The following is a 380,463-nucleotide window of genomic DNA, read 5'->3' as shown; positions in this document are numbered from 1 at the left end:
TTACTTACTTAGTTTTTTAATATTTAAATAAGTGGAAAAATTTTTCTATTTGTTGAATTAATTTAAATTTTCTGAATAAAGACAAAAATATTCAACAAAGAGAATTATTTTTTATATGTTTTTCAACAGAGAATGTTTATTTTAAATTGATTTCCACAGACACTTATTTTTTTGGATATTAATATCCTAAGATTTTAGTTATATTTTTTAAGGAAGGTTCAATATTTTTTCTAAAAACAGCATTATTGTTTTTAATAGCACAATCAGGGTCTTTCAATCCATTTCCAGTAAGAACACAAACAATAGTTGACTCTTTCTGAATTCTATTTTTATTTTTAATGAGTCCAGCAACTGATGCTGCACTGGCAGGTTCACAAAATACTCCTTCTTTGGCAAGAATCTTATAAGCATTTATTATTTCTTCATCTGTCACTGACTGAAAGTCTCCTTTGCTCTCTTTTTTTACTATTTTTGCCTTTTCTCTATTAACAGGATTACCAATTCTTATTGCTGTTGCAATTGTGTCAGGATCTTTAACTATTATATTTTGCACTAATGGAGCAGAGCCTTGAGCTTGAAACCCCATCATAATTGGTAATTTTAAATTTCTTTTTATTTGTGAATATTCTTGAAACCCCATCCAATAAGCAGTTATATTTCCTGCATTGCCCATTGGAATACAAAGCCAATCAGGCGTAATACCTAAGTCATCAACAATTTCAAAAGCGGCTGTCTTTTGCCCTTGTATTCGATATGGGTTAACAGAATTAACAAGTTCTACCGGATGTTTTGAAGATAAATCTCTAACAATTTCAAGAGCCTTATCAAAGTTTCCATTAATAGATATTATCTCAGCTCCATACATTAAAGCTTGTGCAAGCTTTCCTTGTGCAACGAAACCTTCAGGGATTAAAACATAAGGTTTTAATCCTCCTCTAGAAGCATATGCAGCAGCAGCAGCAGAAGTGTTTCCAGTACTTGCACAAATTACAGCTTCGCGTCCTTCTTCTTTTGCTTTGCTAATTGCCATAGTCATACCTCGATCTTTAAAAGATCCTGTGGGATTTAGACCATCATATTTTAAAAAAACCTTTGTTCCATTTCCAATTAAATTACTAATTGAGTCACTAAAAATTAGTGGTGTATTTCCCTCTTTTAGGGAAATAATAGGGGTTTTTTTTGTAACTGGAAGATATTGTTTGTAAGCTTCGATGAGTCCTGGCCATCTTTTTTTTCTGTAATTTATACGCAATTTATTTTTGATTTTATTTAATAACACCATGGTTGATTAATTCGTTTTAATTTTTTCTAGAGGAGAATTTGTAAAAAAGTCTAATAATTCTGAAATTGATTCTACTTTATTCATAACTTTGCTCAAAGCGTTAACATCTAAAATAACAGTTTTTGTTGGATATCCTTCAAAAAAGTTTATAAGATTTATTTGCCCATTTCCTCTGTTAATACCTTGAATTACACTTGCTCTAAGAGCTAACATACCTGTTCTTTCATCATTTGCTTTGGGCGGGTGGATAATAGATGAAACTCTTCTTAAAATAATATTCCCTATTTCTGAATATACTAATTTGCTTGCAATCGTAATAGGGATTTCAAAATTTTTATTTAATACTGATCTAATTTCTTTATCAGGAGAACCAGTGGCTTTTAAAATTCGTTTTAATTTTTTTGTTGAGTTACCTTTTTCAGCAAATGTTTTTAATGAATCTACTTTAATTGTTCTAGAAAATATGCTGTATATAATTTTAATTTCTTCAGCAGAATTAGCTTTTGAAACATTAAAAACTAATTGAGAACTTATTAAAATAAAAAATATTTTTATTATTAAAAATTTCCTAAATTTCATTTTAGATATTTGTACCAGCTGCGATCTTTACAAGTCTAACCATTCCTTTTTCTGTAACTTTTTTTGCAATTTTTATACCCATTTCTTTTGTATAAGGTTCATTTATAAGGCGAGGAATTCTTTTTAGAAAAATGTCAATTGAATACCCAGGTATTTTTTGTAAAATCTCTAAAAAGTTTTTCAATGGCTCAATATACATTATAAGGTCACTCAAGTTATTATTTTCGTTAGTAGTATTTAATTTAATTGATTGTGGAAGATAATTATTTAAACTTTTCAATATTTTTAGACTAAGTAAATCTATCTGATTTGTTAAACTTTCAATTATTTCATCTCTAAGAAAACCTCCTTTTCGAGAAAAGAGAAGATTTATAACTTCGTCTAAAAGTTTTTCTAAATCGAGATTTGTTTGCTTTGCAGCGTTAGAAAGTAGATCTTCTAAACGGTCCCATTTAAATTTTTTATTATCAAAAAGCATTTCTTTAAGGCTTTCCCTTAATTGTGGATCAGGGTCCTCCATCAATCTTCTTGCAAAATATGGATAAGCAGCGCCTAATATTTTGAAGTTTGGATCTACGCTTAAAGCTATTCCTTCTAATGTAAGTAATGACCTAATTATAAGTGCATAATATGGGGGAAGTCTGAAAGGGAATTTATACATGACACCGGACATATCGTCTGTGACGCTTTTAAAATCCATTTTCGAAACCCCTTGTTCAACGGCGTTAATGAAAACATCTTGAAATGCTGGAACAATGGGTTCTAGATTAACTTCTTCTGATAAAAATCCTAATTTTACGAAATCTTGAGATAATTTATCGAAGTTTTTATTTACTAAGTGAACTACTGCTTGAATTAATCCTGACCTAGATTCTCTGGAAACTTCGCTCATCATTCCAAAATCTAGATAACATAATCTTCCATCTTCTAAGGCTAATAAATTGCCTGGATGCGGGTCTGCATGAAAAAAACCATGTTCTAAAAGCTGTTCTAAACTGCATTGCACTCCTATATCAATCATATCATCAGGATTAATTCCTAATTTTTTTACATCCTCTAAATTTGTTAATTTTGTACCGTCTATCCATTCCATTGCTAAAACTCTTCTTGAAGTTATTTCTTTATAAATTTTTGGTACGGCAATCATCTTGTTATGTTTATGCATATCTCTAAATTTTTCTGCATTTGCAGCTTCGTTTAGATAATCCATTTCTTCAAAAACTCTCTTACCTAATTCATCAATCAAAGCAACTAGATCACTTCTTATCAATCCGATATTGTTTTTTAGCCAATAAGCAATATTCCTTACAATGTAAAGATCTAAGGTTATTTGTTCTCTTAAACCTGGCCGTTGTACTTTTATTGCAACGATCTCTTCATTTTTTAATTTAGCTTTATGCACTTGACCTAAAGAAGCAGCAGAAATTGGCTCTTTATCAATTTCTAAAAAAATCTCATCTATTTTGTTTCCTAAATCTTCTTCTATTAACTCCATAGCTTTATCTCCATCAAAACCAGGAAGCTGATCTTGCAATTCAGATAATTCTTCTAGAAGAATACCTGGGATTATATCTGGTCTTGTTGATAAAGCTTGGCCTGCTTTAACAAATGCAGGTCCAAGTTCTACTAACAAATTTGTTAATTCTCTTGCTCTAAATCTTGCTTGCTGTTCATTTTTCAGTCTTCCAGTTAATTTATCCCATCCAACGGAAAAGATGTAAGCAAAAATAGGTAGGAGTGTTTGCCAAAGTCTTTTTAAAAGTCTTTTAGGGTTTTTTTTGTAAATTTTAGAAATTGTATCTGGATCATAATTTAAGAGTCCAGATACCTCAATAAAATCAGTAAAGTCTTCTTTCATAACTTTATATATTTAAAACCTTTATTTTTCTAAAAAAGAAGTTAATTTTTTTATATGGAAGATTTATCATGTTAATACAACTAAAAATAGAAAATATTGCCTTAATAGAAATTATAGAAATTAATTTCGAAAAAGGTTTGAATATCATAACTGGGGATTCAGGTTCAGGAAAATCATTAATTTTGGATTCCCTAAATGCTCTATTTGGTGGAACTAATATACCTCTAAAACATTTAATACGTCCAGGAAAAGATTTTTGCGTTATTGAGGCGATATTTTCTTCTTCTTTTCAAATTAATAATTGGTTAATTAGTAATGGTTTTGAAATAACTTCTTCAGAACTGAAAATTAAAAGAAAATCCTATAAAAAAAATAATAAAATCTTATCTAAATATAGCCTTAATGATTTACCAATTAATAGACAATTATTAGAAAAACTTGGAGGATTTTTAATAGATTTTGCAGGTCAATCTGACACTTTTATCTTTGACTCTCTAGACAAGAGAAGACTAATTATTGATGACTTATGTTCTAAAGAATTTAGAGATACTAGCGAAAGGATTAAAAGTATATGGAGAGAAAGTGAAAAGTTAACAAGATTATTGAATGAAAAAATAGAATTTTCTAGGAATCAAGAAGAAGAAAATTTGGCAATTAAACTCATGTTGAAGAGTTTAGAAGAAGCTGATTTAAATTCAAGTGAAGAAATTTTAGAACTAGAGTCATTAGAAAATAAACTTGTAAATAATCTTGAAATTAATAATTCAATTAAATCATCATTAGAAAATTTAAATAATTTCAGTCATGATGAACCGTCAGTAACTTCTTTCATAAATCAATCACTAAAGATTTTAAATAAAACAGCCGATTTCGATTTAAAGATTCAACAATTTAGAGAGAAGTTATTCAATATTCATGCTGATGTTGAAGATTTGATTTTTGATCTAAAGTCATATTTGCAAGAAACAGAAAATTATGAATCTAATCTTCCAGAAATACAAAAAAGATTATTCTTTTTAAAAAACTTAGAGAGAACTTTTTCATTGGATCTAACTCAATTAATCGAAAAGCGTGATCAATTAAAGACTTATTTCCAACAAAACGATCAAGATAATGAGATTTGCAGTATTAAATCTCAAATTGAGAATTTACTAAGTAATTTAAATTCTTTATTTGTTATTCAATCTACTGAAAGAAAAAAAATTGCTAAACAATTACAAAATTCAGTAATGTCGATTTTAGGCAATCTAGGTTTAGAAAATGCAAATTTTTCAATTGAATTTACTGTCTGCAATCCTTCTGGCGATGGAATTGACGATATAAATTTTTTGTTTTCTGCTAATCCTGATCAGAAGCTGGCTCCATTATCAAATGTTATTTCTGGCGGAGAAATGTCAAGATTTTTATTAGCTATTAAATCTAGTATTTCTAAAAAACCCAATACTTTCTTTTTAGATGAAATTGATAGTGGTTTAAGTGGTAAATCTTTATTTTCTTTGGTTGAGCTTATAAAAGAAATTTCTAAAAATCAACAAGTCTTATGCATTACACATCAGCCTTTTTTAGCTGCTGCAGGATCAGCGCATTTTAAAGTATATAAAAATGTAATTAATGGAATAACTTATACTTCAATATCAAAATTAACTACAACAAAAGAGAGAAAACATGAATTAATAGAACTGATTGGAGGAGGTTTTGGCGAAGCAAATGATTACGCTTCTAAACTTCTTGTCAGGGCAGCTGCATAAATTAGAAAAAATTCTACTATAATTGTATTTTTTAAATCATTCATTAGATTTAAACATGGCTACAAAAATTGATAATAGCTTTGAAGAAGATAATGCAATTATTATTAGGGGAGCTCGTCAGCATAATTTAAAAAATATAGACCTTTCTCTACCTAGGAATAAATTTATAGTTTTTACTGGTGTGAGTGGAAGTGGTAAAAGTTCTTTAGCCTTCGATACGATTTTTGCTGAAGGTCAAAGAAGATATGTTGAAAGTCTTTCGGCATACGCAAGGCAGTTTTTGGGTCAAGTAGATAAACCAGATGTTGACAATATTGAAGGTTTATCTCCTGCTATTTCAATTGATCAAAAATCTACAAGTCATAATCCTCGATCAACAGTTGGAACAGTAACAGAGATACAAGATTATTTAAGATTATTGTTTGGTCGTGCTGGCGAGCCGCATTGTCACCACTGTGGGATTCCAATTGCGCCGCAAACAATTGATGAAATGGTTGATCAAATTCTTCTCTTGCCAGAAGGAACAAGGTATCAATTGTTGGCTCCTGTTGTAAGAGGTAAAAAAGGAACACATACAAAATTAATAAGTGGACTAGCTGCTGAAGGATTTGCTAGAGTAAGAATCAACGGAGAGGTAAGAGAACTTGCTGATAGCATTGAATTAGATAAAAATCAAATTCATAATATTGAGGTAGTAGTTGATAGATTAATTGCAAGAGATGGAATACAAGAAAGATTAAATGATTCTCTACAAACTTGTCTTAAAAGAGGTGATGGCCTAGCAATAGTAGAAGTTGTTCCAAAAAAAGGAGAAAACTTACCTTCTAACTTAGAGAGAGAAAAACTTTACTCAGAAAATTATGCATGTCCTGTGCATGGCTCTATTGTTGAAGAACTTTCTCCTAGATTATTTTCTTTTAATAGCCCATATGGGGCGTGTCCAGATTGTCATGGGATTGGTTATTTAAAAAAATTTACTGCTGATAGAGTTATACCTGATAAAACATTGCCTGTTTATGCTGCAATAGCTCCTTGGAGTGAAAAAGATAATACTTATTACTTCTCTTTACTTTATTCTGTAGGACAAGCTTATGGTTTTGAATTAAAAACTCCTTGGAAAGATTTAAGTGATTTGCAAAAAAAAGTTTTACTTTTGGGATCAGATAAACCAATATTAATTCAAGCTGATAGTCGCTTTAAAACTTCAAGTGGTTTTGAAAGACCTTTTGAGGGAATTTTGCCAATATTAGAAAGGCAATTGAATGAAGCCAATGGAGAATCAGTAAAACAAAAATTAGAAAAGTATTTAGAATTGGTTCCCTGCAAGACATGCTCTGGAAAAAGATTAAGGCCTGAGGCTTTGGCCGTTAAACTTGGTCCATATAATATTACTGACTTAACTTCTATAAGTGTTTCTGACACTCTAACTAAGATAGAGCTCATAATGGGATTAGGTAAGACCAAGAAGGAAAATATATCTTTATCACAAAAACAAAAGCAGATAGGTGAATTGGTTTTAAAAGAGATTCGTTTACGTTTGAAGTTTTTAATTAATGTAGGTTTAGATTATTTAACTTTAGATAGGCCAGCCATGACTTTGTCTGGCGGAGAAGCACAGCGTATTAGATTGGCTACGCAAATAGGTGCAGGTCTTACTGGTGTTCTATATGTACTAGATGAACCAAGTATTGGTTTACATCAGAGAGATAATGACAGATTATTAGAAACTTTAAAAAGCCTAAGAGATCTTGGAAACACTTTAGTTGTTGTTGAACATGATGAAGATACTATGAAATCCGCAGATTATCTAGTAGATATTGGTCCAGGAGCGGGTGTTTATGGTGGTGAAATAATTGCTAAGGGATCATATCAAGATGTTGTGAAATCAGATAGGTCATTAACTGGTGCTTATCTTAGTGGTAGGAAATCGATTCCTACCCCAAAAGAACGTAGATCATCTGTTAAAAAAAGTTTAATTTTAAATAACTGTTCAAAAAATAATTTAAAGAATATATCAGTAGAATTTCCACTGGGAAGATTGGTTTCTGTAACTGGTGTTAGCGGTAGTGGGAAAAGTACCTTGATAAATGAATTGCTTCACCCTGCTTTGTGTCATTCTCTAGGATTAAAAGTTCCTTTTCCGCAAGGGGTAAAAGAGTTGAAAGGCATAAAGGCAATTGATAAGGTTATCGTTATTGATCAATCTCCAATAGGAAGAACACCAAGATCAAACCCTGCCACCTATACAGGTGCTTTTGATCCTATAAGGCAGATATTTACTGCCACAGTGGAAGCAAAAGCAAGGGGTTATCAAGCTGGCCAATTTAGTTTTAATGTGAAAGGAGGTAGATGCGAAGCGTGTAAAGGCCAGGGAGTCAATGTTATCGAAATGAATTTTTTACCTGATGTTTATGTTCAATGTGAAGTATGCAAAGGAGCTCGATTTAATAGAGAAACTCTTCAAGTTAAATACAAAGGTTTCAATATATCTGATGTTTTAGAGATGACTGTTGAACAAGCTGCAGAAACTTTTTCTGCTATACCTCAAGCTGCTGATAGATTATCTACATTGGTAGATGTCGGCTTAGGATATGTCAAATTAGGTCAACCAGCGCCTACATTATCAGGCGGAGAGGCTCAAAGAGTTAAGTTGGCAACAGAATTATCCAAAAGAGCTACTGGAAAAACTCTATATTTGATTGATGAACCAACTACAGGTTTAAGTTTTTATGATGTTCATAAATTAATGGATGTGATACAACGTTTGGTAGATAAAGGTAATACTGTAATTGTTATTGAACATAATTTAGATGTAATTAGATGCTCGGATTGGATTATTGATTTAGGACCCGATGGAGGTGATAAAGGCGGCGAAATTATTGCAGAAGGTATTCCTGAGGATGTAGCTAAACATCCCACTAGCCATACAGCAAAATATCTTAAAAAAGTTCTCAAATAACAAATCTTTGTTGCATTTCTTTGTATTTTTAATTATCTGAGAAAAGCGATATCCTTTCTCAAGGGTGTATAAACAGCTGCAGTAACTGGTTTTTAAAAACTCTTGAACTTAAAAAAAATTTAAATCATAATGCTTTCTTAAGATTTTCTTGGGGAATTCATCTTATTTGTATTAAAAGCGGTTGATCTGAGGATGTGCTAAATGAGACTTAAATTTTTACATTTACATTTACATGGTCTTATACGCTCTAAAAATCTTGAATTAGGCAGGGATGCAGATACGGGAGGGCAAACACAATATGTTTTAGAGTTAGTTAAAAGTTTGGCTAATACTTCAGAAGTTGACCAAGTAGATTTAGTAACTCGTTTAATCAACGATTCTAAAGTAGACGATGAATATTCTCAAGAAGAAGAATTTGTAGAACCTGGAGTTAGAATTTTAAGATTTCAATTTGGACCTAATAAATATTTAAGAAAGGAATTGCTTTGGCCTTATTTAGATCATTTAACTGAAAGCCTTATCTCTTATTATAAAAAAAATAAAAAGCCTAATTTTATTCATGCACATTATGCAGATGCTGGATATGTAGGAGTTAAACTAAGTAAATCTTTAAACGTTCCACTTATTTTTACTGGTCATTCTTTAGGGAGAGAAAAAAAGAGGAAATTGCTTGATACTGGTTTAAAAACTAATCAAATCGAAAAGCTTTATTCCATAAGTACAAGAATTGAGGCAGAAGAACAAGCTTTAAAGTTCGCAGATATTGTTGTTACAAGCACTAAACAAGAGTCAGTTTATCAATATTCCCAATATTCTTCTTTTTCACCTGACAAAGCAAAAGTGATTCCGCCTGGTGTTGATCATAATAAGTTTCACCATATTCACTCGACAACAGAGACAGCTGAAATTGACAATATAATGAAACCTTTTCTAAAGGATTCTACTAAACCTCCATTATTGACTATTTCTAGAGCTGTACGAAGAAAAAATATTCCTTCTTTGATTGAGGCATACGGAAGATCTGAAAAATTAAAAAGAAAAACTAATTTAATTTTGATTTTGGGTTGTCGAGATAGCACTTCAAAACTGGATCCTCAACAAAAAGAGGTATTCCAAAATATTTTTGAAACGATTGATAAATATAATTTGTATGGAAAGGTAGCTTATCCAAAAAAGCATCTTCCAAGTCAGATACCTTCTTTATATAGGTGGGCTGCTAGCAGAGGGGGTGTATTTGTAAATCCAGCTTTAACAGAGCCTTTTGGTTTAACCCTTCTTGAAGCTTCTTCATGTGGATTGCCAATAATATCAACAAATGATGGAGGTCCAAAAGAAATTCGCTCAAAATGTGAAAATGGACTTCTAGTAGATGTTACTGATATTAATGAGTTTAAAGTCCTTCTTGAAAAAGGAATTTCTAACAATAATCAGTGGAAATTGTGGAGCAGAAATGGAATTGAGGGTGTTAATAGGCACTTTAGTTGGAATACTCATGTACGCAATTATTTATCAATACTCACAGAAGAGCTTGCAAGGTCAAATAATTATTCTTCATCCGATATTAAACAGAGTTGTTTAAAAGGAAGTTCTTCACTTATAAAACCCCATTGATCAAATATTTTAGGATCAGGGTGAAGAATTATTTGATTGTTATAAGTTTTCTTTAGTTTGAAGCCCTTCTTAGATAGTTTTTTCATTAAGTTAGCAGTTTCTTCAAATCTTGATGCCATTGCATCAAGACTTGAGCAGTCACTTGTTAATCCATTATCTTTCCATGTAAAAAAACTCATAACAAATTTTTTAAAGATTGATTTTTAAAACTATACCTAAAATTACAAGTAAAATGTTGATTTTCCAAAAATTTTCAACTATTTTTTGTTCCTTAACTCCTTTAAGTTCAAAATGGTGGTGTAGTGGAGCCATTAAAAATATGCGTTTACCTTTGTGAAATAATTTTTTTGTAATTTTAAAAAAACCTACTTGAATCATTACTGATAATGATTCAACAATAAATATTCCTGAGAAAATAGATAAGGTAAAAACGCTATCGGTTAATAACGCTATAGAACCCAGAATAGCGCCAATACTTAGAGATCCTGTGTCACCCATAAATATTTTTGCAGGATAACTATTGTACTTGATAAATCCTAAGCATATGCCACACATTGAATAACATAGGATACTAAAAACAAAAAGTTCTTGCTTGTCTTTCATTAATATTTCTGTTCCTAATCCATAAAAGACAATCCCACTGCATCCAGCTGCTAATCCATCTAGTCCATCAGTCAAATTTACTGAATTACTTAAGCCAACTAGTACTAAAAAAGAAATTGGCAATATAAAAATACTCATATTTATTCCCCAGGAGTCAGATACTGTTATTAATGGATTTATTAAATTTTTTTCATAGGCTAATAATATAAAAATTATTGAGATAAAACTTTGTATAATAAATTTTTCTTTTGTTTTTAAACCTGTATTTTCTTTGTTTTTAATACTCAAATAATCATCTAAAAACCCTGTAATAAAGAAACCAAAAATAGTCAGTAATAAAAGAAATAATTGTAGAGAACCTAAATTTATAGTTATTATCAAAAGAAAAATTAAAAAAGGGACTATCATAAAGATCCCGCCCATTGTTGGGGTATCACTTTTTTTATAGTGATTAGAAGGACCTTCAGTTCTAATATTTTGAAGTAAATTTAATTTTCTGATTATTTCTAGACCATTCTTTGTTGTATATAAAGATATAAAAAAAAATAGTATGAAAACTCCTATAAGAATAAAATTTTTAAAAAAATAGGAGGTTACTATTAATGAAAAAATAATTAATATTAATAACGATTCAAAGTTAAACTTTTTAATCTTCCCAATCATCTTCTGAAGGGTCTTCTTCAGTCTTATAATCTTCTTTTTCTCCCATCAGCGCTGAAAGTTCTTCTTCTTCTATTGTACTAATCTCTTGTGAATCTCCGTCTTTTTCCGTAACAAGTCTTCCTGTATTTTCAAGCCAAGATAGCAGATCAGGTTCATCTCTTAATGGCAAAACAGGAGCTGGATCATCTCTGAGGTAGCAAGTTAAAGCAGGGTTGACTTCAGAAATATCGTTTAATCTAAGTTTTAGTTTATTTGAGTCCATTAAATGTTATGTTCTATATATAAGATAATACATAATAGTGCACACGAAAAACTTTGTTTGATAAAGCAAATTTAAAATACGTTTTTATCTGGCTAATTTCATTGTTTTTGTCTGGATTATTTAAACTTATTGGTTACTTGAATCCTAATGTTTTAATAATTAATAACTTTCTTATCTTGTTATTAGTTTTTGGCCCAGCTCTTTTAGTTACAATAATATTAGTTTTTAATAAGTTTTCAAATTCTTAATTACGTCAAAAATTTAAATTTATGGAGCAAATTTAGATGCAGCAGGTAAAAAAAGTTGTACTAGCTTATTCTGGCGGGGTAGATACGAGCGTTTGTATTCCATATTTAAAGAATGAATATGGAATTTCAGAAGTGGTTACTTTTGTAGCAGATCTTGGACAAGGCGAGGATTTAGAACTTATTAGGCAAAAAGCTTTAAATTCTGGTGCATCTCAATCAATCGTTGGAAATTTAGTTAATAGTTTTGTTGAGAGATACGCTTTTCCAGCTATTAGAGCAAATGCATTATATTTAGATAAATATCCTTTATCTACAGCTCTTGCAAGGCCTTTAATTGCTGAAAATCTCGTAAATATTGCTCGAGAGCTTAATGCGGATGGAGTAGCTCATGGATGTACTGGTAAAGGCAATGATCAAGTTCGATTTGATTTAGCAATTAATGCTTTAGGCCCTGATTTGAAAATAATTACTCCTGCAAGGGAGTGGAATATGAGTAGGGAGGAGGCAATAGTTTATGGAGAAAAATTTGGTATTCCTGCACCAGTATCAAAAAAATCACCATATTCAATAGACGTTAACTTACTAGGTAGGAGTATTGAAGCGGGGATTTTAGAAGACCCAATGCAAGAAGCACCTGAAGATATATTTGCGATGACATCATCAATTGATAATTCACCCGATTCCCCTCAAGATATAGAAATTGTTTTTAAGAATGGTTTTCCAGTTGGAATTAATGATGAATTTTTAACACCATTAGAGATTATTCAAAAAGCTAATGATCTTGCAGGTAAATATGGTTTTGGAAGAATAGATATGATTGAAGATCGAGTAGTAGGAATTAAAAGTAGAGAGATATATGAAACACCTGGCCTCTTACTTTTAATCAAAGCTCACAAAGAATTAGAGAGTATTACATTAAACCCAGATGTTGTTGACTTTAAAGGAATAGTGGAAAAAAAATGGGGTCAATTAGTCTATCAAGGTTTTTGGTTTGGACCTCTTAAAGATAGTTTAGATGCATTTATTTCATCGACTCAAACTTCAGTTAATGGAAGAGTAAAGATTAGACTTCATAAGGGGAACGCAATAGTAATTGGGAGAATTTCGGAAAATAATTCACTTTACAGGGAAGATTTGGCAACGTATAGCAAAGACGATGTTTTTAATCATTCTCTAGCAGAGGGTTTTATTTATATGTGGGGCATGTCGAATAAAATATGGGCTGAGTTAAATTCAAAAACAAAAGATTAATATTTAAGATTCTGCATTTTTTTTAGTTTCAGTATCATCTTGTCCCGAAGTTGAAGTATTCGCGCTTTCTAGTGGTTGTTTTTCCTTAGATTCAACTTTAGTTTCTTTATTCTCTTTATCATCTCCTTGAGTTGCACTCTTAGTAGAAGGTCTTGGAGTTGGCAAAGGTCCTTCTTGTTTAACGGTCATGTATCTTATAACATCTTCACTAAGTCTCATTGCTTTTTCAATTTTGAAAATATGTTGTCCATCACCTTGATGACTTAGTTGGACGTAAATACCTTCTCTATGTTTTGCTATTTGATAGGCTAATCTTCTTTTACCCCTCATTTGACTATCGAGGATGGTACCGCCAAATTCTTCTAAAAGCTTATTGTAATTGTCAATGTGGTTAGTTACTTCATCTTCCGCAATATCTGGGCGGAGGATGTACATGGTTTCGTAATAAGATTGTTGATCGTTCATAGTTTCAGACAAGGTCTTTGGCTCATAAATTTATGTGATGAGCGTCTGTTCATCTTTAACGATACATCATAATGTGCATTTCCTTGAACATTAGCATCATTTATTTTAAAGATAATTTTTGAGTGCGTCATTCATAATATGAAAAGGTACCTCTAAGCCATTTGTCCAAAATGATAATGATTTCAATCCCTGAGCAACAAGCATTTGCAAACCATCGATAGTCATGCATCCTCTGTTGGCGCTAAATTTCAATAGATGAGTTGGAGCAGGATTATAAATTAAATCATAAACAATTGTTTTTGAGTTAAGAGATCTCCAAAAAGACTCCCCATATGGCAATATATTCATTTCATGTTTAGCTGTTTTCATTCCTACGGGTGTTGTATTTACAATTAAATCTGCTTCTTCAATTAAATTTTGAGCTTGATTATCATTATTTAACAAACCCTGAAGTTCAATTTGATTGTCAAAATTTTTTATCAGTTCATCTAGTGATGGTTTGTTCCGTGATACTACTGAAATTCTTGAAAGATTTAAATTTATTAATCCTTGAATAACAGATCGTGCTGCACCGCCCGAGCCAAGAACAATCGATTTCTTTTTTGTTAAGTTTAATTTTTTTAACGGATAAATAAATCCTTCTACATCAGTATTAGTTGCGCTCCATTCTTTTTCAGTATTTAATTTTAGAGTATTAATTGCTTTCAGTTTCCTTGCAATCGGGGAAATTTCACTACAGAGGTTACATACTTTTTCTTTATGGGGAATTGTAATATTTAAACCTTTGCAATTAATTTTTTTTAAAGAATTCAGAACTAATTCTAGATCTTCATCTTTGCAAGGTATAGCAATATAAATTAAATCGAGGCCTAAATATTGAAGGGCAGCATTTTGCATAATCGGTGACAAGGAATGACTTACTGGATTGCCTATTAATGCAATAAAAGATGTCTTACTTGAAATCATGTTTAGAATTTTTTCCTTAAAAAATAAAGATCTGTTCGGGAACCACACCCCGTCCTTGAGTAACAATAATGACGCCGATGACCGATTATGGAGAATATAAAATACGAGAATTTACCCATGGGGAAGGTTGTAGGAATCGATTTAGGAACAACTAATAGTTGTGTCGCTGTAATGGAAGGTGGTAAACCTACTGTAATAGCAAATGCTGAAGGTTTCAGAACTACTCCATCAGTTGTTGCATATACAAAAAATCAAGATCAGCTTGTTGGACAAATCGCAAAAAGACAAGCGGTTATGAATCCTGAAAATACGTTTTATTCTGCAAAGCGTTTTGTTGGTAGACGAGTAGATGAAGTTAATGAAGAATCCAAAGAAGTTAGTTACTCTGTTGAAAAATCTGGTTCTAGTGTGAAATTAAAGTGTCCTATTTTGGATAAACAGTTTTCTCCTGAAGAGGTCAGTTCTCAAATTTTAAGAAAGTTGGCAGATGATGCGGGTAAATACCTTGGTGAAAAAGTTACGCAGGCTGTTATTACAGTTCCAGCTTATTTTAATGACTCTCAAAGACAGGCTACAAAAGATGCAGGAAAGATCGCAGGTTTAGAAGTTCTCAGAATTGTCAATGAGCCAACTGCAGCAGCTCTAGCATATGGTTTGGATAAAGAAAATGAAAAAATTCTTGTTTTTGATTTAGGGGGAGGAACATTTGACGTTTCAGTTATTGAAGCTGGTGATGGAGTAACTGAAGTTCTCTCTACATCTGGAGATACACATTTAGGTGGTGATGATTTTGATAGATGTATCGTAGATCACTTAGCTAGTACTTTTAAATCAAATGAGGGAATCGACCTTAGACAAGATAAGCAAGCTTTACAAAGATTGACTGAGGCAGCAGAAAAAGCAAAAATTGAGCTTTCAAATGCTACCCAAAGTGAAATAAATTTACCTTTTATTACAGCGACACCTGAAGGGCCAAAGCATTTGGATTTGAACCTCACTAGAGCAAAGTTTGAGGAATTAGCCGCTTCTTTAATTGATAGGTGTAAGACCCCAGTTGAGAGAGCTATAAGCGATGCAAAAATTTCTACTACTGAAATTGATGAGGTTGTAATGGTGGGAGGCTCATCTAGAATACCTGCTGTTTTAGATTTAGTAAAAAAAATAATAGGTAAAGAACCAAATCAAACTGTTAATCCTGATGAGGTAGTAGCTGTTGGAGCTGCAATTCAGGGAGGAGTTCTAGCAGGAGAGGTAAAAGATATATTGTTGCTTGATGTAACTCCACTTTCTTTAGGTGTAGAGACTTTGGGGGGAGTAATGACAAAAATGATAAATCGAAATACTACAGTCCCTACGAAGAAAGCTGAAACATATTCAACTGCTGTTGACGGTCAAACAAATGTAGAAATACATGTTTTACAAGGTGAAAGAGAAATGGCCTCTGATAATAAAAGTTTAGGAACTTTTAGATTGGATGGTATCCCTTCAGCTCCAAGAGGTGTGCCCCAAATTGAAGTTACATTTGATATAGATGCAAATGGTATTCTTAGTGTTACTGCTAAAGACAAGGGAAGTGGTAAAGAGCAAAGTATTTCTATCACTGGTGCTTCCACTCTATCTGATAATGAAGTAGACAAAATGGTAAAAGATGCTGAATCAAATGCATCCGCAGATAAAGAAAAAAGAGAAAAAATTGATTTAAAAAATCAAGCTGAAACACTTGTATATCAGACAGAAAAGCAACTTGGTGAACTGGGAGACAAAATTGATGCTGCAGCAAAGTCCAAGGTTGAAGAAAAAAGTAATGCTTTAAAAGAGGCAACTTCAAAAGAAGATTATGAATCAATGAAAAAACTTCTTGAGGAACTTCAGCAAGAACTTTATGCAGTTGGTTCATCTGTTTATCAGCAACCTGGTAATCAGCCTCCTTCACCAGGCTCAGCGGGAGGACCTGATCAAAATGATTCAAATGAAAAAGGTGGAGATGATGTAATCGATGCAGACTTTACTGAAACAAAAGATTAGGACAGATAATTTTTAATTTCATTGGCAACCCATTTAGAACAAGCAGGAGCAAGTAAAATTCCATTTTTATAAAAACCTGTACATATAATTAATCCATTCTCTAAGTTTTTCATTATTGGTGAAGGCTCCCCATCAGGTTTTGATCTTATTCCGTACCATTTTTTAGAAATTTTACCTTTCGTAAGCCAACTTGGTTGTTTATCGAGAAAATTTGTGAGTTTTTCGAATGTATTCTCTTCTGGCCTAGTACAATATTCGTCAGTTGAACCAATAATGAGCTTATTTTTTGATTTTGGAATTATATTTTTACCATCTATATTGAATTGTTTTGGAAGGGATAATAAATCAACTTCTGCCTCATTTATTTCAACTTCTATAGCTTGGCCTAAAACAGGTTTTAATTTGATGTTGTGAGATAGGTTATCTATTAAATCAACCGCTTTTAGAGAATTACACAAAATAACCATGTCAGACTTGATGCTTTTATTGTTTCTTGTTGTAGAAATCCAATGATTGTTTAATTTTCTTATTTTTATTATTTCTTCTTCTAAAAAATTTATTTTTTTATCTTTTAGATATTTATCTAACGTTTTGAGTAACGACATAGCATTTATTCTTCCATCCTTTAAGGAAATCATTCCTTTTATATTTTTTGTTTGGAAGGCTTTATTTATATTTTGGATAAATATTGAGTCTTTTTCTAGAATTCTTAAGTTTATATCATTATTTTCATAAATAAATTTCTCTAATTTTTTAAACTTTCTTTCATTCGTAGTTAGTTGTATTAATGGTTTTTCGATATTTAATTCATTATTAAATTTTTGCAGGAATGCAATCCATTTTGGCCATAATTCAATGCTTTGCTTCCTGAGATCCCAACTTCTACCTCTTCTTTTTTGATACATATTACCCATTAGTAAGCCTAAAGCTGCATTGCTACTATTTTGGAGTTGAGATGGATCTATTATTGTTATCTGAAAACCTAATTCTGATAATTCTAAGGCGTTAAATTTTCCAATAATTCCTGATCCAATAATAACTAAGTGTATTTTCTGAGAATTTTCTTTTAAGCTTTTCATTGATATATTAGAAATACTTGCTTATTTGACTTAATAGTTAAAGATTTTTTGAAACATCCTTCAATTATATTCAAAATTGTTTGTCCCGATCGTCCTGGTCTTGTAAGTTTACTTACAAGTTGGATTTCAAATTACGGTGGCAACATAAAACATTCTGATCATCACACTGATCAAGATGCGGGTTTGTTTCTTAGTCGAATTGAATGGAATAGTAAAAATGCATCTTTTAATAGAGATGAAATATATAAAGAATTTGAAAAAATTGCAGATGAAGTAAATGGAAAATTTAATGTAAATTATTCTGATGAAATTCCAAATGTTGCTATTTTCGTGAGTAAACAAAATCATTGTTTGATTGATTTACTTTGGCGAGTAAGAAATGGTGAACTCAAAATGAAAGTGCCGTTAATAATTTCAAATCATTCTGATCTTGAAAATATTGCAAATGACTTTAATGCACAATTTGTCCATATTGATACCTTTAATATTGATAAATCTATTGTTGAAGATCAATTTTTAAGTTTACTAAAAGAATATCAAATTGATCTTGTTGTATTAGCAAAATATATGCAAATTTTGAGTGACTCTTTTTTAAAAAAGTTTTCTTCAATAATAAATATTCATCATTCTTTCTTACCTGCATTTAAGGGCGGGCAACCATATCATCGAGCATGGAAGAGAGGTGTTAAATTAATCGGTGCTACAGCTCACTATGTTACTGAAGATCTTGATGAAGGACCGATAATAGAGCAATGTACAGTTAATGTAAGTCATAGGGATGAAGTTGATGATTTGATTAGAAAAGGAAGAGATATTGAAAGAATAGCTCTAGCCAGAGCGGTTAGATTACATCTAAATCATCAAGTTTTTGTTTATAACAGCAAAACTGCTGTTTTTGATTAAAGATAATTTCTTAGTCTTCTAATTCTATTTGTATTTGCCTTTCATAAATTGATTCTTCATTAAAAGCTCTTGCTATCAAGAAACTGGCAATACAGCTGATTAAAACAGGTTTCATTATTAATAAATTCTTTGTTAATGCAAAAGCTAAAAACATAGCTGTTATTGGTGTTCGCGAACATCCTGCTACGAAAGCTCCCATTCCGGCAAAAATGTATGTACTAGGTGCATGTCCTGTTGCAATTTCTACCCAGCTCCCCATTATTAGTCCGATTGACCCTCCTAAAGTAAGCATAGGATAGAACAGTCCTCCAGGAGCTCCAGATGCTGCAGCTAAACCTGTCGTGATAAATAATACTAAAACTGCTAACAAAGCAATTTCAATACTTGTATTTTGCTCAGCTATTATTTTTTGTAATTCATCTAAATTATGAAATGTACTTGGTAAAAAAGAATAGATACTTCCTAAAATAAGTCCACAGATACTCATTTTTAAAACAAATTTATTTTTATACCACTTTTTCCCAAGATTTTGCATTAACAAAACATATCTGCTGTACAATTCTGCAAAGATACCAATAATTATTCCTAGTAAAACTAGGTAAATAAAATCTATAGGTAAGAAAAAAACTGATGGGTCATATTCTTTTTGAATCAAAAATCCGAGGTTAAAATCAAAACCTCCTGCTTTAGGATCTAAACCTAAGGCTTGAATAATATCAGCAGATGAATCTGCAATGAAAGTTGTAATTAATACTAAGAGCAAAATTACTGGTCTAGCAGAGTTTAATAGCTCTTCTATTGCATAAACAAACCCTCCTAATGGAGCGCTAAATACTGCAGCAATTCCAGCTCCACCACCTGCTGCTACGATTACTCTTCTGAAAGCTGTAGGAGCTTTGAGCCATTTAGCCATTTGCCAAGCAACTGATCCTCCCATTTGAACCGATGGACCCTCTGGACCTAAAGGGAATCCACTACCAATAGCGATAATTCCTGATATGAGCTTTACTAATCCTACTTTTATATTCATTGGTACTTTTTTATGCCTTAAGAAACCCATGATTTGACTTACACCTGAACCTTTTGCTGCAGGTGCAAAATTTTTGATCAAATATCCCGCAATTGCTCCTCCTACAGCTCCAAAAATTGGTAATACTGCTATAGATGGGAATTGGTCTAAAAGTGCTAATCTCCAATTATTTATAAAGTAGATTCCAGTTTTAAAAAATATGCTTGTAATTGAAGCTCCTAAGCCTGTTAATAAGAGCGACAATGCAACGACGAGAGATCTTTGTCTTAATAATTTTTTGATGCTACGAGATGAATTATTACTGGTTTTTTGAATATTTTCTTTTATAAGGTTTGGCATAATTCATGATCACTTTGACAAACTGAAATTGTATATTTCATCAAATTGAAGATAACGATAAAGTTCATCTGAATATGGATTAATTTTATTTTTAGTAATATCCTGATATTCTTCTATTTCAGGAATTTTTCCAAGCAGTGCGCAAACTGCTGCTAATTCAGCACTCCCTAAAAATACTTGCGCATTTTTCCCAAGTCTATTGTCAAAATTTCTTGTACTAGTAGAGAATACTACAGATCCTTCATCTACTCTGGCTTGATTTCCCATACATAAAGAACAGCCTGGTAACTCTAATCTTGCACCACAACTTTCAAATATTTTATAGTAACCTTCAGCTTTTAGAGTTTCTTCATCCATTTTTGTAGGTGGACAAATCCATAATTTAGCTTTTAAATTTTGTACACCTTCAAGAACTTTCGCAGCTGCTCTGTAATGACCAATATTTGTCATGCAAGAACCTATAAAAACCTCGTCAATATTTGTATTTGCAACTTCATTGATTTCCTTTACGTTATCTGGATCGTTAGGGCAAGCAACTATAGGTTGTGTTACTTTTGCTAAATCAATTTCAATGATTTCTTCATACTGAGCGTTTGTATCTGGTTGGATTAATGATGGTTTTTGTAACCAATTTTTCATATCATTTATTCTTCTAGAAATTGATTTTGAGTCTTCATAATTGCTTTCAATCATTTTTTCTAGCAGGCATATATTGCTTCTTAAGTATTCTTGAACAGTTTCTTGGGATAAAAGTATTGTGCTACCAGCGCACGAGCGTTCTGCAGTAGCATCAGTGAGTTCAAAAGCTTGTTCAAGTTTTAGGTTTGGTAATCCCTCAATTTCCATAATTTTCCCGTTAAATATATTTTTCTTATTTGCTTTCTCAACAGTTAAGAGTCCTTTTTTAATTGCGAAGAGAGGGATTGCATTGACTAAATCTCTAAGAGTGATTCCTGGTAATAATTCTCCCTGAAATTTAACCAGCACAGATGCCGGCATATTTAATGGCATTGATCCTATTGCGGCGGCAAAGGCAACAATGCCCGAGCCTCCAGGAAATGAAATGCCCAGAGGAAATCTTGTATGACTATCTCCACCTGTGCCAACAGTATCAGGGAGAAGCATTCTGTTAAGCCAGCTATGAATTATTCCGTCTCCAGGCTTAAGAGCTACTCCACCTCTTTGAGATATAAAATCAGGTAATTCTTTATGTGTAACTAGATCTATTGGTTTAGGATATGCAGCTGTATGACAAAAACTTTGCATGACTAAATCTGCAGTGAATCCTAAACAAGCTAGTTCTTTTAGTTCATCTCTAGTCATTGGCCCAGTAGTATCTTGACTGCCAACTGTGGTCATAATTGGTTCACAGGTCGTTCCTGGCCTAACTCCCTCTAAGCCGCATGCTTTGCCTACTATTTTTTGAGCTTGAGTAAAGCCGGCATTACTTTCGGTTGGATTTTGTGGTCGGATAAATATTTCACTCGGTTTATAATCTAATTTGTTTCTAATTTTGTCGGTAAGAGATCTTCCAATCATAAGATTAATTCTGCCACCAGCTTGAATTTCATCAGTAAGAGTTGATGGATACAAGTCGAATTTGCTTATTAATTCTTCTGTATTTGAATCTTTTTCAATTTTTTTAATAATGCCTTCATAAGGATATATTTTAATAACATCTCCTGTTTTCATATGAGATACGTCAGCTTCTATAGGTAAAGCTCCTGAATCTTGTGCGGTATTAAAGAAAATAGGGGCTATTTTGCCACCAATTACTATTCCACCTGTTTTTTTGTTTGGAACAAAGGGGAGAGCTTCGCCTATATGCCAAATGAGTGAATTAATGGCAGATTTTCTAGAACTTCCTGTTCCGACAACATCACCAACATAAGCTATTGGTAAATTGTGTTTTTTTAAATTTTCTAGAATCTTTAGTCCATCTGGTTTTTTAAATTCCAACATAGCCAATGCATGCATTGGTATATCGGGGCGTGTTGTTGCATGCACTGCTGGAGATAAGTCATCTGTGTTTGTCTCCCCATCAACTTTAAACACTAAACACGTAATTTCTTTCTCTAGAACTTTTTTATTTTTGAACCATTCTGCATTTGCCCAACTGTTTACAACCTCTTTTGCATAAATATTCTTATGAGATAATTCATAAATTTCATTAGCTGAGTCATAAACAAGAATAATATTTTTTAAAACAACTGCTGCTTTTTTAGCTAGTAAACTATTTTCTCCTTTAAGTATCTCAACCAAAGAATTTACATTATATCCACCTATCATTGTTCCTAATATTTCAATTGCTTTTTCAGCGTTTATTGATTTGCAATATTTTTCGGCATTAACAATAGCTGTAAGCCAGCTTGCTTTTACATAAGCAGCCTCATCAACTCCTGGTGGTACTCTATTTATTAGTAAATCAAGTAAATAGGATGAATCGTAATTACTATCTTGTTCCAATAATTTTGTAACGCAATTTGTTTGCTCAGCATTTAAAGGTAAAGGAGGTATTCCTTTAGCTGCTCTTTCAGATACGTGATCTGCATAATCTTTTAGCAATGTTTCCAAATTCTTCATTTGTAAGGTTTAATGCCTAATCTATTGTTATTTTTAATATTGAAAAGGAGAGTATTCATAAATGCTTTTTTAAATATTCAAACTTCTTAATTTATCAATGATGGCATCATCAAATAATTCAGCTTTAGAAAAGACATCTGATTTACATGTTGTTGAAACACGTCCATTAATACCGCCAAGTAGATTACATAATGATATACCTTTAGATCACACCTCTGCTAATACAGTATCTAAAACAAGACGATCGATACAAAATATTTTGCATCATAATGAACAGAAGCTTTTAGTTATTGTTGGTCCATGTTCAATTCATGATCTAGAAGCGGCAAAGGAATATTCAAAATATATTAAACACTTTCGAGAAATTTATAAAGATAAATTAGAAATAATTATGAGAGTATATTTTGAGAAACCAAGAACAACTATTGGTTGGAAGGGACTTATAAATGATCCCCATCTAGATGATTCTTATGATATTAATACTGGTTTACGAAGGGCTAGAAGTTTGCTGTCATATCTAGCAACTAATGGAATACCATCTGCTACAGAATTACTAGATCCAATTGTGCCTCAATATATTGCCGATTTGATAAGTTGGACAGCCATAGGCGCGAGGACTACTGAAAGTCAAACTCATAGGGAAATGGCATCAGGATTATCAATGCCTATAGGCTTTAAAAATGGAACTGATGGTTCTTTTGCTACTGCAATAAATGCAATGCAGTCAGCTTCAAAATCGCATCATTTCTTAGGTGTAAATTCCAATGGAATGGCTTCTATTGTCAATACTACAGGAAATCCAGATGGTCATGTAGTGTTGAGAGGTGGCTCAAAAGGCCCAAATTTTGAAAGTAAACATGTTCAAAGAATTTCAGCGGAATTAAAGCAATGTAATCTGCCTCATAAAGTGATGATTGATTGTAGTCATGGAAATTCTAATAAAGACTTTCGAAAACAGTCTGAAGTGCTAAAAAACATAGCTTCTCAAATTATTAATGGTGAACAAAATATTTTAGGGGTTATGCTTGAAAGTCATTTGAAGGAAGGGAATCAAAAACTCTTAAAAAAAGAGGATCTTGAGTTTGGCAGAAGCATTACAGATGCATGCATAGATATAGAAACAACAAAAGAATTACTGGCTATTTTGTATAGTTCAGTTAGTTAGTTATAACAAAATTAAACAATAATGCTGATGAGATTGGGACAATAAAATTATCTATTCCTAAAACACTAAATTGTTCAAGAACAGTGGCAAAAAAAGCTATTGTAAAATAATTTAAAGTAAAACTATTTTGTTGGGCATATCCTATTGAGTAAACTACTATCAAGCTTATTAAAAACATTGTTATAGTACCTAATAAAGATTTTTTTTGTTTAAAAAAAATCCAACTCTTTGAGTTAAAGCTTTTTCCTATTAAACCAGCTAATCCATCGCCAAAAGTCATTATAAAAAATCCAGTAATTAATGCATATGGATCTTTATCCCAGAAAAAACAAATTAAAATAAATAAACTTAGACAATAAAATAATGTTCCATAACTCTTTCTCTCAACATCTTCAATTGTGGGAAATAATTTATAGGTGTAATTGATTAAAACTATTAATGAAACAATTCCTGTAAAAATTAGAGCTGAATTTTGATCAATTTTTAAAAATTGTGCAAGTGGTATTAAAGGTCCTATTCCAATATGTATTATTTTTCTGACAATTTCTCTGCTTTCTTCATTATATTTTTTAAAAACTATTGATATTAAAAAAATTGAAAATAAATATAATAAAATTATCGTAAATTTTATCAATTTGATTAAGCTGCTTTTTGATGATTTGTCATTACTCTAAGTTTTAATATTGCTTTAGCTTCTAGTTGCCTTACTCTTTCTCGTGAAACATTAATTTGTCTTCCTATTTCTGCGAGTGTTAATGGCTCTTCACCATCTAGGCCAAATCTTAGCTTCATGATTTTTTGTTCTCTTTCATTTAATTGCGAAAGCCAAGTTCCTAAATGTTCTTTTTGAATAGTTCTATCCATTCCTTCCATAGGCTCCTCACAGTTTGGATCTGGTATAAGTTCTCCTAGAGTGCTGCGGTCTTCTTCGCCTCTTGCATGCGCATCGAGTGAGGCACAAGGAGCACTTTGAGAAATTAAATCTTCTAAATCTTTTTGATCAATTCCCATCTCACTTGCCATTTCTAATCTGGTAGGTTGTCTACCAAATTTATGTGACAATTCTCTAGAGACTCTTCTCATTTTCGATAGTTTTTCACTTATGTGAATAGGCAAACGGATTGTTCTTGCACTGTTATCAATAGCTCGTGTCATTCCTTGCCTAATCCACCAGTAAGCATAAGTTGAGAATTTATATCCCATCGCAGGATCAAATTTATCTACAGCTCTTTCTAGACCAATAGCTCCTTCTTGGACGAGGTCTAATAATTCAAGCCCTTGGTTTTGGTATTTTTTTGCAACGGAGACAACTAGTCTTAGATTAGCTGCCATCATTCTATCTCTGGCTCTTTTGCCAATCTTAATTTGGTAAAGATTGCGTTGAGTTCTATCAGTTTCAGGAATTTGTAGCAATTTTTTCATATTCTGAACATGATGCGCTAACTCTATTTCCTCTGCTGGAGTTAGAAGAGGTACTCTACCAATGCTACTTAAGTAATAACCAATAGAATCTGAAGCAAGTCTTCCAGATTTTTTTTGACTTTGTTTTGAAGTTAGACTGGATTTTGTTTTGCGAGATTTACCCGCAGTGTTTGGTAATCTTGGCTCATCAAAATTATGATCTGAAGAGCTCTTTGCAGATTCCAGAGGGATCCCCATCACCCTGGCCTCCTAAATAATGGATTTTTTAAAAAGCTAGCACTGAAATTGAAATAAAAACTACTTTTACGTTGAAACTTTAAAGACAAAAAAAGATTTTTTTATCCAAATTTCGTGAAATCTTTTGATATGAAAGGCTTTTATAAAAATAAAAAAAAATTTAAAATATTAAGTATTTTTTTTAAATGTTATAAAAATCAATATAGTTTTTATTTTTCTATTAGATCAATTTGTGAACGATTATCTGCCGAATCTAATGAATATTTTGCGTAAGAACCATCCTCTTTCATGATCCAAGAAAAGTAATCATCTTTAATGTATGTTTGCAAAAGCGCGTTTAGTTGAGATTTCAATTCAGAATCTTCTATTGGAGCAATAGCCTCTATCCTTCTATCGAGGTTTCTTTTCATCCAATCTGCACTTCCAATAAAAACTTCAGGATCATCGTTATTACAAAACCAAAAAATTCTAGAGTGTTCAAGAAAATGTCCAATAATACTTATTACTTTAATATTTTCACTTAAATTTTTTCTTTGTGGATATAAGCAACAGATACCTCTTATTATGAGACTAATTTTGACACCTGCGTCAGAAGCTAAATAAAGAAGTTTGATTATTTCTGGGTCTACTAAAGAATTCATTTTTGCAATTATTTCAGCTTTTTGACCTTCCTCTGCATTTTTAATTTCTCGCTTTATGAGAAATATAAATTTTTCTCTCATTGATGAAGGAGAAACTAATAATTTTTGATAAATTTTTTGTTTAGAAAAACCTGATAAGTAATTAAATAACTCAAGTAAATCTGATGCAATATCAGGATCTGTTGAGAGTAATCCTAAATCTGTATAAAACCTTGAAGTATTAGAGTTGTAATTTCCTGTTCCAATATGAAAATAATTTCTTAATCGTCTTTTTTCTTTTCGAACTATTAAAGCTATTTTTGTATGAGTTTTAAATCCTATGATTCCATATACGACATGAATCCCAGCTTGTTCAAGTTGTTTTGCCCATTGAATATTATTATCTTCATCAAATCTTGCTTTTAGTTCCACAAGAGTCATTACTTCTTTCCCATTTTCTGCAGCTCTCATTAAAGCAGCGATTATAGGAGAATCCTTTGAAACTCGATATAAAGTTATTTTTATTCCCATCACACAAGGATCATCAGCTGCTCTGTTTATAAATTCTTCAACTGAAGTTTTAAATAAGTCGTATGGATGATGAAGCAGAATATTATTTTTCCTAAGTATCTTGAAAATAGAATTTAAGTTTTTGTTTGAAGGCGAATCTAGATTTTTTAATTGCGGGTGAGTTTTCCCAATTAGCAGATTTTCTTTTAAATCATCTCTACTAATTTTTGTAAGCTGATTTAAATCGTCAAGGCCTAATAAACTTTTGGAAAAGTATATATATTCTTCTTGTATTGAGATACTTTCAATGAGTAATTTGAGAATGTTTTCTGGCATATCTGATTCAACTTCTAATCTAACTACGTCTCCTCCTAATCTTCTCTTCTGCAAACTTTGTTCAACTGCTAAAAGGAGATCATCTGCTTCAAGTTCTTTTAATTCTAAATCTGCATCTCTTGTCACTCTAAAAAAAGAGTAATTAATACAAACCATTCCATTAAATAAAGTATTGATATTATTCCCAATCAAATCTTCAACACTTATGAAAAAGTGAGAATTTTCATCACTACTTTGAAAAAGTGTATTAGGAATTTGTATGAATCGATTTATATTTTTTGTTGGTATTTTTATTCTGACAAACTGATTTTTAGAATTTTCCTCATCCTTTATTAAAGCCGCTAAGTTTAGACTTAAATTACTTATAAATGGGAATGGATGTGAAGGATCAACAACCAATGGCGTTAATAAAGGAAATATAGATGAAGTAAAGAAGTTATTACACCAATTTTTTTGATTTTCACTGAGATCCTTATATTTTTTTAAAGTTATGCCCTGTTTTTTTAGTTCATTATTTAATTCATTATTTACATAGTTTTCTTGAAGAGTAGTTAAATTTTTTACTTCTTTGTTGATTTTTGTTAATTGCTCTTTAGGGGTAAGTCCATCAATACTTTTTTTAGTAATTCCTGCTTCAACTTGAGCCTTTAATGAAGCTACTCTTACCATAAAAAATTCATCAAGATTATTGCTAAAAATTGAAAAAAATTTCACTTTATCTAGGATTTTGTACTCTTTTTCCATACCAGTTAGGAGTACTCTTTTATTGAATTCAATCCAACTTAATTCTCTATTAATAAAAACATCAGCCTGGTTTTGCATTAAAATACTTTTGTTTTTTGATCGTTAAAAGAATTATTATTTTTACCCTCTGCTATAAGGTATATCATGAAAATTAGGATAATGGAACCAGCTATAAAGGGTGATTTAGGACCAAAGCTATCATAAACTCTCCCAGCCATTGCTATTCCTAAAACCCCCCCAAGACTCTGAAGGCCTTGAAGGTTACTTAGAATTGATCCTTGTTTATCATCGTCTAATTTCTTTGATATTAGTGCTCTCAAGGTAGGCGTAATTAAACCCGCCCCAACGGCTAAAAATGACACAGCTGAATAAATATTAATTATTGCATTTTCTTGTGGAGCTGTTATTAAAAGTGAACATGCTACAAGAATGAAGCCTGATCCTATAAGTGTTAATCTCATTTCTCCGAATTGCTTTACTAGAGGCCCAATAAGTCCTCCTTGAACAATAATGGCAATAATTCCTACAACCACAAGAGTTCCACTTGATGACTTGGTTGTCCAGCCTAAAGATTCTTGAAGGAAAAAAATTAGGATATTTGTTAATCCAGTAAAAGCAATAAAATAAATAAAAAATGCTAATGATAATTTTCTAATTTTTTCTTCTTTGAATACTGTAAATAGCTGTCTTAAGGGATTTTTAAGAATTGTTTTTAATTTATTTGAAGCACTATTTGGTTTTGTTTCTGGTAAGTAGAAGAAGACTAAGAGAAAGTTTATTATTGGAATAATTGAAGCTATCAAAACTGGAATAATAAAATCATTATTTGTATTTTTCGCAAAAATTACAACGAAAATATTTCCCAAGAAAAAACTTAAACCAAAAGCTACACCAATCAGTCCAAATGTTTTTGCTCTTTTTTCAGGGCTTGAAATATCTGCAAGAATAGTTGTTGCTGTGGCTGCAGTCCCACCACTTAAACCGTCAATAAGTCTTGCTAGGAATAATAATAATAAAGGGATAGATGCTATAGAATTTGACCAATTAAAAAGAACTGTAAAGGATAATATTGAAATTCCTATTATTGAGCCAGTTATACAAAAAAGAGTTACTGGTCTTCTCCCGTATCTATCACTCATAACTCCTATAAAAGGAGAAGCTGTAAATTGAGCTAATTGATAAGTACATGATAATAAGCCATATGTACTAGCTTTAGAGTCAAAAAGTAAAACAAAAGAGGGTAAAATGGGTAACAGGATACTTTCACTTAATCGATCATTTAGAAGAGTGACAAAAGCACTAAGGAGAGTAAATTTTTTGTTTGGTTTCAATAAACTTTCTTTCACAATATTTACCTTCATTACTGATTAACTTCTACTACCATACTTGTTAATGGAGATTAATGTGCCTGGCATTGTTTATTTAGTTGGAGCAGGTCCTGGTGATCCTGAGCTTTTAACTCTCAAAGCTTTACGTCTAATAAAAAAATGTGATGCATTAGTTCATGATGCCTTAATCCCAGATGAAATAACAAAAGAGGCAAGAAAAAATACAGAAATTTTTCATGTCGGCAAAAGAGCTGGGAAGTGTTCTGTACCTCAGGCTGAAACTAATGCTCTTATTTTAAAATTGGCAAAAGAAGGTAAAAATGTTGTAAGGCTTAAAGGGGGAGATCCATTCGTTTTTTCTAGGGGTGGTGAAGAAGTGTCTTTCTTAGAAAAGAATGGAGTTTCAGTTGAAATAGTCCCTGGTATAACTTCTGGTATAGCTGCTCCTACATATTTTGGTATTCCACTGACTCATAGAGATGCTGCGAGTTCTGTAACTTTCGTGACTGGTCATGAAAATGTAGATAAGGAAAAAAAGAGCGTCAATTGGAGAGATTTAGCTAAATCTTCAGATAGCTTGGTAATTTTTATGGGTATAAAAAATATCGAATTTATTGTGGAAGAATTAATTTTAGGTGGCTTAAGTAGGCATACTAAATGTGCCGTAATTCAAGAAGCTACTTTGAAAAACCAAAAATGTTTTATTGAGAAATTAGAGCATCTTGCAATTACAATAAAAGATAAAGAATTTTTATCTCCATCGATAATTATAATTGGAAAGATTGTTGAATTTAAGGTTAATAACAATATAACTAAAGTATCTGATGTCTATTTGTCGGATATTAATAAAGTTCAATTATATAATAAATCCCAAAAATAAATAGGATCGAATTTAGTTCTAAGCTTTAAATCATTAACCTGATGAATTTGCCGACAAGATAAGCTATTAATTGCAACTATTATGTCATCATCTTGAAATTCTGGGAAAATTAATTCTTCTTTGACAAGTTTCAATTTCAAAGCCTTAGCAACCATAATCCCTTCTAAACAGCCACTCTCTTTTCTAGGTGTTATCCATTGATTATTTCTTTTAATTAGGAGATTAAATGTGCTTCCACAACAAAGTTCACCGGATGTATTCAACAAAATAGAATCATCAAAAGATTTTTCATTGGCCTCTCTCAAAATTTGTATTGCTTGAGTATATGAAAATGTTTTGCATTTACTTATAAGACTGAATTCATTTCTTTTTTCTATTTGACTAATAAAAACGCTTATAGGAGAAAAATTAGGTTTTATTCGAAAGAACTCAAGCCATAAATTATCTAAGTCTTTTGTCTCTACAGTACTAGTAATTCTTAGTGTTCGATCTTTATTAGCTCCTCTACTATAATTTATCCTTACTGAAGCAAATTGATCATTTTGAAGAGATAACTTTCTAATTCCATCATTAATCAGTTGTTGCAAAGTTAATTTATTTATTTTAAGATTAATATTCAAAATTTTGCTGCTTTTTTCTAACCTTTTCAGATGTTCATCAAAAAGAACAGGTTTGTTTTCCTTTATCAAAATGGTTTCAAATATACCATCAGCAAATTTTAATCCTCTATTATTAGCAGTAATAAATATTCTATCAAGATCTAACCATTGATCCTTGTACCAGCCTAATGTTTCTATCATTTTAGTGAATCAATTAATGGTAAAAGTTTCCACTTTAGTTCATTAGTTTCCTCTTCAGGATTAGAGTCAATAACTATTCCGCAACCAGCGTATATATTGATTTTTTTGTCTTTAATTAAAAATGATCTTATTAGTATATTGCTGTCAAACTCTCCATTCCAGTCAAGCTTCAAAAATGAGCCACAGTATGGCCCGCGTTCAGATTCTTCTAATTCAAAAAGTCTCTGGCATGATCTTAATTTAGGAGCTCCAGTTATAGAACCCCCAGGCCAACAAGCTTTTAGTAAATCAATCCAGTTCTTGTCTTTTTTTAATTTGCCTCTGATTACTGAAGTTAGATGATGAACTTTTAAGAAACTTTCAAGTTTTAATATTTCTGGCACCATAATGCTTCCTGTTTCGCAAACTTTACTTAAATCATTTCTTATTAGGTCAACAATCATAATATTTTCGGCTCTATCTTTTTCGTTCGTTATTAAATCGATAGCATTAAATGCATCTTGATTTAAATCCTTATCTCTGGATCTAGTTCCTTTGATAGGTCTTGATTCTACAAAATTTTTATTATCTATTTTTATAAATCTTTCTGGCGAGGTAGATAATACCGCCTCTTTATAATTACGATTATTATTTACTATTATTCCTCCAAAGGGAGCTCTTAATTTCCTTCTTATTTTTAAATAAATATCTAGAGGACTATAGTTTTTGGAAGATTCAATTTCGCATTTAGTTGTAAGGTTTGCTTGAAATAAATCCCCTAAAGAAATTAAGTTTTTCAATTCTAAAATATCTTTTTGAAATTTGTCAGCCATTACGTCCAAATTAATTTTTGAAAAATCAAAATTCAAATTTGCTTTAAAAATATTTTCTTCTTCAATAGTTTTTATATTGTTGATTATATTTTTATAATTCATCAGTTCATATGAGTTTGTGCCTTCGATAATTATTTCTTTTTTTATTAGATTACATTTAATAATTGGATCATATGATGCAATCCATAAAGTTGCCATATCAGATTGTCGCCATGGGTTTTTTGGTTCTATGTATACTCCAGCTTCATAACTTAACCATCCGATCCAAAATCCTTTTTCAATATTTTTTAAATTGTTAAAGGGATTATTAGTTTTGTCTAAGTTATTGATATCTCTTGATTCGATTATTTTTTTAGGTTTAATTCCTATTATTGACCATGCCCCATTTTCTTTAGCATCACTGTCTAGCCAAGCTAATCCTTTTTCTCCGAATTTTTTTGTTAGATGATGCGTAATCAGTGCTGGATCTATCCAGTTTTCTAGAATTATTTTTTTTATTTTCATTTTTTATTATTGTTGTTGAGCCATTTTTCAAAAGCGGCATTTCTAATTCTGCAGCTATCACACTTACCGCATGGTTTTGAATTACCTGAATAACAACTCCATGTTTTATCTAAAGGGACATGATTATCAAAAGCTAATTTAATAATTTCCTCTTTATTTAAATCTAATAGTGGTGTCCAAAGTTTTATTGGGTTATTTTCTCTTCCTCTTTTATTGGCTAAATCTGCTAATTCTTGAAATTTTTTAATGTAGTCAGGTCTGCAATCTGGATAACCAGAATAATCCAGTGCATTAACTCCTAATCCTATAAAATCAGCATCTATTGCCTCGGCGTAACTTAGTGCAACGGAAATGAATATAGTATTTCTTCCAGGAACATAAGTATTAGGTATTTTATTAGTTTGTACTCCTTCTATAGGAATATGTTTTTGAGTATCAGTTAATGAAGACCCTCCCCATAGAGATAAGTCAAGCTTAATGATATTAAATTCTTCGATATCAAAGTGCTTTGCAATTATTGATGCAGAATATAATTCTTTTTTATGACGTTGACCGTAGTCAAATGAAAGGCCAAAAATTTTAGCTTCGGATTTTTTTGCGATACCAGTAACTGTAGAAGAATCTAAACCTCCAGATAATAAAACTACTATCGATTTATTTTTAAGAGTCATATGATTTCATTTAATTTTTAAGTATTTGTGAGTTTGAAGGCTCAATTTCCAATCGGGGTTATTTTTTACGAAATCAATCGCAAGAGAAAAACCATTCGCATTATTCCATGCTGGCTGTAAATAAAAAATTTTATCTTCTTTTTTTAAGTCATCTTCGCTTTTTGAGAGTTGATATTGTTTTAAAGTTTCTTTTTTTATTTGAATAGCAAATGCAATATCTTCTTTTTCATTTATGATTATTTTGATTTCATTACAGTTTCTTAAAAAATAATTTTTTGGAGGTGAGTGTCTTTTAGGAGATAAAGTAATCCAGTCATAACTTCCTGATATCGAATTAACTCCACTTGTCTCAATATGAATTTTCATTGAGTTTTGTTCTTCTCCCATCGTCATTTTTTTTATGGCTTTGCAAAAATTATCCAAGTTATGTTGTAAAGGTTCTCCACCTGTAATAACGCAAAAAGATGCTCCTTTCTCTCTAGCAATTTTTATGCGATCTATTATTTTTTCAATTGATATAGAGGGATATTTTTTCTCATCCCATGAATTCTTGGTATCGCACCACGAACATCCAACTTTACAACCAGCTAATCTTACAAAAAAAGCACTTTTTCCAGCGTGATAACCTTCACCTTGTAATGAATGAAATTGTTCGACTAAGGGTAAAAAATTGGTCATTTTTTCATTCAAAAAAATAAAGAATATTAATTTGATTGAGTTAACTTTTCTTGAGAGGCTTTTATTAAACCTTTAAATAAAGGATGAGGTTTGCCAGGTCTTGATAAAAACTCAGGATGATATTGACATGCTAAGAAGTAAGGATGATTTTCTAACTCAATTAACTCAACTAATCTGCCATCTGGTGATGTACCACTAATTTTGTATCCAGAATTTAAAAAACTTTGTTTGTAGTAATTATTAAATTCGTATCTATGTCGATGTCTCTCATAAATAACATCTTCAGCGTATAAGTTTTTTCCAGTTGTATTGTTTGTTAATCTACATGGATAAACTCCAAGTCTCATTGTCCCACCTAAATCAACTACATCTTCCTGTTCTGGTAATAAATGTATTACTGGATTGGGAGTTTTTGGGTCTAGTTCTGAACTAGATGCATCTTGAAGATTAGCTACATTCCTAGCCCATTCTATAACTGCGCATTGCATACCAAGGCACAGACCTAAAAAGGGAATTTTATTTTCTCTTGCGAATTTTATAGCCGAAATTTTTCCATTTACTCCTCTATTGCCAAATCCCCCAGGTACGACAATTGCGTCAACTTCATTTAAGTAAGTTTCTGCTGAATTTTTTTCTATCATTTCAGCACTTACCCAATGTAAATCTAATAAAGCCTTTTGTTCAATGCATGCATGTCTTAAAGCTTCAACAACAGATAAATATGCATCTCCAAGTTCAATGTATTTACCTACGAGAGCAACTTTTATTGGAGCTCCAGGATTTCTTAAATTATGTATTAGTTGTTCCCAATTTTTTAAATCACATTTTTTATCTTCAAGTTCTAAATATTTCAGGGTTTCTTTGCATAAACCTTCTTTTTTTAAAGAAAGAGGTACAGAATAAATACTGTCTGCGTCTAAAGCTTCAATTACAGAGTTCATACTTACACCGCAAAACCCACTAAGCTTCTGTTTAAGAGCTTCATTGATCGATTTATCACTTCGGCATACAAGTAAATCTGGCTGAATTCCAATTGATCTTAATTCTTTCACTGAATGTTGTGTTGGTTTAGTTTTTATTTCGCCAGAGGTTTTGATGTAAGGAAGTAATGTTACGTGTATGTATGCAACATCATTCCTATTGACATCATTTTTGAATTCTCTTATTGCCTCTAAAAAAGGTAAAGATTCAATATCACCAACTGTTCCACCAATTTCAGTAATAATAATATCTGCATTGCTGTTGGCTGCTACTCTATGAATTCTCTCTCTTATTTCTCCCGTTATGTGAGGTATTACTTGCACAGTTCCTCCGTTATAACTACCTCTTCTTTCTTTATTTATAACTGCTTGATAGATAGATCCCGTAGTCACACTATTTAACCTAGTCATTGCAGTATCAGTAAATCTTTCATAGTGACCTAAATCTAGATCGGTTTCAGCCCCATCTTCGGTTACAAATACTTCTCCATGTTGGAAAGGGCTCATAGTGCCTGGATCAACATTAAGATATGGATCTAGTTTTAATATTGAAACACTATATCCTCTAGACTTTAATAATCTTCCTAAGCTTGCAGCTACAATTCCTTTACCAATGCTAGAAACTACTCCTCCAGTGACAAATACAAATTTTGACATTAAATATTTTTAATTAAGCACAGCCTCCTTATATTTTATTTAAACAAAAAACTTTTAGAACATCCATATATATTCTTATTCATCAATTGTTATTTCAATATCTAATTCTTTTAATTGTGATTCAGAGACATTTGAAGGTGCATTTGTGAGAAGACATTTTGCTTGTTGATTTTTTGGAAAAGCAATGGTTTCTCTGATTGAATCTGCACCAATCATCAGCATGGTAATACGATCTAATCCAAACGCTATTCCACCATGAGGAGGAGCACCCATTTCTAAGGCTTCTATTAAAAATCCAAATTTTTCATCAATCTCTTTATTAGTAAGTCCTACCGTTTTCAGAACCTCTCGTTGCAAGTTCGCTTCATGAATACGTAAAGAGCCACCTCCTAATTCCAATCCATTAAGAACTAAGTCATAAGCATTGGCTATAGAGTTCTCAATTTCTTCAGAATCTTTAGATTTTATATTTTTTGGAGAACAAAAAGGATGATGTAAAGCTTCATATCTATTTTCCTCTTCATTTCTTTCAAACATCGGGAAATCAGTTACCCATAAGAAATTCCATTTATTTTTATCTATTAGATTTAAGTCTTTTGCTATGTATTGTCTCAATCTATCTAATGACTGGTTGACAATTTGTTTATCTCCAGCTCCCAAGAGGATTAAGTCCCCATCTTGTGCTTCTGTGATTCTTAAAATATCAGCTATATGCTCTTCACTTAAATTATTTTTAATTGCCCCAATAGTTTCAAGCTCATCTCCTTTGACCCTTATAAAAGCCAAACCTCCAGCTCCTGCATCTTGAGCTACTTGGAAGATATCACCTCCTGGTTTAATTCTTACGTTGCTAATACTTGAATTACCTCCTTTGACTGTTATGGATTTTATATAACCTCCAGACTTAATTGCCTTGGTGAAAATATTAAAGCCAATATCACCTAATACTTCTCCTAAATCTTTTAATAACATTTGATATCTAGTATCTGGTCTATCAGTGCCGTAATTATCCATTGCTGCTTGCCATGACATTCTTGGAAAAGCATTATCAAAATTAATATTTAACACTTCTTTCCATATTTTTTTTATAAGACTTTCATTAAAAGAAATTATTTCTTCTTCACTAATAAAGCTCATCTCAATATCTAATTGAGTAAACTCTGGCTGTCTATCAGCCCTTAAGTCTTCATCACGGAAACATTTTGCTATCTGATAATACTTGTCCAAGCCTCCAACCATTAAAAGTTGTTTAAATAGTTGTGGGGATTGAGGTAGAGCAAAAAATTCTCCATTCGAAAGACGGGCAGGAACAAGGAAATCGCGCGCGCCTTCTGGAGTTGATTTTGTAAGTAATGGAGTCTCTACTTCTGTAAATCCAAAATTATCAAGAAATTCTCTAGCAACTTTAATAATCTTATGCCTCGTTTTTAAATTTTCTAGTAATTTGCCCCTTCTTAAATCTAGATATCTATACTTTAATCTGAGTTCCTCTTTTGTATTTTCATAATCATGTATAGATACTGGAAAAGGTAAGTTTTTTTTAATTTGGTTGAGAATTTGCAAATCTTTAACCTTAAGCTCTAACTCTCCAGTACTTAAATTTTTATTTATTGAATCTTTGGGTCTTTCATTAATAATACCGCTAACCATTATTACCGTCTCATTTCTTAGAGTTTCTGCCTGTTTAAATAGATTTGCTCCATCATCGGGATTTATTGTTATTTGTAAGAATCCACTATGGTCTCTTAAATCAATAAAAATTACACCACCATGATCTCTTCTTCTATCTACCCATCCGCATAGATTAACTAATTTACCAATATATGTATTATTGAGTTCTTCGCAAATTTTGTTTCTCATCTAAGTATGATTTATTTATCAATAACTTATAATAATTCTTTAAGGGTAAATTTAGTTAATAATTCTTTTTATAAAATGCTCTTTTTGTTATAACTCCTTTGAATTTTTTGCCTCTTATTAATATTTGAACTTCATTATTGATGAAAGCATGCGAAGTATTGATGTATGCAAAAGCTATAGCTTGATGTTTAGTTGGAGACCAACTACCGCTAGTGATAGTTCCAATATTTTCTTCACCTTTAAGTACTGCGCAACCTTTTCTTCCTATTGCTTTACCTTCTATAGAGATACCAACTAACTTTTTTTGAATACCTAATCTTGACTGCTCTTCAAGAAATCTTCTTCCAAAGAATTCGTGATTATTTTCTAGATGTACTAGCCAGCCTAACCCTGCTTCATATGGAGAAGTTTCTTCATTTATGTCTTGACCATAAAGATGCATCCCTGCTTCAAGTCTAAGAGTATCTCTAGCTCCTAAACCACAAGGCGCAACATTTTTGGAAATCGAGAAATCCCATAAATTAATTGCTGCTTTTTTAGATAAAAGTATTTCCAGACCATTTTCCCCTGTATATCCTGTCTTGGAAAAGAAGATTTTTTCTTTAGGCGAAATATGTTCAAAAGTTTTATATTCGCATCCAAAGTTAGGTATATATGAGATTGAAGATTCAATCCATTCTTCAAATAAATCGAATGAGTTTTTCCCCTGTAGTGCTAGAAGTACTTTGTCTTTTTTAAAGTTTGTTGTCGAAATTTCATATTTATTTAAATTATTTTTTATCCACTGCAAATCTTCTTCATATCTACTTGCATTAACTATTAACAATAATTCTGATATGTCATTTTCTTGTAGACCAAGGTCATAAATTATTAAGTCATCTATTATTCCTCCTTTATAATTGAGCATTACTGTATAAAGCCCTTGACCTTCAGAAAAGGAGTATAAATTACTAGGAAAAAATTTTTGAATATAATCCTTTGGATTGATTCCCTTAATAGAGATTACACCCATGTGAGAAATATCAAACAATCCTGCCGAAGATCTAACTGATTCATGCTCTTTGATTAATCCTGAAAATGATATGGGCATTTCCCAACCTGCAAAATCCACTAATTTTGCATTGGATTGAACATATTTTTCATATAGAGGACTTTTAATCAAATCCATGAAATATTTATTTTTTATTTAGTATTTTTACACTTTAGTTTAGAAATTGTTTATTGCATATTTTCTAATGACAAAATTAAGCTTCTAAGTACTTTGGCTGCAACTATGCTACTAACTCCACTTTTATCAATTTCTGGAGATAATTCCACAATATCTGAAGCCACAATTCTAAAGTCTTTTAAAGTTTTCAGGATTTCTTCAAAATCATTCCAAAAAAATCCTCCCGGTTCTGGAGTTCCCGTCCCTGCTAATAAACTGGGATCAAACCAATCTAAATCTATTGTTAAATAGATTGGAGACCTAGAGTATGGTAGCAGTGCTTGTTTTAACTCTTGTGCATTTCCGCCTGGACAAAAGTTAACTAATTGATTGTTGTTATGCATAATTTGAAATTCTTCTTTAGTCCCACTTCTTATTCCTACTTGCAAAATTTTCTTTTCAGGTAACACCTCTAAGCATCTTTTCATGGCACAAGCATGACTATGTTTATTTCCTATATATGATTCTCTTAAATCAGCATGAGCATCAAGTTGAACCAATATCAAATCTGGATATTGTTCTACTAATGCTTCAATAGCACCTCTGGTAATAGAGTGTTCGCCTCCAAGCATAATAGGACTAAGGCGTTGATTAATTAAAAAATTTGTTGCTGATTTGACCGATTTAATAACGGACTTTGAGTCATTTTTATCAATTAGTATTGACCCAAAATCAACATACATAATATCCTCTAAGTCTTTATTTAGTTTTGGACAATATGTTTCTAACGAAGAACTGACTTGTCTTATCGCTTCTGGACCAAATCTAGCTCCTGGTTTGAAAGAACATGTCCCATCATAATTGACTCCAAATATACCAATTGAGCAATCATCAGGGCTTCTTTTTGCTCCCATAAAAATCGCATTTTCGTTATCAAATAAATTGTTTATCATTCTATCAATTGAGTTCTTTGAAAATTTTATTTGGCATCATTTTGAATGCTGCATTTTGAAAATTTAAATTCCAAATTTCACAACCTTTTTCTATTCTCAGGGCTTCATTGCAATTTTGCTTTGATAAATTTAGAACTTTTTCCGAAGCGAATGTCCAACTCCAAATACCGCTTGGATATATAGGTACAAATGAATACATAGTTTCAGAGACTCTAAAGATTTTTTTCAGGGTTTTCAAAATACTTATGTGAATATTTTTGAAGGATTCAGGTGATTCGCTTTGCGTTGCTAAGATACCATTTTTTGTAAGAATTCTTTTGCATTCTCTATAAAACGAATCTGAAAATAATAAATTTGAAAATTCTGAGGGATCTGAGCAATCTATAAATATAACGTCGTAAAAATTATCTCTTGTTTTTTTTACCCATTGAACACCATCATCAATATGAATCTTTAATCTTTTGTCATTCCAAGCTTCGCCTCCAATTTCTTTTAAAAATTTTTTCGATATTTTGATTACTTCCTCATCAATCTCTACTAGGTCAATTTTTGATATTTGAGAGTATTTAACGCATTCTCTTGCAGTACCACCGTCTCCCCCACCAATAATTAATACATTATATTTTTCGTCAATACTACTTAATGCTGGATGCACAAGACACTCATGATAATATTTCTCGTCTTTTAATGATGTCATCCAACAACCATCTAGCATTAAAGCTCTGCCATAATATTCATTTTCAATAACAAGAATTTCTTGATATTTTGATTTTTGTTTAATTAAAATTTCTCCATTTAGGCCGAATCTTGAGCCTTTATGATATTCATCTATCCATGTTGAAATATGATTCATTTGCTTTTTAAGAATTTTTTCTTTTAAGTTTTTGCTTGGCTATTTGCCAAAGCCTTTGAAAATCTTTAGACGTTTGTTTTTTAATATTATCTCCTGCATGATGTTCAATGATTGAAAATCTGTGTAAGAATTTTTTATTAGTTTTTTGAAGAGCTGATTCAGGATTTATCTTTAAAAAGTTTGAGAGATTAATAAGGGTAAAGTAAATATCTCCAAATTCATTTTTTATGTCTGAATCATTTTTACTTTTAATTGCTTCCTTTAATTCATTAATCTCTTCTTCTAACTTTTCAAAAATCTGATCGGTACTCTCCCATTTAAAACCATATTCTTTAACAACATTTGTGATTTTATCTGTTCCAACCGTTGGCGGTAAATTTTTGATTTTCAAATTTAAATTTTTACTAATTGATGATTCCATATGAGGTGCTTCTTTTTCTGAATTTTTAATATTTTCCCAAATCTGTTGCGATTTTTCCAGAGATACTTTTTCTTTTTTGTTGAAAATATATGGATGTCTATTAATAATTTTCTTATTTAGATTTTTTATAACATCATTTAGTTCAAATTCTTTTTTTTCGTAACCTATTTCTGCATGAAGCATTATTTGTAATAAAAGATCTCCTAACTCTTCACATATGTTATCCGCCTTTTTTTCATATATCGCATCTATAAATTCACTACTTTCTTCATGTAAAAATGGGATCAACGATTTATGAGACTGTATTTTCTGCCAAGGGCATCCCCAAGTTTTATCTTTTAATAATTTGACATTAGATATTAAAATTTTAAAGCTCTCTATAGTCTCTAAATCGGAGTTTTTTTGCAAGTTATATCTATCGTTTGAGGACATAGGATATATTTTATTAATTCAATTGTGCCTCAATCATGAAATATTTAAATACTTAGTATAAATATTTCAACTTCATCTATTAGAATGATTTATTATAAGGGCGATTAGCTCAGCGGTAGAGCGCCTGCCTTACAAGCAGGATGTCCCTGGTTCGAACCCTGGATCGCCCATTTTTTTATTTTTTTAATGACTGAGATCGTCAATCTTTCAATCAGTCAAAGCGCTGCTTCAGAACTATCTCGGCAAGCTTCTTTTGGAGGTTCTCCTGGAGAAATGTCCATTGATTTGGTTGAGGATAAAAATTGTTCCGAAGGATGGATGCATATTAAATTAAGACCAGGAACATGTAATGGATCCCCTATCTCAAGAACAGAAGGAGTCACTTTATATGCGGATGTAAAAAAGTTTAATTTACTTAAAGATTTAAAATTAGATTATTACGGGGATTTAAGTGGTGGTGGATTTCTTATTTCAACTCCAAAAAATGCAAAACGTTGTTCCTGCGGTTCTGGCTTCAAACTTTTGTAGAATCAATGTGCCTTTTTTTGCAAACTAATATTATTTTCATTAATTGGCGGCTATCAAGATAAAATAAACAAAAAGTTTCTTGAAATAAAATTTGCATATGACAGAGATGAATGATCAATTATCTTTAGATAATTATTCACCTTTTGAAGTAGAAAAAAAGTGGCAAGAAAAATGGGAAAGTTTAAAGGCGTTTAGTCCTAATCCTGATGATGATGGGGAGCCTTTTTGTATTGTTATACCCCCACCGAATGTTACTGGATCTTTGCATATGGGACATGCATTTAATACAGCTTTGATAGATGTTGTAGTACGTTTTCAAAGACTTTTAGGGAAGAATGTGTTGTGTTTACCAGGAACTGATCATGCTTCAATAGCTGTTCAAACTATTCTCGAAAAAAAATTAAAAAGTGAAGGCAAAAGAAGCGAGGATATTGGAAGAGATGAATTTCTTAAAAGAGCATGGAACTGGAAAGAACAAAGTGGTGGCAGAATAGTTTCTCAATTGAAAAGGATAGGATATTCAGTTGACTGGACTAGAGAAAGATTTACTTTAGATCAAAAATTAAATGAGGCAGTTGTTGAGGCTTTTATTATTCTTTATAAAAAGAATTTAATTTATAGAGGTGAATACTTAGTTAATTGGTGTCCTGAATCTCAATCTGCCGTAAGTGATCTGGAAGTTGAAATGCAAGAAGTAAATGGTCATTTATGGCATTTTAAATACCCTTTAATTTCTGAAAGTGGGGAACAGTTAGATAAGTACTTAGAGATTGCAACAACAAGGCCAGAAACTCTTTTGGGTGATACTGCTGTGGCAGTTAATCCTAATGATAATAGATATAAAGAATTTATTGGTTTCAAAGTAAAAGTCCCTTTCGTTGATAGAGAAATACCTATTATCGCTGATTCACATGTTGATAAAGATTTTGGTACTGGATGTGTCAAGGTTACTCCAGCCCACGATCCAAATGATTTTGCCATAGGAAAAAGGCATAATTTAAAACAGATTAATGTAATGAATAAAGATGGAACTTTAAATAGTAATGCAGGTAAATTTCAAAATTTAGATAGATATGAGGCTAGAAAGAAAATTATCCAAGAATTGGATAACTTAGGCCTTTTGACAAAGATAGAGGATTACAAACATACTGTTCCTTTTTCTGATAGAGGTAAGGTGCCAATCGAACCTTTATTATCAACACAATGGTTTTTGAAAATGGATGACATATCTCAAGGATGTCTTAATGAAATTAATTTGAAAAACCCATCGTTTATTCCTCCACGCTGGGAGAAAGTTTATAAGGATTGGTTAGACAATATTAATGATTGGTGTATCAGTAGGCAATTATGGTGGGGGCACCAAATACCAGCATGGTTCGTTTTAGATGACTCTCAAGACTCAATAGAACAAAATACTCCATATGTCGTTGCAAGAAACGAGGAGGATGCCTTAATCAAGGCTAATAAAAAATTTGGATTAAATATTAAATTGGTTCGTGATAAAGATGTCTTGGATACTTGGTTTTCAAGTGGTTTATGGCCTTTCTCAACCCTTGGCTGGCCAAATATAAATGATCCGGATTTTAAAAAATGGTATCCAAATAGTGTTCTTGTTACTGGTTTCGATATTATTTTCTTCTGGGTGGCGAGAATGACAATGATGGGAAATACTTTCACGAATAATATTCCTTTTAAGGATGTTTATATTCATGGTCTAGTGCGAGATGAAAATAATAAAAAAATGAGTAAAAGTTCAGGTAATGGTATTGATCCAATACTTTTAATTGATAAATATGGTTCTGATGCTTTGCGATTTGCTTTAATTCGAGAAGTTGCAGGCGCTGGACAAGATATTCGGCTTGATTTTGATAGGAAAAAAGATACATCTTCAACTGTTGAGGCTTCAAGAAATTTTGCGAATAAATTATGGAATGCAACTAAATTTGTATTAATTAATAAAACTTCCAATACTCATTATTCGCTTAATGAGAGTGATGAAACTTCTTTAGAATTATGTGATAAGTGGATTTTATCGAAACTGAATCAGGTTAATATGAAGGTCGCTGATTTGTTGAAAGCATATAAATTGGGAGAATCTGCGAAACTACTATATGAATTTGCATGGAATGATTTTTGTGACTGGTATGTGGAATTTGCTAAACAAAGGTTTAATAATAAAGAGACTAAAAATAGACAAATATCTGAGAAAGTTTTAATAAAAGTGCTCAATGATATTTTGGTGATGATTCATCCTTTTATGCCGCACATTACTGAAGAACTTTGGCATGTACTGCAACTAAAACCAGATACAGCATTATTATCACTTCAAAAATGGCCAACTCAAGAAAATAAATTTGTTGATAATAAGCTTGATAATTCCTTTCAGCAACTCTTTGAAATTATTAGATTGATTAGAAATTTGAGAGCTGAATTAGGCCTAAAGCCATCAGAAAAAGTTCCTGTTTACTTAATTTCAGACAATGATGAATTGATTGATTTCTTAAACATTTTAGTGGATGATATTCAAACCTTAACTAAATCTTCTGAAGTATTTATTTTTAAAACTAATGCTGTTGATAAAAAAGAGTTTGCTAAATCTTTTTCTGGGATAATTAGTGATTTAGAGGTTTACTTACCTTTTCAGGATTTTGTAAATATAGATGCATTAAAGGAACGGTTAACCAAGGATTTAAAAAAGGTGACTATTGAATTAGAAAATTTAAATAAGAGATTATCTAATAAAAATTTCGTTGATAAGGCTCCAAAAGATATTGTTGATGAATGCAGATTTAAATTAAACGAGGGTTCGGTACAAATGGAGAGAATTACTAAAAAACTCGAACTTTTGAATTGAGAATGAATATATTCCTAGAAAATATTTATAATTTGCCTTTTTTTTTTAATACCGGAATTGGCGTCTTTTCCTTTGTTTGTATTTATATTTTAGTTGTTTTATTGATACTGCCAGCTTCTTGGTTATCTTTATTATCAGGTTTTTTATATGGCTCATATTTAGGATCAATTATCGTTTTCATTGCCGCTTCTATAGGAGCATCAGTTGCATTTTTTGTATCAAAAAGTTTTTTTGCAAAAAAGCTAAAAAATCTTTTTAACCGTTATCCAAAATTAATTGTTATGGAGAAAGTAGTAGAAAAAGGCGGACTTAAATTAATTTTTTTAGCAAGATTATCGCCGATATTTCCCTTCAGTATTCTTAATTACTTTTATGGTTTAAATAATGTTAAATTTAGAGATTTCGCTCTTGGTCTTCTTGGAATAATTCCAGGAACTTTTCTTTATTGCTCAATAGGTAGTTTGGCAAAAAGTCTCCAGGAGTTAAAAAATGTGCAATCACCAAATAATTTATATATGACTATCGTTGGAGTTTTTTCAACTTTTTTAGTTGTATATTTCTTAGCTAAATACTCCAGAGAATATTTTGAAAACTCCTAAGAATTTAATCTTTAATATTCCAATCTCTAATAGATGCAATTAAGATAAACCAAAAAAGTCTAAATTTACCTAGTAAAGTTTTGTTGGCGTCTAATTCGATATATTTTGCTTGTCCACAAGGTGTTTTTATGTAGTTGAAAATTGTTTTCTTCTTCATAAGTCGCGCAAACAGTCCTGATAATTATTCTTATATTTTATAGCCAAGATTTTAAGTTTTTTTACTTAAAAACCACATTTTTTATTGACTACTTTGTTGAATATTTTTTAAAATTTATACTTTTTCTCCAGCTTTAAATCCTCTAAAGCATTTGAATCTAGGAAACCTAAGACTAAATGCCACCGCATCCTTGGATTTAGTTTTAGCATCAGCTCTGATTTCTACAAGTTGACCAACAAGATGATTACGTTTTGACCAATATTCTTCACGTTGGATATCACTAAATCCGCTTCCGCAACTAAGACTGTATTCATTCCCATCATCTTCCCCTTCTAACAGGATTGCTCCCAGTCGCCCTTTATTGCGACCTGTGCCTTCCTCAACCGATACAACTTTTAATGTGACTTCAATGAAAGGTTTGGCTTTTAACCAACTATGTGTTCTTTTACATTCATAAATAGCATCAGGATCTTTAATCATTACTCCTTCATATCCACCTTCCACAGCAGATTTATTTAGCTCTACAAATCTTTTTTGTCCCTCAATGGTATCGAGGTCTACATTTTCCCATTCAAGTGTTTGTATATGTTTTAGAAGCATAGAATGTTTTGCTACCCATTCTTTTACTAATAAACTTCTTGTTGTTTGACTGGTGTTCCATCTCCCTTTTTGGAAGTTTTCAAGGGGACATAAGTCAAACAGATGGAGAACTGCGTCTTTGGTTTGTTTGCCATCTTTTCTATGTACCTGTTTCATTAAATCCTGAAAGTTAGCGCTCATTACTTCACCATCTAGGACTAAGTCATAAGGTGTAGGATCTTCTTTTAAGACGTTTTCTATTTCTGAGATAATATGTCCAAAATTATGGAATTGTTTTCCATTACGAGAAAACATTTCTACTTTATTTTGTCTAATAATAGTTAAGACGCGCACACCATCTAATTTGATTTCAATTTGCTTTTTTCCTATCATTTTTTTTTCATGATTTGCGCTGTCATGTGCTAGAGGACAAGAAAAAATAGGAATCGCATATTTGGGAAATTTCTTTGCTATCTTGTTGATTGTTTTTTCAGATACACCACATCTAAGATCTTTAATTAAAACTCGTCTATAAAATCCATTCCACTCTTCTTTTGTTGCTGATTCCATAGCCTGAAGAATTGCATCGCGAGCAGCGTGACCAGTAAGTTCTCTTTGAATAAGCTTGTTGGCTAATTCCCTAAAATCTTTCCATAACAAATTTTGACTTTTTTCATTCTCTTTCTCAGGAACAATTTTTACACCAAAAGTTACCAATGGATCTAGCGCCATACGAATACCTTCAAAAAAATCATCTAGACCTTCTTCCATTGCTTCTGAGATGATTTTTTCTTTATCTAATCGACTTGGGTGTAATTCTAATTGATGTATTATTTCTTCTTTAAACAATTCTTTTTGCCTCACAAGAAATGATTAATTTACTTTAGCTATTCTGTCTATTTTCCAATCATTGTCAGTTTTGGCGAAAGTAAAATCTAATGGGAGCTCATCTTGTTTGTCTTCTGATTTTAAATTCAAAGTTATTATGATTTGATCTTCTTGGACTCTAGGTCTTCCAGATTTTAAATTTCTATATTTATTGAGATTTAAACTAGCTAAAAATTTAAGAAAGTCTTGGCGCTTAACATGAGTTTTATAAGTTTTTGTAGTCAACCCATAAGCTGCATCAATTCTGCCAGCAGCTATTTGATCAAAAAACTTTCTTACTAATGGATTAATTCCTCTGGCGCTTATAACTAATTTGACGGCATTAAAAGTCCAAAAGGAAACTAGTACTGCTCCGCCAACTAATAACGCTTTAATTCCGATATCTTTTACTAATGTTGCATCCATAGTTGATTTGAGTTTTGTATTACTTTAAGAAAAGAAATCGTTTTTGATGGCTTTTTTTGTCAAAATAATACTAATTTTAATCCATAATGCCTGTAATTCCTCTTTTACCTTTATTTCATAGATTTAATAGCCAATATTTTGCAAATTCTTTAGCTGTTAATAATCAACCTTTAGTAAAAGTTAGATGGAGCGATAATAGATTAACAACTACTGCTGGTTTTTATAAAAGCAAAAGAATAAATGGTCTAGTAGATTCTGAAATTATCTTATCCAAACCTATTTTGAGTAAATTATCTATTAGTGAAATAAACAGTACTTTATGCCACGAAATGATTCATGCATGGGTAGATAGAATATTAAAAAAGCATGAGATACATGGTCCAAATTTCTTAGCAAAGATGAATGCAATAAATGCGAAAGAGATGAATTTTCAAATTTCTGTAAGGCACTCATTTCCTATTGAAAGGAGGGAATTAAAATATATAGGAACATGTCAAAATTGTGGTGAGAAATTTGTTTATAGGAAAAGAATAAAGAATATTGCATGTAAAAAATGTTGTGTAAATTTCTTTAATGGATCATGGAATAAAAACTGTTTAATTCTGTTTGATTAGAAATATATAAGATGAGTTTTGTTTCTATATTTTGAATTTTTTATTTTTTTAATGTAATTTATATTTGAAAAAGCACAATAATTTATGGATTCAAGGAGAATTAGAAACTTAAGACATGGTTTTGATAGCAATATTGTTGATAAACAAGTTGATAGAATTGTTGAAACTGGTAGACAATTTATTGATGGAGTATCTGGAGCGAGACCAGGTAAACGAAGAAATACAGATTTTCAGGGAATAACAAGTAAGAGTGTTAAAAAAGTAGGAAAATGGGTATCTGACAAAGTAGATTTATTTTTTGATGAAGATAATGATGATTGGTATGATGATGACAATTATTACGATGATAACAGAGATATTAAGACATTTAGTAGAGAATCAAGTCCTTTAAAATCTGCTAAACCGCTTTCAAAAAGACCTTTAGAAGCAATATCTTTAAGGCAACCAAAAAATTTACGAACAACTGAGCAAAAGAAATTACCTTATGGTAAAGAAACTAAAGACGAAGATTGGCCAGATGAAATGGATTTTAAAGTTGAAAGATGGCAAAGATCTTCAGAAAAAGAGAATGATAAACCAAGAGAACAATTAAACCAACAGGGTCAATCCAAATCAAGAAATCTTCCTAGATCAAGAAGAAGAAGAAGAGTATAGATTTGCAAATTTGTTAATTCCAGAAGACCCTAGTAAATTTTCTAAATATGGATTGAAGACTTCTCTAATAATTGTTAGTGGCTTTTTGTCTCGAAAAAATCTATAATTTCTTGACCAGAATGGACCCTTAAAACAAAATTGATCTTCTAACCATTTTGAATTCACAAGTGAAATACGATCAACTTCTCTAAACAACTCTGATCTGTCTTGTGTTAAATTCTTCCAAATTGGTTCTTCTTTGGCTTTTAAATTTTCACTTACTTGTTCTGCATTCCACCAACTTTCAGCCCATGCTAGGTTTTTATTATTGTTTTTAATCCATACTTGTCTTCTAATTAAAGGGCCATTTAACTGATTCAACTCTTTAGGACCATCTTCACTGGATAGAGGATCTAATTGCATTGAAATTAATTTAATTTTTGTTTCTTGATTAGTTAAAAGCTGTAGATGTCTAGTTGGACTTCCATCCCCAAGCAGCATTAATTTCCATGGACCAGATATTTTTGGTAGTGAATTTTTCACTAAAAAAGTTGAGGCTTTTTCTTCCCATAATATTTTTGGTGACTTGAAAAGTTTATTATTCAGTGTTCTGAAAGATTGCTTTTAAGATGATAACTTTTTTTAGTAAAAATTTTTGCTTTTTCTGTTTTTACATCTCTTATTTTTAGCCAAACAAGTAATGCAGTTAAATCAGCTTTGCTAACTCCTGGAATTTGTGAAGCATCACCAAAATTTTTTGGCTTTAGTTTATTCAAATTTTCTCTAGCTTCTAAAGATAATGTATCTATCTTTGCATAATTTATTTCTTGGGACAGAGATTTAGATCTTTGACGATTTATTTGATCAATATTGTTTTTTTGTCTTTTAAGATAACCCTCGTACTTAATATCTATTTCAACAGCTTCCTTTATTGAAGAAGCTAGATCTTTTGCATTCAAATCATATTTAATTAGATCTGAATAATGAAAGTTTGGTCTTTTTAAGAGTTCTTGCAAAGTTGTTGAGCCTTTGATTTTTGATCCTGTGTCTAATGCTATTTTTTTTGCTATTTCATCGGTATTTTTTAAACGGGTGTTTTTTAATCTTAATTTCTCTTCTTCAAGGAATTTGATTTTTTCTTGATAGGCCGACCATCTTTTCTCATCAATTAGCCCTATTTGATAACCTAATGGGGTTAATCTCCTATCTGCATTATCTCCTCTTAGGGTTAATCTATATTCGCTCCTACTTGTAAGAACTCTGTATGGTTCTTTGAGGTCTTTGGTAATTAAATCATTAATCATTGTTCCTATATAGCTGCTTTCTCTAGTAAATATTATTGGATCTCTGTTGTTTAGTTTTCTTGTTGCATTGAGTCCTGCAACTAATCCTTGTGCAGCTGCTTCTTCATAACCAGTAGTTCCATTAATTTGTCCAGCGCTAAATAAATATTCAATTTCTTTTGTTTCGAGTGATCTTTGTAGCTGGGTTGCAGGAATATATTCATACTCCACAGCATATGCTGGCCGTAACATTTTACATTCAGTTAATCCAGGTAAGGTTCTTAAAAGTTCTAATTGAATATTTTCGGGCAAACCTGTAGAAAATCCTTGAACATATATTTCAGGGGTATTAATTCCTTCTGGTTCTAAGAAAATTTGATGTGATTCTTTATCAGCAAATTTAACTATTTTATCTTCAATAGATGGACAATATCTAGGCCCCTTACTTTCAATAAAACCACCGTAAATGGGAGTTAAATGTAAATTATCTCGAATTAGTTGATGTGTTTTAGAAGTTGTTCTTGTGATGTGACAACTAACTTGGGGCATATTATTTTTGATATCTGGGTCAAACGAAAAATATTTATCAGCTGCTGTACTAGGTTGAATATCTAATTCATCAAAAATGATACTTTTTTTATCAACTCTTGCTGGGGTGCCTGTTTTTAAACGTTCTGTTTTGATCCCAATTTCGTGTAAGTTTTGAGTAAGACCCTTTGCTGCTTGTTCACCAGATCTGCCAGCTGACATTGATTTATTTCCTATCCATATTCTGCCTTCTAAAAAAGTGCCAGCTGTGATAATAACTGATCTCGCTGAATAATAACTACCAAAGAAAGTTTTTACACCCTTGATTTGTTTTTGTATATTTTTTTTTGAGTTAACTCCAATTACTTCAGTTTTTGCAATATCAATTTCAGTAATCATTGCTTCTTTTAAAGATAAATTATCTGTATTTTGTAGTATTTCGATCATTCTTTTTGAGTATTCTCTTTTATCCGTTTGAGCTCTTAATGCCCATACAGCTGGTCCTCTACTGGCATTTAATATCCGTTTTTGTATCGCTGTCTCATCAGCTAATTTTCCAATAATTCCTCCTAATGCATCCACTTCATGCACTAACTGACTTTTTGCTGGCCCGCCAACTGCAGGGTTACAAGGTTGCCAGGCAATTCTATCTAAATTGATTGTAAATAAGGCTGTTGAAAATCCTAATTTTGCTGTTGTTATGGCTGCTTCGCATCCTGCATGTCCTCCTCCAATAACGATGATGTCAAAAGATTCATTTGGCGATTGATGATCTTGCATTTGAGGATAGATTTAATTAGCTAAATTCTTAAATCTCGTAAATTGAGGTTCAAATAATAATTTAACAGTTCCTACGGGCCCATTTCTATGTTTAGTGACAATAATCTCTGTTATACCTCTATCTTCAGTCTCTGGATTATAGTATTCATCTCTATAAATCATTAACACTAAATCTGCGTCTTGTTCAATAGAACCTGATTCTCTTAGATCGCTTAACATTGGTCTTTTGTTTGTTCTAGACTCTACTCCTCTACTAAGTTGAGATAAGGCAACCACTGGTACTTTTAATTCTCTGGCCATGCTTTTAAGACCTCTTGTTATCCGTGAAAGTTCTTGCACTCTATTATCAGGAGTTGTTCCTTCCATCAATTGGAGGTAATCAATCACAATTAATCCAAGTTCTTTTTTTTGCTCAGCTATTAATCTTCTACATAAAGATCTCATCTCTAAGACACTTAAATTAGGTTTGTCATCTATAAATATTGGTAGTTGACCCAATGAATTGATACCTTCTCCAAGTAAAGGCCATTCATCTTGTTGTAATCTTCCTGTTCTTAGCCTGCCACTTTCGATTCCAACTTCCATCGAAAGTAATCTATATGTCAACTGTTCTTTACTCATTTCAAGGCTAAATACGCACACAGGTAAATCTTGAGATTGTGCAACATTCTTCGCTAGATTCAGAACTATTGAAGTTTTACCCATTGAAGGTCTTCCAGCAACGATTATTAAATCACTTCTTTGAAAGCCTTGAGTCATTGCATCAAGGTCGTAAAAATTTACGGGAATTCCAGCTACTGAAGTACCTAATGATCTAGATTCTATTTCATTGAAAGTGCTTGTCAGGATTTCAGCTGCTTGAGTTAGACCTTTTGAAGGTTTTTCTTGACTTATTTCAAATATTTTCTGTTCCGCTTGATCTAAAATTTCATTAGTATCTTGAGTCTGATCAAAACCTAGTTGAACCACTTCATTTCCAGATCTGATAAGTTGCCTTCTCATGAATTTGTCGTTAATTAAATTTGCAACTTGTTCTATGGAAGCTGTAGAGGATACATTTTCCACTAGCTCTACTAATTTGTTGTTCCCTCCAATTTTTTCTAGTGATCCATTATCTTCTAACCAAGCACTCATTGATGTTAAATCAGTTGGTTTCCCTTGGCTATGCAACATTAATGCTGTTTTATAAATCTCTTGATGAGCATTGATATAAAAAGCTTCAGGCTTAATTAAGTCTGCAATTCTGCCGATGGCGTCTGGGTCAAGGAGTATTCCACCAAGAACAGCTTCCTCCGCTTGAATGTTTTGAGGAGGTACTAATCCAGCATTTGCACTATTAAAGTCTTTTTTAAAGTTTTTATTTTGTCCATTATTTGGAAAAGGTACTGAAACCATATCTTTAATTGCTTAGATATATACTCTGGCTACTTTTCAAAATAATGCAACAAATTGCTTAACTTGTTACTTCAATATTTACTTCTGCATTTACTTCTTGATGTAATTTAATTTTTGCAGTAAAGGAACCTAAATTATGAATATCAGGAACTGTGATGTTTCTTCTATCAATTTCTTTTTTGGTTGCTTTTTCTATTGCTTCGGCAACATCCCCATTGGTCACTGTTCCAAACAGTACACCATCTTCACCAACCTGTTTTTTAATAGTAAATCTCCCTATTGTTGATAATGCAGTTTGAAAATCTACCGCTTCTTGCTTTAATTTGTCAGCAGCAATTTTTTCTTTTTCTTTTTTCCTTTCAATTTGTTTAAGAACAGTTGGTGTTACATTCATTGCCTTGCCATAAGGTAATAGAAAATTTCTTGCATATCCAGGCGCTACTTCAACTAGGTCTCCCTCTTTGCCAAGCGATGCGATTGATTCAGTTAATGCGACTTGTACTCTTTTAGCCATGAAAATATTTAACAATATATTTAATAATAAGACCTAGAGGGTAACTTTATTTTTTTTGCAAGACCTAATTTTGCAAGAATCTTAATATGTTCCCAAGTTATATCTATTTGACCTCTAAATAATCCTTGTTTTGCCGAGTTAGGAAATGCATGATGATTATTATGCCAACCCTCTCCAAATGTTAATGCAGCAACCCAGGCATTGTTTTTGGAAGAATCACCACTTTCAAAAGGCGCTTTACCCCAACAATGTGTTGCCGAGTTTACTAGCCAAGTTACGTGATAAACAACCACAAGTCTCAATGGAATTCCCCAAAGGACTAGCGCCCAACCTCCAACTCCTAATTTTTGACCTATTGCATATAAAGAGAGTCCAATAGGAATTTGTAAAAATAAAAAATATTTATTTAGAAATCTATAGTATGGATCTTTAATTAAATCTGCACTTAGTTTTGGAACAGTTTTGAGTGCTTCAACGTCTTTAAACATCCAACCCATATGACTCCACCAAAACCCCTTTTTACTATTGTGATGATCTACTTCAGTATCTGAAAAAGAGTGGTGATGCCTATGTAAACCTACCCAATCTATTGGTCCATGCTGGCAACTTATAGCTCCACAGGTAGCAAAAAATCTTTCTAACCATCTTGGAACAATGAACGATCTGTGTGATAACAATCTGTGATATCCAAGAGTGACTCCTAAACAAGCAGTTACCCAGTAAAAAAATAATAATGATACTACTGCAGGGAGACTCCAAAATTTTGGTTGTATAGCTACAAGAGAAAGAATATGAATTGCAACCATGAAAACTATTGTTCCCCAGGTTTTATGAAGTCTTGGAGGATATCTTTTTGAATGGCTGGAAGGTTCCAGTAATCTTTCTGAGAGTTCTATAACTTTTTCAGCTGGAACAGGTTTTTTTAATTTTGCTGTTTCTTGGAAGATTACTGAATTCATGATATTGAAATACTATTTTCAAAATTACCGATATGTAATATTATCATACTATACTATTGATAAGTTTAATTATCTGTGAGTCTAGGATATCGCGATAAATTATCTAGAGGTCGAAGGGCTATGGCTCATTTGATACACCTCTGGCATGAAAGAAATGGATGGTCACACAGAGTTTTGCCATTACTTTCTGAAGTTCTTGATTTAGGTAGAGTTCACAATTCGCAAATTTCTAATCTTAGGAATGGGAAGTTATCTTCGCCAGGCCCTGAAGTTTTTCTTGCTTTAGCTCAAGTTAATACGATTCTTGATCAAGGCATAGAAAAAATCAGGGATCGTTTTGAAAATGATTACCCAGAGTTATGGAAATCTTTGGAAGAGTCTGCATTACCCCTCAAAAATGATTCTGGTAAGCCATTGACGGCCGGGGAGTTATTCGAGATATTTTCAGGATTAAAATCTCTACCTTCATCGTTTGACTGGTACATAGAAGATGAAGAAGCTTCTGCTTTAAGTGATGCTCTTTCAGTGCATTTTTGTCAGAATAAGGCTTGGAGATCATGTAAAATCCAGGTAATGGAAGCCTATGCTGTCAATAAATCTTCCCGTAGAGAACGTTTTGCTGAGGTAATAGCAGGAATTAGAGATTATACGGCAGAAGAATTAGATGGAGAACTACTTGATTTATATGAGGCTTCAAAAAAACTTTCTTATTTTCAGGGTAGGGGACCTAATGCTTTCCTAGCAGAATTAAGAAATTTAGCTTCTGAAAAATAACATGAGTTTTCATAATAAATGATATTAAACAATAACCTAAAACTGGCTGAAAACGCTGTTCTTTCTGTTGAAGAGAGTTTAAGTAAAGTTTTCCAAGAAAGGTCCAATCAGGTTTTCCAGAAATTAGAAAATATTTTGACAATTTTTAAGGAAGAAAAAGTTTCTACTAGTCATTTCAATCAATCTTCTGGTAGTGGTCATGATGATATATCTAGAGAAAAAATTGATGCGGTTTTTGCAAGATTGTTTCTTGCTGAAAAGGCAGCTGTGAGGATGCAATTTGTAAGTGGAACGCATGCAATAAGTTCTGTCTTATTTGGAATTCTTAGACCTGGAGATGTAATGTTATCTCTTACAGGACAACCATATGACACGTTAGAAGAAGTCATAGGAATAAGGGGAGGAGGAAAAGGCTCACTTAAAAATTTTGAGATTGAATATAAGCAAATAAATATCTGCGAGAATTTTGATTCTTTTGAAGAAAAAATTGTTCATTCTTTTAAACAAAATTCATGTAAATTAGTATTCATACAAAAAAGTTGTGGATATAGTTGGAGAAAATCCCTCACGAATCATCAGATAGAGAAAATTTGTAGTCTCATTCATTCTCTTGATCCTAACTGTATATGTTTTGTTGATAACTGTTATGGAGAGCTTGTTGAAGATAGTGAACCAATTTCTAAAGGGGCAAATATAATTGCTGGATCATTGATTAAAAATTTGGGAGGAACAATTGTTCCTACTGGTGGGTACGTTGCAGGAGATGCAGAGTTGGTCGAGATGGCATGTTCTAGATTAACCTCCCCAGGTATTGGTTCTTCTGCAGGAATAAATTTTGGACTAGGAAGATTAATTTTGCAGGGTTTGTTTTTAGCACCACAAATTGTTCACGAATCACTTAAAGGTGCTGATATGGTTGCAGCAGTTTTTAAAAATTTGGGATTCAAGGTTTTACCAGAGCCAGCAACTTATAGATCTGATCTTATTCAGTCAGTAAGATTGAATAATCCTGATTTGGTACAAAAAGTTTGTCAATCTTTTCAAAATTCTTCACCAGTAGATTCTTTTCTGAATGTTGTTCCATCATCAATGGATGGATATGATTCAAAATTATTAATGGCAGGAGGTACATTTATTGAGGGTAGTACAAGTGAATTTTCTGCTGATGCTCCCCTAAGAGATCCCTACAATATTTTTGTTCAAGGTGGTTCTCACATAGCTCACATCAAAATTGCATTAATTCGATTATTATCTGAATTATTAGAGGAAAAATTAATTTCAAAGGATTCTCTACTTCCTTTATCTACTTAATCATGTCTTACCAGTTTCCAGACAACCTCCACTATGCTGATACTCATGAATATGTTTTGGAAGAAAACGGACTATTAAAAATTGGAGTTAGTGAATTTGCTATTGATCAATTAGGAGATATTGTTTTTGTTGAGTTAGCTGATCAAGGGGCGACTTTAGAGAAAGGTGAGACTTTTGGAACAATTGAATCAGTTAAGGCCGTTGAGGAAGTCTATTTGCCTTTTTCAGGGGAAATAGTATCTGTAAATGAAAGTGTTATTGAGAACCCTGAGCTTTTACAGAATGATCCGATCGGAGAAGGTTGGTTAGTCATTTTGAAACCAGAATCAAAAGCATCAATTGCTGATTTGATGACTTCTGAGGAATATCAATCAAAGGTTGTACCAAAATAAAGCAAACTTTCTAAAAAGAGCTATTTTAAAGAAAAATATTTTAATATGACATCCAAATTTGGGTCCGATTTGTTTATAGATAGGCATCTTGGATTAGGAGATAATGATGAAAGAATTATGCTGAATAAGCTTGGTTTTAATAATATTGATCAATTTATAAATCAAGTTATTCCTGAAGATATTCAGCTTAACGATAAATCTTCAGAAATATTGCCCCAAGGTTGTTCAGAAATTGAGGCTTTAAATGAATTAGAAGAGATTGCGAAGAAGAATACCAAAATGAGATCACTCATAGGCCTTGGTTACTATGACAATCACATGCCTAAAGTAATTCAAAGACATGTTCTCGAAAATCCTAGGTGGTACACATCTTATACTCCATATCAAGCAGAAATTGCACAAGGAAGATTAGAAGCTTTATTTAATTTTCAGACTATTGTTTGTGAACTAACAGGATTCCCTGTCGCCAACTCATCTTTATTAGATGAGGGCACTGCTGCTGCAGAAGCTATGGCCATGAGTTTTGCCGCAAGAAAAAATAAATCTTCAAAAGTGTACTTAGTGGAATCAAATGTTTTTGATCATACTTTTAATGTTCTACAAACCAGAGCAAAACCTCTGGGAATATCCTTAAAACGCTTTACTCAAAGCAACCTTCCTAATCATGATGATGTCTTTGGAATTTTGTTGCAATTACCCGGTAAAAATGGCGAATTATTTGATCCCACATTTTTAATATCCCAAGCACATAGATCAGAAATTATTGTATCGGCTTGTATTGATCCACTGGCACAAGTTTTAATTAAACCAATTTCTGAATTTGGTGTTGATGTAGCAGTGGGTAGTATGCAAAGATTTGGTGTTCCAATGGGTTTTGGTGGCCCCCATGCAGCATATTTTGCATGTAGCGAAAAATATAAAAGGCTTATACCTGGAAGAATTGTTGGGCAAACTCTCTCTAAAAATGGCGAAAAGTCTTTAAGACTAGCATTGCAAACAAGAGAGCAACATATTAGAAGGGAGAAGGCCACTAGTAATATTTGTACTGCTCAATCTTTATTAGCCATAATTTCTTCTTTTTATGCTATTTATCATGGCCCCTATGGATTAACTCAAATTGCTAAGAGATTAGTGGAGTTGAGAATAAATTTAGAATCATGTTTGGTTGATTTAGGTTTTGATATACCTGATGGGATTAGATTTGATAGTGTTGATGTTTATTCTGAGCATTCTCAAAAGATCCATAATGAAGCGTTAAAAAATGGCTATAACTTTAGAATTTTGCCCTTGGGATCAACTATTGAAGATTCAACTGGCTTTGGGATCTCTTTAGATGAGCTTAGTAATGAAAAAGAAATCAAAGATATTTTGACTTTCATAGCAAACCTCATAGAAAAAAAAGAAGATTTAGAGCATATAAAATTTGATAAAGGATTTCATCTTGCAAATATAGCTTTGAGATCCAGTGAATGGATGCAGCAAGATATATTCACAAATTATCAAAGTGAAACTGAATTAATGAGATATATATTCCGACTTGCTGAAAAAGATTTTTCTTTGGTAGATGGAATGATGCCATTAGGAAGCTGTACCATGAAGTTAAATTCTGCAGCAGAGTTAAATCCAGTCTCTTGGGCTAATTTATCTTCTATTCATCCTTTTTCTCCGCCAGATCAAACTAAGGGCTATTCAAAAATAATATCTGACCTAGAAAAATGGATAAGTGATATTGTTGGTTTAAAATCAGTTTCTTTTCAACCAAATGCAGGCTCCCAAGGAGAGTTTGCAGGTTTATTGGCAATAAATTCTTATTTTGAATCAAAAGGCGAACTTTTAAGAAAAAAATGTTTAATTCCTAAAAGTGCTCATGGAACCAACCCTGCTAGTGCAGTTATGGCAGGTTTTGATGTTTTAACTGTTGAATGTGATGACGAAGGAAATATTGATTTTCAAGATTTGTCGATCAAGGTCAAGAAATTTGATAACCAAATCGGGGCTCTTATGTTGACCTATCCCTCGACTCATGGAGTTTTTGAATTACATATTAGAAAGATATGTGAATTAATTCACTCTGTTGGAGGATTTGTCTATTTAGATGGAGCAAATTTGAACGCTCAGGTTGGATTATGCAAGCCCGGGAATTATGGTGTTGATGTTTGTCATTTGAATTTACATAAAACATTCTGCATTCCACATGGCGGCGGTGGTCCAGGAGTAGGTCCAGTAGCTGCATCAGAAACTTTAAGCCCATTTCTTCCTACTCATTCTTTAATGGATAATAATTTTTTTAATAGTTCCAATTACGTATCTTCTGCCAAGCATGGGAGTGCAAGTATTCTTCCAATAAGTTGGATGTATATAAAAATGGCTGGCCTTAGTGGTTTAAGGAAAGCAACGTCGCATGCAATTTTATCTGCAAATTATATTGCTCATTCTTTAAAGCATAAATTTAAGATTCTTTATAAAGGAAAAAATAATTTTGTCGCACATGAATGTATTTTAGATTTTAGAGATTTAAAATCCAAAACCGGTTTGAGTGTAAATGATTTAGCTAAAAGATTAATAGATTATAGTTTTCATGCCCCAACTATAAGTTGGCCTGTTACAGAGACCATAATGATAGAGCCTACTGAAAGTGAAGGTTTGGCAGAATTAGATAGATTTTGTGAGGCTATGCTATTGATCGGAGAAGAAATCAGTGAAATAGAAAATAATATTGAATTAAAAAATAATAATGTCATAAGTAATGCTCCCCATACGTTGCAAGAGTTGATTTCTGATAATTGGCATCATCCTTATTCAAAAGAAAAAGCTTCTTTTCCTTATAAAACCCCAACATCTATTAAGTTTTGGTCCACTGTTTCTAGGATTAATAATGCATATGGTGATCGCAATTTAATTTGTTCTTGTAATGTAAATCAAGGAGAGACGTTAGAAGAAAAAAAATGTGCTTAAATGACTAGCGTCCTTTAAATAATTTGGTTATTATCAGTGTGTATAAAAATTTAATATTTTCTTAAAGAAATTATTTAAATTTTTTTATTAATATATTCAGGCATCAAATTTTTTGGGGTATTTGAAGCTATGACCAAAGATTTTCAATCTGGTAATGTTAAACACTTGCCAATTAAAAACGTAGACTTACCAAAATTTGTCAATAATTTTTCACGAGAAAATTCAAATATTTGTCCTATTGAGGGAACTAATGTAATAAGAGTACCTTTTGGTAAAAAATTCTCAAAGAAAAAAAGGCCTGAAAAGAATCAAAATATTGCTACTCTAATCCTTCCTTTAAGCTCGTATAGTAATCCTACGCCTCCACACGTTGCATAATTTAGATTAAGTTTAATCTATTTCTTTGAGAGTATCTGAATAATAATTTTGTAGTTGTAACGTTGCTTGATTCCAATCCCATTTTTCTGCTTCGTTTCTTGCCTCTTGTCTCATAACTTCTCTTTTATCTTCATTTTTTAGAATTTTTTTTGTCGCTTCAATTAAGCTTTTTTCCCCATTATCTGTTGCATCAGGATCATATAAACAGCCATTCACACCATCACTGATTATATCTGGAATTCCTCCCTTGTTGGCTCCAATCACTGGACATCCTGCTGCCATTGCTTCTAATAAAACTAATCCAAGTGTTTCTGTACTTGAGGGAAATAAAAATATATCTCCAGAGGCATAAGCGCTAGCAAGTTCATCGCCAGATAAATATCCTATGAAATTAGTTTTGGTATTTTCGAAGATTTTTTCAAGCTGTTTTCTATATGGTCCGTCACCTACAAGTGCTAGGCATGCATTAGGAATACTCTCTAAGACTGGTTTTATTCTCTCAATTTGCTTTTCTGCTGATAATCTTCCAACATAAATTAATAGGTATTTAGCATCTTTATATTTTCCAAATAATTTTTTTCTCATTTTATCACTTCTCAAATCTGGTCGGAAACTGTAAGTATCTACTCCTCTTTGCCATAGAGCAGTCCTTTGTATACCTTTTTCTTTCAACTCATTTACCATAGCTGTGGAGGTACATAAATTTAACAAGGCTTGATTATGTGCTGCTTTAAGTAATTCCCACAAAAGTGGCTCTAACATACCCATACCGTAGTGTTCAAGATATTTAGGAAGATGAGTATGGTAGCTTGCAATTAAAGGAATATTATTAGTTTTTGCCAACCAAATACCACCTAAGCCCAGTACAGCTGGATTAACAACATGTATTAAATCTGGTTTGAATTTTTCTAACTTATCTGAAACTGCAGGACCTGGTAGACCAAGCTTCAATTCTGGGTATAAGGGTAATGGCATAGCAGCAACTCCAACTACAGTTGCGCCCATATATGATTCTGGACATCCCTCGGGACAAAAAACTATAACTTCATCACCATTTTTTATTAAAAATTCAATAGTTTTAGTAAGTCTTGTTACTATTCCGTCAACTTTAGGTAAAAAAGTTTCAGTAAACAACGCAATTTTCACTTTCTTAAGGTAATTATTTCAGAAATTTTAATTAGTCTTGATGGCCTCAGCTTGTTTTTTAGTCCAGGATGAAACACAAGGTATGCGTTTTAAATCACATCTATGAGAGAATTTTTTGGCAACTTCAACAACTTCTTCTAATAAGCCATTATCAAGAGTTGTTGGGTTTAAGCCTAATTCTATAAAGCATTTATTATCAACAATTAAATCATTTTCAACTGCTTCGTTCCTTGGATTTGGTAAATAATTGATATCAGTCCCTGTTAGAGATGCAACTTTTTTTGCAAGTTCTCCAACTTGATGACTTTCTGTCATTTGATTAAAGATTTTGACTCTCTCGCCAGATTTTGGAGGATTCTCAAGAGCAAGTTGTACACATCTTACCGAATCTTTTATATGTATAAATGCTCTTGTTTGCCCTCCTGTTCCATGAACACTTAATGGATATCCAATGGCAGCTTGCATTAGAAATCGGTTTAGAACAGTTCCATAATCTCCGTCATAGTCAAATCTGTTTGTCAATCTAGGATCTTTCAAAGTCGCTTCTGTATTTGTGCCCCAAACAATACCTTGATGCAGATCAGTTATTCTTACAAGATCATTTTTGTTGTAGTAAAGAAATAATAATTGATCTAAAGTTTTAGTCATATGGTAAACACTACCAGGACTTGCAGGGTGTAATATTTCTTCTTCAAAGCGGCTTCCATCTGGTTGCGGAACTTCAACTTTTAAATATCCTTCTGGAATAGTTGCACCCCTATGTGATCCATATCCGTATACTCCCATTGTTCCTAAATGAACTACATGAATATCTAAATTACTTTCTACGATTGCAGCAAGCAGGTTGTGTGTGCCATTAACATTATTATCTACCGTATATCTTTTGGTAAAACTCGATTTCATCGAGTAAGGTGCTGCTCTTTGTTCAGCAAAATGGATAACTGAATCTGGTTTTTCTTCAATAAGCAAATTTAGTAATTTTTGATATTGTTTAGAGATATCCATATTAAGAAATCTCATAGGTTTACCTCCAATCTCTTCCCATGCAGAAAGTCTTTCTGTAATTGAGGCAATCGGAGTTAAAGATTCTACTTCTAGATCAATATCTATTTTTCTACGACTTAAATTGTCGACAATAATTACATCATGATTTTGATCTGCTAAATTCACCGCACAAGGCCAACCGCAAAAACCATCTCCACCTAGAACAATAACTTTCACTCAGAACTCCAGAATTAAAAGATTCATAATATATTTATTAAATTACTACAGTGTGCTTCCAATTTGCGAAAAAACATTGTAAATAGTTTCAAATCTTTTTTCTTAATAGGATAAATTTGATCAAATATTAAATTTTACTCTCATTTATATTTTGTTTAACTTTAGATAATTAGATAGAGATACTTGTTTCTGGTGAACTTGCTATTGCAAAGTCTTGTTTTTTAATTCTTCCTGCAAGAAAAGCTTGCCTTCCAGCTTTTACGCCATAATTGATTGCTTGAGCCATGAGAGGCGGATTTACAGCTTGTGCGATTGCACTATTGATTAAGACACCATCAGCTCCAAGTTCCATAGCTTGAGAAGCTTCACTAGGCACACCAATTCCTGCGTCAATTATCACTGGTACTTTGGCATTCTCAATAATTATCGCTATGTTTGATAAATTTAATAAACCCTGTCCAGAGCCAATAGGCGAGCCTAATGGCATTACAGTTGCACAACCTACTTCTTCTAGTCTTTTTGCAAGCAGAGGATCTGCATTTATATAGGGCAGTACAGCAAAACCCTTTTTAATTAAAACTTCAGCCGCTTTGAGAGTTTCTATTGGATCTGGTAGCAAATACTTTTTATCAGGAATCACTTCCAACTTGATAAAATTATTTTCTTCTTGACCTGATAATTTTGCAAGCTCTCTTCCTAAAATTGCTATTCTGACTGCCTCATCCGCATTTACACAACCAGCTGTATTAGGAAGCATCCAGTATTTTCTCCAGTTAATTTTTTCGAGTAAATTTTCTCCAGTCTGATCATTTTTAATTCTTCTAACAGCAACGGTTATAATTTCTGTTTCCGACTTTGACAAACTTTCTACCATCGATTGTGTAGATTTGTATTTACCAGTGCCTACCATTAATCTACTGGAAAATTGTTTTCCTCCAATTAATAAAGATGAATAATTTTCCATATTTTAGAATCCCTTATCGTTTATACCTTTGTAAGGTTTGTAATTATTTCTTTTTTCTAACTCCTTACTTTTTTTTATTGCTGTTTTGTTTTTTGGGTCTATCAATAAAACCTTTTGATAAGTTGCATATGCCAAGTCATATTCCAATAAACGCTGATGTGCTGATGCGAGATTATTAAGGGCTATAGGATATTCTGGAAGTGATTTTATTGCGGAGTTATAGTGTTGAATTGCTTTTTTAAATTGATTTTGAGCAGCATAAGAAAATCCTAAAGCATTATTTATTATGGCTTTGGCTTCATCAGGTTCATTTTCATAATTTTCAATTGCTTTTAAAAAAGTCTTTGTTGCTTCAGAGTATAATCTTTTCTTGATCTGAATAGACCCAAATTCATATAATTCTGTAGCTTGAGTTAGAGAATCTAAACCTTTCTGCTCGAATTTTACTAAATTTAATTCTTCACTTCTTGTTTTTAGAAATTGTCTGAATACAACAATAGAAATAATTATTAGAACTACAAAAAGAATTATTAAATAGGATTGAAAGGAAGAAATTTCCATTATTGATAATTACTTTTTATGATTATATTCTTTTTTTCTAATTGCTAACGGAAGAAACTATTTTTTCAAAACATTTAGGATCGTGTAAGGCTAATTGAGCAAGCATTTTTCTATTAATGATAATCTCGGCATTTTTCATGCCATTTATTAACTTGCTATAGTTCGTTCCATTTATTCTGGCTGAAGCATTAATTCTAGAAATCCAAAGTCTTCTAAAATCTCTTTTTCTTCTTCTTCTATCTCTGTAAGCATTACAAAGAGCTTTCATTACTCTTTGATTTGCTGTCCTGAAAAGATTTTTGTTTCCGCCTCTAAACCCTTTTGCAAGATTTAAGATTTTGTTTCTTCTTTTTCTGGCTATATTGCCTCTTTTTACACGTGCCATGACTTACTAAGAAAAATAGGTTAACAATTTATGCGTAAGGAATCATTAATTTTACATTATCGGCATCTCTTTCATCAACTACGGCTTTTGTTGAAAGATGTCTTTTTAATTTTGAGCTTTTATGATCAAGTAAATGATTATGGAAGGCTCTTCTTCTCATGAATTTACCCGTTGCAGTAGCTTTAAATCTTTTAGCAGCTGATTTACGAGTTTTGAGTTTAGACATTTAAGTCAAATGTGTTTAATTAAGATAATCTAAACCTTTATATGCATTGGTGCAAATTAAAGTTTTTAATTGATAAGGAAGTTGCTACTTATGAAACGTAAATTTATTTTTTTAAATTTATTTTTTGGCTGTATTTCGCTTTTAATAATTAACACTAAATTTTGTTCTTCTGTCGTTGCAGAAGAATCTCTAAAGGTTGAACTTAATACAGCCATTAAAAAAGGAAAATTTTTAATTGGTTTAAGGCAATATCTTGGCGGGGAAAATGATAGTTTTTCTGAGAGAAAGAATATCAATTTTATAACTGATAAAGGTTTTTTAAACTTGCAGTCTTCAAACGGTATCAAACATAAATCAAAACAGATTAATATTGCTTGGAGGGACACACCCATCAAAAATCCAAAAAAAATTGAAAGAATTGTTTTTGGCCCTTTTGCAAGCTATGAATCAGCAAAAAAGCAAGCAGATCAACTAAAAGATAAAGGGTTTGAGACTACTGTTGCTTACCCTGAAAATTGGGAGGTATGGATTCCATTTGAAGATGATCTGCCAGATTTGGAATTGCAATATAAGATTTTTAGCAAAATAAAAAATATTCAAATTACCCCTTTTCTTACTAGCGATTATAGTTTTATGCAACTCGAAGGACCTATTCATATTTATGCTGATGAGGAAATAAAAATAAATAATGTTAATTTTGGCAAAAATTTTTATTTAATACAAGATTCATATGGAACTTGGACATTAATTCAAGAAATTAAGTTTGATGATTATTTGAAAGGTGTGTTGCCACACGAAATTGGACCAAGTTCTCCTCTAGAAGCACTCAAGGCACAAGCAGTTATTGCAAGAACTTGGGGAATTTTTAATTCTCATAGATTTCATATGGATAAATATCATTTATGTATAAGCACTCAATGCCAAGTATACAAGCCCCCTAAAATTACAAATGAAAAAGTACAAAAGGCTATAGACGCAACTTCAAATTTAATTCTCACATATGAAAATCAACCAATAAATGCTTTTTATCATGGTTCTAATGGTGGAGTATCTGCTACAGCGGGCGAGTCTTGGCAAATGCAGGATTATTCTTACTTTAATTCCTTCATAGATTGTTCTGAATCATTCAATAAAATTTTTAAACTTCCAATTCTAAGTGAGTCTGAATTAAATAATTTTTTAGATTTTGCTACAGAACAGTTTTATGGGAGTAATCACTCTCTTTTTCGCTGGAATAAGAAAATTTCTAGTCTTAAAATTAAAGACAAGTTAATTAAAAACAAACTTATAAATATTAATGAACATGTTTTGGAGTTAAATGCTATTGAAAGAGGTGCAAGTGGCAGAGTGACAAAATTAGAAATACGGACGACCAAAATTAATAAATCTATTGTTTTAGTTAAAGATGATATTCGACGGGTATTGAGTTTTATACCTAGTAATTTATTTACTATTAATAAATTAAGTGATGATTTATGGCTTTTGAGAGGAGGAGGCTTCGGTCATGGTGTAGGTTTATCACAGTCAGGAGCAATTGAAATGGCTGAATTAGGATCCTCTTATGAACAAATATTGAATCATTACTATCGAGGTGCAAAACTTGAAAAAATTGAGATATTGTCTCAATGAGAATTAAATAATTAGCAAGTTACTTTTATGAGTAAGGGTTTTTATAAAAATCGAAGATTGAAGTCGTTTATATTTCTTACTGCTTGCTTTTTAGTAGCTTTTATTCCTCATGTTTACAATATCCGATGGTTATTTTACTTTATATTGACTCTTTCTTTCGTGATTGCTTTTTACGGTTTATTAGTTATTTCTAGAAATTTCAAAAGGAACAAAGTTTCAAATACTATGAGCATTCGAGCTGGTAATAAAGAGTTACCTGTGCTTGATATTTTAGTCGCAGCTAGAGATGAAGAAAATGTTATCGCAAGATTAGTGGAAAGGTTATTTAATTTAGATTATCCAAGAAATAAATTAAATATTTACATAATCGATGATGGCAGTTCAGATAAAACGCCTTTAATTTTAGATCGATTATCCAGACAATTTGACAAGCTAAAAGTAGTAAGTCGTTCTCCAAACGCAGGAGGCGGGAAATCAGGAGCTTTAAATTATGCGTTGAAGTTTACTCACGGTGAATGGTTGTTAGTTTTGGATGCTGATGCTCAACTAAAAAACGATTCTTTGATAAGGTTATTTAGTTTTGTAGAAGAGGGAGATTGGTCTGCGGTTCAATTAAGAAAATCAGTAACAAATGTAGGTAGGAATTTTTTAACTTCCTGTCAGTCAATGGAGATGGCTATGGACGCAATCTTTCAATATGGCAGGTTATCAGTTGCTGGAGTCTCTGAATTAAGGGGAAATGGTCAATTAATTAAAAAAGATACATTGTTGGCATGCGGTTCCTTTAATGAAGACACAGTTACGGATGATCTGGATTTAAGTTTAAGATTATTATTATCCAAATCAAGGATTGGAATCTTATGGGATCCTCCAGTCATGGAAGAAGCAGTTGAGAATTTCAATGCTTTATTAGCACAAAGGCAAAGATGGGCAGAGGGCGGCTTGCAAAGATTCTTTGATTATGGGGATCAATTAGTTTCGAATAAAATTGATTATTTGCAGAAATTTGATTTAACTTATTTCTTCATCTTGCAATATGCACTGCCAATCGTTTCTATTTTTGATTTAATTCTCAGTATCGCTTTATTAGATTCACCAGTTTTCTGGCCTATTTCATTCATAGCTTTTATGTTATCTGGAATTGCTTTTTGGTACGGTTCTTCTTGCAAAAGCGAAGTTCCTGTATTGCTCAAAGGAAATTTTTTGATGATATTTGTATCGGTTTTTTATTTATCACATTGGTTTCTAGTAATCCCTTGGGTAACAATAAAAATGTCTATTTTCCCAAAAAAGATTCTTTGGCGAAAAACTCTGCATACTGGAGTTTAATTTATTCATTGAGTTCTATAATTTCTCCATTAAAAAACTTTGCTAAATTTTGTGAACTATCATCATAAGTTTCCTCTTTAGATCTTTTTGTTGCAAAATTAGTTTTTGATTTTATTTCTTGTATTGGTTTCAGATTCTTTAATTCATTTTTGGGTTTATCTGGTGAGTTTGTTTGGTTATCTTTGGTTAATTGTTTGGTAGAAAAATTAAGTATTATTTGATCTCCAAATATTTTTTTTACTGTATTTTCAATTATAACTTTTCTGCTTTTGATCATATTTGCCCAGTTTGGAGATAATGCAATTGTAATTTGCTCAGAATCAAAACTTTCAAGGTTGGCTTGTTGTGAAAGTAACATTCTTGTGGATGGTAACTCTAATTTGGAAAGAATTAATTCCCATTGATCTTTTAAACTATTTGGCCCAGGATCATTGTGGCTATGATCAGAAATATTGCCCAGAATTTCTTTACCATGACCCTTAAGATCTTCTAATTTTTCGTCTTTTTTTATAATCAATTCCTCGCCACTTATATGCTCTTTGATGCTTGGTTTTTGAATTTCATTAGAAATATTTTCTGTATTAATTATTTTCTTGTTTTTTATGCTTTCATGCTTCTCTTCAGTCGCATTATTTGACTTTTCTTGTTTATTTTGAAAATTATTTATCTCTTGATTACCTAGAAGACCAGTTAAATGTATTTCAAACCAAAGCCTTGGATTATCACTTGTTTTGATCTGATATTCAATATTTCTAAGATGATTATGCCAATGAATTATTGTTGCTTTATTTATTGTTTTAGAGATTTTATCCAATTCATCTTGAAATTCATCAGACGTATAATAAAGATCTGAATATTTATTATTTGTAGTGTGGAGTAGTAAATCTCTTGTTATGTTCAATAATCCAATAATTATTTGATGTGGTTCGTTCCCCGCATCATATAATTTGTTGCAGGTGATTATTAATGACTCTGGATTATTATCAATTAATGATTTAATTAGATTTGTTAATTCAATCTCTGATACTTCTCCTAGCAAGTCTTGAATATTTTTAATTGTTATACCGTCTGGTAGAAGATTAAGTTGTTCAAGGAGGCTTTGTGCATCTCTCATTCCTCCATTAGATCTTTTTGCAATCATTTTTAATGCTTGCACTTCATACTTAATGGATTCTTTTTCTGCTATTTCTGATAAATGTTGAACAATGTCTTGAGGGCTTATTCTTCTAAAATCAAACTTCTGACATCTACTTTGTATTGTATTTAATACTCTCTCTGGATTTGTAGTCGCAAGGATAAATACAACTCTGGAAGGCGGTTCTTCAATAGTTTTTAGTAAAGCATTTGAAGCTGCTGTTGATAACATATGACATTCATCAATAACATATACTTTCCATCTCGCTTGAGTAGGTGCAAATTTCGCTCGTTCTATAATTTCTCTTATATTTTCAACTCCAGTATTTGATGCTGCATCAATCTCAATAATATCTAGAGCGTTTCCATCTGTAATTTGTCTACATAAGTCACATTTACCACAAGGACTGATTGTTGGTTGTTCGAATGCTTGGCAGTTTAAAGATTTCGCAAATATTCTCGCGCTTGATGTTTTTCCAGTGCCTCTTGGTCCATTAAAAAGATATGCAGGAGCAATTCTTTTTGTTAATATTGATTGTTTTAGAGTAATAGATATAAAATTTTGGCCAACCAGTTCGTCTAGTTTGTTTGGTCTGTATTTTTGATGAAAAGGCTTATGTATATTAGGCATTTATTCTTCATTAATTAGAACAATTAGGTTTTAAATTGTAACAATTAAACTCTACTTTTTAAGCAGACTCTTTAATGATTCTTGTTGATCCTGAAGGTAGTTTAACAATTTTGGATGAAAATAAATTATCTACCATTTTTTTTGTAATTGTGTATTCTTTTACGTTTTCTTCAGAAGGCAAAGTGTACATTATGTCTAGCATTAGTTCCTCAATGATTGATCTTAATGCTCTTGCACCTGTTTTTCTTTTATATGCTTCATTCGCTATTGCTTCAACAGAATCAGGCTCAAATTTTAATTCAACATTATCCATACTTAGTAAAGTTTTGAATTGCTTTACTAATGCATCTCTTGGTTGAGTAAGAATAGATTCTAAAGTTTCTTTAGTCAGACGATCTAATACAGCACAAACAGGAATTCTTCCAATAAATTCTGGAATTAGTCCATACTTAACTAAATCATCTAACTCTAAATTTTTCAGGGAATCTCTTGGGTCTTTTATTGTTTTTGTATTAATTTTATTTTGATCTGAATTAGTGGTAAATCCTATTGAGTTTTTACCCATACGCTTTTGAACAATATCCTCTAACCCTATAAAAGCTCCCCCGCAAATAAATAAAATTTGACTCGTATCAATTTGGATGCAGTCATGATAAGGGTGTTTTCTACCTCCTTGCGGTGGGACATTAGCAATTGTTCCTTCAAGCATTTTTAATAATGCTTGCTGTACTCCTTCACCAGAGACATCTCTAGTAATTGAAGGATTCTCGCTTTTTCTGGCAATTTTATCTATTTCATCTATATAAATAATTCCTTTTTGAGCTAGCTCTACATTCATTTCTGATTTTTGTAGAAGTCTTAAAAGTATATTTTCAACATCTTCTCCAACATATCCAGCTTCTGTCAAAGTTGTTGCATCAGCTACTGCAAAAGGAACATCTAGAAACTCAGCTAAAGTTTGTGCTAATAATGTTTTTCCGCTTCCAGTTGGCCCGATGAGTAAAATGTTTGATTTCTGTAATTTCGTTGCTTGTGAATCTTTTGCATTGCTATTTTTACTTTCTTCTTTAACTTTCCAAGCTAATCTTTTGTAGTGGTTATATACGGCCACTGATAATATTTTCTTTGCAGATTCTTGTCCAACGACTTGATTATCAAGAAAACTTTTAATTTCTAATGGTTTAGGAATTGAGTTTAATTCTAAAGGAATAGATTTTTTGGGATTATCAGTTGGTAATTTCTTTTTGACTTGCGGGGAGTTGTTTGTGTTCGCTTGATTATCAAGTAGTTCTTCGTCGAGAATTTCATTACAAAGATCTATGCACTCATCACAGATATAAACCCCAGGACCAGCTATGAGCTTTCTAACTTGGTCTTGTGATTTCCCACAAAATGAACATTTAAGATGGGCGTCGAATTTAGCCATCGATTATAAATTCTAAAGTAAAGGAGTTAAATATTACCTATTTACTAGGATTGCTTATAAACATCGATTCGTCATCATTTTCTTAAAATATAATTGTCGCTTGTCACTTTTTGATAACTTTATCGATTAATCCATATTCAACTGCTTCTGAGGGAGATAAGAAGTAATCTCTTTCCGTATCTTCATTAATCTTTTTTAAAGGTTGACCAGTATGTTCTGCCAAAAGTGAATTTAATGTCTTCTTGAGAAAAAGTATTTCTTTAGCTTGTATTTCAATTTCTACTGCTTGACCTTGTGCACCTCCAAGAGGCTGATGAATCATTATCCTAGAATTAGGCAAAGCCAATCTTTTCCCCTTTGTTCCCCCAGAAAGTAGAAATGCACCCATACTTGCAGCCACTCCAAAGCATATTGTCACTACATCAGGTGATATTTGTTGCATAGTATCGTATATAGCCATTCCTGCTGTTACTGAGCCTCCAGGAGAGTTGATATATATTTGGATGTCTTTTTCGGGATCTTCAGCTTCAAGAAATAATAATTGTGCAACAAGAGAGTCAGATACTTGATCATTAATACCAGTACCTAAAAAAATTATTCTTTCCCTTAATAGCCTTGAATAAATATCAAAAGCTCTTTCTCCTCTACCAGATTGTTCTATGACCGTAGGAACAGCGGCACTAGTTTTATGAATGCTTTCGTAAGAACTTATTGAGCTTTGGATTAAATGTTTTTTTTCTGAATTCACAGATTAATATTCGTCTACTAGTTAATTTAAGAGGTTTTTGGGTAATTAGTTAGAAATTTTATAAATTATTTTTTTTCTTTTTTATTTTGAGTTTTTGTTTTTTTTGTCGCAGTTTTTGTAGCTTTTGTTGTTTTTGTCGTAGTTTTTGTAGCTTTTGTTGTTTTGGTCGCAGTTTTTGTAGCTTTTGTTGTTTTGGTAGCTTTAGAAGTTTTTGTAGTTTTTTCTTTTACTTCGGAATTTTCTTCAAGCCAAATTATTAATTTTTCTTTGAGTAAATCGTTACTTATTACTTCTGTTAATTTTTTAATATCTATTTGTTTTGATGATTGAGAGATTGCATCTTCATAATCTTTCATTTTTAAATCAATTTCATCTTTTTCAACTGTTATGTTTTCTTCTTCAGCTAATGCTTTTAGAGCTAAATTTCTTTGAACATTTTTTTCAGCCTGAGGCCTTGTTGACTCTGCTAATGACTTCACTAATTCCGGAGTGAAAGTAGATTTCACATCAAGACCTTGTTGAGCAAATCTTTGCGCGGTTTGTTCAATATTATTCCTTACTTCTATATCAATCATAGATTTTGGAATTTCAGCAACCAATTCGTTTGTTAAAGCATCTAATAAAGCTTCAATTTTGATATCTTTTTGAGTTTTTTCAAAATTGTCTTTAAGTTGCTTTTCAATATCTTTCTTTAACTCTTTTAATGATTCTTTGTTGCCAGATTGTTTTGCAAAATCGTCATTAAGTTCAGGTAATTCTTTTTCCTTAAGATCCTTAAGATTTACTTCAAAGATAGCCTCTTTGCCTCTTGAATCCTTATGAGAATAATCTTCAGGAAATTTAAGGTTAAGTGTTTTAGTATCGCCAATTTTCATCTTTACGATTCCCTCAACGAAACCTGGAATCATTTTGTTCTTTTCTAACTCAAGATCCATTGATTCACTTGTCCCACCATCAATCTCTTTACCAGAATCTTTATATTTTCCTTTGAAACTAACTACAGCAATATCCCCTAATTTGGCTGCTCTATTGGTTACTGGAATAATATTTGCAAACTGACTTCTAGATTTTTCTAGGGCTTCATCTACTGACTTAGGATCAAACTTAGTTTTTGAGATGTCAACACTAAGTCCTTTGGATTTTTTGAGTTTTAATTCGGGGGCAATATCAGTTTGAAGAGTAACCTTAAGTGATTTGTCAGGACTAAATTTTGCAAGTAAAGATTCAAAGCCATCTACCAATTCTGGCTCACTTAATGGCTCTATAGATTTTATTTTTAATGCTTCTTGCCATGATTTATCAATGATTTTTTCTAGAGCAGAAGCATGTAATTGTGTGATGCCAATTCTTTGAATTAAAACTTGTTTAGGAATTTTACCAAGTCTAAATCCTGGAATTTTAGCCGAACGACTGATAGTACTGATTGTCTCATTAACACACGATTTGCATGTCTCAGATGGTATTTCTAATTCAAATGAAATTCTACTTTGAGGCAGAGGAGTTGTTTTGACTATTAATGCTTCTTTAGCCATGTTTTTTGTAATTATTACTATAAACCGAATCTTAATTATTTCACATTATGTGATTTCCTTGAAAGTTAATTTTTTGATAAAGTAAAAAAAATAGTCAATCTATTCATAAAAATCATTTTCAAAGTGTGAGAAAATCTCCGTTTTTGCCTAATAGGCCATTAAAAGTTGCTGTTTTAGGATCTTCAGGTGCTGTGGGATCTGAATTACTCAAAATTCTTGAACAACGTGATTTCCCAATTTCAGAATTGGTCTTGCTTTCATCAGAGCGGTCAGAAGGAAAAAAAATTATTTGGAAAGGTGAAGAATTAGTTACAAAAAAAACAACTAAGGAAGAATTTCTAAATCTTGATTTAGTTTTAGCTTCAGCGGGTGGAAGTATTTCAAAAAAATGGTTGTCTACCATAATGGAGCAAAATGCTTTATTGATAGATAATTCCAGTGCGTTTAGATTAGATAAGAACGTACCTCTTGTAGTTCCTGAAGTTAATGCTAGTGATGCACTCAATCATGATGGAGTAATAGCGAATCCAAACTGCACTACCATTTTGTTGTCATTAGTTTTAGCTCCGTTAAATAAACTTTCGACTATTCAAAGAGTTATTGTCTCAACATATCAATCTGTAAGTGGTGCAGGCCAATTGGCGATGGAGGAACTAAAACTTTTAACTGAACAATATCTTCAGGGTAATCTTCAAAAAAGTGAAGTTTTGCCATACTCCCTGGCTTTTAATTTGTTTTTACATAATTCACCCATGCTTGCTAATAATTACTGCGAAGAAGAGATGAAAATGGTTAATGAGACGAGGAAAATATTAAATATTGCTGATTTAAAGCTTTCTGCTACATGTGTTCGAGTCCCAGTACTGAGAGCACATTCTGAAGCTATAAATATTGAATTTGCTGATGTAGTTGGACCTAAAGATGCTCTCGAACAATTAAAAAAATCACCTGGAATTGAAATTATTGAGGATTACAAAAATAATAGATTTCCTATGCCAAATGACGTTATGGGAAGGGATAATGTTGCTGTTGGCAGGTTAAGAACTGATATCAGTCAGCCTAATGGATTAGAATTATGGTTATGTGGAGATCAAATAAGAAAAGGAGCAGCTCTTAATGCTGTTCAAATAGCTGAGTTATTAATTCCAAAAAAATGATTAAAGACAAAACTAAGTGTACTAATCCATTATTTGGAAGAATATTGACTGCAATGGTTACTCCATTTACTGAAAATGGAGATGTAGATTATGAACTAGCTATAAAACTCTCAAATTTTCTTTTTGAGAACGGTTCTGATGGCATTGTGCTTTGTGGTACTACTGGCGAATCCCCTACCCTTTCATGGGAGGAACAACATGATTTGTTTATTGCAGTAAAAGGATCTTTGGATTCGAGCTGTAAAGTAATAGTTGGTACTGGTAGTAATTGTACAAGCGAGGCTGTAGAAGCTACACAAAAAGCCTACTTATCTGGGGCTGACGGTGCTTTGGTTGTTGTTCCATATTACAATAAGCCACCTCAAGAAGGTCTTTATAAACATTTCAGTTTCATTGCTAATTCTGCAAAGGATTTGCCTATAATGCTTTACAACATACCTGGAAGGACAGGTTGCAATTTATTACCTGATACTGTGAAGAAACTTATGGATTGTTCCAATATTCTCAGTATTAAAGCGGCAAGCGGTAGAATAGAAGAAGTAACAGAACTACGAGCTATTTGTGGCTCTGAACTCTCTGTATATAGTGGCGACGATTCATTGTTGCTTCCAATGTTATCTGTGGGTGCTGTAGGAGTTGTAAGTGTTGCAAGTCATTTAGTTGGCTTGCAATTGAAAGAGATGATTGAATCCTTTCAAAGTGGAAAAGTATCCGATGCGCTTGCTATTCATGAAAAACTTCAGCCTCTTTTTAAGGCACTTTTTATGACTACTAATCCCATTCCAATAAAGGCTGCTTTAGAGCTGTCTGGATGGAATGTAGGTAATCCAAGAAGTCCTTTGTCACCATTAACTGCGGACATGAAAAAGCAACTATCTTTTATCCTGAAATCCTTATAATAAGGATTATATTTAACTTGATAATTAAATTTAAATAAACCTTATTTGATTACAAGCAGGCCTTCATAAATTTCAAAATTATGCAATTAAGTACCAATTCAACTGTAAATAGATCTACCAACGCTTCATCAAGATCTAAAAGTAATTCCCCAGCTTTAAGAGTAATACCTCTTGGAGGATTACATGAAATTGGAAAAAACACTTGTGTTTTTGAATACGGTGATGAACTGATGCTTGTTGACGCTGGTCTTGCTTTCCCATCTGATGGAATGCATGGTGTGAATGTTGTTATGCCTGATACAACTTTTTTAAGAGAAAATCAAAGAAGAATTAAAGGTATGATTGTAACTCATGGTCATGAAGATCATATTGGAGGTATTTCTCATCATCTAAAGCATTTTAATATTCCAATTATTTATGGCCCTAGGCTAGCCATGTCAATGCTGAGGGGAAAGATGGAGGAGGCAGGAGTATCCGATAGAACGACTATACAAACTGTGAATCCAAGGGATGTGGTTAAGGTTGGCCAACATTTTTCAGTTGAATTTATTCGAAATACACATTCAATTTGTGATAGTTTTTCGTTGGCAGTTACTACTCCTGTTGGAACAATTATTTTCACGGGCGATTTTAAATTTGATCATATGCCAATAGATGGTGAGCAATTTGATATTGAGAGAATGGCTTATTACGGGGAGAAAGGTGTTTTATGTATGTTTAGCGACTCTACTAATGCTGAAGTCCCTGGTTTTTGTCCGTCGGAAAAAACTATTTATCCATCTTTAGAAAAACATATTGCTGAAGCAAAAGAACGCGTAATTATTACCACTTTTGCAAGCTCTGTCCATAGAGTAACAATGTGTTTGGAACTAGCTATGAAACATGGCAGAAAGGTTGGTTTGTTAGGTAGATCAATGATTAATGTTATTGCTAAGGCGAGAGATATTGGTTATATGAAATGTCCTGATGATCTTTTTGTTCCGATAAAACAAATTAGAGACTTACCGGATAGAGAGACTTTACTATTAATGACTGGAAGTCAAGGAGAGCCCCTAGCAGCGTTAAGTAGAATATCTCGTGGTGAACATCAGCATGTCCGTCTGAAGACTACTGATACGGTGATATTTTCAGCGAGTCCAATTCCTGGCAATACTATTTCTGTGGTTAATACAATAGATAGATTAATGAAACTTGGAGCAAAAGTTGTTTATGGCAAGGGAGAAAATATACATGTTTCTGGGCATGGTTTTCAAGAGGATCAAAAGTTAATGTTGGCCCTCGCTAAACCTAAGTTTTTTGTCCCAGTTCATGGAGAACATAGGATGCTTGTTTGTCATGGCAAGAGCGCACAAACTATGGGAGTTCCAAAGGATAACATCTTAATCATTGAAAATGGAGATGTAGTTGAGTTGACATCTAATTCTATTCAAAAAGGTGATCCTGTAAAAGCAGGAGTTGAATTACTTGATAACTCACGTAATGGAATAGTAGATGCTCGAGTTTTAAAAGAAAGGCAGCAATTAGCTGTGGATGGTGTGGTAACAGTTTTAGCTCCTATTAGTACAGATGGGAAGATGGTTGCGCCTCCCAGAGTTAATTTAAGAGGAGTTATCACTACTGCAGAACCAAGAAAAATGTCTATGTGGACAGAACGTGAAATTAGCTGGGTCTTAGAAAATAGATGGAAACAATTATCTAGACAAACTGGGCCGAATAATTTTGAAGTAGATTGGATTGGTGTACAAAGAGAAATTGAACATGGCTTATCGAGAAGAATGAGAAGAGAGTTACAAGTTGAGCCACTTATTTTGTGTTTAGTTCAACCTGCCCCAAGTGGAACTCGTGCTTATGTTCCAAAGATTACCGAAGAGCAAAATTTTTCTCAAAGAAATAGAAATAATCATAATTTCCAAAAGAAATCAAACAATAATCATTCAAATAGTTCAAATAACACGCAAAATACCCAAAAAAGTCCAAAAGTTTCACAGAATCCATCAGCTGATACTGCTAAAGAAGATTCATTTGAAGGTAGAACAAGAAGAAGAAGATCTGCTGTCACCTCTTAACTTTTTTCAAAATTTACATAGTTTTTATTCCAAACAATTTTCAAAAACTCTTGCAAGTGAATTTGACCTTTATTTTTTTCATAAATTGAAGTTGCTAATTTTGCCAGATTTTTAGAACTATATTGCTTTATAGATATTTCTTTTAAAAATCTATTTAAGATTGTGCACCGCGCTTCAATACACATACTATTTAAGAGACTCCTTTTGATACCTTTCACGTCTTGACAATATAAGTATGCGAGTTCACTAAGATCATTCCGTTCATTATTATAGTTGCTCATTTTTTGGGAAAAATTATTTATCCTTTCTGAACAACCAGGATAGATGCCCTCTAATGTAGGAATAATTTTTTTTCTTACTAAATTTCTTTTTAATTTAAGATCTGAATTTGTTGGGTCTTCCCAGACTGGGATATTCATATCATTACAGAATTTTTTTGTGTCTTCTCTACTAAAAATTAATAATGGCCTTATTAAAAAAAATTGATTTCCTATTAATTTTTTGCTTGCAATATTACTGAGACCTGCAAAATTGCTACCTCGAGATAAATTTAGGATAAATGTTTCTGCGTTATCACTACTAGTATGACCAGTTAATAAATAAACATTGTTTTTTGGCTGGTTCTTGTTTAATAAAGTTTTGGCTCTTTCACATAATTTTTTATATCTCCATTCTCTTGCTTTTTCTTCTGAAAAAATATCTTCTTTATTTGCCTTATCAAAATAGAATGAAATATTTTTATCTTTGCAATAACTTTTTAATTCAAAAGCATATAGTGAGGATTTTTCGTGCCACTGATGATCACCATGCCAAACACTAATAGACCAACTATGATTTTTTTTTAGGTCATCAATTAGGGTTAATAAGGCCATGGAGTCTTGTCCCCCGGAAACACTGATTAAAATATTTGATCCTTTGGGAATTAATGTTTTTTTGCTAAGAATCTCCTTATGAAGCAGATGATGCCATGATGACCAATTTTTCTGAGTTAAATCTCTATCAGACATTTTGTGTTGCTCAGATAATATTTTTTAAAAAATGCACTGTTTTACTAAAACAATGTCACAATCAGGTAATAAATTCATTAAGTAAATGAGTCTGATTAATCTTTTGCCACAAAAAATTAAAGAAGAGTTAAGAAGTAAATCTTTACTCAAAGTTATTTCAGGATTGAATAATTTTGATGTTGAATCTGTGAAAACAATTGTTGAGGCTGCTTCATTAGGAGGTGCTGATCTTGTCGATATTGCTTGTAAACCTGAACTCGTTGATTTAGCACTTAAGAATTCTTCATTAGTCGTATGTGTGAGTTCAGTAGTGCCAAGATTGTTTCAAGATTCTGTAAAAGCAGGAGCATCATTAATTGAGATAGGAAATTATGATACTTTTTATGAAAAAGGCATTAATTTTTCAGATGAAAAAGTTTTAAACATTACTAAAGAGACGAGGGATTTATTGCCTAATGTTCCTTTATCAGTAACTGTTCCTCATACTATGCCAATTGATAAACAAGTTGATCTTGCTATGAAGTTAGTGGAAGAAGGTGTTGATATTATTCAAACAGAAGGTGGTACGAGTTCTACTCCTTACTCTCCAGGAATTCAAGGCTTTTTTGAGAAATCAGTACCAACTCTTGCAGCTACCTATGCTATTCATCAAGAATTTAAGAAACAATCTCTGAATATACCAATCATGAGTGCCTCTGGATTAAGCCAAGTAACTTGTCCACTAGCAATATCCTCGGGAGCATCAGCAGTTGGCGTTGGATCTGCAGTTAATAAATTAGATGATTTAATATCAATGATTGCGGTTGTTAGGGGCTTAAAAGAATCTTTGAAAAATTCAATAATTGGAGAAAAAATTTCTTAATATAGCAATATCCTTTAGCTACTAGCTTGATGAACAACTATAAGCTTCAGGCTCCTTACGAACCAAATGGAGATCAACCAGAAGCTATTCAAAAATTAGTTAAAGGTGTAAATAGTGGTAAAGAGTTTCAGACTCTTTTAGGAGCGACTGGAACTGGTAAAACATTTACTATTGCAAATGTAATCCAACAAACAGGAAGGCCAGCTCTTGTTTTGGCTCATAACAAAACGTTAGCTGCACAACTATGTAATGAATTAAGGCAGTTTTTTCCAAAAAATGCTGTTGAGTACTTTATTTCTTACTACGATTATTATCAACCTGAAGCTTATGTCCCTGTAAGTGATACGTATATAGCCAAAACTGCTTCAATTAATGAAGAAATAGATATGCTCAGGCATTCTGCAACACGCTCATTATTTGAGAGAAAAGATGTAATTGTTGTAGCCTCAATAAGTTGTATTTATGGTCTTGGTATACCAAGTGAGTATTTAAAAGCTGCAGTTAAATTTGAAGTTGGAAAATCAATAAATCTACGTTCTTCTTTGAGGTCGCTCGTTGAAAATCAATATACTAGAAATGATATTGAAATTACTAGAGGTAGATTCAGAATCAAAGGTGATGTTTTAGAAATCGGTCCAGCTTATGAAGATAGATTAATAAGAATCGAATTATTTGGTGATGAAGTCGAGGCTATTAGATATGTTGACCCTACTACGGGAGAAATACTTGAAAGTTTGGAACAAGTCAGCGTTTACCCAGCGAAGCATTTTGTGACTCCAAAAGAAAGACTTGAAAGTGCAATAAGTGCAATCAGAAGTGAATTAAAAAAACAACTCGATAAATTTACATACGAAGGAAAATTATTAGAGGCTCAACGTCTAGAACAACGCACAAAATATGATTTAGAAATGCTTAAAGAGGTTGGTTATTGTAATGGAGTTGAGAATTATGCTCGTCATTTATCAGGCAGGGAGGAAGGTTCACCTCCAGAATGTTTAATAGATTACTTTCCTAAAGATTGGTTGTTGGTTGTCGATGAGAGTCATGTAACATGTCCTCAACTTCATGCGATGTACAACGGTGATCAATCTCGAAAAAAAGTTTTAATAGATCATGGTTTTAGATTGCCAAGTGCTGCAGATAATAGACCTTTAAAATGTGAAGAGTTTTGGGAAAAATCAAAACAGACAGTATTTATAAGCGCAACTCCCGGACAATGGGAATTAGATCAATGTGATGGTGAATTTATTGAGCAAGTTATTAGACCAACTGGGGTATTAGACCCTTTAATTGATGTAAGACCTAGTGAGGGCCAAATAGAAGATCTATTATCTGAAATAAGAATTAGAGCTGAAAAGAATCAAAGAGTGCTAGTGACAACACTTACTAAGAGAATGGCTGAAGATCTAACTGATTTTTTATCTGAAAATAAAGTAAGAGTTAGATATTTGCATTCCGAAATCCATTCAATTGAAAGAATTGAAATTATTCAAGACCTTAGAATGGGCGAATATGATGTTTTGGTAGGAGTTAATTTATTAAGAGAGGGACTAGATCTTCCAGAAGTATCCTTAGTCGCCATTTTAGATGCTGATAAAGAAGGTTTTCTTAGGGCAGAAAGGTCATTGATTCAAACAATAGGAAGAGCTGCAAGACATGTTGAAGGTGTTGCGTTGCTTTATGCAGATAACTTCACAGATTCAATGAAAAGAGCAATATCTGAAACTGAAAGAAGAAGAACTATTCAAAAAAAATATAACCAAGTCAATGGTATTACTCCAAAACCTGCAGGTAAAAAAATAGAAAATTCAATATTATCTTTTCTAGAACTTTCCAGAAAATTAGATGCTGGTGGTTTATCTAAAGATTTAATAAATATAGTTAATAACAAAACTGACGCAATTCTCAATGCTAGCGATAATCAATGTTTAATCGAAGAATTGCCTGGCTTAATAGAAAAGTTAGAAATTCAAATGAAAGATGCTGCAAAAGAGTTAAATTTTGAAGAAGCAGCAAATTTGAGGGATAGAATCAAAAAATTAAGACAAAAATTGGCAAGAAATTACTAAAAAGAACTTATTTCTCTAATTCGAAATGATTATGAATCGCATTAACTGCTTTGTCACAATCTTTTTCTAAGACAATACATGAAGTCCTAATTTCACTAGTGGCAATCATTTCAATATTGATATTTTGGTCAGCCAGTGCTCTAAATATTTTTCCAGCCGTTCCAACCTGAAATGCCATTCCTGCCCCAACAGTACTTACTTTGGCTATCGCAGGGCCATCTTCAATGTATGAACCAGGTAATTTCTTTGTTAGGGCCTCAAAAACTAAGTTAGCTTTTTCTCTATCTTGCTTATTCATTGTAAGACTAATATCCTTAGTTTTTAAAGAGGAAATTCTTTCAGACTGCACGATCGTATCGAAAAGTAAATTATTTTCAGCTAATGCTAAACATATCGATGCTGCTACACCTGGACGATCAGGCAGTTTTCGAAAACTTATTTGAACTTGGTTTTTATCTAATGCAATTCCTCTTACTTCAGGTTGATCTTGTTTTTCGTTGATTGGATTAACAAATATTTGTGTATCGGATAACTTAAATTTCTCAGCAACAAATCTAATAGCTTTTGGAATATTATTTATTTCAATTACGCAGCTGACTTTAATTTCACTAGTAGCTATTAACCTGACATTTATATTCGCTTGAGATAAAGTATCAAATAAATCAGCTGAAACACTTGGTCTACCCATAATGCCTGCTCCTTGAATACTCAATTTAGTCATGTTTGTTTTTAGATTGTATTTTCCTCCTAATTGACTAGTTATAAGTTCACATTGTTCTGCAGTTTTTTTAACTTCTAATTCACTAACAGTAAATGTAATATCGTTATTATTTCCATCATTTGTCGCTTGTATGATTAAATCTACATTAATACTTGCTTCTGATAGTTTTTCAAATATTTGTGCAGCAATCCCAGGCCTATCAGGAATATTCGAGAGACTGAATACTGCTTGGTTTTCTAATACTTCAAGACTATTGACCGTTTTTGTTAATTCTAAGCTTCCTCTTTTTAGTGGGAGAGGTTGGATTTGACTTTCTAGGAGAGTCCCACGTGAGTCACTGTGGCTTGATTTGACGCACAATTTAATTCCATAATTGCGAGCAATTTCTACTGCTCTTGGATGGAGAACTGAAGCACCGACGCTTGCAAGTTCAAGCATTTCCTCACAGCTAATTTTATCTAAGAGTTTTGCATTAGGAACAATTCTTGGATCAGTAGTAAGAACCCCTGGAACGTCTGTATAAATTTCGCAAGTTTCAGCTCCTAAAGCTGTTGATAAAGCTACTGCAGAGGTATCTGAACCACCTCTACCCAAAGTTGTAATTTCCATTGATCCCGTATGACTTAATGTTGTTCCTTGAAATCCAGCCACTACAACTACAAAACCCTGATTTATATAATTGTGGATTCTTTCTGTTTTAATATCCAGAATTCTTGCTTTCCCATGTATTGATTCTGTAATAATTCCAACCTGGCTACCGGTCATTGAAATTGCAGGTATTCCGTATTCGTTTAATGCCATTGAGAGAAGAGCTATGGTTACTTGCTCTCCAGTTGAGAGAAGCATATCCAATTCTCTTCGATTAGGATTTTTACTAATTGATTCCGCTAAACAATTTAAATCATCTGTGGTTTGCCCCATTGCAGAGACAACTACGACAATTTCGTTTCCTACTTCTTTACTTTGACAAATGCTACTTGCAATATTTTGAATTTTTTTAATATCACCGACAGAAGTACCGCCAAATTTTTTTACTAGTAAAGCCATATTTAAATCATAATGTAAATTTTTAAACTTATAATTTGGTTAACTTAAATTAATTAAATTCTCGGTAAAAACATTTATAGGATTATGACCTTGTTTTAGGGATGTTTCAATATCTAATAATTTACTCATTAAATTAATTAAATATTCTTGCGATATATTTTTTACTTTTCTTCGAATAAAAAAAATTCTTTTTTGATTAGAAATGCCTGCAAGATTACAAATCTTTTCAGCATTTTCATTTCCTGAATTAACTGCTAATTTTATAATGGTATGAATTCTGATTTGACTAATTAAACCTGCATTTAGTCTTAAAGCAGGTTCTCCTTTCTGTAAGGAATAATTTATTTCAATGAGGCTTTCATTAATATTTTTTTGTAAGAGAAAATCAATGATTTTGAAAATGTTGGATTGATGATCACTAAATATTTTTTTTACATCAATACTTTTAAGAAACAGTTGTGAATTTGAATTACTTGCTACTGCAGAAAGGTATGTTTTTGCTTTAGCTAATTCATTTATTAGTTTAAAACTATCATTCCCAACAGAATCAATAATTAATTCAGCTGCATTTTTATCAATTTTGATATTCATTTCATTCGCTGCATCTTCTAAAAATCTTTTTTGTCCCTCATAGTCCCAGATTTCTGGTAAAGAAAATGATTTTTCTTTGGCTAAATTATTTTTGATAAGTTTTTGTAAAAATTTAGTACTCTTAAGTCTTGAGTCTGGTTTTTTTGTATTTTGTAAAATCAAATAAGTATTTTGGGGTATATTGTCATGAATTTTTTCAAATTTAGTTCTTAGATCCTCATTTTTTGAAGTAAAAATTGGATTATTTTTCAATGCAACTATTCTGTATCCAGCTCCAAAAGGAGGTGTAAGCACTTCATCAAAAGCTTTATTAACTTGCTCATCATCATCTCCATTTAAATTAGTTACGTTTATTTCTTTCCATTCTTTGGATACCTCTTTATCAATTAAGTTTTGAATAAATGTATTTTGAGCATTTAGATCATTACCCCATAATATTTGTATTGGCATAATCGCTCAATAAAAATCATATATTAACTATGATTACTTTTAACACAAATTAAATTTAATGGTAATTGATCATCCAATTTTTTTGGAAAGCATCAGATTTATAAGATCTCATTTAGGAGCTAATGATCTAAATTATTTGGAAAAAAAGGTTTTAGAAAGATTAGTTCATACTTCAGGAGATTTTTCAGTTCAAAATCTTATAGAATTTAGTGAAGGTGCTTGCGAAAAGGGACTTAAGGCCCTAAAAAAGGGTGCTCCAATATTAACGGATACCGATATGGCAGCAGCAGCTATAAAATCAATGGCAGAAAATACTACTAGGAATAAAGTGTTTTCTGCGAGAATGTGGTTTGAAGATAATAATCATTCCCAATTAACTAAAACTGCATATGGATTAAGTGAAGGTTGGAAGGAGTTATCTGTCAGAAATTCTGGCATGAAATCACCTATTGTAGTAATTGGAAGTTCGCCAACGGCTTTAACATATTTAATTGATATCTTAAAGAATGCAAAAGATTTACCTAGTTTAATTATTGGAATGCCAGTTGGATTTATAGGCGTAGAAAAAAGCAAACACAAATTGCTTTCCACCGATCTGCCTAGAATCGTTTTAAATTCAACTAGAGGAGGTGCTGCGATGGCAGCTGCTGCGGTTAATGCTTTGTTGAGGGAATCTATTTAAAAAGTATTTATATTATAAAAATTTCAACAATTTAATCAATATTATTATTAATTTTATTATTTTCTTCTAAAGAGGTTAAAACTGATTTAGCTTTTTCTATAACTTCTCTTGGGACTCCTGCTAATTTAGCTGCTTCTATTCCATAACTTTTATTTGAACCTCCTTTTTCAATCTTGTGGGTAAAAATCAGCTGATCGTTATTTTGCTCTACTAAAACTTGAAAATTTTCTATATTCTTATTTGAATTTTTTAAATAATTTAGTTCATGATAGTGAGTAGCAAAAATAGTGTTACATTTAATTTTTTTTGCAAGATATTCACTTACCGACCAAGCTATTGAAAGGCCATCAAAAGTAGAGGTCCCTCTACCTATTTCATCAAGTAATACAAGTGAGCTAGAAGTTGCCTGATTTAGAATTGATGCAGTTTCAGACATTTCTACCATAAATGTTGATTGTCCCGAGGATTGATCATCAACTGCTCCAATTCTTGTAAAAATCCTATCTGAAATCTTGATTTCAGCTTTATTTGCAGGGACAAAGCTACCAATCTGTGCAAGGATTTGTATTAAACCAATTTGCCTTATAAAGCAACTTTTCCCACTTGCATTGGGACCAGTTAATATGATTAATTTCTGATTATCATTAAAATAAATATCATTCGCTATAAACTTTTTTTCATTTAATAGTTGCTCAACTATTGGATTTCTTCCGGCAATAATTTTTGTACTATTTTTTGTAAGTGAATCATTGTTTGGAATTAAAGCAGGTTTTATAAAATTGTTTTCTACTGCAGTAATTGATAACCCAAGCAATGCATCAAGAGATGCTATAGATTTAGCAATTGATCTGATTTGCTTTGTTTTTGTAGCAACAATATTTCTTAATTCGCAAAAAATTTCATATTCCCTTGATGAAGCTCGATTTTTTATTTGGAAAATTTTATTTTCTTTATTTTTAATTTCTGAAGTAACATACCTTTCTTCATTAGTAAGGGTTTGCCTTTTGATCCAATGTTGTGGAGCTAAATTAACTTTTGACTTATTTATAGATATGTAGTAACCAAAATTTTTATGAAATTGAATTTTAAGGTTTGCAATTTTACTCATTTTTCTCTCTTTTATTTCTTCCTTATTTAGCCACTCAGAGTAATCATCCATTAAATTTCGTAAACCGTCTAATATATTGTCAACTCCATCGTGGATGATGCCTCCTTCACTTATATTAAGAGGAGGATTTTCTATTAGTTGAAAACTAATAGTATCAGCTAATTCTAATAGTTCTTCATCAATATTTTTTAATTGATCAGTCCAATCTGGTAGCTCATATTTAAATAATTCAATGATGGATTTTAGTCTAGGCAATTTTTTTAAACCTTCCGCTATTGCAATTAAGTCTCTAGGACTTGCATGACCTGCGCAAGCTCTTCCTGCAAGCCTTTCTAAATCCCCCATTGCTCTGAGTAAATTCTGGGTATCTATACGTACTTGTTTCGATTCAAGAAAGTTTGAAATTATATTTTGTCTTTTATAAATTTCATTAACCTTTAATAGAGGGGCATCTATCCATCTTCTTAAACACCTGGCACCCATGCAGGTATACGTTCTATCAATACTCCATAGTAGTGAACCTACATAATTGTTTTCTCGTTGTGTATTTTTTATTTCTAAATTTTTTTGAGTTTGATAATCAATAATTAGTTTGTTGTGACAAAATTGAATTTGTGGAAAGTCTAATGAGATTTTTACAGAAGAATCCTTATCTAAATTTGAAGGATTAATTTTTTCTAAATAATTTAATAAACCTCCAAGTGATCTAGTTGCATTGCTTAAATTTTTAAGTCCTATTCCTTCTAGGTTTAAAATTTGGAAATATTTTTTTATTAGATAATTTGCTTCATTAATGCCGAACGTAGTCTCTTGTGAAACAGTATATGTGATTTGACTATTTCCTTTAATTAATAAATTTCTTATATCATTGCTTCCTACAACGATTTCTGAAGAATCTAATTTAGTAATTTCATCAAATAGTTTAGAAAGTGATTGACCTTCCATAGTGATTAATTCTCCTGTGCTTACATCAGCTTTTGATATACCCCATTCATAAGATTCATTTGATTTTTCTTCTGAAACGTAAATAGCAGTAATCCAATTATTTTGTTTTGCTATTAACATGCCCTCTTCAATGACGGTTCCAGGAGTGATTATTCTTGTTATTCCTCTTTTAATTGGAGTCCCGTAACTGCCAGAACTTTTTTCTAATTGATCGCATATAACTACAGAATAATTTTTTTTAATTAAATCAGCACAGTATCTTTCCATTGCATGGTAAGGAACCCCTGCCATCGGGATCTTACCAATTTCTTTGCCAGCATCTTTACTGGTTAGTGTTATTTCTAAAAGGTTAGATATTAATACAGCGTCCTCAAAAAAACATTCAAAAAAATCTCCTAATCTATACAGCAATAACCTATCTTTATTTTCCTCTTTTAGAGTTACATAATGCTTCATTACAGGAGTTAATTTCAGTTTTGAGACTGTTTTGTAACTATAAGACTCTTCATTGATGCAAACATTTTTGTTCTTTGAAATTAAATCAGTCTTGAATTTATTGATTAAATTAGTTGAATTTTTTCTTTGTCTAGGTCTTTTTTGCGATTCTTTTTTTAAATCTTCCCAAGATAAATCTTCTGGAATTTTTGTTATTGCTTTTTGCTCATTATTTTCATTTTCAATAGCAAATAAATTCTTTTGAATTATCGTATCTTCTTGCATACTTTTTAAATTCCTAAATTGATATTAGGTAAAAAATTTGCTTTTGCATTTTAAAGTAGCTAAAAGTATGTAAATTTTCTCCAAAAAAAATCACTTTCGTGAGAATATAGTATTTATAATTATTAAAAATTCAAGACTGAATCATGCAGGCAGTAAACTTTTTCTTCATAAATGCTCTTTTATTTGCATCATTAATAGCAGTAGTGGGAGTACCATATTTCTATATGACACAGTCTGATCCATCTGATAGACGTAATCCAGAGATTAAGAAAGTTGAAATAATTGGAGGAGTTTGGTTCCATTTAGTATTGATTGAGGGTGTTATTGCTAATTTAGTTTGAACCGAATACCTTTTCGTGAGAGTCTATTAATATAACTAAGTAAAATTTAATGGCTATTTTTGAGGGCTCTTTTACTAATGCATCTACTTTAAAAGTAGGAATTGTAATAGCAAGATTTAATGATTTGATAACAAATAAAATTCTCTCTGGTTGTCTTGATTGTCTAAAAAGACATGGTTTAGATACTTCTGAATCAAGTAATCAAGTAGATATAGTTTGGGTACCAGGTTCATTTGAATTGCCAATTGCAGCAAAAACTCTCCTGAAAAAAAAGAGTTATGACGTTGTCATTGCTCTTGGGGCGGTTATCCGTGGTGAAACTTCTCACTATGATGTAGTCATATCCGAGGCTAGCAAAGGTATCGCACAAGTTTCAAATGAGAATAATGTTCCAATTATTTTTGGAGTTTTAACAACTGATACTATGCAGCAGGCTTTAGAAAGAGCAGGTATTAAGAATAATCTTGGTTGGAATTATGGTTTACAAGCAATTGAGATGGGTTCTTTAATTCAAAAATTAAATTAGTTGAAAAAATTAATTATTTCTATCATTGATACCTTCTTTAAGATAAAATAACGTTAATGTGCGGATGTAGCTCAGTGGTAGAGCATCTCCTTGCCAAGGAGAAAGTCGAGAGTTCGAATCTCTTCATCCGCTTTTAATGTTTGTATCCTTTAGTGTATTCATAACAATAATTTTGTAATGACAAGAGTAATTTCTATAGAAGATTTAAGGGGATTATTTACTAAACCTTATGGTGCAGATGCACCAACAAAACAAAAATGGGCTGAATTTTATAATGAGAATGTTATATTTATAGACCCAACCCAGGAAACAGAGGGCTTGGATTCTTATATCAAAGCTCAAGAAAAGCTAGTGAAAAGATGTGATGATGTTTTTTTAGAAACGCATGCAATCGCCATCAGTGGAAATTGGGGATTCGTTGAATGGACAATGGGTTTAAAAATTATGGGTAAAGAATTTATTTACCCTGGAACCACTCGTTTATTATTTGGCGAAAATGGATCAATAAAAGAGCACAGAGATTATTTTGATTTTTGTGGACCCACTTTTGGACCTCTTCCTGTTTTAGGTCCTTTTATAAGATGGCTTTATAGTAAATTTTTATCTTAATTTTATTTTCTATAGAAAAAGCACTTTATATTTCACGAATTAATAAATTTTGCGTAGTAACTTCTTCAAAATCAAATTGAGAATAGAATAATTTTTTATTCGTTGTCATTAAATATATTTTCTTTGTATTTTTAATTTTTTTAGAAGATACAAGATTTTTTACAATTAATGTGCCAAAACCTTTTCCTTGGTGACTTTGATCGATAACTATATCCCAAAGAACCCCACGGTAAACCCCATCTGATAAAGCTCTACCAAAACCAACTATTTCGTTGCCAACCCAGAGACTTATTATAACGTCACTATTGGCAAGACATTTTTTTAGATCATTAATTGTTCGGCTTTTTGCCCAGAAAGCGTTACTATCTAGTAATTTTCTGAGCTTATTTAATCCATTGGTCGGCTTTAGATTAGGACCTAATCCAAACAACCTTAACCCAATAGCTCCTTTGGAATGGTTGATTAGAGATATTGCTTTCATTGTGTTAAACAGTTTTAGAAAATTGATTATAATTCGGTTATTTTTTGATTTTAATTTAAATACCCTAGTCGATCATTTCTATAAAATAAAGAGATATGATTTTTATTCATTCTGTTGTATCGCACTAATTTATAATGTTTGTAATAAGATGAATTTTAAGGACTTTTACTTATGCTAAAACTTTTGTTGGGAGACCCGAATACACGAAAGTTAAAGCGCTATCAACCAATAGTGGAAGAGATAAATTTTTTAGAAGAAGAAATTTCTAACTTAACCGATGATGATTTGAGACAACAAACTCATCATCTGAAATCAAAGATCTCATCAGAATTAGATATTAAAAAACAAAAGGAACTCTTAGAAGAATGTCTTCCAAAAGCCTTTGCAATTGTTAGAGAAGCGAGTAAACGTGTGCTTGATATGAGACATTTTGATGTTCAGTTAATAGGCGGAATGGTTTTACATGAGTGTCAAATTGCCGAGATGAAGACTGGAGAAGGAAAAACTCTTGTTGCAACATTACCTTGTTATTTAAATGCTTTAACTGGAAAAGGGGTTCATGTAGTTACCGTTAATGATTATTTAGCTAGAAGAGATGCCGAGTGGATGGGACAAGTTCATCGTTTTTTAGGTTTATCGGTTGGTTTGATTCAGCAAGATATGAGTCCAGTTGAGAGAAAGAAAAATTACGACTGTGATATAACTTATGCCACAAATTCGGAATTAGGATTTGATTATTTAAGAGATAATATGTCTACTGATATTGTGGAGGTAGTGCAAAGACAATTCAATTACTGTGTTATTGACGAGGTTGATTCAATATTAATTGATGAAGCAAGAACACCTCTAATTATATCTGGCCAAGTTGAAAGACCTCAAGAAAAATATCAAAAGGCTTCAGAATTAGCTTTGGCATTAGTCAAAGCAAAAGAATTAAGTAAAGATGGTATTGATCCAGAAGGAGATTATGAAGTTGATGAAAAGCAGAGAAGTTGCATATTAACTGATCAGGGTTTTGCTAAATGTGAAGATTATTTGGGAGTTAGTGATTTATATAATCCTCAAGATCCTTGGGCGCATTATATAACTAATGCTTTAAAAGCTAAAGAATTATTTATTAAAGATGTAAATTATATTATTAAAAATGATGAGGCTGTTATAGTTGATGAATTTACTGGTAGGGTGATGCCAGGAAGGCGTTGGAGTGACGGACAGCATCAGGCAATAGAAGCAAAAGAGAGTCTTAAAATTCAGCCTGAGACTCAAACATTAGCATCCATAACTTATCAGAATTTTTTTCTCTTATATCCCGGTCTAGCAGGAATGACGGGAACTGCAAAAACTGAGGAGGTTGAATTCGAAAAAACTTATAAATTAGAATCAACAGTCATACCAACCAATCAAATAAGAAAAAGAAAAGATTGGCCTGATCAAGTATTTAAGACAGAGTTAGGTAAATGGAAAGCCGTTGCCAAAGAAACTGCAAAAATCCATAGAGAAGGTAGACCTGTTTTAGTTGGTACAACAAGCGTTGAAAAAAGTGAGTTACTTAGTTCACTTTTATCTGAAGAAAAAATCCCACATAATTTGTTAAATGCTAAGCCAGAGAACGTTGAACGTGAGGCGGAAATTGTTGCTCAGGCTGGAAGAGCAGGTGCTGTTACTATTGCTACTAATATGGCTGGAAGGGGTACAGATATCATTCTTGGAGGTAATAGTGACTATATGGCAAGACTTAAATTAAAAGAAATTTTAATTCCTTTGCTAGTAAAGCCAGACAATGAGCATAAGCCACCAATTCCTAAACAAAGAACTTCAAAAGCTAAGAATGGTTTTTCTTCACAATTGGGCTCGAATTTGAAAAAGAACGTTTCAAATTCTTCAACTAGTCTTTTCCCTTGCAAGTTGGATGAAGAAATTGAAAAAACACTCTCTATCTTATCCAATAAACTTGTTGAAAATTGGGGTGATAGACAACTTTCAGTCTTGGAGTTGGATGATCGGATAGCTACTGCAGCAGAAAAAGCACCGACTGAGGATAATATGATAAAGCTTTTGAGAGGAGCTTTATCAGATGTAAAAAAAGAATATGAAGCAGTTTTGATTCATGAGGAACAAACAGTAAGAGAAGTTGGCGGTTTACATGTCATCGGTACTGAGAGGCATGAATCAAGAAGAGTTGATAATCAACTTAGAGGAAGGGCAGGAAGACAAGGTGATCTTGGAAGTACAAGATTCTTTTTATCTTTAGAAGATAATTTATTAAGGATTTTTGGCGGTGACAGGGTGGCAAATCTAATGAATGCATTTAGGGTTGATGAAGATATGCCTATAGAATCTGGAATGCTTACTAGATCTTTAGAAAGTGCTCAAAAGAAAGTAGAAACTTATTATTACGACATCAGAAAACAAGTTTTTGAATATGACGAGGTAATGAATAATCAAAGAAAAGCAGTTTATGGCGAAAGACTAAGAGTCTTGCAAGGAAGTGATTTAAAGATGCAAGTAATAGGATATGGAGAAAGAACAATGAGTGAAATAGTAGAGGCTTATATTAATCCTGATCTCCCTCCAGAAGAATGGAATATTGATCAATTAATTTCTAAAGTCAAAGAATTTATATATTTATTAGATGATCTGAAAGCTGATGATATTAATTTGTTGTCAATAGAAGAGTTAAAAAACTATCTTCAAGAGCAGTTAAGAATAGCTTATGATTTAAAGGAATCACAAATAGAAAAGATTCGTTCAGGATTAATGAGGGAAGCTGAAAGATTTTTTATTTTGCAGCAAATTGATAATTTATGGCGAGAACATCTTCAATCCATGGATTCCTTGAGGGAATCAGTTGGCTTGAGAGGTTATGGCCAAAAAGATCCTTTAATTGAATATAAAAATGAAGGATACGATATGTTTCTTGAAATGATGACAAATATGAGACGAAATGTTATTTATTCAATGTTTATGTTTCAACCTAAAACCAACAAGGATGACAAAAATTAAATCAAGATTTAATCATCTCCAAGAAATTCAAAAATTTCTTTGTCTTTAATATTTTGAGAATCACCGAGTTTAGAAATATCAATAGATTCTGAGTTAGCTAGACATTGTAGAGTTTTTTGTAATTTAAGAATTTCATTTTCCAGGGAGTCTATCCTATCCATTAAATTTTTTATCACATTAGCTTCTGCATCTGGTAAGGCAGAGTGAGCTAATGGATTTACTTTGACACCACTTTGATGCACTACTCTACCAGGAACTCCAACCACAGTACTGTTCCCTTCGACATTACGAACAACTACTGAACCCGCACCAATACGAGTATTAGATCCTACTGTGATAGATCCAAGAACTTTTGCACCTGCTCCAACTACAACATTTTCCATAAGGGTTGGGTGTCTTTTCCCATGACTTTTACCAGTGCCTCCTAATGTTACTCCTTGATAAAGCAGACAATTATTGCCTATTTCAGCTGTTTCACCAATGACAACTCCCATTCCATGATCTATGAAAACCCTTTTACCAATTTTGGCTCCAGGATGGATTTCAATTCCTGTTAATAGCCTATTAAGATGACTGAAAAAGCGGGGTATTACAGGAATTTTTAATTTCCATAATTTATGAGTAAACCTATGAATAACAATTGATTGAAAGCCTGGGTAGCAAAGAAAAATCTCTAATATTCCTCTCGCAGCAGGATCTCTTTCTTTGATAATTTCTATATCTGATTTAAAAGTTCTCAACACCATGGTCTAATTAATAACTCCAATTTCTTTTTTTAATTGATTTATTGTTTCAATACTCAAATAATTTTTAGCGCATATTATGTGAGGTAATCTCATTAGCTGAGACCGATTTTTTAATAAGGTGTTTTCTACAACTGATAAACTAGGCCCATCACACACTATGTGGTTTGAAGCCTTTAAAAGTGAAAGTAATCTACTGTTATTATCTGAGATTGCGGTCATAAGCATTAATTCACTACCTCGCATGCTGTGTATGATAATTTCTGCTGCCCTCAATAACCCAGGACTAATGCTAACAATCCCTACGCAATTTCCAGTATTTAATTCTTTAATAATTTTCAATTCTTTTTGAAAGTCGCTCAAGTCAACTGCAATAGCACGTACTCCATGTTGTTTGGCAACCTTTTCTAGAGGCTGTAAAAAATATCTGCTTGTGACGATCGTACCATTATTTGAATTGCTCAAAACTTTTTCTAATTCTTCCATTGGAACAACTTCTACTGGGACATTAACTTTTGGAGAGAGGTCTTCTGCTATTAGCATAGAAGCGCCTATATCTTCTCTAGGAGTGCTGACTATAATTCTTGCTCCACATTTAATACGCCAATCAATTTCATTAGTTAAAATTTCTCTTGTTTCTTGTAAGGTGCAGCCAAGATTCATAAAGTTATCAATAGCCTTCTTTGCCTCTTGATCTGGTTGTTTATTTATTTTGTCTTTTGAATAAACTGATTTTTTAAATTCTCTTTTAGTAAGATTATCTCTTACATAGATTCCAGATCCAGCTATCGCTTCAACAACCCCATCTATTTCAAGTTGTCTGTAAACTTTGCTTATAGTATTTCGGTGCAGTCCAGTCTGCATTGCAAGTTGTCTCGTGCTTGGAAGTCTGTGACCTGGAGGATAATGCCTCGCTGCTATTGCAAAGCAAATTTGATTATATAGTTGTGTTGAGGCTGGGATATCACTTTCTTGTTGAATATTGAATCTCACTTTTGAAAAATCCTTTCTAATTAATTTTTATCCCTAGTGACAGTTTAACATTCGTCATATTTTTTCGATCACTTTTTTTCATTCTTCATCCTTTTTTATAAGAGGAGTTTTTCTAGGACTTAAAAACATAATCATATTTCTACCTTCTCTTTTTGGCTTTTGTTGTACTTCTGATTGCTCTTCTAAATCATTAGCCATTTTTAAAAGAAGTGTTTCAGCTAAATTTGAGTGTTGAATTTCTCTACCCCTAAAAATCACAGTGCATTTTACTTTATCTCCCGATTTTAAAAATTTAGTAGCTTGGCCTATGCGTACGTCATAATCATGTTTGTCAATTTTGTACCTCATTTTTACTTCTTTAACTTCTGTTTGATGAGATTTTTTTCTTGCTTCTTTTGCTTTCTTTTCTTGTTCAAATTTATATTTCCCATAGTCCATGATTCTACAAACTGGAGGATTTGCTTTTTCGCTTACCAAAACTAAATCAAGTTCTCTTTGAGAAGCTATTTCTAATGCTTTTAATCTATCTATAACACCTAATTGTTTTCCATCTGAATCAACGACTCTCAATTGAGGGTATTTTATTCTTTCATTAATATTTGGGAGCTCTCTAACAGGAGCGCGGCGGTCAAAGCGTGGGCGTGGTGGCATTCAGTTTAGTTAAAAATTGATTGGATGATGAACAAAATCTATATATTTTATAAAGTTAGCCTAAAAAAGACTCTATCTTAATTATTGCATCTTTTAGCAGGTTTTTGTTATTAAGCCAAATAGGATTATTTTTATTACGAAACCATGTTTTTTGTCTTTTGGCAAATTGGATAGTTTTTGTAGTAGTTAACTCAATCGCCTTATCAATAGTTAAATGCTTATTTAAGACATCCCTTGCTTCACGGTAACCAATGGTTTGTAATATCGCCAAATCAGATCCATATTGAGAAATTAAGTGCTTTGTTTCTTCAACAATGCCTGCTAGAAACATATTTTTTGTTCTTTGCAAAATTCTCTCTTTTAAATTATCTCTATCTAATCCAAGTTCTAATATTTTCCAGTCAGGAGGATTCTGCACTTTTTGAGTTGATAAAGGTTTACCTGTTACGTAAAAGACTTCTAAAGCTCTTATTGTTCTATTTTGATCAGCAAAATTGATTGTTTTAGTTGATACTGGATCACAATTTTTTAATAGTTCCCAACATTCTTGCTGACCAAGTTTTTCTAATTGTTCTCTCAAATTCTTTTGCGGAGGAACATCTGGCACAAAAAATCCTTTTGTTATTGAGTTCATATATAAACCACTTCCTCCAACAAGAAAAGGTAAATAATTCTGAGTAATTTCTCTTTTAATTGATTTTTGAGCAATTTCTTGAAATTGTTTTACATTAATTGGATTGATCGGCTCTGCAATATCTATTAAAAAATGCTTTATTTTTTTTTGTTGATTTTCAGATGGTTTGGCTGTGCCAATATCCATATACTTGTATATTTGTCTTGAATCTATATTATGTATACGAGTTTTAAAATATTCTGCAATTTCAATGGCTAATTCTGTTTTGCCACTTGCTGTGGCTCCAATTAAAACTATTACATGAGGCTGATAAGAAGACATATTAATTTCTGAAGAAAAATCTATTAGCTATATAATTAAAGTGATTAAATTTTTCATAGACTTCGAGCCTTTCTCTTATTGCGATGGTAAGTTTAATGAAAGAACTTTTAAAAATAATATTTTAAAAGTGTAATGTTTTTTTTTTATATTAAATGAGTGAGGACAAAAGATCTAATAAAATCTCAAATGATTATGGTGCGGAACAGATTCAGGTTTTAGAGGGTTTAGAGCCAGTTCGTAAACGGCCTGGGATGTATATAGGTTCTACAGGTCCTAGAGGTTTGCATCATTTAGTATATGAGGTGGTTGATAATTCAGTTGATGAGGCACTTGCAGGGCATTGTGATCATATAGAAATAGTTCTACAATCAGATGGCTCAGCTTTAATCTCTGATAATGGACGAGGTATCCCAACAGATATTCATCCAAGGACAGGGAAAAGTGCCTTAGAAACTGTACTGACTGTTCTTCACGCGGGAGGTAAATTCGGAAGTGGTGGTTATAAAGTTTCAGGCGGCTTGCATGGAGTAGGTATATCTGTAGTTAATGCTTTAAGCGAGTGGGTGAATGTGACTGTTTATAGAGAAGGCAGTGAGTTTAACCAAAGATTTGAAAAAGGTTTATCGAAGGGTGAATTGCATACTAAAAAACAGTCTATAAAACCTTTTAAAAAAGGAACCACTATTTGTTTTAAACCCGATAAAACAATTTTTTCTGGAGGAATCGAATTTGAATATGCTCTTCTTTCATCTAGGTTAAGAGAACTAGCTTATCTGAATGGCGGTGTAAAAATTGTTTTTAGAGATGAGAGAACTGAATTGCCAGATGGTTCTTTTAAAGAAGAAATTTACTTATATGAAGGAGGCATTAAAGAATATGTTCAATACATGAATGCAGAAAAGGATTCTATTCATCCTGAGATAATTTATGTTGACTCACAAAAAGAAAATGTTTACGTGGAAGCAGCTTTGCAGTGGTGCTCAGATGTATATTCAGATAATATTTTAGGTTTTGCAAATAATATTAGAACTATTGATGGAGGTACACATATTGAAGGACTAAAGACAGTTTTAACAAGAACATTCAATAATCTTGCAAAAAAGAGAGGCAAAAGAAAAGACATTGAAAAAAATTTAGCTGGTGAAAATATTAGAGAAGGCTTGACTGTAGTTTTATCAGTTAAAGTTCCTGAGCCCGAATTTGAAGGACAAACAAAAACAAAATTAGGGAATACTGAAGTAAGAGGAATTGTTGATTCTCTTATCGGGGAAGCTCTTACAAAATATATGGAATTTAATCCTGGAATTTTAGATTTGATTCTTGAAAAAGCAATTCAATCATTTAATGCAGCGGAAGCTGCAAGAAGGGCCAGGGAATTAGTCCGAAGAAAAAGTGTTCTTGAAAGTTCTACTTTACCTGGTAAATTAGCAGATTGTAGCTCTAGAGATCCATCAGAATCAGAAATTTATATCGTTGAGGGAGATTCTGCAGGGGGTTCTGCAAAACAAGGAAGAGATAGAAAGTTCCAGGCCATTTTGCCTCTAAGGGGTAAAATTCTTAATATCGAAAAAACTGACGATACTAAAATCTATAAAAATACAGAAATTCAGTCATTAATAACGGCTTTAGGATTAGGTATAAAAGGAGAGGAGTTCAACGAAAGCTCTTTGAGATATCACAGGGTTGTAATTATGACGGATGCTGATGTTGATGGTGCTCATATAAGAACTTTATTATTGACATTTTTTTATAGATATCAAAGAGAACTTGTTGAAAAAGGTTTTATATACATTGCTTGTCCACCCCTTTATAAAGTTGAAAGAGGTAAGAATCATAAATACTGTTATAACGAGAATCAATTAAAGGATACAATTGCAGGTTTTGGAGAAAATGCAAATTATAATATTCAGAGATTTAAGGGATTAGGTGAGATGATGCCAAAACAATTGTGGGATACCACTATGAATCCTCAAACACGGATGATGAAAAGGGTTGAGATTGAAGATGCGCTCGAGGCTGACAGAATATTCAATATTTTAATGGGAGATAAAGTTGCACCAAGAAGAGAATTTATTGAAACGCATAGTAGCAACTTAGATATGTCAACTTTAGATATATGATTAATCATCTTCTTAAGAATCTTTGCTTAATTACATTTGCATTAATTGCTCCAATTACATTACCTGCTGGTGGAATTCAGAAAAATTTAAATCAAAATAAGTTTCCTATTAATACAAAAGAAATTATATTGATTTCCAATACTTCTCTTTATTCTTTTCCTGAAATTCAGGCTAAAGAATTATTAGTTCTTGATATAGGCACAACTGTATCAGTTTTACGTAATTGGAGAATCAGTGAAAGTGAACTTTGGGTTAGAGTTGAATTAGCTTCTAATCAGTTACTAGACGATCCTAATAAAATTAAAAAAGGCTGGATAAAAATGTAAGTTTGGATATTAACTCAATAATTATTGTTTTATTTGGGAGTTCTTTTGGATTGATACTAAGGATATTTATACAAAATAATTTAAAAATTAATTTAGGATTTAACATTCAAAATACTTCAATAGTAAATTTCATAGCATCGTTTTTTTTGGGAATTTTAGTGGCATTAAATTTTATTCATAACAAAATATTATTGTTATCTTATGCCGGTTTTTTAGGATCTTTTAGTACATTTTCTTCTTTTATATATCAACTATTTGTTTTGTTACAACAGGGTAAATTGATGCGTTTATTTTTTCACTATATTGAGGCAATAATACTTTCCTTTTGCTGCTTTTATTTAGGTTATTATTTGATGCAAATTTTTAAATGAAAATAAAACATTGTATTTATATTCTTTTGGCTTGTTATTTAGCTACTTCTTTAAGATTATTGATAAATAATGATTTCATTGTTTCAATAATTGGATCATTTTTTTTTGGTTTTGTGATTGCAAAAAGATTAAGTTACTTGAAGGAAGAAATTATGTTAAGTGGTTTTTTTTCTTGCTTTACATCCTTTAGCGGATTTATATTTTTTTTGTACAAGATTTTAGATCAAGAAAATTTTATAAAATTTATATTTTGGTTTAATTTTATTATTATATTAAATCTATTTACAATGTATTTAGGGTTCTTTATCAGTAGAAAAATTACTTAGATTTCATATAATGGTGTTGTTACTTTGATAAATGGTTTATATATTATGAACGAAAATAATCTTGAAACGGTTACATCCTTATCTTCAGATTTAAGTAGTCGAGGCAATATTACTATTCAACTTGAAGCATTACTCGTCGCAGGAAATTATGATGAGGCAAAGCTACTTTTAGAACCTTCCCAACCTGTTGATATTGCAGATGCTATTGGAAGCCTTCCATTCATACTGCAGGCATTAGCATTTCGATTGTTAAAAAAAAATGAGGCAATTGAGGTTTATGAATATTTAGATCCAGTAGTTCAGCAAACTTTATTAGACAGACTTCGTTCAGGAGAAGTTTTAGAAATCGTTGAGAAAATGTCTCCTGATGATAGAGTTCAACTTTTCGACGAATTACCTGCAAAAGTTGTACGAAAATTTTTGTCTGCTCTTAGTCCTGGTGAAAGAAAAGTAACAGCTGAATTACTTGGATATGAACCCGAAACTGCGGGAAGATTAATGACAACTGAATTCATAGACCTTAAAGAGATGCAGACAGCAGCTGAAGCTCTCTCTTTAGTTAGAAAAAGGGCTCCATTTACAGAAACTATTTACAGCTTATATGTTACTGATAAAGAGAGACATTTAACTGGGATTCTCTCTTTGAGAGACCTTGTAACTGCGGATCCATCTAAGCCGATTGGAGATGTAATGACAAAAGATGTAGTTAATATATCTACTAATACTAATCAAGAAGAGGTCGCAAGAGCAATACAAAGATACGATTTTTTAGCGCTCCCAGTTGTTGACAAAGAAAAAAGACTTGTTGGGATAGTAACGGTTGACGATTTAATTGATGTCATAGAGCAAGAAGCTACAAGAGATATTTATGCAGCCGGGGCAGTTCAGCCTGGAGATGAAGATGATTATTTTCAAAGTAGTTTGTTCACGATAGCTCGGCGAAGGATTTTGTGGTTGTTAATTTTGGTATTAGCAAATGGGTTAACGACAAAAGTGATAGCGATGAATGATCAAATATTAAAAGAAATAGTTTTATTAGCTGCATTTATTCCACTGCTTATAGGGACTGGGGGAAATGTTGGCGCTCAAAGTTCAACAGTTGTGATTAGAGGTTTAAGTACTCAAAAATTGAAGTCTCTTGGAGCAATAAAGGCAGTAGTTAAGGAGGCAATATCAGGCGCTATTTTAGGTGTTTTGATGATGCTAGTAGTTTTCCCCTTCGCTTGGTGGCAAGGAGAAGGTCCTTTAATAGCCTCTGCGGTAGGAATAAGTTTAATATGTATAACGACTTTAGCTGCTACAACAGGAGCCATCCTCCCCTTGTTGTTCGATAGAATGAGATTGGACCCAGCCTTAATGTCCTCTCCTTTTATAACAACTGTCACTGATATTGCAGGTGTATTTATTTATCTGAATACTGCAAAATGGCTATTAAGCTCTTCATTATTAATCTAATTTCACTAGGTATTTATTCTCATTTTTGTAAATTTGTGGATTTTTTTGTTTAACTTTACATTTCTTAATGGTATTGTTTACCAAACAACATTCAACTTTCATGTCTTCTGAAACATTAAGTGATAATAAATTAGCGACAATTGCAAGTTTAAAAGCTAGTTACGATGTCGACCTGGTTAGATCTTATTTGAGGGATATAGGTAGAGTTCCACTATTATCTCACGAGCAAGAAATTACTCTTGGTAGGCAGGTCCAAGAATATATGCAAGTTGAAAGAGCAGAATTGGAAATTATTGAATTAACAGGAGATAAGCCAAGTATTGAAGACTTATCAAACAAATTAAATTTATCGACTGCCATAATAAAAAAAAGATTGAGAGCTGGACAGAGGGCTAAGGAAAGAATGGTCGCAGCGAATTTAAGGTTGGTAGTTAGTGTTGCAAAAAAATATACTAAAAGAAATATGGAATTATTAGATTTAATCCAAGAGGGAACGATAGGACTTGTGAGGGGAGTAGAAAAATTTGATCCAGCTAGAGGCTATAAATTTTCAACATATGCATATTGGTGGATTAGACAAGGTATTACTAGAGCAATAGCTGAAAAAAGTAGGGCAATAAGGCTACCAATTCACATAACAGAAATGTTGAATAAGTTGAAAAAAGGTCAGAGAGAGTTAAGTCAAGAAATGTCTAGAACTCCAACAGTAAGTGAGCTCGCGAAATATGTAGAGCTTCCAGAAGCAGATGTAAAAGATTTGATGTGTAAAGCTGGACAGCCAGTTAGTCTTGAGACAAAGGTTGGTGATGGTGAGGACACTGTTTTATTAGATTTACTAGCAGGTGGTGAGGATCTGCCAGACGAACAAATAGAGATGGATTGTATGAGAGGCGATCTTCATTCTCTTTTGCATCAATTACCAGATTTGCAATGTAGAGTTTTAAGAATGAGATACGGGATGGATGGTGACGAGCCAATGTCTCTTACTGGTATAGGTAGGGTACTAGGAATAAGTAGGGACAGAGTACGAAACCTAGAGCGAGATGGATTAAGAGGTTTGAGAAGACTTAGTGATAATGTAGAAGCCTATTTTGTTTCCTGAAGAAATTCACATATTAATTTATTTGTTTCTTCAGGTTCTTCATCATGTGGGCAATGGCCTGCACCTTTAATAATATCTAATCTTTGAATATTCCTAAATTTTTTTTTCCACTCTTTTGCTTCACTTAAAGATTCCCAAGGATCTTTTTCTCCCCAAATCAATTGGATTGGACTATCAACCTTATCGAAAAGCTCTGTAGCAAGATAGTCATCAAACAAGTTAATAAAGCCACGAAATGCTTCTTTAGAGTTTTTCCTTTTAGAGGGTTTATATAATATTTCAATTAATTCTTCATCGATATTTTTTCCTGAGGGGTAAGCTTTTTTAAGTATTTTCTTTATAACTTGTCGATTCGCAGCTCTTGTAAAAAGTGTATTACTAATTATTCTCTGTCTGACTAATGTTTTTAATACGGGCCTTAGTAAATTCATTAAAATATCACTTTGTTTCAAGCGTTTATCATCCATAGTTCTTTGAGCACAATCAATCAAAATGAGACCTTTACAATCATCTTTAAGAATTTCAGCAGTTTTCAATGCAATAACACCACCAATTGAGTTGCCTACCAAGTAAACAGGAGATTTTATGACCTCTGAACAAAATGTTGATATTTGATTACTCCATAAGTCAAATGAATATTGAGTTGAGTTTTCTTTATAAGGTTCGAAATTTAATAAAGCACTAGGCTGACTGCTTTCTCCGAATCCTAGTAAATCAATTGCGTAGCAATTAAAAACTTTACCTAGAAAATCTTGATTATGTCTCCAATGTTTTTTTGATGCTCCAAATCCATGTACTAATAGAATATTTATATTATTTTTGCAAGTAGATTTTTTTGAAACAGACCATGAAATTTCCCAATTTTTCCATTTCCAAATTTCAGATTTATTAAAAGACACTATGAATAAGCTATTAATTAAACTTTAATTCAAAAAAAATTTATTTGTTTTTGATTAATTATTCTTAGGTAAGAAAAATGGTGTCATTTTATGAAAAAGACAAAGGTAGTGTGTATTGGAGAGGCATTAATAGACAGGATCAGGAATAAGTCAAATCAAGGATTTCAAGATTTTTTGGGAGGTGCACCAGCTAATGTTGCTTGTGCATTAAGAAAATTAAAAATAGATTCAATATTTATTGGGCGTTTAGGAAGTGATGATTTTGGAAAAAGATTTATTGAGCAATTTAATGCATTGGGTGTTAATTTAGATTTTTTGCAATTAGATAATGATTCAACTACTCGCGTGGTTAATGTAGATAGAGATCAATTTGGAGATCGTTTTTTTTCAGGATTTGAACCAAGCTCTCATTCATCCTTTGCTGACGAGTTTCTTAGTAAGAAATTAATTGAAAAAGAACTTCCAAATTTGGAGAAATTGTTTCTAGAAACTAAATATTTGGTTTCGGGAACCATCTTACTATCATCTCCAATTTCTGCAGAAACTATTTTTTTTATTTTAGAACAGGCCAATAAATTTGAAGTCAAAATAATTATTGATTTGAATTGGAGAGAAGTCTTTTGGGATTATTCAAGTTTCTCATCAGAAATTAGTAAAAAAGCTAGAGTTAATTTAATTAAAAAATTTTTAAATCATGCTCATGTTTTAAAACTTTCTAAGGAAGAAGCGACTATGTTTTTTGAGCATGAAAATCCTTTCCTAATATCTCAAGAAATGTCAAAAAGACCAGATGTAATAATAACTGATGGAAAACACCCTGTTGCATGGTATATCAATGGATTGCAAGGGTCCAATGAAATCCCTGATTCACAAATAATTGTCGACACTACTGGTGCAGGGGATGCCTTTCTCGCTGGCTTAATTTCACAATTAATTTCTTCTGGTTATCCTTCAAATAAATTAGAGATCGAAGATTGTGTTCAGTTTGCAAGTGTTTGTGGATTATTAACTTGTTATGGTGAAGGTGCAATCGAGCAACAGCCAGATTATGAAAATGTTAAGAAATTTTTAGGATCCTTTATTTTGTAGTTCCTTCCACTTTTTTTTGCGTAACTAATTTCTATTTTCCAGAAACTTTCAATAAGTGGTTCTATTAATTCTGGCCATTCAATAACCAAAATAGCGTCGTTTTCTACTGCTTCTTCTGCCTCAGCAAAAAACACTTCTTTTGCTGACGAAATATTTTCTAACCTGTATAAATCAAGATGAATTAGCGGAATTTTTCCAGAATTATAGTGATGAGATAAAGCAAAGGTAGGGCTTGTAATATCCTCAGAGATAGATAACCCTTTCGCAATGCCTTGCACAAATGAAGTTTTTCCAGCTCCAATTGGACCCTGTAATAAAACAATTGATTGGGGATTGAATTTTTGTGAGAGTTTTTTTCCTAAGTGTAAAGTCTCTTTTAAATTCTCTACAAACACAAAATTATACGAAAATCATTTATAGTTTAAGAGATAAAGTATTCATTAGATATGGTTATTGCTAATTCTAGTAAAACATCGGCTCCAAATTTTGTAGTGTCTGATATTTCATTATCAGATTTTGGGCGTAAAGAAATTAAAATCGCCGAAACTGAAATGCCAGGATTAATGGCACTTAGAGCAAATTATCAATCTGAAAAGCCACTGAAAGGTGCAAAAATAGCTGGAAGTCTTCACATGACAATTCAGACAGCAGTATTAATAGAAACTCTTGTTGATCTTGGTGCAAAAGTTAGGTGGGCTTCATGTAATATTTTTTCAACCCAAGATCATGCGGCAGCCGCTATTGCAGACCAAGGAATTTCAGTATATGCAAAAAAAGGTGAGACTCTTGATGAATACTGGCAGTATACCCACTATATTCTTGACTGGGGTTCAGATCTTCCAAATATGATTCTTGATGATGGAGGGGATGCAACTGGTCTGTTGATACTTGGTAGTAAGGCAGAAAAAGATTTTTCTGTTTTAGATAATCCTAGTAATGAAGAAGAAGTTGCTTTATTCAATTCTATTAAGTCTAAGTTGCAAACTGATAGTAGCTTCTACTCTAGAATTAAGAATAATATTATTGGTGTTACTGAAGAAACTACTACTGGAGTTGCAAGACTTTATCAACTGCAGAAACAAAATGCTTTACCTTTCCCTGCCATAAACGTTAATGATTCAGTAACTAAAAGCAAATTTGATAATTTATATGGCTGCCGAGAATCTTTAGTTGATAGCATTAAACGTGCAACTGATGTAATGATTGCAGGGAAGGTTGCTTTAGTAATGGGTTTTGGTGATGTAGGTAAAGGTTCAGCACAGTCATTAAGAGGACTTGGAGCAATTGTAAAAGTTGCTGAAGTGGATCCAATTTGTGCCCTGCAAGCGGCAATGGAAGGTTATAGCGTGGTTAGGTTAGACGATGTTGTTGAAGACATAGATATATTTGTTACAGCTACTGGTAACTATCAGGTAATAACCCACGATAATCTTGTCAAGATGAAGGATGAGGCTATAGTTTGCAATATTGGACATTTCGATAATGAAATTGATGTAGCTTCCTTGAAAAATTATCAATGGGAAAATATTAAGCCTCAGGTTGATCACATAACTTTACCGAGTGGAAACAAAATTATTCTTTTAGCAGAAGGTAGACTAGTCAACTTAGGTTGTGCTACTGGACATCCAAGTTTTGTTATGAGTAATTCTTTTACTAATCAAGTTTTAGCTCAAATTGAACTTTTTAATAAGTCAGAGCAATATGAGAAAGAAGTTTATGTTTTACCAAAACATTTAGATGAAATGGTAGCAAGATTACATTTAGATAAAATTGGTGCAAAATTAACAAAACTCACTAAAGAACAAGCTGATTACATTAATGTTGCTATTGAAGGACCTTATAAACCAGAACTGTATAGATATTAAATTTGAATTTAATTTTTGTAAATTTTCTTACTTCAATTCCTGACTACATAAGTTTGGCTGTTGAAAATAATTCAACAATTGCGTACCTTACTATATGTTTGGCTATGTTTTTAGAAAATATAATACCTCCAATTCCTTCGGAAATAATAATGCCATTGGGCGGTTTTTTCGTTTATCAACAAAAATTAAATTTTTTTATTTTAGTTTTTTGGGGTTTACTTGGAACGATTTTAGGATCTTTACCTTGGTATTATTTAGGTAGATTAGTAAACGAAAAAAGACTTTCAAATTTTCTAGATACAAAAGGAAAATATTTAGGAATTTCTTCGAATGACTTAATTAAAAGTAAAAATTGGTTTGAGAGATACGGTGTTTCTTTAGTTTTTTGGGGGCGATTAGTGCCAGGAATACGAACTTTAATTTCTGTTCCTGCTGGCATAGAACTTATGCCATTAAGAAAATTTTTGATTTGGACTACATTAGGAAGTTTAATATGGGTTGCATTACTTACTTATGCAGGTTATGTATTTGGTGAAAATTATCCAATAATTGAAACTTATTTAGATCAAATCAAATATATTGTGAAGCCAATTTTAATTGTAATTTTTTTATATTTTATTATCAAACTACTTATTAGATTTTTTAAAAAAAATAGAGCCTAAAAAGGAATTTCGCTTGAGTTACTGTTGTTAGAATATTGGTTATTTTCAGACTCTTTTCGTGAGCTTAGTAAGTTTAATCTATCTACTCTAACAACTGGTTTGTATCTATCTTCACCAGTATTTTTATCTTTCCAACTATCAATTTTAAAGCTTCCTGTAATTCCAACTAAAGATCCTTTTTTAACATAATCTGCTGCTATTTGTGCTTGTTTACCCCATATTTCTAAATTAAACCAGTCTGGCTCTTCATCTCTACTTCTTCTGTTCACTGCCAAAGTGAAATTCGCTACAATACTGCCAGATTCAAAATATCTCACATCTGGTTCTCTACCGGCTCTACCAACTAAGTTAATAGTGTTAATTTCCATAATTTTTTTATATTACTAATATTTTTTTTATACTACTCATATTTTTAGTTTTTGCTCATAGTATTGCGTGCTATTCATAACTAAATGAGAGAATTGTTAGAGCTCAACAAAAAATAGATATATTATTTATAAAAAAGATTTCTTATCGTGATTTTCAACAGATTTAAATTTTCTAGAGACATTGGTATAGATTTGGGAACGGCCAATACTCTGATACATGTATCAGGGAAGGGGGTTGTTTTACAAGAGCCTTCGGTGGTAGCTATGGATTTAGAAGAAGGTGTCCCATTGGCAGTTGGTCAAGAAGCTAAATTAATGCTTGGGAGAACGCCTGGCAATATAAGAGCTGTAAGACCACTAAGAGATGGGGTTATCGCAGATTTTGACGCGGCAGAGCAAATGATAAAAACATTTATTCAAAAATGTAACGAAGGTAAAGGTATATTAGCTCCAAGAATAGTTATTGGGATTCCAAGTGGAGTTACCAGTGTTGAGAGACGTGCAGTCAGAGAAGCTGGATTGGCTGGAGCTAGAGAAGTTCATTTAATTGATGAACCTGTGGCAGCAGCTATAGGAGCATCATTACCAGTAACTGAGCCAATTGGAACTATGATTGTTGATATTGGTGGGGGTACTACTGAGGTTGCTGTATTAAGTTTGGGCGGAACTGTATTAAGTGAATCTGTTCGAATAGCTGGTGATGAAATCAATGAAGCTATTGCAATGTATCTTAAAAAAGTTCACAATTTAGTTGTTGGAGAGAGAACTGCAGAAGATATTAAGATCAAAATTGGCTCTGCATTTCCAGATGATGAGTTTGATAAAACTTCTATCGAGGTAAGAGGTTTACATCTTTTATCTGGTCTACCAAGGTCAGTTACTTTGACATCAGGAGAAATTAGAGAAGCCATGGCTGATCCACTTAGTAAAATAGTTGAAGCTGTAAAAAGAACTTTAGAACGAACCCCCCCAGAACTTGCGGCAGACATTGTTGATAGGGGCATTATGCTTGCAGGAGGAGGAGCTTTAGTAAGAGGTATTAACGATTTGGTGAGTGATGAAACGGGAATTTTCACGCACATAGCAGAAAATCCACTGTTGTGTGTAGTTAATGGGTGTGGAGAGGTTTTAGATGATTTTAAACAACTTAAAAGAGTTGTTGATACTCCAGACTATATAAGGAACGCGATTAGAGATTAATATTATGTTTAATATCCGACGAATTTCTACTAGTCGTTGGTGGCATAAAAAGAAAAATTGGATATTGTTTGGAATTTTTTTATTTTTGGTTTTTGTAAGGATATCAAAAGGTTCTCTTTATAAGGATTTTTATTATTTTATTTCAAAGCCTTTTTGGCCTGGTCAATTTCAAAAGGAAGTTATTCTTGAGAGTATAGAACAAGAATCTTTAATTAAATTAAATCTTTTGAAAAAGGATAATACAAGATTGCGGGAAATTTTATATCTTCAAGAATCGTCTAATAATGATACTATTTCAGCTGCAGTTATTTCAAGAAAAACAGGTAGTTGGTGGAGACAAATAATATTAAATAAAGGTTCAAAAGATGGAGTGGTGATTGGGAGTACTGTTATTGGCCCAGGGGGATTATTAGGGAGAGTAAACAATACATCTTTATTGACTTCGTCGGTCATATTATTAACTTCTCCAGAAAGTAAAGTAGGTGTATGGGTAGATAGAAGTCAAGTGAACGGACTTTTGGTTGGTTTAGGAGATGATTATCCTAGCTTAATAATTTATTCAAAAGATGCTGATATAAAAGTTGGAGATTTTGTGTCATCTTCACCTGCTAGTACTTTATTACCTCCAAATATCCCTGTTGGTATTGTCCAATCTATAGATAAGCCATTTAGAGCAAAAAAAACGGCAAAAATATTACTTTTGGCAAAACCTCATGTAATAGATTGGGTGCAAATTTTACAAGTAAAAATTTAATGAAAAAATTCTTCAAAAAAAAATTATCTATAATTTTATTTATTTTTATCCCAATTATTTTTTTATGGCATCCAAATTGGCTTGGATTTTTAGGTATTCAGCCATATTGGCCTTTATTTTGGTTATTGCCTTGGTCAATGATTAATGGATCAATTAATGGATTAATATTTGGGTTGTTTTTAGGTTTAATTTTAGATTCTGTAACTCTGGATAGTGATTTTACTCAAATACCTGGTTTAATTTTGTGTGGAGTTTGGTTTGGGAGAATTAAAATACATGGTGATACTTTGGTGGGACATTTTAGGTATGGTTTAATTTGTTGTTTTGGAAGTTTTATATGTGGGACTTTGTATTTTTTACAGATTTTGTATAAAAATTTTTCAGATGTTGCTTTTTTAATGTTTATCCCTAGTGTTCAAAATATCTTGGCTGAAGTTTTTCTTACAGGTTTTTTTGCTCCCTTAATTTGCTCTCATCTTTTGAGAGTCTTTCAATCTTCTAGGGAGAAAAGTGTCATGATAAATTTCGCAAAGAAGTGAAAAGTGGTTGAAAAATTGTACATTCTTATAATTATTTAAAATTTTTGTAAATCTAAAGAATATCTCTTTGAGGGTTCTTAATGTTATATTTTTAATTGTTAGAATTAAAACTAAATGCAATAGATCTTTGCTTTGAAAGATCTAGAAATCTTATTTAACTATGTCAAAAGCAAGAATTTTAGTTGTTGATGATGAACCAGCAGTTTTGAAGGTATTAGTTACAAGACTTCAACTCGCAGGATATCAAGTTTATTCGGCCACTAATGGTGAAGAAGCTCTTGAATCTTTTCACCGAGATTCCCCTGACTTGATAGTTCTTGATGTTATGCTCCCAAAAATGGATGGATTTGCTGTTTGTAGAAGAATTAGGGCTGAATCAGTGGTGCCAATAATATTTTTAACCGCACTAGAGGCGATTTCAGAGAGAGTTGCAGGCTTGGATTTAGGAGCTGATGATTATTTATCAAAACCATTCAGCCCAAAAGAGTTAGAAGCTAGGATAGCCACTATTTTGAGAAGAATGGGTCCTACCGTATCGGTTACCGAAACGAAAGAGGCTCCATCAGGTAAAGGAGTGATGAAATTTGGAAGTTTGGTTGTTGATACTAATAGAAGACAAGTTTCTAGAGCAGGAGAAAGAATTAGTCTGACTTATACTGAATTCAGCCTTTTAGAATTATTATTTGACGAGCCTGGTAAAGTTGTTCCAAGAGCTGAAATTTTGGAAAAGTTATGGGGTTATCCTCCTAGGAGAGCTGCAGATTTAAGAGTGGTAGATGTATATGTCGCGAGACTAAGAGGTAAATTAGAACCAGATCCTAGAAATCCAGAATTAATATTAACTGTTCGAGGAATTGGTTATGCATCTCAGAGAGTTGGCGAAACAGCAACATCTTTGGCAAGTTAAGCCTTGGTCTGATACTTTTATTAAATAAAACAAATATATTAAGGTAAATTTTGTCTGAAATAAGAGAAGCCCGTCTACAAAAAGCTAATTTACTAGTCAGTAAAGGATTTGCTTCTTACGCAGAGAGTTTTAAAGTTTCCCATACTACAAAATTTCTTATTCAAAAATTTGATTATTTAGAAAATGGTCAAGAGGAAGATTTTAATGTCGCTATTGCGGGTAGAGTTATGGCAAAAAGGGTAATGGGAAAAATTGCCTTTTTCACAATCAGTGATCAAGAAGGACAGATTCAGCTTTATTTAGATAAAAGGATTATTAATTCCAATTTAGAAAACCAAAAATTACTTTCTTTTGAAGATATTAAGGAAATAGTAGATATTGGTGATTGGATAGGCGTTTTCGGAACTATTAAAAAAACTAACAAAGGTGAGCTTTCAATTAAAGTAGAAAAATGGGAAATGTTATCTAAATCATTACAGCCTTTACCTGATAAATGGCATGGATTGACTGATATTGAAAAAAGATATAGGCAACGTTATCTAGATTTAATAGTGAATCCTTACTCTAAAAATGTATTTAAAACACGAGCAAAATGTATAAGTTTTATAAGACAATGGCTAGATAATAGAAATTTTTTAGAGATAGAAACTCCAATTCTACAATCTGAAGCTGGTGGTGCAGAAGCAAGACCATTTATTACTCATCACAATACATTAGATATTCCGCTTTATCTAAGAATAGCTACAGAATTACATTTAAAAAGAATGGTTGTTGGAGGATTTGAGAAAGTTTATGAATTGGGAAGAATCTTCCGTAATGAGGGGATAAGTACAAAGCATAATCCAGAATTTACTTCAGTTGAAATTTATCAAGCTTTTTCTAACTATGTCGATATGATGGATTTAACAGAACAACTGATTAAAGATATTGTCGCTGATGCATGTGGCTCTTTAGTTATAAATTATCAAAATAATGAAATTGATTTTTCTAAGCCTTGGGCAAGAATATCTATGAAAGATATAGTCAAAAAATATACAGGGCTTGATTTTGATTGTTTCCATGAAGATTTTCAAGCAGCAAAAAAAGCTGTTGAAAGTATAAATGTTGAATTATCTAATAAAGTGAATTCTATTGGAAGACTTTTAAATGAGGTCTTTGAGCAAAAAGTTGAGTCAGAACTGATAGAACCTACTTTTGTTATCGATTATCCTGTTGAAATTTCTCCTTTAGCTAGACCTCATCTTAATAAAAAAGAAATGGTTCAGAGATTTGAATTATTCATTGTTGGTCGAGAGTTAGCCAATGCGTTTAGTGAGTTGATAGATCCGGTAGATCAAAGAGAAAGAATGCAATTACAGCAATCTCTTAGAGATCAAGGAGATTATGAGGCTCACTGTATAGATGAAGATTTCTTGAATGCATTAGAGATTGGTATGCCTCCTACTGGAGGATTAGGCATAGGTATTGATAGACTTATTATGTTAATTACTAATAGTCCATCAATTAGAGATGTCATCCCTTTCCCATTGTTAAAACCAGAAAAAACTTCTAATAAAAATGAAAAATTACCCTTGAATGAAGTAAAATAGATTAATTAATCCAATACGAAATTTTTTGCAATGAGTGGTGAACGTGTTGGTTTCCGTTTCAAACACGCGGATGCAGTAGTAAAAAGAAATCCTCAAGGCCGATCAAGAAGAGGATGGGTTATTGAACCAGTAGAGCAAACTACAAGTAGGGGTACAAAAATGCCTGCTTATAAAATTCGCTGGAGAGATAGTGAAAGACCTGAAACCGTCCTACAGCATATGTTAATTGCAGATCCAGATCCTTCCCCTCCTCCAAGTTCAGTAAGTTTAGATTCATAGTTTCAATAAATTTGGATATTTTTTTTTATCTTTTTAGTGCAGAGTTAATTTCTTTTTTTATACTTTTTTGTTTCTCATCTTGGCGTTTGTCATGTAATTTTTTCCCTTTACCGACTCCAATAGTTATTTTAATCCATGAACCTTTTAAATATAGAGATAATGGAATAATAGTCATTCCTTTTTTTTCAGTATTGGATTTCAGCTTTATTATTTCTTTTTTATGTAGTAGCAACTTTCTATTTCTTAATGGATCATGATTAAAAAAAGCCCCTACATTTTTGTGTGGTGAAATGTGAACATTTAACAATAAAATCTCACCATCTCTAAATGAACAGTACCCATCTCTTAAATTTGCTTTTCCGTTTCTAATTGATTTTACTTCAGTACCTAAAAGTTCAATTCCTGCTTCGATTGTTTCAGATATTGTATATTGAAATTTTGCATATCTATTCTCAGCTAGACGTTTAAAATTATTTTCTTTATTAGTATTTTTTTTAACTTTGGTTGAATTTTTTGCCATTTTTAGTTGTAAAAAATCTTTCTACTCAGAACAATTGGAATTAACCTTTGATTATGGCAATAATTTCTTCCAATATAGGCGATAATGACCCTTCTCCTCGTAAAAAAGAGCTAAGGCTAGTTGATTCAAAAATCATTCCAGAAGAAAAGAAAAATAATAATCTGAACTTAGCACGGCCTCTTACTTTTCAAGAATTTATTGGCCAAGAACAACTTAAATCTTCTTTAAGAATAGCTATAGATGCTTCAATTTTCCGAAAAGAACCTTTGGAGCATACTCTTTTATATGGACAGCCTGGTTTAGGTAAGACTACCCTTGCTTTTTTGATAGCCAACGAAATGAATACAAAATGCAGGATAGCTACTGCACCCTCAATTGAAAGACCTAGAGATATTGTAGGGTTACTACTTGGATTAAAAGAAGGTGAAGTTTTGTTTATCGATGAGATACATCGCTTAAATAGGTTAACTGAAGAGTTGTTATATTCTGCAATGGAAGATTTTAGACTCGACTTAACTATGGGAGCTAATAGAGGAACACGTTGTAGAACAATTAATCTTCCTAGGTTTACTCTGGTTGGGGCCACAACTAAATTAGCCTCAATTAGTGCACCTCTAAGAGATAGATTTGGTATATCTGAGAAAATTGAATTTTATACGTATGATGAATTAAAACAAATAATTGTTAATTTCTCCAGATTAATAAACCTCAATTTAGATGATGAAGCATCTTATGATTTAGCAAAGATTTCTCGAGGGACTCCAAGAATTGCTTTAAGATTATTAAGACGAGTTAGAGATTATGCTCAAGTTATTGAAAAAACTAATGTGATCTCCGTGAATTTAATAAAAAAAGCTTTAAATTCTTACCAAATAGATGAAAAAGGATTGGATTCTTTAGATAGACAATATTTGTCTTTTTTAAATCAAAATAATAATATTCCAACTGGCCTCGATTCAATCGCAGCTGGATTGGGCGATGATTCTTCAATGTTAGAATTTGTAGTTGAGCCATACCTAATCCAAATTGGTTTCCTCACGAGAACTCCTCGAGGAAGATTGCTTACTGCGGTAGGGAAAAAGTACATTGATTCAAAAAATGATAACTTTTAAAAAAGTTAAGGTTTGTTGTTTATTAATTTTTGTTTTTATCAATATTTTTTATATTGCACCATGCTATTCATTATCTTTGAGAGAAGATTTGTTTCAAAATGCATTAGATTTAAGTTCAGGCGGAAAATTTAATCTCGCGTTACAGGAATGGAATCGCTATTTGGAATTGTATCCTGATGATGCTGCGGGTTTGAGTAATAGAGGAAATGTAAGACTTGTTGTAGGAGATGTAAAGGGATCAATAGATGACCAAAATAAGTCAATAAGTTTGAATTCTAGTGAAATAGATCCTTACATTAACAGGGGGATAGCAGAGGAAGCATTGGGTCTATGGTCGGAAGCGAAAAAAGATTATATGTTCGTTATTTCAAAAGATAGTAAAAATTTCTCTGCACTATATAATTTGGCGAATGTAGAAGGTTCTTCATCACAATGGGAAAAAGCAAGAGATTTATTTTCAAAAGCTGCTTTATATAATCCTGGATTTGCTATGGCTAGATCAAGTATGGCGTTAGCAGATTTCCAGTTGGGGAACATTGATGAATCTGAACAAGAATTAAAAAAATTAATTAGACGTTATCCAACTTTTGCAGATGCTAGGGCAGCTTTAACAGCTTTAAATTGGTCAAAGGGTGAATTTGGTAAAGCAGAGAGTAATTGGATATCAGTAACTGAATTAGATCCGAGGTATAGTGATGAGCAATGGTTAATAAAAGTAAGAAGATGGCCTCCAAAACCAACTAAAGATTTAATGAGTTTTATAAATTTACAATAAGTAATGAATAGAGATCAGTTTTTAAAAAAAATTGATTCGTTTAATGATGAATTAATTAATTTAAGAAGACATATCCATGCACATCCAGAATTAAGTGGGCTGGAAAATCAAACAGCTATTTTGATAAGTGGTTATTTAAAAAATATTGGTTGGAATGTTACTGAATCTATAGGTAGGACTGGAGTTATAGCTGATTTCGGCCCGTTAGATAAAGGCATTATAGGCTTAAGAGTGGATATGGATGCGTTACCAATATTTGAGGAAACTAAATTAAGTTTTGCTTCAAAAGTAGATGGTGTTATGCATGCATGTGGTCATGATTTACATATATCGATTGGGTTGGGTGTAGCAAAAATTGTTAAGGATTTAAACCTTAATTTTGGCACGCGGATAATTTTTCAGCCCGCTGAAGAAATTGCTAGTGGAGCTAGATGGATGATTAAAGATGGTGCAACTAATGGTTTAACTCATATTTTAGGTCTTCATGTCTACCCCGATTTATCTGTAGGGACTATTGGGATTAAAGAGGGAAGTTTAACTGCTGCTGCTGGAGAACTAAAGGTAGAGATTAAAGGGAAATCAGGCCATGGTGCTCGCCCTCATGAAGGGGTTGATGCTATATGGGTGGCCTCTAAAGTTATCTCGGGAGTTCAAGAATTAATAACAAGGAAGTTAGATCCTTTGGATCCTGTAGTAATAACTTTTGGTAAAATTAATGGTGGCAATGCATTCAATGTACTTGCTGAAAAGGTCAATTTAATTGGTACTGTTAGATGCACTAATCTTCAATTATTTAAGAATATTGGTAATTGGCTTGATGATAATATCTCTTCTTTAGTTACTAGTTTCGGAGCTGATGCAAAAGTAATATTTAGAGAAATTACACCTCCAGTTAATAATAATTCTGAAATTAATAGAGTTCTCAGAGATTCAGGAATTAAGGTTTTGGGTCAAGAAAATGTTATTGAATTACAAAAACCATCATTAGGTGCGGAGGATTTTGCCGAGTTCTTGCATGAGATCCCTGGAGCTATGTTTAGATTAGGTGTGTCTGATTCAAATGGATGCGCTCCATTACACAGTTCCAGATTTGATCCAGATGAAAGAGCGATTGCTGTTGGTATTAAAGTAATAACAGAATCCATAGTAAAATTAAACAATCAAATACTTAATAAAGTAGATAAATGAAAATTAATAAAGGATTGATTTTATCTTTTGTAGCTCCTTTCATGATCCTTATATCTGCTATTGGTTTAATATTAAGGGATAATACAAAGAAGATTTTTTATGTGCCTATTGGCTTAATGGGGATCTCAATTATTTTGGAGAAAGATGTAAGGAGAAAATTGGATAGGAAGAATATTTTAAAAAAAATTAAGTCTTATTAAACAGTTAAATAAAAATACTTTATTTATTTTTAAGCAATATGTGATGACTATTTTTTAGAAAAGAGCTATTAATAAATAAATACTAGGGGTGCTAAGAAATTTAACTTAGCTGAGATCATACCCTTTGAACCTGAATCATTAATACTGATGCAGGGAAGTGGAAATTTGATCAAACTTTAGTAATAACACTTTTAAAAACTACAAGTTATGAGAAGTTCTTGGATTAAGCCTCGTCTTGGAAAAGATAATGTAACTCAGATGAATTTTGCGAGGAACGGATATGTCACTGAAGAAATGGAATTTGTTGCTAAAAAAGAAAATCTTCCTGCTTCATTAATAATGGAAGAAGTGGCAAGAGGAAGATTAATCATTCCAGCTAATATTAATCATTTGAATCTTGAGCCAATGTCAATAGGTATTGCTTCTAGATGTAAAGTTAATGCAAATATTGGTGCTTCACCTAATGCAAGTGATATCAATGAAGAAGTAGAGAAGCTTAAGCTAGCCGTTAAATATGGCGCTGATACGGTTATGGATCTTTCTACCGGAGGAGTAAATTTAGATGAAGTAAGGCAAGCCATTATTAACGAATCTCCCGTTCCAATAGGCACAGTTCCCGTTTATCAAGCTTTAGAAAGTGTGCATGGCTCAATAGATAGACTTACAGAAGACGATTTTCTTCATATAATTGAAAAACATTGCCAACAGGGCGTTGATTATCAAACTATTCATGCAGGATTACTAATAGAGCATTTGCCAAAAGTCAAAGGGAGAATTACTGGAATTGTAAGTAGAGGGGGAGGAATTTTAGCACAATGGATGTTACACCATTTTAAGCAAAATCCTCTCTATTCAAGGTTTGATGATATTTGTGAGATTTTTAAGAAATATGATTGTACATTTTCTCTAGGAGATTCACTTAGACCTGGATGTTTGCATGATGCTTCTGATGATGCTCAGTTAGCAGAATTAAAGACCTTAGGAGAGCTTACTCGAAGAGCATGGGAACATAATGTTCAAGTGATGGTTGAGGGTCCTGGGCATGTACCTATGGATCAAATTGAGTTTAATGTGAGAAAGCAAATGGAGGAATGTTCAGAAGCCCCCTTTTATGTACTTGGCCCATTGGTGACAGATATATCTCCTGGTTATGACCATATATCAAGTGCTATTGGAGCCGCGATGGCTGGTTGGTATGGGACTTCTATGTTATGTTATGTAACTCCAAAAGAACATCTAGGTCTACCTAATGCAGAAGATGTACGAGAAGGATTAATTGCTTATAAGATAGCTGCTCATGCTGCTGATATAGCTAGACATCGATCTGGAGCTCGTGATAGAGATGATGAACTTAGTCATGCAAGGTATAACTTTGATTGGAATAAACAATTTGAACTTTCATTAGATCCAGAAAGAGCAAAGCAATACCATGATGAAACATTACCTGAAGAAATTTTTAAAAAGGCTGAATTTTGTTCAATGTGTGGACCTAAGCATTGTCCTATGAATTCAAAAATTTCTGATGAATCTCTTGATCAACTAAAAGATAAACTTAAAGAATGTAATTCTTCAGTATAGTTATAAATTTTATGAATACTTTATAGAATTTCCTTTGTCTTATTAACTACATTTTCTACTGTAAATCCAAAATTTTTCATACATTCTCCGCCTGGAGCTGATGCTCCAAACCGATCCATAGTAATACAAATCCCATCAAAACCAGTATATTTATGCCAACCAAATGAATGGGCAGCTTCTACTACAACTCTCTTAGTCACAGTACTCGGTAAAACACTTTCTTTGTAAGATTCTTCCTGTTCTTCGAATAGTTCTACGCAAGGCATTGAGACAACTCTAATTTTTTTACCTAAGTTTGAAATTTCCTTACTTGCTTCAATGCAAAGATTTAGTTCGCTTCCAGTGCCAATAAATATTAAATCGGGCGTTCCTTCGCAATCAGAAACTACATACCCTCCAAAGGCAACTTTCTCGATAGAAGTATTTTCTTGATTTGGCATGCCTTGTCTACTTAGACAAAGGGCAGAAGGTCTTTTTCTATTTTGAATAGCAAGCTTATAAGCTCCACTCGTCTCATTTCCATCTCCTGGTCTGAAAACCAGCATGTTGGGCATGGCACGAAGAGAAGGGATAGTTTCAATCGGTTGATGTGTTGGGCCGTCTTCGCCTACACCAATTGAATCATGGGTTAATACATATATCACTCCTAATTCGCTGAGTGCTGAAAGCCTCATTGAACCTCTCATATAATCGGCGAAAACAAGGAATGTTCCCCCATAAGGAATCAGACCACTATTGTGATACGCAATACCATTAAGTATGGCTGCCATTGCATGCTCTCGAACACCAAAATGTAAATATCTTTTTTCAGGGCTATGAGGCTGGAATGATCCAGTTTCTCCCTTAATATCTGTGTAGTTAGAGTGAGTTAAATCTGCAGATCCCCCAATTAATTCAGGCAGGTTAGGACCAAGAGCACCTAAACATATTTGTGAATGCTTTCTAGTTGCTAAACCTTTATCATCCGTTGTATAAGAGGGGAGATCTGAATCCCAATTATCAGGTAATTGCCCTTTTAGCATTCTGCTTAACTCGGATCCTTCAGAGGGATATTTTTTCTGATATTCTTCAAATCTAGAATTCCATTCTTTCTCTAGGTTTTCGCCTTTGTTTATTGATTTTCTAAAATGGGCATATACTTCATTTGGTATTTCAAATGGAGGATAGTCCCAACTTAGAAACTCTCTGGTTAATGCAGCTTCTTCTTCTCCAACAGCTGCTCCATGAATTCCAGCAGTGTCTGATTTGTTAGGCGAACCATAGCCTATGGTCGTAGAAATTTTAATAATTGAGGGTTTGTCTGTAATTAATTTTGCTTTTTCGATAGCTTCAGTTATTCCTGTAACATCATGATTACCATCTTCAACATGTTGTACGTGCCATCCATAAGCTTCGTATCTTTTTAAAACATCTTCAGTGAAAGAAACATCGGTTCTTCCATCAATTGTAATTTGATTATCATCATAGAGTGCAATTAATTTTCCAAGCTTAAGATGACCAGCCAATGAGCAAGCTTCTGAAGCGATACCTTCTTGATTACAGCCGTCACCCATTATCACGTAAGTATAGTGATCAACGATATTGCAATCAGGTTTATTGAATTTAGCAGCTAAGTGAGTTTCAGCTATTGCTAAACCAACTGCATTAGAAATTCCGGCTCCGAGTGGACCAGCAGTAACTTCAACTCCTTCAGTTTCGAATGTTTCTGGATGTCCAGGAGTTTTGGATCCCCATTGTCTAAATTCTTTAATATCTTCTATAGAAACTGATTTGTATCCAGTCAAATGAAGCAAAGAATATAACAGCATACAGCCATGACCAGCTGATAATACAAAACGGTCCCTATTAAACCATTTTGGATTATTTGGGTTGTGATTTAGTATGTTTTGCCATAATGCATAACCCATAGGAGCACACCCCATGGGCAATCCAGGATGTCCACTATTAGATTTATTTACTGCATCTACAGCAAGCATTCTTATACTATTTACACAAAGTGATTCTAATGAAACAGATGCAGCGACCATTGTTTTAAAATAAGTTAAGTTGGAAATAAAGAATTGGTTGTCTTCAATTCATTTTGCTGAAAGCAAGGCAAACATTGTGACCACCAAAGCCGAAAGAATTAGAAAGAGCAACTCCTATTTGAGCTTCTCTTGCATTATTTGGTACATAATCAAGATCACATTCAGGATCTGGATTGACGTAGTTAATTGTAGGAGGGATAAAATTATGTGTCAAAGAAAGTATACAAGCTACGGCTTCTATACCCCCTGAGCCTCCTAGGAGATGACCAGTCATCGACTTAGTAGAGCTTACAGGAATGAGGTAAGATCTGTCTCTAAATATAGATTTAATTGCAGAAGTTTCATTTTTGTCATTAGCTGATGTACTCGTCCCATGAGCATTGATGTAATCAACTTTATCAAGGCTAAGAGAAGCGTCTTCAATTGCTAGTTTGATAGCTTCAGCACCTCCAACACCGCCTGGAGATGGAGCAGTAATGTGATGAGCATCACATGTTGTTCCATATCCAATTATTTCTGCATAAATTCTTGCATTTCTTTTTTGTGCATTTTCTAAAGTTTCTAAAACAAGAATTCCAGATCCCTCTCCAATAACAAATCCATCTCTTTCTGCATCAAAAGGTCTGCTAGCAGTTTGAGGACTTTCATTTCTGAAAGAAAGAGCTTTGGCACTGGCAAAACCAGCTACTCCAAGAGGCGTAATACTTGCTTCTGCTCCTCCACAAATCATTGCATCTGCCTTTCCAAGTTGGAGTAATCTAAAAGAATCACCAATTGCATTTGAACCAGCAGCGCAGGCGGTTGAAACAGAGGAACTTGGTCCTTTTGCACCCAAAGCAATGGCAGCCAATCCGGTTGCCATGTTTGGAATCATCATTGGGACTGTAAATGGACTTACTCTTTTAGGTCCTTTATGACTGAGAATTTGAGCTTGACTTTCCATAGTTAGTAAGCCTCCAACACCAGAGCCAATAATCACCCCAATTCTTGATGAATTAGCTTCAGTAATCTCAAGTCCAGAATCATTAAAGGCTTGCTTTGCGGCAATAACTCCAAACTGGGAAAAACGATCCCACCTTTTGGATTCTTTAGCTTCAATAAAATTTTCAGATTGAAGATTTTTAACTTCTGCTGCAAATTTGCAAGGATGATGTTCAGGATCAAAGAGAGTAATACCTGAGACCCCATTAATCCCATTTTGAAGACTGAGTAAATATTCATCAATGTTGTTACCAATAGGAGTAACTGCTCCGATACCAGTAATAACTACTCGATGGAAATTTGACATCCTTGATTAACCTTTTTTTTCTTCGATGAATTTAACTGCATCGCCAACTGTTGCTATTCCTTCAGCTGCTTCATCAGGAATTTCAATATCAAATTCTTCCTCTAGAGCCATCACTAATTCAACGGTATCTAAAGAATCTGCACCCAAATCATTTTGGAAATTTGAATCTGATTTAACTTCTCCTGCTTCAACGCTTAATTGCTCTGAAACAATAGAACAGACTTTTTCGAGGATTTCTTGTGACATAGTTTATGGAATTTACTAATTATCTATAAGATTTTATGCCCTAGAGTTAACAAGAGTGAAGCATATCTTAATTTTTTTAATTTCTTTGTAAGACAATAGTATTATATAACGAGGTTCAATAGACAATTTTTACATGTCACACGCAGTTAAAATTTACGACACTTGCATTGGATGCACCCAATGCGTAAGGGCTTGCCCACTTGATGTTTTGGAAATGGTTCCATGGGATGGCTGCAAAGCTGGCCAAATTGCCTCATCACCTAGAACCGAAGATTGTGTAGGTTGTAAAAGATGTGAAACGGCTTGTCCAACTGACTTCTTAAGTATTCGTGTTTATTTAGGAGATGAAACTTCAAGGAGCATGGGATTAGCATATTAACTTTATAGTGCAGTTTTAAGAGAGTCCATGTTTTAAAAAATACTTATTTTTTTTCAATATAATTGAAAAAAAATTAACGTATGTGTGGAATAGTTGCTGTAACTGGTTATAAAAAAGCTTTACCATTATTGATGAATGGTTTAGAAAAGCTTGAATATAGAGGTTATGATTCAGCAGGTATTGCAATAATTAATCCTGAAACAAACTCTATTACTTGTAACAAAGCAAAGGGAAAGCTCAAGAATTTAATTAGTAACCTTAATAATAAGATTATTCCTGGAACCGTGGGCATAGGTCATACCAGATGGGCAACTCACGGAAAACCTGAAGTTAAAAATGCCCATCCTCATATCGATAGTTCAGGAAACATAGCAGTTGTTCAAAATGGGATTATTGAAAATTTCCAAGAATTAAAAAATAAATTAGAGAAAGATGGTATTATTTTTAATTCTGATACAGATACCGAGGTAATTCCCCATCTAATTCAAAGAGAATTAAAGACTCTAAGCAAACTTAATCTTGAGAATAATGGTTCAACCTTATTAGTAGCTGTGAGAAATGTAATATCTGATTTAGAAGGAACTTATGCTTTGGCAGTTTTATGGGCTGGTGCACCAACCTCTCTTGTTGTTGCCAGAAGACAAGCACCTTTGATTATTGGTTTGGGTGAAGGAGAATTTATTTGTGCGAGTGATACGCCAGCGATTGCAAATTTTACAAATATTATTCTGCCAATGGAGGATGAGGAAATCGCTTTATTAACACCTCTTGGAATAGAAATATATGACTCAAACAACGAGAGACAATATCGAAATCCTGTTTCTTTAAAGGTTTCAGAGCAAATAATGGATAAGATGAATTTCAAACATTACATGTTAAAAGAGATATATGATCAACCAAGTACTGCAAAAAACTGGTTGGATAATTATTTAGTTAAAAACTTAGAAAACGGCCAATTTAAAATCAAGTATCCTTTTGATACAAAGTTTCTTGAATCAATTGAGAGAATTGAGATTATTGCTTGTGGTACGAGTAAACATGCTGCAATGGTGGGTAGCTTTTTATTAGAACAATTTTCAGGGATTCCAACCAATGTCTTTTACGCAAGCGAATTTCGATATTCACCACCTCCACTACTGCCAAATACTTTAACTATTGGAGTTACTCAATCTGGAGAAACTGCTGACACAATTGCAGCAATAGATATGGAGATTAAAAGAAGGTCTTCAATTGAAGATGAAAAATTTAAACCAAATCTTCTTGCAATTACCAATAGAAAAGAGAGCTCTATAGGAAGGCAGATTTCAAATATAATTGATATCTGCGCAGGTATAGAAGTGGGAGTCGCAGCAACGAAAACTTTTTTTGCACAATTACTTTCGTTTTATGGATTAGCTATAAAATTTGCGCAAATTAAAGGTAGTCAAAGTTCAGATGAAATAGGTAAATTAATCACAGAACTTATACAATTGCCTCCATTACTAGAAGATCTCTTAGAGAAACATAATAAATCTTCAGAAAAGCTAGCACATGACTTTTTTAATATTAAAGATGTTATTTTTTTAGGAAGAGGTATAAATTATCCTATTGCTCTCGAAGGAGCGTTAAAACTGAAAGAAATTAGTTATATTCATGCCGCTGGATATCCAGCGGGAGAAATGAAACATGGTCCAATAGCGTTGTTAGATAAAAAAGTACCTGTAATTTCTATTGCCTCCCCTGGTGAAGTTTTTGATAAAGTGATCAGCAATGCTCAAGAAGCAAAAGCGAGAGATTCCTATTTGATAGGGATTGCTCCTGAATGTAATGGTACTGAAATCTTTGATTATTTAATGAAAATTCCTTCCTCCAATGAATGGATTTCACCTTTACTCAACATAGTTCCTCTACAATTATTGAGTTACCATATTGCGGCTCATAGAGGACTTGATGTGGATCAACCAAGAAATTTAGCTAAAAGTGTAACTGTAGAATAAAAGGTTTCATATGATTTCTTTTCAATTTATAGTTCTAATAGTCCCTTTGGAGGATTTACGATAAGGAAATTATTTTTTATATCTACTAATGGTACGATTTCTTTAACAAATGGTATTAGAACTTTCTTTTGATTTTTAAATAGTTTAATAACAAGTAAATTATTTTTCTCATTTTCTAAATTAATAACTTGCCCAATTATTTTTAATTCATCATTTTCGAAAGTTTTGACTTGCAAATTTATAAGTTCCAACAAGTGGAATTCTTCTTTTTTTAATTGAGGAAGTTTATTGGTTTTTACGAGAATTTTATGTTTTTTAAGTTGCTCGGCACTATTTCTACTATTTATTCCTTGGAATTTAACGATAAAGGTTTCTTTACCAGGCTGCCTGAAACCAGAGGTAAGTTCTATTTTTGTAGGAGGTTGATTTTCTTTTTGCAACCATCTTATTCCCGGTTCTAAAAATCTCTCTTCAAAATCACTTAGAGATTTAACCTTTACTTGCCCATTGATTCCATGACATGATGTTATCAATCCAACAATCAACCATTCATTTTCATTTAACATATATTCTAATAAATAGAGTGTTCTATGGAATTATCGATGAAACCCATACTCCCTGGTTCTTTTGTTGTTGTAAAAGATAATAAATCTATTTATAGAGGATATAAAGGGTTTGTGCAGAGAGTTACAAACAAAAGAGCAGCTGTTCTGTTTGAAGGAGGTAATTGGGATAAACTCATAACTTTTAAGCTAACTAATTTAGAAATAGTATAAAAATTAGATTTTTCCTATAGTTCTAAGTTTTTCTATCAAAACTCTTGCTGCATTTGTTTCTGCTTGTTTATGGGATTTGCCAAATGCAGTTGATTCTTTTAATCCTTCGATAAATATATCGCAAGAAAATCTTTTTGGGTCCCCATTCTTTTGAGAGATTTCAATTATTTTATAGATTGGCAAATCAAAACCTTTACTTTGACACCACTCTTGTAATACTGTCTTAGATTTAAATTTATACGGGGCTTTTAAAAATGTTTCTGAATCTTCCTCCCAAATATCATCTAGCCATAGATTTACTTCCTGCATTGAATTAAAGCACTTATAAAGGGCACCTATTAAAGCTTCTGTAGCTTCCCCAATAATAGTATTTTTTGAATTTTCATCACCAAGAGCTTTAGGCCCCTTAATGATTAATTTTTCTATCCCAATTTCTTTTCCTAATTTAATCAACCATTCATCACTTACAATTTGCGCTCTTAGCTCTGATCTTTCTCCTACACTCATTTGAGGATATTTTTTTTCAATAAATATTGAAGCAGCTAATCTGAGTACTGCATCCCCAAAGAATTCTAATTTTTCGTAATTTATTATTTTGTCATCAGAGGAATGTATTAATGCTTGATTAAAATCTTGAATCACTGAAATATTGTGTGTGCTAATTATTTCAGAAAATCTTTTTGATCTAATTTTTAGTGTCTGTAAAAAAGTAATTATTTGATTAATTCTCTTTGCGTTAATTGTATTTATCATATGATTTAAATAATCACAACAATTAGAAAGCAGGTCATAAGCCGGGTTCTGTTCATCTTAGATAAGATGGGCAATCATCTATCTAGGGCTGGAATTACTTCACAGTCTCAAGCGGCGCTTAAAAGTAGATTGTGTAATGGTCATAAATCTACTAAGCCTTGCTCCCAGCTGGGGTTTACCTAGCCAACACTTCTCAATGTTGCTGGTGCGCTCTTACCGCACCCTTGCACCCTTGCCATACATATAGTATTAGGCGGTATGTTTCTGTGGCACTATCCTCACGGTTACCCGCACTGGGAATTACCCAGCAAGCCTGACCATGTGGGAGCCCGGACTTTCCTCAAAAAAGGTTTATTTTGGAAACAAAATAAACCTTTTTTGCGATTGCCTCTCCTGCTTTCATTTAGCATAGTGGTTATTAAGCTAAAAATCATCTATTGGGGCTGTAGCTCAGCAGGATAGAGCAACGGTTTCCTAAACCGTAGGTCGTGGGTTCGAATCCCGCCAGTCCCGTTAAAGTAATAAACTATATGTAGTATGTGTGCAAACTTGCTACTCTCTAGCTAGTGTGTAATTAGTAATAAATCTTTTATGGCTAAGTTGCATGACATGCGCTTAAAGCTTTTAATTCAACAAGAGCATGAACGCATTTCTAAATCCAAACCTAATGATTTAGATCTTTCAATAGTTCAAGCAAGATGCTTATGCTGGCTAGCTTTATTGGCAGAAGCGCATGAAGATCAGGCAAATGATGCTGAAAAAAGAGGAGATGCTGAACAAGCAATGGGATGGTTTGCTGATTCTATGAGATTAAGAGATGTCATTAACTTGGTTACTAGTATCGAGATACCTTTGCCTGACAGTCCAGATTCACTTGATGAAAATGACGAATTATTGGATGGTCCTACAATTATGCCCAAATAGTGAGATGATATAAAAAGAGTTACATTTTCTTTTGCCTGAAGAACCATGTCAATGCTCTGATTGTCAGAGATTTTACAAAGAGCATGATCGTCTGATTAGAGAATTTCCTACCTTTAACCAGCAACAAGAATTAAATTGGACATCAATTCAATCGTTTAGAACTCTTTGTAGTAAGGTTACTAGTGAATTACAGAGACAATTATCTGAAAGAGAATCTAATGAAGATATTAATATTAGCCCAGAAGATAAACATATTTCTGATATGGAAATTACTGAAGCTTTAGATGAACTTGAAAGCGTGAATGCTTATTTATATTCAATTGAAGCATTAATGGAGAGAATTTTTGATATAAAGATTTCAAAGAATATTGAATCAAAATTTAAAGAAATTGCAAACGAATTAGCACCAGATCCATTAAATGTGGATAGATTAATTTTGAATAGACTCTTTCATCAAACTCCTGATTTCCCAGATAAGAATAATATTACGTAGGTAATTCTTCGAAATCACACGTAATCTCTACAGGCATTGGAGAGACTTTCCAAATAGATTTGCAGTACTCTCTAATAGATCTATCTGATGAAAAATAGCCTGATCTTGCTGTATTTAATAATGCCATTTTATTCCAAGATTTTTTATTATTCCAGCATTTACTTACTTCATCCTGTTTGTTTAAGAAGTCTTCGAAGTCAGCCATCACAAAAAATGGGTCATGACCAGTCAAGCTATTTAATAAAGGTTTGAATAATTCTTTATCCCCGTTACTAAAGTGACCAATTTCAATTAGATGTATTACTTCTTTCAGTTCTGGACATTTATCAATAAATGTTTTGGGAGAGTAATTATTATTTTTTAAATCCATAATTTCACTTTCAGTTTTTCCAAAAAGAAAGAAATTCTCTTTCTTTACAAGATCTCTTAATTCCACATTAGCTCCATCTAAGGTTCCGATAGTCAAAGCCCCATTCATGGCAAACTTCATATTTCCAGTTCCAGATGCTTCTTTCCCCGCAGTTGAGATCTGCTCTGAAAGATCAGTTGCTGGATAAACTATTTCACCAAGTTTGACATTATAATCAGGTAAAAAAACAACCCTTAGTAGACCATCCATATCTGGATCAGAATTAACTACATCAGCAATACCATTAATGAACCGAATCATTAGTTTTGCCATAAAGTAACCTGGGGCAGCCTTACCTCCGAAGATTATTGTTCTTGGCACTTCATAATTGTTTGTGCCATTTTTGATTCTTAGATATTGAGCAATAATTTGTAAGGCATTTAAATGTTGCCTTTTATACTGATGAATTCTTTTTACTTGAACATCAAATAAACTAGATGGATCGACAAGTATACCTGTTTTTGAATGGATAAAGCTAGCTAATTTTCGCTTGCCATTTAATTTAGTGTCCTCAAATTTTTGTAAAAAATTGGTGTCATCTTTTTTTTGCTCTAACTTTTGCAGAAGTTCCATGTTAGTTATCCAATCAGGACCTACTTCTTTTTCTAGCAGGTTAGATAAGGATGGATTTGAGAGAGCAACCCATCTTCTTGGAGTAACTCCGTTAGTAATATTTGTAAATTTTTCAGGCCATAGTTGTGCGAATTCAGGAAGTAGTTGCCTCTTGATTAGGTCTGAGTGAAGTGCTGCTACGCCATTTATATGATGTGCACCAATTGTGGCTAAGTGAGCCATTCTTACTGATTTAGAGCCTTCTTCATCTATTATTGACAGTTTTTGAAGGATTTTGTCATCACCAGGATAACGTAGTCTTAATTGTTGTAGAAATCTCCAATTAATTTCATAAATAATTTCTAGATGGCGAGGTAGGAGATCATTAAATAAACCTAAATCCCATTTCTCTAAAGCTTCCGGAAGTAAAGTGTGGTTGGTATAAGCAACTGATGAGGTTGTTATGTTCCAAGCTTTATCCCAACCTACCTGATATTGGTCAATAAGAAGTCTCATTAATTCTGCTACTGCAATAGCAGGATGAGTATCATTTAATTGGACTGTCCAATGACGAGGAAATTCTGTTATTGGTATTGATCTTTTTTCAAGACTTCTCAACATATCCTGAAGGGAACAACTTACGAAAAAGTGTTGTTGTTTGAGTCTTAATCTTCTACCTTCATCAGTTCCATCATTTGGGTATAGAACTTTTGAAAGAGTTTCAGATGCAACTTTTTCTTCTACGGCTCCATAGTAATCACCAATATTGAAGGCATAAAAATCAAAACTTTCTGTTGCATCAGCTCTCCATAACCTTAATCTATCGCATGTATTTACTCTGTATCCTAAGACTGGCACATCATGAGGCACTCCAATAGCATGTTCTGAAGGTATCCATCTTGATCTGTAATTTCCTTTGTCATCTCTATAACTTTCAGTTTTACCTCCAAAACCAACAAAACATGATTCATCAGGTTGTGGAAGCTCCCATGGCCATCCACCTTTTAGCCATTTATCAGTAACTTCAACTTGCCAACCATCTCTAATTAACTGATTGAATATTCCAAATTCATAACGAATACCATACCCAACTGCGGGAACCTGTAAAGATGCTAATGATTCCATGTAACATGCAGCAAGTCTGCCAAGTCCACCATTACCTAGTCCAGGTTCTTCTTCTACTTCAAGGATTGTTGACAAAGATTCAATTCCAAATCTTTTTAAAGCATCCTCTGCCTCTTGAGTTATTCCTAGATTGAGGAGGTTATTACTTAATTGAGGACCGATTAAAAATTCTGCTGATAAGTACGCAACTGTTTTTTGTGGTTTTTTTCTTATTACTTCTTGACTGGCTAAATATCTTGTCATTAGCCTATCTTTAACCGCGTAACTGAGAGCCATATACAAGTCGTGAGGACTTGCAGAAGTAGCTAACTTTCCAAGAGTATAGAAAAGATGAGCTGTCATTCCTTGGAAAACAGCATCAGAATCCATGCCAGCTTTCTCAGGATCTAGGTAGCAGCCTGGAGTAGGCAAGCGTAGATCAAAGGGTTCGTTGGGATTCATTAGATTAGCCATATAACAGACAATAGCCATTTTTTAGAAAAATTCTTTTTTGTAACTTCAGATCCACACTTGTTGAGTATTTTTGCTTTTTTTTTACATATTTCTTAAAGTGGGCCCTCAATAAACTATCTTCCAATTAGGAAGTTTTTTTTTTCGAATTTAATATGTATTCATTACTTGCTGAATTAAGTGCACATGATTTAGAAGTTGCTGAAACGTTAATAGGAGTTATAAGATTTCTATTGATTTTTTTAGCTGCAAGAGCATTAGCAGAAGTATTAGTCAGACTAAGTTTACCAACGATTGTAGGGGAGCTTCTTGCAGGAGTTGTAATAGGAGCATCAGGATTTCATTTATTAATCCCTCCCTCAGCTGGTACTGAATTAAATGAAGGACTTGTCAATGTTATTAGTTCTTTAGCTTCAATTCCCCCGGAAGCAGTACCAGATGTTTATTTCGAAAGCTTTCCATCCCTCCAAGCAGTAGCAACACTTGGGTTATATGCACTTTTATTTTTAACAGGATTGGAAAGTGAGTTAGAAGAATTGGTAGCTGTGGGTGCTCAAGCTTTTACTGTTGCTATGGCTGGGGTAATTCTGCCATTTGCTTTTGGAACTCTTGGATTAATGTTTATTTTCCAAGTAGATTTAATTCCAGCGGTTTTTGCTGGAGCATCTATGACAGCTACAAGTATAGGAATTACTGCTAGTGTTTTCGGTGAATTAGGATATTTGAAAACTAGAGAAGGTCAGATTGTTATTGGTGCTGCAGTTCTAGACGATATTTTGGGTATTGTTATTCTCGCAGTTGTTGTAGCTCTTGCTGCTGGAGGTTCTTTAGAAATTGCTCCTATCGTTAAATTAGTTGCAGCTGCTGTGGTATTTGTCATTGCTGCTATAGCATTAAGTCGAACAGCAGCTCCAGGATTTGATTGGTTATTGGATAGATTAAAAGCTCCTGGCGCTGTTGTAGTAGCGTCTTTTGTGATTCTTGTATTGTGTTGTTTTGTTGCAACAGCTATTGGATTAGAAGCGGCTTTAGGTGCTTTTGCTGCTGGATTAATTCTTAGTAGTTCAAAAAATAATCATGCAATTCAACAATCCGTTTTACCTTTGGTATCATTATTTGCAACTATTTTCTTCGTATTAGTAGGCGCTGGAATGGATTTATCAGTTATCAATCCACTTGATCCAACCAGTAGATCAGCTCTTGTAGTTGCTGGATTTTTATTAGTTGTTGCAATTATCGGAAAAATTGCAGCGGGATGGGTATTTTCAAGTGATAAACCTACTAATAGATTAGTTGTAGGTTTGGGTATGATGCCTAGAGGAGAGGTTGGTTTGATATTCCTTGGCCTTGGGACAAGTGCTGGTCTGCTCACACCCTCCCTTGAAGCAGCAATTTTATTAATGGTTATTGGTACGACATTTCTTGCACCTGTTCTTTTAAGAATTGTTTTAAAAGATAAGACACCTGGTGGTGGTAATAAAATTTCAGATGATGTTGCAGCTGATCCTGTGGGTCTTCTTTAGAAAATAATTTTATTAGAATCGTCGGATACAAGGTTTTTGATTCATGAAAAAATCAGCTCTTATAGATAGTGATGTAAATTATGATTGGAATTTTTTAAATTACCCAATACATACTGTCTCAGCCAAGCCAGAACATTCTGCAAAGGAATGTGCAATTTTATTAATTCATGGTTTTGGAGCTTCTACGGATCATTGGAGATTCAACATACCTATTTTGAGTAAGAAATATGAAGTTCATGCCATGGATCTACTTGGCTTTGGAAAAAGTCCTAAGCCTCAAGATGTTGAATACTCAGGATCTCTATGGAAAGATCAGGTTGTAGCTTACGTAAAAGAGAAAATAAGAAAACCTACAATTGTTGTTGGAAATTCATTAGGTGGATATGCAGCATTAGCAGCTGGTGCAGAATTAAATGAACTTAACGCAGGAGTTATATTACTCAATGCTGCCGGATACTTTAGTGAAGAAAAAACTATTAAAAAGAATATGTTGCAAACTTCAATCGAAACTGTTGCAGGAATATTGTTGAAAAATGTTGTTCTTCAACGTTTGATTTTTGAGAATATGAGAAATCCAAAAAATATTAAAAAAACTTTGAATCAAGTTTATGTTGATAAAAAAAATGTTGATGATTTTTTAGTTGAGTCAATAAGGAAGCCTTCGCTGGATTTCGGGGCTTTTAATGTTTTTAGAAGTGTATTTAACCCATCAGGTCCTCAGGGATTGCCGTTGGATAAGTTATTCGCAAAGCTAAATGCACCATTATTACTTCTTTGGGGAGGGAAAGATCCATGGATGAACACTCCAAAAAAAAGAAATCTATATAAAAAATTTACACCAAATAATACAAAAGAAATTATTCTTGATGCAGGACATTGTCCTCATGATGAGATACCTGAATTAGTTAATCAGCATATTTTGGATTGGGTTGATTCTCTTTAAGGAATAATTGTGAAACTTGAATTATCTAATAAAGAACAAGGAATTTTTGTCTTTCAATTAGATAAAAATAACTACATTAAATTTTGTCCTGAAAGAGGAGGCGTTATTACAAATTGGGTTTCAGATGGTAATGAAATACTCTATTTCGATGAAAAAAGATTTATCGATAAGACAAAAAGTATTAGGGGAGGTATTCCAATCTTGTTTCCAATATGTGGAAATCTCAATACCTCTAGTTCAGTATTTGGAAATGTTTATTTGCAATTACCACAACATGGTTTCGCTAGGGATTTGCAATGGCAATACTCCTTCAATGAAAATGAAAGATTTTTATGCTTATTCTTAAATGCATCTAAAAAAACCAAAAAATATTATCCTTTCGATTTCGAACTAAGAATAGAAGTTACCTTAAAGGTTAACTGTTTAGAATTTAAAATTACAATCCATAACAAAACAAACTTTGCTATGCCTATAAATTTTGGTTTGCATCCTTATTTTAATGTTTCAGATTTCAAAAATTTAGATTTTATTGATAATCCACTTAATTGTCAGGATCAAGAAAGAAATATTATAAGTAATACTTTGGATGAATTAAACAAAATTAATTTAGGAGTTGATCTGCTTATGTATACTTCCGGTAGAAGCTCTTTTCGAGATAAAGTTTTTAAAAGAGAGGTAACTTTAAATCATCCATACCCTTTTGATTTAGGCGTTATTTGGAGTGATCCTCCAAGAAGAATGATATGTCTCGAACCTTGGACTAGTCCCCGAAATTCTTTTGTTGATGGATTTAGAAACATTATGATTCCTTCAAATGATATTAAAAGATTAAATGCTTCAATACAAATAAAATCTCTTAAGTAATTTTGCAATACTTATGAAATTTGTCGTTATAGATGATGATCCCACAGGTTCTCAAACTGTTCACGATTGCTTATTACTGCTTAAGTGGGACTGCTCAACTTTAGTCAAAGGTTTTGAATCTAAATCTAATTTATTTTTTATTTTGGCTAATACAAGGTCACTATCGGAAAATGATGCGAAATTAATCATAGAGGAAATTTGTAAAAATCTTAACACTGTAATTGCTTCTCAAGCCTATGAAGAAGAAATTATTTTTATAAGTAGAGGAGACTCTACTCTTCGAGGACATAACTTTTTAGAGCCAAGTGCTCTAAATAGTTGCTTAGGACCTTTTGATGCTACTTTTCATATTCCAGCTTTCATAGAGGGTAAAAGATTCACAATAAATGGCTCTCATTTTGTTGATAAAACCCCTATTAGTCAAACAATTTTTGCAAAAGATAAAATTTTTGGATATGAGACAAATAATGTCAAGAATCTTTTATTTCAGCAGAGTAAATCTCAAATAAATTTTGAAGATATTCAAAATCTTGTATTATCAGATATCGAAATGCTAAATGATGAAGAAAATAATATTGTTTTTAAAACACTAAAGAACTTGAAGAATAATAAACATGTAATTGTAGATGTAGAAAATTATTCTCAACTCAAAAAATTTTCTTTAGTAATTAAAAAATTAATTAAACACAAAAAATTCCTTTTTCGAACCGCAGCAAGTTTTATAAGTTCAATTTCTGAGAGACAAAGTGTCTCTCAGAGTCAAATATTTTTCTCTAGTTTAAGAATAAGAAATAAAGAAAAGAGTTTTCTTCCCGGATTGATAATTGTTGGATCTTATGTAGAACTTTCAACAATACAATTGAATAATTTATTAGAGATAAGTAATTGCAATCCAGTTGTATTAGATGTTTTTGAATTCTTTAAAATTACTTCAGCAGATAATAATCAGAAGCGAAGGAATTTGTTTAAAAATAAATTTTTGAAAGAAATTAGATATTCTTTTGAGAAAGGAAAAACTCCTGTTTTGTTTACTTCAAGAAAATTTTTGTCCTTAGATTCTTCTGAACTATTTAATTTTTATAATTTACTTGCTTGTTTTATTGCTGAATTAGTTGCAGATTTGAAGTATGAAATAGGATATTTGATTTCAAAAGGTGGAATAACAACAAATTTGATTCTTAGTAATGGACTTAATGCAGATTATGTTTATCTTGAAGGACAGATTTTAACAGGCATTTCAGTAGTGACTTACAACCTAAAAAATGGCGAAAAACTTCCTATTGTTACTCATCCTGGAAACATTGGCACTAAAGATTCACTGGTTAAGATTTGGAAAGTTTTTGAAAAAAAAAAGAATTTTTAAAATTAGAAATTTGAGATAATTTCTTCAGCAAAACTGCTGCAGGATAAGGGTTCTACTTTTGGTTCCATTAAGCGTGCTAGATCATAGGTGACTTTTTTTTGCTCTATTGCCTTACTTAAACCATTAGTAATTAAGTTAGCTGCTTCATCCCAACCAAAATATTCAAGCATCATTACACCACTAAGAATTACTGAGCCTGGATTAATCTTGTTTAAGCCTGCATGTTTTGGAGCGGTACCGTGCGTAGCCTCGAAAATTGCTGCATTATCTCCAATATTTGCACCTGGAGCCATACCTAGGCCGCCAACAATTGCTGCAGCCGCATCAGAAACATAGTCTCCATTAAGGTTTAATGTTGCAAGAATTGAATATTCTTGAGGTCTAGTTTGAATTTGTTGAAATATACTATCAGCTATACGATCATCAACAAGAATAAGTTCTCTCCATTTCCCATCTCCGTGAGAATTGGATATTGATGCAATAACTTCTTTAATTTCTTCGCAAATGAATGCTTTTTTGTTATTTGTAAGCTTGTCAAAACCTGGTTCAATTTTTCGAGCATTATTTTCAATTGTAATTTCTGGATTTTTCTGAATATTATCTAAAATCCAGCTTTCTCTTTCTGTAATGCAATCTTCTCTAAATTCATTTACTGCTAATTCATATCCCCAATCTCTAAATGCACCTTCTGTATATTTCATAATATTCCCTTTATGTACAAGAGTCACATGCCTTTTATCTCCTGATAATCTTTTAGCATGTTCAATAGCTTTTCTAATATGCCTTTGGCTACCAGATTTACTCACCGGTTTTATTCCAATACCTGATCCGTTTGGTATCGATCTATTTTTTAAATTTTTACTTTTTGGTATGACAACGTTATTTAAGTGATTAATTAATTCAAGACAATTATTATCCTCTGCTTCCCATTCAATTCCCATGTAGATATCCTCAGTATTTTCTCTATAAACAATAACGTCTAACTTTTGGGGATTTTTGTGAGGGCTTGGAGTTCCTGAAAAATATTTGCATGGTCTAACACAGCTATATAAATCAAAAATTTGCCTTAATGCAACATTCAGAGATCTAATACCTCCACCGATGGGAGTCGTTAAAGGACCTTTGATGGCTACACCAAAGTGTTTAATTGCTTCAATAGTATCTTGAGGGAGATAATTATATGTTCCATAAAGTTCACAAGCTTCATCGCCTGCATAGACTTTAAACCAATTAATTTTTCTTTCATCTCCATAGCTTTTTTTAATCGCTGAATCAAGAACGATTTGAGTAGCAGGCCAAATATCAACTCCAGTACCATCACCCCTAATAAATGGGACAATTGGATTATTAGGAACATTTGGTTTGCCTTGATTAAAAGTTATTATCTCGCCTTCATTAGGTAAAGTTAATTTTTCAAATTTTGGCATAGCATTGAATTAATAAAAGATAACTCATTGAATTTCCTCGTATTGTAATTTGCGATGAGTTATTTTCTTCAAAACCTAGAAATTTATTATTCAAATGTGAATAGAAAATACTTTATCGATCAGGATTTCAACATCTTTATTAAAAGAAAAAGTAGTTAATAAGCAAGTTAAAGCAAATTATGTCATTTTTCAAAAAAATACTTAACTACTTATGAATGCAAGTTCAAATGTAAGTAATGTTGAAATAGCTAATAAAATTGCTTCTACTGCAGCTTTGTTTCGGAAATATTTTCCAGATGCAAGCGTAAACTTTAGTCCTTGGGACAATTCTAATAATGAATCCATGCAAGATACTATTGATTTTGCGTTTCATTTCCCTGGTTGGAGTCCTCTTATTGAATGCAGAGCAATACTCTTACAATTAAGAATTGAAAATGATAATAATGACAGAGTCCCGAAATTGTTGGGAATAATAATGCGAGGTATGATTGTTCCATCAGAGAGATGGAGAGTGGCTACCATCGGTGATTGGGAAATGACTGGCACTCATCTGCCGCAAAAGGAACAAAAAGACAACCTTTTTTTGGTTTGTAAAGAACTTTATAAGCTATTCTCTACAACATCTGCTGGTAACAAAAATTAGCTGTTTTATGTATTTTCCTTGTAGATTAAATACACTTACAAAAATAATTCAAAATATATGGCAGTCGCTCTTGCAGGACAATTAAGAGAAGGGACAAAAAAATCCCACACTATGGCAGAAAATACTGGCTTTGTGGCTTGTTTTTTAAAAGGGGTTGTTGAAAAAAAATCTTATAGAAAATTAATTAGTGATTTATATTTTGTTTATGAAGCTATGGAAGAAGAAATTGAAAGACTAGTCAATGAGGAACATCCCGTAATAAAACCTATAGGTTTTAAATCATTATTCAGGAAAGAAACTCTTGTAAACGATCTTAAATTTTATTTTGGTGAAAGCTGGAAGAATGAAATTAATATTTCTCAATCAGCAAAAGAATATGTTGAAAGAATCCGAGAGGTCGCAAAAAATTCACCAGAGCTATTGGTTGGTCACCACTACACTCGCTATATAGGAGATTTATCTGGGGGGCAAATTTTGAAAAGGATTGCTAAAAAAGCATTAAATTTGCAGGGAAATGATGGTTTAAATTTTTATGAGTTTGAATTAATTGCTGATGAAAAGAAATTCAAGGAAGAATATTCCCTTACTTTGAATCAACTTCCAATAAATCAAAAGACTGCTGATCAAATTATTGATGAAGCTAATCAAGCTTTTACTTACAATATGAAAATGTTTAAGGAGCTTGAAGGTAACTTGATTGCTGTTTTAGGCAAGATTGTATTTAATTACATTACAAAAAAAGTAAGGAAAGGAAGCACCGAGACCTAGTAATTTATGTTTGATTCATTAGTTGATTTCCTTAAAACCAATATTGATGAATTCAATGGTCATGAAGTAGAAATATCTAGCGAATTCAAAGAACATCATAATGAAGACTCAAAATATATTATTAAAAATTGGCTTTTTTCATCTCCCGAATATAGAAAGTGGCGAATAACAAGATTAGATGGTGGCAAAAAACTGCAAGTGTTTAATACGGTCGCATATCCAAATTTTGATAGTGAAATGCCTATTTTAGGAGCTGATATTTTATGGTTTGGAACTTCTCAAAAGTTATTAGCAATACTTGATTATCAACCTTTAATTCAAGAAGGCAAGTATCTTGAAAAATATTGTTCAAGTTTAGGTATTATTAAAAAAAAATATTCTGCATTTGATAATAATAAAATGAAGAATATATATGATTCAAAAAAGTATTTTTCCCCATGGGTGATTATATGTAGAGGAAATAAATTAAATCTTGATAGAGATTTAAATAATATATTCCATTCATTTGTAAATAACTATTTGAACATTTATAAATCAAATCCTGTTAATCAATTTTTAAATGCAGAAGAAATAAAGATTAATCAAATTAAATATGATAAGTACAGTTTTGAAAAAGACCCTGCAGATAAATTGTTTAAATCTTTTTTTGGAGAAAAATGGACAAAAAAATTTATCAATAAATTTCTTTTTACATTAAATAATGAGATTATTCGTTGAATGTTAATACAAGATACTATTTTTTACAGTTCAGATTGGAGATGGCATAATTTTTTAAAATATTTAACTAATAATTTAAGTAAACATAACTGTTTAGAAAAAATAATACCCTCGGAATATTCTTATAAAGATTCAACTTATGGTTCAAAAAAATCAAAAAAAAATGTGAATCTCTCTACTTGGGGTGTAATGCACAAAAAAAGAATTCAATTCGCAAGAGCAGTGTGTATAAATAGTCCAAATTATTCTGTTTTAAATTTTTTAATTATTCCTAATACTATTTATAATGTCCCATTTTTTGGAGTAGATTTTGTTTCTCTACCTAATAGTCATTTATTAGTATTAGATTTTCAGCCTTCATTAAAAATACAAAATCAATACAATAATGAGTTATTAGAAAAACTTATAAAACTTAAAAATCATTGTCATTCATCACTCCCGTTAGCTGAAAAAATGTCTGCAGATGTAGCTAGATTTTTTTCTCCAGGAGTAATCTGGTCAAAATTACCAAAAGAAGAAAGAAGTGATTTTTTAATTGCTAATCAGCTTTATACCTCATTTAAGGAATATCTTGATTTGTATTTGGAAATTCTTTTTGAAAGCAAAGAAGCCAATATGGAACTGCAAAAAGAATTAATAAATGGTCAAAATCATTATTTAAAATATAGGCGAGATAACGATCCAGCAAGACCAATGTTATCGAGTTTGTTTGGAAAGGAATTTACTGAATCTTTAATTAAAGAAGTTTTATTTACCACTTAAAAGTCTTATAATTGTGTAAATTTGAAATCATATGCAAAAAATTTCTGTTCTTTTTGTATGTTTGGGAAATATTTGTAGGTCTCCTGCTGCAGAAGCTATTTTTATAAGTTTAATTGAAAAGAAAGGATTAACCGATAGTTTTATTGTAGATTCTGCTGGAACTGGGAGTTGGCATATTGGAAAAAAAGCTGATTCTAGAATGAGAATTGCGGCAGAAAGAAGAGATATACATATCTTAAGTAGGGCTCGTCAAATTACTAGCAAAGATTTTGACAAATTTAACTATATTCTTGCGATGGACGATTCAAATTTTAGAAATATTCAAGATCTTAAAAATAGAACATCTTCAACTGATTCTGCATCAATTAAAAAAATACAAAATTTCAGATCAGCTTTCAATGAGCAAGAAGTTCCTGATCCATATTTTGGAGGTAATGAGGGCTTTGATTATGTCCTTGATATTTTAGAAGACTCTGTAAGCGGCTTTTTGGAAAGTATTTCTTGAATTTATTGGATCTGAGTTTCTTTAGGAATCTTGTCATTATAAAGATCAATAATTTTATCTACTACCTCATTAATAGAATGTCCATCCGTAATAATTTCTATTGCGTCATTCGCTTTTATTAGAGGCGAAATTTCTCTATTAGAATCTTCAAAATCTCTTTGCTTTATAAGTTCCTTTAATTTATGAAGGTCTATTTCTTGTGAGTCTTTACTTTTTTTATCATACTTTCTTCTTTTTGCTCTTTCATCGATGCTTGCCGTTAAAAAAATTTTAAGTTCTGCATTAGGAAAAACAGTCGTTCCTATATCTCTTCCTTCAGCCACCAGTCCGCCTGATTCTCCAATTTTTCTTTGTTCTTCTACTAAGAATTTTCTTACTTCTTTAATTGAGGAAATTTTAGAAACGATGGCACTTATCTCTTGTGTCCTAATTTCTTCAGTAACACAGTAGTTATTAATGAAAACATCCTGATGTGAATTTTCATTTGACTTGAACACAATAGAAATATCTTTAAGAATATTCTGCAACTTTTTTTCTATTTTATAATCAATATTTTCTTTTATTAAAAGCCAACTCAATGCCCTATACATTGCTCCAGTATCTAAATATAAAAGTTTAAGTTTCTTCGCTATTAACTTTGTAACAGTACTTTTACCTGAGCCTGCAGGGCCATCAATTGCAATAATAGGCCTTCTTTTCATGAGAAAAACGTGATCAATTAATCTTGTGTCTCCACATCTTATCGCACCAGCCAGTATCGAAATATTATTCTCAAACCTTACTTTTTGGAGGGTATGAGGGTGTAAATGTTCTAAATATTCAATTGAAATTTTTTCTGCTAAAAGCTTTTTAATTATTTCTTTTAATCTGATCTTTTTTTCTTGTTGAAAAGTTTTTTTTGCTACTAATAATTCATTAGAAAAAAATCTAATTAATTTTCTTTCGTTTTTTGATAAATGTACATTACGAGAACTTAAAGGAATACCATCAAAATCTCTCTGTGTAGGAATAGATTTAATAGCAACATTTAATTTCTTTGTTAGGACAAGATTTTTTAATATTAAAAGTTGTTGCCAATCTTTTTCTCCTAAATAAAGATTTTTTGGCTTGATGAGATTAAGTAATCTATAAACTACTGTACAAACGCCATCAAAATGTCCAATTCGATTTAATCCACATAATGCAGAAGATAATTCTAGTGAAGCTTTCACGAATTCAATATTTTTATTATTCGGTGGATATATATCTTCAGTACTTGGGATGAAGATGGCATCTGCGCCATTTGCAAAAGAAATTTTAATATCATTGTCAATTGTTTTAGGGTAATTCTTTAAATCTGACTTGTTATCAAATTGGAGTGGATTAACGAAAATACTGACTAAATTCACATTAGAATTGTCATTTTTTGCTGTTGATATTAGTTTTATATGTCCATTATGCAGATTACCCATTGTTGGAATAAAGTTAATATCATTATTTATATTTCTCCGCCAATTTTCTATTTCTTCAGTTTTCCTTAAAATTATATGCTTCACTTTGTTTTTAAAAAATAAATCTATTTGATAAATAATTACTGGACAAAAGCAATCTTCGGAGGAATATCTATATAGAGAAAGTCTATCATTTTTATTTCATGGATTACAAAACATCAGGTGTTGATATAGAAGCTGGGCGAGAATTTGTTTCTGAAATTAAACAGGCAGTTGAAGGAACTCATACATCTAATGTGATTGAGGGTATTGGTGGGTTCGGAGGTTTGTTTAGAATTCCTATCGATAGTTTTAAAAAACCAGTTCTTGTTTCAGGAACTGATGGTGTTGGAACAAAATTAGAATTAGCCCAAAGTAAAAACTTTCACTTTGAGGTTGGTATTGATTTAGTTGCTATGTGCATGAACGATATCATTACTAGTGGGGCAAAACCTTTATTTTTTCTGGATTATATTGCTACTGGCAAACTTGATAAGAAACAATTATTGAGAGTTGTTCAGGGCATCTCACATGGCTGTAGAGAAAATAACTGTTCATTACTCGGTGGAGAAACTGCTGAAATGCCAGGATTTTATTCAAAAAATAAGTATGATCTTGCAGGATTTTGTGTAGGAATAGTTGACGAGGATAAGCTTATTAATGGTAAAAAAGTATCTGAACATGACTTGATAATTGCTTTAAAAAGTAATGGAGTCCATAGTAATGGCTTTAGTTTGGTAAGAAAAATAATTCAAAACAATAATCAAATCGATAAAGAATTTGAAAAAGTTTCAAACTTAAATTTTTATGATGAGTTATTGAAACCTACAAAAATCTACAATAATGTAATTAATCAAATTTTATCTGAAAAAATAGAGATTAAAGCTATGTCTCATATAACTGGGGGTGGGATTCCAGAGAATCTTCCAAGATGTATTCCTTCTGATTTTATTCCTTATGTAAATACTCACTCGTGGGATATACCTATTTTATTTAAATTTCTAAAAGAACAAGGGACTATTCCTGAAAAAGATTTTTGGAATACTTTCAATCTTGGAGTAGGATTTTGTCTAATTATTGATAAAGAATTTAAAGATTCCATATTAAATATCTGCAAAGATAATGAAATCGATAGTTGGGAGATTGGCAAGATAGTTCGAAAAGATGATTCAACAATTAGTAAATTTTTGCCTGAAATTTTAACTTAAATTTTCTCGATTTATTTTAATTGAACTTTAAAATTTTTTTTATATACACAAATCAAAAAGTTAAGTGTAATATAATAAAATTACCGCCGACTTATATCGGAAGTTTAAGTATTAAGATTTAACCTTTAAATTCAATGCCTTTTGCAAATAATCAAAGAATTACACGTAGACGTAGTTCAGCTGGTCCTACCCCGCCAAAACGACCAATAGGCAATAATTCTGAATTTAGTGGTAGACAGTCTCAAGGCCCAAGACCAACTTTTTTGACACTTAGGGATCATGGGAAAGTTTTTGTGGCTGATTTACCTAATTTGTCCGATGGACAATTAGCTCATATTAGTAAAGAAGCAAATCAAGTTTTAGATAGTTTAGAAAAAAGGCTTACTGATCTTGAAAATGAGCCTAATAAAAGCAATCCTGAAAATGATACGCTGATAAAAGCTTCTACGAAAAGAGATGTCACCCTTAGGTTTATTAAATCCATAGAAGAAGAACAAGACCATAGAAAGAATAATCCTGCGTTAAGAGATGCTGCTTCTGAATCGTTACCGAGAACTTTTCTTGAGGTTGCTAGACATAGATTGCCAGGAGCAACTTTTGATTCACTACTTCGAGAGGCTCTTGAAGCATGCGCCGTTGATGAGAGTGTTAAAGAAAATCCAATTATTGATGAGCCCAAGGAAACTGTAAAAATTATGGATATCCCTTCTTCCAACAAAAATGCTTCACTTGTTGTTAGTATCGATGCAAATGATGCCTCCAAGAATGACTCTATTTGATTCAAAAGATGAGTGCATAAGTTCAAAGGTTCAAAATAGTTTAGAAATTAATCTGTCTTCAAAGAAAGATGTTATTTTATGTAATCATTGCAAAAGGACTGGATCAAATGGTGTTAGATGTTTAGGGATGTGTGTAGCAGATAATGATTACTAAAATAGTTCAAACGTATATAGAAAAATAATCTGATGAAAATAATTAACTAATACATCTAATGTTATTTATGTAAGAATATATAAGGTAATATTTATCAATTTTTAAATTATTAGAAATTAATTTCTATTGTAACTTTAATGATTTTATTTAAAACAATAATTTTGTTTTTAGAAGGTTGCATAAGTTTTGTAATACCATCATTGAATCTTAAAAATAATGTTACGAATCAAATTTAAATGATTGAGACAAATAATGATTGAAGGAAAACTAAAGGAAACTGCCTCTATAGGCGGTAAATGAGATAATAAAAACAGGTTCAAAAAAACCTAATAATTTATCAGCAAACTTACCGCCCAGTCTGAAAGATTTGAAATACGAAAATCGCTACAAAAAACTTCAGTTCTTGGAACGCTTAACAGCGAAGGTATTTACTAATATGAAAAAGGCGGCACCCAGATTCGAACTGGGGATAAAGGATTTGCAATCCTCTGCCTTACCACTTGGCCATGCCGCCGAAAAAGATTCAATCGAGTCTTTTTATGATCTTAACAGTAAGGTGACTCATTCTCTATTATTTATATGCAATGGCCATGGAGAAGACGTAATCGCATCAGAAATAATAAAAAGATTACTAAAAAAAATAAAAAATAAAAATATTGAAGTTTTGCCTTTAGTAGGAAATGGAGATGTATTTAATTCCATAAAATCAAAGAATTTTCGTAAAATAGGATATTTAAAAGAGCTGCCTAGTGGAGGTTTTAGTAATCAAAGTTTGAAGGGATTTTTGCTTGATTTGTTTGCAGGATTTTTAATTGATAATTTAAGAAATTTTTTACTTGTAACACAAAAGTCAAAACATAACTGCAAAATTATCGCAGTAGGAGATTTCTTGCCTTTACTTTACGCTTGGAGTTCAGGATGCGAATTTAGTTTTATTGGAACTCCCAAAAGTGATCATACTTGGAGTAGTGGGCCCGGTTGGGATTTAAGTGATTTTTATCATAAGTTGAAAGGTTCTGAATGGGACCCATGGGAAATGTTTTTAATGACATCTCCAAGATGTAAAAATTTAATTATGAGAGATAAAATCACCGCTAATAATTTGAATAGAAAAAATATTGAGGCAAAATACTTGGGTAATCCAATGATGGATTTTGTTAATGCAACAAATGAGAATATATCAAATATTATTTCTTTTAAAAGGATTATTTTATTAGTTGGAAGTAGATACCCTGAAGCTCTGAAAAATCTTGATAATTTTCTTAATTGTTTGCAAGATTTTGATTTATCAAAGGAATTGGTAATACTTTTGCCTTTGAGCATTAATGCGCATGTGATTCAAATTCAAAGTTATTTAAATAAATATGGTTTTATAAAACATAGTAAAGTTAAATTTTTCATTGATGAAGATTCAGTATGGAAAAAGAAAGATCAATATATAGTTATTGGAAAAGGTAAATTCAATTTATGGGCCAATATGGCAGAAGTTGGCTTGTCTAATGCAGGAACTGCTACAGAGCAAATTGCTGGCCTTGGAATTCCATCTCTTTCTCTGCCGGGATCGGGACCACAATTTACAAAATCATTCGCAAAAAGACAATCAAGATTATTGGGAGGTAGTGTTTTAGTTTGCAAGAATAAAAAAATTCTTTTAAAACGTTTAAGTTTACTTTTAAAAGAAACAGTTGATAGTTTAGAACAAGCAAAAATTGGAAAAGAAAGAATGGGGGAATCCGGAGCAAGTCAGAAAATCGTAGATGCCATAAAACTTCATTTGTTATCTTAGTAAATGAAACTAACGTATTAATTATTAATTCTTTTATGTATCCAATAAATGATCGGCAATATCTAAAGATTTGTGCAGAGATTGCAAAACTTATGAGTATAAGCTTATCTTCAGCTAAGAAGAAAGTAGAAATTCAAATTGCGAAAGAAGGCTCCAAAACTATTCAAGAAAAAATACAAGTTGCGCAAAATGTCTTAGAAATCTGTACAAAAAATGATGGAGATAAATTAAGTTCTTCAAGAATACTTGATAAGCTTATGGAAACTCTTGATGGTGAAGATAATTTTTTAACTGAAGATTGATTCTTAATGTTCAAATATATTTGAGAATTTTAGTATGTCTAAATCGGCATGTACAGCAATTGTTTCGAAACATTTTTGAGCTAATTCATATCTCTTCTCTCTTTTTAAGATAACTTTTAATTTATGCATAGCTTCAATTAAATATCTAACATCATTTGCTGCATAATCTAATTGATCTTTTGTTAAATCTTCGTGGCTACCCCAATCACTGCTTTGTGAGCTTTTGTCTAATTCTATACCTAACAATTCATTAATTAAATCCTTTAAACCGTGTTTATTGGTATATGTTCTTGCCAACTTACTAGCAATTTTTGTACAAAAAATATTTTTTGTATTAATTTTAAGATTGCATTTTAGAGCTGCTACATCAAATCTTGCATAATGAAAGATTTTAGTAATTTTTTCATCTTCAAGAAGTGCTTGTAAATGTGGTGAAGAAGATGTATTAAGTTCGATTTTTATACAGGATGTTCTTTTAAATTCATTGCATATTTGTACTAAACAGAGCCTATCTCTTCCATGAATTAAACCCATTGCTTCAGTGTCAATAGCTAGGTAGGATGATTTTTTATAAAGATTGTATAAATCTTCTGTTATATCGCTATAAAGAAGATCAATATTTTTATTTTCAATAGTCATTTTTAATCAGTATTTAAAGTAATCTAAGATTTAGAATATTATTTAAGATTTTATTTAATTAATAAATTTTGTCTAATAGGAATATTTTACAGAATAAATCTAAAAAATTATAATATGATGTAACTTTAATTTTTATTCTCGAGTTACTAGAAAAATTTTATTTAATGTCCTATTCCTTAAATTCAACATTATTGCTGACAATTCTATTAGCCATAGGATTATTTTTTTTTCTTAGGGCTTCTAGTAAAGATAGAACAACTATCGTTGAGATTTCATCTTCTCAGCAGCCAGTTAAGGTTTTAAATGATTTATGTGAATGGCTTAATTTGAGGGGATGGAAGCAAACAGGAGGAGATTTTGAACAAAGAATTTTAATATTCAAGGGACAAGTTGTTTCTAGTAAATTTTTGGCAATTTTTTTAGGTTTTCTTGGCGGTTTTGGTTCTTGTGCTTTGGGCTTAGTAATTATTCAAATATATCCTGAATTAGGTTGGTGGCCTATTCTTTTAGGATTAATTGGTGGCCCTTTGTCTGGAACTGTTTATTTTAAAAAATCAGCAAGAGAGGAGAAATTTGAATTAAGGTTGATCAATGAAAATGAAAATGATTCAACTTTCATGAGACTAAGAGCGCATAGGGATGAATTAATCTCTTTAGAAAATGAACTTGGAGAAAAACTTCAATTAAAAAGTGACGGTTCTTTATTTAAAACACCTATTTAAGATACTTTAAAATTTTATTCGATAATTTTTAATCAAAAATATTATTATCTATACAGAATTTCTCTAACTCTTTATCATTTAACCAATCTTGGGGTTTTGTAAAAATTGATGTGAGAAATTCCTCTCGAGAACCCTTTTTAGCTTTATATCCATATTCCCATCTAGCTAAAGGCGGTAAGGACATTAATATAGATTCAGTTCTGCCATTTGTTTGCAGTCCAAAAATCGTCCCTCTATCCCAAACTAAATTGAATTCTACATATCTACCTCTTCGATATAGCTGGAATTCTCTTTCCTTGGATGAATATGTTTGAGAAGCTCTCTTTTCAATAATGGGTAAATATGAAGGGAGGAATGCCTGCCCACAGTTTTCCGCTAAAGAAAATAAATTATCCCAATTTAAATTAGATCTGCCAAAATTTTGTGAAGCTTTTGATGCCTCTCCATTTTGATTATTTCCTCTATAAATATTGCCTGAACCATCTTGATAATCATAAAAAATACCCCCTATGCCTCTAGATTCATTTCTATGCTTCAAGAAGAAATATTCATCACACCATGGTTTGAAAACTTTATGTAAATCTTTATCAACTTTCTCACAAGCTTTTTTATGCTCGTTATGAAAATTCCTTACATCAGAAAGATAAGGATAAAAAGGGGTTAAGTCTGCACCTCCCCCAAACCACCAAACAGGACCAGCTTCGAAATATCGATAATTCAGATGAACTGTAGGAATATAGGGATTCTTTGGATGCAAGACCATAGAAGTTCCCGTAGCAAACCATTCATGACCTTTTGCTTCTGGTCTTTGAGAGATTATAGATTGAGGTAATTCTTTTCCCTGTACTTCCGAGAAATTTACTCCTGCTTGCTCAAAAATAGAACCATTTTTCAATACTCTTGATCTTCCACCGCCACCTTCGTCTCTTAACCAGGATTCTTCTGTAAATTTCCCTTTGCCATCTATATTTTCAAGACCTGAACAAATTTTGTCTTGTAGAGTTAATAAGAGATTTTTAGTTTTTTCTCTCGAGTTCTTAGGAGGTACTTTCAACATGTATTTAGTAAATCTTGAAGAAAAAAATTTTTTTGGTTAATTATAAGTTTCCCTTTATAATTTCTCTTAGGGGGTCCTTATTGCCTATTATTTGATAGTTCGACATAGTTCTTAATCTTTTAAACAGTCGACTACCTTGTCAAAATATTTAAAAATTTAATGACCACAATAGAAGATGCGAATTTTGCTTTACAACAAGTTCTAGATGCTGGATCACAGAAAAATGTAATTGAATTAGCTTGGATTAAAAACGTAAGAGTAACTATACCGAGAGTAATCGTAACATTATCATTACCATCATTTGCAAATTCTCAGAGAGATAGAATTGTTCAAGAGGTTAGAAAAGTACTACTTGATTTTGAAGATATTGATAATGTTCAAATAGAGATAGATAATAATCCTTCCAAAACAGAATCTCAAAATCAAAGTAATGCTCCTGACTTGCAGAAGATTGATGGGATTCGGCACATCATAGCTGTTAGCAGTGGTAAAGGTGGAGTTGGTAAAAGTACCATTGCAGTTAATCTCGCTTGTTCTCTAGCTAAATTAGGCTTAAAAACTGGTTTGCTGGATGCGGATATATATGGACCTAATACTCCCTCAATGATGGGAGTTGCCGAACAGAATCCAAAGGTTACAGAGGGTAGTGGCAGTGATCAAAGGTTAATACCAATAAATCAATATGGAATTTCATTGGTATCAATGGGTTTCCTCATAGAAGAAGGTCAGCCAGTTATATGGAGAGGACCAATGCTTAATAGTATTATCCGACAATTTTTGTACCAAGTTGAATGGAATAATCTTGATTTTTTGGTTATTGACTTGCCTCCAGGAACAGGAGACGCTCAAATATCCCTTTCTCAATCTGTGCCTATCTCTGGAGCTATAGTTGTCACTACTCCTCAACAAGTATCTTTGCAAGATGCAAGGAGAGGATTAGCAATGTTTAAACAACTCGGAGTACCTTTACTGGGAATTGTAGAAAATATGTCAGTATTTATTCCTCCAGATATGCCAGGTAAAAAATATGAAATTTTTGGTAAAGGTGGTGGACAAACATTAGCTAAAGAAAACGATTTACCATTATTAGCCCAAATTCCTATTGAAATCCCTCTCGTTGATGATAGTAATAAAGGTGTACCAATCTCAATAAGCCAGCCTCATAAAGAAAGTTCTGTTGTATTTGGTAATTTAGCTCAATTAATTAAGAACCAATTTGTTAATAGTTAATTGATGTTTAGGAGAATTTATTTATTAAATAACAGAGGATTTTTACAAAAAAAAGACAACTTTAATAGAGGTTTTTTATTTTCTCCACTAATAATTATTCCGCTAATTCTAGTTATTATTTCGGGTTTATTAATAAAAAGTATTCAGGATGATTTTTTAGTATCGAACTATTTAGGTCATATCCTAACTGGTTTTTTAGGTTATTTTTTAGCATTTTTTATTTCTTATATACCGTTAGAGAGAATTAGAAAGTATTTGGTTCCATTTTATTTGTGTACTTTAATATCCTTATTACTAATTTATTTTTTTGGGATTTCAGTTTCTGGAGCTCAAAGATGGCTAAATTTTGGCATCTTTTCTTTTCAGCCTTCAGAAGTAGCTAAACTTAGTACTGTATTAACTCTTGCTTTAGTACTCGACAAAAAAATAATTTTAACAATAAGAGATTTAGTATTGCCCTTATTAGTAGTAGTTATTCCTTGGTTATTAATTTTCTTTCAACCGGACTTAGGTACCTCTTTAGTTTTACTTGTTTTGACAGGTGTGATGCTCTATTGGTCGCAAATGCCCATAGAGTGGATTTTGATATTAGTGTTTTGTATTATCACTTCTACATTATATCTAACCTTACCAACTCTTCTTATTTTCTGGATTCCAGTTATAGGATATCTTGCTTATAGATCTTCGAAAAAGAAAATTATTTTTTCTGCTGTTGCTATTTCGTTTCATTTATTAGTGGCAAAATTGACACCAATTTTGTGGCAATATGGCTTAAAAGAATATCAAAAAGATAGATTAGTTTTATTTTTAGATCCAAATAGAGATCCATTAGGTGGCGGATATCATTTGATACAGAGTCAAATTGCAATTGGTTCTGGAGGATTATTTGGGACTGGTTTGCTACAAGGTAAGCTGACTAATTTGCAATTTATACCGGAACAACATACTGATTTTATATTCAGTGCTTTAGGCGAAGAATTGGGTTTTGTGGGTTGCATGATAGTTTTATTTTTGTTCTTTTTTTTGATTAAAAAACTTATTAATACTGCAACAATTGCTAGGACTAACTTTGAATCTCTAATTGTTATTGGAATAGCCTCAACTTTTTTATTTCAAATAATTATTAACTTATTTATGACTATTGGATTAGGACCAGTTACTGGGATTCCCCTTCCTTTCATGAGCTATGGTCGAACGTCATTGGTGACTAATTTTATATCTATTGGACTTGTTTTATCTATATTGAAACGTTCTAGATCACTAAAAAGTTGATGAAATCACAAATAACTATAAAAAAAATTCAAGCCCTTTTGATTAAAGGAGTTCAAACTATATATGTGGACGATGATACCTCCCGAAGAATGTGGTGGGCATCTTTAGAAGTTATTCAAAAAGAGTTCCTTTCTCAGAATTACCAACAGGGTGGTATTTGGGTTGCTTCACCTTTACCTGCTCTTAACGATAAGAAATTTTTTAATAAACTTCATGGTTGGTTGTGGTCACCGGAGGGGTTTCCATACTTTCAAAATGAGACTGCAGGTTTTTTACCAGTCAATAATTCAGAAAAGATGAAAAAAGATTTTGATTTAGTTAATAATTATAAAGTCTTAAATCTTAGCCAAAAAGATGGATATGAACCTTTTTTGATGATATTAACCCCAAATTTTCAATGCATATTATCAGTTGCAGGAGCAAAAGATAAGAAAATCCTATTAATGAAATGTGATAAAGAAAGCTTAAAGATTTCAATTGAATTAATGCATGCGAAATTAAATCAAGAAAATTACGAGGAAGGAGTTAAATTTCGTAATGCAATTAATAATTTAGGTAATCTTAATATTAATAATCAATTTGAAAAATCTTTTTGGCCAATATTATCGGCAAAATTAGCAAAGTTTGGACCAAACCACAATATTCAGAATTCTGTAACAAACAATGAAAAAAATGTACAAATAACTGAAGCAAAATTATTACGTGCAATTTCTCATGAAGTACGAACTCCTTTAGCAACAATAAGAACCCTAATAAGTTCTACCTTAAAAAAATATGATATGGATGAATCAATGAGAAATCGTTTAATTCAAATAGATAATGAATGTAATGAACAAATTGATAGGTTTGGTTTAATCTTTAATGCAGCAGAATTAGTAAGTAATGAATTTCCTTCATTAAATAACTTGGCAAAAATAAATTTAGCCGAAATTTTTAACAAACTCTCTCCAATTTGGAATAAACAATTAAATCGCCGTGGGATTTCTTTAAAGATCGATATCCCCAGTCAACTTCCGCAAATTTTGAGTGATTCTGAAAAATTGGAATTAATGTTAAGGGGATTAATTGATAAAAATACTAGAGGATTAAAAGAAGGTAGTACATTAATTTTAGAATTAAGACCAGCTGGTCAACAACTCAAACTTCAACTAAAAGTAAAAAAATTAGGCAGGAATCAAAAAGAAATTCGCAAAATAGACAATGGTTCCGATATTGGACCTGTTTTAAATTGGAACCCTCAAACCGGCAGTTTACAACTCAGTCAAAATGCAACTCAAAAGTTGTTAGCTAGTTTAGGAGGGCATGTCACACAAAGGCGTGATACGGGTTTGACAGTGTTTTTTCCGATTTCAGATTCAAAATGAAATGAGAAACATATTTTTCATTTATTAAATAATGTAGAAAATTTCCTATCAATTTTGAATTTTGTAAAATATGAATGCTAATTTCTTATTATAAATAACTCAAAATTTAGGATGACTGAAACTTTAGTTGGTCAATTTCCAAAGCATATAGGAAGTACTGGGGGTTTATTAAACTCAGCAGAAACCGAAGAAAAATATGCAATTGTATGGAACAGTTCAACAGAACAAGCATTTGAATTACCTACCGGTGGTGCTGCTATTATGCATGAAGGTGATAATTTAATGTACTTTGCGAGAAAAGAACAATGTCTTGCATTAGGGACACAATTAAGAGCTTTTAAACCAAGAATTGAGGACTTTAAAATTTATAGAGTTTTCCCAGGTGGTGATATTGAATTCTTACATCCAAAAGATGGAGTTTTCCCTGAGAAAGTTAATGAAGGAAGAGAAAAAGTGGGCCATAACCCAAGGAGGATAGGTGAGAATCCTAATCCAGCTGGATTGAAGTTTACAACTAAGAATACTTTTGATTAACTTTCTCAAAGTTGATATAAAAGAAGAATATAATTATAATTTGGGTTGACATTATTAGTATGATCAGCTCACAGAAAGATAGTTTTTTTAAGGCTCACAAAGAAGGTAAAAATTTTATACCTATTACTCAAACTTGGCCAGCAGATCTAGAGACTCCATTATCAACTTGGTTAAAATTATCTGAAAAAGATGTACATGGTGTTTTTCTTGAGTCTGTAGAGGGTGGAGAGAATTTAGGTAGATGGAGTATTGTTGCTACCAAACCTCTGTGGGAAGCAGTTTGTTATGGAGAAGAAATTGTTAAAACTTGGGATAATGGAAAAACTGAAATATTTAAAGGGGATCCCTTTAGTATTTTAAGAACTTGGACAAAGCAATATAAGACATCTATCCTTGATGACTTACCATCAATTGGACAGTTATATGGTTCTTGGGGTTATGAATTAATTAATCGAATAGAACCAAGTGTTCCAATAAATGAAATAGAAGAAAGTAATATACCTTATGGTTCCTGGATGTTTTTTGATCAATTAGTTGTTTTTGATCAAATAAAAAGATGTATAACCGCAGTAGTATATGCAGATACAACTTCTTCAAAAGACTCTTCTATTGAAAAAGTTTATCTAGACTCAATCTCTAAAATTAAGAAAACTAGAAATTTAATGAAAGTTCCTCTAAAAGAAAACGCTTTTTTAGATTGGAATGAGAATGAGAATGAGAATTTGAATTTAGATATTAAAAGTAATTGGGAGAAAAAGGATTTTGAGGATGCAGTTCTTGCTGCAAAAGAATATATAAGACAAGGAGATATATTCCAAATAGTTATAAGTCAGAGATTTCATACTCAAGTCAATAATGAACCTTTTAATTTATATAGAAGTTTACGGATGGTTAATCCATCTCCATATATGTCATTTTTTGATTTTGGCTCATGGTATCTGATAGGTTCCAGTCCTGAAGTTATGGTTAAAGCTGAAAAAAATAAAAAAAGTCAGATTGTTGCAAGCTTAAGACCAATAGCGGGTACAAGACCTAGAGGTAATAATCCTCAACAAGATATGGAGTTAGAAAAGGATTTATTAAAAGATCCAAAAGAGATAGCCGAGCATGTAATGCTAATAGATCTTGGGAGAAATGATCTGGGAAGAGTTTGTGAAATTGGTACTGTGGAAGTCAAAGATTTAATGGTTATTGAAAAATATTCACATGTTATGCATATAGTCAGTGAAGTTGAGGGGATATTAAAACAAAATACTGATGTATGGGATTTGTTAAAGGCATGTTTTCCCGCTGGAACAGTAACTGGTGCGCCAAAAATAAGAGCTATGCAATTAATTAAAAACTTTGAAAAAGATGCTAGAGGACCTTATGCTGGTGTTTACGGATCGATTGATATTAATGGTTCCTTAAATACGGCAATTACAATAAGAACTATGATAGTTAAACCCTCCAAAGATGGAAAATATAATGTATCAGTGCAAGCAGGCGCTGGTATAGTTGCTGATTCTTCTCCTGTCAATGAATATCAAGAGACAATTAATAAAGCTAAGGGGATACTGAAAGCATTAGCCTGTTTCGATAAATAAATGAGTAAAGTTAATCTTTATAAAGGTTTTGAAGTAGAACTTTTCACAGGTTCTTTTAATTCTCATATTGGCTTATCAGCTGATATTGAAAAGAAATTTTCTAATTTTGTTAAAGAGCCAGATAACAGAAATGTTGAATACATAACAACACCTGAAAAAGACTATGAGTTTTTATACGAGCAATTATTAACTCCAAGAAAACATTTAAGACAATGGCTAGAAACTAAAGGGTTAACTATCATTCCTTCATCTACTCTTTGCTTTAAACACGATATTCAATTTCAACGATCTGATATTGACAATGTTTATCATCAATTTATACAAGATAATTATGGAATTTCTATTGCAACTTCAAGTGTCCATATAAATATAGGAATAGATGATTTAGATAAGCTTTTTGCTGCTATTAGACTGATAAGATCTGAGGCTGCTTTGTATTTATCCATAAGTGCTAGCTCACCTTTTTTAAATAATAAAATTACAAAAAATCACTCTCAAAGATGGATTCAGTTTCCTAAAACACCAATTAAAGTCCCTTTTTTCGTAAATCATATTTCCTATATTGATTGGATCGAGGAAAATATAGCTAATAAAACTATGCAAAATATCAGGCATTTTTGGTCTTCAATACGACCAAATGGTCCCCAAAGGCCTTTAATTCTTGATCGTTTGGAATTAAGAATTTGTGATTTCGTTCATGATATTAATTTGCTCTTGGGAATAACGGCCATGCTAGAGCTAAGGATTTTACATCTTTTTGAAAATATAAACACTTTAGATCCTTTGACTGCGAGTATTTTTTCTATTGATGAATTATCAGAAATATGCGATCAAAATGAAATTAGTGCTGCTAAAGATAGTCTTAATTCAGAGTTAATTCACTGGCAAGATGGCAAAAAAGTTATTTGTAGAGAATGGATTAAAAACTTATTATCAGATTTATCACCCACCGCAGAAAAATTTAATATGAAACATCTTTTGAAACCTATTTATGCAGTGCTTGAAGAAGGTAATCAATCTATGAAATGGATAAAGCAATATGAAAAAGGTCTTTCTATTGAGCAAATAATGAAACTGTCTATCGATGATATGATCAAGAATGAAGATGAGAGTGTTTGATTATTTAAACAAACATTTAATCTGAACTTTTTCAACTGTGACATAATGAGTATATGGAATCTTTTCAACAGATTAAAAATAATAACGTGGATCTGATTAGTAACAATGATCCACTTGATAAAAATCGTCTTTTAATAGAGGATCTATGGGAAGCTGTGCTTAGAGAAGAATGCCCAGAAGATCAAGCAGAAAGATTGATACAGCTTAAAGAATTAAGTTATTCAAAACAAATTGATTGTGATACTTCAAAAACTTTTAAAAATGAAATTGTAGATATTGTAAATTCTATGGATTTGGCAGAATCCATTGCTGCTGCAAGGGCGTTTTCATTATATTTTCAACTAGTAAATATTTTGGAACAAAGAGTTGAGGAAGATAGATATATTCAAAGTTTTACCAATAAGAATGTTAAAAAATCTCCCGATAATCTTGATCCTTTTGCTCCAGCATTAGCTAGGCAAAATGCTCCAGTAACTTTTAGAGAATTATTCTATAGGCTTAGAAAATTAAATGTACCTCCAGGAAAATTAGAGGCATTATTGCAAGAAATGGATATTCGTTTAGTTTTTACGGCACATCCTACGGAGATAGTTAGACATACTATTAGACACAAGCAAACTAGAGTCGCAAATTTGTTAAAAAAAATACAGATTGAGCAATTCTTAACAAAAGAAGAAAAAAATTCTCTACAAACCCAATTAAAAGAGGAAGTAAGACTTTGGTGGAGAACAGATGAATTGCATCAATTTAAACCATCAGTTTTAGACGAAGTAGATTATGCCTTGCATTATTTTCAGCAAGTTTTATTTAATGCAATGCCTCAATTGAGAGGCAGAATAGCTGAAGCACTTGCCGAAAACTATCCAGATGTTCAGATGCCCTCTGAATCTTTTTGTAATTTCGGTTCTTGGGTTGGCTCCGATAGGGATGGTAATCCATCCGTCACTCCTGAGATAACATGGAGAACTGCTTGCTATCAAAGGAAGTTGATGTTGGAAAGATATATTAATGCAACATCTAATCTTAGAGATCAATTAAGTGTTTCAATGCAGTGGAGTCAAGTTAGTTCATCTCTATTAGAGTCATTAGAAACAGATAGGGTTAAGTTCCCAGAAATCTATGAAGCTAGGGCAACAAGATATAGATCCGAACCTTACAGATTGAAATTAAGTTATATGTTAGAGAAGTTAAGGTTAACACAAGAAAGGAATAACTCATTAGCCGATAGTGGGTGGAAATTTGAATTAGAGGGAGAAATGGATACTAAAAATATAGATAAAGTTGAAAACTTATATTACAAATCAGTAAACGAATTTACGTATGATCTCGAACTGATTAAAAATAGCTTGATTAGTACAGATTTAACTTGTGAGGCATTAAATAAATTACTTACTCAGGTTCATATCTTTGGATTTTCTTTGGCAAGTTTAGATATTCGTCAAGAAAGTACAAGGCATAGTGATGCTATACAAGAGCTCACAAATTATCTTGATTTATCTGTTGTATACGAACAAATGTCTGAGGAAGAGAAAATTAAATGGCTAATAGATGAATTAAATACAAAAAGGCCTTTAATTCCCTCCGAAGTTAACTGGACTAAAACTACAGAAGAGACCTTCTCAGTTTTTAAAATGGTTAAGAGACTACAGCAAGAATTTGGAAGTCGTATTTGTCATTCTTATGTAATTTCAATGAGCCATAGTGCATCTGATTTGCTTGAAGTTCTCTTACTTGCAAAAGAGATGGGACTTCTTGATCAAAGTTCACAAAAGTCAAATTTATTAGTTGTTCCTCTTTTCGAAACTGTTGAAGACCTTAAAAGAGCACCAGAAGTAATGGAAAAGTTGTTTAAATTAGATTTTTACAGATCATTATTGCCAAAAGTTGGAGAATCTTTTCAACCTCTTCAAGAATTAATGCTTGGCTATTCTGATAGCAATAAAGATTCAGGGTTTGTTTCTAGTAATTGGGAAATTCATAGAGCCCAAATAGCTCTTCAAAATCTTGCAAGTAGAAATAATATATTGCTAAGACTTTTTCATGGCAGAGGCGGTTCCGTAGGTAGAGGAGGGGGCCCAGCTTATCAGGCAATATTAGCTCAACCAAGCGGTACTTTAAAAGGGCGAATCAAAATAACAGAACAAGGTGAAGTTCTGGCTTCAAAATATAGTCTTCCAGAATTGGCTTTGTATAATCTTGAAACTGTTACTACAGCTGTGATTCAAAATAGTTTGGTAAATAATAGTCTTGATGCTACGCCAGAATGGAATCAATTAATGTCTAGACTTGCAGATACATCAAGGTCTCACTATAGAAAATTAGTGCATGAAAATCCTGATTTGTTAAATTTCTTTCAAGAGGTCACTCCAATAGAAGAAATAAGTAAATTGCAGATATCTAGTAGGCCTGCGAGAAGAAAAAAAGGTGCAAAAGATTTATCAAGTTTAAGGGCTATTCCGTGGGTATTTGGGTGGACACAAAGTAGATTTCTTTTGCCAAGTTGGTTTGGAGTAGGTACTGCATTATCATCTGAATTAAATGCAGACCCAAAACAAATTGAATTATTAAGAGTTCTGCATCAGCGATGGCCATTTTTTAGGATGCTTATATCTAAGGTAGAGATGACATTATCTAAGGTGGATTTGGAAGTTGCTAGATATTATGTTGATACTCTTGGAAGTAAAGAAAATAAAGATTCTTTTGATGTTATTTTTGAAGTAATTTCTAAAGAATATAATCTTACAAAATCTTTAATACTTGAAATTACTGGTAAAAATAAGCTCCTCGAATCTGATAGAGACTTAAAAGCATCAGTAAGTCTAAGAAATAAGACGATCATCCCATTGGGTTTTTTGCAGGTTTCACTTCTAAGAAGACTTAGAGACCAAACAAGACAACCCCCAATTAGCGAATTTCTTATTGATAAAGATGAATCTAGAAGAGCTTATAGTAGGAGTGAATTATTGCGGGGGGCACTTTTAACTATTAATGGAATAGCAGCTGGCATGAGAAATACAGGTTGATAATTGCAATATTTTTCAAAAAAAAAACTTGTTCTTCCAGAAGGTTATTTTGTTAATTCTTCTCAGATCCCATTAGCTAAAGAAGTAAACAAACTTTTAGCGAATTGTGGTTGTGAGACATTTCCAATAAAACCTCTTTCTGAGGCTATTAAGAAAAGTAATTTCTTTTTTACCATACAAAATGAATTAAAGAATAAATTATATGGCTTTGTAAGGGTTACATCCGACAGGGGATTGAATGCTAACTTATGGAATTTAAGTGCAGTAAAAGGTAAAAATCAGCAACTTTATTATTCAATATTGCTTAAAGTAACTCTTGAGAAAATAAATAGAGAAATGCCTGGATGCAGTATTTCTTTACAGGCACCAGTGTCTTCATTTGAAAGTTTAGAACAAATTGGATTTATACTAGATCCAAACGGGATAAGAGTAATGGGATATAAACTTTAAAACATCATGTTACGAGCATGGAGGGATTCGAACCCCCGACTCTCAGAACCGGAATCTGATGCTCTATCCAACTGAGCTACATGCCCTTTAATTTTTCAATTTCTTTAAAGAAAATCTAAATATTTTAAACTTAGCTAATTTAATTAATGAATGCACAAAAAAATTTTTTTAAATAAATTAAAAATTAAAAATTTTCGGAACCATAAAAGTTTTGAAATTGACTTAAAAGAGCAAAGAGCAATTGTTCTTGGTTGTAATGGTATTGGCAAGTCAAATTTACTTGAATCGGTTGAATTTTTAAGTCAATTAAAATCAAATAGAGCATTAAGTGATAAAGATTTAATAGCAAATGATAGTGATATGGCTCTAGTCATAGGACAAATAGATTTTAAAGATGATTTAAAGTTAAATTTATTCCGAAAAGGTCCTAAAAGAATTTATGTTAATGAATCAATCTTGAAAAAGCAGAGTGAAATAAAGCATTATATTCGCAGTGTATGTTTCTGTTCTAATGATATAGATATTGTTAGAAGTGAACCCAGTTATCGAAGAACATGGATTGATAAAGTCGTATCTCAGCTTGAACCAGTATATTTAGATTTGATAATTAGATTTAATAGGCTTTTAAAACAAAGAAGTCATTTTTGGCGTTCAGAAAGCTTCCTAAATAATCAATCCTCAGAAATTTTTGAAAGCTTTGACATTCAGATGTCAATAATAGGTACAAGAATTTTTAGGCGCAGAAGAAGGGCTTTATTAAAAATAAAACCATACGTTGAATATTGGCATAATCACTTAAGTAAATCTAAAGAACAAATAGGCATAAATTATCTTTCTGGGATACAAAATATTAGTCCAGAAGAAGAAGACGAAGAATTTATTAGTAAGAAAATAGCAGAACAACTATTCAATCAACGTTCAATCGAAGCATTGACTGGTAAATGTAATTTTGGACCTCATCGTGACGATATTGAGTTTTTAATTAATAATAGTTCAGTTAGAAAATATGGTTCATCCGGTCAGCAAAGAACTTTTATCTTAGCTTTAAAGATGGCTGAACTAGATTTATTAACTAAAACATTAAATATCTCTCCCATACTTATATTGGATGATGTCTTGGCTGAACTAGATCTAACTAGACAGAATTTGTTATTAAATTCTGTTGGCAAAGATAGTCAATGTTTTATAAGTGCGACACATCTAGATAAATTTAATCAGTCTTTCTTAGACTCTTCACAAATGATTCACTTATAATTCTAAAATTCACAATTTTTAGCTAATCTTATATTCATATAATTTTTTTTAATGGAAGGCCACAAAAAAAATCAAATTTTTAGTTCTTTTAGTAATGACCAAAAATTAACGCATCAAAGTAAACATCTTTTGTTGGAACTTTATGGATGTGATTATGCAAAATTAAATGACGAATCCTTTTTGCGCTGTACGTTAAATAGAGCTGCTAAAATTGCAAAGGCAACAGTTCTGAATTTGATAAGTAATAAATTTGAGCCTCAGGGGGTTACAGCGATTGCATTACTTGCTGAATCACATATTTCAATACATACTTGGCCAGAATCTAATTATTCTGCCGTAGATATATTTACTTGTGGTCAAAATATGTTACCAGAACTTGCGAGTCAATATTTTATTGATGCTTTGAAGGCTGAAGAACATTTCTTGCGCGTCATTAACCGCAATCCACCTTCAGCAGTTCTCAATGAGATGAGAACAGTTGTTTAACTTGCATAATTATCTATTTAATTTGCCGCTTATTAGTCCCTCAAGATCTAAGCTTGTACAATTAAATCCTAAATTAGAAAAGTATTGAACTATATCACTAAAATTAAATTTTTTAAAAAAATGCTTTAATTCATCTTGGGGAATTTCTATTCTTGCAGTTGAGCCTTGGCATCTAACTCTAACCTCCGATAAACCACCTTCTTTTAGATATTCTTCTGCTTTCTCAACCATTTTAAGCCTCTTACTGGTTATTTCATGGCCATAAGGAAATCTTGATGACAAGCAAGGCTGAGCGGGTTTGTCCCACCAAGGAAAACCTAATGCTCTTGATATATCCCTAATATCTTGTTTTGAGAATTTAAATTTAGCAAGGGGAGAAACAACTCCTGCTTGTTTCGCGGCTTGTATACCTGGCCTATAATCTTTAAGATCATCCAGATTGACTCCATCTAAAACATTCTTGTACTTAAGTTTTTTAGATAAGTAGGTTGTATGTTTGTGAAGCTCTTTTTTACATGCAAAGCATCTATCCCTGGGATTTTTATTGTAATTTGATTGGTCTAATTCTGATGTTTGAATTTCCAAATGCTTCACTCCAATCCATTTTGCTTGACTTCTTGCTTCTTCACGAAGTGTATTGGCTAATGCAGGAGAAATACCAGTAATTGCTATGGCTTTGCAACCCAATTGTTCGAATGCTAATGATGCTACTAATGTACTGTCTACTCCTCCTGAATAAGCAATACAAACGCTATCAAGACTCTTAATGTATCTTCTAATTGTATAAAGCTTTTCACTTTGTTCATCAGAGAGAATTTCTAGTTGATTGAACATGCTAATTACTTTAAAATTCAAATTACCTATGAATAGGTTGAATTTATTATTAAATTTTTAATAATATTCTTAAACTATATCTTAGATTAAATTTATTCACCTTGTTCAATTGACGAATACAAGTAGCAATAGAGGAATTGGAATCGTCACAGCAAGTGACAGTCAAGAGAGATCCAAAGGTCAATTGCATATTTATGATGGGGAGGGTAAGGGCAAAAGTCAGGCTGCTTTGGGTGTTGTGCTCAGGACAATAGGATTAGGAATATGCGAAAAAAGACAGTCAAGAGTTCTACTTTTAAGATTTCTAAAAGGTCCTGAGCGTTCATACGATGAAGATTCGGCTATAGAGGCCCTGCAAAGAGGCTTCCCACACTTAATTGACCATGTGAGGACAGGAAGGTCGGAATTTTTTACTGCTGAAGAGGTGACAAAGTTTGATATTGGGGAGGCTGAAAGAGGTTGGAATATTGCTAAAGGAGCAATTGCTAGTTCTCTTTATTCTGTAGTGGTACTAGATGAGTTGAATCCAGTTCTTGATTTAGGCATGCTTGATATCAAGGAAGTAGTTGCTTCTCTTCAAAATCGTCCTGATGGACTGGAAATTATTATTACAGGAAGGGCAGCCCCTTCTTCTTTGGTAAGAATATCGCAACTCCATTCAGAAATGAGACCACGTTTAACAGCAGACTTAGAAAAACTAACAGGAAAAAGTAGATGTAATGGTGGAATTGAGATTTATACAGGTGAAGGAAAAGGTAAATCCACAAGTGCACTTGGCAAGGCTCTTCAAGCTATTGGCAAAGGAATATCTCAAGATAAAAGTCATAGAGTTTTAATATTACAGTGGTTAAAAGGTGGGAATGGTTATACCGAAGATGCTGCCATAGAAGCTTTGAGAGAAAGTTACCCACATTTGGTAGATCATTTGCGCTCAGGCAGAGATGCGATCGTTTGGAGAGGTCAGCAACAACCAATTGATTATGTTGAGGCTGAAAGAGCATGGGAAATTGCTAAAGCTGCGATTTTGAGTGGTTTGTACAAAACAATTATTCTGGATGAATTGAATCCAACTGTTGATTTAGAGCTGCTCCCTGTGGAATCAATACATCAAACGCTCTTAAAAAAACCATCAGAAACAGAAGTTGTCATTACTGGAAGATGTAAAAATGAACCTTCATACTTTGAACTCGCCGATGTTTACTCTGAAATGGTCTGTCATAAGCATTATGCAAATGTTGGAGTTGATTTGAAAAGAGGTGTAGATTACTAAAATATTCCTAAAAATATTAATTGGATAATATTTCTTTTAGTTTTTTAATACCACCTTCAATAGATTTCGATTTAATTTTGAATTTAGACAAGATTTGTGAAGCTTTTTCAGAACGTTTACCGGATTTACATATGGTGAAAACCTCTTTAATTAAACTTTCTTTTTTAATAAATTCTAAGTCAGACTTTTGGCTCAAGGTACTTAGGGGGATTGATATAGAACCCTCTATTGCAGAAGTAGAAAATTCTTCATTTTCCCTAACATCAATTAAAATAATTTTTTTTGCTTTTGATTTGTATAAGTTATAGAAATCATTAGCATTGATTTTGTTAACTTCATTATTTTTCTCAGAACATTTATCGACACTATAAAAGTCAACAAACTGAGAAAGATTTTTGATTCGCTTATTTACCTGATCACTTTTTAAATATAATTTTTTCATATTCATATTCAACAGATCAAAAAACAAAATTTTGCCATCTAAAATTTCACCTTTTTTTAAAATGATTTTAATAATCTCATTCACCTGAAGAATTCCTATTAAACCTGTTGAAACACCAACAACTCCATATTCTTCACAACTAGGGATAGCATTTTTTGAAGGTGATTCTGGAAGTAAGTCTCTTAAATTAGGACTATTTCTATGTAAATTAAAAACACTCACTTGTCCTTCGAAGCCTTGTACACTTCCAAAGACTAGAGGTTTGTTTAAGATTAGGCACGCATCATTTATCAAATATCTAGTGCCAAAGTTATCTGAGCAATCACAAATAATGTCAAATTTTTGAATTATTTCTAAAGCATTATTAGGATTAATTCTCTGCGCAAATGTTAATAATTCAGAATTAGGATTTAATTTTTTAATTCTTTCCTGGGCAGAATCAATTTTAAGATTGCCAATATTATTTGTATCATGAATTATTTGTCTTTGGAGATTAGACTTCTCAACGTGATCGTTATCTACTATTCCAATTTTTCCAATACCTGTTGCGGCTAGATAAAGCAAAACAGAAGATCCAAGCCCACCTGCTCCAATACATAAAACTGAGCTGTTTTTTAGATCTATTTGACCCTCATAACCTATCTCTTTGAGGGTCAAATGTTTTTGATATCTTTCTTGTTCATCTGGGTTTAAGAAATTGGATTTGATATCCTTAGACATATTGATTCTTTAACTATACAAAATAAAATAAACTATAAAAATATAATAATTTAAATAAAAATTTTAGCCTTTTAAATTTTTCCTATTGCCGAGATTTATTAATATTCTTGTTAGAACTAGAAGATAATGTGAAGTTTTTATAAATCAATTTTAAGTTTAAATATCTTCAAACAATTTATATATCAATACATCTAAAAAATACAAAATGTTTCGGTTCGGAATTTTGCACAACAAAAAGGTAGTCAACAGGCATTTTTTCCGATACTGTCTGGTTCATATATATAATTTTGCAGCCTGAATGTTCATGAGTGACAACACTTCCGAGTCAAATCAAGGCTCTGGCTCCGATACAAGCGCCGAAACCAAAAGTTTTTCAGAGAAGTACTCTGATGTTATGGGGAAAGTCAACGAAACCCTTGGAAATGTTGATTGGACCCAAATGGGTAAATATGGTAAAGCCGCAGGCATTATCGCTGTTGTGATAATCGCTCAAATAATAATTAAAGTTGTTATTGACACGATTAACTTTTTCCCAATTCTTCCAGGATTACTTGAACTACTAGGAGTAGTTGTTGTTGGTCAATGGAGCTGGCAGAATCTTCGGACCAGTGAAAATCGTGAAGCGGTTTTAGATAAGGTGCAAAATCTTAAAAAAACATATTTAGGTTAGTTGAAGATTACATATTGAGTATTGCTTTTACGTAATTTTTGACTTGACTAAAATATGATCCTCCGAACATATTGGCATGATTCAATATGTGGTAAAAATTATAAATAATAATTCTCTTTTCAAAACCTTGTTTAATTGGAAAAATTTTATGATACTCTTCATAAAATTCTTTTCTCAAACCTCCAAATAATTTTGTCATAGCTATATCTATTTCATTATCTGCCCACCATGATGCTGGGTCAAATATAACCCCCTTTCCACTTTTTTCTATTCCTAAATTTCCTGACCATAAATCACCATGAACAAGAGTATTTATAGGTTTATGATTCATTAATTCGGATTTAATTTTTTCTTTAACTTTATTTATAGTTTCTTTGTCTAAAAGATTTGATTTAAGAATTGATAATTGAGGTGATATTCGCAAATCTAAAAAACAATCTATCCAATTATTGTCCCAGCCTTTTTTCTGCTCTGTTATTCCAATAAAACCCCCAACTGGGTATCCAAAACTTTTTGGATTAGACTCACTTGCATTTAAGTGCATTTCTCCCAAACCTTTTCCAAGTTTTTTTTGATCAAAGTTTTGCATATCTATCCATTCAATTAAAAGAATTTCTATATTTTTAATATTTTTATATGCAATAACTTCTGGAACAACTAAGTTTTTTTGATTAATATACTCTCTTAAATTCTGAAGACAATATTTCTCAAATTTGAGAAACTTTTTTTTTCTATTGTTTTTTTTTAGAAATAATTTCTTGTTTACGAATTCTATTTGCCATGCGCTATGAATATTCCCCCCATGGACTTGTTCTATACTTTTTGGATAGGCTTCACCTAATTCATCACAAATTTCGCTAACTTCAATAGGAGATAATTTTTGCATTTCTAATGTCCAAGTCTGAAGTTGTTGTTGTTGGTGCTGGTATAGCAGGGTTGACTTCTGCAGCAATTTTATCAAAACAAGGATTATCAGTTACTTTAATCGAATCTCATAATCAATCAGGAGGCTGCGCTGGTACTTTTAAAAGAAAAAATTATATTTTTGACGTTGGCGCAACTCAAGTTGCCGGATTTGAAAAAGGAGGAATACATGCAAGAATTTTTGATTTTTTAGATATATCACTCCCAGAAGCCACTATTTTAGACCCAGCCTGCATTGTTGATTTAAATGATGGTGGTAAGCCAATCCATATTTGGTATGAAAAAACTAAATGGATTGCTGAACTAGAAACGCAGTTTCCTGGAAGTCATAGATTTTGGAAACTTTGCACCCTCATTCATCAAAGTAATTGGATATTTGCAAACAATAATCCAGTATTGCCAATCAGTAATTTTTGGGATTTGTCTCAACTTCTAAAAGCATTAGTTCCATCAAACCTTGTCACAGGAATTTTACTCAAATCTTCTATTTTTGATTTATTACTTATATGTGGATTATCCAAGAATGATCGCTTGATTAAATTCTTAAATCTTCAACTAAAACTTTATTCTCAAGAGGATATTTATAATACTGCTGCATTATATGGCTCTACTGTTCTACAGATGTGCCAGCAGCCACATGGTCTGTGGCATCTTAAAAAATCTATGCAGTCTTTAAGTGACGCATTAGAAAGTTCGTTGATTAAAACTGGAGTTAATCTAATTTTTGGCCAAAAAGTTAATTCTATAAATTTTGATGACCTAAATATGTGTTGGAAAGTATCTGCCAATTCGAAAAAAAATTCTTTTGTTTACCAAGCAAAAGATGTGATTTATACCGCGCCTCCTCAATCTTTGCTCAAGCATTTGAAGGAACCTTTAAATAGAAAACAAATTTATAAAAATCGACTTATTAATTTGCCTGATCCAAGTGGAGCAATAGTTTTTTATTCGGCATTAAAAAAAGAACATATAAAAAAAACTTCTTCCAATCATTATCAATTTGTTTCTGATGAATTTGGTTCGTTATTTGTATCAATTAGCGATGATGGTGATGGAAGAGCACCAAAAGGTGAGGTTACTTTAATAGCGAGTATTTTTACTAAGACAAAATATTGGTTTAACTTAGATAAAAAAAATTATTTAAAGAAGAAAAAGGATTTCCTAAACAAAATCTCCCTAGAATTGGAAAGTCATTTTGATATTTTTTCTGAAAATTGGTTACATAGGGAATTAGCAACTCCATTGGGATTTGAAAAATGGACAAATAGACCTAATGGCATTGTAGGTGGCCTTGGTCAAAATCCAGATATTTTTGGTTTATTTGGATTATCAAGTAGGACTCCTTTTAAAGGTTTATGGCTATGTGGAGATTCTATTTATCCAGGAGAGGGAACAGCAGGTGTTAGTAATTCTGCATTGATGGTTTCAAGGCAAATTTTAGCTTCCCAAGGCATTGATAATTTTAATCTATAAAATTTCCTCTGATTTCTTTTGCTTCAGCAAGTTTTTTAGAAAGTAACTCCCAATTTTTTTCCTTTATAAGAGATTCCAATTTATTCAGCTTATTTTTAAAATTATTTATGGTATTTAAAACATTCATCTGATTGTTAATAGCTAAGTCTATGCCTAATTGAGCATTGCCGCCGCCAACTCTCGAAGTGTCAGCAAATCCTGTAGCTGCGAGTTTTTGTGTGAGGTCCAATAAAGATTGGTTGTTTTTTGTATTTACAGTTTCTATTAGGGCAGAAGCTAAAAATATAGGCAAATGAGAAATTAAAGATACTGCTTGATCATGTTCTTTTGGCGAAGCTTGGCAAATTTCACAATTCATTGATTTTATTAGCTCAGAAAGAGTCCTGACTGCATTGCAATCACTATTTTGTGTAGGGGTAATAATCCATTTTGCGTTTTCAAAAAGATCTTCAAAACCTGAATCAACTCCTTTTTGTTCTGTACCTGCCATTGGATGTGATCCAATAAATAAAGGATGTAAATTTTCCCATTTATTTACTATTGTTTCTTTAACAGAGCCAACATCGGTTACTATTGTTTCTTTTGGAATTGATGCTACTAATTGCTTAGATGGATTTATTAAATCTTTTATAGGCAATGCCAAAATTATGAGCTCACATTGTTTTAATAAGCTCAGTTCACAGCTAACAAAATTTGCAAGCTTTTTTTCTTTTGCTTTTTTTTCATTAACTTCATTATTTGCTACTCCATAAATGGTATGGTTTAAACTTTGGAGTTTTAATCCTAATGATCCGCCAATTAAACCTAATCCTACTATTCCAATTTTCATAGATTGATTAATTCGAGACTTTTTTATATTGATAACAATTTTTTGTATATTAGAGGCATAAATTTTGTGTGTATTTGAAATTAATTAAATTATAAATGCTTGAAATCTTAAGTCATCAATATTTGAAAAATTTTTTGAGAGAACAAAGTATTAATTGGGATCACATATATTCTTTTGCGAGAATAATTTCCAAGTGCATTTCAAATGATTCGACATATCTAGTTAATTCAGAAATTTTCTCTACCCATGATTGGTTGCCTCCAATTTTGATTTCTTTATTTTTAAAAGAAGAAAATTCAACTTTTATTTTATCTGAAAAAAAAATTCAATTTATAAAAGAATTTCAGATTGATTTATTAAAAAATCTTGGATTTAATTTTATTTTAAAAAATGATCAAATTATTTTTGCAAATCATTTGGTTCGCTTGATAACAATTCAAGATTTCCTTAATGATCCCAATTCTCTTAATCTTAGAAATCATCGAATCGTTTATTCTGGAATAGAGGATATAAAACAAGATCTCAGAACCCATTTTAGGATTACTTTACTGAAAAAGGATTGGACCAAAAACTTTCAAGAATTTGAATGCATAAATCAAGAATTTATTAAAGTATATGATTTGTTTAATAAAAAGTTCTTTATGAGAAAAGTTTTAGGAAATAGTTATATAAATTTAGATGAAAAAGAAATAAGTTTTTTAACAAATTTTTTTCATGAAAATTCTTCTTTTTCTGATAAATTTTATAGTGTCAGCAAGGCATTATCGCAAGGTTGGGCATGTTGGGTAAAATTAAATAATACAAATCTAGATTGGAATCTGTATTTGCAGCCAATTGATGAACTAGCTCAAATGAATGAATTTTTTTCTAAAAATAAATTCGTTTTTTTATCAGCTTTGAGAAAAGATAATTTCTTTCAAATGTATCTTAAAAAGCAAAGTTTAAATATTGACTTGGTTATTAATTTTAAAAGTAATTTTGAAGAAAAAAAGATTTCATTATATATACCCTCTAAACAGTTACTTCCCAATCATCCTCTTTTTACAAATTCAACCTTAGATAAATGCAAAAAGTTAATACTTTTTAGAAAGGGTTTAACCTTATTTTTGTCTGACGATATTAATTTTAAAACTAACCTTGCCACAGAATTAGCTTCTAAGTATGGGAAGAGGGTCTTGCTAGAGACAATTCCATCTCGTAATAATGAAATTCTTTGCTCTAGTTTTGATTGGTGGATTATGAATTCTTATTTAATAGAAATTCCAGAACAAATTATCATTCCTTTACTTCCTTTAGCGAATATGTCAGAACCTATTAATGCAATGATAGTTTCTTATAATAAAAAACTTTCTCAAGATTGGTTTAGAGACTTTTTTCTTCCTCAAGCCAGATTAAAAATAGAAAGATCTATTTCACCTTTAAGAAGAAATGCAGGTAAGTTAATAATTTTAGACGGAAGAGCAAATAAAAGACACTGGGGAAGAGTACTTTTGCAAAATATACAACCCGCAAAACAAATTAAATATATGTTACCTTTTGATTAGTTTATGATTTTGTAAATAACTTAAATAAATATGGGAGAAGCAAAAAGACGTAAAACAATTGGTTTACCTCCAAAAAAAAAGAATACTCAAATTAAATTTGACGAGTCCCCAAGATTATTTGAATGGCTCCCCTTTACAATTAATCAAAAAGATAGCTTAATTAAATTAAGTATTAAAGCTAGCTGGTTTGGGATTGGTGGGTTAGTGATTTTATGGGTTGTAGTCAGATTTATAGGGCCTGCGGCAGGGTGGTGGACTTTGGCTGATTCTTTATAAAACTAAGCTACTGTTTTTATTTCATTAACAGCGATTGTATTAGCAGGATTGCTATTTAAGGCTTTCATTGAATTAGAGCTTACTTCAGTACCTTCTGTTAATTTCTCTTTAACAATAGATTCTACTTGATTTTTAATTTCTAAGTTTTGATCAAGCCAAATAATTGTATTATCTCTTCCTTGTCCAATATTTTCTCCTTCATAACTATACCAAGCCCCTCTCCTTATTATAATGTTAGTCTCCTCTGCTAAATCTAATAAACACCCTGTTGTACTAATACCTTTCCCGAAGAGAATATCAAATTCTGCAATTCTAAATGGCGGTGCAACTTTGTTTTTTGCTACTTTCACTTTTGCTCTTATGCCGTATTCTTCGGTACCTCTTTTAAGTGTTTGAATTCTTCTGATATCAAGTCTCACTGAGGCATAAAATTTCAATGCATTCCCTCCTGTTGTTGTTTCTGGATTGCCATATGTAACACCGATTTTTAAGCGTAATTGATTAAGGAATATTACTGTACATCCAGATTTGCCAATGTTCCCAGTTATTTTTCTCATTGCTTGACTCATTAGTCTTGCTTGGCTTCCAATTACGTGATCTCCCATCTCTCCTTCTATCTCGGCTCTTGGAGTTAGTGCTGCTACCGAGTCAACAACGACGAGATCTACTGCACTCGATCTTATAAGCTGATCAACTATTTCTAGAGCCATTTCACCAGTATCTGGTTGTGAAACTAGCAAATTTTCAACATCAACCCCTAAAGAGGCTGCATAAACTGGATCAAGTGCATGCTCAGCATCTACAAACGCAGCTACTCCTCCATTTTTTTGGACTTCTGCTATTGCGTGAAGAGTTAATGTAGTTTTTCCTGAACTTTCTGGTCCGTATATTTCTACTACTCTTCCTTTTGGATAGCCTCCTCCTAATGCTAAATCTAATGTGAGTGCCCCTGTAGAAATTGTTTCTACTTTCATTCTTGATGCGTCGCCAAGTCTCATTATTGACCCTCGTCCAAAATTTCGTTCTATTTGACCTAAGACAAGACTTAATGCCTTCTCTTTTTCTCTTGATTCAGTTTTTTTCTTTTCTTCAAGACTCATTGTTTGATTTATCGATTAAAGTTCTTGTAATTATTCTAAATTTGGAAATTTTTATTTAAACCAAACTTCATAAATACAAACTATAGTACACCTGTACTTTAGCTGATGATCTTTAAATTGCAAGTAAATTATCTAGTTCAACTAATTTTAATAATTGGATGTCATTACTTAAATTAGATCTGTCTGAGTTTTTTAAATATCCCCAATCAGCGAGGAAGCAAGGTATGTGACAAGTTTTTGAATTTTGTTTAATGTCAATTAGAGTTTTTTTTCTGTCTTCTATGAATCCTAAAATTTCATATGCTTGAGTAAGCTCTTCAGCTATTTTGATTTTTGTTCCAGACTCATAACCAAATATAAACTCTGGACAGATATTTAATTGGTGAAGAATTTTTTCTGCAAATATTTTCCCCTTTGTGGTTATTATTCCGGTTTTGATTCCTCTTTTTTTTAATTCTTCTATAAAATTTATAACTTCAAAAAATGGATTGTGTAAATTCACCCACTTTTTAAAATCTTTATGAATTTGGTAGTTGCGAGACTCATCTAATATTTTCTGTAGATCTTCAGCAATCCAGAAATTATCTTTTAATATTCTCTGACAATTTTGATGATATTTATTAATGAAATAATCTTTATTAAAATTTTTTAATGGATTTTCTGTTTTTATAATTTCGTGAACTATTAGAACCATTTCCCAACCATATTTAACCCAAGGCCTAATTTCTTTGAAAGTATTTGGTACTCTTTCATAAAGTTTTTGATCAACACTGATGTATGGAGATTTTAAATATTTTTCACAGGCCAGCAAAGAACTATGCCAATATTCATTCATTCCATCGACTATAACTCCATCAAAATCAAATAGAATTACTTTTTGAGCAGACACTAATTAAATGTTAGAACTGGGCCGCTAGGATTCGAACCTAGGAATGTCGAGACCAAAACCCGATGCCTTACCACTTGGCGACGGCCCATTGGATTACTATTTTAATACATGAAAAGATTTTTTTCTATCAAAAAAATACAAAGTTTTTTATAAATAAGGAAAAGAGTTTAAAAATAAAAAATATTATTTGAATTAGCTCATTTTCCATGGCTCTAGAAATTTTTGAGCTTTTTTGATAGCTAAAGCCATTCTTTCAGGATAATCGTAGAGTCTTTTGTTATTTTTGTGAGCAAAATCAATGAGAGGCTGCATAATTTTCCTTGCAGAACTTCCAAATGCTATTCCATCTGGAAGATTGTTTGAATTCAAAAATTCATGAGTTTTTTCATTTGTTCCGCCTGCTAATTGAATTAATCCAGGTGGAAGATCTGGACCGATTCTTTCGAACAACTTAACTGCATCTTTGCTTGTGGCTGGAGCAAGATCACCAGACATTGGCCGGCCATCCAGCTGCCAAATAAGTGGAATATTCAGTTCATTAAGAATTTCATATCTTACCCAAATAGCTTTTAAAAGATCTTCGGGCCCTTGTGAATTTTTGACAGATTGATGTAATCCACAACTGATAGATATGTTTTTCAATTTTGTTTCAGAACTTTTAAGTGTACTGACAACTTTTATAAATGAATCAATGCGATTGATATCTGTATGAATTTCTACTGCATCAGGCTTTATTTTTTGAAGTGTTGATGCTAAATCATCTTTTGACAAATTATATTCATATTCACTAATTAGATTTAGGGGACAGCTATTTAAACATCTTCCACATCCATAACATTTACTTTCTTTGATCCCAGAATTATCAATTGCATTGGTTGGGCATACTTTTTCGCAAGGTCTTGGACAATGAGGGGGACATTTTAATGGATCAAATTTTGCTTTACGAAAGTGGATATCATTACCATCACTAATGCTTATCATTAATCCAGGGGAGTTTTTAGAGACTTGTTTCGCCCACTCGATTCCTTTTTTTGCTGCATGAACTATAGATTCTTCTGCGGCAACATCTATGTAGTCGACACCAGCAGCAGTATAAATTGCACATAAATCTTCAATAGCAACAATATCTTCATTACTTGCACCACAAATGAACTTAATCCATTTATCTTTTTTATTCTTGGTTTTAATCAAACAATTTAGCTTTCAAATTCATCCAAAATATAATCACTTAATGGCTTCCATTCAAGTTTTCTTGAACCCCCCATTTCAACAACAATTGTTAGTTTGTTATCTTTAGAGCAAATATCTATTAAGCTCTCTAATTCAGATTTAGACAATACTTGACCTTCTAGTAACCAAAGTAATTTATTTTTATCATTTTCATTAAATAACTCAGAAGCTTGTGGGATTACTTGTTGAACTTCCCCAAGTGCTCCATTTCTTCCTACGCTTTGATGACCAAGGTGAGGTGGTCTAACGCCATGTAATTTGAGCAAGAATACTTCTGGATCTCCAAGCCCTCTTGCTGAGGTTATAAAAGTTTTAAAGCCTTTGGCCCTCATTCTCCGCAAAAGACGGGTTTCATAACCACCTTCAAGAGGAGCAAACATTGCAATACATTTGTTAGTTTTTAAATCGTTATGAAACTTTTTCCCTGTGAGAAGTAATGGCATAAAAAATTCCTTTATTTCTATTTTATTTTATTTTATGGTACTTGATGATGTAGAATTGTAATTCAGTGAATTTTTAAGCTCGCAAGCTAGCCGAGCCTCTACAAAATTTCACATTTTTAGCGTTTCGTTAAAAAATTCAGGAGGGTTTATCCCAAGAGAAACTATCTAAGTTTTTAGATAAGTCTCAACCTTATTAATTAATTGTTTTTTTTATTAACTACATCTTAATAACTGAAAGGTTTAGATAATTGAAAAATCATTACTAGCTAGCCTAACTTAGTCTTATGTCTATAGGAATTTTAGGAAAGAAATTGGGCATGTCCCAGCTTTTCGACGACAAAGGTAATGCTGTACCAGTTACTCTTATTGAAGCTGGTCCTTGCCGTATCACGCAATTGAAAACTGCCGCTTTGGATGGTTATACTGCCGTTCAAATAGGTTATGGCTTGTCCAAAGAGAAGCATATAAGTAAACCTGAAAAGGGACATTTGTTGAAATCAGGTGAAGAACTTTTAAAGCATTTGAAAGAATATAGGGTTGAAGAAACTACATCTTATGAAATCGGAAATAAAATAACTGTAAAAAACTTTGAGGTTGGTCAAAAAGTTGATATCAGTGGCAAATCTATGGGTAGAGGTTTTGCTGGTTATCAGAAAAGACATGGTTTTAGCAGAGGTCCTATGAGTCATGGTTCAAAAAATCATAGAGCACCTGGATCTACAGGAGCAGGAACAACTCCAGGCAGAATTTATCCTGGGAAAAGAATGGCAGGAAGATACGGAGGAAAACAGATAACTACTAAAGGTTTGTTAGTTCTAAAAATTGATGATCAGAAAAATTTGCTTGTAGTAAAGGGTTCTGTCCCAGGTAAGCCTGGCTCAATTGTCAACATTAAGCCAAACAATGTTGTAGGCAAAAAAGGAGGTGAAAAATCATGAAAACACTAGAAACTCTTAAGTGGGATGGTCAAAAATCAGGTAAAGTTACTCTTGATTTAGCGGTTGCTAAAGAAACTTCTTCTGCAGACTTAATCCATAGAGCAGTCCTTAGGCAGCTAGCAAATAAAAGACAAGGGACAGCATCAACTTTGACAAGATCTGAAGTACGTGGGGGAGGTAGAAAGCCATACAAACAGAAAGGTACAGGAAGAGCTCGTCAAGGATCAATAAGAACACCCTTAAGACCTGGTGGCGGAATTATTTTTGGACCCAAGCCACGTTCTTACAATCTTGATATGAATCGTAAGGAACGTAGATTAGCTCTTAGAACAGCACTAATGTCCAGAGTATCTGATATGAAGGCTGTTGAAGATTTTGGATCTACTCTAAAGCAGCCTAAAACAAGTGACATTATCAATGGCCTTGCTCGATTAGGTATACAAAAAACTGAAAAAGTCTTGGTTATTCTTGATAGTCCGTCCGATGTCATAAAAAAATCCATCAATAATATTGAAAAAGTAAAATTAATAGCCGCCGATCAATTAAATGTATTTGATATTCTCAATGCTAATAAATTGGTAATAGGTCAATCAGCGATAAATAAAATTCAGGAGGTTTATGCATCATGAGTAAATTATTCTCTTCTCGTTTAGCAGATGTAATACGAAAGCCAGTTATTACTGAGAAAGCTACAAACGCACTAGATATTAACCAATATACTTTTGAAGTAGATCATAGAGCGGCAAAGCCACAAATAAAGGCAGCTATAGAAGCCTTGTTCAGTGTTAAAGTCATAGGAGTTAGCACTATGAATCCTCCTAGGAGAACTAGAAGAGTCGGGAAGTTTTCCGGTAAACGTTCTCAGGTCAAGAAGGCAATTGTACGTCTTGCTGAAGGAGACAAAATCCAACTATTTCCAGAATCTTAAGGAGTTTTAATCATGGCAATTCGTAAATTTAAACCTTATACACCTGGCACTAGGCAGAGAGTAGTTACTGACTTTAGTGAAATAACAAGTGCAAAACCTGAGAGATCATTAATAGTTTCAAAACATAGAGTTAAAGGCAGGAATAATCGTGGAGTTATTACTTGTCGTCATAGAGGAGGAGGTCACAAAAGGCAATATAGATTAGTCGACTTCAGAAGAGATAAAAGAAACATTAACGCTAAAGTTGCAGCTATCCACTACGATCCTCATAGAAATGCAAGGCTTGCACTTTTATTTTACGAAGATGGAGAGAAAAGATATATTATCGCTCCCGCTGGAGTAAAAGTCGGCCAAAATGTCATATCTGGTGAAAGTGTTCCAATTGAAGATGGAAATGCAATGCCACTATCTGTTATGCCATTAGGTTCCAGTGTTCATTGTGTTGAGTTATATGCTGGAAGAGGCGCTCAGATGGTTAGATCTGCAGGAGCTAGTGCCCAAGTTATGGCAAAAGAAGGAGATTATGTTGCTCTAAAACTCCCATCTACTGAGGTACGACTTGTTAGAAAAGAATGTTACGCAACTCTTGGAGAAGTTGGTAACTCAGAAATAAGGAATACTAGTTTAGGTAAAGCAGGAAGAAGAAGATGGCTTGGAAGAAGGCCACAAGTAAGAGGTAGTGTAATGAACCCATGTGATCATCCACATGGAGGAGGAGAGGGAAAAGCACCAATTGGTAGAGCAGGTCCAGTTACTCCATGGGGTAAACCAGCTCTTGGGTTAAAGACACGTAAAAAGAACAAACCAAGTAATAAATTAGTAGTTCGAAGACGGCGTCGCGTTTCTAAGAGGAGTAGAGGAGGAAGAGACTCTTGATTACTTCATTTATTATTTCAATTTCTATTACATAATCATGGGACGTTCACTAAAAAAAGGACCTTTTATAGCAGATAGCCTGCTCAAGAAGGTAGAAAAACAAAATTCTAATAATGACAAGTCTGTTATCAAAACTTGGTCAAGATCCTCTACGATTTTACCTGTAATGATAGGTCATACAATCGCCGTTCATAATGGCAAATCTCACATTCCAGTATTTATTACTGAACAAATGATTGGTCATAAACTCGGTGAATTTGCTCCTACACGCACTTACCGAGGTCATATAAGAGATAAGAAAGGAGCAAAATCATGACAAAAACACCTGAAACAACAAAAACAGCCATTGCTCATGGGAATTATATTCGTGGATCAGCCTCTAAAGTGAGAAGAGTGTTGGATCAGATAAGGGGTAGGTCTTATAGAGATGCATTGATTATGTTGGAATTTATGCCTTATAGATCTACAGACCCTATTACTAAAGTTCTAAGATCTGCGGTTGCCAATGCAGAACATAACCTTGGAATGGATCCATCTAACTTAGTTATTTCGTCTGCATGGGCTAATAGTGGTCCTGTAATGAAAAGGTATAGGCCTAGAGCTCAAGGTAGAGCTTTTTCAATTAAAAAACAGACTTGCCACATCAGTATTTCTGTTGAATCTGCTCCTACTCAAACTAATGCGGAGGTACAAAACTAATGGGACATAAAATACATCCTTCTGGATTAAGATTAGGAATTACACAAGAGCATCGCTCTAAATGGTTTGCTACTTCCAAGACATATCCAATTCTTCTACAAGAAGATTTTAAAATTCGTACATTTATACAAAAAAAATATGGAGCAGCGGGAATTAGCGATGTTTTAATAGCTAGAAAAGCTGACCAACTGGAACTTGAATTAAAAACAGCAAGACCAGGAGTTATAGTTGGAAGACAGGGAAGTGGTATTGAAGAATTAAGATCTGGCATTCAAAAAACTATAGGGGATAGGACAAGGCAAGTCAGAATTAACGTTGTTGAAGTTGAACGCGTAGACGCCGATGCTTTTTTACTGGCTGAATATATTGCGCAACAATTAGAAAAAAGAGTCGCTTTCAGAAGAACTATTAGGATGGCTTTGCAAAGGGCTCAAAGGGCTGGGGTCTTAGGTCTTAAAATTCAAGTAGGGGGAAGGTTAAATGGTGCTGAAATAGCTAGAACTGAATGGACTAGAGAAGGTAGAGTACCTTTACATACTTTGAGAGCTGAAATTGACTATGCAACACGTGAAGCTAATACAACTTACGGTGTTCTAGGAATTAAAGTATGGGTGTTCAAAGGTGAAGTTCTCCCTAAAGAGGAGCAAACTATCCCAGTGGGTGCGAGCCCTAAAAGGAAAGCTAGTAGAAGACCTCAACAATTTGAGGACCGTTCAAATGAGAATTCATAGGAGGTATAAAAATGCTTAGTCCAAAACGTACTAAATTCCGTAAACAACATAGAGGCAGAATGAGGGGTGTAGCCTCAAAAGGTAATACTATTGCATTCGGTCAATTTGCTCTCCAAGCTCAAGACTGTGGATGGGTAACTGCACGTCAGATTGAAGCAAGTAGACGAGCTATGACAAGATATATCAAACGTGGCGGTCAAATCTGGATAAGAATATTTCCTGATAAACCTGTAACAATGAGACCTGCTGAAACCAGAATGGGTTCTGGTAAAGGTAATCCAGAGTTTTGGGTCGCAGTTGTAAAGCCTGGAAGAATACTTTTTGAAATGGGTGGTGAGGATATCACTGAGGAAATTGCAAAGGAAGCTATGCGTCTGGCTCAATACAAACTTCCTGTAAAAACTAAATTTATCTCCATTGATAAAAAGCTAGAAGATTCCTCCAAAGAAAATACACAAAATAGTAAAAAATCTCAAGAGGAGGTTAAACAATGAAAAATTCAGAGTCTCTTAAAGAATTTAAAAAATTAAATTCTGATCAAATTACTGAAAAGATTGACCAATTACGAAAAGATCTTTTTGATTTGAGATTCAAGCAAGCTACGAGACAGCTCAATGAAACTCATAAATTCAAAATTATCAAGAAACAAGTTGCGCAATTACTAACTCTCAGTAAGAGTCAATCTGCTTCTAAAACTACTTCTGATTAATTATTAGTTATGGCACTTAAAGAAAGAATTGGCACTGTTGTCAGCGACAAAATGGACAAAACAGTTGTTGTTGCTGTTATTAACAGATATCCACATCCCACTTATAAAAAAATTGTAAGTAGAACTACAAGATACAAGGCTCATGACCCGGAAAATACATGTGCTTTAGGTGATCGAGTTAAAATTAGAGAAACTAGACCGCTTAGCGCTCATAAAAGATGGGCAATAGAAGAGATTCTTAATAAAACCAGACAGGCTAAGGAGGTTAAGCAATGATTCAACAAGAAACTTATTTAACAGTCGCTGATAATAGCGGGGCGAAAAGACTACAATGTATTAGGGTTTTAGGTTCTAATAGAAGATACGCACATGTTGGGGATGTAATTGTAGCAACTGTTAAAGATGCTCTTCCGAATATGGGAGTTAAGAAATCTGAGATTGTGAAAGCCGTAATCGTTAGAACAAAAGCAACATTAAGAAGAAATACTGGCAATTCAATCAGATTTGATGATAATGCTGCCGTTTTGATTAATGAGGATAAGAATCCAAAAGGTACTAGAGTTTTTGGTCCTGTAGCCAGAGAACTGCGGGATAAAAATTACACTAAAATTGTTTCTCTTGCTCCGGAGGTGATTTAAATGTTGGATTCATTAAAACAAAAGAAGAATTTTCAAAGAATAAAAATGAGAATCAAAACTGGAGATTTAGTTAAGGTAATTAATGGGAAGGAAAAAGGTAAAACTGGAGAGGTTTTAAAAACTATACCTCTTGAAAATAGAGTTGTAGTTAAAGGAATTAACCTTAGGACAAAACATGTCAAACCAACTCAGGAAGGTGAAACTGGAAGAATACTTACAGAAGAGGCTTCGTTACATGCATCAAATGTAATGTTCTTCTCAAAGGAAAAAAATCTTATAAGTAAGATTGAATACTTTATTGATAAAGAGGGAGTTAAGAAAAGAAGACTGAAGAAAACTGGTGAAGTAATTGATTAATTTTTCATCAGAAACCAGATTTAAACTTTTTCTAATTTATCAATTCTGACAAAGACCAGAATTAACAAAAAATTATGACTCTAAAAAATCGCTACAAAGAATCAATTAGACCAAAACTTTTAAAGGACCTTGGTCTTAAAAATATTCATCAAGTACCTAAAGTTGTCAAAGTCAACGTTAATAGAGGTCTTGGTGAAGCTGCTTCAAATTCAAAATCTTTAGAGGCTTCTTTAAATGAAATGGCAACAATAACAGGACAAAAGGCCCTAGTTACTAGAGCCAAAAAAGCTATCGCGGGTTTTAAAATTCGTGAAGGTATGCCAATTGGTTGTACTGTAACTTTAAGAGGTGACAGGATGTATTCTTTTTTAGAGAGATTTATAAATCTAGCTTTACCAAGAATAAGAGACTTTAGAGGAGTTAATCCAAAAAGTTTTGATGGGAGAGGGAATTACACAGTTGGAGTGAAAGAGCAATTAATTTTTCCTGAAATCTCTTTTGATAAAATAGATTCAATAAGAGGTATGGATATAACTATTGTCACTAGTGCGAGATCAGATCAAGAAGGTAAAGCTCTCTTGCAAGAGTTAGGTATGCCTTTTAGTAAGAATTAAATTAAAACCATGTCAAATCACGATCCTATTTCAGATATGCTTACTCGAATTAGAAATGCGAGTCAAAAAAAGCATACAACCACAACAATTCCAAGTTCAAAAATGTCCTTAAGTATTGCAAAAGTACTTCAAAAAGAGGGGTTCATTTCTGACATTAACGAGGAAGGTGAAGGCTATAAATCACAAATAATACTTGGTCTGAAATATAGTGGTAAGAATAAATTCCCTACTATTCGATCCATGCAAAGAGTTAGTAAACCTGGTTTGAGAATTTATAAAAATACTAGAGCTTTACCAAAAGTTCTTGGAGGTCTCGGAGTTGCTATCATATCGACTTCTAAAGGTGTTATGAGTGATCGTGATGCCAGGAAGCAAGGTATAGGTGGCGAAGTACTTTGCTATGTTTATTAAGGAGGATTAATCATGTCAAGAATTGGAAAAACACCAGTACTTATCCCAGATAAAGTAACGGTTGATTTTGAAGGATTAACAGTTACAGTTAAAGGCCCTAAGGGTGAGTTAAAACGTCAGATGCCGGAGGGAGTTAGTTTTGATAAAAAAGATAATACTGTTGTCGTAATTCCAACTACTACAAAACTATTCTCAAGGCAAAGACATGGTTTATGTAGAGCCCTAATTGCAAATATGGTTGAAGGGGTTAGTCAAGGTTTTTCAAAAAAACTGGAAATTGTAGGCGTTGGATCCAGAGCACAAGTAAAAGGTAAAAATCTAGTTGTTAGTGCAGGATATAGTCATCCTGTAGAAATGATCCCCCCTGATGGTATAACATACAAAGTTGAGAGTAATACAAACGTTACCGTATCTGGAATTGATAAGGAAATTGTTGGCAATGAAGCAGCAAAAATCAGATCAATTAGACCTCCAGAGCCATATAAAGGTAAAGGAATTAAATACCATGATGAGAGAATTCTCAGAAAAGCTGGTAAATCTGGCAAAAAATAATTCCAATTAAAAAAATGACCAAACTTTCCAGGAAATTACAAACCCAAAAAAGACATAGAAGATTAAGAAGATTCTTAATTGGAGACGCAACGCGTCCAAGATTGTCTGTTTTTCGCTCTAATAACCATATTTATGCCCAGGTTATAGATGATAGCGCTCAAACAACTATTTGCGCTGCTTCAACGGTTGATAAAGAACTAAGAGAAAACTCTGAGAAACTACCTTCTGATTGTAATTCTTCTTCTATTGTTGGAAAATTATTAGCAAAGAGAGCGATAAAAAAAGGTATTAAGCAAGTAATTTTTGACCGTGGAGGTAATATATATCACGGTAGAGTTAAGGCACTTGCTGACGCTGCTCGTGAAGCCGGCTTAGAATTCTAACTTTTAATTTTTACTATGACTAACACTCCTACAAATCAAGAAATTCAATCTAAGAATGATAACGTTCCTGGCGCCATGCTTGGCGAACAAAAAAAGAATAATCGTAATAACGACCGAAAGAGAAATAGAAGAGGTGATTCGAAAAATCTAGAGAGAGATTCTGATTGGCAAGAAAGGGTTGTTCAAATAAGGCGCGTATCAAAAACTGTTAAAGGTGGAAAAAAAATGAGTTTTAGAGCAATCGTTGTTGTTGGTAATGAGAAAGGTCAAGTTGGAGTTGGTGTTGGAAAAGCTGGAGATGTCATTGGTGCTGTTAGAAAGGGAGTGTCAGATGGTAAAAAAAATCTTGTTAGGGTTCCTTTAACTCCAAATAATTCCATACCAACTTTATCTATAGGTAGAGAAGGTGCTGCTAATGTACTTATTAGACCAGCTGCTCCAGGTACAGGAGTAATTGCTGGTGGTTCAATTAGAACAGTTTTAGAATTAGCCGGTATAAAAAATGTCTTAGCAAAAAGATTGGGTAGTAAAACACCTTTGAATAATGCAAGAGCTGCTATGGTAGCTCTTTCTCAATTAAGAACACACAAATCTGCCTCAAGGGAGAGAGGAATCTCACTTGAACAGCTCTACTCTTGAAAATTATGACTTCTACATTAAATACACTTAAATCAAACTCTGGCTCTAGAAAGAAAAAATTAAGAAAGGGTAGAGGTATTGCTGCTGGTCAGGGTGCTTCATGTGGTTTTGGAATGAGAGGACAAAAGTCACGTTCTGGAAGACCCACACGTCCAGGCTTTGAAGGTGGCCAAATGCCTTTGTATAGAAGAGTTCCAAAATTAAAACACTTTGAAATAATTAATCAAAAGAACTTTTCTATCATCAATTTAGATAAATTAAATGATTTCAAAGATAATGATATTGTTAACCTAGACTCACTTGTTAAGAAAGGATTGATCTTTAAGCCAAAATTTCCTTTAAAAATTCTTGGCAATGGAAAAGTTAATGTAAAGTTAACGGTTCAAGCTCATGCATTCACAAAAGTTGCAAAACAAAAAATTGAGGACGCTGGTGGATCTTGCGAGCTTATAAATAACAAATAAATTGACTCAAAATTTAGGTAAGCTTTAAAATGTTTGTTAACAAAAGTAGAAATCCTAGCGCTTCTGAAATACTCTCCCAGTTATTCTTAAATAAAGAGCTACGAAGTAGAGTTTTAACAACTTTAGGTCTTCTTCTTTTAGTCAGACTTGGTATTTATATCCCCATGCCGGGTATTGATAGGGTTGCTTTTAAAAGTTTTATAGATCAAGGTGGCCAATTAATAGGTTTTTTAGATATTTTTACTGGTGGAGGAATTTCAACCCTTGGAATATTCGCATTGGGTATACTTCCTTTCATAAACGCATCCATCATTATTCAACTTCTTACAGCTTCATTACCTTTTCTTGAAGATTTACAAAAAAATGAAGGAGAAGCTGGTAGAAGAAAAATTGCACAAATTACAAGATATGTTGCCTTAGGATGGGGTTTTTTGCAGAGTATTATTTTTTCTTTAATTCTTCGACAATATGCAATTCAGGGGATAAGCGAAACTACATTTGTTTTGCAAACTTCTATAGCCTTAGTTACTGGCTCAATGTTAGTGATGTGGTTTAGTGAAATTATTACTGAGAAAGGAATAGGGCAAGGGGCTTCATTGGTAATTTTTTTAAATATTGTTTCGACTTTACCAAAGGCTCTAAGTTCAACCATTGAAAAAGCTCAAACTGGTGATCGCGCAGATGTTTTAGGTATAGCAGTTTTACTTGGAGTATTTTTATTGACAATTGTTGGCATAATTTTTGTCCAAGAGGGAGCGCGACGTATTCCTATTGTGAGTGCAAAAAGACAAATAGGAAATGCAACATTACTTCCTACAAGGCAAAGTTATTTACCCTTAAAACTAAACGCAGGAGGAGTAATGCCTATTATATTTGCATCTGCTTTAATTTTTTTACCTATAACTATTGCAAATGTTACCGGCAATCCAGTCTTAATCAAATTAGCGAGTAGTTTAAATCCTGGATCATCAAATCCATGGCCATATGCGCTTACATTTTTCTCCTTGATTTTGGGATTCTCCTATTTTTATGCATCCCTTACAATTAATCCAGTTGATGTGGCTTCAAATTTAAAAAAAGGAGGAGTAGCAATACCAGGAGTTAGACCAGGAACTAATACAGCAAACTACCTATCAGGGATACAAAATAGGTTGACATTATTAGGAGGATTATTTCTGGGTTCAGTAGCTATAATTCCAGCTGCAGTAGAAAGAGCCACAAATGTGCAGACTTTTCAAGGGTTAGGAGCAACTTCATTACTTATTCTTGTAGGTGTTGCTATTGATACGGCGAAGCAAATTCAAACTTATGTTATTTCTCAAAGGTATGAAGGGCTAATTAACAATTAATGAAAAAACATTTACTATTTTTAGGAGCGCCTGGAGCGGGGAAAGGGACTCAGGCGGAATTATTAAGTCAAACTAATTCTTATTTGCACCTTTCCACAGGTGAATTATTAAGACAAGAAATTGAAATGAATACTATTCTTGGTAGACAGGTAAAGGATATTATTAATCGGGGAGAACTTGTAAGTGACGAACTTGTATTAAAAATTGTAAGGCAAAACTTAGATAAGGATAATAAAGGTTGGATTTTAGATGGCTATCCAAGAAATTTATCTCAAGCAAATTCCTTGAATGAGGTCTTAATTGAAATAAATCAACCTTTAGAAGTAGTTTTTTATTTAGATATTCCAGAAGAAGTGCTAATTAAGCGTTTACTGTTACGAGGAAGAAAAGATGATACTGAAGAGACTATTAGAACAAGAGTTAACATTTATAAAAAAACTACAGAACCATTGATTCAATATTTCAAGGATCTTTCATTACTAGAATATATTGATGCTGATAGAGATTTAAAAACTATTTCCTCTGATATCAAGCAAAAAATGGCTTGATGATGATGTAGAATATAGTATTAATGTTTTATTTGCAAAACCCCTATGAAGGTCAGATCTTCAGTCAAAAAAATTAGTCCTGACGATCAGATCGTGAGGAGAAGAGGTAAAATCTATGTTATTAACAAGAAAAGACCTCGCAATAAACAGCGTCAGGGTTAAATTCTAAACCCTTTATTTCAAACTTTCACTTAATAAAAACACGTGGCCAGGATTGCAGGAATTGACATACCTCGCGAAAAGCGAGTTGAAATTGCACTAACATACGTCTATGGAATTGGTTTAACAAGATCAAAGCTAATTCTTGCTAATGCGGGTGTAAACCCAGATGTACGTGTAAAAGATCTTTCAGATTCTGATGTGCAAAAACTTAGAGGTGCTACAGAAGAATTCACTTTAGAAGGAGATTTGAGAAGAAAGGAGGGAATGGCTCTAAAACGTTTACAAGATATAGGTTGTGTGAGAGGAAGAAGACATAGAATGAGTCTTCCAGTAAGAGGTCAAAGAACTAGAACTAATGCAAGAACAAGACGGGGTTCAAGAAAAACAGTTGCTGGAAGAAAAAAATAATTAAATAAATCTATTCACATAATCCAGTATTAAATTAAAACATCATGGCAGCTACAGCAAAAAAAACAGGCTCAAAGAAATCTAAGCGAAATGTACCAAATGGTGTGGTACATATTCAAAGCACATTCAATAACACTATTGTTTCAATTACTGACACTTCTGGCCATGTAATTTCTTGGTCTTCTGCAGGAGCCAGTGGATTTAAAGGGGCTCGAAAAGGTACGCCATTTGCTGCTCAAACAGCAGCTGAAGCTGCAGCCAGAAGAGCAGTTGATCAGGGTATGAGACAAATAGAAGTATTAGTTAGAGGGCCAGGCTCAGGTAGGGAAACGGCCATAAGAGCTTTACAAGTGGCCGGTTTAGAAATAACTCTAATAAGAGATGTCACTCCATTACCTCATAATGGATGTAGAAGACCTAAACGAAGACGCGTTTAGGTCTCAACCATTCTCCACCCCCCCCCCAAAAAAACTTTCAACCTTATTTTTTTCCGTGTTGCAATACCAGATTGACAGAATCGACCATCACATAGCAGATGATCGCTCCCAAACAGGAACTTTTTTAATTGGCCCTTTAGAAAGGGGACAAGCTACAACTTTGGGTAATTCTCTTAGAAGAGTCCTTATGGGAGGACTTGAAGGAAGTGCAGTGACTGCAGTAAGAATAGCAGGAATTAACCACGAATATGCAACTATTCCTGGAGTTAGAGAAGACGTTTTAGATATTCTTCTCAATTGTAAGCAACTATCGATTAATAGTACTAATCCAGAGCTCGAAATCGGCAGGTTGGTAGCAAGCGGTCCAATGGATGTGAAGGCGAATGATATTCAATTCTCCTCGCAAGTTGAAATTGTTGATGGTGAAAAACCTATTGCAACAATTCAGGAGGGTCATAACTTAGAGTTGGAAATCCATGTTGAAAGAGGTGTTGGCTACAGGCCTGTGGATCGAAAGAATGAAGAGACAACGGCTATTGACTTACTTCAAATAGATGCAGTATTTATGCCAGTGAAAAGAGTTAATTTTACTATTGATGAAACTGCTGTAGCAGAGGGTGGAACAGGTAGAGAAAGATTAAAAATGGAAGTAGTAACAGATGGCTCAACAAGTCCAGATGATGCAATTGCTGAAGCTGCAAATCAGTTAATAGAACTCTTTCAACCTCTTGCGACTGTTACAATGGTAGAGGAAATTTCCGAAGAACCAGAACCATCCCCTGAAGCTCAAATTCCTCTAGAGGAGCTAAACTTGTCCGTTAGAGCATATAATTGTTTAAAAAGGGCACAAGTTAATTCAGTTTCAGATTTGATGGGCTTTAGCTATGAAGATCTTCTCGAAATTAAGAACTTTGGCTCGAAATCTGCAGATGAGGTGATTGAAGCTCTCGAACGCATAGGAATTTCTATTCCCCAAAGCAGAACCTCCGTTTAACAATTTTCAAGATCATGAGACACCAACTTAGAATTCCATTATTGAGTAAACCTGCTGATCAAAGGAAAGCACTTTTAAGAGGTTTGACAACTCAATTAATCAGGGAGGGCAGAGTAACAACAACTAAAGCTAGAGCAAAAGCTTTAAGAAATGAAGCCGAAAGGATGATTTCTCTTGCTAAAGAAGGGAGCTTGGCTTCTAGGAGGAGAGCTATCGGATATATTTATGATAAGAAATTAGTTCATTCATTATTTGAAAAAGCAAAAGAAAGATACGGAGATAGAAAAGGTGGTTATACACGTATAGTCAGAACTGTCTCTCGAAAAGGTGATAACGCCCAAATGGCTATTATTGAGCTTGTTTAGCTTAGTTTTTAAAGAGATTTTTGATTAGAAAATAACTTTTGAAAAGGGTAGCTTTATTAGTTCAATATGAGGGATCTAGTTATTCAGGTTGGCAAAGACAAAAAAATGCAACTACAGTTCAGGAAATTCTAGAGAAAGCTCTTTTTAAAATTTCCCATCATGCAGTAAAAACTTTTGCGGCAGGCAGAACTGATGCGGGGGTTCATGCCTCGGGTCAAGTAGTTCACTTTGATATTAATTGTGTTATTCCAGCAAATAGTTACTCTGATATCCTAAATAGTATTTTGCCCTCAAATATTAGAATTTTGGAATCAGTTGAAGTTAAAGATAATTGGCATGCATGCTATTCAGCAATGTATAGACATTATCGATATGTCATAAATAATAGTAAATTTCCTAACTTGTTCATTAACAAATGGTCATGGCACAGATACCAAAAAGTATTAGATGAAGCTTTAATGTCAAATGCATCTAAGTCAATGGAAGGAGAGCATGATTTCTTTGCATTTCAGAAAAGTGGAAGCAATAGGTCAACCTCTATTACAAAAATAAAAAATATAGATATTAAAAGAATAGAGGAATTGATTTTTGTTGATATTAAAGCCACTGGTTTTCTTTATGGAATGGTTCGTTTAATAGTCGGTCAACTAGTGCTAGTTGGAGAAAAAAAAATATCGCCAGAAATTTTTAAAGACAGATGGGTAAATAAAAAGAAAAATGATGTCAAAGAATCTGCTCCAGCTAAGGGTTTATGTTTTGTAAATGCTGTTTATGAAGAAACTGTTTTTAAAAAGATCAATAATAATGATTTTTTCCCAGTATTTTTAATTAAGGGTTTTTCTTAAATAAACGTTGATGAAAGCTAATTATTTGTTTAAATCATCCAAAATTGTTGTTTAATATTCCTTCAATAAGGTAGAATTTAGAACTAACTTTAAATTTACTTGCATAAGTTTGGTAAATGAATAAAACAATTACTCCGTCTTTAGAAACCATAGAAAGAAATTGGTTTTTAGTTGACGCAAAAGATAAGACATTAGGAAGACTTGCTACAGAAATTGCAACTGTATTAAGAGGTAAGAATAAACCAACTTTTACTCCGCATTTAGATACTGGAGATTTTGTAATTGTGGTAAATGCTGAAAAAGTTGAGGTAACAGGTAAAAAAGCATCACAAAAATTGTATCGAAGACATTCTGGTAGACCCGGAGGAATGAAAATTGAGAAATTTGAGTCACTAAAAGAGAGAATTCCTGAAAGAATCATCGAACAAGCTGTGAAGGGTATGCTGCCACATAACTCTTTAGGAAGACAACAATTTAAAAAACTAAAAGTTTATAAAGGTTCTGATCACCCTCATGCTGCTCAGAATCCTGTATTATTGAATAGTTAATTTATCAAAATGAATAGTCAAATAAAAAACAAAGCTGTTTATTGGGGAACTGGAAGAAGAAAAACTTCAGTAGCTAGAGTTCGCTTGATTCCTGGCAATGGACAAATTAAAATTAACGGTCGCTCTGGAGATGATTATTTAAACTTCAATCCTTTGCACTTAAATTCAATAAAAGCGCCCTTGCAAACGTTAGGACTTGAAAATTCTTATGATATATTAGTTAATGTTTTCGGTGGTGGTTTGACAGGTCAAGCAGATGCTATCAAGCAGGGAGCTGCAAGAGCACTTTGTGAATTATCTCCCGACAATAGGAAACCGCTTAAAACTGAAGGTCATCTCAGTAGAGATCCTAGAGCTAAGGAAAGAAGAAAATATGGTCTTAAAAAAGCAAGAAAAGCTCCACAATTCTCTAAACGTTAAAGGAATCTTAATTATGCCAAAATCAGAAATTCATCCAAAATGGTATCCAGACGCAAAAGTTATTTGTAATGGAGAAGTTGTAATGACCACGGGCTCAACTCAGCCTGAACTACATGTCGATGTATGGAGTGGTAATCATCCTTTCTTCACTGGAACACAAAAAATCCTTGATACTGAAGGAAGAGTTGATAGGTTTATGAAAAAATACGGAATGGGTTCAGCTAATTCAGCTACATCAAAAGAACAAAAAAAAGATAAAGATTCTCAAAAATAGAACTTTTAAAAATTAAGCATAATTTCAATTGGAATACTCAACATTAATTGCAAGGTTGAAAACTGCTTCAGAAAGTTTCGAAAATTTGGAATTACAACTTGCAGATCCTGACATAGCTAATGATCCAAAAAAATTAGAATCCATAGCAAGAGAAAGGTCAAAATTGGAACCTTTGGTAATTGATTTTAAAAAGTTGCTTGAAACTGATAAGGAAATTGAAGATTCGAAAAATCTACTGAAAGAGAATAGAAACGATAAAGAGATGGAATCTTTGATAAATGAAGAATTAACTAACCTAGAGGAGTTTAAGAATGAATTAATTCATAAAACCACAATCGCTTTATTACCGAAAGATCCTAGAGATGAGAGAAGTGTAATGTTAGAAATCAGAGCAGGTGCTGGGGGTAACGAAGCTTGTATATGGGCGGGTGATTTGGCAAGAATGTATGAAAGATATGGACAAAAAATTGGATGGTTTGTAAAACCTGTTAGCGCTTCTGAGTCAGATATGGGTGGATTCAAAGAGTTAGTTATCTCAGTTAAGGGAGATGCGGTATATAGTCAACTTAAATTCGAGGCTGGTGTACATAGAGTTCAAAGAGTTCCAGCTACTGAATCCCAAGGTAGAGTTCACACCTCTACTGCTACAGTTGCTGTAATGCCTGAGGCTGATCCTGTTGAGGTAAAGATTGATCCAACTGATTTAGAGGTAGGTACGGCAAGATCAGGAGGTGCAGGGGGACAAAATGTTAATAAGGTAGAGACTGCTATTGATTTGCTTCACAAGCCCACAGGGATAAGAGTTTTTTGTACTCAAGAAAGATCCCAATTGCAAAATCGTGAACGAGCAATGGAAATTTTAAGAGCCAAATTATATGAAATTCAATTAAAAGAAGCGAATGCCAAAGAGAGATCACAAAGGCTTTCACAGGTCGGAACAGGTGATAGGAGTGAAAAAATTAGAACTTATAATTTTAAAGATAACAGAACAACTGATCATAGATTGGGTTCCAATTTTTCACTAGAACCAATTCTGGCTGGTCAACTGGATGAAGTAATTGATGCATGTATAGCCCAAGAACAAAAGAGAATGATGGAAGATTTTAATAACGAAGTCAATTAAGATTTTATTTTTATTAGATTGCAAGACCTATTACGTATTTACTCCATTCTTTATGTCTGCCAGAGTCAATTTGTCTTGTGGCCTCAAAATTAAGATTACTTAGTGGTCGGTAAGGCTTTCGTTTTAAAGCCATATTTGCTTCTTCTGGGGTACGGTTACCTTTTTGTACATTACATCTCAGACATGCTGTAGTAACATTTTCCCAGTTATCAGTCCCTCCTCTGCTTCTCGGTAAAACATGATCTATTGATAAATCACTTCCTCTATAGTTACAGTATTGGCAAGAATTATTATCTCTTAGAAGAATATTTTTTCTTGTTAAAGAAACCTCCCTAAAAGGTACTTTTACGTAGTAACGGAGTCTTATAACTGTAGGTAGTTTTCTGCCACAATGTATTGAAAAAGATTTATCTTCCTCTAAGCTTTCTGCTTTACCTTTGATCATCAAAATAACCGCTCTTCTCCAAGAAGTGATGTTTAAAGGCTCATAAGATGCATTTAAAACTAGAGTCTGGCCCATGCCAAAATACAATTTACATGTCATGCTAACTGTATATTTCAATTAGCGCATATAATTGTGCAAAGTTAATGCAAATTCGGCAAACAAATCAGCCACTTAATTTTGATAAATATCCACCTTTTGAAAAAGATGTAGATCCAAAACAAAGAGCATGGATTGAAATTAGAGGTAAAGCACTAGAAACAAATGTAAGACAGTTAAGATCAAAATTAAGTAAAAGTTGTCAATTTATGGCAGTTGTTAAAGCAGATGGATATGGACATGATGCAAAATTAGTATCTCATTATGCTATCAAGGGTGGAGCCTCTCAATTAGGAGTGGCAACTTTAAAAGAAGGGATTAAGCTTCGTTCTTTTGGCGTTAAAAAACCAATTCTTATACTTGGAAATCTATATTCGAAAAGAGACTTAATAATTTCATTTAAAAATGATCTTATGCCAACTATCAGTAGTATAAGAGAATGTTTAATTTGCAATAATATTGGGAAGCACTTTGGGTTGAAATTTTCTTTACATCTTAAAGTTGATACTGGAATGTCAAGATTAGGATTTGACGAAAAAAAATTTGTTGAGCAATTTGAGAAAATAAAATCTTTTGAAAATATTTCTATAGAAGGTATATATAGTCATCTATCATCTGCAGATGATATTAACTCATTAGATCCTCAAAGTAGTGCGCAATTACAAAGGCAGAAGTTTCAGGAATTATTAAAGCAAATTAACGTTGATAGAAATCGGAATATCAAGATTCATTTAGCTAATTCTGCAGGTATGCTTCTTAATAAAGATTTTCATTTTCATATGGTACGTGTAGGACTTTCTATGTATGGATATAGTCCTCTAGCAAAAATAGATAAAAATTTATATCTTCAACCAGCTTTATTTTTGAAGGTCAAAGTAGCTTTTATAAGAATTATTGATCAAGGTGTAAGTGTAAGTTACGGTGGAAAATTTGTAAGTACTAGAAAAACTAAGTTGGCTGTACTAAGTATTGGTTATGCAGATGGAGTCCCTAGAAATCTTTCAGGAAAGATAAAAGTTATTCATAATAAAAAACTTTACCCTCAAGTTGGATCTATAACTATGGATCAAATGATGGTGGACATAACAGGTTCAAATGAAATTAAAATTGGCAGTACGATGATATTACTAGGATCTGATGGAGAAAAAACAATTTCTCCTCTTGATTGGGCAAGGGAGTCTAATACTATTACTTGGGAAATTATTTGTTCTTTTAAAAATAGATTACCAAGAGTTCAAGTTGATTAGACATTTCGATTAAATAAAAAATTTTGAATGTTTGCAAAAAAATTGATAATGTATAAGAACTGGAGAGGTGGCTGAGTGGTTGAAAGCGGCTCCCTGCTAAGGAGTTACAGGAGGTAACTTTTGTCGAGGGTTCGAATCCCTCCCTCTCCGTTTTATTAGTTCTGAATTTTTTCAATTAGTTATTAATTAAGATTTGAAAAGGGATTAAACAAATATAAAGACTAATCTGATCTATGTTGGAAAAGTTATTTTGTAATTTTGTTGTGGAGAATGTTGGGGAGAAAACCCATTTCAGCTACTAAACAGGTTTTTTTTGCGTGCTATAAAATGCTATTTAAACTGAATCCTAATAAATCTCTCTCCGTAATCAATTGAGAAATCTTTTAATTTTTAAATTTTTAAAATAGTTTAAGATTAATATCTTTTAGTTCATTTATAGAATTTAAAATCAAGTCAGCTCCTGCATTCCTTAAGTTTGTTTCGTATGAATTACGTTCTTTTAATCGAGATTTTAAATGTAAATGAGGGGGAGCTATCCCAATACTTATGAATTTCTGAGATGGTATTTTTCCCCTAGCGTTAATAACTGTATTTATATCTGCAATAGTATCACCTACATATGCAATGGGAATATTTGATTGGCCAAGTTTATCTCCAAGAAGCTTTTTTGATAAGTCAATAAAACCTTTAGGATCAGGCTTGGAAGGGGCATCTTCCATAGCTATTAACGGAGGTGATTCTAATCCAATTCTTTTTTCTAAAACAAATTTTGCAGAAGCGGACTCTGCACCACTTACAAAACCCCAAATAATGCCATTGCTTTGTAATAAATCAAAAAACTTTTTATCAACTAATAAATCTTCATTGGTTATGAATCCAGACCAATACTTACTATCTTTATTAGGATCTCCCCCGAAATACAACTCTTCAAAACATTTAACTATTTCTTCTCTTAAAGGTATTTCAAGGCTTAAGTTCTCTTTTCTTATATACCTTTTTATAAGCTCTAAACTTAAATCCCAATCATTATTCCAGATTCCTTCATTTTTTGCACTATCAATATCTATATAACCTGGCTCCCATCCAGAAAATTTGTAAACTGTTTTTTTTAGGGAAAGTCTGTAACTTTTCTCTACGCTGCGGATTACACCATCTATATCAAATAAAATTAAACCAAGATTTTTCAATGAATTTTTTCACTCTTTTTATAAAAGATTAGTATTCTTATTAAAAAAAAGCAAAGAAAAATATTCTTCATTAAGAATGAAGTATCTTATGTTAATTTTGCAAATATCCTCTGGGGGTAAGAAATATATCATCTATTAACGTAGTTTGAGAATTTCCAATAATGACTATTGATAACATATCGATTTCTTTTAAAGGAATGGTGTTTAAAGTAAAAAACTTTTTGCTTTGATTTGTTCGCCCTACCTGTCTAGCTATTAAAACGGGAGTATCCCGTTGCCTAGATTTTAAACATAGATCAATTGCACTTTTTAGCTGCCAATTTCTTTCAATTGATTGAGGATTAAATAAAGCTATTACAAAGTCACCTAGAAGAGCTCCTTCAATTCTTTTTTCTATTACACACCAAGGAGTTAACTTATCACTTAAGCTTATTGAACAAAAGTCATTCATTAGTGGTGCGCCACTAAGTGCTGCAGCTAATTGAACACTACTTATACCAGGATGTACTTCAAAGTAAGGTCTATATTCTTTTTTGATTCTTTGAAGTAATTCTAAAAGTAGACCAGCCATGCCATAAAATCCAGATTCCCCTGACGAAATTAAAGCCACTTTTATTCCTTGCTCAGCTAGTTTAATCGCTTTGATGCATCTTTCTTTTTCCTCAGTAAGTTTACTTTCAATAAAAACCTGGTCACTTCTTTTTAAGGGTTTAATTAAATCTAAATACATTTTGTATCCAATCCAAACAGCACATCTTGAAAGTGCTTTTCTTGTATTATTGGTTAGGAAAGAGATATCGCCAGGCCCACTTCCAATAATATGAATTTCACCATTGGCTGGATAATATTGATTTTTTGCTTCTGCTATAGCGATAGTTACTGCTCCAGATTTACTTGAGGGAAAATCTTTATCTTTAAAAATACTTTTTTCTTTTAATAATTTAGATTCTTCTCCTGCTGCGAGTAAGCAAGAAGCTTCTGCTACAGAAGATGTACCAATTTCCTTTTGCACTAAACTTGATGGATTTGGAACTATTATTTTTGAAAGATCTTCTTTAGTAAAAAACTTGATAGGCAAGTTATTTTCTTCAGCAATTTCTATAATTCCTTTCTCATCTTTTTTAATATCAATAGTTGCAAATCCAGCAATTGAATGCTGTGCTAAATTACTTGACTGCAAAAAATTCTTTAAAGAATTTGCTATTAATTCTTTGCTGGTATTTCTCTCACAACCAATTCCAATCCATAATACGGGCGGATGCCAAGTGTTTTCATGATTTTGGAATATACTCACATGAAAGGTTGAATCTGGTTTTTCAGTTTCCTTTTCAAAAATTTGATTAATAATCTCTCCTGCTTCTGAAGTTTTCCATAAACTATTACCAGATAATTGTTTGCAAAAGATTTCTTCGTTCTTGGCTTGTTTTATTACTAGTTTTGACCAGTTTTGTATTTTTCCAGATCTTTTCCATCCCCATTGATTACCAAATGAATCAAGATTTAAGAAGCTTTGATCATTTGAATTATTAGTTTCTATTATTTGTCCCCCAAATAAATTACAAATCTGAAATGCTATATTTCGAGTATTTGAATGATGTAAACCAATTAATGGAACTATCTTAGAACATTTTCTATCTATTACGATTACGCCAGGATCTTGATCTTTAGAGGTTAAAAAAGAATTGATTATACGTATTGATGCACCAATTGAGCCTATAAAAATTATTAAATCTAGTTCCTGCCATTTTTCAAGTAAGATTTCTCTAGGCTTTTGTTCTTTGATATGTTCATTGCCTATTACATCATTTTTTGAAGAGCTTGCTAAATATATTTCTTTAACGAATTCGGTTTTTTGAAGTCTTTTTAAAATTTCTATTGAATTACTAGATAGACCTATTGCGATTCCTTCCAAATTAGAAACTATTATTTGTTATGTTGAAAATATACTCTACAATCTATTTCAAAAATTTCGCGTCAAATATAAAATAAACATAAAGAAATTTTTATAAGGTTTGGGTAAAAATACTCACAACTCTTGCATAGAAAAGAATTTAACAAAATATTCATATAGTAACAATCATTAGAACATTTGTTACGTTAATGCATAACGAAAGATCTTTGGCTTATTATTTTTGAAACGAATATCTAAAGTTCCGAATGATTTCGTTTTCTTGAACATTATTATTAAAAATAAGTTCAAGATTTGATCAATCGGCTTTAATGTCAATTATTTTCGAGGTGCTAGATGACCATCAGCCCACCAGAAAGTGGAGAAAAAAACAAGAAAGTTTTGGAAGACCCTGTCAAGGCCGATCCAAGACCTATTGATTTTGCCAAATTAGATAAGCCAGGTTTCTGGTCTTCTAAATTATCTAAGGGTCCAAAAACTACAACTTGGATCTGGAATTTGCATGCAGATGCACATGATTTTGATGTGCATACAGGCGATGCTGAAGAAGCATCAAGAAAAATCTTTTCAGCTCACTTTGGACATCTTGCAATCATTTTTATATGGATGAGTGCTGCTTTTTTCCATGGAGCAAGATTTTCAAATTACACAGGTTGGTTAGCTGATCCAACTCATGTTAAACCAGGCGCTCAGCAAGTTTGGGCTGTTGTTGGCCAAGAGATGCTAAACGGTAATCTTGGTGCTGACTACAACGGTATTCAAATAAGCTCTGGAATTTTTCATATGTGGAGAGCTTGGGGTATTACTAACGAAAGTGAGTTAATGGCTCTTGCTATTGGTGCAGTAATAATGGCTGCTCTTATGCTTCATGGAGGCATATACCATTATCATAAGGCGGCTCCAAAATTGGAATGGTTCCAAAATATTGAGTCAATGCTTAATCACCATATTGCAGGTTTGGTTGGGCTTGGATCACTAGCTTGGGCTGGACATTGTATTCATATTGGAGCGCCAACTGCTGCACTTCTTGATGCAATTGACGCTGGATCACCTTTAGTTATCAATGGTCAAAAGATCGCTACCATTGCTGATATGCCAATGCCTCATCAGCTTTGCGATCCTCAAATCATTGGTCAGATTTTCCCTGGTCTAGCTAGTGGAGTTGGTAATTTCTTTAGTCTTAATTGGTTCGCTTTCTCAGATTTCTTAACTTTTAAGGGTGGTTTGAATCCTGTTACTGGAAGTTTATGGATGACTGATATTGCACATCATCATTTAGCTTTTGGTGTAATTGCGATAATTGGAGGTCATTTATATAGAACTAACTATGGAATTGGTTCAAGTATGAAAGAGATATTAGAAGCTCATCAAGGAGATCCAATATTATTCCCAGCACCAAAAGGTCATCAAGGTCTTTTCGAGTTCATGGCTGAAAGTAGACACGCACAGTTATCTGTAAACCTTGCATGTCTAGGCTCTCTTAGCATTCTTATTTCTCATCATATGTATGCGATGCCTCCATATCCTTACATAGCGACTGATTATATGACTGTTCTTGGTTTATTCACACATCATATGTGGATAGGAGCTTTATTTATAATTGGAGCAGGTGCTCATGCTGGAATAGCGATGGTTAGAGACTATGACCCAGCAAAACATATTGATAACGTTTTAGATAGGATTTTAAAAGCGCGAGATGCCTTAATAAGTCATCTTAACTGGGTATGTATGTGGCTAGGTTTTCATAGTTTTGGACTTTATATTCATAACGATAGTATGAGAGCTTTAGGTAGACCTCAGGACATGTTTAGTGATAATGCAATTCAACTTCAACCAATATTTGCTCAATGGATTCAAAGTATTCAAGCTTCTGCTGTAGGTACTTCAATTTTAGCTGGTACTCCGGAAGGATTACCTCACAAAGCTTTAAGTGAAGTTTTTAACGGTAGTTTAGTGGAAGTAGGTGGAAAGGTTGCAATAGCACCAATTCAACTTGGAACTGCTGATTTGATGATCCATCATATTCATGCTTTCCAAATACATGTAGTTGTATTAATTCTTCTAAAAGGAGTACTTTACTCTAGAAGTTCAAGACTAATTCCAGATAAAGCTTCTCTTGGATTTAGATTCCCTTGTGATGGTCCAGGAAGAGGTGGTACTTGTCAGGTTTCATCTTGGGATCATGTATTCTTAGCTCTTTTCTGGATGTATAACTGCATATCAATAGTTATATTCCACTTTTCTTGGAAAATGCAAAGTGATGTGTGGGGACTGACAGGAGGAAACTTCTCTCAAAGTGCTATCACGATTAATGGTTGGCTAAGAGATTTCCTATGGGCTCAATCATCTCAAGTACTAACAAGTTACGGTGAAGCTATTAGTATGTATGGATTAATGTTCTTAGGAGCTCACTTCATATGGGCGTTTAGTTTGATGTTCCTATTCAGTGGAAGAGGCTATTGGCAAGAATTATTTGAATCAATAGTATGGGCTCATAACAAGCTTAAAGTTGCCCCAACAATACAACCAAGAGCACTTTCAATTACTCAAGGTAGAGCCGTTGGTGTAGCTCACTTCCTTCTGGGAGGTATAGCAACTACTTGGGCTTTCTTCCATGCTCGCCTTTTCGGGCTGGGCTAATTACCTGAACTTCACCTTTTTAATTCAATGGCAACAAAATTTCCATCATTTAACCAGGGTCTAGCTCAGGACCCGACAACCCGCCGAATATGGTACGGAATAGCGACCGCTCATGACTTTGAAAGTCATGATGGAATGACAGAAGAAAAACTTTATCAGAAGTTATTTTCAACTCATTTTGGACATCTTGCAATTATTGCACTTTGGGTAGCTGGTAACCTATTCCATGTAGCTTGGCAGGGTAATTTTGAGCAATTTGTACTTGACCCAACTCATGTTCGTCCAATTGCCCATGCAATTTGGGACCCTCATTTTGGAACAGGGATCACAGAAGCAATGACTCAAGCTGGAGCTAGTGGTCCAGTTAACATAGCTTACTCAGGCTTATACCATTGGTGGTACACAATCGGTATGAGAACTAACGAGCAACTTTTCCAAGCTTCAATATTTATGAGCATTTTAGCTTGTTGGGTTTTATTTGCTGGTTGGTTACACTTACAGCCTAAATTCAGACCTACACTTGCTTGGTTTAAAAATGCTGAAGCACAGTTAAACCATCATTTATCTGTTTTATTTGGTTTTAGTAGTATTGCTTGGACAGGACATTTGGTTCATGTCGCAATTCCTGAGTCTAGAGGTCAGCATGTTGGATGGGACAATTGGTTAACAGTTCTTCCTCATCCTGCAGGATTGGCTCCTTTCTTTACTTTAAATTGGGGTGCTTATGCGCAAAATCCAGATTCATTAGATGCTGTATTTGGTACTACTCAAGGTGCAGGAACAGCTATATTTACTTTCTTAGGAGGTCTTCATCCTCAAAGTGAGGCGTTATGGTTAACTGATATTGCACATCATCATATTGCTATAGGGTGTGTATTAATTATTGGTGGTCATATGTATAGGAATACATTTGGTATAGGTCATACTTTAAAAGAAATAACTGAAGCCCATAATACGAGACACCCAAATGATCCTCATAAAGGTGCCTTTGGTATTAGTCATGATGGTATTTATGAGACAGTTAATAACTCTCTACACTTTCAATTAGGTTTAGCTTTAGCATCTCTTGGTGTAGCCACTTCTTTAGTTGCTCAACATATGGGAGCTCTTCCTTCATATGCTTTTATTGCTAGAGATTACACGACACAGTCAGCTCTATATACTCACCATCAATACATAGCTATGTTCTTGATGGTTGGAGCTTTTGCTCATGGAGCAATTTTCTTTGTACGTGATTATGATCCAGAATTAAACAAAGATAATGTTTTAGCTAGGGTTTTAGGAACTAAAGAAGCACTAATCAGTCACTTAAGTTGGGTAACAATGTTACTTGGATTTCATACTCTTGGAATCTATGTTCATAATGATGTAGTTGTAGCTTTTGGAAATCCAGAAAAACAAATTCTAATTGAACCTGTATTTGCTCAGTTTGTTCAGGCTGCCCAAGGCAAAATGATGTATGGCTTCGATGCTTTATTATCTGATCCTGCTAGTTCTGCAACTATTGCAGCAAATTCTATGCCAGGAAATCACTATTGGATGGATCTAATCAATAGGCAAGACGCTCTAAGTTCTTTCTTACCTATTGGACCAGCAGATTTCTTAGTACATCATGCTATCGCACTTGGACTTCATACCACAGCATTAATACTTATTAAAGGAGCATTAGATGCTAGAGGTACAAAATTAATCCCTGATAAAAAGGATTTAGGTTATGCTTTCCCTTGCGATGGTCCAGGTCGTGGAGGTACTTGTGATAGTTCTTCATGGGATGCTATGTATCTAGCAATGTTCTGGGCATTAAATCTGATGGCATGGGTAACTTTCTACTGGCATTGGAAGCACCTAACAATTTGGCAAGGTAATATGGCTCAATTTAATGAATCAGGTACCTACTTAATGGGTTGGTTTAGAGATTATCTATGGCTCAATTCTTCACAGTTAATTAATGGATATAATCCATTTGGTGTTAACTCCTTATCTCCTTGGGCATGGATGTTCCTATTTGGACATCTAGTTTGGGCGACTGGATTTATGTTCCTAATTTCATGGCGTGGTTATTGGCAAGAATTAATAGAAACATTAGTTTGGGCACATCAACGCACACCAATAGCTAACCTTGTAGGCTGGAGAGATAAGCCAGTTGCACTTTCCATTGTTCAAGCTAGATTAGTTGGCTTAGCACATTTCACTATTGGAAACATACTTACATTTGGTGCATTTGTAATTGCATCAACTTCAGGTAAGTTCGGTTAAAGTTCCTTTAAATAATACAAATCACCACATTTGTGGTGATTTTTTTTTGTTTAAATTTATTGTTCTAAATTAAGTTAAAATTATAGAATTATTATCAAATAAATATGTCAGATATAAACCAATTAATTTCTATTATCATTCCTGTCTTCAATGAAAGTGAGAGTATTGGTTTTTTATTGGATGAAGTTATAAATGTAATGGCAGCTCATAAATTCAATTTCGAATTGATCGTTGTAAATGATGGTTCTAAAGACAATACTCATCAAGTATTAAAACAACTAACTCTAACAATTAAAGAATTGTCCGTGATTTCTCTTCGCAAAAATTATGGGCAAACAGCAGCAATGTCAGCTGGCTTTGATAATTCTAATGGCGACATTGTAATTACTTTGGATGGTGATTTACAGAATGACCCAAATGATATTCCTAAATTGATTTCAGAAATTTATAGTGGCTATGATTTGATATGTGGATGGAGGTTTGATAGAAAAGATAAATTAATTAAAAGAAAAATTCCCTCTAGAATAGCCAATAAGTTAATAGCTAATGTAACTGGTTTAAAGTTGCATGATTATGGTTGCTCATTGAAAGCCTACAGAAGAGAAATAATAGATGATATAAAGCTTTATGGAGAGCTGCATAGGTTTTTGCCAGTTTTAGCAAATATTGAAGGGGCCAAAATTAAAGAGCTGAAAGTTAATCATCGAAGCCGAAAATATGGATTTAGTAAATATGGTATTGATAGAACTTTCAGAGTATTAATGGACTTGTTTACTGTTTGGTTTATGACTAAATTCTTGACACGACCTATGTACGGATTTGGCTTCGTAGGAATCATAAGTATATTGATAAGTTTTGTAATGTCATCTTATTTACTAATTATAAAAATTTTAGGAGAGGATATAGGTAATCGTCCGATGCTAATTTTTGCACTCATATTAGGAGTAGCAGGCGTTCAATTATTTAGTTTTGGATTATTAAGCGAACTTTTAATTAGGACATATCATGAAAGTCAAAGCCGACCGATTTACAGAATTAGGTCAATAAGTGGTACAAATAAAAATTGAATTTTTATTTGAATTTTCTTATTAAGAAAGCTGATCTTTCAATCACCTCAGGATAAATATCTTTTAAACCTCTTCTAAGAATAGGTAATATTGATTGATCAGCTAATTTCTCTGCAATTTTTAATGCTTTTAATTTATCATCTTTATGACTTTGAAAAAGTTTAAACATTGTATTTCTTAGTGCCTTTTTTTCAAATTCTGAGTATCTGATATTTTCTTGTTTGTAAGAAAAACCATTTTTTTTAGATATATATTTTTTATTATTTATAATTTTATTTGAAGATAAGTTCTTTAAATTAATTGCATTTTTAAACTGTTTTTTTTTAAAAATTAATAGTAAAAATACAATAAAAATAATGAGTAATATTGCAAAAAAATTTAACATGTAAAAAGTTAATAATTTTTATATCATCCAGTAATAAAAGTAACACTATTTATCAGATAAATACTAAAGTGTTTAAAGATGTTAAACGAATTATGCCATCTGAATTTTCAAATCTTCTACCTTCGGTCTTTGTTCCCATGATTGGCTTGGTAGCGCCTGCTGTATTTATTGTATTAATAGGCAGATTTATAACAGCTACTGAATAACAATTTATTATCACATTATCTTTTTTTTAAAATGAGCGATTCAAAAACACCATTAGGAGCCAATCCTAAATTTCCTGAAAAATATATAGATCAAAGTGTTCAACCTACAGATATTGGTATAGCAGAACAATGGGCTGTTAAAACAGTTGCTGATCCATTTGTTGGAAATTTAGCCACCCCAGTCAATAGTGGTTATTTTACCAAAGCTTTTATAAATAATTTACCTTTTTACAGAGAAGGAATTTCTCCTAATTTTAGAGGTCTTGAAACTGGTGCCGCTTTGGGTTATCTCTTATATGGTCCATTTACTATGACTGGTCCTTTAAGAAATACTGATTTCGCATTAACCGCAGGATTACTTGCTGCTATAGGTGCGGTTCATATTTTGACAGCACTTTTAGTTCTTTATAACGCCCCAGGTAAAGCTCCTAATGTGCAACCTCCTGATGCTACTGTAAATAATCCTCCTGTTGATTTATTTACTAGAGCAGGTTGGGCTGATTTTACTAGTGGATTTTGGCTAGGAGGCTGTGGTGGTGCAGTTTTTGCATGGCTTCTCGTAGGAACATTGCATTTGAACAGCTTAATGCAACTTATTCAGAATATTTGGACTACTGGCTAATTTGAAAATTTAAAGAAGGTATTATATTTTAATTTAATTAAAAGACTGCTATCTAATAGTTCTATCCCATCTGTATCCTCTAATAACTTTTCCTGCAGAAATAAGCTTAGATTGATAATGTAATGAAATTGGGTGATTTGTCTCTTTTAAAGTATCTAATCCTATTCCATTTCTTCCAAACTCTTTACCGGAGCTGTGGTAATATAACCCATCTCCTTTGTAGATTCCAATGTGATCACATTGTTGTTTCTTTCCGAAGAACAAGAGGTCTCCTGGCTCAAGTTTTCTGTTAAATTCGGTCAAATAAAAAAGGTGTTTACAAAAACTTTTTATTTGATAAGAGTCTCTAGGAATATGAATATGATGCGTGAAGAAAGCAGTCTGAATTAACCCGGAACAATCATAATTGGGTCCTAATGTACCTCCCCAAAGATATTCATTATTTAACTCAGATTGTTTTTGTATCCATTTTATAATTAAGGGAACTTTATCTTTTATAAAGAAGTGTTCATTTTTTAAATTCTCATTTTTTCTTAATTCGCATTTCTCAATAATCAATCCATCCAAATTTATCCAACAGACGTAACCATCTTCATAAAGTTGAACTAAAATCCTTGCAAATTTATGGGTACGTTGATGACTATTTGGGTAAAGTAGTCTAAAAATTCTATTTTTACAAATTTCAGTCACTAACTTATTTTCTTTTTCATTTTGATATCCAGAAATATTAACTTTTAATTTCCACCAAATAGTCTTTGAAAAATTAGTTTGTTTAAATAGTGAGATAGGGTCTTTATAATTTTCCATAAAATGTCCTTCTACTATTTAAATAAAGAGATGGGTCTAGCCTTAAATGATATTTTAGGGAAAGTATGCTCTTATAATAAAGATTTTTCAAGAGAAGATATTGCCATAACTTGGATTAATTACAAAAGTGAAAATAAAAGCGTATTTAAAGGTTTTGGATATGGTATTAATAATAAAAAAATGATATATCCTGCCAGCGTAGTCAAGTTGGTTTATGGTCTCGCTGCATATTATTGGATTAAAAAAGGAAGTTTATTATTATCCGATGAGATCATAGATGCAGTGAGGAAAATGTTGTCTTTCTCAAGTAATAATGCGACAAGCTTTTTAATTGATTTACTTACTGGAACCACAAGTGGACCATGTATTGAGGGAGAATTATGGGAAAATTGGAAATATCAAAGAAGTATAATAAATGATTGGCTGCATGATTTACATTGGGAGGAATTGATGGGTATAAATTGCTGTCAGAAGACTTGGGATGATGGACCATTTGGGCGTGAAAAAGAATTTTATGGATATGAAAATAAAAATAGGAATGCAATGACTACTGATTCAGCAGCAAGGGTTTTGGAGCAAATTATGATTCATATTGATTATCAGAAAAATGACTTAAATTTAAGAAGTTTTTTAAAAAGAAGTTTAAATAAAGTTGCTCTTAAAAACGATTCTCTGAATCAAATAGATGGTTTTTTAGGTGCAGGATTACCAGAAAGCATTAATCTTTGGAGTAAAGCAGGATTAATGTCTGAAGTTAGACATGATTCTGCTTGGTGGATTAATAGTCAATCTCTACAAACTTTATTAGTCGTTTTTTGTAATGGAGAAAAATATTCCAAAGATACTTCCTTCCTTCCTTTAATAGCAAAAGAAGTATATGAATTTAACAAGAGATATGTTTTTGAGGACTAAAGTGAATCGTCTAAGAAATTAGAATCTAATTTGTCAGTATAGGCTTCATAAGGTAGCATCATTACTTCTTCAAAATCTAAATCATTCATAATCCATTCTCTATATTCTGCTAACAAACTTTTTCTATCTTCCTTATCTAATTCATAAATACGCAATGCTGTATCTTTAAAATTTTCTTTAATTAAGTTTTCAATTTCTTTATTCCTCATTTTATTTTGATTCTCCTTCCAAAATTACTCTCCTAATTGTTGACAATGCAATTCCTGTTTGTGCTCTTATTGATCGATATGAATATCCCTCATTACGTAATCTGATTACTAGAGATTCTTTTAAAGGACTGATCTTTGGCCTTCCTCCTAGATTATTTCCAGATAATTTTCTACGTAATAGTTGTTCTTTTTTTCTTTCCCCTAAACTTTTGTCTTCTAAATTATCTAATTCATATAAAATCTTAAAAATTGAAGAATTTGTTTTAGAGGAATCATAATCCGTAAAAAATCCAGTCAGAGTTCTCAATTTAATATCCTTATTAATGAGTTTATTTATTGTCATCAAACATTCTTTTTTATTTTTAAATGCTCGATCAAGCTTAGTTATTATTAATTCATCTCCTTTAGATAAGCAATTTATCGCTTTATTTAGTTGGGGTTTTATTTCTTCATCTAAACTTACAAATTCAGAGAATACTACACTGCAGCCTTCTTCTTTTAAATTTTTTATTTGCTCCTCTAAATATTCAAATTCATTATGAATAGCCCTAGCATATCCTATAGCTTTACAGTTTTTATTTTTTTTAGATAGTAAAAGACGTTTTCTTTTGAATTTAAAATTCAATGTTTTATTACATATATTTTTTACTGTATCAATAAATAAATAAAAAAACACTTTTTAGTACAAAAAAAGTAATTATATAAAATTAATCTATTTATCTGGCCTGTAATTAAACTGTTCTGATATCTGTATTAAAAATATAGTTCTAGATTCTGTTTTTATTTTAGTTAATGAAACGTGTCTATTGTGTAACTATTAACTTGAATTAGGATTTTCTAAATTGTAGATGGATTAGTGAAATTTATTTTATTTTTTGACTGCTATTGAATTGGCTTCATCTTTGAAATTATTAATAGTTAATTTATCTTGTTTTTAGTAAAATAAAATTACAGGCAAGAACGAATTAATTTGACTAATAATCCTAATAGTTTAATTTCAAAACCTGATTGGTTAAGAGTAAAAGCTCCGCAAATTGAGAGAATTGGTAATACTGCAAATTTATTAAATGATTTAAATCTCAATACTGTATGTCAAGAAGCAAGTTGTCCAAATATCGGTGAATGTTTTGCAAGTGGAACTGCAACTTTCCTCATAATGGGCCCTGGCTGCACTAGGGCATGTCCATATTGCGATATTGATTTTGATAGATCTAAGAGGGATTTAGACCCAACAGAACCATATCGTCTAGCCGAGGCCGTTTATAGAATGAAGCTTAAGCATGTTGTAATCACATCAGTTAATAGAGACGATCTTGAGGATGGTGGTGCATCTCAATTTTTTAAATGTGTTTATCAAGTAAGAAAAAAATCTCCTGAAACTACGATCGAGCTTTTAATTCCTGATTTTTGTGGTAACTGGAAAGCGCTTGAAAAAGTTCTTGATTCCAATCCAAATGTTTTAAACCACAATATTGAAACTGTGCCATCGTTATATAAAAAGGTGAGACCTCAGGGTAAATATGAGAGAACTCTAGAATTACTTAAAAGAACTAGAGATTATTCTCCTAAAGTTTATACAAAGTCAGGCTTTATGCTTGGTTTAGGGGAAAAAGATGAGGAGGTTTTGAATCTTCTTGAGGATTTAAGGAGTAATTACGTTGACATAGTTACTATTGGCCAATATTTATCTCCTGGTCCTAATCATTTACCTGTTCAAAGATTTGTGAGTCCTTCAAAATTTAATTATTTTAAAGTTTTCGGGGAAAAAGATTTGGACTTTATGCAAGTAGTTAGTTCTCCTTTAACTCGTAGTAGTTACCATGCTGAAGAGATTCAAAAACTCATGAAAAAGTATCCAAGATAATCATTTTTATTGATCTGAATCTACCCACTCATTTAATTTCCACACAACTAGATCATTTGTAATCATTGGATCATTTTTGATGATTTCTAGAGCATTTTCATAATTATTTATCTCAAGAAAAAGTAATCCGCCATCACCTGGTCTCTTTAATTCATCAATTAAAAAACCACTTTTTATATTAAGACCCTCTTTTTTTAATTTTTTTATCCAATTAATATGCTCTGTAATTATTTTTCTTTTTAAATCATTATTAATTAAGTATTCTTTTTTTATAACTTCAGTTTTTACAAAGAAAGGCATTTATAAATTCTCTATGCCAAGCATTTCTTCTTCGCTTGGTGGAACTATTAGTTTGAAATCTCTCATGAAATAAGACCAATTTTTAATTATTTTGGCAGCCTTTAAGCTCTTAGTTTTTAATAGATATTCTTTAATAATTTCCAATAAAATTTCCTCTTGCTTTGATGAAGTTATTTTATGAATGCTAACTATTCCCTTATTAACTTTATTACTTAAATCATTATTTTCATCGAGTATAAATGCTATTCCACCAGTCATACCTGCACCTATATTTCTACCTGTGGAACCTAGAATAACTATTTTCCCACCGGTCATATATTCACAGCAATGATCACCTGCTCCTTCTGTTACTGCTGTAGCCCCACTATTTCTCACAGCAAATCTTTCTCCCGATTTACCTAATGCAAATAATTTCCCTCCTGTTGCTCCATAAAGACAGGTGTTTCCTAAAATAACTTGCTCGGAGGAGATTTCATCTATTGTCGGTGGAATTATTGTAAGTATTCCTCCATTCATTCCTTTGCATACATAATCATTAGCTTCTCCGATTAATTGGACATTCATTCCCTTCAATAAAAAGGCACCAAAGCTTTGTCCTGCATATCCTTTGAAATTTAAGTTGAGTTCGCCATTGAAGCCAGTATTGCCATGAAGTTCTGCGATTTCGCCTGATATCTTCGCACAAACACTTCTATCTGTATTTTTTATATTAATTTCTTTGGTTAAATTCCCGTGATTTTTAATTGAATCTATGAATTCAGCATCAGATAAAAACTCGTCTTCTAATACAGAACCATTACTATGAGCATTTTTTGAATGTTTTAACCATGATCTATCATTTGTTGAACTTTCATAATTAACTAAAGCAGAAAGATCAATATTAGAAGTTTTTGGAAGATCGATATTTCTTGCAGAAATAAATTCTTGATTACCAATCAGTTCTTCCATACTAGAAACACCGATACTACTCATTATCTGTCTTACTTCTTCAGCAATGTATAAGAAAAAATTGACAACATTTTCTGGTATACCTTTAAATCTTTTTCTTAATTCTTCTTTTTGAGTGGCAACTCCAACAGGACACTTATTTGTATGGCAAACCCGGGCCATTATGCATCCTTCCGCAATCATTGCGACAGAACCGAAACCGTATTCTTCAGCACCTAGTAAAGCAGCAATAACCACATCCCATCCTGTCTTAAGACCTCCATCAGTTCTCAAAATTACTCTTTCACGTAAGTTATTCTCTAATAGAGATTTGTGAACCTCAGCGACACCTAGTTCCCATGGTAAACCTGCATGTTTAATAGAACTTAGAGGTGAAGCACCGGTACCACCGTCATGTCCTGAAATTTGAATTACATCTGCATTAGCTTTGCTTACTCCAGCAGCAATAGTTCCTATACCAATTTCAGAAACAAGTTTAACGCTCACCTTCGCTTTTGGATGAACTTGGTGTAAATCATGTATTAGTTGAGCTAAATCTTCAATTGAATAAATATCATGATGAGGAGGAGGAGATATTAGGGCTACTCCAGGTTTGCTATTTCTTAGTTTTGCGATGTAAGAATCAACTTTTGGACCCGGCAATTGTCCTCCTTCTCCAGGTTTTGCACCTTGAGCCATTTTAATTTCGAGTTGTTTACCACTTCTTAGATATTCAGGCGTAACTCCAAATCTTCCTGATGCTATTTGTTTAATAGCTGAGCATGCGGTGTCTCCATTTTCTAGACCTTTTATAAATGGTAATGTCGCTGATTGAGTATTTTCATCAATATCATTTAAAACATTAAAACGAGCTGGATCTTCTCCCCCTTCTCCACTATTACTTTTTCCACCAATTCTATTCATTGCGACTGCTAAAACTTCATGTGCTTCTCTTGACAATGCACCCAAACTCATTCCTCCAGTGCAAAATCTTTTGCAAATTGATTCAATACTTTCAACTTCCTCTAATGGAATGCGTTTTCTTTTTGATCTAATCGTAAGTAAATCTCTTAAAGATGTGGTCGGTCTATTACTAATGAGTTTTTTGTAAGTTTCAAAATGATCGTATCCTGGACCTTGTTTTACAGCCGAATGTAAAACTTTGGACATCTCAGGATTATTAGAGTGATATTCTCCATTATTTCTAAATTGTACAAATCCTAAAAATTCTAATTTCTTTAAATCGATCTCTGGGTAGGCTTTCGTATGTATTGAAAGTGTTTCATTAGTTAATTCTTTTAATGTTATGCCAGCAATTCGGCTTGTTGTTCCATCAAAAGCAATTTTTATTAAGTCAGAACCAAGGCCTACGGCTTCAAAAATTTGTGCACCATGGTAACTAGACAAAAGTGAAATCCCTATTTTAGAAAGAATTTTTCTTAGACCATCTTCTAGAGCTTTTTTAATATTTTCTTGAACATCAATTATTGATAATGTATTTATTTTTTTGCTACTTATGAGTTTTTGCGTTTTTGGATGTTTTAACCAGTGTCTTCCTGCTTCGAAGGTTAACCAAGGACAAATTGCGCTTGCACCATAACCAATCAAACAAGCTAAGTGATGTGTACTCCAACATTGACCTGTTTCAATTATGAGAGAAGCTTTTAGTCTAATTTCTTTTTTAAGAAGATAATGATGAATTGCTCCAACAGCAAGTAAGGGAGGAATAAAAGTCTTTTTAGGATTAATTCCCTTATCAGAAATAATGATTAAAGAGCAACCTTCTTTTATAGAGAGTTCACTCTGTTTACAAATTTCTTTTACCTGATTCTCTAAGCCTTGAACACCTTCTTCAATATTAAACAAACTTGAAATTGTTTGATATTGAATTTTTGATTTTTTTATTGATAGGAGTTCTTCCTCATTGAGAATTGGACTTTGTAAATGAACAAAAGGTTTAGGATCTTTAATCTCAAATGGTGTACATCTTTCTCCTAGATGCATTTCTAAACTCATTACCAGTTTTTCTCTCAGAGGGTCAATAGGAGGATTAGTAACTTGCGCAAATCTCTGCTTGAAATAGTCATATAAAATATGCGGCTTTGATGAAAGCACTGCTAATGGGATGTCGTCACCCATGCAATAAGTAGGTTCTTTAGCTAATGAAGCCATTGAATCTAAGATGAGATCATTATCTTCCGCTGAAAAACCGTATGCAGTTTGTTGTTGTAACAACTCAAGGTCTTTTAGTTTGCAGTCTTTAACCCATTCATTATTTTCAATTTTTATAGTTCTATTATTTAAGAGAGTTTTAAAATTATGCCTTTGAGCTGCTTCAGATTTGACCTCCCAATTTCTTAGGATTCTATTTTGATGAAAATCAACTGCTAACATTTGTCCCGGACCTAATCGACCTTTTTCTATTACTTTTTCCTCTTCAAGATCTACTACTCCTGTTTCGGAACCCATTATTACAAAACCATCATTTGTAATTGAATATCTTGCTGGTCTTAGACCATTTCTATCAAGCGTTGCTCCTACAAAATTTCCATCAGCAAATACAAGGAGAGCAGGACCATCCCAAGCTTCTTGTAGGCTCGCAGAATACTCATAAAATGCTTTAATGTCTTCTCTTTGTTCAAGTTCTGGTTGATCTCTAAATGCTTCAGGAACAAGTTTTAATAATGAGTCAGTAATGGTCTGACCTGAACGAATATTGATTTCAAGGGTTGCATCAAGATTTGATGAATCACTTTTATTTACATCTACAATAGGCTTGATTTCATTGGATAACTCTCCCCAAAAATCATCTATATGTGTTTCTGAAGCTTTAGCCCAGTTGATATTACCTAAGAGAGTATTTATTTCGCCGTTATGACCTAAAAATCTCATGGGCTGAGCTAGAGGCCATTTTGGAAGTGTGTTAGTACTAAACCTTCTATGATAAATAGAAAATGAGACCTTAAAATTATCTTCTTTAAGGTCTTGATAAAACTCAGATAATATTTCAGAACGTACCATACCTTTGTATACAACGGTTTGAGAACTTAGTGAGGCAAAATAGAATTCACAATCCCCAACATGGTTTTTAAAAGTTTCTCTTATTTTTTTTTCAATTCTTTTCCTTAATTGAAATAAAAGCCTTTCAATATCCTGATTAACTTTTTTATCTATGTATAAAATCCACTGACTTATGTATGGGGCATTTGCTTTAGCTAGAGGACCTAAGATTGCATTATTAACAGGTACTTTTCTCCAAAATGTTTCCTTGACTCCTAATTTTTCTGCTTCTTCCTGACATATTGATTTAGATTCTTCAATTTTCTCTTTTTTATTAGGCATAAAAACCATGCCTAAACCTCTATCCCAGTCTTGTTGATTTTTTAGATTAATTTCTTGATCAAGATATCCCCAAGGAATTGAACATAAAATGCCTGCTCCATCTCCTGAGTCACCATCTCCTCCACAACCTCCTCTATGCTCCATGCAATTAAGGCCCTTAAGGGATTGTTTAAGGATCCAGTTGCTCTCTATCCCTTTAACATTTGCTATGAAACCAACTCCACAAGCGTCTTTCTCACCAATTATTCCATTTGGGGAATAACTATCTTGATATGGCCCGACGATTCTTTTGATACTCTCTCTCATGGATTATTTAATTCTATTTAGTTATTTATTTTAATTATAAAAATAAATATGAAAATAAATCTAAAAATAATGAATATTTACCAAAGAATTTTCATTTCACAAATTTTTAAAAAAATATGATTAAAAACTTTTAGTTGGTGCTCGTAAAAGGTTATGATAGTTGAATGTTTATTTTTATCTAAATATAATAGATGCCTACCATCTCACAATTAATAGGTTCAGAAAGAAAACGTCTGACTAGGAAAACAAAATCTCCTGCATTAAAAGCTTGCCCTGAGAGAAGAGGTGTATGTACAAGAGTCTATACATCAACACCTAAAAAACCTAATTCAGCTTTGAGAAAAGTTGCGAGAGTAAGATTAACTTCTGGTTTCGAAGTAACGGCTTATATCCCGGGAATTGGACATAATTTGCAAGAACACTCTGTAGTCCTACTTAGGGGTGGAAGAGTTAAGGATTTACCAGGAGTTAGATATCATATAATAAGAGGAACTTTAGATACGGCTGGAGTCAAAGATAGACGTCAATCCAGATCTAAGTATGGAGCAAAAGCTCCAAAAGCTTAATTTGTAAACATCACTTTTTTAAAACATGTCACGTCGTAATGCAGCAGTAAAAAGACCAGTTCTTCCAGATCCTCAATTTAATAGTCGTCTAGCTTCAATGATGATTTCTCGATTGATGAAACATGGTAAAAAATCTACAGCTCAAAGAATATTGTCAGATGCTTTTTCTTTAATAAGTGAGAGAACAGGTGGGAATGCAGTCGAATTATTTGAAACAGCTGTAAAAAATGCTACTCCTCTTGTCGAGGTAAGAGCTAGAAGAGTTGGTGGTGCAACATATCAAGTTCCTATGGAAGTACGTCAAGAGAGGGGTACAGCTATGGCATTAAGATGGCTTGTTACATTCTCACGTGCAAGGAATGGCAAAAGTATGTCCCAAAAACTTGCTGGTGAGTTAATGGATGCAGCAAATGAAACTGGTAGTGCAGTTAAAAAAAGAGAAGACACTCATAAAATGGCTGAAGCTAATAAAGCTTTTGCACATTACAGATATTAATTTCATCAAAAAGGTACTTAAGTAGTTTATTATTATAAAAGTTTACTTTTAGAGTGAACTATACTTATCAAAAATTATTTTATTTGGAGCTTTAAAATTGGCACGCGACTTTCCCCTAGAACGAGTAAGGAATATAGGTATAGCCGCTCATATTGATGCAGGGAAGACAACAACAACTGAAAGAATTTTGTTTTATTCAGGTGTAGTTCATAAGATAGGAGAGGTTCATGATGGTGCTGCCGTAACAGATTGGATGGCTCAAGAAAGAGAAAGAGGAATAACTATTACTGCTGCCGCAATCTCTACTAGTTGGCAAGATCACAGAATTAATATTATTGATACTCCTGGACACGTTGACTTCACTATTGAAGTGGAAAGATCAATGCGCGTCTTGGATGGGGTTATAGCTGTGTTTTGCGCAGTTGGTGGAGTTCAGCCTCAATCTGAAACAGTTTGGCGTCAAGCAGATAGATACTCTGTCCCTAGAATGGTTTTTGTTAATAAAATGGATAGAACTGGTGCAGATTTTCTAAAGGTTAATAAGCAAATTAAAGATCGACTAAAGGCAAATGCACTTCCAATTCAGCTACCTATTGGAGCTGAAGGTGATCTCACAGGAATTATTGATTTAGTCGCCAACAAAGCTTATCTTTACAAAAATGACTTAGGTACTGATATTGAAGAAGCCCAAATTCCATCTGAAATGGAGGAAGAAGCTGCTGAGTGGAGATATAAGTTAATGGAGAGTGTTGCAGAAAATGATGAAGAGTTAATAGAAGTATTCCTCGAGACAGGAGAATTATCTGAAGAACAACTTAAAAAAGGTATCAGGGAAGGGGTTTTAAAACATGGATTGGTTCCAGTATTGTGCGGTTCAGCTTTTAAGAATAAAGGCGTCCAACTGGTTTTAGACGCTGTAGTTGATTACTTGCCAGCTCCAGTTGATGTAAAACCAATACAAGGTGTTTTACCAAGTGGTAAAGAAGATGTAAGACCTTCAGATGATAATGCTCCTTTTAGTGCACTAGCATTCAAAGTGATGTCAGATCCCTATGGGAAATTAACTTTTGTAAGGATGTATTCAGGTGTTCTTTCAAAGGGCAGTTATGTAATGAATTCTACTAAAGATGCAAAAGAGAGAATTTCTAGATTAGTAATTTTAAAGGCTGATGAAAGAGAGGAGGTTGATGAATTGAGGGCTGGAGATTTAGGAGCTGTACTAGGTCTTAAGAACACAACTACTGGTGACACGTTATGTAATACAGAAGACCCTATAGTTTTAGAGACATTGTTTATCCCTGAACCAGTTATCTCAGTGGCCGTTGAGCCAAAAACTAAAGGGGATATGGAAAAATTATCAAAAGCTTTAACTGCTTTATCTGAAGAGGATCCAACATTTAGGGTAAGTACAGATCCTGAGACAAATCAAACTGTAATTGCTGGTATGGGTGAGTTGCACCTGGAAATCCTCGTTGACAGAATGTTAAGGGAATTTAAAGTTGAAGCTAATATTGGAGCTCCCCAGGTTTCATACAGAGAAACCATTAGGTCTAGTTCCAAAGGTGAAGGCAAATATGCAAGACAAACAGGAGGAAAAGGTCAATATGGTCATGTAATAATTGAAATGGAACCTGCTGAAGTTGGTAAAGGTTTTGAATTTGTCAACAAAATTGTTGGTGGAGCTGTACCTAAAGAGTACATTGGCCCTGCCTCTAATGGAATGAAAGAAACCTGTGAATCTGGTGTTCTTGCTGGTTATCCACTAATTGATGTAAAAGTAACACTAGTCGATGGTTCATTCCACGATGTAGACTCATCTGAAATGGCCTTCAAAATTGCAGGTTCTATGGCTTTTAAAGATGGGGTTAAAAAATGCAATCCTGTCCTGTTAGAGCCTATGATGAAAGTTGAGGTCGAAAGTCCTGACGACTTTCTTGGATCTGTAATTGGTGATCTCTCTTCTAGAAGAGGTCAAGTAGAAGGACAGTCTGTTGATGATGGATTGTCTAAGGTACAGGCCAAAGTGCCCTTAGCCGAAATGTTCGGTTATGCCACTCAACTCCGATCAATGACTCAAGGTCGGGGTATATTTTCAATGGAGTTCGCAAATTATGAGGAAGTTCCTCGTAATGTTGCTGAAGCTATCATTTCCAAGAATCAGGGCAACTCCTGATCTCTAAACAAAAACACTATTAAACCCTCGATTCTTTAATTCAAAATGGCTCGCGAGAAGTTCGAAAGAAACAAACCACATGTCAACATAGGTACTATTGGCCATGTTGATCATGGGAAAACAACACTTACTGCTGCTATTACAAATGTACTAGCAAAAAAAGGTCAAGCTCAAGCTCAAGACTATGGAGACATTGATGGTGCTCCTGAGGAAAGAGAGCGTGGCATTACTATTAATACAGCTCACGTTGAATATGAGACTGAAGGCAGACACTATGCTCATGTTGATTGCCCTGGACACGCTGATTATGTAAAAAACATGATTACAGGGGCCGCCCAAATGGACGGAGCTATTCTGGTTTGCGCAGCTACTGATGGCCCTATGGCCCAAACAAAAGAGCATATTCTTCTAGCTAAACAGGTTGGAGTTCCTGCTCTTGTAGTAGCTCTAAATAAGTGCGATATGGTCGATGATGAAGAAATTATTGAACTTGTTGAAATGGAAATTAGAGAACTATTAGATAGTTATGACTTCCCTGGAGATGATATTCCTATAGTTCAGGTTTCCGGTTTAAAAGCTCTTGAAGGTGATACTCAATGGGAATCAAAAATTGAAGAATTAATGAAAGCAGTTGATGCTAGTATTCCTGAACCAGAAAGAGAAGTTGATAAACCATTCTTGATGGCAGTTGAAGATGTTTTCTCAATTACGGGTAGAGGAACTGTTGCTACTGGACGAATTGAGAGAGGTAAAGTTAAGGTTGGAGAAGAAGTCGAAATAGTTGGAATAAGAGATACAAGACTAACAACTGTTACTGGAGTTGAAATGTTCCGAAAACTTCTTGATGAAGGTATGGCTGGCGATAATGTTGGTTTACTTTTACGTGGTGTTCAGAAAGAAGATATTGAGAGAGGTATGGTACTCGTAAAGAAAGGATCCATTACTCCTCATACTCAGTTTGAGGGAGAAGTTTATGTTCTTAAAAAAGAAGAGGGTGGAAGACATACTCCTTTCTTCGCGGGATATAGACCACAGTTTTATATCAGAACAACTGATGTAACAGGTCAAATAACAGCATTTACCTCTGACGATGGCTCTAATGTTGAAATGGTTATGCCAGGAGACAGAATCAAAATGACTGGTGAATTGATTTGTCCAGTAGCTATCGAACAAGGTATGCGATTCGCAATCCGTGAAGGTGGACGTACTATTGGTGCTGGAGTTGTTTCTAAAATTCTCAAATAATCTATTTGAATTTTAAGATTTCAACCTCAATGACTTAATATAGTTAATGGCTTAGGGTCGTTGTTAATCAATGACCCTCAACTAGAAGTTAATTTAAATTATGACGGCATCAATTGCACAACAAAAAATAAGAATAAGACTTAAAGCATTTGATAGAAGAATGCTAGATTTGTCTTGCGATAAAATAATCCAAACTGCTGATAGCACTTCAGCTTCAGCAATAGGCCCAATACCTTTACCAACGAAAAGAAAGATTTATTGTGTCCTAAGATCACCTCATGTTGATAAAGACTCCAGAGAGCATTTTGAGACAAGAACTCATAGAAGAATTATTGATATTTATAGTCCTTCCGCAAAAACTATTGATGCTTTAATGAAGTTGGATCTTCCTAGTGGTGTAGATATAGAAGTTAAACTTTAATAAATCCCCAAAAGGACTTAAATTGTTTAATATAAATAGATATAAATGAGGTTTAAATGGGAGAGCTCTCAGTAAGGGAATTACCTTTATTTCCTTTGCCAGAAGTAGTCCTTTTCCCTCAAGAAGTATTGCCTTTGCATATTTTTGAATCGAGGTATAGAATTATGCTCCAGTCTGTCTTAGAGACGGATTCTATGTTTGGAGTTATAAAATGGGATCCAAATACTAAAAGTATGGCTAACGTTGGATGCTGTGCCCAAATAATAAAACATCAAACTGCAGAGGATGGGAGAAGTAATATTATCACTATGGGACAACAAAGATTTCAAGTCTTAGAAATAATACGTTCAACTCCATTTTGTTCAGCGATGGTAAGTTGGATTAGTGATGAAAATATTGATAACCTTCAAACATTAGATTCTCTAAAAGATTCAGTCACAGATGCACTTAGTGACGTTATTAACCTAACAAGCAAATTAACAAATACTAGGAAAAAATTACCCGATAAATTACCTAATAATCCTATGGAATTATCTTTTTGGATAGGGGCTCATTTGGGAGGTCCTGTTGCGGAGGAACAGCAAAGACTTCTAGAAGAAAGAAATACTTATGCTCGTTTGCAAAGAGAATATGAAATGCTTGATCATACTAGAAAACAACTTGCAGCAAGAACAGCCTTGAAAGAAAGTTTTCCTGATATTAAAGAAAATTAAATGTTTGAATTACTACTACCTTTTTGCTTACTGGTTTTATCCCTTTTAACTTTATTTATCATTTGGCGAATTAATGCCAGAAAATATATTTCTTCTGGCACAGTGGCATCTGCATATGACTCTTGGACCCAAGATAAGTTACTTGAGAGATTGTGGGGTGATCATATACATTTGGGCTTTTATCCCTCAGGAAAACAAAATATTGATTTTAGAAAGGCTAAAGTCCATTTTGTACATGAATTAGTTAAGTGGAGTGGTTTAGATAAATTGCCAAAAGGCTCCAGAATACTTGATGTAGGTTGCGGAATAGGAGGCAGTTCTAGGATTCTCGCAAAATATTATGGGTTTAACGTTACTGGAATTACAATTAGTCCTGCTCAAGTAAAAAGAGCAAGAGAACTTACTCCGTCTGGGATTACTTGCAACTTCCAAGTTATGGATGCATTAGATTTAAAATTTGAAGATGGTTCATTTGATGCGGTTTGGAGTGTTGAGGCGGGCGCACACATGAATGACAAAACTAAGTTTGCAGATGAAATGTTGAGGACTTTGAGGCCTGGAGGGTATTTTGCAATGGCTGATTGGAACTCAAGAGATCTCTCGGCATACCCCCCATCTTTTTTTGAGAATTTGATTCTTCAGCAATTACTTGAACAGTGGGTACATCCTAATTTTATTAGCATTAATGAATTCGGTAATATTCTTAGAACTAATAAAAATAGTGCAGGAAGAGTTATATCTGATAATTGGAATTATTATACAAATCCTTCATGGCACGACTCAATTATTGAAGGGATTCGAAGACCTTTTGCAATTTTGTCTCTTGGCCCATTGGCGATATTAAAGTCCATTAGAGAGATCCCAACAATACTTCTTATGAATTGGGCATTTAGAACAGGTTTAATGGAGTTTGGAGTTTATAAATGTAGAGGATAAATTAATCTAATTCAACATTTTCAGAAAAATAATTTCCAAAATTTACAAAGTTATTGCATAGGGGCTTTAAATGATTTATTAATGTAAGAAGATTTTCAATATTATTTTGATTATTTATTTCTAAATCAATATAAATTATATATTCGCCTAACTCTCTTTTAGAAGGTCTAGATTCTATCTTACTCATATTAAATCCAAAATCTGCAATATAATTTAAAGCCTTAAGTAAAGCACCAGGTTTATTTGATATTAATGAGAATGCAAAACTGGCAATATTGGCTAAATCATAATTTGATTCTTTGCTCAATAAGACAAATCTAGTGCAATTACCTGGGACATCATTTATGGGAAAGGCTAATTCTTTAAGACCTTCAATTTGGACTAATGATTTCGAACCAATAGCTGCTCTAAATTTACTTCCCTTTACCATATTGACAGCTTCTGATGTTGAGTTTGTTGGAAGAGGGATTGCGTTTGGAAGATTTTCAGATAGCCATTCTGAACATTGAGCTAATGCTTGAGGATGAGATAATACTTCTGAGATTATTGAAAGTTCTCCATCACTAATTAATGCATGTTTTATAGGTAGAACAATTGCTTTATTTATATATATATCAGGAAATTTCCAAAGGGCATCTAGAGTGGCGGTTACTCCACCTTCTACAGAATTCTCAATAGGAACTACAGCAGCATCACAATTGTTGTAGGCTATAGATTTAATGACCGAATGTAACCCATTACATGGTACAAATATAGGTGTCTGAAAATTGGCAAGCTTTGATAATATATGAGCTGCTTTTTCTGCGTATGTCCCTTTAGGACCTAAATATGCAACTTGTTTGCGCATGATTAATTGGAAGAAAAAAAGAGATCAAATAAGCATTGGAGGGATATAGAAAATGCTATTATCTTTTGATGCTAAACAGAAATTGGAGCTTTCCGTAACACGTAATAAAGAATATCTTTCTAAATATCTTTTGGAAGAAGAAAGAGTTGTTGGAGCAATGCTGGACTCCAAAAAATTAGTACCTGAAGGAGAAGGTAGGTATAAGTATACAGTAACAAGTTTTAAGGTTTTTCAATTAGATATTAACCCCGTTGTTTTAATTGCGGTAGAGAATAAAGATGGAATTTTAAAAATGAGTGCTCTTGAAAGTACATTGGATGGTTTAGGGATAATAGATGACTTTAATCTTATTTTGAAGGCGAATCTAGAAGCAACTGATATTGGATTAGAAGGAGAGGCGCTTTTAGGAGTATCTGTAAGTCAGCCCCCTCTATTGAAGCTGGTACCAAAGAAAATTTTGGAATCTACTGGTCATTCGGTATTAAACGGGATTTTGTTAGGTATAAAGTCAAGAGTTCAACAGCAATTAGTTAAAGATTTTTTAGATTGGTGTGAATTAAATAAGATTTGATTTTTTTAAAAAACTTTTCCTATGCAGATTAGTTATTCCATTTTTTTTGATAATTGCAAGATGATCTTTAGTCCCATAACCTTTATTTTTAAATATTAAGTATCCTGTGTATTTTTTTTCTAACCTTTCCATTAGATTATCGCGAGTTACTTTTGCAACTATGCTTGCTGCAGATATTGCGGTAAATTTCGAGTCTCCTGATACTATATTTTTCTGAATTCCATTCCATGGTCTTAATAATAAGGGTCCATCAATTATTAGTTCAGATGGTTCCTCTTTTAATTTTCTTAAAGCTCTTATCATTGAGAGTTCTGTTGCAACTCTGATACCAAACTTATCAATTTCTTTGGCTGAGGATTGCCCAATTCCATAATCTGAAGAAAGTAATAAAATCTTTGGAAAAAGTAATTTTCTTTTTTTTGGAGTTAATTTTTTACTATCCATCACGCCAAATTGTTTTAAAGTGCGTTTATTTTTTTCAGTTAATACTACAACTGCTGAGAAAACTGGGCCAAAAACTGCTCCCCTTCCAACTTCATCTATTCCAACTTCAGATACTTTATTCAATATTTGCTGAGGATCTTCTTCTTTTTTTTCGTGCATTGTTTATTTCATCTGTGAGTTCAATTTCATCCTTTTTATCTACAAATACAACTTCTTCATCCGCATTATTTTTTATTGTTGATATATCTTTAGAATTTGCATTTGCTTCAATATTAATCTCAATATCTTCGGCTAATTTAGATTTTGAGACTTTTTTTACTTGTTTTGCAGTTGTTTTTTTATTATCTAAACTTTTTTCTTTTTCCTTACTAACCTCCTTTAAACGCACAAAATTATTGCTCGTGAGATATTCTTTGCCTAATTTTATTAGTGGATTAATACCTAATTGACTGAAAACAATTTTTTCATCATTAGTAAGATCTACAGTTATTATGTTTTTTTCTTTTGAATTTAATGTTTTTAAATCATCATTATCATTTTCTTTTTTATTAGAAGAATCCTCCTTATTTAGCCTCTTAGGGTTAGGGAATTCCTTTTCAATTATATTTACCTGCTTATCAGTAGATTGAGAAGTATCTATATCTTCAGTTTTTATAAAATTTGATTTAGGAGGTTCTTCAATATTTTTTATTTTTAGATTAGATATTTCATAATTCAATTGATTTTCTATATGACCAGTACCATTGCATGCAGAACATTTTTTGCCAAATAATTCATATATATTTTGACCTTGTCTTTTTCTGGTTAACTCAACTAAACCTAATTCAGTAAGTTGGGCTATCTGAGGTCTAGCAGAATCATCTTTTATTGCTGAAGTAAAATGCTCAAGTAACTGGAATTGATCTCTTCTAGATTCCATATCAATAAAATCTACTACAATAACTCCACCAATATTTCTTAATTTCATTTGTCTTGAGATTTCAACTGCTGCTTCGCAATTTGTCCACAATACAGTTTGTCTTGAGTTGGCCGATCTAGTAAATGATCCTGAGTTAACATCAATTACTGTAAGAGCTTCAGTTGGTTCAATAATTATATAACCTCCTGAAGGAAGATCTACTCTAGGTTGGAGTGCTTTTTGAATTGTTTTCTTTATTTCATACTTTTCTAAAATATGTTCGTTTAAATCGTTATCGTGAAATTCAATATTTATATTAGATTCATAAGTTGTTAAAAAATCTTTTGCTCTATCAATTGAAAATTTACTATCGATAATTATGCTTTTAGTAGAAGATTTAATATGATCTCTTAAAATTTTAAGAGAGAAATCATCATCTCTTTTTATTAAATTTGGTGGATTAGAAGTCTCAGAAACTTTTAAAAGATTATCCCATTGTTGAATTAAATTTTCTAAATCTTCAATAAGTATTTCTTCTTTTATCTTTTCGGCCTCTGTTCTAAATAGTAAACCTGTGCTAGGTGGTTTTATTAAAACCCCAAGAGCTTTTAAACGGTTTCTTTCTGTTTCTGTATTTATTTTTCTGGAAATATTTACTCCTTGACCATATGGCTGTAATATCAAGTACTTTCCAGGTATTGAAATACTCCCGGTGAGTCTAGGTCCTTTAGATCCGGTGGGCTCCTTCATTACCTGTACTAGAACTTTTTGTTTTGGTTCTAGTAATTCAGTTATTCCTAAGATTCCTTTTTTTAATCTTAATGGACCTAGATCTGATACGTGAATGAATCCATTTTTATCACTTTCACCAATATTTATGAAAGCTGCATCAATCCCAGGTAGAACATTTTCAACTGTTCCTAAAAAAATATCGCCAATTTGATATTGACCTTGTGCGACGATTAATTCATCAACTCGATCATCTGTGAGTAGTGCTGCAATTCGAGCCTGCTCAGCGATGATAATTTGCTGAGACATATATTTGATTCTGAATGGTTTGAATTGTAAAAATCATCTAAAGTAAGTAATTAATTTTTTTATCTTTAAGAAAGAAATTCTTTATTGCTAGTATTATTTACTTTTTAAATTAAAGTTAATAGCAACTGGTTTATGCTATCTATAAAGCTTTAGAAGACTTTTAAACTATTTGAAATTGAATTCATAGCCATGATTTTCCTTGGATTTAATCATAACTAAGATAATTTTAACATCTAATCACCACTAAAGCACGTTGATCCATTATCCTTATATTGGTTAAAATTTTTTATCTAAAGTGGTTCAAGTAAACGAAAATTATTTAAAACTCAAAGCCGGATATTTATTTCCTGAAATTGCTAAAAGGGTCAAAATATATACTCAATCAAATAATAGTTCTAACATAATTAAGCTTGGTATAGGAGACGTGACAGAACCATTACCAAAAGCTTGCAGAGATGCTATGGGTAGAGCTTTAAAAGATATGGGAACAACTGAAGGTTTTAGGGGTTATGGACCTGAACAAGGTTATTCTTGGCTTAGAGAAAAAATATCTGAGAATGATTTTGTTTCTAGAAGCTGTAAAATTTCACCTGAGGAAATTTTTGTTTCGGATGGTTCGAAATGTGACAGTAGCAATATTTTAGATATTCTTGGCAAAGATAATTCAATTGCTGTAACAGATCCAGTTTATCCAGTGTATGTAGATAGTAATGTTATGACGGGACGAACTGGGTACGCTCTCGAAAATGGTACTTATCAAGGATTGACATATCTTGCAATAAATGAGGCAAATAACTTTCTTCCAGAACTACCTAAAAAGAAAGTTGATATTGTATATCTTTGTTTTCCAAATAATCCTACTGGAGCAACCATCACTAAAGAAGACTTGAAAAAGTGGGTTGACTATGCTCTTCACAACAAATCTTTAATTCTTTTCGATGCGGCTTATGAAGCATTTATTCAAGATAAAGATATTCCCCATTCAATATATGAGATTGAGGGTGCAAAGGATTGCGCTATTGAATTTAGATCTTTTTCAAAGAATGCAGGATTTACAGGAGTAAGATGTGCATATACAGTAATACCTAAAGATCTCAAAGGATTCAGCTCAACTAATGAGGAAATAGACTTATGGCCTCTTTGGAATAGAAGACAATCTACTAAATTTAATGGAGTAAGTTATATAGTTCAGAGAGGAGCAGAGGCTGTATATTCTCTTGAAGGGAAAAAAGAAGTGAGAGGTTTAATTGATTTTTATATGGAAAATGCAAAAATTATGAAAAATAAACTTCAGATTGCAGGATATAAAGTTTACGGTGGGGAAAATGCTCCGTATATCTGGATCAAGGTTCCTGATCAAATGACATCTTGGGACTTTTTTGATTTTCTTCTTCAAAAAGTTAGTGTCGTTGGTACACCTGGTAGCGGATTCGGATTATCAGGAGAGGGTTATTTTCGTTTGTCAGCATTTAACTCACGATCAAATGTCATGGCTGCGATGGAAAGAATAATTAATATATAATAATTTAGTAATCTTTAGAATCAAAAAAATTTAATGCTATCTATAAAGTTAGAACAAAGTTTAAGTAATAACTCTGCAGTGATTGAAAAGAAACCTGCTGAATTAAAAAATAAATCTCCCAAATATAAGGTTTTACTTCATAATGATCCAGTTAATTCTATGGAGTATGTGACTATTTCACTAAGAGAAGTTGTTCCTCAATTAAGTGAGCAAGATGCTATTTCCATAATGCTAGAGGCTCACAATACAGGTATCGGTTTGGTAATTGTTTGTGATTTAGAGCCAGCAGAATTCTATTCGGAATCCTTAAAATCTAAAGGAATTTCTAGTTCAATTGAGAAAGAAGACTAATAAGGGTGAAGTTATTATTTTGAATGTGCTAATTTTCTTTCCGATAAAGGACGAACTTTTAAGGATTCTTTTAAGGAGGACTTACCATATTCTCGCTCCAGAATGTTAATAACTGTTTTACCAAATTCATCTTCTTTGTTATCAAAGGCTTCTAAGCAAACTTGACCAAGTTTTTCCCCTAAAGATCCTGGGTTCCATAAAAGTTTTCTTGCTGTCCAAGGCATCATGCTCATTGGATTATAATTCGGCTTCAAAATTTTATTATCTAAGGCGTACTTCTCAAGAAGAGTATGAGGTTGTAATCCTATAAAGAATATAGCTGGGTCAACTAAGCCTTTCCCAAAAATATTTTCTAATTCTCTATGGTAAGCAATAGTTTGTCTTATCGTGCTTGGCGTTTCATCAAAAACATTAAAAGAATAATTAACTGACACATGATTCTTGAAACCTGATTTGACTAGCATTCTGCAATTCTTTAATACAGTTTCGAGGTCATATGCTAATCTCATTTTTCTAACAAGTTCTTGAGATCCTGAAGTGATGCCTATTTCAAAATAACTCATACCTGTATCGACCATAAGCTGAGCAAGATCAGCATCAATATTATCCGCTCTGATATATGCAGCCCAATTGATATCGTTCCAACCTTGATTTTTAATAGCTTGCAATAGTATTTTTGCATCTTTAATGTGTTTTTTGGTTGGAATAAACTGCGCATCTGTGAACCAAAATCCCCTAACTCCAAGATCATATAATTGCTTCATTTCTTTGATTACTTCATCGACATTATTAACACGAACCTGTTTGCCCTCTACAACTGTATAAACACAGAAACAACAATTATGAGGACAACCTCTTTTTGTTTGTACCCCTACATAATAATCTCCACCTTCTATATACCAATTGAATTCTGGCCATATGGATTCGATGTATTTATAGTTGCAAGCAGTTTTTATTGTTTCCGATGGTTGTTCATGGATTAATTTGTTACGAGGTTTCTGTCCAGCAAGATAACATCTTTCTTCCTCTATTGAATCATTCTTAATAATTTTCTCTATGAGATTTTCTCCTTCTCCAACAGAAATAACGGTTCCTTTTGGAAGTAGATTGCCTAATTGTTCATAGAAAACACTAACAGCTCCACCTCCTAAAATTACTTTTACATCTTTGTTGTATTTTTGTGCTCTTTTAAGTCCATTCTTAACTAAAGAAGTATTTCTGTATATCTCTCCATAATGGGATGCAATTAATTTTAATCCTCCCCAAGAACCTCTAATTTTTTTGAGGATATTTTTTGAATAAAAAACCTCAAAAGAGTTTTGTAGGGGATTTCCACTTCTACCATCTACAGGTGCATAAATTTGTATATCTCTCCATGAAAAAATAATTAGATGAGGTCTAAATTGATCAATTTTTCTAGTTAAGAGTTTGGAAACTTTATTAGATGGAATTATTGCTAGATCAAGAAATTGCTGTTCAATATTGGGGAAACATTTATGAATATGGTCAGCCAAATAAATAGGACCTATTGGAAATATTGGATTACATGGAAGTCTTACAGTAAGAATTTTGCCATACTGCTTTCTGCGGAAATTTTTTTTATTTAACTTTTTGAAACCGAAATTAAAATCCATGCCATGAAATTCTAATGAATTTATTTTCATTAAGAATCTAACTACTTTATTACTAATTTGGCGAAATTAAAAATCTTTAGAAAATACTACTGAAAATTTATATAAATTTAAATATCAGAAATCATATAAATCCAGCAGACTTTCAGAAGTTTTAATCCATCAATCCATCTAGATATATTTGGTGCTCCAGATTGTCTAGCGTAATATCTAACAGGATAATTAAGTATTTTAATATTATTATTTGCTGCTTCGAATATTATTGTGAAGTCTCCAAATGGGTCAGACTTGGAATCCCAACTCCCATTTTGCTTCATAAGTCTAAAGAATTTTCTTGAAAAAACTTTTGTTCCACAAAGTGAATCTGAAACTGGCTTATTAATGAGAATTGATAAAAATATTGCGAAGAGTCTATTTCCGATGTAATTGGCCCATCTCATTGCATCTTTTTCCATTGGGAAAGTTGTGCGGGCACAATTAATTAGTATATTTTCATTTTTAGTTGATTCCATTATTGCTGCAATACTGTCATCAATATCTACAGTGAAATCACTATCAATTATGGCAAGGGTTTGACCTTTAGAAATATTAAATCCCTCTACGACTGCATTTTTCTTTCCTTTATAAGTTTGTTTCAAAAGAGATATCTTGAAGAAATCTGAGAAACTTTCTTTTAATTCTTGCAAAATTTTATATGTATTATCACTGCTATTACCTTCAACAAATATAATTTCTAAGTTATTGGGTATTTTTTTGAATTTATTTAGTGCATTTATTAAAAGTTTTTTATTACCTTCCTCATTTCTCGCAGGAATGACTATTGATATTAAATGATCCGAAGTATTTGCATTATATTTATAAAAAAATATTTCTAGTTCGTATGCAAGTTGTTTTATTATAGGTAGTTTGCGAAAAATATTTTTTAAAGATCTTGGAATTAGTTTAGTTGGCAAAGGTGTTAATTTTTTAGCTTTCCATCTAATAGATCTATAATTGTAAATTTCTGCCAGAGACTCAATATCGCATAAGGTTATTCTTGCTTTGCTGGTGGTTTCTCTAAAAACTCTTGAATCGAATTTTAGCCATCTTGTTATTGGCTCCCAAGTATTACCCCTGACTGTAATTGCAATAAATTCATTATTGTCTTTGAATAATTGATGAAGTTTATTATTCGTTAAATTCCAAGTATTAACTGATTTCATTATTTTATACGTTTGCTATCGACATTTTAGTATAAATGGATAATTTACTTTTTTATTATTAATTTCCATGGCTTTAAAATATCGTTTTCGTATATAACTTCATAAACATAATTATTGTTTTTTATTTCCCTAAATTCAGTTGACCATGCCAATTCTGATTTCTTTAACTGATCAATACCCTCCAAACGTTCGCCTAGTTTAGGAGTTAATAACGAAATTCTTATGATTTTCGATTGAGATATAGAATTGTTTATTCCACTTTTGATCACATTTATCTTTTGATTTTTTACGATATCAATAGATGATATGTATTCCATTTGTTCTCTTAGTTCCCTTGATCTATCAGTGAATAATCCTGATTGCAAAACAAATGAAGTTAGTAAGTAAGGTCCAATTATAAGTGCTATTAATATTTCTGTGAATGAGTTTTTATGTTTTATAAATGACCAAGATAGGCCAAAGAATAATAATCCAAGAATCAGAAATGTGTTTTCTTTAGAGTTAAAGTTGGTTATGTTTTTAAAGAAAAAATAATATGTAAAAGTCAGACAGAATATAAATAATGGAATTATTTTTGAAGTTATAAAAACAAAAATTAGTTTATATCTTTGATAATTAAATAAATATTTTATCCCCACATAAGTATTTAGTGAAAAAATAGATGAGATTTGTAGAGTATAGTAGGGCGTTTTAGTAGAAAAAATACTTAGAATCGCAATTAACGTTAAGGGGAAAAAAACAAGTATATATTTATTCTCTTTACTTTCATGAAAATTGTATGACATGCCAATAATGGCAAAAATACTCCATGGAAGATATGTGACCGGAATATTCCACAAATAATAATAGAAAGGATTTGTAAAGTTATTTTTATTAGAGAGAATGTTAAACTTTTCCACTAAGTAAAAAATAATATTTTTCTCTAAATAAGGGTTAATAGATAATGCCCAAAATAAATACGGAATAAATCCAATGAGTAGTCCAAGCCAAAAGAATTTACTGAATAAAATATTTTTTTTTATAAATAAATATGGTAGTAGTGATAATAAAGGTACAAATACTAGAAAAGTCTTCATCATAAAAGACAAACCAATCCAAATACCAAAAAGCAGAATATACAATTTATTATCTTTACTTTTTATTTTGACCAAAGAAAATATTCCAATAGTAACTAAACACGAATAAATAATATCTTGGGTGGCTAAGTGTGAGTAGTCAAACCACAGATAAGTAGTGGCAAGTATTAATGGAGATATAATTGCATATGTTTTATTGAAAAATTCTTCATGCATTTTGTAAGTTGTGAATAGCATCAATATTGCAGCAGCTGTTGTGGGTAGATATGCGGCAAACATATTTCTTCCAAAAATTTCTTGTGACTTTGCAATTAAAAACTGTAATCCTATTGTTCTATCTAAAAAATATCCATCCCACCAAAGAGGAATTGACCAATTACCTTTATCCAATATCCACCTAGCTTGTAGGGCATAAAATCCTTCATCAAAAGCAATGTAACTTCTTTTGCCAAAATAAAATATGAGAGGAATAAAAATTAATAGTTTATACAGATTTTTAAATTTTAAAATTCTATTAATCATTTTTGTTTAAAATTTGCTTTATAAATGCCGATAATTGGAATTGAACCAATGACCTACTGTTTACGAGACAGTTGCTCTACCGCTGAGCTATATCGGCAACATTAAAATATTAATATTTTCATATAAACTTAAGTTTATAATTGAAAGCATTTATGTCAAAAATAGATCCTGAATTAAAAAAGAAGTTATTAAAGGAAACACAGGCCCCTTTCAAGGGATTAAGGAGAATATTATGGATAGCTTTTAGTGGTTCGGCATTATTGGGTCTTTTAATCATGCTTTCCAAAATTGCCAGTGGAAGTGAATTAAATACAAATAACCTTTTAATACAATTGGGTGCTTGTATACTATTCCCTACTTTATTATTTTTTGATAGGAATAAAGATTAACAATTTAAATATTCAGTTATTTAGTTAATGTTCTCTTTTTAGTAACAAATTTGAATGCTTCAATTATGTCTCCTTCAATCCACGAAGAGAATTTGTCGCAGCCAACTCCACATTCAAATCCTGTATTTACTTCTTTGACATCATCTTTAGACCTTTTTAGAGAATCTAAATTACCCTCAAAAATTACTTTATCTAATCTAATAACTCTAAGAGAGCAATTCCGTTGTAATTTACCAGTTTGTATATAACACCCTGCTATAGCTCCTTTACCAACTGAGAAAGTTGCTCTAACTTCGGCTTGACCTAATGATTCTTCGACAAGATCGGGTTCAAGTAGACCTTCCATTGCTAACTGAATATCTTCTAAAAGTTTATAGATGACTTCATATTCTCTTATATCAACCTCATTCGCATCAGCTGCTCTTTTTGCTCCAGAGGCTAATGAGGTGTTAAACCCAATGATTACTGACCCTGATGCAGCTGCTAGATCTATATCGGTCTCAGTTATTTCTCCTGGAGCTGAGAGTAGAACTCTGACTTGAACCTCATTTTTTGGTAATTGTTCTAGCGATCCCAATATCGCTTCAACACTACCTTGAACATCAGCTTTAAGAATTAAGTTTAATTCTTTTAATTCTCCATCATTTGCTTGAGTTGATAAGGATGATAAGCTTACTCTTCTAGAGGCCATTTGCTGAGCTAATTTTGTAGCCCTCGCATCTGTTGCTCTATCTCCGACAATTGCTCGTGCAGTTTTCTCATCAGAGTAGACCTCAAATTCATCACCCGCTGTTGGTACTTCACTGAATCCTAATGCTTCCACGGGGAATGATGGCCCTGCTTCTTTGATTCTATTGCCATGTTCATCAACCATTGCTCTGATTTTTCCAAGGACTGAGCCTGCAGCTAAAACATCCCCAGATTTCAAGGTACCATTTTGTACTAACAAAGTAGCTACAGGACCTTTAGCTTTATCTAGATGGGCTTCAATTACGGTACCTTTAGCTGATCTGTTAGGGTTAGCTTGTAGGTCTTCAACTTCTGAAACTAACAAAATCATTTCGAGCAATTTATCAATATTTTGTTTTTTGATAGCACTGACTGGAACCATCACAGTATCTCCTCCCCAATCTTCAGCGATTAAATCTTTTTCTGATAGTTCCTGCTTGACTTTGTCTGGAGATGCCCCTTCTTTATCAATTTTATTTATTGCTACTACAATTGGTACTTTTGCAGCTCTTGCATGACTTATGGCTTCAAGTGTTTGAGGTCTGCAACCATCATCTGCGGCTACTACAAGAACAGCTACATCAGTGACTTTTGTACCTCTTGCTCTCATTGCAGTAAAGGCCTCATGGCCAGGGGTATCTAGAAAAGTTAATTTTTTCTTTTGAGATTCATGTTCAAATTCAACTTGATAAGCTCCTATATGTTGAGTTATACCGCCTGCTTCTCCCGAAGCTACTCTTGATTCTCTGATGGAATCTAAAAGACTTGTTTTGCCATGATCTACATGACCCATCACTGTAATAACAGGTGGTCTTTTTATAAGACTATCAAAATCATCAGATTCAATCATATCTACTGTTTTTTCTGCAGCTTCTTGTATATCGTCTTGCAAAACAGGTACTCCAAATTCTTCTGCTACTGTTTCGATAGTTGTCAAGTCAAGTGATTGAGTTACAGTTGCATTTATTCCTTTAAAGAAAAGAGATTTGATTATTTCAGAACTTTCAAGACTTAATTTATCAGCCAATTCTTGAACTGTTAAATTATCTTCTGGAACTATTATCATTTCAGGTCTTACTTGTTTGGCTTCTTTAGCAGCCTTTAATTCCATCGCTCTTCTTTTCTGCCTTTGTCTTGTGGTCTCTTTTTTCTTCTTCTTTAATTGTTTTATGGATTTTTGAGATTTAGTCTCATCAGACTTTTCTTTTTTTGGTCGTGCCAAACTAGCTGATAAAATTGAAATTTTCTCACCAGAGTATCCACTGGTTTCAGATGTTAATGAGTCATCATTCTCACCGATAATATGAACTTTTTGTCTTTGTTTCTGCGGATGTTTATTTCTTAATGCTTCTAATTTTGCGTTATCATCCCAATCTGTCCTCCCTGTCTTTTTGGAACTATTTGTAAAATTTCTATGAGGTGTTTTTTTGGAATTCGGGGGAGTATTTGGACGACTATTTGGAGCTTTAACCTTCTGCTTAGGCGACTCAAGAGTTTGTTTTTCCGTCTTATTTATACCTTTTTGATCTTTTGCAGACTTATTGGTTTTTTGAAGTTGCAAAAGTTCATTAGGTGATACTGGTTTTCTTATTCCAGAGGGCTTTTGGCCATCGAATTTAGAACCAGGCCTTTTAAAATTACCTTGATTAAAGCCCCCCCCTTGTCTGAAATTCCCACTAGGACTTCCAGCTCTATTGGGATTGCCTTGCCTATTAAACGAACTAGGTCTGCCTTGATCTGATGATTTGTTTCTTAATCCAGGCCTATTAGGTATGCCAGGTTTGTTAGGAGTAAGAGACCTGTTGGGCATGTCAGACCTATTGGGTATCCCAGGTCTATTGGGTATCCCAGGTCTATTGCCTATCCCAGGTCTATTGGGCATGCTAGGTCTTTTGGGCCCGCCAGATCTGTTTGGATTAGTTTGTTTATAAGAAATGTTTTGCTTATTGTTAGTATTTTTCTGATTTGGATTTATTTTCGTATCTTCTCTTCTGATGGGAGCCCCTACTAGCTCAGGAGTATTTTTTCGATTGTTAAAATTTTTTGTTTTCTGGTTGTTCGTATTTTGATCAGATTTGTTTAATATTTGTCTTTTGTCTGCTGAGTTGTTGATATTCTTGGGAGATTCATTAGATTTGGCATTATTAGTAAAGTTTTTAGGCTTTTCAATAAGTTGAATAGGTCGTTTTGCGGGACTTTTGATAGGGGGGATAGTTTTATTGCGTAAAGTTTTTTGATCTTGGTTCAAATTCTGTGAAGGTTGAATATTTAAATTCTGATTTGGAAGATTTGATTGAGATTGTGAACCTTTAACAATAGTTGGTTTGTTGAGATTTTTAGGTTGATTTGAAATTATTTTTGGACTATCAGGCTTATTTAGAGGTTTTATCAATAATGGATTTTTGTTTAAATTGTCTTTAAGGTTTTTTCCTTGTGTAGAAGAGATGACAGGAGATTTATCTTTTTTGTTTTGTTTGTGAGTTTCTTTTTTAATTGAAGGTTTATTAATGGAAAGTATTTGTTTATCTGAAGTTTTTTTATTAATAAGATTTTTAATTTTTTTTGCATCCTCTGCAGTAATGGAACTACTATGACTCTTTACCGAAATTGAAAGTTTTTGAGCAGCATCCAATATGTCTTTATTATCCAGATTTAAGTCTCTGGACAGTTCGTAAATTCTGATTTTATCGCGGATAGTCATTTAATCTGATTTTTACTCTTTGTTTTAAGAGAATCTATTTTAATTATATTCCCTAATTGGGATAGTTATTATAGCTTGCAATTTCTTTTTCAAAAATATCAATAAATTCAGGTTCTAAAAATGTTTTTAAAGCTTTTTGAAGCTTTTTTTTGATCTTTGAATCTGAATAACATTCTTTTGATTTGCAAATGTAAGCTGAACGCCCAATTCCTTGTTGAAGAATAATGCCTTGCTTATGATCTTTGGTAATCTTTAAAAGATTTTTCCTGTCATATGTTTTTCTACATGAAATACATCTACGCAAAACAGGGGTTTGTTTTATCACCGCTTTCTCTCCTCTGAAGCGGATATTTCATTATCTTGAGTAGTCTCTAATTGATCATTATTTGAAATGGATTCTACTTCGTATTGTTCTTCTCCATATTCTTGATCATCTTCAGGAAGCGGATAAAGCTCTCTTAATCTTGCATCTTCTGCAGCTCGCTCAGCTTGTTCTGCTTCTAATCTTAGCTCAGCTTCTCGCTGGAGATTCTCTTCTTCTTCTCTTTGAATGATTAATTCAGAAACTGCTGCATCTTCAGCTTCCTTATCGTATTCATGTGAGTTTTTAACATCTATCTTCCAACCTGTTAATCTTGCTGCAAGTCTGACATTTTGACCTTCTCTACCAATCGCAAGACTCAATTGATCAGGAGGAACTAATACGTGGGCATGCTGACCTTGTGGGTCAACTAGTCTTACTAGATCAACTTTTGCAGGACTTAAAGAGTTTAAAATATACTGTATTGGATCAGATGACCATTTAATAACATCAATCTTTTCACCTCTTAATTCATTGACTACTTGCTGAATTCTTGCTCCCCTAGCTCCAATACAAGCACCTACAGGGTCAACTTCTTGTTCGACACTATCTACAGCTACTTTTGTTCTTGGGCCAACCGCTCTTGAAGGAGGGTTGGCTTCTCTTGATACAGCAACAATTTTTACAGTACCCTCTTGAATTTCTGGAACTTCATTTTCAAATAAATAAACCACCAAACCAGCATTTGCTCTACTAACAAAAAGTTGTGGCCCTTTTCTGGCTATTTCGCTAACCTCTTTCAAAAATACTTTGAAAGTTGCATTTGCTCTATAGTTATCATTTGGTAATTGATCTCTCTTGGGAAGTTCAGCCTCTACTTCAGGTCTGCCAATTCCCGAACTAACTCCCATTATGACTGATTGTCTTTCAAATCTTATAACTCTTGCAGTTAGAACAGGATCCTCCAAATCTGCAAATTCTTCTTGGATCATTTTCCGCTGTTGATCTCTTAATTTCTGGGCTAAAACCTGCTTTGTTGTTGCAGCAGCCATTCGCCCAAAATCCTCTTTTTCTGGAGTAACGTCTAAAACAACTGTGTCACCTATTTGAGCATCATCAGCGACTTGTTTGACTTCTATTAAAGATATTTGATGATCTTCGCTCTCAACTTCTTCAACAATTATTTTACTAGATAATATCCTGTAACCTTCTTCATCAAGATCTAGGCCAACATCAAAATTACTAAAATATTCTTCATCAAAAGGGTCTTCGTTAACTCCAATGTAAAAAGTTTTTCTATATTTTTCGTATCCTTTTAATAAAGCTTCACGCAAGGCTAGTTCAACGATATTAGGAGGTAACTTTTTTTCCTCACTAATGTCTTCAATAAGATTGTTTAAACCTGGGAGAATAACTAATGCCATCTATGATGGGTAATTGAATAATGGTTGAAAATGATTAATCTTTTAATGTGCTAAGACTAATCTTTAATACTTCAGCAAAAGGGATTTTTTTTATCTTACCTTTTATGTTAATGGCTAAATAATCTTTAGACTTTTCATAAAGTAAACCATTCAGAAATTTTGTTTTTGAATTCTTCTGGTTTAATTCAACATTAACTGGAAAACCTTTAAAAGTTTTGAAGTCTCTTTCTGAGGTTAATTCATTACTGACCCCTTGACTACTAATTTCTAACACATATGAACAATTTAAAAGATTTGAATTTTCTATTTCTTCAAATGCTGGGGTATTAAATAGTGCACAATCATCAAGTGAAATATCATCACCATTAGTTTTTTTTATAATGATTTCTATAACATTTGGATTTTGATTAGTCTTTATATCTAAACTGCAGATTTCGAAATTCCATATATTGGCAACTTTCTTTAAGAGACTTTCTAGTTTGCTTTTGTTTTCTTTTTTCAAATTGTATTGATATAAATTAATTTAAAATAATTTTCACATATAAAAGATTTTTTTCTATAAAAAACATTCAAAAATTTGTATTTTATGGATGTAAACAAAAAAACAACAATAATATATTTCTTCAATTAGATTTACTTAAGAAAAAAATTATTAAATATATGAAGCTTCTCAAGATTAAATTTATTAATTTAATCCAAATTTTAATTGTTGTTTGTTTTTGTTTCGTTAATTTCTCTCAAAAAGCTGAAGTTTTTGCTTTGACTTCTTCTGAAGGTCACAATTTTGTATCATCTGCAGTAAAAAATGTAGGTCCTGCAGTTGTAAAAATTGATACTGAGCGATTGGTAGAAAGGCAACAATTTGATCCCACTTTACTAGATCCTTTATTGAGGGATTTACTTGGGGAGCAAGCAAATACTCCTGAGAGAGAGAGGGGCCAAGGTTCAGGAGTAATAATTAATGAAAATGGGTTGGTTCTTACAAATGCTCATGTCGTAGAAAGAGTTGATGATGTTTCAGTAACTTTGGCAGATGGCACTATTTGCGATGGACACGTTTTGGGAACAGATGTAGTAACTGATCTAGCTTTAGTAAAAATTCAGGATTCTAACTACTCTAGCTTTGCTCCACTTGGAAATTCTGAAGATCTTGAAGTTGGAGATTGGGCAATAGCTCTTGGTACTCCCTATGGTCTAGAAAAAACAGTTACCTTAGGTATTGTAAGTAGCCTACATAGGGACATTAATAGTCTAGGGTTTTCAGATAAAAGGCTTGATCTTATTCAGACTGATGCTGCAATAAATCCAGGGAATTCTGGAGGTCCACTTATTAATTCAAATGGTGAGGTAATAGGAATCAATACATTGGTAAGAAGTGGTCCTGGAGCAGGTCTAGGTTTCGCGATTCCTATTAATTTAGCTAAAAGTGTTTCTGATCAGCTTCTTAAAAATGGGGAAGTTATTCATCCATATTTAGGGGTCCAATTGATTTCTTTGAATCCTAGAATTGCTAAAGAACATAATCAAGATCCTAATTCACTTTTCAAACTTCCTGAAAGAAATGGAGCTCTAATTCAATCAGTCATACCTAATAGTCCTGCTGAAAAAGCTGGGTTAAGAAGAGGCGATTTAGTAATAGCAACTGAAAATATTTCTATAAAAGAACCTAAAGCTTTGCTAAATGAATTAGAAAAAGCTCAGATAGGCAAAGTATTACTCTTAAATGTTTTAAGAGATAATAAAGAGATAGAGATAAATATCAAACCAGAACCTCTCCCAAGTTTGACATAAATCCCATGTTGAAATTTAATAATCTATAAACTTAGAAAAAAAGATTTTGGATTCACAAACTCAAATGAAACAGATAGTTGCTGATGCAGCAATTAAGGAAGTAAAGAGTGACATGATTCTGGGATTGGGTTCTGGATCTACAGCTGCGCTTATGATAAAAAGCCTAGCTAATGAAATTCGTTCTGGGAAACTGCATAATATCAGAGGTGTTGCAACTTCCTTTCAATCAGAAGTTTTAGCGCTCGAACTCGATATCCCGCTTATCGATTTGGCTGCTGTTTCGCAAATCGATTTGGCTATTGATGGGGCAGATGAAGTTGATCCGGGATTTCAATTAATCAAAGGAGGAGGAGCATGCCATGTTAGAGAAAAGTTAGTAGCATCTAAAGCTAATCAATTGTTGATTGTTGTTGACGAAACTAAACTTGTTCAAAACTTAAATTTATCTTTCCCTTTACCTGTAGAGGTCCTTCCTAATGCGTGGAAGCAAGTTCAGGGATTGATTTCAGAAATGAATGGCAATTCTACTTTAAGAATGGCTGCTAAAAAAGCTGGCCCAGTTGTTACTGACCAGGGCAACCTAATCCTAGATGTATTGTTTAATGATGGTATTAAGAACCCAAAAGATATTGAAAAATGTATTAATAATATTCCAGGCGTATTAGAAAACGGATTATTTGTTGATCTGACAGACAAAGTATTGGTTGGTAAAATTGAAAACAGTATTCCAGTTGTTTACTCTCCCTCAAAAGTTAGCTAATCTTCAAATCTTATTTGTACTGAGTTAGCGTGACTATGTAATCCTTCACTTTTAGCAAGATTAATAATATCAAGACTGTTAATTTTTAAACTTTCTTCATTAAATTCTATTATTGAAGTGTTTTTCATAAAAGTTTCAACTCCCAGAGAACCACTAAATCTAGAATTTCCTGATGTAGGTAAAGTATGATTTGGTCCGGCCAGATAATCTCCCACAGCTTCCGGGGTCCATTTACCTATAAATATTGCTCCTGCATTCTCTATACCTTCAAGAATCTTTTTTGAATCTAAAGCTAAAATTTCTAGGTGTTCTGGAGCAAAGTTATTGCTTAGTTCAATACATAATTCATAATTCTCGCAAATAACAATTAATCCCCAGTTTTTTATTGATTGCATGCAAATTTCTTTTCTTGGATGATCATCTATTTTTTTATAAACTTCCTCTAAAACTTCATTTGCCTGGTTCTTTGATGTAGTTAGAAGTATTGAAGAAGCTAAAGGATCATGTTCTGCTTGTGCTAGTAGATCAGATGCTATATGAGTGCTTTGAGCTGTTTCATCTGCAATGATTAATATTTCACTTGGTCCAGCTAAAGAATCAATTCCTGTAGAGCCATATATTAGTTTTTTAGCAGTAGTTACATAGATATTACCTGGACCTGTTATGACATCAACTTTGTTGATTTGATTTGTGCCAAATGCTAAAGCACCAATTGCTTGAGCTCCTCCAATTCTAAAAACTTTTTTGATCCCTGATAAGTGAGCTGCAGCTAAAACAGTTTTGTTTATTTTCCCCTCTTTATTCCCAGGAGATACCATTATTATTTCTTCTACTCCTGCTACTTTTGCAGGTATTGCATTCATTAATACAGTACTTGGATAAGCAGCTCTACCTCCGGGGATATATATACCAGCATTTTTCACTGGCCTCCATCTCCTTTGGACTGTATCACCATGTTCACCTTTTATACTGAAAGATTCTGGTATTTCTTTCTCATGGAATTTTTTAATTCTTTTATGCGCCACTTCAAGTGAATGCTTTAAATTGCTATCAATTTCATCCCATGCATCTTTTAAGTCATCTGCACTAACTTGCATAGGGTTAGGGCCGAAACCATCAAATTTTTTTGTGTATTTTTCTACTGCTATATCTCCATACTTTTTTACATCTTGAAGAATTTCTTCAACTATTGCATTGATCTTGTTATTGTTTTCTGAATTAGTTCGAGTAGAAATCCTTTTTAATTCTTGTATAGCGACTTTTTTATTATTTATTATCTTCATATTCTTAATTTTTCAAATTGAAAGGCTCGAGACCTAATTAATACCTTATATATAAAATTATATATGATTGATTAGTAGTCGATCTATTTGTTATGATATTACTCTTCATATTTATGTACCCTCTGTGGCAAATACCAAATCAGCAAAAAAGAGAATACAAATTGCAGAAAGAAATCGTTTAATTAATAAGTCATATAAATCTACAGTAAGAACTTTGACTAAAAAAACTCTAGATAATTGTGAAAAATATAAAAAAGACCCTAATGAGGATAATAAAAACTTAGTAATAACAAGTCTTAATAAAGCCTTTAGTTTAATTGATAAAGCAGTCAAAAAAAATGTTCTTCACAAGAATAACGGGGCTAATAGAAAATCAAAAATTAACAATTTTGTAAAAAATACTCTTACTACAAAGTAAAAAGGCAGATCATAATTATGAGCGATATTGAACTCATAGATTCACACTGTCATTTGATATTTGAAAATTTTGAGAAAGATCTTGAAGATGTTGTTCTAAGATTGCGTTCAAGAGGTGTAAAAAAATTAGTTCATGCTTGTTGTGAATTAACAGAAATTCCTAAGTTGAGAAAAATATCCCATGAATTTAATGAAATTTACTATTCAGTTGGTTTGCATCCGCTAGAAGCAGAAAAATGGGAACTAAGTTCCCAATCTGTTTTAAGAAGATCAGCTCAAGAAGATAGAAGAGTTGTAGCTATTGGGGAATTAGGCTTGGATTTTTTTAAAAATGACAATAAAACTCAGCAAATTGATGCTCTTATTCCTCAAATGGAGTTAGCTTATGAACTTGAATTGCCTGTAATTATCCATTGTAGAGATGCTGCGAATGAAATGATCGAGATATGTAATGATCTCTCGAAAAAAGGAAAATGTCCACAAGGTGTCCTTCATTGTTGGACAGGAACCCAAAAAGAAATGATGCAATTCTTGGATCTTGGTTTTTATATCAGTTTTAGTGGAATAGTAACTTTCCCAAAAGCACATGAAATTCATGAGTGTGCCAAGATAGTTCCAAATGATAAATACTTAATTGAAACTGATTCACCCTTCTTAGCCCCTGTTCCCCACAGAGGTAAAAGAAATGAGCCCGCATTTGTTGAAAATGTTGCAAATTTTATTGCAGATTTAAGATCTAAAGATCTCATGACAATTGCCAAAGAATCATCTAAGAATGCTGAAGATTTGTTTAAATTTGACTTGATAAGTTGACACAGCAGCTGCTAGTATTAGGAATTACTGGAAATTTTCTTAATTTTTTAGTTTTAACCTTCTTATTTAATGGTTTTACGGCTATTAAGTAAGCTAAATTTTTTAGTTTTTTGTTAAATTGATTTTTTTGAAATCGAGATTTAATGTTTGATTTTAAATAAAAAGAAGAGTTAAACAACTAAATATTGAGTAGATTTAAAGTAAATAGTAAATCTCACATAATCTCAGGTTTTCTTGGATGAGCAGTAGCGCTTTACAGGTAGCAAAAACAGCTACTTATCTACCAGATTTAGTTGAAGTACAAAGAGCAAGCTTTAAATGGTTTTTGGAAAAGGGTTTAATAGAGGAATTACAAAACTTTTCTCCCATTTCTGATTACACAGGTAAATTAGAATTGCATTTTATTGGTGAAGAGTACAGGTTAAAAAGACCTAGGCATGATGTTGAGGAAGCAAAAAGAAGAGATGCAACATTTGCCTCTCAAATGTATGTAACTTGCAGATTAATTAATAAAGAGACAGGCGAAATTAAAGAACAAGAAGTATTTATCGGAGAATTGCCATTAATGACTGAAAGAGGAACTTTCATCATTAATGGTGCGGAAAGAGTAATTGTTAATCAAATTGTTCGAAGTCCAGGAGTATATTTCAAAGATGAACAGGATAAAAATGGCCGAAGAACTTACAACGCAAGCGTTATCCCGAATAGAGGTGCATGGTTAAAATTCGAGACTGATAAAAATAATTTACTTTATGTAAGAGTTGATAAAACTAGAAAAATTAATGCTCATGTTCTCATGAGAGCGATGGGAATGTCTGATAATGATGTCATCGATAAACTTAGGCATCCTGAGTTTTATCAAAATTCAATTGACTCTGCCAATGACGAAGGTATAAATTCAGAAGATCAGGCCTTACTAGAGCTTTATAAAAAGCTACGTCCTGGTGAACCTCCCTCTGTCTCTGGTGGACAACAGCTATTACACAGTAGATTTTTTGATCCTAAAAGATACGATTTAGGCCGAGTAGGAAGATATAAAATAAATAAAAAATTGAGGCTTACCGTACCAGATGAAATCAGAACACTAACCCATGAAGATGTACTCTCTACAATAGATTATCTAATTAACCTAGAGTTAGATATTGGTGGTGCCAGCTTGGATGATATTGACCACCTTGGCAATCGAAGAGTTAGATCTGTAGGAGAACTGCTTCAGAACCAAGTAAGGGTTGGACTTAACCGTTTAGAGAGAATTATTAAGGAAAGAATGACTGTTGGGGAAACAGATTCTCTTACTCCTGCTCAATTAGTCAATCCTAAACCTTTGGTTGCGGCTATAAAGGAGTTCTTTGGTTCTAGTCAATTAAGTCAATTTATGGATCAAACTAATCCTCTGGCTGAATTAACACATAAGAGAAGAATCTCAGCCTTAGGTCCTGGAGGTTTAACACGAGAAAGAGCAGGCTTTGCAGTTAGAGATATTCATCCTTCACATTATGGAAGATTATGTCCTATAGAAACTCCTGAAGGCCCTAATGCTGGACTGATCAACTCTTTAGCTACCCACGCAAGAGTAAATGAGTACGGGTTTATTGAAACCCCTTTTTGGGAAGTTAAAAACGGTAAAGTTAATAAAGAAGGTAATCCTGTTTATCTTTCTGCTGATTTAGAAGATGAGTGCAGGGTTGCTCCAGGAGATGTAGCAACTGACAAGGATGGGAATATACTTGCAAATCTAATACCAGTTAGATACAGACAAGATTTTGAAAAAGTACCTCCTCATCAAGTTGATTTTGTTCAGCTTTCCCCCGTTCAAGTCATTTCAGTTGCGACTTCACTAATTCCTTTCTTGGAACATGATGATGCAAATAGAGCTTTGATGGGATCTAATATGCAACGTCAGGCCGTTCCATTGCTTAGACCAGAACGTCCTTTGGTCGGAACAGGTTTAGAATCTCAAGTTGCTAGAGATTCGGGGATGGTTCCCATCACAAAAGTTAATGGAACGATATCTTATGTAGATGCTAATGAGATTGTTGTTAAAGATGAGGATGGTAATGAACATTTTCATTATCTTCAAAAATATCAACGATCAAATCAAGATACCTGCCTAAACCAAAGACCTATAGTAAAAATTGGAGATCAAGTTATATCTGGACAAGTTTTAGCAGATGGTTCGGCATGTGAAGGAGGGGAAATAGCACTAGGTCAGAATGTCTTAATTGCATATATGCCATGGGAGGGTTATAACTATGAAGATGCAATCCTTGTAAGCGAGAGGATGGTGACTGATGATTTATATACATCAGTACATATTGAAAAATATGAAATTGAGGCAAGACAAACAAAGTTAGGACCTGAAGAAATCACAAGAGAGATTCCTAACATTTCTGAAGACAGCTTGAATAATCTTGATGAAATGGGGATTATTAGGACTGGTGCTTTTGTGGAGAGTGGAGATATTCTTGTAGGAAAAGTTACACCAAAAGGGGAATCGGATCAACCACCTGAAGAAAAACTTTTGAGAGCTATTTTTGGTGAAAAGGCTCGAGATGTTAGAGACAACTCACTGAGGGTTCCTAAGACTGAAAAGGGAAGGGTTTTAGATGTTCGCATTTACACTAGAGAACAAGGTGATGAGTTACCTCCAGGAGCTAATATGGTTGTTAGAGTTTATGTGGCCCAGAGAAGGAAAATACAAGTAGGCGACAAAATGGCTGGAAGGCATGGCAATAAAGGGATAATTAGCAGGATTTTACCCAGAGAAGATATGCCTTATTTACCTGACGGAACCCCTGTAGACATAGTTCTTAATCCTCTTGGAGTTCCAAGTAGGATGAATGTAGGTCAAGTTTTTGAATTATTGATGGGCTGGGCAGCTTCTAACTTAAATTGCAGGGTTAAAGTTGTCCCATTTGATGAAATGTACGGTGCTGAAAAATCGCATCAGACTGTTCAGGCATTTTTAGAGGAGGCTTCAAAACAGCCAGGTAAATCATGGGTTTACAATCCTGATGATCCTGGAAAGTTATTACTCAAAGATGGTAGAACAGGGGAACCCTTTGATCAGCCAGTTGCCGTTGGATACTCTCACTTCCTTAAGTTAGTACATTTGGTGGATGATAAAATTCATGCCAGATCTACTGGTCCATACTCTTTAGTGACACAGCAACCATTGGGTGGTAAAGCTCAGCAAGGTGGACAAAGGCTTGGAGAAATGGAAGTATGGGCTCTTGAAGCTTATGGAGCAGCCTATACTCTGCAAGAACTTTTAACAGTTAAATCTGATGATATGCAAGGAAGGAATGAAGCTCTAAATGCAATTGTAAAAGGTAAACCAATCCCTAGGCCTGGTACTCCTGAGTCATTCAAAGTACTTATGAGAGAATTACAGTCATTAGGACTAGATATTGGGGTATATACAGATGAAGGAAAAGAGGTGGATTTAATGCAAGATATAAATCCGAGAAGGAATACTCCGTCTAGGCCGACTTACGAATCACTAGGAACCTCTGAATATGAGGAAGATTAAATACTCATAAAAAACTTTTAATTTTAATTTCCCAAAAATGACAAACAGCAACTTAAGAACAGAAAATCACTTTGATTACGTAAAAATTTCAATAGCTTCTCCACAAAGAATCATGGATTGGGGACAGAGGACATTGCCAAATGGACAAGTGGTAGGTGAAGTTACGAAACCAGAGACTATAAACTACAGAACACTCAAACCAGAAATGGATGGTTTGTTTTGTGAAAAGATTTTTGGGCCCTCTAAAGATTGGGAATGCCATTGTGGTAAATATAAAAGAGTAAGACATCGAGGTATTGTTTGTGAGAGATGTGGTGTTGAAGTAACTGAAAGTAGGGTCAGAAGACATAGAATGGGATATATAAAACTTGCCGCGCCAGTTTCTCATGTTTGGTATTTGAAAGGAATTCCTAGTTATGTTGCAATTCTTTTGGATATTCCCCTTAGAGATGTAGAGCAAATAGTCTATTTTAATTGTTATGTTGTTTTAGACCCAGGTGATCATAAAGAACTCAAATATAAACAATTGCTCACTGAGGATGAATGGCTGGAAATTGAAGATGAGATCTATGCAGAAGACTCAACAATTGAAAATGAGCCTTTTGTTGGTATTGGTGCTGAGGCCCTGAAGCAATTACTTGAGGATCTTGATTTAACTCAGGTTGCTGAGGAGCTGCGAGAAGAAATTACAAATAGTAAGGGGCAGAAAAGAGCAAAACTTATAAAAAGGATAAGAGTTATTGATAATTTCATTGCAACTAATGCAAAGCCAGAATGGATGGTTTTAGACGCAATTCCCGTTATACCTCCTGACCTTAGACCTATGGTTCAGCTTGATGGGGGAAGATTCGCAACTTCTGATTTAAATGATCTTTACAGAAGAGTTATAAATAGAAACAATAGACTAGCTAGGCTCCAAGAAATTTTAGCTCCTGAAATTATAGTAAGAAATGAAAAAAGAATGCTTCAGGAGGCAGTTGATGCTCTTATAGATAATGGAAGGAGAGGACGGACTGTCGTTGGAGCAAACAATAGAGCTCTTAAATCCTTAAGTGACATCATTGAAGGAAAACAAGGAAGATTCAGACAGAATCTTCTCGGTAAGCGTGTTGACTATTCAGGAAGATCTGTAATAGTTGTGGGCCCCAAGTTAAAAATGCATCAGTGTGGTCTCCCAAAGGAAATGGCGATTGAGCTCTTCCAACCTTTTGTTATTCATAGATTAATACGCCAAAATATTGTGAATAATATTAAAGCTGCAAAAAAATTAATTCAAAAAGCTGATGATGAAGTTATGCAGGTACTTCAGGAAGTGATTGAAGGTCACCCAATTCTTTTAAATAGAGCACCTACACTTCATCGCTTAGGAATTCAAGCTTTTGAACCCAAATTGGTTGGGGGTAGAGCAATACAACTTCATCCTTTAGTTTGTCCAGCATTTAATGCTGACTTTGATGGAGATCAAATGGCAGTTCATGTGCCTTTAGCTTTAGAGGCACAAACGGAAGCTCGCATGCTCATGTTGGCTAGTAATAATATTCTTTCTCCCGCTACTGGTGAACCAATTGTTACTCCATCACAAGATATGGTTTTGGGATCTTATTATCTGACGGCTTTACAACCGAATTATCAAAAACCTGACTTTGGAGATAATAAGACTACTTTTGCTTCCCTAGAGGATGTTATTTTTGCGTTCGAAGATAAAAGACTCAGCTTACATGAATGGGTATGGGTCAGATTTAATGGAGAAGTTGAAGATGAAGACGAAATGAGTAGTCCACAAAAAAGTAAAGAGCTAGAAGATGGCTCAAGGTTAGAAATTTGGAAGTTAAGAAGAGACAGATTTGACTCTCAGAATAATTTAATAAGTCGATTTGTTTTGACAACTGTCGGGAGAGTAGTTATGAACTATACCATCATTGATTCTGTATCTCAAACGTAATCTTTTAAAACTATTTTTCATTTATTTAAAAATCATGACATCATCTAAACCTAAGAAAACTTCAAGAGTGCGTAAAACTACTAAAAACTCAAAAAAGAATAATCCAATTATAATGCCTGCTTTAGCTAAGACGCCGCCATCATTTAAGAATAAAGTTGTTGATAAGAAAGTCTTAAAAAATTTAGTTTCTTGGGCTTATAAAACTCATGGTACTGCGATAACTGCAGCCATGGCTGATAATTTAAAGGACTTAGGATTTAAATATGCTACCCAAGCTGCTGTTTCTATTTCAGTAGATGACTTGAAAGTTCCTGAAGCTAAACAAGATTTGATAGGGCAAGCTGAAGAGCAAATTTCTGCTACAGAAGAATGTTATAGACTTGGTGAAATTACCGAAGTTGAGAGACACACAAAAGTTATTGATACCTGGACTGAAACTAATGAAAGATTAGTAGATGCTGTTAAAAATAATTTCAATCAAAATGATCCTTTAAATTCTGTTTGGATGATGGCTAATTCAGGAGCAAGGGGAAATATGTCTCAGGTAAGACAGCTTGTTGGTATGAGAGGTTTGATGGCTAATCCTCAAGGAGAAATTATTGACTTGCCAATAAGAACAAACTTTAGAGAAGGTCTTACTGTTACTGAATATGTAATTTCTTCTTATGGAGCAAGAAAAGGTTTGGTGGATACTGCCTTAAGAACTGCGGATTCTGGTTATTTGACTCGAAGATTAGTTGATGTAGCTCAAGATGTAATTGTTAGAGAAGAAGATTGTGGAACTGATCGATCAATAGTCGTTGAGGCTGAAGATGGTAAATTTGGAGCAAGGCTTCTTGGTAGACTTACTGCTGAGGATATTGTGGATTCTGAAGAAAACTTAATTATTCCTCAAAACACTGCAATAGATCCTGCGTTGTCAGGAAAAATTGAGACAGCATCTATTACAAAGGTAAAAATAAGATCTCCATTAACATGTGAAGCGAATAGATCAGTATGTAGGAGATGTTACGGATGGGCTTTGGCTCATAATCATCTGGTTGACTTAGGTGAGGCAGTAGGAATTATTGCTGCTCAGTCCATTGGAGAGCCAGGGACTCAATTGACAATGAGAACCTTTCATACTGGAGGTGTATCAACTGCTGAAAGTGGCGTAGTAAGATCAAAGATTTCTGGGAGAGTGGAATTTAGTTCAAAAGCAAAGGTTAGAGGTTATAGAACTCCACATGGTGTAGAAGCTAAACAAGCGGAAGTTGATTTTATTTTAAAAATAGTTCCTAAAGGCAATAATTCTAATAAATCTCAAAAAATTGAAGTTTCTAGTGGATCGCTTTTATTCGTAGATGATGGTGAAGAAATTAATTCTGATATAACAGTTGCCCAGATCACAGTTGGAGCTGTGAAAAAGAGTGTTGAAAAAGCAACAAAGGATGTTATTTGTGATTTAGCTGGGCAAGTCATGTATGACAAGGTTATTCAACCAAAGGAGGTCACAGATAGGCAGGGAAATATTACTTTAAAGGCTCAAAGATTAGGCAGATTATGGGTTCTAGCTGGAGATGTTTATAACTTACCACCTAATGCAAGACCAGTTGTCTCTCCTGGAAACTCTGTAGAGGAAGGAACTGTTTTAGCAGAGGCCAGTCAATCAACTGAGTTTGGTGGACAAGTGCGACTAAGAGAATCAATAGGAGATTCAAGAGAAGTTCAGATTGTTACTACTTCGATGTCTTTAAGTAATTTTAAATTAATAGAAGAATCTACTCACTCAGGCCAAATATATAATTTGGAATCTAACGATGGAATCTCTTATCGTTTGAACGTTTCCCCCGGTAGTAAAATCAGTAATGGTGAGATCATTGCAGATTTAACTGATGAAAGGTTCCGTACAAAAACTGGTGGGTTAATAAAATATTCACCGGGATTAAGTGTAAAAAAAGCAAGATCATCTAAAAATGGTTTCGAAGTTAGTCAAGGGGGAACATTGCTTTGGATTCCCCAAGAGACACATGAAATAAACAAGGATATATCTCTTCTAATGATTGAAGATATGAAATGGATTGAAGCTGGAACAGAAGTTGTAAAAGATATTTTTAGTCAAACATCAGGAATTGTTACGGTTACTCAGAAAAATGATATTCTCCGTGAAATAACTGTAAGAAATGGAACTTTTCATGAGTGCGACGATGAAGAAGTTTTGAATAGATTTACAGAAGAAGGCAATCTAGTAAATCCAGGCGAAAAGATTTTGGATGGTATCGAAAATAAAGAAATTCTATTTGTTCAGAAATTAGAAACCTCCAAAGGTAGTGGTTTATTATTAAGAACCGTAGAAGAATTCACTATTCCTGATCAAGCAGAAATACCCCAATTAAATCATGTTAAGCAGGAAAAAGGACCACATCTAGGCTTAAAAGCTATCCAAAGGCTTACTTATAAAGACGGTGAATTGATAAAATCAGTTGAAGGAGTTGAATTGCTTAGAACACATTTAAGCATAGAAAGCTTTGATGCTACTCCACAAATGACTATTGATGTCGAGTCGATTGAAGATGAAAATGATGCATCAATAAATAGATTAAATTTAGTGATTTTAGAGTCTATTCTTGTAAGAAGAGATACTATATCCGACTCGAGTCATGGCTCAACACATACAGAATTGCAAGTCAGTAATAATCAAACCGTTAAAGCAGGAGATGTAATAGCTACTACTCAAATTCTTTGTAAAGAACAGGGATTGGTTCAATTGCCAACTGTAATTGATGATGAGCCGATAAGAAGGTTAATCGTTGAAAGAGAACAAGATAAAATTCAAATTAAGATTAGTAATAAAGCAGTTGTTAAAGTCGGTGATCGTGTAGTTGATGGTGATCTTATTACTGAATCTGAAAAATCTACTTCCTGCGGAGAAATCGAGGAGATTTCTAGTACTTCATTAACCTTAAGACTTGGAAGGCCTTATATGGTTTCTCCTGATTCAGTTTTACATGTTAAAGACGGAGATTTAGTTCTTAGGGGAGATGGTTTAGCTTTACTTGTTTTTGAGAGGCAAAAAACTGGAGATATTGTACAAGGATTGCCGCGAATTGAAGAGCTTTTAGAAGCTAGGAGACCCAGAGATGCGGCAATTTTATGTAACAAATCTGGAATTGTTCAGATTAAAAAAGGTAATGATGAAGAATCAGTTTCTTTATCGGTAATTGAAAAAGATGATTTAGTTAACGAATATCAACTATTAATTGGAAAAAATATAATGGTTAGTGATGGACAACAAGTTACAGGTGGAGAAATTTTAACTGATGGACCAATTAATCCTCATGAATTATTAGATTGTTACTTCAGCGATTTAAAAGATCAAAAACCTCTTTTAGATGCAGCTCGGGAATCTATCTCAAAACTACAAAGAAGTATGGTAAGTGAAGTTCAAAACGTATATAAATCACAAGGCGTTGCAATTGATGATAAGCATATTGAAGTTATTGTTAGACAGATGACAAGTAAAGTCCGCATAGAAGATGCTGGTGATACTACTCTCTTGCCTGGTGAACTTATAGAGTTGAGGCAAGTGGAAGATACAAACCAAGCAATGGCAATTACAGGAGGAGCTCCAGCAGAATTTACTCCTGTATTGTTGGGTATTACTAAAGCTTCTCTAAATACAGATAGCTTTATATCAGCTGCATCATTCCAAGAAACTACAAGGGTTCTTACTGAAGCAGCAATCGAAGGTAAATCTGATTGGTTAAGAGGTTTAAAAGAAAATGTTATTATCGGGAGATTAATACCAGCAGGTACTGGTTTTAGCGGATTTGTAGAGGAACTAGCCTCAGAGGCAGGCCCTCATCCCGATATCCTTGCAGAAGAATCTGGTGGATACAGAAGAGCACAGAACTTAAGGCCAGATTATACAGTTGATATGCCACAAACTCCTGCCGTAAGCTCTACGGCAATACTTGATGATCCTAGTGACGAAGATTTGGAGACTACGCGAAACCGACATGGAATCGATCCCTCTTCCAGTAATTTTGCTGCCTTTGCAAGACCTAGTGCCGAAAATCAATTTTCTGAAGATCAATTGCCAGATCCTGCTGCATTGGAGGGATTACAAGAGGAAGGACTTCTTTCTGATGAATAAAAATTATCTATTATCATTTTTAGTTACTAGAATGAATTTATTAATTTATAAGTGATGATTAAGCCGGAGATTGTCCCCAAGAGAAAATTACCCCGTTATGGATTCCATTCTTATAATGAAAGACTTAATGGAAGAATGGCAATGATTGGATTTATTGCGCTTATTCTTACAGAATTCTTTTTAAAACATGGTTTGCTGTTATGGTGAAAATAGTTTTTAACTAAAGACTAAATACTTTGAAAGATCTTCTTGGTAGTAGTATTAAAGAATTAGAAAATGTAGCTTTAGATTATGGTCAGGCTGCTTTTAGAGGTCGCCAAATCTATAATTGGATTTATAACTATAGAAATAAGAAGAAAAATATTGATCAAATAGAAGTCTTACCTTTAGATTTTAGAAAAAAGTTAAAGGATGAGGGTTTTAAAGTAAGCCAACTTAGTTTTCAAGAAAAAAGCTTGGCTAATGATGGCACTCTCAAGTTATTACTTTCTACAGTTGATAATGAAAGTATTGAGTGTGTCGGCATACCAACTGAAAAAAGACTGACTGCATGTCTTTCGAGTCAAGTAGGATGCCCAATGGACTGCAAATTTTGTGCAACTGGGAAGGAGGGTTTGAAGAGATCTTTAAAAACAAGTGAAATATTAGATCAAATTTTATTTATTGAAAATGAAATGAATAGAAAAGTTACTAATATTGTTTTTATGGGTATGGGTGAGCCTTTACTGAATATTGATGACTTGCTTTTTTCAATTAGATCTATAAATGAGGATTTTCAGATTAGTCAGAGAAAGATAACTGTAAGTACTGTTGCTGTCCCAAAAATGATAAGTAAATTATCCTCAAAGTCTTTTCAAATCTTGGGCAACTGTCAATTTACATTAGCAATAAGCCTACATGCTTCAAATCAAAAAATAAGAGAAATGATAATTCCAAGTGCGAAAAACTATGATATCAAAAATATAATTGAAGATTCTAGGCAATTTGTAAGAGATACTGGTCGGAGGGTCAGTTTTGAATATTTAATGTTAAGGGGTGTGAACGATAAATTAGAACACGCCAATGAATTGAGTAATTTGTTAAAAGGTTTCCAATGCCATGTAAATTTAATACAGTACAACCAAATTGATGAAGTTGAATTCAAGCGAGCCTCTTTAAAAAATCTTCAAATATTTCAATCTAGACTTTCTAATAATGGTATCGCTGTTAGCTTCCGAAAAAGCAGAGGACTAGATAAAAATGCTGCATGTGGTCAGTTAAGACAAAATGCAAGCAATTAATAATATTATCTGAAAATAATTTTTTAAAAAGTCTCTAAACAGGTTATTATTGACTTAATTCATTTTGAATCTTTGGGTTTTATTAAGACAAAAATTTTACCTTTCGCTATCGTCGCACTTTTTGGAATTGCTTTCTTTGCAGTCAGCGCAAGAATCTGGCTGCCTGGAGATATGATGTCACCAGCTCCCTTGAATTAATATTTTTAGGTTTTGAAATGACAAGAAATCAGGATCCTAATAAAGAAAGCTTAGCTGAAATTGCTGTTGATCCAGATGTTTTAGCTAGAGAATTGGCTTTAGAGCTTGAAATAGATCCTTTAGAACAAATTGATGAGGATGCATTTTCAAAAGGTTTAAATATAACTCAAGAATGCAATCAAGCTTTAACAATGCTTCAAGGTAATAGAGAAGAAAGAATACAAGGCTTAAGAATATTTTGCGAATATAGAGATAAAAGATCATTCCCCCTTTTGTTACCATTACTTGATCAGCCTTGTCCTGTTGAGAGAATGAGTGCGGTATATGCTTTAGGCCGTAATCCATGTCCTACGGCAGTCCAGAAACTTGTCAGTCTTTTGGAGACTGATGATAATGCTTATGTCAGAAGAGCAACTGCATGGAGCTTAGCTAATTATGATAACCAAATTGTTTTAGAGCCATTAATAAATGCTTTGAAGAATGATGTGGCTGCAGTAAGGTTATGGTCATCTAGTTCTTTAGCCGAAATTGGAAACGTTTCATTAGAAAATGCTCAATTAGCAGCAGAACAACTTTTAGTAAGTTTAAAAATAGATAATGAACCGGGGGTTAGAAGTAATTGCATTTGGTCATTGTGTAGATTGTATGAGAAATTAAACAATTCATATCAAGAAATTTTCATTGATGAATGTACAAAGATAGCACTTTTCGATAAGGAACCTTCCGTTATGGAAGAAGCAAAAACTGCCTTGGATTCAATGGGTATGCAAGGTTTTTATAATTAAATTTATTAATTTTTTAACCAGAACCCAACCGGAAAAAGAATTTTTTATCAAATAATCAATATAAAAATTAAAATTATTTAACTTGTACCAACTGAAACAAAAAATTTTCGTTATTCTATATAAAGTTTAAATACTAATTAGCTGAATTTAATGCCTCAAAGAATATTGAGATTCAAAATTCATCAAGACGGAAGAGTTGAAGAGACTGTTGAGGGATTCACTGGTAACTCATGCAGTGAAGCTACAAAAAATCTCGAAGATGCTCTGGGTGAAGTAACAGTTAAGAATAAAAAATCTGATGCTTTCATCTCTAATCACAGTGAAAACTTAAAACAACTTAACAACGAATCTAATGTCACATTTTAGTAAGATAAAAACTCAGCTGAAAGAAGCAGAGCCCTTAATTAAGGCTTTAAATAACCTTGGTTATGTTATCAATCAAGAAGAAAAGTTTGTTAAAGGCTATAGAGGTAAACTTACAACTGTTGATATAAGCATGAATTTACCTGGTGATACTAAAGTTGGATTTAAATGGGACAATACTTCAAATTCATATGAATTAGTTTCAGATCTTGATCTTTGGAATTTTGAGCTCCCTGTAGAAAGATTTATTTCAAAAGTTACTCAAATGTATGCTTACGAAACAATTGTTTCCAAAACAAAAGAGGATGGCTATCAAATTGTGGAACAAAAAAACACAAATGACGGTTCTATTGAATTGGTTTTAACCAAGTGGGAAAACTAATATCAGCATATGGATTTTACCGATCCATTAGAGAATGTTGAAGAAAACATCGAAATTACAGGCTGCGAGCCTGTATTAGGTGGCAAATTAGCTGATAAGGCAGTATGGGTTGATGAGGCTAGATGTATTGGTTGTAGATACTGTGTACATGTAGCTTCAAACACTTTCCTAGTTGATGACTTTCATGGTAGAAGTCGAGCTATGAGACAAGATGGAAATAGTGTTAATGTTATACAAGAAGCAATAGATACATGTCCTGTTGATTGCATTCACTGGGTCAAGTTTGAAGAATTGGATGATTTAGAAAATAATCTAGATAGGGATATGTTTCAATCACTTGGAAAACCACCAAGAATGAATAAGCATTAATATCAAAAGATGCAATATCGTAGATTTGGCAGAACCAATATAAAGATTCCTATTTTATCTTTGGGTAGTATGAGATTTCAAAAAAGTTGGGATCAATTAGATTTTTCTGAAGTTTCATATGAAGAACAAAATAAAGTAGAAAATATATTAGATCTTGCAAACAAATATGGCTTAAGTCATGTAGAAACTGCTAAGTACTATGGAACTTCTGAGGTGCAATTAGGGATGTGTTTTAAGAATACTAAGAAAATCCCAAATATTATTCAAACAAAGATTCCACCAAATAGTGATCCAGAAATCTTTGAGAGAGATGTTATGACAAGTATTGAGAAATTGAAAGTTAAAAAAATTGATTTGCTAGCAATACATGGCATTAATACAGATGAACATTTACATCATGCTATTAGAGATGGAGGTTGTATTGATATTTTGAGGAATTTGCAAAAAAAAAATTTAATTGGATATATTGGATTTTCAACTCATGGAAAACCTTCTCTTATTGAGAAGGCCATATCAACTAACTTATTTGATTATGTAAATTTGCACTGGTATTTTATAAATCAAGAAAATACAAAAGTTATTAATTTAGCAAATAAGTATGACCTTGGGGTTTTTATAATAAGTCCCACTGATAAAGGGGGACATCTTCATACTCCCTCAACAAAAATGTTGGAACTTTGTAGTCCACTTCATCCTATAGTTTTTAATGATCTTTTTTGCTTAAGGAACAAAAATGTCCATACTCTCAGTGTGGGAATTGCAAAAGAGACAGATTTTGATCTCCATTTGAAAGCTGTCTCTTTATTATCAGAATCTGAGCAATATGTTCCAAAGATAATAAACAGATTAAGGCAGGAATCAATTAATACTTTAGGTTTAGATTGGTATCAAAATTGGAATAGAAATTTACCTGGTTGGGAATATACGCCAGGAAATATTAATATTCCCATTCTGATTTGGCTTTCGAATTTAATTGATTGGTTGGATTTGGAAGGATTTGCGAAAGCTAGATATCAATTGCTTGGTAATGGAAGTCACTGGTTCCCTGGATGTAACGCTAATTTACTAGATGTGGATGTTTCTGAAGGACAATTAATGAATGTTTTAGAAGGCCATATAAATCCTAAAAAAGTTATAAATAAATTGAGAACCTTAAAAGAAAAATTTGGAGATAATATTGCGAAAAGATTATCAACAAAATAATCTCATAATGGATTCTTCTCAGGTTTGCCAACTTTTCTTGGGTAAATTTCAGGGCAAAATTTTTTTGGTTGAATAAGAATAATATTTCGGGTGCCTTTATTTCTTGGTAATAATATCTCTTTTTTATCTTTAACTTTCCCTTCTAATATTTCTAAAGTTTTATCCAGATTTTTGCTTTCTTCATTCGTCCATTTGCCACAATATAAAACTCCAAACCCTTCTTTTTTTAACATTGGTAGTATATATTCTGAAACTGTTGATGGATTACTAACCGCTCTAGTTGTTGCAATATTAAAATTATTTCTCATTGACGATTGGTGGGCTAAGTTCTCAATACGATCATTGATTACATGAATATTGTTTTTGAAATTGATCTGTTCAACTAAAATTTTTATTGCATCTGTTTTCTTTTTCAAAGAATCAATTAGGTATATCTCAGAATTAGGATGAGTTATGGCATAAGCTAAACCTGGGAAGCCACAGCCTGATCCAATATCTAAAAATCTTTTATTATCAAAATTAATATTCGTGAAAGCTTTAAATGGCCAAATGCTGTCAAAAACTTGAGATACCCAATAATCATCCCCATCAGTTAATCTTGTGAGATTGGTTTTATTATTTAATTCTTTAATTTTAATTTGTAACTCTTGAAACATATTTATTTCTTCTTCAGTTATTAAGGAAAGAATTTCTTCTGGAATGTTTTGTTTTTTCATTTCGTTGTAAATATGAATTTTAACCATCCATTAAATACATTCTATTTAGTAAAAATTTACTAGAATTACAATATTAATAAAAGATTATTTTGAAAGGGGAAACTTCCTATTACAAAATTTTAGGTGTAAATGAAAATGCATCCAATAATGAATTAAGAAAGGCATTTTGTAAACTTTCTATTGAGTTACATCCTGATACAACTTCATTAGAAATAGACGTTGCTAAAAGTAAATTTCAAGAAGTTCTAGAAGCTTATGAACATTTAAATAATAGTAATTTAAGGAAAATATATGATGACAAACTAAAAGAAAACTCTAGAAGTAGAAATAATACTAACGTTTTAAACAATTTAGTAATCGATTCTAATAATCAAAATTTAATAGGAAATAGAAGACCTTTTTCAAGTGGAGAATTGTTTTCGTTGTTTCTTTTAATTATCATCATTTCTATAAGTTTAATTTGTTCAATTTTTATTGCTTCTTTTACTGGAAAAGAATTAGAGACAATCCCGCTTTGGCTAATTAAATAATTATTTAAAAAAGTCTGTGAATCCCTCTAAAAAACCTATTAATCAAAATTCATTGCAAACATTGGAATTGTGGCTCACTGATTTAGGTGCTGTGAAGGATATTAATAATCCATCTAAATGGTATCTGTTACTTTCAAATTGGAATGCAACTATTATTTTTGAACAAGAAGATTTAAGTGTTATCTGGGAAAGTGAAGGACAAGAAACTAAAAGACTATTTTCCTATTGCATTAATAGAGAAGATGTGGAAAATGCAATACTGCAGGGACCTTAAATTTCTATCTAAAGATTTTCTAAGATTTGCCTTATTATCCAGTAACTTTTTTCTAATTGATCATCGGTTATACAGAGAGGTGGCAAGAGATAAATAACATTTCCCAGGGGCCTAATAAATAAACCTTGCTCCATTGCAAGACTCTTTATTTCTTTCCCAATATTATTGAAATAACCTTTTTTGTTCCCAATATCTAAATCGAAGGCAGCAATTGTGCCGGATACCCTTATCTTTTTTATATGAGGTAAATTTTTAAATTTAATTAAATGAGATAAATGTTTTTCTTCAAATGAAAGGTATTTGTGTGGTTCTTTTTCTAATAAATCAAGACTAGCGTTTGCCGCAGCACAACCTAAAGGATTAGCAGTAAAACTATGTCCATGCCAAAAAGTTTTTCTTGGGGAATCATCAATAAAGGATTGGAAAATTTTTTCTTTACATAAAGTTATTCCCATTGGTAAAAATCCACCAGTTAAGCCTTTTGAAATACTCATTAAATCAGGAATGATTTTTGCCTTTTGAGACGCAAAAAGGCTTCCACATCTTCCAAACCCAGTCAACACTTCATCGGCAATTAACAAAGAATTATTATTTTTTATAATTTCTGAAACTTTTTTTATAAACTGAGGCCTAACCATATTCATTCCTCCGGCTCCTTGAACAAGTGGCTCAAGGATAACTGCTACTGTAGGAGTTTTAAGTAGAGTTTCTAATTTTTGGATCGCCTCATTTTCTTTATTTTCTACTTCTTCATCATTTATCCAAGTTGAAGGCCATGGGACTCTCCTAACTGGGAACATAAGATTATCGAAATTCTCATTAAAAATATTTCTTTCACCTAAAGCCATTGCTCCAAATGTATCGCCATGATAGGCTCCATCAAAAGCTACTATTTGAGTTCTTGTCTCTCCTTTATTTTGCCATGATTGGAAGGCAATTTTTAAAGCGACTTCCACTGCAGTAGAACCGTTATCAGAAAAGAATAATCTTTCTAGTTTTGTTAATTTACTAAGTCTTTCCGCCAATTTTTTTGCCTGTGGATGTAAAAAATCAGCAAATATAACTTGCTCAAGTTTTTTTGATTGATTGAAAATGGCATCCGCAATATATTCGTTGCTATGACCATGAAGAGTTACCCACCAACTACTAATTGCATCTATTAGCTCTTTTTTAGGATCTTTAGTAAATAGGAGGGCATCTTTACCATGAGTTACTTCTATTTGCGGTTTGCTCTTATTGACTTGAGTAAAAGGTGGCCAAATATTTGGGTGCCAATCTTGATTTGGAGTTTTTGAATCCAAAGGTTTCATTTAACTTATTTTGGAATTTAAAAGTGAGATTAACTTATTTTTAATTTCAAGTTCTTTCCATAGTATATCTAAATTATTTGAGTCCATTTTTTTGATATAAGGAAATTCAGTAATTAACGGAATACCACTAAAATCAACTAGAGTTTTTGGATTATCTAGGTGTTTTTCGCCATTGACTACTAAACCTAAAATCTCAATATTTCTTCGTTTTAAGGCCTCAATACTAAGCAGGGTATGGTTAAGAGTCCCAAGTGAGCTCTTACATACAAGTATTACCGGAAGATTCCATTGTTTTATTTGATCTATTTGCAAAAAATTGCGTGTTATTGGAACCATTAATCCACCTGCAGTTTCTACAATTAATGAGCCCTGCACTTTTGGCAATCTCAACTTGTCAAAGTTAATAGTTTTTTGATCTATTTCAGCAGCCCAATGAGGAGATAGAGGTTTTGTAAAGACATAAGCTTCTTTGATGATTTTCTCTTTACTTACTTGTGCAAGTTTTTCAACAGTTTGACTATCAGTGTGCGATTCAATACCACTTTGAATAGGCTTCCAATAAAAGGAATTTAATCCTTTAACAAAAAAAGAGCTTATTAAAGTTTTTCCAATATCAGTATCTGTTCCACAAATTATAAATTTGAAAATACTATCCTGACTACTCATAATTTCTTTATGATTTGAATCTCAATTTGCCATGAAAGGTTCACTGTATTATTGTAATTCTTTGGCCAAAACTTTTGAATTTTTTTTAACTCCTTCACTGTTTTGCGTTTACAATTTGTTGATTGTGCCCCTACATTTTTAATGCTTCTAAAAAGCTTAAATACATCTTCAAAATTTTCAAGATAATTAAACTTTTCTGAATAATGAATTTCAGTTGATTTGAAATCTTTTAATAATTCTTTAGAGCAAAGGAAATTAAGACCACTATATTCAATATCAATTTTTCTACAAGTATCTTTCCATTCAGGAAAACAATTTTTTGTTGGATATGAAATGATTAAAAAACCTCCAGATATTAATCTACTAAACCAATTTTTTAGTATCTTTTCTGGGTTGTTTAACCAATGGATGCAAAAGTTAGATGTTAATAGAGAACAGTTATTGATTTCAGAAGGTAAATCATTATTCAAATCCCATAAAATTTTTTTACTAGATAATTTATTCTCAAGAAGCATTTTTTTGCTGAAATCAATTCTGGATACTTTTTGGGAAGAAAATTTTTTTTCTATTTCATCAGCTAATATTCCTGGTCCTGAACCTAGATCCATCCATTCACCTTTTTTTTGGGGATTTAATTCTTTGATAAATTGAACAATCTTTTTTGCAAAAAATTTCTGAATATTTGAATGCTTGAAATACCGATATGCAGCATCATTGAAATTATTTTTTATTTTCTCATTCCACTTTTTACTATCCATTTCAATCATTAAGTCTATTAAGTAAGATCTCGTATAAATTTAAATTATTCAAGCAATGACCTTGTTGAGCTAATTTAATTAATATTGGCTTCCTATCAAGTGTTCTATTCAATAAATATAAAAAGTTATTATTTGATTCGTTGTCAAGAATCAAATCATTTTCTGATTTTATAAAAATAATTTTGCAATCTTTTCTTAAAAATACTGGAAAATCTCTATTGATGTAAAGTTGTTTTAAATCACCTAAAAGAAGAGTTTTATTTAAACTCTCTAAACTTTTATAAAAGATATTTTTAAAACTATTATTCATATGATTTGGCATAAATGATCTATGTATAAATTCTTTCAACATTTCCTTAGGTTCATCTTTTATGATTTTTGTTTCCATTCTTTTTAGAGACCTCAAAATAAAGTTTCTCTTATTACTTAAAGGAAGAAAATTATTAAAAGAATTTATAAGAACAATATGAGTTGCTTCTTTTAAGATTTTTTTTTGCATTAAATGAAAACCAAATGAATGGCATAAAGTCATTCTGATTTCTTTTTTAGATTCGCTTTTAATCCATTTTGCTTGATAATTTTTTGTTGAAAAATAGCCCCTTTCATTATCTTGCCAATGCCAATTATTATTTAAAAAATCAACTTTATAATCATCCCAGAAATATTTATTTAGTCCCCACCCATGTTGAGTAATAATTTGTTTCATTTAAAATCTTTTAATACTGCAATGAAATTTTTTAGCAGATTAAAATCTAAGTTTCTTCTTATTGTTATTCTAATTCTTGATTGCCCAACTGGTACAGTAGGAGGTCTTATCGCAATTGCTAAAAACCCATTTTCCTCAAGATATTTTTGGAGATAAATTGCCTTCTCTTCTTGGCCAACAATAATTGATAAAATGTGAGAATCTCCCTGAACTGGAAAACTAAAATTTTTAATAATTTCATCTTTCCATATCTTCGCAGAAGATAACAAATCATTACCCCATTCTTTATTTTCTAAAATTTTTTTCAAGCCTTCTAGCGCTCCAGCAGCTAAAGATGGCGCAAGAGCGGTTGTGTACCTAAATGCACCACTTGTTTGGATAAGATATTCACCAATTTCTGAATTGGAAGCTATGAAAGCTCCACCGCTTCCAAATGCTTTTCCAAAAGTTCCAGTAATTATAGTTATATCTGAACGGCAATTAAAACTTAAACCCCTCCCTTCAGGGCCCAAGATCCCAATTGCATGGGCTTCGTCAACTAATAATTGCACACTATTTTTTTTGCAAATTTCCGTTATTTCTCTGAGCGGAGCAATTGAGCCCTCCATGCTATAAAGAGATTCGACAACAACTAAAATGGAATTTTTTGTGGGGTTAGATTTTATAATTTTGTCTTCTAAATCTTTTAAATTATTGTGTGAAAATCGAACTAGTTTTGCTTGAGCAGCTTTAACTCCCACCAATAAAGAGTTATGGATCAATTTATCTGCTATTACGATACTATTTCTGTTTGCTAAAGCTTGGATAGCGGCTATATTTGCTTGAAATCCGCTTGGGAAAAGTAATACTTTCTCTTGATCAAGCCACTTGGCAAGTTCTGTCTCTAATAATTTATGTATTGGTCTTGAACCTGTAATAAACCTTGAGCTTCCTGAACCAATACCTTCTAAAATGCTTATTTCGTAAGCAGCTTTTATTAAATCCTTGTCTCTACTTAATCCAAAATAATCATTACTACATAAGTCTATAAGTTTTTTATTTTGCGAATTTAAACTTAGAAGTTCGAATGATTTTTTACCTAAAGAAAATGTTTTTAATTTACGGATTCTATTTTTTGGAATTTTTATTTTTTTCATTTTGGCAAAATAAAATATAGTGGATTTAATTAAAAAGATTTAGATTTACTATTAAAGTTTGCAAGGTATTTTTTGTTTATTAATATCTATATAGATCATATATTAAGAAGTTAACTCATCCTCTCTTCAATCACAATTATTGCTTAATTTAGAGGAATATTTCCCCTTTCCGCTAGATGATTTCCAATTAGAAGCAATCCGAGCTATTAATAGCGGAAATTCTGTTGTTTTAACGGCACCAACAGGTTCGGGTAAAACATTGATAGGAGAATTTGCTATATATAGAGGCTTATCTCATGACAGCAGAGTTTTTTATACAACACCTTTAAAAGCCCTATCAAATCAAAAGTTTAGAGATTTTGCTAATCAATATGGTGAGAATAAAGTTGGTCTTTTAACTGGAGATATAAGTATAAATAGAGAAGCACCAATCTTAGTTATGACGACTGAGATTTTTAGGAACATGCTTTATGGCGAATTTGATGAATTTGATGATCCCTTAGAAAATTTAGAATCTTTGATTCTTGATGAATGTCATTATATGAATGACCCCCAAAGAGGCACAGTTTGGGAAGAAACTATAATCCATTGCCCTACTAGAACTCAAATAATAGCTTTATCAGCAACAATAGCCAATGCAGATCAACTACAAAATTGGATAGAAAAAGTTCATGGCCCCACAGTACTAATTAATAGTGATAAGAGACCAGTCCCACTTGATTTTATTTTTTGTAGTATTAAAGGCCTCCATCCACTTTTAAATAATAAGGGTAATGGAATTCATCCAAACTGTAAGATTTGGAGAGCTCCTAAAGGGCAGAAAATGAGAGGAAAAGTGGGCAGGATAATGCAACCAAAGTCTCCCTCAATTGGCTTTGTGATCTCGAAATTAGCTGAACGAAATATGTTGCCAGCTATTTATTTTATTTTTAGTAGAAGAGGCTGTGATAAGGCTATTGAGAATATAAAAGACTTAACTTTAGTAAGTTATTCAGAAGCAAATATGATATCCCAAAAATTAGATGTTTATCTTAAAAATAATCAAGAGGCAATTAAAGATAAATCTCAATGCGAGGCATTAAAACGAGGTATTGCATCTCACCATGCTGGATTATTGCCTGCATGGAAAGAATTGGTTGAGGAATTATTTCAGCAAGGCTTGATAAAAGTTGTTTTTGCAACAGAAACTCTTGCTGCAGGAATTAATATGCCCGCAAGAACAACTGTTATTTCTTCTTTATCAAAAAGGACAGAAGATGGGCATAGATTATTATTTAGCAGTGAATTTTTGCAAATGTCAGGAAGAGCTGGAAGAAGAGGAAAAGATACCCAAGGATATGTTGTTACATTACAAACAAGATTCGAAGGTGCTAAAGAAGCTAGTGCACTAGCTATTAGCAAACCAAATTCTTTAGAAAGTCAATTCACTCCTAGTTATGGAATGGTACTTAATCTTTTACAAAGTTATACTTTAGAGAAGTCTAAAGAATTAATTAAAAGAAGTTTTGGTAGTTTTTTATATTTAGGTGAATCCTCAGGTGAGAATATAATTCTTGAAAATTTAAATAAGGATTTAATTGAATTAAAAAAAATCACATCTAACGTCTCATGGAAAGATTTTGATGCCTACGAAAAGTTAAAAAATCGTCTTAAAGAAGAGAGAAGACTCTTGAAAATTTTAGAAAAACAAGCGGCAGAAAAATTATCAGAAGAGATAACTAATGCACTACCATATATTAAAGATGGAAGCTTAATTTCAATCAAAGCTCCTCAAATTAAAAGAAAAATTGTTCCAGGATTAATTTGTCAGAAAATATATGAATCCCAGAAAATTAAGAGTTTATTGTGTTTGACAATTGATAATTTATTTATTCTTATAAAACCCTCCCACATAGTAAGTATTTTTAATGATTTGGATGCAATTGATGTCTTAGGACTTGAAGTGCCAAAGATGTATTTTTCTGGAGAGGTATTTAGGGGAGATGATATGTCGCAGTGTTATGCTGATCGAATTTTAGAAGTTTCTAAAAAAAATGATTTACAAACTCCACAATATGATCTGACAACGGAGGTTTTGGCACAACAGCAACAAATTAATAATTTAGAAGAAACAGTTACTGATCATCCCGCACATAGATTTGGAGACTCCAGGAAATTAAAGAAATATAGAAAAAGAATTATTGATGTTGAACAAGAAATAAATATGAGAAAAAAACTGCTTGAGGATAAAGAAAATCATAACTGGAGAACTTTTACTGATTTGATTAAAATTTTGAATCATTTCGGTTGTTTAAATAATTTGGAATTGACAGAAGTTGGACAAACAGTTGGTGCCATAAGAAGTGAAAATGAATTATGGATTGGTCTTGTTTTAGTTAGTGGTTATTTAGACGATTTAGATCCTCCTGATTTAGCTGCAATTATTCAAGCTATATGTGTTGATGTAAGGAGGCCTAATCTTTGGTGTAATTTCAAGCCTTCTTTAAAGGTAATAGATGTTTTTAATGAATTAGATGGTTTAAGAAAATTAGTCGCTTCTCAACAAAATAAGTTTCATATTGAAATTCCTATTTATTTAGAAACAGAGTTGACTGGAATTATTTCTGAATGGGCAAGGGGAAAAAAATGGAAAGATTTGGTTTTTAATTCTTCATTAGACGAAGGTGATGTAGTGAGGATTATTAGAAGATCAATTGATGTACTTTCTCAAGTGCAATACTGTATTGGTGTTAGTAATAAATTAAAAAGCAAAGCAAAGTTAGCATTAAAAGCTATTAATCGTTTTCCTGTTTCTGAATCTAATGATCTTATAAAAGTCTCTGAAGATATTAATCCTGCGACAAAAAGAATTGAAAATAATTCTTAAATTTTTTTTAATTAAATCATTGAATTAATATTCATCGCTTCATCAAATTCATCTTCGTTTAAATAACCTAATTTAAGTGTTGCCTCTTTTAAATTTAATGATTCTTTGAAGGCAAGGTTTGCAATTTCAGCTGCTTTTTCATAACCAACTTTTGGCACTATGGCTGTAACCAACATTAGTGAATTATCTAAATTAAACTTCATTTTCTTTTGATTAGGTTCCATCCCATCAACTAATTTTATTCTGAAGTTTTTTATTGCATTTTTAAGTAATTTTAAACTTGTAAGAATATTAAATCCAATCAGAGGCTTATATTCATTCATCTGCAAAGTGCCGCTAGAATTTGCCATTGAAACTGCATATTCAAGACCCATTATCTGAGTGCAAACCATTGATAAGGCTTCGCATTGAGTCGGATTCACTTTACCCGGCATAATAGAACTTCCAGGTTCATTTTGAGGGATAATTAATTCATATATTCCTGACCTTGGTCCTGAAGATAGAATTTTTATATCATTTGAAATTTTAAATAATGCACCTGCTAATATTTTTATCTGACTCATTACTTGAGCTAGACGATCATGCGAGGCCATGATAGAAAAATTATTTTTTGATTTATAGAACATGAGATTAGTATCATCGGAAATTGATTTTATAGACTCTTCACAAAATCCTTTTGGACAATTAATCCCTGTTCCAACTGCAGTTCCTCCCAGAGGTAAAAAATACAATTCATTCAGACTTATAATAATTGCATTCTCAGCATCTTTAAGTTGCTCTGACCATCCTGATATTTCTTGCCCAAAAGTAAGGGGCACTGCATCTTGAAAATGGGTTCTTCCTATTTTTATGAGGTCTTTCCACTGCTCACTTTTTTTATCAAGGATCTTAGTAAGCTCTCTTATCGTTGGAACTAAGTTTTTAATTATTTCATTAACAACTGATATTTGAATAGCAGCAGGAAAAGTATCATTAGTTGACTGAGATTTATTTACATCATCATTCGGATGAAGTGGTTGATGACTCCCAAGCTCTGAATTTGTTTTTAATGCTGCAATATTTGAAATTACCTCATTAACATTCATATTTGTTTGCGTGCCACTACCTGTTTGCCAAACCTTTAAGGGGAACTGTGAATCATGAAGCCCATCAAGTATTTCTGTACATGCCTCTACAATCAAATCTTTTTTTCTTTTATCTATTAACCCTAAATTGAAATTCGCAATTGAAGCAGCTTTTTTTATGAGGGTGAGTGAATAAATTAATTCAATTGGAATTAATTCTTCTCCAATAGAAAAATTTATTATCGATCTTTGTGTTTGAGCTCCCCACAAAGCTTCAATGGGAACCTCTATTGTTCCCATACTATCTTTTTCAATCCTAAAGTTTTTTGTCATTATTCCTCTGAAAACACTGGTTTAACTTAGATAAGGTTTTCAGTAATCCTAGATACCTAACTTCTCCCATATTACACTTAAATTATTGAGATGAATTGAAGGATTAAAACATTCTTCCAAGTCACTTTGATCAATAAAATCCATTATTTCATTATCTCTCTCTATATTTTGTTTGAAATCCCCATTTTCAGTATTCCAAGCCTGATGCGCATTTTTTTGTACTATGCTATAAGCTTTTTCTCTAGACAACCCCTTCTCTACAAGCAAAAGTAAAACTTTCTGACTAAAGATTACACCACCATATATATTTAAATTTTTGAGCATATTTTTTGGATAAACTTCCAAATTGCTTACTATATATTTCATTTCACTGAGCATAAAATGCAAACAGATTGATACGTCAGGTAACATGATACGTTCATTTGAACTATGGCTTATATCTCTTTCGTGCCAAAGTGGAACATTTTCCAGTGCTGTTAAGACGTAACTCCTCAAAATTCTTGCTAAACCGCTTACTCTTTCACTTCGAATAGGATTTCTTTTATGAGGCATGGCAGAACTTCCTTTTTGCCCTTTTGTAAAGCCCTCCTCAACTTCTAAAACATCAGTTCTTTGTAAATTTCTTATTTCAGTTGCAAATCTATCTAGAGAAGCGCCAACTAGTGCAATAGTTTGAACATATTCTGCATGCCTGTCTCTCGATATCACCTGCGTACTTGCTGTATCAGGTTTTAAGCCTAGTAAATCACAAGTTATTTGTTCTACTTTGGGATTCGTATTAGCGTAAGTTCCCATTGCACCACTTATTTGTCCAATTGCTACAGATTCTTTAAGTGCTAACAATCTTTTTTTGTTCCTTATTATTTCTGCTAACCATCCAGCAAGTTTAAAACCGAAGGAAATTGGCTCCCCATGAATTGCATGAGATCTGCCAATCATTAATGTATTTTTATGCTTCCTTGCTAATAATCTGACTTCATTTTCTAGGTTCTCAATTTCTTCTAATAACAATTCGCAAGAATCTTTTAACTGAAGAGATAAGCCAGTATCAAGTACATCACTACTGGTCATGCCAACATGTATATATCTTCCAGAATCTCCTACAAATTCATTAACGCTTGTAAGAAATGCTATGACATCATGTTTAACTTCTTTCTCAATTTCTGTAATTCTAGATTCATCAAACTTTGCATTTGAACGTATCTCTCTCATGGCATTCTCAGGAATTTTCCCCAGGGAAAAATTTGCTTCACATGCAGCTATTTCAACCTTAAGCCAACTCTGGAATTTTGCGCTATCAGTCCAGATTTTCCCCATTTCGGGTAATGTGTAACGCTCGATCACAATTTTTATTAATTATCAATTTAAACTTTATAACCAAAATCGAATTATTGCTCTATACCTTAAAGATGTACTTGCCATTGAACATATTTGCCTGACTATTATTTTCTTATGTAACATTTTTCTGGCTAATTAAGAAAGCTTAAATATAAAAATGTTTGCATTTAGTCCTTTCGTTAATAATGGGTAATTTTTTAGTTCTTATTTAAAATTGGAAGGTATTAAAGAATTTGGATCTTAATCTTGTAGAAGTTCATTATTCAGTCTTTTTTTATTGATTAATAGATGATTAAAAAAAGTAGATTAGACCTTTATCTTCTAAAAAGTGGTTTATGTGAAACTCGTCAAAAAGCCCAAGGTTTAATTCTTGCGGGTAAGGTTAGAGATATCAATGGGAAAGTATGGGATAAACCTGGACAACAAGTATTAATTGGATCTGAATTTTTTATTGATTCCGAACCTATGTTTGTATCAAGGGGCGGCGATAAATTATTGGAGGCATTTAAAAAACTTGAAATTAAAGTAAAAGATAAAATATGTATTGACGCAGGAATCTCTACCGGGGGATTTACTGATTGCTTATTGCAACAAGGAGCAAAGTTAGTTTATGGGATAGATGTTGGTTATGGACAGACTGCATGGAAGATTAGAAATAACCCAAAAGTCATCCTTTTTGAACGAACAAACATTCGAAATTTAAAACCTAATGATCTTTTATCTAGAAGTGATCAATTGCCAAATTTTGTGGTTGCTGATTTGTCTTTTATTTCATTAAAGTTAGTTTTTAAATCTATTAGTAATTTATTAGTAGGAGATTGTATAGAGGGAATATTTTTAATTAAGCCCCAATTTGAGGTGGGTAAAGATAAAGTTAGTAAAGGTGGCGTAGTTCGCAATCCTAAATTCCATACTGAGGCTATAGAGTCTGTTATTAGTAATGCTAAAAATTTTCAATGGAATATAAATAATTTAATAGCTTCTCCTTTGGTGGGCCCTGCTGGAAATCATGAATATCTAGCTTGGATGAGTTTAAGAAGTGAAGCAAATCCAAGGATTAATAGAGAATATATACAAAATTTAGTAAATGAAACTCTTTGAATTAGAGAGCTTCTTCATCTTTCTCACCAGTTCTAATTCTTACAACAGAATCAACTGATGTGATGAATATCTTCCCGTCACCTATCTCTCCAGTTTTTGCTGCTTCAGCAATTGCATCTATGACTGAATTAACTTTTTCATCTTCTACTACAACTTCTACTTTGAGTTTCTGAAGGAATTCAACAGTAAATTCGGATCCTCTATATCTTTCAACTTGTCCTTTTTGTCTACCAAAACCTCTAACTTCACTAACTGTCATTCCAACGATACCAGAGTTTACTAATGCAATTTTTACATCCTCCAGTTTAAATGGACGTATGATTGCCTCAATTTTCTTCATGATTAAAGCTTGAATATTGTCATTTTAATTGTTTTTTTGGAAAAGATCCAACATTGAAATATCAGAAAAACATTTAATATTAAGTCCTGCATTCGAAGCGTCTTCAATTAATAATTTAGAATTCTCTTCAGAAATAATTACTGTACTAGTTGATAATGCTTCCCAATGATCATCATCGAAGTGTGTTTGAAGCCATAACATTCCAATAGCACTTTTTGGTTGAAGTGATTTATTTAAGTTGTTATCAATAGTTATCAAACAAATGTCCATTAATTTTTCTTTGAACTAAACACATATAAGCCTCTTGGCTAACATTATGAATGTTACTATTGATACAAAAATAAGATTTAACAGTTTTTGACTGAGTTAATTGTAATACTTAAGCTTCTTGAGATTTTTGCGGATTTTGATCTTTTTATATAGGTTTAGTAAATAAGTTCTACTAAAAATGAGTACAGCTAAATTAGATGATTCGACACAAAAACCACTATATGGTGAAAGAATTATTGAAGAATCAAAAATAATTTGTTTCGAGAATCCAAATAAGAAAAGAATTTATGAAATTTCTATTCAGTTACCTGAATTCACTTGTAAGTGCCCCTTTTCTGGTTATCCAGATTTTGCAAAGCTAAATATTATTTATCAACCTAATTTGAGAGTTTATGAGTTGAAGTCTTTAAAGCTTTATATCAATAATTTTAGAGATATAAAAATATCACACGAGGAAGTTGTTAATAGAATTATGGATGATTTATTGAGTTCAGGCTCACCGCACTGGATACATTTAAATGCTGCATTTAATCCAAGAGGGAATGTTTCTATGCAGTTGGATATTTTTAGTGGACAGAAAAAAATTTAAAAATTTTTTATTTCTTCTGATAATTTTAAAAATTCTTTTTTAAAACCAACTAGATTTTTATTGCTTAGACCTCCAATGGATAACTTTTTTGTTTCTTTATTTACAAGAATCCATAATTGGTTGGTTGGTATAAGACTTATTATTGTTCCAAAAATTATTAAGATGAAAGAAAAGTAAATAAATGGCACAGACGGATCATTTTTAATAATTAATCCACTGCTGGGTATTATTTTTTTTAAAGATAATTTTGAAAAGTTAACTTCCAAGGGATCTTCATTGATATAGAGAATATTCTCGGAAAAATTTTCTATATTGGAAATTGTAAGTGGACCATTTTCATTGTCTATGGTTAAAAGGAAATTTTTTTTAGTCTCTGAACCTAATTCAACTAAAACCCCCCAAACTTGATTGCCTATTTCAGGAATCTCCTTTAGCTGTAATTGATAAAGGATATTATCTATTTCTAAAACTATATTTGATATTGCCCAATCAGCTTGATAAATAGTTAAACCTTTAAACCTAATTGGGTGATTAACTTTGGCAGTTTTGATTTCATTCGATTTTAAATCTTCAGAAGAAAAATCTAACTTTGAAACGAACTGCTTTGGTATACCATCACTTTCTCGTTCTATAGAAAAATCGACTAATTTCACATTAGCTTTTGAGTTTGTACTCTCATTGATAAGATTCAAGCTTTCTCCAGGCAACAAATATTGTTCTTTTGATTCACTTGTAAAACTTCCATATGCTGAACCTATAAGTAAGACTATTAATCCAATATGTACAACTAAAGGTCCGACTTTTCCAATTAAACCCCTTCTTGCAGATATATGACTTTTAAATTTGTATGTTTTCCATCCTCTTTTTTTAAGTAATAAATCAGCTTGTGATAGTTGATCTTCGTCTTCATTGATTTGGTGACTTGAAGTTAATTGTAGTTTGCTAAATTTTTTTTCACTATCATATTCAATCCATTTTAATGAAGCTTTTAGAGAAGGGATTTGCCTCCTAAAACTGCAAGCTGAAAGAGAAATGCAAAGAAGAATTAATGAAAATAAAAACCAGAAGCTTGTATATATATGATCCAATTGAAGTCTTAAGACATTATCTCCATTTAAAAGTCCAAAAATAGGAGCATCATCGAAAATATCAATATAGAATTTTTTATTATTACCTTGAGGGATGAAAGTTCCTATGCCACTTGAAATGGCTATGAAGATTATTAGCGATATGGCGAATCTTAAACTTGATATTTTTAAAATTAAATTCTTAAAAATAATCATTTAAATCCAATTTGAAAATAAATTTAATAATCCTAGGGAAACTAAAAATATCCCACTTAAGGTGGGAATTATTTGACTAAATTTTCTAAGTTCTAAAAATTTTTTTAAGTTTTCTGCAGTAGCCCCTGCGACAATTAATGGAGTTACTTGGCCTATTCCAAAGAAGAATAAAACAATAATAGAGATCGTCGGATTTTTAGCTTGCGATACCCAAGCGAGAAGAGTAGCCAAAACTGGAGTAATGCAAGGTGAAGAGGCTAATCCAAAAGTAATTCCTATCGCAAAAGGTCCTAGAAATGATGGTATTTTATTTTCAATTATTTTTAAATCAGGTCCATTCGGGAACTGAAACTTTAGAATCCCCAGTAAATTTAAACCCATTATTATTGCTATTAGGGCAACAAACGAAGTGTAATAAGATGGAATTTGACCGTATATTTTACCTAAGAATCCACTAGCAGCCCCAAGTGCAACGAGTGAAAAAACGACTCCTCCTGAAAAACTAATAAGTTTAAATTTATTCTCCTCTGTTCCTCCTATATAAGCAATTGTGACTGGAAGTAATGATAATGAGCATGGCCCAAGACTTGTTAAAAGTCCTGCGCTGAAAACCAAAAATATAGTAAATGGACCTGGACTATTTAGACCATTCTGCATAAGCAGATTACCCTTTTGAGATAATTCTGAAATAAATAAATTAAATGATTCGATAGCTTGGCTGAATTCTTTTAAATTCTAACTAATGAAGAGTCTTTCGTGTACTCATCATACCTATGAATCCTGTTGATTCTAATGAACATCTAAGTAACATCCCTGCAATAAAAAAAGATGCGATTAATGAATTCCCACCATAACTAATGAAGGGTAGGGGTAAGCCTGTAGTAGGCATTGAACCCGTGGCTACAGCAATATGCATTATTGATTGAGCTGTCAACAATACACCGCATCCGATAGCAACTAATTTTGTATAGTTGTTTCTACACTTAAGAGCAATTCTTAGGCTTATATAAGAGAAAACTGCTAAAAAACCTAAGAATAAAGTACAACCCAATAAACCAAATTCCTCCGCAAAAATGGCAAAAATAAAATCTGTGTACATAAATGGTAGGTACTGTAATTTTTGTATAGAAAGCCCAAAACCTTGGCCAAATAGACCACCTGAACCTATGGCTAATAAACTTTGAACCAATTGAAATCCACTTTCTTGTTGATCTTTCCAAGGATTAATAAATGAAGTAACTCTAAGTTTTTGATATTCGTTATTGAGGATACTAATACATCCAGTAATTAATCCAAATGAGGCAAATGAACTAAGAGAGCTAAGTTTTACGCCTCCACATAAACCCATAACCCAAAAAAGAATTCCAGTTAATGATGCAGTACTTAAATTAGGCTGCTTTAGTATTAATAAAATTAATAAACCAAATGATGTTATTGTAATTAGTTTTTTATCATTCTTTATCAGATTCCAATGAGCAAAAAGGTTTGAAGATTCTAAAATTAGGAAAGGTTTAATTAATTCAGATGGTTGCAGACGTAAATTCCCTAGTAATAGCCATCTTGAAGATCCATTCACCGTAATTCCAGTAATATTGGTTAGGAAAATCAAAAAGAATAAAATATAAAAAATAATTTTTGAACACTTTAAAAGACTTCTAATGTTCGTATTAAGAACCAAATAAAATAGACCAATGCCTGGAATTGTCCAAATAATTTGTTTCTTTAAGAAGTAAGCCCAATTTCCCATTTCTCTACTAGCCACCCACCAACTTGATGATCCTAGAATAAATATTCCTAATATTGACCAAATTCCAACGAGCATAACTAGGATTTTTGCCTCATAAGGCCATATTGTCCAAGGTAAGGGAAATATAGATTCTATTAAATTGCTTTGATTCTTTTTGTTATCAGAACTAAGGGTTTTTTTTCTTTTAGAAATTCTTTTATATTCTATTTTTTCTTGACTTATCTCCAATTTTTTAGATGTATATACACTATTGAGACGTTTAATTCAGATTTTGCCAAGTCTTTTATTAACGTTTTAAGTTGTAAGTCAATTAATATTATGACTTTTTTATGAGATTTATTCTTGAAGAATAAAGTAAAAAATGGTCTATAGATTCATCATAAATCTTAAGAATTAATTTTTTATAAAAAAAAACTAGCTAAAAGGCCCCTCTCCGTGATAGATTCCCTGAGTTTATATACTTACTTCAAACCATTTAAGAGAGGATTTCTAAACTATGTTCACATCAGTGGACTCAAATAGAAAAAAAGTTGAGCATCCTTCTAATGAGAATGTTCAATTTGCTCAATCCCTGGATAATTCAATCATCAAGGAAAGTAGATCTGGCATCGCCAATCAAATAGATAATTTACTTTCTCAAAATGATGAATACACAAAATTGCAATTAACAATTTTTGGAATTACTTTTATTGTTTCTATTTTATTAGCATCAATAACTGGAATTTTTCTCGGATTTACTTTTGGTTTTAGTATTTTTATAGGTGCAATTGCCGGTATTTTTTACTTACGTTTGCTCGCTAAAAATGTAGGAAAACTTGGTAAAGAATCAACAGGTGTATCAAAATTGCAACTATTAGTTCCAGTTTGCCTCTTTATTTTTGCTAGCAAGCTAGGATCTTTGGATATTTTTCCTGCAATGATAGGTTTTTTTATTTATAAACCTTCACTCATTCTTTATTTTTCACGTTCTTAAGTAAATTTTTTATTCAAATCAAATGTTCTTTAATTCCCTGCTAACAAATTTTGCAGCATTAGAAGTTGGTCAACATCTTTATTGGCAAATTGGAAATATCAGACTTCATGGGCAGGTATTTTTGACATCTTGGATTTTATTAGGAGCGTTATTAGTTTTTATTTCTTTAGGAACTAAAAAAATGGAAAATGATCCTAAAGGCCTTCAAAACTTGCTTGAGTTTCTCTGGGATTATATAAGAGATCTTGCTAGGACTCAAATAGGTGAAAAAGTTTATAGAGATTGGATGCCATTTATAGGTACATTATTTTTATTCGTCTTTGTTAGTAATTGGGGAGGAGCTTTAATTCCTTGGAGATTGATTAAGTTGCCAAGTGGAGAGTTGGGAGCACCAACTGCAGATATCAATACAACAATAGCTTTGGCTTTATTGGTTTCACTTTCTTATTTCTATGCTGGTTTAAGCAACAAGGGTTGGAGATACTTCGAATACTATGTTCACCCAACTCCGATTATGCTTCCTTTTAAAATTCTAGAGGACTTTACTAAACCTTTATCACTCTCTTTCAGGCTATTTGGAAATATTTTGGCTGATGAACTTGTTGTTGGTGTTCTAGTCTTCTTAGTTCCACTAATTCTACCAATACCTGTTATGTTCCTAGGATTATTTACTAGTGCAATTCAGGCATTGATTTTCGCAACTTTAGCGGCCTACTACATTGGAGAAGCTGTTGAAGAACATCATTAGCTGTCTTCCAATACATTCAGACGCTTTTACAAAGGGTCTGTAATCTGGCAAAATATCTAATCGCGTAGGTCTGAAAATATCAGACCCATTCTTAAATGAAAGGATGTCCAAGCGTGTATGACAAAAAAGATTTATCACAAGTATTAAGCTCTTTATTTCAAAATTATGGATTCGATTACTTCCGCTGCATCAGTTGTAGCTGCTGGCTTAGCAGTTGGTCTAGGTGCTATTGGCCCAGGTCTTGGACAAGGTAACGCAGCTCAAGGTGCTGTTGAGGGTATAGCCCGTCAACCAGAAGCTGAAGGTAAAATCAGAGGTACTCTTCTTTTATCATTCGCTTTTATGGAGTCATTAACAATTTACGGATTAGTTGTGGCTTTGGTACTACTTTTTGCGAATCCTTTTTCCTAAAAGTTAATATTGCTTCTACTCCTTATTAGCAATATTTAAATTTAATTTTTTAACTTCAACTGAATCATATGTTGGCCTTTAATTTTTTTGGTGCTACAGAAGGTGGATTATTTGATATAAATGCCACTTTGCCACTAATGGCGATACAAGTAGTTGCTCTCACTTACATATTAAATTCTCTCTTTTTTAAGCCTGTTGGCAACGTTGTTGAAAAAAGAGAAAAGTTTGTAAGTAATAATATTATTGAGGCCAAAAATAAGCTTTCAGAGGTTAAAAAATTAGAAGCTGATTTAATGACTCAGCTTCAAAGTGCTCGTTCAGAAGCTCAAAGAATTGTGGGCGAAGCTGAGAATGAGTCTGATAAGCTTTATAAAGAAGCACTAGAACTTGCTAACAATGAAGCAAATGCTTCAAAAGAAAAAGCAAGACTAGAAATTGAAAGTCAGACATCTGCTGCTCGTGATCAACTTTCTAAACAGGCTGATGATTTAAGCGAACTTATTGTTAATAGACTGATTATAGAAAAATGAATTTAACTCTTTTAGCTACAGAAGGTTTTGGATTGAATTTCGATTTATTCGAAACTAATATCCTTAATTGGGCTGTAGTGGTTTTTGGCCTTTATAAATTTTTGCCTGGTTTCCTAGGTAAAATGCTTCAAAAAAGAAGAGAAGGAATTCTTCTTGAATTAAAAGATGCTGAAGATCGACTTCTCAATGCAAATCAAGCTTTAGAGAAGGCAAAGAAAGACTTATCTTTAGCAGAAGAAAAAGCTTCTCAAATAAAAGCAGATTCTCTCAAAAGATCTGAATCAATCAAAATGGAAAGTGAGAAAAAAGCAATCGAAGAGATGGCACGAATTAAACAAAGTGCAATTTCCGATGAGAGCTCTGAAGCATCCAGAGCAATTTCTCAACTTCGAAAAGAAGCTGTTGAATTGGCAATTAAGAAAGCTTTAGATTCTCTCCCAAATAGACTTGATACAACAACACAAGAAAATTTGGTAACTCAATCAATTAACAATATTGAGGTGAACTAATGCCACTTTTAAATTCAGTTACTACACCATATGCAGAGGCATTACTTCAAGTTGTGAATGAAAATTCGCAAACTGAAGAGATTGTATCTGAGGTTAAACAACTTTTAGAATTATTAAATGATTCCCCTGAATTGGGAAAGGCACTTTCCTCTCCTGTTTTAGAGACAGATGCTAAGAAGAAAATCATTATTGAAATTTTTTCAAATAAGGTAAATTCTTCTTTACTGAATTTCTTAAAATTATTGACCGATAGGCAAAGAATTGGAATTCTTACTTCTATTCTTGAAAGGTTTTTAGAGATTTATCGAGAAAATAGTAATATTGCTTTGGCAACTGTTACTTCAGCAGTCGAGCTTACTGATGAACAGAAAGGTTTAATTACCCAAAAGATCGTCAATATAGCAGGAACTGAAAAATTAGAACTTGTAACTAAAATTGACCCATCTCTTATTGGTGGTTTCGTCGCCAGTGTAGGATCAAAAGTAATTGATGCTTCCCTTGCTTCACAAATTAGAAAACTTGGTTTGTCACTTTCCAAGTAACTTTTAAATCAAACTTAAATTCTTAAATCCATGGTATCTATACGCCCTGATGAAATCAGTTCAATCTTAAAACAACAAATAACTGATTATGACCAATCTGTAAGTGTTAGCAATGTAGGAACTGTTCTGCAAATCGGTGATGGCATTGCAAGAATATATGGCTTAGATCAGGTCATGGCAGGTGAGTTGTTGGAATTTGAGGATGGTACCGAAGGTATAGCTTTGAACCTTGAAGATGATAATGTTGGTGCTGTTTTAATGGGTGAGGCACTTGGCGTCCAAGAAGGAAGCAACGTTAAGTCAACAGGTAAAATCGCATCTGTTCCAGTTGGTGAGGCAATGCAGGGGAGAGTTGTTAACCCTTTAGGACAACCAATAGATGGGAAAGGGGAAATCCCGACTAGTGATACTAGATTGATCGAAGAAATGGCTCCTGGAATAATCAAGAGAAGATCAGTACATGAACCAATGCAAACAGGTATCACATCTATTGATGCAATGATTCCTGTGGGAAGAGGTCAAAGAGAATTAATTATTGGCGATAGACAAACTGGAAAATCTGCTATTGCTATTGACACAATAATCAACCAAAAAGGTCAAGACGTAGTTTGTGTTTATGTGGCTATTGGTCAGAAGTCAGCATCTGTAGCAAATGTGGTTGAGGTTTTAAGAGAAAAAGGAGCTCTTGATTACACTATTGTTGTTAGTGCAGGAGCCTCTGAAGCCGCAGCTCTACAATACTTAGCACCTTATACTGGTGCTGCAATTGCTGAGCACTTTATGTACCAAGGCAAAGCAACATTAGTTATTTATGATGATTTAACAAAACAAGCTCAGGCTTATAGACAAATGTCTCTCCTTTTGAGAAGACCACCAGGAAGAGAAGCTTATCCTGGAGATGTTTTTTATTGTCATAGCAGATTACTTGAAAGGGCAGCAAAATTATCTGATGATATGGGCGGCGGTTCAATGACAGCTCTTCCAATTATTGAAACTCAGGCAGGTGACGTTTCTGCTTATATTCCAACTAATGTTATTTCAATTACAGATGGACAAATATTCTTGAGTGCAGATTTATTTAACTCAGGATTAAGACCAGCTATTAATGTTGGTATTTCTGTTAGCCGCGTGGGAGGAGCTGCTCAAACAAAGGCAATTAAGAAAATTGCTGGAACTCTTAAATTAGAATTAGCTCAATTTGATGAATTAGCAGCATTCTCTCAATTCGCTTCTGATCTTGATGAAGCAACTCAACAACAACTAGAAAGAGGGAAAAGATTAAGAGAGTTACTAAAACAAGCACAATTCTCACCATTAAATCTTGCTGAACAAGTTGCTGTTGTTTATGCAGGTGTTAAGGGCCTTATTGATGAAGTTCCAGTGGAAGATGTAACTAAATTTGCTGCTGAACTAAGAGAATATCTTAAGTTAAACAAAGCAGAATTTATTGAGGAGATTCTTAAAGAGAAGAAATTGAATGATGGCTTAGAAGCAACACTCAAAGAGGTGATTAATGAAGTTAAATCTTCAATGCTTGCCACAGTTTAAATTTATTTAAGGGAATATCATGGCAAATCTTAAAGAAATTAGAGATCGAATAGTTTCTGTTAAAAATACACGAAAAATAACAGAAGCTATGAGATTAGTTGCAGCTGCAAAAGTTAGGAGGGCACAAGATCAAGTTCTTAAGAGTAGGCCTTTTGCAGATAAACTTGCTCGGGTTTTAGAAAATATTCAATCTAGAGTTCAGTTTGAAGCTGTGGATTCTCCTCTTCTATCAAAAAGAGATGTAAAAACAATTTCTTTGGTATGCATAACTGCTGATAGAGGATTATGTGGAGGATACAATACCAACATAATCAAGAAGGTGGAAATTAGGTATGCAGAGCTGATTAAACAAGGTTATGAACCAAATTTGATCTTAGTTGGTAAAAAGGCAATAGGTTATTTCCAAAATAGGAAAGATAGATACACAATTAAAAGCACATTTAAAGAGCTGGAACAGGTACCGACAGCCAAGGACTCTGAGGGAGTTACAAATGAGATTTTAGCTGAATTTCTTTCGGAAAATTCTGATAGGGTAGAAATTATTTATACGAAATTCATAACTCTAGTTAGTTGCGCCCCTGTCGTTCAAACATTATTGCCACTAGATCCTCAAGGTATTGCTGAGGAAAATGATGAAATTTTTAGGTTGACTACAAAAGATAGTAAGTTACTTGTTGAGAAATCAAATATTGATCAAAGTGATTCAGAGAAGTTACCATCAGATATTGTTTTTGAACAAAGTCCTGATCAACTATTAGATTCGTTATTACCATTATATTTACAGAATCAGGTACTAAGAGCTCTTCAAGAGTCGGCAGCTTCAGAACTCGCATGCAGGATGACTGCTATGAATAATGCTAGTGATAATGCTAAAGAATTAGCAAGTACTTTGAATCTAACCTATAACAAAGCCAGACAAGCTGCTATTACTCAAGAAATATTAGAAGTTGTGGGAGGTTCAGCAGTTTAGGAAGAATACTAAGAATATGGCTGAATACAATATCAAAGTTCGATTTGAGCAAAAGACTTTTAGTTTTTTATGTTCTGAAGATCAAGATATTATTTCAGCGGCAAAAATGAATGGAATAGATTTACCAAATAGTTGTTGTTCAGGAGTTTGTACAGATTGTGCATCCATGATATTGGAAGGATCTGTAGATCAAGAGGATGCAATGGGATTAAATGATGACTTGAGGGAAAAAGGCTTTTCACTTTTGTGCGTGGCTTATCCTAAGTCAGATTTGGATATTGTTATTGGTAAAGAGGTCGAAGATGATTTATATAATGATCAATTTGGTAAGTATCAAAAATGAAATTAAGTTCAGTTGATTTTTATTTGGATTGGCCAGTGTCAATAAAATTAAAAAACTTAAGGGAATTTATCATTGCAAATTTAGAAAAAAAAGGTGATGTAATTCGATGGTCAATTGTAGATATTCAAAATTCTATTGACTCTTTTGGAACGAAAAAACTTAAAATTAAAGCTGTCTTAGCTAATTGAAAGAATATAAATTGAAAGATTTTTATTAATGGAAATTTCACCAACAATATTTATTGTGCCAACTGGTATAGGTTGCGAGATAGGAGGTTTTGCTGGGGATGCACTTCCTACGGCTAAATTATTAGCATCGGCAAGTGGATGTTTAATTACTCATCCAAATGTTATGAATGGTGGTAACCTTTCTGAAAAAGATCAAAATATTTTTTATGTTGAGGGTTATAGTTTAGATCGACTTGCTAAGGGAGAAATTGGTTTAAAAAAGGTCAAGGAACAGAAAATTGGAATAATTTTTGATTCAGGAATTGAAAGAGAAATATTAGTAAGACATTTACAAGTCGCTGATGCGTGTGTTTCTACTTTAGGAATTAACGTTCATTCTTATGTGGTTACAAAAAAACCATTAAACATAGTTTTTGACTCTGACTCTTTAAAAATTAGTGGCGGCATAATTGAAAATCCTGATACTCTAATTGAGGCTGGTAAATGTTTAATAGAAAAAGGAGCTACTGCAATAGCAATTGTGGCAAAATTTTCAGATGATTCAGATTCTTTAGAAACAAATATTTATCGAGAAGGGAAAGGAGTTGACCCTATTTCTGGAGTCGAGGCGGTCATAAGTCATCTAATTAGTAAATTCTTAAAAGTTCCCTGTGCTCATGCACCAGCATTAGATCCAATTGAGTTGAATGAGAATTTAGATCCTCGGGCTGCTGCAGAGGAAATTGGATATACCTTTTTACCATCAGTATTGATTGGTTTAAGTAATGCGCCTGATATTGTTGAATTGCCTAATATACAGGAAACAATATCATTACATCCTAATCAAATTGAATCTATGGTAGTTCCTTATGGGGCGCTAGGTGGAGAAGCAGTACTGGCAGGGATTGAAAAAGGTTTAAATATTATTTCTGTAAGAAATCAAAATACATTAAAAGTGACTAATGAGTTTTTTGATTATCCTAATCTTTTTGAAGTGAATAATTATTTAGAAGCAGCAGGCATAATTCTTGCTATTAAAAAAGGTATTAATCTTAATTCAATTAAACGGCCTTTAAAAAAAATCCAAAAATGTCCTTATGGTGATTAATAAGATATTGCTATAGGAACCCTCCAGTCACTTCCCAAGGATTGACTGCTTAGTTTTAGAATTGGAGGAGCCTGTTTCCTTTTAAATTCTGCTTTGTTTATAAGAGAGATTATTTTTAAAATTAATTCTTTTTTATAACCATCTTCTTCAAGTTGTTTTAAATCTTTTTTCTCTTCAATAATTCCTTTAAGAATATTATCTAAAATAGAATAAGGTGGGAGAAAATCAGTATCTAATTGATCAGGCCCTAATTCGGCACTTGGAGCTTTTTTACGTATCTTATCTCCAATTATATTTGCATGAATATCTAACATATATGATTTTCTATGATTAATTGAATTTTTACTATCAAGCCAATTGCATAATTTAAAAACATTACTCTTATATAAATCCCCTATTACAGATAATCCTCCATTCATATCACCATAAAGAGTGCAATATCCTACGGCTAGTTCAGATTTATTACCTGTTGAAAGTAATAAATGCTTTTCTTGATTTGCTAAAGCCATCAGAAGCGTACCTCTTATCCTTGATTGAATATTTTGATTTGTTATTTCAGCCATTTCGAAATCTAAGGTTTTTGTAAAAGACTCTTCAAAAGAGGTCATGAGGTTTGAAATTGGGATACTGTTGAAATTTATTTTTAATCTCCTCGCTAAATCTTTCGCATCATTTTTTGAATGAGATGAGCTCCATTTAGAAGGCATTGAGATGCAATAAATATTATTACTGCCAAGAGCAGCTGTAGCAATTGCTGTAACTAGTGCTGAATCAATACCACCACTTAATCCGATTAAAGCTGTTTTAAATCCGCATTTTTTAGCATAATCCTTAACACCAAGGACTAATGCATCAAAAATTGATGACATTTCACAGTGTACATATTGATTTTTTTCGGGTTTTGTTTTCTCAATTTCCCAACTGGAGATGTCTTCTGAAAAAGATTTTAATTGCTTAATTTTAGATCCATTCTTATCAAGAATAAAACTATTTCCATCAAAAATTAAATTATCATTTGCTCCAATCTGGTTTACATAAATCAAGGGCACTTGAAGATATTGAGCAGCAAAACTGGAAACTTTGTATCTTAGCTCTAACTTTTTGAAGGTATATGGGGAGGCTGATAAATTCACTAAAATATCAACTTTTTTGTTCTTTAAATCAGTAATAGGATTTTTTTTATGAATTCCTCTTCCTTCTATATCTTTGTTGACCCATAAATCCTCACATATAGTAATACCAAGTCGCCAAGTTTTATTTTTGATTTTTTTTATCAATACGGAAACTTTTTGTTCTGATCTAAAGTATCTTTTCTCATCAAATACTTCATAAGTAGGCAGTATAATTTTACGTGCTATTATTTTCCATTCGCCACCCTCAAGTAACGCAATAGAATTATAGAGATTTGGAAAAAAAGAATCATTTATGATCTCTGCCATCCCAACTGTGATACTTAAGTTCCCATATTTTTTTTTAATATCTAAGGCTAGTTGGTCAAGAATTTGATATTGATTTTTGATTAAATTTTTTTTTAGAAGTAAGTCATTGGCTGGATATCCCCATAATGAAAATTCTGGAGTGAGAACAAAATCAGCAGAAATTGAGCAAGCCTTCGAAGCAATATAAAGTATTTTTTTCGCATTGCCCTCTAAATCTCCAACAATTGGATTAATTTGAGCAAGTAAAAACTTCATTCAACTAATTTAGTGGATTCATATAAATTATTCTTCTTAACAATATCTATTAATGATTTTGGTAAATTAGAATAATTAAAGTTTAACCTGAACTTAGAACTTGAAATGTTTGGGATTTTGATGGTTGAAATCTTAAATTTCACTTTATAAGTTTCTAACATTTTAAGAGCACTTGATTCAACAGGATATCCATCTCTAATAATTATTAAGAAACTTACTTCCTTAATAATTTTATCAAAGTCTTTCCAGCAAAAAATATCTTTAATTAAATCACTCCCAATAACAAAATCTAATTTTTTAAATTCATAAATTTTTTTGCAATTCTTGATTGACTCCACTGCCCATTGGCTACTCACTCTTTGATTAAATAAAATTTTGGGATTATCTAAATCTTCAATCAAAGTTTTTAACAAATGGCTACGAATTGATATATTTTCTTTGTGCTTTTTGTTGGGATTGTTGCTTACATAACTAACTGTAAAATCATAAACTTTGGATAATTCTTCAAGAATTTTTTTATGACCGATGGTTGGTGGATCTGCACTAGTACCAAATAAAGCAATGCTTTGTCCCATTTTAAATTAAGGTAGAAAACTCACAAAATTACTATTTATATTCCTATTTGATAAATAAATATTAATGTGGTTAAGTATTTCTGGTTCTTTAAAAGTTATATTTTCGAGCATAATAAAAGGTTCTATATAAGAAACTTTGCTTCTTCTAAATATCTCTTTAGCTGCTAATTTTCCAAGGATTTTTGTTGAATGAATTGCGATTGCGGCTTGAATGATTGCTATAGGTCCATAGGGTAATAATGATAGCCCGTGGGTGAAGGGTGCTGTTAAAAAAATTAATTTCCTAATGATGTTGAAAGAAGTATTGATACCAACTTGAGTTACTCCCAAAAATAAATTATTTATAGATATATTTTTAAATATTTTTCTTGTAGATTCGCCCTTCAGATTTAAGCCATAAATTTTACTTAATTCGCTAATTAATGCAGTATCTAATGCAAAACTACCAGCAATATCAAATAAAACAAAAGGATTAAGAGCTACTGCCGATGCCTTTATGGTCGAAAATTTACCAATAGTAGACTGAGCTAATTTCTGTCTTCTTTTTAATCGTTGCTCTTTTATCTGTAAAAACAATTTGTCAGCTAACTGAAGAGAATTTAGTATTAATAGTATTTCTCCATATTGATTTATTATTTTTGTTATGTAGTTTTTAATATTGTTTTCATGATTAATAATTACGGGAATATGTAACTCTTTTGGAAGTTTAAACTTTATATTTTCTATTATTTCTTTTAATTCAGTTTTGTTCACAAGATCGATTTTATTTAAAATTAAAATAATTTTTTTCCCATTTTTAATAAAGGAGTTGATTTCGCTTACTTCATTTCTATTAATATCTCCTGCAACTACAAATAAAATAAGATCTGTTTGATTTATATAAGAGTTGATTTTATCTGGGAATTTATTATTGCAGAAATCAAATCCTGGCGAATCAAGTAACTCTATACCTTTGAGCGTTTGATCTTTAAAGCCCCACTCTTGTGCTTGTATTTCTTTTGTAGAACCATTGATTATAGCTGTTTTGAAGATGTCTTCTTTCAATAAAGAGTTTAAAATTGAAGATTTGCCTACTCCTGATTTACCATATGCGCCAATTCTTAATTTTTTTTCTTTTAGCCTAAACAATTGTTGGTTAAAAGAAATTATTTCTTTGTTAAAAAAACTTTTTTCATAGTTGGTAAGATCTATAGTCTCCCACCATTTTTTTAAAAGTAAATAGTTTTTATTAATCTTCAATTGAGTCATGATTTATTTTTTCCACCAACCAGCTAATACAGACAACACAGCTTCAGCTCCAATAATTCCCACAAATCCCCCAAACTCATCTACTACTACTTTTACTCCTTTATGATTCTTGTCAAATCTTGTTAATAATTGATCTGCCTTAATCATTTCGGGAATATAGTCCACAGGTTCGCAAATTTCTGATAATAATCTTTTATTTTCCCCATTAATTAATTCTGCTAACATATTTTCACGTTTAACTACCCCTTGTATTTTGTCAACTTTATCTCCCAAAATAACCCACCATGGGGAGGTATCTGACATTATAAGTTTTTTAATTTCATCAAGATTCGAAGACCCGTCAAGACAAGGTGCTGATACCCTAGGAATCATTAAATCTTTAGCTTTTAAATCATTTAGTTGAAAAACCTTAAATATCATTGCTGCTTCATCATCTTCTATCAAACCTTTCTGACTTCCAATTTTTGCCATTTGTCTAATTTCTTCTTCATCAGTTGAAATTTCATTTTCTGCAGTAATAACTGGAAATATTTGCTCTATTAATATTAAGAATGGTCTCATTAAACTATTTAATATTCTTAGGATTGGAACGGATAATAATGCTATTTGCACTGAAAATTTTGTACCAAGAGCTTTGGGTAGTACTTCTCCAACTAAGACAACTAAAATATAAAAAACAATTGAAAACAGGGTTAAGCCATAATTACTATTTATTACAAATGCACCGTATACGCCTAAAATAAGACTTCCAATGATGTTGAAGCCATTATTAGTAATTGTAATTACAGTTAAAGTCCTCCCGAGATGTTTTCTAAGTTTAAGGAGTTGATTCGCAGAACTTTTAGGCTTCTGTTTTGAGGCAATTTCTAAAATTCTAATTGAATTTACGGCTAAAAAAGCCGCTTCTACTCCAGAACAACATGCTGACCCAATTAAGATAATAAATATAAGTAAAATTAAACCGTAAACACTTGGTTCCATTAAAATAGATTAGATACTAAATATCTTTTAGTTCATTCTTCCATCTTTTTTAAAAACACGCCAATACAGAATTTATGTTTAACCCTAATACTAGAGTATTTGAAGAAAGAAGAGAAATTTTCTTGGATAAATTAGATGGAAAGGCTGCTATTATTCCAGGGGCTAATCTTGTAAAACATCATGCAGATTGTGAATATCCTTTTAGACAAGATAGTAATTTCTGGTATTTAACTGGTTTTGATGAGCCGGATGCAGTCGCCATTTTCTTATCTCATAAGCCAAAGGGAGAGAGATTTATTTTGTTTGTTGCTCCTAAAGATGTAATTAGTGAAGTTTGGCATGGCTTTAGATGGGGTTTAGAAGGTGCTGAAAAAGAGTTTAAGGCTGATAAAGCTCACTCAATCAATGAACTAAGAGATTTACTGCCTGGTTATATAAATGGTTCTGATGAACTCGTTTTTTCAATTGGTAAGTATCCATCAATTGAGAAAATAGTACTGGAGATATTTTCACAACAACTTGAAAATCGCTCAAGATTTGGGTTTGGTGCAAATTCTATAAAATCGCCAGAAATTTATTTAAATGAGATGAGATTAATTAAAAGTGAATTTGAAATTAAGAGAATGAGAGAGGCTATACAAATTTCAGCAGAAGCTCATGAACTAGTAAGAGAATCTATCTCATCTAAGAAAAATGAAAGACAAATTCAAGGCCTTTTAGAGGGATTCTTTTTGGAAAAAGGGGCGAGAGGACCTGCTTATAATTCTATTGTTGCTTCAGGAGATAATGCATGTATTCTGCATTACACTTCAAATAACTCACCTTTGAATAAGGAAGATTTGTTGTTAGTAGATGCTGGCTGCTCATTAACCGATTATTACAACGGAGACATAACAAGAACCATTCCAATAGGCGGTAAATTTTCCAAAGAGCAAAAAGTTATCTATGAAATTGTATTGAGTGCTCAGAAAACTGCAATTAAAAGTGCTGTAACCGGATCAAATTCTAGTACTGTGCATAATGTAGCTTTAACTATCCTTATAGAAGGTTTAAAAGAAATTGGTTTATTGTCCGGGAGTACTGAGGAGTTAATTGATAATCAATTATATAAACATCTTTATATGCATAGAACTGGACATTGGCTTGGCTTAGATGTTCATGACGTAGGTGCATACAGAATGGGAGACTATGAAGTGCCATTACAGAATGGAATGATTCTTACTGTAGAGCCTGGTATCTATATTAGTGACAGGATACCAGTTCCTGAGGGACAACCCAGCATTGATGAAAGGTGGAAAGGTATTGGGATAAGAATTGAAGATGATGTTCTGGTTAAAGATAAAAACCCAGAAATTTTAAGTATTGCTGCACTCAAAGAAATTTCTGATTTAGAATTTTAATATTTGACTTATTTAGTTAATAGATTTATTTTTTATAAAGTTTAAATTTTAAAAATGGATAAATCAGATTCGTATGATTCTAAACTTTCTCAAGCAAGAGGTTTGGCCAGTCAACTTGGAATGTTTGCAGAAGAAAATGATATCCCTAAAGATCTTTGGGATTCATTAGAAGCTGCAATTTATGATTTTTATCAAGTTTCACATGATAGATAAATTTTTTTTAGAAAAGTAGCAATAATTAAAATCAAGAAATTTTGAATCAATCAATCAAAATGTGTCCATAAACTGATAAATTATTTATTGAACATAATTAAGTGAATGACCTCATCAGATAAGTTAAATCAAAATTCAACAGAAAAAAAGGAAGAAAACAGTGATTATCCAAAATCTAAAAATTCTTCTCCCAATACAGGAATGATGGGTGCTTCAGCTGTATTAGCTGCTGCCAAAATTGATGAGGATGGAGTACCTATGGGTTATACTCCCAAACCTGACGAAGGAAGATTCATTATTAAAGTATTATGGTTACCTGATAATGTGGCTTTAGCTGTTGATCAAATAGTAGGAGGAGGCCCTAGTCCTCTAACTGCTTATTATTTTTGGCCAAGAGATGATGCTTGGGAAAAATTAAAAAGCGAACTAGAGAATAAAGGTTGGATTACAGATAATGAGAGAGTTGAAATTTTAAATAAAGCTACAGAAGTAATAAATTATTGGCAAGAAGAGGGTAAAACAAAAAAATTAGAAGAAGCCAAGATAAAGTTTCCTGAGGTAACTTTTTGTGGCACTGCTTAAAAATTAGTTTTTAGCCGCTTGAATCCTAGCCTCAGCCTTCGAAATCTCTTTAAGAGCCTTAAATTTCTCTGGATTTTTTTCATTTTCAGAGAATTTACTAATTGCTAATTTTGCCTCTTTCAGATCTTGTTCAGCATTTTGAACATTAATTTCAGATCCAATTTCTGCATTGTTTACTAAAACTATGACTTCATCTGATTCAATTTCAGCGAAGCCCCCCATTAAAGCTATTGATTTCCATTGAGAATTCATTCTTAGTCTTAAAACGCCAATATCTATAGCGGTAACTAAAGAAATATGTCCTGGCAGCACACCTAGTTGACCAGTAGTGCTAGGAAGAATTACTTCTTCAGCTTCGCCTTGATAAACATTTTTATTAGGAGCTAAAACTTTAAGAGAAATTGCCATTAATTTTAAATTATTGAAGGTTAAATATATATTTAGATATTTATTTATCTGACTTTATTTTTTCAGCCTTTGCTTTGACTTCATCAATGTTTCCAACCAAGTAAAATGCCTGTTCGGGTAATTCATCTAATTCGCCTGACAAAATCATGTTGAAACCAGCAATTGTATCCTCTAATTTTACGTATTTGCCAGACATTCCTGTAAATATTTCGGCTACAAAGAAAGGTTGTGAAAGGAATTTTTCAATTTTTCTAGCCCTGTCGACTGTTAGTCTATCTTCTTCAGAAAGTTCATCTAAACCAAGAATCGCAATAATGTCTTGTAGTTCTTTGTATCTTTGCAAAGTTGATTGAACAGCTCTAGCAGTTTTGTAATGTTCATCTCCAACAACCGATGGTTGCAGCATTGTACTGGTTGAGTCTAATGGGTCAACTGCCGGATAAATTCCCTTAGCTGCAAGAGCTCTTGCAAGCACAGTAGTAGCATCTAAATGTGCAAAGGTTGTTGCTGGAGCAGGATCAGTCAGGTCATCTGCAGGTACATAAACAGCCTGAATGGATGTTATTGAACCTTCTAATGTAGATGTAATCCTTTCCTGTAATTCACCAACATCAGTGCCTAGTGTTGGTTGGTATCCAACAGCTGAAGGCATTCTTCCAAGTAAAGCTGATACTTCAGAGCCAGCTTGAACAAATCTAAAAATGTTATCAACAAAAAGTAGAACGTCTTGTTTATTTACATCTCTAAAATGTTCAGCCATTGTAAGCGCTGACAAGCCTACTCTCATTCTTGCACCAGGAGGCTCATTCATCTGTCCAAAGCATAGGGCAACTTTTGATTGTGTTAAATCATCTGCATTGATAACTCCTGATTCTTTAAATTCTTCATATAAATCGTTTCCCTCCCTGGTCCTTTCTCCTACACCTCCAAAAACAGAGACACCACCATGCTCCTTAGCAATGTTATTAATTAACTCTTGAATAAGAACGGTCTTTCCAACACCAGCGCCTCCAAATAATCCTACTTTTCCTCCTTGCCTATAAGGAGCTAAAAGGTCGATAACTTTTATTCCAGTTTCAAAAACTTTTGGTTTAGTTTCTAGGTCAGTTAATTTTGGAGCAGATCTATGAATTGGCGCAGTAGCTTTAGTTTTTACTGGACCTTGTTCGTCTACTGGTTCTCCTAAAACATTAAATATTCTTCCTAAAGTTGCTTCTCCAACAGGTACAGATATTGGTGCTCCTGTGTCGACCGCCTCCATGCCTCTCACAAGCCCGTCTGTGCCACTCATTGCCACTGCTCTAACTCTATGGTCACCAAGTAGCTGTTGAACCTCTGCAGTGAGGGCTATTTCCTGTCCGGCAGGATTTTTTGCTTCAATTCGTAAAGCATTTAATATTTTAGGCAATTTCCCGGCAGGGAATTCGACATCTAGAACTGGGCCAATTACCTGACGAACTACGCCTTTTGTTTGGGATGAAGTTGATGGAGTTGCTACCATTGTTTATTGATTGGTGATGAATAGCTGATTTTAAACAGCTCATAATCCGAAAATAATACCACCTCATGGGCAGATTCGTTAAATGGGTTCGGCCAACCGCACAGTTGAAGTATGGTTTAATTGCTGCTTCGCCGTTTATGTTGTTGATGACAAGGATAGAGAATCTCTCTTTCCATTTTTATGACGCACAGCGTCTCAATCATGATCCTCCATTAATCTATGGCAGCTGTTTCACTTACAGTCTCTACAGTAAAACCACTGGGAGATAGAATATTTATTAAAGTTTCCGAATCTGAGGAAAAAACTGCTGGGGGCATCCTTTTGCCTGATTCAGCTAAAGAAAAACCACAAGTAGGAGAAGTTGCTCAGGTAGGCCCTGGGAAACTAAATGACGATGGCTCTCGACAAACTCCAGAAGTGAGTATTGGCGATAAAGTCTTGTACAGCAAATATGCTGGAACAGACATTAAATTGGGAGGAGATGAATATGTCTTGCTCTCAGAAAAAGATATTTTAGCTGTTGTAAGCTAAAATGTTTGTTTCAAAAATTATTAAAACTTATTACTAAATTGCTGCCTAAACATGGCTAAAAGAATTATTTACAATGAGCAAGCTCGTAGAGCGCTCGAGAGAGGAATCGATATCCTTGCTGAGTCTGTGGCTGTAACGCTTGGACCAAAAGGAAGAAATGTTGTGTTAGAAAAAAAATTCGGTGCTCCCCAAATTATTAATGATGGTGTCACAATCGCTAAAGAGATTGAATTAGAGGACCACATTGAGAATACAGGGGTTGCATTAATCAGACAAGCTGCCTCAAAAACTAATGATGCAGCTGGCGATGGTACCACAACTGCAACTGTTTTAGCGCATGCAATGGTTAAAGCAGGTCTGAGAAACGTTGCTGCAGGAGCTAATGCAATCACCTTAAAAAAAGGTATTGATAAAGCTACTGAATTTTTAGTTGGCAAAATTCAGGAAAATGCAAAACCTATTAGCGATAGTAATGCTATTGCTCAGTGCGGAACTATTGCGGCTGGAAATGACGAAGAGGTAGGTCAAATGATTGCCAATGCTATGGATAAAGTTGGGAAAGAAGGTGTGATTTCCCTAGAAGAGGGAAAATCAATGACCACTGAATTAGAAGTTACTGAGGGAATGCGTTTTGATAAAGGCTACATTTCACCTTACTTCGCAACAGACACCGAGAGAATGGAGGCTGTTTTAGATGAACCATATATCCTTCTGACTGATAAAAAAATTGCTCTAGTACAAGATTTAGTACCTGTTCTGGAACAAATAGCCAAAACAGGTAAGCCATTAGTCATTATTGCAGAAGATATAGAAAAAGAGGCTTTAGCTACTCTTGTCGTTAATAGGTTAAGAGGTGTGTTAAATGTTGCGGCAGTAAAAGCCCCTGGATTTGGTGATAGAAGAAAAGCCATGCTTGAAGATATGGCTGTTCTAACTAATGGTCAACTTATTACTGAGGATGCAGGTTTGAAAATAGAGAATGCTACCTTAGATATGCTTGGAACTGGTAGAAGAATAACTATCAACAAAGAAACTACAACAATAGTAGCTGAGGGCAATGAGAAAGCTGTTACTGCTAGATGTGATCAAATTAAGAAGCAAATGGATGAAACAGATTCCTCATATGATAAAGAAAAGCTTCAAGAACGTCTAGCAAAATTAGCTGGAGGTGTAGCAGTGATTAAGGTTGGAGCTGCGACTGAAACTGAGATGAAGGATAAAAAACTTCGTCTTGAGGATGCTATCAATGCTACAAAAGCTGCTGTTGAAGAAGGTATTGTCCCTGGAGGAGGAACAACTCTTGCTCATTTATCTCCAATTTTAAAAGATTGGGCTGACAAAAATTTAGTAGGAGAGGAATTGATTGGAGCTAACATTGTTGAAGCTTCACTGACAGCTCCTCTTATGAGAATTGCAGAAAATGCAGGTTCTAATGGTGCTGTGATTGCTGAGAACGTCAAATCTAAGCCATTTAATGATGGATTTAACGCTGCTACTGGTGTATATGTTGATATGTCCTCCGCTGGTATAGTTGATCCTGCTAAAGTTACTCGTTCAGGATTACAAAATGCTGCTTCAATAGCAGGAATGGTTCTGACCACTGAATGCATAGTTGCAGATTTACCTGAGAAAAAAGATACATCTTCTCCAGCAGGAGCTCCAGGTATGGGTGGTGACTTTGATTATTAACTTAAAAGTAGTTAATAGTTTAACTTTTTAATTTGCGGGATCATTTTAAATGATCCCTTTTTTAATGTAAAACTTATGAAATCCAGCCAGCACTCAGAATAATTGCGAGAGACAAAAATATACTTAAAAAAGTCCAAGTTATTTTGTTGAGAGATGCTTCTGCACTACTTGCGCTATTGAACATTGAGCTTCCACTGGCTGCGATGCCTCCCATTCCATCACCTTTGGGACTATGAAGTAAAACTAAAAGTATTAGAAGAACTCCTGAAAGAACCCATAACCAACTAAAAAATTGAACCATTGCTTAAATAAAAAGCTTGTATTTACTTTAGACGTGTTGTACGACCTTATTATAACCTTTTAACTCGATTTCTTTAATTAGAGATTTGCCTGTCATTTCTTTTGGAATTGGGAGATTCAATAATTGTAATAAAGTTGGTGCAATATCTGCCAAGCCAGCGTTATCCCTTAAATAAATATCATTTCCCATATTTGGGATTTTTCTTTTTTCACCCTCAATAAAAATTAATGGAACTTTATTTATAGTGTGTGCCGTCCATGGTTCTCCTGCAGGCCCTTTCATTACCTCTGCGTTACCATGATCAGCTGTTATAAGAATGCTTCCACCCATTTCTCCAGTAGCATTAACTATTTGACCTATACATTTATCTACTGTTTCTATAGCTTTAATTGTTGCATTCATATTGCCTGTATGACCAACCATATCAGGATTAGCAAAATTGATTACAACAAATGAATAGTTTCCACTTTTTATTGCTTTAGAACAACTTATAGTTAACTCTTCCGCAGACATTTCGGGTTCCATATCATAAGTTGCGACTCTTGGAGATGGAATTAAATGTCTCTCTTCTCCAGGTAAAGGAATTTCTACTCCTCCATTAAAAAAATATGTTACGTGAGGATATTTTTCTGTTTCTGCTGTTCTGTATTGTTTTAGTCCGTTTTCGGAAACTATTTGGCCGATAAAATTATTGAGAGATTCAGGAGGAAATGCAACTTTAACGGGGAAGTTTGTGTCATATTGAGTAAAAGTAATTAAATCTAGATTTGGAAAATTTTTTCTTTCAAAATCTGAGAAATTACTCATTGAAAGGGATTTGATTATTTGTCTTGCTCTGTCAGGACGAAAATTAAAGCAAATTAAACTATCCCCATCTTTAAGATAGGTTTCAGACATTCGTGCGGGCTCTATAAATTCATCAGTTATATTTTTGTCATAACTTTTTTGTATGTAATCCTGAGGAGAAATATTTGTTAGTTTAATATCTGGATCAGTTAAATTAGCGTATGCTTTTTCTGTTCTTTCCCATAAAAGATTTCTGTCCATTATCCAATACCTTCCGCATATAGAGGCTATCTTACCTGTATTGAATTTTTTTATGCATGAATCTATTTGATTTAGATATTTAGATGCACTTTTTGCGGGAGTATCTCTTCCATCAGTAATAATATGAATTGCAACTTTTTTAATATCATTATCGGATGCCCATTTTATTAAACCTAATAAATGATCAATATGACTATGTACGCCTCCATCAGAACATAATCCTGTGATATGCAAAGTAGAGTTGTTTTTCTTTAATGAATTAGCCATCTCCTTTAACTGATTCACTATGCCTAACTGATTATTTTTTACAACATTTGAAATCCTTACAAGTTCTTGTTGGATTATTCTTCCCGAACCGATAGTAAGGTGCCCGACCTCTGAATTACCCATTTGACCATCTGGGAGACCTACATCAGAGCCGCTAGCGCTTATTAGAGTGTGAGGATATGCATGCCATAATGAATCCATGATTGGAGTACTAGCAGTTTTTATAGCATTATCGGATATATCTTCTCGATATCCCCATCCATCTAGTATCGCAAGCACTACAGGGCTCTGAGGAACATTTAATCTATTTATATTTTTGCTGCTAATCTTTGACATATTTAGATCAAATTCATTGTTCAGTGATCCAATCTTAAATTTAGCTTTAAAAGATGCTATTTAACAATTTATATTTAAAATAGTTAGCTTTTGCTAATTTATGAAAAATTTTGAATGAATTCTATTTATTAATAAATTATGCCTAATAAAACAAAAAGGATCGTAATACTTACTGATGTAGAGCTTAGAAAAACTCTTTCACGTTTAACTTCCGAAATAATTGAAAAAGTAAAAAACCTAGAGAACCTCCTTTTGGTTGGTATTCCTACTAGAGGAATTGATCTTGCCGAAGTTCTAGAAAAAGAATTATTCTGTAAAACAGGTTTAAAAATAAGAAAAGGCATAATTGATCCAACTTTTTATAGAGATGATCAAAATAGAGTTGGAACTCGACTAATAAAAGCAACTGATATTCCAACTCCTATTGAGAAAAAAGAAATTCTCTTGATAGATGATGTTATTTATACAGGTAGAACAATTAGAGCTGCAATGGATGCGCTATATTCATGGGGCAGACCTCAAAGAGTGATGTTGTTAGTAATGGTAGATAGAGGTCATAGAGAATTACCTATTCAACCTGATTTTTGTGGTAAAAAAGTTCCAACCAGTAAGAATGAAAGTATTAGTTTACGTCTAAATAATATTGATAATGAAGAAGGAGTTTTTCTTGAGTAGTTTTAGTTCAGAAAATATTTCCCAAATTATATTCTCCTAAAAATTCATCTTTGATATCGAAACACTTAACTAATAAATCAGCTTTTTTAGTAATTTCAAAGAAAAGTTTTAAGATGTCTTCTCCAAGATTAGATTTATTTTTTAGTTCAATTTTGAGTGGATTTTTGTCCCATTTAATAATTTCTTCTTCACTTTGAACCTCTGATAATTTTGGTAATCCATTTTCAAAAATTACATCATATTCTCTTTCTTTTTTTGTTTCTCCAATAATTATTTCAAATATTTTCTGATTATTTTTACTAGCTTGAAGAACCAGTTGAAATGGGGTATCAGTTGGCCATGTTTGACCTTTACAAAAAATAGGATGCCAGAAATGTTTTTGTTCTCTTTTATTAAATAATCTTATGGATAATCCTTTGTTTAATATGTCTTTAATAGTAACCCCTGGGGTCATTGCTAAAGCTCCTAAAGCTATTGATTCAATAGGAGGAGGAGACTTTATTTGAATTTTTGAAATGTTTTGTGTTATCCATTCTCTGATTAATGGTATTTGAGTGCCACCCCCAACCAAAATAATTGAATTTAAATCATCTACGGTACAAAATTTGCCTCTTGCTTCATTTAATAAATCTTTAAGTAAGGAGGTAAGGTGATTAAGGAGATTATTCTCAATAATGATTTTCTCCAATATTTCTTTACTAAGATAAAATTCATTTTCTTGATCTCCTTCAGTTAATAATATTGTTGGATACTTAGTTTCATATTCGATTGCCGATGAGCTGAGTTTACATTTTATTTCTTCTGCCTTTAAAAGATTAACTGCATATTTATTATCTGGAATAAAATAATCAACTATCCATTGATCAATATCTTTACCACCAATTTTTGAGCCTGTTTTACTGATTATTTCAGCACACCTGAGTTTTTGTTTTGAAATTGAGCTTACATCATTTCCTTTAAATTTCAATAGTTCAGCTATTGGGCTAGATTTTCCTTCTCCTCCTTCTATTTTGACTATATTCATATCTATAGTGCTTCCTCCAATATCTAAGGTCATAATTTTGGAGCCAAATGGAACATTAACTCCTAAACTTGCCGCAGTAGGCTCGTCAACTAGAGCTATTTCATCTACTGATATCTCTTCACAAAGGTTAACTAACCATTTTCTATAACCCTTGTATGTATCAATTGGAGCAGTTAAAACAAGCCTTTTGATTTCGTATGTTTGAGGAATGTTTGCCCACAAAAATTTGAAAAATTTTTCGCCACATTCAGTAGGATGTAAAATATTTTTTTGGTTGAATTTTTCTATAGGATTTCCAATTAATCTTTTAAAATTTGAATGAAAAAACAAATCCGCATTAGATTTATCCCTCATTTTTAAAGCACTAATACCAATTTTCAAAGTTTTTGAAGGTTCCTCGAACCAAACTGCTGTAGGGATAACTCCTGGAGATGATGTTATATTTGGTATCTCAACTAAAACACAATTGATATCTTTTTGATCCTGAAAAGCTACTACAGTATTAGTATTCCCTAAATCAATAGCAAGAGTTCCAGATAAATTTTTTTCCATATAAAGCTTTTTATAAATCAATTTAGTTCGTTTTGTAATTTATGTTTTTAATAAGGCCAATAAATTGTAGAATATATAATAAAAATTAAAAAAGATTTTATGAACATATCAAATAATAGAGTTGTTGATTCTAATGATCTTGCTAAAAGAGGTGAGAGTTTAATAAGAAAATCAACTAATAGATACTTGACGACAGTAAGAATTGCTTTTAGAGCTAAACAAAGGCGTTTTGATGATTTTGATGGACTATTAGAAGAGTCAACTATTAAACCTGTTCAAAGATCTATTATTGAACTAAGCGATGAACAAGACCAACCAGATTTGCTCCCTGGTTAATTTTGTTAAAAGAGCAAAAAAGATGGAGATTATTTAGAGATTTTAAAAAAGGCAAATTTTGTTTCTTGATTGGGGTTGATAATTGGTCAATTGAATTACAAAGAAGTGAATTTTATTCACTATATCTTTTACTTTTAAGACTTAATTCACAAATATTGAGTATAAGTAATGAATTAATGGATGAGGAGGCTATTACTTTAGAAATAGAGCAATTACCTTGGTATATTGAGTTAGAAGGGAAAAAGAATGAATGGAGTTTAAGATTTGTTTTTGAAAGTCAAGACCAAACGCGATCTTTTGAAATGTATTGGCCGATACCAATAGCACAAAGTTTATGTTATGAAATAAAAAAAATGTGGGAATCAATGGATTAAAAGATAAATAAAATTGGAAATTTTTTAAAATATTTCCCCTAGCCAGAAAAAATTTTTCACAACTTTTCCACAACTAAAGTTTTAAAAATAGCTGATGAACTAAAGTATGTGGAAAACTATTTGTTTTATATAATTCTTTATATTTCAGTAAGATTTATTTTTCAAATATTAGGTTCCTTGAACCCCCTTGAAATAACTATATTCTCATTATTCTATTTTCTGAGACCGTATCTTATTCATACTTGTTGACGATTTAGTGATTTTGAAGAAAACTAAATCTTGTAGTTTTAAATTTTAAAAAATTTTCTGAACATGCAAGAGTTAAATAACAAAGTAAATCCAATAGTTTTAAAGCAAAAAGATGAAGTCATTAGTTTCAAATGTGAACTTCAAGAAAATCTTCAAAAGGCTATGAAAGAATTTGTTGAAGAACATCCTAACTGGGATCAATACAGGTTATTACAAGCTGCTATTGCAGGTTTCTTGATGCAAAAAGGATTTCAAAATAGAGATTTAACGAGACTCTATATTGGGAATATGTTTTCTATGAATTTTAATGAATAAAAATTTTTTATATTTTTTCAAGTAGTATTTTTGCTATCTCATGTCGGACAGGTAATATTGATAACCTATTTCCTTTCTTCACAACTAATAACTCATTCTCACTGAATAAAATCTTTAATTCAGGTAAACTTAGAATTTTATTTGACTTAGATATATATTTTACTTTTACACAATCCCATCTAGGATTTTCAGGTTTCGATTTTGGATCAAAATACTTTGAATCTTTATCAAATTGCGTAGGATCAACAATATTTAGATCTATCACCTCCATAAGTCCAACTATACCTGGGGGTTTGCAGTTTGAATGATAGAAAAAAACTTTATCTCCTTTATTCATTTTTCTCATGAAATTTCTAGCTTGATAATTTCTTATACCATCCCATAAAGTTACTCTATCAGTCTTTAAGGTATCTATGCTGTAAGCATCAGGCTCACTTTTCATTAGCCAAAAATTTTCTTCAGTCATATCAAGCGATCTCAGCGAATTTTTAAGCTTGGAGGACGTGTTATCCAAACTTTTTTGGTATAAATTTATTATCCATCAAAGTTTCTACTTGTGAAAGTAGTATTTTTATTTGAGTTAACTTTTTTTACTTTGGTCTAAATATTTCCTCTAAATATATTTCAATGTTCAAATAAAGGGATGTCTAAATCTTTTACTAAATTTAATTTTTAACCATATTTAAATATATATAAAATTATGAATAGTAAAAAAACAGAAGAGAAAAAGGATAAAAAATTTAAATTAAATAAATTCTTTAAATGGTTTTTAATTATTTTATTAATAACAGGTGGATCAATAGCTTCAATAGTAATTTATTACGTGTTTTTATACTCTAGATGTCTTTACTTTAATAAATGTGATCAACTTCCAAGAGGAGAAGCATCAGAAAAAATTAAATTAAAAGCAGAAATTAGAAAAGCAGGAAATTCATTAGGCTTGCTGATGGATGAAAGTAAAAGCAAAGGGTATAAATTTTATTCTGCTAATTGGTGTAAAAATCATAATCAAATGATTCCATTACTTGAAGAAATAAATAAAAAGGGTTCAAAGTTAGCTCTATTAGAAAATGATATCGAAGAATTAAAACTTCTAAATCAAAAATGGCAAAAAACCCAAAAAAATATCATATTTTCTAATGATAAATGTGCGAAAAATTTATCAAATAATTTAAATATCTCAAAGCCTAAAAAGCTCAATTCAAATGAAAAATTAAAGGAAAAAAGAATATGTCAATATAATGATAAATTTCAACTTGAATTTTGTTTTTTTAAAACAGATAATACCTTTGATATAGAAATAAAAGATGAAGAAAGAGTTTTATCTGAAGTTTTTTTAGATTGTAAAAATTTTAAAGCTAAAGGATCTCGAAAAGTTCCTAATGGTAATTTGGATTTAGTGATTTCTCAAGAGAAAGGTGATGCTTTAGTTCAAGAGAGCATAAGAATTTTTTGCAAAAATGCTAATCCAAGCAGCTTAAGAAATACTAAGGAAAACTCAGTTATAACAAATATTCCACTTACAAAAGATTTAACATCTGAAGGAACAAAAGAAAAATGCTTTGATCAAGAATTATCAGAAGACCCATCAGCAAAATACCCTTTCGTAAGAATATGTGAGAAGAACGACGGTGATTTCTTTTTTTACCGTATATTCAGTCCATCTTTAGAGAAACCATTTTTCCAAGTTTCTGGATATTGTGACCCATTAAATGGAGACTATAGCCATGACCTTAATGCATTTACTAAAGATATGGCAGAGAAAAGATACTTGAAAACATTATTAAATCAAAGTTCTATTTGTTCAATGAAACTTGTTGAAAGATCAACTGAAGCTATGAAAAATGGAAATTTAGATAAGGCTAAGGAGGCTATAGATAAAGCATTAAGAGTAAATCAAAAAGATAAAGCAACTTTATTAAAAGCATCACAAATTTCGATTGAACTAAATAAAAATATTGATGCCATTAATTATCTAGATAAACTGATTCAACAAGATCCATCAGTAGCAATTGCTTATGGACTAAAAGGTTATATAAATCATAATCTTGGAGATACAAACAATGCATGTAAAGAATTTAAAAAAGCAATCTCAATGGGCGATGAGTTTACAAAAAAAATGTTCTCAGATGGATCATCTCGTTTTAATTATTGTTCTTTAGATGGATCTGTAAGAGATTTTGGTGAGAAAAATGAGGATGAAATTAAAAATAATTCCTCTAATTTGATTATTAAATCAGATGAAATCAAATGTGCTACGGATAATTATTTAATAGCTGATGGAGAGAAATTTTGCCTTTAAAGAGTTTGGATAAAGTTGGGATAAAAAATTACGATTCCTTTAGATCTCAGTAATAGCTAGTAGCGCTCACTTTTCATTAGCCAAAACTTTTCTTCAGTCATATCAAGGGATTTGGAGGAAACTGTAAATCGTGAACGAATCGTGAATGTAATATCATACTATTCGCTTTTATATATTTATTATCCTGCAAAGTTCCTATTTAGGAAAGTGAGGGGTGTTATGGGGTAATTGATTCTCTAAAAAATATTGTTTTTATCACTTAAGTCATAAAATGAATATTTAAAAACAAATACAGAAATGATTTTCATTTTCATATTGGTGTAAATTTTATACATTAGGTAGTATTTTTTTTATGAGTCAAGTTTGTTTAATATCAGGTTCGCCTGGATGCGGTAAGACAAATTGGATACTAAATACTTTTAAGAATTATTCTGCTAATTGTGGTTACTTACGTCTTGGAGGATATTCAGAAATTAATTTAGAGCAAGCTATAAATTCAAAAATTGATTTTGCTTTTTTGAAAGATCAAATTCCTAACTTATTAGACTTATCTATTTCAAACTCAATATCAGAGAAAGATAAAGAAAACAGTTTAATTATTATTGAATTTCCACAATTTTTTATACCTAAATCTCAAGGTATTAATGGAGTTGATCTGAGAATTCTTAATGAACTTGATAAATATAATCTCCAGCCAAATAGATATCTTCATTTTGGTAGAGATCCAGAATTATCAATAAAAGATACTTTAGATTTTAGAGCAATTGAATCAATAAGCCTTGATCTTAAAAAGCATATTTGGGACCCTGCAAGCTTGAATACTTTTTGGTTTGAATTAGTTAATGGTGCTTATGGGGATGTATATAGAGCCAAAGCATTAATGAACTTGCCGGATGGTCGTTACATCTTGTTTAACTGGATAGTCAGTCAGCAAGGATCTCAATATCAAACATTAAACCAAGTTGCCCCTCTTAATGGAAGACCAGAACGATGTTCTGAAATTGTTATACAAGGGAAAAATTTAAACTTCGAGTCAATAAAATCAACGATTCATAATTGTCTTCTTAATGATGCTGTACTAGATCATCATCAAACTTCACTTAGAAATTCACAACTACAAACTGCTCGCCGTTAACTTAAAAATGAATCAAGCTGTCATCTCATGTTTACATGCAAATCTACCTGCAGTAGAGGCTGTCTTAAAAGATATTGAACTCCAAGGAATTACAAATATTACCTGTCTTGGAGATCTAGTGGGTTATGGTCCTCAACCTAATGAGGTTATTGAGTTAATAAGAGATAAAAAAATTCCTACTTGTCAGGGATGTTGGGACGAAGACGTTGTTGATGGATTAGATGCTTGCGATTGTAGTTATCCTTCTCAGCTTGCTGAAAAGAGAGGTCATTTTGCTCATCAATGGACTACGGATAAATTAACTAAAGAAAATAAGGATTATCTAGCTAATCTACCCTACTCAATACGTAAAGATAAATGTCTTTTTGTTCATGGTAGTCCTAATAGTCAACATGAATATCTTTTACCAGATATGGATGCATTTGCAGCTCTTGAGAGAGTTGAAAATGCCAGAGCAGAGATTCTATTTTGTGGTCATACTCATCAACCTTATATTCGCGAATTAGCAGATGGTTCAATTGCTGTAAAGATCAAAAACGCTGCTCCCAAAGATATTCAAGAAAAAGAAATTCAATTGCCGATGCGAAGAATAGTAAATGCAGGTTCAGTAGGAGAGCCAAGACATGGAGGAACTAAAGCTACTTATGTTGTTTATAACGAAGTCACAAATGAAGTAAAAATTAGAGAAGTGGAATATGATCTTGAACTTACGTGTAAAGCAATAATAGATGCCGGTCTTCCTCCGATTTTTGCATGGCGTTTAAAAAATGGATTCGAATTTGCAGAACAAGCTGAAGATGCATCTCATGTTTGTGAAAGATGATAGAACGCTGGGCACTCGTAAGTGGTCTTAAAGGGGATCTAGATACTTATGAACTTATTCAAAAAGACTTAAAAAAAACTCCAGGTAATATAACTCTTTTTGTTTTGGGGGATATGATAGGTCCTGAAAAAAACTGTAATAGGCTTCTCCATAGGTTAATTAATCCAAAAAGTAATGATTTACAACCATGGTGTATATACGGTTGGTGGGAAGAACAAATCCTCTTGGAAAGTGGTTACCGTGGGGATCAAAGAGCTGAAGCTTTGAGAATAAATAAGGGTGAAGAAGTAGTTAAGTCTCTTACGAATGCTGTAGACAAATCATTTCTTGATTGGATAGCAGCACTTCAATTTGGATTTGTTGAACTTGATTGTGGTTTAATTCACGGAAGCTCAAAAGATATTGGCGAAAATTTAACACTAGATACGCCGCCACTGACACTCCTTGATAGACTTACACGTCTTCAGGTAAACAGATTATTTACTGCAAGGAGCAAACAACAGTTTCATTTGGAATTGACAGAGGGAATTGTTAATTCTGAAGTAGAAGATTTAAATGGAAATCGTAAGAAAGAGCAGAAAGTTCCGCAAAAAGCTGTTATTGGTATTGGGGCAGGAAAAAATTATACTCTTTATGATGTAGGGACTGATAATACTCAATTCGTACAAGCAGGATATAAATCAGAAAAAAGAACTAAGGGATTTGGAAGGCTTTAGTTTTTAGCATCAAGTACCCACTTCAATATTTAAGTATGTTTGAAGTAATGCAAAAAAGAAAATAAAAAAGAGGAGCATTTGCCCCTCTTAGCAATCGACTGTCAATCAATGGATATTCTAGATTGTCAATTTATCTTGTAAACAAGTTTTGTATTTAGCCAGAACAAGAAAAGGCACCTGCAAGAATATTTTTGAAAATAGGTGCTTGACCTAATGCGTATAAAAAGAAAGTTGATGATGCGAGCGTAATAGCTATTTTAGAAGACCTGTTAACTTTCAAATTTGAGACTTTTGCAAATGCGAAATTCATTTATTCATTAATGTACTGAAAATATATTAGCTATATAGATAAGATTTTCAGCATCAAAATTTACCAAAGATTAATTTTATTGCTGCTGTTGATGTTGTTCTGAATAAATATTTTTCTGATAGTGATTATATAGATCAATTTCTTCTTTATCTTCACTAGCTAAACCAAGATTGAGTCTTGCTAAAAGCATTATCCTTTGCTTTCTATAGTGTGAAATTGCCATTATTATCAAATTTTTTCAATCAATTTTAGCTGTAAAAATCGTGAATGAATCGTGACTGAAATTCATTTGGTTTTTGAAAACCCTTGCAATAACTACTGGTACATTGTTCATTAGCCAAAAATTTTCTTCAGTCATATCAAGGGATCTCGAGGAATTTATCTGCTAGAATTTTGCTAGAATCAGAATTTTTTATATGTTTATTATCCATCAAAGTACCTATTTAGGAAAGTGATACAGGTATGGGGTTAATCGACTTTGGATATAAGTATATATTCGACCTCACAAATTCCTGTAGAAATATAAGTTGGTAAGAAATGCAAAGTGGTAATTAGGAGGAGACTGCCGTCCAATTCTTCTAAGAATCCGCATCCATCTCCTAATCTTTTTCTAAGATAAATCAGCTTTCAATATAATCAACTTTAATACTCAAGGGAGAGGATAAAATTCTTTACCCATAGATGGTTTGATTGATTGCTTTTTTGAAAGATAAGGACTGCATATTTTCTTTTTATATGCATACTCTTCTTCTTTTGAAGTGGTGTGGTTTTGTGCCTCATTAAAAGCACTTTCATGATCGTATCCTCTTTGAATTAAAACCTTATATTTTTTCTTAAAGGTAGACCACCATAAAGGGGTTCCCTTCCCTTTTGCCCAATCAACACATGCAGCTCTATCTCTACCAATTTCTACAAAAGCTAACCTCTTATTGTGGCAGCCATTTGGATCGCAGTTTCATCGTTTTTGTAGCAAACTAAATACTCTGTATAAGATTTAATTGATTCTCTGTAATCCTCTTCAGTTAGCCAACTAAAGAAACCACTCCTTGCGAAGGCTGTTTTTAAAACAAGATTACTGGGATTATTGCATTCCGCTTTATAATTAACAATATTTGCATTAACAGCAGTAGGTAAAGCGAGTGCAGCTAGTAGTGGGAGCAGTAAGCGTTTCATTTATTTACCAATCAAGCAATAATATCTATGGTATTTGTTTTTGCTTTTAAAGTTCTCTCCCTGTTCTTCGCATTGTTCCATACTTCCCATCTCAATTTTTTCAAATGCTCCTCTACTTACACCTACTTTTAAAAGGAGCCAATAACTTTCAGCATTAACAGCAGTAGGTAAGGCAAAGGCAGCTAATAAAGGTATTAATAATTTACGCATTAAAAAAGAGGGTTTTATCCCTCCAGTTTAGATCGAATGTCAATTAAAAAAAAATTGATTTATAGATAAATTTATCCTTCTGCAGGAATTAGAATTGGAACATCTTTTGCTCCAATTGCTGCGAACCAAACTATTGCATTATCGGTTTTTGCATTACCCATTGTATGTTTTGGTGTCTTTGGACCAACTATAAATGTATCCCCCGCTGTATAGGTAAGATCTTCCATACCTTGTCTTTTGACAACAATTGTACCTTGCTCAACATTACCTAATAATGGAATTGGATGAGAGTGAAGCGGGACTATCCCTCCCTCAGCTAATTCGACTCTTTGTAATCTTATTTCTGCTTTTCCTTTTGGATATTTAAGAGCATCACCATCCATAGTTTCAGAACCTACAAAGACTTCTTGTACATCTACAGGCGATTCGGCAGCTATAGAAATATTTGGGTTGATGAGCATCAAAGCAAAAGCGATTGCTATGAATAAATTCTTAATCATGAATTTAAATTCCTAGATAATTATTTAGGCATATAGTATTTATTTTTAAAATATTTGTCAGTACCAGATTTAACTTTTTAGGCTTTTCTTGATGGAATTTTAATCAACTAAAAGTGTGGACGACGTGTGGACGGAATTTATCTGATTTTTGAGATCCATTGCTATGACAACTGGTACATGGTTCATTAGCCAGTAGTTAGGTTCAGTCATAGTCTATGATTTGCGGGAAATAAGGCTGCTGGTATGGTGCTGGTATGGCATTTTGTTAACTTTTTCGTAAGTCAGTCAAATCCAAAGCATTTTATTTAGTTTATCTAACAATATTAGTCGAAGAAAGTTTCTATTTAGGAAAGTAGTGGGTGGTAGGGGGTCAGCTCAGTGGCTGTTCACCTATGTAAACCTTTTCAGACATCTATTTCCTAATTCAGCACTTTCTGCCGAACTTAATCATTGCGACAGGTAACCCAACAGTAATAAAAACTCCAATAGGGATTTTGATTATTGGGATGCTGACCCTGCTACTATTCCAAAGCATGTAAAATAAAAGATTGATATTCAAAAAGAAATAATATGTTCATAATGATACATTTAGCAGAAGGAATAGGGCATAAGTGTATAGTAACTATACAGAATCCGTTCCAAATTTCTGTAGGTTTAAGGTCTTCCCTCTCTTTTAACTGCTAATAATCCTCAGTTGAAAATAAAAACCTATTTAATTTTCAAGTAGATTAAGTCCTAGTAGTAAGCGTTTCATCTATTCAACAAAGATTAAAGCCCCATTACCTTTATCCCATATACGATCAAACCACAGCCAACTAAGCAAGCGTTAATCAAACCCATTCCAACAGCACCTACTGTGATGATTCCCATTGATACTCCTCCTATAGCAATAAAGCCCATTGGAACGAGTCCAATAGCAATCACTCCTCTAGGAGCTATCCCTATGGATACAAACTTTTTAAAACTATCATTCATTGCACAAAAAAAGAGAGTTGTATCCCTCCATGTTAGATCGACTGTCAATCGCTAAAAGTTTGGATAAAGTTTGGATAAAAAATTACGAATCCTTGAGATCCCAGTAATAGCTAGACGGGTGTACTTTTCATTAGCCAAAACTTTTCTTCAGTTATATCAAGGTATCTCGGCGATTTTTAAGGCTTGGAGGACGTGTTATCCAAACTTTTTTGGGTATAAATTTATTATCCATCAAAGTATCTATTTAGGAAAGGGAAGGTCGTTATGGACTTATTTACCTAACCCGTGAGTTGCGCATGGCATCCATAAATCACCCATTTTATGAATTCCTTTGCATCCAAGTTTTTTGGCTTCTTCAATAGCTTTGGCTTTCGTGGGATAGGCATAAATATTTATTGAATCTGAAGAGTTAGTTTTTTTAGTGCTTTGTTCAATCTTAGGTCCTATAGGAGTCCAAACTTTTAATCCCATAGTTGTCACTCCAGCAGAGAAAACACCCATCCCAACAATAGAGGCATTTATTACTCCCATTGCTACTACACCAAGAGAAACTACTCCCATTGGCACAATTCCAATAGTGACAATGCCCATGGGGACTATTCCAATTGATATATATCCAAGCGGAGCTATTCCAATTGCAATCTTTTTTGGCTTACTTCCGCAATGTGCAGGACCGTCAGTTTTATGCTGATTAGTATTTTCTGAATCCTTCATTTAAGACTTAATGATGATGGTGGTGATTGTGATGCTTTTTGTCCTTGTCATGAGAACTTTCATGAGCTTCATGAGTTGCGCAAGGCATCCACTTATTCCCCATTTTATGAGCTCCAGTGCAATTAAAACTTTTAGCAGCTTTTTCAGCCTCTTTTCTGGTTTCAAAAAGTGCAGGGGTTTTTGTTTCTTCAACTTTTGAAGTGCAGCCAAGACTAAATAGGATGCTTATTAAGAAAATTGGAGAAAGGATCAATGTTTGTTTCAAAGGAATTGTAAAAATTTATACCAATCTTAATATGAAATTACTAGTTAATCTAGATTGCCTAGAAATTATTTTTAATGAAACTTTCTACTCAGAAATTATTTGCACCTGCTTTGGTTGGAACAATTATGCCTCTTGCTATTCATGCAGGAGGAATGAATCATCATGATCATCATATGCATGATGATTCTCATATGAATATGAATGATTCGTTTCCATCAACGATGTTTATGGGAAAGAGTACGTTTGTTTTGGGAGGTGTTGATGGTGTAACAGGTAGAGAGGCTGTGACTTTTAATTACGACTTAAAGTTAATGGGAATGACTAGCTTCACAGGAGAAGACATGTTGATGACCGCTATTCGAGCTGGAAATTTCAATATGATGGCTCCCTTTGGAATGATGGGAGCATCTAGGCTAGATACAGCATTTAACAGTACTGATAATCTTGAGGTTCACAAGCTCTTTTATAAGTTTCCTTTAGGAGATAATTTCAAAGTCACTTTTGGTCCTAAACTTCGTCAAGATGATTTACTTGGTGTTAAGCCAACTTCTTATCCAGGTGATGATGGCATTTTATTTGTTTTAAATCAAGCAGGTGCTAATGATACCTATTCAAAAAAAATGGGTGCAGGAGCAGGAGTTACTTATTCTAAAGATAATTTGATAGCAAGTACGGTGCTCGTTTCAGAGAATGCCTCTTCTACTAACGGTATTTTAACAAATGAAGGAAGTGACATTATTACTACACAGCTTGCATGGGTAGATGATTCATATACTCTAGCCTTTGCTTATACATATTCTGATGGTGGAAATACAGATAATAGTGCTGATGCTAATGATTATTCTTCGTATGGAATAAATGGTACTTACAATTTCTTTAATCAGTCAGATGCTTTACCTTCTTCCATAAGTGCTGGTTTTGGATGGAAGAATCCAGATAACGATGATAATCCAGATACAGCAGCAAATTCTGTTGAGGATGGTAATACATGGACAATTGGGATGTTTTGGAACGATGTAATTCAAGAAGGAAATAACCTAGGATTTGCTATTGGAACAGCGGAAACTCATAGGGATGATGATGGTTATGATAACCCTTTAGCCTGGGAGACTTTTTATCAGATGCAAATCAATGATAGTATTTCAATTACGCCCTCAATCTTTTCGGTTCAGAAGGATGGAGCTGATGATGTAACAGGAGTTTTAGTTAAAACTAGCTTTAAATTCTAAACAAGAAGTCAATATATTCAGAATATTTTGGCAAGTTTAGAAGTGTATAAAATGATTATATTTTGACAGTCATTAATAATGAAAAATTTGGTTATTATATGAATGATTAGTTATTCATTTATTAGTTGATTTTTCGATGAAAAGGACTCAACTTAATATTAATATTGATCCAAATCTTTTAAAAGAAATAAAAACTATTGCAAGAAAAGAAGGGAAATCTTTAGTTGAGTACGTAAATGATTTTTTCAAAAAACATCTTAATAACGATGCTTCAGATGATGTAGAAATAAGATTAAATAATCATGAGAATAGATTGAAATTGATTGAAGAAAATATTGGTTTAGCTATAAAACAAAAGAAGAAGTTGTCAGATTTTACGCCTCAAGAAGCAGCTAACTTTAATGATTTTGTTAAAGCTATTTTCGAAAAACAAGTTAAGAAAAAAAAATATAATTCAACTAAAGATGCATGTGATGACCTTATTAGTCATTTGAATTGCTTTGATAAATGGAATGAAAGATGTTCACTTAGATTAAAAGAGATTCTTTTTATCGATCAAGGAGATTCACTTGATTGTGATGAAATGAATTCTCTTAAGGAAAGTCAAATGTGCCCTTCTCCTCTAAGAACTGGAATAATTAATTGGATTAACAATTCAGAAAAAGGAAAATGTTCTTGTTCTAATAGTAATTTTCCTTCAGAGCAAATTATCCGTGCAAAAGGATCTGAGTTGATTAGTGATATAGAGATTTAGGATAGTTCTCTTTAAATACATACTTTATTGACTTTGAAGTTAGATATTTATCTAGTAATGACTAATAGCGATATTAGGTTGAGTTTCAATCACTAGAAAGTTCGAATGAGGTTCGAATAGAATTTTTTGTAAAAAATCAAACCCTTGCTATGACAAGGAAAATGCATCTCGCTCTTTGTTCATTAGCCAAAACTTTTCTTCAGTCATATCAAGGGATCTCGAAGATTTTTGAGTCTTGGATGAGGTGTTATCCAAACTTTTTTGGGTATAAATTTATTATCCATCAAAGTTTCTATTTAGGAAAGTGATGGGTGGTAGGGGGTTGTCGTACTTCCATTAATTTTATATGTAAACTTAAAAATTTCTCTCAAAATTAAGAGATGACTCATTTGATAGGCGAGGATTTCGTAGACCCTAGCATTCTTTTTTTGAGCCAAATTTCTCAAGATAAAGCTTTTCCCAACCAATTATGTGCATTTCTTCTAATAGTTCATAGAAACGTGTTTTATAAAAAAATGAATCATGCACTTTTCTTAATCTGATTTCTGTTTGTCCTCCTCCCCACCATGCAAATTTCTTAGGTGTTGCTTTTGGAGCAGCGTTTTGGGTTTCAAATAAAATGATCTGCTCTATTGCCCAAGCTTCACACCTACAAAGACTTGGGGATTCAAAATCATAAGAGCGGTATTTAAGAGTTGATTTTCTGACTGGTAATTCATTAGATATACCAGCCTTTAGATAATTATCATCCAAGTCAGCGATATAAAAATAACAATCACCTTTTGCGTATTCATCATTTTTTAAGAAGTAATCATAGGAGTCCTCTCCTTTCGGTACACAGCCACAACTTGTAGTACCTCCAGTTTTGACGGCATATTCTTCAGCAATATGAGTTGAGCCACAATCACATAGACATAAAACTCGACTTCTTGATTTTTTATCACTTCCCCATTGTCTATGAATTAATAGTCTTCCGAATTTTTTACCTTTTATCTTCTCCCAGTTCCTCTTCTTCACTCTTAATTGCTTATCTCTAATTGAGCAGACTATGCAAGAAGTAACTCCACCCTGAACAATATTTGTTGTTGCAATCATAAATTCATCACTACCACAGGAACATTTAACCCACCAATAAAGGTCTTTTCCCTTTTTCCCTTTTTCCCTTTTTTCTTCTTTGGTTACTGTTCTAAGAATATGTATTTTCCCGATTTTCTTATCTTTAAGGTCGTTCCTCATATTATCTATTTGACAAGCTTTACAGCCTGTACCTCTTAAATGATCACTTGCTTTTATCAAAAATTCTCCATGCCCCTCCTTAGGACAAATAACTGTTATTTTTGATTCATCTTTTATGTATTTAACCTTTGAATAATCAAACTTACCTACCCCCCAGAAATCATTGAACTGTTTAATTAATACCTCTTGTTTTTTTGTCCCTGCAATATTTCTCTGAATAGTTGCTTGTCTTGATCTCTCTTCACCGCAAAATCTGCACCCAGTATTACTTTCTCTATTTCGCAAATGATTAAATGGCTTCATAGGTATAAAACCATGAACAGGGCAACCAATGATCACTTCGGTTCTGTCATTGATGTATTTCACTTTGCTGTAGTTATATTTCAGCCCAAATTTAGCCTTTCCTTTTTTTATAAATTCTTCTGTATTTGATTTATTCCAGATCACTTCTTATCTTCTAGCTAGATAAATTATTACCGTCATAGTTCCCATTGCAACAATACCGAAGTTCCATAAAGTTGAACTATTTCTATTGAATTGTTGAACCCAACTTGGAATACCATCTGACATGAAAAGGAGTGTTAATCCAACTAATAGAAATATTGGCAATCCTAAAGCTATAAATAATTCCATTAAAAAAGAGGGTTTTATCCCTCTATGTTAGATCGACTGTCAATAATTATTAGAGGTGTAAATTGCCAAAAGTTCATTCAATAATATCCTCTAATTTGTATAGAGAAATAAATTCTATCTTGTTATTTTTCCATACAATTTGATCCTCTATTCTATCAACGATTGCAACAACACGATTCACAATGTAACCTGCATCACGCAAAACATTTACGGCTTTGATGGCACTACTACCTGTTGTAGTTACATCTTCTAATACTGTAACGATAGATCCTTTAGGTGGCTTATTACCTTCAATAATTTCTTTTGTTCCATATCCTTTCGGATTCTTTCTTATGATCAAAGCATCAATATGTTTATTTGAGTAGTATGCTTTCTGTGCGATACCACAAACTAAAGGATCAGCACCTAGTGTAAGTCCACCAACTGCTGCAGATTTATCTTCTATATGTTCAAGCATCAAATGGGATATAAGTGCATTTCCCTCACAGGATAAACTAACAGGTTTACAGTTAATGTAATGCTCTGATTCTTTACCAGAAGATAAGGTAAATTTACCTTTCTTGTATGCTCTTTCTTTTATAAGATTTAGTAATGTCTTTCTATGAATTTCAGTCAAAGAATTAGTTGTTAAGTTGCTTTTGATAATTTACCAGTAATCTCAAAATAAATTTTCCTTCAGAGTCGACTTCTTAAAGTTTGTATTTCTTTTTTTCTCAATATAAATAATATATAAAGATGGTTTTATCCCTCCATGTTAGATAGACTGTCAATCGCTAAAAAGTTTGGATAAAGTTTGGATAAAAAATTATGATTCCTTGAGATCCCAGTAATAGCTAGACGGATGTACTTTTCATTAGCCAAAACTTTTTTCAGTTATATCAAGGGATCTCAGTGAATTTTAAAGCTTGAAATAAGGCTTACTCAAACTTTTTTGGGTATAAATTCATTATCCATCAAAGTCTCTAATTAGGAAAGTGATGGGTGGTACGGGGTCAATGTGACCGTGCTACATCGTATATATGATCTGATAAATTTCTGTTAAAAGTTTATGGGTACAACCTTTCAATAGCTTCTTTCTGTTCTTGCTTTTTTATGTCTTCAGCATCTAAAACAGGGCACGAGTTTTGATTTAGTGATGAGAGGAAAGTGCTTTTGTTGAATAGTTTGAAAAGTGGTGCAAGTAAAAAGTTTTTCATTTATTCCCAAGTTTTCTTATCAGAGAAGTCGCTTGCTATTGCATGAAGCATCCCTCCTACAAATGATCTAGGACAACCAAGTTTGTTAACTAATACTTCTGATTGTTTTTTGATATCTTCCCATGTAGGTCTGATATCCTCATTTATTTGTTTAAGGCTAGGTTTAAATTCTTCTGAATCATTCATATAAAAAAGGTATTAACTTAGTAAAATTCAAATGATCGTAAAGATAATCTCATTTATTTAAATCAATATTCAATTAAAATTACAAAATAAATTCTTTAGAAATTATTCTAAGCTGATTTAAATTCAGATTATTTAAATAATTATTTTCAATAAATTTTTCCTCATTAATTTCGAGATCTTTAATCTCAGAAATAATGCTGCTAGATATTAAATCAATTAAATGTTCTTTGTCCATAATTAATATATAGATCCAAAACAAACATTTATTATTTAAAGTCTTCAACTCAACATATAAGTAAAAGTACTTAGATATATAGCAAACTTATAGGTTTGCTAAATCAAGTTACCTAAACTTGTAATAAATGTATTTTATCGGTATAAGTGGACTAAGGACTTTTCCTTTTCGTAAGGACTTGAGCCTAGCGGTTTCAAGGTTAACCCCGCACTCCTACACACGAGTACAAAAACCTTTTTAATTAATGCAGATTACTTCCAAGACACTTAGCTTGCTACTTAATGTAGTTTTTGTGCTTTGTGTCTTTATCATTTGAAGACTATTCATCAAAAGAGATTAATAGTTTCAGGGTTTTCTTACTTCGAACCGAACTCAATTATCGGTTAGTTTTTTAGTCTGTAGAAGTTTGAGTAGAGTTTGAGTAAAAAATTACGATTGCCTGAGATCCCAGTAATAGCTAGACGCGCTCACTTTTCATTAACTAAAACTTTTCTTCAGTCATATCAAGGGATCTCGGCGATTTTTAAGACTTGGAGGACATGTTATCCAAACTTTTTTGTGTATAAATTTATTATCCATCAAAGTCCCTATTTAGGAAAGTGATGGGTGGTATGGGTTTTTTGATATCAACTTAAACTTGATTAATCTTGATAAATTTATTTTAAAAATCTCCATGGATTTTTCCAACCTAGAAAAAGTAAAACTATTAAAGAAACTTTTATCCAAAAACTTATAAAAGGAACAATTATTAATACTATTGTGAGAACAAATGCTAAGAAAAGATATGTGATTGTATCTGTAAATTGTAGTAAGTCGTGCCACCAACATAAAGCTTGAGGACCATGTAGTTCCCATCCACTCCAATGCCCTGGTTTCCCACAAACTGAACAAAAGTGGGGTGGCTCTCCCCATGGCGGTTTTAACTCCTTTTTCTTTTCTTCAGTCAATTTATTTTCTCCGATAATTGCCTTTTAGTTTTATATAAATTACACGCCAAAGATTTAATCCTATTGCCATCCTCTAAATCATAAAATAATTCTTTTGGAATATTTTTAAAACCATTAAAAGCTCCCCAAATCGAACCTGACATAGAACATAAAGTATCAACATCTCCTCCACATCTCCTTGCAAATTTAATCATCTCCAAGAATGTAGAGGAATTAAATCTTAATGCCAGATAAATCGATGTTATACAAGAATCAGTAGCCCTAATACCATTTCCTAAGTTTTTAGAAATTTCTTTTGGAGAAATATTTGAATTGTTTTTTAACCACTCTAGTGATAAAAGGGATCTTTCTCTAAAAATATTGTCTTTAGAATGCTCAATAATTATTTTGATTATATCAATAGAATTATTTTTATTTAAAGCTAAAGAAATAGCTCGACCAATTAAAACTGCCCCCTCAATTGCTAAAGGATGTCCGTGTGTAATTTTAGTGGCTTTACTAATTTCTTTTATAAGTAGGGCTTCATTATCAAAGTACATTAGACCAATTAATGGTGATCTCATAGCACCGCCATTGCCAAGAGAACCTTCTGGATATGTTTCCCGACTTGCAATCTCCCATTGAGTTCCCTTCCTTATGGACTTAAGAACTTTTCCTGCTGCTGGTCCGTATCCTCGGCTCCATTTATAACTTGATGCAAATTTTTGGGCAAGAAAATTCACATCTATTTTCTTTTTTTCAATTAAGGTTTCAGCTATATCTATAGACATTTGTGTATCATCTGTCCACCTCATTTTTCCTGTAGGTGTTTTTGAAAAAAATTTCCATAAAAATCTTTCAATCAAACCACCTTCATAAGGAGCTCCTAATGCATCTCCTAAAGATAAGCCAATGAAAGAACCAATAAATTTATCTTCTAAAACATTTGATAATTTCATTTTTTTTAAAAAAATTAGATAATTTTTATTTTTTAAATTTATGCAAATTCTGTAAGAAGACAATTAACAAACTAACTAAAATTATCAATATCCAAATGCCCGCTGATAAGTTGCCCAATATTGTAAATGCTGTAAACCCAAGTCCTAGATAGACTAAAAAGAAAACTACTGATTCAGCTATAGTTGGGTGATCTTCATGTCCATTAGGCATTGGTATTTATTTAATTGATTTGTTATACCAGATATCAAAAGTCTAAACAAATATGAGTCTTGAAATTGTAGAAGGGGATCTGTTAAAGCAATCAGTTGAAGTAATAGTAAATTCATGGAATAAGAATTTTATTCCATGGTGGTTACTTTTACCTCAGGGTGTATCTGGGCAAATAAAAAAAGAAGGTGGGTTTGAACCCTTTAAGGAGATAAGAAAAAAAGGATTAATGAAAACAGGATCTGCTGTCTTTACTTCAGCGGGCAAATTAGATTTCAAAGGTATTATTCATGTAGCTGGGCTAAATATTTTCTGGGTTGCTACAGAAAAATCAATAAGAGAATCTACAAAAAATGCTTTAAGAATTTGCTTAAATAAAAAAATTAATTCAGTTGCTTTCCCATTAATTGGAGCAGGTACTGGAGGTATAAGAAAAGAATTAGTTATTAAATTTATGAGCGAAGAAATATCTAAAAGTAACTTCACGGGTAAAGTAATTTTAGTTTTATATAAAAAAATTAAATCAGGTTAAAACTATAAAAAATTATGATTCCTTGAGATCCAAGTAATAGCTAGTCATGGGCATTTTTCATTAGCCAGTAGCTAGGTTCCTGTTGAGGCATGGGATCTCGGCGAAATTATTTAGTTCGAATTAAGTTAGAATATCTATCCAGATATAAATTTATTATCCATTAAAATAATCTATTTAGGAAAGTGAGGGTTGCTATAGGGTTATTTGATCGGAAATTCTCAGGAAAGTTTATTTGTAATTGATAATAATTATCTTTTAAATTAAGTTTCTGGCTTTTTTATTCCCCATAATCACAATCAAACAAACAAATATAAAATAAAAACAAGAAATAATAGTGGTTGAATAAATATTTGAATATATATAGGTTGTTAGTCCAATAAACTTGCTTAATTCTAAGTCAATATTAACGAGTGAATTTATTTGTTTAACGGTATTACTCCCAAAAACAGATTGTATTTGAATTAAAAGTAGAGGTATTACGGATAAAAGAGGATTTAATAAAATACGTATTAAACGATTTTTGTTGCCTGGCGCACCTTTAAAGTGCCAACTCAGTAGACTAACAAGAGCAATGATAGATAGTAAATAAAAAGGAGCTGCCATAATTTCTAGTTCTTTAGTCCTATCTAGAAGTAGTCTGGAAAGTTCACTACTATTCTCTAATTGATTTAAAGGAAATCCTTGTAAATAATTTGCTAATTTTGGGAGACTTGCATTTCTATTTGGGTCAATTGAATATAAAGTTGAAGTTGAGGAATAAGTTAAAATTACAAACAATTCAAAAGGTGAAATCCAAATAATTGCATAGATTATTCTTTTAAAAATTTTAGGTAGAGTATCAATCCATTTGAAAATTGGACTTAAATTATCTTTATCCATTTAATTTAATTCATTAATTAGATTATATTTCTTATGTCAATCAATAAAAAGTTCGAATGAGGTTCGAATGGAATTTTTTGTAAAAAATAAAACCCCTGCTATGACTAGCAAAATGCATCTCGCTCTTTTTTCATTAGCCAGTAATTGGGTTCAGTCATAGTCTATAATTTGCGAGAAATAGGGCTGCTGGTATGGTGCTGGTATGGCATTTGTTAACTTTTTCATTATTCAGCCAAGTCCAAAGCATTTTATTAAGTTTATCGAAGATAATTGTTCGAAGAAAGTTTAGAAAAATATAGAAACAGATCGCTTGAAGTAACCTTTTTCTGAAATTAATAAACCTATTATTTACAATGCTTTTCAGGGAATGAGAGAGTCTTTTATGCCAGCAGATTCCCATATCTATACCAGCTAGGTATGTAAAACTCAGTCATAGACTAGGTTGAATGCTCTCTCTAAAGAACCAAGTACTTAATGCTCAAGCTGCTTCTGGAGCAAAAATTCTACCGTTCTCTCTCCAGTATCTACATCCCTTAACTAGATGGTCACCTTGAGGAATAAGCTTTTGATGAAACGGACAAGTAAGGATGGTGACACAAGAACTTGTCGTGCTGTACCTGAAGTGATTGCAAGTAATACAAATCTTCCGTCGTTTTCTTACTAATATTTCGTCCTCTAGATAATCCCATTCCTGCCAATCCTCCATAACTATATAGTACAACTGTACTAATATTTATAGCAGCTGATAAGGGTAAGAGTCAACAACTTTATTTACTCTTCAAAAGGAGAGCTCTTGCTTTATTCCATCTATGCTCAAAAGACTCTTCTCTGCAGCTATTAATTGGAGAATTTGTTCATCTTCTAAGGCATAACCAACCCTTTTTACTTTCTTTCTTGTATTGTTACAGATGCATACATATTAGAAATCTTTGCCCTAAGAACTGCCCACTCAAGAAATTTATAAATTACTCTTTTTGCAATTTGTCTCGAGCTACTACCTTCTTCCCATTTTTCAAGGCAAGATATCATTAATTCTTCACCGTCAGATGGTTCACCTTTCGATCTTTCTAATAGCTCTTGGCATTTACGGAGCACAGGGACATAGGATTTATTCCATTTTTTATCCGAAGCGGTAACGCAAAACCTTCTAAATTCTTTGAATATTTCGTCAAAATCTATTTTCACCTTATTACTTATAGTTTCAACAACCTTACAAGACTTTTCTAAAGATCCTTTTCCTAGATCTGAGTAGAAGTTCTCATATATTTTTATGTAATTAGTCTTTGATATTAATCAGCTAGAACTTCGCAAGCCTCGCCATCTTTGTCCCGATCTAAATATGAGTGCCCTTGACTAAGAAGTTTTTGAGCTAAATTCCAGTCAACTATATCTGCACATTTATATTTTTTGGGAGGTTCATCGTTATCTTGATCACTATCGTTATTACTACTATGTTTGGATTTATCTAAATTATTGCTATTACATTCTGAAATTGGTAATTTTTCTCCATTTTTGTAAGCACAACTTAATTCTCCATCGTTAAAATTGTAGTAATAGTAAGGGCTTAAATCTTTTTCTTCTGGCACTGCACTCACCAGACCAGTTATTGAATTTCCATAGCAACTATTTTGTCCGTTAGATAAGATTGCATATTTTTGGAGCCTTTTATCCTGATAAAATAGGGGTAAGGAATACGCATAATTCGTTTCGCATTCCTTCTTAATCGTTAACAGAGCGTTTTGAGCTGCGACCTCTCTAGCTTTTCTATTAACGCCATTAAAATAGAACAAACTAATACTACTCAGTATTGATAAGATTCCAATCACAACAACAAGTTCGATTAGTGTGAATCCATTATTTTCGTTCTTTTTTTCGTTTAATGCCATCTATCTTGACCAAGCACATTGATATGCATATTTTGAATATATTTTTGCATAACCACTATTAAACATAATTTGTTGAATATTTTTCCCATTTATTGATAACTCAGCAACTGTCCTGCCATATCTATCTTTAGTAATTCTTTTAATAAAAACTTTTTTCCCAGCTATTAGATTATTTAGATAATCCTTTGCAGCCTCGGCTTTGAGAGGTTGAGCTTTTGGTCCTCTTAATTCAGGAGTATCAATACAAGCCAGCCTTATCTTCTCGCCTTCACTAGTTGTACAAGTATCCCCATCATAACAACTCTCAATAATTGCATTTTTTTTGTTCGATTCGAGCTTATCTCTTTGACTATTTTTGTTATGGCAGTGATAACTGTTGTTTTTTATGTCATTGTGACAGTCTTCAGAATTAAGTCTTCCGCCATGAGCAATAAAGATATCTTTGGACTTAGCAAACAAACTTGAAGTCGTAATTAGTAAAAAAATAAAGTTAAAAATAATTATTTTTTTCATAAAACAAATTTCTATTAATTTAGTTTGTTTAAGAATTATTTTCATCAAGTTTCTTAAAAAACTAATCACCGACAAATAACTCTTAATTTGTAATGTCAAATCCTGCAATACCCCGCAACTATTTAGTCATGGTCTGTAGATATAGTGCACAACTGGGCTTGTTAAGTGCTTTGGGAGCACTAGGTAGCAGGTTCGAATCCTATCACCCCGACTAGAATCTCAGTAAAAGCAAATTTCTATCTACACAAAATCTACACAAAACATAGACGTATCTTTGCGAACACTCCTGAAGCTTGTCCCTAGATCCTTTGCTTTACGTGAGATGCTAGTTATAGCTTGATCAATTCCCCTGTTTGGGAAGACTAGGTAAAGGAGCAAATCTTCTTTGTAAATCAATGTTAGGCAATCTTTTTTTTGTTTTGCCTGATGCCTTTCCCTTAAGCCAGGAAGATAGAGGGGTCATAGTTATGTCTAGCTCGTTCGCTAGGACTTTGAGCGCTTTCAAATCTGCTCCATATCCTGCTCTTTCTATCCAACTAGCCATTAGCGCAATATCGTGCTCAATGAAATTCATAAGATTTCGTGGGATCATTGAATAGCGAACTGAAGGAGATGCATTGGGATTTATTTTTTGCCATAGGGCCGCCATTTCTTGCCCTGTCATCTCTTCTCCAGCAATATTCATTGATTCTCCCCAAAACCTTTTGGGATGTTCAAAAACAGCCCTCGTCCATAGTCCAACATCATCAACTGCGATGGTTTGCCAAACTTTGTCTTTGTGGACAACTCCCGGGAAAATTGATTCGGAAATCTGCACACCAGGAAGATCACTATCGAAATTCTCGAAGTAGCTAACAGGTCGAAGAATTGTTGAAAGTTTTTTCAACCCATTAATTAGTATGTATTCCTCAATATTCCACTTGCTTGTAAAATGTCCTGGTGCTGGCTCATTCTTTAGAGGGTCCTTGGGTTTGCAAACTGAACTAAAAACAAAGTGCTTTAATGTACCTAATCCAGCCAGTTGCTTTACAACGTCTACTAAGTTTCTCCCTTGCTCTATTTCATATTCACGAACCATGCTTCCACGGCCCAATTTCCACCCTTTTGTGGGCGTCGTATTGCCAAATATTCCGTAAACCCCTGAAAAAACTCTTTTTAAGCTTTCTGGTTCAAGGAGATCTCCTTGAACAATTTCGACATTTGGCAAGTTAGCTAAAACCTTAGCCCTCTTACTATAGGGAGAACGAGTAATTGCTCTAATCTGAAAAACACCACTTTGCGACAAATGCCTTACGACTGAAGACCCCTGTCGACTGGAGGCCATTGTCACTGCAATAACAGGCCTAGAGTTTTTTTGATTAAGTTCCTCATAACTAGATAAATCGCTGTGAGAAAGATCAACCCGTGGAGATACACTCAATTGTTAAGAAAAATTACATTGCTGTTACAAAATGTAAAGCATTTTCTTCTCGATCGTGAGTATGCTTTAGGAACGCTAGGTCGCAAGTTCGTACCCTGTCGCTCCTTTTTTCTCCTAGAGATGTAAGAAAATTATTATGTCATTCATTGAGTTACTGCTTGGATGTCTAATAGTTGCTGTAAATAAACCAAAAACTGTACGCTACTGTGACAGATCCGTGTAATTATCGCTATATATATAAACTTATAGATAAGTTTCTTTACATCTGTTAATATTTATGTTATATTTCTTTACGTAATATTTTTTTTAAAATTATGACTCCTGAAGCAGAAAGATTTAATGGATGGGCAGCAATGCTAGGCTTCGTAGCTGCTGTTGGTTCCTACGTAACAACTGGTCAAATTATTCCAGGTTGGTTCTAATGATAAATTCTTCATACATAACAACTGAATCTGATGGAAGACAAAATATGTTTCCTTCAGAAACTCTTCCATATATAGATGAATCTGTTGCATATGAGGGATACCCTCAAAATGCTGAAAAAGTTAATGGTCGTTGGGCAATGATTGGATTCGTTGCATTGCTAGGTGCATACGTAACAACTGGTCAAATTATTCCAGGCATTTTTTAATGAGCACATTATCAATTTTTTTGATTTTCATGGTCTCATTAACTGCTTTAGTCCTCGCTTATTTAACTAAACAATTTCAAGAAGAAAATTTAATCTATTTAAACAACAATCAAATGAAAAATTCAAAAACAAAAACACAAACAATTGAAAAGGAAAAAGTAGTTGCAGAAACTATTAACGGTAGATTTGCAATGCTTGGTCTTATGGCTGCTATTGGTGCATATCTAACTACCGGACAAATTATTCCAGGTTTCGTTTAACCAAAAACTTAAAACAATTAACTACAAATAAAATGGAAAAATCACAACCTAATTATTGGCAAAATGCTGAAATAACTAATGGAAGAATGGCAATGATGGGATTCTTGGCATTAGTAGTAAACTACGGTCTTTTTGGCTGGATCATTCCAGGTATTTTTTAAAATGCTTCTACTTTCTATACCTTTTTACGATTTGCCATCTTCTCCCTTACTAATAATTGGTGCGATAGGTATTGTGGTGGCACTGGCTGTTTTTATCCTTGCTTATCAAAAATACTTTAATTCCCCCTTTAACAAAGAACTTCAAACAAAGAAAAAGGCTCTATTGAGGGAGCAAAAAGAAATTAATCAAAAATTAGAGAAAATAGAGCAGGATTTAAAAAATTTATAGATAAAACAATGAACCATAGATATTTTCTTAATCTCCTTCTTTATATATCTATTAGTGCCAGTGGTAATGATATCTAAAGGAAAAAAGCAACTAATTAAATAAATGAATTTAGGAATTCTCTTTCTCAAAGTTAATACAACTGGAGTAATAACTTTATCTGAATTGGATTGGATTACAAATCATCAATCACAATTTTCAAGGTTAGATATGGCAATAGTTTTAAAAATTGGTCGATTAATGGATGAAGGAATAATAGAACTTGATTGTAGATTGCCAGTATAAATATTTAAAAATTAAATCGTCATGAGAGCTTGCTTTTAGGGATATAGGCAGGCTTTTTTTCTGTTTGCAAGAGTGTGTAATTTCTTCTAAAAGTTTGATTAAAGTTTGAATAAAAAATATCTAATCCTTAAGATTCCTGTAATAGTTTTTAGGATGTACTTTTCCTTAGCTAAACTTTTTTTTCATTTATATAAAGGGATCTCGGCGATTTTTAAGGCTTGGAGGACGTGTTATCCTTATAAATTTATTATCCATCAAAGTTTCTATTTAGGAAAGTGAAACTTTTTATATGCCTTAAAAGAAATAATTAATTTTGATTGTTAATTAATTTTTATTAAGGGCGACAAGTATTTAATTGCAAACTATTTCAAAGAAAGTAGGATTTTTATAAATTTGTAATATGTATGATTAAGAAATTTTTATCTTTATCCGGAATAATCATTGGATTTACTTCTAGCTTTATTATTGCGCCAGTAAATGCTTTAAAAGATCCATATATCTATGCTTACATTTCATTTGGGATTAATTTTTGTGCTAGAGAATATGGGATATTTAGAGATGATGAAGCATATGAAAATGTAAATCAATTTATGAAAGACGAATTTAATATGGAGCCTTGGCAGGTTTATAACATTATTCAAAGAAAGGGATTTTTTGCAGATTCTTCAGCTTATATAAAGTCAAAAGGAGGTTGTAGTGCAATTGCAGCAGAACTGACAGAAAGAATTAATTCTCAACCTAAAGGTTTTTCAGGATTAAAAAATAATAAGGGCAGCAAAAACTATATATATAAAATTGATTAATTAACTTTAAAAGAACCTACGATAGTTTTTGGATAAGGAGTTATATTTAAATTTAATTTTGAATCAATAGATCTTTTTGTAGACACAATAGAAGTATCTACTTTGTTATTACCCAAATTTTCCATTTCTTTATTAGTACATCCATAATCAATTATTCCCATGCCTGCTGAGAGAGCATATTTTCTTTGAGCTCCACTACCATGAGTCGGGTCTCCTATTGCATAAGCTAAATTAGCCATGTCAAGAGTATCTTGTCTTGTTATTCCTATCTCTGAACTCCCATCTTTTATAAATGCTCCAGCTATGCAATCTGCTTGGAGTTCTAAAGCTGGATCTTTTAAAGTTCCTAAAATACCAAAAGCTAACTGCACTGCATGAGCGTATTCGTGAGCAACAACAAAAGCTACTGCAGATGGTCCAAATTCATCCGCAAAATATTGAAGCTGTTCTGGAACCAAAAAAATAGTATGTGTCCTTGGACAATAAGCACTCCCACCTACTTCTGCCCCAATTGAATACTCACCGCATCCACCATATACTTTTGAATCAGCAGCTATTGGTAAAATTTGTGGTGGTCTTAATGCGTTTTTTAAATCCTCATCTTTATCCCACTCAGTGTTTAAGAACTTAGTTGTTTTATCTATGTAGGTGAAAATATCAGTTTTCTTTGATCCTTCATTCCTTAAGTTATCAAAAATATTTGCGTAACTACCCTCAGCAAAAATAAAGGAAAATAAGATAAATGAAAAAAATTTTTTCAAGATTTCAAAATTTTATTTAATTATAGACTAATCTTATTGTTTAACAATTATTTTTTATTAGATTTTATTCCAATCTCCACTTAATTGAAATGCTGACCAGAAATATGGGTGCCTAAATCCAGGTATCGGATGTTTTTTAAATTCATTTTGTGTTTTCTTTAAAGCAGTTGCCTTATCATCTCCATTAATTAATTTTTTGTAGAAGCTTTTCATAAAAGATGCAGTAGCCCCATCGTCCACTTCCCATAAAGACAGAATACTTGATCTGCCTCCTGCAACAGAAATTGCTCTTTTAAGTCCAAATAGCCCTTCTCCAGATTCACTATCCCCTTTACCAGATTCGCAACCAGAAATAACAACCAATTCAGTACCTTGCCAATTAAGTCTAGTAATCTCTAGTCCAGTTAGATAACCATCATCATTAGGAAATAATTTAGGATTATTAGCTCCTGCAAGTACTATCCCGCTCCTAAGTAAAGGATTTTTTTCATCTTTGTTATCAACAAAGTATGAATGGCTTGCTATGTGGATAACTTTTGGGGACTGAGTTTCTTGAATAGCAATAGAGGTAGCTTCCTCTTGCATTAGTAGTTTTCCATTTAGAAGACTTGCAATTATCTCTCCCTCTTCAATTGTTCCTTTTAATTCTTGCCAATTACGATTATCAAGGATACCTGATCTTTTCTGAGGGGAATTATTATCTTCAATATTTATAATCAATGATTTTTTTGTTAAATCAAACTTAGGATTTGCTACAACCAAAGAATTTTTCTTACTAGTTAATTTGTTTCTTGCTAACTCTATTAATTCTCTTCCAGTAGTTAATAATCTTACTTCTTTTAATTCTCCCAATAGTTTATTTGTTTCATAAGAACCAATAGCTGCAAAAGGTATCCTATTTAGCTCGGCATCAGGAGCAATGAAAATTGTATTTGTATTTTTTATAGCTTTTTCTAATGGTTTTATTATCAAATTTCCAAGTTCTTCTAAAAGATCTTGTGAATTAGGATTAATGTTTTCAATACTTATTAAAACTTCGTTGATTTTGTTTTCTATCTCTTCTGCTTGTCCAAGATTAATTTTTAGAATTTCACCATCTGATTTTAGTATTAAAGCTATATATTTGTAATCACCAAGATTGTTAGAGGAGGAATTTTTTCTTTTATTAATTTCTAAGGAGCGATATTTTTGAAATTCAATCAATGCAGAATTTTCTGGAAGTAGATCTTTAATCTCTTGAATTTCTATAATTCTTGGTTTTAGTGAAGGTAATTTAGAGTATAGTTTTTCTTCAAGTTTTTTTTTCTTTCTACTTAATTTTTGAGAGTCTTCCTTATTTAGTAATACATCTGATAATTTAATATTTAATTGTTTTATTTCATAAGCTATTTCTTTTTCTTCATTCTTCAAATTTGAGAAACTTGATTGATATCTTTCAATGTCTTCTAATAAACCTTGCCTGTTAATTCTTGCCTTAAGGGCTAATTGTTTACCATTCGGAAGTTCATCAATTACTGTGAATAGAGTTTCATATGGCGATAAAATTAAACTAGCAAAATTTTTGCGATCACTTTCAGCTAAATATTGGGATTGTTCTTTAGCGAAAATTATAGACGATTCTATTGTTTTCTCAATGAATTTTTCTGCCTCTTTAGAATCCTTTTTTAAGATATAAAGTGTGGCAACTCTTTGATAAAGTTCTAAAATTTCATTGTTAATGATATTAGTATTAAAGTACAAATTGTAATTTTCTAAGGCTCTTTCTAAGTACTCCTCTGCCTTAATAATATCCCCGTTAAAAATATATATTTCTCCAATAGAACTTAATGTTCTCAAAAAATCAAAGTTATCAATTCCTCTATTTTTTTCTATTAATTTTAATTTTTTTTCTAATAAGTTTATTGCTTTATCAAAAGATCCTCTCAAAGTGAGATAAACAGAATCAATAGTGAGTTTTAAAGATGCTTCAGGGTCATCCTCATTCATATTTGATGAAAGTAAAATACTATTTTTAAATGTTGTTTTTTTACCCTCCTTTGCTGCAATTAAATATGTAATTATTTGATCAAGTTTTTGTAAAGAATCTAATTCAAGTTTATATTTTTTATTATCCTTTTTATAAATTTTTAAAGCGCTATTTATATAGCTTTGCGATTTTGCAAAGTCTCCCAAGTAATAAAAAATAGATCCAAGAGATTCATATGCACCTGCAATTTCTTCATGATCTTTAGGATAAAGTTTTGTTTTGATTCCCAGACTTTTTTGGGCATAACTTTTAGCTCCTATTAGGTTACCTGCGTTTACAAGATCGTATGAAATTTGAGAGAATAAAAAGCCTTTATAGTCTAAAACCGATGTATAAAAATCTTTTGGATCTTTTACCTTAGATAAAATATCTATTGCTTTTTCCCTTAATTCAATGGCTTTTTCCCAATTTGCTTTAGCTGAATAAAGTGAAGCTATATTTTGATAAGTTGCAGCAACTTGAATACTATTAATCCCATATTCATTTTCTTTTATTTTTAAAACTCTATTATAAATTTTAAAAACTTCTTCAAATTTTTCTTTTGGAAGATAATATTTTCCTCCTTGATAAAGGAATGCTAAATCGCTTAAAAGATTAGCTACTTTTATAGAATCTTTACCAGAAATAGATTCTTCAAGTTTTATTGCTCTCCATTGATAATTGAGAGCATTCTCGTATTCTCCCAACTTTTCATAATGATAAGCTATTGAACTTAGAGGAAATGAAGTTTGACGATTAATTCTAGATTCTATTTCAAAAATCTTTTTATAACTTTCAATAACTTTTTTGTATTCTTTTTTAGTTTTATATTCTTGAATTTGATTCTGAAGACTCCAAATTTGATCCAATCCCTCAATCTTGTTTGTTAAGGCTATTTTTTTTTCAAGAGATGATTTGAAATCTAATGCATCTTTATAGTCCTTATTGATTTTTAAAGCTTGTTTAAAATCTTTTAGAGCATTTTCAAAATCCTTTAATTCACCTTTAGCATTACCCCTCCAAGCAAAAGCTACATAGTTTTTAGGTTCTAATTCTAGAATCCTATTAAAGTCATTAATCGCATTTTTGTAATCTTTTAAAATCACCCTACCTATGCCTCTTGATTCCAAAGCAGCAACGTTTTCTGGATTAATAGTAATTATTTGGGAATAATCTTCTATCGCCCCTCTTTGGTTACTTAAACGTGTCTTTGCCAAGCCTCTAAATAATAATGCTTCTTCATCTTTAGGTTCCAGTTTTAGAACTACCGAAAAATCTAATATTGCGCCACTATAATCTTTAATTTGATATTTCGCAGTGCCTCTAAATAATAATGCTTTCTTAGATTTAGAGTCTAATTCAATCACTTTTGAGTAATCAGCAATTGCGCCTTGAGGATTATTATTATTTGACTTTAAAAGTGCACGATTAAAGTAAGCATCAATATCTTTTGGATCAAGTTCAATCACTTTTGAGTAATCAGCAATTGCGCCTTGAGGATTATTATTATTTGACTTTAAAAGTGCACGATTAAAGTAAGCATCAATATCTTTTGGATCAAGTTCAATCACTTTTGAGTAATCAGCAATTGCGCCTTGAGGATTATTATTATTTGACTTTAAAAGTGCACGATTAAAGTAAGCATCAATATCTTTTGGATCAAGTTCAATCACTTTTGAGTAATCATCTATAGCACCAGAAAAATCACCAAGTTTATCTTTCATGAATGCTCTATTAAAAATCGCATTTGTAAAACTAGGATTAATTTCTATCGCTTTATTAAAATCTTCTAAAGCTTCTTTATATTCACTCTTATTCATTTTCTTTACTCCTTGATCAAAGAAGTAATTACTTTTATTTATGATGGAAAAGATATTTTCAGTTTTATTATTTGATGATTTTAAATTGGTGTTATCAGAAATTACTTTTAAGGGTAATGCTACATAACTAATAAGTAGTATTAGAATATAAAACATTTTTCTTGATAAGAATAAATTTTTCAATTAATTTTTCAGAGTATGCCTATGAGTTTTTCTTCTTTGGTTCAACCTTCATTAGCAAGTAATTAGGTCTCTTTATTAACATGGATTCTAGGCAAAAATATAGGATTTGATTAAAGTTTGGGTAACTTTTTTGAATATCAATTTATTATCCATTAAAGTCACTTTTAATGAAAGTGCTAAGTGAGATTTGTTCATCTCTGTAAATGTATGTCAATGATCACTTAAAAAGATTTCTAAATTTAATAGTAGATATAATTTTAAAAAAAATAATAAAAATTAATTTTATTCATGAATAAAAAAATATAGGAGAAAAAGATAAAAAATTTAAATTAAATAAATTTATTAAATGGATTTTAATTTTTTTATTAATAGCAGGTGTTTCAATCACTACAATTGTGATTTATTACGTCTTTATATACAAAAGATGTATTTATTTTAATAAATTTGAGCAACTTCCAAAAGGAGAAGCATCAAAAAAAATTCAATTAAAAGCAGACATTAGAAAAGCCAGTAATTCATTAAGCTTGCTTATGGATGAGAGTAAAAGAAAAGGGTACGAATTCTATTCTGCTAATTGGTGTAAGAATCATAATCAAATGATTCCATTACTTGAAGAAATAAAGACTAAGGGTACAAAGTTAGCTCTATTAGAAAATGATATTGAAGGATTAAAACTTCTAAATCAAAAATGGCAAAAAACTAAAAAAAATATCATATTTACTAATGATAAATGTGCGAAAAATTTATCAAATAATTTATATACCTCAAAGCCTATTAGCAAAAGTTTTTGGTAAAGAAAATGAGGATGAAATTAAAAATAATTCTTCTAATTCCATAAAGCCATAATAAGATATAAATAAAATTAAGCGTTTCATTTTTTCCTTTTAACTAATCCATAAATACATAATATAGGGTTGACTATCAAAACAAACCAAAAAGGAGGTGGAGGACCTCCATCAACAATTGTTCCAGCATTAAAAGTATTGAATAAAGCTACTGCTAACAAACAGGCCATTAAAGCTAGTTCACCTGATAAAACTTTTTTTATAGATTTTTTATCTTTGATAGAGCTGCCAATAATCAATAAAAAACCTATACCTAAATTACTAGCTGCTACAACATCCGCAGTACCTCTAACAAGAAGCAATGTTTCATTAGATGCATTTCCAGCAATAGTCTCTACAGAAAAAATTAGTAGGAAAATAATTAATAATCCCAATAGAATATGAAGAATCCCAGTAGTTTTTAAAATATTTTTTAACTTCATACAAAATAAGGAGCTAATTCATTTTATATTTACTGTCAATTCTTTAAAGGTTTTTAAGGTATTGAATCAAAAACTAAGCATTTTCTTTAAATCATAAAAATCAATTATTAAGTTATTAATTTACAAAAATGGAAATAACTTAAAAAAAATAAACTTCATTAGGTTTAGCTCACTCAATGTTTTAGGTTTTAATTACGAAGAGGAACTTGAATTAGAAATTTTAAAACTAATTAAAATGAGACCTGAATTTGAAAATAATCTATATTAAATTTTTAGAGTTCCAAAAGTAAGTGTTTTAACTAATCTGAAACCCAACTTGTAATTTTTGTTGTGCTATATATGTGACCTCCAGCCTCTATATTCTTTATGGTTTCTGGATCTGAGAATACATGCTTAGCTATTCCTTCTTTAGCTTGATGAATAACAATAACTTCTTTAGGATTAATTAAACTTTTGCCTCGATAGAGTGGAGTTAGACCTACGGATTTATGAAATGCAACTATCTCAGGACTATCAAACATTTTTACCCACTCCTCAAATGTATTTGAAAGTTTAAAGGTGAACACAGTAGTTTCAATAGTCATACAAAAAGAGCTAATTGCTCCTTATTTTAGTTTGCCTGTCAATCAAAAAAAATTGATTTAAAGTTAAAAATTATCCTTCGGCGGGAATTAGGATTGGGATATCTTTTGCTCCTATTGCTGCGAACCAAACTATTGCATTATCAGTTTTTGCATTACCCATTGTATGTTTTGGTGTCTTTGGACCAACTATAAAAGTATCCCCTGCAGTATATGTAAGATCTTCCATTCCTTGTCTTTTAACAACGATCGAACCTTGCTCAACATTTCCTAATAATGGAATTGGATGAGAGTGGAGTGGGACTATCCCTCCCTCGGCTAACTCGATTCTTTGTAATCTTATTTCAGCTTTACCTTTTGGATATTTAAGAGCATCTCCATCCATAGTCTCAGAGCCCACAAAGACTTCTTGTACATCAACAGGAGATTTTGCAGCTATAGAAATACTTGGGTTGATGAGCATTAAAGCAAAGGCTATTACTATGCAAAAATTCTTAATCATGAATTTCGATTCCTAGAAAATTATTTAGGCTTATAATATTTATTTTTACAATATTTTTCAGTACCGAATTTAACTTTTAAGTGTTTTTTTTATGTTATTTCAATCAATAAAAAATGTTGACGAGTTATGGATTAGTTTTTTTGATTTTTAAGAACGCTTGCAATAAATAAAGGTACATGGTTAATTAGTCAGTAGTTAGGAGACTTTTTCCCATCGGTTTTGGCGAAAATATATGGTTTGAGTAAATTTTGGATAACTTTGTAATTTAGATTAATTATCCTTAAAAGTTCCTATTTAGGAAAGAAAGTTAAGGATGGAATTGGGTTGAATCAGTGGCGGTAATGAATAATCAAGAATCTTTAGAAATCTTTGTCAAAATTTAAAATATGATTAAGTTACGAGTAGGGGTTGGATGCGGGCTTTTGTTTTTGTAGCTGGACGGCAGACTCCTTGAATTTGATGTTAAAGCTCAATTTTTATTAATTTAGAAAATCATCTTTTAAAAAAGATAAAATGTATTGTCATGAAAAATAAATTATTACATTGGAAGAAGAGGTTGTTTTTAGATAAGCAACCTTTTTTGAAATTAATTTTATTTAGATTTCTCTAGGATTATGATTGGATAAATTCTTATGAGAAGGATGAAATCTAAGTTGATTTCTAAAATTCCTATCTCCCCAATAGTGATCTTCGTAAAATGAAAAAACAGACATAGCTACGCCAGCTGTTATTAGTGCCCCCATAATCAAAACAAGATATAGAAGGTAATCTGAAGGCACCCAATTACTAGTTCCAAACATAATTATAGAAAGCATAATTTTTATAAAGATTAGATTTTTATATACCTCTATTTTCACAAAATAAGATAATGTTTACTACCTGCAAGAAATACCCAATTTATAAGAACTTAAAATCTGAATCTTTCATTTATTTATTAATGATGATGTTTCTTTATTTACTTATAATATTAATGAAATTCTTGTTTAAGTATTTGGTTGATTTATCTAAGCTTAAAAAGCTTTCACCATTATATTCTTATTGGCATTCAGACCAAAATGATTTGGATGAAAGCAATAGGTTATTAATTGCTAATAAAGATAGTCCAGCTTTATATCTTTTTGAGAAAGAACCTTATAAGTGGGAGATATTATTTCAAAGCATTATAAGAGAAATATTAAACGGAGATTTATCTTCAATGAAAGGCTTACAGGTTCTTTTAAGTAGTCTTTCTGTTGAAGTGAGAAAAAAAGTTTTAAAGGACTTACTTGTAAATAAAATTATTAATCAAGATTGTTTTGCAAAACTTAACAAGCCAATTGATCTGAAATCAGAAACAAAAAGTAATTTACTTAGATTTCTAAGAATTTTATTGGCGATATTTACAAATCCTTATGGGATTGAATTAAGAAGAAAAAAAATTCATATTTATGAGAAAACTGGTTTTTTATTTAACTATTTAAAGAATTCATTTCCTAAATAAATATTTGTATCAGAGACTTAAACTTATTTGTAGGATTTGATATTTTAAAAGATCATTATTTAAATAAAATTTATTATGGCTAAAAAAGAAGGTAATGAACTTGCAACCGTAAAGGTTTATTTAAATACAAGCATAATTGCTACTTTATTAGGAGTTGGCTTTTTATCATCAACACTTATTTTTGGTGTACTTTTGATAGCTCTAAAATAGAAAACTATATTTGTGTGGTTTAGTAAGAATATAGAGGCTGTTAATTATTAATAAGTAATTAATACATTGCATTATCCAGAACTTTCATACTATCTTCTTTAGAAGCTTTCAATATAATGATCAAAAATCACCTTGATAATGAAGTAAACAAAAAAGATGAGTTACTTAAACTAACCGTCAGAATATTACGGCAAGAAGCAAAGAAATTATCAATCCCTTTGTATAGTCGAAAAAACAAGGCATTATTGGCTAATTTAATACTTAAATATCAAAAGAAATCTTTAATTGAAGACCAAACTAATAATGATAGAGAATTATTAGTTGATAAAAATTTTAAAGTTAGTGCAGAAGTTTCGACAAATATAATTTCTGATGAAGATTCAAACTTGAAAAGTTTAGTTTCTAAATCATTTCCCGATTCAAAATTGAAAAGCTTATTATCTAAGTCATTTCCAGATAAAAAAATAACCGTAACAGATAACAAAGATGGATCGCAAACAATTCTTATAAACTAATTTTTATAAAATCAGTTTTAATGCGTTACTTAGCTAATTATTTTTCATTGAATTAGCCCAGTTGAGCTTTCTTACTTCTTGATTTTCGGAACTTTTTATACGCATCAATTGGAGCTTGCTTGGATAGAACTCAATAGGAATTGAACCTTGCGGTTTAAAGGTTAACCCGTACTAATATTCATAAGTACAAAAACCTTTTTAATTTATGAAGATCTATTCTTAGATACTTAGCTTGCTACTTAATGTAGTTTTTCTGCTTTGTTTCTTTGTCATTTAATAAATATTTGTGGAGTTAGTTTGTGATTGATTAATTGAATTCCTTTATTAACAAATCCCAACCAATTAATGATGTAGCTTTATCGAATGAATATCTTTCCTCGGACATAAAACCATGATCAGCTCCTTCAATTTCTACAAAATTAAATCTCTCTTTTAATGGATCTAATTCTTTAAACCTTTTTTGAATTTTTAATCGATCTTGTAAGGGAATTAAATCATCTGAAGATCCGCAAATAAAATTTAATTTTCCAAAAACTTTTTCAAGTAAATTTATAGGTGAAAAATCTGTATAGGTTCTTGGTTCTGTAACCCCTGCTTCATAAAAACAAAATGAACTTTCTATTCCTTTTAATAAAAAAGCAATAAGTGTGGCATGAAACCCAAAACAAAATCCAATAATAGAGATTTTCTTTCTTGGATATTTTTCTTTAACCCAATTTATAGCTGCAGAAATATCTTCAATAATATTTTTCAAAGTAGTTAAATTTTTATGAAACCTGCCTAATTTCAAATCTTCTTCGCCAAATGCCAAATCTAAGTTTGGAGATGTTCTGCCGTAAAGAGGTAATGCTAAATACAGGTACATTTTCTGCGGCTAATTTTTCAGAAAAAATTCTTATCCCATTATTTATTACTAATACCTCTGGTAAAACTATGGATACATATGCAAACCTATTCTCTGAATCTATCCACTAAGATCTAAGCGGTCAATAATTACTATAAATTTTTGTCCATTGACCTTACATAAGAGCTTATGAAAAAAGTTTTAGTCATGCAAGAAAGAGGATTCAATTCTTCTAATTTTAAATCGAATCTTTATTAATGATTTTCCCTAATATCAACTTAATATTAGTAATTATCAAATTAAATTTATGCTTAAATATTTCAGTTATCATTAAAAGACAAATGTATTATTCAGAAACTAAAGTGATTATGGGTGGTCTAGCCCATGTTCCAATATTAATCTTCATAATAAATTTAATTAAAGGTAGGTTTGAATCTATAGCAGCAAAAGTAGTTGATGTAAAAGCGGAAGAGCCAAAGGTAAAAGTAGTTGAAGTAAAAACGGAAGAGCCAAAGGTAAAAGTAGTTGATGTAAAAGCGGAAGAGGCAAAGATTAAAGAAAGTGAAGTAAAAGCGGAAGAGTCAAAGATCAAAGAAAGTGAACTAAAAGCAGAAGAGCCAGAGGTAAAAGAGAGTGAAGTAAAAGCAGAAGAGTCAAAGATCAAAGAAAGTGAACTAAAAGCAGAAGAGCCAGAGGTAAAAGAGAGTGAAGTAAAAGCAGAAGAGCCAGATGTAAAAGAAAGTGAAGTTAAAGAAGAAGCAGAATAACGAGAAGAAAAATTTAAAAAAAGAGATTTTTATCCCTATAACTTAGATCGCATTTAAATTAATATTAAATATATAAAGAAATTAACTTTTTAAATATTTCCAAAGATATTACATACTAAAATTAATTTATTTATAAATTATCCTTGAAATATTTTATTCCATTTATTTTCATGACAATTCTTTCATTAAGTTGTTCTAATAAACCAGTCGAAAAAGAAATGAAAATGCCAATGTTATTTGATACGAAGGAGCAGGCTGAAAAAGCAGCTTATAAATTTGGTTGTGAAGGAGCCCATCAAATGGGAGATAAATGGATGCCATGTACTATGCATAAACATAACCATTAAAAAAAGGGACTAATTGCCTTTTATTCATTGGATCATATTTAAAGCCATTTTATTAGGTATGAAATATCAGCCATAATTAATCTTATAAAGGATATCTGAAAGCTTAATTAACGTAATTAATCCATAGAGTGAAGAAATAATCAAGATTATTACTAAGTTAACCTTTCAATTTTTGAACTTTTGTTGAAGATAATCATCCTTAAAATATCTTGTTTGATTTTTTTGGAGCTTGCTAAGCCTCTTTATTATTTTTTTTATTTGAATGCTTTGATGAAGATTGCCAATCACAAATCTCTACGCATTCTTCTAAATAATTTTCAGAAGAACTCTTTAGTTCGCAACTGCGAAGACAATCGTAAAATGCGTACTTGGGATCTAATTCATTTTTGAATTGTTTATTTCTAAAAGTATTCATACTTTAAGCCCCTTTGCTTGTATTGCGAGTTGATTAATTAATTTGTCCAACCACAAAGTGTTGTTAATCTTTTTTGTTTTTTTAAAGTATTTGGTTTCGTATTTACTCATTAAGTTAAACCTCAATCAGTGGAACTAATCTACATTTGATAATTGAAATTCTCAAGAGCAAAAATACTGATTATAAATATAGTTAAATAATGAAGAAGATTTATTTAATAAAAGAAACTTAATTATATGTATATGAGATCCGAAGAAGTTCAATTAGTTTAGGTAAGCCACATATCATGATACCCAACTTTATCAACAATATTTCCAGAGAAAGTATCAGCAACTCTAGGTTCAGGAAAAAACTCTTCCATGACTCCATTCATTTCATTAAGATGAGTTATCATAACTATTCTTAGAGCTGGGATAGCTTCTGCACTTTCCCAAATACAAAGAAAACATTAAGCATGAGCTACATTTTTAGCAATATTTCTTTGTGTTATAACTCCAAAATACTTCTCTATATAATAGGACTTTCATTTAAGATGAATAACATTTATGAAATTTTCGGCAGTCAAAAAAAGAGAGCTTTGCTCCTCTAACTTAGATCAACTGTTAATCATTTAATTTCTTTTTCTTCTCTGGAAGCATTACCTTTAGCTCTTAATACCAAAGTAATTGCAAGTGCAGCACTAAGTATTAAAGCATCAATTAAAAGGTGAGGTGAAATATTCATTAGCTAATCAAAGAAATAAGAAGAGTCATCATCTTTTCAGCTATAAATCTTTTATTCATTGCAAAAGTGTTTTTATACTTCTAATTTTAGCCAGACTGTCAATCAAAGAAATACTTTAGAGAAGAAGGGGCTCAAAAAAAAAGCCCCTCTTGGTGAAACTCTTCCAAAGAAGCACCTTTATAATTTTACTTTGAAAGATGCAAGTTCAAAATAATTGACACAATCAAAATTAAACATTTAAGCTGCTTTTTTAAAAGGTTTCATATTCTTTAAAAAGTTATTACTTTTGTTGCCTCTCATTTTCCTATATCTTTGATTTATCTCCAAGATATACTTTCTGGCTTTTTTTTCACTTTCAATTTTCTGTTTTCGAAGACGTAAAGCCCTTAAATCTTCTATTGACATGAGGCCATTATCTTGGTTGGAAGTAAAATGATCAAATTGCATCAGTTTAAGAAATTAAGTATCTTCTTTCAATGCCACATTAACAACCTCATAGTTATTTGCAATAGAGATAATTAGCTAACTTAAATAATTTGGTGAATTTTCAGTAAGCTATGAATTTAAATATTAAAAGCTTAAAAGAAATAAGTTTTTAATATCAATATAAACTTCTTATCGAATTAGATTGAACTTTTACTGATACTAGTGATTCGCCATAATGTGATGCGGCTGATCTCATTAGTAACCAGTAAAAAAAGTTAACTAAAGCTTTTTCCACGAGGATTTAGTCATTAATCTAAGTAACCTTAAAAATTTTGTAATAGCAATATACAAAATAAATTTATCAAGCAATCAAGATATTTATATTAAAATAAGTATGAATTCATATTAACCAGGTCAGATTAATACCTTTAGGTCGCGGACTAAATCCTTCTGGAGTATTGGACTTTAGCCGCTATATCTTTTTAGCAAACGAAAAATGGCACTGCAAGAGATCAAGATCACTAAATTACTATTCTTGCTTTTGAATAAACCTTTAACAGTTGATTGGAACATAAATATCTAACCTATATTAATGCTATTTTATGTATAAAATTATTACAGACTTTAGTCATGTCAATAGATTCGGTATTTTTGCTCATTGATATTTTCATTCCAGGAATAATATTATTGTCAATAATTAAAGAAGCTTTAATTTTGAAAAAAATAATCAAATTTTTGAAATTATTTAAGAGAAGAATTGATATTGTCAGTGCAGAGACTCAATTAAAATTTATACTGGAGAATTAATAATGGGATTTCCACATTGTCCTATTTCTGTTTATTATTATTTATTTCCATATGTATAGGATTTACTCGTAGTTAAATGTTCTTTATTCTTTTTAGAGAGTTTATAAGAGAAGAATTCAATTCTAAATTTAAGTTTTATTTAACTTAAGGGTTGATAGCTAAGTATAAATACTTTAAAAAAAAGAATTTTCGAGAACTGAGAAAGAGACAAGCAATTAACTCTGAATGAATATAAATAAACTGTATTTTAAGATTAATGTTCTTTAAAAATTGGCACACTAAATTTCTTGCTATTAATATATAGTTTTTTTACTAATGCCCATTAGAAGTCTTTCAGATGAATTTTTCTTTTTTGTTATTGCTTTATTGATTAGAAAAGAAATTAAACTTAAAAAAGCTCTATAAATCTATAGTCCATAAATTATTTCTTAGAAAATCATTGGCCTGTTTTGAGGTTATTGATTACCCAGTATTTGTTGATACTTTATAAGAACAACTTATACTAAAAATAGTTTTTGCCTATTTAAAAAAATTATTGTTTCGTATATTTAATAACCATTAACCAATTTTAAAATCATTAACTTGGGATCAAGTTTTACTAACATTATGCAACCTATTTCTGAAGAACTTTATAAAAAAATTGTTGAGAGTTCAAAAAAATGAGTAATTTACTAATTGCTTTATTAGCTTTAGATATAGGTGTTAGTCTTTCTAAAATTTATATCTTTACCTAAAAATCAAATTATTAAGCAAAAAATAACTAATTTATTTTTGAAATCAGGCTTTGTTTTTTTATTTGCGAGTGAAAATCATAAATATGCTATAGATGCAATTGGATTAGTAATACCTTTTGAAGAAATGAAATCAAACGTAATTTCAAAAACAGTTATTTTTCCTTGTATGGCTTAGGAGACTGCTACTATTGAAAAAAATCTAAAAAAGATTTGAAACCCTTTTTTTAATAGAATTTTGCATAATTTTTTAATAAGAAAATTCTTTATTATTAAGTGAATTACTTAATTATTCATTAAACTTTTAGAATTTTAGCTTAATTAAAAGAAGTCTTTTTAATAAATATAGATATTTTAAAGAATTAAGAGCACTTTTTTACGTGTCTTTTTATTTTTATGCAATAATAAATCTACGCTAAATTAACAATGTTTAATAAATTACTTTTAACTTCTTTTTTACTTTTTAGTGCCTTAATAACTATTTATCCTTCACAAAAAGAAAATACTAATTTGTTCGATTATTGTTATTCTCTAGAAAAAATACTCTCAAGAAATTCATTAGAAAAAAGTAAAAATATATCAAAGAAGGTTAAGCCTTATGCAAAAGATATTACTCTATTTGGTACCAATAAAACTAAAGGCGCTTTGGCAAATCAGATAATTGATCAATATAAAAATACTAAAAAATTATTTATTATAACTTTTGTGCCTAATCAATTATATTGTTTTTCAGGATACTGGGTTGAGAAGGTAAAGCCAGGAACTCTTACATCAATTTTTTATGAGAAAAGCAAACAAAGAATTAATGAATATAAGGATATTAAAAAAGAAGTCGATGAATTTCTTAAAGATGTTAATTCAGAATATAAATCGATAAAAAAAGAAATTAAAGATCTCTTTTAAAATTTAAAATTCTTTTTCTATATTTAAAAATGTATTTGTTATATTTGATTCACTTTTTCTAGATGACGAAATAAAAAATATGATAAATCCAAAAATAAAAACAAAACCCAAGATTGATAAAGAGTAAATTAATTTTTTCGAGATACTAAATTGATGTTGGCTATTCGTAAGTTTTTCAAAGAAGCTAAATTTTTTATATGATAATGAAGTAAATTGCTCTAAATTATTATTTATATAATTATTAGTAATTAGTTCTTTTTCATGCACTTTTACATCTGACTGCATGTTATTTTCAGATGCCCCAATTTTGTAATTGGATTGCTCATAAAAAAATTCATGAATATTCGAAATATTTTTTATTTTTTTATGGTTAATATCTGGTTTGGGTTTTTCTAAATTCTCATCAAACCATTCATCATAAATTATAAAGTGAGGTTTAGCAAAATAAGACAAAATTCTATTACAAAAAAGTATATAAAAAAGATAAATTAAAAAATAAAAAAGAAGTTATTTTTGTTGGTAAATTTCATAAATTTTGTTTCTAAATCATCATTAATTGTCAATGCCTTATTTAATTAGAGTTTATATTACCCAATTTTTATAATTGTTTTATTTATTTTTGCAAGTTAGTTTGAGGAATTATTGATAATTTTGACTTTCTTCCTCCGAAATCAGAATATTTAGTATGTTTTGACATAATATTCCAAAATTCTTTACAGCAAAAACTCAGTGAGGATGAATTATTTATTTAACCTCTTAATGAACTTTATAAAACTTATGATATAAATCACATTTTTTCATTAATTTGAACTGTTCTCTAAAGCAATTCTGAATATAAAAACAAGTTTGATTTAATAATTTTCACGAATAAGTTTTTTTAATGCCATTATAAGGCTGCACTCTCATCTACTAAAGCAAAGCAGTGGTCATGATGAGTGCAAATTTTTTCTAGACATTAATAATTTTATAATTTCAATAAACAAAAATTCTTTTAAAGAATACAAGTTAGGTTATATTATTGATTTGACAAGAATTTTTTGATTGTGGAAGCTCTTTTAGATTTGTTAATTGATATTTGGGATTTTCTTAAAGTCAGAAAGAAGTATTGGTTAGCCCCACTCATTATTACAATTGTTTTATTAGGAACCCTAATTGTATTTACGCAAGGCTCTGTAATAACACCATTTATTTATTCAATTTTTTAACATTGAGATTTATAAAAACCAAGTTATCGAATCTTTTTTTGGTTCTCTTATCAATAATTTTACCAATTAGTTTTTTCCAAATATTCGATTTTTTATACAGTAAAAGTACCCCTAATTATAATCCATTCAAACTCAGAGATACCCTGAATAACGGCAAAGCTTTATATATTAGAGATCATCTTGGGTGGTATGATTTGGAATCAGATTTCTCTGGAGAAAGTAGATATGGCAAAAAATATTTTCATGTTAAAACGGATAAAAATGGATTTCGGATTAATCATTTAATAGACAATCAAGAAAATAGTCAATCCATTTTGGGTGACAAGATTTTCTTTTTTGGAGACTCATTTACTTTTGGAATTGGATTGGATTGGGAAAAAAGCTTTGTTGGAATATTAAATAAAGATTTCAAAATAAATGCTGTAAATGCCGGTGTAAATTCCTATTCTCCAACTACTTACAAATACAAATTAAAAAGTATGATTGATCAAGGTTTGATTTCTAAGAATCAAAAAATAGTTATTGGCCTTGATATTAGTGATGTTTTCGATGAAGCCACAAGATGGACAGAATATAAAGGAAAGCCCGCGAATATTCAAGAAGTTAAGAAATTAAATAAAAAAAACTCAACTGAAAGCTTAAGAACTAATAATTTATCATTTAATAATAAAAATTCTACAAATTTTTATACGAAATATAATTTCAAATTAACTCATCAGATATATTTTGGTCTTGAAACATTCGTAAAAAGTTTTGTGGATGACATTCAAGTAAGAAACAATGACAGATCTAAATTCACTCATAAAGATTGGGAACTTATTGATGAAAAGTTCTTACCATTAGGTATTGAACAAGGGATGAAAAAAATAAAAAATAATTTAATGGAGATTTCTAAACTTTCATCGAAAAATAATAATGAATTATATTTACTTATTTATCCTTGGCCAGCGCAGCTTGCATATGAAAGTTTGTTTGATTGGCCACAATATGTAGAAGAATTATGTATTGAAATAGCTTGTGCAGGAGTAATAAATACTTTTCCTGATTTTTTAACCTATAAGAAAAATTCTAAATCTTGGCAAAATGAATTATATATTAGGGGTGATATGCATTTTAATCAAAAAGGAAATTTTGTTTTGGCTGAAATAATTGCAAATCAACTTCACAATAAGTAATTACTATATCTCTATATTCTTGATTTTTGAAGGAAAAAATATCCTCCGCTGAGAGAAATTATTATTGGTGACCAAGCGGCAATAAATGGAGTTAATAAACCTTTTACTCCAAATGAACTGAATAAAAATGACATTACATAATAAATTAATATGAGAATTACGCTCAATCCAAATCCTTGGCTTTTAGATGATCTCAAATTAGATTTAGATCCCAAACTGCTCCCAATTAAGCCGAACACCAAACATGCAAAAGGTAAAGTGAATTTTTCATGAATGCGAACTCTAATTCTTCTTATCTCTTTTAGGTTCCCAGTCTGTTGATATATTTTTTCGGCTTCTAAAGCTTGTTTAAGTGTCATCTTAGCTGCATCTTTTGGAGTTTCAGCTAATTGTAAGGGACCTTCATCGAATGGATATTCATATTTTTCAAATTCAACTACTGCTGCCTGACCATTGGAATCAATTGAAACTAAACTTCCATTAGAAAATATCCATGACGTATTTACCTTATCAAAAATTGCATTGTCTGCTTTTAAAATCTGACGAGACCCCATTCTCGAAAGATCTAATACTGTTACATCATACATTTTTTTATTTTTAAACCAGGCTGCATAAAAGATATGAGTTAAATAATTATTTAATTTTGTTGGACTATTTGTATCTTTTTCAATTCTTGATCCATACCTAGAAAACATAATATTTTCTTTCCCTTCTTCGGTGCTAAATGATTTACCTATCCCACCCCTTAAAGCATTTTCCGCTAATTGATTACTTGCAGGAACTAAATTATCATTAAAGTAAAAAGTTAATCCTGTCATAAATATTGAAAGAGCAATAGCTGGAGAAATAATTCGCGAAGTCTTGATACCCAAAGATTTCAACGCCAAAATTTCAGAATTGCTTGATAATTTTCCATAGGCTAATAATGTTGAAAGTAAAACTGCCATAGGGAATGATAAAACTAAAAAGCTAGGTAAACTAAAGAAAAGAACTTTTAAAGCTAAAAATAAAGGCAAACCAAATTCAACTATTTTCCTTATCAGATCAAACATTACTCCAACAGATAATGAAATAACAGTAAAAGCAGAAATTGCAAATATCATAGGAGGTATGATTTGCCCTAATAACCATCTATCAATTAAGGGTATTGAATACCAAGGAGTAATTATTTTATAAATGGTTTTTTTTATTAGTGATTGATTTGAAAGTTTCAAAAGGAATTTATTTAGTTTGTACTGTTTTTTTTGCATTATAAAATATCAATGATTTAGAGACCAATAAAGAAATGCTCCTTAAGAAGAATTTTGCTTTAGTCAACTTCCAAAATAAATAAAAATAATTTATTAATACTGGCAATAAAACAAAAAATTTGGTTTCTTAAAAAAAAAAGAATAAACTAATGAAAAATAAAACTTTCTTAAAAAAATGTAAGTGCAAACACTGCCAACAAAAATTAGCGCAGGTTAATAGTTCAAGATTATATTGGGACAGATTAATTTTAAGTATAAATCTAACCTAAATCCTTTTGTTAAATCTCTAAAATTTAAAACTAATTCTTAACTAGTCAGTTTTAAAAATTTATTATGAATAGATTAACAATAAAGTGACTAGAAGTTGTCTTTAGACCTTCCTTAAAAGTGATTAATTTACTTAGCTTTTTGGTTCTTTCTATAGATTTTATTTTCTCGATTTAAAAGAAAAAGTATAATAAAAATACAAAAAGGAATGAGAATAAAATCTAAAGACATACATTTAATTAAGTCTATTTTTTATTTAGCAATAAAATAAAGTAATGTCATTATTGAAAGAACTCAAAGACTTTCATTACATAAGAAAAAGTATCACTAATTATTTATAGTATTCGCTTGCTTTTAAAATTAAAAGAGCTTGCAAGTATCCCACTGGCAAGCTCATGACGAACTAGTTAAATACAGATTTCCTGATGCTAACCAGCTAAGCACTTCCTAAATGCCTTCTTTATCCTACTAAGTAAAATTACTTACCGTGAGTATATATGCTTATTTCGCGGCTTATTTGTAAACCATATAAAAAGAAACGATTGAAGTGAAAACCAATTCAAGTAACCAGTTTTTTTGACAAAATTCTCAGATATTGATCTAGAAGCGCTCGCCAGGAAACCTTTTTTAAATTTATAAAATAATGCTTTAGAAAACATATCAAATACTAAGTTTCTAAACTGGTCAACTAATCAATTGATAATTAAATTATATATTTATTAACTTCCAAATAAAAATTTTATACTTGATTTAATTTAATTTTGAGAATAAAAAAAACCAAGTAAAAGCTATTGCATTAAGACCAAATATTACTCCAAGAAATATATAAGCAAATTTTTTACCAATAAATGCTGTCTCGGGTTCAAGCTTTACTCTCATTTAATTTAATACTTATCTTGATTAAGATAGCATTATTTTTATAAATAAATTTAAGTATTACAGAAGAAAAAGAATGAAATTTATGTTTTGTCTGAATTGTTTTACTTTAATTTAATTATTTTGCACTTTACTTAACTTTATTTGGAGAAATCTTTAATATTGTTGTTTAAAACCTTTTTTAGTTTTTGTGATTCTTGCGCCAATGTAAATAAGTAAAATTAGCCAAAATACTATTTCTAAACCTAGGTTAACCATGTGATTTACCTCTAATCAATAAAATTAATATAATTCTATTTTGATTACTTGGGTAGAGTTTTTATACTGATTTTTAAGCAAATTATTTATATTTTTATAAGAATATTTAAACTTCATATATTTCGACTATTAACATCGATTAAAAAACAAAACTGTAATAAGCAAAAAAAAGAATCAAATTTATTTTTAAATTCGATTCTTTAGATAAGTTTTAAGGATTCGTTTATATAAAACCTGGAATAATTTGACCAGTTGTTAAATATGCTCCAACTAGAGCTATAAAACCTAACATAGCGAATCTCCCATTGAGCTTTTCAGCTACTATTTTTTCTTTTTCTACAATTTTTGGTTCAGTATTTTTCATTAGAACCAGCCTGGAATAATTTGACCAGTTGTTACGTAGGAACCAACAGCTGCTACGAAGCCGAGCATTGCTGCCCATCCATTAAATCTTTCTGCTTCAGGAGTCATAATTAAAGAAATTAAATATGTAAAGAAATATAACATATTTGTTCATTTATGTAAAGAGAATTATCAGAAATTACTTTTTAGGCTCATAAGATCTCAGATATGCGACAAATATGGTACGAAATAAACTCTATAAGCGATATGGCTTTTACTCTGATTTTTATATATTTGAAACAACAAATATAAGCTAGAAGGTTTTCTTTTTAGGAGTAAATCCTAATTTAGAGGTAATTTAAATTAATTTATACACAATAGTCAGCGAGTAGAGATACGGGCCGACTCTTTTTAGTTAGAATTATTAGACTTTATAAAAAAAGTAGTTTTTAGAATTCAAATAATTGCTATTAATAAATTAGTTATTTAAAGACAAATGTCATTTTCTACCTATTACATGCATTTTATTTTTGCAAGAATTCCTTCTCTAATAACTTCTGACTTAGTACTCTATGTCTTACCTATTCTTATAGTTTCAATATTATTCTTTAGCCTTAAAATAATGTTTTTTAAGACTCCACAATTGAGAAAAGTGCAATAAAGAGTATCTGAGAATAATTGTTTTTTTGCATTTCCAAATTTAATTTATTTTGGATAACATACTTTTCTTGAAGGATACTATAGGAAATAGTTCCTTAATTGGGGATGTATTTTATCTAGAATCTAAAAAAAAAGGCTCAATATTGGACATTTGAAGTGCTAATGGTAAACATAGAGTTTTTTAAAACAAACCCTTTCCTTAAATAATTTGGCAAACAAGTGATCCAGAGTTATTCGATAGAAAAAGTATAAGTTTTTGAATCGAGTATGAAAAATTAAATAAGAAAATGCTCCAACCTCTTGTGATTGATTTAGAGAAATTCCTTGGAAAATTCCAATGAATTTAGCAGTTTCTTTGGAAGGTGTAGGGTCTATAAATATGATTCATATAGCACTTGGAGTTGTATGGTAGAGCTCTTTAGGGAGTAAAGATATTAATTAAAGAGGTAGGTTTTTGATATTATATGGGCGATTTAAAATTGGTAATAAGTACAGAAGTCAAAGTAATTATTTCTTTGATAATTCATTAAAAATACATAATGATCTTTGGGGTAATAGAAATCTTGAGAAAAATAGTGATGAAGGTTAAAAAAAGGGCTTTTTCAAGAAGATATTATTAATATGCGGGCAAATAATTTTTCAATAATTTATAGAAAATTGTCTAATTAATTTCAATGAAAAAATCAATCAGTATAAAATAGTATTTGATTAATTGATTAGTCAGATAGTTTTCTGCTCCATTCTTTATGTTTTTCATCTAAATTTGAAATTTTTTTTCCTAAAATCAACTGTCTTTCTAATAATTCCACTTTTGTAAGAGTGATTTCCTCAGAATAAAATTTAATTGGTTGTTTCCCATGTAAATTGTCTCCACTCATAGTAAATTTTGAAATTAGATAATTTTTACAATGAGAAAAAGTATATTACTAATTCTTTTATATTTTTTTCAGATTTGCGTAAATTAATGTGATAAAACAAATTAACAATATTTATGTTTTTACTGCTTTTTCATTGTATGAAGATTGCCAGATATATCTTCGACCATTGATATCTGATTTAACAGCAATACAATTGCAAGCAATATTCCAGAGGGCTTTGGGTATTGGATCAGGATTAAAAAGATAACCTTTTTTAAAAGCTTTTTTAATTAAGACAGTAGCCTTTTTAGCATGATAATGAGGAATTGTTGGACATACATGATGAACGACATGACTCGAACCTATATTATGGTGAAGAAAATTAAGGATTTTACCGTAAGGCCTGTCAATAGATAGAAATGCACCTCTCATAAAGGAAAATTCCGTATTTGAAAGATGAGGCACATCTGAATCTGTATGATGAAGCCATGTATAAACTACTAACCAACTATTAACTACTAATAAAGGACCAATATACATTGCAAGTACTTGGAATAAACCATACTTAAAAATAAAGAAAAAAATACTCAATAATGTTAAAGCTACTCCAATATCTGATATCCAAACTTTCTTAGCCCATATTGACGGCCATAATGCTTGGGAAAATGGTTTTATTGGCCAAAAATGATTGGAAGTCCCATATTTAATACCTCCTGTGCTACCTGTAAGTAAATAAGCAGGCCATCCAAATATTAGATGTAAAACGAGTTGAAAAATTCCGTAATTTTGCCTGCCTATGGAATTTGAAAAAAGTAATTCTTTTTCTCCACCAACCTTCTCTGTAACTCCATTTCCCTCAATAACTAAAGGAACATGAGTTTCACCATTGGTTACATTATTTGTGAATCGATGATGAACTGCATGAGAACGCTGCCAAGAAAAATAAGGAACTAGTAGTAATGAATGTAATAAATATCCAGTGATAGTTTCCAATGCCTTGTTCTGAGAGAAGGCCCCATGTCCACATTCATGAGCAATTACCCAGAATCCCATTGCAGTGGTACCTGATAGCAATGAGTAAACTATCCAAATTGGGATCATTTTTAGAGTTAATGGAATAGATAAACCTATTGCAAATACAAAAGATTGAATCAAAACTGTTTGTAAAAGATACCTCAAAGAAGTTTTGGTATTGCACTTGAAATAGTGATCTGGGATAACACCCTTAAATTCTTTTATGCTTGGAATATCTTTGTCATCTATTTCAAGCGCTTGGCCTTTAAGACCTGAAAATTTTATATTACTCAAATTTTTGTTAGGTAAGAATTTAGTTAAATAAAAATTAATTTATATATTCTATTATCAATCACAGTATATTTTTATGAAAATAATATATAGTTTGTTTTTTTCAATAAAATTTTTAAAACAAATTTTTTATACTCAAGCAAATTCATTTGATTCTAATAGTTTTAATTTTGTTATCTTATGAGAATCTCTGAATTTATCAATGCAATTTGTTTTTGCAAAGCTTATCCTTATCATTGATCTTTATTAAAGCTCATTTAATCTAAAGACCACGTATATACCTCTTTGGTATACCTGTTTGTTTACGCGGTTTTACTAAAATTGGTAAAACAATTACTCCTACCGTAAAAAGACAAATTGGAGCTACTACCATCAATATAGATTCTAAAGACATGAAATAATTTTGAATTTATTAATAAATAGCAGGATTTCTTTTTAAAGTCATGCGTATTTATATCTATTTAGATTGAATTCCTTCAATACTTCTATAAATTATTAAGCAAAAAAGAAAAAATGATTAAAAAATATCAATTTTCTTATAAATTATCGTATTTAATTATTCAGTAGTTTTCTTAAAGTAGAGGTTTTTATCATGAATGAAGAAAAAACATGGATGCTAATGACTTATTATTGTCCAACTCATGGCAATTTAGGTATGGTAAAACCGATTGAAATCACAAAAAAAGAAATTACTAAAAAATCCTTAAAAAAAGGCAGGAGTTCTAAAAATTAATTATTCATCATATACTTATAGCTTGAAGAAAAGGTAATAAATTTTGAATAAGATCTTATTTAATTAAAGTATTAAGAGATACTTATTGTTTATTTGAATAATTAATAATTTATCAACTTACAAACTTCTAGTATTCAATGCTTTTTAAACTTGATCTGAATCGCATGTCAATTCACATTGATTAAGATCACTAGATGAGATCTTTTCTAAAATTCTTAACATATCAATTTCTGAGAGCTCTCCGTTGTGGTTCCACTTTAAAGTTGTTTTCCTTTGTGGAGAATTTTTGCTATTCATTTTGATTCTCTCCTTTTAAATGAATTTCTAAACATCGCGTAATACATTCTTGATGACCATCCACAATACTGCATTCAGTAATACATTCAAAATATGAATTAATAGAATCTATTTCTGTATTCTGGTTAGTAGAAACAACTGAATCACTCATGAATTTGGTAGATTTATTTGAAATAGAGATATAGCACGAAATCATGGCTAATAATTTAATTTATTAAGTGTATTAGAAAAAATAAGTATTATTTACTAAATTAAAATTCCACTTAGTTTACCTTTAGAAAGGTAGTAATGATCTTCTTTTAAGCAATGAGAAAAATAACAATTTTTATTATTAAATAAGAGTTTTTTAAAGCAAGCTTTCAAAAAATCAGCATAAAGACTGATTTACTTTTCCGTAATTTAGTTAGATTATAAAAAAGTACACTTTTAGATTTTCAAATGAAATCAGTAATCAATTGGCTTTCGAAAATGTTAGAGAGTATGGCAAACGCTTTTATGCATCCTCTAACGAATCATTTACCCCCATCTATTGGTACACATGCATATAGCAGTATTCCTCTTAAAAGAAAATTCAGAAGAAAGTTTAATTAGCTATTAACTTATTGGGATTAATTTTTCATTTTTATTATCCCAAATAATATATTTGAAGCAGTTTGGAAAATCACTTAATTGTAAAAACTTTGATTGATGAAGCAAATGAATATTTGCTTTATGACAAGCTCTTAAATTGTAATTTGGTATTCTCTCGCAGAGATGATGAATGCTGTGAAAGGATATATCTGCTAAAAACCAATTTAGCCAATTAGGTATATTTAAATTGCTACTACCAAGAATAGCCCCATCGATGATATCCCAATTTTTTGTATTTTTAGCATATGCATTTTTATAGTTATGTTGGACGAAAAAAATACATATTAGAATTGCTGCTGATAAGGTTGATATAATTGAATAAAATGTTAAGAAAAAAACCAACCCAAACCATTTGGACATAAAAAACCAACCTGTTATTACTATTAAGTTATTCGTTACTAATTCAAAAAGTTCACTAAAATTATCACCGTAATCAGAAAAAGGTGGTTTAACTCTTGATTTGATAGCTAAAAATTCAGAAAATTCTCTGTTTTTAATTTTGATAAAAAACTCTTTTACTATATCTTTACTAAAATTAAAAATAATAATAATCAATCCTAATCTAGGTTTTAGAACTAAGTAATAAAAGCCACCAGGAAAAAGCATGATCCAATTACGACTTATTTTATAAAATATTTTTTCTCTTTTTGATAGAGAATTATAATCTTCAATACTTAAAACATCTATAGGCCCCTTGTAGATTTCCCAATTCCCATTATTTCTATGATGAAATGCATGGTCAATGGACCATGATTTCTGAGGAATGCCATTTACCAAACCAAGCAAAAATCCAAAAAATTTGTTGAGATTACGTTTTTTAAAAAGAGAATTATGGCCGCAATCATGCATTAATGAGAAGGTTCTAGAAGAAAGTAGCGTGAGCAGACAAAGAATAGGAATCAATAAGAAGCCTTTTATTAATAATAAAAAAGAATGATTTATTATTTGGTAAACAATTAACCAAAGAGATATTATTGGGATTATGGTAGAAATTATTTGATAAAAAGCCCTTAAATTATTTCTTTTTAGAAATGGCTTAATTAAAAAATCACTTCTTTTTACTTGCTTCATATTTTTTATACTGTAGAAATGAAGATAACAAAAAAAAATATATTTTGACTAATAACTAAAAAAAGTGTTTTTTATTGATATACCACTAAAGAATAAATTCTTTAGACATAGTTCTCAATTGATCTAGATTTAATCTCTCTAAGTAATTCTTAAAATCAGAAAGCTTCTTCGTTGATTCTGAGTCTTTAATCTCATAGAGAATGCTACTAGAAATTAATTCAATAAGATGATCTTTATCCATAGTTCCTTATAGTCCATTATTCCTGTTAAAAAAATTAAGGTCTTGAATTCGAGATCTTTAAGTAATTTTTAATAAGGTTTTCAACTCTTGTTCTATATTTCCTTAATCTGTCGTTTAATTCATTTTGTTCCTTATTTAATGCTTTTTTGTTTATCGTCAGATCTTTGTTCAAAGGTGAATTGAAATATTTTTGATATGCGATAAAAAAACTTCTATTGCTAAATGAATAATAAGAGCACCAATAATTAAAATTGGAGATGAATGAAATTCATAAAATGGAATTGAAGATGTTTTTATAAAAATTAAATTTTAGTTATCTTTTAACAAAAAAATGAGTAATTTTACAGCTGCCAAAGAATAAATAACTAATGATGATTAAATTAGTCAAGATTCTTTCATGAAGAAAATCATAAATAACAAAGAACCATGGTTTAAATGGCTAACGTCAGAACTGAATTCTTATGAAGCTTTTCAAGATTTCGCTTCAGGTAAAAATCCAGAGGATGTTGCAGAGGATTTTATATCTAAAAATAGGTTTGCTATTTCAGAAGTTTTCAAGAACTTTGATGAAGACGATAAAGATACACTCGATCAGTTTCTTAAATTAACTGAATGCGAATTGCATGTGTTTAGAATTCTTGAAAAGCAAATAGCTTCAAGAAACAAGATAAGATTTGTGGATTTTAAGAAAAGAAAAAAATAAAGAGTTGGTTTATATTCAATTAGCCTATAATTTTTTTTAGATAATGGTTAATAATCACCTTAATTTATGCCCATTTTTAATAAAAAAAGTGATCAAAACATTCCAGAAAAAATACATTGTTTCTATAAGGTAAATGTAGTTATGCTAAGAATAGATTTAGATTATTTTTGATAATTTATTAGTTTATATTTAAAGCTCTTATTTGCCATTACCGATCTTAGCAAATCCTAACTAGATCAAATAAAAGAACAATCTGAAAAAGGCTATGAAATTTATAGAGCAATATCCAATCTTTTTTAAATCTGTAATTATCCCTATTTTCAAAGATATTTGAGGAGCCATGAAAATAATTAAATAAGCTTTAAAACTAAACCTTTTTATAAATATTGGGAAAGTTAGCAAATAAATTATTAGATTCGCTAATTGAAAAAAACCAGTTCGATAGATATGAATCTTTTAAAGTCTCTAGATTTAACCCAAAAATCTTAATATGCATTTTAAATTTATCTACACATAAATTAAGATTCAAAGATTCCAAAAATTTTATCCTAAATTTCTCAACATGTTTTTATTTACTAAATAGGATCAAATAAATTTGTATGATTTTTATTTTGTTTTGAGAAATCTTCTTGATTCGGCAATGAGCAGAATCCGTCTTTGCAAATAATGTTTTCTTTTTCAATATTTGTAGTGTCTGAGTATGAATTTTTTTTGCGGTTATTTGAAGATTCTTTTAGCATTTTCAAGAAAAATTAGATCCAATATTAAATTAATAACTTAATTTTTTTTTATAGGCAACAAAATTAATATTAATTATTTATTTACTTTTTTTGATTTGGTAAGTCTCTCCAAAATAGTGCCATTACATAAATGAATAAAAATATAGTACAAATATAAAGTAAAGAATTGAGATGCATTTTTATTTATGAAAGTAATTATTGAAGGATAAGCCTCTTGAAAAACAAGAAATAACTATAAATTGAGAATTGTTTAATTTAGCAATCTTATAAATTCTAATATTTCTTTACGCTTTTTATGATTTTTCTAAACTTCCAAAATTTTTAATAATTATTTCTTATGAATATATATAATTTAGTAAAACTTATAAAGACTAAATATAAATAATATTAATCCAAAATTCTACATTTTTTTATTTTCTTTTGAGATATTTGTTTTAATCCTTATTTATTTCTTTAAGAGCTTTTCTACCTTCTTTTATAGTTCTTAAGACTAGCCACGAAAGAGAGGAAATAATAAAAACAGTTAGTGTAATTAGTGAAGCAAAAGTTGTATCAATTTGGGTTGCCATTTTAAGGAATTTTTATAGGTTAAATTTTAAATTTCGAATTCAAATTTAAACGTTATATCTTGAGTAAGCCGGTATTAACATTCCACCATCTTGATCGTCATTATTGTCATCATCGAATCCACCCCCAAGAATTATTTCAATGATAACAATTATAGCAATTGGATAAAGACACCAAAGTATTGCCGTTAGAGGACTTATTGAAGAAGAAGCTGAATACAATTCTGTCATGGATCGATACTAATCAAAAGAAACAACAATTGTGGATTCTTTGGTAAATGGTATTGAAGATTTCTATAAATATTCTTAAAACTTTTTCTGTCATAAGAATAAATCTTAGGTATATTGATATTTTTATACGTAAATATAAATTTGAATAATAATTCACTTCTACCTACTAAGAAACCAATAATGACATAATGAATCGTTCAATTGTAATTTTTTATACTTAACAATATTTGTACAATTTTGATTGAAAAACTATTATTTATCTTGATTTTATAAATTCTATGTTTTCTTTCACTTTTGATCCTTTGGCTGCGATATTTGGTATATCAGGAATTGTAGGCTTCTTTTTCTTCGTTACTGCTGCTAAGGGGACGTCCAGTATGAATACTAACCCAAACAAGGAATTAGACTAGAACTTGTTCACTCAGAAAGAAAATTGCGAGTTTAAATCTAGTACTTCTAAAAGGCCTTGTTTATTATTACTTATTCCATTGTCTAGAAATAAATTCAAGAAAATCTTTTAGATCCTCTTCAGGACAATTTGTTTGTTTTTGTAAATCAATGCAAATTCGCTTAATATTTTTATATGCTTCTTTTACTGTGTCGTTTTGCTCGATAACTTCGAAATATTCTTGATCAGTAAAAGGCATAATATTAGTTTTACTTTTGAAAATTATGTATTAACTATATTTTATCTTCATTGACTTAATAATAAAACAATAAAAAACCTTTTTCCTTACATTTAGCTATCAAACCGTTAATGTTTTTTAATACTCTTGGTTACATCCTACTCGCAGTAAAGTCCAGCTGTAAAATAAACTAGATCTCCAGGTTTAATTACATAAATATTTCCTGTTTAGGTACTTATAATCGCTTGGCTCACATTCCCAAATAGGCCAACTTTTTATTCCATACTGAATTATTGTGCTTGCACTACAAGGGGAAGATATTAGAACTTTCACGAAATAGTTTGGATGTGTTTTTTCATTTTACAAATAAAAGAAATATTTATTTTCGAGAATGTGTATTTCTTTACTGTCTTTTATTTTTTTTCGTTTATCATAAAAAAAATTTTCTAATTTATGGATGAGCTTTCTGTAATGTCAATTTCGCTATCTATAGCTTCCCTAGGAATATTTTTTTTATTTTTCGCTTCAAATGATGATGATGACCAAGATGGAGGTAAGTTGATTAAATCATTAGAAAGAATTAATTAATTAATTCCAAGTAAATAAAACATTTAATAGAGATTTATAACCTATAAAGCCTGCATAAATGCAGCTTAAGAAAATAACATAAACTTCCAATGTGCCGAGTCTTTTTTTCTTTAATGTTTTCATTGTTTTGAGTGTTTATAGGATAATTTTATTTAATCTGATTTTTATTAACATGAGTATTTTTTACATTAACTCAGAGATTAAAGAATTATTAATGTCAAGCCAAAAAATAAAAAACAAGTAAAAATTTTTATTTTTTTGGTAATTTCTCTTTCCTCATTCTTAGCAAAAAATAAGGAAATTACTGGAGATGTGCTTAATAAAGCCCATCCTACTCCTATGGGGAGGGTTTTAAACACAACTTGTTGTAGAAATATTCCTATATTTGTTCCAAGAAGTATTGAAATAAAAAATCTTTTTTGTTGTTTTTTGTCTATGTTTTTTAAGAAAAAATTAATCTTAAATCCTTTTAGACTTATCAAAAAAATTATTGCACCTAATAATCTTATTTCAGTTGTAAGGAAAGGAGATAAATTGCTTTGAAGGAAAACCATCCTTGATAAAAGACCTCCAAGAACAGCACATAAAACTGATAAAAAAGGAAAAGCAAAAATCTTAAAGTTATTTTTTTCTGAGAAAGAGGAGTTTTCCTCTTTAAAATCGTTACCTTTTCTGAGAATTATGAATAGCGAAATCGTTACTATAATTATTCCAACCCATGATTTAGTTGTTAAATTTTCATTAATAAAAAATTCCCCTGACAAAGCTGCCATTAACGGAGAAAGAGTTTCTATAGATAAAGTTTTTCTTGTGCCAATTGTTTGTAGTGACTTTAAATAGAAAGTATCACCTAAACCAATACCTATTATTCCACTAATTAGTAGTATAAATATGTTTTTTAATGCAGTTGTAGAACTTATATTGATAAAAGCAGGTATGAAAATTAAAAAAGCTATTATATTTTTTATTAAATTAATATCTACTGGTTTATATTTTTTAGTTTGCGCGCGCCAAATAAAGCAGGCATATGTCCAAGATGTAGCAGCTCCGAAAGCAGAAAGGATTCCAATCAAAACGAATAATTTTTAAAAATTTTATTTTATGAATTGAGTAAATGCTAAAAAGAATACATAAATAAGAATCAAAATCCCCGGTAAGTACTGAATTAGTAATTTGAAATTATTTTTTTTCATATTTTCTAAAATAATTTATTTTAAACAGTTTTTTTATTAGTAGGGTATAAACTCTCTAACTTTTTTCTTCTTTGAACTTTCGCATTAATTCTTTCTTCTTTTTCTTTTTTCTTGATCTCATCATTTATCTTATTTTGTCTATATCCAAACCAAAGTAGAACCCAAATAACAGAAGTAATTAAAAGAAGAGCAGTATATTGACCAGTCATAGGAAAACTGGCCTCAGAATATTTAACGTAAGAAAATATCAGACTCATTTAATTAAGTTAAAGCATAAGAATAACGACTGCGTTGATTTTTTTAGAAATTTAAAAATTAGTGAATTGCAGCTATCTATTTTGCATTTTTTTAAGTTTTTTATTTATTTTTTTAATAGTTTTTGGAATAATTTTTCTCTATAATTCCTTGCTATTATCAGATAGAAGCATATTGAATGATAAGTTTTTGGAACCTTTTGATTTAGCAGTTGTAGGAGGCGGTGCAGCTGGTTTTATGACAGCAATAACTGCTGCTGAAAATGGAGTAAAAAAAATAATAATTCTTGAAGGCACTTCAAAACTTATGGAGAAAGTAAGGATTAGTGGAGGGGGAAGATGTAACGTCACTAATGCAACATGGATACCGAATGAACTAGTTGAGAATTACCCCAGAGGTGGAATTCAGCTCTTGGAATCATTTAATCGTTTTGCTGCTGGAGATGTATATGATTGGTTTGAGAAAAAAGGGTTAAAATTAAAAATTGAGGAAGATCTAAGAGTTTTCCCAGTATCTAATTCTTCTTCAGATGTTATTGATTGTTTGAGAAAAAGTGCTTTATCAAAAAACGTAGAGATAATAAAAAAATTTTATGTAAAAGAAATTTCAAAAACTCCAGATAATATATTCAATATTTTTAGTCTTAAAAAAGCAAAGGTAACTGCAAAAAATATTATTCTTTCAACTGGAGGTAATCCAAGCGGATATAAATTAGCTCAAAATCTTGGACACACCATTGTTAAACCTGTACCATCGCTTTTTACTTTTTCTACAAAAGAACCAAATTTGGATGAATGTAGTGGGGTATCGATAAAGGGCATAGATATAGAAATTAAATTAAAAAATAAGAATTTTCAAAATAGAGGCGATTTACTAATAACGCATTGGGGGTTTAGTGGGCCAGCAGTGTTAAAACTTTCATCAATTGCAGCAAGGGAACTTTATAGCCAAAAATATAAATTTAATCTAATCATTAAATGGTCTTCTTTAAGTTATAAGGAGTTAAAAGAAAAAGTTAATCATTTAAGATTAAATAAAGGCAAGGTGAATCTTATTAATAGTAGACCTGTGCCACTATTAACAAAAAGATTATGGATTTTTTTATTAAAGAAAATAGGTATTAATAATGAGAAAAAGTGGGCTGATTTACTGGCGGATGAGAGAGAAAAAATAATAAATACTCTAATGAGGGATAAATATATAATTTCAGGCAAAGGTCCATTTGGAGAGGAATTTGTTACTTCAGGAGGCGTAAAAATTAATGAGGTTAATTTTAAAAGTATGGAGAGCTTAATTTGTCCAGGGTTATTTTTTTCTGGAGAAGTTTTGGATGTTGATGGGATCACTGGTGGATTTAATTTTCAACATTGTTGGACAAGTGGATGGATTGCTGGGATGGCAGTCTCAAAGTTAAATCAATCAATAATAAATCAGTAAGTAACAATTCAATAAGTTTATCTTTTTTTTATTAAGTATTAGACGGAAAAAGTTTTTTGAATAAAATTTAATTTTAAAGTTTTAATTAATTGGTGAAGATTAATGCAGAATCTTGTATCAAAAAAAGAAGAAGAGGAAAGAAGATTAAAAGCTTTAGCAGAATACAGGATATTGGGAACCAAGCCAGAATCATGTTATGACGATATTACAAAAATTGCTTCAGAAACATGTAATGTCCCTATTTCTTTAATGACTTTGGTGGATAAAGATAGACAATGGTTTAAATCCAAACAAGGACTTCCAATACAAGAAACTAGAAGAGATTGGTCTTTTTGTACCCATGCAATTAAAGAAAATAGTCCATTAATTATTAATGATGCTTTCCAAGATGAAAGATTTATAAATAATCCATTGGTAACAGGAGATCCCAAGATTCGTTTTTATGCAGGCTTTCCCCTTAGAAATAGTGATGGTCATAAACTTGGAACTCTCTGTGTAATAGACAGAAAGCCAGGAAATCTAACTACAAAACAATTTAATATTATGGAATTATTATCCAAGCAAATAGTTTCATTTTTGGAGCTTAGAAAAAAGTCATTAAACTTGCTAGATGCATTGTCTAATTTGCATAAACAGGAAGGGATTTTATCTGTATGCTCATATTGCAGAGAAGTAAAAAATAAGGAGGGGGATTGGATGCATTTGGAAAAATATCTTTCGAAAATTAGTGATATTAGATTCAGTCATGGGGTTTGTGATAAATGCATGGAAAAACATTTCCCAGATGTAATCGAAGTATGGAATAAAAAGGATTTTTTTGAAGATGGTCAAAAAAGGTATTTAGAGTCTTAGATTCAATACCTTGCTTTTAAGTTATTATTATATTTCTAAACAAATTCTTTATTTGGTGGTTAGTATTGTATAAATTTTGACTAGAAAATGTTATTAGGAACTTTATTAACAGGCGAAATCGCTAAAAGTGCATTGGTAGCATATATTCATTATTTAGGAATTATTTTGTGTTTCGGTGCTCTTTTGTTTGAAAGATTGACTCTCAAAGTAGGTCTTAATAGAATTGAGACTATCTCAATGATAATTGCAGATGTGGTTTATGGTTTGGCAGGAGTCGCAATATTGGTTACTGGTATATTACGTGTTAAGTATTTTGGACAAGGAGGCGATTTCTATACAGGTAATCCTGTGTTTTGGATAAAGGTTTCGCTTTACATTTTGGTAGGGTTAATTTCTTTATACCCAACAACAACCTATATCCTATGGGCAATTCCATTAAGTAAGAATAAATTACCTGAAATCTCAGAGAAACTTGTTAAGAGGTTTAAACTTATCATTACTACCGAATTAGTGGGCTTTGCAACAATACCTTTGTTTGCAACTCTTATGGCTAGAGGTGTGGGTTTAGGTTGAAAAATTTATTTCTAGAAAGAAATTGTTTAATAAGCACGAGCAAAAAATATAGATGGAGCTTAAGTTATAAAATTTCTAAATCTACAAAAGAAATTATTTTTATTGGTTTAAATCCTTCATTATCAGATGCAGTTTTCTTGGATAATACAACAAAAAAGATAATCAAAATATCGAAAAACAATAATTATGGCAAAGTAAAATTAATCAATCTATTTGCTCTTATTTCAAGCAATCCAGAAGAACTTTTTAATCGCAAAAACCCTGTTGGTTATCTAAATAATAATCATATTTATAAAAACTTAAAACACTGGTCTGAAAATAAAAACTGTGATTTATGGTTAGGTTGGGGCAACAAAGGGAAATTTCTCAATAGAAATAAAAGAATATCAAAAAAAATAATGCATTATAACTCAATTAGGAAAAATAATTTTGATAATCCTCTTGGACCTCTTTTCATTAAGAAAACAATTAAAGATAATCCAATACATCCTCTATACTGTTCTGATAATTCCATCCTCCAATCTTATTTTTAGCTAATAAGGCTGAAATGCAAACCATTATTTTTGGCTATTCCATTAAATATGTGTTAACTTCTAGTTGGCAATTCAAACTTATATGAAAGTTTCAAAGCAATTAAATAAACTAAAAAACTTAAATGTTGAGGCAGAAAAATGTTCTACAAGAGAAGAAGCAAAAAAAATAATTAATAAAGCAAATAAAGCACAAAGTAAAATTAACAAATAAATAAAAATAATTTTCCTTATTCATAATTTATAATTTTAAAACATATTTATTTAACCCAAAAATACAATATTTATTTCTAGGAATTTATGTCTTTGAAAATAATTAAAATAAGGAAATCGCACGAAAGATTTAGATCAAATAGAGAATGGCTAAATTCGATGCATTCATTTTCTTTTGCAGAGCATAGAGATCCAAAATGGGATAATTTTGGGAATATTAGAGTTATAAACGAAGATATTATTTCTCCTAATACAGGATTTAATACACATTCTCATGCAAATATGGAAATAATTACTGTCGTAACAAAAGGAGCAATAACTCATAGAGACTCGTTAAACAACTTTGGGAAAATTAATAAAGATGAAGTTCAAGTTATGTCTGCAGGTACTGGGATCTCTCATAGCGAGAAGAACGAAGAAAATGAGTCCTGCAAGTTGTTCCAAATCTGGGTAATCCCTAAAAAAGAAAATATCAAACCTCGCTATAAACAAATATCATTAAATGAAAAGTTGTGGGAAAATCTTATTTTTGATTATAAAAAAGGTCAAAATAATAAACTTTTTCTAAATCAAGATATTTCTTTATGGCGTTGTAAATACAAACCTATTAAAGAAAAAAAAATGCCATTAAAAATCGATAAATATAATTGGATACAAATAATAGAAGGTAATCTTTTATTAAAAAGTAAAGACCCTAATTTAAATATATGTCTCTCTTCTGGAGATGGCTTGGGATTTGAAGTTATTAATGTAAAAGATATTTCTATAGATACTGAAAAAGAACTAGATTTTCTTTTATTTTCAATGCCTTCCTTATAGTTTATCTATTACTCATCAAATCCTTTATTAAATGCATTTAAGGCTTGCAAAGCCATGTTAAGGTGAACTTCCATAGCACCAAGTGCAATTAAAGAATTTGGTGATTTATCTTTTAGTAAATTCTCTTTTCTTTTTGATAACTCGTGAATTAATTTCTTAGTTGAGGCTTCCCAATTGTTTATTAAATCGTCAAATTCTCTTTTTGCGGGGCTTTCTATTTCTGTTAATTCATCAGAAGAATGAGTATCTTTTTGTGCCTTCAGCATCAAGTAACTTAATTTTTTATGACTGATTGCTTGAGGTAAATTGTTAGATTCACTCATTTTTAATAATGAATTTATAGTCAAAATCTAACTAACTAAGTGAATATTTGCTAGAGGGGAGACGGTTGTGATGACCGACCTGAAAATTATTTAATGATCTTTAAATAAAAACTGAATTAATTAACCTTTAATTTTTTACTTATTAGTTTCTTGAAATGATCTCCTCGCTCTTCATAATTTTTAAATTGATCAAAACTTGAGCATGAAGGTGAGAATAATAATGTCCCAACCTTGTTATTTTGTAAATAATGAAAAACAAAACTTAGAAGCTCTTTCAGTTCTGAAAATTCAAAAATATCTTTTTTAAATCCATCATTAATAAGCGCTATTTTTAGGACTTTTGAGCTTTCTCCAAAAAGAAAAACACATTTAACTTTTTTCTTTAAAACTTTTATCCATTCACTGTATTCATTGCCTTTTAATCTGCCTCCAGAAATTATTATTATTTGACCTTCAATTGAATTTATTCCTGCAATAGATGAATCAAAATTCGTAGCTTTACTATCATTAATTATTTCCAGATCATTATTTTTGTAAATTGTTTCCATCCTATGAGGTAATTGTTTGTAATTAGATAAAGAATCTTTAATCTTCTTTCCAGATAATCCAACTTTTCTTGCTGCTGCTATTACTAATAGAAGATTTTGAAGATTATGCATTCCTTTTAAAGAAAAATGTTCTAGTTTGAATAGTCTCTTCCCTCTTTCAACAATGAATGCTTGATCATCTATCCAATAATCGCATTGAATTAAATTTGATTGATCTAAACTAGTTGTTATCCAAACCCCTTTTGATAGTGAACTATAGTGATTTCTTAGATTTTCATCGTCATAATTATAAATTCTAAAATCTGATTTTTCTAGCAAGCTTTTTTTTATGTTGAAATAGTTTTCAAGTGTTTTATGTCTTTCAAGATGATCTTCTGTGAAGGTTGTCCAGATTCCAATGTTAGGTTTTACTTCTGGAGATATTTCTATTTGATAACTGCTTAATTCAGCTACAACCCAGTCAATTGTTTCGTGTTTTTTAGAGTAAGCATATTTACATAAAGGTGTACCAATATTTCCAGCAAAAGGAGCATATAATTCATTCTCGCAGAGTATATGACTTAGTAAATGAGTAACAGTAGTCTTACCATTAGTGCCAGTAATACCTATCCAATTTGTGTCTTTTAAAATTTCCCATGCAACATTAATTTCTCCAATTACTTTAATTCCCTTTTTTTTTAATTGAATAATAGTTTCATGGTCATAAGGTATTGATGGACTTACAACAACAGATTCAATCTCTTTTACAAAGGGATGAATTTCTTCAAATACAAATTCTTTATTAAGAGAAACTAGTATATTAAGTTCCTCCAATTTTGTTTTTGTTTCTGCGAATTCTTCCCCATCTTTACTTTCCCAAACAATTACTCTCTTATTGATGCTTCTCAAATACTTGGCAGCCCAAAATCCAGATTTGCCTAATCCAATTACAAGATTAATTTTTTTTCTTTTACTTAAATGATTATTATCTATCATTAAATTTATAATTGCATTTATATTAAATCTGTTTGAGGGTTAATTCAATCATGAGATCATTCATTAGTATTTAGAGAATTCGCCAAATAAAAGTTAATTAATGGAAGATGATACTGCAAAATATTGGTTCTCTTGGTTTTATGAAAAGTGGGAGAAAAATGATCCAGGTGAATTAATAGAAAAGGGTTTAACCCCATCTCAGATTGCTGAGCGCTTTATTAATGAAAACCATGATAGTTTTATTAAATTATCAAAAAAAATTGATGAAAACAATCATGATGCCTTAACAGAATTTATGAAACTCTCAGAGAGCGAGTTACATATCTTGAAGTATTTTCTAAAGTTAGTAAAAATGAAAAATTTATAAGAAATTACTCAGTATTGCAAGGCTTTTTTCCCATAAATTTTTTCTTTCATTTTTATTAACGGCAAAAGGAGAAGTAGGAGATAGTTTTGGATGACCTCTGAAATTAAATTTAGGACCATAATGATCACCACCTCTTGCCTCTGGGGAAGTAGCTGCAAAAAGTTGAGGTAAAGCCCCCATCTCAGCAGATTGAAAAATAGGGCTAAATAATTCCATAGAAAATGTTTCTATTGGGCTAGGTTTAGGTTTCTGAGCAGTAAAAAGATTTGTTTTTGCTATCCCTGGGTGAGCAGCTAAAGAAAGTATATTTTTGTGTTTTAAATTCTCATTGAGTTCCAAAGCGAACATTACATTTGCCAATTTGCTATTGGAGTAAGATTCCCATTTGTTGTAATAGTTTTCTGCTTTCAGATTTCCCCATCCTACTTTGCCAAAAAATTGTGCACCAGAGGTAACCGTAACTATTCTCGATTCCTCTTTTTTTTCAATAATTGGAAGAAGCTTTAGGGTCAAAAGCATATGAGCTAAATGATTAACTGCAAATTGTATTTCATATCCTTGAGCACTAAGTGTTTTAGGCGGGTGCATTATTCCTGCATTATTGATTAATAAATCCAGATTTTCAAAACCATCAAAAATTTTGGACTGAACTTCAACTACATTGTTTAAATCTGATAAATCTAATTCTAAAGGTGTAAATATTCCTTCAGGATTAAGAGCTTTTAGCTTTTTGATAGTTTGATTAGCCTTCTCAAAGGATCTACAAGAAATGATTACATGAACATTTTTTTCGGCTAAGGCCTTTGCTGTGTAGTATCCAAGACCACTATTTGCACCAGTAATTAGTGCTGTTTTGCCCATAAGGTTAGGAATATTAGATGTTTCCCAGTTGGGAATTTTAGGTCTTGAAATAGTGGCAGTCATTTAGTAATCCTGCAAATTGCTTTCGAATTTAACTAGAACTTAATTACCATTCCACTGTAAATAATGGAATCCAGTATCGTGAGCTCTTTTTGAAGATATTAGTTAATAGTATTTTCAATTGCATACTGCCATTCGTTATTTTGAGATAAGCTTGTCTCTCTAAGCAACTGTAGTTTCCTACTATTTATTTTAATAACTATCCCATCAGTTGGATATTTCGCAAATATTTTTCTCTCTAACCAATTTTTTTTATATATTTCGATTTCGCTTGTAAGATTTGTGAAGTAACTCTCAGGGGTATTGAAGCCACATTTTTTAAGATAGTTAAGGGTTTCATATTGGTTAAGTCTTCCATTAAGTATTTGGAAACAGCAAAAGCTGAGACTGTCTCCAATCCTTTTCTTATCATTGAGGTATTTTCTTGCAATTCTTTGGGAAATTCCGGCAACTTGGTTTGTAGCGTATAGTTCACCTCTAATTTGAAAATCTCGTTTGATAGGAATACAATCGGGGACATTTTTAATTTGTTTGATTTTGCTTGTGACATCAAATCCTTTTTTTGTAATAGCCTTATTAAACTTGCCATTTATATATCTAATTGCAATAGCGCAGCCATCAATTTTTGGTTGAATGCTTAATCTTGTTTTTGTTAATAAACTTCCCAAAAAATCTTTATAATTTTCTTTAGCTAATTTTGGCAAAAGTCTATTTTTATTTTGATTAAAGTAGTCAAATTCTGGATGGGCAGGTATAAAGAGCTTCTCAAGCTGCTTAAATGCATCATCGGAAATTGTGCCGTCACCTATTCTATATTGTTCATCAAGATACTTAGTATCTCTCACTAATGAATTATTCATAATAATTTTGATAAATATTTAAAAATCTTCTAGAAAATTTTTATTTAAATAAAGATTTAAAATTAAAACCAGAGTTAAAAGTAATTTTCAAATAAATATCCTCCTACCCAGAGAGCGATCTAAGAGTATAAAATGTAAGGATTAGGAGTTTAAATTAAATACTTCAATCAAACATATTTACTTAAAAGTGAAATAGAAAAATTTCAAGGCTTAATTTGCAGGCTAATTTTTGAAATTTCAATCAATACAAAAAAATTCTTTAAAGTTATCAGAAAATGTCATTTTTATTAAAAGCTCAAAATATCTGGGACAATTTTGCGAAATACAAAATTAATGATTATGCAAAATTAAGAAATTTTGATTTTGGGCCAAATAACGAAAGTTCAGTTTCAAAATTATCACCTTTTGTCACACATAGAATATTATTGGAATATGACCTAATACATGATGTTAAAAGTAAGTACAAAATCAAAAATACAACTAAATTTGTTGAAGAAATATTTTGGAGAGTTTACTGGAAAGGGTGGATGGAAAATAAACCTAAAGTTTGGCAAAATTTTATTTCAGAAAAAAATCTTGATTATGATCATGAGCTATATGAAAATGCAATTAATGGGAATACAGAATTAGATTTTTTTAATTCTTGGGTACTTGAATTAAAACAGTATAACTATTTGCATAATCATACAAGAATGTGGTTTGCGAGTACTTGGATATTTAATTTAGGCCTCCCATGGCAATTGGGAGCAAAGTTTTTCTTTAAATATCTCTTGGATGGTGATGCTGCATCTAATCTCCTTAGTTGGAGATGGGTGGGAGGATTGCACACTAAAGGAAAGCAATATCTTTTTTCATCTTCAAACCTCAGAAAATTTTCAAATAATAGATTTAATGTAAAAAAAATAATCAATAAACAAATTTTTCTTGAGGAATTGAATCAAATTCCATTAGAAGATGAGATTTATAAAAATAATATGGATCCTAAATCAGATAATCTAGTTATGTTTGAAAATGATCTGCACCTTGCAACCCTTGAAAATTTACTTCCAAGCTATAAAAATGTATTCATTATCCTTCTTAAGAATGAACAAAGACAAATTAAATTGTCTGAATCTGTTTTGAAATTTAAACAAGATTTGGTCTCTGAATTTGTAGAGCATTTTGATAATGTTGAACAGATTGATCCTGATTTGCTAGAAATTACTCTTAAAAATATTGACGAAATAGACATTATTTATCCTGGAGTGGGAGAAAATTATGATTTCATAATTAAGTTTAAAAATTTACACAATAAAAATATTTTTAATCTTGTGAGGAATGAAGATTTAATTGCGTGGAAATTTGCCAAAAAAGGGTTTTTCAAATTTAAAGAAAACATTCCAAAAATCAATCAAATAATATTTGAAAATCATTCGAAAAATAATTTTTAACTTAGGGGAATTCTTAATCAGGAAAAGAATTCCTTAGGCAGCTAAGTATAAATACTTAATTAGGTATGACTTTTGCCGTTGAATCCACGATGGAAACTGTGAATAGTTATTTTTACTTAAGGATAATTTTTTTATAGTGCTTTCAACAATTCTTACAAAGTCGTTTAGCAAAGATACAGCTTTATTAATTCTTAGAGTTATTACGGGTACTGTGCTCATTCACCACGGTTATGAAAAATTAGCAAATATAGAAAATTTTGCTGATGCATTTGTGAGACCACTACATCTTCCATTTCCAATTTTTTTATCATATATAGCAGCATTTTCGGAGATAGGTGGTAGTTGGTTATTAATAATCGGTTTAGCTACAAGATTCGGAGCCTTAGCTATTGTTGGTACAATTTCTGTCGCCATTTATCATGCACTTGTTACTTCAGGGTTTAATATTTTCCTACTAGAGCTTTTACTTTTGTATTTTGCTTCAGCAACTTCAATTGCTTTGTCAGGGCCTGGTAATTTTTCTTTGGATGAAGTTATTATTAGAATCCTTAAATCAGAAGATACAGAAGAAAGCATATCTTCAACAAAAGTAAAACCTTCTTCTAAGAAATCTAAAACAAAAGAAGAAAATAATAAAGTGGGTTTATTGCAATTTCTTCAAGAAAATATTCTTTCAGATATTTCAAACTAACTTTTTAGGATAAAGACTATTAATTAGTTCTATTCTTTTAAGATATGAGTTCCTTTTCTCGAGTTTTATCTTAATTGTTGCTTCAGTAAGACTTATAAAAAGACCTATAGCTGTGACCCAAGATAAAATAATAAAAAGGTTATCTGGAATTTCTGAGAAATTCATATCAATAATACGTCTTTTTTTAAACTGACCGATCACTAGATCTTTTTCAACTTAAATATACAATTTAGAAATATTCTATGGATTAATTTCTGTTTTTTTCCATTTATATTTCTTTTCCCATAGATATCTTTTATGAATAGGCTTTTCTAATTTAAGAAGATCTACTGAATCGATATCAAAATTTAGAACTATAAAATTTTCTGACTTGGGTAGATTGGATGATATCTCATAAGCAGATTGCAATTTGTGGTTGATTTTCTCTCCGGGAGATCCCCAGAACCAAGAAGATTTTGATGTTTCAGATAATGTATCCCAATAATTTTTATTATCACTTAACTCACTTATTTTTCCTTTGAACCTATATTGTGATTTGGTTTTAAAAAAAAACCATAATATTTCTGCATTAGGGTTGGATTTTAAATGCTCAATTTTTTCACTTCTTCTATCTGAAAAAATAATCATTGAAGTATCTTTATTCCATCCTCTGAATACAACTGTTCTTAATCTAGGCTCATTTCTAACGCTAACTGTTGCAAGCTGTATCCATCTATTGGAGGGTGATTTGCCCTCTTTTTTTCTAGAAGATTTTAAATCTTGCCTCCAACTGGGTAAGTTGTTATCAGGCATTTACTTTAGGCAATATAAGACCACTTTTCTTTTTGTATTCTTCGAATGAATCATATTTTGAGAGCGATTTATCTTTTTTTATCATTCTTGGTAGAAAAACTATAGAGAAAAATACTGCAAGAATTACTAATGGTATTAAACTCATTGAAAGTATGGCGAATGATAGATAAATTAGTATTTCTCCTAGATAATTTGTATTCCTTATATTTTTGAAAAATCCTTCTTTAATTAGATCTTTTTTTAATTTAAGAGAAAAATATTTTTGGGCATCACTAGCAAAGTGTAGAAACACACCAATTATATTTATAGATACAGATGCAGCTATTACTATATTTGGAACAGATTTCTGAGATGAGATAAGAATGTATGGAGCTACCCAGTAACTTCCAAGGAAAATAAAACCAGTAACTGAAGTTAAAAAATTGATTTTTTCTTTAAAATAAGGATCTGGGAATATCTTTTCTTTTAGAAGCCAAAGTAATCCATAAGTACCATGCAGGGCTAAATAAACGTAAGGAGCGATCGTAAAATTATCAAAAAAAATCATAAGACCTATCACTACAAATGCAGTGAGCCCCTTATGGAGATTAATTATTTGATTAAGTTTCATCTTTTTTTAATAATCTAAAAAATGAAATTATTTTCTGTGGATATAACCTAGGTCGTCAAAAGTTTTAATGGGCGATACTGGATTCGAACCAGTGGCCACTACCGTGTCGAGGTAGTGCTCTACCACTGAGCTAATCGCCCCAATTGAGGAATTTTTAATCCCCCTTATAAGAAAATAGCAGGTTGCGTTTCATTTTCTAAGTAATTTAACTTTCCATCGTTCTCTTTTGGTTATTTCTAAATTTAGAATTTCGATAAATCCTTTATTTTCAAGTTCTAGTTTGTCGCCAATTTTTAGATTAATTGTTGGCTTATTAACTTTGCTTCCATTTAATCTGAGCATTCCATTTTCTATCCTTTCAATGATTTTGGTTCGTGATACCCTAAAGCCAGCTGAAGCTATAGCATCTAATCTTGTTGAAGCTTCTACTGTATTGACAAGTTTTTTTGATCTTCCAGAAGGTATTTGTAATTCATCTATACCTACTACATTAACTTTTACTTTTACGTCTCTTAAATAAAAAATCTTTTCATCTAGATGCTTAATATTTGAATTATCAATTATCCCTTGTGCTCCCCTATCGCCAATAGTCCATATATCTCCAACTTTTATTTGATTAACCCCATTTTCAATTAAGAGGGTTCTAAAGTCGTCTTGTTTAGCATTATCAAATAAAAAATTTCCATTAATTTTTATTCCTTGAGCTGGAAAATTACTTTTTAGCGCATCCTCTTCAGGAATATTATCTCCTCTAAAGCAAGCTATCCTAGATCTTTGAGAAGAGGAGAATCCTCCATAAATAAAAAATTTGAAATCATTTAAATTTTCAAAATCTTTTAAAATCTCTTCGCAAACATAAGTTGAATTAAACCCAGTCCAATAAGTTTCCCAGTGTTTGTAGGCTAAGTTAGCAATATTTATTAATTCCTCAGTTTCTTTTTTGTAGTTTGAATTTATTAAGATCTCTTTTAAATCAATCATTTAGCCTTCTAAAAAAATTATATCTTTTGCTTCTGATTGTTTTATCAAAGCCCATGGTAATTCAGCTCCAATTTGATTTTCAAGTAGCACAAGCCATTTGCCCTCTTTATTAAAATTAATAATCGATCTTAACTCTTTATTTCTATTAATGTTGATACTTGCAGAAGAAACAATGCTTCCTAAATATCCTGAACCCATTCCTAAAAGACCTCCAATTAATGATTCACCGATGTTATTTAAACCAAGAAAGCTGAAGGTAGATAAATTTGTCATATTAGAAAAAGCTATTCCAGCTATAAACCCAAATGGCATTAGCCATCTACTCATATCTTGTTGTCTGATCTTTCTATCAAGTTTAGGATTTAAGATTCTTATATCTTCAAAATTTTGAGATTTGAATAAGATATTTGCTTTCGCATTGAGCAATTCTTTTTCCTCTGATGATATTTTCTCACTTATTGGTGGGATCAAAATAGCTTCAGAGAGCATTACTGATTTTTCTTTGAAAACATCAAATAGCTGGATACATTTATCAATGTCTTCAAATATCACAATACTTTTAGTCAAATTTCAATCCTCAAATGTTTGTGTGTTATTCAAATTAATAAAATAAGATACATACACTATAGATTAAGTTAAAGTAAAAGATTAAAGAACCAATCTTAAATGACAAAAGTTCTCATTACAGATCCAATTGATCAAACAGGAATCGATATTCTTTCACAAGTTGCTCAGGTTGATCAGAAGATAGGAATCTCAGAATCTGAGTTAGCTTCCATTATTAAAGATTATGATGCTTTAATGATTCGCTCTGGTACTCAAGTGACTGAAGAGATTATTAATTCTTCAAGTAAACTGAGAATCATTGGGAGAGCAGGAGTTGGAGTCGATAATGTAGATGTTAAGGCTGCTACGCAAAAAGGAGTCCTTGTTGTTAATTCTCCAGGGGGTAACACAATAGCTGCAGCTGAACATACTATAGCTATGATGTTGGCCTTATCTAGACATATTCCAATTGCTAATAGTAGTACTTTGCTAGGTAAATGGGAGAGAAAGAAATTCGTTGGGAATGAGCTTTATAAGAAAAAATTAGGTGTAGTAGGTTTAGGGAAAATTGGCGCTCATGTAGCGAAAGTTGCTAATGCATTAGGAATGGATGTTTGCGGATATGATCCCTTTGTTTCAACTGAAAGAGCTCAACAAATCCAAGTTAAACTATCTGATCTTGAAGATTTATTCCAGCAATCCGATTATGTAACTTTGCATTTACCACGCACACCAGAGACAGAGAATTTAGTAAATATGGAGGTGCTTAAAAGTATGAAAAGTAGCGCAAAATTAATTAATTGTGCTAGAGGAGGCTTGATTGACGAAGAAGCATTAGCAGAAGCTTTAAATAAATCATTGATTGGAGGTGCTGCAATAGATGTCTTTTCAAAAGAACCTTTGGAATCTAATTCACCACTTTTGAAGGTTGAGAAGAATCTTATTCTCACCCCTCACTTAGGAGCATCTACTAGGGAAGCTCAAGAAAATGTAGCTGTTGACGTTGCAGAACAAATCAGAGATGTCTTGCTTGGGTTATCTGCGAGAACTGCGGTAAACATACCAGGTTTGGGCCCTGATATTATGGATAGTCTAAAACCTCATTTGCAGTTGGCTGAAACAATGGGTCTGCTTATAAGCCAGCTTTCAGGAGGACAGATACAGAAACTAGAGGTTAAGCTGCAAGGCGAATTTGTTCAACATCCATCCCAGCCATTAATAATAGCAAGTCTAAAAGGGCTTCTTAGTAAAGCTTTGGGAGATAGGATCAATTATGTTAATGCTTCTCTAGAAGCAGATTCAAGAGGCATTTCAGTAGTCGAGAGTAAAGATGAGGCAAGACCTGAATTTGCTAGTGGATCGCTTCAGCTAACTACTTATGGAGATAATGGTGACCATAGCGTAGCAGGAAGCATTTTTGCTGATGGAGAATTAAGAATTATTAGTATTGATCAATATCCTGTTAATGTATCGCCAAGTAGATACATGCTGGTTACAAGGCACAGGGACATGCCTGGTATTATCGGTAAGCTTGGTTCTTTATTGGGTAGCAACAATGTAAATATTGCCTCAATGCAAGTTGGGCGCAAAATTGTTAGAGGAGAAGCTGTTATGGTTCTAAGTATTGACGATCCAATTCCTAATAAGTTGCTTGACACCATTATTGAAGTAGAGGGAATTACAAACGCTAATCCAGTTACTTTATGAAGAGACTTGTCCTCGTTAATGGAAACTAAAGATTGGTATAAACTAACTTTTCTGATAGATAGTGATTCAGAAGAAATTATTATTTGGAAATTAAATGAGCTGGGAATATTTAGTTTTTCATTTGAATATTTAATTAAAAATGAAAATAAAAAAGAGGTGAACATATGGCTTCCAGTCGATGATTGGGGCGAGAGTTCTAGGTGTGGGTTTGAAAAAATAATTAGCAAACTTCTAAATATTTATGATCCTAAGAATCAATTTTTTGACTGGATTATTATTAAAGAGGAGGATTGGTTGACAAGCTGGAAGAAATATTGGGCGCCTGAATTAGTAGGAAATCATCTTTTAATATTGCCTTGTTGGATGAATCTAAATGAAAAGTTTAAAGATAAAAAAATCATAAAAATTGATCCTGGAGCAGCCTTTGGTACAGGAAGTCACCCTTCGACTTATCTTTGCTTGGAAAAAATGGAGAATATTTTCTTTTCTGATAAAAAGATATTAGATATTGGGAGTGGTAGCGGGATTTTGAGTGTCGCCGCAAGATTGCTTGGCGCTAAAGAGGTTTATGCAGTGGATAATGATTATTTAGCTATAAATTCAACAAAATCTAATTTCCAACTAAATTTCGGTGATTTAAACAATTTAAATACATATTTGGGATCTTTTAATGAGGTAATTTTAAAAAATCAACTCACACAATTTGATTTTGTTTTATGCAATATTCTTGCCGAAGTAATAAAAGGAATGATTCCAAATATTTATAAGTGCTTGAGAAACAATGGGGAAGTCATTTTCAGTGGAATTCTGAATTCACAAAAAGATGAAATTATACGAATATTAATTGAAAATAACTTGAAATTATTGGATGTATCATCTAGAAAAGATTGGGTTTGTATTTCGGCGCAAAAATCCGGAAATCAAAACTAACTATAAGTTTTTCTTATTGATACTCTTCAATACATTTTATTGTGTCATTTTTTACTTCAAAATCTCACATATTGACTCAATCAGTGTTAAATATGTATTAAATAGGTATTAATATACCAACAATTTTTTTTTTTAAATGGCTTCTTACAAAGTTACACTCATCAGCGAAAGTGAAGGTCTCAATTCAACAATTGAAGTGCCTGATGATCAATATATTCTAGATGCTGCTGAGGAGCAGGGCATTGATCTTCCTTATTCATGCAGAGCAGGAGCTTGCTCAACATGCGCAGGTAAAGTTGCTTCAGGAAGTGTTGATCAATCAGATCAGAGTTTCTTGGATGATGATCAATTAGAAGCGGGTTTTGTTCTAACATGTGTAGCTTATCCAACATCTGATGTAACAATTACAACTCATGCCGAGGAAGAATTGTATTAAATATAAAAAATTAACTTATTTAAGTTGAAAATTAATTGTTTCTCTGCCACCCTCTAGTAAGGTGGCTTTTTTTTGTGAAATGAATAAATTCGAATTGTTTAAAACAGGAAGAATTCAATCAAGTTATGGAGGCCAGTACAGTTATAAGGTTATTGGAGCATGTTGCAGACTTTATGATAGGGAAGAGTTGCCTTGGCCCTGTTCAAGGCTTGCTTGGAGAAGTAAGGAGCCTAGTTGGAGAAGAATAGGTTCTAGATTCGTAGCAGATATGGCTTCAAGAAAATGTCCCTCTTACTCTGTTCAGATTCTGGAGCCTGGATCAAAACCTGTTGAAACAGTAATTACTCTTTTTTCAAAGAAATTTTCTGCTGATATACAAGAATGGTGGTATAGCAAAAAACCAAGCTCAAAAGAGCCTGGCAATATCTTCCCATCTGAAGCTAGTTAGGATTTATAAAGCTTAAGCTTTAGGTGTCGCAGGGATATAACCTGCTAAACCTGTGCATTCAAGACTTTCAAAAGTATCTACACCAGTTTTGGAGTTAGTCCCACTAGCTCTTTCACATAATGCTTTTCTCTGAGCAAGATCAAGATTTGCCTCACTAAAGTCTGCCCCATCAATGTTTGCACCATCAAAAATACTTTTCATTAACTCACCATTTGTGAGATTCGCATCTGAAAGATCAGCATTATCAAAGCGAACAGCATATGCTATGACATTGCTCATGTTAGCCCCTTTGAAGCTAGCATTTTTTGCAGTTGTTACGCTCATATATGCACCTTTAAGGTTAGATTCACCTAAATCTTGACCTGATAAATCATATTTCACATATTCAGTATTTTGAAGATCCTTACCATGTAGGTCACCTTTCAATACGTCTACCGATGAGGGATCACTGGGATAGAGCGCGTTAGCAGAAATTGGATTGAGTAACAAACCAAAAAACAATGGAAGAAAAATTAAAAGTCTTTTAAGAGACTTGTTTAGGAACGAAGAAAAAGTAACCATTTCGATCGACATCAAATAGATAAACCTATGACTATTATTTCATGGGTTGGTCATTTACAACCCTCCTGCTCACGAACTGTTGCAGTTTATTTAATTTCTGCAGTTAGAAAATCTTTTGCAAGGTGAGTGTTGGGGAAAACTTTTTGCGCTTCTTTAAGCAAATCGCCTGTGGTAATTGAATTTTTACTAGTGTATCTTGGACTAAAATGAGTAATAATTAATTTTTTTGCATTTGATAATAATGCTGTTTTCGCAGCCATGATAGTTGTGGAATGTAATTTTTCATAGGCCATGTTCTCATCCTTTTGGGAAAATGTAGATTCATGTACGAGTAAATTGGCATTTTTTGATAATGATACAGCTGATTCGCTAAAGACAGTATCTGTGCAATAAACAAAACTTTCACCCTCACGGGGAGGCCCGCAGAATTCTTTCCCATCAAATGTCCTCCCATCAGCTAATACGACTTTTTTACCTTGTTGCAATTCTGAATAGATTGGTCCGGGTGCTATTTTCAAAGACTTTGCTTTTTTGATATCAAATATGCCTGGCTTGTCTTTTTCGCTCACTCTATAACCATAAGCAGGTATTTTATGTTTAAGGCAGGCGCAATTTACTTTTATTTTGTTGTTTTCAAATAAAATTTTATTTTCTGATGCAAAATTTTCAACTTCCACAAAATGCAATGGGAACGACAACTTGCAAAAACTACTACTAAGCGCAGAATTTATAAAACATTGAAGTTCTGAAGGACCATAAATTTCAATACCCTTAGTATTACCTGATAAACCTAAGGTAGCCAAAAGGCCAGGCAAACCATAAATATGGTCTCCATGCATATGTGTAATAAATATTTTTTTGATTTGCGAAGATTTGATATTGCTTTTCATTATTTGATGCTGTGTTCCCTCTCCACAGTCAAAAAGCCAAACTTCTGAAGATTGCGATAATTTAAGAGCTAAGGAAGAAACATTTCTTTTTAAGGAAGGGACTCCTGAACTGGTTCCTAAGAAGGTTATATTCACTTATTATGATATTTTTATTTTGATATCTGGATTAAATTTAGACTTTTAGTCAAACTTAGGCAAATTAACAATTTGTTTTTTAAACAAAGTGATACTTAAATTAAAAAAAAATTATAGTAATTGTTGTCTGATTAGTATTTTATTTTTTTGTTTTTTTCAGAGTGAAACTGTTTTTGCTTCTAGTGAACCAATAATTAGAGTTTTGATATCAAAAAATAATAATATAAGGATTAGATCAGATAAATCAATTCCTTTAACAATAGAAGGAAAGATTTTTTCAAATAAAAAAATAAAAGGTTTAACTTTGAAAAATGAGAAAAATAGAAAAGTTTTATATTTTGATAATAATAAACAAAAAATATATGATTTAAAAAGTAATCACCAATTTCAAGTTAGATCTTCTGATGGAAGAGGTATCTGGGTAGGTCAGAAAAGATTTTCTGGTAAATTGAATCTCTTTGTACTTGATTCTGAAATATTGGTAGTTAATGTTTTAGGAATTGAAAAATACCTAACTAGTGTTGTGGGTTCAGAGATGCCAACAAAATGGCCTATCGAAGCATTGAAAGCACAAGCAATTGCTTCTAGAACTTATGCTTTAAAGCAAAAGGGAAATAATCTATTTGATATAGATTCTACCCAGAGAAATCAAGTTTATAATGGCTTAGAGTCAAGAACTTATAAAACTATCACAGCCGTTAAAAGTACAAGATCTTTGGTTTTGACCTATAAAAATAAGTTAATTAATGCTTTGTTTCATAGCAGCTCAGGTGGAATGACAGAAAATAGTCAAGATGTATGGAAGAATAAATATCCATATTTATCAAGTGTGAAAGATTTTGATCAAGAAAATCCTAAATTTAGATGGCAAAAAAAGTTTTCAAATAAAGAATTAACAAATTTATTTCCCAAGATTGGGGGATTAAAAAATATAGAGATTCTTAATTTGACTAGTACTGGGAGGGTGAAAAATGTAAAACTTTTTGGAGCGTATGGTTCTGATAAAATGTCTGGGGTAGATTTAAGAAAAAGATTAGGTCTCAATAGTAATTTCGTGAGATTTAAATTTTTTGAAGAAGAACTAAATAATAAATTTCCTATAAAAAAAGGTTTAATAGTTTTTGGACAGGGATCTGGACATGGAGTAGGATTGAGTCAGTGGGGTGCAAAATATATGGCGTCTAAAGGACAAAAAGCTAAAAAAATATTAAAGCATTTTTATAGGGGTGTCCAGATTAAACCTTTTAGAAAAGATTACCTCTAAAAATTATTTAGCATAAAGGACTAATTTTGGATTTATATTAGTTTGTTCTTTATTTAAGAAGCCTATCCCAAGTAGTAATTTTCTTTTATCTATAACTTTTATGGGTTTTTTATAATCAAAAGTTTTGCTTTCATTAAAGTAATTAATATCAAATTTAATTGCTCTTCCAGTTTTCCAAAAATTTATATCTTCTTCTTTATTTAAGATAAATGTTGAAATGTGAGTAAGAGCAGAAATTGTTGGAATAATCAAATTTGCCGTGTTTTTTTTATCGTTTTCTTTTTCTATATCAGATATTTTTATAGAGTTTTGTTCATTAAATCCACAAGCTGAAATTCTTTTTAGTTTTAGAAGGCAGCCCTCGGAATTGAGAATCTTACCCAAATCTCTTGCAATTGCTCTTATATATGTCCCCGCAGAACATTTGATTTTTATTTCTATGATTCCGTTTATTTGGTCCCATTTTATTAATATAAGTTCGTCTATTTTGACTTCTCTTGGTGCTAATTCAAAATTTTCATTCTTAAAAGATTTTTTATAAGCTCTTTCACCATTGACATGCACGCTAGATACTTTTGGCGGAATTTGTTTAATTATTCCTCTAAATGTATTTAAATATTGATCTAATTTCTCATCATTGATTTTAGGCCAATCTTTTTGTTTAATTATTTCTCCGTGAATATCATCAGTGTTAGTTCTTATCCCTAATTTAATTTGACCTATATAAGTTTTCCCCTGAGGAAGATATTGAATAAATCTTGTTGCGCTGCCTATCGCTATTGGTAATGTTCCTGTAACCTCTGGATCAAGAGTTCCAGTGTGCCCTACTTTTTTTGTATTTAGTAACTTCCTTATTTGTCTAACACAATCATGAGAGGTACAGCCTTGATCTTTATTAATTACTAAGAATCCATCTTTAGTTTCCATTTTTAATATTAAGAATACTTTGTGAAAGATTTATTACTATCCTATGATTTTTCTGTTGGAAATTTAACGTAAGAAATTGAAAAACAATATTTTTATATTAAAAGAGTTTTTAGATAATGCTTTTAATTTGAAATTACATTTAATGGAATACTTATCTATTAAAGAATGTGATTTAGATGGATTCCTTGCAAATGCTCAGATGAATTTGGCAAATTTACATCCTGGAGATGCTTTAAGCGATGTTTCAGATTTTTATACTGAGATTGTTGGAGATCGTCATTTAGCTGATTTAGCTGCTTGGCATATTACAAGCAAGGATTATATCGCTGACACTTTAAAACTTCAGCAGAGATTTTCTAGAGATTTAGTTTTGGATTTTGGAGGAGGGATTGGAACGCATGCCTTGGCTAATGCGATGTCGTCAAAAGTTGAGCATGTTTTTTTTGTAGATATTAATGAAACAAATAGAAACTTTGTTGAATACAGGGCTAAGGAATTAGGAGTCGAAAAAAAGCTTACTTTTTGTAAGACAATTAAAGATACACAAATATCCAAGTTTGATACTATAATTTGTCTTGATGTTTTGGAACATCTTGCCGATCCAGCTTCTCAACTTGAGATTTTTAATAAGTTGATGGATTCTAATTCTATTGCTTTATTTAATTGGTATTTCTATAAAGGAGAAAAAAATGAATATCCATTCCATATCGACGATATTCAAGTTGTTGAGAAGTTTTTTAAGAAGCTTCAATCAATGTTTTTAGAAGTGTTTCATCCTATTCTTATAACTACAAGAGCTTATAAGAAAATTAGATAACTATATTAACTCTTTTTCTATTTCTTAAATTCCTTTTAATGCTTTCGAAACTGACAGTTCCTTCTTTGAGTGCAAAAAGAGTGTCATCTTTACCTTTGCCAACATTGTTTCCTGGCAAAAAGGATGTACCTCTTTGGCGAATTAAAATTGATCCAGCGGTTACTTTTTCTCCACCATAAGCTTTTACTCCCAATCTTTTGGAATTTGAATCTCTACCGTTTCTTGTAGAACCTGTTCCTTTTTTATGTGCCATTAGAAATGTTTAATTTGTAGATTTTTCAGTTTTTGGTTTGGTCTCCTTTTTAACAGTTTCCTTTTTTGAAGAAGACTTAGAAGTGATTTTACCTAGTGATATCGATTTTACCATAACTCTAGTAAGTTCTTGTCTGTGACCCATCTTTCTTCTTGTCTTTTTTTTCGGACGCATCTTATAGACAAGAATTTTTTTATCTCGTTTGTGTGAAACTACTTCTAATTCAATTTTTGCATCTTTAACATAAGGTTTACCAATAGTGATCGAGTTTTTATCCTTTAAAAGTAGAACTTTTTCGAGAGTTATCTTATCTTTTTCTTTAGCATTTAACCTGTCTATGTCATAGTATCTATCAACTTCGAACCAAAATTGTTGGCCTGAAGTTTCTGCTATTGCATATAATTCACCACTTTTAGAAGAATTGTTTGAAGAGTTTTTAGAATTAGTCATATCTTAAAGATGCTATTAGGCTCAAATTTATAATTTGATTAAGCCAAATAAGCAATCATAATAGTTTGTTTATTTTCTTATTTTGTAGTGTAATAAGTCAAGGATTGTTTTAAATCTTTTATATCAATTTGAGGGACAATAACAATGGCAGCAAGAAAAACATATATTTTAAAACTCTATGTTGCTGGGAATACCCCTAATTCAATGAGAGCTTTAAATACTTTAAGAGAAATTTTAGAAAATGAATTTAAAGGAGTCTATGCCTTGAAAGTTATCGATGTACTTAAGCAACCTCAACTTGCTGAGGAAGATAAGATTTTGGCTACCCCAACCTTAGCTAAAATTTTACCCCCACCGGTAAGAAGAATAATTGGTGATCTTTCTGATAGAGAGAAAGTTTTAATAGGCTTAGATCTACTTTTTGATGAATTAACTGAAAATGAATATAGTGGAGATAAGTAATACATAGAAAACTTTTATAATTAAAGATAAATTTTATATTTATTTTTTATTTAATTTTCGTTTTGAACTAACTATGAAAGATAAGAAATTTGCCAAATCAAATAAAATGCAAGTTCAAAAATTACCTACTGGTATAGAAGGATTTGATGATGTTTGTAGAGGTGGGTTGCCTGTATCTCGAAGTACTCTGGTGAGTGGGACATCAGGAACTGGTAAAACTGTTTTTTCGCTCCAATACTTACACCATGGAATTTGCAATTTTGATGAGCCCGGGATTTTTATTACATTTGAAGAATCACCTTTAGACATAATAAGAAACGCTGCTAGCTTTGGATGGGATTTACAAGAATTAATTGACCAAAATAAACTTTTTATTTTGGATGCTTCTCCTGACCCAGATGGTCAGGATGTTGCGGGTAACTTTGACTTGTCTGGTCTGATTGAGAGAATTAGTTATGCAATAAGAAAATATAAAGCTAAAAGAGTTGCAATAGATTCAATAACTGCGGTCTTTCAACAGTATGACGCCATATACGTTGTTAGGAGAGAAATTTTCAGACTAATAGCAAGATTAAAGGAAATAGGTGTGACAACAGTTATGACTACAGAAAGGGTTGATGATTATGGTCCAATTGCTAGATATGGAGTAGAGGAATTTGTATCTGATAATGTTGTCTTATTAAGAAATGTTCTTGAGTCAGAGAAAAGAAGAAGAACTTTAGAAGTTTTGAAGTTAAGAGGTACTGTACATATGAAAGGTGAATATCCATTTACTATGGGAATGGATGGTATAAGTGTGTTTGCTCTTGGAGCCATGAGATTAACGCAGAGATCCTCAAATATTAGGATTAGCTCTGGAGTTAAAGATCTTGATGAAATGTGTGGTGGAGGATATTTCCAAGATTCCATCATCCTTGCCACAGGAGCTACTGGTACAGGTAAGACAATGCTTGTATCAAAATTTGTTGAAGATGCTTATAACAACAATGAAAGAGCAATACTTTTTGCATATGAAGAATCTAGGGCTCAACTGCTTAGAAATGCAACTAGTTGGGGAATAGATTTTGAAAAGATGGAAAGTGATGGATTATTAAAAATCATTTGTGCATATCCTGAATCAACTGGTTTAGAAGACCACTTGCAAATCATAAAAACTCAAATTAATCAATTTAAACCAAAAAGAATGGCAATTGATTCTCTCTCTGCATTAGCCAGAGGTGTAAGTTTGAATGCATTTAGACAGTTTGTCATAGCAGTTACAGGTTATACAAAACAAGAGGAGATAGCAGGCTTTTTTACTAATACTGCTGAAGAATTTATGGGAAGTCATTCTATAACTGATTCTCACATCTCAACAATTACTGATACCATTTTATTGCTCCAATATGTAGAAATAAAAGGTGAGATGGCTAGAGCTTTAAATGTTTTTAAAATGCGGGGATCATGGCATGATAAACGTATAAGAGAATTTATCATTACGAATAAAGGTCCAGAAATAAAAGATTCTTTTTCTAATTTTGAGCAAATATTTAGTGGTGCACCTCACAGAATTGTACCTGATCAAAATGTTCAAAATGTTTTTAAAGGGTTAGATAATAATTAAATAATTTCGCTTATTTCACAGACTTAAAAAGCATCTTTATTTTGAATAGCTTTTGTTAATAATTCATCTTTATCAGATTGTGCTAAGGCTAAATCAAACCAGAAGGTTGTTCCTACTCCTAATTCACTAGCCATACGAATTTCTCCACCATGTTTTTCAATTATTCCTCGCACTATTGATAAACCTAAACCAGTTCCTTGCTCAGTATGCACTGCATTCTCTACTCTATAAAAACGGTCAAATATCTTCTCTTGATCAGCCTGAGATATTCCTGAACCTGTATCCACAATTTCAATTCTTACTTTTGGTAATGGTGACACTAACTCACACTGAGGTCCCTCAAAAGTATTCTGTGGAGGGGAGGCAGGACAAGAATCTGGCCAAGTATAAGCTCTTATCATAAGGGTGCTATTTTTTGGACTAAATTTCAATCCATTACCCAGCAAATTATCAAAAACTTGTAAAAGTAAATCAAAATTTCCAAGAATAAAAGGAATATTCTCTTCTATATCATGCGCTAATGAAACATTTTTTTCTGTAGCATTAAGCCTGTAATTTCTTAGAGTCTGTTCTATTGCTGGTTTGATATTCATTTGTTCCAGTTGGATTATTTTCCCAGACTCCAATCTTGATAAATCTAATACATCATTTACTAGCCTTGTTAACCTATCAGTCTCTGAATTAGCAATACCCAAAAATTCTATTTGTTCTTCATCAGAAAGCTGATCTTTTAAATCATGAAGAGTCTCTACATAACTTTTGATATTAAATAGTGGTGTTCGTAATTCGTGCGAAACATTGCTAATAAATCTGTTTTGTGCCGCGTTAAGTTCTACTTCTCTTGTTAAATCTTGAATTGTTACAGCAATCCCTTTTAATTCAACTTTGTTTGTGTCTAAGACAGATTGTAAGACAATTCTTAGAGTTCTAGCTGGTTCTCCTAAGCTAAATCTTAAATCATCCTTCTCTTTCTCTCTATTTAAAATGGATTCTATATTTGTATGTAAATCGTTAGATAAAATTTCTGGGATTTCATTTAAAAAATGTTTTCCTTCTAAGAATCTTCCTTCCCAACGAAATAATCTTTTGGCTGTTGGATTAGTAAGTACAATCTTGCCTTGTGAGTCCAATAATATTGCTCCATCCGCCATAGTAGCTATTAGTGATTGTTGCTTTATTTGTGCGGCTTTAAGTTCTTCAATATTTGCTTCGTCATAATTTTCTAACTGAGTAGCCATTCGGTTAAATCCATTTAAAAGTTCTCCTAAATCTCCTGTCATAGGTAAAGAAATTCTGGATTTAAAGTTTCCTTTTGAAATTTCTCTGACACCTCTTACTAACTCCCTTACAGGTCTAGTAATTGTTAATGCATTGAATACAGCTCCGAGTATTACCAAAACCCAAATAGAAATGAATACTGCTATTGTTACTTCTTTAGTAAGCGCAGCACTGGCCAAGGCTTTCTTATTAGGTGTAACTCCTAAAGCTAAAGTTCCAAGATATTTGCCTTTCCATAGCATTGGGACAAATACATCTGTTACTTGCCCCTGAGGTGTAGCATGCTGCCTTACTAAGGGGAATTGTGGCCTTTTCTTTAATTCGGATGGTAGTTTTAATCTTCTAGTAAGCTGTAACTGACTATCTGAACTTGTTGGAGTGGCACTAATCGGTATTCCAAGTTGCACTATGTCTTCAGCATCAGTGAAAAATATATAACGTAGGTTGCGACTTGATCTCCAAAATTTCTCAGCTACATTTGAAATTTCTTTTTTTTGGTTATTAGCAACTAATTCTGTGACATTCCCAGATAACAATAAGCCAAGATCTCGAGCATATCTAGTGTCATTCATTCCTGCATCTCTTTGAATACTATTTAGTGCAAAAAATGTGATCCCTGTCATTAGGAGACTTACAACTAGAGTTGCTATTGCTAACAATTTTGTTCTTAAACTAAATCCACTCCACCAAGCAAGTATTCTATTAATCCAATAGTTATTATGTATATCTTGTTTATCGGCGGGATTATATTCTTTACTTTCGCGATTATTAGCATCTACCATAATGCTAATTCTCCGTAGAAAGTTTTTTTCTCACTTGATGCCCAATATCATTTCTAAAGTAAATACCATCAAACTTAATTTCTTTTAAATTTTTGTATGCCCTCTCAAAAACCATATCGAAATCTTTATCTTGACAGACAATACTTAAAACTCTTCCCCCATCGGTTAATAATTCGCCATTTTTTCCCGTAGCAGTACCTGAGTCGAAAATTTGACAATCAATTGAGTCGATCTTTCCTATTGTTATTGGGAAGCCAGTTTTATATTCGTTAGGGTAACCTTTGGAGGTCGCGATTACACAGCCACTAACTTTATCAGAAGTACTAATTTTTTCATCACCAGTTAAATTTCCCATTGAGCATTTTTCTAAAAGAGAAACAAAATTTTTATCCATCAAAGGCATTATTGTTTGGCATTCTGGATCTCCAAATCTACAATTATATTCTATAACTTTGGCTCCAGATTCTGTGATCATTAATCCAAAATAAATTACACCTTTATAAGTAATATTTTTTCTATTTAGTCCATCTATTGTCGGTTTAATTATCTCCTTAGTGATTTTATCAAGGTTATCTTCTGTTAAAAGAGGAGCAGGAGAATAAGCACCCATCCCTCCTGTATTTGGCCCTTTATCTTTCTCATTTAGTCGTTTGTGGTCTTGTGCGGTTGGAAGTAATACATATTTCTGTCCATCGCATAGAGCAAAAACTGAAACCTCTGGCCCTTGAATTTTTTCTTCTAGAACTATCGAATTCCCAGATTTACCAAACTTACCATTGAAGATTAATTCTGCTGCTCTGAAGCATTCATCTTTTGAATCTGGAATAAAAACACCTTTGCCTGAAGCTAGACCATCCGCTTTAACTACCAATGGCATCGGTGATGTATGGATAATGTTTTTGGCTTCTTCTAGAGAATTGACTTTCCAAAAGTTTGCAGTTGGAATATTTGCTTCACGCATAAATTCCTTTGCCCAAGATTTGCTGTATTCTAATTTTGCTCCATCTTTACCAGGGCCAAATACCTTAAAGTCTTTTTTGCGAAGAAAATCTGCCAATCCATTTGCTAGAGGTATTTCTGGTCCAATTACAATTAAATCTATTTTTAAAAAATCAAGCTTTTCGACTAATTCAATTTCGTTGTTTATATCAATTTTTATTCTTTCACACTTATTTATTCTTTCTGAACCAGAGTTGCCAGGAATTAAATAAACTTTTTTAACTAATTCATTTTTTTGAATAGCCCAAGCCAAGGAATTTTCTCTCCCGCCATTTCCAATTATTAAAATATTTTCTAATCTATTGAAGATCTTAGAACTTGTTGAATTAATACTCATAAATTTGTTGTTGAAGGTTATGAGGTTTCGATGAATAATTAGTTAAAATGAAATAAACTATTTAAAGTTGATCTCTAATAAATATGTTAATTAAAAATTCTACTTTTAGTAATCAAATAAGGTCTTAAATTAATGAACAATAAACATGAATTGATTTATGAAGGTAAAGCAAAAAAAGTTTTTTCTCATGATGATATAAATAAAGTAATAATTGAATTTAAAGATGATGCCACTGCTTTTAATGCGTTGAAAAAAGCTAAATTTGAAGGGAAGGGCAAACTTAATTGCCTAATAAGCGCAAGAATTTTTGAACTTCTTATAAAGAACAATATCCCAACTCATTTTATTGAACTTAAAAATGAAAATACAATGATTGCCCATAAAATAAATGTAATTCCCTTAGAAATAGTTCTTAGAAATACTGCTTATGGTTCTTTGTGCCAACAAACTACTATTAAACCTGGAACTACACTAGCAAAACCGCTAATTGATATTTATCTCAAAAATGACCAACTTAATGATCCGCTAATTACAAGAGATAGAATTGAATTAATAAATATCCTAAGCTCTGAAGATTTAGATTTAATAATTGATTTAACTTTAAAAATTAATGGAATCATGAAAAGTTTTTTTAAAAATATTCAGCTTCAACTTGTGGATTTTAAGTTGGAATTTGGTTACGACTGTAAGAAAAATATACTTCTTGGCGATGAAATAAGTCCTGATAATTGTAGATTGTGGGATATGAATCAGAAAAATGATACAATTGTAAGCCTAGATAAAGACAGATTTAGAAATGATTTAGGTGGTCTAATTGAAGCTTATAGTGAAATTAATCAAAGAATAAACGATTTCATCTAACCCAACTCAATAAATAATGCTTTATTTAAATTAATCAAAAGTACTATGCAAAAACATTTTTTAAAATTTAGAAAGGTTTTCACAAATTTTGCTTGCTCTCCCTTGATTTTGATATCTAATAATTCAGAATTAGCTGCTAAGTATTTGCCAAATGACTTAGAGCGAAAAATTACTACGTTAGAAATCAACAATATTAACAATGGTTTATTTCAAGGATTTGATATTAAACAAGAGAAAAATTTCTTTGTTGCAGAAAATAAAAAAAATATTGATGAAGAAAGTGTTCTTATCTCAGAAATAATTATCCAAGGTTGGGAAAATCATCCTGAGGGCCGGAAACTTGAATTAGCTGCATATGATTCGATGAGTATAAAACCAGGAAGTATTGTTGATAATCGAATTTTAAACCAGGATCTAAATGCAATATATGCTAGTGGTTGGTTTTCTGGAGTAAAAATAGAATCTCAAGATGGCCCCTTAGGAGTGAGACTGATTGTAAATGTAGTCCCTAATCCAATTTTGAAGAAAGTTGAACTTAAACCAATAGACTCTGTAATCTCAAGAGCATATGTAGATAATATTTTTAATAATTTTTATGGTACTACTCTTAATTTAAAAGAATTACAAAATAAGATTGAAATAATAAAGCAGCGTTATACAAATGAAGGTTATTCTTTAGCCAGAATTACTGGCCCAGAAAGAATCTCAGATGACGGGATAGTAACATTGAATGTCTCTGAAGGTATCATATCTGATATAAAATTAAGATTTCCAGGGTCTGATGGTGAATCTATTATCGATGGAAAACCTAGAAAAGGAAAAACAAAAGACTGGGTCATAAAAAGAGAGTTAAAAACACAACCTGGTACCGTATTCAATAGGAAGGTTTTAGAAGCTGATATCAGTCGACTCTATGCCACATCATTATTTGATGATGTCAAGGTATCTCTTGGTCCTGATAATTCAAATCCTGGCCAAGTCATAATTTTTTTAGATTTGAGCGAGCAAAGAACTGGATCATTAACTGGTGGCATTGGTTATAGCAATAGCTCAGGGATCTTTGCCTCAATTGGTTTGCAGGAAACAAATGCGCTTGGTAGAGCATGGTCTACCAATCTCAACCTAAATTTTGGAGAATATTCAACAACCTATAATTTTTCTTTATCAGATCCATGGATTAAAGGAGATAAACATAAAACTTCTTTTAGAACAAATATTTTTCTTAGTAGAGATTATCCACAAGAATTTAAAAGTGAAAATAATGGAAGAATATATGCTGTAGATGATACAAATACGTCAAACTTAGATACTTATTCATCAGTAGTTTTAGAAAAGACAGGAGGTGGGTTTTCTTTCTCAAGGCCGCTTAACGGTGGAGATCCATTTAAGCTCGCTAAATGGAGAGTTCTTGCAGGTATGAATTTCAAGAAAGTAAAGATGATTGATGGTGATGGGAACAAGAAACCTTATGGTGATATGACGCCAACGACAGGTAATATAAGCGATATTATCTGTATTGGATTTACGCCAAATAATGGGTCATGCCCTGCAGAAAATACATTGGTAAGTCTTATTGCAAGTACATCTAGAAATAATTTAAACAATTCTGTTAACCCAACTTCAGGAAATAAATTAAGCTTTGGTACCGAACAGTTTGTTTCAATGGGGGAAAACTCCCCAACTTTCAATAGAATGAGAGCATCATATTCATTTTTTGTACCAACAAAATTGATAAATTTAACCAAAGCATGCAAGTCTAGTAATTCTACTAGTGAAGATTGTCCTCAAGCTATTGGTTTTCAATTTAAAGCTGGAACAATTCTTGGGGAATTACCTCCTTATGAAGCATTTTGTATGGGTGGAACGTCATCTGTTAGAGGTTGGGGATCTTGTGATTTGGCTGTAAGTAAAAGTTTTGTTGAGAGCACAGTAGAATATAGATTCCCTGTTTGGAGAATGATATCTGGAGCTTTATTCGTTGATGCAGGCAGTGATTTAGGTTCTCAAAAGGATGTTCCAGGTAAACCTGGTAAATTATTGCAGAAATCAGGTTCTGGTTATTCCCTTGGAGGGGGAATTGGAGTGAAAACACCAGTTGGACCATTAAGATTAGATATTGCTAGTAAGGATATGAGTGGAGATTGGAGATATACACTTGGAGTGGGATGGAAGTTTTAAGTGTTTTCTTGGCCTACTAATTATGATTACTGCTATACCTTAGCTGGTGTTATCTCCAAAGAAGGTGTAGGCCTTCATAGTGGAGAAAAAACAAGTGTTACAATTTCTTCTTACGAAAAAGAAGGATATTATGTTTCTTTCAAGGATAAACCAAATGAGATTTTTAAGCTAACTCAAGATTTAATTGGCAGTACAATGCTCTGTACGGCGGTGAAATTAGGTGAAAGAAATTTATATACTATTGAACATTTATTATCTTCAATGGCTGGATGTGGCTTAAGTTACATACATATTGAGGTTGATGGGAAAGAAATCCCACTTTTAGATGGATCGGCAATTCAGTGGGTTAGAAATTTTGAAGAAGTAGGAATAAAAAAGGCACCTAAACCAGATAATTTTTTTCGAGAGATTAATAAATCAATAATTTTAAATAAAGAAGGCTCAGTTATAGCAGCAACTCCTTCTAAAAAAACTACAATTATATCTACCATAAGTTTTTCCTATAAAGCAATTGGAAATCAAACTTTTGTGATTGATTTGAATCCAAAAAGTTTCGTTGAAATGATTGCTCCAGCAAGAACATTTGGTTTTAAGGATCAATTTCAAGAGTTAAGTGAACTTGGACTAATAAAAGGAGGAAGTTTGGAAAATGCCCTTGTTTGTGATGGTGATAAATGGGTTAATCCTCCATTAAGATTTGATAATGAACCAATAAGACATAAAATTTTAGACCTGATTGGGGACTTGGCTTTGGTAGGGTTACCTAAGGCTCAAATTTTAGTTTATAAAGGATCACATTCTTTAAATGCTTTATTGGCCTCATCGTTAAAAAATTAACTTTATTTTTAATTGTTTTGGAAAAGAAATTATCAAGTGAAAATAATCAACTCTCCTCTGAGAACATATTAGGTTTATTACCTCACAGATATCCTTTTGCTCTTGTGGATAAAGTAATAGAGCATATTCCAGGGAAGCGGGCTGTAGCAGTAAAAAATGTAACTATAAATGAGCCTCAATTTCAAGGACATTTTCCTGAAAGACCCCTAATGCCAGGAGTACTTATTGTTGAATCAATGGCTCAAGTTGGGGGAATAATAGTAACGCAAATGCCTGATCTCCCTAAAGGACTTTTCGTCTTTGCGGGAATCAACAATGTTAAATTTAGAAAACCTGTTATCCCTGGAGATCAATTGATAATTAGTTGTGAATTATTGAGTATTAAAAGACAAAGATTTGGCAAGGTTAAAGGTGAGGCACACGTTGATGGGAAGTTGGTTTGTGCTGGAGAATTAATGTTCTCATTAGTTGACTAGGGAAATGGAGAATAAAAATACTGAATTAAAATCAAGCTTTAGAGGTGTGAAAGTGCACCCAAATGCATTTGTTGATCCAAGGGCAGAATTACATGATGGAGTTATGATCTCTCAAGGAGCTATTGTCGGTCCTAATGTGACTATCGGGAAAGGAACCGAAATAGGACCGAATGCTGTTATTACGGGAAGAACTCAAATTGGTAAAAACAATAAAGTTTTCCCAAATGTTTTTATAGGTTTGGATCCCCAAGATCTTAAATATAAAGGTGCTTCTACTGAAGTAATTATTGGAGATAAAAATACTTTTAGAGAATGCGTGACTATTAATAAGGCAACGGATGAAGGAGATAAAACTATTATTGGTAATAATAATTTGTTAATGGCATATACTCACATAGGCCATAATTGTGAACTTGGAAATAGAATAGTTATATCAAATAGTGTTCAAGTTGCTGGCCATGTAAAGGTTGAAGATCAAGCTATTATTGGTGGTTGTTTAGGTGTTCATCAATTTGTACATATTGGATATTTAGCAATGATTGGAGGAATGACAAGAGTTGATAGAGACGTACCACCTTTTTGTTTAGCTGAAGGACATCCAGGAAGATTAAGAGGTTTGAATAGGATTGGTATTAAAAGAAGTGGTTTGCTTGAAAATCAGGATTTTGATTTAAAACTTTTGCAAAGTACGTGGAATTTACTTTTTAAGTCCAATAATGTAATGTCTGAAGCATTAGAAATGGCAAAAAAAGGCAAATTAGATTTTTCTTCAAAAAAATTATGTGACTTTTTAAAAGATTCAATCTCAAAAGAAAGACGCGGCCCAATGCCTTTAATAAATTAATGAATAAAAAAATATTTATAAGTACCGGAGAAGTCTCTGGAGATTTACATGGAGGTTTATTGTCAAAAGCATTATTTGATGAAGCTAGAAAACATTCAATTAATTTAGAGATCTATGGACTAGGTGGAGAGAAGATGAAGAATGAAGGAGTCCACCTTCTTAGAGATACTACATCTATAAGTGCGATAGGAATATGGGAGGCTTTACCTCTAATTATTCCCATGATGAAGGTTCAGAAAAAATTCTATGAATCCATCAAGAAGTGTCGGCCAAATTGCTTAATACTGATTGATTATATGGGTCCAAATATTAAAATTGGGACTAAATTAAAAAGATCTAGAAATAGTCTTCCAATTTATTATTATATTGCTCCTCAAGAATGGGCATGGAGGGTTGGTAATAATAGCACTACAAACTTAATTAATTTTTCAGATAAAATTTTTGCAATTTTCAAGCAGGAAGCAAACTTTTATAAGAGGAGGGGGGGAAATGTTATTTGGATTGGACATCCAATGATTGATTTAACGAAAAAACTACCCTCGAAGAAAGATTCGAGAATAATTTTAAAACTTCGATCAAATCAGAATATCTTACTTTTAATGCCTGCATCAAGACCCCAAGAGTTGAGATATATATTACCTACCTTCTTGAAAGCCGCAAAAAAATTACAATTAAGATATCCAAGTCTTGTTGTTTATATTCCATCCTGTAGGAGAGTTTTTGATGAAAGATTTAGAAAGGGTTTAGAAAAATATGAAATTCAAGGTAAGGTTATTTCTCAAAAAGATGATTCTGAATTGATGCCTTATATTTATTCATTAACAAAAATAGCTTTATGCAAATCAGGAACAGTTAATATGGAATTAGCTTTATATGGAATACCACAGATTGTGGGATATAGAGTCAGTAGAGTTACTGCTTTTATTGCAAAAAGAATTCTCAATTTTAAGGTGCGTTTTATTTCTCCTGTTAATCTTTTATTAAAAAAATTAATAATTCCTGAGTTCGTCCAAAATAATTTTAATGAAAAGAAAATTTTTTATAAAGCTTGCAGGCTTCTCGATCTAACTTCAGAAAAAGCAAAAATAAAAAAAGGTTACACTCTTTTAAAAAAAGAATTAGGGGAGGAAGGAGTAGTTGATAGAGCAGCCAAAGAAATTATTAAATCCATAATTTGAACTTTATAATAGAAAAATGAAATTTTTTTTACCTCTGATAATTGTTTTTTCAATATTAATAAACCCTTTAAACACTAATGCAGAAGAATTAACTCTTGCAGGAGGTTGTTTTTGGTGTTTAGAACATGACTTAGAGTCCTTAAAGGGGATCAAGAATGTGCAAAGTGGCTATTCAGGTGGAAATTTACAAAATCCTACGTACGAAAATCATGATGGGCATCAGGAAGTGGTTTTGGTTAATTATGATTCCAAATTGGTAAGTTTACCTGAGATACTTAGGCTGTATTTGAGAAATATTGACCCTCTTGACGGAAAAGGACAATTTTGTGATCGTGGAGATTCTTATAGGCCAGTGATCTTTTTCAAAGATTCAAACCAGGAAAGTTATGCAAAAGATGCACTTGTTTCCGCCTCTAATGAGTTGCGAGTGCCATTAGAAAAAATATCTGTAGAACTAAAATCAAAAGGTCAATTTTGGTTGGCTGAAGAATATCATCAGGATTTTGCTGAGAGAAATGAATTGAAATATAAGTTTTACAGATACTCATGTGGGAGAGATCAGAGGTTGGATAAATTATGGGGTGATAACGCTAGATCTACTAATCCTTGGTCCGAATGATTCTAGATAGAATTATTTATTTTTAATCCATTGAACAAGAGTTTTAACTCCAAACCCGGTTGCACCTGATGGATTAATCCCCTTATTCTTATCAGTCCAACAAGTCCCAGCAATATCAATATGAGCCCATTTAATCTCTTTATCAAAGAATTCCTCTAAAAACAAAGCTGCAGTTATTGATCCACCTGCCCTAGGACCTGTATTTTTCATATCAGCTATATCGGACTTTAACCCTTCTTTATAGGATTTTTGTAAAGGCATTTGCCATAACTCTTCCCCAGCTTGGGCCGATGCAGCTTTTAGATCATTTGCTAGATCATTATTATTGCTCCAGAATCCAGCTACATCATTACCTAATGCAACCACAATAGCTCCTGTTAAAGTGGCTAGATCTATTATTGAATCCGGTTTTAAATTGGATGCGTAAGTTAAAGCATCAGCTAATGTGAGTCTACCCTCTGCATCAGTGTTATTTATTTCAATTGTCTTACCATTAGATGCCTTAACTACATCTCCAGGATGTACTGCAGATCCATTTATCATGTTTTCGCAAGCTGCCAC

Annotated in this window: 406 protein-coding genes, 9 tRNA genes, 1 other RNA gene, 1 pseudogene and 1 riboswitch (1 of these 418 only partly in view); of the genes and pseudogenes, 230 read left to right on the top strand and 187 right to left on the bottom strand. The window is 32.1% G+C overall.

Annotated features, from left to right (window positions below; translation table 11 throughout):
* Positions 1-178: 178 nt before the first annotated feature.
* The 3 genes from thrC to HA143_RS09685 are packed head-to-tail and all read right to left on the bottom strand — an operon-like array spanning position 179 to position 3,719.
* Positions 179-1,282 (bottom strand): threonine synthase, encoded by a 1,104-nt coding sequence (gene thrC / locus HA143_RS09695; RefSeq protein ID WP_209086598.1) that lies wholly within the window; start codon positions 1,280-1,282, stop codon positions 179-181.
* 6 nt (positions 1,283-1,288) lie between these two features.
* Entirely contained in the window at positions 1,289-1,861 is a 573-nt protein-coding gene (locus HA143_RS09690; protein ID WP_209086595.1) for an alpha/beta hydrolase, read from the bottom strand.
* A 1-nt stretch (position 1,862) separates the two neighbouring features.
* Positions 1,863-3,719, bottom strand: coding sequence for an ABC1 kinase family protein (locus tag HA143_RS09685; RefSeq protein WP_209086592.1), 1,857 nt, complete (start codon positions 3,717-3,719; stop codon positions 1,863-1,865).
* Between the two features lie 68 nt (positions 3,720-3,787).
* Between HA143_RS09685 and HA143_RS09680 the strand changes: the two genes are divergently transcribed.
* The 3 genes from HA143_RS09680 (at position 3,788) to HA143_RS09670 (ending at position 10,037) form a co-directional block, all read left to right on the top strand.
* On the top strand, positions 3,788-5,467 hold the full coding sequence (locus tag HA143_RS09680; protein ID WP_209086589.1) for an AAA family ATPase: 1,680 nt from the start codon (positions 3,788-3,790) through the stop codon (positions 5,465-5,467).
* 55 nt (positions 5,468-5,522) lie between these two features.
* Positions 5,523-8,426, top strand: a complete 2,904-nt coding sequence (gene uvrA / locus HA143_RS09675; RefSeq protein WP_209086586.1) for an excinuclease ABC subunit UvrA — start codon at positions 5,523-5,525, stop codon at positions 8,424-8,426.
* Between the two features lie 201 nt (positions 8,427-8,627).
* Positions 8,628-10,037, top strand: coding sequence for a glycosyltransferase (locus HA143_RS09670; RefSeq protein ID WP_209086583.1), 1,410 nt, complete (start codon positions 8,628-8,630; stop codon positions 10,035-10,037).
* On the opposite strand, the gene HA143_RS09665 is transcribed toward HA143_RS09670, so the two are convergent.
* The 3 genes from HA143_RS09665 to HA143_RS09655 are packed head-to-tail and all read right to left on the bottom strand — an operon-like array spanning position 9,971 to position 11,565.
* On the bottom strand, positions 9,971-10,216 hold the full coding sequence (locus tag HA143_RS09665; protein ID WP_209086580.1) for a hypothetical protein: 246 nt from the start codon (positions 10,214-10,216) through the stop codon (positions 9,971-9,973). The two genes, HA143_RS09670 and HA143_RS09665, sit on opposite strands and share 67 nt — an antisense overlap.
* Before the next feature lie 10 nt (positions 10,217-10,226).
* Positions 10,227-11,303 (bottom strand): phospho-N-acetylmuramoyl-pentapeptide-transferase, encoded by a 1,077-nt coding sequence (gene mraY / locus HA143_RS09660; RefSeq protein WP_209086576.1) that lies wholly within the window; start codon positions 11,301-11,303, stop codon positions 10,227-10,229.
* Positions 11,287-11,565, bottom strand: a complete 279-nt coding sequence (locus tag HA143_RS09655; RefSeq protein WP_209086573.1) for a DUF3134 family protein — start codon at positions 11,563-11,565, stop codon at positions 11,287-11,289. The genes mraY and HA143_RS09655 overlap by 17 nt, the downstream gene beginning before the upstream one ends.
* 284 nt (positions 11,566-11,849) lie before the next feature.
* Between HA143_RS09655 and HA143_RS09650 the strand changes: the two genes are divergently transcribed.
* Entirely contained in the window at positions 11,850-13,064 is a 1,215-nt protein-coding gene (locus HA143_RS09650; RefSeq protein WP_209086570.1) for an argininosuccinate synthase, read from the top strand.
* Positions 13,065-13,067: 3 nt separating this feature from the next.
* On the opposite strand, the gene rpsF is transcribed toward HA143_RS09650, so the two are convergent.
* Both rpsF and HA143_RS09640 read right to left on the bottom strand, forming a co-directional pair.
* Entirely contained in the window at positions 13,068-13,529 is a 462-nt protein-coding gene (gene rpsF / locus HA143_RS09645; protein WP_209086568.1) for a 30S ribosomal protein S6, read from the bottom strand.
* Between the two features lie 105 nt (positions 13,530-13,634).
* On the bottom strand, positions 13,635-14,495 hold the full coding sequence (locus HA143_RS09640) for a shikimate dehydrogenase (RefSeq protein ID WP_209086566.1): 861 nt from the start codon (positions 14,493-14,495) through the stop codon (positions 13,635-13,637).
* Between the two features lie 117 nt (positions 14,496-14,612).
* On the opposite strand from HA143_RS09640, the gene dnaK reads away from it, so the two are divergent.
* Positions 14,613-16,520 carry a molecular chaperone DnaK gene (gene dnaK, locus HA143_RS09635; RefSeq protein WP_209086659.1) on the top strand — a complete coding sequence of 636 codons (1,908 nt, stop codon included), beginning with the start codon at positions 14,613-14,615 and terminating at the stop codon, positions 16,518-16,520.
* On the opposite strand, the gene HA143_RS09630 is transcribed toward dnaK, so the two are convergent.
* A complete protein-coding gene (locus HA143_RS09630) occupies positions 16,517-17,599 on the bottom strand; it encodes an FAD-dependent oxidoreductase (protein ID WP_209086564.1) in 1,083 nt (360 codons plus the stop codon). The two genes, dnaK and HA143_RS09630, sit on opposite strands and share 4 nt — an antisense overlap.
* 48 nt (positions 17,600-17,647) lie before the next feature.
* On the opposite strand from HA143_RS09630, the gene purU reads away from it, so the two are divergent.
* The gene (gene purU, locus HA143_RS09625) at positions 17,648-18,502 is read left to right on the top strand and encodes a formyltetrahydrofolate deformylase (RefSeq protein WP_209086562.1); all 855 of its coding nucleotides are present in this window, start codon (positions 17,648-17,650) and stop codon (positions 18,500-18,502) included.
* A 10-nt stretch (positions 18,503-18,512) separates the two neighbouring features.
* On the opposite strand, the gene HA143_RS09620 is transcribed toward purU, so the two are convergent.
* Together HA143_RS09620 and acnB are read right to left on the bottom strand one after the other, a co-directional pair.
* Entirely contained in the window at positions 18,513-19,871 is a 1,359-nt protein-coding gene (locus HA143_RS09620) for a ClC family H(+)/Cl(-) exchange transporter (protein WP_209086560.1), read from the bottom strand.
* A gap of 9 nt (positions 19,872-19,880) precedes the next feature.
* Positions 19,881-22,454, bottom strand: a complete 2,574-nt coding sequence (gene acnB / locus HA143_RS09615; RefSeq protein ID WP_209086558.1) for a bifunctional aconitate hydratase 2/2-methylisocitrate dehydratase — start codon at positions 22,452-22,454, stop codon at positions 19,881-19,883.
* Between the two features lie 97 nt (positions 22,455-22,551).
* Here acnB and HA143_RS09610 point away from each other — a divergent pair, with 97 nt between their 5' ends.
* Positions 22,552-23,619, top strand: coding sequence for a 3-deoxy-7-phosphoheptulonate synthase (locus HA143_RS09610; RefSeq protein ID WP_209086555.1), 1,068 nt, complete (start codon positions 22,552-22,554; stop codon positions 23,617-23,619).
* On the opposite strand, the gene HA143_RS09605 is transcribed toward HA143_RS09610, so the two are convergent.
* The 4 genes from HA143_RS09605 to HA143_RS09590 all read right to left on the bottom strand — a co-directional run bounded on the left by HA143_RS09605 (position 23,612) and on the right by HA143_RS09590 (position 28,834).
* Positions 23,612-24,253 (bottom strand): diacylglycerol/polyprenol kinase family protein, encoded by a 642-nt coding sequence (locus HA143_RS09605; protein WP_209086552.1) that lies wholly within the window; start codon positions 24,251-24,253, stop codon positions 23,612-23,614. The two genes, HA143_RS09610 and HA143_RS09605, sit on opposite strands and share 8 nt — an antisense overlap.
* A 5-nt stretch (positions 24,254-24,258) precedes the next feature.
* On the bottom strand, positions 24,259-25,278 hold the full coding sequence (locus HA143_RS09600; protein ID WP_209086549.1) for an RpoD/SigA family RNA polymerase sigma factor: 1,020 nt from the start codon (positions 25,276-25,278) through the stop codon (positions 24,259-24,261).
* 209 nt (positions 25,279-25,487) lie between these two features.
* A complete protein-coding gene (ppk1, locus tag HA143_RS09595; protein WP_209086546.1) occupies positions 25,488-27,566 on the bottom strand; it encodes a polyphosphate kinase 1 in 2,079 nt (692 codons plus the stop codon).
* On the bottom strand, positions 27,566-28,834 hold the full coding sequence (locus HA143_RS09590) for an MFS transporter (protein ID WP_209086543.1): 1,269 nt from the start codon (positions 28,832-28,834) through the stop codon (positions 27,566-27,568). Before HA143_RS09590 ends, ppk1 begins: the two co-directional genes overlap by 1 nt.
* 58 nt (positions 28,835-28,892) lie before the next feature.
* Here HA143_RS09590 and cobA point away from each other — a divergent pair, with 58 nt between their 5' ends.
* Positions 28,893-29,696: a uroporphyrinogen-III C-methyltransferase gene (gene cobA / locus HA143_RS09585; protein ID WP_209086540.1), complete on the top strand. Its 804-nt coding sequence runs from the start codon at positions 28,893-28,895 to the stop codon at positions 29,694-29,696.
* Here the strand turns inward: cobA and HA143_RS09580 are convergent.
* The 10 genes from HA143_RS09580 to mazG all read right to left on the bottom strand — a co-directional run bounded on the left by HA143_RS09580 (position 29,669) and on the right by mazG (position 40,464).
* A complete protein-coding gene (locus HA143_RS09580; protein WP_209086538.1) occupies positions 29,669-30,496 on the bottom strand; it encodes an aminotransferase class IV in 828 nt (275 codons plus the stop codon). The two genes, cobA and HA143_RS09580, sit on opposite strands and share 28 nt — an antisense overlap.
* Complete coding sequence (locus HA143_RS09575) at positions 30,493-31,812, bottom strand: anthranilate synthase component I family protein (protein WP_209086536.1); 1,320 nt, start codon at positions 31,810-31,812, stop codon at positions 30,493-30,495. The genes HA143_RS09580 and HA143_RS09575 overlap by 4 nt, the downstream gene beginning before the upstream one ends.
* Positions 31,809-32,483 carry a 7-cyano-7-deazaguanine synthase QueC gene (gene queC / locus HA143_RS09570; protein ID WP_209086534.1) on the bottom strand — a complete coding sequence of 225 codons (675 nt, stop codon included), beginning with the start codon at positions 32,481-32,483 and terminating at the stop codon, positions 31,809-31,811. Before queC ends, HA143_RS09575 begins: the two co-directional genes overlap by 4 nt.
* Positions 32,484-32,489: 6 nt before the next feature.
* The gene (locus HA143_RS09565; RefSeq protein WP_209086532.1) at positions 32,490-33,161 is read right to left on the bottom strand and encodes a 7-carboxy-7-deazaguanine synthase QueE; all 672 of its coding nucleotides are present in this window, start codon (positions 33,159-33,161) and stop codon (positions 32,490-32,492) included.
* Positions 33,162-33,187: 26 nt separating this feature from the next.
* The gene (locus HA143_RS09560) at positions 33,188-34,798 is read right to left on the bottom strand and encodes a CTP synthase (RefSeq protein ID WP_209086530.1); all 1,611 of its coding nucleotides are present in this window, start codon (positions 34,796-34,798) and stop codon (positions 33,188-33,190) included.
* A 75-nt stretch (positions 34,799-34,873) separates the two neighbouring features.
* Positions 34,874-36,658, bottom strand: coding sequence for an aspartate--tRNA ligase (gene aspS / locus HA143_RS09555; RefSeq protein WP_209086528.1), 1,785 nt, complete (start codon positions 36,656-36,658; stop codon positions 34,874-34,876).
* Positions 36,659-36,713: 55 nt separating this feature from the next.
* Positions 36,714-37,826 carry a glycine cleavage system aminomethyltransferase GcvT gene (gene gcvT, locus HA143_RS09550; protein WP_209086525.1) on the bottom strand — a complete coding sequence of 371 codons (1,113 nt, stop codon included), beginning with the start codon at positions 37,824-37,826 and terminating at the stop codon, positions 36,714-36,716.
* Positions 37,827-37,876: 50 nt separating this feature from the next.
* On the bottom strand, positions 37,877-38,758 hold the full coding sequence (gene speB / locus HA143_RS09545; protein ID WP_209086522.1) for an agmatinase: 882 nt from the start codon (positions 38,756-38,758) through the stop codon (positions 37,877-37,879).
* Between the two features lie 4 nt (positions 38,759-38,762).
* A complete protein-coding gene (speE, locus tag HA143_RS09540) occupies positions 38,763-39,611 on the bottom strand; it encodes a polyamine aminopropyltransferase (protein ID WP_209086520.1) in 849 nt (282 codons plus the stop codon).
* 7 nt (positions 39,612-39,618) lie between these two features.
* Complete coding sequence (mazG, locus tag HA143_RS09535) at positions 39,619-40,464, bottom strand: nucleoside triphosphate pyrophosphohydrolase (RefSeq protein ID WP_209086518.1); 846 nt, start codon at positions 40,462-40,464, stop codon at positions 39,619-39,621.
* A gap of 98 nt (positions 40,465-40,562) precedes the next feature.
* On the opposite strand from mazG, the gene HA143_RS09530 reads away from it, so the two are divergent.
* The 4 genes from HA143_RS09530 to HA143_RS09515 all read left to right on the top strand — a co-directional run bounded on the left by HA143_RS09530 (position 40,563) and on the right by HA143_RS09515 (position 44,445).
* Positions 40,563-40,634, top strand: a tRNA-Val gene (locus tag HA143_RS09530).
* 16 nt (positions 40,635-40,650) lie between these two features.
* Positions 40,651-40,992, top strand: coding sequence for an AIR synthase (locus HA143_RS09525; protein WP_025915274.1), 342 nt, complete (start codon positions 40,651-40,653; stop codon positions 40,990-40,992).
* Between the two features lie 97 nt (positions 40,993-41,089).
* Positions 41,090-43,846: a valine--tRNA ligase gene (locus tag HA143_RS09520; RefSeq protein WP_209086516.1), complete on the top strand. Its 2,757-nt coding sequence runs from the start codon at positions 41,090-41,092 to the stop codon at positions 43,844-43,846.
* Between the two features lie 2 nt (positions 43,847-43,848).
* Entirely contained in the window at positions 43,849-44,445 is a 597-nt protein-coding gene (locus HA143_RS09515) for a TVP38/TMEM64 family protein (protein WP_209086514.1), read from the top strand.
* A gap of 4 nt (positions 44,446-44,449) precedes the next feature.
* Here HA143_RS09515 and HA143_RS09510 read toward each other — a convergent pair whose 3' ends face one another.
* From HA143_RS09510 to HA143_RS09500, 3 genes are all read right to left on the bottom strand, one after another.
* Positions 44,450-44,602: a hypothetical protein gene (locus HA143_RS09510; RefSeq protein ID WP_209086512.1), complete on the bottom strand. Its 153-nt coding sequence runs from the start codon at positions 44,600-44,602 to the stop codon at positions 44,450-44,452.
* A 114-nt stretch (positions 44,603-44,716) separates the two neighbouring features.
* Positions 44,717-46,030, bottom strand: a complete 1,314-nt coding sequence (locus HA143_RS09505; protein WP_209086656.1) for an RNA ligase family protein — start codon at positions 46,028-46,030, stop codon at positions 44,717-44,719.
* 24 nt (positions 46,031-46,054) lie between these two features.
* Complete coding sequence (locus tag HA143_RS09500; protein ID WP_011819289.1) at positions 46,055-46,474, bottom strand: hypothetical protein; 420 nt, start codon at positions 46,472-46,474, stop codon at positions 46,055-46,057.
* Between the two features lie 86 nt (positions 46,475-46,560).
* Here HA143_RS09500 and HA143_RS09495 point away from each other — a divergent pair, with 86 nt between their 5' ends.
* Together HA143_RS09495 and HA143_RS09490 are read left to right on the top strand one after the other, a co-directional pair.
* Positions 46,561-47,088, top strand: a complete 528-nt coding sequence (locus HA143_RS09495) for a SprT family zinc-dependent metalloprotease (protein ID WP_209086510.1) — start codon at positions 46,561-46,563, stop codon at positions 47,086-47,088.
* A gap of 84 nt (positions 47,089-47,172) precedes the next feature.
* Positions 47,173-47,742 carry an RNA helicase gene (locus HA143_RS09490; RefSeq protein ID WP_209086507.1) on the top strand — a complete coding sequence of 190 codons (570 nt, stop codon included), beginning with the start codon at positions 47,173-47,175 and terminating at the stop codon, positions 47,740-47,742.
* Here the strand turns inward: HA143_RS09490 and HA143_RS09485 are convergent.
* From HA143_RS09485 to HA143_RS09465, 5 genes are read right to left on the bottom strand one after another with little or no spacing between them, the layout of a single operon-like run.
* A complete protein-coding gene (locus tag HA143_RS09485) occupies positions 47,719-48,297 on the bottom strand; it encodes a chorismate lyase (RefSeq protein WP_209086654.1) in 579 nt (192 codons plus the stop codon). The genes HA143_RS09490 and HA143_RS09485 overlap by 24 nt on opposite strands.
* A 26-nt stretch (positions 48,298-48,323) precedes the next feature.
* Positions 48,324-50,312 (bottom strand): tRNA uridine-5-carboxymethylaminomethyl(34) synthesis enzyme MnmG, encoded by a 1,989-nt coding sequence (gene mnmG / locus HA143_RS09480; RefSeq protein ID WP_209086504.1) that lies wholly within the window; start codon positions 50,310-50,312, stop codon positions 48,324-48,326.
* Between the two features lie 12 nt (positions 50,313-50,324).
* Positions 50,325-51,707, bottom strand: coding sequence for a replicative DNA helicase (dnaB, locus tag HA143_RS09475; RefSeq protein ID WP_209086502.1), 1,383 nt, complete (start codon positions 51,705-51,707; stop codon positions 50,325-50,327).
* 58 nt (positions 51,708-51,765) lie between these two features.
* Positions 51,766-52,221, bottom strand: a complete 456-nt coding sequence (rplI, locus tag HA143_RS09470; protein ID WP_209086500.1) for a 50S ribosomal protein L9 — start codon at positions 52,219-52,221, stop codon at positions 51,766-51,768.
* A 20-nt stretch (positions 52,222-52,241) separates the two neighbouring features.
* On the bottom strand, positions 52,242-53,180 hold the full coding sequence (locus tag HA143_RS09465) for an acyl-CoA desaturase (protein ID WP_209086498.1): 939 nt from the start codon (positions 53,178-53,180) through the stop codon (positions 52,242-52,244).
* Between the two features lie 75 nt (positions 53,181-53,255).
* Here HA143_RS09465 and HA143_RS09460 point away from each other — a divergent pair, with 75 nt between their 5' ends.
* The 5 genes from HA143_RS09460 (at position 53,256) to HA143_RS09440 (ending at position 58,990) form a co-directional block, all read left to right on the top strand.
* Entirely contained in the window at positions 53,256-53,954 is a 699-nt protein-coding gene (locus tag HA143_RS09460) for a hypothetical protein (RefSeq protein ID WP_209086496.1), read from the top strand.
* Between the two features lie 18 nt (positions 53,955-53,972).
* A complete protein-coding gene (locus tag HA143_RS09455) occupies positions 53,973-55,265 on the top strand; it encodes an aminotransferase class I/II-fold pyridoxal phosphate-dependent enzyme (RefSeq protein WP_209086494.1) in 1,293 nt (430 codons plus the stop codon).
* A 2-nt stretch (positions 55,266-55,267) separates the two neighbouring features.
* Positions 55,268-55,657 (top strand): glycine cleavage system protein GcvH, encoded by a 390-nt coding sequence (gene gcvH / locus HA143_RS09450; RefSeq protein ID WP_209086491.1) that lies wholly within the window; start codon positions 55,268-55,270, stop codon positions 55,655-55,657.
* Positions 55,658-55,702: 45 nt separating this feature from the next.
* Positions 55,703-58,612, top strand: coding sequence for an aminomethyl-transferring glycine dehydrogenase (gene gcvP, locus HA143_RS09445; protein ID WP_209086489.1), 2,910 nt, complete (start codon positions 55,703-55,705; stop codon positions 58,610-58,612).
* Between the two features lie 129 nt (positions 58,613-58,741).
* Entirely contained in the window at positions 58,742-58,990 is a 249-nt protein-coding gene (locus HA143_RS09440) for a hypothetical protein (RefSeq protein WP_209086487.1), read from the top strand.
* Between the two features lie 12 nt (positions 58,991-59,002).
* Here the strand turns inward: HA143_RS09440 and HA143_RS09435 are convergent, their stop codons facing one another.
* The 6 genes from HA143_RS09435 to rpmI all read right to left on the bottom strand — a co-directional run bounded on the left by HA143_RS09435 (position 59,003) and on the right by rpmI (position 63,493).
* Positions 59,003-60,136 (bottom strand): glycosyltransferase family 4 protein, encoded by a 1,134-nt coding sequence (locus HA143_RS09435; RefSeq protein WP_209086485.1) that lies wholly within the window; start codon positions 60,134-60,136, stop codon positions 59,003-59,005.
* Between the two features lie 27 nt (positions 60,137-60,163).
* Positions 60,164-61,357 carry an NAD-dependent epimerase/dehydratase family protein gene (locus HA143_RS09430; RefSeq protein ID WP_209086483.1) on the bottom strand — a complete coding sequence of 398 codons (1,194 nt, stop codon included), beginning with the start codon at positions 61,355-61,357 and terminating at the stop codon, positions 60,164-60,166.
* A 169-nt stretch (positions 61,358-61,526) separates the two neighbouring features.
* Complete coding sequence (locus HA143_RS09425) at positions 61,527-62,321, bottom strand: thiazole synthase (protein WP_209086481.1); 795 nt, start codon at positions 62,319-62,321, stop codon at positions 61,527-61,529.
* Positions 62,322-62,324: 3 nt separating this feature from the next.
* Positions 62,325-62,882 carry a tetratricopeptide repeat protein gene (locus HA143_RS09420; protein WP_209086479.1) on the bottom strand — a complete coding sequence of 186 codons (558 nt, stop codon included), beginning with the start codon at positions 62,880-62,882 and terminating at the stop codon, positions 62,325-62,327.
* Positions 62,883-62,919: 37 nt separating this feature from the next.
* Entirely contained in the window at positions 62,920-63,267 is a 348-nt protein-coding gene (gene rplT / locus HA143_RS09415; RefSeq protein WP_209086476.1) for a 50S ribosomal protein L20, read from the bottom strand.
* Positions 63,268-63,295: 28 nt separating this feature from the next.
* Positions 63,296-63,493, bottom strand: a complete 198-nt coding sequence (gene rpmI, locus HA143_RS09410; RefSeq protein WP_002806185.1) for a 50S ribosomal protein L35 — start codon at positions 63,491-63,493, stop codon at positions 63,296-63,298.
* A 90-nt stretch (positions 63,494-63,583) separates the two neighbouring features.
* Between rpmI and HA143_RS09405 the strand changes: the two genes are divergently transcribed.
* Both HA143_RS09405 and HA143_RS09400 read left to right on the top strand, forming a co-directional pair.
* On the top strand, positions 63,584-65,122 hold the full coding sequence (locus HA143_RS09405) for a SpoIID/LytB domain-containing protein (protein WP_209086472.1): 1,539 nt from the start codon (positions 63,584-63,586) through the stop codon (positions 65,120-65,122).
* Between the two features lie 27 nt (positions 65,123-65,149).
* Complete coding sequence (locus HA143_RS09400) at positions 65,150-66,451, top strand: glycosyltransferase (RefSeq protein WP_209086469.1); 1,302 nt, start codon at positions 65,150-65,152, stop codon at positions 66,449-66,451.
* A gap of 1 nt (position 66,452) precedes the next feature.
* Here the strand turns inward: HA143_RS09400 and HA143_RS09395 are convergent, their stop codons facing one another.
* The 4 genes from HA143_RS09395 to tig form a co-directional block, all read right to left on the bottom strand.
* Positions 66,453-68,216 (bottom strand): DNA polymerase III subunit gamma/tau, encoded by a 1,764-nt coding sequence (locus HA143_RS09395; protein ID WP_209086466.1) that lies wholly within the window; start codon positions 68,214-68,216, stop codon positions 66,453-66,455.
* A gap of 58 nt (positions 68,217-68,274) precedes the next feature.
* Positions 68,275-69,642 carry an ATP-dependent protease ATP-binding subunit ClpX gene (gene clpX, locus HA143_RS09390; protein WP_209086464.1) on the bottom strand — a complete coding sequence of 456 codons (1,368 nt, stop codon included), beginning with the start codon at positions 69,640-69,642 and terminating at the stop codon, positions 68,275-68,277.
* 103 nt (positions 69,643-69,745) lie between these two features.
* Entirely contained in the window at positions 69,746-70,390 is a 645-nt protein-coding gene (gene clpP, locus HA143_RS09385) for an ATP-dependent Clp endopeptidase proteolytic subunit ClpP (RefSeq protein WP_348534783.1), read from the bottom strand.
* Between the two features lie 65 nt (positions 70,391-70,455).
* Complete coding sequence (gene tig / locus HA143_RS09380) at positions 70,456-71,922, bottom strand: trigger factor (protein WP_209086462.1); 1,467 nt, start codon at positions 71,920-71,922, stop codon at positions 70,456-70,458.
* 125 nt (positions 71,923-72,047) lie between these two features.
* On the opposite strand from tig, the gene HA143_RS09375 reads away from it, so the two are divergent.
* The 3 genes from HA143_RS09375 to HA143_RS09365 all read left to right on the top strand — a co-directional run bounded on the left by HA143_RS09375 (position 72,048) and on the right by HA143_RS09365 (position 76,044).
* Entirely contained in the window at positions 72,048-73,079 is a 1,032-nt protein-coding gene (locus HA143_RS09375; RefSeq protein ID WP_209086460.1) for an aspartate-semialdehyde dehydrogenase, read from the top strand.
* A complete protein-coding gene (gene dapA, locus HA143_RS09370; RefSeq protein ID WP_209086458.1) occupies positions 73,076-73,978 on the top strand; it encodes a 4-hydroxy-tetrahydrodipicolinate synthase in 903 nt (300 codons plus the stop codon). The genes HA143_RS09375 and dapA overlap by 4 nt, the downstream gene beginning before the upstream one ends.
* 80 nt (positions 73,979-74,058) lie before the next feature.
* Positions 74,059-76,044, top strand: a complete 1,986-nt coding sequence (locus tag HA143_RS09365; RefSeq protein ID WP_209086455.1) for a ribonuclease J — start codon at positions 74,059-74,061, stop codon at positions 76,042-76,044.
* On the opposite strand, the gene tilS is transcribed toward HA143_RS09365, so the two are convergent.
* Positions 76,041-77,051, bottom strand: coding sequence for a tRNA lysidine(34) synthetase TilS (gene tilS, locus HA143_RS09360; RefSeq protein ID WP_209086452.1), 1,011 nt, complete (start codon positions 77,049-77,051; stop codon positions 76,041-76,043). The genes HA143_RS09365 and tilS overlap by 4 nt on opposite strands.
* An 85-nt stretch (positions 77,052-77,136) precedes the next feature.
* Between tilS and HA143_RS09355 the strand changes: the two genes are divergently transcribed.
* Both HA143_RS09355 and uvrB read left to right on the top strand, forming a co-directional pair.
* Positions 77,137-77,913: a DUF561 domain-containing protein gene (locus tag HA143_RS09355; protein ID WP_209086449.1), complete on the top strand. Its 777-nt coding sequence runs from the start codon at positions 77,137-77,139 to the stop codon at positions 77,911-77,913.
* A gap of 29 nt (positions 77,914-77,942) precedes the next feature.
* On the top strand, positions 77,943-79,982 hold the full coding sequence (gene uvrB / locus HA143_RS09350; RefSeq protein WP_209086446.1) for an excinuclease ABC subunit UvrB: 2,040 nt from the start codon (positions 77,943-77,945) through the stop codon (positions 79,980-79,982).
* A gap of 7 nt (positions 79,983-79,989) precedes the next feature.
* Here uvrB and HA143_RS09345 read toward each other — a convergent pair whose 3' ends face one another.
* Positions 79,990-81,750: an aspartate kinase gene (locus HA143_RS09345; RefSeq protein WP_209086443.1), complete on the bottom strand. Its 1,761-nt coding sequence runs from the start codon at positions 81,748-81,750 to the stop codon at positions 79,990-79,992.
* 39 nt (positions 81,751-81,789) lie between these two features.
* Positions 81,790-82,791 carry a DNA polymerase III subunit delta gene (holA, locus tag HA143_RS09340; protein ID WP_209086440.1) on the bottom strand — a complete coding sequence of 334 codons (1,002 nt, stop codon included), beginning with the start codon at positions 82,789-82,791 and terminating at the stop codon, positions 81,790-81,792.
* Between the two features lie 58 nt (positions 82,792-82,849).
* Between holA and HA143_RS09335 the strand changes: the two genes are divergently transcribed.
* Positions 82,850-83,473: a precorrin-8X methylmutase gene (locus tag HA143_RS09335; RefSeq protein ID WP_209086436.1), complete on the top strand. Its 624-nt coding sequence runs from the start codon at positions 82,850-82,852 to the stop codon at positions 83,471-83,473.
* Positions 83,474-83,504: 31 nt separating this feature from the next.
* Here the strand turns inward: HA143_RS09335 and mutS are convergent, their stop codons facing one another.
* Complete coding sequence (gene mutS, locus HA143_RS09330) at positions 83,505-86,246, bottom strand: DNA mismatch repair protein MutS (RefSeq protein WP_209086433.1); 2,742 nt, start codon at positions 86,244-86,246, stop codon at positions 83,505-83,507.
* A gap of 143 nt (positions 86,247-86,389) precedes the next feature.
* On the opposite strand from mutS, the gene psbZ reads away from it, so the two are divergent.
* The 4 genes from psbZ (at position 86,390) to HA143_RS09310 (ending at position 87,722) form a co-directional block, all read left to right on the top strand.
* Positions 86,390-86,587: a photosystem II reaction center protein PsbZ gene (psbZ, locus tag HA143_RS09325; protein WP_011377278.1), complete on the top strand. Its 198-nt coding sequence runs from the start codon at positions 86,390-86,392 to the stop codon at positions 86,585-86,587.
* Between the two features lie 49 nt (positions 86,588-86,636).
* Entirely contained in the window at positions 86,637-87,113 is a 477-nt protein-coding gene (ribH, locus tag HA143_RS09320) for a 6,7-dimethyl-8-ribityllumazine synthase (RefSeq protein ID WP_209086430.1), read from the top strand.
* A gap of 60 nt (positions 87,114-87,173) precedes the next feature.
* A tRNA-Gly gene (locus tag HA143_RS09315) sits at positions 87,174-87,245 on the top strand.
* A gap of 45 nt (positions 87,246-87,290) precedes the next feature.
* Complete coding sequence (locus tag HA143_RS09310; RefSeq protein ID WP_209086428.1) at positions 87,291-87,722, top strand: nuclear transport factor 2 family protein; 432 nt, start codon at positions 87,291-87,293, stop codon at positions 87,720-87,722.
* A gap of 25 nt (positions 87,723-87,747) precedes the next feature.
* On the opposite strand, the gene HA143_RS09305 is transcribed toward HA143_RS09310, so the two are convergent.
* Entirely contained in the window at positions 87,748-88,203 is a 456-nt protein-coding gene (locus HA143_RS09305; protein ID WP_209086426.1) for a GNAT family N-acetyltransferase, read from the bottom strand.
* Between the two features lie 171 nt (positions 88,204-88,374).
* Here HA143_RS09305 and secA point away from each other — a divergent pair, with 171 nt between their 5' ends.
* Positions 88,375-91,206, top strand: coding sequence for a preprotein translocase subunit SecA (gene secA, locus HA143_RS09300; protein WP_209086424.1), 2,832 nt, complete (start codon positions 88,375-88,377; stop codon positions 91,204-91,206).
* An 8-nt stretch (positions 91,207-91,214) separates the two neighbouring features.
* Here secA and cysE read toward each other — a convergent pair whose 3' ends face one another.
* From cysE to miaA, 4 genes are all read right to left on the bottom strand, one after another.
* Complete coding sequence (gene cysE, locus HA143_RS09295; RefSeq protein WP_209086650.1) at positions 91,215-91,949, bottom strand: serine O-acetyltransferase; 735 nt, start codon at positions 91,947-91,949, stop codon at positions 91,215-91,217.
* Positions 91,950-91,955: 6 nt separating this feature from the next.
* Complete coding sequence (locus HA143_RS09290) at positions 91,956-92,942, bottom strand: GntR family transcriptional regulator (RefSeq protein ID WP_209086422.1); 987 nt, start codon at positions 92,940-92,942, stop codon at positions 91,956-91,958.
* Between the two features lie 78 nt (positions 92,943-93,020).
* Positions 93,021-93,593 carry a translation initiation factor IF-3 gene (infC, locus tag HA143_RS09285; RefSeq protein WP_209086420.1) on the bottom strand — a complete coding sequence of 191 codons (573 nt, stop codon included), beginning with the start codon at positions 93,591-93,593 and terminating at the stop codon, positions 93,021-93,023.
* A gap of 55 nt (positions 93,594-93,648) precedes the next feature.
* Complete coding sequence (miaA, locus tag HA143_RS09280; protein WP_209086418.1) at positions 93,649-94,548, bottom strand: tRNA (adenosine(37)-N6)-dimethylallyltransferase MiaA; 900 nt, start codon at positions 94,546-94,548, stop codon at positions 93,649-93,651.
* Positions 94,549-94,700: 152 nt separating this feature from the next.
* Between miaA and gyrB the strand changes: the two genes are divergently transcribed.
* The 5 genes from gyrB (at position 94,701) to HA143_RS09255 (ending at position 100,248) form a co-directional block, all read left to right on the top strand.
* On the top strand, positions 94,701-96,668 hold the full coding sequence (gyrB, locus tag HA143_RS09275; protein WP_209086416.1) for a DNA topoisomerase (ATP-hydrolyzing) subunit B: 1,968 nt from the start codon (positions 94,701-94,703) through the stop codon (positions 96,666-96,668).
* A complete protein-coding gene (locus HA143_RS09270; protein ID WP_209086413.1) occupies positions 96,665-96,994 on the top strand; it encodes a hypothetical protein in 330 nt (109 codons plus the stop codon). The genes gyrB and HA143_RS09270 overlap by 4 nt, the downstream gene beginning before the upstream one ends.
* A 2-nt stretch (positions 96,995-96,996) precedes the next feature.
* Positions 96,997-97,365, top strand: coding sequence for a fluoride efflux transporter FluC (locus HA143_RS09265; protein WP_209086411.1), 369 nt, complete (start codon positions 96,997-96,999; stop codon positions 97,363-97,365).
* A gap of 371 nt (positions 97,366-97,736) precedes the next feature.
* Positions 97,737-99,146: a magnesium transporter gene (gene mgtE / locus HA143_RS09260; protein ID WP_209086408.1), complete on the top strand. Its 1,410-nt coding sequence runs from the start codon at positions 97,737-97,739 to the stop codon at positions 99,144-99,146.
* Positions 99,147-99,246: 100 nt separating this feature from the next.
* The gene (locus tag HA143_RS09255; RefSeq protein ID WP_209086406.1) at positions 99,247-100,248 is read left to right on the top strand and encodes an RpoD/SigA family RNA polymerase sigma factor; all 1,002 of its coding nucleotides are present in this window, start codon (positions 99,247-99,249) and stop codon (positions 100,246-100,248) included.
* Here HA143_RS09255 and HA143_RS09250 read toward each other — a convergent pair.
* Positions 100,233-101,147: an alpha/beta fold hydrolase gene (locus tag HA143_RS09250; protein WP_209086404.1), complete on the bottom strand. Its 915-nt coding sequence runs from the start codon at positions 101,145-101,147 to the stop codon at positions 100,233-100,235. The genes HA143_RS09255 and HA143_RS09250 overlap by 16 nt on opposite strands.
* Before the next feature lie 90 nt (positions 101,148-101,237).
* Between HA143_RS09250 and HA143_RS09245 the strand changes: the two genes are divergently transcribed.
* Complete coding sequence (locus HA143_RS09245) at positions 101,238-102,236, top strand: carbohydrate kinase family protein (protein ID WP_209086402.1); 999 nt, start codon at positions 101,238-101,240, stop codon at positions 102,234-102,236.
* Here HA143_RS09245 and tsaE read toward each other — a convergent pair.
* The gene (gene tsaE / locus HA143_RS09240; RefSeq protein WP_209086400.1) at positions 102,194-102,631 is read right to left on the bottom strand and encodes a tRNA (adenosine(37)-N6)-threonylcarbamoyltransferase complex ATPase subunit type 1 TsaE; all 438 of its coding nucleotides are present in this window, start codon (positions 102,629-102,631) and stop codon (positions 102,194-102,196) included. The genes HA143_RS09245 and tsaE overlap by 43 nt on opposite strands.
* 51 nt (positions 102,632-102,682) lie before the next feature.
* Here tsaE and ahcY point away from each other — a divergent pair, with 51 nt between their 5' ends.
* Together ahcY and HA143_RS09230 are read left to right on the top strand one after the other, a co-directional pair.
* A complete protein-coding gene (gene ahcY / locus HA143_RS09235) occupies positions 102,683-104,101 on the top strand; it encodes an adenosylhomocysteinase (RefSeq protein WP_209086398.1) in 1,419 nt (472 codons plus the stop codon).
* 2 nt (positions 104,102-104,103) lie between these two features.
* Positions 104,104-104,763: a DedA family protein gene (locus tag HA143_RS09230; protein WP_209086397.1), complete on the top strand. Its 660-nt coding sequence runs from the start codon at positions 104,104-104,106 to the stop codon at positions 104,761-104,763.
* Here HA143_RS09230 and HA143_RS09225 read toward each other — a convergent pair.
* Positions 104,760-105,131 carry a single-stranded DNA-binding protein gene (locus HA143_RS09225; protein ID WP_209086395.1) on the bottom strand — a complete coding sequence of 124 codons (372 nt, stop codon included), beginning with the start codon at positions 105,129-105,131 and terminating at the stop codon, positions 104,760-104,762. The two genes, HA143_RS09230 and HA143_RS09225, sit on opposite strands and share 4 nt — an antisense overlap.
* A gap of 147 nt (positions 105,132-105,278) precedes the next feature.
* Between HA143_RS09225 and HA143_RS09220 the strand changes: the two genes are divergently transcribed.
* The 6 genes from HA143_RS09220 to HA143_RS09195 all read left to right on the top strand — a co-directional run bounded on the left by HA143_RS09220 (position 105,279) and on the right by HA143_RS09195 (position 110,399).
* The gene (locus tag HA143_RS09220) at positions 105,279-106,331 is read left to right on the top strand and encodes a rod shape-determining protein (RefSeq protein ID WP_348534782.1); all 1,053 of its coding nucleotides are present in this window, start codon (positions 105,279-105,281) and stop codon (positions 106,329-106,331) included.
* A 4-nt stretch (positions 106,332-106,335) separates the two neighbouring features.
* Positions 106,336-107,085 (top strand): rod shape-determining protein MreC, encoded by a 750-nt coding sequence (mreC, locus tag HA143_RS09215; protein WP_209086393.1) that lies wholly within the window; start codon positions 106,336-106,338, stop codon positions 107,083-107,085.
* Positions 107,085-107,624, top strand: coding sequence for a hypothetical protein (locus tag HA143_RS09210; protein WP_209086391.1), 540 nt, complete (start codon positions 107,085-107,087; stop codon positions 107,622-107,624). The genes mreC and HA143_RS09210 overlap by 1 nt, the downstream gene beginning before the upstream one ends.
* A 160-nt stretch (positions 107,625-107,784) precedes the next feature.
* Complete coding sequence (gene rpaB / locus HA143_RS09205; RefSeq protein ID WP_209086389.1) at positions 107,785-108,531, top strand: response regulator transcription factor RpaB; 747 nt, start codon at positions 107,785-107,787, stop codon at positions 108,529-108,531.
* Between the two features lie 50 nt (positions 108,532-108,581).
* Positions 108,582-110,120 carry a lysine--tRNA ligase gene (gene lysS / locus HA143_RS09200; protein WP_209086387.1) on the top strand — a complete coding sequence of 513 codons (1,539 nt, stop codon included), beginning with the start codon at positions 108,582-108,584 and terminating at the stop codon, positions 110,118-110,120.
* A 30-nt stretch (positions 110,121-110,150) separates the two neighbouring features.
* Positions 110,151-110,399, top strand: coding sequence for a hypothetical protein (locus tag HA143_RS09195; protein WP_011377252.1), 249 nt, complete (start codon positions 110,151-110,153; stop codon positions 110,397-110,399).
* A gap of 25 nt (positions 110,400-110,424) precedes the next feature.
* On the opposite strand, the gene smpB is transcribed toward HA143_RS09195, so the two are convergent.
* Positions 110,425-110,919: an SsrA-binding protein SmpB gene (smpB, locus tag HA143_RS09190; RefSeq protein ID WP_209086385.1), complete on the bottom strand. Its 495-nt coding sequence runs from the start codon at positions 110,917-110,919 to the stop codon at positions 110,425-110,427.
* 53 nt (positions 110,920-110,972) lie between these two features.
* Here smpB and ruvB point away from each other — a divergent pair, with 53 nt between their 5' ends.
* The 5 genes from ruvB to thiC all read left to right on the top strand — a co-directional run bounded on the left by ruvB (position 110,973) and on the right by thiC (position 115,772).
* Positions 110,973-112,031 carry a Holliday junction branch migration DNA helicase RuvB gene (ruvB, locus tag HA143_RS09185; RefSeq protein ID WP_209086383.1) on the top strand — a complete coding sequence of 353 codons (1,059 nt, stop codon included), beginning with the start codon at positions 110,973-110,975 and terminating at the stop codon, positions 112,029-112,031.
* A complete protein-coding gene (locus HA143_RS09180) occupies positions 112,018-112,806 on the top strand; it encodes a tetratricopeptide repeat protein (protein ID WP_209086380.1) in 789 nt (262 codons plus the stop codon). Before ruvB ends, HA143_RS09180 begins: the two co-directional genes overlap by 14 nt.
* 3 nt (positions 112,807-112,809) lie before the next feature.
* Positions 112,810-113,994, top strand: coding sequence for an amidohydrolase (locus HA143_RS09175; protein ID WP_209086378.1), 1,185 nt, complete (start codon positions 112,810-112,812; stop codon positions 113,992-113,994).
* On the top strand, positions 113,991-114,194 hold the full coding sequence (locus tag HA143_RS09170) for a DUF3188 domain-containing protein (protein ID WP_209086376.1): 204 nt from the start codon (positions 113,991-113,993) through the stop codon (positions 114,192-114,194). Before HA143_RS09175 ends, HA143_RS09170 begins: the two co-directional genes overlap by 4 nt.
* Before the next feature lie 74 nt (positions 114,195-114,268).
* Positions 114,269-114,367: riboswitch (TPP riboswitch) on the top strand.
* Positions 114,368-114,401: 34 nt separating this feature from the next.
* The gene (gene thiC, locus HA143_RS09165) at positions 114,402-115,772 is read left to right on the top strand and encodes a phosphomethylpyrimidine synthase ThiC (protein ID WP_209086374.1); all 1,371 of its coding nucleotides are present in this window, start codon (positions 114,402-114,404) and stop codon (positions 115,770-115,772) included.
* Between the two features lie 20 nt (positions 115,773-115,792).
* On the opposite strand, the gene tkt is transcribed toward thiC, so the two are convergent.
* From tkt to acpP, 3 genes are read right to left on the bottom strand one after another with little or no spacing between them, the layout of a single operon-like run.
* A complete protein-coding gene (gene tkt, locus HA143_RS09160; RefSeq protein ID WP_209086372.1) occupies positions 115,793-117,799 on the bottom strand; it encodes a transketolase in 2,007 nt (668 codons plus the stop codon).
* Between the two features lie 43 nt (positions 117,800-117,842).
* Positions 117,843-119,087 carry a beta-ketoacyl-ACP synthase II gene (fabF, locus tag HA143_RS09155; protein ID WP_209086370.1) on the bottom strand — a complete coding sequence of 415 codons (1,245 nt, stop codon included), beginning with the start codon at positions 119,085-119,087 and terminating at the stop codon, positions 117,843-117,845.
* 6 nt (positions 119,088-119,093) lie between these two features.
* Positions 119,094-119,333 (bottom strand): acyl carrier protein, encoded by a 240-nt coding sequence (gene acpP, locus HA143_RS09150; protein ID WP_209086368.1) that lies wholly within the window; start codon positions 119,331-119,333, stop codon positions 119,094-119,096.
* A 133-nt stretch (positions 119,334-119,466) separates the two neighbouring features.
* Between acpP and psaC the strand changes: the two genes are divergently transcribed.
* Both psaC and glmS read left to right on the top strand, forming a co-directional pair.
* Positions 119,467-119,712, top strand: a complete 246-nt coding sequence (gene psaC / locus HA143_RS09145) for a photosystem I iron-sulfur center protein PsaC (protein ID WP_007099573.1) — start codon at positions 119,467-119,469, stop codon at positions 119,710-119,712.
* Between the two features lie 80 nt (positions 119,713-119,792).
* Positions 119,793-121,688, top strand: coding sequence for a glutamine--fructose-6-phosphate transaminase (isomerizing) (glmS, locus tag HA143_RS09140; RefSeq protein ID WP_209086365.1), 1,896 nt, complete (start codon positions 119,793-119,795; stop codon positions 121,686-121,688).
* A gap of 26 nt (positions 121,689-121,714) precedes the next feature.
* Here glmS and rimM read toward each other — a convergent pair whose 3' ends face one another.
* Positions 121,715-122,254: a ribosome maturation factor RimM gene (gene rimM, locus HA143_RS09135; RefSeq protein ID WP_209086363.1), complete on the bottom strand. Its 540-nt coding sequence runs from the start codon at positions 122,252-122,254 to the stop codon at positions 121,715-121,717.
* A gap of 24 nt (positions 122,255-122,278) precedes the next feature.
* Here rimM and HA143_RS09130 point away from each other — a divergent pair, with 24 nt between their 5' ends.
* Complete coding sequence (locus HA143_RS09130; RefSeq protein ID WP_209086361.1) at positions 122,279-122,464, top strand: NAD(P)H dehydrogenase subunit NdhS; 186 nt, start codon at positions 122,279-122,281, stop codon at positions 122,462-122,464.
* A gap of 3 nt (positions 122,465-122,467) precedes the next feature.
* Here HA143_RS09130 and HA143_RS09125 read toward each other — a convergent pair whose 3' ends face one another.
* Positions 122,468-123,217 (bottom strand): ribonuclease III family protein, encoded by a 750-nt coding sequence (locus tag HA143_RS09125; protein ID WP_209086359.1) that lies wholly within the window; start codon positions 123,215-123,217, stop codon positions 122,468-122,470.
* A gap of 21 nt (positions 123,218-123,238) precedes the next feature.
* Positions 123,239-123,618, bottom strand: an RNA gene (gene rnpB / locus HA143_RS09120) — RNase P RNA component class A.
* Positions 123,619-123,656: 38 nt separating this feature from the next.
* On the opposite strand from rnpB, the gene HA143_RS09115 reads away from it, so the two are divergent.
* The 3 genes from HA143_RS09115 to HA143_RS09105 all read left to right on the top strand — a co-directional run bounded on the left by HA143_RS09115 (position 123,657) and on the right by HA143_RS09105 (position 124,634).
* Positions 123,657-123,730: transfer RNA gene (locus HA143_RS09115), tRNA-Arg, on the top strand.
* Positions 123,731-123,808: 78 nt separating this feature from the next.
* Positions 123,809-124,141 (top strand): hypothetical protein, encoded by a 333-nt coding sequence (locus HA143_RS09110; protein WP_209086357.1) that lies wholly within the window; start codon positions 123,809-123,811, stop codon positions 124,139-124,141.
* A 31-nt stretch (positions 124,142-124,172) separates the two neighbouring features.
* A complete protein-coding gene (locus HA143_RS09105) occupies positions 124,173-124,634 on the top strand; it encodes a hypothetical protein (protein WP_209086355.1) in 462 nt (153 codons plus the stop codon).
* Here HA143_RS09105 and HA143_RS09100 read toward each other — a convergent pair.
* Entirely contained in the window at positions 124,627-127,173 is a 2,547-nt protein-coding gene (locus HA143_RS09100; protein WP_209086646.1) for a glycogen/starch/alpha-glucan phosphorylase, read from the bottom strand. The genes HA143_RS09105 and HA143_RS09100 overlap by 8 nt on opposite strands.
* 152 nt (positions 127,174-127,325) lie before the next feature.
* Between HA143_RS09100 and HA143_RS09095 the strand changes: the two genes are divergently transcribed.
* The 4 genes from HA143_RS09095 to HA143_RS09080 are packed head-to-tail and all read left to right on the top strand — an operon-like array spanning position 127,326 to position 131,863.
* Complete coding sequence (locus HA143_RS09095) at positions 127,326-128,693, top strand: cation:proton antiporter (RefSeq protein WP_209086353.1); 1,368 nt, start codon at positions 127,326-127,328, stop codon at positions 128,691-128,693.
* A 43-nt stretch (positions 128,694-128,736) separates the two neighbouring features.
* Positions 128,737-129,636 (top strand): alpha/beta fold hydrolase, encoded by a 900-nt coding sequence (locus HA143_RS09090; protein ID WP_209086347.1) that lies wholly within the window; start codon positions 128,737-128,739, stop codon positions 129,634-129,636.
* A 9-nt stretch (positions 129,637-129,645) separates the two neighbouring features.
* The gene (locus tag HA143_RS09085) at positions 129,646-130,500 is read left to right on the top strand and encodes a galactose mutarotase (RefSeq protein ID WP_209086344.1); all 855 of its coding nucleotides are present in this window, start codon (positions 129,646-129,648) and stop codon (positions 130,498-130,500) included.
* A 13-nt stretch (positions 130,501-130,513) separates the two neighbouring features.
* Positions 130,514-131,863 (top strand): four-carbon acid sugar kinase family protein, encoded by a 1,350-nt coding sequence (locus HA143_RS09080; protein ID WP_209086341.1) that lies wholly within the window; start codon positions 130,514-130,516, stop codon positions 131,861-131,863.
* A 2-nt stretch (positions 131,864-131,865) separates the two neighbouring features.
* On the opposite strand, the gene HA143_RS09075 is transcribed toward HA143_RS09080, so the two are convergent.
* A complete protein-coding gene (locus HA143_RS09075) occupies positions 131,866-133,290 on the bottom strand; it encodes an NADP-dependent isocitrate dehydrogenase (protein ID WP_209086339.1) in 1,425 nt (474 codons plus the stop codon).
* A gap of 211 nt (positions 133,291-133,501) precedes the next feature.
* Here HA143_RS09075 and HA143_RS09070 point away from each other — a divergent pair, with 211 nt between their 5' ends.
* Genes HA143_RS09070 through HA143_RS09050 form a run of 5 tightly spaced genes read left to right on the top strand, consistent with a single transcriptional unit; the run spans position 133,502 to position 136,685 of the window.
* Entirely contained in the window at positions 133,502-133,933 is a 432-nt protein-coding gene (locus HA143_RS09070) for a hypothetical protein (protein WP_209086337.1), read from the top strand.
* A 57-nt stretch (positions 133,934-133,990) separates the two neighbouring features.
* Positions 133,991-134,701 carry a heme oxygenase (biliverdin-producing) gene (locus HA143_RS09065; RefSeq protein WP_209086335.1) on the top strand — a complete coding sequence of 237 codons (711 nt, stop codon included), beginning with the start codon at positions 133,991-133,993 and terminating at the stop codon, positions 134,699-134,701.
* 6 nt (positions 134,702-134,707) lie between these two features.
* Positions 134,708-135,418, top strand: a complete 711-nt coding sequence (locus HA143_RS09060; protein WP_209086333.1) for a 15,16-dihydrobiliverdin:ferredoxin oxidoreductase — start codon at positions 134,708-134,710, stop codon at positions 135,416-135,418.
* Complete coding sequence (locus HA143_RS09055; protein ID WP_209086331.1) at positions 135,419-136,180, top strand: phycoerythrobilin:ferredoxin oxidoreductase; 762 nt, start codon at positions 135,419-135,421, stop codon at positions 136,178-136,180.
* 31 nt (positions 136,181-136,211) lie between these two features.
* Positions 136,212-136,685, top strand: coding sequence for a low molecular weight protein-tyrosine-phosphatase (locus HA143_RS09050; RefSeq protein ID WP_209086329.1), 474 nt, complete (start codon positions 136,212-136,214; stop codon positions 136,683-136,685).
* A 2-nt stretch (positions 136,686-136,687) separates the two neighbouring features.
* On the opposite strand, the gene HA143_RS09045 is transcribed toward HA143_RS09050, so the two are convergent.
* Complete coding sequence (locus tag HA143_RS09045) at positions 136,688-138,220, bottom strand: bifunctional pantoate--beta-alanine ligase/(d)CMP kinase (RefSeq protein ID WP_209086327.1); 1,533 nt, start codon at positions 138,218-138,220, stop codon at positions 136,688-136,690.
* 98 nt (positions 138,221-138,318) lie between these two features.
* Between HA143_RS09045 and purM the strand changes: the two genes are divergently transcribed.
* The 3 genes from purM to HA143_RS09030 all read left to right on the top strand — a co-directional run bounded on the left by purM (position 138,319) and on the right by HA143_RS09030 (position 140,295).
* Entirely contained in the window at positions 138,319-139,362 is a 1,044-nt protein-coding gene (gene purM, locus HA143_RS09040; RefSeq protein WP_209086324.1) for a phosphoribosylformylglycinamidine cyclo-ligase, read from the top strand.
* A gap of 134 nt (positions 139,363-139,496) precedes the next feature.
* A complete protein-coding gene (locus HA143_RS09035) occupies positions 139,497-140,141 on the top strand; it encodes a histidine phosphotransferase (protein ID WP_209086321.1) in 645 nt (214 codons plus the stop codon).
* Positions 140,128-140,295: a hypothetical protein gene (locus tag HA143_RS09030; protein ID WP_209086319.1), complete on the top strand. Its 168-nt coding sequence runs from the start codon at positions 140,128-140,130 to the stop codon at positions 140,293-140,295. Before HA143_RS09035 ends, HA143_RS09030 begins: the two co-directional genes overlap by 14 nt.
* A gap of 443 nt (positions 140,296-140,738) precedes the next feature.
* Here HA143_RS09030 and HA143_RS09025 read toward each other — a convergent pair.
* Positions 140,739-140,809, bottom strand: a tRNA-Cys gene (locus HA143_RS09025).
* 42 nt (positions 140,810-140,851) lie between these two features.
* On the opposite strand from HA143_RS09025, the gene HA143_RS09020 reads away from it, so the two are divergent.
* The gene (locus tag HA143_RS09020) at positions 140,852-142,081 is read left to right on the top strand and encodes a lipid-A-disaccharide synthase-related protein (protein WP_348534781.1); all 1,230 of its coding nucleotides are present in this window, start codon (positions 140,852-140,854) and stop codon (positions 142,079-142,081) included.
* 35 nt (positions 142,082-142,116) lie between these two features.
* The gene (locus HA143_RS09015) at positions 142,117-142,383 is read left to right on the top strand and encodes a hypothetical protein (protein ID WP_209086317.1); all 267 of its coding nucleotides are present in this window, start codon (positions 142,117-142,119) and stop codon (positions 142,381-142,383) included.
* 3 nt (positions 142,384-142,386) lie between these two features.
* On the opposite strand, the gene HA143_RS09010 is transcribed toward HA143_RS09015, so the two are convergent.
* Positions 142,387-143,022, bottom strand: a complete 636-nt coding sequence (locus tag HA143_RS09010; RefSeq protein WP_209086315.1) for a ribonuclease D — start codon at positions 143,020-143,022, stop codon at positions 142,387-142,389.
* Positions 143,023-143,186: 164 nt separating this feature from the next.
* Between HA143_RS09010 and HA143_RS09005 the strand changes: the two genes are divergently transcribed.
* Complete coding sequence (locus HA143_RS09005; protein WP_209086313.1) at positions 143,187-143,744, top strand: cofactor assembly of complex C subunit B; 558 nt, start codon at positions 143,187-143,189, stop codon at positions 143,742-143,744.
* Between the two features lie 28 nt (positions 143,745-143,772).
* On the opposite strand, the gene hemF is transcribed toward HA143_RS09005, so the two are convergent.
* Positions 143,773-144,801, bottom strand: coding sequence for an oxygen-dependent coproporphyrinogen oxidase (hemF, locus tag HA143_RS09000; RefSeq protein ID WP_209086312.1), 1,029 nt, complete (start codon positions 144,799-144,801; stop codon positions 143,773-143,775).
* 159 nt (positions 144,802-144,960) lie between these two features.
* Here hemF and HA143_RS08995 point away from each other — a divergent pair, with 159 nt between their 5' ends.
* The 8 genes from HA143_RS08995 to HA143_RS08960 all read left to right on the top strand — a co-directional run bounded on the left by HA143_RS08995 (position 144,961) and on the right by HA143_RS08960 (position 155,379).
* A complete protein-coding gene (locus HA143_RS08995; RefSeq protein WP_209086310.1) occupies positions 144,961-146,031 on the top strand; it encodes an Mrp/NBP35 family ATP-binding protein in 1,071 nt (356 codons plus the stop codon).
* 3 nt (positions 146,032-146,034) lie between these two features.
* Positions 146,035-147,303, top strand: a complete 1,269-nt coding sequence (gene rodA, locus HA143_RS08990) for a rod shape-determining protein RodA (RefSeq protein WP_209086308.1) — start codon at positions 146,035-146,037, stop codon at positions 147,301-147,303.
* Positions 147,303-148,667, top strand: coding sequence for a sensor histidine kinase (locus HA143_RS08985; protein ID WP_209086305.1), 1,365 nt, complete (start codon positions 147,303-147,305; stop codon positions 148,665-148,667). Before rodA ends, HA143_RS08985 begins: the two co-directional genes overlap by 1 nt.
* Before the next feature lie 111 nt (positions 148,668-148,778).
* A complete protein-coding gene (locus tag HA143_RS08980; protein ID WP_209086303.1) occupies positions 148,779-149,201 on the top strand; it encodes a photosystem I reaction center subunit II PsaD in 423 nt (140 codons plus the stop codon).
* Positions 149,202-149,260: 59 nt separating this feature from the next.
* Complete coding sequence (locus HA143_RS08975) at positions 149,261-150,787, top strand: anthranilate synthase component I family protein (RefSeq protein WP_209086301.1); 1,527 nt, start codon at positions 149,261-149,263, stop codon at positions 150,785-150,787.
* Positions 150,788-151,906, top strand: coding sequence for a glutamate--cysteine ligase (gshA, locus tag HA143_RS08970; RefSeq protein WP_209086298.1), 1,119 nt, complete (start codon positions 150,788-150,790; stop codon positions 151,904-151,906). It begins immediately after the preceding gene.
* 53 nt (positions 151,907-151,959) lie between these two features.
* Complete coding sequence (gene ppc, locus HA143_RS08965) at positions 151,960-154,929, top strand: phosphoenolpyruvate carboxylase (protein WP_209086294.1); 2,970 nt, start codon at positions 151,960-151,962, stop codon at positions 154,927-154,929.
* 3 nt (positions 154,930-154,932) lie between these two features.
* Entirely contained in the window at positions 154,933-155,379 is a 447-nt protein-coding gene (locus tag HA143_RS08960) for an N-acetyltransferase (protein WP_209086291.1), read from the top strand.
* A 12-nt stretch (positions 155,380-155,391) separates the two neighbouring features.
* On the opposite strand, the gene HA143_RS08955 is transcribed toward HA143_RS08960, so the two are convergent.
* A tRNA-Arg gene (locus HA143_RS08955) sits at positions 155,392-155,465 on the bottom strand.
* Between the two features lie 64 nt (positions 155,466-155,529).
* Here HA143_RS08955 and recF point away from each other — a divergent pair.
* Both recF and speD read left to right on the top strand, forming a co-directional pair.
* On the top strand, positions 155,530-156,633 hold the full coding sequence (recF, locus tag HA143_RS08950) for a DNA replication/repair protein RecF (RefSeq protein ID WP_209086287.1): 1,104 nt from the start codon (positions 155,530-155,532) through the stop codon (positions 156,631-156,633).
* A 51-nt stretch (positions 156,634-156,684) separates the two neighbouring features.
* The gene (speD, locus tag HA143_RS08945) at positions 156,685-157,119 is read left to right on the top strand and encodes an adenosylmethionine decarboxylase (RefSeq protein WP_209086284.1); all 435 of its coding nucleotides are present in this window, start codon (positions 156,685-156,687) and stop codon (positions 157,117-157,119) included.
* A 9-nt stretch (positions 157,120-157,128) separates the two neighbouring features.
* On the opposite strand, the gene larE is transcribed toward speD, so the two are convergent.
* On the bottom strand, positions 157,129-157,953 hold the full coding sequence (gene larE / locus HA143_RS08940) for an ATP-dependent sacrificial sulfur transferase LarE (RefSeq protein WP_209086282.1): 825 nt from the start codon (positions 157,951-157,953) through the stop codon (positions 157,129-157,131).
* A gap of 109 nt (positions 157,954-158,062) precedes the next feature.
* Here larE and HA143_RS08935 point away from each other — a divergent pair, with 109 nt between their 5' ends.
* On the top strand, positions 158,063-159,223 hold the full coding sequence (locus HA143_RS08935) for a cob(I)yrinic acid a,c-diamide adenosyltransferase (protein ID WP_209086280.1): 1,161 nt from the start codon (positions 158,063-158,065) through the stop codon (positions 159,221-159,223).
* 16 nt (positions 159,224-159,239) lie between these two features.
* On the opposite strand, the gene HA143_RS08930 is transcribed toward HA143_RS08935, so the two are convergent.
* Positions 159,240-160,385 (bottom strand): ThiF family adenylyltransferase, encoded by a 1,146-nt coding sequence (locus tag HA143_RS08930; RefSeq protein WP_209086278.1) that lies wholly within the window; start codon positions 160,383-160,385, stop codon positions 159,240-159,242.
* A 304-nt stretch (positions 160,386-160,689) separates the two neighbouring features.
* Here HA143_RS08930 and HA143_RS08925 point away from each other — a divergent pair, with 304 nt between their 5' ends.
* Positions 160,690-161,055: a CAAD domain-containing protein gene (locus HA143_RS08925; RefSeq protein ID WP_209086276.1), complete on the top strand. Its 366-nt coding sequence runs from the start codon at positions 160,690-160,692 to the stop codon at positions 161,053-161,055.
* A gap of 7 nt (positions 161,056-161,062) precedes the next feature.
* On the opposite strand, the gene HA143_RS08920 is transcribed toward HA143_RS08925, so the two are convergent.
* Positions 161,063-161,941: a fructosamine kinase family protein gene (locus HA143_RS08920; protein ID WP_209086274.1), complete on the bottom strand. Its 879-nt coding sequence runs from the start codon at positions 161,939-161,941 to the stop codon at positions 161,063-161,065.
* Between the two features lie 5 nt (positions 161,942-161,946).
* Here HA143_RS08920 and crtD point away from each other — a divergent pair, with 5 nt between their 5' ends.
* Positions 161,947-163,452, top strand: coding sequence for a C-3',4' desaturase CrtD (gene crtD / locus HA143_RS08915; protein WP_209086272.1), 1,506 nt, complete (start codon positions 161,947-161,949; stop codon positions 163,450-163,452).
* Here the strand turns inward: crtD and HA143_RS08910 are convergent.
* Positions 163,442-164,281, bottom strand: a complete 840-nt coding sequence (locus HA143_RS08910; RefSeq protein ID WP_209086270.1) for a prephenate/arogenate dehydrogenase — start codon at positions 164,279-164,281, stop codon at positions 163,442-163,444. The two genes, crtD and HA143_RS08910, sit on opposite strands and share 11 nt — an antisense overlap.
* 95 nt (positions 164,282-164,376) lie before the next feature.
* Between HA143_RS08910 and HA143_RS08905 the strand changes: the two genes are divergently transcribed.
* Together HA143_RS08905 and HA143_RS08900 are read left to right on the top strand one after the other, a co-directional pair.
* Positions 164,377-165,825, top strand: a complete 1,449-nt coding sequence (locus tag HA143_RS08905; RefSeq protein WP_209086267.1) for a DNA helicase — start codon at positions 164,377-164,379, stop codon at positions 165,823-165,825.
* Between the two features lie 30 nt (positions 165,826-165,855).
* Positions 165,856-166,101: a DUF2839 domain-containing protein gene (locus HA143_RS08900; protein WP_209086264.1), complete on the top strand. Its 246-nt coding sequence runs from the start codon at positions 165,856-165,858 to the stop codon at positions 166,099-166,101.
* A 2-nt stretch (positions 166,102-166,103) separates the two neighbouring features.
* On the opposite strand, the gene recA is transcribed toward HA143_RS08900, so the two are convergent.
* The 5 genes from recA to ndhN form a co-directional block, all read right to left on the bottom strand.
* The gene (gene recA, locus HA143_RS08895) at positions 166,104-167,201 is read right to left on the bottom strand and encodes a recombinase RecA (protein WP_209086261.1); all 1,098 of its coding nucleotides are present in this window, start codon (positions 167,199-167,201) and stop codon (positions 166,104-166,106) included.
* A 112-nt stretch (positions 167,202-167,313) separates the two neighbouring features.
* Positions 167,314-168,090, bottom strand: a complete 777-nt coding sequence (locus tag HA143_RS08890) for an HAD family hydrolase (RefSeq protein ID WP_209086258.1) — start codon at positions 168,088-168,090, stop codon at positions 167,314-167,316.
* A gap of 16 nt (positions 168,091-168,106) precedes the next feature.
* Positions 168,107-168,178, bottom strand: a tRNA-Gln gene (locus tag HA143_RS08885).
* Positions 168,179-168,282: 104 nt separating this feature from the next.
* Positions 168,283-169,281 (bottom strand): LdpA C-terminal domain-containing domain, encoded by a 999-nt coding sequence (locus HA143_RS08880; protein ID WP_209086255.1) that lies wholly within the window; start codon positions 169,279-169,281, stop codon positions 168,283-168,285.
* Between the two features lie 5 nt (positions 169,282-169,286).
* Entirely contained in the window at positions 169,287-169,763 is a 477-nt protein-coding gene (ndhN, locus tag HA143_RS08875) for an NAD(P)H-quinone oxidoreductase subunit N (RefSeq protein WP_209086253.1), read from the bottom strand.
* Between the two features lie 284 nt (positions 169,764-170,047).
* Between ndhN and rplC the strand changes: the two genes are divergently transcribed.
* The 30 genes from rplC (at position 170,048) to prfA (ending at position 186,175) form a co-directional block, all read left to right on the top strand.
* Complete coding sequence (gene rplC, locus HA143_RS08870) at positions 170,048-170,701, top strand: 50S ribosomal protein L3 (RefSeq protein ID WP_209086250.1); 654 nt, start codon at positions 170,048-170,050, stop codon at positions 170,699-170,701.
* Positions 170,698-171,330 (top strand): 50S ribosomal protein L4, encoded by a 633-nt coding sequence (gene rplD, locus HA143_RS08865; RefSeq protein WP_209086247.1) that lies wholly within the window; start codon positions 170,698-170,700, stop codon positions 171,328-171,330. Before rplC ends, rplD begins: the two co-directional genes overlap by 4 nt.
* Positions 171,327-171,629 carry a 50S ribosomal protein L23 gene (locus HA143_RS08860; RefSeq protein WP_209086244.1) on the top strand — a complete coding sequence of 101 codons (303 nt, stop codon included), beginning with the start codon at positions 171,327-171,329 and terminating at the stop codon, positions 171,627-171,629. The genes rplD and HA143_RS08860 overlap by 4 nt, the downstream gene beginning before the upstream one ends.
* A 12-nt stretch (positions 171,630-171,641) precedes the next feature.
* Positions 171,642-172,505: a 50S ribosomal protein L2 gene (rplB, locus tag HA143_RS08855; protein WP_002807290.1), complete on the top strand. Its 864-nt coding sequence runs from the start codon at positions 171,642-171,644 to the stop codon at positions 172,503-172,505.
* Between the two features lie 37 nt (positions 172,506-172,542).
* Positions 172,543-172,821 (top strand): 30S ribosomal protein S19, encoded by a 279-nt coding sequence (gene rpsS, locus HA143_RS08850; RefSeq protein WP_209086241.1) that lies wholly within the window; start codon positions 172,543-172,545, stop codon positions 172,819-172,821.
* A complete protein-coding gene (gene rplV / locus HA143_RS08845) occupies positions 172,818-173,204 on the top strand; it encodes a 50S ribosomal protein L22 (RefSeq protein ID WP_209086238.1) in 387 nt (128 codons plus the stop codon). Before rpsS ends, rplV begins: the two co-directional genes overlap by 4 nt.
* Positions 173,204-173,935, top strand: coding sequence for a 30S ribosomal protein S3 (gene rpsC / locus HA143_RS08840; RefSeq protein ID WP_011819165.1), 732 nt, complete (start codon positions 173,204-173,206; stop codon positions 173,933-173,935). The genes rplV and rpsC overlap by 1 nt, the downstream gene beginning before the upstream one ends.
* Positions 173,936-173,946: 11 nt before the next feature.
* Positions 173,947-174,429 carry a 50S ribosomal protein L16 gene (gene rplP, locus HA143_RS08835; RefSeq protein ID WP_209086236.1) on the top strand — a complete coding sequence of 161 codons (483 nt, stop codon included), beginning with the start codon at positions 173,947-173,949 and terminating at the stop codon, positions 174,427-174,429.
* A complete protein-coding gene (gene rpmC, locus HA143_RS08830) occupies positions 174,426-174,644 on the top strand; it encodes a 50S ribosomal protein L29 (protein ID WP_032521991.1) in 219 nt (72 codons plus the stop codon). Before rplP ends, rpmC begins: the two co-directional genes overlap by 4 nt.
* 9 nt (positions 174,645-174,653) lie before the next feature.
* Positions 174,654-174,920 (top strand): 30S ribosomal protein S17, encoded by a 267-nt coding sequence (gene rpsQ, locus HA143_RS08825; RefSeq protein WP_209086234.1) that lies wholly within the window; start codon positions 174,654-174,656, stop codon positions 174,918-174,920.
* On the top strand, positions 174,917-175,282 hold the full coding sequence (rplN, locus tag HA143_RS08820) for a 50S ribosomal protein L14 (protein ID WP_209043640.1): 366 nt from the start codon (positions 174,917-174,919) through the stop codon (positions 175,280-175,282). The genes rpsQ and rplN overlap by 4 nt, the downstream gene beginning before the upstream one ends.
* On the top strand, positions 175,283-175,639 hold the full coding sequence (rplX, locus tag HA143_RS08815) for a 50S ribosomal protein L24 (RefSeq protein WP_209086233.1): 357 nt from the start codon (positions 175,283-175,285) through the stop codon (positions 175,637-175,639).
* 74 nt (positions 175,640-175,713) lie between these two features.
* A complete protein-coding gene (gene rplE / locus HA143_RS08810; protein WP_011377181.1) occupies positions 175,714-176,253 on the top strand; it encodes a 50S ribosomal protein L5 in 540 nt (179 codons plus the stop codon).
* Between the two features lie 9 nt (positions 176,254-176,262).
* Positions 176,263-176,664: a 30S ribosomal protein S8 gene (gene rpsH, locus HA143_RS08805; RefSeq protein ID WP_032517872.1), complete on the top strand. Its 402-nt coding sequence runs from the start codon at positions 176,263-176,265 to the stop codon at positions 176,662-176,664.
* A gap of 12 nt (positions 176,665-176,676) precedes the next feature.
* A complete protein-coding gene (gene rplF / locus HA143_RS08800; RefSeq protein WP_209086231.1) occupies positions 176,677-177,216 on the top strand; it encodes a 50S ribosomal protein L6 in 540 nt (179 codons plus the stop codon).
* 14 nt (positions 177,217-177,230) lie between these two features.
* The gene (gene rplR, locus HA143_RS08795; protein WP_209086229.1) at positions 177,231-177,599 is read left to right on the top strand and encodes a 50S ribosomal protein L18; all 369 of its coding nucleotides are present in this window, start codon (positions 177,231-177,233) and stop codon (positions 177,597-177,599) included.
* Positions 177,600-177,614: 15 nt separating this feature from the next.
* Positions 177,615-178,238, top strand: coding sequence for a 30S ribosomal protein S5 (gene rpsE, locus HA143_RS08790; RefSeq protein WP_209086227.1), 624 nt, complete (start codon positions 177,615-177,617; stop codon positions 178,236-178,238).
* 5 nt (positions 178,239-178,243) lie between these two features.
* Complete coding sequence (gene rplO, locus HA143_RS08785; protein ID WP_209086224.1) at positions 178,244-178,702, top strand: 50S ribosomal protein L15; 459 nt, start codon at positions 178,244-178,246, stop codon at positions 178,700-178,702.
* A gap of 29 nt (positions 178,703-178,731) precedes the next feature.
* Positions 178,732-180,051, top strand: a complete 1,320-nt coding sequence (gene secY / locus HA143_RS08780; protein WP_209086221.1) for a preprotein translocase subunit SecY — start codon at positions 178,732-178,734, stop codon at positions 180,049-180,051.
* Positions 180,051-180,599, top strand: coding sequence for an adenylate kinase (locus HA143_RS08775; protein ID WP_209086218.1), 549 nt, complete (start codon positions 180,051-180,053; stop codon positions 180,597-180,599). The genes secY and HA143_RS08775 overlap by 1 nt, the downstream gene beginning before the upstream one ends.
* A 45-nt stretch (positions 180,600-180,644) precedes the next feature.
* Entirely contained in the window at positions 180,645-180,761 is a 117-nt protein-coding gene (rpmJ, locus tag HA143_RS08770) for a 50S ribosomal protein L36 (protein ID WP_011377173.1), read from the top strand.
* A gap of 42 nt (positions 180,762-180,803) precedes the next feature.
* Positions 180,804-181,169 carry a 30S ribosomal protein S13 gene (rpsM, locus tag HA143_RS08765; protein ID WP_209086214.1) on the top strand — a complete coding sequence of 122 codons (366 nt, stop codon included), beginning with the start codon at positions 180,804-180,806 and terminating at the stop codon, positions 181,167-181,169.
* A 44-nt stretch (positions 181,170-181,213) separates the two neighbouring features.
* Positions 181,214-181,606 carry a 30S ribosomal protein S11 gene (gene rpsK, locus HA143_RS08760; RefSeq protein WP_209086211.1) on the top strand — a complete coding sequence of 131 codons (393 nt, stop codon included), beginning with the start codon at positions 181,214-181,216 and terminating at the stop codon, positions 181,604-181,606.
* A gap of 55 nt (positions 181,607-181,661) precedes the next feature.
* A complete protein-coding gene (locus HA143_RS08755) occupies positions 181,662-182,600 on the top strand; it encodes a DNA-directed RNA polymerase subunit alpha (RefSeq protein ID WP_209086642.1) in 939 nt (312 codons plus the stop codon).
* A 14-nt stretch (positions 182,601-182,614) separates the two neighbouring features.
* Positions 182,615-182,965, top strand: a complete 351-nt coding sequence (gene rplQ / locus HA143_RS08750; RefSeq protein WP_025946442.1) for a 50S ribosomal protein L17 — start codon at positions 182,615-182,617, stop codon at positions 182,963-182,965.
* A 38-nt stretch (positions 182,966-183,003) separates the two neighbouring features.
* Entirely contained in the window at positions 183,004-183,810 is an 807-nt protein-coding gene (gene truA / locus HA143_RS08745) for a tRNA pseudouridine(38-40) synthase TruA (protein ID WP_209086208.1), read from the top strand.
* A gap of 116 nt (positions 183,811-183,926) precedes the next feature.
* Positions 183,927-184,358, top strand: coding sequence for a 50S ribosomal protein L13 (gene rplM / locus HA143_RS08740; protein ID WP_209086206.1), 432 nt, complete (start codon positions 183,927-183,929; stop codon positions 184,356-184,358).
* A 9-nt stretch (positions 184,359-184,367) separates the two neighbouring features.
* Positions 184,368-184,778: a 30S ribosomal protein S9 gene (gene rpsI, locus HA143_RS08735; RefSeq protein ID WP_011377166.1), complete on the top strand. Its 411-nt coding sequence runs from the start codon at positions 184,368-184,370 to the stop codon at positions 184,776-184,778.
* A 13-nt stretch (positions 184,779-184,791) separates the two neighbouring features.
* Positions 184,792-185,052 (top strand): 50S ribosomal protein L31, encoded by a 261-nt coding sequence (gene rpmE / locus HA143_RS08730; RefSeq protein WP_209086204.1) that lies wholly within the window; start codon positions 184,792-184,794, stop codon positions 185,050-185,052.
* 28 nt (positions 185,053-185,080) lie between these two features.
* Positions 185,081-186,175, top strand: a complete 1,095-nt coding sequence (gene prfA / locus HA143_RS08725; RefSeq protein WP_209086203.1) for a peptide chain release factor 1 — start codon at positions 185,081-185,083, stop codon at positions 186,173-186,175.
* A gap of 13 nt (positions 186,176-186,188) precedes the next feature.
* Here prfA and HA143_RS08720 read toward each other — a convergent pair whose 3' ends face one another.
* Positions 186,189-186,695: an HNH endonuclease gene (locus HA143_RS08720; RefSeq protein WP_209086201.1), complete on the bottom strand. Its 507-nt coding sequence runs from the start codon at positions 186,693-186,695 to the stop codon at positions 186,189-186,191.
* 68 nt (positions 186,696-186,763) lie between these two features.
* On the opposite strand from HA143_RS08720, the gene alr reads away from it, so the two are divergent.
* Together alr and HA143_RS08710 are read left to right on the top strand one after the other, a co-directional pair.
* Positions 186,764-187,963, top strand: a complete 1,200-nt coding sequence (alr, locus tag HA143_RS08715) for an alanine racemase (RefSeq protein WP_209086199.1) — start codon at positions 186,764-186,766, stop codon at positions 187,961-187,963.
* A 61-nt stretch (positions 187,964-188,024) separates the two neighbouring features.
* A tRNA-Ser gene (locus HA143_RS08710) sits at positions 188,025-188,113 on the top strand.
* Positions 188,114-188,361: 248 nt separating this feature from the next.
* Here HA143_RS08710 and HA143_RS08705 read toward each other — a convergent pair.
* Entirely contained in the window at positions 188,362-189,150 is a 789-nt protein-coding gene (locus HA143_RS08705; RefSeq protein ID WP_209086197.1) for a TIGR01548 family HAD-type hydrolase, read from the bottom strand.
* A 91-nt stretch (positions 189,151-189,241) separates the two neighbouring features.
* Positions 189,242-191,062, bottom strand: coding sequence for a precorrin-3B C(17)-methyltransferase (cobJ, locus tag HA143_RS08700; RefSeq protein ID WP_209086194.1), 1,821 nt, complete (start codon positions 191,060-191,062; stop codon positions 189,242-189,244).
* Between the two features lie 333 nt (positions 191,063-191,395).
* Here cobJ and psaA point away from each other — a divergent pair, with 333 nt between their 5' ends.
* The 3 genes from psaA (at position 191,396) to HA143_RS08685 (ending at position 197,022) form a co-directional block, all read left to right on the top strand.
* Positions 191,396-193,699, top strand: a complete 2,304-nt coding sequence (gene psaA, locus HA143_RS08695) for a photosystem I core protein PsaA (RefSeq protein ID WP_209086192.1) — start codon at positions 191,396-191,398, stop codon at positions 193,697-193,699.
* A gap of 27 nt (positions 193,700-193,726) precedes the next feature.
* Positions 193,727-195,955: a photosystem I core protein PsaB gene (gene psaB / locus HA143_RS08690; protein WP_209086190.1), complete on the top strand. Its 2,229-nt coding sequence runs from the start codon at positions 193,727-193,729 to the stop codon at positions 195,953-195,955.
* A 104-nt stretch (positions 195,956-196,059) separates the two neighbouring features.
* Positions 196,060-197,022 carry a glycosyltransferase family 2 protein gene (locus HA143_RS08685; RefSeq protein WP_209086188.1) on the top strand — a complete coding sequence of 321 codons (963 nt, stop codon included), beginning with the start codon at positions 196,060-196,062 and terminating at the stop codon, positions 197,020-197,022.
* 4 nt (positions 197,023-197,026) lie between these two features.
* On the opposite strand, the gene HA143_RS08680 is transcribed toward HA143_RS08685, so the two are convergent.
* Positions 197,027-197,407, bottom strand: a complete 381-nt coding sequence (locus tag HA143_RS08680) for an annexin (RefSeq protein WP_209086186.1) — start codon at positions 197,405-197,407, stop codon at positions 197,027-197,029.
* A gap of 92 nt (positions 197,408-197,499) precedes the next feature.
* Between HA143_RS08680 and HA143_RS08675 the strand changes: the two genes are divergently transcribed.
* Positions 197,500-197,613, top strand: a complete 114-nt coding sequence (locus HA143_RS08675) for a photosystem I reaction center subunit VIII (protein WP_072014682.1) — start codon at positions 197,500-197,502, stop codon at positions 197,611-197,613.
* Positions 197,614-197,644: 31 nt separating this feature from the next.
* Complete coding sequence (locus tag HA143_RS08670; protein WP_209086184.1) at positions 197,645-198,235, top strand: photosystem I reaction center protein subunit XI; 591 nt, start codon at positions 197,645-197,647, stop codon at positions 198,233-198,235.
* A gap of 48 nt (positions 198,236-198,283) precedes the next feature.
* Here the strand turns inward: HA143_RS08670 and HA143_RS08665 are convergent, their stop codons facing one another.
* Positions 198,284-199,042 carry a C40 family peptidase gene (locus tag HA143_RS08665; RefSeq protein ID WP_209086182.1) on the bottom strand — a complete coding sequence of 253 codons (759 nt, stop codon included), beginning with the start codon at positions 199,040-199,042 and terminating at the stop codon, positions 198,284-198,286.
* 3 nt (positions 199,043-199,045) lie between these two features.
* Here HA143_RS08665 and HA143_RS08660 point away from each other — a divergent pair, with 3 nt between their 5' ends.
* Positions 199,046-199,954, top strand: a complete 909-nt coding sequence (locus tag HA143_RS08660) for a serine hydrolase (RefSeq protein WP_209086179.1) — start codon at positions 199,046-199,048, stop codon at positions 199,952-199,954.
* Here HA143_RS08660 and HA143_RS08655 read toward each other — a convergent pair.
* Both HA143_RS08655 and HA143_RS08650 read right to left on the bottom strand, forming a co-directional pair.
* Positions 199,951-200,163 carry a hypothetical protein gene (locus tag HA143_RS08655; RefSeq protein WP_209086175.1) on the bottom strand — a complete coding sequence of 71 codons (213 nt, stop codon included), beginning with the start codon at positions 200,161-200,163 and terminating at the stop codon, positions 199,951-199,953. The genes HA143_RS08660 and HA143_RS08655 overlap by 4 nt on opposite strands.
* Position 200,164: 1 nt before the next feature.
* Positions 200,165-200,788 carry a recombinase family protein gene (locus HA143_RS08650; RefSeq protein ID WP_245210921.1) on the bottom strand — a complete coding sequence of 208 codons (624 nt, stop codon included), beginning with the start codon at positions 200,786-200,788 and terminating at the stop codon, positions 200,165-200,167.
* A 345-nt stretch (positions 200,789-201,133) separates the two neighbouring features.
* On the opposite strand from HA143_RS08650, the gene lipA reads away from it, so the two are divergent.
* Positions 201,134-202,027 (top strand): lipoyl synthase, encoded by an 894-nt coding sequence (gene lipA / locus HA143_RS08645; protein WP_209086169.1) that lies wholly within the window; start codon positions 201,134-201,136, stop codon positions 202,025-202,027.
* A gap of 6 nt (positions 202,028-202,033) precedes the next feature.
* Here lipA and HA143_RS08640 read toward each other — a convergent pair whose 3' ends face one another.
* Together HA143_RS08640 and gltB are read right to left on the bottom strand one after the other, a co-directional pair.
* Positions 202,034-202,327, bottom strand: coding sequence for a hypothetical protein (locus HA143_RS08640; RefSeq protein ID WP_209086165.1), 294 nt, complete (start codon positions 202,325-202,327; stop codon positions 202,034-202,036).
* Entirely contained in the window at positions 202,328-206,902 is a 4,575-nt protein-coding gene (gene gltB / locus HA143_RS08635; RefSeq protein WP_209086162.1) for a glutamate synthase large subunit, read from the bottom strand. It abuts the gene before it with no gap.
* A 191-nt stretch (positions 206,903-207,093) separates the two neighbouring features.
* Between gltB and rpsL the strand changes: the two genes are divergently transcribed.
* The 7 genes from rpsL (at position 207,094) to HA143_RS08600 (ending at position 213,452) form a co-directional block, all read left to right on the top strand.
* Complete coding sequence (gene rpsL, locus HA143_RS08630; RefSeq protein WP_209086159.1) at positions 207,094-207,468, top strand: 30S ribosomal protein S12; 375 nt, start codon at positions 207,094-207,096, stop codon at positions 207,466-207,468.
* A gap of 25 nt (positions 207,469-207,493) precedes the next feature.
* A complete protein-coding gene (rpsG, locus tag HA143_RS08625; RefSeq protein WP_002806267.1) occupies positions 207,494-207,964 on the top strand; it encodes a 30S ribosomal protein S7 in 471 nt (156 codons plus the stop codon).
* A gap of 97 nt (positions 207,965-208,061) precedes the next feature.
* Positions 208,062-210,137, top strand: a complete 2,076-nt coding sequence (fusA, locus tag HA143_RS08620; protein ID WP_209086156.1) for an elongation factor G — start codon at positions 208,062-208,064, stop codon at positions 210,135-210,137.
* Positions 210,138-210,182: 45 nt separating this feature from the next.
* On the top strand, positions 210,183-211,382 hold the full coding sequence (gene tuf, locus HA143_RS08615; protein ID WP_209086154.1) for an elongation factor Tu: 1,200 nt from the start codon (positions 210,183-210,185) through the stop codon (positions 211,380-211,382).
* A gap of 100 nt (positions 211,383-211,482) precedes the next feature.
* Positions 211,483-211,803 carry a 30S ribosomal protein S10 gene (rpsJ, locus tag HA143_RS08610; protein WP_209086151.1) on the top strand — a complete coding sequence of 107 codons (321 nt, stop codon included), beginning with the start codon at positions 211,483-211,485 and terminating at the stop codon, positions 211,801-211,803.
* Positions 211,804-211,859: 56 nt separating this feature from the next.
* Complete coding sequence (locus tag HA143_RS08605) at positions 211,860-212,516, top strand: LON peptidase substrate-binding domain-containing protein (RefSeq protein WP_209086148.1); 657 nt, start codon at positions 211,860-211,862, stop codon at positions 212,514-212,516.
* The gene (locus HA143_RS08600; RefSeq protein ID WP_209086142.1) at positions 212,517-213,452 is read left to right on the top strand and encodes a methyltransferase domain-containing protein; all 936 of its coding nucleotides are present in this window, start codon (positions 212,517-212,519) and stop codon (positions 213,450-213,452) included. It abuts the gene before it with no gap.
* A 1-nt stretch (position 213,453) separates the two neighbouring features.
* On the opposite strand, the gene pheA is transcribed toward HA143_RS08600, so the two are convergent.
* Positions 213,454-214,299 (bottom strand): prephenate dehydratase, encoded by an 846-nt coding sequence (gene pheA, locus HA143_RS08595; protein WP_209086137.1) that lies wholly within the window; start codon positions 214,297-214,299, stop codon positions 213,454-213,456.
* 52 nt (positions 214,300-214,351) lie between these two features.
* On the opposite strand from pheA, the gene HA143_RS08590 reads away from it, so the two are divergent.
* Positions 214,352-214,870 (top strand): DUF1997 domain-containing protein, encoded by a 519-nt coding sequence (locus tag HA143_RS08590; RefSeq protein WP_209086132.1) that lies wholly within the window; start codon positions 214,352-214,354, stop codon positions 214,868-214,870.
* Here the strand turns inward: HA143_RS08590 and HA143_RS08585 are convergent.
* Positions 214,856-215,473 (bottom strand): ribonuclease HII, encoded by a 618-nt coding sequence (locus HA143_RS08585; RefSeq protein ID WP_209086129.1) that lies wholly within the window; start codon positions 215,471-215,473, stop codon positions 214,856-214,858. The genes HA143_RS08590 and HA143_RS08585 overlap by 15 nt on opposite strands.
* A complete protein-coding gene (locus HA143_RS08580) occupies positions 215,430-217,250 on the bottom strand; it encodes an Rne/Rng family ribonuclease (protein ID WP_209086127.1) in 1,821 nt (606 codons plus the stop codon). The genes HA143_RS08585 and HA143_RS08580 overlap by 44 nt, the downstream gene beginning before the upstream one ends.
* 295 nt (positions 217,251-217,545) lie before the next feature.
* Here HA143_RS08580 and HA143_RS08575 point away from each other — a divergent pair, with 295 nt between their 5' ends.
* Complete coding sequence (locus HA143_RS08575; protein WP_209086125.1) at positions 217,546-218,772, top strand: LL-diaminopimelate aminotransferase; 1,227 nt, start codon at positions 217,546-217,548, stop codon at positions 218,770-218,772.
* A 33-nt stretch (positions 218,773-218,805) separates the two neighbouring features.
* Positions 218,806-219,123: an ATP-dependent Clp protease adapter ClpS gene (gene clpS / locus HA143_RS08570; RefSeq protein ID WP_209086123.1), complete on the top strand. Its 318-nt coding sequence runs from the start codon at positions 218,806-218,808 to the stop codon at positions 219,121-219,123.
* A 14-nt stretch (positions 219,124-219,137) separates the two neighbouring features.
* Here clpS and HA143_RS08565 read toward each other — a convergent pair whose 3' ends face one another.
* The 4 genes from HA143_RS08565 to HA143_RS08550 form a co-directional block, all read right to left on the bottom strand.
* Positions 219,138-220,757, bottom strand: coding sequence for a photosystem II high light acclimation radical SAM protein (locus tag HA143_RS08565; protein WP_209086640.1), 1,620 nt, complete (start codon positions 220,755-220,757; stop codon positions 219,138-219,140).
* A gap of 107 nt (positions 220,758-220,864) precedes the next feature.
* On the bottom strand, positions 220,865-221,956 hold the full coding sequence (locus tag HA143_RS08560; RefSeq protein ID WP_209086121.1) for a glycosyltransferase family 2 protein: 1,092 nt from the start codon (positions 221,954-221,956) through the stop codon (positions 220,865-220,867).
* Between the two features lie 44 nt (positions 221,957-222,000).
* Positions 222,001-223,554 (bottom strand): ArnT family glycosyltransferase, encoded by a 1,554-nt coding sequence (locus tag HA143_RS08555; RefSeq protein WP_209086119.1) that lies wholly within the window; start codon positions 223,552-223,554, stop codon positions 222,001-222,003.
* A 25-nt stretch (positions 223,555-223,579) separates the two neighbouring features.
* Positions 223,580-223,651: transfer RNA gene (locus tag HA143_RS08550), tRNA-Thr, on the bottom strand.
* Between the two features lie 55 nt (positions 223,652-223,706).
* Here HA143_RS08550 and HA143_RS08545 point away from each other — a divergent pair.
* Complete coding sequence (locus HA143_RS08545; RefSeq protein ID WP_209086117.1) at positions 223,707-223,943, top strand: DUF3493 domain-containing protein; 237 nt, start codon at positions 223,707-223,709, stop codon at positions 223,941-223,943.
* A gap of 16 nt (positions 223,944-223,959) precedes the next feature.
* Here the strand turns inward: HA143_RS08545 and infB are convergent, their stop codons facing one another.
* The 4 genes from infB to rimP are packed head-to-tail and all read right to left on the bottom strand — an operon-like array spanning position 223,960 to position 229,600.
* Complete coding sequence (gene infB / locus HA143_RS08540; protein ID WP_209086116.1) at positions 223,960-227,373, bottom strand: translation initiation factor IF-2; 3,414 nt, start codon at positions 227,371-227,373, stop codon at positions 223,960-223,962.
* 52 nt (positions 227,374-227,425) lie between these two features.
* Positions 227,426-227,698, bottom strand: coding sequence for a YlxR family protein (locus tag HA143_RS08535; RefSeq protein WP_209086114.1), 273 nt, complete (start codon positions 227,696-227,698; stop codon positions 227,426-227,428).
* Positions 227,695-229,098 (bottom strand): transcription termination factor NusA, encoded by a 1,404-nt coding sequence (gene nusA / locus HA143_RS08530; RefSeq protein ID WP_209086112.1) that lies wholly within the window; start codon positions 229,096-229,098, stop codon positions 227,695-227,697. The genes HA143_RS08535 and nusA overlap by 4 nt, the downstream gene beginning before the upstream one ends.
* A 34-nt stretch (positions 229,099-229,132) precedes the next feature.
* Positions 229,133-229,600: a ribosome maturation factor RimP gene (rimP, locus tag HA143_RS08525; RefSeq protein ID WP_209086106.1), complete on the bottom strand. Its 468-nt coding sequence runs from the start codon at positions 229,598-229,600 to the stop codon at positions 229,133-229,135.
* Positions 229,601-229,758: 158 nt separating this feature from the next.
* On the opposite strand from rimP, the gene HA143_RS08520 reads away from it, so the two are divergent.
* Both HA143_RS08520 and rpiA read left to right on the top strand, forming a co-directional pair.
* A complete protein-coding gene (locus tag HA143_RS08520; protein ID WP_209086103.1) occupies positions 229,759-230,889 on the top strand; it encodes a trypsin-like peptidase domain-containing protein in 1,131 nt (376 codons plus the stop codon).
* Positions 230,890-230,953: 64 nt separating this feature from the next.
* The gene (rpiA, locus tag HA143_RS08515) at positions 230,954-231,649 is read left to right on the top strand and encodes a ribose-5-phosphate isomerase RpiA (protein ID WP_209086638.1); all 696 of its coding nucleotides are present in this window, start codon (positions 230,954-230,956) and stop codon (positions 231,647-231,649) included.
* On the opposite strand, the gene hisD is transcribed toward rpiA, so the two are convergent.
* Positions 231,646-232,932: a histidinol dehydrogenase gene (gene hisD / locus HA143_RS08510; RefSeq protein ID WP_209086100.1), complete on the bottom strand. Its 1,287-nt coding sequence runs from the start codon at positions 232,930-232,932 to the stop codon at positions 231,646-231,648. The two genes, rpiA and hisD, sit on opposite strands and share 4 nt — an antisense overlap.
* Positions 232,933-233,056: 124 nt before the next feature.
* Here hisD and rpsT point away from each other — a divergent pair, with 124 nt between their 5' ends.
* From rpsT to HA143_RS08450, 12 genes are all read left to right on the top strand, one after another.
* Positions 233,057-233,350 carry a 30S ribosomal protein S20 gene (gene rpsT / locus HA143_RS08505; RefSeq protein WP_209086637.1) on the top strand — a complete coding sequence of 98 codons (294 nt, stop codon included), beginning with the start codon at positions 233,057-233,059 and terminating at the stop codon, positions 233,348-233,350.
* A 17-nt stretch (positions 233,351-233,367) separates the two neighbouring features.
* Positions 233,368-234,162 carry a TatD family hydrolase gene (locus tag HA143_RS08500; RefSeq protein WP_209086098.1) on the top strand — a complete coding sequence of 265 codons (795 nt, stop codon included), beginning with the start codon at positions 233,368-233,370 and terminating at the stop codon, positions 234,160-234,162.
* Between the two features lie 238 nt (positions 234,163-234,400).
* Positions 234,401-237,694 carry a DNA-directed RNA polymerase subunit beta gene (gene rpoB / locus HA143_RS08495; RefSeq protein ID WP_209086096.1) on the top strand — a complete coding sequence of 1,098 codons (3,294 nt, stop codon included), beginning with the start codon at positions 234,401-234,403 and terminating at the stop codon, positions 237,692-237,694.
* 37 nt (positions 237,695-237,731) lie between these two features.
* The gene (locus tag HA143_RS08490) at positions 237,732-239,636 is read left to right on the top strand and encodes a DNA-directed RNA polymerase subunit gamma (RefSeq protein WP_209086094.1); all 1,905 of its coding nucleotides are present in this window, start codon (positions 237,732-237,734) and stop codon (positions 239,634-239,636) included.
* 34 nt (positions 239,637-239,670) lie between these two features.
* Positions 239,671-243,771, top strand: a complete 4,101-nt coding sequence (locus HA143_RS08485; protein ID WP_209086092.1) for a DNA-directed RNA polymerase subunit beta' — start codon at positions 239,671-239,673, stop codon at positions 243,769-243,771.
* A gap of 54 nt (positions 243,772-243,825) precedes the next feature.
* A complete protein-coding gene (locus HA143_RS08480) occupies positions 243,826-243,978 on the top strand; it encodes a high light inducible protein (protein ID WP_209086090.1) in 153 nt (50 codons plus the stop codon).
* A gap of 29 nt (positions 243,979-244,007) precedes the next feature.
* Positions 244,008-245,051, top strand: a complete 1,044-nt coding sequence (gene rlmN, locus HA143_RS08475; protein ID WP_209086088.1) for a 23S rRNA (adenine(2503)-C(2))-methyltransferase RlmN — start codon at positions 244,008-244,010, stop codon at positions 245,049-245,051.
* A 215-nt stretch (positions 245,052-245,266) separates the two neighbouring features.
* A complete protein-coding gene (locus HA143_RS08470) occupies positions 245,267-246,034 on the top strand; it encodes a HEAT repeat domain-containing protein (RefSeq protein ID WP_209086085.1) in 768 nt (255 codons plus the stop codon).
* 150 nt (positions 246,035-246,184) lie between these two features.
* Positions 246,185-246,400 (top strand): DUF2997 domain-containing protein, encoded by a 216-nt coding sequence (locus HA143_RS08465; RefSeq protein WP_209086082.1) that lies wholly within the window; start codon positions 246,185-246,187, stop codon positions 246,398-246,400.
* Complete coding sequence (locus HA143_RS08460) at positions 246,387-246,779, top strand: DUF1257 domain-containing protein (protein WP_209086079.1); 393 nt, start codon at positions 246,387-246,389, stop codon at positions 246,777-246,779. Before HA143_RS08465 ends, HA143_RS08460 begins: the two co-directional genes overlap by 14 nt.
* Positions 246,780-246,788: 9 nt before the next feature.
* Positions 246,789-247,148, top strand: coding sequence for a ferredoxin (locus HA143_RS08455; RefSeq protein ID WP_209086076.1), 360 nt, complete (start codon positions 246,789-246,791; stop codon positions 247,146-247,148).
* 9 nt (positions 247,149-247,157) lie between these two features.
* On the top strand, positions 247,158-248,351 hold the full coding sequence (locus HA143_RS08450) for an aldo/keto reductase (protein WP_209086073.1): 1,194 nt from the start codon (positions 247,158-247,160) through the stop codon (positions 248,349-248,351).
* 2 nt (positions 248,352-248,353) lie between these two features.
* Here the strand turns inward: HA143_RS08450 and rsmG are convergent, their stop codons facing one another.
* Positions 248,354-249,067 (bottom strand): 16S rRNA (guanine(527)-N(7))-methyltransferase RsmG, encoded by a 714-nt coding sequence (gene rsmG, locus HA143_RS08445; protein WP_209086070.1) that lies wholly within the window; start codon positions 249,065-249,067, stop codon positions 248,354-248,356.
* Positions 249,068-249,156: 89 nt separating this feature from the next.
* On the opposite strand from rsmG, the gene HA143_RS08440 reads away from it, so the two are divergent.
* Together HA143_RS08440 and HA143_RS08435 are read left to right on the top strand one after the other, a co-directional pair.
* Positions 249,157-249,597 (top strand): J domain-containing protein, encoded by a 441-nt coding sequence (locus tag HA143_RS08440; RefSeq protein ID WP_209086067.1) that lies wholly within the window; start codon positions 249,157-249,159, stop codon positions 249,595-249,597.
* 16 nt (positions 249,598-249,613) lie between these two features.
* Positions 249,614-249,871 (top strand): DUF3143 domain-containing protein, encoded by a 258-nt coding sequence (locus HA143_RS08435; protein ID WP_209086064.1) that lies wholly within the window; start codon positions 249,614-249,616, stop codon positions 249,869-249,871.
* Between the two features lie 8 nt (positions 249,872-249,879).
* Here HA143_RS08435 and bioA read toward each other — a convergent pair whose 3' ends face one another.
* The 5 genes from bioA to HA143_RS08410 are packed head-to-tail and all read right to left on the bottom strand — an operon-like array spanning position 249,880 to position 254,447.
* Positions 249,880-251,181, bottom strand: coding sequence for an adenosylmethionine--8-amino-7-oxononanoate transaminase (gene bioA, locus HA143_RS08430; protein WP_209086061.1), 1,302 nt, complete (start codon positions 251,179-251,181; stop codon positions 249,880-249,882).
* Positions 251,182-251,847 (bottom strand): dethiobiotin synthase, encoded by a 666-nt coding sequence (gene bioD, locus HA143_RS08425; protein ID WP_209086059.1) that lies wholly within the window; start codon positions 251,845-251,847, stop codon positions 251,182-251,184. It lies immediately after the preceding gene.
* Positions 251,844-252,614, bottom strand: a complete 771-nt coding sequence (locus HA143_RS08420) for a methyltransferase domain-containing protein (RefSeq protein ID WP_209086057.1) — start codon at positions 252,612-252,614, stop codon at positions 251,844-251,846. Before HA143_RS08420 ends, bioD begins: the two co-directional genes overlap by 4 nt.
* Positions 252,607-253,311 carry a hypothetical protein gene (locus HA143_RS08415; RefSeq protein ID WP_209086038.1) on the bottom strand — a complete coding sequence of 235 codons (705 nt, stop codon included), beginning with the start codon at positions 253,309-253,311 and terminating at the stop codon, positions 252,607-252,609. The genes HA143_RS08420 and HA143_RS08415 overlap by 8 nt, the downstream gene beginning before the upstream one ends.
* Complete coding sequence (locus HA143_RS08410; RefSeq protein ID WP_209086035.1) at positions 253,308-254,447, bottom strand: aminotransferase class I/II-fold pyridoxal phosphate-dependent enzyme; 1,140 nt, start codon at positions 254,445-254,447, stop codon at positions 253,308-253,310. Before HA143_RS08410 ends, HA143_RS08415 begins: the two co-directional genes overlap by 4 nt.
* A gap of 139 nt (positions 254,448-254,586) precedes the next feature.
* On the opposite strand from HA143_RS08410, the gene HA143_RS08405 reads away from it, so the two are divergent.
* The gene (locus HA143_RS08405) at positions 254,587-257,313 is read left to right on the top strand and encodes a DEAD/DEAH box helicase (protein ID WP_209086033.1); all 2,727 of its coding nucleotides are present in this window, start codon (positions 254,587-254,589) and stop codon (positions 257,311-257,313) included.
* Positions 257,314-257,324: 11 nt separating this feature from the next.
* On the opposite strand, the gene HA143_RS08400 is transcribed toward HA143_RS08405, so the two are convergent.
* Together HA143_RS08400 and purB are read right to left on the bottom strand one after the other, a co-directional pair.
* Positions 257,325-258,710 (bottom strand): class II fumarate hydratase, encoded by a 1,386-nt coding sequence (locus HA143_RS08400; protein WP_209086021.1) that lies wholly within the window; start codon positions 258,708-258,710, stop codon positions 257,325-257,327.
* Between the two features lie 48 nt (positions 258,711-258,758).
* The gene (purB, locus tag HA143_RS08395; RefSeq protein WP_209086018.1) at positions 258,759-260,054 is read right to left on the bottom strand and encodes an adenylosuccinate lyase; all 1,296 of its coding nucleotides are present in this window, start codon (positions 260,052-260,054) and stop codon (positions 258,759-258,761) included.
* A gap of 282 nt (positions 260,055-260,336) precedes the next feature.
* Here purB and HA143_RS08390 point away from each other — a divergent pair, with 282 nt between their 5' ends.
* Positions 260,337-261,149 (top strand): TlyA family RNA methyltransferase, encoded by an 813-nt coding sequence (locus HA143_RS08390; RefSeq protein ID WP_209086002.1) that lies wholly within the window; start codon positions 260,337-260,339, stop codon positions 261,147-261,149.
* Between the two features lies 1 nt (position 261,150).
* Here the strand turns inward: HA143_RS08390 and HA143_RS08385 are convergent, their stop codons facing one another.
* Entirely contained in the window at positions 261,151-261,489 is a 339-nt protein-coding gene (locus HA143_RS08385) for a P-II family nitrogen regulator (protein WP_209086000.1), read from the bottom strand.
* A gap of 24 nt (positions 261,490-261,513) precedes the next feature.
* On the bottom strand, positions 261,514-261,759 hold the full coding sequence (locus tag HA143_RS08380; protein ID WP_209085989.1) for a hypothetical protein: 246 nt from the start codon (positions 261,757-261,759) through the stop codon (positions 261,514-261,516).
* A gap of 178 nt (positions 261,760-261,937) precedes the next feature.
* On the opposite strand from HA143_RS08380, the gene queF reads away from it, so the two are divergent.
* The gene (queF, locus tag HA143_RS08375; RefSeq protein WP_209085987.1) at positions 261,938-262,348 is read left to right on the top strand and encodes a preQ(1) synthase; all 411 of its coding nucleotides are present in this window, start codon (positions 261,938-261,940) and stop codon (positions 262,346-262,348) included.
* Here the strand turns inward: queF and HA143_RS08370 are convergent.
* From HA143_RS08370 to HA143_RS08360, 3 genes are all read right to left on the bottom strand, one after another.
* Entirely contained in the window at positions 262,345-263,631 is a 1,287-nt protein-coding gene (locus tag HA143_RS08370) for a cytochrome c biogenesis protein ResB (protein WP_209085985.1), read from the bottom strand. The two genes, queF and HA143_RS08370, sit on opposite strands and share 4 nt — an antisense overlap.
* A complete protein-coding gene (locus HA143_RS08365; RefSeq protein WP_209085983.1) occupies positions 263,632-264,288 on the bottom strand; it encodes a cytochrome c biogenesis CcdA family protein in 657 nt (218 codons plus the stop codon).
* Between the two features lie 82 nt (positions 264,289-264,370).
* On the bottom strand, positions 264,371-265,606 hold the full coding sequence (locus HA143_RS08360) for an FtsW/RodA/SpoVE family cell cycle protein (RefSeq protein ID WP_209085981.1): 1,236 nt from the start codon (positions 265,604-265,606) through the stop codon (positions 264,371-264,373).
* Positions 265,607-265,874: 268 nt separating this feature from the next.
* On the opposite strand from HA143_RS08360, the gene HA143_RS08355 reads away from it, so the two are divergent.
* From HA143_RS08355 to HA143_RS08305, 11 genes are all read left to right on the top strand, one after another.
* A complete protein-coding gene (locus tag HA143_RS08355; protein WP_209085977.1) occupies positions 265,875-266,351 on the top strand; it encodes a hypothetical protein in 477 nt (158 codons plus the stop codon).
* 22 nt (positions 266,352-266,373) lie between these two features.
* Positions 266,374-267,099 (top strand): F0F1 ATP synthase subunit A, encoded by a 726-nt coding sequence (gene atpB / locus HA143_RS08350; protein ID WP_011863567.1) that lies wholly within the window; start codon positions 266,374-266,376, stop codon positions 267,097-267,099.
* A gap of 165 nt (positions 267,100-267,264) precedes the next feature.
* Positions 267,265-267,510 carry an ATP synthase F0 subunit C gene (gene atpE / locus HA143_RS08345; RefSeq protein ID WP_002805169.1) on the top strand — a complete coding sequence of 82 codons (246 nt, stop codon included), beginning with the start codon at positions 267,265-267,267 and terminating at the stop codon, positions 267,508-267,510.
* Between the two features lie 68 nt (positions 267,511-267,578).
* Positions 267,579-268,040 (top strand): F0F1 ATP synthase subunit B', encoded by a 462-nt coding sequence (locus tag HA143_RS08340; protein ID WP_209085975.1) that lies wholly within the window; start codon positions 267,579-267,581, stop codon positions 268,038-268,040.
* Positions 268,037-268,549: a F0F1 ATP synthase subunit B gene (locus tag HA143_RS08335; RefSeq protein ID WP_209085972.1), complete on the top strand. Its 513-nt coding sequence runs from the start codon at positions 268,037-268,039 to the stop codon at positions 268,547-268,549. The genes HA143_RS08340 and HA143_RS08335 overlap by 4 nt, the downstream gene beginning before the upstream one ends.
* Positions 268,549-269,091 carry an ATP synthase F1 subunit delta gene (gene atpH / locus HA143_RS08330; protein WP_209085960.1) on the top strand — a complete coding sequence of 181 codons (543 nt, stop codon included), beginning with the start codon at positions 268,549-268,551 and terminating at the stop codon, positions 269,089-269,091. The genes HA143_RS08335 and atpH overlap by 1 nt, the downstream gene beginning before the upstream one ends.
* A 30-nt stretch (positions 269,092-269,121) precedes the next feature.
* Entirely contained in the window at positions 269,122-270,639 is a 1,518-nt protein-coding gene (gene atpA / locus HA143_RS08325) for a F0F1 ATP synthase subunit alpha (RefSeq protein ID WP_209085958.1), read from the top strand.
* Positions 270,640-270,658: 19 nt separating this feature from the next.
* Complete coding sequence (locus tag HA143_RS08320) at positions 270,659-271,609, top strand: F0F1 ATP synthase subunit gamma (RefSeq protein WP_209085956.1); 951 nt, start codon at positions 270,659-270,661, stop codon at positions 271,607-271,609.
* 16 nt (positions 271,610-271,625) lie between these two features.
* Positions 271,626-271,952 (top strand): 2Fe-2S iron-sulfur cluster-binding protein, encoded by a 327-nt coding sequence (locus tag HA143_RS08315; protein WP_209085954.1) that lies wholly within the window; start codon positions 271,626-271,628, stop codon positions 271,950-271,952.
* Positions 271,949-272,140, top strand: a complete 192-nt coding sequence (locus HA143_RS08310) for a hypothetical protein (protein ID WP_209043550.1) — start codon at positions 271,949-271,951, stop codon at positions 272,138-272,140. The genes HA143_RS08315 and HA143_RS08310 overlap by 4 nt, the downstream gene beginning before the upstream one ends.
* A gap of 28 nt (positions 272,141-272,168) precedes the next feature.
* On the top strand, positions 272,169-273,227 hold the full coding sequence (locus HA143_RS08305; protein ID WP_209085952.1) for a DUF3326 domain-containing protein: 1,059 nt from the start codon (positions 272,169-272,171) through the stop codon (positions 273,225-273,227).
* Here the strand turns inward: HA143_RS08305 and HA143_RS08300 are convergent.
* From HA143_RS08300 to HA143_RS08285, 4 genes are read right to left on the bottom strand one after another with little or no spacing between them, the layout of a single operon-like run.
* Positions 273,224-274,921 (bottom strand): NAD+ synthase, encoded by a 1,698-nt coding sequence (locus HA143_RS08300; RefSeq protein ID WP_209085950.1) that lies wholly within the window; start codon positions 274,919-274,921, stop codon positions 273,224-273,226. The two genes, HA143_RS08305 and HA143_RS08300, sit on opposite strands and share 4 nt — an antisense overlap.
* A complete protein-coding gene (locus HA143_RS08295) occupies positions 274,918-275,496 on the bottom strand; it encodes a nicotinate-nucleotide adenylyltransferase (protein ID WP_209085947.1) in 579 nt (192 codons plus the stop codon). Before HA143_RS08295 ends, HA143_RS08300 begins: the two co-directional genes overlap by 4 nt.
* Positions 275,497-275,502: 6 nt before the next feature.
* Positions 275,503-276,744: a GTP-binding protein gene (locus tag HA143_RS08290; protein ID WP_209085944.1), complete on the bottom strand. Its 1,242-nt coding sequence runs from the start codon at positions 276,742-276,744 to the stop codon at positions 275,503-275,505.
* A 3-nt stretch (positions 276,745-276,747) separates the two neighbouring features.
* Complete coding sequence (locus HA143_RS08285; RefSeq protein WP_209085942.1) at positions 276,748-277,725, bottom strand: CNNM domain-containing protein; 978 nt, start codon at positions 277,723-277,725, stop codon at positions 276,748-276,750.
* Positions 277,726-277,799: 74 nt separating this feature from the next.
* On the opposite strand from HA143_RS08285, the gene HA143_RS08280 reads away from it, so the two are divergent.
* The 3 genes from HA143_RS08280 (at position 277,800) to HA143_RS08270 (ending at position 279,920) form a co-directional block, all read left to right on the top strand.
* On the top strand, positions 277,800-279,125 hold the full coding sequence (locus HA143_RS08280) for an aminopeptidase P N-terminal domain-containing protein (protein WP_209085928.1): 1,326 nt from the start codon (positions 277,800-277,802) through the stop codon (positions 279,123-279,125).
* 54 nt (positions 279,126-279,179) lie between these two features.
* Positions 279,180-279,338: a hypothetical protein gene (locus HA143_RS08275; RefSeq protein WP_209085925.1), complete on the top strand. Its 159-nt coding sequence runs from the start codon at positions 279,180-279,182 to the stop codon at positions 279,336-279,338.
* 105 nt (positions 279,339-279,443) lie between these two features.
* Positions 279,444-279,920, top strand: coding sequence for a 30S ribosomal protein PSRP-3 (locus HA143_RS08270; protein WP_209085922.1), 477 nt, complete (start codon positions 279,444-279,446; stop codon positions 279,918-279,920).
* A gap of 3 nt (positions 279,921-279,923) precedes the next feature.
* On the opposite strand, the gene atpC is transcribed toward HA143_RS08270, so the two are convergent.
* Together atpC and atpD are read right to left on the bottom strand one after the other, a co-directional pair.
* Positions 279,924-280,328, bottom strand: coding sequence for an ATP synthase F1 subunit epsilon (gene atpC / locus HA143_RS08265; RefSeq protein ID WP_209085913.1), 405 nt, complete (start codon positions 280,326-280,328; stop codon positions 279,924-279,926).
* Between the two features lie 40 nt (positions 280,329-280,368).
* Entirely contained in the window at positions 280,369-281,829 is a 1,461-nt protein-coding gene (atpD, locus tag HA143_RS08260) for a F0F1 ATP synthase subunit beta (RefSeq protein ID WP_209085910.1), read from the bottom strand.
* A gap of 219 nt (positions 281,830-282,048) precedes the next feature.
* Here atpD and groES point away from each other — a divergent pair, with 219 nt between their 5' ends.
* Both groES and groL read left to right on the top strand, forming a co-directional pair.
* The gene (gene groES, locus HA143_RS08255) at positions 282,049-282,360 is read left to right on the top strand and encodes a co-chaperone GroES (protein WP_011820918.1); all 312 of its coding nucleotides are present in this window, start codon (positions 282,049-282,051) and stop codon (positions 282,358-282,360) included.
* A gap of 51 nt (positions 282,361-282,411) precedes the next feature.
* Entirely contained in the window at positions 282,412-284,049 is a 1,638-nt protein-coding gene (groL, locus tag HA143_RS08250; protein WP_209085905.1) for a chaperonin GroEL, read from the top strand.
* Positions 284,050-284,122: 73 nt separating this feature from the next.
* Here the strand turns inward: groL and secG are convergent, their stop codons facing one another.
* On the bottom strand, positions 284,123-284,350 hold the full coding sequence (gene secG / locus HA143_RS08245) for a preprotein translocase subunit SecG (protein WP_209085902.1): 228 nt from the start codon (positions 284,348-284,350) through the stop codon (positions 284,123-284,125).
* Between the two features lie 27 nt (positions 284,351-284,377).
* Positions 284,378-286,000, bottom strand: a complete 1,623-nt coding sequence (gene gpmI / locus HA143_RS08240) for a 2,3-bisphosphoglycerate-independent phosphoglycerate mutase (protein ID WP_209085900.1) — start codon at positions 285,998-286,000, stop codon at positions 284,378-284,380.
* Between the two features lie 138 nt (positions 286,001-286,138).
* Between gpmI and pyrR the strand changes: the two genes are divergently transcribed.
* Positions 286,139-286,675 (top strand): bifunctional pyr operon transcriptional regulator/uracil phosphoribosyltransferase PyrR, encoded by a 537-nt coding sequence (gene pyrR, locus HA143_RS08235; protein WP_209085897.1) that lies wholly within the window; start codon positions 286,139-286,141, stop codon positions 286,673-286,675.
* A gap of 7 nt (positions 286,676-286,682) precedes the next feature.
* On the opposite strand, the gene HA143_RS08230 is transcribed toward pyrR, so the two are convergent.
* Positions 286,683-288,251 carry an Hsp70 family protein gene (locus HA143_RS08230; RefSeq protein ID WP_209085895.1) on the bottom strand — a complete coding sequence of 523 codons (1,569 nt, stop codon included), beginning with the start codon at positions 288,249-288,251 and terminating at the stop codon, positions 286,683-286,685.
* 99 nt (positions 288,252-288,350) lie between these two features.
* Between HA143_RS08230 and HA143_RS08225 the strand changes: the two genes are divergently transcribed.
* The 3 genes from HA143_RS08225 to HA143_RS08215 all read left to right on the top strand — a co-directional run bounded on the left by HA143_RS08225 (position 288,351) and on the right by HA143_RS08215 (position 289,525).
* Positions 288,351-288,587 carry a DNA-directed RNA polymerase subunit omega gene (locus HA143_RS08225; protein ID WP_209085893.1) on the top strand — a complete coding sequence of 79 codons (237 nt, stop codon included), beginning with the start codon at positions 288,351-288,353 and terminating at the stop codon, positions 288,585-288,587.
* A gap of 2 nt (positions 288,588-288,589) precedes the next feature.
* Complete coding sequence (locus HA143_RS08220) at positions 288,590-288,961, top strand: DUF1818 family protein (protein WP_209085880.1); 372 nt, start codon at positions 288,590-288,592, stop codon at positions 288,959-288,961.
* Positions 288,962-289,273: 312 nt separating this feature from the next.
* The gene (locus HA143_RS08215) at positions 289,274-289,525 is read left to right on the top strand and encodes a DUF2811 domain-containing protein (protein WP_209085877.1); all 252 of its coding nucleotides are present in this window, start codon (positions 289,274-289,276) and stop codon (positions 289,523-289,525) included.
* 7 nt (positions 289,526-289,532) lie between these two features.
* Here the strand turns inward: HA143_RS08215 and HA143_RS08210 are convergent, their stop codons facing one another.
* Positions 289,533-289,991: an EVE domain-containing protein gene (locus HA143_RS08210; protein ID WP_209085874.1), complete on the bottom strand. Its 459-nt coding sequence runs from the start codon at positions 289,989-289,991 to the stop codon at positions 289,533-289,535.
* Between the two features lie 234 nt (positions 289,992-290,225).
* Here HA143_RS08210 and HA143_RS08205 point away from each other — a divergent pair, with 234 nt between their 5' ends.
* From HA143_RS08205 to HA143_RS08190, 4 genes are all read left to right on the top strand, one after another.
* Positions 290,226-291,827, top strand: coding sequence for a tetratricopeptide repeat protein (locus HA143_RS08205; protein WP_209085861.1), 1,602 nt, complete (start codon positions 290,226-290,228; stop codon positions 291,825-291,827).
* A gap of 352 nt (positions 291,828-292,179) precedes the next feature.
* Entirely contained in the window at positions 292,180-292,962 is a 783-nt protein-coding gene (locus HA143_RS08200; RefSeq protein WP_209085856.1) for a GTP-binding protein, read from the top strand.
* A gap of 7 nt (positions 292,963-292,969) precedes the next feature.
* The gene (locus HA143_RS08195) at positions 292,970-293,785 is read left to right on the top strand and encodes a metallophosphoesterase family protein (protein WP_209085851.1); all 816 of its coding nucleotides are present in this window, start codon (positions 292,970-292,972) and stop codon (positions 293,783-293,785) included.
* Positions 293,782-294,501: a phosphoesterase gene (locus HA143_RS08190; protein ID WP_209085847.1), complete on the top strand. Its 720-nt coding sequence runs from the start codon at positions 293,782-293,784 to the stop codon at positions 294,499-294,501. The genes HA143_RS08195 and HA143_RS08190 overlap by 4 nt, the downstream gene beginning before the upstream one ends.
* A 154-nt stretch (positions 294,502-294,655) precedes the next feature.
* Here the strand turns inward: HA143_RS08190 and HA143_RS08185 are convergent, their stop codons facing one another.
* From HA143_RS08185 to HA143_RS08150, 8 genes are all read right to left on the bottom strand, one after another.
* Entirely contained in the window at positions 294,656-294,811 is a 156-nt protein-coding gene (locus HA143_RS08185) for a hypothetical protein (RefSeq protein ID WP_209085844.1), read from the bottom strand.
* 76 nt (positions 294,812-294,887) lie between these two features.
* The gene (locus tag HA143_RS08180; protein WP_209085836.1) at positions 294,888-295,034 is read right to left on the bottom strand and encodes a hypothetical protein; all 147 of its coding nucleotides are present in this window, start codon (positions 295,032-295,034) and stop codon (positions 294,888-294,890) included.
* A 695-nt stretch (positions 295,035-295,729) separates the two neighbouring features.
* Positions 295,730-295,984, bottom strand: a complete 255-nt coding sequence (locus HA143_RS08175) for a hypothetical protein (RefSeq protein ID WP_209085834.1) — start codon at positions 295,982-295,984, stop codon at positions 295,730-295,732.
* A complete protein-coding gene (locus HA143_RS08170) occupies positions 295,985-296,194 on the bottom strand; it encodes a hypothetical protein (RefSeq protein WP_209085832.1) in 210 nt (69 codons plus the stop codon).
* Between the two features lie 71 nt (positions 296,195-296,265).
* The gene (locus HA143_RS08165; RefSeq protein WP_209085830.1) at positions 296,266-296,694 is read right to left on the bottom strand and encodes a cupin domain-containing protein; all 429 of its coding nucleotides are present in this window, start codon (positions 296,692-296,694) and stop codon (positions 296,266-296,268) included.
* Positions 296,695-297,462: 768 nt separating this feature from the next.
* Positions 297,463-297,717 (bottom strand): hypothetical protein, encoded by a 255-nt coding sequence (locus HA143_RS08160; protein ID WP_245210919.1) that lies wholly within the window; start codon positions 297,715-297,717, stop codon positions 297,463-297,465.
* 222 nt (positions 297,718-297,939) lie between these two features.
* On the bottom strand, positions 297,940-298,383 hold the full coding sequence (locus tag HA143_RS08155; RefSeq protein ID WP_209085828.1) for a hypothetical protein: 444 nt from the start codon (positions 298,381-298,383) through the stop codon (positions 297,940-297,942).
* 7 nt (positions 298,384-298,390) lie between these two features.
* Complete coding sequence (locus HA143_RS08150) at positions 298,391-298,648, bottom strand: DUF3721 domain-containing protein (RefSeq protein ID WP_209085826.1); 258 nt, start codon at positions 298,646-298,648, stop codon at positions 298,391-298,393.
* 74 nt (positions 298,649-298,722) lie between these two features.
* On the opposite strand from HA143_RS08150, the gene HA143_RS08145 reads away from it, so the two are divergent.
* Together HA143_RS08145 and HA143_RS08140 are read left to right on the top strand one after the other, a co-directional pair.
* Positions 298,723-299,877 (top strand): carbohydrate porin, encoded by a 1,155-nt coding sequence (locus HA143_RS08145; protein WP_209085823.1) that lies wholly within the window; start codon positions 298,723-298,725, stop codon positions 299,875-299,877.
* 136 nt (positions 299,878-300,013) lie between these two features.
* Complete coding sequence (locus HA143_RS08140; protein WP_209085821.1) at positions 300,014-300,631, top strand: hypothetical protein; 618 nt, start codon at positions 300,014-300,016, stop codon at positions 300,629-300,631.
* A 414-nt stretch (positions 300,632-301,045) separates the two neighbouring features.
* On the opposite strand, the gene HA143_RS08135 is transcribed toward HA143_RS08140, so the two are convergent.
* The 8 genes from HA143_RS08135 to HA143_RS08100 form a co-directional block, all read right to left on the bottom strand.
* Positions 301,046-302,233, bottom strand: coding sequence for a hypothetical protein (locus HA143_RS08135; protein ID WP_209085819.1), 1,188 nt, complete (start codon positions 302,231-302,233; stop codon positions 301,046-301,048).
* An 84-nt stretch (positions 302,234-302,317) separates the two neighbouring features.
* Positions 302,318-302,500, bottom strand: coding sequence for a hypothetical protein (locus HA143_RS08130; protein ID WP_209085817.1), 183 nt, complete (start codon positions 302,498-302,500; stop codon positions 302,318-302,320).
* 73 nt (positions 302,501-302,573) lie between these two features.
* Complete coding sequence (gene pyrE, locus HA143_RS08125; protein WP_245210918.1) at positions 302,574-303,116, bottom strand: orotate phosphoribosyltransferase; 543 nt, start codon at positions 303,114-303,116, stop codon at positions 302,574-302,576.
* A 430-nt stretch (positions 303,117-303,546) separates the two neighbouring features.
* On the bottom strand, positions 303,547-303,696 hold the full coding sequence (locus tag HA143_RS08120) for a hypothetical protein (RefSeq protein WP_209085815.1): 150 nt from the start codon (positions 303,694-303,696) through the stop codon (positions 303,547-303,549).
* Positions 303,697-303,882 (bottom strand): hypothetical protein, encoded by a 186-nt coding sequence (locus HA143_RS08115; RefSeq protein ID WP_209085813.1) that lies wholly within the window; start codon positions 303,880-303,882, stop codon positions 303,697-303,699.
* Positions 303,883-303,961: 79 nt separating this feature from the next.
* Entirely contained in the window at positions 303,962-304,117 is a 156-nt protein-coding gene (locus tag HA143_RS08110) for a hypothetical protein (RefSeq protein ID WP_209043515.1), read from the bottom strand.
* 656 nt (positions 304,118-304,773) lie between these two features.
* Positions 304,774-305,064, bottom strand: coding sequence for a hypothetical protein (locus HA143_RS08105; protein WP_209085811.1), 291 nt, complete (start codon positions 305,062-305,064; stop codon positions 304,774-304,776).
* Complete coding sequence (locus tag HA143_RS08100; protein ID WP_209085808.1) at positions 305,061-306,002, bottom strand: ADP-ribosylglycohydrolase family protein; 942 nt, start codon at positions 306,000-306,002, stop codon at positions 305,061-305,063. The genes HA143_RS08105 and HA143_RS08100 overlap by 4 nt, the downstream gene beginning before the upstream one ends.
* A 263-nt stretch (positions 306,003-306,265) precedes the next feature.
* Between HA143_RS08100 and HA143_RS08095 the strand changes: the two genes are divergently transcribed.
* Positions 306,266-306,742 (top strand): macro domain-containing protein, encoded by a 477-nt coding sequence (locus tag HA143_RS08095; protein ID WP_209085805.1) that lies wholly within the window; start codon positions 306,266-306,268, stop codon positions 306,740-306,742.
* Between the two features lie 255 nt (positions 306,743-306,997).
* On the opposite strand, the gene HA143_RS08090 is transcribed toward HA143_RS08095, so the two are convergent.
* From HA143_RS08090 to HA143_RS08065, 6 genes are all read right to left on the bottom strand, one after another.
* A complete protein-coding gene (locus HA143_RS08090; RefSeq protein WP_209085792.1) occupies positions 306,998-307,621 on the bottom strand; it encodes a hypothetical protein in 624 nt (207 codons plus the stop codon).
* A 478-nt stretch (positions 307,622-308,099) separates the two neighbouring features.
* Positions 308,100-308,327, bottom strand: a complete 228-nt coding sequence (locus tag HA143_RS08085; protein ID WP_209085789.1) for a hypothetical protein — start codon at positions 308,325-308,327, stop codon at positions 308,100-308,102.
* 176 nt (positions 308,328-308,503) lie between these two features.
* Positions 308,504-308,806: a hypothetical protein gene (locus HA143_RS08080; RefSeq protein WP_209085786.1), complete on the bottom strand. Its 303-nt coding sequence runs from the start codon at positions 308,804-308,806 to the stop codon at positions 308,504-308,506.
* Between the two features lie 104 nt (positions 308,807-308,910).
* A complete protein-coding gene (locus HA143_RS08075) occupies positions 308,911-309,507 on the bottom strand; it encodes a prepilin-type N-terminal cleavage/methylation domain-containing protein (RefSeq protein WP_209085782.1) in 597 nt (198 codons plus the stop codon).
* Positions 309,508-310,020 (bottom strand): thermonuclease family protein, encoded by a 513-nt coding sequence (locus tag HA143_RS08070; RefSeq protein ID WP_209085779.1) that lies wholly within the window; start codon positions 310,018-310,020, stop codon positions 309,508-309,510.
* 340 nt (positions 310,021-310,360) lie between these two features.
* Positions 310,361-311,440: an NmrA/HSCARG family protein gene (locus tag HA143_RS08065; RefSeq protein ID WP_245210917.1), complete on the bottom strand. Its 1,080-nt coding sequence runs from the start codon at positions 311,438-311,440 to the stop codon at positions 310,361-310,363.
* A 314-nt stretch (positions 311,441-311,754) separates the two neighbouring features.
* Here HA143_RS08065 and HA143_RS08060 point away from each other — a divergent pair, with 314 nt between their 5' ends.
* From HA143_RS08060 to HA143_RS08030, 7 genes and pseudogenes are all read left to right on the top strand, one after another.
* Complete coding sequence (locus tag HA143_RS08060; RefSeq protein WP_025931137.1) at positions 311,755-311,862, top strand: high light inducible protein; 108 nt, start codon at positions 311,755-311,757, stop codon at positions 311,860-311,862.
* Entirely contained in the window at positions 311,862-312,071 is a 210-nt protein-coding gene (locus tag HA143_RS08055) for a high light inducible protein (protein WP_209085776.1), read from the top strand. Before HA143_RS08060 ends, HA143_RS08055 begins: the two co-directional genes overlap by 1 nt.
* Entirely contained in the window at positions 312,071-312,331 is a 261-nt protein-coding gene (locus tag HA143_RS08050) for a high light inducible protein (protein ID WP_209085773.1), read from the top strand. The genes HA143_RS08055 and HA143_RS08050 overlap by 1 nt, the downstream gene beginning before the upstream one ends.
* Positions 312,332-312,351: 20 nt before the next feature.
* Positions 312,352-312,492: pseudogene (locus HA143_RS08045) on the top strand (chlorophyll a/b-binding protein); the annotation flags it as partial.
* A 1-nt stretch (position 312,493) separates the two neighbouring features.
* Complete coding sequence (locus HA143_RS08040) at positions 312,494-312,721, top strand: M protein (RefSeq protein ID WP_209085766.1); 228 nt, start codon at positions 312,494-312,496, stop codon at positions 312,719-312,721.
* Positions 312,722-312,823: 102 nt separating this feature from the next.
* Positions 312,824-313,003, top strand: a complete 180-nt coding sequence (locus HA143_RS08035; RefSeq protein ID WP_209082982.1) for a hypothetical protein — start codon at positions 312,824-312,826, stop codon at positions 313,001-313,003.
* A 404-nt stretch (positions 313,004-313,407) separates the two neighbouring features.
* On the top strand, positions 313,408-313,806 hold the full coding sequence (locus tag HA143_RS08030) for a hypothetical protein (RefSeq protein WP_209085757.1): 399 nt from the start codon (positions 313,408-313,410) through the stop codon (positions 313,804-313,806).
* Here the strand turns inward: HA143_RS08030 and HA143_RS08025 are convergent.
* A complete protein-coding gene (locus tag HA143_RS08025; RefSeq protein ID WP_209085754.1) occupies positions 313,803-314,567 on the bottom strand; it encodes a neutral zinc metallopeptidase in 765 nt (254 codons plus the stop codon). The genes HA143_RS08030 and HA143_RS08025 overlap by 4 nt on opposite strands.
* A gap of 57 nt (positions 314,568-314,624) precedes the next feature.
* Positions 314,625-318,548: a tetratricopeptide repeat protein 28 gene (locus HA143_RS08020; protein ID WP_209085751.1), complete on the bottom strand. Its 3,924-nt coding sequence runs from the start codon at positions 318,546-318,548 to the stop codon at positions 314,625-314,627.
* Positions 318,549-318,970: 422 nt separating this feature from the next.
* On the opposite strand from HA143_RS08020, the gene HA143_RS08015 reads away from it, so the two are divergent.
* Positions 318,971-319,369 carry a hypothetical protein gene (locus tag HA143_RS08015; protein WP_209085748.1) on the top strand — a complete coding sequence of 133 codons (399 nt, stop codon included), beginning with the start codon at positions 318,971-318,973 and terminating at the stop codon, positions 319,367-319,369.
* Positions 319,370-319,446: 77 nt separating this feature from the next.
* Here the strand turns inward: HA143_RS08015 and HA143_RS08010 are convergent, their stop codons facing one another.
* The 4 genes from HA143_RS08010 to HA143_RS07995 all read right to left on the bottom strand — a co-directional run bounded on the left by HA143_RS08010 (position 319,447) and on the right by HA143_RS07995 (position 321,740).
* Complete coding sequence (locus HA143_RS08010) at positions 319,447-319,842, bottom strand: hypothetical protein (protein ID WP_209085745.1); 396 nt, start codon at positions 319,840-319,842, stop codon at positions 319,447-319,449.
* Positions 319,843-320,141: 299 nt separating this feature from the next.
* Positions 320,142-320,426, bottom strand: coding sequence for a DUF3764 family protein (locus HA143_RS08005; protein ID WP_209085742.1), 285 nt, complete (start codon positions 320,424-320,426; stop codon positions 320,142-320,144).
* 70 nt (positions 320,427-320,496) lie between these two features.
* Entirely contained in the window at positions 320,497-320,925 is a 429-nt protein-coding gene (locus HA143_RS08000; RefSeq protein WP_209085739.1) for a cupin domain-containing protein, read from the bottom strand.
* A 596-nt stretch (positions 320,926-321,521) separates the two neighbouring features.
* Positions 321,522-321,740, bottom strand: coding sequence for a hypothetical protein (locus tag HA143_RS07995; RefSeq protein WP_209085736.1), 219 nt, complete (start codon positions 321,738-321,740; stop codon positions 321,522-321,524).
* A 155-nt stretch (positions 321,741-321,895) separates the two neighbouring features.
* Between HA143_RS07995 and HA143_RS07990 the strand changes: the two genes are divergently transcribed.
* The 3 genes from HA143_RS07990 to HA143_RS07985 all read left to right on the top strand — a co-directional run bounded on the left by HA143_RS07990 (position 321,896) and on the right by HA143_RS07985 (position 323,130).
* Positions 321,896-322,405 (top strand): hypothetical protein, encoded by a 510-nt coding sequence (locus HA143_RS07990; RefSeq protein WP_209085734.1) that lies wholly within the window; start codon positions 321,896-321,898, stop codon positions 322,403-322,405.
* A 75-nt stretch (positions 322,406-322,480) separates the two neighbouring features.
* Positions 322,481-322,615: a hypothetical protein gene (locus HA143_RS09880; protein ID WP_257469960.1), complete on the top strand. Its 135-nt coding sequence runs from the start codon at positions 322,481-322,483 to the stop codon at positions 322,613-322,615.
* A gap of 116 nt (positions 322,616-322,731) precedes the next feature.
* Positions 322,732-323,130 (top strand): hypothetical protein, encoded by a 399-nt coding sequence (locus tag HA143_RS07985; RefSeq protein WP_209086674.1) that lies wholly within the window; start codon positions 322,732-322,734, stop codon positions 323,128-323,130.
* 307 nt (positions 323,131-323,437) lie between these two features.
* Here the strand turns inward: HA143_RS07985 and HA143_RS07980 are convergent, their stop codons facing one another.
* Positions 323,438-323,995, bottom strand: coding sequence for a dienelactone hydrolase family protein (locus HA143_RS07980; RefSeq protein ID WP_245210916.1), 558 nt, complete (start codon positions 323,993-323,995; stop codon positions 323,438-323,440).
* Between the two features lie 236 nt (positions 323,996-324,231).
* On the opposite strand from HA143_RS07980, the gene HA143_RS07975 reads away from it, so the two are divergent.
* On the top strand, positions 324,232-324,741 hold the full coding sequence (locus HA143_RS07975) for a hypothetical protein (RefSeq protein ID WP_209085731.1): 510 nt from the start codon (positions 324,232-324,234) through the stop codon (positions 324,739-324,741).
* 170 nt (positions 324,742-324,911) lie between these two features.
* A complete protein-coding gene (locus tag HA143_RS07970; protein ID WP_209085729.1) occupies positions 324,912-325,088 on the top strand; it encodes a DUF3721 domain-containing protein in 177 nt (58 codons plus the stop codon).
* Positions 325,089-325,320: 232 nt separating this feature from the next.
* On the opposite strand, the gene HA143_RS07965 is transcribed toward HA143_RS07970, so the two are convergent.
* The 3 genes from HA143_RS07965 to HA143_RS07955 all read right to left on the bottom strand — a co-directional run bounded on the left by HA143_RS07965 (position 325,321) and on the right by HA143_RS07955 (position 326,673).
* Complete coding sequence (locus HA143_RS07965) at positions 325,321-325,503, bottom strand: hypothetical protein (protein WP_209085727.1); 183 nt, start codon at positions 325,501-325,503, stop codon at positions 325,321-325,323.
* A gap of 268 nt (positions 325,504-325,771) precedes the next feature.
* Positions 325,772-325,897, bottom strand: a complete 126-nt coding sequence (locus tag HA143_RS09875; protein ID WP_257469959.1) for a hypothetical protein — start codon at positions 325,895-325,897, stop codon at positions 325,772-325,774.
* A 566-nt stretch (positions 325,898-326,463) separates the two neighbouring features.
* On the bottom strand, positions 326,464-326,673 hold the full coding sequence (locus tag HA143_RS07955) for a hypothetical protein (RefSeq protein WP_209085725.1): 210 nt from the start codon (positions 326,671-326,673) through the stop codon (positions 326,464-326,466).
* A gap of 1,557 nt (positions 326,674-328,230) precedes the next feature.
* On the opposite strand from HA143_RS07955, the gene HA143_RS07950 reads away from it, so the two are divergent.
* Complete coding sequence (locus HA143_RS07950) at positions 328,231-328,368, top strand: hypothetical protein (protein WP_209085723.1); 138 nt, start codon at positions 328,231-328,233, stop codon at positions 328,366-328,368.
* Between the two features lie 248 nt (positions 328,369-328,616).
* Positions 328,617-329,093 carry a carbon storage regulator CsrA gene (locus tag HA143_RS07945; protein ID WP_209085721.1) on the top strand — a complete coding sequence of 159 codons (477 nt, stop codon included), beginning with the start codon at positions 328,617-328,619 and terminating at the stop codon, positions 329,091-329,093.
* 3 nt (positions 329,094-329,096) lie between these two features.
* Here HA143_RS07945 and HA143_RS07940 read toward each other — a convergent pair whose 3' ends face one another.
* A complete protein-coding gene (locus HA143_RS07940; RefSeq protein ID WP_209085719.1) occupies positions 329,097-329,546 on the bottom strand; it encodes a hypothetical protein in 450 nt (149 codons plus the stop codon).
* 590 nt (positions 329,547-330,136) lie between these two features.
* Here HA143_RS07940 and HA143_RS09770 point away from each other — a divergent pair.
* Together HA143_RS09770 and HA143_RS07935 are read left to right on the top strand one after the other, a co-directional pair.
* On the top strand, positions 330,137-330,298 hold the full coding sequence (locus tag HA143_RS09770) for a DUF5989 family protein (RefSeq protein WP_219049855.1): 162 nt from the start codon (positions 330,137-330,139) through the stop codon (positions 330,296-330,298).
* 194 nt (positions 330,299-330,492) lie between these two features.
* The gene (locus tag HA143_RS07935; RefSeq protein WP_209085703.1) at positions 330,493-331,473 is read left to right on the top strand and encodes a hypothetical protein; all 981 of its coding nucleotides are present in this window, start codon (positions 330,493-330,495) and stop codon (positions 331,471-331,473) included.
* A gap of 11 nt (positions 331,474-331,484) precedes the next feature.
* Here HA143_RS07935 and HA143_RS07930 read toward each other — a convergent pair whose 3' ends face one another.
* From HA143_RS07930 to HA143_RS07920, 3 genes are all read right to left on the bottom strand, one after another.
* Positions 331,485-332,687 (bottom strand): LptF/LptG family permease, encoded by a 1,203-nt coding sequence (locus HA143_RS07930; RefSeq protein ID WP_209086626.1) that lies wholly within the window; start codon positions 332,685-332,687, stop codon positions 331,485-331,487.
* Positions 332,688-334,347: 1,660 nt separating this feature from the next.
* On the bottom strand, positions 334,348-334,488 hold the full coding sequence (locus HA143_RS07925) for a high light inducible protein (RefSeq protein WP_209085701.1): 141 nt from the start codon (positions 334,486-334,488) through the stop codon (positions 334,348-334,350).
* Positions 334,488-334,595 carry a high light inducible protein gene (locus tag HA143_RS07920; RefSeq protein ID WP_025931137.1) on the bottom strand — a complete coding sequence of 36 codons (108 nt, stop codon included), beginning with the start codon at positions 334,593-334,595 and terminating at the stop codon, positions 334,488-334,490. The genes HA143_RS07925 and HA143_RS07920 overlap by 1 nt, the downstream gene beginning before the upstream one ends.
* Positions 334,596-335,580: 985 nt before the next feature.
* On the opposite strand from HA143_RS07920, the gene HA143_RS09765 reads away from it, so the two are divergent.
* The gene (locus HA143_RS09765; protein ID WP_245210914.1) at positions 335,581-335,715 is read left to right on the top strand and encodes a DUF938 domain-containing protein; all 135 of its coding nucleotides are present in this window, start codon (positions 335,581-335,583) and stop codon (positions 335,713-335,715) included.
* Positions 335,716-335,842: 127 nt separating this feature from the next.
* Here the strand turns inward: HA143_RS09765 and HA143_RS07910 are convergent, their stop codons facing one another.
* Both HA143_RS07910 and HA143_RS07905 read right to left on the bottom strand, forming a co-directional pair.
* On the bottom strand, positions 335,843-336,004 hold the full coding sequence (locus HA143_RS07910; RefSeq protein WP_209085698.1) for a hypothetical protein: 162 nt from the start codon (positions 336,002-336,004) through the stop codon (positions 335,843-335,845).
* A gap of 111 nt (positions 336,005-336,115) precedes the next feature.
* The gene (locus tag HA143_RS07905; protein WP_209085695.1) at positions 336,116-337,291 is read right to left on the bottom strand and encodes a fatty acid desaturase; all 1,176 of its coding nucleotides are present in this window, start codon (positions 337,289-337,291) and stop codon (positions 336,116-336,118) included.
* Between the two features lie 589 nt (positions 337,292-337,880).
* Here HA143_RS07905 and HA143_RS07900 point away from each other — a divergent pair.
* On the top strand, positions 337,881-338,021 hold the full coding sequence (locus HA143_RS07900; protein ID WP_209085670.1) for a hypothetical protein: 141 nt from the start codon (positions 337,881-337,883) through the stop codon (positions 338,019-338,021).
* 144 nt (positions 338,022-338,165) lie between these two features.
* Here the strand turns inward: HA143_RS07900 and HA143_RS07895 are convergent, their stop codons facing one another.
* A complete protein-coding gene (locus HA143_RS07895) occupies positions 338,166-338,318 on the bottom strand; it encodes a hypothetical protein (protein WP_209085666.1) in 153 nt (50 codons plus the stop codon).
* Positions 338,311-338,469: a hypothetical protein gene (locus tag HA143_RS07890; protein WP_209085662.1), complete on the bottom strand. Its 159-nt coding sequence runs from the start codon at positions 338,467-338,469 to the stop codon at positions 338,311-338,313. The genes HA143_RS07895 and HA143_RS07890 overlap by 8 nt, the downstream gene beginning before the upstream one ends.
* 287 nt (positions 338,470-338,756) lie before the next feature.
* On the opposite strand from HA143_RS07890, the gene HA143_RS07885 reads away from it, so the two are divergent.
* A complete protein-coding gene (locus HA143_RS07885; protein WP_209085659.1) occupies positions 338,757-338,909 on the top strand; it encodes a hypothetical protein in 153 nt (50 codons plus the stop codon).
* Positions 338,910-338,912: 3 nt separating this feature from the next.
* On the opposite strand, the gene HA143_RS07880 is transcribed toward HA143_RS07885, so the two are convergent.
* Positions 338,913-340,019, bottom strand: coding sequence for a fatty acid desaturase (locus HA143_RS07880; protein WP_209085656.1), 1,107 nt, complete (start codon positions 340,017-340,019; stop codon positions 338,913-338,915).
* A gap of 85 nt (positions 340,020-340,104) precedes the next feature.
* Positions 340,105-340,260: a hypothetical protein gene (locus HA143_RS07875; RefSeq protein WP_209085653.1), complete on the bottom strand. Its 156-nt coding sequence runs from the start codon at positions 340,258-340,260 to the stop codon at positions 340,105-340,107.
* A 397-nt stretch (positions 340,261-340,657) separates the two neighbouring features.
* Here HA143_RS07875 and HA143_RS07870 point away from each other — a divergent pair, with 397 nt between their 5' ends.
* Entirely contained in the window at positions 340,658-340,963 is a 306-nt protein-coding gene (locus tag HA143_RS07870) for a restriction endonuclease subunit S (RefSeq protein WP_209085650.1), read from the top strand.
* A 575-nt stretch (positions 340,964-341,538) separates the two neighbouring features.
* On the opposite strand, the gene HA143_RS07865 is transcribed toward HA143_RS07870, so the two are convergent.
* From HA143_RS07865 to HA143_RS07860, 3 genes are all read right to left on the bottom strand, one after another.
* Entirely contained in the window at positions 341,539-341,703 is a 165-nt protein-coding gene (locus HA143_RS07865; protein ID WP_209085647.1) for a hypothetical protein, read from the bottom strand.
* 434 nt (positions 341,704-342,137) lie between these two features.
* Complete coding sequence (locus HA143_RS09870) at positions 342,138-342,272, bottom strand: hypothetical protein (protein WP_257469957.1); 135 nt, start codon at positions 342,270-342,272, stop codon at positions 342,138-342,140.
* Between the two features lie 45 nt (positions 342,273-342,317).
* Positions 342,318-342,500 (bottom strand): hypothetical protein, encoded by a 183-nt coding sequence (locus HA143_RS07860; protein ID WP_209085645.1) that lies wholly within the window; start codon positions 342,498-342,500, stop codon positions 342,318-342,320.
* A gap of 278 nt (positions 342,501-342,778) precedes the next feature.
* On the opposite strand from HA143_RS07860, the gene HA143_RS09865 reads away from it, so the two are divergent.
* Positions 342,779-342,910 carry a hypothetical protein gene (locus tag HA143_RS09865; RefSeq protein ID WP_257469956.1) on the top strand — a complete coding sequence of 44 codons (132 nt, stop codon included), beginning with the start codon at positions 342,779-342,781 and terminating at the stop codon, positions 342,908-342,910.
* Between the two features lie 66 nt (positions 342,911-342,976).
* On the opposite strand, the gene HA143_RS07850 is transcribed toward HA143_RS09865, so the two are convergent.
* Complete coding sequence (locus tag HA143_RS07850) at positions 342,977-343,147, bottom strand: hypothetical protein (protein WP_209085634.1); 171 nt, start codon at positions 343,145-343,147, stop codon at positions 342,977-342,979.
* 432 nt (positions 343,148-343,579) lie between these two features.
* Here HA143_RS07850 and HA143_RS09860 point away from each other — a divergent pair, with 432 nt between their 5' ends.
* Positions 343,580-343,714 carry a hypothetical protein gene (locus tag HA143_RS09860; RefSeq protein WP_257469955.1) on the top strand — a complete coding sequence of 45 codons (135 nt, stop codon included), beginning with the start codon at positions 343,580-343,582 and terminating at the stop codon, positions 343,712-343,714.
* Positions 343,715-343,914: 200 nt separating this feature from the next.
* On the opposite strand, the gene HA143_RS07845 is transcribed toward HA143_RS09860, so the two are convergent.
* Together HA143_RS07845 and HA143_RS07840 are read right to left on the bottom strand one after the other, a co-directional pair.
* Positions 343,915-344,787: a DMT family transporter gene (locus tag HA143_RS07845; protein ID WP_209085632.1), complete on the bottom strand. Its 873-nt coding sequence runs from the start codon at positions 344,785-344,787 to the stop codon at positions 343,915-343,917.
* Between the two features lie 140 nt (positions 344,788-344,927).
* Positions 344,928-345,164: a hypothetical protein gene (locus tag HA143_RS07840; RefSeq protein WP_025946337.1), complete on the bottom strand. Its 237-nt coding sequence runs from the start codon at positions 345,162-345,164 to the stop codon at positions 344,928-344,930.
* A gap of 187 nt (positions 345,165-345,351) precedes the next feature.
* On the opposite strand from HA143_RS07840, the gene HA143_RS07835 reads away from it, so the two are divergent.
* The 6 genes from HA143_RS07835 to HA143_RS07810 all read left to right on the top strand — a co-directional run bounded on the left by HA143_RS07835 (position 345,352) and on the right by HA143_RS07810 (position 349,586).
* Positions 345,352-346,599, top strand: a complete 1,248-nt coding sequence (locus HA143_RS07835; protein WP_209086623.1) for an NAD(P)/FAD-dependent oxidoreductase — start codon at positions 345,352-345,354, stop codon at positions 346,597-346,599.
* 102 nt (positions 346,600-346,701) lie between these two features.
* A complete protein-coding gene (locus HA143_RS07830; protein ID WP_209085629.1) occupies positions 346,702-347,451 on the top strand; it encodes a GAF domain-containing protein in 750 nt (249 codons plus the stop codon).
* Between the two features lie 87 nt (positions 347,452-347,538).
* Entirely contained in the window at positions 347,539-348,024 is a 486-nt protein-coding gene (locus tag HA143_RS07825) for a DUF2214 family protein (protein WP_209085625.1), read from the top strand.
* Positions 348,021-348,557, top strand: coding sequence for a DUF1643 domain-containing protein (locus tag HA143_RS07820; RefSeq protein WP_209085622.1), 537 nt, complete (start codon positions 348,021-348,023; stop codon positions 348,555-348,557). The genes HA143_RS07825 and HA143_RS07820 overlap by 4 nt, the downstream gene beginning before the upstream one ends.
* 64 nt (positions 348,558-348,621) lie before the next feature.
* Positions 348,622-348,768: a hypothetical protein gene (locus HA143_RS07815; protein ID WP_209086671.1), complete on the top strand. Its 147-nt coding sequence runs from the start codon at positions 348,622-348,624 to the stop codon at positions 348,766-348,768.
* Between the two features lie 86 nt (positions 348,769-348,854).
* Positions 348,855-349,586 (top strand): pirin family protein, encoded by a 732-nt coding sequence (locus HA143_RS07810; protein WP_209085611.1) that lies wholly within the window; start codon positions 348,855-348,857, stop codon positions 349,584-349,586.
* 8 nt (positions 349,587-349,594) lie between these two features.
* On the opposite strand, the gene HA143_RS07805 is transcribed toward HA143_RS07810, so the two are convergent.
* Both HA143_RS07805 and murD read right to left on the bottom strand, forming a co-directional pair.
* Positions 349,595-349,909, bottom strand: coding sequence for an MATH domain-containing protein (locus HA143_RS07805; RefSeq protein WP_209085608.1), 315 nt, complete (start codon positions 349,907-349,909; stop codon positions 349,595-349,597).
* A gap of 116 nt (positions 349,910-350,025) precedes the next feature.
* Positions 350,026-351,432, bottom strand: a complete 1,407-nt coding sequence (murD, locus tag HA143_RS07800; protein WP_209085605.1) for a UDP-N-acetylmuramoyl-L-alanine--D-glutamate ligase — start codon at positions 351,430-351,432, stop codon at positions 350,026-350,028.
* 100 nt (positions 351,433-351,532) lie between these two features.
* On the opposite strand from murD, the gene HA143_RS07795 reads away from it, so the two are divergent.
* The gene (locus tag HA143_RS07795) at positions 351,533-351,799 is read left to right on the top strand and encodes a hypothetical protein (RefSeq protein WP_209085602.1); all 267 of its coding nucleotides are present in this window, start codon (positions 351,533-351,535) and stop codon (positions 351,797-351,799) included.
* Here HA143_RS07795 and HA143_RS07790 read toward each other — a convergent pair.
* A complete protein-coding gene (locus tag HA143_RS07790; protein WP_209085599.1) occupies positions 351,794-352,723 on the bottom strand; it encodes an oxidoreductase in 930 nt (309 codons plus the stop codon). The two genes, HA143_RS07795 and HA143_RS07790, sit on opposite strands and share 6 nt — an antisense overlap.
* Positions 352,724-352,821: 98 nt before the next feature.
* The gene (locus HA143_RS07785) at positions 352,822-353,580 is read right to left on the bottom strand and encodes an NAD-dependent DNA ligase (protein ID WP_209085595.1); all 759 of its coding nucleotides are present in this window, start codon (positions 353,578-353,580) and stop codon (positions 352,822-352,824) included.
* A gap of 275 nt (positions 353,581-353,855) precedes the next feature.
* Between HA143_RS07785 and HA143_RS07780 the strand changes: the two genes are divergently transcribed.
* Both HA143_RS07780 and HA143_RS07775 read left to right on the top strand, forming a co-directional pair.
* Positions 353,856-355,010 (top strand): FAD-binding domain-containing protein, encoded by a 1,155-nt coding sequence (locus tag HA143_RS07780; protein WP_209085592.1) that lies wholly within the window; start codon positions 353,856-353,858, stop codon positions 355,008-355,010.
* A gap of 136 nt (positions 355,011-355,146) precedes the next feature.
* Positions 355,147-355,701, top strand: coding sequence for a DoxX family protein (locus tag HA143_RS07775; protein WP_209085581.1), 555 nt, complete (start codon positions 355,147-355,149; stop codon positions 355,699-355,701).
* A 240-nt stretch (positions 355,702-355,941) separates the two neighbouring features.
* Here HA143_RS07775 and HA143_RS07770 read toward each other — a convergent pair whose 3' ends face one another.
* From HA143_RS07770 to HA143_RS07750, 5 genes are all read right to left on the bottom strand, one after another.
* Positions 355,942-356,493 (bottom strand): pyridoxamine 5'-phosphate oxidase family protein, encoded by a 552-nt coding sequence (locus HA143_RS07770; RefSeq protein ID WP_209085579.1) that lies wholly within the window; start codon positions 356,491-356,493, stop codon positions 355,942-355,944.
* Entirely contained in the window at positions 356,486-357,103 is a 618-nt protein-coding gene (locus tag HA143_RS07765) for a methyltransferase family protein (protein WP_209085577.1), read from the bottom strand. The genes HA143_RS07770 and HA143_RS07765 overlap by 8 nt, the downstream gene beginning before the upstream one ends.
* 68 nt (positions 357,104-357,171) lie before the next feature.
* Positions 357,172-357,243: transfer RNA gene (locus tag HA143_RS07760), tRNA-Val, on the bottom strand.
* A 49-nt stretch (positions 357,244-357,292) separates the two neighbouring features.
* On the bottom strand, positions 357,293-358,084 hold the full coding sequence (locus HA143_RS07755; protein WP_209085574.1) for a photosystem II S4 domain protein: 792 nt from the start codon (positions 358,082-358,084) through the stop codon (positions 357,293-357,295).
* Complete coding sequence (locus HA143_RS07750) at positions 358,085-358,651, bottom strand: hypothetical protein (protein ID WP_209085565.1); 567 nt, start codon at positions 358,649-358,651, stop codon at positions 358,085-358,087.
* Between the two features lie 99 nt (positions 358,652-358,750).
* On the opposite strand from HA143_RS07750, the gene serA reads away from it, so the two are divergent.
* The 4 genes from serA (at position 358,751) to HA143_RS07730 (ending at position 362,151) form a co-directional block, all read left to right on the top strand.
* The gene (gene serA / locus HA143_RS07745) at positions 358,751-360,337 is read left to right on the top strand and encodes a phosphoglycerate dehydrogenase (RefSeq protein ID WP_209085562.1); all 1,587 of its coding nucleotides are present in this window, start codon (positions 358,751-358,753) and stop codon (positions 360,335-360,337) included.
* 18 nt (positions 360,338-360,355) lie between these two features.
* Entirely contained in the window at positions 360,356-361,267 is a 912-nt protein-coding gene (gene prmA / locus HA143_RS07740) for a 50S ribosomal protein L11 methyltransferase (protein ID WP_209085554.1), read from the top strand.
* A gap of 136 nt (positions 361,268-361,403) precedes the next feature.
* A complete protein-coding gene (locus HA143_RS07735; protein ID WP_209085551.1) occupies positions 361,404-361,703 on the top strand; it encodes a ferredoxin in 300 nt (99 codons plus the stop codon).
* A 79-nt stretch (positions 361,704-361,782) separates the two neighbouring features.
* The gene (locus tag HA143_RS07730) at positions 361,783-362,151 is read left to right on the top strand and encodes a hypothetical protein (RefSeq protein WP_209085549.1); all 369 of its coding nucleotides are present in this window, start codon (positions 361,783-361,785) and stop codon (positions 362,149-362,151) included.
* Positions 362,152-362,163: 12 nt separating this feature from the next.
* Here HA143_RS07730 and HA143_RS07725 read toward each other — a convergent pair whose 3' ends face one another.
* Together HA143_RS07725 and rnz are read right to left on the bottom strand one after the other, a co-directional pair.
* A complete protein-coding gene (locus HA143_RS07725; RefSeq protein WP_209085547.1) occupies positions 362,164-362,724 on the bottom strand; it encodes a pentapeptide repeat-containing protein in 561 nt (186 codons plus the stop codon).
* Positions 362,725-362,798: 74 nt separating this feature from the next.
* Positions 362,799-363,737 carry a ribonuclease Z gene (gene rnz / locus HA143_RS07720; RefSeq protein ID WP_209085545.1) on the bottom strand — a complete coding sequence of 313 codons (939 nt, stop codon included), beginning with the start codon at positions 363,735-363,737 and terminating at the stop codon, positions 362,799-362,801.
* An 88-nt stretch (positions 363,738-363,825) separates the two neighbouring features.
* Here rnz and HA143_RS07715 point away from each other — a divergent pair, with 88 nt between their 5' ends.
* Positions 363,826-365,001, top strand: coding sequence for a SpoIID/LytB domain-containing protein (locus tag HA143_RS07715; RefSeq protein ID WP_209085542.1), 1,176 nt, complete (start codon positions 363,826-363,828; stop codon positions 364,999-365,001).
* A 3-nt stretch (positions 365,002-365,004) separates the two neighbouring features.
* On the opposite strand, the gene truB is transcribed toward HA143_RS07715, so the two are convergent.
* Positions 365,005-365,928 (bottom strand): tRNA pseudouridine(55) synthase TruB, encoded by a 924-nt coding sequence (gene truB, locus HA143_RS07710; RefSeq protein WP_209085539.1) that lies wholly within the window; start codon positions 365,926-365,928, stop codon positions 365,005-365,007.
* Between the two features lie 142 nt (positions 365,929-366,070).
* On the opposite strand from truB, the gene HA143_RS07705 reads away from it, so the two are divergent.
* A complete protein-coding gene (locus tag HA143_RS07705; RefSeq protein ID WP_209085536.1) occupies positions 366,071-366,745 on the top strand; it encodes a class I SAM-dependent methyltransferase in 675 nt (224 codons plus the stop codon).
* Here the strand turns inward: HA143_RS07705 and rpmA are convergent.
* Positions 366,738-366,998, bottom strand: a complete 261-nt coding sequence (gene rpmA, locus HA143_RS07700; protein ID WP_025937540.1) for a 50S ribosomal protein L27 — start codon at positions 366,996-366,998, stop codon at positions 366,738-366,740. The genes HA143_RS07705 and rpmA overlap by 8 nt on opposite strands.
* 9 nt (positions 366,999-367,007) lie before the next feature.
* Positions 367,008-367,448, bottom strand: coding sequence for a 50S ribosomal protein L21 (gene rplU / locus HA143_RS07695; RefSeq protein WP_209085514.1), 441 nt, complete (start codon positions 367,446-367,448; stop codon positions 367,008-367,010).
* A gap of 144 nt (positions 367,449-367,592) precedes the next feature.
* On the opposite strand from rplU, the gene kaiB reads away from it, so the two are divergent.
* Together kaiB and kaiC are read left to right on the top strand one after the other, a co-directional pair.
* Positions 367,593-367,910, top strand: a complete 318-nt coding sequence (gene kaiB / locus HA143_RS07690) for a circadian clock protein KaiB (protein ID WP_209085512.1) — start codon at positions 367,593-367,595, stop codon at positions 367,908-367,910.
* A gap of 73 nt (positions 367,911-367,983) precedes the next feature.
* Positions 367,984-369,513 carry a circadian clock protein KaiC gene (kaiC, locus tag HA143_RS07685; protein WP_209085510.1) on the top strand — a complete coding sequence of 510 codons (1,530 nt, stop codon included), beginning with the start codon at positions 367,984-367,986 and terminating at the stop codon, positions 369,511-369,513.
* Between the two features lie 23 nt (positions 369,514-369,536).
* Here kaiC and HA143_RS07680 read toward each other — a convergent pair whose 3' ends face one another.
* On the bottom strand, positions 369,537-371,573 hold the full coding sequence (locus tag HA143_RS07680) for a HAMP domain-containing sensor histidine kinase (RefSeq protein WP_209085508.1): 2,037 nt from the start codon (positions 371,571-371,573) through the stop codon (positions 369,537-369,539).
* Positions 371,574-371,577: 4 nt separating this feature from the next.
* Positions 371,578-372,909, bottom strand: coding sequence for a phosphoribosylamine--glycine ligase (purD, locus tag HA143_RS07675; RefSeq protein ID WP_209085506.1), 1,332 nt, complete (start codon positions 372,907-372,909; stop codon positions 371,578-371,580).
* A gap of 132 nt (positions 372,910-373,041) precedes the next feature.
* Here purD and purC point away from each other — a divergent pair, with 132 nt between their 5' ends.
* From purC to msrA, 7 genes are read left to right on the top strand one after another with little or no spacing between them, the layout of a single operon-like run.
* Complete coding sequence (gene purC / locus HA143_RS07670; protein WP_209085494.1) at positions 373,042-373,770, top strand: phosphoribosylaminoimidazolesuccinocarboxamide synthase; 729 nt, start codon at positions 373,042-373,044, stop codon at positions 373,768-373,770.
* 45 nt (positions 373,771-373,815) lie between these two features.
* Positions 373,816-375,948: a BamA/TamA family outer membrane protein gene (locus tag HA143_RS07665; protein WP_209085491.1), complete on the top strand. Its 2,133-nt coding sequence runs from the start codon at positions 373,816-373,818 to the stop codon at positions 375,946-375,948.
* Positions 375,949-376,785 (top strand): UDP-3-O-acyl-N-acetylglucosamine deacetylase, encoded by an 837-nt coding sequence (gene lpxC / locus HA143_RS07660; protein ID WP_209085476.1) that lies wholly within the window; start codon positions 375,949-375,951, stop codon positions 376,783-376,785.
* A 17-nt stretch (positions 376,786-376,802) separates the two neighbouring features.
* Positions 376,803-377,261 carry a 3-hydroxyacyl-ACP dehydratase FabZ gene (gene fabZ / locus HA143_RS07655; RefSeq protein ID WP_209085473.1) on the top strand — a complete coding sequence of 153 codons (459 nt, stop codon included), beginning with the start codon at positions 376,803-376,805 and terminating at the stop codon, positions 377,259-377,261.
* A 4-nt stretch (positions 377,262-377,265) separates the two neighbouring features.
* Positions 377,266-378,105, top strand: coding sequence for an acyl-ACP--UDP-N-acetylglucosamine O-acyltransferase (lpxA, locus tag HA143_RS07650; RefSeq protein ID WP_209085458.1), 840 nt, complete (start codon positions 377,266-377,268; stop codon positions 378,103-378,105).
* A complete protein-coding gene (gene lpxB, locus HA143_RS07645) occupies positions 378,105-379,283 on the top strand; it encodes a lipid-A-disaccharide synthase (protein ID WP_209085456.1) in 1,179 nt (392 codons plus the stop codon). Before lpxA ends, lpxB begins: the two co-directional genes overlap by 1 nt.
* Positions 379,284-379,299: 16 nt before the next feature.
* A complete protein-coding gene (gene msrA / locus HA143_RS07640; RefSeq protein ID WP_209085453.1) occupies positions 379,300-379,902 on the top strand; it encodes a peptide-methionine (S)-S-oxide reductase MsrA in 603 nt (200 codons plus the stop codon).
* 12 nt (positions 379,903-379,914) lie between these two features.
* Here msrA and HA143_RS07635 read toward each other — a convergent pair whose 3' ends face one another.
* Positions 379,915-380,463, bottom strand: the final stretch of a protein-coding gene (locus tag HA143_RS07635) for a leucyl aminopeptidase (protein WP_209085450.1). 924 nt of this gene lie beyond the right edge of the window; the window shows 549 of its 1,473 coding nt (coding positions 925-1,473); its start codon lies off the right edge, out of view; its stop codon occupies positions 379,915-379,917.

It is taken from the genome of Prochlorococcus marinus CUG1415, assembly GCF_017696015.1.
Lineage (GTDB): Bacteria > Cyanobacteriota > Cyanobacteriia > PCC-6307 > Cyanobiaceae > Prochlorococcus_A > Prochlorococcus_A marinus_AE.
Note: the sequence above shows the minus strand (reverse complement) of the source record. Positions and strands in the feature narration are given on the sequence as shown.

Bases quoted from the DNA above. Each gene is read 5' to 3' on its own strand.
- HA143_RS09305 (WP_209086426.1), bottom strand. From the start codon at position 88,203: ATGAAAGCAATATCTCTAATCAACCATTCCAAAGGAGCTATTGGGTTA.
- rpmE (WP_209086204.1), top strand. From the start codon at position 184,792: ATGCCAAAATCAGAAATTCATCCAAAATGGTATCCAGACGCAAAAGTT.
- HA143_RS08380 (WP_209085989.1), bottom strand. From the start codon at position 261,759: ATGGACATTTGTTTGATAACTATTGATAACAACTTAAATAAATCACTT.
- atpE (WP_002805169.1), top strand. From the start codon at position 267,265: ATGGATTCGATTACTTCCGCTGCATCAGTTGTAGCTGCTGGCTTAGCA.
- tig (WP_209086462.1), bottom strand. From the start codon at position 71,922: ATGGCTAAAGAAGCATTAATAGTCAAAACAACTCCTCTGCCTCAAAGT.
- purD (WP_209085506.1), bottom strand. From the start codon at position 372,909: ATGAGTATTAATTCAACAAGTTCTAAGATCTTCAATAGATTAGAAAAT.
- HA143_RS09440 (WP_209086487.1), top strand. From the start codon at position 58,742: ATGACCAAAGATTTTCAATCTGGTAATGTTAAACACTTGCCAATTAAA.
- HA143_RS08075 (WP_209085782.1), bottom strand. From the start codon at position 309,507: ATGGCATTAAACGAAAAAAAGAACGAAAATAATGGATTCACACTAATC.
- HA143_RS09310 (WP_209086428.1), top strand. From the start codon at position 87,291: ATGACAAGAGTAATTTCTATAGAAGATTTAAGGGGATTATTTACTAAA.
- HA143_RS07705 (WP_209085536.1), top strand. From the start codon at position 366,071: ATGGAATACTTATCTATTAAAGAATGTGATTTAGATGGATTCCTTGCA.
- HA143_RS09610 (WP_209086555.1), top strand. From the start codon at position 22,552: ATGATGGCATCATCAAATAATTCAGCTTTAGAAAAGACATCTGATTTA.
- HA143_RS08995 (WP_209086310.1), top strand. From the start codon at position 144,961: ATGACCACAATAGAAGATGCGAATTTTGCTTTACAACAAGTTCTAGAT.
- fabF (WP_209086370.1), bottom strand. From the start codon at position 119,087: ATGTCAAATTTCCATCGAGTAGTTATTACTGGTATCGGAGCAGTTACT.
- rpmI (WP_002806185.1), bottom strand. From the start codon at position 63,493: ATGTCTAAACTCAAAACTCGTAAATCAGCTGCTAAAAGATTTAAAGCT.
- rplU (WP_209085514.1), bottom strand. From the start codon at position 367,448: ATGACTAATTCTAAAAACTCTTCAAACAATTCTTCTAAAAGTGGTGAA.
- HA143_RS08310 (WP_209043550.1), top strand. From the start codon at position 271,949: ATGAAATTAAGTTCAGTTGATTTTTATTTGGATTGGCCAGTGTCAATA.
- HA143_RS07780 (WP_209085592.1), top strand. From the start codon at position 353,856: ATGTCATTTTTATTAAAAGCTCAAAATATCTGGGACAATTTTGCGAAA.
- HA143_RS08590 (WP_209086132.1), top strand. From the start codon at position 214,352: ATGCTATTATCTTTTGATGCTAAACAGAAATTGGAGCTTTCCGTAACA.
- holA (WP_209086440.1), bottom strand. From the start codon at position 82,791: ATGCCAATACAAATATTATGGGGTAATGATCTAAATGCTCAAAATACA.
- HA143_RS08090 (WP_209085792.1), bottom strand. From the start codon at position 307,621: ATGGATAAAGATAATTTAAGTCCAATTTTCAAATGGATTGATACTCTA.
- HA143_RS09405 (WP_209086472.1), top strand. From the start codon at position 63,584: ATGAAACGTAAATTTATTTTTTTAAATTTATTTTTTGGCTGTATTTCG.
- rsmG (WP_209086070.1), bottom strand. From the start codon at position 249,067: ATGAAAAAACAAAACATTCCAGAAGAAATTCTTTCCTTAATAACTGAA.
- groES (WP_011820918.1), top strand. From the start codon at position 282,049: ATGGCAGCTGTTTCACTTACAGTCTCTACAGTAAAACCACTGGGAGAT.
- purC (WP_209085494.1), top strand. From the start codon at position 373,042: ATGAACAATAAACATGAATTGATTTATGAAGGTAAAGCAAAAAAAGTT.
- HA143_RS08030 (WP_209085757.1), top strand. From the start codon at position 313,408: ATGATTAAGAAATTTTTATCTTTATCCGGAATAATCATTGGATTTACT.
- clpX (WP_209086464.1), bottom strand. From the start codon at position 69,642: ATGGCTAAATTCGACGCCCATCTTAAATGTTCATTTTGTGGGAAATCA.
- HA143_RS08640 (WP_209086165.1), bottom strand. From the start codon at position 202,327: ATGCCTTTCTTTGTAAAAACTGAAGTTATAAAAAAAGAATACTTAATT.
- queF (WP_209085987.1), top strand. From the start codon at position 261,938: ATGAGTACAGCTAAATTAGATGATTCGACACAAAAACCACTATATGGT.
- secG (WP_209085902.1), bottom strand. From the start codon at position 284,350: ATGGTTCAATTTTTTAGTTGGTTATGGGTTCTTTCAGGAGTTCTTCTA.
- rpsH (WP_032517872.1), top strand. From the start codon at position 176,263: ATGTCAAATCACGATCCTATTTCAGATATGCTTACTCGAATTAGAAAT.
- HA143_RS08215 (WP_209085877.1), top strand. From the start codon at position 289,274: ATGCAAGAGTTAAATAACAAAGTAAATCCAATAGTTTTAAAGCAAAAA.
- HA143_RS08415 (WP_209086038.1), bottom strand. From the start codon at position 253,311: ATGAAACAAATTATTACTCAACATGGGTGGGGACTAAATAAATATTTC.
- HA143_RS08095 (WP_209085805.1), top strand. From the start codon at position 306,266: ATGAGTCTTGAAATTGTAGAAGGGGATCTGTTAAAGCAATCAGTTGAA.
- HA143_RS08470 (WP_209086085.1), top strand. From the start codon at position 245,267: ATGACAAGAAATCAGGATCCTAATAAAGAAAGCTTAGCTGAAATTGCT.
- HA143_RS09090 (WP_209086347.1), top strand. From the start codon at position 128,737: ATGAAAAAATCAGCTCTTATAGATAGTGATGTAAATTATGATTGGAAT.
- bioA (WP_209086061.1), bottom strand. From the start codon at position 251,181: ATGAAACCTTTGGATTCAAAAACTCCAAATCAAGATTGGCACCCAAAT.
- HA143_RS08410 (WP_209086035.1), bottom strand. From the start codon at position 254,447: ATGAAAAAAATAAAAATTCCAAAAAATAGAATCCGTAAATTAAAAACA.
- HA143_RS07925 (WP_209085701.1), bottom strand. From the start codon at position 334,488: ATGAAAAATACTGAACCAAAAATTGTAGAAAAAGAAAAAATAGTAGCT.
- recA (WP_209086261.1), bottom strand. From the start codon at position 167,201: ATGAGTCTTGAAGAAAAGAAAAAAACTGAATCAAGAGAAAAAGAGAAG.
- HA143_RS08195 (WP_209085851.1), top strand. From the start codon at position 292,970: ATGAATCAAGCTGTCATCTCATGTTTACATGCAAATCTACCTGCAGTA.
- HA143_RS09055 (WP_209086331.1), top strand. From the start codon at position 135,419: ATGTTAATACAAGATACTATTTTTTACAGTTCAGATTGGAGATGGCAT.
- HA143_RS08370 (WP_209085985.1), bottom strand. From the start codon at position 263,631: ATGATTATTTTTAAGAATTTAATTTTAAAAATATCAAGTTTAAGATTC.
- pyrR (WP_209085897.1), top strand. From the start codon at position 286,139: ATGCCTAATAAAACAAAAAGGATCGTAATACTTACTGATGTAGAGCTT.
- HA143_RS07870 (WP_209085650.1), top strand. From the start codon at position 340,658: ATGAAGAAAATCATAAATAACAAAGAACCATGGTTTAAATGGCTAACG.
- HA143_RS08055 (WP_209085776.1), top strand. From the start codon at position 311,862: ATGATAAATTCTTCATACATAACAACTGAATCTGATGGAAGACAAAAT.
- HA143_RS09860 (WP_257469955.1), top strand. From the start codon at position 343,580: ATGGATGAGCTTTCTGTAATGTCAATTTCGCTATCTATAGCTTCCCTA.
- HA143_RS08560 (WP_209086121.1), bottom strand. From the start codon at position 221,956: ATGAAATCAGTTAATACTTGGAATTTAACGAATAATAAACTTCATCAA.
- HA143_RS09865 (WP_257469956.1), top strand. From the start codon at position 342,779: ATGTTTTCTTTCACTTTTGATCCTTTGGCTGCGATATTTGGTATATCA.
- HA143_RS07945 (WP_209085721.1), top strand. From the start codon at position 328,617: ATGTTTAATAAATTACTTTTAACTTCTTTTTTACTTTTTAGTGCCTTA.
- HA143_RS08665 (WP_209086182.1), bottom strand. From the start codon at position 199,042: ATGGAAAATTATAAAGACCCTATCTCACTATTTAAACAAACTAATTTT.
- HA143_RS08905 (WP_209086267.1), top strand. From the start codon at position 164,377: ATGCTTGAAATCTTAAGTCATCAATATTTGAAAAATTTTTTGAGAGAA.
- rplQ (WP_025946442.1), top strand. From the start codon at position 182,615: ATGAGACACCAACTTAGAATTCCATTATTGAGTAAACCTGCTGATCAA.
- mreC (WP_209086393.1), top strand. From the start codon at position 106,336: ATGTTTAATATCCGACGAATTTCTACTAGTCGTTGGTGGCATAAAAAG.
- rplF (WP_209086231.1), top strand. From the start codon at position 176,677: ATGTCAAGAATTGGAAAAACACCAGTACTTATCCCAGATAAAGTAACG.
- HA143_RS07910 (WP_209085698.1), bottom strand. From the start codon at position 336,004: ATGAGTGGAGACAATTTACATGGGAAACAACCAATTAAATTTTATTCT.
- HA143_RS08355 (WP_209085977.1), top strand. From the start codon at position 265,875: ATGTTCACATCAGTGGACTCAAATAGAAAAAAAGTTGAGCATCCTTCT.
- glmS (WP_209086365.1), top strand. From the start codon at position 119,793: ATGTGTGGAATAGTTGCTGTAACTGGTTATAAAAAAGCTTTACCATTA.
- HA143_RS08605 (WP_209086148.1), top strand. From the start codon at position 211,860: ATGGGAGAGCTCTCAGTAAGGGAATTACCTTTATTTCCTTTGCCAGAA.
- HA143_RS09210 (WP_209086391.1), top strand. From the start codon at position 107,085: ATGAAAAAATTCTTCAAAAAAAAATTATCTATAATTTTATTTATTTTT.
- HA143_RS09560 (WP_209086530.1), bottom strand. From the start codon at position 34,798: ATGTCAAAATTTGTATTTGTCACTGGAGGAGTAGTTTCTAGCATTGGT.
- queC (WP_209086534.1), bottom strand. From the start codon at position 32,483: ATGACTCTTAAAAATAAATCGATAGTAGTTTTATTATCTGGAGGTTTA.
- gcvP (WP_209086489.1), top strand. From the start codon at position 55,703: ATGACATCCAAATTTGGGTCCGATTTGTTTATAGATAGGCATCTTGGA.
- HA143_RS07990 (WP_209085734.1), top strand. From the start codon at position 321,896: ATGAAATTCTTGTTTAAGTATTTGGTTGATTTATCTAAGCTTAAAAAG.
- serA (WP_209085562.1), top strand. From the start codon at position 358,751: ATGACAAAAGTTCTCATTACAGATCCAATTGATCAAACAGGAATCGAT.
- HA143_RS07975 (WP_209085731.1), top strand. From the start codon at position 324,232: ATGATTTTCCCTAATATCAACTTAATATTAGTAATTATCAAATTAAAT.
- HA143_RS09335 (WP_209086436.1), top strand. From the start codon at position 82,850: ATGGTAATTGATCATCCAATTTTTTTGGAAAGCATCAGATTTATAAGA.
- HA143_RS09880 (WP_257469960.1), top strand. From the start codon at position 322,481: ATGGCTAAAAAAGAAGGTAATGAACTTGCAACCGTAAAGGTTTATTTA.
- HA143_RS09255 (WP_209086406.1), top strand. From the start codon at position 99,247: ATGTCTTCTGAAACATTAAGTGATAATAAATTAGCGACAATTGCAAGT.
- HA143_RS08085 (WP_209085789.1), bottom strand. From the start codon at position 308,327: ATGGAGGATTGGCAGGAATGGGATTATCTAGAGGACGAAATATTAGTA.
- HA143_RS07755 (WP_209085574.1), bottom strand. From the start codon at position 358,084: ATGATTGATTTAAAAGAGATCTTAATAAATTCAAACTACAAAAAAGAA.
- HA143_RS08930 (WP_209086278.1), bottom strand. From the start codon at position 160,385: ATGTCTAAGGATATCAAATCCAATTTCTTAAACCCAGATGAACAAGAA.
- HA143_RS09225 (WP_209086395.1), bottom strand. From the start codon at position 105,131: ATGGAAATTAACACTATTAACTTAGTTGGTAGAGCCGGTAGAGAACCA.
- rpsC (WP_011819165.1), top strand. From the start codon at position 173,204: ATGGGACATAAAATACATCCTTCTGGATTAAGATTAGGAATTACACAA.
- HA143_RS09030 (WP_209086319.1), top strand. From the start codon at position 140,128: ATGACTCTATTTGATTCAAAAGATGAGTGCATAAGTTCAAAGGTTCAA.
- HA143_RS07735 (WP_209085551.1), top strand. From the start codon at position 361,404: ATGGCTTCTTACAAAGTTACACTCATCAGCGAAAGTGAAGGTCTCAAT.
- HA143_RS08280 (WP_209085928.1), top strand. From the start codon at position 277,800: ATGTTTAACCCTAATACTAGAGTATTTGAAGAAAGAAGAGAAATTTTC.
- rpsJ (WP_209086151.1), top strand. From the start codon at position 211,483: ATGACGGCATCAATTGCACAACAAAAAATAAGAATAAGACTTAAAGCA.
- HA143_RS08340 (WP_209085975.1), top strand. From the start codon at position 267,579: ATGTTGGCCTTTAATTTTTTTGGTGCTACAGAAGGTGGATTATTTGAT.
- HA143_RS07890 (WP_209085662.1), bottom strand. From the start codon at position 338,469: ATGAGTGATTCAGTTGTTTCTACTAACCAGAATACAGAAATAGATTCT.
- gyrB (WP_209086416.1), top strand. From the start codon at position 94,701: ATGAGTGAGGACAAAAGATCTAATAAAATCTCAAATGATTATGGTGCG.
- rpsF (WP_209086568.1), bottom strand. From the start codon at position 13,529: ATGAACGATCAACAATCTTATTACGAAACCATGTACATCCTCCGCCCA.
- HA143_RS07825 (WP_209085625.1), top strand. From the start codon at position 347,539: ATGTTATTAGGAACTTTATTAACAGGCGAAATCGCTAAAAGTGCATTG.
- rplO (WP_209086224.1), top strand. From the start codon at position 178,244: ATGACTTCTACATTAAATACACTTAAATCAAACTCTGGCTCTAGAAAG.
- atpA (WP_209085958.1), top strand. From the start codon at position 269,122: ATGGTATCTATACGCCCTGATGAAATCAGTTCAATCTTAAAACAACAA.
- rplC (WP_209086250.1), top strand. From the start codon at position 170,048: ATGTCTATAGGAATTTTAGGAAAGAAATTGGGCATGTCCCAGCTTTTC.
- HA143_RS08485 (WP_209086092.1), top strand. From the start codon at position 239,671: ATGACATCATCTAAACCTAAGAAAACTTCAAGAGTGCGTAAAACTACT.
- HA143_RS08100 (WP_209085808.1), bottom strand. From the start codon at position 306,002: ATGAAATTATCAAATGTTTTAGAAGATAAATTTATTGGTTCTTTCATT.
- recF (WP_209086287.1), top strand. From the start codon at position 155,530: ATGCACAAAAAAATTTTTTTAAATAAATTAAAAATTAAAAATTTTCGG.
- HA143_RS08185 (WP_209085844.1), bottom strand. From the start codon at position 294,811: ATGAATTTCGCATTTGCAAAAGTCTCAAATTTGAAAGTTAACAGGTCT.
- rpsS (WP_209086241.1), top strand. From the start codon at position 172,543: ATGGGACGTTCACTAAAAAAAGGACCTTTTATAGCAGATAGCCTGCTC.
- rpsG (WP_002806267.1), top strand. From the start codon at position 207,494: ATGTCACGTCGTAATGCAGCAGTAAAAAGACCAGTTCTTCCAGATCCT.
- HA143_RS09270 (WP_209086413.1), top strand. From the start codon at position 96,665: ATGATTAATCATCTTCTTAAGAATCTTTGCTTAATTACATTTGCATTA.
- gpmI (WP_209085900.1), bottom strand. From the start codon at position 286,000: ATGTCAAAGATTAGCAGCAAAAATATAAATAGATTAAATGTTCCTCAG.
- rplV (WP_209086238.1), top strand. From the start codon at position 172,818: ATGACAAAAACACCTGAAACAACAAAAACAGCCATTGCTCATGGGAAT.
- rpsL (WP_209086159.1), top strand. From the start codon at position 207,094: ATGCCTACCATCTCACAATTAATAGGTTCAGAAAGAAAACGTCTGACT.
- ppc (WP_209086294.1), top strand. From the start codon at position 151,960: ATGGAATCTTTTCAACAGATTAAAAATAATAACGTGGATCTGATTAGT.
- HA143_RS08060 (WP_025931137.1), top strand. From the start codon at position 311,755: ATGACTCCTGAAGCAGAAAGATTTAATGGATGGGCAGCAATGCTAGGC.
- lpxB (WP_209085456.1), top strand. From the start codon at position 378,105: ATGAATAAAAAAATATTTATAAGTACCGGAGAAGTCTCTGGAGATTTA.
- HA143_RS08400 (WP_209086021.1), bottom strand. From the start codon at position 258,710: ATGACAAAAAACTTTAGGATTGAAAAAGATAGTATGGGAACAATAGAG.
- HA143_RS07790 (WP_209085599.1), bottom strand. From the start codon at position 352,723: ATGACTGCCACTATTTCAAGACCTAAAATTCCCAACTGGGAAACATCT.
- HA143_RS09095 (WP_209086353.1), top strand. From the start codon at position 127,326: ATGTATTCATTACTTGCTGAATTAAGTGCACATGATTTAGAAGTTGCT.
- HA143_RS09015 (WP_209086317.1), top strand. From the start codon at position 142,117: ATGTATCCAATAAATGATCGGCAATATCTAAAGATTTGTGCAGAGATT.
- rpsQ (WP_209086234.1), top strand. From the start codon at position 174,654: ATGGCACTTAAAGAAAGAATTGGCACTGTTGTCAGCGACAAAATGGAC.
- HA143_RS07725 (WP_209085547.1), bottom strand. From the start codon at position 362,724: ATGTCGATCGAAATGGTTACTTTTTCTTCGTTCCTAAACAAGTCTCTT.
- atpD (WP_209085910.1), bottom strand. From the start codon at position 281,829: ATGGTAGCAACTCCATCAACTTCATCCCAAACAAAAGGCGTAGTTCGT.
- HA143_RS08000 (WP_209085739.1), bottom strand. From the start codon at position 320,925: ATGATTAAGAATTTTTGCATAGTAATAGCCTTTGCTTTAATGCTCATC.
- alr (WP_209086199.1), top strand. From the start codon at position 186,764: ATGCAAATTCGGCAAACAAATCAGCCACTTAATTTTGATAAATATCCA.
- HA143_RS08925 (WP_209086276.1), top strand. From the start codon at position 160,690: ATGAGTGACAACACTTCCGAGTCAAATCAAGGCTCTGGCTCCGATACA.
- HA143_RS08110 (WP_209043515.1), bottom strand. From the start codon at position 304,117: ATGGACAAAGAACATTTAATTGATTTAATATCTAGCAGCATTATTTCT.
- HA143_RS09875 (WP_257469959.1), bottom strand. From the start codon at position 325,897: ATGATAACTCATCTTAATGAAATGAATGGAGTCATGGAAGAGTTTTTT.
- rplD (WP_209086247.1), top strand. From the start codon at position 170,698: ATGAAAACACTAGAAACTCTTAAGTGGGATGGTCAAAAATCAGGTAAA.
- HA143_RS08465 (WP_209086082.1), top strand. From the start codon at position 246,185: ATGCCTCAAAGAATATTGAGATTCAAAATTCATCAAGACGGAAGAGTT.
- HA143_RS08040 (WP_209085766.1), top strand. From the start codon at position 312,494: ATGCTTCTACTTTCTATACCTTTTTACGATTTGCCATCTTCTCCCTTA.
- HA143_RS08900 (WP_209086264.1), top strand. From the start codon at position 165,856: ATGGGAGAAGCAAAAAGACGTAAAACAATTGGTTTACCTCCAAAAAAA.
- mutS (WP_209086433.1), bottom strand. From the start codon at position 86,246: ATGCAAGAAGATACGATAATTCAAAAGAATTTATTTGCTATTGAAAAT.
- HA143_RS07830 (WP_209085629.1), top strand. From the start codon at position 346,702: ATGCAGAATCTTGTATCAAAAAAAGAAGAAGAGGAAAGAAGATTAAAA.
- HA143_RS07850 (WP_209085634.1), bottom strand. From the start codon at position 343,147: ATGCCTTTTACTGATCAAGAATATTTCGAAGTTATCGAGCAAAACGAC.
- HA143_RS09665 (WP_209086580.1), bottom strand. From the start codon at position 10,216: ATGAGTTTTTTTACATGGAAAGATAATGGATTAACAAGTGACTGCTCA.
- psaB (WP_209086190.1), top strand. From the start codon at position 193,727: ATGGCAACAAAATTTCCATCATTTAACCAGGGTCTAGCTCAGGACCCG.
- HA143_RS07785 (WP_209085595.1), bottom strand. From the start codon at position 353,580: ATGAATAATTCATTAGTGAGAGATACTAAGTATCTTGATGAACAATAT.
- tuf (WP_209086154.1), top strand. From the start codon at position 210,183: ATGGCTCGCGAGAAGTTCGAAAGAAACAAACCACATGTCAACATAGGT.
- HA143_RS09175 (WP_209086378.1), top strand. From the start codon at position 112,810: ATGAATAGAGATCAGTTTTTAAAAAAAATTGATTCGTTTAATGATGAA.
- HA143_RS07865 (WP_209085647.1), bottom strand. From the start codon at position 341,703: ATGCTAAAAGAATCTTCAAATAACCGCAAAAAAAATTCATACTCAGAC.
- HA143_RS08225 (WP_209085893.1), top strand. From the start codon at position 288,351: ATGAACATATCAAATAATAGAGTTGTTGATTCTAATGATCTTGCTAAA.
- HA143_RS07810 (WP_209085611.1), top strand. From the start codon at position 348,855: ATGTCTTTGAAAATAATTAAAATAAGGAAATCGCACGAAAGATTTAGA.
- HA143_RS08390 (WP_209086002.1), top strand. From the start codon at position 260,337: ATGATTAAAAAAAGTAGATTAGACCTTTATCTTCTAAAAAGTGGTTTA.
- HA143_RS09065 (WP_209086335.1), top strand. From the start codon at position 133,991: ATGGCAGTCGCTCTTGCAGGACAATTAAGAGAAGGGACAAAAAAATCC.
- hemF (WP_209086312.1), bottom strand. From the start codon at position 144,801: ATGTTGAAAGTACCTCCTAAGAACTCGAGAGAAAAAACTAAAAATCTC.
- HA143_RS09425 (WP_209086481.1), bottom strand. From the start codon at position 62,321: ATGGAAAATTATTCATCTTTATTAATTGGAGGAAAACAATTTTCCAGT.
- HA143_RS08155 (WP_209085828.1), bottom strand. From the start codon at position 298,383: ATGAAGGATTCAGAAAATACTAATCAGCATAAAACTGACGGTCCTGCA.
- HA143_RS08655 (WP_209086175.1), bottom strand. From the start codon at position 200,163: ATGAGGAATAAAGAAATTGAAAACTTAATTAAAGAAAATTTTAAAGAT.
- HA143_RS09420 (WP_209086479.1), bottom strand. From the start codon at position 62,882: ATGGAAATTTCTTCCTTTCAATCCTATTTAATAATTCTTTTTGTAGTT.
- HA143_RS08910 (WP_209086270.1), bottom strand. From the start codon at position 164,281: ATGAAAATTGGAATAGTAGGATTAGGTTTAATTGGCGGATCATTAGGA.
- HA143_RS09070 (WP_209086337.1), top strand. From the start codon at position 133,502: ATGAATGCAAGTTCAAATGTAAGTAATGTTGAAATAGCTAATAAAATT.
- HA143_RS08385 (WP_209086000.1), bottom strand. From the start codon at position 261,489: ATGAAGAAAATTGAGGCAATCATACGTCCATTTAAACTGGAGGATGTA.
- rpsE (WP_209086227.1), top strand. From the start codon at position 177,615: ATGACTAACACTCCTACAAATCAAGAAATTCAATCTAAGAATGATAAC.
- HA143_RS07995 (WP_209085736.1), bottom strand. From the start codon at position 321,740: ATGCTTTCTATAATTATGTTTGGAACTAGTAATTGGGTGCCTTCAGAT.
- HA143_RS08180 (WP_209085836.1), bottom strand. From the start codon at position 295,034: ATGGCAATTTCACACTATAGAAAGCAAAGGATAATGCTTTTAGCAAGA.
- HA143_RS07895 (WP_209085666.1), bottom strand. From the start codon at position 338,318: ATGAATAGCAAAAATTCTCCACAAAGGAAAACAACTTTAAAGTGGAAC.
- HA143_RS08175 (WP_209085834.1), bottom strand. From the start codon at position 295,984: ATGAAACGCTTACTGCTCCCACTACTAGCTGCACTCGCTTTACCTACT.
- HA143_RS09670 (WP_209086583.1), top strand. From the start codon at position 8,628: ATGAGACTTAAATTTTTACATTTACATTTACATGGTCTTATACGCTCT.
- HA143_RS08450 (WP_209086073.1), top strand. From the start codon at position 247,158: ATGCAATATCGTAGATTTGGCAGAACCAATATAAAGATTCCTATTTTA.
- uvrA (WP_209086586.1), top strand. From the start codon at position 5,523: ATGGCTACAAAAATTGATAATAGCTTTGAAGAAGATAATGCAATTATT.
- HA143_RS08920 (WP_209086274.1), bottom strand. From the start codon at position 161,941: ATGCAAAAATTATCTCCTATTGAAGTTAGCGAAATTTGTGATGAATTA.
- HA143_RS09580 (WP_209086538.1), bottom strand. From the start codon at position 30,496: ATGATAGAAACATTAGGCTGGTACAAGGATCAATGGTTAGATCTTGAT.
- HA143_RS07840 (WP_025946337.1), bottom strand. From the start codon at position 345,164: ATGAGTCTGATATTTTCTTACGTTAAATATTCTGAGGCCAGTTTTCCT.
- HA143_RS08035 (WP_209082982.1), top strand. From the start codon at position 312,824: ATGAATTTAGGAATTCTCTTTCTCAAAGTTAATACAACTGGAGTAATA.
- groL (WP_209085905.1), top strand. From the start codon at position 282,412: ATGGCTAAAAGAATTATTTACAATGAGCAAGCTCGTAGAGCGCTCGAG.
- HA143_RS09690 (WP_209086595.1), bottom strand. From the start codon at position 1,861: ATGAAATTTAGGAAATTTTTAATAATAAAAATATTTTTTATTTTAATA.
- HA143_RS08200 (WP_209085856.1), top strand. From the start codon at position 292,180: ATGAGTCAAGTTTGTTTAATATCAGGTTCGCCTGGATGCGGTAAGACA.
- rpmJ (WP_011377173.1), top strand. From the start codon at position 180,645: ATGAAGGTCAGATCTTCAGTCAAAAAAATTAGTCCTGACGATCAGATC.
- HA143_RS07765 (WP_209085577.1), bottom strand. From the start codon at position 357,103: ATGAAACTTAATCAAATAATTAATCTCCATAAGGGGCTCACTGCATTT.
- larE (WP_209086282.1), bottom strand. From the start codon at position 157,953: ATGTTCAATCAACTAGAAATTCTCTCTGATGAACAAAGTGAAAAGCTT.
- HA143_RS08555 (WP_209086119.1), bottom strand. From the start codon at position 223,554: ATGATTAATAGAATTTTAAAATTTAAAAATCTGTATAAACTATTAATT.
- HA143_RS09655 (WP_209086573.1), bottom strand. From the start codon at position 11,565: ATGGACTCAAATAAACTAAAACTTAGATTAAACGATATTTCTGAAGTC.
- atpB (WP_011863567.1), top strand. From the start codon at position 266,374: ATGTTCTTTAATTCCCTGCTAACAAATTTTGCAGCATTAGAAGTTGGT.
- HA143_RS08860 (WP_209086244.1), top strand. From the start codon at position 171,327: ATGAGTAAATTATTCTCTTCTCGTTTAGCAGATGTAATACGAAAGCCA.
- HA143_RS09565 (WP_209086532.1), bottom strand. From the start codon at position 33,161: ATGACCAATTTTTTACCCTTAGTCGAACAATTTCATTCATTACAAGGT.
- HA143_RS09365 (WP_209086455.1), top strand. From the start codon at position 74,059: ATGCAATTAAGTACCAATTCAACTGTAAATAGATCTACCAACGCTTCA.
- HA143_RS07730 (WP_209085549.1), top strand. From the start codon at position 361,783: ATGAATAAATTCGAATTGTTTAAAACAGGAAGAATTCAATCAAGTTAT.
- HA143_RS08230 (WP_209085895.1), bottom strand. From the start codon at position 288,251: ATGGAAAAAAATTTATCTGGAACTCTTGCTATTGATTTAGGGAATACT.
- HA143_RS08300 (WP_209085950.1), bottom strand. From the start codon at position 274,921: ATGAAGTTTTTACTTGCTCAAATTAATCCAATTGTTGGAGATTTAGAG.
- HA143_RS09180 (WP_209086380.1), top strand. From the start codon at position 112,018: ATGATAACTTTTAAAAAAGTTAAGGTTTGTTGTTTATTAATTTTTGTT.
- HA143_RS08985 (WP_209086305.1), top strand. From the start codon at position 147,303: ATGAAATCACAAATAACTATAAAAAAAATTCAAGCCCTTTTGATTAAA.
- HA143_RS09245 (WP_209086402.1), top strand. From the start codon at position 101,238: ATGAAAAAGACAAAGGTAGTGTGTATTGGAGAGGCATTAATAGACAGG.
- HA143_RS08720 (WP_209086201.1), bottom strand. From the start codon at position 186,695: ATGGGCCAGACTCTAGTTTTAAATGCATCTTATGAGCCTTTAAACATC.
- rpmC (WP_032521991.1), top strand. From the start codon at position 174,426: ATGAAAAATTCAGAGTCTCTTAAAGAATTTAAAAAATTAAATTCTGAT.
- infB (WP_209086116.1), bottom strand. From the start codon at position 227,373: ATGACTATCCGCGATAAAATCAGAATTTACGAACTGTCCAGAGACTTA.
- HA143_RS09395 (WP_209086466.1), bottom strand. From the start codon at position 68,216: ATGCCTAATATACATAAGCCTTTTCATCAAAAATACAGACCAAACAAA.
- HA143_RS09490 (WP_209086507.1), top strand. From the start codon at position 47,173: ATGGATTCAAGGAGAATTAGAAACTTAAGACATGGTTTTGATAGCAAT.
- HA143_RS09520 (WP_209086516.1), top strand. From the start codon at position 41,090: ATGACAGAGATGAATGATCAATTATCTTTAGATAATTATTCACCTTTT.
- gcvH (WP_209086491.1), top strand. From the start codon at position 55,268: ATGTCTTACCAGTTTCCAGACAACCTCCACTATGCTGATACTCATGAA.
- HA143_RS07985 (WP_209086674.1), top strand. From the start codon at position 322,732: ATGATCAAAAATCACCTTGATAATGAAGTAAACAAAAAAGATGAGTTA.
- HA143_RS09010 (WP_209086315.1), bottom strand. From the start codon at position 143,022: ATGACTATTGAAAATAAAAATATTGATCTTCTTTATAGCGATATAACA.
- HA143_RS08050 (WP_209085773.1), top strand. From the start codon at position 312,071: ATGAGCACATTATCAATTTTTTTGATTTTCATGGTCTCATTAACTGCT.
- HA143_RS08680 (WP_209086186.1), bottom strand. From the start codon at position 197,407: ATGTTAAATTTTTTTGCAATATTACTCATTATTTTTATTGTATTTTTA.
- rplI (WP_209086500.1), bottom strand. From the start codon at position 52,221: ATGGCTAAAAGAGTACAAGTCGCATTAACTGAATCAATCGCATCGCTT.
- HA143_RS07980 (WP_245210916.1), bottom strand. From the start codon at position 323,995: ATGTACCTGTATTTAGCATTACCTCTTTACGGCAGAACATCTCCAAAC.
- bioD (WP_209086059.1), bottom strand. From the start codon at position 251,847: ATGAGTAGTCAGGATAGTATTTTCAAATTTATAATTTGTGGAACAGAT.
- HA143_RS08005 (WP_209085742.1), bottom strand. From the start codon at position 320,426: ATGACTATTGAAACTACTGTGTTCACCTTTAAACTTTCAAATACATTT.
- HA143_RS08455 (WP_209086076.1), top strand. From the start codon at position 246,789: ATGGATTTTACCGATCCATTAGAGAATGTTGAAGAAAACATCGAAATT.
- HA143_RS08585 (WP_209086129.1), bottom strand. From the start codon at position 215,473: ATGCACGAAAAAAAAGAAGAAGATCCTCAGCAAATATTGAATAAAGTA.
- HA143_RS08460 (WP_209086079.1), top strand. From the start codon at position 246,387: ATGTCACATTTTAGTAAGATAAAAACTCAGCTGAAAGAAGCAGAGCCC.
- HA143_RS08120 (WP_209085815.1), bottom strand. From the start codon at position 303,696: ATGAAAAACTTTTTACTTGCACCACTTTTCAAACTATTCAACAAAAGC.
- HA143_RS09525 (WP_025915274.1), top strand. From the start codon at position 40,651: ATGACTGAGATCGTCAATCTTTCAATCAGTCAAAGCGCTGCTTCAGAA.
- HA143_RS07955 (WP_209085725.1), bottom strand. From the start codon at position 326,673: ATGCAATTTGATCATTTTACTTCCAACCAAGATAATGGCCTCATGTCA.
- HA143_RS08130 (WP_209085817.1), bottom strand. From the start codon at position 302,500: ATGGAATTATTTATAGCTTTAGGATTGCCAATATTTCTATTAGTTGGA.
- rplB (WP_002807290.1), top strand. From the start codon at position 171,642: ATGGCAATTCGTAAATTTAAACCTTATACACCTGGCACTAGGCAGAGA.
- HA143_RS07770 (WP_209085579.1), bottom strand. From the start codon at position 356,493: ATGCCTGATAACAACTTACCCAGTTGGAGGCAAGATTTAAAATCTTCT.
- secY (WP_209086221.1), top strand. From the start codon at position 178,732: ATGTTTGTTAACAAAAGTAGAAATCCTAGCGCTTCTGAAATACTCTCC.
- rpoB (WP_209086096.1), top strand. From the start codon at position 234,401: ATGAGCAGTAGCGCTTTACAGGTAGCAAAAACAGCTACTTATCTACCA.
- ribH (WP_209086430.1), top strand. From the start codon at position 86,637: ATGGCTATTTTTGAGGGCTCTTTTACTAATGCATCTACTTTAAAAGTA.
- msrA (WP_209085453.1), top strand. From the start codon at position 379,300: ATGAAATTTTTTTTACCTCTGATAATTGTTTTTTCAATATTAATAAAC.
- HA143_RS08545 (WP_209086117.1), top strand. From the start codon at position 223,707: ATGTCAAAAATAGATCCTGAATTAAAAAAGAAGTTATTAAAGGAAACA.
- rpiA (WP_209086638.1), top strand. From the start codon at position 230,954: ATGAAACAGATAGTTGCTGATGCAGCAATTAAGGAAGTAAAGAGTGAC.
- HA143_RS09110 (WP_209086357.1), top strand. From the start codon at position 123,809: ATGGCTAAGTTGCATGACATGCGCTTAAAGCTTTTAATTCAACAAGAG.
- lpxA (WP_209085458.1), top strand. From the start codon at position 377,266: ATGGAGAATAAAAATACTGAATTAAAATCAAGCTTTAGAGGTGTGAAA.
- rplM (WP_209086206.1), top strand. From the start codon at position 183,927: ATGAATAAAACAATTACTCCGTCTTTAGAAACCATAGAAAGAAATTGG.
- HA143_RS09125 (WP_209086359.1), bottom strand. From the start codon at position 123,217: ATGATAAATACAATTAACGCAAAGAGAATTAATCAAATAATTACTTTT.
- HA143_RS09455 (WP_209086494.1), top strand. From the start codon at position 53,973: ATGATATTAAACAATAACCTAAAACTGGCTGAAAACGCTGTTCTTTCT.
- HA143_RS09195 (WP_011377252.1), top strand. From the start codon at position 110,151: ATGAGTGGTGAACGTGTTGGTTTCCGTTTCAAACACGCGGATGCAGTA.
- secA (WP_209086424.1), top strand. From the start codon at position 88,375: ATGCTAAAACTTTTGTTGGGAGACCCGAATACACGAAAGTTAAAGCGC.
- HA143_RS09100 (WP_209086646.1), bottom strand. From the start codon at position 127,173: ATGGCTAATCTAATGAATCCCAACGAACCCTTTGATCTACGCTTGCCT.
- dnaB (WP_209086502.1), bottom strand. From the start codon at position 51,707: ATGGTTTCAGTACCTTTTCCAAATAATGGACAAAATAAAAACTTTAAA.
- HA143_RS08660 (WP_209086179.1), top strand. From the start codon at position 199,046: ATGTCCTTCTACTATTTAAATAAAGAGATGGGTCTAGCCTTAAATGAT.
- HA143_RS08975 (WP_209086301.1), top strand. From the start codon at position 149,261: ATGATCAGCTCACAGAAAGATAGTTTTTTTAAGGCTCACAAAGAAGGT.
- HA143_RS08290 (WP_209085944.1), bottom strand. From the start codon at position 276,744: ATGACTCAATTGAAGATTAATAAAAACTATTTACTTTTAAAAAAATGG.
- HA143_RS07885 (WP_209085659.1), top strand. From the start codon at position 338,757: ATGAAATCAGTAATCAATTGGCTTTCGAAAATGTTAGAGAGTATGGCA.
- kaiB (WP_209085512.1), top strand. From the start codon at position 367,593: ATGGCAGCAAGAAAAACATATATTTTAAAACTCTATGTTGCTGGGAAT.
- HA143_RS07920 (WP_025931137.1), bottom strand. From the start codon at position 334,595: ATGACTCCTGAAGCAGAAAGATTTAATGGATGGGCAGCAATGCTCGGC.
- HA143_RS07805 (WP_209085608.1), bottom strand. From the start codon at position 349,909: ATGAGTGAATCTAACAATTTACCTCAAGCAATCAGTCATAAAAAATTA.
- speD (WP_209086284.1), top strand. From the start codon at position 156,685: ATGGAAGGCCACAAAAAAAATCAAATTTTTAGTTCTTTTAGTAATGAC.
- HA143_RS09640 (WP_209086566.1), bottom strand. From the start codon at position 14,495: ATGATTTCAAGTAAGACATCTTTTATTGCATTAATAGGCAATCCAGTA.
- HA143_RS08115 (WP_209085813.1), bottom strand. From the start codon at position 303,882: ATGAATGATTCAGAAGAATTTAAACCTAGCCTTAAACAAATAAATGAG.
- rimM (WP_209086363.1), bottom strand. From the start codon at position 122,254: ATGTTAAATGAAAATGAATGGTTGATTGTTGGATTGATAACATCATGT.
- mgtE (WP_209086408.1), top strand. From the start codon at position 97,737: ATGAACGAAAATAATCTTGAAACGGTTACATCCTTATCTTCAGATTTA.
- truB (WP_209085539.1), bottom strand. From the start codon at position 365,928: ATGGAAACTAAAGATGGATTCTTAGTAATTAATAAAGATCAAGGCTGT.
- HA143_RS07875 (WP_209085653.1), bottom strand. From the start codon at position 340,260: ATGGATAAAGATCATCTTATTGAATTAATTTCTAGTAGCATTCTCTAT.
- HA143_RS09170 (WP_209086376.1), top strand. From the start codon at position 113,991: ATGAAAATTAATAAAGGATTGATTTTATCTTTTGTAGCTCCTTTCATG.
- HA143_RS08980 (WP_209086303.1), top strand. From the start codon at position 148,779: ATGACTGAAACTTTAGTTGGTCAATTTCCAAAGCATATAGGAAGTACT.
- HA143_RS08275 (WP_209085925.1), top strand. From the start codon at position 279,180: ATGGATAAATCAGATTCGTATGATTCTAAACTTTCTCAAGCAAGAGGT.
- HA143_RS08170 (WP_209085832.1), bottom strand. From the start codon at position 296,194: ATGCGTAAATTATTAATACCTTTATTAGCTGCCTTTGCCTTACCTACT.
- aspS (WP_209086528.1), bottom strand. From the start codon at position 36,658: ATGAGAAACAAAATTTGCGAAGAACTCAATAATACATATATTGGTAAA.
- HA143_RS09060 (WP_209086333.1), top strand. From the start codon at position 134,708: ATGTTTGATTCATTAGTTGATTTCCTTAAAACCAATATTGATGAATTC.
- rpaB (WP_209086389.1), top strand. From the start codon at position 107,785: ATGTCAAAAGCAAGAATTTTAGTTGTTGATGATGAACCAGCAGTTTTG.
- HA143_RS07970 (WP_209085729.1), top strand. From the start codon at position 324,912: ATGACAATTCTTTCATTAAGTTGTTCTAATAAACCAGTCGAAAAAGAA.
- smpB (WP_209086385.1), bottom strand. From the start codon at position 110,919: ATGGCAAAAAATTCAACCAAAGTTAAAAAAAATACTAATAAAGAAAAT.
- HA143_RS09685 (WP_209086592.1), bottom strand. From the start codon at position 3,719: ATGAAAGAAGACTTTACTGATTTTATTGAGGTATCTGGACTCTTAAAT.
- acnB (WP_209086558.1), bottom strand. From the start codon at position 22,454: ATGAAGAATTTGGAAACATTGCTAAAAGATTATGCAGATCACGTATCT.
- acpP (WP_209086368.1), bottom strand. From the start codon at position 119,333: ATGTCACAAGAAATCCTCGAAAAAGTCTGTTCTATTGTTTCAGAGCAA.
- nusA (WP_209086112.1), bottom strand. From the start codon at position 229,098: ATGGCATTAGTTATTCTCCCAGGTTTAAACAATCTTATTGAAGACATT.
- HA143_RS08420 (WP_209086057.1), bottom strand. From the start codon at position 252,614: ATGATTGAAATGGATAGTAAAAAGTGGAATGAGAAAATAAAAAATAAT.
- mazG (WP_209086518.1), bottom strand. From the start codon at position 40,464: ATGTCCTCAAACGATAGATATAACTTGCAAAAAAACTCCGATTTAGAG.
- HA143_RS09355 (WP_209086449.1), top strand. From the start codon at position 77,137: ATGAGTCTGATTAATCTTTTGCCACAAAAAATTAAAGAAGAGTTAAGA.
- atpC (WP_209085913.1), bottom strand. From the start codon at position 280,328: ATGGCAATTTCTCTTAAAGTTTTAGCTCCTAATAAAAATGTTTATCAA.
- HA143_RS09050 (WP_209086329.1), top strand. From the start codon at position 136,212: ATGCAAAAAATTTCTGTTCTTTTTGTATGTTTGGGAAATATTTGTAGG.
- rpsI (WP_011377166.1), top strand. From the start codon at position 184,368: ATGAATAGTCAAATAAAAAACAAAGCTGTTTATTGGGGAACTGGAAGA.
- infC (WP_209086420.1), bottom strand. From the start codon at position 93,593: ATGCCACCACGCCCACGCTTTGACCGCCGCGCTCCTGTTAGAGAGCTC.
- HA143_RS08675 (WP_072014682.1), top strand. From the start codon at position 197,500: ATGCCATCTGAATTTTCAAATCTTCTACCTTCGGTCTTTGTTCCCATG.
- speB (WP_209086522.1), bottom strand. From the start codon at position 38,758: ATGATAAACAATTTATTTGATAACGAAAATGCGATTTTTATGGGAGCA.
- HA143_RS07860 (WP_209085645.1), bottom strand. From the start codon at position 342,500: ATGACAGAATTGTATTCAGCTTCTTCTTCAATAAGTCCTCTAACGGCA.
- tilS (WP_209086452.1), bottom strand. From the start codon at position 77,051: ATGTCTGATAGAGATTTAACTCAGAAAAATTGGTCATCATGGCATCAT.
- HA143_RS08565 (WP_209086640.1), bottom strand. From the start codon at position 220,757: ATGGATTTTAATTTCGGTTTCAAAAAGTTAAATAAAAAAAATTTCCGC.
- psaA (WP_209086192.1), top strand. From the start codon at position 191,396: ATGACCATCAGCCCACCAGAAAGTGGAGAAAAAAACAAGAAAGTTTTG.
- HA143_RS09600 (WP_209086549.1), bottom strand. From the start codon at position 25,278: ATGGGGATCCCTCTGGAATCTGCAAAGAGCTCTTCAGATCATAATTTT.
- psbZ (WP_011377278.1), top strand. From the start codon at position 86,390: ATGCAGGCAGTAAACTTTTTCTTCATAAATGCTCTTTTATTTGCATCA.
- mnmG (WP_209086504.1), bottom strand. From the start codon at position 50,312: ATGCAAGATCATCAATCGCCAAATGAATCTTTTGACATCATCGTTATT.
- HA143_RS09650 (WP_209086570.1), top strand. From the start codon at position 11,850: ATGCAGCAGGTAAAAAAAGTTGTACTAGCTTATTCTGGCGGGGTAGAT.
- HA143_RS09620 (WP_209086560.1), bottom strand. From the start codon at position 19,871: ATGCCAAACCTTATAAAAGAAAATATTCAAAAAACCAGTAATAATTCA.
- HA143_RS08335 (WP_209085972.1), top strand. From the start codon at position 268,037: ATGAATTTAACTCTTTTAGCTACAGAAGGTTTTGGATTGAATTTCGAT.
- HA143_RS08145 (WP_209085823.1), top strand. From the start codon at position 298,723: ATGAAACTTTCTACTCAGAAATTATTTGCACCTGCTTTGGTTGGAACA.
- HA143_RS08285 (WP_209085942.1), bottom strand. From the start codon at position 277,725: ATGGAACCAAGTGTTTACGGTTTAATTTTACTTATATTTATTATCTTA.
- HA143_RS07680 (WP_209085508.1), bottom strand. From the start codon at position 371,573: ATGGTAGATGCTAATAATCGCGAAAGTAAAGAATATAATCCCGCCGAT.
- atpH (WP_209085960.1), top strand. From the start codon at position 268,549: ATGCCACTTTTAAATTCAGTTACTACACCATATGCAGAGGCATTACTT.
- HA143_RS09345 (WP_209086443.1), bottom strand. From the start codon at position 81,750: ATGGCTTTACTAGTAAAAAAATTTGGCGGTACTTCTGTCGGTGATATT.
- HA143_RS08365 (WP_209085983.1), bottom strand. From the start codon at position 264,288: ATGCAGAATGGTCTAAATAGTCCAGGTCCATTTACTATATTTTTGGTT.
- rplN (WP_209043640.1), top strand. From the start codon at position 174,917: ATGATTCAACAAGAAACTTATTTAACAGTCGCTGATAATAGCGGGGCG.
- HA143_RS09465 (WP_209086498.1), bottom strand. From the start codon at position 53,180: ATGAATTCAGTAATCTTCCAAGAAACAGCAAAATTAAAAAAACCTGTT.
- HA143_RS08685 (WP_209086188.1), top strand. From the start codon at position 196,060: ATGTCAGATATAAACCAATTAATTTCTATTATCATTCCTGTCTTCAAT.
- HA143_RS09500 (WP_011819289.1), bottom strand. From the start codon at position 46,474: ATGGATGCAACATTAGTAAAAGATATCGGAATTAAAGCGTTATTAGTT.
- HA143_RS08210 (WP_209085874.1), bottom strand. From the start codon at position 289,991: ATGACTGAAGAAAATTTTTGGCTAATGAAAAGTGAGCCTGATGCTTAC.
- thrC (WP_209086598.1), bottom strand. From the start codon at position 1,282: ATGGTGTTATTAAATAAAATCAAAAATAAATTGCGTATAAATTACAGA.
- speE (WP_209086520.1), bottom strand. From the start codon at position 39,611: ATGAATCATATTTCAACATGGATAGATGAATATCATAAAGGCTCAAGA.
- ruvB (WP_209086383.1), top strand. From the start codon at position 110,973: ATGGCAATAATTTCTTCCAATATAGGCGATAATGACCCTTCTCCTCGT.
- rpmA (WP_025937540.1), bottom strand. From the start codon at position 366,998: ATGGCACATAAAAAAGGAACAGGTTCTACAAGAAACGGTAGAGATTCA.
- HA143_RS07900 (WP_209085670.1), top strand. From the start codon at position 337,881: ATGAATGAAGAAAAAACATGGATGCTAATGACTTATTATTGTCCAACT.
- HA143_RS09510 (WP_209086512.1), bottom strand. From the start codon at position 44,602: ATGAAGAAGAAAACAATTTTCAACTACATAAAAACACCTTGTGGACAA.
- HA143_RS08070 (WP_209085779.1), bottom strand. From the start codon at position 310,020: ATGAAAAAAATAATTATTTTTAACTTTATTTTTTTACTAATTACGACT.
- HA143_RS09575 (WP_209086536.1), bottom strand. From the start codon at position 31,812: ATGAAAATAAAAAAAATAATTCTAGAAAACTGGATAGATCCAGCACTG.
- HA143_RS09495 (WP_209086510.1), top strand. From the start codon at position 46,561: ATGCCTGTAATTCCTCTTTTACCTTTATTTCATAGATTTAATAGCCAA.
- murD (WP_209085605.1), bottom strand. From the start codon at position 351,432: ATGATAGATAATAATCATTTAAGTAAAAGAAAAAAAATTAATCTTGTA.
- rplT (WP_209086476.1), bottom strand. From the start codon at position 63,267: ATGGCACGTGTAAAAAGAGGCAATATAGCCAGAAAAAGAAGAAACAAA.
- HA143_RS08315 (WP_209085954.1), top strand. From the start codon at position 271,626: ATGGCTGAATACAATATCAAAGTTCGATTTGAGCAAAAGACTTTTAGT.
- HA143_RS09005 (WP_209086313.1), top strand. From the start codon at position 143,187: ATGTCCTATTCCTTAAATTCAACATTATTGCTGACAATTCTATTAGCC.
- HA143_RS08480 (WP_209086090.1), top strand. From the start codon at position 243,826: ATGATTAAGCCGGAGATTGTCCCCAAGAGAAAATTACCCCGTTATGGA.
- tkt (WP_209086372.1), bottom strand. From the start codon at position 117,799: ATGGTCGCTGCATCTGTTTCATTAGAATCACTTTGTGTAAATAGTATA.
- HA143_RS07965 (WP_209085727.1), bottom strand. From the start codon at position 325,503: ATGAATACTTTTAGAAATAAACAATTCAAAAATGAATTAGATCCCAAG.
- HA143_RS09400 (WP_209086469.1), top strand. From the start codon at position 65,150: ATGAGTAAGGGTTTTTATAAAAATCGAAGATTGAAGTCGTTTATATTT.
- rodA (WP_209086308.1), top strand. From the start codon at position 146,035: ATGTTTAGGAGAATTTATTTATTAAATAACAGAGGATTTTTACAAAAA.
- mraY (WP_209086576.1), bottom strand. From the start codon at position 11,303: ATGATTGGGAAGATTAAAAAGTTTAACTTTGAATCGTTATTAATATTA.
- rplX (WP_209086233.1), top strand. From the start codon at position 175,283: ATGTTGGATTCATTAAAACAAAAGAAGAATTTTCAAAGAATAAAAATG.
- HA143_RS08305 (WP_209085952.1), top strand. From the start codon at position 272,169: ATGGAAATTTCACCAACAATATTTATTGTGCCAACTGGTATAGGTTGC.
- HA143_RS08490 (WP_209086094.1), top strand. From the start codon at position 237,732: ATGACAAACAGCAACTTAAGAACAGAAAATCACTTTGATTACGTAAAA.
- HA143_RS08520 (WP_209086103.1), top strand. From the start codon at position 229,759: ATGAAGCTTCTCAAGATTAAATTTATTAATTTAATCCAAATTTTAATT.
- HA143_RS09075 (WP_209086339.1), bottom strand. From the start codon at position 133,290: ATGCCAAAATTTGAAAAATTAACTTTACCTAATGAAGGCGAGATAATA.
- psaC (WP_007099573.1), top strand. From the start codon at position 119,467: ATGTCACACGCAGTTAAAATTTACGACACTTGCATTGGATGCACCCAA.
- clpS (WP_209086123.1), top strand. From the start codon at position 218,806: ATGCTATCTATAAAGTTAGAACAAAGTTTAAGTAATAACTCTGCAGTG.
- HA143_RS09035 (WP_209086321.1), top strand. From the start codon at position 139,497: ATGCCTTTTGCAAATAATCAAAGAATTACACGTAGACGTAGTTCAGCT.
- pheA (WP_209086137.1), bottom strand. From the start codon at position 214,299: ATGCGCAAACAAGTTGCATATTTAGGTCCTAAAGGGACATACGCAGAA.
- HA143_RS09680 (WP_209086589.1), top strand. From the start codon at position 3,788: ATGTTAATACAACTAAAAATAGAAAATATTGCCTTAATAGAAATTATA.
- miaA (WP_209086418.1), bottom strand. From the start codon at position 94,548: ATGTCTTCTTATCAGCCTCATGTAATAGTTTTAATTGGAGCCACAGCA.
- uvrB (WP_209086446.1), top strand. From the start codon at position 77,943: ATGAACAACTATAAGCTTCAGGCTCCTTACGAACCAAATGGAGATCAA.
- rplE (WP_011377181.1), top strand. From the start codon at position 175,714: ATGACTCTAAAAAATCGCTACAAAGAATCAATTAGACCAAAACTTTTA.
- purM (WP_209086324.1), top strand. From the start codon at position 138,319: ATGGATTACAAAACATCAGGTGTTGATATAGAAGCTGGGCGAGAATTT.
- HA143_RS07880 (WP_209085656.1), bottom strand. From the start codon at position 340,019: ATGAAGCAAGTAAAAAGAAGTGATTTTTTAATTAAGCCATTTCTAAAA.
- HA143_RS09130 (WP_209086361.1), top strand. From the start codon at position 122,279: ATGGAATTATCGATGAAACCCATACTCCCTGGTTCTTTTGTTGTTGTA.
- HA143_RS08600 (WP_209086142.1), top strand. From the start codon at position 212,517: ATGTTTGAATTACTACTACCTTTTTGCTTACTGGTTTTATCCCTTTTA.
- HA143_RS08775 (WP_209086218.1), top strand. From the start codon at position 180,051: ATGAAAAAACATTTACTATTTTTAGGAGCGCCTGGAGCGGGGAAAGGG.
- HA143_RS08010 (WP_209085745.1), bottom strand. From the start codon at position 319,842: ATGAAGTTAAAAAATATTTTAAAAACTACTGGGATTCTTCATATTCTA.
- gcvT (WP_209086525.1), bottom strand. From the start codon at position 37,826: ATGGATTTGATTAAAAGTCCTCTATATGAAAAATATGTTCAATCCAAT.
- HA143_RS09870 (WP_257469957.1), bottom strand. From the start codon at position 342,272: ATGGCAACCCAAATTGATACAACTTTTGCTTCACTAATTACACTAACT.
- HA143_RS08270 (WP_209085922.1), top strand. From the start codon at position 279,444: ATGACCTCATCAGATAAGTTAAATCAAAATTCAACAGAAAAAAAGGAA.
- HA143_RS09630 (WP_209086564.1), bottom strand. From the start codon at position 17,599: ATGAAAAGCTTAAAAGAAAATTCTCAGAAAATACACTTAGTTATTATT.
- HA143_RS08320 (WP_209085956.1), top strand. From the start codon at position 270,659: ATGGCAAATCTTAAAGAAATTAGAGATCGAATAGTTTCTGTTAAAAAT.
- HA143_RS07665 (WP_209085491.1), top strand. From the start codon at position 373,816: ATGCAAAAACATTTTTTAAAATTTAGAAAGGTTTTCACAAATTTTGCT.
- rplR (WP_209086229.1), top strand. From the start codon at position 177,231: ATGACCAAACTTTCCAGGAAATTACAAACCCAAAAAAGACATAGAAGA.
- gshA (WP_209086298.1), top strand. From the start codon at position 150,788: ATGAGTAAAGTTAATCTTTATAAAGGTTTTGAAGTAGAACTTTTCACA.
- prmA (WP_209085554.1), top strand. From the start codon at position 360,356: ATGGAAACTAAAGATTGGTATAAACTAACTTTTCTGATAGATAGTGAT.
- HA143_RS08295 (WP_209085947.1), bottom strand. From the start codon at position 275,496: ATGGGACAAAGCATTGCTTTATTTGGTACTAGTGCAGATCCACCAACC.
- HA143_RS08500 (WP_209086098.1), top strand. From the start codon at position 233,368: ATGAGCGATATTGAACTCATAGATTCACACTGTCATTTGATATTTGAA.
- HA143_RS08670 (WP_209086184.1), top strand. From the start codon at position 197,645: ATGAGCGATTCAAAAACACCATTAGGAGCCAATCCTAAATTTCCTGAA.
- HA143_RS07795 (WP_209085602.1), top strand. From the start codon at position 351,533: ATGGAAGATGATACTGCAAAATATTGGTTCTCTTGGTTTTATGAAAAG.
- ahcY (WP_209086398.1), top strand. From the start codon at position 102,683: ATGGTTATTGCTAATTCTAGTAAAACATCGGCTCCAAATTTTGTAGTG.
- ndhN (WP_209086253.1), bottom strand. From the start codon at position 169,763: ATGCCATTACTTCTCACAGGGAAAAAGTTTCATAACGATTTAAAAACT.
- HA143_RS08190 (WP_209085847.1), top strand. From the start codon at position 293,782: ATGATAGAACGCTGGGCACTCGTAAGTGGTCTTAAAGGGGATCTAGAT.
- HA143_RS08140 (WP_209085821.1), top strand. From the start codon at position 300,014: ATGAAAAGGACTCAACTTAATATTAATATTGATCCAAATCTTTTAAAA.
- gltB (WP_209086162.1), bottom strand. From the start codon at position 206,902: ATGAGAGAGAGTATCAAAAGAATCGTCGGGCCATATCAAGATAGTTAT.
- crtD (WP_209086272.1), top strand. From the start codon at position 161,947: ATGTCCAAGTCTGAAGTTGTTGTTGTTGGTGCTGGTATAGCAGGGTTG.
- HA143_RS08020 (WP_209085751.1), bottom strand. From the start codon at position 318,548: ATGTTTTATATTCTAATACTACTTATTAGTTATGTAGCATTACCCTTA.
- rplP (WP_209086236.1), top strand. From the start codon at position 173,947: ATGCTTAGTCCAAAACGTACTAAATTCCGTAAACAACATAGAGGCAGA.
- dnaK (WP_209086659.1), top strand. From the start codon at position 14,613: ATGGGGAAGGTTGTAGGAATCGATTTAGGAACAACTAATAGTTGTGTC.
- HA143_RS08580 (WP_209086127.1), bottom strand. From the start codon at position 217,250: ATGTCTCAGCAAATTATCATCGCTGAGCAGGCTCGAATTGCAGCACTA.
- HA143_RS09080 (WP_209086341.1), top strand. From the start codon at position 130,514: ATGAAATTTGTCGTTATAGATGATGATCCCACAGGTTCTCAAACTGTT.
- thiC (WP_209086374.1), top strand. From the start codon at position 114,402: ATGAGAAGTTCTTGGATTAAGCCTCGTCTTGGAAAAGATAATGTAACT.
- HA143_RS08165 (WP_209085830.1), bottom strand. From the start codon at position 296,694: ATGATTAAGAATTTATTCATAGCAATCGCTTTTGCTTTGATGCTCATC.
- rpsK (WP_209086211.1), top strand. From the start codon at position 181,214: ATGGCAGCTACAGCAAAAAAAACAGGCTCAAAGAAATCTAAGCGAAAT.
- ppk1 (WP_209086546.1), bottom strand. From the start codon at position 27,566: ATGCAAAACCAGGCTGATGTTTTTATTAATAGAGAATTAAGTTGGATT.
- kaiC (WP_209085510.1), top strand. From the start codon at position 367,984: ATGAAAGATAAGAAATTTGCCAAATCAAATAAAATGCAAGTTCAAAAA.
- hisD (WP_209086100.1), bottom strand. From the start codon at position 232,932: ATGAAGATAATAAATAATAAAAAAGTCGCTATACAAGAATTAAAAAGG.
- HA143_RS09515 (WP_209086514.1), top strand. From the start codon at position 43,849: ATGAATATATTCCTAGAAAATATTTATAATTTGCCTTTTTTTTTTAAT.
- HA143_RS08205 (WP_209085861.1), top strand. From the start codon at position 290,226: ATGAATAGTAAAAAAACAGAAGAGAAAAAGGATAAAAAATTTAAATTA.
- dapA (WP_209086458.1), top strand. From the start codon at position 73,076: ATGATTAAAGACAAAACTAAGTGTACTAATCCATTATTTGGAAGAATA.